The organism is Pantoea sp. DY-15, from assembly GCF_019795935.1.
Lineage (GTDB): Bacteria > Pseudomonadota > Gammaproteobacteria > Enterobacterales > Enterobacteriaceae > Pantoea > Pantoea leporis.
On sequence record NZ_JAIMIF010000001.1, the window covers coordinates 56,483 to 516,376 of the forward strand.

At 55.5% G+C, this 459,894-nt stretch carries 431 protein-coding genes, 11 tRNA genes, 1 other RNA gene, 2 pseudogenes, 1 riboswitch and 1 other annotated feature (2 of these 447 only partly in view); of the genes and pseudogenes, 243 read left to right on the forward strand and 202 right to left on the reverse strand.

The window, feature by feature from the left end; translation table 11 throughout:
- Positions 1-502, forward strand: the end of a protein-coding gene (locus tag K5Y32_RS00300; protein WP_101762507.1) for a glycosyl hydrolase family 28-related protein. It extends 1,244 nt beyond the left edge of the window; only the last 502 of its 1,746 coding nucleotides appear in the window; the start codon falls outside the window, past its left edge; it ends in the stop codon at positions 500-502.
- 391 nt (positions 503-893) lie between these two features.
- Here the strand turns inward: K5Y32_RS00300 and K5Y32_RS00305 are convergent, their stop codons facing one another.
- Both K5Y32_RS00305 and K5Y32_RS00310 read right to left on the reverse strand, forming a co-directional pair.
- Entirely contained in the window at positions 894-2,012 is a 1,119-nt protein-coding gene (locus tag K5Y32_RS00305) for an HNH endonuclease (protein ID WP_222181502.1), read from the reverse strand.
- A 114-nt stretch (positions 2,013-2,126) separates the two neighbouring features.
- On the reverse strand, positions 2,127-3,008 hold the full coding sequence (locus K5Y32_RS00310) for a toll/interleukin-1 receptor domain-containing protein (protein ID WP_222181503.1): 882 nt from the start codon (positions 3,006-3,008) through the stop codon (positions 2,127-2,129).
- A gap of 384 nt (positions 3,009-3,392) precedes the next feature.
- On the opposite strand from K5Y32_RS00310, the gene yafN reads away from it, so the two are divergent.
- Together yafN and K5Y32_RS00320 are read left to right on the forward strand one after the other, a co-directional pair.
- A complete protein-coding gene (yafN, locus tag K5Y32_RS00315; RefSeq protein WP_222181504.1) occupies positions 3,393-3,686 on the forward strand; it encodes a type I toxin-antitoxin system antitoxin YafN in 294 nt (97 codons plus the stop codon).
- Positions 3,683-4,087 carry a type II toxin-antitoxin system YafO family toxin gene (locus K5Y32_RS00320; RefSeq protein ID WP_255602285.1) on the forward strand — a complete coding sequence of 135 codons (405 nt, stop codon included), beginning with the start codon at positions 3,683-3,685 and terminating at the stop codon, positions 4,085-4,087. The genes yafN and K5Y32_RS00320 overlap by 4 nt, the downstream gene beginning before the upstream one ends.
- A gap of 100 nt (positions 4,088-4,187) precedes the next feature.
- Here K5Y32_RS00320 and K5Y32_RS00325 read toward each other — a convergent pair whose 3' ends face one another.
- From K5Y32_RS00325 to K5Y32_RS00345, 5 genes are all read right to left on the reverse strand, one after another.
- The gene (locus K5Y32_RS00325) at positions 4,188-5,258 is read right to left on the reverse strand and encodes an ABC transporter ATP-binding protein (protein ID WP_222181505.1); all 1,071 of its coding nucleotides are present in this window, start codon (positions 5,256-5,258) and stop codon (positions 4,188-4,190) included.
- Positions 5,251-7,020 (reverse strand): iron ABC transporter permease, encoded by a 1,770-nt coding sequence (locus tag K5Y32_RS00330; protein WP_110867794.1) that lies wholly within the window; start codon positions 7,018-7,020, stop codon positions 5,251-5,253. The genes K5Y32_RS00325 and K5Y32_RS00330 overlap by 8 nt, the downstream gene beginning before the upstream one ends.
- A 73-nt stretch (positions 7,021-7,093) precedes the next feature.
- A complete protein-coding gene (locus tag K5Y32_RS00335; protein ID WP_222181506.1) occupies positions 7,094-8,182 on the reverse strand; it encodes an ABC transporter substrate-binding protein in 1,089 nt (362 codons plus the stop codon).
- A gap of 170 nt (positions 8,183-8,352) precedes the next feature.
- On the reverse strand, positions 8,353-9,045 hold the full coding sequence (locus tag K5Y32_RS00340) for a response regulator (protein ID WP_110867792.1): 693 nt from the start codon (positions 9,043-9,045) through the stop codon (positions 8,353-8,355).
- Positions 9,038-10,678, reverse strand: a complete 1,641-nt coding sequence (locus K5Y32_RS00345; RefSeq protein ID WP_222181507.1) for a sensor histidine kinase — start codon at positions 10,676-10,678, stop codon at positions 9,038-9,040. The genes K5Y32_RS00340 and K5Y32_RS00345 overlap by 8 nt, the downstream gene beginning before the upstream one ends.
- 1,024 nt (positions 10,679-11,702) lie before the next feature.
- Here K5Y32_RS00345 and K5Y32_RS00350 point away from each other — a divergent pair.
- From K5Y32_RS00350 to K5Y32_RS00365, 4 genes are all read left to right on the forward strand, one after another.
- The gene (locus K5Y32_RS00350) at positions 11,703-12,680 is read left to right on the forward strand and encodes a glycosyltransferase (RefSeq protein ID WP_217547447.1); all 978 of its coding nucleotides are present in this window, start codon (positions 11,703-11,705) and stop codon (positions 12,678-12,680) included.
- Positions 12,681-12,696: 16 nt separating this feature from the next.
- Positions 12,697-14,004 (forward strand): oligosaccharide flippase family protein, encoded by a 1,308-nt coding sequence (locus K5Y32_RS00355; protein WP_222181508.1) that lies wholly within the window; start codon positions 12,697-12,699, stop codon positions 14,002-14,004.
- Positions 14,001-14,996 carry a glycosyltransferase family A protein gene (locus K5Y32_RS00360; RefSeq protein ID WP_222181509.1) on the forward strand — a complete coding sequence of 332 codons (996 nt, stop codon included), beginning with the start codon at positions 14,001-14,003 and terminating at the stop codon, positions 14,994-14,996. The genes K5Y32_RS00355 and K5Y32_RS00360 overlap by 4 nt, the downstream gene beginning before the upstream one ends.
- A gap of 379 nt (positions 14,997-15,375) precedes the next feature.
- Positions 15,376-16,665, forward strand: a complete 1,290-nt coding sequence (locus K5Y32_RS00365) for an HAAAP family serine/threonine permease (RefSeq protein WP_222181510.1) — start codon at positions 15,376-15,378, stop codon at positions 16,663-16,665.
- Between the two features lie 37 nt (positions 16,666-16,702).
- On the opposite strand, the gene K5Y32_RS00370 is transcribed toward K5Y32_RS00365, so the two are convergent.
- On the reverse strand, positions 16,703-18,259 hold the full coding sequence (locus K5Y32_RS00370; RefSeq protein WP_110867787.1) for a methyl-accepting chemotaxis protein: 1,557 nt from the start codon (positions 18,257-18,259) through the stop codon (positions 16,703-16,705).
- Positions 18,260-18,343: 84 nt separating this feature from the next.
- Between K5Y32_RS00370 and K5Y32_RS00375 the strand changes: the two genes are divergently transcribed.
- Positions 18,344-18,568, forward strand: a complete 225-nt coding sequence (locus K5Y32_RS00375) for a hypothetical protein (protein ID WP_222181511.1) — start codon at positions 18,344-18,346, stop codon at positions 18,566-18,568.
- A 554-nt stretch (positions 18,569-19,122) separates the two neighbouring features.
- Here K5Y32_RS00375 and K5Y32_RS00380 read toward each other — a convergent pair.
- A complete protein-coding gene (locus tag K5Y32_RS00380) occupies positions 19,123-20,085 on the reverse strand; it encodes a chemotaxis protein (RefSeq protein WP_008105989.1) in 963 nt (320 codons plus the stop codon).
- Between the two features lie 141 nt (positions 20,086-20,226).
- Positions 20,227-21,606 (reverse strand): ATP-dependent RNA helicase DbpA, encoded by a 1,380-nt coding sequence (dbpA, locus tag K5Y32_RS00385; RefSeq protein WP_101762496.1) that lies wholly within the window; start codon positions 21,604-21,606, stop codon positions 20,227-20,229.
- Positions 21,607-22,008: 402 nt separating this feature from the next.
- On the opposite strand from dbpA, the gene K5Y32_RS00390 reads away from it, so the two are divergent.
- Complete coding sequence (locus K5Y32_RS00390; RefSeq protein WP_039333073.1) at positions 22,009-22,206, forward strand: hypothetical protein; 198 nt, start codon at positions 22,009-22,011, stop codon at positions 22,204-22,206.
- A 156-nt stretch (positions 22,207-22,362) separates the two neighbouring features.
- Here K5Y32_RS00390 and K5Y32_RS00395 read toward each other — a convergent pair whose 3' ends face one another.
- Together K5Y32_RS00395 and K5Y32_RS00400 are read right to left on the reverse strand one after the other, a co-directional pair.
- Positions 22,363-23,724 carry an amidohydrolase family protein gene (locus tag K5Y32_RS00395; RefSeq protein ID WP_222181512.1) on the reverse strand — a complete coding sequence of 454 codons (1,362 nt, stop codon included), beginning with the start codon at positions 23,722-23,724 and terminating at the stop codon, positions 22,363-22,365.
- Positions 23,725-23,812: 88 nt separating this feature from the next.
- The gene (locus tag K5Y32_RS00400; protein ID WP_192236741.1) at positions 23,813-24,673 is read right to left on the reverse strand and encodes a LysR family transcriptional regulator; all 861 of its coding nucleotides are present in this window, start codon (positions 24,671-24,673) and stop codon (positions 23,813-23,815) included.
- Positions 24,674-24,760: 87 nt separating this feature from the next.
- Here K5Y32_RS00400 and K5Y32_RS00405 point away from each other — a divergent pair, with 87 nt between their 5' ends.
- The 5 genes from K5Y32_RS00405 to yniD all read left to right on the forward strand — a co-directional run bounded on the left by K5Y32_RS00405 (position 24,761) and on the right by yniD (position 28,742).
- Positions 24,761-25,933, forward strand: coding sequence for a cyanate transporter (locus K5Y32_RS00405; protein WP_222181513.1), 1,173 nt, complete (start codon positions 24,761-24,763; stop codon positions 25,931-25,933).
- 176 nt (positions 25,934-26,109) lie between these two features.
- Positions 26,110-26,877, forward strand: a complete 768-nt coding sequence (gene lldR, locus K5Y32_RS00410; RefSeq protein WP_222181514.1) for a transcriptional regulator LldR — start codon at positions 26,110-26,112, stop codon at positions 26,875-26,877.
- A complete protein-coding gene (lldD, locus tag K5Y32_RS00415; RefSeq protein WP_222181515.1) occupies positions 26,874-28,064 on the forward strand; it encodes an FMN-dependent L-lactate dehydrogenase LldD in 1,191 nt (396 codons plus the stop codon). Before lldR ends, lldD begins: the two co-directional genes overlap by 4 nt.
- A 62-nt stretch (positions 28,065-28,126) precedes the next feature.
- Entirely contained in the window at positions 28,127-28,555 is a 429-nt protein-coding gene (locus K5Y32_RS00420; RefSeq protein ID WP_101762490.1) for an OsmC family protein, read from the forward strand.
- A gap of 79 nt (positions 28,556-28,634) precedes the next feature.
- Positions 28,635-28,742, forward strand: coding sequence for a small membrane protein YniD (gene yniD, locus K5Y32_RS24820; RefSeq protein ID WP_021507251.1), 108 nt, complete (start codon positions 28,635-28,637; stop codon positions 28,740-28,742).
- A gap of 114 nt (positions 28,743-28,856) precedes the next feature.
- Here the strand turns inward: yniD and K5Y32_RS00425 are convergent, their stop codons facing one another.
- Together K5Y32_RS00425 and K5Y32_RS00430 are read right to left on the reverse strand one after the other, a co-directional pair.
- The gene (locus tag K5Y32_RS00425; RefSeq protein ID WP_110867781.1) at positions 28,857-29,090 is read right to left on the reverse strand and encodes a hypothetical protein; all 234 of its coding nucleotides are present in this window, start codon (positions 29,088-29,090) and stop codon (positions 28,857-28,859) included.
- Between the two features lie 111 nt (positions 29,091-29,201).
- Positions 29,202-29,372, reverse strand: a complete 171-nt coding sequence (locus tag K5Y32_RS00430) for a hypothetical protein (protein ID WP_222181516.1) — start codon at positions 29,370-29,372, stop codon at positions 29,202-29,204.
- 212 nt (positions 29,373-29,584) lie between these two features.
- Here K5Y32_RS00430 and K5Y32_RS00435 point away from each other — a divergent pair, with 212 nt between their 5' ends.
- A complete protein-coding gene (locus K5Y32_RS00435; RefSeq protein ID WP_168197444.1) occupies positions 29,585-29,752 on the forward strand; it encodes a hypothetical protein in 168 nt (55 codons plus the stop codon).
- A gap of 37 nt (positions 29,753-29,789) precedes the next feature.
- Here K5Y32_RS00435 and K5Y32_RS00440 read toward each other — a convergent pair whose 3' ends face one another.
- A complete protein-coding gene (locus tag K5Y32_RS00440) occupies positions 29,790-30,170 on the reverse strand; it encodes a helix-turn-helix domain-containing protein (protein ID WP_222181517.1) in 381 nt (126 codons plus the stop codon).
- Between the two features lie 99 nt (positions 30,171-30,269).
- On the opposite strand from K5Y32_RS00440, the gene K5Y32_RS00445 reads away from it, so the two are divergent.
- The gene (locus K5Y32_RS00445; protein WP_222181518.1) at positions 30,270-31,001 is read left to right on the forward strand and encodes an SDR family NAD(P)-dependent oxidoreductase; all 732 of its coding nucleotides are present in this window, start codon (positions 30,270-30,272) and stop codon (positions 30,999-31,001) included.
- Between the two features lie 41 nt (positions 31,002-31,042).
- On the opposite strand, the gene K5Y32_RS00450 is transcribed toward K5Y32_RS00445, so the two are convergent.
- Entirely contained in the window at positions 31,043-31,690 is a 648-nt protein-coding gene (locus K5Y32_RS00450; RefSeq protein WP_101762487.1) for a CPBP family intramembrane glutamic endopeptidase, read from the reverse strand.
- 219 nt (positions 31,691-31,909) lie between these two features.
- On the opposite strand from K5Y32_RS00450, the gene K5Y32_RS00455 reads away from it, so the two are divergent.
- The 3 genes from K5Y32_RS00455 (at position 31,910) to K5Y32_RS00465 (ending at position 35,597) form a co-directional block, all read left to right on the forward strand.
- Positions 31,910-34,495: an EAL domain-containing protein gene (locus K5Y32_RS00455; protein WP_222181519.1), complete on the forward strand. Its 2,586-nt coding sequence runs from the start codon at positions 31,910-31,912 to the stop codon at positions 34,493-34,495.
- A gap of 312 nt (positions 34,496-34,807) precedes the next feature.
- On the forward strand, positions 34,808-35,107 hold the full coding sequence (locus K5Y32_RS00460) for an I78 family peptidase inhibitor (protein WP_222181520.1): 300 nt from the start codon (positions 34,808-34,810) through the stop codon (positions 35,105-35,107).
- A gap of 172 nt (positions 35,108-35,279) precedes the next feature.
- Positions 35,280-35,597 (forward strand): hypothetical protein, encoded by a 318-nt coding sequence (locus K5Y32_RS00465; protein WP_222182852.1) that lies wholly within the window; start codon positions 35,280-35,282, stop codon positions 35,595-35,597.
- 12 nt (positions 35,598-35,609) lie between these two features.
- Here the strand turns inward: K5Y32_RS00465 and K5Y32_RS00470 are convergent, their stop codons facing one another.
- A complete protein-coding gene (locus K5Y32_RS00470; protein WP_101762483.1) occupies positions 35,610-35,861 on the reverse strand; it encodes a biofilm development regulator YmgB/AriR family protein in 252 nt (83 codons plus the stop codon).
- 392 nt (positions 35,862-36,253) lie between these two features.
- Between K5Y32_RS00470 and K5Y32_RS00475 the strand changes: the two genes are divergently transcribed.
- Positions 36,254-37,558 (forward strand): multidrug efflux MFS transporter, encoded by a 1,305-nt coding sequence (locus K5Y32_RS00475; protein ID WP_101762482.1) that lies wholly within the window; start codon positions 36,254-36,256, stop codon positions 37,556-37,558.
- Here K5Y32_RS00475 and K5Y32_RS00480 read toward each other — a convergent pair.
- Positions 37,497-40,577: a beta-galactosidase gene (locus K5Y32_RS00480; protein ID WP_222181521.1), complete on the reverse strand. Its 3,081-nt coding sequence runs from the start codon at positions 40,575-40,577 to the stop codon at positions 37,497-37,499. The two genes, K5Y32_RS00475 and K5Y32_RS00480, sit on opposite strands and share 62 nt — an antisense overlap.
- Positions 40,578-40,830: 253 nt before the next feature.
- Between K5Y32_RS00480 and K5Y32_RS00485 the strand changes: the two genes are divergently transcribed.
- The 7 genes from K5Y32_RS00485 to K5Y32_RS00515 all read left to right on the forward strand — a co-directional run bounded on the left by K5Y32_RS00485 (position 40,831) and on the right by K5Y32_RS00515 (position 47,243).
- On the forward strand, positions 40,831-40,974 hold the full coding sequence (locus K5Y32_RS00485; RefSeq protein WP_218168197.1) for a hypothetical protein: 144 nt from the start codon (positions 40,831-40,833) through the stop codon (positions 40,972-40,974).
- A 209-nt stretch (positions 40,975-41,183) separates the two neighbouring features.
- The gene (gene iraP, locus K5Y32_RS00490) at positions 41,184-41,438 is read left to right on the forward strand and encodes an anti-adapter protein IraP (protein ID WP_101762480.1); all 255 of its coding nucleotides are present in this window, start codon (positions 41,184-41,186) and stop codon (positions 41,436-41,438) included.
- A gap of 102 nt (positions 41,439-41,540) precedes the next feature.
- Entirely contained in the window at positions 41,541-41,843 is a 303-nt protein-coding gene (locus K5Y32_RS00495; RefSeq protein ID WP_222181522.1) for a PsiF family protein, read from the forward strand.
- Between the two features lie 287 nt (positions 41,844-42,130).
- Positions 42,131-43,654, forward strand: a complete 1,524-nt coding sequence (locus K5Y32_RS00500; RefSeq protein WP_101762478.1) for a sodium:solute symporter family protein — start codon at positions 42,131-42,133, stop codon at positions 43,652-43,654.
- A gap of 1 nt (position 43,655) precedes the next feature.
- Positions 43,656-44,429, forward strand: coding sequence for a glucosamine-6-phosphate deaminase (locus tag K5Y32_RS00505; RefSeq protein WP_222181523.1), 774 nt, complete (start codon positions 43,656-43,658; stop codon positions 44,427-44,429).
- Positions 44,422-45,591 (forward strand): N-acetylglucosamine-6-phosphate deacetylase, encoded by a 1,170-nt coding sequence (locus K5Y32_RS00510; RefSeq protein ID WP_222181524.1) that lies wholly within the window; start codon positions 44,422-44,424, stop codon positions 45,589-45,591. The genes K5Y32_RS00505 and K5Y32_RS00510 overlap by 8 nt, the downstream gene beginning before the upstream one ends.
- A gap of 125 nt (positions 45,592-45,716) precedes the next feature.
- A complete protein-coding gene (locus tag K5Y32_RS00515; protein ID WP_222181525.1) occupies positions 45,717-47,243 on the forward strand; it encodes an FAD-dependent oxidoreductase in 1,527 nt (508 codons plus the stop codon).
- A 46-nt stretch (positions 47,244-47,289) separates the two neighbouring features.
- Here the strand turns inward: K5Y32_RS00515 and proC are convergent, their stop codons facing one another.
- Positions 47,290-48,102, reverse strand: coding sequence for a pyrroline-5-carboxylate reductase (gene proC / locus K5Y32_RS00520; RefSeq protein ID WP_222181526.1), 813 nt, complete (start codon positions 48,100-48,102; stop codon positions 47,290-47,292).
- A gap of 147 nt (positions 48,103-48,249) precedes the next feature.
- Between proC and K5Y32_RS00525 the strand changes: the two genes are divergently transcribed.
- Positions 48,250-48,693 carry a YaiI/YqxD family protein gene (locus K5Y32_RS00525; RefSeq protein ID WP_008106050.1) on the forward strand — a complete coding sequence of 148 codons (444 nt, stop codon included), beginning with the start codon at positions 48,250-48,252 and terminating at the stop codon, positions 48,691-48,693.
- On the opposite strand, the gene K5Y32_RS00530 is transcribed toward K5Y32_RS00525, so the two are convergent.
- Positions 48,694-49,386, reverse strand: a complete 693-nt coding sequence (locus tag K5Y32_RS00530) for a DUF2076 domain-containing protein (protein ID WP_222181527.1) — start codon at positions 49,384-49,386, stop codon at positions 48,694-48,696.
- A 283-nt stretch (positions 49,387-49,669) separates the two neighbouring features.
- On the opposite strand from K5Y32_RS00530, the gene aroL reads away from it, so the two are divergent.
- The 7 genes from aroL (at position 49,670) to ppnP (ending at position 55,368) form a co-directional block, all read left to right on the forward strand.
- Positions 49,670-50,194, forward strand: a complete 525-nt coding sequence (gene aroL / locus K5Y32_RS00535) for a shikimate kinase AroL (protein WP_110867770.1) — start codon at positions 49,670-49,672, stop codon at positions 50,192-50,194.
- 108 nt (positions 50,195-50,302) lie between these two features.
- Complete coding sequence (locus K5Y32_RS00540; RefSeq protein WP_192236728.1) at positions 50,303-50,494, forward strand: YaiA family protein; 192 nt, start codon at positions 50,303-50,305, stop codon at positions 50,492-50,494.
- A gap of 356 nt (positions 50,495-50,850) precedes the next feature.
- On the forward strand, positions 50,851-51,603 hold the full coding sequence (locus tag K5Y32_RS00545; RefSeq protein WP_222181528.1) for an IclR family transcriptional regulator: 753 nt from the start codon (positions 50,851-50,853) through the stop codon (positions 51,601-51,603).
- A 188-nt stretch (positions 51,604-51,791) separates the two neighbouring features.
- Positions 51,792-53,351 (forward strand): OPT/YSL family transporter, encoded by a 1,560-nt coding sequence (locus K5Y32_RS00550; protein WP_222181529.1) that lies wholly within the window; start codon positions 51,792-51,794, stop codon positions 53,349-53,351.
- Positions 53,352-53,366: 15 nt separating this feature from the next.
- A complete protein-coding gene (locus tag K5Y32_RS00555) occupies positions 53,367-54,299 on the forward strand; it encodes a DUF1177 domain-containing protein (protein ID WP_110867768.1) in 933 nt (310 codons plus the stop codon).
- A 2-nt stretch (positions 54,300-54,301) separates the two neighbouring features.
- Entirely contained in the window at positions 54,302-54,979 is a 678-nt protein-coding gene (locus K5Y32_RS00560; protein WP_222182854.1) for an AroM family protein, read from the forward strand.
- Positions 54,980-55,083: 104 nt separating this feature from the next.
- Entirely contained in the window at positions 55,084-55,368 is a 285-nt protein-coding gene (ppnP, locus tag K5Y32_RS00565) for a pyrimidine/purine nucleoside phosphorylase (protein WP_101762466.1), read from the forward strand.
- 127 nt (positions 55,369-55,495) lie between these two features.
- Here ppnP and rdgC read toward each other — a convergent pair whose 3' ends face one another.
- Positions 55,496-56,407, reverse strand: coding sequence for a recombination-associated protein RdgC (gene rdgC / locus K5Y32_RS00570; protein ID WP_222181530.1), 912 nt, complete (start codon positions 56,405-56,407; stop codon positions 55,496-55,498).
- Between the two features lie 145 nt (positions 56,408-56,552).
- Between rdgC and mak the strand changes: the two genes are divergently transcribed.
- Positions 56,553-57,464, forward strand: coding sequence for a fructokinase (gene mak, locus K5Y32_RS00575; protein ID WP_110867766.1), 912 nt, complete (start codon positions 56,553-56,555; stop codon positions 57,462-57,464).
- A gap of 421 nt (positions 57,465-57,885) precedes the next feature.
- On the opposite strand, the gene eat is transcribed toward mak, so the two are convergent.
- Complete coding sequence (gene eat, locus K5Y32_RS00580; RefSeq protein ID WP_061717487.1) at positions 57,886-59,250, reverse strand: ethanolamine permease; 1,365 nt, start codon at positions 59,248-59,250, stop codon at positions 57,886-57,888.
- A 259-nt stretch (positions 59,251-59,509) separates the two neighbouring features.
- On the opposite strand from eat, the gene K5Y32_RS00585 reads away from it, so the two are divergent.
- Together K5Y32_RS00585 and K5Y32_RS00590 are read left to right on the forward strand one after the other, a co-directional pair.
- A complete protein-coding gene (locus K5Y32_RS00585) occupies positions 59,510-60,514 on the forward strand; it encodes a phosphotransferase enzyme family protein (protein ID WP_222181531.1) in 1,005 nt (334 codons plus the stop codon).
- Positions 60,515-60,665: 151 nt separating this feature from the next.
- Positions 60,666-61,757: an AraC family transcriptional regulator gene (locus tag K5Y32_RS00590; RefSeq protein WP_101762461.1), complete on the forward strand. Its 1,092-nt coding sequence runs from the start codon at positions 60,666-60,668 to the stop codon at positions 61,755-61,757.
- Here K5Y32_RS00590 and K5Y32_RS00595 read toward each other — a convergent pair.
- Entirely contained in the window at positions 61,687-62,106 is a 420-nt protein-coding gene (locus K5Y32_RS00595) for a cell envelope integrity TolA C-terminal domain-containing protein (RefSeq protein WP_222181532.1), read from the reverse strand. The two genes, K5Y32_RS00590 and K5Y32_RS00595, sit on opposite strands and share 71 nt — an antisense overlap.
- A gap of 204 nt (positions 62,107-62,310) precedes the next feature.
- Between K5Y32_RS00595 and K5Y32_RS00600 the strand changes: the two are divergent.
- Positions 62,311-62,541 (forward strand): annotated as a pseudogene (locus tag K5Y32_RS00600) (GNA1162 family protein); the annotation flags it as partial.
- A gap of 341 nt (positions 62,542-62,882) precedes the next feature.
- On the opposite strand, the gene K5Y32_RS00605 reads toward K5Y32_RS00600, so the two are convergent.
- Both K5Y32_RS00605 and sbcD read right to left on the reverse strand, forming a co-directional pair.
- The gene (locus K5Y32_RS00605; RefSeq protein WP_222181533.1) at positions 62,883-66,560 is read right to left on the reverse strand and encodes an AAA family ATPase; all 3,678 of its coding nucleotides are present in this window, start codon (positions 66,558-66,560) and stop codon (positions 62,883-62,885) included.
- Complete coding sequence (gene sbcD, locus K5Y32_RS00610) at positions 66,557-67,774, reverse strand: exonuclease subunit SbcD (protein WP_222181534.1); 1,218 nt, start codon at positions 67,772-67,774, stop codon at positions 66,557-66,559. Before sbcD ends, K5Y32_RS00605 begins: the two co-directional genes overlap by 4 nt.
- A 197-nt stretch (positions 67,775-67,971) precedes the next feature.
- On the opposite strand from sbcD, the gene phoB reads away from it, so the two are divergent.
- From phoB to proY, 6 genes are all read left to right on the forward strand, one after another.
- A complete protein-coding gene (gene phoB, locus K5Y32_RS00615) occupies positions 67,972-68,661 on the forward strand; it encodes a phosphate response regulator transcription factor PhoB (RefSeq protein WP_007887040.1) in 690 nt (229 codons plus the stop codon).
- 20 nt (positions 68,662-68,681) lie between these two features.
- Positions 68,682-69,992, forward strand: coding sequence for a phosphate regulon sensor histidine kinase PhoR (gene phoR / locus K5Y32_RS00620; protein ID WP_222181535.1), 1,311 nt, complete (start codon positions 68,682-68,684; stop codon positions 69,990-69,992).
- A 656-nt stretch (positions 69,993-70,648) separates the two neighbouring features.
- A complete protein-coding gene (locus K5Y32_RS00625) occupies positions 70,649-71,575 on the forward strand; it encodes a PstS family phosphate ABC transporter substrate-binding protein (protein WP_222181536.1) in 927 nt (308 codons plus the stop codon).
- 166 nt (positions 71,576-71,741) lie between these two features.
- The gene (locus K5Y32_RS00630; RefSeq protein ID WP_222181537.1) at positions 71,742-72,845 is read left to right on the forward strand and encodes a cobalamin-independent methionine synthase II family protein; all 1,104 of its coding nucleotides are present in this window, start codon (positions 71,742-71,744) and stop codon (positions 72,843-72,845) included.
- Between the two features lie 402 nt (positions 72,846-73,247).
- Positions 73,248-74,567 (forward strand): branched-chain amino acid transporter carrier protein BrnQ, encoded by a 1,320-nt coding sequence (gene brnQ, locus K5Y32_RS00635; protein ID WP_222181538.1) that lies wholly within the window; start codon positions 73,248-73,250, stop codon positions 74,565-74,567.
- Positions 74,568-74,634: 67 nt separating this feature from the next.
- On the forward strand, positions 74,635-75,990 hold the full coding sequence (gene proY, locus K5Y32_RS00640; RefSeq protein WP_222181539.1) for a proline-specific permease ProY: 1,356 nt from the start codon (positions 74,635-74,637) through the stop codon (positions 75,988-75,990).
- Positions 75,991-76,036: 46 nt separating this feature from the next.
- Here the strand turns inward: proY and K5Y32_RS00645 are convergent, their stop codons facing one another.
- From K5Y32_RS00645 to K5Y32_RS00660, 4 genes are all read right to left on the reverse strand, one after another.
- On the reverse strand, positions 76,037-77,983 hold the full coding sequence (locus K5Y32_RS00645) for an acyltransferase family protein (RefSeq protein WP_222181540.1): 1,947 nt from the start codon (positions 77,981-77,983) through the stop codon (positions 76,037-76,039).
- Positions 77,984-78,269: 286 nt separating this feature from the next.
- Complete coding sequence (locus K5Y32_RS00650) at positions 78,270-79,079, reverse strand: inositol monophosphatase (protein ID WP_222181541.1); 810 nt, start codon at positions 79,077-79,079, stop codon at positions 78,270-78,272.
- 190 nt (positions 79,080-79,269) lie between these two features.
- On the reverse strand, positions 79,270-80,520 hold the full coding sequence (locus K5Y32_RS00655; protein ID WP_192236718.1) for a mechanosensitive ion channel family protein: 1,251 nt from the start codon (positions 80,518-80,520) through the stop codon (positions 79,270-79,272).
- 92 nt (positions 80,521-80,612) lie between these two features.
- The gene (locus tag K5Y32_RS00660) at positions 80,613-81,194 is read right to left on the reverse strand and encodes an ACP phosphodiesterase (RefSeq protein ID WP_222181542.1); all 582 of its coding nucleotides are present in this window, start codon (positions 81,192-81,194) and stop codon (positions 80,613-80,615) included.
- Positions 81,195-81,377: 183 nt separating this feature from the next.
- On the opposite strand from K5Y32_RS00660, the gene queA reads away from it, so the two are divergent.
- From queA to secF, 5 genes are read left to right on the forward strand one after another with little or no spacing between them, the layout of a single operon-like run.
- Complete coding sequence (gene queA / locus K5Y32_RS00665; protein ID WP_222181543.1) at positions 81,378-82,448, forward strand: tRNA preQ1(34) S-adenosylmethionine ribosyltransferase-isomerase QueA; 1,071 nt, start codon at positions 81,378-81,380, stop codon at positions 82,446-82,448.
- Between the two features lie 34 nt (positions 82,449-82,482).
- Positions 82,483-83,607, forward strand: coding sequence for a tRNA guanosine(34) transglycosylase Tgt (gene tgt / locus K5Y32_RS00670; RefSeq protein WP_061717469.1), 1,125 nt, complete (start codon positions 82,483-82,485; stop codon positions 83,605-83,607).
- Between the two features lie 24 nt (positions 83,608-83,631).
- Positions 83,632-83,964 carry a preprotein translocase subunit YajC gene (gene yajC / locus K5Y32_RS00675; protein ID WP_008103990.1) on the forward strand — a complete coding sequence of 111 codons (333 nt, stop codon included), beginning with the start codon at positions 83,632-83,634 and terminating at the stop codon, positions 83,962-83,964.
- Between the two features lie 25 nt (positions 83,965-83,989).
- Positions 83,990-85,837 (forward strand): protein translocase subunit SecD, encoded by a 1,848-nt coding sequence (gene secD / locus K5Y32_RS00680; RefSeq protein ID WP_101762445.1) that lies wholly within the window; start codon positions 83,990-83,992, stop codon positions 85,835-85,837.
- Positions 85,838-85,847: 10 nt separating this feature from the next.
- Positions 85,848-86,816 (forward strand): protein translocase subunit SecF, encoded by a 969-nt coding sequence (gene secF / locus K5Y32_RS00685; RefSeq protein ID WP_101762444.1) that lies wholly within the window; start codon positions 85,848-85,850, stop codon positions 86,814-86,816.
- A 121-nt stretch (positions 86,817-86,937) separates the two neighbouring features.
- Here secF and K5Y32_RS00690 read toward each other — a convergent pair whose 3' ends face one another.
- Together K5Y32_RS00690 and lysM are read right to left on the reverse strand one after the other, a co-directional pair.
- Entirely contained in the window at positions 86,938-87,501 is a 564-nt protein-coding gene (locus K5Y32_RS00690; RefSeq protein ID WP_222181544.1) for a DUF3251 domain-containing protein, read from the reverse strand.
- 14 nt (positions 87,502-87,515) lie between these two features.
- Positions 87,516-87,956, reverse strand: coding sequence for a peptidoglycan-binding protein LysM (gene lysM / locus K5Y32_RS00695; protein WP_110867754.1), 441 nt, complete (start codon positions 87,954-87,956; stop codon positions 87,516-87,518).
- Positions 87,957-88,161: 205 nt separating this feature from the next.
- Here lysM and nrdR point away from each other — a divergent pair, with 205 nt between their 5' ends.
- From nrdR to thiL, 5 genes are all read left to right on the forward strand, one after another.
- Positions 88,162-88,611 (forward strand): transcriptional regulator NrdR, encoded by a 450-nt coding sequence (nrdR, locus tag K5Y32_RS00700; protein WP_008103978.1) that lies wholly within the window; start codon positions 88,162-88,164, stop codon positions 88,609-88,611.
- A gap of 3 nt (positions 88,612-88,614) precedes the next feature.
- Complete coding sequence (gene ribD / locus K5Y32_RS00705; RefSeq protein WP_222181545.1) at positions 88,615-89,718, forward strand: bifunctional diaminohydroxyphosphoribosylaminopyrimidine deaminase/5-amino-6-(5-phosphoribosylamino)uracil reductase RibD; 1,104 nt, start codon at positions 88,615-88,617, stop codon at positions 89,716-89,718.
- A 90-nt stretch (positions 89,719-89,808) separates the two neighbouring features.
- A complete protein-coding gene (ribE, locus tag K5Y32_RS00710; RefSeq protein WP_007887008.1) occupies positions 89,809-90,279 on the forward strand; it encodes a 6,7-dimethyl-8-ribityllumazine synthase in 471 nt (156 codons plus the stop codon).
- A gap of 19 nt (positions 90,280-90,298) precedes the next feature.
- Entirely contained in the window at positions 90,299-90,718 is a 420-nt protein-coding gene (nusB, locus tag K5Y32_RS00715; RefSeq protein ID WP_007887007.1) for a transcription antitermination factor NusB, read from the forward strand.
- Between the two features lie 46 nt (positions 90,719-90,764).
- Entirely contained in the window at positions 90,765-91,742 is a 978-nt protein-coding gene (gene thiL, locus K5Y32_RS00720; RefSeq protein ID WP_061717466.1) for a thiamine-phosphate kinase, read from the forward strand.
- Between the two features lie 63 nt (positions 91,743-91,805).
- On the opposite strand, the gene K5Y32_RS00725 is transcribed toward thiL, so the two are convergent.
- From K5Y32_RS00725 to xseB, 4 genes are all read right to left on the reverse strand, one after another.
- Positions 91,806-92,780 carry an aldo/keto reductase gene (locus K5Y32_RS00725; protein ID WP_222181546.1) on the reverse strand — a complete coding sequence of 325 codons (975 nt, stop codon included), beginning with the start codon at positions 92,778-92,780 and terminating at the stop codon, positions 91,806-91,808.
- A gap of 91 nt (positions 92,781-92,871) precedes the next feature.
- Positions 92,872-94,737 (reverse strand): 1-deoxy-D-xylulose-5-phosphate synthase, encoded by a 1,866-nt coding sequence (gene dxs / locus K5Y32_RS00730; protein ID WP_222181547.1) that lies wholly within the window; start codon positions 94,735-94,737, stop codon positions 92,872-92,874.
- 19 nt (positions 94,738-94,756) lie between these two features.
- The gene (gene ispA / locus K5Y32_RS00735) at positions 94,757-95,656 is read right to left on the reverse strand and encodes a (2E,6E)-farnesyl diphosphate synthase (protein WP_101762437.1); all 900 of its coding nucleotides are present in this window, start codon (positions 95,654-95,656) and stop codon (positions 94,757-94,759) included.
- Positions 95,656-95,898, reverse strand: coding sequence for an exodeoxyribonuclease VII small subunit (xseB, locus tag K5Y32_RS00740; protein WP_101762436.1), 243 nt, complete (start codon positions 95,896-95,898; stop codon positions 95,656-95,658). Before xseB ends, ispA begins: the two co-directional genes overlap by 1 nt.
- Before the next feature lie 237 nt (positions 95,899-96,135).
- Here xseB and thiI point away from each other — a divergent pair, with 237 nt between their 5' ends.
- A complete protein-coding gene (thiI, locus tag K5Y32_RS00745) occupies positions 96,136-97,584 on the forward strand; it encodes a tRNA uracil 4-sulfurtransferase ThiI (protein ID WP_110867750.1) in 1,449 nt (482 codons plus the stop codon).
- 34 nt (positions 97,585-97,618) lie between these two features.
- Here the strand turns inward: thiI and yajL are convergent, their stop codons facing one another.
- Both yajL and panE read right to left on the reverse strand, forming a co-directional pair.
- Positions 97,619-98,227, reverse strand: a complete 609-nt coding sequence (gene yajL, locus K5Y32_RS00750) for a protein deglycase YajL (protein ID WP_222181548.1) — start codon at positions 98,225-98,227, stop codon at positions 97,619-97,621.
- A complete protein-coding gene (panE, locus tag K5Y32_RS00755; protein WP_222181549.1) occupies positions 98,181-99,101 on the reverse strand; it encodes a 2-dehydropantoate 2-reductase in 921 nt (306 codons plus the stop codon). Before panE ends, yajL begins: the two co-directional genes overlap by 47 nt.
- Positions 99,102-99,226: 125 nt before the next feature.
- Here panE and K5Y32_RS00760 point away from each other — a divergent pair, with 125 nt between their 5' ends.
- Positions 99,227-99,718 (forward strand): YajQ family cyclic di-GMP-binding protein, encoded by a 492-nt coding sequence (locus K5Y32_RS00760; RefSeq protein ID WP_110867748.1) that lies wholly within the window; start codon positions 99,227-99,229, stop codon positions 99,716-99,718.
- Here the strand turns inward: K5Y32_RS00760 and K5Y32_RS00765 are convergent.
- Positions 99,715-101,487 (reverse strand): sigma-54-dependent Fis family transcriptional regulator, encoded by a 1,773-nt coding sequence (locus tag K5Y32_RS00765; protein WP_222181550.1) that lies wholly within the window; start codon positions 101,485-101,487, stop codon positions 99,715-99,717. The two genes, K5Y32_RS00760 and K5Y32_RS00765, sit on opposite strands and share 4 nt — an antisense overlap.
- 275 nt (positions 101,488-101,762) lie before the next feature.
- Here K5Y32_RS00765 and K5Y32_RS00770 point away from each other — a divergent pair, with 275 nt between their 5' ends.
- Both K5Y32_RS00770 and adhP read left to right on the forward strand, forming a co-directional pair.
- The gene (locus tag K5Y32_RS00770; RefSeq protein ID WP_110867746.1) at positions 101,763-103,283 is read left to right on the forward strand and encodes an aldehyde dehydrogenase family protein; all 1,521 of its coding nucleotides are present in this window, start codon (positions 101,763-101,765) and stop codon (positions 103,281-103,283) included.
- Positions 103,284-103,313: 30 nt separating this feature from the next.
- On the forward strand, positions 103,314-104,354 hold the full coding sequence (adhP, locus tag K5Y32_RS00775) for an alcohol dehydrogenase AdhP (RefSeq protein WP_370635081.1): 1,041 nt from the start codon (positions 103,314-103,316) through the stop codon (positions 104,352-104,354).
- A 33-nt stretch (positions 104,355-104,387) separates the two neighbouring features.
- On the opposite strand, the gene K5Y32_RS00780 is transcribed toward adhP, so the two are convergent.
- From K5Y32_RS00780 to K5Y32_RS00815, 8 genes are all read right to left on the reverse strand, one after another.
- Positions 104,388-105,752 (reverse strand): MFS transporter, encoded by a 1,365-nt coding sequence (locus K5Y32_RS00780; RefSeq protein WP_192236709.1) that lies wholly within the window; start codon positions 105,750-105,752, stop codon positions 104,388-104,390.
- Between the two features lie 130 nt (positions 105,753-105,882).
- Positions 105,883-106,770: a heme o synthase gene (gene cyoE, locus K5Y32_RS00785; RefSeq protein WP_222181551.1), complete on the reverse strand. Its 888-nt coding sequence runs from the start codon at positions 106,768-106,770 to the stop codon at positions 105,883-105,885.
- Between the two features lie 11 nt (positions 106,771-106,781).
- Positions 106,782-107,111, reverse strand: a complete 330-nt coding sequence (locus tag K5Y32_RS00790; RefSeq protein WP_007886986.1) for a cytochrome o ubiquinol oxidase subunit IV — start codon at positions 107,109-107,111, stop codon at positions 106,782-106,784.
- A complete protein-coding gene (locus tag K5Y32_RS00795; protein ID WP_007886985.1) occupies positions 107,111-107,725 on the reverse strand; it encodes a cytochrome o ubiquinol oxidase subunit III in 615 nt (204 codons plus the stop codon). Before K5Y32_RS00795 ends, K5Y32_RS00790 begins: the two co-directional genes overlap by 1 nt.
- Positions 107,725-109,707 (reverse strand): cytochrome o ubiquinol oxidase subunit I, encoded by a 1,983-nt coding sequence (cyoB, locus tag K5Y32_RS00800; RefSeq protein WP_192236708.1) that lies wholly within the window; start codon positions 109,705-109,707, stop codon positions 107,725-107,727. The genes K5Y32_RS00795 and cyoB overlap by 1 nt, the downstream gene beginning before the upstream one ends.
- A 4-nt stretch (positions 109,708-109,711) precedes the next feature.
- Positions 109,712-110,638, reverse strand: coding sequence for a cytochrome o ubiquinol oxidase subunit II (gene cyoA / locus K5Y32_RS00805; protein WP_101762426.1), 927 nt, complete (start codon positions 110,636-110,638; stop codon positions 109,712-109,714).
- A gap of 434 nt (positions 110,639-111,072) precedes the next feature.
- Positions 111,073-112,560 (reverse strand): muropeptide MFS transporter AmpG, encoded by a 1,488-nt coding sequence (gene ampG / locus K5Y32_RS00810; RefSeq protein ID WP_217547381.1) that lies wholly within the window; start codon positions 112,558-112,560, stop codon positions 111,073-111,075.
- Positions 112,561-112,614: 54 nt separating this feature from the next.
- A complete protein-coding gene (locus K5Y32_RS00815) occupies positions 112,615-113,193 on the reverse strand; it encodes a lipoprotein (RefSeq protein ID WP_007886975.1) in 579 nt (192 codons plus the stop codon).
- A 267-nt stretch (positions 113,194-113,460) separates the two neighbouring features.
- On the opposite strand from K5Y32_RS00815, the gene bolA reads away from it, so the two are divergent.
- From bolA to K5Y32_RS00860, 9 genes are all read left to right on the forward strand, one after another.
- On the forward strand, positions 113,461-113,775 hold the full coding sequence (gene bolA, locus K5Y32_RS00820; protein WP_008103937.1) for a transcriptional regulator BolA: 315 nt from the start codon (positions 113,461-113,463) through the stop codon (positions 113,773-113,775).
- 302 nt (positions 113,776-114,077) lie between these two features.
- A complete protein-coding gene (gene tig / locus K5Y32_RS00825) occupies positions 114,078-115,382 on the forward strand; it encodes a trigger factor (RefSeq protein WP_008103935.1) in 1,305 nt (434 codons plus the stop codon).
- A 335-nt stretch (positions 115,383-115,717) separates the two neighbouring features.
- Positions 115,718-116,341: an ATP-dependent Clp endopeptidase proteolytic subunit ClpP gene (gene clpP / locus K5Y32_RS00830; RefSeq protein WP_007886971.1), complete on the forward strand. Its 624-nt coding sequence runs from the start codon at positions 115,718-115,720 to the stop codon at positions 116,339-116,341.
- 129 nt (positions 116,342-116,470) lie between these two features.
- Positions 116,471-117,742, forward strand: coding sequence for an ATP-dependent protease ATP-binding subunit ClpX (gene clpX / locus K5Y32_RS00835; protein ID WP_008103932.1), 1,272 nt, complete (start codon positions 116,471-116,473; stop codon positions 117,740-117,742).
- Between the two features lie 188 nt (positions 117,743-117,930).
- Positions 117,931-120,285: an endopeptidase La gene (gene lon / locus K5Y32_RS00840; protein WP_101762422.1), complete on the forward strand. Its 2,355-nt coding sequence runs from the start codon at positions 117,931-117,933 to the stop codon at positions 120,283-120,285.
- 213 nt (positions 120,286-120,498) lie between these two features.
- Entirely contained in the window at positions 120,499-120,771 is a 273-nt protein-coding gene (gene hupB, locus K5Y32_RS00845; RefSeq protein ID WP_036648244.1) for a nucleoid-associated protein HU-beta, read from the forward strand.
- Between the two features lie 237 nt (positions 120,772-121,008).
- A complete protein-coding gene (ppiD, locus tag K5Y32_RS00850) occupies positions 121,009-122,877 on the forward strand; it encodes a peptidylprolyl isomerase (RefSeq protein WP_222181552.1) in 1,869 nt (622 codons plus the stop codon).
- A 140-nt stretch (positions 122,878-123,017) separates the two neighbouring features.
- Complete coding sequence (locus K5Y32_RS00855; RefSeq protein WP_101762421.1) at positions 123,018-123,341, forward strand: ComEA family DNA-binding protein; 324 nt, start codon at positions 123,018-123,020, stop codon at positions 123,339-123,341.
- A gap of 102 nt (positions 123,342-123,443) precedes the next feature.
- Entirely contained in the window at positions 123,444-123,851 is a 408-nt protein-coding gene (locus tag K5Y32_RS00860; protein WP_222181553.1) for a thioesterase family protein, read from the forward strand.
- Positions 123,852-123,888: 37 nt separating this feature from the next.
- Here the strand turns inward: K5Y32_RS00860 and queC are convergent, their stop codons facing one another.
- Together queC and K5Y32_RS00870 are read right to left on the reverse strand one after the other, a co-directional pair.
- Positions 123,889-124,584 carry a 7-cyano-7-deazaguanine synthase QueC gene (queC, locus tag K5Y32_RS00865; RefSeq protein WP_222181554.1) on the reverse strand — a complete coding sequence of 232 codons (696 nt, stop codon included), beginning with the start codon at positions 124,582-124,584 and terminating at the stop codon, positions 123,889-123,891.
- A 27-nt stretch (positions 124,585-124,611) separates the two neighbouring features.
- The gene (locus K5Y32_RS00870; protein ID WP_222181555.1) at positions 124,612-126,327 is read right to left on the reverse strand and encodes an SgrR family transcriptional regulator; all 1,716 of its coding nucleotides are present in this window, start codon (positions 126,325-126,327) and stop codon (positions 124,612-124,614) included.
- A gap of 94 nt (positions 126,328-126,421) precedes the next feature.
- Here K5Y32_RS00870 and cof point away from each other — a divergent pair, with 94 nt between their 5' ends.
- On the forward strand, positions 126,422-127,243 hold the full coding sequence (gene cof, locus K5Y32_RS00875; protein WP_222181556.1) for an HMP-PP phosphatase: 822 nt from the start codon (positions 126,422-126,424) through the stop codon (positions 127,241-127,243).
- A gap of 34 nt (positions 127,244-127,277) precedes the next feature.
- On the opposite strand, the gene K5Y32_RS00880 is transcribed toward cof, so the two are convergent.
- Entirely contained in the window at positions 127,278-128,312 is a 1,035-nt protein-coding gene (locus tag K5Y32_RS00880; protein ID WP_222181557.1) for a PLP-dependent cysteine synthase family protein, read from the reverse strand.
- Positions 128,313-128,427: 115 nt separating this feature from the next.
- Here K5Y32_RS00880 and K5Y32_RS00885 point away from each other — a divergent pair, with 115 nt between their 5' ends.
- The 5 genes from K5Y32_RS00885 to amtB all read left to right on the forward strand — a co-directional run bounded on the left by K5Y32_RS00885 (position 128,428) and on the right by amtB (position 134,371).
- Entirely contained in the window at positions 128,428-128,889 is a 462-nt protein-coding gene (locus tag K5Y32_RS00885) for an Lrp/AsnC family transcriptional regulator (protein ID WP_222181558.1), read from the forward strand.
- Between the two features lie 23 nt (positions 128,890-128,912).
- Complete coding sequence (locus K5Y32_RS00890) at positions 128,913-130,682, forward strand: SmdA family multidrug ABC transporter permease/ATP-binding protein (protein ID WP_222181559.1); 1,770 nt, start codon at positions 128,913-128,915, stop codon at positions 130,680-130,682.
- Positions 130,675-132,450: a SmdB family multidrug efflux ABC transporter permease/ATP-binding protein gene (locus K5Y32_RS00895; RefSeq protein WP_192414041.1), complete on the forward strand. Its 1,776-nt coding sequence runs from the start codon at positions 130,675-130,677 to the stop codon at positions 132,448-132,450. Before K5Y32_RS00890 ends, K5Y32_RS00895 begins: the two co-directional genes overlap by 8 nt.
- A gap of 259 nt (positions 132,451-132,709) precedes the next feature.
- The gene (gene glnK, locus K5Y32_RS00900) at positions 132,710-133,048 is read left to right on the forward strand and encodes a P-II family nitrogen regulator (RefSeq protein ID WP_007886947.1); all 339 of its coding nucleotides are present in this window, start codon (positions 132,710-132,712) and stop codon (positions 133,046-133,048) included.
- A 33-nt stretch (positions 133,049-133,081) separates the two neighbouring features.
- Positions 133,082-134,371 carry an ammonium transporter AmtB gene (amtB, locus tag K5Y32_RS00905; RefSeq protein WP_101762414.1) on the forward strand — a complete coding sequence of 430 codons (1,290 nt, stop codon included), beginning with the start codon at positions 133,082-133,084 and terminating at the stop codon, positions 134,369-134,371.
- Positions 134,372-134,442: 71 nt separating this feature from the next.
- On the opposite strand, the gene tesB is transcribed toward amtB, so the two are convergent.
- The gene (tesB, locus tag K5Y32_RS00910; RefSeq protein WP_101762413.1) at positions 134,443-135,306 is read right to left on the reverse strand and encodes an acyl-CoA thioesterase II; all 864 of its coding nucleotides are present in this window, start codon (positions 135,304-135,306) and stop codon (positions 134,443-134,445) included.
- 205 nt (positions 135,307-135,511) lie between these two features.
- Here tesB and K5Y32_RS00915 point away from each other — a divergent pair, with 205 nt between their 5' ends.
- Complete coding sequence (locus tag K5Y32_RS00915) at positions 135,512-136,069, forward strand: YbaY family lipoprotein (RefSeq protein ID WP_110867736.1); 558 nt, start codon at positions 135,512-135,514, stop codon at positions 136,067-136,069.
- A 181-nt stretch (positions 136,070-136,250) separates the two neighbouring features.
- On the opposite strand, the gene K5Y32_RS00920 is transcribed toward K5Y32_RS00915, so the two are convergent.
- Positions 136,251-136,562, reverse strand: coding sequence for an MGMT family protein (locus K5Y32_RS00920; RefSeq protein ID WP_008103902.1), 312 nt, complete (start codon positions 136,560-136,562; stop codon positions 136,251-136,253).
- A gap of 177 nt (positions 136,563-136,739) precedes the next feature.
- Here K5Y32_RS00920 and ffs point away from each other — a divergent pair.
- Positions 136,740-136,836, forward strand: an RNA gene (ffs, locus tag K5Y32_RS00925) — signal recognition particle sRNA small type.
- Positions 136,837-136,965: 129 nt separating this feature from the next.
- Here ffs and K5Y32_RS00930 read toward each other — a convergent pair.
- The 3 genes from K5Y32_RS00930 to K5Y32_RS00940 form a co-directional block, all read right to left on the reverse strand.
- Positions 136,966-137,184 (reverse strand): HHA domain-containing protein, encoded by a 219-nt coding sequence (locus K5Y32_RS00930; protein WP_007886938.1) that lies wholly within the window; start codon positions 137,182-137,184, stop codon positions 136,966-136,968.
- Positions 137,185-137,208: 24 nt separating this feature from the next.
- Positions 137,209-137,586, reverse strand: a complete 378-nt coding sequence (gene tomB / locus K5Y32_RS00935) for an Hha toxicity modulator TomB (protein ID WP_007886936.1) — start codon at positions 137,584-137,586, stop codon at positions 137,209-137,211.
- Positions 137,587-137,733: 147 nt separating this feature from the next.
- Positions 137,734-138,087: a hypothetical protein gene (locus tag K5Y32_RS00940; RefSeq protein ID WP_222181560.1), complete on the reverse strand. Its 354-nt coding sequence runs from the start codon at positions 138,085-138,087 to the stop codon at positions 137,734-137,736.
- Positions 138,088-138,427: 340 nt separating this feature from the next.
- Between K5Y32_RS00940 and K5Y32_RS00945 the strand changes: the two genes are divergently transcribed.
- From K5Y32_RS00945 to K5Y32_RS00955, 3 genes are read left to right on the forward strand one after another with little or no spacing between them, the layout of a single operon-like run.
- Entirely contained in the window at positions 138,428-139,084 is a 657-nt protein-coding gene (locus K5Y32_RS00945; protein ID WP_222181561.1) for a metal ABC transporter ATP-binding protein, read from the forward strand.
- The gene (locus K5Y32_RS00950) at positions 139,081-139,920 is read left to right on the forward strand and encodes a metal ABC transporter permease (RefSeq protein WP_222181562.1); all 840 of its coding nucleotides are present in this window, start codon (positions 139,081-139,083) and stop codon (positions 139,918-139,920) included. The genes K5Y32_RS00945 and K5Y32_RS00950 overlap by 4 nt, the downstream gene beginning before the upstream one ends.
- Before the next feature lie 22 nt (positions 139,921-139,942).
- A complete protein-coding gene (locus K5Y32_RS00955) occupies positions 139,943-140,821 on the forward strand; it encodes a metal ABC transporter substrate-binding protein (protein WP_222181563.1) in 879 nt (292 codons plus the stop codon).
- Between the two features lie 43 nt (positions 140,822-140,864).
- On the opposite strand, the gene ykgO is transcribed toward K5Y32_RS00955, so the two are convergent.
- The 4 genes from ykgO to K5Y32_RS00975 form a co-directional block, all read right to left on the reverse strand.
- Positions 140,865-141,005: a type B 50S ribosomal protein L36 gene (gene ykgO / locus K5Y32_RS00960; RefSeq protein WP_008103894.1), complete on the reverse strand. Its 141-nt coding sequence runs from the start codon at positions 141,003-141,005 to the stop codon at positions 140,865-140,867.
- 15 nt (positions 141,006-141,020) lie between these two features.
- Positions 141,021-141,278, reverse strand: coding sequence for a type B 50S ribosomal protein L31 (locus K5Y32_RS00965; protein ID WP_101762406.1), 258 nt, complete (start codon positions 141,276-141,278; stop codon positions 141,021-141,023).
- Positions 141,279-141,427: 149 nt separating this feature from the next.
- The gene (locus tag K5Y32_RS00970; RefSeq protein ID WP_101762405.1) at positions 141,428-144,577 is read right to left on the reverse strand and encodes a multidrug efflux RND transporter permease subunit AcrB; all 3,150 of its coding nucleotides are present in this window, start codon (positions 144,575-144,577) and stop codon (positions 141,428-141,430) included.
- A 16-nt stretch (positions 144,578-144,593) separates the two neighbouring features.
- The gene (locus tag K5Y32_RS00975; RefSeq protein ID WP_101762404.1) at positions 144,594-145,784 is read right to left on the reverse strand and encodes an efflux RND transporter periplasmic adaptor subunit; all 1,191 of its coding nucleotides are present in this window, start codon (positions 145,782-145,784) and stop codon (positions 144,594-144,596) included.
- Between the two features lie 142 nt (positions 145,785-145,926).
- Between K5Y32_RS00975 and acrR the strand changes: the two genes are divergently transcribed.
- Positions 145,927-146,565 carry a multidrug efflux transporter transcriptional repressor AcrR gene (acrR, locus tag K5Y32_RS00980; protein ID WP_110867732.1) on the forward strand — a complete coding sequence of 213 codons (639 nt, stop codon included), beginning with the start codon at positions 145,927-145,929 and terminating at the stop codon, positions 146,563-146,565.
- On the opposite strand, the gene rsmS is transcribed toward acrR, so the two are convergent.
- The 3 genes from rsmS to priC are packed head-to-tail and all read right to left on the reverse strand — an operon-like array spanning position 146,552 to position 147,529.
- Positions 146,552-146,710: a pleiotropic regulatory protein RsmS gene (rsmS, locus tag K5Y32_RS00985; protein WP_176971286.1), complete on the reverse strand. Its 159-nt coding sequence runs from the start codon at positions 146,708-146,710 to the stop codon at positions 146,552-146,554. The genes acrR and rsmS overlap by 14 nt on opposite strands.
- Positions 146,711-146,718: 8 nt before the next feature.
- The gene (locus K5Y32_RS00990; RefSeq protein WP_008103884.1) at positions 146,719-146,964 is read right to left on the reverse strand and encodes a GlsB/YeaQ/YmgE family stress response membrane protein; all 246 of its coding nucleotides are present in this window, start codon (positions 146,962-146,964) and stop codon (positions 146,719-146,721) included.
- A gap of 52 nt (positions 146,965-147,016) precedes the next feature.
- The gene (gene priC / locus K5Y32_RS00995; RefSeq protein WP_222181564.1) at positions 147,017-147,529 is read right to left on the reverse strand and encodes a primosomal replication protein PriC; all 513 of its coding nucleotides are present in this window, start codon (positions 147,527-147,529) and stop codon (positions 147,017-147,019) included.
- A 58-nt stretch (positions 147,530-147,587) separates the two neighbouring features.
- On the opposite strand from priC, the gene K5Y32_RS01000 reads away from it, so the two are divergent.
- The 6 genes from K5Y32_RS01000 to htpG all read left to right on the forward strand — a co-directional run bounded on the left by K5Y32_RS01000 (position 147,588) and on the right by htpG (position 153,762).
- On the forward strand, positions 147,588-147,971 hold the full coding sequence (locus tag K5Y32_RS01000) for a DUF454 family protein (protein ID WP_222181565.1): 384 nt from the start codon (positions 147,588-147,590) through the stop codon (positions 147,969-147,971).
- A gap of 149 nt (positions 147,972-148,120) precedes the next feature.
- On the forward strand, positions 148,121-148,672 hold the full coding sequence (gene apt / locus K5Y32_RS01005; RefSeq protein ID WP_101762398.1) for an adenine phosphoribosyltransferase: 552 nt from the start codon (positions 148,121-148,123) through the stop codon (positions 148,670-148,672).
- A 151-nt stretch (positions 148,673-148,823) separates the two neighbouring features.
- Positions 148,824-150,803 carry a DNA polymerase III subunit gamma/tau gene (gene dnaX, locus K5Y32_RS01010; protein WP_192236697.1) on the forward strand — a complete coding sequence of 660 codons (1,980 nt, stop codon included), beginning with the start codon at positions 148,824-148,826 and terminating at the stop codon, positions 150,801-150,803.
- Positions 150,145-150,206 (forward strand) — a sequence feature (DnaX frameshifting element). It overlaps the preceding gene by 62 nt.
- Before the next feature lie 50 nt (positions 150,804-150,853).
- The gene (locus K5Y32_RS01015) at positions 150,854-151,183 is read left to right on the forward strand and encodes a YbaB/EbfC family nucleoid-associated protein (RefSeq protein WP_008103874.1); all 330 of its coding nucleotides are present in this window, start codon (positions 150,854-150,856) and stop codon (positions 151,181-151,183) included.
- Positions 151,183-151,788, forward strand: coding sequence for a recombination mediator RecR (gene recR / locus K5Y32_RS01020; protein WP_008103873.1), 606 nt, complete (start codon positions 151,183-151,185; stop codon positions 151,786-151,788). The genes K5Y32_RS01015 and recR overlap by 1 nt, the downstream gene beginning before the upstream one ends.
- A 99-nt stretch (positions 151,789-151,887) precedes the next feature.
- A complete protein-coding gene (gene htpG, locus K5Y32_RS01025) occupies positions 151,888-153,762 on the forward strand; it encodes a molecular chaperone HtpG (protein WP_101762396.1) in 1,875 nt (624 codons plus the stop codon).
- 53 nt (positions 153,763-153,815) lie between these two features.
- Here htpG and K5Y32_RS01030 read toward each other — a convergent pair whose 3' ends face one another.
- The gene (locus K5Y32_RS01030) at positions 153,816-154,685 is read right to left on the reverse strand and encodes a LysR substrate-binding domain-containing protein (protein ID WP_222181566.1); all 870 of its coding nucleotides are present in this window, start codon (positions 154,683-154,685) and stop codon (positions 153,816-153,818) included.
- Between the two features lie 188 nt (positions 154,686-154,873).
- Here K5Y32_RS01030 and K5Y32_RS01035 point away from each other — a divergent pair, with 188 nt between their 5' ends.
- The 4 genes from K5Y32_RS01035 (at position 154,874) to K5Y32_RS01050 (ending at position 158,942) form a co-directional block, all read left to right on the forward strand.
- Positions 154,874-155,704, forward strand: a complete 831-nt coding sequence (locus tag K5Y32_RS01035) for a DUF6024 family protein (RefSeq protein ID WP_222181567.1) — start codon at positions 154,874-154,876, stop codon at positions 155,702-155,704.
- A 151-nt stretch (positions 155,705-155,855) separates the two neighbouring features.
- Complete coding sequence (gene adk / locus K5Y32_RS01040) at positions 155,856-156,500, forward strand: adenylate kinase (RefSeq protein ID WP_008103865.1); 645 nt, start codon at positions 155,856-155,858, stop codon at positions 156,498-156,500.
- A 122-nt stretch (positions 156,501-156,622) separates the two neighbouring features.
- The gene (gene hemH, locus K5Y32_RS01045) at positions 156,623-157,582 is read left to right on the forward strand and encodes a ferrochelatase (protein WP_222181568.1); all 960 of its coding nucleotides are present in this window, start codon (positions 156,623-156,625) and stop codon (positions 157,580-157,582) included.
- A gap of 58 nt (positions 157,583-157,640) precedes the next feature.
- A complete protein-coding gene (locus K5Y32_RS01050) occupies positions 157,641-158,942 on the forward strand; it encodes an inosine/guanosine kinase (RefSeq protein ID WP_222181569.1) in 1,302 nt (433 codons plus the stop codon).
- 47 nt (positions 158,943-158,989) lie between these two features.
- Here K5Y32_RS01050 and ybaL read toward each other — a convergent pair whose 3' ends face one another.
- Positions 158,990-160,678 carry a YbaL family putative K(+) efflux transporter gene (gene ybaL, locus K5Y32_RS01055; RefSeq protein WP_101762391.1) on the reverse strand — a complete coding sequence of 563 codons (1,689 nt, stop codon included), beginning with the start codon at positions 160,676-160,678 and terminating at the stop codon, positions 158,990-158,992.
- 459 nt (positions 160,679-161,137) lie between these two features.
- On the opposite strand from ybaL, the gene ushA reads away from it, so the two are divergent.
- On the forward strand, positions 161,138-162,889 hold the full coding sequence (ushA, locus tag K5Y32_RS01060) for a bifunctional UDP-sugar hydrolase/5'-nucleotidase UshA (RefSeq protein ID WP_222181570.1): 1,752 nt from the start codon (positions 161,138-161,140) through the stop codon (positions 162,887-162,889).
- 50 nt (positions 162,890-162,939) lie between these two features.
- Here ushA and K5Y32_RS01065 read toward each other — a convergent pair whose 3' ends face one another.
- Complete coding sequence (locus K5Y32_RS01065) at positions 162,940-163,371, reverse strand: multidrug/biocide efflux PACE transporter (RefSeq protein ID WP_192236693.1); 432 nt, start codon at positions 163,369-163,371, stop codon at positions 162,940-162,942.
- A gap of 90 nt (positions 163,372-163,461) precedes the next feature.
- On the opposite strand from K5Y32_RS01065, the gene K5Y32_RS01070 reads away from it, so the two are divergent.
- Positions 163,462-164,331 (forward strand): LysR family transcriptional regulator, encoded by an 870-nt coding sequence (locus K5Y32_RS01070; RefSeq protein WP_110865658.1) that lies wholly within the window; start codon positions 163,462-163,464, stop codon positions 164,329-164,331.
- Here K5Y32_RS01070 and ybaK read toward each other — a convergent pair.
- The 3 genes from ybaK to copA form a co-directional block, all read right to left on the reverse strand.
- Positions 164,328-164,807: a Cys-tRNA(Pro)/Cys-tRNA(Cys) deacylase YbaK gene (gene ybaK, locus K5Y32_RS01075; protein ID WP_137385298.1), complete on the reverse strand. Its 480-nt coding sequence runs from the start codon at positions 164,805-164,807 to the stop codon at positions 164,328-164,330. The two genes, K5Y32_RS01070 and ybaK, sit on opposite strands and share 4 nt — an antisense overlap.
- Positions 164,808-165,068: 261 nt before the next feature.
- Complete coding sequence (locus tag K5Y32_RS01080; RefSeq protein ID WP_222181571.1) at positions 165,069-165,869, reverse strand: TraB/GumN family protein; 801 nt, start codon at positions 165,867-165,869, stop codon at positions 165,069-165,071.
- 68 nt (positions 165,870-165,937) lie between these two features.
- A complete protein-coding gene (gene copA / locus K5Y32_RS01085; protein ID WP_222181572.1) occupies positions 165,938-168,457 on the reverse strand; it encodes a copper-exporting P-type ATPase CopA in 2,520 nt (839 codons plus the stop codon).
- Positions 168,458-168,553: 96 nt separating this feature from the next.
- On the opposite strand from copA, the gene cueR reads away from it, so the two are divergent.
- Positions 168,554-168,970, forward strand: a complete 417-nt coding sequence (gene cueR, locus K5Y32_RS01090) for a Cu(I)-responsive transcriptional regulator (RefSeq protein WP_101762384.1) — start codon at positions 168,554-168,556, stop codon at positions 168,968-168,970.
- Here the strand turns inward: cueR and K5Y32_RS01095 are convergent.
- The 5 genes from K5Y32_RS01095 to tesA form a co-directional block, all read right to left on the reverse strand.
- Entirely contained in the window at positions 168,946-169,407 is a 462-nt protein-coding gene (locus tag K5Y32_RS01095; protein ID WP_225608369.1) for an NfeD family protein, read from the reverse strand. The two genes, cueR and K5Y32_RS01095, sit on opposite strands and share 25 nt — an antisense overlap.
- On the reverse strand, positions 169,404-170,318 hold the full coding sequence (locus K5Y32_RS01100; RefSeq protein ID WP_222181573.1) for an SPFH domain-containing protein: 915 nt from the start codon (positions 170,316-170,318) through the stop codon (positions 169,404-169,406). The genes K5Y32_RS01095 and K5Y32_RS01100 overlap by 4 nt, the downstream gene beginning before the upstream one ends.
- A gap of 63 nt (positions 170,319-170,381) precedes the next feature.
- The gene (locus K5Y32_RS01105; RefSeq protein WP_101762382.1) at positions 170,382-171,236 is read right to left on the reverse strand and encodes a co-chaperone YbbN; all 855 of its coding nucleotides are present in this window, start codon (positions 171,234-171,236) and stop codon (positions 170,382-170,384) included.
- Between the two features lie 79 nt (positions 171,237-171,315).
- Positions 171,316-172,089 (reverse strand): SDR family oxidoreductase, encoded by a 774-nt coding sequence (locus tag K5Y32_RS01110; RefSeq protein WP_137385302.1) that lies wholly within the window; start codon positions 172,087-172,089, stop codon positions 171,316-171,318.
- A gap of 31 nt (positions 172,090-172,120) precedes the next feature.
- Entirely contained in the window at positions 172,121-172,747 is a 627-nt protein-coding gene (gene tesA, locus K5Y32_RS01115) for a multifunctional acyl-CoA thioesterase I/protease I/lysophospholipase L1 (protein WP_222181574.1), read from the reverse strand.
- On the opposite strand from tesA, the gene ybbA reads away from it, so the two are divergent.
- From ybbA to K5Y32_RS01130, 3 genes are read left to right on the forward strand one after another with little or no spacing between them, the layout of a single operon-like run.
- Positions 172,715-173,401 (forward strand): putative ABC transporter ATP-binding protein YbbA, encoded by a 687-nt coding sequence (gene ybbA, locus K5Y32_RS01120; protein ID WP_176971306.1) that lies wholly within the window; start codon positions 172,715-172,717, stop codon positions 173,399-173,401. The genes tesA and ybbA overlap by 33 nt on opposite strands.
- Positions 173,398-175,815 (forward strand): putative ABC transporter permease subunit YbbP, encoded by a 2,418-nt coding sequence (ybbP, locus tag K5Y32_RS01125; protein WP_222181575.1) that lies wholly within the window; start codon positions 173,398-173,400, stop codon positions 175,813-175,815. The genes ybbA and ybbP overlap by 4 nt, the downstream gene beginning before the upstream one ends.
- Positions 175,816-175,864: 49 nt before the next feature.
- Positions 175,865-176,641 carry a class I SAM-dependent methyltransferase gene (locus tag K5Y32_RS01130; protein WP_255602300.1) on the forward strand — a complete coding sequence of 259 codons (777 nt, stop codon included), beginning with the start codon at positions 175,865-175,867 and terminating at the stop codon, positions 176,639-176,641.
- Positions 176,642-176,718: 77 nt separating this feature from the next.
- Here the strand turns inward: K5Y32_RS01130 and purK are convergent, their stop codons facing one another.
- The 4 genes from purK to ppiB all read right to left on the reverse strand — a co-directional run bounded on the left by purK (position 176,719) and on the right by ppiB (position 179,631).
- Entirely contained in the window at positions 176,719-177,783 is a 1,065-nt protein-coding gene (gene purK, locus K5Y32_RS01135) for a 5-(carboxyamino)imidazole ribonucleotide synthase (RefSeq protein WP_222181576.1), read from the reverse strand.
- Positions 177,780-178,289: a 5-(carboxyamino)imidazole ribonucleotide mutase gene (gene purE, locus K5Y32_RS01140; protein WP_222181577.1), complete on the reverse strand. Its 510-nt coding sequence runs from the start codon at positions 178,287-178,289 to the stop codon at positions 177,780-177,782. Before purE ends, purK begins: the two co-directional genes overlap by 4 nt.
- A 131-nt stretch (positions 178,290-178,420) precedes the next feature.
- Positions 178,421-179,137: a UDP-2,3-diacylglucosamine diphosphatase gene (locus K5Y32_RS01145; RefSeq protein ID WP_222181578.1), complete on the reverse strand. Its 717-nt coding sequence runs from the start codon at positions 179,135-179,137 to the stop codon at positions 178,421-178,423.
- On the reverse strand, positions 179,137-179,631 hold the full coding sequence (gene ppiB / locus K5Y32_RS01150; RefSeq protein ID WP_008103818.1) for a peptidylprolyl isomerase B: 495 nt from the start codon (positions 179,629-179,631) through the stop codon (positions 179,137-179,139). Before ppiB ends, K5Y32_RS01145 begins: the two co-directional genes overlap by 1 nt.
- 217 nt (positions 179,632-179,848) lie before the next feature.
- Between ppiB and cysS the strand changes: the two genes are divergently transcribed.
- Both cysS and K5Y32_RS01160 read left to right on the forward strand, forming a co-directional pair.
- On the forward strand, positions 179,849-181,234 hold the full coding sequence (gene cysS / locus K5Y32_RS01155; protein ID WP_222181579.1) for a cysteine--tRNA ligase: 1,386 nt from the start codon (positions 179,849-179,851) through the stop codon (positions 181,232-181,234).
- 33 nt (positions 181,235-181,267) lie between these two features.
- Positions 181,268-182,359, forward strand: coding sequence for an AAA family ATPase (locus tag K5Y32_RS01160; protein WP_222181580.1), 1,092 nt, complete (start codon positions 181,268-181,270; stop codon positions 182,357-182,359).
- Between the two features lie 30 nt (positions 182,360-182,389).
- Here the strand turns inward: K5Y32_RS01160 and ybcJ are convergent, their stop codons facing one another.
- The gene (gene ybcJ, locus K5Y32_RS01165) at positions 182,390-182,602 is read right to left on the reverse strand and encodes a ribosome-associated protein YbcJ (RefSeq protein WP_007890771.1); all 213 of its coding nucleotides are present in this window, start codon (positions 182,600-182,602) and stop codon (positions 182,390-182,392) included.
- Positions 182,602-183,468: a bifunctional methylenetetrahydrofolate dehydrogenase/methenyltetrahydrofolate cyclohydrolase FolD gene (gene folD, locus K5Y32_RS01170; protein ID WP_036648219.1), complete on the reverse strand. Its 867-nt coding sequence runs from the start codon at positions 183,466-183,468 to the stop codon at positions 182,602-182,604. The genes ybcJ and folD overlap by 1 nt, the downstream gene beginning before the upstream one ends.
- 175 nt (positions 183,469-183,643) lie before the next feature.
- Between folD and K5Y32_RS01175 the strand changes: the two genes are divergently transcribed.
- Positions 183,644-184,147, forward strand: coding sequence for a DUF1198 family protein (locus K5Y32_RS01175; protein ID WP_222181581.1), 504 nt, complete (start codon positions 183,644-183,646; stop codon positions 184,145-184,147).
- 95 nt (positions 184,148-184,242) lie between these two features.
- Positions 184,243-184,319 (forward strand) — tRNA-Arg (locus K5Y32_RS01180).
- An 18-nt stretch (positions 184,320-184,337) separates the two neighbouring features.
- On the opposite strand, the pseudogene K5Y32_RS01185 reads toward K5Y32_RS01180, so the two are convergent.
- Positions 184,338-184,691, reverse strand: a pseudogene (locus K5Y32_RS01185) (tyrosine-type recombinase/integrase); the annotation flags it as partial.
- 173 nt (positions 184,692-184,864) lie between these two features.
- Here K5Y32_RS01185 and K5Y32_RS01190 point away from each other — a divergent pair.
- The gene (locus tag K5Y32_RS01190; protein WP_255602302.1) at positions 184,865-185,323 is read left to right on the forward strand and encodes a Rha family transcriptional regulator; all 459 of its coding nucleotides are present in this window, start codon (positions 184,865-184,867) and stop codon (positions 185,321-185,323) included.
- A 70-nt stretch (positions 185,324-185,393) separates the two neighbouring features.
- On the forward strand, positions 185,394-185,540 hold the full coding sequence (locus K5Y32_RS24825; RefSeq protein WP_255602303.1) for a hypothetical protein: 147 nt from the start codon (positions 185,394-185,396) through the stop codon (positions 185,538-185,540).
- A 371-nt stretch (positions 185,541-185,911) separates the two neighbouring features.
- Here K5Y32_RS24825 and tssG read toward each other — a convergent pair whose 3' ends face one another.
- From tssG to K5Y32_RS01310, 24 genes are all read right to left on the reverse strand, one after another.
- Positions 185,912-186,928, reverse strand: a complete 1,017-nt coding sequence (gene tssG / locus K5Y32_RS01195; protein WP_222181582.1) for a type VI secretion system baseplate subunit TssG — start codon at positions 186,926-186,928, stop codon at positions 185,912-185,914.
- A complete protein-coding gene (gene tssF, locus K5Y32_RS01200; protein ID WP_222181583.1) occupies positions 186,925-188,709 on the reverse strand; it encodes a type VI secretion system baseplate subunit TssF in 1,785 nt (594 codons plus the stop codon). Before tssF ends, tssG begins: the two co-directional genes overlap by 4 nt.
- Before the next feature lie 7 nt (positions 188,710-188,716).
- Positions 188,717-189,118 (reverse strand): hypothetical protein, encoded by a 402-nt coding sequence (locus tag K5Y32_RS01205; RefSeq protein WP_222181584.1) that lies wholly within the window; start codon positions 189,116-189,118, stop codon positions 188,717-188,719.
- On the reverse strand, positions 189,103-190,422 hold the full coding sequence (locus K5Y32_RS01210) for a phosphatase PAP2/dual specificity phosphatase family protein (RefSeq protein WP_222181585.1): 1,320 nt from the start codon (positions 190,420-190,422) through the stop codon (positions 189,103-189,105). The genes K5Y32_RS01205 and K5Y32_RS01210 overlap by 16 nt, the downstream gene beginning before the upstream one ends.
- Before the next feature lies 1 nt (position 190,423).
- Complete coding sequence (locus K5Y32_RS01215; RefSeq protein WP_222181586.1) at positions 190,424-192,178, reverse strand: bifunctional alpha/beta hydrolase/class I SAM-dependent methyltransferase; 1,755 nt, start codon at positions 192,176-192,178, stop codon at positions 190,424-190,426.
- A complete protein-coding gene (locus tag K5Y32_RS01220) occupies positions 192,175-192,807 on the reverse strand; it encodes a lysophospholipid acyltransferase family protein (protein WP_222181587.1) in 633 nt (210 codons plus the stop codon). The genes K5Y32_RS01215 and K5Y32_RS01220 overlap by 4 nt, the downstream gene beginning before the upstream one ends.
- 9 nt (positions 192,808-192,816) lie before the next feature.
- Positions 192,817-193,746, reverse strand: coding sequence for a phosphatidate cytidylyltransferase (locus K5Y32_RS01225; protein WP_222181588.1), 930 nt, complete (start codon positions 193,744-193,746; stop codon positions 192,817-192,819).
- Positions 193,739-194,341: a CDP-alcohol phosphatidyltransferase family protein gene (locus K5Y32_RS01230; RefSeq protein ID WP_222181589.1), complete on the reverse strand. Its 603-nt coding sequence runs from the start codon at positions 194,339-194,341 to the stop codon at positions 193,739-193,741. Before K5Y32_RS01230 ends, K5Y32_RS01225 begins: the two co-directional genes overlap by 8 nt.
- 29 nt (positions 194,342-194,370) lie before the next feature.
- On the reverse strand, positions 194,371-194,892 hold the full coding sequence (gene tssJ / locus K5Y32_RS01235) for a type VI secretion system lipoprotein TssJ (protein WP_222181590.1): 522 nt from the start codon (positions 194,890-194,892) through the stop codon (positions 194,371-194,373).
- The gene (locus K5Y32_RS01240; RefSeq protein WP_222181591.1) at positions 194,889-198,224 is read right to left on the reverse strand and encodes an ImcF-related family protein; all 3,336 of its coding nucleotides are present in this window, start codon (positions 198,222-198,224) and stop codon (positions 194,889-194,891) included. The genes tssJ and K5Y32_RS01240 overlap by 4 nt, the downstream gene beginning before the upstream one ends.
- Positions 198,205-199,341 (reverse strand): hypothetical protein, encoded by a 1,137-nt coding sequence (locus tag K5Y32_RS01245; protein WP_222181592.1) that lies wholly within the window; start codon positions 199,339-199,341, stop codon positions 198,205-198,207. Before K5Y32_RS01245 ends, K5Y32_RS01240 begins: the two co-directional genes overlap by 20 nt.
- Positions 199,338-199,601 (reverse strand): PAAR domain-containing protein, encoded by a 264-nt coding sequence (locus K5Y32_RS01250; protein ID WP_222181593.1) that lies wholly within the window; start codon positions 199,599-199,601, stop codon positions 199,338-199,340. The genes K5Y32_RS01245 and K5Y32_RS01250 overlap by 4 nt, the downstream gene beginning before the upstream one ends.
- Positions 199,598-201,907 (reverse strand): phospholipase effector Tle1 domain-containing protein, encoded by a 2,310-nt coding sequence (locus K5Y32_RS01255; protein ID WP_222181594.1) that lies wholly within the window; start codon positions 201,905-201,907, stop codon positions 199,598-199,600. The genes K5Y32_RS01250 and K5Y32_RS01255 overlap by 4 nt, the downstream gene beginning before the upstream one ends.
- The gene (locus tag K5Y32_RS01260; protein ID WP_222181595.1) at positions 201,892-202,419 is read right to left on the reverse strand and encodes a DUF3304 domain-containing protein; all 528 of its coding nucleotides are present in this window, start codon (positions 202,417-202,419) and stop codon (positions 201,892-201,894) included. Before K5Y32_RS01260 ends, K5Y32_RS01255 begins: the two co-directional genes overlap by 16 nt.
- Positions 202,416-203,201 (reverse strand): YceK/YidQ family lipoprotein, encoded by a 786-nt coding sequence (locus K5Y32_RS01265; protein ID WP_222181596.1) that lies wholly within the window; start codon positions 203,199-203,201, stop codon positions 202,416-202,418. The genes K5Y32_RS01260 and K5Y32_RS01265 overlap by 4 nt, the downstream gene beginning before the upstream one ends.
- Positions 203,202-203,206: 5 nt before the next feature.
- Positions 203,207-203,944: a DUF4123 domain-containing protein gene (locus K5Y32_RS01270; protein ID WP_222181597.1), complete on the reverse strand. Its 738-nt coding sequence runs from the start codon at positions 203,942-203,944 to the stop codon at positions 203,207-203,209.
- 2 nt (positions 203,945-203,946) lie between these two features.
- Positions 203,947-206,331, reverse strand: a complete 2,385-nt coding sequence (locus K5Y32_RS01275; protein ID WP_222181598.1) for a type VI secretion system Vgr family protein — start codon at positions 206,329-206,331, stop codon at positions 203,947-203,949.
- A gap of 36 nt (positions 206,332-206,367) precedes the next feature.
- A complete protein-coding gene (gene tssL / locus K5Y32_RS01280; RefSeq protein WP_222181599.1) occupies positions 206,368-207,024 on the reverse strand; it encodes a type VI secretion system protein TssL, short form in 657 nt (218 codons plus the stop codon).
- Between the two features lie 556 nt (positions 207,025-207,580).
- Positions 207,581-208,063, reverse strand: coding sequence for a tellurium resistance protein TerW (locus K5Y32_RS01285; protein ID WP_222181600.1), 483 nt, complete (start codon positions 208,061-208,063; stop codon positions 207,581-207,583).
- 175 nt (positions 208,064-208,238) lie between these two features.
- Positions 208,239-209,183 (reverse strand): HpcH/HpaI aldolase/citrate lyase family protein, encoded by a 945-nt coding sequence (locus K5Y32_RS01290; protein WP_222181601.1) that lies wholly within the window; start codon positions 209,181-209,183, stop codon positions 208,239-208,241.
- The gene (locus K5Y32_RS01295) at positions 209,183-210,262 is read right to left on the reverse strand and encodes a cysteine protease StiP family protein (RefSeq protein WP_222181602.1); all 1,080 of its coding nucleotides are present in this window, start codon (positions 210,260-210,262) and stop codon (positions 209,183-209,185) included. The genes K5Y32_RS01290 and K5Y32_RS01295 overlap by 1 nt, the downstream gene beginning before the upstream one ends.
- Entirely contained in the window at positions 210,252-211,037 is a 786-nt protein-coding gene (locus tag K5Y32_RS01300; protein ID WP_222181603.1) for a hypothetical protein, read from the reverse strand. The genes K5Y32_RS01295 and K5Y32_RS01300 overlap by 11 nt, the downstream gene beginning before the upstream one ends.
- Entirely contained in the window at positions 211,030-212,157 is a 1,128-nt protein-coding gene (locus tag K5Y32_RS01305; RefSeq protein ID WP_222181604.1) for a phosphoribosyltransferase domain-containing protein, read from the reverse strand. The genes K5Y32_RS01300 and K5Y32_RS01305 overlap by 8 nt, the downstream gene beginning before the upstream one ends.
- Before the next feature lie 10 nt (positions 212,158-212,167).
- The gene (locus tag K5Y32_RS01310; protein ID WP_222181605.1) at positions 212,168-213,226 is read right to left on the reverse strand and encodes an ATP-grasp domain-containing protein; all 1,059 of its coding nucleotides are present in this window, start codon (positions 213,224-213,226) and stop codon (positions 212,168-212,170) included.
- 320 nt (positions 213,227-213,546) lie between these two features.
- Here K5Y32_RS01310 and K5Y32_RS01315 point away from each other — a divergent pair, with 320 nt between their 5' ends.
- From K5Y32_RS01315 to K5Y32_RS01345, 7 genes are all read left to right on the forward strand, one after another.
- Complete coding sequence (locus K5Y32_RS01315) at positions 213,547-214,131, forward strand: TerD family protein (protein ID WP_101763278.1); 585 nt, start codon at positions 213,547-213,549, stop codon at positions 214,129-214,131.
- Entirely contained in the window at positions 214,131-215,306 is a 1,176-nt protein-coding gene (locus K5Y32_RS01320) for a TerD family protein (RefSeq protein ID WP_222181606.1), read from the forward strand. Before K5Y32_RS01315 ends, K5Y32_RS01320 begins: the two co-directional genes overlap by 1 nt.
- A gap of 20 nt (positions 215,307-215,326) precedes the next feature.
- A complete protein-coding gene (locus K5Y32_RS01325; protein WP_192236653.1) occupies positions 215,327-215,782 on the forward strand; it encodes a tellurite resistance TerB family protein in 456 nt (151 codons plus the stop codon).
- A gap of 24 nt (positions 215,783-215,806) precedes the next feature.
- Positions 215,807-216,844: a TerC/Alx family metal homeostasis membrane protein gene (locus K5Y32_RS01330; RefSeq protein WP_217547281.1), complete on the forward strand. Its 1,038-nt coding sequence runs from the start codon at positions 215,807-215,809 to the stop codon at positions 216,842-216,844.
- Positions 216,845-216,894: 50 nt separating this feature from the next.
- Positions 216,895-217,473 (forward strand): TerD family protein, encoded by a 579-nt coding sequence (locus K5Y32_RS01335; RefSeq protein WP_008103744.1) that lies wholly within the window; start codon positions 216,895-216,897, stop codon positions 217,471-217,473.
- A gap of 57 nt (positions 217,474-217,530) precedes the next feature.
- Positions 217,531-218,106: a TerD family protein gene (locus K5Y32_RS01340; RefSeq protein ID WP_222181607.1), complete on the forward strand. Its 576-nt coding sequence runs from the start codon at positions 217,531-217,533 to the stop codon at positions 218,104-218,106.
- Positions 218,107-218,188: 82 nt separating this feature from the next.
- Entirely contained in the window at positions 218,189-219,430 is a 1,242-nt protein-coding gene (locus K5Y32_RS01345; protein ID WP_222181608.1) for a VWA domain-containing protein, read from the forward strand.
- A gap of 18 nt (positions 219,431-219,448) precedes the next feature.
- Here the strand turns inward: K5Y32_RS01345 and K5Y32_RS01350 are convergent, their stop codons facing one another.
- Together K5Y32_RS01350 and K5Y32_RS01355 are read right to left on the reverse strand one after the other, a co-directional pair.
- The gene (locus K5Y32_RS01350; RefSeq protein ID WP_222181609.1) at positions 219,449-220,129 is read right to left on the reverse strand and encodes an HAD family hydrolase; all 681 of its coding nucleotides are present in this window, start codon (positions 220,127-220,129) and stop codon (positions 219,449-219,451) included.
- Between the two features lie 111 nt (positions 220,130-220,240).
- Positions 220,241-221,365: an AI-2E family transporter gene (locus tag K5Y32_RS01355; protein WP_176971344.1), complete on the reverse strand. Its 1,125-nt coding sequence runs from the start codon at positions 221,363-221,365 to the stop codon at positions 220,241-220,243.
- Between the two features lie 204 nt (positions 221,366-221,569).
- Here K5Y32_RS01355 and K5Y32_RS01360 point away from each other — a divergent pair, with 204 nt between their 5' ends.
- Entirely contained in the window at positions 221,570-221,809 is a 240-nt protein-coding gene (locus tag K5Y32_RS01360) for a DUF1272 domain-containing protein (protein WP_222181610.1), read from the forward strand.
- Here K5Y32_RS01360 and K5Y32_RS01365 read toward each other — a convergent pair.
- Positions 221,761-222,273 carry a DUF523 domain-containing protein gene (locus K5Y32_RS01365; RefSeq protein WP_222181611.1) on the reverse strand — a complete coding sequence of 171 codons (513 nt, stop codon included), beginning with the start codon at positions 222,271-222,273 and terminating at the stop codon, positions 221,761-221,763. The genes K5Y32_RS01360 and K5Y32_RS01365 overlap by 49 nt on opposite strands.
- A gap of 761 nt (positions 222,274-223,034) precedes the next feature.
- Between K5Y32_RS01365 and K5Y32_RS01370 the strand changes: the two genes are divergently transcribed.
- Positions 223,035-223,520: an RcnB family protein gene (locus tag K5Y32_RS01370; RefSeq protein WP_222181612.1), complete on the forward strand. Its 486-nt coding sequence runs from the start codon at positions 223,035-223,037 to the stop codon at positions 223,518-223,520.
- Positions 223,521-223,578: 58 nt separating this feature from the next.
- Here the strand turns inward: K5Y32_RS01370 and K5Y32_RS01375 are convergent, their stop codons facing one another.
- On the reverse strand, positions 223,579-225,564 hold the full coding sequence (locus tag K5Y32_RS01375; RefSeq protein ID WP_222181613.1) for a hypothetical protein: 1,986 nt from the start codon (positions 225,562-225,564) through the stop codon (positions 223,579-223,581).
- A 149-nt stretch (positions 225,565-225,713) separates the two neighbouring features.
- On the opposite strand from K5Y32_RS01375, the gene K5Y32_RS01380 reads away from it, so the two are divergent.
- Together K5Y32_RS01380 and K5Y32_RS01385 are read left to right on the forward strand one after the other, a co-directional pair.
- Positions 225,714-226,541: a Cof-type HAD-IIB family hydrolase gene (locus K5Y32_RS01380; RefSeq protein WP_222181614.1), complete on the forward strand. Its 828-nt coding sequence runs from the start codon at positions 225,714-225,716 to the stop codon at positions 226,539-226,541.
- 125 nt (positions 226,542-226,666) lie between these two features.
- On the forward strand, positions 226,667-228,595 hold the full coding sequence (locus K5Y32_RS01385) for a methyl-accepting chemotaxis protein (protein ID WP_192236650.1): 1,929 nt from the start codon (positions 226,667-226,669) through the stop codon (positions 228,593-228,595).
- Between the two features lie 31 nt (positions 228,596-228,626).
- Here the strand turns inward: K5Y32_RS01385 and K5Y32_RS01390 are convergent, their stop codons facing one another.
- On the reverse strand, positions 228,627-229,778 hold the full coding sequence (locus K5Y32_RS01390; protein WP_233501651.1) for an iron-containing alcohol dehydrogenase: 1,152 nt from the start codon (positions 229,776-229,778) through the stop codon (positions 228,627-228,629).
- 283 nt (positions 229,779-230,061) lie between these two features.
- Here K5Y32_RS01390 and gntT point away from each other — a divergent pair, with 283 nt between their 5' ends.
- Entirely contained in the window at positions 230,062-231,378 is a 1,317-nt protein-coding gene (gene gntT / locus K5Y32_RS01395; RefSeq protein WP_222181615.1) for a gluconate transporter, read from the forward strand.
- A 39-nt stretch (positions 231,379-231,417) separates the two neighbouring features.
- Here gntT and K5Y32_RS01400 read toward each other — a convergent pair whose 3' ends face one another.
- Entirely contained in the window at positions 231,418-232,500 is a 1,083-nt protein-coding gene (locus K5Y32_RS01400) for a malate/lactate/ureidoglycolate dehydrogenase (protein ID WP_222181616.1), read from the reverse strand.
- A 106-nt stretch (positions 232,501-232,606) separates the two neighbouring features.
- Positions 232,607-232,852: a hypothetical protein gene (locus K5Y32_RS01405; RefSeq protein ID WP_101763266.1), complete on the reverse strand. Its 246-nt coding sequence runs from the start codon at positions 232,850-232,852 to the stop codon at positions 232,607-232,609.
- A 947-nt stretch (positions 232,853-233,799) separates the two neighbouring features.
- Here K5Y32_RS01405 and pagP point away from each other — a divergent pair.
- The 3 genes from pagP (at position 233,800) to K5Y32_RS01420 (ending at position 235,353) form a co-directional block, all read left to right on the forward strand.
- On the forward strand, positions 233,800-234,372 hold the full coding sequence (gene pagP, locus K5Y32_RS01410; protein WP_370635084.1) for a lipid IV(A) palmitoyltransferase PagP: 573 nt from the start codon (positions 233,800-233,802) through the stop codon (positions 234,370-234,372).
- A gap of 150 nt (positions 234,373-234,522) precedes the next feature.
- Positions 234,523-234,732, forward strand: a complete 210-nt coding sequence (cspE, locus tag K5Y32_RS01415) for a transcription antiterminator/RNA stability regulator CspE (RefSeq protein ID WP_007890714.1) — start codon at positions 234,523-234,525, stop codon at positions 234,730-234,732.
- Positions 234,733-234,927: 195 nt separating this feature from the next.
- Positions 234,928-235,353 carry a GNAT family N-acetyltransferase gene (locus K5Y32_RS01420; protein ID WP_222181617.1) on the forward strand — a complete coding sequence of 142 codons (426 nt, stop codon included), beginning with the start codon at positions 234,928-234,930 and terminating at the stop codon, positions 235,351-235,353.
- Here K5Y32_RS01420 and K5Y32_RS01425 read toward each other — a convergent pair.
- A complete protein-coding gene (locus K5Y32_RS01425; RefSeq protein WP_222181618.1) occupies positions 235,337-236,692 on the reverse strand; it encodes a PLP-dependent aminotransferase family protein in 1,356 nt (451 codons plus the stop codon). The two genes, K5Y32_RS01420 and K5Y32_RS01425, sit on opposite strands and share 17 nt — an antisense overlap.
- Positions 236,693-236,829: 137 nt before the next feature.
- On the opposite strand from K5Y32_RS01425, the gene K5Y32_RS01430 reads away from it, so the two are divergent.
- The 6 genes from K5Y32_RS01430 (at position 236,830) to tatE (ending at position 241,518) form a co-directional block, all read left to right on the forward strand.
- Positions 236,830-237,789, forward strand: coding sequence for an ABC transporter substrate-binding protein (locus tag K5Y32_RS01430; protein ID WP_222181619.1), 960 nt, complete (start codon positions 236,830-236,832; stop codon positions 237,787-237,789).
- A gap of 2 nt (positions 237,790-237,791) precedes the next feature.
- Positions 237,792-238,586 (forward strand): deaminated glutathione amidase, encoded by a 795-nt coding sequence (locus tag K5Y32_RS01435; RefSeq protein ID WP_222182860.1) that lies wholly within the window; start codon positions 237,792-237,794, stop codon positions 238,584-238,586.
- 19 nt (positions 238,587-238,605) lie between these two features.
- On the forward strand, positions 238,606-239,493 hold the full coding sequence (locus tag K5Y32_RS01440; protein ID WP_222181620.1) for an ABC transporter substrate-binding protein: 888 nt from the start codon (positions 238,606-238,608) through the stop codon (positions 239,491-239,493).
- Positions 239,490-240,449 (forward strand): amino acid ABC transporter permease, encoded by a 960-nt coding sequence (locus K5Y32_RS01445; RefSeq protein ID WP_222181621.1) that lies wholly within the window; start codon positions 239,490-239,492, stop codon positions 240,447-240,449. The genes K5Y32_RS01440 and K5Y32_RS01445 overlap by 4 nt, the downstream gene beginning before the upstream one ends.
- On the forward strand, positions 240,446-241,216 hold the full coding sequence (locus K5Y32_RS01450; RefSeq protein ID WP_255602308.1) for an amino acid ABC transporter ATP-binding protein: 771 nt from the start codon (positions 240,446-240,448) through the stop codon (positions 241,214-241,216). The genes K5Y32_RS01445 and K5Y32_RS01450 overlap by 4 nt, the downstream gene beginning before the upstream one ends.
- A 98-nt stretch (positions 241,217-241,314) precedes the next feature.
- A complete protein-coding gene (gene tatE, locus K5Y32_RS01455; protein WP_064740541.1) occupies positions 241,315-241,518 on the forward strand; it encodes a twin-arginine translocase subunit TatE in 204 nt (67 codons plus the stop codon).
- An 89-nt stretch (positions 241,519-241,607) separates the two neighbouring features.
- Here the strand turns inward: tatE and K5Y32_RS01460 are convergent, their stop codons facing one another.
- The 14 genes from K5Y32_RS01460 to leuS form a co-directional block, all read right to left on the reverse strand.
- On the reverse strand, positions 241,608-242,654 hold the full coding sequence (locus K5Y32_RS01460; protein WP_222181622.1) for a hypothetical protein: 1,047 nt from the start codon (positions 242,652-242,654) through the stop codon (positions 241,608-241,610).
- Positions 242,655-242,802: 148 nt separating this feature from the next.
- Positions 242,803-243,768 (reverse strand): lipoyl synthase, encoded by a 966-nt coding sequence (gene lipA / locus K5Y32_RS01465; RefSeq protein ID WP_101763255.1) that lies wholly within the window; start codon positions 243,766-243,768, stop codon positions 242,803-242,805.
- A gap of 176 nt (positions 243,769-243,944) precedes the next feature.
- Entirely contained in the window at positions 243,945-244,595 is a 651-nt protein-coding gene (gene lipB / locus K5Y32_RS01470) for a lipoyl(octanoyl) transferase LipB (protein WP_222181623.1), read from the reverse strand.
- Positions 244,596-244,664: 69 nt separating this feature from the next.
- On the reverse strand, positions 244,665-244,928 hold the full coding sequence (gene ybeD / locus K5Y32_RS01475; RefSeq protein ID WP_176971362.1) for a DUF493 family protein YbeD: 264 nt from the start codon (positions 244,926-244,928) through the stop codon (positions 244,665-244,667).
- A 96-nt stretch (positions 244,929-245,024) separates the two neighbouring features.
- The gene (gene dacA, locus K5Y32_RS01480; RefSeq protein WP_008103689.1) at positions 245,025-246,236 is read right to left on the reverse strand and encodes a D-alanyl-D-alanine carboxypeptidase DacA; all 1,212 of its coding nucleotides are present in this window, start codon (positions 246,234-246,236) and stop codon (positions 245,025-245,027) included.
- A 117-nt stretch (positions 246,237-246,353) separates the two neighbouring features.
- Positions 246,354-247,430 carry an endolytic peptidoglycan transglycosylase RlpA gene (gene rlpA, locus K5Y32_RS01485; protein WP_222181624.1) on the reverse strand — a complete coding sequence of 359 codons (1,077 nt, stop codon included), beginning with the start codon at positions 247,428-247,430 and terminating at the stop codon, positions 246,354-246,356.
- 10 nt (positions 247,431-247,440) lie between these two features.
- Positions 247,441-248,553 carry a peptidoglycan glycosyltransferase MrdB gene (mrdB, locus tag K5Y32_RS01490; protein WP_222182864.1) on the reverse strand — a complete coding sequence of 371 codons (1,113 nt, stop codon included), beginning with the start codon at positions 248,551-248,553 and terminating at the stop codon, positions 247,441-247,443.
- Positions 248,554-248,561: 8 nt separating this feature from the next.
- The gene (gene mrdA, locus K5Y32_RS01495; RefSeq protein WP_222181625.1) at positions 248,562-250,466 is read right to left on the reverse strand and encodes a peptidoglycan DD-transpeptidase MrdA; all 1,905 of its coding nucleotides are present in this window, start codon (positions 250,464-250,466) and stop codon (positions 248,562-248,564) included.
- Positions 250,467-250,499: 33 nt separating this feature from the next.
- Positions 250,500-250,970 (reverse strand): 23S rRNA (pseudouridine(1915)-N(3))-methyltransferase RlmH, encoded by a 471-nt coding sequence (rlmH, locus tag K5Y32_RS01500; protein ID WP_008103678.1) that lies wholly within the window; start codon positions 250,968-250,970, stop codon positions 250,500-250,502.
- 3 nt (positions 250,971-250,973) lie between these two features.
- Positions 250,974-251,291 carry a ribosome silencing factor gene (gene rsfS, locus K5Y32_RS01505; protein ID WP_008103673.1) on the reverse strand — a complete coding sequence of 106 codons (318 nt, stop codon included), beginning with the start codon at positions 251,289-251,291 and terminating at the stop codon, positions 250,974-250,976.
- A gap of 91 nt (positions 251,292-251,382) precedes the next feature.
- Positions 251,383-252,027 carry a nicotinate-nucleotide adenylyltransferase gene (gene nadD / locus K5Y32_RS01510; protein WP_222181626.1) on the reverse strand — a complete coding sequence of 215 codons (645 nt, stop codon included), beginning with the start codon at positions 252,025-252,027 and terminating at the stop codon, positions 251,383-251,385.
- Positions 252,020-253,051, reverse strand: a complete 1,032-nt coding sequence (gene holA, locus K5Y32_RS01515) for a DNA polymerase III subunit delta (RefSeq protein WP_222181627.1) — start codon at positions 253,049-253,051, stop codon at positions 252,020-252,022. Before holA ends, nadD begins: the two co-directional genes overlap by 8 nt.
- Complete coding sequence (gene lptE, locus K5Y32_RS01520) at positions 253,048-253,647, reverse strand: LPS assembly lipoprotein LptE (protein ID WP_222181628.1); 600 nt, start codon at positions 253,645-253,647, stop codon at positions 253,048-253,050. Before lptE ends, holA begins: the two co-directional genes overlap by 4 nt.
- Before the next feature lie 14 nt (positions 253,648-253,661).
- Entirely contained in the window at positions 253,662-256,244 is a 2,583-nt protein-coding gene (gene leuS, locus K5Y32_RS01525; RefSeq protein WP_101763315.1) for a leucine--tRNA ligase, read from the reverse strand.
- Positions 256,245-256,466: 222 nt separating this feature from the next.
- On the opposite strand from leuS, the gene K5Y32_RS01530 reads away from it, so the two are divergent.
- Complete coding sequence (locus K5Y32_RS01530) at positions 256,467-256,949, forward strand: zinc ribbon-containing protein (RefSeq protein ID WP_222181629.1); 483 nt, start codon at positions 256,467-256,469, stop codon at positions 256,947-256,949.
- An 84-nt stretch (positions 256,950-257,033) separates the two neighbouring features.
- Here K5Y32_RS01530 and K5Y32_RS01535 read toward each other — a convergent pair whose 3' ends face one another.
- The 9 genes from K5Y32_RS01535 to miaB all read right to left on the reverse strand — a co-directional run bounded on the left by K5Y32_RS01535 (position 257,034) and on the right by miaB (position 266,340).
- Positions 257,034-257,759, reverse strand: coding sequence for an amino acid ABC transporter ATP-binding protein (locus tag K5Y32_RS01535; RefSeq protein WP_008103661.1), 726 nt, complete (start codon positions 257,757-257,759; stop codon positions 257,034-257,036).
- On the reverse strand, positions 257,760-258,437 hold the full coding sequence (gene gltK / locus K5Y32_RS01540; protein WP_101763247.1) for a glutamate/aspartate ABC transporter permease GltK: 678 nt from the start codon (positions 258,435-258,437) through the stop codon (positions 257,760-257,762).
- Entirely contained in the window at positions 258,437-259,177 is a 741-nt protein-coding gene (locus K5Y32_RS01545) for an amino acid ABC transporter permease (protein ID WP_061717388.1), read from the reverse strand. The genes gltK and K5Y32_RS01545 overlap by 1 nt, the downstream gene beginning before the upstream one ends.
- 161 nt (positions 259,178-259,338) lie before the next feature.
- Positions 259,339-260,232: a glutamate/aspartate ABC transporter substrate-binding protein gene (locus K5Y32_RS01550; RefSeq protein ID WP_101763246.1), complete on the reverse strand. Its 894-nt coding sequence runs from the start codon at positions 260,230-260,232 to the stop codon at positions 259,339-259,341.
- 437 nt (positions 260,233-260,669) lie between these two features.
- Positions 260,670-262,196 (reverse strand): apolipoprotein N-acyltransferase, encoded by a 1,527-nt coding sequence (gene lnt, locus K5Y32_RS01555; protein ID WP_222181630.1) that lies wholly within the window; start codon positions 262,194-262,196, stop codon positions 260,670-260,672.
- Between the two features lie 4 nt (positions 262,197-262,200).
- A complete protein-coding gene (gene corC, locus K5Y32_RS01560) occupies positions 262,201-263,082 on the reverse strand; it encodes a CNNM family magnesium/cobalt transport protein CorC (protein WP_008103653.1) in 882 nt (293 codons plus the stop codon).
- An 82-nt stretch (positions 263,083-263,164) separates the two neighbouring features.
- Positions 263,165-263,638 carry an rRNA maturation RNase YbeY gene (ybeY, locus tag K5Y32_RS01565; protein ID WP_008103651.1) on the reverse strand — a complete coding sequence of 158 codons (474 nt, stop codon included), beginning with the start codon at positions 263,636-263,638 and terminating at the stop codon, positions 263,165-263,167.
- Positions 263,635-264,708 (reverse strand): PhoH family protein, encoded by a 1,074-nt coding sequence (locus K5Y32_RS01570; RefSeq protein WP_101763243.1) that lies wholly within the window; start codon positions 264,706-264,708, stop codon positions 263,635-263,637. The genes ybeY and K5Y32_RS01570 overlap by 4 nt, the downstream gene beginning before the upstream one ends.
- Positions 264,709-264,915: 207 nt before the next feature.
- Positions 264,916-266,340 (reverse strand): tRNA (N6-isopentenyl adenosine(37)-C2)-methylthiotransferase MiaB, encoded by a 1,425-nt coding sequence (miaB, locus tag K5Y32_RS01575; protein ID WP_222181631.1) that lies wholly within the window; start codon positions 266,338-266,340, stop codon positions 264,916-264,918.
- 169 nt (positions 266,341-266,509) lie between these two features.
- Here miaB and ubiF point away from each other — a divergent pair, with 169 nt between their 5' ends.
- Positions 266,510-267,682 (forward strand): 3-demethoxyubiquinol 3-hydroxylase, encoded by a 1,173-nt coding sequence (gene ubiF / locus K5Y32_RS01580; protein ID WP_222181632.1) that lies wholly within the window; start codon positions 266,510-266,512, stop codon positions 267,680-267,682.
- Positions 267,683-267,787: 105 nt separating this feature from the next.
- Here ubiF and K5Y32_RS01585 read toward each other — a convergent pair.
- The 12 genes from K5Y32_RS01585 to nagB all read right to left on the reverse strand — a co-directional run bounded on the left by K5Y32_RS01585 (position 267,788) and on the right by nagB (position 274,681).
- Positions 267,788-267,862, reverse strand: a tRNA-Gln gene (locus K5Y32_RS01585).
- 28 nt (positions 267,863-267,890) lie between these two features.
- Positions 267,891-267,965 (reverse strand) — tRNA-Gln (locus tag K5Y32_RS01590).
- A 6-nt stretch (positions 267,966-267,971) separates the two neighbouring features.
- Positions 267,972-268,048, reverse strand: a tRNA-Met gene (locus K5Y32_RS01595).
- A gap of 26 nt (positions 268,049-268,074) precedes the next feature.
- A tRNA-Gln gene (locus K5Y32_RS01600) sits at positions 268,075-268,149 on the reverse strand.
- A 34-nt stretch (positions 268,150-268,183) separates the two neighbouring features.
- Positions 268,184-268,258 (reverse strand) — tRNA-Gln (locus tag K5Y32_RS01605).
- A 21-nt stretch (positions 268,259-268,279) separates the two neighbouring features.
- A tRNA-Leu gene (locus K5Y32_RS01610) sits at positions 268,280-268,364 on the reverse strand.
- Between the two features lie 7 nt (positions 268,365-268,371).
- Positions 268,372-268,448 (reverse strand) — tRNA-Met (locus K5Y32_RS01615).
- A gap of 215 nt (positions 268,449-268,663) precedes the next feature.
- On the reverse strand, positions 268,664-270,331 hold the full coding sequence (asnB, locus tag K5Y32_RS01620) for an asparagine synthase B (protein WP_222181633.1): 1,668 nt from the start codon (positions 270,329-270,331) through the stop codon (positions 268,664-268,666).
- A 317-nt stretch (positions 270,332-270,648) separates the two neighbouring features.
- Positions 270,649-271,401: an HAD-IIA family hydrolase gene (locus tag K5Y32_RS01625; RefSeq protein WP_222181634.1), complete on the reverse strand. Its 753-nt coding sequence runs from the start codon at positions 271,399-271,401 to the stop codon at positions 270,649-270,651.
- Between the two features lie 41 nt (positions 271,402-271,442).
- Positions 271,443-272,663, reverse strand: a complete 1,221-nt coding sequence (locus K5Y32_RS01630; protein ID WP_222181635.1) for an N-acetylglucosamine repressor — start codon at positions 272,661-272,663, stop codon at positions 271,443-271,445.
- A 7-nt stretch (positions 272,664-272,670) separates the two neighbouring features.
- A complete protein-coding gene (nagA, locus tag K5Y32_RS01635) occupies positions 272,671-273,819 on the reverse strand; it encodes an N-acetylglucosamine-6-phosphate deacetylase (RefSeq protein WP_222181636.1) in 1,149 nt (382 codons plus the stop codon).
- A gap of 61 nt (positions 273,820-273,880) precedes the next feature.
- Positions 273,881-274,681 (reverse strand): glucosamine-6-phosphate deaminase, encoded by an 801-nt coding sequence (gene nagB, locus K5Y32_RS01640; protein ID WP_222181637.1) that lies wholly within the window; start codon positions 274,679-274,681, stop codon positions 273,881-273,883.
- Positions 274,682-275,024: 343 nt separating this feature from the next.
- Here nagB and nagE point away from each other — a divergent pair, with 343 nt between their 5' ends.
- From nagE to K5Y32_RS01655, 3 genes are all read left to right on the forward strand, one after another.
- A complete protein-coding gene (gene nagE, locus K5Y32_RS01645) occupies positions 275,025-277,052 on the forward strand; it encodes an N-acetylglucosamine-specific PTS transporter subunit IIBC (protein ID WP_222182866.1) in 2,028 nt (675 codons plus the stop codon).
- 152 nt (positions 277,053-277,204) lie between these two features.
- Positions 277,205-278,872 carry a glutamine--tRNA ligase gene (glnS, locus tag K5Y32_RS01650; RefSeq protein ID WP_222181638.1) on the forward strand — a complete coding sequence of 556 codons (1,668 nt, stop codon included), beginning with the start codon at positions 277,205-277,207 and terminating at the stop codon, positions 278,870-278,872.
- A gap of 236 nt (positions 278,873-279,108) precedes the next feature.
- On the forward strand, positions 279,109-279,504 hold the full coding sequence (locus K5Y32_RS01655; protein ID WP_222181639.1) for a hypothetical protein: 396 nt from the start codon (positions 279,109-279,111) through the stop codon (positions 279,502-279,504).
- A 61-nt stretch (positions 279,505-279,565) separates the two neighbouring features.
- Here K5Y32_RS01655 and fur read toward each other — a convergent pair whose 3' ends face one another.
- From fur to ybfF, 4 genes are all read right to left on the reverse strand, one after another.
- Positions 279,566-280,015, reverse strand: coding sequence for a ferric iron uptake transcriptional regulator (fur, locus tag K5Y32_RS01660; RefSeq protein WP_007890672.1), 450 nt, complete (start codon positions 280,013-280,015; stop codon positions 279,566-279,568).
- 354 nt (positions 280,016-280,369) lie between these two features.
- Positions 280,370-280,900, reverse strand: coding sequence for a flavodoxin FldA (gene fldA, locus K5Y32_RS01665; protein WP_110865727.1), 531 nt, complete (start codon positions 280,898-280,900; stop codon positions 280,370-280,372).
- 137 nt (positions 280,901-281,037) lie between these two features.
- Complete coding sequence (gene ybfE, locus K5Y32_RS01670) at positions 281,038-281,313, reverse strand: LexA regulated protein (RefSeq protein WP_007890670.1); 276 nt, start codon at positions 281,311-281,313, stop codon at positions 281,038-281,040.
- Positions 281,314-281,480: 167 nt separating this feature from the next.
- Positions 281,481-282,245 (reverse strand): esterase, encoded by a 765-nt coding sequence (gene ybfF / locus K5Y32_RS01675; protein WP_222181640.1) that lies wholly within the window; start codon positions 282,243-282,245, stop codon positions 281,481-281,483.
- A 248-nt stretch (positions 282,246-282,493) separates the two neighbouring features.
- Here ybfF and seqA point away from each other — a divergent pair, with 248 nt between their 5' ends.
- Entirely contained in the window at positions 282,494-283,033 is a 540-nt protein-coding gene (gene seqA, locus K5Y32_RS01680; RefSeq protein ID WP_110865729.1) for a replication initiation negative regulator SeqA, read from the forward strand.
- 24 nt (positions 283,034-283,057) lie between these two features.
- Positions 283,058-284,698 carry a phosphoglucomutase (alpha-D-glucose-1,6-bisphosphate-dependent) gene (gene pgm / locus K5Y32_RS01685; protein WP_222181641.1) on the forward strand — a complete coding sequence of 547 codons (1,641 nt, stop codon included), beginning with the start codon at positions 283,058-283,060 and terminating at the stop codon, positions 284,696-284,698.
- A gap of 39 nt (positions 284,699-284,737) precedes the next feature.
- On the opposite strand, the gene kdpE is transcribed toward pgm, so the two are convergent.
- A complete protein-coding gene (gene kdpE / locus K5Y32_RS01690) occupies positions 284,738-285,412 on the reverse strand; it encodes a two-component system response regulator KdpE (protein ID WP_137385375.1) in 675 nt (224 codons plus the stop codon).
- 246 nt (positions 285,413-285,658) lie between these two features.
- Between kdpE and K5Y32_RS01695 the strand changes: the two genes are divergently transcribed.
- From K5Y32_RS01695 to nei, 11 genes are all read left to right on the forward strand, one after another.
- A complete protein-coding gene (locus K5Y32_RS01695) occupies positions 285,659-285,859 on the forward strand; it encodes a YbfA family protein (protein WP_008107019.1) in 201 nt (66 codons plus the stop codon).
- Positions 285,860-286,010: 151 nt separating this feature from the next.
- Positions 286,011-286,967, forward strand: coding sequence for a 2-thiouracil desulfurase family protein (locus tag K5Y32_RS01700; RefSeq protein ID WP_101763228.1), 957 nt, complete (start codon positions 286,011-286,013; stop codon positions 286,965-286,967).
- Positions 286,968-286,979: 12 nt separating this feature from the next.
- Positions 286,980-288,407, forward strand: coding sequence for a deoxyribodipyrimidine photo-lyase (gene phrB / locus K5Y32_RS01705; RefSeq protein ID WP_222181642.1), 1,428 nt, complete (start codon positions 286,980-286,982; stop codon positions 288,405-288,407).
- An 18-nt stretch (positions 288,408-288,425) separates the two neighbouring features.
- Positions 288,426-289,169, forward strand: coding sequence for a type 2 GTP cyclohydrolase I (locus K5Y32_RS01710; RefSeq protein WP_222181643.1), 744 nt, complete (start codon positions 288,426-288,428; stop codon positions 289,167-289,169).
- A 173-nt stretch (positions 289,170-289,342) separates the two neighbouring features.
- Entirely contained in the window at positions 289,343-289,999 is a 657-nt protein-coding gene (gene pxpB / locus K5Y32_RS01715; protein WP_222181644.1) for a 5-oxoprolinase subunit PxpB, read from the forward strand.
- Positions 289,993-290,925 carry a 5-oxoprolinase subunit PxpC gene (gene pxpC, locus K5Y32_RS01720; RefSeq protein WP_101763224.1) on the forward strand — a complete coding sequence of 311 codons (933 nt, stop codon included), beginning with the start codon at positions 289,993-289,995 and terminating at the stop codon, positions 290,923-290,925. The genes pxpB and pxpC overlap by 7 nt, the downstream gene beginning before the upstream one ends.
- Positions 290,915-291,652: a 5-oxoprolinase subunit PxpA gene (pxpA, locus tag K5Y32_RS01725; RefSeq protein WP_101763223.1), complete on the forward strand. Its 738-nt coding sequence runs from the start codon at positions 290,915-290,917 to the stop codon at positions 291,650-291,652. The genes pxpC and pxpA overlap by 11 nt, the downstream gene beginning before the upstream one ends.
- 59 nt (positions 291,653-291,711) lie before the next feature.
- Positions 291,712-292,440 carry a DUF969 domain-containing protein gene (locus K5Y32_RS01730; RefSeq protein ID WP_137385379.1) on the forward strand — a complete coding sequence of 243 codons (729 nt, stop codon included), beginning with the start codon at positions 291,712-291,714 and terminating at the stop codon, positions 292,438-292,440.
- A complete protein-coding gene (locus K5Y32_RS01735) occupies positions 292,440-293,456 on the forward strand; it encodes a DUF979 domain-containing protein (protein WP_222181645.1) in 1,017 nt (338 codons plus the stop codon). Before K5Y32_RS01730 ends, K5Y32_RS01735 begins: the two co-directional genes overlap by 1 nt.
- A gap of 7 nt (positions 293,457-293,463) precedes the next feature.
- Entirely contained in the window at positions 293,464-294,111 is a 648-nt protein-coding gene (pcp, locus tag K5Y32_RS01740; protein WP_101763220.1) for a pyroglutamyl-peptidase I, read from the forward strand.
- An 11-nt stretch (positions 294,112-294,122) separates the two neighbouring features.
- Positions 294,123-294,911: an endonuclease VIII gene (nei, locus tag K5Y32_RS01745; RefSeq protein WP_222181646.1), complete on the forward strand. Its 789-nt coding sequence runs from the start codon at positions 294,123-294,125 to the stop codon at positions 294,909-294,911.
- A 36-nt stretch (positions 294,912-294,947) separates the two neighbouring features.
- On the opposite strand, the gene K5Y32_RS01750 is transcribed toward nei, so the two are convergent.
- Positions 294,948-296,231 carry a citrate synthase gene (locus tag K5Y32_RS01750; protein WP_008107361.1) on the reverse strand — a complete coding sequence of 428 codons (1,284 nt, stop codon included), beginning with the start codon at positions 296,229-296,231 and terminating at the stop codon, positions 294,948-294,950.
- A gap of 594 nt (positions 296,232-296,825) precedes the next feature.
- On the opposite strand from K5Y32_RS01750, the gene sdhC reads away from it, so the two are divergent.
- From sdhC to K5Y32_RS01865, 23 genes are all read left to right on the forward strand, one after another.
- A complete protein-coding gene (gene sdhC / locus K5Y32_RS01755; protein ID WP_168197448.1) occupies positions 296,826-297,257 on the forward strand; it encodes a succinate dehydrogenase cytochrome b556 subunit in 432 nt (143 codons plus the stop codon).
- Entirely contained in the window at positions 297,251-297,598 is a 348-nt protein-coding gene (gene sdhD / locus K5Y32_RS01760) for a succinate dehydrogenase membrane anchor subunit (RefSeq protein ID WP_049850912.1), read from the forward strand. The genes sdhC and sdhD overlap by 7 nt, the downstream gene beginning before the upstream one ends.
- Positions 297,599-299,365: a succinate dehydrogenase flavoprotein subunit gene (gene sdhA / locus K5Y32_RS01765; RefSeq protein ID WP_101763217.1), complete on the forward strand. Its 1,767-nt coding sequence runs from the start codon at positions 297,599-297,601 to the stop codon at positions 299,363-299,365. It begins immediately after the preceding gene.
- 14 nt (positions 299,366-299,379) lie between these two features.
- Positions 299,380-300,096, forward strand: coding sequence for a succinate dehydrogenase iron-sulfur subunit (locus K5Y32_RS01770; RefSeq protein WP_007890649.1), 717 nt, complete (start codon positions 299,380-299,382; stop codon positions 300,094-300,096).
- A 207-nt stretch (positions 300,097-300,303) separates the two neighbouring features.
- Positions 300,304-303,111, forward strand: a complete 2,808-nt coding sequence (sucA, locus tag K5Y32_RS01775; RefSeq protein ID WP_110865741.1) for a 2-oxoglutarate dehydrogenase E1 component — start codon at positions 300,304-300,306, stop codon at positions 303,109-303,111.
- Between the two features lie 15 nt (positions 303,112-303,126).
- Positions 303,127-304,353: a 2-oxoglutarate dehydrogenase complex dihydrolipoyllysine-residue succinyltransferase gene (odhB, locus tag K5Y32_RS01780; RefSeq protein WP_101763215.1), complete on the forward strand. Its 1,227-nt coding sequence runs from the start codon at positions 303,127-303,129 to the stop codon at positions 304,351-304,353.
- A 60-nt stretch (positions 304,354-304,413) separates the two neighbouring features.
- Positions 304,414-305,580 (forward strand): ADP-forming succinate--CoA ligase subunit beta, encoded by a 1,167-nt coding sequence (gene sucC, locus K5Y32_RS01785; protein WP_007890646.1) that lies wholly within the window; start codon positions 304,414-304,416, stop codon positions 305,578-305,580.
- Positions 305,580-306,455: a succinate--CoA ligase subunit alpha gene (gene sucD / locus K5Y32_RS01790; RefSeq protein WP_110865742.1), complete on the forward strand. Its 876-nt coding sequence runs from the start codon at positions 305,580-305,582 to the stop codon at positions 306,453-306,455. Before sucC ends, sucD begins: the two co-directional genes overlap by 1 nt.
- A gap of 17 nt (positions 306,456-306,472) precedes the next feature.
- Positions 306,473-306,655 carry a hypothetical protein gene (locus K5Y32_RS01795; RefSeq protein WP_222181647.1) on the forward strand — a complete coding sequence of 61 codons (183 nt, stop codon included), beginning with the start codon at positions 306,473-306,475 and terminating at the stop codon, positions 306,653-306,655.
- 464 nt (positions 306,656-307,119) lie between these two features.
- Positions 307,120-308,691, forward strand: coding sequence for a cytochrome ubiquinol oxidase subunit I (cydA, locus tag K5Y32_RS01800; RefSeq protein ID WP_101763213.1), 1,572 nt, complete (start codon positions 307,120-307,122; stop codon positions 308,689-308,691).
- Positions 308,692-308,702: 11 nt separating this feature from the next.
- On the forward strand, positions 308,703-309,842 hold the full coding sequence (gene cydB, locus K5Y32_RS01805; RefSeq protein ID WP_101763212.1) for a cytochrome d ubiquinol oxidase subunit II: 1,140 nt from the start codon (positions 308,703-308,705) through the stop codon (positions 309,840-309,842).
- Between the two features lie 15 nt (positions 309,843-309,857).
- Positions 309,858-309,971, forward strand: a complete 114-nt coding sequence (cydX, locus tag K5Y32_RS01810) for a cytochrome bd-I oxidase subunit CydX (protein WP_007890642.1) — start codon at positions 309,858-309,860, stop codon at positions 309,969-309,971.
- The gene (ybgE, locus tag K5Y32_RS01815; protein ID WP_101763211.1) at positions 309,971-310,264 is read left to right on the forward strand and encodes a cyd operon protein YbgE; all 294 of its coding nucleotides are present in this window, start codon (positions 309,971-309,973) and stop codon (positions 310,262-310,264) included. The genes cydX and ybgE overlap by 1 nt, the downstream gene beginning before the upstream one ends.
- 180 nt (positions 310,265-310,444) lie before the next feature.
- Positions 310,445-310,867: a tol-pal system-associated acyl-CoA thioesterase gene (ybgC, locus tag K5Y32_RS01820; RefSeq protein ID WP_255602487.1), complete on the forward strand. Its 423-nt coding sequence runs from the start codon at positions 310,445-310,447 to the stop codon at positions 310,865-310,867.
- Positions 310,864-311,550 (forward strand): Tol-Pal system protein TolQ, encoded by a 687-nt coding sequence (tolQ, locus tag K5Y32_RS01825; RefSeq protein WP_101763210.1) that lies wholly within the window; start codon positions 310,864-310,866, stop codon positions 311,548-311,550. The genes ybgC and tolQ overlap by 4 nt, the downstream gene beginning before the upstream one ends.
- A 13-nt stretch (positions 311,551-311,563) precedes the next feature.
- On the forward strand, positions 311,564-311,992 hold the full coding sequence (gene tolR / locus K5Y32_RS01830) for a colicin uptake protein TolR (protein WP_008107389.1): 429 nt from the start codon (positions 311,564-311,566) through the stop codon (positions 311,990-311,992).
- A 26-nt stretch (positions 311,993-312,018) separates the two neighbouring features.
- Positions 312,019-313,296: a cell envelope integrity protein TolA gene (gene tolA, locus K5Y32_RS01835; RefSeq protein ID WP_222181649.1), complete on the forward strand. Its 1,278-nt coding sequence runs from the start codon at positions 312,019-312,021 to the stop codon at positions 313,294-313,296.
- Between the two features lie 116 nt (positions 313,297-313,412).
- Entirely contained in the window at positions 313,413-314,708 is a 1,296-nt protein-coding gene (gene tolB / locus K5Y32_RS01840) for a Tol-Pal system beta propeller repeat protein TolB (RefSeq protein ID WP_101763208.1), read from the forward strand.
- A gap of 64 nt (positions 314,709-314,772) precedes the next feature.
- Positions 314,773-315,291: a peptidoglycan-associated lipoprotein Pal gene (gene pal, locus K5Y32_RS01845; protein ID WP_101763207.1), complete on the forward strand. Its 519-nt coding sequence runs from the start codon at positions 314,773-314,775 to the stop codon at positions 315,289-315,291.
- Positions 315,292-315,300: 9 nt separating this feature from the next.
- Positions 315,301-316,095, forward strand: a complete 795-nt coding sequence (gene cpoB / locus K5Y32_RS01850) for a cell division protein CpoB (RefSeq protein ID WP_101763206.1) — start codon at positions 315,301-315,303, stop codon at positions 316,093-316,095.
- A 166-nt stretch (positions 316,096-316,261) separates the two neighbouring features.
- A tRNA-Lys gene (locus K5Y32_RS01855) sits at positions 316,262-316,337 on the forward strand.
- Positions 316,338-316,390: 53 nt separating this feature from the next.
- Positions 316,391-316,466: transfer RNA gene (locus K5Y32_RS01860), tRNA-Lys, on the forward strand.
- A 27-nt stretch (positions 316,467-316,493) separates the two neighbouring features.
- Positions 316,494-316,569, forward strand: a tRNA-Lys gene (locus K5Y32_RS01865).
- Positions 316,570-317,004: 435 nt separating this feature from the next.
- Here K5Y32_RS01865 and K5Y32_RS01870 read toward each other — a convergent pair.
- A complete protein-coding gene (locus tag K5Y32_RS01870; protein WP_222182868.1) occupies positions 317,005-318,471 on the reverse strand; it encodes an AlkA N-terminal domain-containing protein in 1,467 nt (488 codons plus the stop codon).
- 158 nt (positions 318,472-318,629) lie between these two features.
- Here K5Y32_RS01870 and K5Y32_RS01875 point away from each other — a divergent pair, with 158 nt between their 5' ends.
- From K5Y32_RS01875 to pnuC, 3 genes are all read left to right on the forward strand, one after another.
- Positions 318,630-319,136, forward strand: coding sequence for a methylated-DNA--[protein]-cysteine S-methyltransferase (locus tag K5Y32_RS01875; protein ID WP_222181650.1), 507 nt, complete (start codon positions 318,630-318,632; stop codon positions 319,134-319,136).
- A 135-nt stretch (positions 319,137-319,271) separates the two neighbouring features.
- A complete protein-coding gene (nadA, locus tag K5Y32_RS01880) occupies positions 319,272-320,333 on the forward strand; it encodes a quinolinate synthase NadA (RefSeq protein ID WP_222181651.1) in 1,062 nt (353 codons plus the stop codon).
- 27 nt (positions 320,334-320,360) lie between these two features.
- Complete coding sequence (gene pnuC / locus K5Y32_RS01885; RefSeq protein WP_176971410.1) at positions 320,361-321,083, forward strand: nicotinamide riboside transporter PnuC; 723 nt, start codon at positions 320,361-320,363, stop codon at positions 321,081-321,083.
- Here pnuC and zitB read toward each other — a convergent pair.
- The 4 genes from zitB to K5Y32_RS01905 form a co-directional block, all read right to left on the reverse strand.
- Entirely contained in the window at positions 321,077-322,051 is a 975-nt protein-coding gene (gene zitB / locus K5Y32_RS01890; RefSeq protein WP_222181652.1) for a CDF family zinc transporter ZitB, read from the reverse strand. The genes pnuC and zitB overlap by 7 nt on opposite strands.
- A complete protein-coding gene (locus tag K5Y32_RS01895) occupies positions 322,020-325,106 on the reverse strand; it encodes an ATP-binding protein (RefSeq protein WP_222181653.1) in 3,087 nt (1,028 codons plus the stop codon). Before K5Y32_RS01895 ends, zitB begins: the two co-directional genes overlap by 32 nt.
- Complete coding sequence (locus tag K5Y32_RS01900; protein ID WP_137385389.1) at positions 325,088-325,672, reverse strand: response regulator transcription factor; 585 nt, start codon at positions 325,670-325,672, stop codon at positions 325,088-325,090. Before K5Y32_RS01900 ends, K5Y32_RS01895 begins: the two co-directional genes overlap by 19 nt.
- A gap of 103 nt (positions 325,673-325,775) precedes the next feature.
- Positions 325,776-326,132, reverse strand: coding sequence for a YbgS-like family protein (locus K5Y32_RS01905; RefSeq protein ID WP_192236776.1), 357 nt, complete (start codon positions 326,130-326,132; stop codon positions 325,776-325,778).
- 299 nt (positions 326,133-326,431) lie between these two features.
- Between K5Y32_RS01905 and aroG the strand changes: the two genes are divergently transcribed.
- Positions 326,432-327,484 (forward strand): 3-deoxy-7-phosphoheptulonate synthase AroG, encoded by a 1,053-nt coding sequence (gene aroG, locus K5Y32_RS01910; RefSeq protein WP_222181654.1) that lies wholly within the window; start codon positions 326,432-326,434, stop codon positions 327,482-327,484.
- A 61-nt stretch (positions 327,485-327,545) separates the two neighbouring features.
- On the opposite strand, the gene gpmA is transcribed toward aroG, so the two are convergent.
- The 6 genes from gpmA to modE form a co-directional block, all read right to left on the reverse strand.
- Positions 327,546-328,298 carry a 2,3-diphosphoglycerate-dependent phosphoglycerate mutase gene (gene gpmA / locus K5Y32_RS01915; RefSeq protein ID WP_008109047.1) on the reverse strand — a complete coding sequence of 251 codons (753 nt, stop codon included), beginning with the start codon at positions 328,296-328,298 and terminating at the stop codon, positions 327,546-327,548.
- A gap of 150 nt (positions 328,299-328,448) precedes the next feature.
- The gene (galM, locus tag K5Y32_RS01920; protein ID WP_222181655.1) at positions 328,449-329,483 is read right to left on the reverse strand and encodes a galactose-1-epimerase; all 1,035 of its coding nucleotides are present in this window, start codon (positions 329,481-329,483) and stop codon (positions 328,449-328,451) included.
- A complete protein-coding gene (gene galK / locus K5Y32_RS01925) occupies positions 329,477-330,625 on the reverse strand; it encodes a galactokinase (protein WP_222181656.1) in 1,149 nt (382 codons plus the stop codon). The genes galM and galK overlap by 7 nt, the downstream gene beginning before the upstream one ends.
- Complete coding sequence (gene galT, locus K5Y32_RS01930) at positions 330,626-331,669, reverse strand: galactose-1-phosphate uridylyltransferase (RefSeq protein ID WP_222181657.1); 1,044 nt, start codon at positions 331,667-331,669, stop codon at positions 330,626-330,628.
- A gap of 215 nt (positions 331,670-331,884) precedes the next feature.
- On the reverse strand, positions 331,885-333,357 hold the full coding sequence (gene modF, locus K5Y32_RS01935; RefSeq protein ID WP_222181658.1) for a molybdate ABC transporter ATP-binding protein ModF: 1,473 nt from the start codon (positions 333,355-333,357) through the stop codon (positions 331,885-331,887).
- Between the two features lie 76 nt (positions 333,358-333,433).
- Positions 333,434-334,216: a molybdenum-dependent transcriptional regulator gene (modE, locus tag K5Y32_RS01940; RefSeq protein WP_222181659.1), complete on the reverse strand. Its 783-nt coding sequence runs from the start codon at positions 334,214-334,216 to the stop codon at positions 333,434-333,436.
- 118 nt (positions 334,217-334,334) lie between these two features.
- Between modE and K5Y32_RS01945 the strand changes: the two genes are divergently transcribed.
- The 4 genes from K5Y32_RS01945 to modC all read left to right on the forward strand — a co-directional run bounded on the left by K5Y32_RS01945 (position 334,335) and on the right by modC (position 337,142).
- Positions 334,335-334,493 carry an AcrZ family multidrug efflux pump-associated protein gene (locus K5Y32_RS01945; RefSeq protein WP_007890616.1) on the forward strand — a complete coding sequence of 53 codons (159 nt, stop codon included), beginning with the start codon at positions 334,335-334,337 and terminating at the stop codon, positions 334,491-334,493.
- A 128-nt stretch (positions 334,494-334,621) separates the two neighbouring features.
- Positions 334,622-335,395, forward strand: coding sequence for a molybdate ABC transporter substrate-binding protein (gene modA / locus K5Y32_RS01950; protein ID WP_222181660.1), 774 nt, complete (start codon positions 334,622-334,624; stop codon positions 335,393-335,395).
- Complete coding sequence (gene modB, locus K5Y32_RS01955; protein WP_192236612.1) at positions 335,392-336,084, forward strand: molybdate ABC transporter permease subunit; 693 nt, start codon at positions 335,392-335,394, stop codon at positions 336,082-336,084. Before modA ends, modB begins: the two co-directional genes overlap by 4 nt.
- On the forward strand, positions 336,084-337,142 hold the full coding sequence (gene modC, locus K5Y32_RS01960) for a molybdenum ABC transporter ATP-binding protein ModC (protein ID WP_222181661.1): 1,059 nt from the start codon (positions 336,084-336,086) through the stop codon (positions 337,140-337,142). Before modB ends, modC begins: the two co-directional genes overlap by 1 nt.
- A 50-nt stretch (positions 337,143-337,192) precedes the next feature.
- Here the strand turns inward: modC and K5Y32_RS01965 are convergent, their stop codons facing one another.
- Positions 337,193-338,011 (reverse strand): pyridoxal phosphatase, encoded by an 819-nt coding sequence (locus K5Y32_RS01965; RefSeq protein ID WP_222181662.1) that lies wholly within the window; start codon positions 338,009-338,011, stop codon positions 337,193-337,195.
- Between the two features lie 148 nt (positions 338,012-338,159).
- On the opposite strand from K5Y32_RS01965, the gene pgl reads away from it, so the two are divergent.
- Positions 338,160-339,155 carry a 6-phosphogluconolactonase gene (pgl, locus tag K5Y32_RS01970; protein ID WP_222181663.1) on the forward strand — a complete coding sequence of 332 codons (996 nt, stop codon included), beginning with the start codon at positions 338,160-338,162 and terminating at the stop codon, positions 339,153-339,155.
- 60 nt (positions 339,156-339,215) lie between these two features.
- On the opposite strand, the gene K5Y32_RS01975 is transcribed toward pgl, so the two are convergent.
- Both K5Y32_RS01975 and bioA read right to left on the reverse strand, forming a co-directional pair.
- A complete protein-coding gene (locus tag K5Y32_RS01975; RefSeq protein ID WP_101763187.1) occupies positions 339,216-339,692 on the reverse strand; it encodes a kinase inhibitor in 477 nt (158 codons plus the stop codon).
- Positions 339,693-339,722: 30 nt separating this feature from the next.
- A complete protein-coding gene (gene bioA, locus K5Y32_RS01980) occupies positions 339,723-341,018 on the reverse strand; it encodes an adenosylmethionine--8-amino-7-oxononanoate transaminase (RefSeq protein WP_222181664.1) in 1,296 nt (431 codons plus the stop codon).
- A gap of 88 nt (positions 341,019-341,106) precedes the next feature.
- Between bioA and bioB the strand changes: the two genes are divergently transcribed.
- Genes bioB through bioD form a run of 4 tightly spaced genes read left to right on the forward strand, consistent with a single transcriptional unit; the run spans position 341,107 to position 344,697 of the window.
- Positions 341,107-342,138 carry a biotin synthase BioB gene (gene bioB / locus K5Y32_RS01985; protein WP_222181665.1) on the forward strand — a complete coding sequence of 344 codons (1,032 nt, stop codon included), beginning with the start codon at positions 341,107-341,109 and terminating at the stop codon, positions 342,136-342,138.
- Positions 342,139-343,290, forward strand: a complete 1,152-nt coding sequence (bioF, locus tag K5Y32_RS01990; RefSeq protein WP_222181666.1) for an 8-amino-7-oxononanoate synthase — start codon at positions 342,139-342,141, stop codon at positions 343,288-343,290.
- The gene (bioC, locus tag K5Y32_RS01995; RefSeq protein WP_222181667.1) at positions 343,274-344,029 is read left to right on the forward strand and encodes a malonyl-ACP O-methyltransferase BioC; all 756 of its coding nucleotides are present in this window, start codon (positions 343,274-343,276) and stop codon (positions 344,027-344,029) included. The genes bioF and bioC overlap by 17 nt, the downstream gene beginning before the upstream one ends.
- Positions 344,026-344,697, forward strand: coding sequence for a dethiobiotin synthase (bioD, locus tag K5Y32_RS02000; RefSeq protein WP_222181668.1), 672 nt, complete (start codon positions 344,026-344,028; stop codon positions 344,695-344,697). Before bioC ends, bioD begins: the two co-directional genes overlap by 4 nt.
- Before the next feature lie 39 nt (positions 344,698-344,736).
- Here the strand turns inward: bioD and K5Y32_RS02005 are convergent, their stop codons facing one another.
- Positions 344,737-345,453, reverse strand: coding sequence for an ABC transporter ATP-binding protein (locus K5Y32_RS02005; RefSeq protein WP_110865765.1), 717 nt, complete (start codon positions 345,451-345,453; stop codon positions 344,737-344,739).
- 902 nt (positions 345,454-346,355) lie between these two features.
- On the opposite strand from K5Y32_RS02005, the gene uvrB reads away from it, so the two are divergent.
- Positions 346,356-348,377 carry an excinuclease ABC subunit UvrB gene (gene uvrB, locus K5Y32_RS02010; RefSeq protein ID WP_222181669.1) on the forward strand — a complete coding sequence of 674 codons (2,022 nt, stop codon included), beginning with the start codon at positions 346,356-346,358 and terminating at the stop codon, positions 348,375-348,377.
- A 115-nt stretch (positions 348,378-348,492) separates the two neighbouring features.
- Here uvrB and yvcK read toward each other — a convergent pair whose 3' ends face one another.
- The gene (gene yvcK / locus K5Y32_RS02015) at positions 348,493-349,395 is read right to left on the reverse strand and encodes a uridine diphosphate-N-acetylglucosamine-binding protein YvcK (protein ID WP_110865766.1); all 903 of its coding nucleotides are present in this window, start codon (positions 349,393-349,395) and stop codon (positions 348,493-348,495) included.
- 195 nt (positions 349,396-349,590) lie between these two features.
- Positions 349,591-349,726, forward strand: a riboswitch (molybdenum cofactor riboswitch).
- Here yvcK and moaA point away from each other — a divergent pair.
- From moaA to K5Y32_RS02050, 7 genes are all read left to right on the forward strand, one after another.
- Positions 349,716-350,702: a GTP 3',8-cyclase MoaA gene (gene moaA, locus K5Y32_RS02020; RefSeq protein ID WP_101763178.1), complete on the forward strand. Its 987-nt coding sequence runs from the start codon at positions 349,716-349,718 to the stop codon at positions 350,700-350,702. (Overlaps the previous riboswitch by 11 nt.)
- Positions 350,703-350,719: 17 nt before the next feature.
- Positions 350,720-351,235 (forward strand): molybdenum cofactor biosynthesis protein B, encoded by a 516-nt coding sequence (gene moaB, locus K5Y32_RS02025; RefSeq protein ID WP_101763177.1) that lies wholly within the window; start codon positions 350,720-350,722, stop codon positions 351,233-351,235.
- A 2-nt stretch (positions 351,236-351,237) separates the two neighbouring features.
- Positions 351,238-351,723 (forward strand): cyclic pyranopterin monophosphate synthase MoaC, encoded by a 486-nt coding sequence (gene moaC, locus K5Y32_RS02030; protein ID WP_222181670.1) that lies wholly within the window; start codon positions 351,238-351,240, stop codon positions 351,721-351,723.
- Complete coding sequence (moaD, locus tag K5Y32_RS02035) at positions 351,716-351,961, forward strand: molybdopterin synthase sulfur carrier subunit (RefSeq protein ID WP_101763175.1); 246 nt, start codon at positions 351,716-351,718, stop codon at positions 351,959-351,961. Before moaC ends, moaD begins: the two co-directional genes overlap by 8 nt.
- A gap of 2 nt (positions 351,962-351,963) precedes the next feature.
- The gene (gene moaE, locus K5Y32_RS02040) at positions 351,964-352,416 is read left to right on the forward strand and encodes a molybdopterin synthase catalytic subunit MoaE (RefSeq protein WP_222182870.1); all 453 of its coding nucleotides are present in this window, start codon (positions 351,964-351,966) and stop codon (positions 352,414-352,416) included.
- 80 nt (positions 352,417-352,496) lie between these two features.
- Positions 352,497-353,591 carry a DUF1615 domain-containing protein gene (locus K5Y32_RS02045; RefSeq protein ID WP_222181671.1) on the forward strand — a complete coding sequence of 365 codons (1,095 nt, stop codon included), beginning with the start codon at positions 352,497-352,499 and terminating at the stop codon, positions 353,589-353,591.
- A 63-nt stretch (positions 353,592-353,654) separates the two neighbouring features.
- Positions 353,655-354,362 carry a Bax inhibitor-1/YccA family protein gene (locus K5Y32_RS02050; protein WP_101763172.1) on the forward strand — a complete coding sequence of 236 codons (708 nt, stop codon included), beginning with the start codon at positions 353,655-353,657 and terminating at the stop codon, positions 354,360-354,362.
- A 57-nt stretch (positions 354,363-354,419) separates the two neighbouring features.
- Here the strand turns inward: K5Y32_RS02050 and K5Y32_RS02055 are convergent, their stop codons facing one another.
- Genes K5Y32_RS02055 through K5Y32_RS02065 form a run of 3 tightly spaced genes read right to left on the reverse strand, consistent with a single transcriptional unit; the run spans position 354,420 to position 357,396 of the window.
- Positions 354,420-355,394 (reverse strand): lysylphosphatidylglycerol synthase domain-containing protein, encoded by a 975-nt coding sequence (locus K5Y32_RS02055; RefSeq protein ID WP_101763171.1) that lies wholly within the window; start codon positions 355,392-355,394, stop codon positions 354,420-354,422.
- Entirely contained in the window at positions 355,394-356,638 is a 1,245-nt protein-coding gene (gene clsB, locus K5Y32_RS02060) for a cardiolipin synthase ClsB (RefSeq protein ID WP_222181672.1), read from the reverse strand. The genes K5Y32_RS02055 and clsB overlap by 1 nt, the downstream gene beginning before the upstream one ends.
- On the reverse strand, positions 356,635-357,396 hold the full coding sequence (locus K5Y32_RS02065) for an endonuclease/exonuclease/phosphatase family protein (protein ID WP_101763169.1): 762 nt from the start codon (positions 357,394-357,396) through the stop codon (positions 356,635-356,637). The genes clsB and K5Y32_RS02065 overlap by 4 nt, the downstream gene beginning before the upstream one ends.
- Before the next feature lie 177 nt (positions 357,397-357,573).
- Between K5Y32_RS02065 and K5Y32_RS02070 the strand changes: the two genes are divergently transcribed.
- From K5Y32_RS02070 to K5Y32_RS02085, 4 genes are all read left to right on the forward strand, one after another.
- A complete protein-coding gene (locus K5Y32_RS02070; RefSeq protein ID WP_101763168.1) occupies positions 357,574-357,966 on the forward strand; it encodes a YbhQ family protein in 393 nt (130 codons plus the stop codon).
- Positions 357,967-358,181: 215 nt separating this feature from the next.
- Positions 358,182-359,570 carry an ATP-dependent RNA helicase RhlE gene (gene rhlE / locus K5Y32_RS02075; protein WP_008102680.1) on the forward strand — a complete coding sequence of 463 codons (1,389 nt, stop codon included), beginning with the start codon at positions 358,182-358,184 and terminating at the stop codon, positions 359,568-359,570.
- Between the two features lie 4 nt (positions 359,571-359,574).
- A complete protein-coding gene (gene dusC / locus K5Y32_RS02080; RefSeq protein WP_222181673.1) occupies positions 359,575-360,531 on the forward strand; it encodes a tRNA dihydrouridine(16) synthase DusC in 957 nt (318 codons plus the stop codon).
- Between the two features lie 129 nt (positions 360,532-360,660).
- A complete protein-coding gene (locus K5Y32_RS02085; RefSeq protein ID WP_222181674.1) occupies positions 360,661-361,869 on the forward strand; it encodes an MFS transporter in 1,209 nt (402 codons plus the stop codon).
- A 44-nt stretch (positions 361,870-361,913) separates the two neighbouring features.
- Here the strand turns inward: K5Y32_RS02085 and K5Y32_RS02090 are convergent, their stop codons facing one another.
- On the reverse strand, positions 361,914-363,524 hold the full coding sequence (locus K5Y32_RS02090) for an inorganic phosphate transporter (RefSeq protein WP_222181675.1): 1,611 nt from the start codon (positions 363,522-363,524) through the stop codon (positions 361,914-361,916).
- A gap of 162 nt (positions 363,525-363,686) precedes the next feature.
- Between K5Y32_RS02090 and K5Y32_RS02095 the strand changes: the two genes are divergently transcribed.
- Positions 363,687-364,712, forward strand: coding sequence for a transporter (locus K5Y32_RS02095; RefSeq protein WP_217547195.1), 1,026 nt, complete (start codon positions 363,687-363,689; stop codon positions 364,710-364,712).
- An 83-nt stretch (positions 364,713-364,795) separates the two neighbouring features.
- Here K5Y32_RS02095 and K5Y32_RS02100 read toward each other — a convergent pair whose 3' ends face one another.
- Entirely contained in the window at positions 364,796-365,848 is a 1,053-nt protein-coding gene (locus K5Y32_RS02100; RefSeq protein WP_101763163.1) for a L,D-transpeptidase family protein, read from the reverse strand.
- A gap of 196 nt (positions 365,849-366,044) precedes the next feature.
- Positions 366,045-367,859 carry a glycoside hydrolase family 15 protein gene (locus K5Y32_RS02105; protein WP_222181676.1) on the reverse strand — a complete coding sequence of 605 codons (1,815 nt, stop codon included), beginning with the start codon at positions 367,857-367,859 and terminating at the stop codon, positions 366,045-366,047.
- Between the two features lie 117 nt (positions 367,860-367,976).
- Between K5Y32_RS02105 and K5Y32_RS02110 the strand changes: the two genes are divergently transcribed.
- Entirely contained in the window at positions 367,977-368,753 is a 777-nt protein-coding gene (locus tag K5Y32_RS02110; protein ID WP_222181677.1) for an SDR family oxidoreductase, read from the forward strand.
- Here K5Y32_RS02110 and K5Y32_RS02115 read toward each other — a convergent pair whose 3' ends face one another.
- Positions 368,754-369,329: a DedA family protein gene (locus K5Y32_RS02115; RefSeq protein ID WP_110865775.1), complete on the reverse strand. Its 576-nt coding sequence runs from the start codon at positions 369,327-369,329 to the stop codon at positions 368,754-368,756.
- A gap of 166 nt (positions 369,330-369,495) precedes the next feature.
- Here K5Y32_RS02115 and K5Y32_RS02120 point away from each other — a divergent pair, with 166 nt between their 5' ends.
- The 3 genes from K5Y32_RS02120 (at position 369,496) to K5Y32_RS02130 (ending at position 373,931) form a co-directional block, all read left to right on the forward strand.
- Entirely contained in the window at positions 369,496-370,083 is a 588-nt protein-coding gene (locus K5Y32_RS02120; RefSeq protein ID WP_101763159.1) for a Yip1 family protein, read from the forward strand.
- Positions 370,084-370,305: 222 nt separating this feature from the next.
- Positions 370,306-371,235 (forward strand): D-alanyl-D-alanine endopeptidase, encoded by a 930-nt coding sequence (pbpG, locus tag K5Y32_RS02125; RefSeq protein ID WP_137385419.1) that lies wholly within the window; start codon positions 370,306-370,308, stop codon positions 371,233-371,235.
- A gap of 254 nt (positions 371,236-371,489) precedes the next feature.
- Positions 371,490-373,931: a DUF3772 domain-containing protein gene (locus tag K5Y32_RS02130; protein WP_101763157.1), complete on the forward strand. Its 2,442-nt coding sequence runs from the start codon at positions 371,490-371,492 to the stop codon at positions 373,929-373,931.
- Positions 373,932-373,979: 48 nt separating this feature from the next.
- Here the strand turns inward: K5Y32_RS02130 and dld are convergent, their stop codons facing one another.
- Positions 373,980-375,689 carry a D-lactate dehydrogenase gene (gene dld, locus K5Y32_RS02135; protein WP_222181678.1) on the reverse strand — a complete coding sequence of 570 codons (1,710 nt, stop codon included), beginning with the start codon at positions 375,687-375,689 and terminating at the stop codon, positions 373,980-373,982.
- Between the two features lie 154 nt (positions 375,690-375,843).
- On the opposite strand from dld, the gene bglX reads away from it, so the two are divergent.
- Positions 375,844-378,141, forward strand: a complete 2,298-nt coding sequence (gene bglX / locus K5Y32_RS02140) for a beta-glucosidase BglX (protein ID WP_222181679.1) — start codon at positions 375,844-375,846, stop codon at positions 378,139-378,141.
- Positions 378,142-378,256: 115 nt separating this feature from the next.
- A complete protein-coding gene (locus K5Y32_RS02145; protein WP_222181680.1) occupies positions 378,257-379,120 on the forward strand; it encodes an oxygenase MpaB family protein in 864 nt (287 codons plus the stop codon).
- A gap of 3 nt (positions 379,121-379,123) precedes the next feature.
- On the opposite strand, the gene K5Y32_RS02150 is transcribed toward K5Y32_RS02145, so the two are convergent.
- Positions 379,124-379,417, reverse strand: coding sequence for a hypothetical protein (locus K5Y32_RS02150; protein ID WP_222181681.1), 294 nt, complete (start codon positions 379,415-379,417; stop codon positions 379,124-379,126).
- Between the two features lie 225 nt (positions 379,418-379,642).
- On the opposite strand from K5Y32_RS02150, the gene K5Y32_RS02155 reads away from it, so the two are divergent.
- From K5Y32_RS02155 to idi, 3 genes are all read left to right on the forward strand, one after another.
- Positions 379,643-380,755 (forward strand): suppressor of fused domain protein, encoded by a 1,113-nt coding sequence (locus K5Y32_RS02155; protein WP_008102641.1) that lies wholly within the window; start codon positions 379,643-379,645, stop codon positions 380,753-380,755.
- Between the two features lie 152 nt (positions 380,756-380,907).
- Positions 380,908-382,803, forward strand: a complete 1,896-nt coding sequence (locus tag K5Y32_RS02160; protein ID WP_101763152.1) for a methyl-accepting chemotaxis protein — start codon at positions 380,908-380,910, stop codon at positions 382,801-382,803.
- Between the two features lie 211 nt (positions 382,804-383,014).
- The gene (gene idi / locus K5Y32_RS02165) at positions 383,015-383,548 is read left to right on the forward strand and encodes an isopentenyl-diphosphate Delta-isomerase (RefSeq protein ID WP_101763150.1); all 534 of its coding nucleotides are present in this window, start codon (positions 383,015-383,017) and stop codon (positions 383,546-383,548) included.
- Between the two features lie 59 nt (positions 383,549-383,607).
- Here idi and K5Y32_RS02170 read toward each other — a convergent pair whose 3' ends face one another.
- Entirely contained in the window at positions 383,608-385,074 is a 1,467-nt protein-coding gene (locus tag K5Y32_RS02170) for an MFS transporter (RefSeq protein ID WP_222181682.1), read from the reverse strand.
- Positions 385,075-385,289: 215 nt separating this feature from the next.
- Here K5Y32_RS02170 and K5Y32_RS02175 point away from each other — a divergent pair, with 215 nt between their 5' ends.
- From K5Y32_RS02175 to K5Y32_RS02190, 4 genes are read left to right on the forward strand one after another with little or no spacing between them, the layout of a single operon-like run.
- Entirely contained in the window at positions 385,290-386,198 is a 909-nt protein-coding gene (locus tag K5Y32_RS02175; protein ID WP_101763148.1) for an ABC transporter substrate-binding protein, read from the forward strand.
- Between the two features lie 3 nt (positions 386,199-386,201).
- Positions 386,202-387,368 (forward strand): ABC transporter permease, encoded by a 1,167-nt coding sequence (locus K5Y32_RS02180; protein WP_101763147.1) that lies wholly within the window; start codon positions 386,202-386,204, stop codon positions 387,366-387,368.
- On the forward strand, positions 387,361-388,296 hold the full coding sequence (locus K5Y32_RS02185) for an ABC transporter ATP-binding protein (protein ID WP_192413953.1): 936 nt from the start codon (positions 387,361-387,363) through the stop codon (positions 388,294-388,296). Before K5Y32_RS02180 ends, K5Y32_RS02185 begins: the two co-directional genes overlap by 8 nt.
- A complete protein-coding gene (locus K5Y32_RS02190) occupies positions 388,296-389,027 on the forward strand; it encodes an ABC transporter permease (protein ID WP_222181683.1) in 732 nt (243 codons plus the stop codon). Before K5Y32_RS02185 ends, K5Y32_RS02190 begins: the two co-directional genes overlap by 1 nt.
- A 170-nt stretch (positions 389,028-389,197) precedes the next feature.
- Here K5Y32_RS02190 and K5Y32_RS02195 read toward each other — a convergent pair whose 3' ends face one another.
- Positions 389,198-389,932 carry a MerR family transcriptional regulator gene (locus K5Y32_RS02195; RefSeq protein ID WP_101763312.1) on the reverse strand — a complete coding sequence of 245 codons (735 nt, stop codon included), beginning with the start codon at positions 389,930-389,932 and terminating at the stop codon, positions 389,198-389,200.
- 151 nt (positions 389,933-390,083) lie between these two features.
- On the opposite strand from K5Y32_RS02195, the gene K5Y32_RS02200 reads away from it, so the two are divergent.
- Both K5Y32_RS02200 and K5Y32_RS02205 read left to right on the forward strand, forming a co-directional pair.
- Positions 390,084-390,647 (forward strand): helix-turn-helix domain-containing protein, encoded by a 564-nt coding sequence (locus K5Y32_RS02200; protein ID WP_101763144.1) that lies wholly within the window; start codon positions 390,084-390,086, stop codon positions 390,645-390,647.
- Positions 390,644-391,162, forward strand: a complete 519-nt coding sequence (locus K5Y32_RS02205) for a GNAT family N-acetyltransferase (protein WP_222181684.1) — start codon at positions 390,644-390,646, stop codon at positions 391,160-391,162. The genes K5Y32_RS02200 and K5Y32_RS02205 overlap by 4 nt, the downstream gene beginning before the upstream one ends.
- Positions 391,163-391,356: 194 nt before the next feature.
- Here the strand turns inward: K5Y32_RS02205 and K5Y32_RS02210 are convergent, their stop codons facing one another.
- Complete coding sequence (locus tag K5Y32_RS02210) at positions 391,357-392,328, reverse strand: LysR family transcriptional regulator (protein ID WP_192236582.1); 972 nt, start codon at positions 392,326-392,328, stop codon at positions 391,357-391,359.
- Between the two features lie 157 nt (positions 392,329-392,485).
- On the opposite strand from K5Y32_RS02210, the gene argH reads away from it, so the two are divergent.
- Genes argH through K5Y32_RS02245 form a run of 7 tightly spaced genes read left to right on the forward strand, consistent with a single transcriptional unit; the run spans position 392,486 to position 399,500 of the window.
- Positions 392,486-393,913 carry an argininosuccinate lyase gene (gene argH, locus K5Y32_RS02215; RefSeq protein ID WP_222181685.1) on the forward strand — a complete coding sequence of 476 codons (1,428 nt, stop codon included), beginning with the start codon at positions 392,486-392,488 and terminating at the stop codon, positions 393,911-393,913.
- A gap of 9 nt (positions 393,914-393,922) precedes the next feature.
- On the forward strand, positions 393,923-394,801 hold the full coding sequence (locus K5Y32_RS02220) for an amino acid ABC transporter permease (RefSeq protein WP_101763141.1): 879 nt from the start codon (positions 393,923-393,925) through the stop codon (positions 394,799-394,801).
- A 13-nt stretch (positions 394,802-394,814) separates the two neighbouring features.
- A complete protein-coding gene (locus tag K5Y32_RS02225) occupies positions 394,815-395,579 on the forward strand; it encodes an amino acid ABC transporter ATP-binding protein (RefSeq protein ID WP_008102604.1) in 765 nt (254 codons plus the stop codon).
- Positions 395,580-395,596: 17 nt separating this feature from the next.
- Positions 395,597-396,418 (forward strand): ABC transporter substrate-binding protein, encoded by an 822-nt coding sequence (locus K5Y32_RS02230; protein WP_222181686.1) that lies wholly within the window; start codon positions 395,597-395,599, stop codon positions 396,416-396,418.
- An 11-nt stretch (positions 396,419-396,429) separates the two neighbouring features.
- Positions 396,430-397,275 carry a polysaccharide deacetylase gene (locus tag K5Y32_RS02235; RefSeq protein WP_101763139.1) on the forward strand — a complete coding sequence of 282 codons (846 nt, stop codon included), beginning with the start codon at positions 396,430-396,432 and terminating at the stop codon, positions 397,273-397,275.
- Positions 397,268-398,155: a polysaccharide deacetylase gene (locus tag K5Y32_RS02240; RefSeq protein ID WP_222181687.1), complete on the forward strand. Its 888-nt coding sequence runs from the start codon at positions 397,268-397,270 to the stop codon at positions 398,153-398,155. The genes K5Y32_RS02235 and K5Y32_RS02240 overlap by 8 nt, the downstream gene beginning before the upstream one ends.
- Entirely contained in the window at positions 398,139-399,500 is a 1,362-nt protein-coding gene (locus tag K5Y32_RS02245) for an MmgE/PrpD family protein (protein WP_222181688.1), read from the forward strand. The genes K5Y32_RS02240 and K5Y32_RS02245 overlap by 17 nt, the downstream gene beginning before the upstream one ends.
- A gap of 202 nt (positions 399,501-399,702) precedes the next feature.
- Here the strand turns inward: K5Y32_RS02245 and K5Y32_RS02250 are convergent, their stop codons facing one another.
- Together K5Y32_RS02250 and speB are read right to left on the reverse strand one after the other, a co-directional pair.
- A complete protein-coding gene (locus K5Y32_RS02250; RefSeq protein ID WP_222181689.1) occupies positions 399,703-400,788 on the reverse strand; it encodes an iron-containing alcohol dehydrogenase family protein in 1,086 nt (361 codons plus the stop codon).
- Complete coding sequence (speB, locus tag K5Y32_RS02255) at positions 400,788-401,744, reverse strand: agmatinase (RefSeq protein ID WP_101763135.1); 957 nt, start codon at positions 401,742-401,744, stop codon at positions 400,788-400,790. Before speB ends, K5Y32_RS02250 begins: the two co-directional genes overlap by 1 nt.
- A 124-nt stretch (positions 401,745-401,868) precedes the next feature.
- On the opposite strand from speB, the gene K5Y32_RS02260 reads away from it, so the two are divergent.
- The 3 genes from K5Y32_RS02260 to ybiB are packed head-to-tail and all read left to right on the forward strand — an operon-like array spanning position 401,869 to position 405,985.
- Positions 401,869-402,765, forward strand: a complete 897-nt coding sequence (locus K5Y32_RS02260) for a LysR family transcriptional regulator (protein ID WP_101763134.1) — start codon at positions 401,869-401,871, stop codon at positions 402,763-402,765.
- 54 nt (positions 402,766-402,819) lie between these two features.
- Positions 402,820-404,964 carry an ATP-dependent DNA helicase DinG gene (dinG, locus tag K5Y32_RS02265; RefSeq protein WP_222181690.1) on the forward strand — a complete coding sequence of 715 codons (2,145 nt, stop codon included), beginning with the start codon at positions 402,820-402,822 and terminating at the stop codon, positions 404,962-404,964.
- Between the two features lie 52 nt (positions 404,965-405,016).
- A complete protein-coding gene (gene ybiB, locus K5Y32_RS02270) occupies positions 405,017-405,985 on the forward strand; it encodes a DNA-binding protein YbiB (protein ID WP_222181691.1) in 969 nt (322 codons plus the stop codon).
- A 163-nt stretch (positions 405,986-406,148) separates the two neighbouring features.
- Here ybiB and K5Y32_RS02275 read toward each other — a convergent pair whose 3' ends face one another.
- From K5Y32_RS02275 to hutH (K5Y32_RS02285), 3 genes are all read right to left on the reverse strand, one after another.
- The gene (locus K5Y32_RS02275) at positions 406,149-407,306 is read right to left on the reverse strand and encodes a M20 aminoacylase family protein (RefSeq protein ID WP_222181692.1); all 1,158 of its coding nucleotides are present in this window, start codon (positions 407,304-407,306) and stop codon (positions 406,149-406,151) included.
- A gap of 198 nt (positions 407,307-407,504) precedes the next feature.
- Positions 407,505-409,190, reverse strand: a complete 1,686-nt coding sequence (gene hutU / locus K5Y32_RS02280) for a urocanate hydratase (RefSeq protein WP_110865798.1) — start codon at positions 409,188-409,190, stop codon at positions 407,505-407,507.
- Between the two features lie 10 nt (positions 409,191-409,200).
- On the reverse strand, positions 409,201-410,754 hold the full coding sequence (gene hutH / locus K5Y32_RS02285) for a histidine ammonia-lyase (protein ID WP_222181693.1): 1,554 nt from the start codon (positions 410,752-410,754) through the stop codon (positions 409,201-409,203).
- Positions 410,755-411,073: 319 nt separating this feature from the next.
- Between hutH (K5Y32_RS02285) and hutC the strand changes: the two genes are divergently transcribed.
- On the forward strand, positions 411,074-411,829 hold the full coding sequence (gene hutC / locus K5Y32_RS02290) for a histidine utilization repressor (protein WP_008102577.1): 756 nt from the start codon (positions 411,074-411,076) through the stop codon (positions 411,827-411,829).
- On the opposite strand, the gene K5Y32_RS02295 is transcribed toward hutC, so the two are convergent.
- Together K5Y32_RS02295 and K5Y32_RS02300 are read right to left on the reverse strand one after the other, a co-directional pair.
- Positions 411,813-412,352 (reverse strand): HutD family protein, encoded by a 540-nt coding sequence (locus K5Y32_RS02295; RefSeq protein ID WP_222181694.1) that lies wholly within the window; start codon positions 412,350-412,352, stop codon positions 411,813-411,815. The genes hutC and K5Y32_RS02295 overlap by 17 nt on opposite strands.
- Positions 412,349-413,704, reverse strand: coding sequence for a formimidoylglutamate deiminase (locus K5Y32_RS02300; RefSeq protein ID WP_222181695.1), 1,356 nt, complete (start codon positions 413,702-413,704; stop codon positions 412,349-412,351). The genes K5Y32_RS02295 and K5Y32_RS02300 overlap by 4 nt, the downstream gene beginning before the upstream one ends.
- 85 nt (positions 413,705-413,789) lie before the next feature.
- Between K5Y32_RS02300 and hutI the strand changes: the two genes are divergently transcribed.
- The 7 genes from hutI (at position 413,790) to hutH (K5Y32_RS02335) (ending at position 420,785) form a co-directional block, all read left to right on the forward strand.
- The gene (gene hutI / locus K5Y32_RS02305; RefSeq protein WP_222181696.1) at positions 413,790-415,007 is read left to right on the forward strand and encodes an imidazolonepropionase; all 1,218 of its coding nucleotides are present in this window, start codon (positions 413,790-413,792) and stop codon (positions 415,005-415,007) included.
- The gene (gene hutG / locus K5Y32_RS02310) at positions 415,004-415,795 is read left to right on the forward strand and encodes an N-formylglutamate deformylase (RefSeq protein ID WP_222181697.1); all 792 of its coding nucleotides are present in this window, start codon (positions 415,004-415,006) and stop codon (positions 415,793-415,795) included. The genes hutI and hutG overlap by 4 nt, the downstream gene beginning before the upstream one ends.
- Before the next feature lie 392 nt (positions 415,796-416,187).
- Positions 416,188-417,039: a transporter substrate-binding domain-containing protein gene (locus K5Y32_RS02315; protein WP_192236565.1), complete on the forward strand. Its 852-nt coding sequence runs from the start codon at positions 416,188-416,190 to the stop codon at positions 417,037-417,039.
- A 12-nt stretch (positions 417,040-417,051) separates the two neighbouring features.
- Entirely contained in the window at positions 417,052-417,771 is a 720-nt protein-coding gene (locus K5Y32_RS02320) for an ABC transporter permease (RefSeq protein ID WP_101761023.1), read from the forward strand.
- Positions 417,772-417,782: 11 nt separating this feature from the next.
- Positions 417,783-418,511: an ABC transporter permease gene (locus K5Y32_RS02325; RefSeq protein ID WP_101761022.1), complete on the forward strand. Its 729-nt coding sequence runs from the start codon at positions 417,783-417,785 to the stop codon at positions 418,509-418,511.
- A 1-nt stretch (position 418,512) separates the two neighbouring features.
- Positions 418,513-419,307: an ABC transporter ATP-binding protein gene (locus tag K5Y32_RS02330; RefSeq protein WP_101761021.1), complete on the forward strand. Its 795-nt coding sequence runs from the start codon at positions 418,513-418,515 to the stop codon at positions 419,305-419,307.
- A complete protein-coding gene (hutH, locus tag K5Y32_RS02335) occupies positions 419,304-420,785 on the forward strand; it encodes a histidine ammonia-lyase (protein ID WP_222181698.1) in 1,482 nt (493 codons plus the stop codon). Before K5Y32_RS02330 ends, hutH (K5Y32_RS02335) begins: the two co-directional genes overlap by 4 nt.
- Positions 420,786-420,900: 115 nt before the next feature.
- Here hutH (K5Y32_RS02335) and K5Y32_RS02340 read toward each other — a convergent pair whose 3' ends face one another.
- Positions 420,901-421,530, reverse strand: coding sequence for a flavin reductase family protein (locus tag K5Y32_RS02340; protein ID WP_137385452.1), 630 nt, complete (start codon positions 421,528-421,530; stop codon positions 420,901-420,903).
- Positions 421,531-421,657: 127 nt separating this feature from the next.
- On the opposite strand from K5Y32_RS02340, the gene rlmF reads away from it, so the two are divergent.
- Positions 421,658-422,584 (forward strand): 23S rRNA (adenine(1618)-N(6))-methyltransferase RlmF, encoded by a 927-nt coding sequence (gene rlmF, locus K5Y32_RS02345; protein WP_210080601.1) that lies wholly within the window; start codon positions 421,658-421,660, stop codon positions 422,582-422,584.
- A 2-nt stretch (positions 422,585-422,586) separates the two neighbouring features.
- On the opposite strand, the gene ybiO is transcribed toward rlmF, so the two are convergent.
- The 6 genes from ybiO to rhtA form a co-directional block, all read right to left on the reverse strand.
- Positions 422,587-424,863: a mechanosensitive channel protein gene (gene ybiO / locus K5Y32_RS02350; RefSeq protein WP_222181699.1), complete on the reverse strand. Its 2,277-nt coding sequence runs from the start codon at positions 424,861-424,863 to the stop codon at positions 422,587-422,589.
- A gap of 133 nt (positions 424,864-424,996) precedes the next feature.
- The gene (gene glnQ, locus K5Y32_RS02355) at positions 424,997-425,719 is read right to left on the reverse strand and encodes a glutamine ABC transporter ATP-binding protein GlnQ (RefSeq protein ID WP_110865810.1); all 723 of its coding nucleotides are present in this window, start codon (positions 425,717-425,719) and stop codon (positions 424,997-424,999) included.
- Positions 425,716-426,375 carry a glutamine ABC transporter permease GlnP gene (glnP, locus tag K5Y32_RS02360; RefSeq protein ID WP_007887744.1) on the reverse strand — a complete coding sequence of 220 codons (660 nt, stop codon included), beginning with the start codon at positions 426,373-426,375 and terminating at the stop codon, positions 425,716-425,718. The genes glnQ and glnP overlap by 4 nt, the downstream gene beginning before the upstream one ends.
- A gap of 85 nt (positions 426,376-426,460) precedes the next feature.
- Positions 426,461-427,207: a glutamine ABC transporter substrate-binding protein GlnH gene (gene glnH / locus K5Y32_RS02365; RefSeq protein WP_036647919.1), complete on the reverse strand. Its 747-nt coding sequence runs from the start codon at positions 427,205-427,207 to the stop codon at positions 426,461-426,463.
- A gap of 322 nt (positions 427,208-427,529) precedes the next feature.
- Positions 427,530-428,033, reverse strand: coding sequence for a DNA starvation/stationary phase protection protein Dps (gene dps / locus K5Y32_RS02370; RefSeq protein WP_036620516.1), 504 nt, complete (start codon positions 428,031-428,033; stop codon positions 427,530-427,532).
- A gap of 297 nt (positions 428,034-428,330) precedes the next feature.
- The gene (gene rhtA / locus K5Y32_RS02375; protein WP_101761015.1) at positions 428,331-429,239 is read right to left on the reverse strand and encodes a threonine/homoserine exporter RhtA; all 909 of its coding nucleotides are present in this window, start codon (positions 429,237-429,239) and stop codon (positions 428,331-428,333) included.
- A 379-nt stretch (positions 429,240-429,618) separates the two neighbouring features.
- On the opposite strand from rhtA, the gene ompX reads away from it, so the two are divergent.
- Positions 429,619-430,131 (forward strand): outer membrane protein OmpX, encoded by a 513-nt coding sequence (ompX, locus tag K5Y32_RS02380; protein ID WP_222181700.1) that lies wholly within the window; start codon positions 429,619-429,621, stop codon positions 430,129-430,131.
- 140 nt (positions 430,132-430,271) lie between these two features.
- Here the strand turns inward: ompX and K5Y32_RS02385 are convergent, their stop codons facing one another.
- The gene (locus K5Y32_RS02385) at positions 430,272-430,466 is read right to left on the reverse strand and encodes a hypothetical protein (RefSeq protein ID WP_101761013.1); all 195 of its coding nucleotides are present in this window, start codon (positions 430,464-430,466) and stop codon (positions 430,272-430,274) included.
- A 201-nt stretch (positions 430,467-430,667) separates the two neighbouring features.
- Between K5Y32_RS02385 and mntR the strand changes: the two genes are divergently transcribed.
- From mntR to K5Y32_RS02420, 7 genes are all read left to right on the forward strand, one after another.
- Positions 430,668-431,126 (forward strand): manganese-binding transcriptional regulator MntR, encoded by a 459-nt coding sequence (gene mntR, locus K5Y32_RS02390; protein ID WP_101761012.1) that lies wholly within the window; start codon positions 430,668-430,670, stop codon positions 431,124-431,126.
- Positions 431,127-431,146: 20 nt separating this feature from the next.
- Positions 431,147-432,256 carry an SLC13 family permease gene (locus tag K5Y32_RS02395; protein ID WP_137385455.1) on the forward strand — a complete coding sequence of 370 codons (1,110 nt, stop codon included), beginning with the start codon at positions 431,147-431,149 and terminating at the stop codon, positions 432,254-432,256.
- A 115-nt stretch (positions 432,257-432,371) separates the two neighbouring features.
- Positions 432,372-433,499, forward strand: coding sequence for an HlyD family secretion protein (locus K5Y32_RS02400; protein ID WP_176970930.1), 1,128 nt, complete (start codon positions 432,372-432,374; stop codon positions 433,497-433,499).
- Positions 433,496-435,064, forward strand: a complete 1,569-nt coding sequence (locus K5Y32_RS02405) for a DHA2 family efflux MFS transporter permease subunit (protein WP_101761009.1) — start codon at positions 433,496-433,498, stop codon at positions 435,062-435,064. The genes K5Y32_RS02400 and K5Y32_RS02405 overlap by 4 nt, the downstream gene beginning before the upstream one ends.
- A gap of 1 nt (position 435,065) precedes the next feature.
- Positions 435,066-436,595: an efflux transporter outer membrane subunit gene (locus tag K5Y32_RS02410; protein ID WP_222181701.1), complete on the forward strand. Its 1,530-nt coding sequence runs from the start codon at positions 435,066-435,068 to the stop codon at positions 436,593-436,595.
- Positions 436,596-437,012: 417 nt separating this feature from the next.
- A complete protein-coding gene (locus K5Y32_RS02415) occupies positions 437,013-437,414 on the forward strand; it encodes an H-NS family nucleoid-associated regulatory protein (protein WP_101761007.1) in 402 nt (133 codons plus the stop codon).
- Between the two features lie 192 nt (positions 437,415-437,606).
- Positions 437,607-439,199, forward strand: coding sequence for an ABC-F family ATPase (locus K5Y32_RS02420; protein WP_064741202.1), 1,593 nt, complete (start codon positions 437,607-437,609; stop codon positions 439,197-439,199).
- Positions 439,200-439,393: 194 nt separating this feature from the next.
- Here the strand turns inward: K5Y32_RS02420 and moeB are convergent, their stop codons facing one another.
- Together moeB and moeA are read right to left on the reverse strand one after the other, a co-directional pair.
- Positions 439,394-440,143 (reverse strand): molybdopterin-synthase adenylyltransferase MoeB, encoded by a 750-nt coding sequence (moeB, locus tag K5Y32_RS02425; RefSeq protein WP_222181702.1) that lies wholly within the window; start codon positions 440,141-440,143, stop codon positions 439,394-439,396.
- Entirely contained in the window at positions 440,143-441,378 is a 1,236-nt protein-coding gene (gene moeA / locus K5Y32_RS02430; RefSeq protein WP_304623981.1) for a molybdopterin molybdotransferase MoeA, read from the reverse strand. Before moeA ends, moeB begins: the two co-directional genes overlap by 1 nt.
- A gap of 359 nt (positions 441,379-441,737) precedes the next feature.
- Between moeA and K5Y32_RS02435 the strand changes: the two genes are divergently transcribed.
- From K5Y32_RS02435 to gsiD, 5 genes are all read left to right on the forward strand, one after another.
- Positions 441,738-442,703 (forward strand): isoaspartyl peptidase/L-asparaginase family protein, encoded by a 966-nt coding sequence (locus K5Y32_RS02435; RefSeq protein WP_222181704.1) that lies wholly within the window; start codon positions 441,738-441,740, stop codon positions 442,701-442,703.
- 9 nt (positions 442,704-442,712) lie between these two features.
- The gene (gene gsiA / locus K5Y32_RS02440) at positions 442,713-444,569 is read left to right on the forward strand and encodes a glutathione ABC transporter ATP-binding protein GsiA (RefSeq protein WP_222181705.1); all 1,857 of its coding nucleotides are present in this window, start codon (positions 442,713-442,715) and stop codon (positions 444,567-444,569) included.
- A gap of 63 nt (positions 444,570-444,632) precedes the next feature.
- Positions 444,633-446,168: a glutathione ABC transporter substrate-binding protein GsiB gene (gsiB, locus tag K5Y32_RS02445; protein WP_222181706.1), complete on the forward strand. Its 1,536-nt coding sequence runs from the start codon at positions 444,633-444,635 to the stop codon at positions 446,166-446,168.
- A 49-nt stretch (positions 446,169-446,217) separates the two neighbouring features.
- Positions 446,218-447,138, forward strand: coding sequence for a glutathione ABC transporter permease GsiC (gene gsiC, locus K5Y32_RS02450; protein WP_061717203.1), 921 nt, complete (start codon positions 446,218-446,220; stop codon positions 447,136-447,138).
- 10 nt (positions 447,139-447,148) lie between these two features.
- Positions 447,149-448,054: a glutathione ABC transporter permease GsiD gene (gsiD, locus tag K5Y32_RS02455; protein ID WP_222181707.1), complete on the forward strand. Its 906-nt coding sequence runs from the start codon at positions 447,149-447,151 to the stop codon at positions 448,052-448,054.
- A gap of 105 nt (positions 448,055-448,159) precedes the next feature.
- On the opposite strand, the gene K5Y32_RS02460 is transcribed toward gsiD, so the two are convergent.
- A complete protein-coding gene (locus tag K5Y32_RS02460; protein ID WP_222181708.1) occupies positions 448,160-449,821 on the reverse strand; it encodes a methyl-accepting chemotaxis protein in 1,662 nt (553 codons plus the stop codon).
- Positions 449,822-449,935: 114 nt separating this feature from the next.
- Here K5Y32_RS02460 and K5Y32_RS02465 point away from each other — a divergent pair, with 114 nt between their 5' ends.
- Positions 449,936-450,385, forward strand: a complete 450-nt coding sequence (locus K5Y32_RS02465) for a DUF4385 domain-containing protein (protein ID WP_101760999.1) — start codon at positions 449,936-449,938, stop codon at positions 450,383-450,385.
- On the opposite strand, the gene rimO is transcribed toward K5Y32_RS02465, so the two are convergent.
- Positions 450,382-451,707, reverse strand: a complete 1,326-nt coding sequence (gene rimO, locus K5Y32_RS02470; RefSeq protein ID WP_222181709.1) for a 30S ribosomal protein S12 methylthiotransferase RimO — start codon at positions 451,705-451,707, stop codon at positions 450,382-450,384. The genes K5Y32_RS02465 and rimO overlap by 4 nt on opposite strands.
- 315 nt (positions 451,708-452,022) lie before the next feature.
- On the opposite strand from rimO, the gene K5Y32_RS02475 reads away from it, so the two are divergent.
- The 3 genes from K5Y32_RS02475 to K5Y32_RS02485 all read left to right on the forward strand — a co-directional run bounded on the left by K5Y32_RS02475 (position 452,023) and on the right by K5Y32_RS02485 (position 454,671).
- Positions 452,023-452,658, forward strand: coding sequence for a carbonic anhydrase (locus K5Y32_RS02475; RefSeq protein ID WP_101760997.1), 636 nt, complete (start codon positions 452,023-452,025; stop codon positions 452,656-452,658).
- A 118-nt stretch (positions 452,659-452,776) separates the two neighbouring features.
- Complete coding sequence (locus tag K5Y32_RS02480) at positions 452,777-453,433, forward strand: DUF3313 domain-containing protein (protein WP_222181710.1); 657 nt, start codon at positions 452,777-452,779, stop codon at positions 453,431-453,433.
- A gap of 104 nt (positions 453,434-453,537) precedes the next feature.
- Positions 453,538-454,671: a PQQ-dependent sugar dehydrogenase gene (locus K5Y32_RS02485; protein WP_222181711.1), complete on the forward strand. Its 1,134-nt coding sequence runs from the start codon at positions 453,538-453,540 to the stop codon at positions 454,669-454,671.
- 1 nt (position 454,672) lies between these two features.
- Here the strand turns inward: K5Y32_RS02485 and K5Y32_RS02490 are convergent, their stop codons facing one another.
- Positions 454,673-455,329 carry an HAD family phosphatase gene (locus K5Y32_RS02490; RefSeq protein WP_222181712.1) on the reverse strand — a complete coding sequence of 219 codons (657 nt, stop codon included), beginning with the start codon at positions 455,327-455,329 and terminating at the stop codon, positions 454,673-454,675.
- A 275-nt stretch (positions 455,330-455,604) separates the two neighbouring features.
- Here K5Y32_RS02490 and K5Y32_RS02495 point away from each other — a divergent pair, with 275 nt between their 5' ends.
- Entirely contained in the window at positions 455,605-456,810 is a 1,206-nt protein-coding gene (locus K5Y32_RS02495; protein ID WP_101760993.1) for a serine hydrolase, read from the forward strand.
- Positions 456,811-456,876: 66 nt separating this feature from the next.
- Here the strand turns inward: K5Y32_RS02495 and ybjG are convergent, their stop codons facing one another.
- Positions 456,877-457,482 (reverse strand): undecaprenyl-diphosphate phosphatase, encoded by a 606-nt coding sequence (gene ybjG, locus K5Y32_RS02500; protein ID WP_101760992.1) that lies wholly within the window; start codon positions 457,480-457,482, stop codon positions 456,877-456,879.
- A gap of 361 nt (positions 457,483-457,843) precedes the next feature.
- The gene (locus K5Y32_RS02505; protein ID WP_101760991.1) at positions 457,844-459,532 is read right to left on the reverse strand and encodes an aspartate:alanine antiporter; all 1,689 of its coding nucleotides are present in this window, start codon (positions 459,530-459,532) and stop codon (positions 457,844-457,846) included.
- A 254-nt stretch (positions 459,533-459,786) separates the two neighbouring features.
- Here K5Y32_RS02505 and ybjM point away from each other — a divergent pair, with 254 nt between their 5' ends.
- Positions 459,787-459,894, forward strand: the beginning of a protein-coding gene (ybjM, locus tag K5Y32_RS02510) for an inner membrane protein YbjM (protein WP_110865823.1). It continues 264 nt past the right edge of the window; only the first 108 of its 372 coding nucleotides appear in the window; its start codon is at positions 459,787-459,789; its stop codon lies off the right edge, out of view.

Below are 459,894 nucleotides of genomic sequence, written 5' to 3' on the forward strand. Positions count from 1 at the left end.
TATTGGTAAAGCGGATGCCACTCAGCCAACGGGCACCGCCGGTTCACCGGTCAACGTGGCGGCGACCGGCAAAACCTGGGTCAATCTGCAGCGTCTGGAAACGGTGTGGGCTGATGCCTATCACATGGGACAACCTGCGGTGCTGGATATCCGCTACAGTCGCGTCGGCACTACCTATGCGGCGGTGTGGGTAAAACTGCGCGCCAACAGCGGCGACACCATGATGAACCTGAAATGCACCGGCCCTACGCGTTTCGATACCGGTTCCTGCTCGCTGTTCCAGCAGGACTTCTCGGTCGTGACCGATACCACCAAACTGGGCGGTTTCAAACCGGCGGCGCGTTTCGGGCTGCATAACGGTTTGGCCGGCATTGGCGCGAACGAGAAAGGGGTGCTGACGGTCGCGACGGCGGCCGGTACGCCGACCAACAAAACCGCGCCTACGGGCTTTGTGCTGGTCAACATTAACGGTGTCGATCGTAAACTTCCTTATTACGATTGAGGTCCAGCATCTTTTTGGCGAGGCTTCGGCCTCGCCTTTTTTGTTTAAAGAATACATTTACCCCATTTTAAAAATTATATTGCCAACTATATATTTGTAATTGATGTTTTTTATAATAAATCTAGATTTTTTTTCGGATGTCATGAAATAATGGTTGGTTACAGGGATGTGTTTATTTAAATGAAATGTGAAGTGTGTGCCTGTTTAAAATTATTTTTTTTCGATGGGAAGAGTTGTAAGGTGGTTTTAAAAAAGGATCTTAATTTTTATTTTTTTAATTTAATTTAATTTAATTTAATTTATTGTTTGATTTCTGTGTTTAGGGTTTTTGGGCGGAATATTTTTCCATGAAATAATGAGCTCAATCAGTACGTTTTTATGGATTTGACGGTTACTTAATTATATGGTGTTGCATAAAAGGCCAGATGTCCTCAACTATTGAGTTGACTATTTGTTGCAGATGTTCTGCTGATAGATTCTCACCTTCTAAAACACCAGGTTTTTCAAATGCTTTTTGCACAGCTTCTGATATGACTCTATTTTTTTCTCTTTCATAAGATATGTCAATTGCAAGAGGCATGACTTGATCAAATGCTTCGATGACCTTTTGAGTTGAATAGCTTTCATAATTATATGCTTTCTTAATGTCATTAATTGTTATTGCTTTTAAATCAACATGTAAATTAAGTTCAATTCCTGTTACAGGATTTATCGCATAGGTTTTGCTAATTTCTATACCACAATATTGCTCAGAAAGACACGCTATGATTCTTTGAATGCCAAAGTATTCGATATATGCTAGGAGCAGACCTGTAGATTGGCTACTATAAACATGGACGCAATGTAATGGGGTTCTTGGAGGTCTGTTAGTGATTAAATCTTTTGTATAAAAATAACCAAAGCAAGGTTCAGCAGATTTGTATCTCAGATATTGCACTGCTTTATCACAAAACGATGATGCTATACCTGCATCATAAGCTAAAGATAATGCTGTTTTAATTAAAGACCTCCCTGCTTTTGGACCTCCAAAATTTACTTTAAAGCTTAATGGCTCTTTAAGGTATTCATTCTTTGTTTCCCAATTTTTCAAGATTGATTTTTCATCAATGGATTTGTACTTTCTTTTAAGGCCGCCAAGGATTTTTTTGGCTTCTTCAATGTTTCTTGCAGTAATTCTGATTTGATGATTTTTGTCTTGATTTTTTATTTCTAAAGTGGGTTTCGATGGTGACATAACCCCGGAGTGGTGAACAAGATATTCTTTACCACTTATGGTTTTAATTCTTTCTGAAGCGGGGGTTCCTCTTTCTCTTTTAATCATAAATAATAAATTAAAATAGTTAAGCTGATTATTTAATTCAACATCCCAATCTTGTCCAGTTATCCTATTGCAAGTGTTGCAAATGAAGCCTTTTACCTTTTTTCTTCCGCCAATACTGTTGGGTATTATGTGTTCTTTAGTGTCGTTATCATGGGTTATTACTACGTCGCATAATGCACAAATATTCATAACTATATCGATATTTTAATTTTTCATGTTTAACGCATTACTTTAATAAATTTTATAATTAATCTTATCACTAAAATTATTTGATAAAAGAGCGTGAAGGTTCTTTAGTGTTTATTACATGCCATAATATTTTGAACTAAACGAAACAGTCAAAGGTGCTTCATCATATAGGCAACTAACACTAACCTTTAACTTTCTGCGATGATCATAATATGTATGGCAATGCGTTTTTTTTCTGGCTAACTCTACTTCAGATAATCCAATGCTTAGTGCGCCAAGAGGCACTTCGGAGTCAAATTCTTGATTTTGATAATGCGGTGCTGTTCTTTTTAAATCGACTTCAACGTAGCTAATGAAATTTCCTTCTGATTCAAGAAGCATGCGGCAATCATCGGATTCTACAATAATATTCCCTACATCATTAACTTTACATTCAACTGCTTTTTCTGCTTGATTAATGCTCATTCCAATATACTGAAATGGGCGATGAAAAGGTGAGTTCATTATTGATAGGTTTTTGTTGAAAGCTTTATCTATTGCAGTTGATAAATTATTTTTGGTTTTTTCATTTTTCAAAACTGTTTTATTAAAAACCAATCCCATACTATTGACTAACTTTTTAAAAGATTCATCATAATTTTCACCATTCCTAAAATCACCATAAACTTTTCCAAGTAGAAATCCTGGCGGTTCGCAGTCTTTGAACATAATTGGTAGGACTTTTATGTTTCGCCCATTTATTTGTTGGTTCATTGCAACATCTAGTTCATTTACAACCCACGGAGTATTTATAGAGTTTGGTGAAAGAATAACGGCAAAATATTCAACATTATCTATACCATCCCTGATTTTTCTTATTAATGAATCACCAATTTTCATTTCAGCTTCGTCAAGCCAATATCGAACCCCATGGTTTCCTAAATCTTGCGCCAACTTTCTAACAAATTCCTTGTCACTATGATTATGGCTTAAAAAATACTTGTGTTCATTTGTCACCTCAAATCTTTAAAAAATAATTTATATATCGTGAAAAATGTTGTTGTTAATAGGATGAAGGAATCACCTCTTCAATACTGGATTAATAAATCCATTATACGAGATGATTGCCACAAAAAAACAATATGCATGCAAGGACGTCATCTGATGCAATGTTTTTTCAGCAAGAACCTTAAAGATCTGAACATGTCTCTCTTCTATACCTTCTTCATAATCCCTTCGAAAATCTGCTTCATACTGTAGTATCAAAATCGCCGAGTGAGAAGTTCGCGCCGGATAGCTTATCAGTTTGGGACTTGTTACTAATAATAATCAATATAAAATTTGATGTGCGCTTGCATGTGCATTATTATGTACATAATAAATATGTTTTTTGAGGTGGCTATGGAACGTATCCTTGCGGAAAAATCTATTAACATCACAGAGTTAAGGAAAAACCCTGCAAAATATTTTATTGATGAGCCGGTGGCTGTTCTCTCTAATAACAAACCCGCTGGCTATATGATAAGTGCCGAGGTGTTTGAGGAGTTGATTGATTTATTGGAAGAAAAGCAGGGAAGAGTTCATACCGCAGCGCGATTTAGGCCGAATGCCGATCGGTTGAGTGATATTGCGGAAAAAGGGCAGGCACTGTTACAAAATGCCACTGATAAGGATCTAACTGAGTTCACGGAATGAGCATTAGGGTTTTCAAATCAACATTGATCCGTCAACAATTGAGTCAGGCTGAACTTGATGATTTGGCGGCTGATTTTTTATCCTACAAGCAAGACGGCGTGCTGCCAGATAACTTTGGTCGTGATGCGCCTTACGATGACGACCGAACCTATCCTTTAGTAAAAGAAGAGCAGGTGGCTCACATTCATCTTGCCGATGCGGATGCACTTTTTCCAAAGTTCTTACGTCAGTTCAAACGGACCAGCGACCAGGCACATCTGGTTTACTGCCAGGGTGCGATGGATCCTGACGCCTTCTTGTTGATTATCATCCTGAAACCCGAGGCGCATAAAAAGGCGCGCAACAATAACAATATGCACAAGATCGGGATGATGGCCGAAGCGTTCAGGATGAAGCATTAAGTTGGCTATAAGCATTTTGAAAGGGATCGTCATTAATGACGATCCTACAAAACTGCAACGGACAAACGTGGGTCGCCATTTATGGCGACCTGGCTGAACCTCACCCTTTCGGGAAAATCCACACATGGTTTTCCGGCAGCGCCAGATGGCAATGCTGCGGATCGCGGACGTCGGTGCCGTAGGCGCGAATCACAAAATCATCGCCGGAGGTGCGGAACAAATATTCCCAACGATCGCCCAGATACATGCTGGTGAGCAGCGGCAGTTCCAGCTGGTTTTCGCCCGGCCCCTCGACCAGTTTCACCCGCTCGACGCGGATCACCGCCGTGGCTTCCTGGCCGTTTTGCACGCCTGCGCCCGCCAATCCCCACAACGCCCAGCCTTTGCCCTCGATGCGCGCTTTACCATCGCGCAGCTCGGTGATTTTGCCGTGCAGCCGGTTGTTGCTGCCCATAAACTCGGCGGTGAACAGGGTTTTCGGCGAGCCGTACATCTCCTGCGGCGTGCCTTGCTGTTCGATTTTGCCGTTATTGAGCAGCAAAATACGGTCGGAAATCGCCATCGCCTCATTCTGGTCGTGTGTCACCATCAGCGCCGACAAGCCCAGTTTGATGATCAGCTCACGCAGGAACACGCGCGCCTCTTCGCGCAGTTTGGCGTCGAGGTTTGATAACGGTTCATCCAGCAGGATCACCGGTGGGTTGTACACCAGCGCACGACCAATCGCCACGCGCTGCTGCTGACCGCCAGAAAGCTGGTGCGGATGGCGTTTACCAAGGTGGCCTAAACCCAACTGCACCAACACATCCTGCACGCGTTGGGTGATCTCCGCCGTCGCCACTTTGCGCAGCTTTAACGGATACGCCACGTTCTCGAACACGGTTTTGTGCGGCCACAAGGCGTAGGACTGGAACACCAACCCCAGATTACGTTCTTCCGCTGGGATCTCACTGCGCGGCGTGCCGGCGTAAACCGTGTTGTTGCCAATCACAATCGTGCCTTGCGTTGGCTTCTCCAGCCCGGCGACTGCGCGCAGCAGCGTGGTTTTGCCGCTGCCGGACGGACCAAGCAGAGAAACCACTTCGCCGCGCTGCAAATTCATCGACACGCCTTTCAGCACCGGATTGTCGCCGTAAGTTAAGTGCAGGTTCTCGACCGATAATTCAATCATGTAATTTGACTCCAAATCGCAAGGCAATACCCAAACCGACCACGACCAGCAGGATGTTAATAAACGAGAGTGCGGCGACGATATCTATCGCGCCCGCCGCCCACAGGGAAACCAGCATGGAGCCGATGGTTTCCGTGCCGGGCGAGAGCAGGTACACGCCGGTGGAATATTCGCGCTCGAAAATCAGGAACATCAGCAGCCATGAGCCAATCAGGCCGTAACGGGATAACGGAATAGTGACGTGACGCGTGATCTGTCCGCGCGTGGCGCCGGTGCTGCGCGCCGCCTCTTCCAGTTCCGGCCCGACCTGCAGCAGCGTGGAGGAGATCAGACGCAGGCCATACGCCATCCACACCACGGTATACGCCAGCCAGACGCTGAAGATGGTGCTGCGCAGTGACCGCAGCCAGACGATCAGGTTATCGCGCAGCCACTGCGACCAGACGAAATCAGACAGCCAGCCCGATTTGAGCGAGTTATCCAGCCACATCGGCAGGAACAGGAACACCCAGAGAAACGCCAGGCCGGCCAGCAAGCCCGGCACCGCACGCGGCACCAGCACGCTGTAGTCGAGAAAGCGCGTGGTGTTATCGGGTTTGCGGTGCATGGCGATACCGATAAACAGATAACACACCACCGCCAGCGCGCCGCCAATTACCCCAATCGCCATCGAGTTGACGATGGCGCGCAGCAGATTAGGCTGCGCCCAGATGGTCTGGAAGGTTTTGATCGACAGCTCATCCCAGAGCGAGACGCCAACGCCCCAGTTTGAGATAAACGCACGCAGCACCACGCCCAGCAGCGGCACGCCAATGGTCACCGTCAGCCAGAAGGCGACAACCGCGCCCGCCACCCAGCGCCATTTGCCCAGCGGCAGCGCACGCGCCTGCGAGGCTTTACCTTTCACGGTGACAAAGCGATTGGCGGTGCGCATCAGGCGGCGTTGCAGCATCACCAGCGGAATGGTGATACAGATCAGCACCACCGCTACGGCGGCCATCAGATGATAAGAAGGCGTGCCGAGTTTATTAGTCAGTTGGTAGAGATAGGTAGCCAACACCATGTTGCCTTCGGGATCGCCCAGCACCAGCATCAGGCCGAACACCTCCAGCCCGAGGAAGAACAGCAGCACGGTGGCATACAGCATCGAAGGACGCACCATCGGCAAGCTCACCGCCGTCATCACCTGCAGCGGTGTCGCACCCGCAATACGCGCCGCTTCTTCCACATCCGATCCCACGCTGCGCAGCGCAGAAGAGATATACAGATAGGCGTGCGGGACGTGCGTTAGCCCGGCGATCACTACGATGCTCGACATGTCGTAGATATTCCACGGCACAAAACCGAACAGCGATTGTGCCCACAGCGAGAAGAATCCCACCGGGCCCGCCGCCACCACGTAACCAAAGCCGAGTACCATCGGCGAGACAAAAATTGGCACGAGGATCAGCGGCTCAATGATGCGTCGGCCGGGCAGATCGGTGCGCACCATCAGAAACGCCAGAATACCGCCCAGCGGAATGGCGATGATCACCAGCCCGAAGGCGAGAATAAATCCGCTGCGCAGCGCTTTATAGAAGTCGGGATCGGTGAAAATAAATTCAAACGACTCGAGGCTCCACGCTTTCGACGGCGAAAAGAACGGGGCGGACAAGAAACTTTGTATGACGATAAACGACAGCGGAACGTAGATAACCAGCGCGGTTATCAGCACCACAACGCCGCGCGGCAGGCTTTGCCACTTTCTCTGCAATGCACGCATATTGAGACCCTGAATGGCGAATCAGATAACAGAAAGAGAAGCGCGACGCAGCGGCCGCGCTTCGGTACTGCCGTTATTTACCGGCGGCTGTGCGCCACTGTTTGATGTAATCCAGACGTTTTTTCGGTTGCAGATATTCCAGCAGGCTTTCATCAACCGGGATCGGTTTCAGCGCGTTACCTAACATTTTGGTCAAGCCATCAATGTCATTTTTGCCTTCAATATCGTTGCGCAGGGAAGGGATGTCGGCCTGATTGGCCAGAATGCTTTGCCCTTTTTCAGACAGCACGTAATCGAGCCACAGCTTAGCCGCATGGCTGTGTTGCGCTTGCTGGCTGATGAACGAGACGCGTGACAGCACCAGCGTGTAATCCTTCGGATAAGCGATGCCCAGCGACGGATCGGTTTTGGCGCGCGCTTCGGCGTAAGAACCCAGAATGTTAAAACCAATCAGGTTTTCGCCGGATGAAACCCTTTCCATCATGGTGCCGGTGGAAGACTGCACGGCTAAACCGCCTTTCGCCACGTCAGCCAGGGTTTTGAAGTAGTTGGGGTCGGCTTTGGCATCCTGTACTGAGAGCATGAAGCCGAGGCCCGATTTCTCAATATCGTAGGTGGTGACTTTGCTCTTAAATTTGTCGGTCTGGCTGGCGATCAGCTTGGCTAACGCAACGTGCGAATCGGGCACGTCACCGGCCGGGATCATGCGCTTGTTGTAGATGAAGACCACCGGTTCGTAGGTGGTGCCGTACGCCTTGTTATTCCACACCGCCCACTTCGGCAGCTGAGCCAGTTCAGGGGATTTGTACTCCTGCGCGTAGTCGGTCGCCAGCTTCAGGCCGGTATCCATTGAGGAGCTCCACACCACATCGCCGCTGGTGCCACCCGAAGCTTGTTCACTGATAAAACGGTTGTACAGCTCGGTGCTGTTCATATCGTTATATTCAACTTTGATGCCGGGATAAGTGGCCTCAAAGCCTTTGACCAGCGGCCCGGCGGCTTTGATGTCGGTGGTGGAGTAGACCACCACTTTGCCCTCTTTGGTGGCGGCATCAATCACGCTTTGGTAGTCCGAAGGGTAACCTTGCGGCGGAGCCGCTACGGCTGACATGGAAACAAACACAGTGGCGGCAATCAGAGACAGAGGGAAAGTGTTCGACATTATAATTAACCTTTTAGTTACATTTGAGGAACTAAAGGTCAACATAGCCGATCGCCTTTTCCACACAAGAGGTGACGGATTGTTATCTTCACGAAGTGTGATTGTTGGCGTCGTTTAGGCAATTAACACCATAAAAACCACAAGTGGCCGCGCGCGGAATTTGCGCGTGATCACAGGATTTTGCGGTACAGCCGTCGCGGGTGGCCGATATTGCCGTACTGCATCTCGACGCCAATAAATCCGATCTCTACGCAATATTCGAGGTAGCGGCGGCCTGTGGTTTTGCTGATGCCGATGTTTTCTACCACCTGTTCAACCGACCAGCTGCTGTGCGGTGCTGCGTTAAAAAAGCCTTTCACCCGTTCCAGCGTAATCGACTCAATGCCTTTGGTGGATGGCGCGGCAGGCGCGTCACTGGCTGGCAGGTTGAACAGCTTATCCAGCGCCTGTTGATCGACATTCTTCATCTGGCGCAGGGTCTGCACCAGCAGCATGAAGCGCTCCAGCGACGCGCGCAGGCGATGGAAAAACACCGGTTTCAGCAGGTAGTCAAAGGCGCCGCTGCGCATCGCGTGGCTACAGGTTTGCATGTCGCTGGCGGCGGTGATGAAAATCACCGAGCACTCAAAACGCTTCAGCAGCGGATCGTCAATCAAGGTTACGCCCTGACCATCCGGCAAATAGTTGTCGAGTAGCAGCAGCCGTGGCTGGTGCGCGGCAATCAGCGCACGCGCCTGCGCCAGCGTGGCGGCAATGCCGACCACGCGCAGATGAAAGTTCTGCTCAATATATTCACGATGCAGATCGGCCAGATGCGGCTCATCTTCCACAATCACCACATCAAGCGGCTTAGCATTATTCATGGGAAAGTCCTGTTAATGCGGCGGGCTGGAACGGAATAAACACCGAGAAGATGGTGCCCTGCGGTGAGTTGTCGCTGATCTCAATGCTACCGCCCGCCTGCTGTACATAACCTGCCGCCAGATAGAGGCCGATGCCGTGCTCAGCACCGAACATATCGTCGTTGCTGGACGGCTTGCTGGTGACGCCTTGCTCAAACAGATGCGGTTTAATGCTGTCATCGATGCCGCAACCCTGATCGGCCACTTCGATTAATAGCTCCTGATTACGGCCAGAAATATACAATTCTATCGGGGCGGCGGGCGTTGTGGCATTGAGCGTGGCGTCGACGGCGTTATCCAGCAGATTGCCAATCACCGACATCAACGCCGTTTCACTCAGCGCGGCAGGAATGCGGCTCAGCTGGCAGGCCGGATCAAATTTCAGCCCCACGCCTTTTTCCCGCGCACTGACATATTTCCCCAGCAGCAGCCCACAGAGCGCGGGCGAGGTGAAGCGCGCCGAGACAAAATCCAGCACCTGCTGCGCGCCAGCTGATTGCGCATGAATGTAGCGCATCGCGTCGTCGTAACGCTGCATCTGTAACAGGCCGACCAGCGTGGCGGTCCAGTTCAGCTGTTCATGGCGCATGATGCGTAAATTATCCGCATAGCGTTTCACCTGGCTTAGCTGGCTGCTCAGCGTATTGATGTCGTTTTTGTCGCGGAAGCTGCATACCCAACCGCCAGGTTCGCCGGGTTCCAGCTCGATTGCCACCCGGTTAACGATCACCTGACGCTGATTGAGCACGGTAACGTGATCGTGGGTTTTCACCTCATGCTGGCGCAAAAACGCCGGATGGATCTGCAACACCTCATCCAGCGGTTTTCCCAACAGTTCACTCTCACTCTGCTGAATATCCAGCAACTCGCGTGCGGCGCGGTTGATGAGAATCAGCTGCCGCTCCGCGTTCACCGCAAACACCCCTTCATACATCGCTTCCAACAGCGCCTTTTGTTGCAGCACCAGCAGGGCGATATCTTTCGGCTCCAGCCAGAACATCTGTTTTTTCAGGTTGCGGCTAAACATCCAGGAAAAGATAAACAGCAGCAACAGCAGCGCCACGCCATACAAACTGGCCTGCCACAGCAGGCTGACGTTGATATTGGCAATATAGGAGGTGAGATAACCCACCGAGACAATGCCAATCACCTGATGCTCGGCATTGAAGATCGGCGCCTTGCTGCGCAGCGATACGCCGATGCCGCCTTTGCGCACCGAAATAATGGTTTTGCCCTGCAGCACCTCGGCATTGTCGCCGCCAATCATCGGTAAATTGAGGCGCTCCGGTGATTCCGAGTGATAGAGATGGTGTTCTTGCGTGTCGCCAATCACGATATAGCTGGCATCACTTTGGTTGCGCAGCGGCTGGATCAGCGCGGCGATGCCGGCGATATCGCGGCGCGCCACTTTCTCCGCCAGGCCGGGCATCAGCGCAATCTCACTGGCCTGCACCCGCGCGCGCTGCCCAAGATCGTGATGCAGTTGGCGATCGATAAAATGAAAAAGAATGGTGCCCAGCAAGGCGAGCAGCAGGCAGGAAAACAGCACCAGCGACAGGAAGAGTTTTACCTGGAAAGATAATCTGCGTTTCATACAACCTGCAGTAAAGAGAAACTGGAGAGAGGCATGGCTGGAGACTAGCACGCGAAAATGCGCACGGTGACAGGCCATCATCAGAGTTGTGAGCTGGCTTCAATCCCGGCGCGGCTTAGGCGCTGGTTTCTGCTGGCACCATGTCATCGATATTCCCATCTTATTCCTGGTATTCGCCTGCTGTGGCGCTAATCAATCGGCAAAAAACCAATTAACCACGGCTAATCTATGCGCTGTTATTTAATCCAGCCTTTCTCTGAGTAAATTCCGGTTTGGCCCGGCAACCATTGACCTTATTACCGCGAGTGGTGAGAATGCCGGGAAAAGTTTTGAATTAGATCGCAAATTTTGGGCTTTAAGCCCGTTGCAGTGCGACCGTAAGCGCCGCACTGAATTAACGCCACTTGCACTCATCGGAACGTGAAAGACGCGCCGAAGTTATAAAAGTGCAGGGCACACAGCAAATATCGTTAATGTCGTGACGTTCGTTGAGAAGGCCCGTCTGTTGATGCACCTACTCAGCCCCGGTCGGCATTTCTTTTTTTTGGTAATGAGCGCGATAAAAACGCCAGCGTTTTTTTACGCTCATTACCAGACAGATAAAAATTTAATTTAAGTTCGCCGTGAATGACGTGGTGACGCTATTAAGCCAAATCACCGCAAGATAAAACGTAACTGGCTGAAAATTAACTGAACTCTTACGAGCGCAGCGCAGCCTTTTTATGCCTGAAAAATGGGTTTATGCGTAGTCAGTAAACAGGTAGCTGCAAGCCTGGGGCGGTAGCCTGCCTGTTTTACCTGACGAAATCAGAATAAATCTGCACGGTTTATTTGGCGATTATCTTATTTAGCGATCTTTTTACAGAGATTTAAAGGCCAGTTTTATTTGACCTGAGGAAACTCTGAAATAGACAGGCAATAAATGTTAAGCCGGGCGCAAGCAACGTGCACTGTTAATCACTTCAATGTTCAGCGAATACTTTTTCCGTCCGCAACTTTTACTCCGACAGAGTCCAGAGGTTATATGCAAAATCCCGTTAACGACGTTTTAATCAGCGTCATCGTGCCGGTGTATAACGCCGCGGCGTATCTGGAGCGATGCATTGACAGCCTGCTACAGCAGGAAGAAAGCCGTTTTGAAGCGATCTTTATTAATGACGGCTCCAGCGATAACTCGCTCGCGATATTACAGAATTACGCCCATTACCCACATTTTCACATTATCGACAAAACCAACGGCGGCGTTTCATCGGCGCGCAATCAGGGCATTCGCGCCTCGCGCGGCAAACTGCTGTGCTTCTTAGACGCCGATGATTTTCTGCCGGCCAGCGCATTTGCCACCTATGTGCGGCTGATGCAAAACAACATCGCCATGGTGGGTGGGGAATCGCAGCACTTCACGCCGCAAGGCGATCCGCTCGATTTCCCGGCCAACAGCAGTGACGTGCGCCAGTTGACCGCTTCGGCGGCGATTAACGATCTGCTCTATTTCAATCCGCGTCACGGCATCTGCGACAAGGTGTTTCGTGGTGATGTGATTCGTCAGCATCAGCTCACCTTTAACGAAGAGATTTATAACTTCGAAGATCTGCTGTTTGTGGTCAATTACCTGCACCTGCAACAGGATCGTCAGGTGATCTTCACCCAGCAGGTGGTTTATCACTATGTGGAATCCACCAACTCCGCCACGCGATCGGCGTTACGCGAAAAGCATTTCTCCTTTGCGCGTTCGTTTAATGGCATGCAGGCGTTTTTATCCGCGCAGCATAGCCGCTGTTATTACCATCTCTATTTAAAAGTGACTTCGTCTTATATCTATAAAGCGCTGCACAGCGACGGATTCAGCCGCGCCTTTATTGATGAATATATTTCGCTCTACCGTCGCAGCTTCAAGTCCTATTTCACATCAGGATTGATGCTCAATCCGTGGAGCCTGTACTTTGCGCTGTTTTTTGTCAGTCCACGACTGGTATCGCGTCTGCGCCGCCTGGCACAGAAATAAACGCTGAGGTTGAGTTGTGAAAGATAAATTAAAAAATTCCCTGTGGATGATCGCTGAAAAGCTGATTGCGGTGTTCGGCCTGATATTTGTCACCTCGTATGTGGCGAAATATGTGGGGCCCACCACCTTCGGCATTATCTCGATTTCGATGCTGGTTTTTCAGTTCATCCAAAGCATCGCGCTGATGGGCAGCGATGTGATTCTGCTGAAACGCTTATCGCAAAATCATCACTCCGGCATGCGCTTAATGATGGCGACCTTTCTGCTGGTGTTAGTGATTTACGGCATTCTGGCAGCCAGCGGCATGCTGATTATGGGCGAAGAGTGGAGTGCTGAAGCGCGGGTATTTATCTGCGCAGCGGCGATTGCCTGTCTGTTTTCCTCGCTCGATCTGGTCAATATCTACAACGAGGCGATGCTTAATGCGCGCCTGAATGTGATCGCCAATCTGGCGGGGCTGGCGATCAGTTTAACCGTGCGCTTCTTTATTTCGTATTACGGTTTGGATCCGCAACTGTTGTCGATTCCGATCGTACTGGCGACCTTTATTCCTTTTGCCATCAAACTGACGATATTCCTGAAATACCATCGTCAGGTACCGATTCCGGCACTGCGCCAGATGAAGAAATATTCACGCTATATGGTGGCGTCCGGTATTTCTCTGGTGTTTTCCGTGATTGCGGTGGCGATTTATACCCGCGTTAATCAAATCAGCGTGTCGTATTTCCTTGGTGTGAAAGAGGCGGGAATTTTCTCTGTCGCGCTGACGCTCGCCACCGCGTGGGTATTTTTACCCAATGCCTTGCTGGCTTCCTTTTTCCCGGCGTTCTTTGCAGAGCGTGACGATCGGCAATCGATTATCAAAGCGCAGAAATTACATCTGCTGGTGATTGGTGTCTCGTCGCTGGTGATTCTGGCGATTTGGTTATTGTCCGGATGGTTTATCCGTGACTTCTACGGTGCGGAGTATCTCGATGCGGTAGCGCCAACGCTGTTACTCAGCGTGGGTGCGATGTGCGCGGTGCTAAGCAGCGTGATGGATCGTTTCATTATTAAGTATAACGGATATCGCTATTTAGTGAAGAAAACCTTCGTGGTGTTATTAATTTGCGTGGCCTCCTCTTTATTGTTGGTTCCTTATTTCGGTTTAAATGGCGCGGCCATGAGCGTGGTATTAACCGAGTTTTTATCTTTCACCCTGCTTAATTACTTTTTCCCTGCTCAACCCGTAATGCGTATTCATCAGATTTTTATCAATCCCAGGAAACTATGGCTGTTATTTAACAATATCAAAACCTCAGACAGTAAAGAGAGTTTATCATGAATGAAAAACCCCTGTTTAGTCTTATCATTCCCGTCTATAACTCACAAAAAACCATTAAACGTACCTTACTGAGCGTGCTTAAACAGACGTTCAGCAGTTACGAAGTGATTGTGGTTAATGATGGCAGCAGCGATTCAACCGCGAATATTCTGCAGGAGTTTAGTGCTTATTCGCAGGTCACGGTAATTCACCAGATTAATGCCGGTGTCAGCGCCGCACGAAATAGCGGAATGCAGCAGGCCCGCGGTGAATATGTGTTATTCCTCGATGCGGATGATTGGGTAGATGATAACTTCCTGATGATCTTCAAACAGAATCTTGATGCCTGGCCGGCGGAATCTGTCGATTTGATGGTAGGAAACCTCAACGACAACCGCGTGGGCAAAGTGTCGCAGGCGGGCTTCTTCAGCCAGGAGGACATTCCTTATGTGCTCGGTGAGTTGGAGATGAGTGATAACATCGGTTATCTGCATAACAAATGTTATCGCCGTCAGATTATTGAGGAGTTGAACCTGCGCTTTTTGGAAGGTATCTCCATGAGCGAGGATCTGCTGTTTAACCTTAAATTCTTCAGCTGCATTAGCAATTTTCTGGTCACGCCGGGTGCGGCTTATCATTATGAAGATGTGGAGGGTTCATTATCGAAGCGTAAAGTGCAATACAGTGAGCTGAAAGTACGTAAACAGTTTCTCACCGCACTGTATGATTCGATCATCAGTAAATATCAGGCCAGCGATCTCGACTATTTCCTTAAAGGCATCTCCAAACGTGTGCTGGCGCTGGATATGCAAATCGTGACCGCGATGTATCACTCTTCGTTTTCACCTGCGGATATTGCCCAGGAAATTAATGAAATAAAGCGGGGTAAATACTCAAAAGGTATTTTCATCCTGCTGAATAAAAATGAAAAATTGAAGTACATGATTATGAATTTGAATACACTCACAGCGTACTATTTTCTTTATGCACTCTACAGAATGCGCGCATTCTAATTAAATTCTCCCGGCGTTAGCCTCTGGACGCATTTGCGCTATCAGAGGCTAGTGGCCGGGGGAGTTGCTCTTGTGTCATTTGCACTACCCGTGGTAACAGCCCAGCGTTGCCACACCTTTCCACTTTCCTCACGCCTTTCTGCTGACTCCCCGTTACTCCTTCTTGCACTCATTCCGCGTCTCATGTCAAATAGCGCCCCATGCAATCGATTGCGCGCATGTTTCGTGCATTTAATGCGGCGCAAAACATCAGGATGCGTGAATTTCATCTCATGAAGCGTCATCCTTTGCGTTCCGGCCGGGCGGAGCAGCCCACGCCATGATTGGTAGCCATCTTTGTGGCTGCATGTTGATAAAGCTTGAAATTCTGGAGAGACAGATGGACAACTCACAAACCGGTACGCTTGGCACCGTAGAAACGGCGGCTAAGGGCTGGCGTAAGAGTGATACCGTGTGGATGCTGGGTCTGTACGGTACGGCGATTGGTGCGGGCGTGCTTTTCCTGCCGATAAACGCCGGTGCAGGCGGGCTGATTCCGCTGATTATCATGGCGATTCTTGCCTTCCCGATGACCTATTACGCGCACCGCGCGTTAACGCGCTTTGTGCTCTCCGGTAAAAATCCCGGCGAAGACATTACCGAAGTGGTGGAAGAGCACTTTGGCGTGGGCGCTGGCAAGATCATCACCTTGCTCTACTTCTTTGCTATCTATCCGATCCTGCTGATGTACAGCGTGGCGATCACCAATACCGTTGATAGCTTTATCGTGCATCAGCTGGGGCTGGTTTCGCCGCCGCGTGCGCTGCTGTCGCTGATTCTGATCATCGGCATGATGACGGTGGTGCGCTTTGGCGAGCAGATGATTGTGAAAGCGATGAGCATACTGGTGTTCCCGTTTGTGGCGGTGCTGATGCTGCTGGCGGCTTATCTGGTACCGCACTGGCATGGTGCAGCGCTGGAAACGTTGTCATTAGATGCGAATGTAAGCGGCCACGGCATTCTGATGACGCTGTGGCTGGCGATTCCGGTGATGGTGTTCTCCTTCAATCATTCGCCGATTATCTCCTCTTTTGCTGTTGCCAAACGCGATGAGTACGGCGCAGGCGCGGAGAAGAAGTGTTCGCGCATCCTGGCGAACGCCCATCTGCTTATGGTCGTGACGGTGATGTTCTTTGTGTTCAGCTGCGTGCTGAGCCTGTCGCCCGCCGATCTGCAGGCGGCGAAAGATCAGAACATCACCATTCTCTCCTATTTAGCCAACCACTTTAATGTACCGATGATTGCGTGGATGGGGCCGATTGTGGCGATGGTGGCGATCACTAAGTCGTTTCTCGGGCATTATCTGGGGGCGCGTGAAGGGTTTAACGGCATGGTGGTGAAGTCGCTGCGCAGCCGCGGTAAAACCGTCACGCCGCAGCGTCTGAATCGCCTGACCACCGCATTTATGCTGCTGACCACCTGGCTGGTGGCGACGCTGAACCCCAGTATTCTGGGCATGATCGAAACGCTGGGTGGGCCGATTATTGCGATGATTCTGTTCCTGATGCCGATGTATGCCATTCAGAAAGTGCCGGCGATGCGTCAGTACAGCGGGAAGATCAGTAACCTGTTTGTGGTGATTGTCGGCGTGCTGGCGATTTCGTCGATTGCGTATTCACTGGTCAGTTAGCATTCTAGGGTCGCCGTTCTTGGCGACCCTAATATCGCTAAACCGCAGCCGTTTTAAACACACTCATCGACTGCGCCAGACGATCCGCCTGTTCCTGCAACGCCTGCGACGCCGCTGAGGCTTCTTGCACCAACGCGGCGTTTTGCTGCGTTACCGCTTCCATCTGCGTAATCGCTGAGTTGATCTCGCTAATCCCGCTGCTCTGCTCGCTGCTGGCAATGGTGATTTCGCTCATAATATCCGCCACGCTCTTCACGCTGTTGACCACTTCACCAATCGTTGAACCGGCGTGCGTCACCAGACGGCTACCTTCATCCACCTGCGCGACCGAATCCTCAATCAACACCTTGATCTCTTTAGCGGCAGATGCCGAACGCGCCGCCAGATTACGTACTTCGGTGGCCACCACGGCGAAACCACGGCCTTGCTCACCGGCGCGTGCGGCTTCGACCGCGGCGTTAAGGGAAAGTATGTTGGTCTGGAAGGCGATGGAATCGATCACGCTGATAATATCGACGATCTTCTTCGAAGAGAGCGTTATGGCTTCCATCTTCTCGATCACCTGTTCCATCACCACACCGCCTTGCTTCGCCACGTTGGAGGTGTTGGCCACCAGCTGATTGGCTTCCCGCGCGTTTTCGGCGTTGTGCTTGACGGTGGCGGTCATCTGTTCCATCGCCGATGCGGTCTCTTCCAGCGAGCTGGCCTGCTGTTCGGTGCGTGATGAGAGATCGATGTTACCGCTCGAGATTTGATTCGAGGCGACAGCAATGGTATCGGAACCGGCGCGCACATCGGAAACGATAGTGAGCAGATTGTCGTTCATCGCCTGCAGCGCCTGCATCAGCACGGCGGTTTCATCTTTACCGCTGATTTCAATGTGCGAGCTGAGATCGCCTGCCGCGACTTTTCCGGCGATTTCCACCGCTTCATTCAGCGGACGCACAATTGAACGCGTCAGCATAAAGCCTAATACGATGGAGGCCGCAATGGCAAGAGCGGAGAAGATTAGCGTCATCTCAATAGCGGATGAGCCGTTATCAATAATCTTCGCGCCTTCTTGCTGTAACTGCTGCGATTGCGAATCGGCAAACGCCACCGCGCTCGCCAGGAACGCGTTTTGCGTATCGGTAATGGATTTCAGTACATAGGTGCTGGCGGCGTCTGCATCGCCAGCGCGTACCAGCTCAATCAGCTGATGTTTCTCGGCCTCGAATTTGTCACTGGCCGCCAGCAGCCCGGCGATTTTCTTTTTACCCACTTCGGTAACCTGTATCGCTTTGATTTTATTCATCGCGTTGTTGGTATGTTCAGTGGCTTCGGCGAGTTGCTGATAACGTTTAACGTTATTTTCCGGACGCGTGGTATCAATCACGATGCCACGCAGATATTTAATTTGATCGTTAACACCGTCACGGACGTCAAAACCGAGACGCACTTTTACGTAACGGTCTTCCACAATCGACGTAATACCGGTTTTGATGTTGTTAATTTTGGTAATCGACGTGATGCCGACAATGACTAACAGTGCCACCACTAAACCAAAGGCGATGCCCAAACGGACGCCGACCTTCATATTCTTTAAGCTCAACATTGGTTCTCCCCGTAATGCCAAAAATTGATGTTTTCAAGACGGAAAAGCAGGCAAGGCGCCCGCATCAGGTTGATGTTTTCTAAGATGAAAATCGTTGCGCAGCGTGACAAAACTGGTATGGCAGCACCGGCGCTATCAGTTATCGGTTGTGGATGTTTTAACTTTAATTTTTTAGAGGTACGTCACAGTTTGGTTAATGACGTTAACATCGATTTGTGGCTGGGCGGGGACGTTGGGGACTTTGTAGGGTGCGCATTCATGCGCACCTGGTTAAAGGGGCGCATGCATGACGTAATGCTTGTCAGTTAATAAAGCATTTCGCTTTAAATCTGGTGCGGGCTCTGACACCTCTGCTGCGTCACGGGCCGTCCTCGCGCCGCTAACGCGGTGCCTTCGGCTTCCACGTCGTGCCAACTGACCGTTCGCGGATCGGCCGTCCTGGCCGGCCCGAACTGCCTCACGCATCCATGCGTGAGGCTCCAGGCCCAACGTAAAAGCCTCAGCGCTGCGAATGGCCCTTTTACCGTAGCAGACGCGCCAGCGCCTCTGGCAAATGTGCCGTTTTCAACAATACGCACTGAAGCTTAAGAGCAGGCCGAGGGCGCTTTTGGGCAGGCATTCCGCAGCGCTGAACGAAGCGAGAAAGCCAGGAGAGCCCGCAGGACGCGGGCGAAAGGCGGAGCCGGGACAAGGAAGTCCCGTCTCCGCCGGTCCGTCAGGCAGACGAGCGAAGTGAAGGCACCGCGCTAGCGGCGCGAGGACCGCCGGACCAAAAGTGCCCCCGGCCTGCGCACTCGTCGTTGGCTTATCGGACCAGCATTACGCCATAAATGGCGGCGTTAAGATGGAACGGGATAGACGAATTAACGCGGCTTTTTCAGCACGCCGTGGATCACATTCGACAGCTCGTTGATTTCGAACTTCGCCACGTAACCATCGGCACCGACTTTGCGCACATGATCTTCGTTGGCGCTGCCGGAGAGTGAAGAGTGGATCACCACCGGAATCTGGCGCAGGTTGTTATCGCGTTTGATGTTGCGCGTTAAGGTAAAGCCATCCATCTCCGGCATTTCGAGATCGGTCAGCACCAGCGCGATCTTGTCGTGGATCGACTCACCATTAGCAGCCGCTTCTTTCTGCATCTCGTTAATTTTGATCCAGGCTTCCAGACCGGTGTTGTGCATAATCGCCGGGATGCCCATGCTTTTCAGGCCTTGCTCCAGCAGCTGACGCGCCACTTTGGAATCTTCCGCCACAATCGCCACCTGGCCCGGCTTCAGATTGAAGTCTTTGGCGGTCTCTGCGCTTGGCTCAACGCCGCGCACTGAAGGAATGATGTCATACAGAATCTGCTCAACGTCCAGCACCATCGCCAGATTATTGCTTTGGCCGTCGGTATCCAGACAGGCGATGCTGGTGATGTTGCGGCTACCGATGCCTGCTTCCGCCGTGTGCACCTGGCTCCAGTCGAGACGCACAATGTTCTCCACCGATTCCACCGCAAACGCCTGAGTGCTGCGCGCATATTCGGTCACCAGCAGCAGGTTAAGGCCGGTTTCTGGTTTGCAGCCGGTGACGGCGGGCAGATCGATAACCGGAATAAACTGGCCGCGAATACTCGCCATGCCAAGCAGCGGCGATTGCATGCCAGCGGCGCGGGTGATGGTGGGCATCGGCACGATTTCACGCAGTTTAAACACGTTGATGCCGTACAGCTCAGATTTGCCTTTCAGCTGATCGGAACCCAGTCGGAACAACAGCAGTTCGAATTTATTGGAAAGCGCAAGGTTGGCGCGTTCATCGATCTCTTTCTGAAAATTATCCATCATGGCCTCGGAGCAGATCTGGGCTGAGTAAAGGGCAGGGCAATATCGCCATGATTAACTTATCGGCAGAAGAGAAAAAAAATGAAGGGGGAGATAGCGGAAATTTTAGCGTGAGAGCGATCGCCCTCACGCGGGTACCCTTTACTTCAGCAGAATGGCGCGCACGCTTTTGCCTTTGATCTTGCCCTCTTTCAGCTTGATCAGCGCTTTCTTCGCCTGAGCGGCGTCGATGGCAACATAGGCGTGGGTGGCGGTCATATCGATCTTGCCGATCTGATCGCCGCTGAATCCGGCTTCACCGGTCAGCGCGCCGAGAATATCGCCCGGACGGATTTTGGCTTTGCGGCCGCCATCAATGCACAGCGTCATTTTGGTCGCCGGCAGCGATTTGGCGCTGGTGCCTTTCAGCGAGCTGGAGGAAACCCAATTGAGCTTCTGCTGCAGATACTCTTCCAGCGCATTGGCGCGCACCATTTCGTCGGGGGCGACAAAGCTTACCGCCAACCCTTTCTCACCAGCGCGACCGGTACGGCCGATGCGATGAATGTGCACTTCCGGATCCCACGCCAGCTGGAAATTCACCACCAGCGCCAGTGATTTAATATCCAGACCGCGTGCAGCGACGTCGGTGGCGATCAACACGCGGATGCTGCCGTTGGCGAAGCGAATCAGCACGCGCTCACGATCGCGCTGCTCCAGATCGCCATGCAGCGCTAACGCACTGATATCACGCTCGTTCAGCGCGGCGGCAACGTCGTCACACTCGCGCTTGGTGTTACAGAACACCACGCAGGAAGCCGGTTGTTGCTGGCTGAGCAGCGCGCCGAGCAGGCTGTGGCGCTCTTTGGCGCTGGCTTCAATAAACTGCTGCTCGATAGTCGGTAACTCAGTTTTATCTTCGGTGGCGACCGCCAGCGCATCACGCTGAAAACGCTGGCTGAGGCTGGCGATGGTATCCGGCCAGGTGGCAGAAAACAGCAGCGTCTGGCGCGTTTCCGGCGTAAAGCCGATGATCGCTTCCATGTCGTCGCGGAAGCCCATCTCCAGCATGCGATCGGCTTCATCCAGCACCAGCGTTTGCAGCTGGCTGAGATCAAGGTTGTCGCGCTTCAGGTGATCGAGCAAACGGCCCGGCGTGCCGACCACGATATGTGGCGCATGCACTAAGGAATCACGTTGCGCGCTCATTGGCTGGCCGCCGCACAGCGTCAGAATTTTGATATTGCGGGTAAAACGCGCCAGCTGACGCAGCACGTTGCTGACCTGATCGGCCAGTTCACGCGTCGGGCACAGAATCAGCGCTTGAGTGTGGAACTGGCTGTTATCGATGCGGTTCAGCAAACCCACGCCAAAGGCGGCGGTTTTGCCACTGCCGGTTTTCGCCTGCGCACGCACGTCGCGCCCTTCCAGAATCGCGGGCAGGGAAGCGGCCTGAATCGGCGTCATGGCGTCGAAACCCATCTCGCGCAGGTTATCGAGTTGGCTGGCGGGCAGTTGCGTCAGGGTAGAAAAAGCAGTCACGGGAAAGTCTCTAATTGCGGGTAGGATGGCGGCGGTCAGTCTGGCAGAAAGGGGCGTGATCGGCAATGGCAAAAGCGCTTCTGCTGCCTGCCTGAAAACCGTTAGCGTTATAGCAGGCTTGTCTCGTTTTTATACGCATACTGTTGCAAAGTTCTAATGCTTTTGAGGTTGATTTTATTCTGCAATGAGGGCGCTAAACCTCGACATATTCAACGAAAAAGGAGAATTAGCGTTATTAAACAAGCATTATCAGGGTTTGTTAATGCTTACTTATAAGTATTGTGCTAATGAATGGCTTCGCTTAGGTAAAATTCTGATTAAAACGAATAGCCGATTTGCTTTATATTTACCCCGCCGTTTGGCTAATCAGTAAATACCCATAATATTTCAGAGGTCATTTCATTGAGTCATTATGTCCAGGGACAAAACGAAGACATTCTGAAAATCGTCGGCCGCGCCGTGTTAACGCTGCATCTGCATGGAGAAACCTTATCTTCGGATAAAGTCAGCTCTATGATTGCCTGTTACGCGGAAGAAGAGCCTGTCAGCGACGATGAAAACCAGCGGCTGTATGCGCTGGCGATTCAGATGCTTTCGTAAAATCCAGCACTCATCGGGTGTGCGCATGCCGCCTGTTTAAGTCGTACGTAAAGCCTCCTTGCGGAGGCTTTTTTGTTGGGGTGGTGCAGCAATTGAGACGGTCGCCATGAATGGCGACCCTACGGCAAGGTGCGTATTGATGCGTATCGGGGAATATCAGGCGCTGAACACCGGTAATCCGCGGTGGAAGGTGGCGCGGACCGGGGAGATGCGGGCGACGGCTTCGGCGGAGCAGCTGGCCTCGACCAGCATCATGCTGGCTTCATCGTCGACCTTCGGCCACTGACGTTCGCCCTGATTCGACAGCGGCAAAATCCCGCCAGTGGCGATATGCAGCGCGCGGCTCAAACCGAACTCATCGGAACCGCGATACAGCTGCGCGTACAAATTGGCTTTCTCCAGCATGCTGCCGGTGCCAAACGGTGACCAGTGATCGATCACGCTGTCCGTGCCGGTCATCACCGTGATGCCCGCCGCCTGCAACTGCGGCAGCGGCATGGTCAGCTTGCCAATCGGAATGGTCGACGCCACGCTCATCTGCTGCTCGGCCATGCCCGTAATCATCTGATCCAGCGCTTTGCCTTCCAGCGTGCCGAGCGCAAAACCGTGGCTCAGCGTCACTTTGCCCTTCAGCTGCGGGTTTTTCGCGATGGTGTCGATCATGTACTGAATGGCCGCCACGCCGGATGGCGAGGTTTCGTGCAGATGGATATCTACGCCGCGCTGGAAATCGAGGGCGATCTGGAACATCGCATCCAGCGACGCCTGCATCGCGCCATCCACGTTGGTGGGATCCAGCCCGCCGACAAACTGCACGCCCATCTGCATCGCTTCGCGCATCAAGCCATCAACCTTCGAGTGCAGTAAACCGTGCTGCGGGAAGGCAACGATTTCACACGGGAATTCCGGATGATTCGCCAGCGCCAGCTTGAGATGCTCAAGGCTTTTCAGGCCGCTAACCGGATCGATATTGCAGTGGCTGCGCGCTTCGGTGGTGCCCTTGCTGTGCAGCAAACCAATGATCGCTTCGGCACGCGCCTGCGACGTTGGCAGCAGTTGCGGGATCAGCACCTGTTCGCGCGCAATCATATCCATGATGGTTTTGCCCTGACGCGGACGCGGCGCTTCCCACGGACCACCGTAAAAGGTTTTGTCGAGATGGATATGCATATCGCGGGTGCGCGGCAGCAGCAGGGCGCCGTTGGCATCCCACTGAGGCAGATTGGTGTTGCGCGCTTTGCCTGCGGCATCAATCGCCGCGAAAGTGCCGTCTTTGATAGTGATGTCGTACAGCGCGGTGCGCGTGGCGATCACCTCTTTACCGTCGCGCTCAAAGCCCTCTTCGAGGCGGACATTGAGCAGCTGGTAATGCGCAACGCGCGGTGGCGGCGTGTGCGGCTGTGTGCTGTTAGCGAGCAGCGGTGAAGCGGGCGCAGCGTAGCTGATGCCGGCGGCCAGCAGGCTTCCGGCGGCGGTCAGACTAAGAAATTCACGACGGCTGGGAGAGGTCAGTTGCATCAGCGGTTCCATCAAATGAGAAACGCTTAATCTGGCAAAACTCAACGCAGCGCGCTGCGATATTTGCCACTGGTTAGCAGTGGCAAAATCACTGCCACTGCAGCTGACAAAAGGTCACCAGCGCGGCGGCCAGCGCCTGCTGCAGTTCGTCCTGCGGCGCACGGCAAAATAGCGCCAGTTCAAAATGGTTGATGGTGGGTAAACCATCGGCTTCCCCTAATACGCGATGCTCAGGCAAGCGGCAGCTGGCGGGCAGCAGCGTTAAGCCCAATCCGGCGGCGCTGGCGCTGGCGAGCGCCACCAAACTGGCGCTGCTGTAGCTGATGCGCCAGCTGCGGCCGAGGCTATCCAGCGTCTGCGCCATCTCCTCGCGATATAAACCGAGCTGCGGGAACACCACCAGCGGCACCGGCGTTTGCTCAAAGCAGGGATGTGCGGCGCTGTCCAGCCACAGCAGCGGCTCGGGGCGCGCAGCCAGCGGACGTTCACCGCCCGGCTGTTTGATCAGCATGATATCCAGCTCCTCACGCTGCCAGGCACGATGCAAATCGACATACATGCCGCTCATCACATCAAGGCGCAGTTGCGGATGTTCGCGACTGAACTCCGCCAGCAATCCGGCGGTCGGCGCGGCGAAATCTTCAGGCACGCCAAGGCGCAGCACGCCGTCGCGCCATTTATCGCTCAGCACGTCGTGCGCTTCGCCATTTAACGCGATGATGCGGCGCGCATAGCCCAGCAGCTTTTCGCCCTCTTCGGTGAGCGCCACCTGATGCGACGTGCGCTGCAACAGCGGTTTACCGATCATCTCTTCCAGCCGACGCACCTGCTGGCTCACGGTGGATTGCGACAGATGCACGCGATCGGCGGCGCGGGTGAAGCTGGCGGTTTCGCACACCGCGACAAAACTCAGCAGTTGCTGCGGGGTAAACATCGGCTGACGATTCATTTTTCCACTGGTCGTTATGGTGTTATTTCATTTCCAAATAGTAACGACTGCTGCGATGCTGACAACCTCTTTGCAGCAGGATTGTGTATGAATCGACATTTCAACGGATTAACGCTCGCCGCTTTGGTATTGGCTGGGCTGAATATGCGACCGTTACTCACTTCTCTTAGTCCGTTACTCGGCCAGCTTCGGCAGACGATGGGACTCTCTTCACTGGCGGCTTCGCTGCTGCCTGCGGTACCGATGGTGATGATGGGCGCGGTCGCGCTACTGAGCGCTTCGCTGATGCAGCGCGTGCCGCTGCAACGCTTGCTGCTAGCCGGATTGACGCTGCTGCTGCTGGCGCTGGCGGCGCGTGGCGTGATCCACGACGGCAGTTGGCTGGTGGTCAGCGCGCTGTTTGGCGGCCTTGGCGTGGGCGTGGTGCAGATGGCGATGCCGGGCCTGATTCGTCAGCGCTTTGCGCAGCGCAGCGCGCCGGTCACCGGATTGTGGGCCGGTGCGCTAATGGGCGGTGGCGGTTTGGGGGCGGCGTTATCGCCGTGGCTCAGCGATCATTTGGGCGAGCCGCTGGCGCTGAGCGGCTGGGCGCTGCCGGTGCTGCTGGCGATTGGATTGTGGTTATATGTGCGGGTGCCAACCGTCGCCAGCAGTGAAAACGTTGCGCTGCCGTCGCTGTGGCGCACGCCGCGCGCCTGGACGCTGGCAATCAGTTTTGGCCTGGTGAACGGTGGTTACGCCACCTGCGTTGCCTGGCTGCCGGATGCCTATCATCATCTTGGCTGGTCGGCGCAGGCCGGCGGATCGCTGCTCGGCGCAATGATTCTCTGTCAGGTTGCAGGTGCGCTGTTGATGCCGCTGCTAGCGCGTAAGGCGGATCGGCGTCCGCAGCTGATTATCAGCCTGGTTTGTCAGCTGATCGGCATGAGCGGCTTTCTGTTTGCCCCGCTGTTCGCGCCGTGGCTGTGGGCGGCGATTGCCGGATTTGGACTGGGCGCGGCATTCCCGCTGGCGATGGTGCTGGCGCTTGATCACCTGCCGCATCCGCAGGCCGGTGCACGGCTGGTGGCGTTTATGCAGGGCGCGGGCTTTATCATCGCCGGCTGCATGCCGTTTATCGCCGGTCAGCTACAGGCATTAACCCACAGTTTTTCCAGCGTCTGGCTGATGCAGGCGGCGGTGACGGTCGGGCTGATTTTGCTGAACCTGCGCTTTCATCCGCGCAGTTATGATCGGGCCTTTGGCCGGACTGCGGCGTAATTGGTCCTACCAAAAGATTCAAATGTGGCCGCGTCGTCACATAACATGAAAAATCCCGCCTGTTTCGTTGCATCGAAATAACAAAGCATTAACCATTCTCCTCCATCAAGCCCGCCCTGCTGCATTTTGGTCCTACCAATGCAGCATGGCGATGGAGCCTTTCTCAGGATAATGCGATGACCGAAAATACGCTGCGGGCGCGGCTCTGCGCCTGGATCACCGAGCATCAGCTGGAGCCGGGCATGCGGCTGCCGTCCGAACGCGCGCTGGCGGCGGAGTTTGGTTCATCGCGATCGTCACTGCGCGAGGCGATCCAGCAACTGATCAGCAGCGGCGTTTTAATCAGTAAACGCGGCGGCGGCACCTGGCTGCGTCAGCCGCAGCAGCCGTGGTCGGAACAGCGTATCGTTGAGCCGATTCGCCAGTTGCTGGCGGAGGATCCCGATTATCGCTACGACATCCTTGAAGCGCGTCACGCAATAGAGGCCAGCACCGCATGGCACGCGGCGTTGCGCGCCACCGAAGCCGATAAAGAGCGGCTGGCTTACGCCTTTGATGCGCTGCTGAAGATTAAGCAGAGCGACGATGCCGATCTCGCGGCGCAGGCCGATCTGCGTTTTCATCTCGCCATCGCCGAAGCCTCGCACAACGTAGTGCTGCTGCAGACCATGCGCGGCTTTTTCGATCTGCTGCAATCCTCGGTGCTGCACAGCCGTCAGCGCATGTATACCCATCCGGTGATTTTTAATCGTCTTAACGAACAGCATCAGGCGATGTTTGATGCGGTGATGGCCGGTGACGCGGAAAAGGCGCGCCAGGCGGCGATGGATCATCTCGGCTTTGTTCACACCACTATGAAAACCCTGCATGAAGATGAGGCGCGCCAGGCGCGCATTACGCGTCTGCCGGGCCACCAACCTCAGCACAAGGAAAATAACGGATGATCATTTCTGCTGCCTGTGACTATCGCGCCGCGGCGCAACGCATCTTGCCACCGTTCTTGTTTCACTATCTGGATGGCGGCGCTTACGCCGAGCACACGCTGAAGCGCAATGTCGCCGATCTCTCCGACGTGGCGCTGCGCCAGCGCGTGCTGAAAAACATGTCGGCGTTGAGCCTCGAAACGAAGCTGTTCAACGAAACCCTGTCGATGCCGGTGGCGCTGGCGCCGGTCGGCTTGTGTGGCATGTATGCGCGACGCGGTGAAGTGCAGGCGGCGCGCGCGGCGGCGCTGAAAGGCATTCCGTTTACGCTCTCAACCGTGTCGGTTTGCCCCATTGAAGAAGTGGCGCCGGCCATTAATCGTCCGGTGTGGTTCCAGCTCTATGTGCTGCGCGATCGCGGCTTTATGCGCAACGCGCTGGAGCGCGCCAAAGCCGCCGGCTGTACCACGCTGGTGTTCACCGTCGATATGCCGACGCCGGGCGCACGTTATCGTGATGCGCACTCCGGCATGAGCGGCCCCAATGCGCCGCTGCGTCGTTACTGGCAGGCGGCAACCCATCCGCAATGGGCGTGGGATGTCGGTTTACATGGCCGTCCGCACGACCTAGGCAACATCTCCACTTATCTTGGTAAACCGACCGGGCTGGAAGATTACATCGGCTGGCTGGCGAACAATTTCGATCCGTCGATTTCCTGGAAAGATCTGGAGTGGATTCGTGAATTCTGGGATGGCCCGATGGTGATTAAAGGCATTCTCGACGCGGAAGATGCGCGCGATGCGGTGCGATTTGGTGCCGATGGCATTGTGGTGTCGAATCACGGCGGGCGTCAGCTGGACGGCGTGCTGTCGTCGGCGCGCGCGTTGCCGGCGATTGCCGATGCGGTGAAAGGCGATATCACTATTCTCGCCGACAGCGGCATTCGCAGCGGATTGGATGTGGTGCGCATGATCGCCCTCGGTGCCGACAGCGTGCTGCTGGGACGCGCGTTTGTCTATGCGCTGGCAACGCACGGTCAGCGCGGCGTTGAAAATTTGCTCAACCTGATTGAGAAAGAGATGAAAGTGGCGATGACGCTGACTGGCGCGAAATCGATCAAAGAGATTACGCAGGCTTCACTGGTGCAGGCTAACGCGCTGTTGAGCGAGGCGGGCTTGAGTCCGGCGCGTCCACGCGCCGTGAGCTAATCCAGCAGAATGAGTCATGTTGTCTATACTCAATAGCTGTCGAACACAACAGGAGGAATGACATGACCATTCATAAGAAAGGATCGGCCCATTGGGAAGGCGACATTAAAGGCAAAGGTACGGTAAGTACCGAAAGCGGCGTGTTGAGCAATCAACCGTACGGTTTCAATACCCGTTTTGAAGGCCAGAAGGGCACTAACCCGGAAGAGCTGATTGGTGCAGCACATGCCGCTTGTTTCTCAATGGCGTTGTCATTGATGTTGGGCAATGAAGGGCATCCGCCAACAAGCATTGATACCACCGCGGATGTGTCGCTGGATAAAAAGGGCGACGGTTTTGCCATCACCAAAATCGCGCTGACCAGCGCCATCGTCTTACCGGGCATTGATGACGCGAAGTTTGATGAGATCATCCAGAAAGCCAAAGCGGGCTGCCCGGTTTCTCAGGTACTGAATGCTGAAATCACGCTCGACTACACGCTGAATAAATAATCGCCCAAATGGGTGACCAGCGTTAGAATCAACGGTGCGCCTTAGGGCGCACCGTTGCTTTCTGTCGTCTGGAGGATGCGTGGCAAAAAAACTGGCTGCAACCAAACACTGGAAAATGATCGTGGTGCTGTTGTGCATCTGCGGGGCGCTGATGCTGATTCGCTGGGCAGCGATGATATGGGGATGAAAGAGTGGATCAGCAGTCACAAGCTTGGCGTGTTGGTGATGGTGATTTTGGTGCTGGAGTTACTGCACTACCTGCTCACGGCGTCATGGTTCCCATGGCAGATTGGCTAATCAATCAGGCGTACTCACCGTCTGTCTGGCGTACGTTACGCGCACTGCTGCGCGCAATGCGATACGCCTTGCGTGGATCGCCCGCCACGAACTCAAACGTGGGCGAGAAATAGAATGGCAGCCAGCCGCCGAAGCCGCTTTCCCATTCCCAACGTACGGGGCAGGGCCAGAGAATGCCATCATACAAAATGTAATAAACCCAGCGTCCGTTTGGACGACGGGGGCGAGATGTTTTCATTGGATTCACAACGATGATAGTGAAAAGCAGCTTATATTTTGAACGCTACAACCCATTCTTGCAATGCCGTTTGGCTACTATTTGCGCAACTTTAATCAAGCTGGCACCGAATTAACGGTGCACTTCGCCACAAAGTAAGACCACATTTGGCCGCACTTTATGGATGCGTTCGGCCATCTGCTCACAGGCCACTTTGGTCGGATAGATACGCTCCGAAACCGGTAAGGCATCACAGGCATCATGCCCACATGCGCTCACTAATAAAACAAAACCAATCAGCATAATCAGACTCCTTTAACACCTTCTCGCTGGTACGGAATGTGTGGCTGGTCGTTCCCTTTTTTGATCCAGTATAGCTAAACGCGTTGAGAGTCAATTATCACCCTGAGCGGCTTTCTTGTCCGGCTCGCACGATTATACGCATCGCAGTGCGCAACCGTAGCTCAATCTGGGCTAAACTATGCGGCCCTGATAAAAACGATGAGTGAGTTAACATGTCGAACGAAATTGCCCAACCAGCCAGCAGCCCAAAACAAGCCGCCTTGCAACTGGTGATTGAACTGGTGCGCGCGGGAAAACTGAGCCCGCTGCACGGTGATGCTTCCAACATGATTTCAATCTACGAACAGTTCAAAACCCATTTCGAAGCGGAAAAAGAGTAATTTTTGTGCCAGCGGTCGCCATGAATGAATGGCGGCCCTATGCGATCTCATCCGTGTGGGTGCGGTCGTACTCTTCCTGCGCGCGTTCCAGTGATGGACCGTGCTCCAGCGCCCAGTCATACAACGCGATAAACGGTTGTTGCAGCGTCTGCGCCAGCGGCGTCAGGCTGTATTCCACACCGATTGGCGCGGTGTTCAGCACTTCGCGATTCACCAGCCCATTGCGCTCCAGCCGCTTTAACGCATCCGCCAACGCTTTGTGAGTGATGCCATCCAGCCGACGACGAATCTCATTAAAACGCGACGGCTTAGTACAAAGCACGGTGAGAATTAAAATCGACCATTTATTGGTGATGTGCTCCAGCACCGGCCGGGTTTTCCCTAAATCTCTCAAGCTGTTACCGTCGATTTCAGCCATGGCGATATACTCCGCGATATCTGGTATAAATAAAGTGCGTAATTGTTATTAAGTATAAAATATATACCATCTGCTTTCTACCCAAACAGGAGAGAGCAGATGAGCAGACTGAATAACAAAGTGGCGGTGGTACTGGGCGGCGCAAAGGGAATTGGTCTGGCAATCAGCCAGCGTTTTGCCAGTGAGGGCGCTACCACCTGGTTTACCTCGCGCCGTGACGAGGAGTTACAGACCGCCAGCAGCAGCATCAGCGGCAACGCGCATCCGCTGCGTGCCGATGTGAGCCAGCAGAGTGAATTGACGCGCATTATTGAAACGATCACGCGTGAATCCGGCCAGCTGGATGTGTTGGTGATCAACGCTGGGATGGCGGAGTACGCTACCATTGATGAGATTAGCGCTGAGCATTTTGATCACATCTTCGGCCTCAATGTGCGCTCGCCGGTGTTTGCCCTGCAGGCCGCGTTGCCGCTGCTGAAGCCCGGCGCCAGCGTGGTATTGATTGGTTCTATTGCCGATGTGATTGGCACCCAAGGATACGGCGTTTACAGCGCCAGTAAAGCCGCGCTGCGATCCTTTGCCCGTACCTGGACGCGCGAGCTCTCTGCGCGCGGTATCCGCATTAACGTGGTGGCGCCTGGCCCGATCGATACCGATATGATGCGGGCGGCTTCTGAAGAGGTGCGCAACGGCATCACCAGCACTATTCCGCTCAGCAGAATGGGCAAGCCCGAAGAGGTGGCCAACGTCGCGCTGTTCCTCGCCAGTGACGAGAGCAGTTACATCGCGGGCGCAGAAATCTGTGTGGATGGCGGTTTGACACAGGTGTAAGCATCATACATAGCCATCTCAGGATGGCTGTTTTGCTTTGGTCAGGCGAAATACCAGGCGGGCAGGATAGCGATTAAATTGTTTAACGTGTGCAGGAAGATCGGCAGCGCCAGGCTGTTGCTGCGCAGGCGGGCGTAGCACAGCAGCATGGAAAACAGCGTTAAGGCAACCAGCGTTTCCCAGTGCACATATTGGGTATGCATCGCGGCGAACAGCAGGGAGGTGAGCAGCATGCAGGCAAAACGGCTTCTCGGCGCCCACAACAGAAAACCTTGCAGTAAAAATCCCCGGAACAGCACTTCTTCAAACACCGGTGCCAGCAGCACGGCGGTGAGCAGCAGAATCAACATCGAGCTGCGTCCCTGCTGCGATTGCGCAATCAGCCAGCCTTCGGGTTGCAGAAATTGCGTCTGCGCCACCATCAAAGCGAACAGTAAACCGATAAATAGCAGCGCCTGCATCGGCCGCACAAAGCCCAGCGGAATGTCGCTGCGACGCTGACAGTAAAAACGGTACAGCGGATAGATCACCGCAAACTCCACCAGGCAGAGCACCGGCATCAGCAAGCCGTTGGTACGCAGCATCCCGTAATTGGGAAACAGCGTAACCAGCATGGTCACAAGGTAATAGACCACAAAGCTACCCACGTAGAACAGCGTTAACGTAACTTTGTCGGATTGGGTGTCCATAGGCGACTCAGCGAGCAGAGGAGAGCGCATAGTAGCAACGCCGATCATCCCTGTCGAGGTGGCGTGCTGCACATTTGCGCTGCTCAAATATTCCACCAACAAGACTAAATCTGCGGCGCTTGGGGCCGATAACCGATCAAACCCTTACAGGGTGGAGATGTGCGCAGTCTGCGTTGTCATCCGCCTTTTTTTGCTGCCTGTATTCTACGAGCAATGCGCATGAATTCTGAGTTTCACCGGCACACGGCACTGGCTGCCAGGACCAATATGGAAGCACACACGGTAAGGCTGACGCGGCGCAGTCTGCGCACCTTATCCTCGCTGCTGTTTGGCGTGCTACTTCTCTCTGTGGTGATGGTGCTGGTTATCGCCCATCGACAAAACATCGACTCAATCCAGCAGGATGCCAATCTGATGCGTCAGGCGTGGCAGCAACAGCAGCAACAGATGCTCGTCGATGCGCGCGATTATGCTAACTGGGGCGAAGGCTGGAAAAACCTGCATCTGACGGTCAATAAGGTTTGGGCGTGGGACGAAGAGAACTTTGGTCCGGGGCTTTACAAGGAGTATCACTACGACGGCGTGTTCGTGGTAGATGGCAATGGGAAAACCCGCTATGCGGTGATTAACGGTGAATTATCAGATGCTTCGATTGAGAGCTTGTTAGGCGCACAAAGCAACGTATTGCTAAGCGCGGCGCGCTCACTGCATGACGCCGTTGCAGGCAATGCGCTGGTGGAGAGTAACCCGGCGATCGTCGTGGCCGCACCGATTACGCCGGGCAAAGGACAGGATTTGCCGACGATGCCCGGCCCCGCTTCGGTCATGGTGTTCGTTAACATTTTCACGCCACAAAAACTGCAAACGCTGGGCACATCCCTGAATGTGATTGAACCGCGCATCGCCAGCGATCTAAACGATGCGCTGTATGAGCCACGGCTGGTGGAGCCGGTGCTGCAGGGCGAACCCCTGGTGCTGCGCTGGCAGCCGAAAAATCCCGGCTTCGGCGTGATGTGGCTGATGATGCCGCTGCTGCTGTTCACCGCGCTGGCGGTGGCGCTGGTGACGCGTCGCGTGCTGCGGCATGCACTGCACAACGCGGTGATCTCCGATCGTCGCTTTGAAATGCTGGCTATCAGTCAGCGTGAGTTGGCCAACAGCGAAGAGCGTTTTCGCGATCTGGCGGAAGCCGCGTCGGACTGGATTTGGGAAGTCGACGCACAGGGCCGCCTCTGTTATCTCTCGTCGCGCTTTGCTGCGGTGACCGGCCATGAAGTGAAAAGCTGGATTGGACGTCCGCTCGATCAACTGCTGAGCCATCCCAGCCATTCGCTGGTCTCCTGGCTGATGCGTCAAGGCGAAGAGGTGAAACATGTGCCGCTGCGCTGCCAGTTTATGTCGGCCAACGGCGAGCGCCGCATTGGGCAGTTAATGGCGAAAGCCATTCGGCGTAACGGCTTGCGCTCGGGTTTTCGCGGCACGGTGTCGGATATCACTCATGAAGTGGACGCCGAAGCGCGAATTCAGTTTCTGTCACGTCATGACATGCTGACCGGCCTCGCGAACCGTATGCAGCTGCAGGAGTATTTAACCGCGTATCTGGAGTGTGTCAGCGCGGATGATCCGCTGTTTGTCATCAGTTTCGATCTCGATCAGTTCAAACCGATCAACGACACGTGGGGCCACGCGGTCGGTGATGACGTTTTGAATGAGATCTCGACACGGCTGAAAAGCTTGCTGGCGCCGAATGAACTGGCGGCCCGGCTCGGCGGCGATGCCTTTATTTTGCTGCTGCGCGAAAGCACGCGGGCGGGTGTGGAATATCGCTGTCGTGCGCTGCAGCGCATGGTGCATCAACCGATCATCAGCGGATCGCATCAAATTAGCCTCACCGCCAGCATGGGCATCGTATCAGCACCGCAGGATGCGGCTCAGCCGGAAGCGCTGTTACGCCTGGCCGATATTGCGCTGGCTCAGGCGCGCAGTGCCGGACGCGATCAGTGGGTTTGGTACTCCACCGATATGGCGAACCATCTGCAGTCAAAACGCGACATGGTGCAGGCGATTGAGGGCGCGCTGCACAATCACGCCTTCACGCTGCATTATCAGCCGCGCTATCAGCTGCAAAGCGGGCAGCTGGCTGGCGCTGAAGCGCTGATTCGCTGGCAGATAGCCGACGATCAATGGATCACACCCGATCGCTTTATTCCGTTAGCGGAAGAGAACGGCCTGATCGCTGCGATCAGCGATTGGGTGCTGATGCGCGCATGCGTGGACGCCCGCGACTGGGGCGAACAGCGCTATGTTTCTGTGAATATTTCGCCGGTGGAGTTTCGTAATAACGATCTGGTGCAGCGCGTGGCGCATGCGCTGGAGGTGAGTGGATTACCGGCCACACGGCTGGAGCTGGAGATCACCGAAAACGTCACTTTTGAGAATCCGGATCGCGCATTGGAGATCATGCAAGGCCTGCGCGCGCTCGGCGTGCGGCTGACGGTGGATGATTTTGGTACCGGCTATGCGGCGTTGGGCTATCTGAAAACCTTTCCGTTCAACGGCTTGAAGATCGATCGTTCATGGATGAAGGAGTTCCCGGAATCGCAGCAGGCGCAATCGGTGGTGGCGGGGATTGTCGGCCTGGCTCGCGCGTTTGCGCTGACCATTACTGCAGAAGGGATTGAAACCGAAGCACAGCTCAGGGAGCTGAAAGCGCTGTCGTGTGAAGAAGGGCAGGGATATTTCCTCGGCCGCCCCATGCCGCTGGCAGCGTTTAATGCCCGGTTGAAGGAAGAATTAACATCGTAGGGTCGCCATTTATGGCGACCATCATTTGAAACCGCTTAACGCACTCTGATCGCAACAAACGTCATCAGAGCGGCGAAGCCAACAAAAATCACCAGTTCCATCATTGTCTCCTCGCTAAGAAAATTCTTAGTTAATTGTAGTGGCTGGCGGATTGATTTTTAGACAGTGCGTGCGATTAATCCTAACTTTTGAGAGGAAGATCGCCCTTTTGAGCTGATTAGTGCGACCAATCTGCTGTAAAAATTTCCGTTTCACGGTCACGCTTTGCTACTCTCAAAAACCGGTTGTCTATTTATCCAGGAGGAGAAACTTGTGACCCATTATGGAAAAGCGCTACTGGTAACGGCCTTTTTTGCCCTGACCGCTTGCCAGTCAGCCAGCAAACCTGACGCCAGCGCGGCTGCCAGCCACGATCCGGAAACCGATCAGTGCGGCGCATCGCAATACCAAAACTACGTTGGTCAGCCATTATCGACGCTCGACAACAAACGCTTCGACGTCCCGGTGCGTGCTATTCCGTGGAATTCAGCGGTAACGATGGATTTCAATCTGCGTCGGATAAATTTCGCGGCGGATCAAAGCGGTAAAATTTCCCGGGTGTACTGCGGATAACAAAAAAACGACATTGCATTGTCATCTGGCTGTCACAGCGCCGGGCGAGGATAACTGCGCACTACGGAGATTTCCTCGTCACTCTCGAATATGCAATGTTCGTCTTATTTCTTCCCGCTGCGGCGGGAATTTTTTTTATCTTTCGGCCTGCAAGGCTGATGGAGGAGTGATGATGAGAACGAGTGGAAAATTACTGCTGTTAACGCTGTTGTTGAGTCCGCTGGCGCAGGCGTCGAGCGAAGCCGCATGGCAGCAAAACGACAAAAATATGCAGCAAAGCTGTCTCAAGGCCAGCGGCCTGAAGACAGTGAAAGTGGTGGGTAAGCCGATTCAGTATTATGACAGCGTGGGCTTTGATGCGCTGCTGCTGGAAGGTCGCTATCCGCAAAAGCACATGAAAAATCAGGTCGGACGCGAACTCTGCCTGTACCAGCGTCAAAGCGGCAAAGCATTTGTCAGCGAAGCCGACCATCTGCGTGCGGTAAAATAGTGGCGTGGGCCGCTATTTCTGCGGCCCCGATTCCAGCAGTTTTGCCAGTAAGTTGCGGTAGCTCTGCAGCTGCTGTTCATCCCCTTCAAATTCCAGCTTATCAATCACGCGCGCAATAATCGCTTTGCTGGTGGCAGGCTGTCCGTCATCCATCAGTTCGCGCATGATCGCCGCTAGCATGTCGCTCTCATGCGGTGCATGCCAGGCTGGGCTATTAAAATAGTCGGTAATCGCCCGACTGGCGCTGTTTGGCTGGGTTCTCATAGCTGACCTCCGCAGAGACAACGATGCCCACCGCCGGATAACGGCAGCATGGGAAAATTGGGTTTAATCATGCGGACTGTCCAGAACAGACAGCGCGTCGCCAGTGGTAACTGGTGGTTTTTTAAACATAGATGCGGTGTGGAATATTGTCAGTAACGTGTAGACATATTTTTTCACGTTTGCCTGCCATTGCGATGCGCTTATCTTGCGGCAAGCAGGGTTTCAGCACATAAAGACACTAAAAAACGGCTTTCAGACATGATTTGCTGTGAACAAAATCACGCTCGACAGTGTAAAACTGCGTTTTTTCGCCCATGCCATGTTTTGCCGTCCGGTAATGTTATGAGATTGTTAGACTGAACTCTCGTTTCATTCTGCTGATGCCCACGCCCATGTTACGCTCCATCGAGTCCTGGAAAGTTAATCTGATATCCGTTTGGTTTGGCTGCTTTTTTACCGGACTCGCCATCAGTCAGATCATTCCCTTCCTGCCGCTGTATGTAGAAGAACTCGGGATTCGTGGCGGTAACGCGCTCAGCGTGTGGTCTGGGCTCACCTTCAGCGTCACCTTCATTGTTTCTGCCGCCGTCGCGCCGTTGTGGGGCAGCCTTGCTGACCGTAAAGGGCGCAAGCTAATGCTGCTGCGCGCCTCTTTCGGCATGGGCGCGGTGATTCTGCTGCAGGCGTTTGTCACTCAGGCGTGGCAACTGTTGCTGCTGCGTGCGCTGATGGGCCTCACGTCCGGCTACATTCCCAATGCGATGGCGCTGGTGGCGGCGCAGGTACCACGCGAACGCAGCGGCTGGGCGCTAAGCTGTGTTTCCACCGGGCAAATCAGCGGCGTCATTCTCGGGCCGATGATTGGCGGTTTGCTGGCGGACTGGCTCGGTTTACGCATGGTGTTTATCGTCACCGCCGTGCTGCTGATGGTGAGCTTCCTCGTCACTTTGTTCCTGATAAAAGAGACCGGTTATACGCCGGTCAGCAAGCAGGACAAATTGAGCGGTCGCGACGTGTTTCGCACCCTCGATAATCCGCGCTTAATGATCTGTCTGTTCTTCACCACCATGGTGATTCAGATGTGCAACGGCTCGGTGAACCCCATCCTGACGCTGTTCGTGCGTGAGCTGGCACCGAATGCGCAGAACATTGCGTTTCTCAGCGGGGTGATCGCCGCGCTGCCGGGCGTATCGGCGCTGATCTCCGCGCCACGGCTGGGTAAACTCGGCGATCGTATTGGCACGCAACGCATTCTGCTCGCCACTATGATGGTTTCATTATTGCTGCTGGTGGCGATGTCGTTTGTCACCAGCGCGACGCAGTTGGGCGTGTTGCGTTTCCTGTTGGGATTTGCCGATGGTGCCATGATGCCGGCGGTGCAAACGCTGCTGGTGCGGCATTCACGCGATAACGTCACCGGGCGCATTTTCGGCTACAACCAATCGTTTATGTATCTGGGTAACGTGGCGGGTCCGCTGCTGGGCGCGGCGGTATCGGCGGCAACCGGCTATCGCTGGGTGTTCTTCGCCACGGCGATGGTGGTGATGGTTAACGTGATCTTCCTGCGCCGCTTCTATCGTCGGCCGAAAACCACGCTGACTCCACCTTTGAGCCAGCGTGAAACCGCAGAAAAACCTACTGACGCAACGTCAGCGCGTAGTGCCAGCGCTGCTGAGAAAGCAAAAACTCCGGGCTAACGCTTGGGCTCCATGAATCATCACCGCCGACGCCCATGTGGAAGCCATCGAGGTGCAGCCAGCAGCCATCCTCTTGCTGCAATAAGTGGCGATGCGAGGTGGCACGCAGCTGTTCAAGGCTGAAGCGACTGAGCGAAAAGGCGAAGTCGCCGCTCACCTGCAAGCCATTGCTCTGTAACTGACGCGTGCCACAGCGCAAACCATTTTCACCGGGGAACACATACGCGGTGCTGAGCGCTGCCAGCGGCAGCTGCCAGCGCGAGAACTGCGCCGCCAATTGGCGATCCGGATAGTTCTCGTGCGGGCCTAAACCGAGCCAGCTCACCTGCTGCGGCGACTTCGCCAGTTGGCAGCGCAGCCCGATGCGTGCCGGCGGCGGCAAACCGGGCGCCTGTTCCACATTGACGCTGATGGACAACTCACCGTTAGCATTGATCTGATAGCGTTTGTGGCTGGTGAAAGCCAGCTGACCGTTGGCCAGCCACTGATGCCAGGTTTCAATCAGCACGCTGTGTTTCAGGCTATCGACCTGCATATCCACCAGCACCGCTTGCAACTCATCGTAGCCCGCACGTTTCCAGCGCTCGACCCACGCATTGGGATCAACATTGGCAGCTTCGCTGGTGCCGATATCGTTATCAATCGGCGCACGAATAAAGCACTCCTGCAGCGGCGTGATCAGCGTTTCTTCATCATCGACAAACCATTGCACCAGCTCGCCGCTGCGGCGCGAGAAGTGCCAGCGCTGTTGGGGCACAACTACCGCCACCAGATCGTGATTGGCAATCAGTTCCGGCGCGGTGGCACCGATCTCCACAACGCGCACCGGCAGCGCAGCGGGCAGCGGCCACTGATCCCAGGCGACGCGCGCATCCGCTTCGGACCACGGCGTGGCGTTGATTTGATGCACCGCCAGATTCAGCCACGCGTTGCCCTGCAAATTTTCACTGGCGGGCAGCGTCACCGTCTGGCTGCCTTGAGCGGCGAGATCGAGCGGCAATTCACCGCTGGCGATGGCAACGCCATCCTGCTCGATTGACCAGCGCAGCACTTCGTTATCGCTGCGGCGGAACAGATATTCGCTGCTGACGGTAAAGCGATACGGCTCGTTAGCGTCCCGCTGAAACTGGAAGAACTGCTGCGCGCGCTGGGCTTCAAACAGCGCCGGATGCGGTGAGCGGTCGGCAAAAACCAGCCCGTTCATGCAGAACTGGCGATCGTTCGGCGTATCGCCAAAATCTCCGCCGTAGGCTTGCCAGGCTTCACCGTTGTCGTCGTAGCGCGTCAGGCTTTGATCGACCCAATCCCAGACAAAGCCGCCCTGCAAGCGCGGGAACTGGCGGAAGGCTTGCCAGTATTTAGCGAAACCGCCAAAGCTGTTGCCCATCGCGTGGGCGTATTCACACAGAATCAATGGCCGCGTCTCGCCCGGCAAACCAATCCACTTTTTCAGCGACCACTTTGGCACCGCCGGAAAAGGCTGATCCTGATCGACGCGCGCGTACATCGGGCAGACGATATCGGTGGCGGCGGTGTTGGCGCCGCCACCTTCGTACTGCACCGGACGCGTCGGATCGCTGCTTTTCACCCAGTGATAGAGCGCATCGTGCGTGCTGCCGTGACCTGATTCGTTGCCCAGCGACCAGATAATAATGCAGGCATGATTGCGGTCGCGCTGCACCATGCGCGTGACGCGCTCGCTATAGGCGGCGAACCAGCGCGGATCGCTGGAGAGGCGATTCATGGGCTGCATACCGTGCGTTTCGATATTCGCCTCATCCACCACATACAAACCATATTGATCGCACAGGCGATACCACAGCGGATGATTAGGATAGTGCGCGCAGCGTACCGCGTTAAAGTTGTGGCGCTTCATCAGCTCGATGTCGCGGCGCATGCTGGCTTCATCCACCACCTGACCGTTTTCCGGGTCATGTTCATGGCGGTTCACACCACGAATCAGCAGCGGCTTGCCGTTGAGGCACAATTGGCCCTGCTCAATGCTGACGCGACGGAAACCGACGTCGTAAGCTTCGGCTTCGATCACGGCACCGTTTTCATCCAGCAGCGTCACCACCGCGCGATAGAGATGCGGCGTTTCGGCGCTCCACAGTTGCGGCTGGTTGACCGGCAAGATCAGCAGGGCGCGTTCGGGATAATGACCGCGCTCGTCGATAATCGCACTGCCGGGTGCCTGTTCCTGCTCACCAATGCAGCTGTCGCCGCGCCACAAACTGACGCGCAATCGGCACTGCGCGGGCTGACGATCGCCGGCGTGGATCTTGACGCTGACACGCAGATCGCCGCGCAGGTATTCCGGGCTCAGCGCGGTTTCAATCTGCACATCGGCCAGCTGCGTCTCCGGCTTATGCAGCAAGCTGACATCACGGAAGATGCCGCTCATGCGCCACATATCCTGATCTTCCAGATAGCTGCCATCGCACCAGCGCAGCACCATCACGGCTAAGCGGTTCTGGCCGGGCTGCAAAGTGTGAGTGAGATCAAACTCGGCGGGCAGGCGGCTGTCCTGCGAATAGCCGATCCACTGGCCGTTACACCACAGGAAGAAGGCCGAATTTACGCCGTCGAAGATAATGCGCGTCTGGCCCTGTTGCAGCCAGCTAGCATCCACTTTGAATGTGAGCGAGTAGCATCCAGTAGGATTCTGTTGCGGCACCAAAGGTGGCGTTACCGGAATTGGATACTGCACGTTGGTATAAATTGGCGCGTCAAAGCCGTGCAGCTGCCAGTTTGCGGGCACCGGCAGCGCATCGGCGCCAGGCAAATCCTGCAGCAGCCAGCTTTGCGGTACCGCTTCCGGCTGCGTGAAGTAGCTGAAGCTCCATTGGCCGTTCAATAGCTGGCGCGAAGGCGAAGGGCGGTCATCGCGCGCGCTAATTTCGTCGCGCCAGCTGGCAAACGGCGGATGCGCATCCAGTCGATTAAGGCTGGTGATCACCGGATTTTCCCAGTCACGGCGCGCCAGAATTTCACTCAGGGAGACAGCAGATAAGCTCATGATGAGATCTCATTTATTGTAATGCGCTCACATTGCGTGAAATCGCACCGGCTGTAAAGCGATCAACCACGATTTTGCGCAGCGCGTTGGCAGCAATTTATGCCAGCCTTGCAATGTTTTTGCCGCTTTAGTGCCAGTAAATTGTTAAGCGTGGTGAGCAGAGATGAATAGCGCCGGGTTGCGGAGAATTCTGTATTGTCGCGCCCGATGCGGCCTCATACACTCAGCCCGATTTCACCATTCCGAGGTAATTATGGTCCGTATGTTTAAAATCGCCGCAGTTGTGGCATTGGTTACCGCGCTGAGCGGTTGTATTTTCCCACCTCCGGGTGGCGGCGGTTGGGGCGGCGGTCATGGTGGCGGCGGTCCGGGTCGCGGCTTTATGGGGCCCCGCTAATTAGCACCAGCATTAATTAATAGAATAAGCGAAACGTTTCAATTCACCATTAAGCGTTCAGAGAAACGTTTCGCCATTACATATTGAAATCTAGCCGGTTTTTTTATTCTGCCGTTTGGCTGTTTTTTTCTGAAAACCCTTAAAAATCCTTGTTGTTTTATTCAGCGCAATGCTAACGTCTGTTTTTCTTCTCTCATTGAGCTTGTCGCATGAAAAACCTGATTGCGGAACTCCTTCTAAAGCTGGCTGAAAAAGAAGAAGAGTCTAAAGAATTAGTGGCTCAGGTTGAGGCATTAGAAATCGTGTTAACCGCGATGCTGCGCAAACTGAATCCCGATCAATTCCACGACATTGAGGCCGCTATTAAATTAGCCATGCCGCCCGTCGCTCCCGCGGCTGAAACGCCCGATACCACCATGCTGCGTAATTACGTAGAGAAGTTGCTGCATCATCCGCGCGTATAATGGCTATCGCCTGTTTTTGCAGGCAATTGTCATTATCGATTTCTCGTATTTGCTTATTCCGTGCCATGCTTAGAGAGCAATAATGCTACGGAGAATCCGGTAATGAAATCGTGTCTTTTGGCAATAATGACAGCAGGCTTGCTGATTGCAGGCGGAGCGAGTGCGGCAGAGAAAACCGCACAGCAGGAAAAAATGACCCAGTGTAACCAGAGCGCCGGTACACAAAATCTGAAAGGCGATGCGCGTAAAACCTTTATGAGTGACTGTCTGAAAAAAGACAGCAAAATGGGCAGTATGACGCCGCAACAAATGAAGATGAAAACCTGTAATGCTGATGCGGGCGATAAAAAGCTCACCGGCGATGCACGTAAAACGTTTATGAGTTCGTGCCTGAAGAAAAGCTGATTTAATTAGCGATACATCGTCGCCGTTTTAAATCTCTCATGCGTGAAAAGTAATAAGGGTTCATGTTTAGCGTGAACCCTTTTTTTATTGCTGTAAGCTGCGGCGCAGACATATTCAATTTTACTTATCACGTCAGAGGAAAAACTCATATCAGGATCCTCATCACAAAATCGCACCGATAACGCTGCCAGGATGCTTTAGTCCTAAATAATGACTAATTATTCCATCCGCTCAATCCCCGCGAAGCCAGAGCGTTCGTTGGGCAGCCTTTACCTGTGGAGTCTGCTATGAATGTGCTTGATTATGCTGTGATGGCGCTTTATGCGCTGATGATTGTGGCTATAACCTTGTGGGCGATGCGCAAGGTGGGCAGCACGCGTGATTTCTTTGCGGCTGGCGGCAAAATGCCGTGGTGGCTGTCGGGCGTGTCGCATCATATGTCAGGATACAGCGCGGCGGTGTTTGTCGCCTATGCGGCGGTGGCTTACAACATGGGCATCACCATCTATTTTTGGTGGGCGTTTCCCATCGCGATTGCGGTGTTAATAGGTTCACGCCTGTTTGCGCCGCGCTGGGCGCGCTTGCGCATCTATATGAACATCGAATCGCCGATGGAATATCTCGCCACGCGCTACAACTTGCCAACGCAAATGGTGCTGGCGTGGAGCGGGGTGCTGCTGAAAACTTTTGACGTCGGCGCGAAGTGGGCGGCAATTGCGGTGATCATCAACGTCTTTACCGGACTTGATCCGCTGATTGGCATCTGCGTTTCCGGCGCGCTGAGTTTGTTTTACACCGTGATGGGCGGATTGTGGGCGGATGCCTGCAACGACTTCGGCCAGTTCGTGGTGCAATTTGTGGCCGCGATTGTGATGGTGGTCGCGGTGGCGGTGCATCTCGGCGGATTTGCTGAACTGTTCACCATCTGGCAGCGTTTGCCGCCAACCCATACCCAGATTATTCAGGAGCCGTACAGCATCGGCTTTATTCTCGCCTATTTCGTCATCTACACGCTGAGCTACAACGGCGGCACCTGGAATCTGGCGCAGCGCTTTATAGCCGCGCCCGCCGGCCGCGATGCACGCAAAGCGGCGCGCCTCTCCGCCGCGCTCTATCTCATCTGGCCGCTGATTCTGTTCTGGCCGATGTGGGCAGCGCCGCTGCTGTTTCCCAATCTCAGCGATCCGTCGCGCTCTTATTCGATGATGGCGATGGAGCTGCTGCCGAATGGTCTAGTGGGTTTGGTGCTGGTGGCGATGTTTACTCACACGCTGTCGATGACCTCGTCGGATGCCAACGCCATTACGGCGGTGGTGACGCGCGATATCCTGCCCGGCATGCTGCCGAAACACTTTCAGCGCGGTAAAAGCTCGCTGCTGGTGGCGCGGCTCACCGCTTTTATCTTCATTATCACCACGCTGGTGATTGCCATGAACGCCAGCCACTTCGGCGGCGTGCTGTCGCTGCTGATCATCTGGTTTGGCGGCTTAGTCGGCCCGATCTCCATTCCTATGCTGCTGGGTTTGCTGCCGGCATTTCGTCGCAGCGGTAGCGCCGCCGCGCTGGTGAGTTGGGCGATCGGCGTCGGCACTTTCTTCTGCGTGAAATTTGTCTTTACCGATGTCAGCACCGCCACCGTGGTGGCTGCGCCGGTGATGTCCTCGCTGGTGCTGTTTGTGGTGATGGGCTGGTTACGCCGCGCGCCGGTGCGCCCGGAAGTAGATCAGCTGCTGAACGCACTCAATCAGGATCAGGATGCGCCTGCCGCACAGCGCTGGGCGCACAAAAGCAACGTCTCACAGGAGGGATAACATGACGCTCTTACAACAGGGAACCCGAGATCGCTTACGGATCAGACGCTTCGCCAGCCGCGCGGCATTAGGTGCGGCTGCGGCGCAGGATGTGGCTGCGTTTCTGCGTCAACGGCTGAGTGAACAGCATGTGGTGCGCATGGTGTTTGCCGCCGCGCCCTCGCAAAACGAGTTTCTCGCCGCGCTGGTTGCGGCCGCGGATATCGACTGGTCGCGCATTCACGCCTTCCATATGGACGAGTACATCGGGCTGGAGGCGGATGCGCCCCAGCGTTTCAGCCACTTTTTACGCCAGAAGCTGTTTGATAGGGTGCAGCCTGGCGAAGTTCACTTGATCCCATCTTGCGGCGATCCTGCCGCGATCTGTGCGGATTACGCGGCAAAACTTACCGCTGCACCGATTGATGCGGTGTGTCTGGGGATTGGCGAGAACGGCCATTTAGCCTTCAACGATCCGCCAGTGGCCGACTTCAACGATCCTTTCTCCGTTAAGGTGGTGCAGCTGGATAATGCCTGCCGCCAGCAGCAGGTCAACGATGGCTGTTTCGCCACTGTCGAGGCGGTACCGACGCATGCCGTAACGCTAACGATTCCCGCCTTGATGAGTGGTGCGCGGCTGTTCTGCATGGTGCCGGGTGCGAGCAAACGCGCGGCGGTGCGCGCAACGCTTGAGGATGCGATCTCCACCGCGTGTCCGGCGACGTGTCTGCGCCAGCATGCCGATTGCACGCTCTATACCGACAGCGATGCCTGCCCGGAGGTGACCTTTGACTAACCTCATTTTGCGCGGTCGCGATTACCGCACGCTGCAACCGATTGAGCTGGAGATTGAGCACGGCACCATCAGTGATGTGCGCGCGCTGAATAAACTGGAAGAGGAGATCATCCTCGCGCCGGGCTTGGTCGATCTGCAGGTCAACGGCTTTCAGGGCGTCGATTTCAACCACTTTCCTTTTAGCGAAGAGGATGTGCTAAACGCCACGTGCGCGCTGTGGCAGCAGGGCGTCACCAGCTTTTTGCCGACGGTGATCACCGCCATGCCGGAGGAGATTACGCAGGCGATGCAGCGACTCGTCAGCGCCCGCCAGCATCATCCTGACGTGGCACGCGCCGTGCCCGGTTTTCATCTGGAAGGACCTTTTCTGTCGCCTGAAGATGGGCCGCGTGGTGCGCATCCGCGCGAGGCGATTCGGGCACCGGATATCGCGCTGTTCGACAGCTGGCAGCAAGCCGCGCAGCAGCATATTCGCCTGCTAACGCTGTCGCCAGAATGGCCGCACAGCGATGCACTGATCAAACATTGTGTGGCGCAGCAGGTGCGCGTCGCCATTGGGCACACGTCTGCCACGCCAGCGCAAATTCACGCGGCGGTTGACGCGGGTGCCACGCTCTCCACCCATCTCGGCAACGGCGCGCATCTGCAACTGCCGCGCCATCCCAATTACATCTGGCAGCAGCTGGCGGAAGATGCGCTGACGGCCACCTTGATTGCCGATGGCGATCATCTGCCGGCGGACGTGCTGAAAGTGTTTCTGCGTGCCAAAGGCGAGCAGGCGCTGCTGGTCAGTGACGTCACCTCGTTCGCCGGGCAGCCGCCGGGCATCTACGACACCGCGATTGGCGGACGCGTGCAGCTTAGCGCTAGTGGACGCCTGAGCATCGCCGATGCGCCGCAGCTGCTGGCGGGATCGGCGCGTGGTTTGCTGGAGGGCGTGAACTTCCTGCTGCGCCATCAGCTGGCGACGCTGGCGCAGGCGATTGAGATGGCGTCTGTTCGTCCGGCGCGGCAGCTCAATCTGCCGCAGCAACAAGGTTTGGCCTGCGGCGCACCCGCCGATGTACTGCTGCTGGCTGCTCAGGCGGACGGCGGCGTGGCTTTACGCGGCTGTGTGAAGCAAGGCGCTGTCGTATGGCGGGATGGTGAAGATTATCTTTAGCTAATAAACAATAACTTACCTACCTCAGCGCGTTGTTGATGCGGACAAATCACCATGCTTTGCCAGGCTTACTCTTTGTAGGGATTTGCTGAATACCTCAAAAACCACAAGAAAGGAGGCCTAACGTGAGCTATCAAACTGTCGTGGAACTCAAGTCGCTGGCACAGCGCAAACCCACCAAATTTACCGTCGGCGACACCGATGTGGTACTGATTCGTGACGATGAGCGGGTGCAGGCGTTTCAGGCCAAATGCCCGCACGCCGGGGCGCCGTTAGAGCAGGGCGCGGTGTGTGGCGACAAGCTGATCTGTCCGTGGCACAAAGCGGTGTTTCAGCTGCAGGATGGGCAGATGTGCGAGCCGCTGGCGCTGGCGAATCTCAAGCGTTATCCGGTGCGCATCGAACAAGGCAAAGTGCTGGTCAGCCCGCAGGCGATGTCGCCCGCCAGTGCGCCCTCCGCACAAGGTGAGTCGCCGGTATGCGTGATTCTCGGTTCGGGCGCGGCGGGGAGTGCGGCGATCTGGACGCTGCGCGATGAAGGTTTTGAAGGGCATATTGTGTTGATCGAGCGGGAATCGGCCGCACCTTACGATCGCACCGCACTGAGCAAATTCGTGCCGTCCGGCAAAATGGCGATTGAGGATGTACCCAGGCTGCTGCAGCAGGATGTGCTGGGTACGGTGGAACGGATTCAGGGCGATGTCGAGCAGCTCAAAGCGCTTGAGCAAACGCTGATCCTTAAAGGCGGTCAGCAAGTGAAGTTTGACCAACTGCTCATTGCCAGCGGCGGCGTGCCGCAACCGCTCGATATACCGGGTAAAGATCTCGACGGCGTGCATCTGCTGCGATCGCTTAATCAGGCCGATGAGTTACTCAAAGAGGTGGATAAAACCGAGCAGCTGGTGATTATCGGCAACAGCTTTATCGGTATGGAGATGGCAGGTTCGCTGCGTAATCGTGATGTTGATGTCACGGTGATTGCGCGCCATCCGCTGCCGTTTGCTAAAAAGTTTGGCGAAGAGATTGGCCGCCACTTCTACGATCTGCATCGCAGCAACGGCGTGAAGTTTGTCGAAGGCGATCCCGTGGCGCTGGAAGGCGAGGGCAAAGTCACTGCCGTGCGCCTGAAGAGTGGCAAAAAAGTCGATGCCAGCCTGGTGCTGTTTGGCACGGGCGTGGTGCCGGCGACCTCATTCATCCACGACCTGCCGCTGGAAGAAGATGGCAGCTTGCTTACCGACAGCCAGCTGCGCGTGGCCGATAACATCTGGGTGGCCGGTGATATCGCCAGTTATCCGTCAGTGCAGGGCCCACAACGCATTGAGCACTATCGCGTGGCGCACCAGCAAGGGCGCATCGCGGCGCTGAATATGTTAGGGAAACAGATCCTGTATGACCGCGTGCCGTTTTTCTGGACCGCGCATTACGGTACCCGCTATGAGTATCTGGGGCATGCGGAAGAGTGGGACGATTACCGGCTGCTGGGATCGCTACAGAATAAGCAGTTTATCGCTTTCTATTGTCAGGAGGGGATGATTGCGGCGGTGTGTTCTGCCGGGTTATATACGCTGACAGCAGCGCTGGTGCAGGAGATGCAGCAGCCCATGACGCTGGCGCAGGGTATTGCGCTGTATGAGGCGTATCAGGGGTAGAATCGGTGTTTGAAGGTCGCCATAAATGGCGACCCTACAACTACGCTTATTGCTTACTCAACGCCTCTGACTTCGCCATACACTGCTGCATCGCGTTAATTACTGCGGCGCGGAAGCCTTTCTCTTCCAGCACTTTCACCGCTTCGATGGTGGTGCCGCCTGGCGAGCACACCATATCTTTCAGCTCGCCCGGATGCTTGCCGGTTTCCAGCACCATCTGCGCCGAGCCTTTGACCGCCTGCGCCGCAAACTGATACGCCTGCGCACGCGGCATGCCGCCGAGCACCGCGGCATCGGCCATCGCTTCGATAAACATAAACACATAGGCTGGCGCTGAGCCGCTCACGCCAACTACCGCGTGAATAAGGTATTCATTCACCACCGCCGCTTTGCCAAAGCTTTCGAAAATCCCTACCACTTCATCTACTTCATGCGCTTCCACCAGCACGTTTGGCGTCACCGAGGTCATACCCTCGTTCACCAGCGATGGCGTGTTAGGCATCACGCGGATGATTTTGCGATCGTGGCCGAGTACCGATGCCAGAGAATCCAGCGTCACGCCGGCGGCAATCGAGACCACCAGCACATCTTTCTTCAGCTGGCCGGCAAGATCTTTCAACACTTTGAGAATCACATTAGGTTTCACCGCGCCAAACAGGATATCCACTTCGCGCGCCAGACTTTCCACGCTGTCTGCGGCAGTGACGCCATATTGCTGCGCCATCGCCTGGTTAGTGGCGGGCTTACGGTCGAACACCCAGATATTGGTGGGGGCGATCTGCCCGCTGTTGACCAGTCCGCTAATAATGGCTTTCGCCATATTGCCGCAGCCGACAAACCCGATTTTCTTCTCCAGCATCGCTTTATCCTCTAAGTGGTTCATTTTCTGTGGGGGTAAGCTTACGTCAGCGAGGATTAATAACAAGGCGGGCGGCCAGCAAAAACAGTTGCCATTCTGCCGTAGCACGGCAAGATCAGCCTCATTGTCTGTGATAAAGGAGTCATCATGTCGATTTGGGTTGATGCCGATGCCTGTCCCAATGTCATCAAAGAAGTGCTGTACCGCGCGGCTGAGCGCACCAAAGTTACCGTGACCTTTGTCGCCAACCAACCGCTGCGCGTGCCGCCGTCGCCGTGGCTGAAAACGCTGCAGGTTGCTGCCGGGTTTGACGTGGCCGATAACGAGATTGTGAAACGGGTGCAACCCGGCGAGCTGGTGATCACCGGCGATATTCCGCTGGCGGCAGAAGTGTTGGAGAAGGGCGCTGCGGCGCTGAATCCGCGCGGAGAGCGCTATTCGACAGACACCATTCGTCAGCGCTTAACCATGCGTGACTTTATGGAAACGATGCGCGCCAGCGGGATTCAGAGTGGCGGCCCGTCGACCTTAAGCCAACGCGACCGCCAACTGTTCGCCAATGAACTGGATAAGTGGTTACGTCAACGCTGATCAGACGAAGCTATCATCGTCGTCAAAGTCGCCGCTGCTGCCAAAGTCACCGAAATCATTGTTGTCCGCCAGGTTGTTATCCCAGCCCGAGTTATCATTCAGGAACGCATTGTTGCTGTCGTTGCCGTTAAAGGTGTCGAGGCTGTTATCGACCTGCGGCAGCGCCGGTTCGTTGATGATGTTAACGATCTCTTCCGGCTGCGAATGGTGGAACATGCTGGTCAGCATATCCGCCATCACCACGCCGCCCGCCACGCCAACGGCCGTCTGCAATGCGCCGCCGAGGAAGCCGGTGCCGCGTGCCGCTGGCGCAGCAGATTGCTGCTGCGCCGGCGCATACTGCTGTTGTGGCTGCGGCGGTGGATTCCCCCACGCTGGCTGCTGCTGTGCCGCCGGGCGCGATCCGCCACCAAACAGGCTTGAGAGAAAACCGCCGCTGCTCTGCTGCGGTGCCTGTTGCTGCTGCGCCTGCGCCAGACGATTTTCCAGATCCGTAACCTGCGCATTAAGCTTTTTCAGCGCCGCTTCCTGAATCAGGATCGCCTGTGACATGTAGTAAGGCGCGCCGGGCTGATTCTGTAAATGCTGTTTGATTAACTGCTCTGCGCCAGCATCACGCGGGCCGCTTTGCGTCTCAGCCTGTTTCAGTCGGCTGAACAGGTTTTCAATAAGTTGTTGTTCTTCGCTTTGCATGGGGAACCCTCCGTTAAGGTATGCCTCATATATGAGGGCGCGACCAGAGAAAGTAAATCAGCGGCCTGGTAAGGAAATGTTGGCCGCTGTTACATTTGGCCCGATGCACGATTCATGCATTGTTTTTTGCAGCTTAATCAAACGACTAGCTTAGGATGTGACTGAAATACGCGTAAATCGTGCCTCGCGGGTGGCTGATAAAATAAAATCCAGGTATTATGCGACGCATTATTGACCTGATGACGTTGCCCGTGCGGCACATTACGGCGGAGGATGAGCCCGGATGTCATTACCCATCTATCTGATCGGCGCACGCGGTTGCGGTAAAACCACGGTTGGCCAGGCGCTGTCGCAAGCGCTGGGCTATGCCTTCAACGATACCGATCACTATTTGCAACTCACTACGCAACGCAGCGTGGCGGAGATTGTCGCATCTGAAGGGTGGGATAGCTTCCGCGCCCGCGAAACGGAATCGCTGCGCGCGGTCACCGCTCCGAATACGGTCATCGCCACCGGCGGCGGCATGGTGCTGGCGGAAGTGAATTGTCGCTTTATGCGCGAACACGGCCAGGTGATTTGGCTGAACGCGCCTTCAGACGTGCTGGCCGATCGTCTGGAACATCAGCCGGAAGCCGCGCAGCGTCCCACCTTAACCGGCCGCCCGATTGCCGAAGAGATGGGCGATATTTTGCGTGAGCGTGCTCATTTGTATCGCCAAACCGCGCATCATGAAGTCAACGCGATGCAATCGCCCGATCGCGTAGTAGAGCAAATTCTGCAATCGCTCTCTTTAGCGCGCGCCAGCTAAACCCTCAGATTTCTCTCTGTTTTTTTGCAGCGATCCTCAGTTGTCTATACTTAGCGTTAGGCAGAGGATCACCGCTGTCTGTGGACAACTGATAGAAGAGGGAAAACAATGCCAACGAAACCACCCTATCCGCGCGTCGCGCGTATTGTCGCCGTTGAAAAAGGGTCGGCGGATCAAACCGTCACCTGGTATGAATTACGTGCCGACCATCCCAAACCCGATACATTAATAAGCGAACACAAAAGCGAAACCGAAGCGCAAGATGCCAAAGAGCGCTACGAAGACGCTGATAAAGATTAAGTTTACCCGTCATATTTCAAGCTGCAGGTGCGTTGGCTGCATGTGTTCACCCCAGTCACTTACCTAAGTAAGCTCCTGGGTTTCACCCATTTGCCGCCTCCCTGCAACTTGAATTATTTAGGGTAAAGAATCTCAGCCGAAAAACTGCCATATTCCAAAAAAGTTACACACTTTCCTGCGGAATATTTAACTCACCTGATTACGTCATTTATTTCCCACTTCACGCCGTATTTTATTCTGCCTTAAATTCCCTCAGAAACGTCCGGCTTAAAATTTGCGCTTGACCGTCAAAGCATCGCGCTTTACTTTCTGGTTATTGAAAGAGGAACTGTGTTCCATATAGTGAAACCAACGCCATGACCACACTCGAAAATGCCTCCGCTGTACTGAAGCTGTTTCAGCGCTTTGGCGTGACGCAGGGCCATCCCGGCTTGACCTTTACCGAGGTGGTGGATGCGTTGGGCTTGCCGAAAAGTACGGTATCGCGCCTGCTGGCGACCATGGAAAGTGAAGGCTTACTTGAGCGTGACGCCGAGAGGCGCTGCTTCCAGATTGGTCGCGTGCTGCTGTCGGTAGCGGGCCACTATCTGTCGACGCCGCTGGTGGATAGCGCGTCGGCACCGATGGCGCGTCTGGCTGCCAGCAGCGGTTGCATGGGCTATATCTCGGTGCTGGATGGCGACGATGTGCTGGTGATGCGCATGTATCACGGCCGTTTCTTCACCCAACTGGTGACGCCGCCGGGCACGCGTGTTTCATTGACCGGCACTTCGACCGGACGCGTGCTGCTGGCGCAGCTCAGTGATGACGAGGTTCGCGATCGTTTTGCCAGCAACTGGCAGGCGGCTTCGATGAACTCGCCGCTGAGCGTCGATGCGTTATGCAAAGAGTTAGCGGTAATTCGCCAGCAAGGCTGGGCACTGGCGCGCAATGAGACGCTGCCGGGCATCAGTTCGCTGGCGGTCGCGGTAACCAATAAACATCGCGGTGAAAGTGCCGCGCTCTGTCTCTCGTTTTTATCGCAAGAAGCGGCGCCTGGATATCCGGAGATGCTGCTCAGCGAACTACGCGCAACGGCTGCACTGATGGCCGAAAAGTACGGCGCATAATCCTGTCCAAAACAGGAAACCCTATTTTAGTTTTGAAGGCGTTTATTCGCGCCACACCAGGGAAATAGCAGGTCTTCGGACCTGCTTATTTCAATAATCAGGGAACGATTAAATAAATATGTGGATGCCCCGCGTGTCGGGCATTGCATTTTAGGGCGTTTTCTACAGGGTGAAAATACGGGGATCTCATGCGTCAAAATAATCCAATAAAAAGTGTTGGCGTTGCCTTAATGCTGGTTCTGCTGTCCGTTGCAGGCGCTATCATTGGGGTTCAACTTATTACCACCATTGGGGTAACACCCAATACCTCTATTATCGGCGCGCTATTTGCCATGCTGCTGGCGCGTATTCCACTGCAATGGTTTCGTCGCTATCGCTCCATTGAAGTACAAAACCTCGCGCAAACTGCCATCTCCTCTGCCACCTTCGGTGCGGCCAACAGCCTGTTGATGCCGATCGCTGTGCCGTGGGCGCTGGGCGAGCCGCAGCTGGTGTTGCCGCTGTTTGTTGGCGTCAGCGCGGCGATGCTGCTTGATGCTTATTTACTCTATCGTCTGTTTGATACGCGCGTCTTCCCGGCCAGCAATGCGTGGCCGCCGGGCGTGGCGGCAGCTGAAGCGATCAAAGCCGGTGACAAAGGCGGTCGTCAGGCTTGGCTGCTGGTGGTGGGGATTGTTGGCGGCATCGTGGGTTCGATGCTGAAGATCCCGATGTCGGCATTTGGTACCGCGTTTATCGGTAATATCTGGGCGCTCAGCATGCTCGGTATGGGTTTCCTGCTGCGCGCCTACGCGCAACCGGTTGCTGGCATTGATATCAACGCACTCTATATTCCGCACGGCGTGATGGTCGGTGCCGGTTTGGTGGCGTTAATTCAGGTGGTGCAGGTGATTCGCAGCCGCCGCAATGATCAGGTCAACGTCAGCCGTAGCGACAGCGAAGTCAAACGTTCGCTGGGTTTCGGCACCGTCGGTTACATCGTCATCTCCACGCTGCTGGCGCTGGCGGGCGGTCTGTGGAGCCAGATGGGCCTGCCGATGCTGGTGCTGTTTATCCTTTACGCCGCCTTTGCTGCCTTCGTGCATGAATTGATTGTTGGTATCGCCGCCATGCACTCTGGCTGGTTCCCGGCCTTTGCGGTGGCGCTGATTACCCTGATTCTCGGTATTCTGCTCGGCTTCCCGCCGTTGGCGTTGTGCCTGCTGTGTGGCTTTACCGCCGCTACCGGTCCGGCGTTTGCCGATATGGGGTATGACCTGAAAGCCGGCTTTATCCTGCGCGGCAACGGTGCCGATGTGCAGCAAGAGCTGTGGGGCCGCCGTATCCAGCTGATCGCCGCGATGATTGCCTTTGTGATCTGTATTCCCGTGGTGTGGTACGCGCACACCATTTTCTTTGCCGAGAATCTGCTGCCGCCGGTGGCGCGCGTTTATGCCAAAACCATTCAGGCCGGTGCGGAGCCGGGGATCGCTGGCAATCTGCTGATGTGGGCGATTCCGGGCGCGGTTATACAGTTGATCGGCGGACCGAAGCGTCAGCTTGGCGTCCTGCTGGCGACCGGCTTGTTAATCAACAACGCCGCGGCAGGTTGGGCGGTGATGGTGGGCATCGCGCTGCGCATTATCATCCTGCGCGTGTGGGGAGAGCGTGGACGTTCACCGATGGAGGTGATGGCCGCCGGATTTATCGCGGGCGATGCGCTCTACAGCTTCTTCCATTCACTTTTTGCCAGCGGCAGCAAAAAATAATCCAGGAAATTCATGATGAGTTTACAGCAGACACTGCAGGTCTTTGAGTTACTCGATAGCGCTTACATTGATGGCCAACAGGTGGTCGATCTGTTCGCGGCCTATCCGGGCGTCACCGCCAGCACGAAACGCGTTAGCGGGCCAAAAGGGCGGACCGATTTCGTCCGCATCGATATCCCCGGTGCGCAGGGCAAAAGCAACGGCGGCAGTGCGCCAACACTCGGCATCATTGGCCGTCTCGGCGGTATTGGTGCGCGTCCAACGCGCATTGGTATGGTATCGGATGCCGATGGCGCCGTCGCGGCGGTGAGCAGTGCCTTGAAGCTGGCGCAGATGCAGACCAAAGGCGACGTGCTGGCCGGTGATGTGATTATCACCACCCACATCTGCCCGGATGCGCCAACCCGTCCGCACGAACCGGTCGATTTCATGGATTCGCCGTGCGACGACATCACCATGAATGACAACGAAGTGATTGCTGGCGTTGATGCGATTCTGTCGATCGATACCACCAAAGGTAACCGCATCCTCAATCACAAAGGCTACGCGCTGTCGCCGACGGTGAAAGAGGGCTACATCCTGCGCGTGTCAGAAGATCTGTTACGCATCATGGAGATGACCAGCGGCAAACCGGCGGTCACCTTCCCGATCACCACGCAGGACATCACGCCATACGGCAACGGGGTTTATCACCTCAACAGTATTTTGCAACCTTCCACCGCGACGGATGTACCGGTGGTCGGCGTGGCGATCTGTGCCGAATCGGTGGTGCCGGGCTGCGGCACCGGCGCCAGCCACGAAGTGGATATCGCTTTAGCAGTGAAGTTTGCGGTCGAAGTGGCGAAAGAGTTCGGGCGTGAAACCTGTCACTTCTACGACCCACAAGAGTACGCGCTGCTGCTCTCTTTGTATGGTAGTCTCAGCCATCTGCGCACCCGGAAAGCCTGATGATGAACATCTCCCTGGTCACACTGACGATTGGTCAATCACCGCGTAGCGACATTCTGCCGCTGCTGCTGGAATATCTGCCCGCCGATCAGGTGGCGCATGCCGGTTTACTCGACGGCCTGACGCTAGCCGAAGTTGAGCTGCAGTATGCGCCCGCGCCGGGCGACAAGGTGCTGATATCGCGTATGACCAGCGGCGAGCAGGTGCGCCTGTCCGTAGCAAAAGTGGAGCAGGGACTGCAACGTAAGATCAACGCGCTGGAGCAGCAGGGCTATGACACCATTTTGCTGCTGTGCACCGGCGAGTTTGGCGCGCTGAAAACCCAATCCGCTTTGCTGCTGGAGCCCGATCGCATCATCCCACCGCTGGTACGCGCGATTGTGCAAGATCATAAAGTCGGGATTGTGGTGCCGGTGGAAGAGCAGATTGCCGAGCAGGCCAACAAGTGGCGCAACTTGATCACTCCGCCGTGTTTTGCCGTTGCCAGCCCGTATCTGGCGGAGCAGGCCGATTTGGTTGAAGCGGGATTGTCGCTGCAGGAGCAGGGCGCGGATGTGGTGGTGCTGGATTGCATCGGCTATCACCAGCAGCACCGCGATTTCCTGCAGAAAATGCTGGGCATTCCGGTACTGCTGTCGAACGTGCTGGTGGCCAAGCTGGCGGCAGAATTGATCGTCTAACGCAGGGAGATCACAAGTTGCGATCTGTGGCGCTAATTCGCGTGACAGATCAGCGAGTTCCTTAGTAATCTGCCAGTCACGATAATGTGCTGTGAGGAAGTAATATGCTCAATACAAGTGAGTATTTCGACGGAAAAGTGAAATCCATTGGTTTCGACAGCGTGACCATTGGCCGTGCCAGCGTTGGAGTGATGGCGGAAGGTGAATACACCTTCGGCACCAATCAACCGGAAGAGATGACGGTGGTGAGCGGCGCGCTGAAAGTGCTGCTGCCGGGCGAAACCGAGTGGAAATGGTACGAAGCTGGCACCAGCTTCAACGTGCCAGGCCAAAGCGAATTCCATCTGCAGGTGGCAGAGCCTTCTTCTTATCTGTGCCGCTACCTCTAAACTCAAGCTTTAGAACATCTTAAACCTGCGACTTCTGTTGAAGCGCAGGTTTTTTTATTGCGCACCCCACATAAATCCTGCAGGTTTGTCGTAGGGTCACCCTTAATGGCGACCAGGATCGAGAGGATTAACGCTTCGCTTCGCCGCCTAACGCTTCGACCAGATTGCTGATCAGCGCGGCCAGTTCGCTGGTCATCAGAATAAAATCGGCATCGAAACGCTGGGCGAAATCATCGCGGTCGATGTCATCATTCTGCTCACGCAGCGTGTCGCTGAACTTCAAACGCTTCACTGAAGCATCATCGGCGATAACGAACTGAATGCGTTCCTGCCAGTCAAGCGCTAGCTTGGTGACCACTTTACCGGCTTCAATGTGTGTAGCGATTTCGTCGGAAATCAGATCCTGCTTCTTACAGCGGATCACGCCGCCATCTTCCAGCATGGCTTTCAGCTCGGCTTCATCCATCAGGGCAAAACCGGCTGGCAGCTCACCCGAACGCACCCATTCGGTCAGCGTCAGCTCGATCGGATTCTCCAGCGTCAGCGGTACCACCGGTAGCGAACCGAGGCTTTTGCGCAGCAGCGCCAGCGTGTCTTCGGCTTTCTTGGCGCTGGCGCAATCGACGATGATCAGGTTATTAACGGTGTCGATCCACATATAAGTCTGGCTGAAACGGCTAAACGCGCGTGGCAGCAGGCTGTGCAGCACTTCATCCTTCAGCGAGTCTTTCTCGGTCTTCTTCAGCTTGCGGCTCTGTTCCGCTTCCAGCTTGTCGATTTTGGCTTCCAGCGCCTGCTTCACCACCGGCGACGGCAGAATCTTCTGCTCGGTGCGTGCGCAAATCACCAACTGACCGTTGATTTCGTGCGTCAGCGCTTCGCTGCGGTTGCCCATCGGTGAAACCCAGCCGGTTTTCGCCATATCCTGGCTGCCGCACGGTGAAAAGGTAAAGGCGTCGAGCTGTTTTTCCAGATCGTCTGCGGACAGCGGAATGTCACGATTCAGACGATAAACCATCATATTTTTAAACCACAACATCGGGATTCCTTACCGTGGGTGCGATCGGGCGCACAAGTCTCAAAGTCAGCGCGCATGATAGCGAAACATCGGATTGGTTTCATTGCCTTTCCCGATTCAGCCTTCTACTGTATTGGTCACCAGAACGAATAATGAGGAATAAATCGTGCGCATCGGGATTGATTTAGGCGGGACCAAAATTGAAGTGATTGCACTATCTGATCAGGGTCAGGAACTGTTCCGTCATCGCGTTAACACGCCGCGTGACGACTACGCTGCCACGGTTCAGGCGATTGTCGATTTAGTGCTGCTGGCGGAGGAGAAAACCGGCCAGCAGGGCACGGTCGGCATCGGCATTCCCGGCACGATTTCGCCCTACACGCAACGGGTGAAGAATGCCAACTCCACCTGGCTGAACGGTCAGCCGCTGGATAAGGATTTAGCGCAGGCGCTGAATCGTGACGTGCGCATTGCCAACGACGCGAATTGTCTGGCGGTTTCCGAAGCGGTGGATGGCGCGGGCGCGGGTCAGCCGCTGGTGTTTGCGGTGATTATCGGCACCGGATCGGGCGCGGGCGTAGCGATTGGCGGTGAGTCGCGCATTGGCGGTAACGGCAATGCTGGTGAGTGGGGCCACAATCCGCTGCCGTGGATGGATGAGGATGAATTGCGCCATCGCGCGGAAGTGCCCTGTTACTGTGGCTTGCAGGGCTGCATTGAGACCTTTGTATCGGGTACCGGCTTCGCTATCGATTATCAGCGTCTGAGCGGTAAAGCGCTGAAAGGCGCGGAGATCATCAAGCTGATTGAGCAGCAGGATCCGGTGGCGGAACTGGCGATGAATCGCTACGAAATGCGTCTGGCGAAATCGCTGGCGCAGGTCGTGAATCTGCTGGATCCCGATGTGATTGTGTTGGGCGGCGGCATGAGTAATAACGATCGCCTGTACCAAACCGTGCCGGCGCTGATGAAGCAGTGGGTGTTTGGCCGCGAGTGTGAAACGCCAGTGCTGAAGGCGGTACATGGCGATTCGAGCGGCGTGCGCGGGGCGGCATGGTTGTGGCCGTTGAAAGGGTAGTTTCTTTTACGCACCTCTGTATGTGCTCGCTTTCCCCCTCCTCGGTTTGTGCTCGCTTTCCCCCTCCTCGGTCCTCCCCCATAAATGGGGGAGGAAGATGCTGCTATATGTGAGTTTGGATGCTGCATGTGGCAGCATCTCCTTCCCCCGTTTACGGGGGAAGGCCGGGATGGGGGACAGCGTGCACACTTGCATAAATGGGGGAGGAAGATGCTGCTATATGTGAGTTTGGAGGCTGCATGTGGCAGCGTCTCCTTCCCCCGCTTGCGGGGGAAGGCCGGGATGGGGGACAGCGTGCACACTTCCATCAATGGGGGAGGAAGATGCTGCTATATGTGAGTTTGGATGCTGCATGTGGCAGCATCTCCTTCCCCCGTTTACGGGTGAAGGCCGGGATGGGGGACAGCCAGCACTAACCCACTCACTCACCCACTAACATCGAATCCTGCGGCGCGTTATCGCGCTGGGCTTTCGTCGCCAGGAAGTAGACATATCCCACCGCCATAATCGCCACAAACAAGCCGCCAATCACCGGGTTAAACCACAGCATCGCCACCAGACACACCAGCGACAGCACCAGCGCAATGCCCGGCACAATCGGATAGCCAGGCGCACGGAAGCTGCGTTCCATCTCTGGCGCAGTGCGACGCAGTTTGAACAGGCTCAGCATACTCATCAGATACATCACAATCGCGCCGAACACCGCCATGGTGATCATCGCAGCGGTCAGCGTCATGCCTTGCAGATTAATGAAACCATCGCTGTAGATGGCGGCGATGCCAATCAAACCGCCGGCGATAATCGCGCGGTGCGGCGTCTGGAAGCGTGACAGCTTTGCCAGACTTTGCGGCAGATAACCGGCGCGGGCGAGGGCGAAGAACTGGCGCGAATAGCCGAGAATAATGCCGTGGAAGCTGGCAATCAGACCAAACAGACCGATCCACACCAGCATGTGCATCCAGTTGGAGTTTTCACCGACAATCATCTTCATCGCCTGCGGCAGCGGATCGTTGATGTCCGACAGCTTGCGCCAGTCGCCAGCGCCACCGGCCAGCAGCATCACGCCAATCGCCAGCACCACCAGCGTCAGAATGCCGGTGATATAGGCTTTGGGAATGGTGCGTTTGGGATCTTTGGCCTCTTCGGCCGCCATCGCGGCGCCTTCAATTGCCAGGAAGAACCAGATAGCGAAAGGAATCGCGGCGAAGATGCCAGACATCGCCGGCATGCCGAAGTGATCGCTGCCCGCCCAGCCGTTAGCGGCAAAGTTGGCGATGCTGAAGCCCGGCGACACCACGCCCATAAACACCAGCAGCTCCAGAACCGCCAGCACCGTGACCACCAATTCGAACATCGCCGCCAGTTTGACGCCAAGAATGTTCAGCGTCATGAAGACGATATAGGCCCCGACCGCGGCGGTTTTCGGATTGAGATCGGGATATTGCACGTTGAGGTAAGCGCCAATCGCCATGGCAATCGCCGGCGGTGCGAACACGAACTCAATCAGCGTGGCGAGGCCCGCAATCAAGCCGCCGGTTTCGCCGAACGCGCGGCGGCTATAGGCAAACGGACCGCCCGCATGCGGAATCGCGGTGGTCAGTTCGGTAAAGCTGAAAATGAAGCAGGTATACATGGTGGCGATCATCGCGGTGGTGATCAGAAATCCCAGCGTGCCCGCCACGCCCCAGCCGTAACTCCAGCCAAAATATTCCCCGGAAATCACCAGTCCAACCGCAATGCCCCACAAATGCAGGGTGCCCAGCGTGGGTTTGAGCTTATTCGTCATCATCTTCTCCCCGTCGTTATTGTTGGTGCGGCAGCTTCACCGCGCTTTTTTATCTTTGCGCTACAGTGAAGTGATAATGCCGCTGCCGGACGCGGGAAAACTTGACGCGGGCGCAGTGAGTTTTGTCCTCCACGGTCAACTCTAAGGCAAGAAAAGTGCCAGATGCACGCTGCGGTCAACTTTGGGTTGTCTGCGGTCAAGCAGTCAGGACGACGTCATCCCATGCTGATATCACTTACTTGATGCTGGAGATTGATGAATGAGTGCCGAACAGTCCGATACCTTAACCGATACTGAAATCACCTTGCTGGCGCATCAGGCGCTGGCCCGTTATCCCGCAGCACTGCGCGGCGAACTCAAGCTGCTGTGCCGGTCGGAAAATGCCACCTTCCTGTTGCAGGCGGCGGGCAAACGCTATGCGCTGCGTCTGCATCGTCCTAACTATCACAGCAAAGCGGACATTCAGAGCGAGCTGCTGTGGCTGGATGCGCTGCGTGACATTGGCATCATGGTGCCGCAGGCGATCCCGGCCAGCGAGGGTGAGACCGTGCTGACGCTGCCGATGGCAAACGGCGACGAGCGCTACGCCGTGTTGTTCCACTGGATTGAGGGTGACATGCCCACCACCGATGTCGATCCCAAAGCGTTTCAGCAGCTGGGTCACATCACCGCGCGCTTGCATCAGCACAGCCGCAGCTGGCAGAAACCGGCGGGTTTTCAGCGCATCATCTGGGATCATCACACCATGGTCAGCGATCATAGCCATTGGGGACGCTGGCAGGATGCGCCGAACCTCAATCCGGCCGATCACGGCATCGTCGCCGAAGCGGTAGCGCGCGTCGGGCAGGAGCTGCAGGGCTTTGGCAAAGGGGCGGATCGTTATGGTTTGATCCACGCCGATCTGCGTCTGACCAACCTGCTGCTGCATAAAGGCGAAACGCGGGTGATCGACTTTGATGACTGCGGACTCGGCTGGTATCTGCACGATCTGGCGGCAGCGATCAGTTTTGTTGAGCACCATCCGCGCGCCGCCGAATGGGTGGATAACTGGATCCTCGGTTACGAAAAAGTGGCGCACATCAGTGATGACGAGATGGCGCTGGTGCCGACGCTGCTGATCCAGCGCCGCATTCAGATGACGGCGTGGATGGGATCACACGCGGAAACGGAAATGGCATTGAGCCTTGGGCCGCGCTGGGCCGATCACTCGGTGCGCCTCTGCCGACGTTATCTGGAAACCAATCAGCTGCCGGTTGGCGTCTGATGCACCAGCAGTGAGCAGCTTTGCGCTGTCGCGGCGCAGCAAAGGTCGCCATTCATGGCGGCCCTGCGACAAAATCCGCAAATCATCCGCCTGGTACGAATATTGCTGGAATCTTCAACCTGTTTCACTCGCGCCACACGCAGAGGTTCCGATGCAATCACTCATAACACCCACTGAAGCCTTGAGCGCCTTGTCCGTCAGCGCCAGCAACCGCGGCGTTTTGGCGGCGGCGGCCACCGGACTGAGCGGGTTTATCACTGACAAAGGCGGCGATGTCGATCGTATTTTTGGCATCAGCGGCATCAACTCCGAACTGCTGGCGAGCCCCACGCTAAGCCTGGGTTTGGTGAACTACTGCCGCGTGATGGAAGAGGCAGCGCGTCATTCCGGTTTTGATAACTTCGGTTTGCATTACGGCAAGCAGTTCAAACCGCAGTCATTAGGCTTGATTGGGTATATCGGCCTCTGTTCGCCCACGCTGGAGCAGGCGCTGCACAACGTGGTGAACGCCTTTCCGTGGCATCAGCACGACACGCTGACGCGGCTGGTGGATAAAGGCGAGTGCTGGCGGCTCGATTATCAGGTGCGCCACGGCGCGATCCTCTCCAGACGTCAGGATGCGGAGCTGACGCTCGGCATGTTTCTCAACTTGATCCGCCACGTTGCCGGCAAAAACTGGGCACCGCGTGAAGTGCACTTCGAACATCCGCGCCCGGAGCAGTGGCACGAGCACTGCAAAGTATTTGATGCGCCGGTGTGGTTTGATCAACCGTTCAACTCATTACTGATCCCGAAACGCGATCTGCTGCGCAGCATGCCGGAACAAGATCCGATGTTGCTGATGGTGATGCAGGATGCTATCCGCCGCCTGAACAGTTGTGCCAGCCTGCAAAGCGTGGTGGAGCAGGCGCGATCGCAGGTCAATCTGTCACTGATGCAGGGCGAACCGGTGCTGGAAGAGATTGCCGAAAAAATGGGCTTGTCGAGCTGGTCGCTGCAACGGCGGCTGCGTGAAGAGGGCATCAGTTTCACGGCGCTGGTGGACAAGGTACGCTGCGAGATGGCGACGCACTATCTGCAACAGAAGCAGCTGCCAATCTCAGAGATGGCGCTGCTGCTCGGCTATTCCGAAGTCAGCGCCTTCTCCCGCGCCTTCCGCCGCTGGTTTGGCATCAGCCCGCGCCAGTGGCGCCAGGATGGCTCGGCGTTGCCGGGGCAAAACCGAACCACGCTGGCTGGCTAGCGTCCGGCGGCGGCGGTAAATCTTTGCTTTGACCAATCAACTGCCAGGCGCGCAGGCATAGCGTTTCGTCGCCTTGCGTCTGCGTCACCGCGTAGCGCCCGCTGTTTTGCCACTCAAGCCGCACCAGACATTGCTGACCGGCATAACGCCGCGCATCGCGGAAATGCTGGTTAAGTTGATGCTGCATCTCATCAGTCCATTTGCAGGATGCGCTACCTGGCGCACTCAGGGGCTGACACAGATTGGCGATGTTATCCTGTTGCTTTGGCTGAGAATGCTGACAAGCGCTGAGCGTCGCAACAATCATTAATCCGCCCAATAATCCCGCCATTCGATTCATTAAATTCATTAATATGCCTGTATTTTCACTAAAATTCCTCTCCCTCACTGCCGACAGTCTACAGACCGACTCAACCAATGCTATGGCATTACTCTGACTGTCGGCAGAACCAGAATTTGCCGCAGCCTCGCAGCTTTATCCCCTTTTGATTCATGGATTAGAAATGCAGAAAAAATATGCCCTTGCGGCACTCTTCTTGTTAAGCGCCAGACTGCTCAGCGGCTGCATGACATCTTCCACGCGGACAGCGCACTGTATATTTCAGTGACCGATTACGGCAGCAGCTATCAGGTGATCCAGAGCGTGACCAAGGTGTCTGCGACGGCGCGTCTGGTGGATTTGCGCAGCGGTAAAGAGCTGTGGCAAGGCATTGCCACCGCCAGCGACGCTGAAGATGGCAATAGCAATAACGGCGGCATCATTGGCATGTTGGTGTCAGTCGCTTAAGCGCAGTGCGACTTTCGTTCGCCCTATGCTGAGGCAGTTGCAGCACTTTCGTGCGGCGACCGAGCAGAGGGCGCCTGGCTGCACTGAAACCCGGGCCCTGCGCCAGCCCAACCCGCCGCTTCGCGGTGCCTTCACTCATTTACGATTCCTGACGGACCGGCGGCGATTCGCTCTTGCTCAGCGCCGCCTCTCGCCGCATCCATGCGGCTCGCCCTGGAGTCCCTCATTCGCTCAGCGGTTTGGGATGTCGCCTCAACACACTTGCTGCAGCATCAATGCATTATTTTGACTCACAGTCGCTACAAATCCCGTAGGTTCGCCATTTATGGCGACCTGCTTTATTCGCCTGGCAGCTCCAGCTTGCTGTAACCCAGGCCATTCATCTTGCGGACGCGGATCTGCACCGGAATACGCTCCTTCATCGCTTCCACATGGCTAATCACGCCAATGGTTTTGCCGCTGGCGTTGAGGGCGTCGAGCGCATCCAGCGCGGTATCCAACGTCTCGGCATCCAGCGTACCGAAGCCTTCGTCAAGGAACAGCGATTCTATGCGCGTTTTATGACTCACCAAATCCGACAGCGCTAACGCCAGCGCCAGGCTGACGAGGAAACTCTCGCCACCTGACAGCGTGCGCGTATCGCGCGTGGCGTCGGCCTGCCAGGTATCAACCACTTCCAGCTCCAGCTCCTCACTGATGCGGCGCTGCAGCAGATAGCGACCGTGCAGGCGATCGAGCTGACGGTTCGCCAGCCACACCAGATGATCGAGCGTCAGGCCTTGCGCAAAGCGGCGGAATTTATCGCCTTTGGCTGAACCCACCAGATCGTTCAGGCGGCCCAGCTGCGCCAGCTCCACTTCATCGGTGGCGATTTGCGTCAGTAACGATTGCTGCTGCAAACGCTGTTGCGCATCGCTGTGCAACTGCTGCTGCGCTTCACCCTGTTGACGGGCATTGTCACGCAACGTCACGCGCAGCTGTTCCAGCTGCTGCTGAATCGTGGCGGCGATCTCGTCGCTCAGATCCGCAGGCCGCTGCTGCTGATGCGCCGTCCAGCGCTGCGAGAGCTGTTCGCTGAGGGTAAGCTGCTGCTGGCGCTGCTGATCGAGCGTTTGCAACTGCTGGCGCAGCTGCTGCACCTCGCGCTCCTCCAGCAGGGCGGCACGCAGCGCGCTTTCATCCGCAAAATCACTCTGCTGCAGCGCAGCGAGGAAGGCGCTTTCTGCGGCAGCAGCGCGCTCACGCAAGGTGTGCTGCTGCGCAGCGATCTGCTCGCACTGCCCATCCAGGCTGTGCAGCAAGCTTTGCGCCTGTTGCCACTGTTGGAGCTGCTGCGCCAGCGCCTGTTCACACTGTTGCAGCGCGGCGTGCTGCTGCTGCCGGGCTTCCGCCACCAGACGATCGCCAAATAGCTGCTGACGCTGTTGCTGCTGCTGCTGGCGTTGCTGCTGTAAAGCGCTGAGCGTCTGCTGCAGCTCATCGAGCCGCTGCTGTTCACGCGCCAGATTCTGCTGCAGGCTGCTGCGCTCGCTTTCGGCTTTTGCCAGCTGCGGCTGCAACTCGCCGTGTAACCGCTCATTTTCCTGCCATGCGGTCCAGCGCTGTTGTAACGCGCGCAGCCAGCTTTCCCGCTCAGCCACATCTGGCAGGACGAGCTGATGCTGCGCCAGCTGTTGTTGCAGCTGCTGCGCCAGTTGCTGCATGGCGCTGCGCTCGCTGGCTTCGCGCTGGCTGATTTCATCCAGCGTCTGCTGCGTGCTGGCGATCTGCTGCTGCGCCAGCTGCTGCTGATTCTGATGATGCTGCCACAGCTGCTGCTGTTGCAGATGCGCGTCCTTTGCCTGCTGCAGCGCACGCGCGGCGTTTTCCCGCGTCTGCAGCTGCTGTTGCTGCAACTGCTCCCGCGCATCCTGCTGCTGTTGCCACTGCGCAAAATCGTCCTGCTGCTCCAGCGTGCAGGTAAGTGCCAGCTCACTGCTCAGCGCTTGCCATTGAGTGTTCACCGTCGCCAACTGCTGATCGTAATCGCTGATTTCCTGCTGCAACGCCTGCTGCTGTTGCAGCGACAGCTTCTGCTGCTCGCCTTTGGCGGTGCCGGACTCTTTCAGCTGCGCCACGCGCGTTTCCAACGTGGCCAGACGCTGCTGATTGGCGCCGGGCTCAAGCTGCTGATATTGCGCGATCGCCGGATGCTGGCACGAGCCGCACAGCGGGCAGGGCTGATCTGGCTGCAATTTGGCGCGCTCGTCGGCCAGTTCGGCGATGGTGCGCTCCAGCTCGCAGATTTTGCGCACATCGAGCAGCGCCTGATGTTCCCGTTTGTACTCTTCGCGCAGTGCCTGCAACGCCTGTTCAGCGTCCTGATGCTGCTGCTGGAGCAGCGTCAGTTTCTGCTGACGCTGCAACCGCTGCGGCTGCAACGCGCGCCACTGCGCGGCGAGCAGGCTGAGCTGTTGGCGTGCAGGGCGTTGGGTTTGATGCTGCGTCAGGGCTTCGCGCAGTTGCGCGCTGCCGATCTCCGCCTCAAGCGAAGTCAGTGCTTGCTCCGCTTGCAGACGCTGCTGCGCGGCCTGCGCTTCGGCTTGCTGCAACGGTTGCGCCGCCTGTTCACGCTGAGTCTGCGCCTGTTGATGCTGCTCCAGCTGGCTGCGCTGCTGTTGGTGCTGTGCGATGAGCTGCGTCAGCGTCTGCTCGCGCTCATCCAGCCGGGCAATCTCCGCCTGCCAGCGCGTCAGTTCAGCGCCCCAATGGGCGACAGCGGCTTCGCGGGTGCGGAATTCCTGCTGCTGCGCTAACTGTTGTTGTAAACGTTCACTTACCTGCTGTTGCTGGCTCAGCGCGGTTTGGCTGGTTTGCAGCGCCTGTTGCTGCTGCAGATGCAGCCGCTGCTGTTCATCCAGTTGCTGCGAGGTGGTGGTGATCTGTTGATCGAGCGGGATAACCTGCTCGGTGAGCAGCGTTTCAAGCTGCTGCTGTTGCTGTAACGCCTGCTCGCGCGCCTGCTGCGCGGCCTGATAATGGCTTTCGCCCTGTTGCAGCGCGGTTTTGGCTTGCAGCAGTTGCGCCTGCAACTGCTGCGATTGCTGTTCCAGCGTACCGAGATCGCCCTGCAACTGTTCGCGCTGCTGCAACTTCTCGCGCAGTTTTTCCGCCGGTTCGGCGCGCGCCAGCCGCTGACGATCGCCATCCGCCTGCTGCCAGGCCTGTTGCGCGGCAAGCAGCGTCTGTTCGGCCTGCTGCTGCTCCTGCGTTAGCTGTTGCTGCTGCACCAGCCATTGCTGCTGATGCTGCGCCAGCGTCAGCTGTTCGCTGAGAATTTTCTCCTGTGTGCCGAGTTCCGCCAGCTGCTGCGACAGCTCGGTGCGGCGCGCTTCATCGAGCAGCGACATGCCACCGGCGCGGGCGCGCAGCGTATCCAGCTCGCTGCGCGCGGTGCGCCAGCGCTCGTAGATCTGCACCGAGATTTGTCCGTAGATCTCGGTGCCGGTCAGCTCTTCCAGCAGCTCGGCGCGTTCGCCGGGTTTGGCATTCAGGAAGGCGGCAAACTGACCTTGCGACAGCATCATCGAACGGGTAAAGCGGGCGAAATCGAGCCCCGACAGGGTTTCAATCGCTTTCAGCTTGTCGCCGACTTTATCGGCGATGATCTGATTATCCGCGACGCGCGCCAGCTCGACGCGCGGTGCCTGCAACTTGCCGTCGGCCTGACCACGCGCACGGTTCTGGCTCCAGAAGGCGCGCCAGGCTTCGCCTTTGATCTCAAACTCCACTTCTGCCAGACACTCGGCGGTGTCGCGGGTGATCAGCTCGTTCTGGGTTTGCGACAGCGTGCCGAGGCGCGGCGTCTGGTGATAGAGCGCCAGACAAATAGCATCAAGTAAGGTGGTTTTGCCCGCGCCGGTGGCGCCGGTAATGGCAAACAAACCGTTGCTGGCAAAGGGTTCACGGCGGAAATCGATAAACCATTCCCCGCGTAACGCATTGAGATTTTTAAAGCGTAACGTCAAAATTTTCATGCGGATGGATTCTCCAGCGCGGCAAGCTGGGTGCGGAACAGCTGCGTTAACTGCTCGGCCTGCTCTGCATCCAGCTGATCTTCCTGCGCCAGTCGGCGAGCAAACACGTCTTCCACTTTTAGTTCGCTCAGGGTTTCGTTCTCCAGCCGTTCGAGACTGCGCTGCCGCTGTTCGCGGCTGCGGCGCACCAGTAGCACTTCGACCGGCAGGTTTTCGGTGAGCGCTTCAATGCGGCGTTGCAGATCGCTGAGGTATTCCTGGGTAGTGATCTCAATATCCAGCCAGGTTGGCTGTTCGCAGGCGATTTCACTGAATTGCGCCAGCTGATGTTCAATCTCCGCCATCGAGCCTTTCAGCATCTGCATCGGCTGGAAGTGCGGAATGGTCAGCGGCGTCACTTCCTTGAGCTTGTCACCAAATTCCAGCAGGAAGACGCTTTTCTCGCGGCCGAGTTCATCAAAACTGAGCGGAATTGGCGAGCCGCTGTAACGAATGTGCTCGCTGTTGGCGATGCGCTGGGCGCGATGAATGTGACCGAGCGCGATGTAATCGGCGGGCGGAAACGCCTGCGCCGGGAAGGCATCCAGCGTGCCGATATAGATGTCGCGCACCGAATCGCTTTTGGTGACGCCAACGGTGGTGAGATGGCCGGTGGCGATGATCGGCAGCGTAACTTCCTGTGCATCGCGCTGCGCCTGCGCGGCAGCAAAGCAGTGCTGATAATGCTGCTCGATCGCCTCCAGCAGCGAGATCTGCTTTTCGCGGCCGGATTGTCCGGCCTGGCTGCGCAGAATGTCGCGCGGACGCAGATAAGGAATGGCGCACAGCAGCGCGCCCGGCGCGCCATCGCGCTGTTTTAGGGTTAACACCTGCTGTTCGCCCTGCGGCGTGGCGCTGGTAATCACCTGCGTATTCAGGCAGGCCAGCAGCTCGCGCGATTCATTCAGCGTCGCCACCGAGTCGTGATTGCCCGCCAGCACCACCAATTGGCAGCCGCTTGGCTGCAGCGCCACCACAAAACGGTTAAACATTTCACGCGCGTAGCTCGGCGGCGAACCGGTATCAAACAGATCGCCGGCGATAATCAGCGCATCCACCTGATGCTGCACAATCTGATCCAGCAGCCAGTCGAGAAACGCCTGATGTTCCCGCGCGCGACTTTTGCTGTAAAAGAACTGACCGAGATGCCAGTCAGCGGTGTGAATGATGCGCATGTTTGCTCCGTGCTCTGTTTAGCGAAGGCGAATTATAACCACTTAAGATCACAAAGAAAAAAAGCAGAATTTTATTGTGACATTTCTGTTTTTTATCTATCTATCTTAGGGCGGTGTTTTCATAAAAGTGTCACAAAACTGACGCATAATGGCGCCGCAAATCCCAGTGACACGGTGTCACACTAGCAGGAGTTACAATGGCTAAGCGCATTTTGGTTGTGGAAGACGAAGCTCCCATCCGTGAAATGTTATGTTTCGTGCTGGAACAGAATGATTACCAGCCTATTGAGGCGGAAGATTATGACAGCGCGATTGGTAAGCTGATCGAACCCTGGCCTGATTTGATTCTGCTGGACTGGATGTTGCCCGGCGGCAGCGGGATTCAGTTTATTAAGCATTTGAAGCGCGAAGCCATGACGCGCGACATTCCGGTGATGATGCTGACGGCGCGCGGGGAAGAAGAAGATCGCGTGCGCGGTCTGGAAGTGGGCGCGGATGATTACATCACCAAGCCATTCTCACCGAAAGAGCTGATGGCGCGTATCAAAGCGGTGATGCGCCGTATTTCGCCGATGGCGGTGGAAGAGGTGATTGAGATGCAGGGCCTGAGCCTCGATCCTTCCTCACATCGCGTGATGTCGGAAACCACGCCGCTGGAGATGGGACCGACCGAGTACAAACTGCTGCACTTCTTTATGACCCACCCGGAACGCGTGTACAGCCGCGAACAGCTGCTGAACCATGTTTGGGGCACCAATGTGTATGTCGAAGATCGCACCGTCGATGTGCATATTCGCCGTTTACGTAAAGCACTGGAATTAACCGGCCACGATCGCATGGTTCAAACCGTGCGCGGAACAGGGTATCGTTTCTCTGCCCGCTACTAAACGTAAACGGAGTGTTTACCGTGCTGGAACGACTCTCCTGGAAGAGATTGTTGACCGAGCTGGCGCTGGTCTGTTTACCTGCGCTGGTGTTGGGTCTGTTGTTCGGATATCTGCCGTGGCTGCTGCTGATTGCGGTGACCGGCGTGATGTTCTGGCACTTCAGAAATCTGATGCGTCTGTCGCACTGGCTGTGGGTCGATCGTTCAATGACGCCGCCCACCGGACGCGGCAGCTGGGAACCGCTGTTTTATGGCCTGTACCAGATGCAATTGCGCAACCGGCGGCGGCGGCGCGAGCTGGGCAATCTGATCAAACGTTTCCGCAGCGGGGCAGAATCGCTGCCGGATGCGGTGGTGCTGACCACCGAAGAGGGCACTATTTTCTGGTGCAACGGCCTGGCGCAGCAGCACCTTGGCTTGCGCTGGCCGGAAGATAACGGTCAGAACATCCTCAATTTGCTGCGTTATCCTGAATTTTCCCGCTATATCCGTCAGCGCAAGTTCGACATGCCGCTGACGCAGATCCTTAATAATCAGCATCATATGGAATTCCGCGTGATGCCTTACAGCGAAGGTCAGTGGCTGATGGTGGCGCGTGATGTCACCCAGATGCACCAGCTGGAAGGCGCGCGACGCAACTTCTTTGCTAACGTCAGTCATGAACTGCGCACGCCGTTAACGGTATTGCAGGGTTATCTGGAAATGATGGACGACGCGGTGATGAACGAGCGCACGCGCAGCAAGGCGTTGCATACCATGCAAGAGCAGACGCGCCGCATGGACAGTCTGGTGAAGCAGTTGCTGACCTTGTCGCGTATCGAAGCGGCGCCAGCCATCGATCTCAAAGAGACGGTGGATGTGCCGGGCATGCTGATGCTGTTGCAGCGTGAAGCGGAAACGCTGAGTCAGGGACGTCACACCATCCATTTCCATACCGAACCGCATCTGAAAGTGTTCGGCAATGATGAGCAGCTACGTAGCGCCATTTCCAATCTGGTCTATAACGCGGTGAATCACACGCCGGATGGCACGCGCATCGACATCAGCTGGCTGCGCACCAAACAAGGCGCGCAGTTTAAGGTGTGTGATGACGGGCCGGGCATTAGCGAGCAGCATCTGCCGCGCCTCACCGAGCGTTTCTATCGCGTGGATAAAGCGCGTTCGCGCGCCACCGGCGGCAGCGGATTGGGGCTGGCGATCGTGAAGCATGCGTTGGGACATCACAACGCGCGGCTGGAGATCACCAGCGTGCCGCATCAGGAAACCTGTTTCAGCTTCCTGCTGCCGCCACGCTTGATTGTGGCTAACGTGATGCAAGAGCAGGTTAATTAAGGTCATGGGATCGCTATTCATGGCGCCATACTTATCAGTTAATAAAGCCTTTTTGGTGCGGGCGCTGACACATCTGCTGCGTCACGGGCCGTCCTCGCGCCGCTAGCGCGGTACCTTCGGCTTCCACGTTGTGCCGACGGACCGTTCGCGGATCGGCCTTCCCTGGCCGACCCCGAACTGCCTCGCGCATCCATGCGCGAGGCTCCTGGCCCAACGTAAAAGCCTCAGCGCTGCGAATGGCCCTTTTGCCGCAGCAGACGCGCCAGCGCCTGAAGCGAATGAGTCCTTTTCAACAACACGCACTGAAGTTTATGAGCAGGCCGGGGGCACTTTTGGGCAGGCAATCCGCAGCGCTGAACGAAGCGAGGAAGCCCGGAGAGCCCGCAGGACGCGGGCGAAAGGCGGAGCCGGGACAAGGAAGTCCCGTCTCCGCCGGTCCGTCAGGCAGACGAGCGAAGTGAAGGTATCGCGTAAGCGGCGTGAGGACCGCCGGACCAAAAGTGACCCCGGCCTGCGCACTCGTCGTTGGTTTAATGGACAAGCATTACGCCTTCATGGAGACCAATTCCCGCCTCATTAACAACCCATACGCAATGTATTGCGTGATAAATCGCGCCGCTCCAGAATAGGCGTCTTACTGAATCGCGGAATCGCCAATGAAATCGCTGTTGATCTCCCTCTTGCTGCTTTGCTCTGCTTTGGCACACGGCCAACAAACCATGCTAACCGGCAATCTGAGCAGCGTTGGATCGGATACGCTGGGTTATCTGATGACCTTGTGGGGCGAGGATTTCAGCCGCCAGTCGCCGGGCGTCAACGTTCAGGTGCAGGCGGCGGGATCTTCTACTGCGCCGACCGCGCTGGCGGCGGGTGCCGCACAGTTGGGTGCGATGAGCCGCCCGATGCAGATCGACGAACGTCAACTCTTTACCGCGCGCTACGGCTATCCGCCGCTGGCGGTGCCGGTGGCGATGGATGCGCTGGTGGTAGTGGTTAATCAGGACAATCCACTGCCGCGCATCGCGCCGCAACAACTCGACGCGCTGTTTTCCATCACGCGCCTATGCGGCGGGCAGCAAGTGCCGCAGCGCTGGGGCGATCTCGGCCTGAGTGACAGCCAGTGGGCCATGCGCAGCATCCAGCGCTATGGCCGCAACTCGGCGTCGGGCACATGGGGCTTCTTCAAGCAGCAGGCGCTGTGTAAAGGCGATTTCCGTGCTGACGTGGCTGAATTCCCCGGTTCCGCGGCGGTGGTGCAAGCCGTTGCCGCCACGCCCAACAGCATTGGTTACGCCAGTTTTGGTTTTCATCTCAGCGGCGTGAAAATGCTGCCGGTGGTTACGGCGAACGGCGATAGCGTGATGCCGGATGCCGAATCGATACGCAGCGGCCGCTATCCGTGGTCGCGCCCGCTCTATATCTACGTCAACAAAGCGCCCGGCAAACCGCTGCCGCCGCTGGTCAATGCCTTTCTGCATCAGGTGTTATCGCCACAAGGTCAGCGTCGGGTGAGCGAAGCCGGCTATCTGCCATTGTCCGATAGCCAGATGGCGCAAGCGCGGGCGGCAATTGAGGGAAATTGAAGAACGTGCATCTGAACATGAAATAGTTTCATGTAAGCTGAATTTTCTTCCGTTGCCGAAAAGGTAACAGCGTGGCATTCTTCTTGGACATATAGCCGTCCAGATGGCTGAAATAACCCAGCGAAATTATACCCTGACGCAACTATGCGCTCAGCCAGGAGAGAAGATGCCACGTCATAACCCGTTCCGCGCCGATACCGTCGGCAGTTTTCTGCGTCCCGCTGCCATCAAGCAGGCGCGTGTGCAGTTTACCAATGGCGAAATCAACGCTGATCAACTGCGTCAGGTTGAAGATCGCGAAATCCGCAACGTTGTAGAACAGCAGCGTGCCAACGGCCTGCAGATCGTTACTGATGGTGAATTCCGTCGCGCATGGTGGCACTTCGATTTCTTCGGCGATCTGCACGGCGTCGAGCTGTTCGAAGCGGAGCAGGGCATTCAGTTCAACGGCGTGCAGACCAAAGCGCACGGCGTGAAAGTCACCGGTAAAGTGGCCTTTAATCCTCAACACCCGATGCTGGATCACTTCCGCTTCCTGCAAAGCGTGGCGGGCGATGCGGTTGCCAAGATGACGATTCCCAGCCCAAGCGTGCTGCACTTCCGCGGTGGCCGTAAGGTGATCGATGCCACGGTGTATCCCGATCTGAAAGATTACTTCGCCGATCTGGCGCAGACCTATAAAGACGCCATCAAAGCGTTTTATGCGGCTGGCTGCCGTTATCTGCAGCTGGATGACACGGTGTGGGCCTATCTGTGCTCAACCGAACAGCAGCAGCAGATCCGAGAGCGTGGTGAAGATCCACAGGAACTGGCGCGCATCTATGCTGAAGTGCTGAATACTGCACTGGAAGGTAAGCCAGAGGATCTGACCGTTGGGCTGCATGTGTGTCGCGGCAACTTCCGCTCAACCTGGATCTCCGAAGGTGGCTATGAGCCGGTCGCCGAAGTGCTGTTTGGCGGCGTGAATATCGATGCTTTCTACCTGGAGTATGACAACGAACGTTCAGGTGGCTTCGAGCCGCTGCGCTTCCTCAAGCCTGGCCATCAGCAAGTGGTGCTGGGTTTGATCACCACCAAAAACGGCGAGCTGGAAGATGCGGAGCAGGTGAAAGCGCGTTTGCAGGAAGCAGCACAGTTCGTCAGCCTCGATCAAATCTGCCTCAGCCCGCAGTGTGGCTTTGCCTCAACCGAAGAGGGCAACAGCCTGAGCGAAGAGCAGCAGTGGCAGAAGATTCGTCTGGTGGTCGATATAGCAAGAACAGTCTGGTAATTCTGTAAAGTTAGCCAAACAGGCGCGTAAATCGCGCCTCTTGTGCATCCACAGGCTGATTTATGCAAAGAGATCTCCCGCACTGAGGAAACATTTAGCAAATCATCTGAGGTGTTTTGCCGCTATTCCACCGTGATTCACTGCTTTCTCCCGCTATCTTGTTATATCCTTCTGGTTTTCCGATCCCGTATTGCCTTTCTTCGCTATAAACGTTCTAATTTGCGCCGTTGTCGATTTATCCCTCTGCGAACAGAAGAAAAGTAGATTAAATCACCTGCGCTTTAACGATTAGTCCCGCATAACACGCTGGTCTTGCCTTATAAGCCCTCGTTTTAGCGCATCCAGAGGACAACACGAACTCAACTTCCACCGCAACATCAGCTACAGGCAGTACAGAAGTTTATGACACATCGTTTAACCTCCAAGGATATCCTGGCGCTGGGCTTCATGACGTTTGCCCTATTCGTTGGCGCAGGAAATATCATCTTCCCACCGATGGTGGGGATTCAGTCTGGCGAACACGTTTGGATTGCGGCATTCGGCTTCCTGATTACGGCTGTTGGCTTACCGGTGATCACCGTTATCGCGCTGGCGCGCGTGGGCGGCGGCATTGATGCGCTGAGCTCGCCGATTGGTAAAGCGGCAGGCTTGCTGCTGGCGACTGTTTGCTACCTGGCAGTTGGCCCGCTGTTTGCCACGCCGCGTACCGCCACCGTTTCCTTTGCCGTGGGTATTGCACCGCTGACCGGCGATGGCGCGCTGCCGCTGTTCATCTATAGCCTGATTTACTTCGCGCTGGTGATTGGCATCTCGCTGTATCCGGGCAAACTGCTGGATACCGTCGGCCACTTCCTCGCACCGCTGAAAATTCTGGCGCTGATTGTGCTCGGCGTTGCCGTGTTGATCTGGCCGGCCGGTGGCGTTTCGCCGGGCACCGAAGAGTATCAGCGTGCCGCCTTCTCCAGCGGTTTCGTTAATGGTTATCTGACCATGGATACGCTGGGAGCGCTGGTGTTCGGTATCGTTATCGTCAATGCGGCGCGTTCACGCGGTGTTGAAGATGCTAAACTGCTGACGCGCTACACCATGCTGGCGGGCATCATCGCCGGTATCGGTCTGACGCTGATTTACCTGACGCTGTTCAAACTCGGTAACGATAGCGGCGCATTAGTGGCGCAGAGCGCCAACGGTGCTGAAATTCTGCATGCTTACGTGCAGCAGACTTTCGGCGGCATGGGCAGTTTCTTCCTCGCGGCACTGATCTTCGTCGCCTGCATGGTGACGGCGGTTGGCCTGACCTGCGCCTGTGCAGAATTCTTTGCGCAATACGTTCCGCTGTCGTATAAAACGCTGGTATTTATTCTGGGCCTGTTCTCGATGGTGGTGTCGAATCTCGGCCTGAGCCATCTGATTCAGATCTCGATTCCGGTGCTGACGGCGATTTATCCGCCATGCATCGTGCTGGTGGTTCTGAGCTTCACGCTGAAGTTCTGGAACAAAAGTTCGCGTATCATCGCGCCGACCATGCTGGTAAGCCTGGTGTTCGGTATCGTTGATGCCATCAAAACCACCAGCTTTAAAGATGTGTTGCCGCTGTTCAGTCAGCATTTGCCGCTGGCCGATCAGGGACTCTCCTGGTTGCCGCCATCGCTGGCGATGCTGGTGATTGCCGCGGTAGTTGATCGGGCAAAAGGACGTGAGCAGGTCGCGGTTCATCAGTAAGCGACATTGCTGTTAATTCCAACCACGGGCTTGCCCGTGGTTTTTCATTTTCAAGGTACTGAGTGTTATGCAAGAAACCAATAAGCTCAAACGCGGACTGAGCACGCGCCACATTCGCTTTATGGCGCTGGGATCGGCGATTGGCACCGGGCTGTTTTACGGCTCGGCGGATGCCATCAAAATGGCGGGCCCAAGCGTGCTGCTGGCGTACATCATCGGCGGTGCGGTGGCGTACATCATCATGCGTGCGTTGGGGGAAATGTCGGTCAACAATCCGCAGGCCAGCTCATTCTCGCGCTATGCGCAGGATTATCTCGGCCCGCTGGCCGGATACATCACCGGCTGGACCTACTGTTTTGAAATCCTGATTGTGGCGATTGCCGACGTAACGGCTTTTGGTATCTACATGGGCGTGTGGTTCCCCGATGTGCCGCACTGGATTTGGGTGCTGAGCGTGGTGCTGATTATTGGCGCCATCAACCTGATGAGCGTGAAAGTATTTGGCGAAGTGGAGTTCTGGTTCTCCTTTTTCAAAGTCGCCACCATCATCATCATGATTCTCGCCGGCTTCGGCATGATTTTCTGGGGCATCGGCAACGGCGGCCAACCGACCGGCATTCACAATCTGTGGACTAATGGCGGCTTCTTCGCGCACGGCATCGTCGGCATGCTGTTGTCACTGCAGATGGTGATGTTTGCCTACGGCGGCATTGAGATTATCGGGATTACCGCCGGTGAAGCGGAAGATCCGAAGACCTCGATTCCGCGCGCCATCAACTCCGTACCGATGCGTATTCTGGTGTTCTACGTTGGTACGCTGTTCGTCATCATGTCGATTTATCCGTGGAATCAGGTGGGCACTTCTGGCAGTCCGTTCGTGCTGACCTTCCAGCATTTGGGTATTGCTGCCGCGGCATCAATTCTTAACTTCGTGGTGCTGACGGCGTCGCTTTCGGCGATTAACAGCGATGTGTTTGGCGTGGGGCGTATGCTGCACGGCATGGCGCAACAGGGCCACGCACCGAAGGTGTTCCAGAAGGTTTCGAATCGTGGGATTCCGTGGGTGACGGTTTTGGTGATGATGCTGGCGATGCTGATCGCGGTGTATCTCAACTACCTGATGCCAGAGAAAGTGTTCCTGGTGATCGCCTCGCTGGCGACCTTTGCTACCGTTTGGGTGTGGATCATGATTCTGCTGTCGCAGATCGCCTTCCGCCGCAAGATTGGCAAAGAGCAAGCCGGTAAGCTGGATTTTGCCATGCCGGGCGGTAGCGCTACCGCATGGTTCGGCGTGCTGTTCCTGGCCTTCATTATTGGGCTGATTGGTTACTTCCCGGATACGCGCGTGTCGCTGTACGTTGGTTTTGCGTGGATTGCACTGCTATTACTGGCGTGGCCGCTAGTGAAAAAGCATAAGCGCTAATCACATGTGAACGGGGCGCTTTTTACGGCGCCCCGTTTATCCTGATTTACCAATTCTTTCCTAACGCAATCTCGCCACCAAATGGACTCAGATGATTGTGGTCGTAATAGAGCGGCAATCCTTCACGGGTAATCATACAACCCTGCTCATTGCACAGCTTGTCGCGCAGCGACAGTACGCGCACCTCATGCTGCTGATAGCTTTGCAATAATCTCTCGACCGCTGCTTCAGGTAACTGGAAGAGTGTGGTGCGTTCGCTTAGTAGCGGCGGTGCTTCCCATTTGCCCAGCCAGGCGCTCAGTACACGGCGAATCGGCATGTTGCGGTTATGACTGAAGCGCAGAGGATCGATGGCTATTGTTGGCGCTCCCTCAATCACGGTGACTTTTTTTCCGGCCTGAAGCAGCTGCGTTATCACGCTATCCATGCCTAGTTTGAGCGCGGCCAGATTACTTTGCTGTGCATCGCCGATGGCGCTGAAACCTTCGCCCGGCAACAGGCTCATGCCGGCCGCCCAATAAGCGCTGATCACCACTTCATCAATCTTGTCGCTCAGCACCAGCTTCAGGACATGCTGATTGAAATTAATGCACTGCTGCGCGTGTTGTGGCATTTGTCTGACCACGCGCGTGGCATCAAGCAGGAAAGGGCACGAAGCTTTGGTAAGTTGAAACAGCGGCTTCTGCTGGCGCAACGCATAACCCGCTACCGTACTGCGCAAGGCTGCAGCGTGGCTATCACCGATCAATGCGATGCCGGGACGATCGCTGACCGGCTGGCACTCCGCGAGTTGTGATGGGAGATTGGCGCCGTAATCCAGCAGACAGGGATTGCGCTGCGCCGAAATCTTCCATGATTCGCCATTCACTACCACATCACTTACGCGCGACTTCATGCCGCCGGTTTGCCACAACACCACCATCGCAGCGGCAGCAACAATCGAAGAGGCGCAATAGCCGGGAATGACCCAACGTGTGCGATTGCCTGCCTGACGGAATGGTTGCTCAACGAAACGCCATGACAGCCAGGCAATGCCCAATGCTATGCCGCTGATGGTCAATCCTTGCCAGACGCTGAGTGGATGATCGCTGCAGATGCGCGCCAGGCTCAGCAGTGGCCAGTGCCACAGATACCAGGAATAGGAAACCTTGCCGATAAAGCGCATCGGCGCATTCTCGAGTAATCGTTTATTCAGCTCACCGCGTGCGCCAATCATCAGGCACGCCGCCAGTACCGGGATCAGCGCCAGCCAGCCGGGGAAGCGGTCTTGTTTCGTCAGTAACAGGCTGGCGGCCAAGATCAGCAACCAGCCGAGCAGATTGAGCAGGTTAGCCGCTCGACCTTCCAGCGGCTTTGGCTTCCACAATGCTAGCAGCACGCCTGCGCCCATTTCCCACGCGCGCGTCGGCAACAGGTAGAACGCATGGGTGCTGGCAAGCGGCGTCAGCCAGATACAGGCCGCCAGCGATAGCGCGCTCAGCACCAGCACCACACCCGCCATTGAGCGTTTAAGGCGTGCCGCCAGCAGGAGAATAAACGGTAGTACGATATAGAATTGTTCTTCGACGCCCAGTGACCAGGTCATCAACAGCGGATTGAGATCGGCATCGCTGCTAAAATAGTCACCACTTTTCAGCAATAACATATTGGGCACGGAGATAAATACCGCCACGCTGTATTTCGCCAGCTGGCTGAACTCCAGCGGTGAGAGCAGAATAAACCCGAGCAGCAGCAATATCGACATCATAAAGAACAGCGCGGGCGCAATGCGGCGAATACGGCGTAAATAGAATTGATAAAACGAGAAATGTCCTTCAGATATTTCTTTGCTAATGATGCCACCAATCAGAAAACCAGAAATAACAAAGAACAGGTCTACGCCAATAAAACCGCCGTTTAGCGCGGAAACACCGGAATGGAATAACACAACCAGAATAATGGCAACGGCGCGCAGGCCGTCAATGTCCGCACGATAGCGGTGAGAGGCAGTCATAATCAAAATCCATATTGATATTACTATTTCAGACAGGGACGAATAAGCTACAAGAAAAAATAAATCGGCGCGTCCTGTCGCCGAAAAAACTACAAAAAAGAGAAAATGAGTATTACTAAGGGATGTTTGACCTGTGCAGTATATCGTATTTTTATTGTTGCCGGGACTTTTGGAAAAAAAAGAGAAAAATCTCAAGGCTGTTAGGAATATTACTTACAGCGCGCTTAAGTAATTTTGAATAAAAGTTAAGTCCGCATAATTTTACGAACTTAACCTAATACGAAAATTATAACGATAAATGCGCAGGCAGCAGCGCTTTCAGCTGCGGATAAATCACTGCATTAGCCAGCAGCACCGGATTGCCGCTCTGCAAGCCGTGATTAGCCAGATAATCGTTGGTGATGCCGCCCGCTTCGCGCATCAGCACAATGCCTGGCAAGCCATCCCACGGATTCATATGCGCTTCGTAGTAACCAATTAATCGACCGGCCGCCGCCCACGCACTCATTAACGCCCCCGAACCGTTGCGGATAAACATGCCGCCCTGCGCCAGCAATGCGCTGATAAAAGTGGTCAGCGGTTCAATCGGTTGGCTGTTGGAGCTGCTCAGACCAAGCAATCCCTGATCGAGCTGCTGGGCGCTGTGCGCCTGGATGCGTTTATCATTAACCCATGCACCTTTGCCGCGACAGGCGTGAAAGGTTTCATGATGATTGGGATCGCACACCACGCCAATCACCGCTTCGTTCTCACAGACAATTGCCAGCGATACGCACCAGTTATGCAAGCCGTTAAGGAAACTGCTGGTGCCATCAATCGGATCGATCACCCAGACAAAGCGTGCGCCAGCGCTATCGCCGCCGCTCTCTTCGCCCAACACCGCATCGTCAGGAAAGCGTTCGTGGATCAGATGCTTGACCAATTCCTCAACGTTGCGATCGGCTTCGCTGACCACATCCTGCAGATCTTTCTTATGCTCAACCACTAATTGATGACGTTGCTGATACCAGGATAAAGCCCGGCTGGCGGCTGTTTTGGCAACATCACAGGCGAAATGATAACGTGCGTCGAGTTCGGTAAGCGAAGCTGATGACATCTTTCCCTCTTATGATTTTCAGGCTGGCGAAGCAACAACAGACGCCAAAAATGGCGTATTGGCTGTGTGACGAAGTTAACAAAAGTTAAGAAAGGCTTCATTAAGCCGCAGATGGCTGCGCGTGACAAGAGGGGGAAAAGCCCGCCAGTGAAATTTTTCTTCTCACTGGCGGGTAATACGGGATGAAGCCTTAATGGCGGGTTCTTACGCCAATTTGACGCATGTCGTTACCGGTTGGCGATTGATGGACGCGCAGACCAAAAGTAGGTAGCACCGCGTAAATATGGTCAAAGATATCCGCTTGAATATTCTCGTACTCTTTCCACACCGTGGTGTTGGTGAATACATACACTTCCAGCGGCAAACCGTTTTCACCTGGTGCTAACTGCCGCACCATTAACGTCATCTCTTGATGAATACGCGGATGCTGCTCCAGCCAGCTCTGCAGCCAGACGCGGAAGGTACCGATATTCGTCAGGCGGCGACCGTTGAGTGGCGAATCTAAATCACAGCCCAGTTGCGCATTCCATGCGGCCACTTCTTCGCTTTTGCTATCCAGATACGGTGCCAGCAGATGCGCACTTTTCAGCTGCTGCATCATGGCATCATCAAGGAAGCCAATACTGGTGGTATCAATATGAATGCTGCGCTTAATGCGACGCCCACCGGATTCCGACATACCGCGCCAGTTTTTAAAGGAGTCTGAAATTAAGGCGTAAGCGGGAATGGTTACAATGGTGTTATCCCAGTTGCGCACTTTTACCGTGGTCAGGGAAATATCGATGACCGCGCCGTCCGCGCCATATTTTGGCATTTCCAGCCAGTCATTCATTTTCAACATATTATTGGCGGCTAACTGAATGCCGGCTACCAGACCCAGAATTGGATCTTTAAATACCAGCATCAGCACCGCGGTCATGGCACCGAGTCCGGTGATCAATACGCCGGGCGATTTACCCAACAGCAGCGAAATAATCATGATTACCATTAAAATGGCGGCGATCAATTTCACGCTCTGGATAATACCGCGCAGCGGTAATTGCTGTGCCAGCATGCTGTTCGCGCTGAGCTGCTGCAGTAAATCCAGCAAGGAGAACAACATCAGCAGGGCGAAGATCATCATCCACAGCTGGGCGAAAATCAGCAGCGCTGCATAGATCTGAGCACTGTCGTGCAGGAAGAGTTCAGTCTGTAATTTGAATAGCACACCTTGCATCAGCCAGACGCTGCGGCTAAACAGGCGACTGTTAATCAGCGCTTTTGGCCACTGACGGCTACTTTTCTCGGTGTAGCGACGCAGCAGCGGCAAGATAGCGCGGTGCAGAATGGCGTGAGTAAGCAGTGAGATGGCAAAGATAATGGCAATCACTATCCCCAACGCCAGGATGTGCGTGTAGCTAAGACCGGCTTCTGCGAGCCGGTTGGCAATAAGATGCTGCATGAGATTTCCCTGAGTGTGACGAAGATTAAGGTCACGCAGGGTAGGTGATGAGAAATTTCCCGTCCAACAGACGGGTCTTGAATTACCTAATATTACAATTCTTGCGCGCGCGCGGCGGCCATTAAGCGCGGATAAAACTGGAAGAACAGCGGCTCAAGTTGCTCGTAGTGATCAACAAAATCCTGATAGGAGTCGCGCAGCGCGGCTAAGCGCGGACGGCGATGCGCCATGCCGTTGAGCACGCGTGCCAGCCGCGTTGGTTCGGCATAGTGCTCAAACCAGCGCTCGCGCCACATCACCGCGTTCAGCTCGATGAAACCTTCCGGCGTGCCCGCCAGCTGCGGCACGATGTCTTGTTCAGCCGCAGCGGTAAACGCCACCAGCGATTGCGTCGGATGGAATTTATCCCAGTGCAGCGCGAGGAAATGGTCCCAAATCACGTCGAGCGTGATGGGCGCCACGCGCCGCGTTTCCGGACGAAACAGCGCACGCGCAATCCGCACTTCAGGCAAGTTATCGGTCAGGACGTCGAGGCGACGATGCATGGCAATGCCATCCACCACCGGCGCAGGCCATTGTGATTGCACGTTGCCGCGCACGAAATCGGCCATGAGATTGCCCAGCAGAGAGCTGTTAGCCAGCTGCGCCAGGTGAAGGTGAGCGAGAAAGTTCATGGCGCATTATATACACGTCATACTTCAAGTTACAGGTGTGATGGCTGCTCTCGTTTGCCGCCTTCCTGTACCTCGAATTATTTTGTGTATTCGCAGAGTCACAGAAGCGCAGCCAGTTGTTCAGAATTTGCCGCTTTTCCGCTAGACTATGCCGCCTGATTTTAAGTCCTGAAGAAGTGAAGCATGCGCGTAGCCGATTTTACCTTTGAGTTGCCAGAATCCTTAATCGCCCACTATCCGCAGGCGCAGCGAAGCAGTTGCCGCTTGCTGTCGCTGGATGGCCCAAGCGGCGCGTTAAGCCACGGCGTATTTACAGACGTGATGGATAAGCTCAATCCGGGCGATCTGCTGGTGTTCAACAACACCCGCGTGATTCCGGCGCGCGTCTTTGGCCGTAAAGCCAGCGGCGGAAAAATCGAGATGCTGGTTGAGCGCATGCTGGACGATAAGCGCGTACTGGCGCACGTGCGCGCCTCCAAAGCACCGAAGCCGGGCGCAGCGCTGCTGCTGGGCGATGACGAAAGCGTCAAAGCCACGATGGTGGCGCGCCATGACACGCTGTTTGAGATCGCCTTCGAAGACGATCGCGCGGTGCTGGATATTCTCAACAGCGTCGGCCACATGCCGCTGCCGCCGTATATCGATCGTCCGGATGAGGATGCCGACCGTGAGCTGTACCAAACCGTGTACGGCGTGCGTCCCGGCGCCGTCGCCGCGCCTACCGCCGGTTTGCACTTTGACGAGCCGCTGCTGGAAGCGCTGAAAGCCAAAGGCGTGGAGATGGCGTTTGTCACGCTGCACGTCGGTGCCGGGACTTTCCAGCCGGTGCGGGTGGAAACCATCGAAGATCACATCATGCACGCCGAATACGCGGAAGTGCCGCAGGATGTGGTGGATGCGGTGCTGGCGTGTAAAGCACGCGGCAACAAAGTGGTCGCCGTGGGCACCACCTCAGTGCGTTCGCTGGAGAGCGCCGCGAAGGCCAGCCAGGACGCGCTGATTGCACCGTTCTTCGATGACACGCAGATTTTCATCTATCCCGGCTATCACTATCAGGTGATTGATGCGCTGATCACCAACTTCCACCTGCCGGAATCGACCCTGATTATGCTGGTTTCGGCTTTTGCCGGTTATCAGCACACCATGGCGGCTTATCACAGCGCGGTGGCAGAGCAGTATCGTTTCTTTAGCTACGGGGATGCGATGTACATCACCCGTAATCCACAAGCGCCTGACGAAAGCGTCGGCGCATAATTGAATCAGACTGTTTCTCTGATCAGAGGTTAATGTGAAATTTGAATTAGATACTACTGACGGGCGCGCGCGCCGTGGCCGTCTGGTCTTTGATCGTGGCGTTGTTGAAACCCCGGCATTTATGCCGGTGGGCACCTACGGCACGGTGAAAGGCATGACGCCGGAAGAAGTGAAAGAGACCGGCGCGCAGATCCTGCTCGGCAACACCTTCCACCTGTGGCTGCGTCCAGGTCAGGAGATCATGAAACTGCACGGCGACCTGCACGATTTCATGAACTGGCAAGGGCCGATCCTTACCGATTCCGGCGGCTTCCAGGTGTTCAGCCTTGGCGATATCCGTAAGATCACCGAAGCGGGCGTGCACTTCCGTAACCCGATCAACGGCGATCCGATTTTCCTCGATCCGGAAAAGTCGATGGAGATTCAGTTCGATCTCGGTTCTGACGTGGTGATGATCTTCGACGAATGTACGCCTTATCCGGCGGATTGGGATTACGCCAAACGTTCGATGGAGATGTCGTTGCGCTGGGCACAACGCAGCCGTGATCGCTTCGATTCGCTCGGCAATAAAAATGCATTGTTTGGCATTATTCAGGGCGGTGTTTACGAAGATTTACGAGATGTCTCGGTTAAAGGTCTGGTAGAGATTGGCTTTGATGGGTACGCTGTGGGCGGCCTGGCGGTGGGTGAACCTAAAGAGGACATGCACCGAATCCTGGAGCACGTCTGTCCGCAAATTCCGCAAGACAAACCGCGTTATTTGATGGGCGTCGGCAAGCCAGAAGATCTGGTGGAAGGCGTTCGCCGCGGTATCGATATGTTTGACTGCGTTATGCCAACGCGCAATGCGCGCAATGGTCATCTGTTTGTTACCGATGGCGTGGTGAAAATTCGTAATGCCCGGTATAAAGATGACACCGCAACGCTGGATGCAGAGTGTGATTGTTACACCTGTCGCAATTATAGCCGCGCCTACTTGCATCATCTTGATCGCTGTAACGAAATACTGGGCGCACGCCTGAATACGATTCACAATCTGCGCTATTACCAGCGTTTGATGGCCGGTTTACGTAAGGCTATCGAAGAGGGTAAATTAGAGCACTTTGTTAGCGAGTTCTACCAACGGACGGGGAAGGCGGTTCCTCCGCTGAACGTCTGATAATTCATCAATGAGGGAAATTTAATGAGCTTTTTCATTTCTGACGCCGTAGCCGCAGCAGGCGCACCGTCTCAGGGAAGTCCGTATTCTCTGGTGATCATGCTGGTGGTATTTGGTCTGATCTTCTACTTCATGATTCTGCGTCCACAGCAGAAGCGTACTAAAGATCACAAGAAACTGATGGATTCCATCTCTAAAGGTGATGAAGTGCTGACCAGCGGTGGTTTAGTTGGCCGTGTGACCAAAGTGGCAGAAACTGGCTATGTTTCTATTGCCCTGAACGACACCACTGAAGTAGTTGTTAAACGTGATTTCGTGGCCGCCGTTCTGCCGAAAGGTACTTTGAAGGCGCTGTAATTTTTTCTTCCCGAAGGGAACTGCCGTGTTAAACCGTTATCCTTTGTGGAAGTACATCATGCTGGTCGTCGTGATTCTCGTCGGCCTGCTCTATGCGCTTCCTAACCTTTATGGTGAGGATCCGGCCGTTCAGATCACTGGTGCGCGCGGTGGCGCCGCCAGTGAGCAAACGTTGGATCAGATCCAGACCGTATTAAAACAAGACAATATCGAGAGCAAATCCCTCGCTCTGGAAAATGGTGCCATTCTGGCCCGCTTTGCAACGCAGGATGGACAGCTGCGCGCGCGTGATGCACTCACCAGCGCGCTGGGCGAAGACTACATTGTGGCCCTCAATCTTGCGCCGGCAACGCCTCGCTGGCTGAGCATGCTGTCCGCAGAACCGATGAAACTCGGTCTTGATCTGCGCGGCGGCGTTCACTTCCTGATGGAAGTGGATATGGATACGGCTCTGGGCAAACTGCAAGAGCAGAACGCCGACAGCCTGCGCAGCGATCTGCGCGACAAAAGCATTCCCTATACCACCGTTAATAAAATCGCGAACTATGGCGTAGAAGTGCGTTTCCGTGACGGCGCCAGCCGTGACGCGGCAATCAGCTACTTGTCTACTCGCCACCGCGATCTGGTGATCTCAAGCCAGGGCAGCGATGCGCTGCGTGCGGTGATGAGCGATGCGCGCCTGAGCGAAGCGCGTGAATATGCGGTGCAGCAAAACATCACCATTCTGCGTAACCGTGTGAACCAGCTCGGCGTTGCCGAACCGCTGGTGCAGCGTCAGGGTTCTGACCGCATCGTGGTGGAACTGCCGGGTATTCAGGACACCGCGCGCGCCAAAGAGATTCTGGGCGCTACCGCCACGCTGGAATTCCGTCTGGTGAACACCAGCGTGGATCCAACCGCAGCGGCCAGCGGCCGTGTGCCAGGCGATTCGGAAGTGAAGAAAACCCGCGACGGGCAGCCAGTGGTGCTGTACAAGCGTGTGATTCTGACCGGTGATCACATCACCGATTCCACGTCGAGCATGGATGAGTACAACCAGCCGCAGGTGAACATTTCACTGGATGGCGCGGGCGGCAACATGATGTCCAACTTCACCAAGGACAACATCGGTAAGCCGATGGCGACCCTGTTTGTGGAGTACAAAGACAGCGGTAAGAAAGATGCCAACGGCCGGTCGATTCTGGTGAAACAGGAAGAAGTGATTAACGTGGCGAACATCCAGTCGCGCCTCGGTAACAGCTTCCGTATCACCGGTATCAATAATGCAAACGAAGCACGTCAGCTGTCGCTGCTGCTGCGCGCGGGTGCGTTGATTGCGCCAATCCAGATTGTAGAAGAGCGTACTATCGGCCCAACCATGGGGCAGCAGAACATCACACAAGGCCTCGAAGCCTGCCTGTGGGGTTTGATTGCGTCGATCCTGTTCATGGTGGTGTTCTACAAGAAGTTTGGTCTTATCGCTACCAGCGCGCTGCTGTGTAACCTGGTGCTGATTGTCGGCATCATGTCACTGCTGCCAGGCGCGACGCTTACTATGCCGGGTATTGCCGGTATCGTGTTGACGCTGGCGGTTGCGGTCGATGCTAACGTTTTGATTAACGAACGTATTAAAGAAGAGTTGCGTAATGGACGCTCGGTACAGCAGGCGATTCATGAAGGCTATAAAGGCGCCTTTTCCAGTATCGTCGACGCCAACGTCACTACGCTGATCAAAGTTATCATTCTTTATGCGGTCGGTACCGGTTCAATCAAAGGCTTTGCGATTACCACGGCTATCGGTATCGCAACCTCAATGTTTACCGCTATCGTCGGCACCCGTGCCATCGTTAACCTGGTGTACGGCGGCAAACGCATCAACAAGCTGTCTATCTGAGGAGTGCGTTGTGGCACAGGAATATAGTATTGAGCAGCTAAATCACGGGCGTAAAGTCGTCGACTTTATGCGCTGGGATAAGCTGGCTTTCATCATCTCCGGTCTGCTGATTGTGGCGTCTATCGTCATTGTCGGTGTGCGAGGCTTCAACTGGGGCCTCGACTTTACCGGCGGAACGGTGATTGAGATTAACCTGGAAAAACCGGCGGATCTCGACGCGCTGCGCGAAGGTTTGGTGAAAGCGGGCTTTGAAGAGCCGCTGGTGCAGAACTTTGGTAGTAGCCGTGATGTGATGGTGCGTATGCCTCCGGCGACCGGCAATGCCGGCACCGAACTGGGTAACAAAGTGCTGGCTTCCATTAGCCAGACGACACAGCAAAACGCCACCGTGAAACGTATCGAGTTCGTTGGCCCAAGCGTGGGTAGCGATCTGGCGCAGGCCGGTGCGATGGCGCTGCTGTCAGCGCTGATTGCGATTTTGATCTACATCGGCTTTCGCTTTGAGTGGCGTTTAGCGCTCGGCACCGTTCTGGCGCTGGCGCACGATGTGATCATCACCTGTGGCATTTTGTCGCTGGCGCACGTCGAAATCGACCTGACGATTGTCGCCTCATTGATGTCGGTAATTGGTTACTCGCTTAACGATAAGATCGTGGTCTCCGACCGTATTCGTGAGAACTTCCGCAAGATTCGCCGCGGTTCTTCTTACGACATCACTAACGTGTCGCTGACCCAGACGCTAAGCCGTACCTTGATCACCTCCATCACTACGCTGGCGATGATCATGATCCTGTTCGTGTTTGGTGGTGCGCTGCTGAAAGGCTTCTCACTGACCATGCTGATCGGTGTCACCATTGGTACCATTTCATCGATTTATGTCTCTTCAGCGCTGGCGCTGAAACTCGGCATGAAGCGTGAACATATGCTGGTGCAGAAAGTGGAAAAAGAGGGCGCAGATCAGCCTTCGATTCTGCCGTAACGCGGAGTCAGAAAGTAAACGGGCTGCCATTGGCAGCCCGTTTTTTATGCCTGTCGATCAGGACATCGTGCACAGCGGTCACCATAAATGGCGACCCTACAAATGCGTGTAGCGTGCATATTCAAGGTCCGGTTTTTTTGACAGCGGTTCCTTCCACATCGTGCACGCGCACGTAGCCGAGTTGCTCCGGGGTTAACCCGCTGAGTCGCAGCGGCACGCTGACGGAACTGCGTGGCATTAACTCTGCGGAAACCTCAATGGTCTGGTTCAGGCTGCCCGCGTTAAGCGGTTTGCCGCTGGCCGGATCCATTTCGCCCCATACCACGGTCGCGCGCAGTGCCGGAATCGGCTGATCATCGGTTGAGCGGATATTCAGATTGGCGCGACTGCCGCTGGCTTCACCCGCCACCTGCGAGAGTGACAAACGCAATTTACCTAGCTGCGTCTGTAACTCCACCGGCGTATTGGCTTGCGGCAACAGCCACGCGCCCTGGGTGGATTGGCTGTTCAGCTGTCCCTGAATCTCCAGCGCCGTTGCCTGATTGGTCAGCTTGCGCATCTGCTGATTAAGCTGACTCACCTCCTGATGCAACTCTTTGACCTGCGGTGAAACCGGCGTTGAACTGCAACCACTGAGAACCAGCAAAGAGAGTGCTGCCGGAGCCCAAAACGTCCTGATCGTCATGCAATGTCCTTTCTTTATTCGGGAATTCGTAAAACCTGGCCAGGGTAGATCTTATCAGGATGCGTCAGCATTGGCTTGTTCGCCTCGAAAATCTTGTTGTATTGATTAGGATTTCCGTAGACCTCTTTCGATACCGCACTCAAAGTATCACCTTTTTTCACGGTGTAGAATTTCGCAGGCGTAGCGGCATCGCTGGCGGTGACCTTGTCATCTACCTTGGTGATGCCCGCGACGTTACCGGCGGCCACCAAAATCTTCTCTTTCAACTCCTGAGAGATGCCATCGCCAGTCACAGTAACGGTATCGCCTTTGACATCCACCTTGACCTTATCGCTGTCGGGCAAACCGAGTTTGTTGATGTGATCCTGCAATTTCTTGCTGGCATCGTCGCCGCCGCCACTGACGGCATCCCACAGTTTTTCTCCAGCATCTTTCACGAAATCAAACAGACCCATACATCCTCCAGATTTTTATGATGTTGGCCGCCTTGCTGGCGGCTCTTTAAGCGTAGTGGTTTTTTGCCTGAGGTCATCTAGGTGATGTCTTGCATTTGGCTTAACGTCACAAACGGGGATTCACACATTATGTGCCACACACATACATTTTGTGGCGCGATCGCGCTACACTGTGTGGCCTATTTATCTCGCATCAGGAAGCCTCATGCATTGCCCATTCTGCTCCGCTGTGGACACCAAAGTGATTGATTCTCGTCTGGTTAGTGAAGGATCGTCGGTGCGTCGCCGTCGTCAGTGTCTGGTGTGTCATGAGCGTTTTACCACCTTTGAAGTGGCAGAGCTGGTGATGCCGCGCGTGGTAAAAAGCAACGATGTGCGTGAACCCTTCAATGAAGACAAGCTCAGCAGCGGCATGATTAAGGCGCTGGAAAAACGCCCCGTCAGCGCCGATGCGGTTGAAAGCGCGGTCAATCATATTAAAACTCAGCTGCGTGCTACCGGTGAACGCGAAGTGCCAAGCGCACTGATCGGCAATCTGGTGATGGATGAGCTGAAAAAGCTCGATAAAGTGGCCTACATTCGCTTTGCCTCGGTCTATCGCAGCTTCGAAGATATTCGCGATTTTGGTGAAGAGATCGCCCGCCTACAGGACTAATCCATGACTGACGAACGCTATATGGCGCGCGCGCTGGAACTGGCGCGGCGCGGACGCTTTACCACCACACCTAACCCCAACGTCGGCTGCGTGATTTTGCGCGAGGGCGAGATTGTCGGCGAAGGCTGGCATCAGCGCGCCGGCGAACCGCATGCCGAAGTGCATGCGCTGCGTATGGCGGGCGAACGAGCTGCTGGCGCAACCGCGTATGTCACGCTGGAACCTTGTAGCCACCATGGACGCACGCCGCCGTGCTGCGATGCGCTGATTGCCGCAGGCGTGACGCGCGTGGTTGCCGCGATGCAGGATCCCAATCCGCAGGTAGCGGGACGTGGACTTTATCGTTTACAGCAGGCGGGCATCGACGTCAGTCATGGCCTGATGATGAACGAAGCGGAAGCGCTGAACCGGGGTTTTCTGAAACGTATGCGTACTGGATTCCCGTGGATCCAGCTGAAACTCGGCGCATCCCTTGATGGCCGCACCGCCATGGCGAGTGGCGAAAGTCAGTGGATCACCTCCGCGGCCGCAAGGCGCGATGTGCAACGTTTACGCGCCCAGAGTTCAGCTATTCTTAGCACCAGCGCCACGGTGTTGGCTGACAATCCGTCGCTCACGGTACGCTGGAGTGAATTGAATGAAGAGGTGCGTGCGCAGCTCGAAGAAAGCCAGCTGCGTCAGCCGGTGCGCGTGGTGATTGACAGCCAACAGCGCGTCACGCCGCAACACCGTTTGATTGACCAGCCAGGCGAAACCTGGCTGATGCGCAGCGAGCCCGATCAACACGCGTGGCCCGCCAGTGTGACCCAGATTGCGGTGCCGCAGCGTGGTGAACAGCTTGATTTGGTCGCGATGATGATGTTGCTCGGCCAGCGCCAGATCAACAGCGTGTGGGTGGAAGCGGGTGCCGGATTAGCGGGTGCTTTGCTGCAAGCGGGCCTGGTGGATGAGCTGATTGTTTACATGGCGCCAAAGCTGTTAGGGAATGCCGCACGCGGCCTGTGCACGCTGCCCGGACTGGAACAGCTGGCCGATGCGCCGGCCCTGAATTTTAGCGATGTGCGCCTGGTTGGCGAGGACCTGCGCCTGACGCTGACGCCGCGCTGAAAGCGCGCGGAAAAGCCTGAGCGCGTCGCCAAAGAGTATGATAGAATCCGCCCCCTTCTGCGGGGCCATAAAACAACCCAAAGGATATGTATGAAAGTTATCGAAGCTCCTGTTGCCACGCCTGATGCAAACATTGCCATCGTAATTGCGCGTTTTAACAACTTCATTAATGACAGCCTGCTGGACGGCGCGATTGACGCACTTAAGCGCATCGGCCAGGTGAAAGCAGATAACATCACCGTTGTCTGGGTTCCAGGTGCATACGAACTGCCGCTGGCAGCACGCGCACTGGCGAAGGCCGGTAAGCACGACGCCATTGTTGCGTTGGGCACTGTCATTCGTGGCGGCACCGCACATTTCGAATATGTGGCCGGTGAAGCCAGCTCGGGCATTGCGCACGTCGCGATGACCAGCGAAATCCCGGTGACCTTCGGCGTGTTGACCACTGAAAATATCGAGCAGGCGATTGAACGCGCCGGCACGAAAGCAGGTAATAAAGGTGCCGAAGCGGCCCTGACTGCACTCGAAATGATCAACGTATTGAAAGCCATCAAAGCCTGATTTTTGTAAGGGGAATTTTGTGAAACCTGCTGCTCGTCGTCGCGCCCGTGAGTGCGCTGTCCAGGCGCTTTACTCCTGGCAGCTGTCTAAGAACGACATTGCCGATGTGGAATACCAGTTTCTGGCGGAACAAGACGTCAAAGACGTCGATATTAGCTATTTCCGCGAATTGCTGGCCGGTGTGGCGACTAACAGCGCGTACCTGGACGGTCTGATGAAGCCTTACCTGTCGCGTCAGCTGGAAGAGCTGGGCCAGGTAGAAAAAGCCATCCTGCGTATTTCGCTGTATGAGCTGAGCAAGCGTTCTGATGTGCCTTATAAAGTGGCCATCAACGAAGGCATCGAGTTGGCAAAAGTGTTTGGTGCTGAAGACAGCCACAAATTCGTCAACGGTGTCCTCGACAAAGCTGCCCCGCAAATTCGACCCAATAAAAAATAGTTTTAAAGGCCGGTTTTCCGGCCTTTTTCTCATTGAGACCTGACTTATGTCTTGTGGTGAATTCGAACTGATCGCACGTTACTTTAACCGCGTCACCAGCTCCCGCCGCGATGTGGAGAAAGGAATTGGTGACGACTGCGCGTTACTCAACGTGCCAGAAAAACAGACACTTGCCATCAGCACCGACACGCTGGTTGCGGGCGTCCACTTCTTACGTGATATCCATCCCGCCGATCTCGGCTACAAAGCCGTCGCCGTTAATCTCAGTGATTTAGCCGCCATGGGCGCCGATCCGGCCTGGCTGACGCTGGCATTAACGCTGCCTGAAATTGATGAAGAGTGGGTGGCGGCCTTTAGCGATAGCCTGTTTGAGCTACTGGATTATTACGATATGCAGCTGATTGGCGGCGATACCACGCGCGGACCGCTGAGCATGACGCTCGGTATTCACGGTTTAGTGCCGGTGGGAAGGGCGCTGAAACGTTCGGGTGCGAAGCCAGGCGACTGGATCTTTGTCACCGGCACCTTGGGTGACAGTGCGGCCGGTTTGTCGCTGCTGCAGCATCGCCATCGCCTGAACGATCCGGCGGTGCACGAAGCGTTGATCAAACGCCATTTGCGTCCAATGCCGCGCGTGCTGCAAGGCCAGGCGCTGCGCGGTCTGGCGACCTCGGCGATCGATATCTCTGATGGCCTGATTTCCGATCTCGGTCATGTGCTGACCGCCAGCCGCGTTGGCGCTCGCATCAATCTCGACGCGTTACCGCTTTCAGCGGCCCTGCGCGATCACTTCGAGCCTGAGCTGGTGCTGAAATGGGCGTTGAGCGGCGGCGAAGATTACGAGCTGTGCTTTACCGTGCCGGAGGTGAACCGTGGCGCACTCGACGTGGCGCTCGGCCATTTTGGTGTGCCTTATACCTGCATTGGTCAGATTGCACCGGAATCGGAAGGGCTGAGTTTGCTGGAGAACGGCAAGCCGCGCAGCGTGGATGTGAAAGGGTTTGATCACTTCGGTGTGAAGTGAACGAGGTGGCCATGAATGGCCACCCTACAAAACGTCGCCATTTATGGCGACCTGGTTCCTGAATCACTCAAATCCCACCACCGGATGCGGTTGATATACCGTTTCCAGCTCGGCAATCTCATTCTCACTCAACTCCACATCCACTGCTTTCACCAGCTCGGCGAACTGCTGCTCGCGCGAGGCGCCAATGATCGGCGCGGTGACCGCCGGTTTATGTAATAGCCACGCCAGCGCCACCTGCGCGCGCGTCACGCCTTTATCGGCGGCAACGTTAGCCAGACGTTCGGCAATCGCCGCATCGTTCTCTTCGGTGCCGGTATACAGCTTCTCCATCACATTATCCGATACTGAACGCGCGGTGGTTTCGCCCCACGGACGCGTGAGTTTACCGCGCGCCAGCGGGCTCCACGGCAGCACCGCGATCCCTTCCCGCTGACACAGCGGATGCATGTCATTCTCTTCCTCACGCTGAATCAGGTTGTACTGATCCTGCATGCTGACAAAGCGTGCCCAGTTATTTTGCTTCTGCAGATCCAGCGCCTGAGCAAACTGCGATGCGTGCATTGATGATGCGCCGATGTAACGCGCCTTGCCGGATTTCACCACTTCATGCAGCGCTTCCAGCGTCTCTTCAATCGGCGTGGCGTAATCCCAGCGGTGAATCTGCAGCAGATCGACATACTCCATACCAAGGCGCGTCAGGCTGTCATCAATCGATTGCAGGATATTCTGGCGCGACAAGCCTTGTGACAGATTGCTCAGCGGGAAATAGACCTTAGTGGCGACCACAACCTGATCGCGGCGGGCATAATCTTTCAGCGCGCTGCCCACGATCTCTTCGCTGCTGCCATCGGAATAGCTGTTGGCGGTATCGAAGAAGTTGATGCCGGCTTCCAGCGCCTGCTTGATCAACGGTCGGCTGCTCTCTTCGGGCAGCGTCCACGCGTGATTGCCGCGCGTGGGATCGCCGTAAGTCATGCAGCCTAAACAGAGACGTGAAACCTGTAAGTCGGTTTGGCCTAGGGGAATGGTTTTCATCTATTTGGGCTCCTGCTCTTATGCTTGAGGGAAATCGTTCCCTAAGCATAGCAGCAGGCTCGCTCACCGGGCGGTGAGCGAGTCGGGCAGATTACTGGGCGAGCCAGTCAGTGATTTGCTGCTGAATACCGGCGGCATCCAGCTGATAATCCTGACGTACTTCTTCCTGCGTGCCTTGTGGGATGAACTCATCCGGCAGGCCGAGGTTGAGCACCGGCACGCGCAGGCGTTTTGCCATCACGTACTCATTGACGCCGCTGCCGGCGCCGCCTTTGATGGCGCCTTCTTCCAGCGTAACCAGCGAATCGTGGCTGGCCGCCAGCTCGGCAATCAGTGCTTCATCGAGTGGCTTCACAAAACGCATATCCACCAGCGTGGCATTCAGCGCTTCCGCAGCGGCAGCGGCTTCTGGCAGCAAAGTACCGAAGTTAAGGATCGCCAGCTTTTCGCCGCGACGCTTCACAATACCTTTGCCCAGCGGCAAGCTAGCCAGCGGTTCCAGCGTTGCGCCGGTACCGGTACCGCGCGGGTAACGCACCGCACTCGGGCCAGCCTGATAGTGATAGCCGGTGTAAAGCATCAGACGACATTCGTTTTCATCGCTTGGCGTCATGATCACCATCTCTGGCACGCAGCGTAAGAACGCGATATCAAATGCGCCCTGATGAGTTTGACCGTCCGCGCCGACAATGCCACCGCGATCGATAGCAAACAGCACCGGCAATTTCTGGATGGCGACGTCGTGGATCAGTTGATCGTAGGCGCGCTGCAGGAAGGTCGAGTAGATCGCCACAACCGGTTTGTAACCACCAATCGCCATGCCCGCCGCGAACGTCACGGCGTGCTGCTCGGCAATCGCCACATCAAAATATTGCTGCGGATATTCGCGTGAGTAGCTCACCATGCCCGAACCTTCGCGCATCGCTGGCGTGACCGCCATCAGGCGCGGATCGTCAGCCGCCATTTCGCTCAGCCAGTTGCCGAAAATCTTCGAGTAGCTTGGCAAGCCCGGCACGCTTTTCGGCAGCGCTAAACTGGCGGGATCGAACTTCGGTACCGCATGCCAGGTGATCGGATCTTCTTCCGCCGGGGCATAACCTTTGCCCTTTTTGGTCATGATGTGCAGGAACTGCGGACCTTTCAGATCGCGCATGTTCTTCAGCGTGCTCACCAGCGTCAGCACGTCGTGGCCATCCACCGGGCCGATATAATTAAAGCCGAGCTCTTCAAACAGCGTGCCCGGCACCACCATGCCTTTCAGGTGCTCTTCGGTGCGCTTCACCAGCTCTTTAATCGGCGGCAAACCGCCCAATACACGCTTGCCGCCTTCGCGCAGGCGTGAATAGGTTTTCCCGGAGAGAATCTGTGCCAGACGATTGTTGAGTGCGCCCACGTTCTCGGAGATCGACATCTCGTTGTCGTTGAGGATCACCAGCATGTCCGGCTTGATGTCACCGGCGTGGTTCATGGCTTCAAACGCCATGCCGGCGGTGATCGCGCCATCGCCAATAATACAGGCGGTGCGGCGGCCTTTGCCTTCACGTTCTGCAGCAACCGCCATGCCGAGCCCGGCGCTGATCGAGGTGGAGGAGTGACCCACGCTCAGCACGTCGTACTCACTCTCACCGCGCCACGGGAACGGATGCAGACCATTTTTCTGGCGGATGGTGCCGATACGATCGCGGCGTCCGGTCAGAATTTTGTGCGGATAGGCCTGATGGCCCACGTCCCACACCAGATGATCAAAGGGGGTGTTATAAACATAATGCAGCGCCACTGTTAGCTCGACGACGCCCAGACCCGATGCAAAGTGGCCGGAAGATCGGCTCACACTATCCAGCAGATACTGACGCAGTTCGTCACACAGCTCCGGAAGTTTTTCTTTCGGTAATAAACGTAATTCCTGAACCGTGTTGGCTAACGCCAGTGTCGGGTATTTTGCAATATCAAAACTCATCAGAGACTCATTATGAAAGTTATTTATCGCGTTCAATTATGAAGCTTGCCAGCGCTTGTAAGGCGAGTGTGTTGTAAGACTGTGCCGCCAGAATATCGAGCGCGCCGAGCGCCTCTTGATAAAGATCCCAGGCTTTACTGCGGGCATTTTCCAGGCCCATCAATGAAGGATAGGTGCTTTTACCCAATGCCTGATCCGCGCCCTGTGTTTTTCCTAACACGGCGGTATCGCCGACCACATCGAGGATGTCATCCTGCACCTGAAACGCCAGTCCGATGGCATTGGCGTAGGTATCCAGTAGCGGCATCGCGGCGCGGCCACGATCGCCGGCGGCTAATGCGCCAAGACGTACCGCGGCGCGAATTAACGCGCCGGTTTTATGGCGGTGAATCTGTTCCAGCTGCGCCAGATCGATGCTTTTGCCTTCCGCAGCCAAATCCAGTGCCTGACCGCCGCACATGCCAGCCACGCCGCTGGCCTGCGCCAGTTCGGAAATCATCGCAATACGTGCGTCGGCGCTGACGCCGGGCATCGGCTGATCGGCCAGAATCGAAAAGGCCAAAGTTTGCAGAGCATCGCCAGCGAGAATCGCCGTGTCTTCACCATATTTAATATGGCAGGTTGGCTGCCCGCGGCGTAACGCATCGTCGTCCATCGCCGGCAGATCGTCATGAATCAGGGAATAAGCATGGATGCATTCCACGGCCGCAGCCGGCACATCGAGGCTGGCGGCATCGGCCTTCAGCATTTCGCCTGTTGCGTACACCAGAAAGGGACGCAGACGCTTACCGCCTAATAATGCCCCATACTCCATGGCATTCACCAGAGGAGAACTCTGAAAAGGAAGTGGATCTATTAAGCGCGTCAATGCCTGGTTAACGCGTTGATGGTAAGCGCTCAGCAGTTTAGCGAAATCCATTACTCATTTTCCGGGGTAAAAGGGGCGAGGGCGGCATCTTTCTCATCGCTAAGCAGAATTTGCACACGCTGCTCTGCCTGCTGCAGGGTTTGCTGACCGGTACGTGCCAATTGTACGCCGCGTTCAAATTCGTTCAGCGCCTGCTCTAACGGCAGCTCGCCACTTTCCAGGCGGCTAACAATCTGTTCCAGCTGCTCTAATGCGCTTTCAAAACTGGCAGGCGCTTCGGCTTTTTTCGGCATAATCAGTGTCGACTCACAGGTTAGGAGATCATCTTGCAATCGGTCATGGTAGCTGACGAGGATTAATTAGCAAAATAATGAATGTGATGAAGGTTGCTTAAAGCAGTCACCCGGCAAAGGTGATATACTTTTGCGCCTCGGATGCGGGGGCTCCTGAATTAACCCGCAATTATATGATTTTAACAGTTAAGTGCCGATGCTTTTAGCACTTATTTGTCCAAACGAACCCCTGTCGCCATGAAGTTTATCGTCAAGCTGTTTCCAGAAATCACCATCAAAAGTCAGTCGGTGCGTCTGCGCTTTATCAAAATTCTCTCCAGTAGCATTCGTAATATTCTGCGCACCGTGGATGAAGAGATCAAAGTCGTGCGCCATTGGGACCACATTGAAGTGCGTTCTAAGAATGAGTCGCTGCGCGAGACCCTTGTCACCGAACTGACGCGCATTCCGGGCATTCACCATGTGCTGGCGGTGGAAGATCGCGCCTACACCGATATGCACGACATCTTCGAGCAGACGCTGGTGCTGAACCGCGAGCGTCTGGAAGGCAAAAGCTTCTGCGTGCGCGTCAAGCGTCGCGGCAAGCACAGCTTCAGCTCGCAGGACGTGGAACGCTACGTTGGCGGCGGCCTTAATCAACACATCGCCAGCGCGCGCGTGCAGCTCAATCGCCCGGAAGAAACGGTGAATCTGGAGATCGACGACGATCGCCTGTTGCTGATCACCGCACGCTATGAAGGCTTAGGCGGATTCCCGATTGGTACGCAGGAAGATGTTCTGTCACTGATTTCCGGCGGTTTCGACTCCGGCGTGTCGAGCTACATGCTGATGCGTCGCGGCTGCCGCGTGCATTACTGCTTCTTCAATCTTGGCGGTGCGGCACACGAGATTGGCGTGCGCCAGGTTGCACATTACCTTTGGCAGCGCTTTGGTCGCTCACACCGCGTACGTTTCGTGGCGATCAACTTCGAGCCGGTAGTCGGTGAGATTCTTGAGAAAGTGGACGACGGCCAAATGGGCGTGGTACTGAAGCGTATGATGGTGCGTGCGGCGTCGATGGTGGCAGAACGTTACGGCGTGCAGGCGCTGGTGACCGGCGAAGCGCTGGGCCAGGTTTCCAGCCAGACGCTGACCAACCTGCGTTTGATCGATAACGCCTCCGATACGCTGATTCTGCGTCCGCTGATCTCCCACGACAAAGAGCACATCATTGATGTGGCGCGTAAGATCGGCACCGAAGATTTTGCCCGCACCATGCCAGAATATTGCGGCGTGATTTCGAAAAGCCCAACCGTTAAAGCGGTGAAGGGCAAGATCGAAGCGGAAGAGCAAAACTTCGATTTCGAGATCCTTCATCGCGTGGTGCAGGAAGCCAGCAACGTCGATATCCGTGAAATCGCCGAGCAGACGGAAGAAGAAGTGGTGGAAGTTGAAACCGTTGACTCCTTCATCAGCAACGACGTGGTGCTGGATATCCGTTCGGCGGATGAGCAGGAGGCGAATCCGCTGATCGTCGAAGGCGTTGAAGTGAAAACGTTGGCGTTCTACAAACTCAGCACCCAGTTTGGCGACCTGGACCAGAGTAAAACCTGGCTGCTGTATTGCGATCGCGGTGTGATGAGTCGCCTGCAGGCGCTCTATCTGCATGAGCAGGGCTTCAAAAACGTGAAGGTTTATCGCCCGTGATATGTAAGGTCGCCATTTATGGCGACCTTTATTATTAACGCTCTTCAAACTCCTGATAATTATAAATCCCCGCCGCCAGCACCAGCTGTGAAGCCACTTCACGCGCGGTCTCTTTATCCACCAGCAAATCAATCAGCTTCAACGCAAAATCCATTGCGGTGCCCGGTCCCTGGCTGGTCAGCAGATTAACGCGCGGATCCCACACCACGCGGCGTTCCATCCATTTGCTGTCGGGAATGGTGTCACGCAGGCCGGGAAAACCGGTCATATTGCCGACCGGAAACAGATCGTGCGCGACCAAAACCGTGCCCGGCGCGGCACAAATCGCCGCCACAATCTTGCTGGAGAGATGGAACTGGCGCACGGTTTCCACCAGTAACGGGCTGTCGCGTAAGGTCTCCGCGCCTTTCAAACCGCCGGGCAGCACAATCGCGTCGTAGTCGTTGTCCGCCACCTCAACCAAAGGCGCATCCGCCAGCAGCCGCACGCCGCGCGAACAGACGATCTCACGCGTGCCATCGCTCTCCACGCTGGCGGTGGTGACGCTTAAACCGCCGCGTACCAGCAAATCGATAGTGGTGACCGCTTCGGTCTCTTCACTTCCATGTGCCAGGCAAACCAGAACCGATGCGTTCGCGCTCATAGTGGGACTCCTTACGTTTAATCAGATCGTACAAACGGGTGTTTTCCGGCAGTGAAATGCCCTGCGCGCGGGCGCGACGCAACAGGTAGCCGGTGATGTAATCAATTTCGGTCAGACGCTGCGCGCGCACATCCTGCAACATTGATGAGGTATTGGCGGCGGTGCTATCGATCACGTCGTAAATGATGTCGCGCAGATTATCCACCGCCATGTGCTGGCCTTCGCGCTCCATCACCCAAGCGATCTCTTCGCACAGCAGCGCGACTTGTTCCGGCCAGGCGCGCAGAGCCCCGTTCTGGCAATCGTGCTCAACGGTCATCGGATTGATCACGCAGTTGATTGCCAGCTTGCGCCAGCTGGCGGCGGCGATGTTGTCATGCCAGGCCACATCCGGCAGCGCCTGGTGCAGAATATCAGCGATATCGCTGAGTGCGGCGCTCTCACGATTAGCAGGGCCGATATGGGTGATGCCGTACGCAATATGCTTAATCACCGTGCCGTCGCGCATTGCCGCGTGCGTGGTGATGCCGCGCAACACCGGCTGACGCAAATCTTTCAGCTCTTCCAACGTTCCCATGCCGTTATGCAGCAGCAGAATTGGCGCGTGCGTCGGCAGCACGCTTTGCAGATTTTTCACCGCAGGTGAAACCTGGGGCGCTTTGAGCGTCACCAGTAACAGCTGGCTTTCGGCGAGGAACAGCGGATCGTTGGCAATAAAGGTGTGATTGCTCACCTCGCCTTGCGGATCGACTACGTTGGCTGAGCAATAGGGCTGCGGTACACGTAACCAGCCCTGCACCTCATGTCCCTGACGGGCGAGAGCGGCGAGCCAAATTTGACCTAAGGCGCCACACCCCAACACGGTAATTTTCATTTTGCCTCCCGTGGGCGGGTTCCTGTTTTCACGTTACGGGTAAGTATAGCTTTCCGCGTATCGTGTTTTATTAGCGCCACAAGACGAGTATTATGCATGTCACTTTAGTATCAGGAGAAGAAAAGATGCCATCTTTCGATATCGTTTCCGAAGTCGAATTGTCGGAAGTGCGAAATGCCGTGGAGAATGCGAACCGCGAGATCTCAACTCGTTTCGATTTCCGTAACGTGAGTGCAACCATTGAGCTCAACGAAAAGAACGAGACCATCAAACTCAGCAGCGAATCTGATTTCCAGGTCAAACAGCTGGTGGATATTCTGCGCGAAAAGCTGCTGAAGCGTGGCATTGAAGGCGCGGCGATTGAAGTGCCAGAAGAGATCGTGCACAGCGGTAAAAACTGGTCGGTGGAAGCCAAGCTGAAGAAAGGTATCGAAAGCGATATCGCGAAAAAGCTGGTGAAGCTGATTAAAGACAGCAAGCTGAAAGTGCAGACGCAGATTCAGGGTGAAGAACTGCGCGTAACCGGTAAGTCACGCGACGACCTGCAAGGTGCGATGGCGCTGGTGCGCGGTGGCAACCTCGGTCAGCCTTTCCAGTTCAAAAACTTCCGCGACTAATCGCGTTTGTCGCGCGCCGCACGACGATAAAGCGTGCTGCGCGCGACGCCTAAGGCTTCCGCCGTTTTACTGATATTACCATTGAAGCGCTGCAGCGTTTCGCTGATCAACCGCCTATCATGACTCTGCCGATCGGACTGTGGCTGCACAGCCGTACGCCGATACTCTGCCGGTAAATGGACCTCTGTCACTTCTTCACCTTCATCCGCCAGTGCCAGCAGCACGCGTAACAAGCTGCGCAATTGCCGCACGTTGCCCGGCCACGGCAGCTGCGCCAGAGCCGTCAACAGCCCAGGTGAGAGCTGAATATCGCGATCCGCGCCGCCCAGCTCCAGCCATAATCGACGGATAAAACCTTCCACATCCGGCCAGGCGCGCAGCGGCGGAATGGTCATCGAGAATTCCTGCAGGCGATAGAGCAAATCTTCGCGGAATTCGCCTTCGGCCACGCGCTGTGCTAAATCGCGGTGCGTGGCGCTGATCACCGCGAAATTCACCGGCCAGCTGCGGCTGGATCCGAGCGGCGCCACCTCTTTCTCCTGCAACACGCGTAGCAAGCGGGTTTGTAGTGCCAGCGGCATATCGCCAATTTCATCAAGGAACAGCACGCCGCCATCCGCTTCACGGATTTTGCCGATGTAACCATTCTTGCTCGCGCCGGTGAACGCGCCGGGTTGATAGCCAAACAGCTCAGATTCAATCAGCGCTTCGGGGATGGCCGCGCAGTTAATGGCAACGAATTTGCCTTCGCGCCAGCGGCTTTGCTGATGCAGTGCGCGGCTGACATACTCTTTGCCGCTGCCGGTTTCGCCGTGAATGCACAGTGAAACGCCGGCATTGAGCAGTCGCACCATCTTCTCACCATCGCGCCCCAGTGAGAAAGGCAGCTCGCTGACGGGTTCGCTCGGCGTGGCAAAATGGCTGCGCTGCGGCGCCCGCAGGCGAAAATAGTAGCGCTGCGTGGCGTAATCGAGCGGAGCGGGAATGCTGTTGGCGTGCTGCTGCTGTTGCGGGAACAGTTGTTGAAAGGTCACGCTGCCGAGTTGCCCGACGCTCAGCGCCAGCTCGCGCATCGCCAGACGATTGGCGGCGGTCAAAACGTTATCCGAGAACACCAGCAGCAGTTCATCGCTGGTATCAATACCCTGCGGCTGCAGATGCAGGCTCATCAACCATTGCTGCGGGTGCAGGCTCTGCTTCACCCACAAATATTCGATCTGTTTTGCCGCCGCTTTCACCCAGCTAAAGGTCTGCGGATGCGGGAAGTGCGCCGGGCCGGAAATATCCAGCACGCCAGCAATCTGACCGTTGGGCATTTGCAGCGGCATCGCCGCACAGTACAAACCTTGATTGAGCGTCAGGAAGTGCTGATGACCTTGAATCTCGCAGCCATCATCAATCGCCAGCGCGGTGCCAATCGCATTGGTGCCACGCCCGCATTCACTCCATAAATTACCCGGCGCCAGCGCATAACGTTGGGCTTTTTCCAGCGAGGGCATATCGCCAAAGGTATTGAGCACCAGACCGGTGGCATCCGACAGAATCACCACCGATTGCTTCTCGGCGAGTCTCTGCGCGAGCTGTTTGATCACCGGCTGAGCGAACTGCTGCAGCCCGGCATTGCTGGCGAGTACATCGGCCAGTTCACCCTGGCGAACACGCGGAAAATCATCGGCGGTGCGATCGAGGCCATACAGCTGGCTACGGAACCAGGAGTCGCTTAATAGCGGATTGGCGTTAACGGCAGACGCGGATGGATGTCCCTGCATTGATGACCTCATGCCCAAGCGAAAGTGTTGCGATATTGTAGCGGGTCGGTTTCTGTACTGTTGCGATACGCAACACAGATGGTGAACTTTTCTGCACAACATAGCCAGGTCATGTTGTGCGGCGGCTCTTAACTTAATGATGATATTGGTTTTTTAATGAAATATCGTCTGATGAAAAAAGCTGGCACGCCCGCTGCAATAGCTCCTCTGACAGCACGTTTTCTGGAAGGCGACTGAGCCTTCAGAATATCTGACCCTACATAAAGGAGTTTGCGATGCGTTATGCACATCCCGGTACGCCCGGCGCTTTGGTTTCATTCCAGGCGATTTACGGCAACTACATTGCGGGCAAATTCGTCGAGCCGCTCAGCGGCCAATACTTCACTAACACCTCGCCAGTGAATGGCAGCGATATCGCGCAGTTCCCGCGTTCGGATGCGCGCGATATCGATTTAGCGTTGGATGCGGCGCATCAGGCGGCCGATGCCTGGGGAAAAACCAGCGTGCAGCATCGCGCCAACATCCTGTTGCAGGTGGCGGATCGCATTGAGGCCAATCTCGAAAAACTGGCGGTAGCGGAGAGCTGGGATAACGGTAAACCTATTCGCGAAACTCTGAACGCCGATCTTCCGCTGGCGGTGGATCACTTCCGTTACTTCGCCGGTTGCCTGCGCGCGCAAGAGGGCAGCACCGCGGAGATCGATGAAACCACCGTGGCATATCACTTCCATGAACCGCTCGGTGTGGTTGGGCAAATCATTCCGTGGAACTTCCCGCTGTTAATGGCGGCGTGGAAACTGGCGCCAGCGCTGGCGGCGGGCAACTGTGTCGTGCTGAAACCGGCGGAACAGACGCCGCTCGGTATTACGCTGCTGATGGAGGTGATTGGCGATCTGTTCCCGGCTGGCGTGTTGAATGTGGTGCAGGGCTTTGGTCGTGAAGCGGGTGAAGCGCTGGCGACCAGCAAACGCATCGCCAAAATCGCCTTTACCGGTTCAACGCCGGTGGGGCGCCACATTATGGCCTGCGCTGCTGAAAACATCATTCCCTGCACCGTCGAGCTGGGCGGCAAGTCGCCGAATATCTACTTCGCTGATGTGATGGATGGTGAGGACGAGTTTATTGAGAAGGCGGTGGAAGGGTTAGTACTCGGTTTCTTCAATCAGGGGGAAGTCTGTACCTGTCCATCGCGCGCCTTGATTCATGAATCGATCTATCAACCCTTTATGGATCGCGTGATGGCCAAGGTGGCGAACATCCGTCGCGGCGATCCGCTCGATAGCGACACCATGATTGGTGCACAGGCTTCACGCCAGCAATTCGATAAAATCCTGTCGTATATCAACATCGCACGCGACGAAGGCGGGCAAATTCTCACCGGTGGCGATCGCGCCAGCATGGCCACCGAGCTGAATGATGGATTCTACATTCAGCCGACCTTAATCAAAGGAACCAACCAGATGCGCTGTTTCCAGGAGGAGATTTTTGGGCCGGTGATTGGTGTTACCACCTTTAAGGATGAGGCAGAAGCGCTCGCCATCGCCAACGAAACCCAGTTCGGTCTTGGTGCGGGCGTGTGGACGCGCGATACCAATCTGGCTTATCGCATGGGACGCGGCATCAAAGCCGGGCGCGTCTGGACCAACTGTTATCACATCTATCCCGCTCACGCGGCATTCGGCGGTTACAAGCAGTCGGGTGTAGGCCGTGAGACGCACAAAATGGCGCTCAGCGCCTATCAACAAACCAAAAATCTGCTGGTTAGCTATGGCACCGCGCCTTTGGGCCTGTTCTAAGTCCGCATCCGTTCAAATGGAGAGTGAAAGATGAATATGCAAATCAAAACCACCATGAAAGCCGCGGTTGTGAAGGCTTTTGGTGAACCGTTAGTGATTGAGCAGGTGCCGGTGCCGCAGGTCGGGCCGGGGCAGATTTTAGTGAAAATTGCGGCTACTGGCGTGTGCCATACCGATCTTCACGCGGCCGAAGGCGACTGGCCGATTAAACCCAATCCGCCGTTTATTCCGGGCCACGAAGGTGTGGGCCAGGTTGTGGCGCTCGGCGAGGGCGTTAAGCACCTGAAAATGGGCGATCGCGTCGGTGTGCCATGGCTCTATTCGGCGTGCGGTCACTGCGAACACTGTCTCGATAGCTGGGAAACGCTGTGTCTGTCGCAGCAAAATGCCGGTTACTCAGTGAATGGCAGCTTCGCGGAATACTGCCTCGCCGATGCCAACTATGTCGGCATCATTCCAAATAACGTCGATTACAACGAAATCGCGCCGATCCTCTGTGCCGGCGTCACCGTGTATAAAGGGCTGAAAATGACCGACACCAAACCCGGCGATTGGGTGGTGATTTCCGGTATTGGCGGTTTAGGGCATATGGCGGTGCAGTACGCGGTTGCCATGGGTCTGAACGTGGCGGCGGTGGATATTGATGATGAGAAACTGGCGTTCGCTAAACGTCTCGGTGCCAGCGTGGTGGCGAATGCGAAAAATGTCGATCCGGCCAAGGTGTTCCAGGAGAGTTTTGGCGGTGCGCATGGCGTGCTGGTCACGGCGGTTTCACCAAAAGCGTTCGAACAGGCGATTGGTACGCTGCGTCGTGGCGGCACCATGGTGCTGAACGGTTTGCCGCCGGGCAAATTCGATCTGTCGATTTTCGATATGGTGTTGGACGGCATTACGGTGCGCGGTTCCATCGTCGGGACGCGCAAAGATCTGCAGGAAGCGCTGGATTTCGCCGGTCGTCACAAGGTGAAAGCCACCGTAGCGGTAGAACCGCTGACTAACATCAACGATATCTTCGCGCGGATGCACGCTGGCAAGATTGAAGGGCGCATCGTGGTGGATATGTCGCTGTAACAAAAAGCCCGACGCGATGGTCGGGCTGGTCATTTAGCAGCTGGCGAGCAGCGCTTCGAGTTCGACGCGGCTCGTCACTTTACTGTCGATTTTGATGTAAGCACTTTTCTCTTCTGGCACGATAAACACCGACGCCACGCCGGGCTGCGCTTTCAAACGCTTCTCCAGATTCGGCACCGCCAGCACCGCATCGCTGAGCATAATGCGCAGGCTGCTGACGTAAGGCGGTTCCTGCATCGACATCGCCACAAACAGCCAGGCAGCTGCGACAATCGCACCGACCAGGAACACGGTTTGGGCATCAACATGACCATAGATCCATCCGCCCATGCTGCCGCCAATCGCCACACCAATGAACTGGCTGGTGGAGTAGATCCCCATCGCGGTGCCTTTGTAGCCCGGCGGCGACTCTTTGCTGATCAGTGATGGCAGAATCGCTTCCATCAGGTTGAAGGCGAGGAAGAACAGCTGCACGCCAATAACCAGCGTCCAGAAGTGGCCTGCCGCGCCCCACAATACGATTTCTGCAATGATGATGATCGCCACGCAGCCGACAAACACGCGCTTCATGCGGCGCTTCACTTCGGCATAGATAATGAAAGGCACCACGGCAACAAAGGCCACCAACATCGTCACCAGATAGACTTTCCAGTGCTCGGCCGCCGGTAAACCGGCTTGTTCAAACTGTCCCGGCAGCGCCACGAAGCTCGACATCAGCAGAATGTGCAGGCAGAGAATGCCGATATTCAGTTTTAACAGTTTTGGATTGGTCAATACCGCGCGGATACTGCCTTTCACCATGCCGGATTCGCGGTTCAATACGTGGTTTGGTGCGTTCGGCACCACTAATAAGGTGATGACGATGCCCAGCGTCGCGAGGATGGCGATCATCCAGAACAGCGCGTGCAAGCCGAGTGCGTGGGTGACAATCGGGCCAACTACCATCGCAATAGCAAAAGTGACGCCAAAGCTGATGCCGATAAACGCCATCGCCTTAGTGCGGTTTTGTTCACGGGTTAAATCTGACAGCAACGCCATTACCGCGGCGGCAATCGCGCCGGAGCCTTGTAACGCGCGGCCTAAAATCACGCCCCAAATGGTGTCGGAGGTGGCGGCGATAACGCTGCCGAAAACGAACAGCAGCAGCCCGCCAACGATCAGCGGCTTTCGGCCGACGCGATCGGAGAGCAGACCAAAAGGAATCTGGAAGATGGCTTGTGCCAAACCATAGATACCGATTGCGAACCCAATCAGTGTTTCACTGGCGCCCTGTAACGCCATGCCGTACGTGGTGAGTACCGGCAAGACCATAAACATTCCCAGCATGCGCAGGGAAAAAACGGTACCTAAACCCCATGTAGCACGTAACTCTACTGGCGTCATTTTATTGTCGTTCATGTTTACCTCAAAATTATACTGCGCCCATTTTAGGCAGCAGGGCAGGGCGGGTAAAACATTTGTTCTTAAGCAGTGGTAACAAAAAGAAAGGGCGCGAAATTCGCGCCCTTTCTGGTTTTGCGGAGCTGAATTACCAGACGTAAGTCAGTAAATCTTTCGACGCTGGCGTCATGAAATCAACAGACATCATCACGCTCAAAGCGGTGATAGCGACAATCGAGAACACAAACAGTTTACGCGCCCAAACTTTATCGTTTGAGGTTTTGTAACCTGAAAGCGCCATGCCGAGCCACCACACGCTAACGGCCGCAGCCACCACCAGATATTTGTAGCCCGCGTAACCGCCAAGGGTCAGCATCAGCGTGGCAATCATGAACGCCAGGATATACAGCGTAATATGATTTTTTGCCACCGAGATGCCTTTCACTACCGGCAGAACCGGAATGTTGGCAGCCTGGTAATCTTTAAAGCGGAAGATGGCAATCGCATAGGAGTGCGGCATCTGCCACAGGCTAAAGATAGCCAGTAAAATCAACGCGCCAGCATCAAACTGGTTAGTCACTGCGCAGTAGCCAATCACTGGCGGCGCAGCGCCAGAGAGACTACCAATCAGCGTGCCGTAGACAGAGTTACGCTTCATATAGAGGCTGTAAACGCCTACGTAAACCACGAAGCCCATCACCGCCAGCCACATGGCCAGCGGGTTAGCGCCGAAATACAGCAACGCAAAGCCAGCAATACCCAATGCGGTTGCATAAACCAGGCTTACTTTCGCCGAGATCAGGCCTTTGACCAGAACACGGTTCCGCGTTCTCTCCATTTTGATGTCGATATCGCGGTCAATCACGTTGTTGAAAACACAACCTGATGCGACAACCAGCGATACGCCAACCAGCGAGGTGAGAAACAGGGTGTAATCAATGCTGCCTTTCGAAGCCAGCAGGAATCCACCGATCACAGAAATTAAATTGCCGAAAATAATTCCTGGTTTTGTTACTTGCAGGTATTGCTTAATCATTACGCGACTCTTTAGTGGGCCATCATGTTGTAGTTGAGGTTCCACATAATCCACAGTGAGCCTACGACAACAATCAAGATGATGAGTGCTGAGAAGACAATGGCCACCATGTTCCAGCCACCTTCTGATTTGCTGTCTAAGTGCAGGAAGTAGACCAGGTGAACCAGCACCTGAACTACCGCACACACCAGAACCACACCCAGAATAGTGCCGTGTGAAGCGCCGCCATCCATTACCATCCAGAACGGAATACCGGTCAGGATGATAGAGAGGACGAAGCCGATCATGTAAGACTTCACGCTACCGTGAGAAGCGCCATGTTCGTTAACAGAATGACTCATTACATGGCTCCCATCAGGTAGACAACGGTGAATACGCAGATCCAAACCACATCCAGGAAGTGCCAGAACAAGCTCAGGCACATGATACGGGTGCGGTTGGTTGCAGTCAGACCACGTTTAGAAATCTGGAACATCATCACTGCCATCCAGATCAGGCCAGAGGTCACGTGCAGACCGTGCGTGCCGACCAGCGTAAAGAACGCTGACAGGAAGCCGCTGCGATCGGGACCGAAGCCTTCTTTGATCAGGTGATGGAATTCATAGATTTCCATGCCGATAAAGCCAGCACCGAACAGGAAGGTCAACGCTAACCAGCTGATGACCGAGCCCTTGTTCTGGTTGTTCATCGCAATCACTGCCATACCATAGGTAATGGAGCTGAGCAGCAGCAGCGCGGTTTCGACCAGAACGAACGGCAGTTCGAAGATGTCTTTACCTGCCGGGCCACCGGCAGTGTTATTGACCATAACTGCATAGGTCGCAAACAGGGTTGCGAAGATAATGCAGTCACTCATCAGGTAGATCCAGAAGCCAAAGACTTTATTGGCTCCTGCATCGTGATGCCCATGCTCCGCATGGGCGTCGTGGTGGTGTTTTGCAGTTTCAGTTGACATTATTTCAGACCTGCTTTGCTGATTTCGTCAAAGTGCTTCTTCTCGATCTGCTCGACTTCAGCAACCGGTACGTAGTAATCCACGTCTTCATCGAAGCTCTTCACAATCCAGGTGACGATAGTGCCCACGAAGGTGAGGCCAGCCAGCCACCAGATATGCCAGATCATGGCGAAACCGAACACAGTCATCAGAGCCGCGATAACTACAGCTGCGCCACTGTTTTTCGGCATATGAATTTCTTCATATTTTTCTGGCTGCTTGTACGCTTCGCCTTTCTCTTTCATTTCCCAGAACGCATCGCGCTCATGGATATGCGGGATAACAGCAAAGTTATAGAACGGCGGCGGTGAAGAGGTTGCCCACTCCAGCGTACGTCCACCCCACGGGTCACCGGTCAGATCACGGTTCTGGTCGCGGTCACGCACAGAAACGTAGAACTGGGTAACCTGGCACAGGATACCGCAAGCGATCAGCGCCGCACCGCCTGCTGCAACCACCAGCAGTGAGTGGAACTGAGGATCGATGTCCTGGCTGATACGACGCGTCATGCCCATGAAGCCCAGCGCATACAGCGGCATGAATGCCACGAAGAAGCCGATGATCCAGAACCAGAACGCGCGGATACCCCATTTTTCATTCAGCGTGAAGCCGAACGCTTTCGGGAACCAGTAGGTCACGCCAGCCATACAACCGAACACCACACCACCGATAATCACGTTATGGAAGTGCGCGATCAGGAACAGGCTGTTGTGCAGAATGAAGTCCGCACCTGGAACCGCCAGCAGAACACCTGTCATACCACCAATAGAGAAGGTAACCAGGAAGCCGATGGTCCACAGCATCGCTGAGTGGAACTCAACGCGACCCTGATACATGGTGAACAGCCAGTTGAAGATTTTCACGCCGGTCGGGATAGCGATGATCATCGTCATGATACCGAAGAAGGCGTTTACGTTCGCGCCCGCACCCATGGTGAAGAAGTGGTGCAGCCAAACGATGAACGACAGAACGGTAATCGCGATGGTCGCCCACACCAGAGAGGTATAACCGAACAGACGCTTTTTAGAGAAGGTCGCCGTGACTTCAGCGAAGACACCAAACACCGGCAGAACCAGGATGTACACTTCCGGGTGACCCCAGACCCAAATCAGGTTGACGTACATCATCATGTTACCGCCCATTTCATTGGTGAAGAAATGGAAGCCAAGGTAACGGTCAAGCGTCAACAGTGCCAGCGTAACGGTCAGTACCGGGAACGCAGCGATGATCAGGACGTTAGTACACAGTGATGCCCAGGTGAATACCGGCATTTTGAACAGGTCCATGCCCGGCGCACGCATCTTCAGAATGGTAACGAAGAAGTTGATACCGGTCAGTGTCGTACCGATACCGGACAGCTGGAGACTCCAGATCCAGTAATCGACCCCGACGCCAGGACTGTACTCCGCACCCGAAAGCGGCGGATAAGCCAACCAGCCGGTCTGTGCGAACTCGCCCACACCCAGAGAGATGTTCACCAGGATCACACCGATCGCGGTAAACCAGAAGCTCAGGTTGTTCAGGAACGGGAAGGCAACGTCACGAGCACCGATTTGCAGCGGTACCGCGATGTTCATCAGACCTACCACGAACGGCATCGCCACGAAGAAGATCATGATCACGCCGTGAGCGGTGAAGATCTGGTCGTAGTGGTGCGGCGGTAGTATGCCGGCTTCCCCAGCGGAAGCCATCACTTGTTGGGTACGCATCATTACCGCATCGGCAAAGCCGCGCAGCAACATGACGAAAGCCATGATGATGTACATGATACCCAGTTTTTTGTGGTCAATGGAGGTGAACCATTCTGACCACAGGTACTGCCACTTACCAAAGTAGGTAATCGCAGCAACCAGCGCCAGACCACCTAAGATGATAGCGGCGACCGTAACCACGATAATGGGTTCGTGGTATGGCACTGCATCCAGTGTTAATTTTCCGAACATCGTATTATTCCTCGGCTCCCGCGGAAGCGGCGTGACTCATGTCCATGCCTTTATGTTCTGGCATGTCCATCTTCCCGTGGCTCATCATGAACTTATCAATCACTTGCTTGAACAGTTCTGGATTTGCCGTTGAGAAATATTCCACCGGGTGATTTTCGCTTGGCGTAGCCAGTTTCTCGAAATCATCCATGGTGTTCAGCGCGTTAGGTGCCGCTTTAACTTTGGCAACCCACTGCTGGAATTCCGCATCGTCTTTAGTTGCAATGGCTTTGAACTTCATGCCAGAGAAACCACGACCACTGAAGTTCGCAGAGATACCGTCAAATGTTCCTGGCTCGTTGGCGATCAGATGCAATTTGGTCTGCATACCGGCCATCGCATAGATCTGGCTGCCGAGAGTAGGAATAAAGAAGGAGTTCATCACGGAGTTGGAGGTGATCTTGAAGTTCACCGGAGTGTTTGCCGGGAAGGCAATCTGGTTGACGGTTGCAATACCCTGTTCCGGGTAAATGAACAGCCATTTCCAGTCCAGTGCCACTACGTCGATCTCAACCGGTTTAACGTCAGAAACCAGCGGTTTGCTCGGCTCCAGCGCGTGGGTTGATTTCCAGGTCAAAACACCGAGGAAGATAATGATCAGGATCGGAATGGTCCAGACCACGGCTTCCACTTTGTTTGAGTGTGACCAGTTAGGGCTATATGTTGCGTTAGTATTGGTTGCCCGATATTTCCAGGCAAAGAATACTGCCATGAAGACTGCCGGGATAACTACGATCATCATCAAGCCGAAAGCTGTCAGAATCAACGAACGTTGCTCCAGTGCAATCTGTCCTTTGGGATTTAACAACGCACTATCGCAGCCACTGAGTAATACAGCGCCTGCAATTAATGACAAAATCCCCAAACTTTTATTGTATTTACTGAGTCTCATTTAACGACCTCAATGACAAAGGGCTCTATTGTCGTTTAAGTGTGCGCGCATTTTACGGGAAGGTTTATGCAGTGTAAACCAGCTTAAGGATGTGTCAGAAGGCTGTTGACACCTTTTGCTAAGGGTGTCACAGATGTTACGCAGGGTGACAAATTATTAACTGCGACAAGCAGTTGGCATCAATATAACAAAAACCAATGGTAGAAACCGCAGAAAAATCAGGGAAAGTATAAACCGTACTCTTAATACTCATTTATTTAACATTTCTGCATCATTTCGGCGATGACTTTTATACAAAGTAATTGCGCACCGGATTTAAATATTCGCTCGCAGTTGTTAATTTAATGTTTCTAATTCGCTTTAAAAAAAATGCTATTGGGAAAATGAGCAACTGATATTTTTACCCCATTATTTCGTTATGAAAATTGGCTTACTCAACCCAGATTTTCCCGCGCCGCTTTTTTTAATGCCAAACTATCCAAAATAACACCGAGTGCGACCGCCAACAGCGCAAATGCCATGCCGGCTTCAAACATTGGCGTAAGTAGCGCATCAATCTGCACAACGCCGCTGGCGTTAAGGGCTAAGGCCAGTAACCACAAGGCCAGTAAGCCGCAGCCGATGCTAAACAGACGCACCGTCCAGCGGTAACCTTGCGGCCACAAGCTGCGCATCACAAACTCTCCGCTTTGCTGCATGCTATGCAAAGTGCCGCGACACAGCCATAACAGCAGTAATCCCGGTACGCCAGCAAAAACGGTGAAAGCATAGAAGGTGGGCCAGCCCCACATTTCGACCAGCCAACCGGCGGCGGGACCGACGTAAACGCGGCCCACGGCGGAGAGGGCAGAGAGCAGTGCGAACTGCGTCGCCGAGAAGGATTTGTTGCACAATGTCATCAGCAACGCGACAAAGGCCGCGGTGCCCATGCCGCCGCACAGGTTTTCAATGAAGACCGCGCTGGCCATGCTCCACAAGTGCGGTGGCGTTACCGCCAGCAACCAGTAAGCAAAATTCGACACCGCTTGCAGCACGCCAAAAATCATCAGGGCGCGGAACAAACTCAGGCGCTGCATCAGCACGCCGCCATACAGCGCACCAATAATGGTGGCCAACAAACCCAGCGTTTTGTTCACCAGACCGACATCGCCCGCGCTAAAGCCGACGCCGCGAATCAGGAAGGTGGTGGTGAGCGAGGCGGCAAATGCATCGCCAAGCTTGTAAAGGATAATCAGCGTGATCAGCAGCCAGGCATTGTTACGCTGGAAGAAGTCTTTCAGCGGGAATGTCACGGCCTGGCGTAGCGAGTGCGGTTCGCGCGCTGGCGCCACCGGTTCTTTCGCCAGCAACGTGGCGATCAGGCCCGGCACCATCAGCAACGCCATCAGCCAGTAAGTGGCTTGCCAGCCGAGGTAGCGATCCGCAATCCACAGCGCCAGTCCGCCTGAAATCAACATCGCCAGACGATAGCCCAGCACGGTGATTGCCGCGCCGCTGCCGCGCTCCTCCGGCGGCAGCACATCGGTTTTCCAGGCATCAAACACGATATCCTGTGAAGCCGAACAGAAGGCAACCAGCACCGCCAGCGCGGCCAGCAGCGTTAAGTCACGCGAAGGCTGCATAAAGCCCATCGCAATAATGCCGCCAATCAGCGCCAACTGCGTGACCAGCAGCCAGCCGCGACGGCGGCCAAGAAACGGTGGCGTATAGCGATCCATCATCGGCGACCACAGGAACTTAAACACGTAAGCCTGACCGACAAGGGAGAAGAAACCGATGGTTTTCAGGTCAACATTCTCTACCGTCATCCACGCTTGTAATGTTCCGGCGGTTAACGCCAGCGGTAAGCCTGAGGCAAAACCCAGCAGCAGCAATACCGCCGCATTACGTTGGGTAAAAATTCGCAGATAGTGAGATGTCATAGCCAACCTGAAATGAAGCCCGGCTGAGAGTAGCCGGGCAAAATACTGCGGAAATTAGCGGGCGTTCTGCTTAATGAAGTTGTGAACGCTGGTGTCCTGCGCCATATCAGCAATCACGTCACTCAGGGTTGAGTTAACCGCGTTGGTGATCTTCGCGTTGGTGGCGGTAAACGCGCCTTCTACGCTGTAAGTCTGGCGATAGTTTTTCACCTGCTTGTTACCGTTTTTCGCGGTGGCGATGATGGAGATATCCGCCTTGGTGGTAATGCTGTAGCGCACGTTGCCTTGGGTCACATCCGCATACAGACCATTCACCACGATCTGCAGATCAACGGCACCGCTTGGGCCGATCATGTAGCCGCGTGACGTCATCTGCTTCTCTAACACTTCCTGCAGCAGGAAACGCAGGTCGCGTGATGGTGTCAGCGTGATCAACTGACCATCGCGGTTTACTTTGGCCAGCGCCTGATCGGAACGTTGATCGGCACCGTTAACGCTGATGGTGACGCCCATCAGGCTTGGATCTTGCTGCGGTAATTGAATCTTCGGTTGAATATCCAATGTGGTGTTGTTGCTGGCACAGCCGGCCAAAATAAAAGCAGCCAGCAGAGGGAATAACAGTTTTTTCAACATACTCATTCTCGTTAGCATATGGGTTGGTTTGCAAAACTGCGGCCATCATAGCATTGCGCAGCGGTGAAAAAAGCCCCGGGCCAATGGAAATTGATTGTAAAGGCTTTTTTCGGACAGGATGAAACGCCAGCCAGTTGACCTGAGAGATAAGCGAGTTACTATGCGCAGCGCTGGCGGATTTATTTACGGTCAACCTGCGGAAGCGGTGAAAAACCTACTAATATTTAAACAGATGGGCACAGCGCTCGCCGGAAAGGAGTGTTAATCATGATTCGCGAACAAATAGAAGAAAAGTTGCGTAACGCTTTCGAGCCTGCACATCTTGAAGTGCATGATGAAAGCTACCGTCATAACGTGCCCGCCGGTTCTGAAAGTCACTTTAAAGTGGTGATTGTCAGCGATCGATTTACCGGTCAGCGCTTTCTGCAACGTCATCGCGCTATTTATGGCGAACTGGCGACCGAATTAGCGGGCAGCGTACACGCGCTGGCACTGCATACTTACACGCAAAAAGAGTGGGATGGATTGCAGGATACGGTTTTGGCCTCGCCGAATTGTCGCGGCGCGGGAACGCTCGCCTGAATTCCCTTTTTACTCATCCTTAAAAACGGCCTGCGGGCCGTTTTCTTTTCATTTATTACACTCAAACGCGATCTACGGCGCAAAAAAGCAGCAAGACCGCTAAAAAGTGGTGAGTTTGCAGCCTCGACTCATTCCAGCGATGCCGCTATAATGCTGCGTCTATTTTTCCGGAATGTCTTCGGGACGCTTCTGGTGACAGGGATTTGGTTCTGCCTGCAGAGGCCGTCCCGGTTGTTGGATACGGCGCATTTTATGTGTGGTGTCTGAAGTTGACCGAGCACGTGATTTTTTGAGGTAACAAGATGACAGTTTCAGTAGAAACCACTCAGGGTCTGGGCCGTCGCATTTCGATTACTGTTGCAGCTGACAGCATCGAAAGCGCAGTGAAGAAAGAACTGGTGGAAGTGGCTAAGAAAGTCCGTATCGACGGTTTCCGTAAAGGCAAAGTGCCGGCACACATCATTTCTCAGCGCTACGGTGCTTCTGTTCGCCAGGACGTACTGGGTGAGCTGATGACGCGCAACTTCGTTGACGCCATCATCAAAGAGAAAATCAATCCGGCTGGCGCACCAAACTATGTGCCGGGCGAATATAAAGAAGGCGAAGACTTCACCTACGCGGTTGAGTTCGAAGTGTATCCAGAAGTTGAGCTGAAAGGCCTGGACGCAATCGAAGTTGAGAAGCCAGTGGTAGAAGTGACTGACGCTGACGTTGATACCATGCTGGAAACCCTGCAGAAGCAGCAGGCGACCTGGAAAGAGAGCGATGCCGCAGCGACAGCTGAAGATCGCGCGACCATCGACTTCAGCGGTTCTGTTGACGGCGAAGAGTTTGAAGGTGGCAAAGCCTCTGACTTCGTGCTGGCAATGGGCCAGGGCCGTATGATCCCTGGGTTCGAAGAGGGCGTTGTTGGCCACAAAGCCGGCGAAACCTTCACTATCGACGTGAAATTCCCAGACGATTACCATGCAGAAAACCTGAAAGGGAAAGATGCGAAGTTCGAAATCGTGCTGAAGAAAGTTGAAACTCGCGAACTGCCAGAGCTGACTGAAGAGTTCATCAAGCGCTTTGGCGTGGAAGATGGTTCAGTTGCCGGTCTGCGTGCTGAAGTGCGTAAGAACATGGATCGCGAGCTGAAAGGTGCTATCCGTAACCGCGTCAAGACGCAGGCAATCGACGGTCTGGTTAACGCCAACGACATCGATGTTCCGGTTGCGCTGATCGACAGCGAAATTGACGTTCTGCGTCGTCAGGCTGCACAGCGTTTTGGTGGCAACGAGAAGCAAGCGCTGGAACTGCCACGCGAACTGTTCGAAGAGCAGGCTAAACGTCGCGTCGTTGTGGGTCTGCTGTTGGGCGAAGTGATTCGTATTAACGAACTGCAGGCTGACGAAGATCGCGTTAAAACGCTGATCGAAGAGATGGCTTCTGCGTACGAAGATCCGCAGGAAGTGATCGAGTTCTACAGCAAGAACAGCGAGCTGATGAACAACATGCGCAACGTGGCTCTGGAAGAGCAAGCGGTTGAAGCGGTACTGGCGAAAGCGAAAGTGACCGATAAAGCCACTAACTTCCAGGAACTGATGAACCAGACCTCTGCGGCCTGATTCATTCGTTAACCGTTAGTGCTAAGCCCGTGACTGAAAAGTCGCGGGCTTTTTCGTTTCTGGCGCCAAATACACCGATTTGCCCTCTATTTGCTTAATTAATCGGCAAATTATCCGCTAAGCTCTTTTTCCGTGTTAGCGAATGGGCAAAAGGTTGTTATGCTTGAAACAACTGGGCAGCATCCCCAGATACAGGGAGAATGCATGAAAACAGTGAGACTGACTGATTAACCGTCTTGTTACTGCGGAGTGAGACTGCAGCGCATAGTTTTCCCGGCGCGCCTCACGTAAAATCGGTACAGAATGTTGCCAATGAAATTTATCAGGAGACGGTAATGTCATACAGTGGCGATCGTGAATTTACTGCACCGCACATGGCGCTGGTGCCAATGGTGGTCGAACAAACCTCGCGCGGCGAGCGTTCTTACGACATCTACTCTCGCCTGCTCAAAGAGCGTGTGATCTTCCTGACTGGTCAGGTTGAAGATCATATGGCTAACCTGATCGTGGCGCAGATGCTGTTTCTGGAAGCTGAGAATCCTGAAAAAGACATTTACCTCTACATTAACTCGCCAGGCGGCGTGATTACTGCTGGGATGTCGATTTATGACACAATGAAGTTTATCAAGCCGGATGTCAGCACCATCTGTATGGGTCAGGCTTGTTCAATGGGTGCGTTCCTGCTGACAGCAGGCACCAAAGGCAAACGCTTCTGCCTGCCTAATTCACGTGTGATGATTCATCAGCCGTTGGGCGGCTATCAGGGCCAGGCGACGGATATCGAAATCCATGCGCGCGAAATCCTGAAAGTGAAGCAGCGCATGAATGAGCTGATGGCTGAGCACACTGGCAAATCGCTGGAAGAGATTGAACGCGACACTGAGCGCGATCGTTTCCTCTCTGCGGGCGAAGCGGTTGAGTACGGTTTGGTTGACTCAATCCTGACGCATCGCCAATAAGACACATCTGTCTGCCCCTTACGCTATAGTTAACGGGGAGCAGGCAGATGGGTTGAATGCATATCGGCCGTTGATGTACGGCCAGCGCCGTACAACAAATTTGGTCTGAGAAAGAAAAGAGGTTAGCTGATGACAGATAAGCGCAAAGACGGTTCAGGTAAGTTGCTGTACTGCTCTTTCTGCGGCAAAAGCCAGCATGAAGTCCGTAAGCTAATTGCCGGGCCGTCAGTGTACATTTGCGATGAGTGCGTTGATCTTTGCAACGACATCATTCGCGAAGAGATTAAGGAAGTTGCGCCGCACCGCGAGCGTAGCTCACTGCCGACGCCGCATGAAATCCGCCATCACCTTGATGACTATGTTATTGGTCAGGAAAGGGCGAAGAAAGTGCTGGCAGTAGCGGTGTATAACCACTACAAACGCCTGCGCAATGGCGATACCAGCAACGGTATTGAACTGGGCAAAAGTAACATTTTGCTTATCGGTCCAACCGGTAGCGGTAAAACACTGTTGGCCGAAACGCTGGCGCGCTTGCTGGATGTGCCCTTCACGATGGCGGATGCCACCACGCTGACCGAAGCGGGTTATGTGGGTGAAGACGTTGAAAACATCATCCAGAAGCTGCTGCAGAAGTGTGATTACGACGTGCAGAAAGCGCAGCGCGGCATTGTCTACATCGATGAAATCGACAAGATTTCTCGTAAGTCTGACAACCCGTCGATCACCCGTGACGTCTCGGGCGAAGGCGTACAGCAAGCGCTGTTGAAACTGATTGAAGGCACCGTGGCTGCCGTACCGCCGCAGGGCGGACGTAAACATCCGCAGCAGGAGTTCTTGCAGGTTGATACCTCCAAGATTCTGTTTATCTGTGGTGGCGCATTCGCCGGTCTCGACAAGGTGATCTCCCAGCGTGTTGAAACCGGGTCCGGCATCGGCTTCGGTGCAACCGTGAAGGGCAAATCCCAGAAGGCGAGTGAAGGCGAATTACTGTCTCAGGTTGAGCCAGAAGATTTGATCAAGTTTGGCCTGATTCCTGAGTTCATCGGTCGTTTGCCGGTTGTGGCAACGCTGAGCGAACTGAGTGAAGAAGCGCTGATTCAGATCCTGCGTGAGCCGAAGAATGCGCTGACCAAACAGTATCAGGCGCTGTTCAATCTGGAAGGCGTAGAACTGGAATTCCGCGACGAAGCCTTAACGGCAATCGCTAAAAAAGCGATGTCACGTAAAACCGGTGCGCGTGGTCTGCGTTCTATCGTTGAAGGTGCGTTACTTGAAACTATGTACGACCTGCCTTCGATGGATGACGTTGAAAAAGTGGTGATTGATGAATCAGTCATTGAAGGTCAATCCGAGCCGATGTTGATTTATGGAAAGCATGAAGCCCAGGCTTCTGGTGAATAAATAAACAATTGCACCACGTTGTTATCTTAAAAAAGGGGAAAAATCTTTCCCCTTTTGTTTTTCTCTCGCCAGTGACATTGAATGTCGTACAAGCATCCCCATATACTCAATATCCTGTGGGTTTAACTGCAAAACCTCTATTGCGCGGTACCCATCACCTGGCGGACATTAAACTAAGAGAGAGCTCTATGAATCCTGAGCGTTCTGAACGCATTGAAATCCCCGTGTTGCCGTTGCGCGACGTGGTGGTTTATCCGCACATGGTAATTCCGTTGTTTGTTGGCCGGGAAAAATCGATTCGGTGCCTCGAAGCCGCGATGGATCATGATAAAAAGATCATGCTGGTTGCACAGAAAGAGGCTTCAACGGATGAACCTGGCATTAACGATCTCTTCTCAGTAGGGACCGTCGCTTCTGTATTGCAGATGCTGAAACTTCCAGACGGCACGGTAAAAGTGCTGGTCGAAGGTTTACAACGCGCGCACATCACCACGTTGGCTGACAATGGCGACCATTTTGTTGCCCAGGCCGAATACCTTGTCTCGCCAGAAATTGAAGAGCGCGAGCAGGAAGTGCTGGTGCGCACGGCTATTAACCAGTTTGAAGGCTACATCAAGCTCAATAAAAAAATCCCACCTGAGGTCTTAACCTCCCTCAACAGCATCGACGATGCGGCTCGTCTGGCCGATACCGTCGCAGCGCATATGCCGCTGAAACTGGCTGATAAACAGTCCGTGCTGGAGATGTCCGACGTCAATGAACGTCTGGAATATCTGATGGCGATGATGGAATCAGAAATCGATCTGCTGCAGGTTGAGAAGCGCATTCGCAACCGCGTTAAAAAGCAGATGGAAAAAAGCCAGCGTGAGTACTATCTGAATGAGCAAATGAAAGCCATTCAGAAAGAGCTGGGCGAAATGGATGATGCGCCGGATGAGTACGAGGCGCTGAAACGTAAGATTGAAGCGGCCAAAATGCCGACCGAAGCGCGTGAAAAAGCCGAAGCTGAGCTGCAGAAGCTGAAGATGATGTCGCCGATGTCTGCAGAAGCGACCGTGGTGCGTGGCTACATCGACTGGATGGTTCAGGTTCCGTGGGTGGCGCGCAGCAAGGTGAAGAAAGACCTGCGTAAAGCGCAGGAAACGCTGGATATCGACCATTACGGTCTGGAGCGCGTCAAAGATCGCATCCTTGAGTATCTTGCGGTGCAGAGTCGCGTTAGCAAAATCAAAGGCCCAATTCTGTGCCTCGTTGGACCGCCGGGCGTGGGTAAAACCTCGCTGGGACAGTCGATTGCTAAGGCCACCGGACGTAAATACGTGCGTATGGCGCTGGGTGGCGTGCGTGATGAAGCGGAAATCCGCGGACATCGTCGTACCTACATTGGTTCTATGCCTGGCAAGTTGATCCAGAAAATGGCGAAAGTGGGCGTCAAAAACCCGCTGTTCCTGCTGGATGAGATCGACAAAATGTCTTCTGACATGCGTGGCGATCCGGCTTCAGCGCTGCTTGAGGTGCTGGATCCTGAGCAGAACATCGCGTTTAACGATCACTATCTGGAAGTGGATTACGATCTCTCTGACGTTATGTTCGTGGCGACCTCAAACTCCATGAACATCCCAGCACCGTTGCTTGACCGTATGGAAGTGATTCGTCTCTCCGGTTACACCGAAGATGAAAAGCTGAACATCGCGAAGCAACATTTGTTGCCGAAGCAGATTGAACGTAATGCGCTGAAAGAGAAAGAGATCACCGTCGACGACAGCGCAATTGTTGGCATCATCCGCTACTACACGCGTGAAGCGGGCGTGCGTAGTCTGGAGCGCGAACTTTCCAAGCTGTGCCGTAAAGCAGTGAAAGCGCTGCTGATGGATAAGTCGAAAAAGCACATCGTGATCAATGGCGACAACCTCAAGGATTTCCTTGGCGTGCAGCGCTTTGATTATGGTCGCGCAGAGAGCGAAAGCCGTGTGGGTCAGGTGACCGGTCTGGCGTGGACGGAAGTGGGCGGCGATCTGCTGACCATTGAAACCGCCTGCGTGCCAGGTAAAGGTAAGCTGACGTACACCGGTTCGCTGGGCGAAGTGATGCAGGAATCGATTCAGGCCGCGCTGACTGTGGTGCGCGCGCGTGCAGAGAAACTGGGCATCAACGGTGATTTCTACGAGAAACGCGACATCCACGTGCACGTACCAGAAGGTGCGACGCCGAAAGATGGTCCGAGCGCCGGTATCGCCATGTGCACCGCGCTGGTGTCATGCTTAACCGGCAACCCGGTGCGTTCTGATGTCGCAATGACCGGTGAAATCACCCTGCGTGGTCTGGTTCTGCCGATTGGTGGCCTGAAAGAGAAGTTGCTGGCGGCACACCGTGGCGGCATCAAAACCGTGCTGATCCCGGACGAAAACAAGCGCGATCTGGAGGATATTCCCCAGAACGTGATTGCCGATCTCGAGATTCATCCGGTGAAGCGTATTGAAGAAGTGCTGAACCTGGCACTGGAAAATGCGCCTTACGGCATGCAGGTTGCGACCGCAAAATAGTGATTAGCGGCATAAACCGCTAAAAAGCGAAGCTGGCAGGCAAAATGGTGCTTGCCAGCTTTTTTTTGTGCCGCTAACTTAGTGGGCTGCTGGATCAACGATTAAGATGAATACCGTTGTTTCAGCTCCACAGGCTTGATATAACTGGCTGCGCGTTCGCACCGGGCGGGAAGCACGGGTGCGATGTGAATAATAAAAGAGGGGATGAAGAGAGTGAATAAGTCACAGTTGATCGACAAAATTGCTGCAGATGCTGACATTTCTAAAGCGGCAGCGGGACGTGTTTTAGATGCATTCATGGACTCCGTTACCGAAGCTCTGAAGGGCGGTGATGAAGTGGCACTGGTTGGTTTCGGTACTTTCTCTGTACGTGAGCGTGCAGCTCGTACAGGCCGTAACCCACAAACGGGTAAAGAGCTCACCATTCCGGCTGGTAAAGTTCCGGGCTTCCGTGCTGGTAAAGCACTGAAAGATTCCGTCAATTAATGACCGCTGATACATCCATTGAAGCATTTTCTTCCGTGGATTGAGGACGCAAAAGCCGTTCTCATGTAACATACGGGCACATCATTTTTGATGTGCCTTTTTTATTCTTGATGCGCGGCGATAGCCTTTGGTTGTTGTCTCCGCATGGTTGCCAACTGCCAGCCTGAACAGCAGTTGCACGATGATGACATCGTGTTAGAGCTTTACATTCACACTACAGCGGAGTGTTGTCATACCATGATGGACAATTTACGCGCGGCGTCGAATCATGTCGTGCTCAAGATTATTCTGGGATTGATCATCCTGTCTTTCGTACTCACCGGGGTGGGCAACTACCTGATCGGTGGCGGCGGTGATTATGCTGCCAAAGTTAACGGCCACGATATCAGCCGTGCAGAGCTGGAGCAGGGTTATAACAATGAGCGCAATCGTCAGCAGCAGATGCTGGGCGATCAGTTCTCGCAGTTAGCCAGCAACGAAGGCTACATGCAGCAGATGCGCCAGCAGGCGCTGTCGCAGTTGATCGATCAGACGTTACTTGATCAGTACATCAAAGATCTGCACATCGGCATCAGCGATGATCAGGTGAAACAGGCGATCTTCAATCAGAAAGCTTTCCAGACCAACGGTAAATTCGACAACGCCAAATACAGCGGCCTGATCACCAGCATGGGCTTCACTGCCGATCAGTATGCCGAAGCGCTGCGCAAGCAGCTGGCGACGCAGCAGCTGATTAACGCAATTGCTAACACCGATTTCATGCTAAAAGGCGAAACCAGCAAGCTGGTGGATCTGGTATCTCAGCAGCGTGAAGTGCGTCAGGCGGTGATTGATGTCAACGCGCTGGCGGCTAAGCAGACGGTCAGCGACGACGAAGTCAGCCAATATTACCAGCAGCATCAGAATAGCTTCATGGCGCCTGAACAGTTCCGCGTGAGCTACATCAAAATGGATGCCGCTAGCATGCAGGAAACGGCCAGCGAAGCGGACATTCAGAGCTGGTACGATCAACATAAAGCGGATTATTCACAGCCACAGCGTAATCGCTACAGCGTGATCCAGACCAAGACGGAAGCTGACGCTAACGCCGTGGTTGACGCGCTGAAGAAAGGCGAAGATTTCGCCGCGCTGGCAAAAAGCAAATCCATCGACCCAATTTCAGCCCGCAAAGGCGGTGACATGGGTTGGCTGGAGCCGAGCACTACGCCAGACGAGCTGAAAAACGCCAATCTGACGCAGAAAGGCCAGCTTTCCGGCGCTATCAAATCGTCGGTTGGCTTCCTGGTGGTGCGTCTGGATGATATCCAGCCGGAGCAGGTTAAGCCGTTGGCCGATGTTCATGACATCGTTGCCGATAAAGTGAAACAAGAGAAAGCGGTTGATGCCTTCTACAAAATTCAGCAGAAAGTCAGCGAAGCAGCCAGCAACGACAACGAATCGTTGGCGGGCGCCGCGCAGGCTTCCGGCTTGAAAGTGGTAGAAACCAATTGGATCACCCGTGATAACCTGCCAGACGAGTTGAATTTCGATCAGGTTAAACAGGCGATCTTCAACGGTGGTCTGGTAGGCCAGAATGGTGCGCCGGGTAACAACTCCGACATCATCTCTGTGGATGGCGATCGTGCCTTTGTCCTGCGTATCAGCGAGCACAAACCGGAAGCGGTGAAGCCGCTGGATCAGGTAAAAGCACAGATCGTAGACTCGCTGAAGCATGATAAAGCGACGCAGCAGGCGAAAGCACAAGCAGATAAGCTGCTGGCCGATTTGAAAGCCGGTAAAGCGGATGCACTGAAGGCTGCAGGCCTGACGCTCAGCGCCAGCAAATCGTTCGATCGCAACGCGCAGGATCCTGTTGCTCAGTCGGCCTTCAATCTGCCACAACCTGCCGACAATAAACCGTCGTGGGGCGTGAGTGAAGATATGCAGGGCAATGTGGTGCTGATCGCGCTGGATAAAGTCAGCGCGGGCAACATGCCGCAGGCGCAGATCGATGAGATGGTAAAAGGCGTAACGCAGAATAACGCGCAAATCGCCTTTGAAGCGCTGCTGGAAAACCTGCGTAAAGAGGCGAAGATTAAGTACGGCGCCGCAGCACAAAACCAGTAAGCCTCACAAAAAAAGTTAAATCACTGCAATATCCGAAAGGCCGCTTATGCGGCCTTTTCCATTTCTGAAATTGCCCTTTTGAGCGTTGAATTGTGCTGTGACACCCTGCTGTTGCTGTCAAACACAAGGAGAAACACAGCATGGTGAAATCAACGTTTCAAGCCCTATGCATTACGCTGGCGCTGGGCGGCGCAGTTTATACCACCGGACTGGCGGCTGCCGAAAGTCCCAGTGAAACGCAGGCGACGCAAGTCTCCACGCCACAGGAAGGACAGGTCAGCATCAATTCAGCCACCGCCGAACAACTGGCGGCGGGTATGAACGGTATCGGGCTGAAGAAAGCGCAGGCGATTGTCAGTTATCGCGAACAATACGGCCCGTTTACCGCTATTGAACAACTCAAGGAGGTACCGGGTATCGGTAGCGCACTTATTGAGCGCAACAGCGCCCGGCTTAAACTGTGAAGCGTCTCGCGACTTTGAAGGATTGAAAAAGCCCGGATTCAGGCTGTGCTATGCTCAACAGGTCTTACCAGTTGTCATTCTCAGCCTGAACAAGGAGCAATAATGCAAACCACAATTAAAGTGCGCGGTTACCATCTGGATGTTTATCAGCACGTGAATAACGCGCGCTATCTGGAATTTCTGGAGGAGGCGCGCTGGCAGTGGCTGGAGGATGTCGATGCGTTTCATTGGCTGATGGAGCAGCAACTGGCGTTTGTGGTGGTGAATATCAACATCAACTATCGTCGTCCGGCGGTATTGGGCGACGTACTGAATATTGAAAGTGAAGTGTCACAGCTCAGCGGTAAAAGCGGCATCATTGCGCAGCGTGTCCTGCTGGCGAGTGATAATTCGGAGGTGGCTGATGCAGCGCTGACCTTTGTCTGTATTGATCTGCGTACGCAAAAAGCGGTGCCGATAGAAGGGGAGTTGCGCGAGCGTCTGGCGTCATTGATGGTCGAAAATGAATAACTGGCGCCGATGACGCCAGTTTACCCTGCGGCCTGAATCAGTTGAGGCCGCTTTTTTGTTTCATTGCTGCCATCACCGCCGACGCGTTCGCCTGATAATCTGCCAGGCCACGAGCGCGTAAATGGCAGGCCGCGCATTCGCCACAGCCATCACCTTTTACGCCGTTGTAGCAGGTAAGCGTTTCAGCGCGCACCAGCGGCAGTTGCTGCCAGTAATCGGCCAGCGCCCAGGTTTCCGCTTTATTCAGCCACATCAGCGGCGTCTCAAAGCGAATATTGCGCGCCATGCCGAGGCTGACGGCGTTATTCAGTGCTTTAACAAACTCATCGCGGCAATCCGGATAGCCGGAGAAATCGGTTTCGCACACGCCGGTGATCACCGCTTCGGCTTCGACCTGATAGGCATAAATCGATGCCAGCGTCAGAAACAGAATATTGCGGCCCGGTACAAAGGTACTCGGCAAACCGCTGGCATTGGGATCGTAAGTGGGCACCGGAATGTTATCGCGTGTCAGGCTGCTGACGGCTAACTCGTTGAGCAGCGTAACGTCCAGCACTTTGTGCGCGCGCGCGCCCAGCTTGTGCGACAGCTCAGCCGCAACCTCGATCTCTTCACGATGGCGCTGGCCGTAATCAAAAGTCACGCAATGCACTTCATCATAGTGTTGCAGCGCCTGAATTAAACAGGTGGTGGAGTCTTGTCCGCCACTGAATACCACAACGGCTCGTTTCATTTTTTCTTCCCCAAAAATCAGTGCCGCTTATGTTACTGGCTCGGACGCAGGCTGAACAGCGCTAGCTTTGGTTGGCGGCGGAATCCAGGCGCGGGTGAAATCAAACCATCCCAGGCTATTAAGCTTGATGCCCTCCACGCCGGGCGGCGCAAAAACCTGATAGCGATAGTTAAACAGCGGCAGTAAATGGCCATCGCACATCAGCTGCTGAAACAGTTGCTGAGTCAATTCACCGCGCTGCAATGCATCAGGTTGTTGGGCAATGGCACTCAGCGGCGTTTGCAGTACCTGTTCGCGCAGCGGCTGCCAGACCGGATCGTTCTCCAGCCAGTTCACCAGCGTAAACAGTGGCGCATCACCAATCAGTCGATCGCCCATCACCACATCTGCCTCACTGAGATCGATATCGTCACGCCAGCTTTTTACGTCATGGAAGATGCAGGTGAGGGCGCAGCCATATTTTGCCAGCAGTGGAATCAACGCCTGCGCCATCACATGCAGTTCGACCGGCAGGTGGTAATGCAGCGTTAGCGTCGGCGGCAGTGAAATTCTCGCTCTTTCTGCGCGCGGTACCGGCCAGCCAGGCAGCAGTTCATGGCTCGGTGTAATCAAACCCTTATCCAGCGGCAATTGTTGAATAACGCCGCTGCGCTGAATCAGGGCAATCAGCGATTGGGCCTGCTCGGCACTGAAGTGCGCCGAGATGCGTGGCGCCAGATAGCAAAATCCCAGGCTAATACTGCGATCAACCGGACGCAGCGAACCGAGTTCGTCAGGATCGCCAATGGCGATCTGCACCGGATGGCTGCAACTGGTGCCGAGATCACGGTCAAACAGCTGCGGCGTGATCCAGTACTCCATCCGCTGGATCAGCGGGTGCTGCAGATGCCAGCGCGCATGGCTCTCCAGCCGCACCATTTCAGCGGTGAAATGCGTGAGTTTCCACGGCCCGCTACCGACATCGGCGAATTCAGGATGAGGTAACAGACAGAATTGATGCGCCAGACGCTGCGGCAGCCAATAATCGCTTTCACGCAGTTGGATATGTATCGCCAGCGGATGCGGTGCTTCAATCCGTTCAATCGCCGCCAGCAGCCGCGAGCCGCGCGGCGATTGCATGATCTGCTGCAACTGCTCAACCAACTGTGCCGCCTGTACCGGTTCATCGTTGTGCCAGCTAAGCTGCGGGCGCAGCCAGAAGTACCAGTCACGGCCGCTGGCATCGTGCTGCCAATGGTGAGCGATATCGCCTTCAACATCGTTATCGCGAAAGCGCGTAAGCCCGGAGAAAACCTGGCGCGCCAGATGTTGCTCGGCGCGTCCGGTTAGCTTTAGTGGACGCAGCGGCTCCATCGCGCGGTAATAAGGAATGCGCAGCACTGGTGATTGGTTCTGCCACTGACCGCCCATCAGCGGCCGCAGCATTTTCACTAACCGCTCGGGATGCAGATCCAGCACCTGCAGCGCCTGCACCGCCTCGCCGGCATCGAGTTGCTGCGTTAATAGCTGCTGACGCAGCTGCTCCGGTGACAGCAGGAAAGTCAGCTCGCCCTGTTTGCCACGCCCGGATTCTCCGCGCCATTTCAGCCAGCCGGCATCATGCCACTGACGCAGCAACGTGCGCACATGCCGCTCGCTGCAAAAGCAGTGTTGCGCCATCGCAGCGACGCTGAGGCGTTGCGTTTCGCCGTGGCTGAGTTGCCACAGGCGCTGAAATTGATTGACCCGATGAAGTTCGCGCATGGCTAAACCCGGAACAGTTTTTTAGAAAGTATTCACTATTAGTTCCGTAATTGCCAGGCGATAGTAGCTGCCTCACTCAGACAGGAGAATTCGCATGGCTCGCCTCGCGGCATTTGATATGGACGGCACGCTGTTGCTTCCTTCGCACCGGTTAGGTAATGAAACGCTGGCAAGCCTGCATGCGTTGCATCAGCGCGGCGTCACGTTGGCGTTTGCCACCGGGCGTCATCTTATGGATATGCAGCGAGTACGCGAACAAATCACCTTGCCTGCGTGGCTGATCACCGGCAACGGCACGCGTATTCACGATCTGGAAGGCAACCAACTTTACGGCTGCGATTTATCGCCATCGGTGGCGGAAGAGGTGATTCATACCCATTGGCAAACGCCAGCCTCGATTCATATTTTCAACGATGAGGGCTGGTTTACCGATAAACCGCTGCTCGGCGCGCTGGAAGCGCATGCGATGAGTGGCTTCCATTATCAGCTGCGTGATTTGCGTCAGATGTCGGCGCATGAAGTCACCAAAATTTGTTTTATTGCACCGCATGAAATGTTGCAGGCGCTAAGAAGTGAATTGCAGGCCGCGTTGGGCGAGCGGGCTAATATTTGCTTCTCTGCGTGGGATTGCCTGGAAGTGTTGCCGGTCGATTGCCATAAAGGCGCGGCGTTGGGACGTTTGTGCCAGCACCTTTCGCTGTCGCTGGCGGATTGTATGGCGTTTGGCGATGCCATGAACGATCGCGAAATGCTGGAGCGCGTTGGCAGCGGTTTCATTATGGGCAACGCCATGAATCAACTGAAAGCGTCGTTGCCCCATTTACCGATTATCGGACATTGCGAGACACAGGCGGTGTCTCACTACCTTAATCACTGGATGACCACACCACACCTCGATTATTCCCCCGAATGCTGAGGCTTACAGTGAACCGGACAGGACGTCCGGTTTTTTATTGCAGCTCTCGCACCCAAGGCGCAATGTCGCCGATATTCTGCTCTACCCACTGCGCATTGTAATAGGTGTCCGGATAGCGCTCACCGCTGTCACACAGTAATGTCACCAGAGAACCCTGCTCGCTGTTTTCCCGCATGCGTTTTGCCACCTGCATCATGCCCCAAAAGTTGGTGCCGGTTGAGGCGCCAGGACGACGTCCCAGCACCTTTTCCAGCTGCAGCATCGCGGCGATTGTCGCGCCATCCGGCACTTTCATCATCTCGTCAATCACGTCGGGTAAAAACGACGGTTCCACGCGCGGACGACCAATGCCTTCAATCAGGCTGCCGCGTTCGCTGCGCAGCGTTTTTTCGCGGCTATGCCAGTAATCAAAGAACACTGAATGCTGCGGATCGACCACCAGCAGGCGCGTGTCATGGCCCTGATAGCGGATATAGCGGCCCAACGTTGCTGAGGTGCCGCCGGTACCGGCGCTCATGATCACCGTATGCGGCACCGGGAACGGTTCGTGTGACATCTGGCGGAAAATGCTTTCGGCGATGTTGTTGTTGCCGCGCCAGTCGGTGGCACGTTCGGCGTAGGTGAACTGGTCCATAAAGTGGCCGTTGAGTTCACGCGCTAAACGCTCGGATTCGCTATACAGCTGGCAGGGATCGGCGACGAAATGGCACTCGCCACCGTAAAAACCAATCATTTCGATTTTGCGTTTCGCGGTGCTGGCAGGCATCACGGCGATAAAGGGCAAACCGAGCAAACGCGCGAAGTAAGCTTCCGATACCGCAGTACTGCCAGATGAGGCTTCAATGATTGGCGTATTTTCGTGGATCCAGCCATTCGCCAGGCCATAGAGAAACAGGGAACGCGCCAAACGATGTTTTAAGCTGCCGCTGGGATGGGTGCTTTCATCCTTGAGATAGAAGTGAATGCCGGGAAAATCATCCAGCTTAAAGCGGATCAGATGTGTATCCGCAGAGCGCTGAAAATCGGCATTAATTTCATTGATGGCGTGGCGAACCCAGGGCGTTTGCATGTGGCATTTCCGTAATCATTATTGCGGACAGTGTAAGGCACTGGCAGGAAAAAGAGGTTGCTAAAACCGGGTTATAATGGCGAGATTAGAGAAAAATTTTCTCCCGGAGTGGCCAATGTTAGATAAAACTGACCGCACTTTGCTGGCAATGCTGCAGCAGGATTGCACGTTGTCGCTGCAGACGTTAGCCGATACGGTGAATCTCACCACCACGCCGTGCTGGAAACGCCTGAAAAAACTGGAAGATGATGGCATTATTCGTGCGCGCGTGGCGCTGGTGGACGGCGAAAAAATCGGTCTGTCGCTTACCGCCTTTATGTTTGTCAAAACCCAGCAGCACAGCAGCGAGTGGTTTAAGCAATTTGTCGCCGTGGTGCAGCAAATGCCAGAAGTGATGGCGTTTTACCGCATGGCGGGCGAGTACGATTATTTGCTGCGCATTCAGGTCGCGGACATGAAGAGTTACGACAGCTTTTATAAGCGCCTGGTGAACGGCGTGCCGGGCCTGATGGATGTGACCTCCAGTTTTGCCATGGAAGAGATTAAATACACCACCGCCTTGCCGGTAGCGCCCTAGCGGGCACAGAAAGAGACACGCTTGTGCGATTATTCAGTCAGTTAAGTTGGTATTTCTTGCGCGAGTGGCGGCGATATCTGGGCGCCGTCAGCTTGCTGATCGTTATTGCCTTACTGCAATTGCTGCCACCGCACGTGGTTGGCGTGATTGTCGACGGCGTTACCCAGCATAATTTAAGCGCCGGGCAGATCTTTATGTGGATCGGCGTGATGCTGGTGACGGCGGTGATCGTCTATCTGCTGCGCTACGTCTGGCGCGTGCTACTGTTTGGCGCATCCTACCAATTAGCCGTTGAGCTACGTGAAGATTTCTATCGTCAGCTTAGTCGCCAGCATCCGGCATTTTATCTGCGCCATCGCACTGGCGATCTGATCGCTCGCGCAACCAATGATGTGGATCGCGTGGTGTTTGCCGCCGGTGAAGGCGTGCTGACGCTGGTGGATTCGCTGGTGATGGGATTGGTGGTGCTGATTGTGATGAGTACCCAAATTAGCTGGCAACTGACGTTACTGGCGCTGATCCCGATGCCAATTATGGCTTTCGCCATCCAGAAAGACGGTGCCCGCTTGCATCAACGTTTCAAAGTGGCGCAGGCGGCGTTTTCAAGCCTGAACGATCAAACCCAGGAAAGCCTGACCAGCATTCGCATGATCAAAGCGTTTGGCCTCGAAGATCACCAGTCGCAGCAGTTTGCTGGCATCGCCGCGGATACTGGCAAGAAAAACCTGCATGTGGCGCGCGTGGATGCGCGTTTCGATCCGATCATTTATATTGCCGTCGGCTTCTCCAACCTGCTGGCAATTGCTGGTGGCGGCTGGATGGTGTGGAACGGCAGTTTGACGCTCGGGCAGCTCACCAGCTTTGTGATGTACCTCGGCCTGATGATTTGGCCCATGCTGGCGCTGGCGTGGATGATCAACATCGTTGAGCGCGGCAGTGCGGCGTGGAGCCGTATCCGTTCATTACTGGCGGAAGCGCCTGCCGTTGAAGATGGCCAGAAAGTGTTACCGCCTGAACCTGGCGTAATGCAGGTTGCCATTCGTGAGTTCCGCTATCCGGCCAGTTCTGGCCCGGTGCTGAGCCATCTTAATTTCCAGCTAAAACCGGGCCAGATGCTGGGATTATGCGGGCCAACCGGCTGTGGCAAGAGCACGCTGTTAAGCCTGATCCAGCGCCACTTCGACATCGATCAGGGCGATATTCGTTACCACAACACGCCGCTGCCGCAGTTGCGACTCGATAGCTGGCGCAGCCGACTGGCGGTGGTCAGCCAGACGCCTTTCCTGTTCTCTGACACCATTGCCGCCAATCTGGCGCTGGGTCGCCCGAATGCGACGCAGCAAGAGCTGGAGCGCGTGGCAACCATGGCCTGCGTGCACGACGATATTCTGCGCCTGCCACAAGGTTACGAAACCGAAGTGGGCGAACGCGGCGTGATGTTATCGGGCGGACAGAAGCAGCGCATTGCGATTGCACGCGCGCTGCTGCTGAATGCCGAAATCCTGATTCTGGATGATGCGCTGTCGGCGGTTGATGGTCGCACTGAACATGACATCCTGCATAACCTGCGTCAGTGGGGCAAAGGGCGTACCTTGATTATCAGCGCGCATCGTCTGTCGGCGCTTACCGAGGCCAGCGAAATTCTGGTACTGCAGCACGGCGCCGTGGCGCAGCGTGGCGATCATGACACTCTGGCGGCCAAAGAAGGCTGGTATCGCGATATGTACCGTTATCAGCAGCTGGAAGCCGCACTGGATGATGATGAAGTGGCAGAAGGAGCAAGCCGTGGCTAAATCACAACGTTTATGGCCGACGCTGAAACGACTGTTGGCGTATGGCAAACCGTGGCGTAAATCGCTGTGGCTGGCGGTCGGCATGCTGTGGATTGCGGCGGCAGCCGAAGTCACCGGACCGGTGCTGGTAAGCTACTTCATCGATAATCTGGTGGCGAAACATCAGATGCCGTGGGGCATCGTCGCGGGCCTGCTGGTGGGCTTTGTCCTGCTGCAATTGCTGGCCGCCGGTTTGCACTATTTTCAGGCGTTGCTGTTTAACCGCGCGGCGATTGGCGTGGTGCAGCAATTGCGCGTGGACGTGATGAACGCGGCGTTGCGCCAGCCGCTCAGCGCCTTCGATACGCAGCCGGTCGGCCAAATCATCTCGCGCGTCACCAATGACACCGAAGTGATCAAAGATCTCTACGTCACCGTGGTGGCCACAGTGTTGCGGGCTGCCGCGTTGATTGGCGCGATGCTGGTGGCGATGTTCTCCCTCGACTGGCGCATGGCGTTGGTAGCGATCGTGATTTTCCCGCTGGTGCTGACGGTGATGATGATTTATCAGCGCTTCAGCACGCCGATTGCGCGTCGCGTGCGCAGCTATCTGGCGGACATCAACAACGGCTTCAATGAAGTGATCAACGGCATGAGCGTGATCCAGCAGTTCCGCCAGCAGGCGCGCTTTGGTGAACGCATGGGCGAAGCCAGCCGTTCACACTATCTGGCGCGTATGGAAACGCTGCGGTTGGATGGCTTTTTATTGCGCCCGTTGTTGAGTCTGTTTTCGGCCATGATTCTGTGCGGTTTGCTGATGCTGTTCAGCTTCGCCACGCCGGGCGTGTTTGAAGTTGGTGTGCTGTACGCCTTTATTACCTATCTTGGCCGCCTCAATGAACCGCTGATTGAACTCACCACGCAGCAGTCGATGCTGCAACAGGCGGTGGTGTCCGGCGAGCGTATCTTCGAACTGATGGATGCGGAGCAGCAAGGTTACGGCAGCGATAGTCTGCCGCTGGCCTCCGGCAGCATCTCGCTGCGGGATGTGAGCTTTGCCTATCGCGATAATCGCGATGTGCTCAGCCACATCAATCTCGAAGTGCCGGCGCGTCATTTTGTTGCGCTGGTGGGGCACACCGGCAGCGGGAAAAGCACGCTGGCGAATCTGCTGATGGGCTATTACCCGGTGACGCGCGGCAGTATCGAACTGGATGGTCGCCCGCTGCCGCAGCTGTCGCACGCCGCTTTACGTCAAAGCGTTGCGATGGTGCAACAGGATCCGGTGGTGCTGGCGGATTCGCTGCTGGCCAACGTGCGTTTGGGGCGCGATATCCCGGAAGATCAGGTGTGGCAGGCGCTGGAGACGGTGCAGCTGGCACCGCTGGCGCGCAGCATGGCGGACGGCATCCATACGCGTTTAGGCGAGCAGGGCAATAATCTGTCGGTTGGGCAGAAACAGCTGCTGGCGCTGGCGCGCGTGTTGGTGTCATTACCGCAAATCCTGATCCTCGACGAAGCCACGGCCAATATCGATTCCGGCACGGAACAGGCAATTCAGCAGGCGTTACGTGCACTACGCCAGCACAGCACGCTGGTGGTGATCGCGCATCGCCTTTCCACCATTACCGAAGCCGATCAGATTTTAGTGCTGCATCGCGGTCAGGTGGTGGAGCGCGGTACGCATGCTGAGCTGCTGGCCGAGCAGGGACGTTACTGGCAGATGTATCAGCTGCAGCAGGCTGGCGATGAACTCGCGGCGGGCATCCCCGTACAAGCTGAAGGGTGATTTGCACCTTTTTTGCACAGTTTTATCGGAATGTTCTGTATTGATGCACTTCTTTGAGGCTTGAAGCACCAAAGAAGTGCAATATTGCAACACCTTTCCTCTTCCTACCCCACAATCTGCGCTGCGCTTCACATAACGAAGCGTGATGCAGCGCGCCTATGCTACTGACATTCCCCTTTTTTTATTTATGGCACAGCCTTTGCTTATATCCCTACGTGTCCGCGAAGACTCACTCAATTTCTTATCCGGAGGGGAACGTATGAAGCTGGTTACCGTGGTAATCAAACCATTTAAGCTGGAGGACGTGCGTGAAGCCTTATCCTCTATTGGTATTCAGGGACTGACAGTTACCGAGGTTAAAGGTTTCGGTCGCCAGAAAGGTCACGCAGAGCTTTATCGCGGTGCCGAGTACAGCGTTAACTTCCTGCCAAAAGTAAAAATTGATATCGCTATTGCGGACGACCAACTTGATGAAGTGGTCGATGTCATCAGCAAAGCCGCGTATACCGGCAAAATTGGCGACGGCAAGATTTTCGTCGCAGAACTGCAGCGCGTCATTCGTATTCGTACCGGCGAGACCGACGAAGCAGCACTGTAACTGGGGCTCTGAATTGTGATGGGATGGAAAGAAATGAATAAACTGATAACGAAGTTGGGCCTCACCAGCCTTGCGCTGTTACCTTCTCTGGCGATGGCGGCCGCCCCTGCAGTAGCGGATAAAGCCGATAACGCCTTTATGATGATCTGTACCGCCTTGGTACTGTTTATGTCGATTCCCGGCATTGCGCTGTTCTACGGCGGTTTGATTCGCGGCAAGAACGTGCTGTCGATGCTGACGCAGGTTGCGGTGACCTTCTCACTGGTTTGCGTGCTGTGGGTGATTTACGGCTACTCGCTGGCGTTCAGTGAAGGCAACGCCTTCTTCGGTAGCTTTCAGTGGGCGATGCTGAAAAATATTGAGTTGAAAGCGCTGATGGGCAGCTTCTATCAGTACATTCACATCGCGTTCCAGGCTTCCTTCGCCTGTATCACCGTCGGCCTGATTGTTGGTGCGCTGGCTGAACGTATTCGCTTCTCTGCGGTATTGATCTTCGTGGTGGTATGGCTGACGCTGGCTTATCTGCCAATCGCACACATGGTATGGGCTGGTGGCTTGCTGGCGCAAGATGGCGCGCTCGACTTCGCGGGCGGCACCGTGGTTCACATCAACGCCGCCGTTGCAGGCCTGGTTGGTGCTTATCTGGTGGGCAAACGTGCTGGTTTCGGCAAAGAAGCCTTCAAACCACACAACCTGCCGATGGTGTTCCTCGGTACTGCGATTCTGTATGTGGGCTGGTTCGGCTTCAACGCTGGTTCTGCTTCCTCAGCTAACGAAATTGCTGCGCTGGCGTTCCTGAATACCGTGGTGGCTACAGCGGGTGCGGTGCTGTCGTGGGTGTTTGGCGAGTGGGCGGTACGCGGTAAACCTTCTCTGCTCGGTGCTTGCTCGGGCTTCATCGCTGGTCTGGTGGCGATTACCCCAGCTTGTGGTTATGTGGGTGTCGGCGGCGCGCTGATTATCGGTCTGGCGGGTGGTTTAGCCGGTCTGTGGGGCGTAACAACCCTGAAGAAATGGCTGCGCGTTGATGACCCATGTGATGTGTTCGGTGTGCACGGCGTGTGTGGCATCCTTGGTTGTATCCTGACCGGCGTGTTCGCGTCCTCTTCACTGGGCGGCGTAGGCTACGCAGAAGGCGTGACCATGGGCCATCAGGTTTGGATTCAGCTGTTCAGCGTGGGTGTGACCATCGTCTGGACTGCGGTGGTAGCCTTCATCGGCTTCAAACTGGCAGATATGATTGTTGGCCTGCGTGTTCCGGAAGATCAGGAACGTGAAGGTCTGGATGTAAACAGCCACGGCGAGAACGCTTACAACCAGTAACCGCCGGGCTAAAGAAGAGCAGTGCGCTAAAATTATAAAAAAACAGAGGGGCGATTTTATCGCCCCTTTTTTTATGCGTCGCGTTGGCGCATCACGCCTTCCTGCACCGTGGTCGCCACCAGTCGGCCATCCTGGGTATAAAACTCACCCCGCACAAAACCGCGCGCGCCCGAGGCGGAAGTGCTCACCACGCTGTACAGCAGCCATTCAGACAAGTCGAACGGACGATGGAACCACATTGAGTGATCGATGGTTGCAACCTGCATATCGGCTTCGAGGAAGCCTTTACCGTGCGGCTGCAGCGCCACCGGCAGGAAATTGAGATCCGAGGCATAGCCCAGCAGATATTGATGGATACGACGGTCGGCCGGTAACTCGCCGTTGGCACGAATCCACACCTGACGCAGCGGCTCATCGACGTGGCCTTTCAGCGGGTTATGAATTTGCACCGGACGAATATCCAGCGGACGCTCAGCGAGAAATTTTTCTTTCAGCTTGAGTGGCAGATGCGCGGCCAGCTTTTTCGCCAAATCCTGTTCCGATGGCAGATTATCCGGGCCCGGCACCTGCGGCATTTCATTCTGATGCTCGAAGCCGCTTTCAGGTGCCTGGAACGAAGCCGTCATGTAGAAGATCGGCTGACCATTCTGTACCGCGCTAACGCGGCGTGCGCTGAAGCTTTTGCCGTCACGCAGCGTTTCGACATCATAAATGATGGCTTTTTGGCTATCGCCCGGACGCAAAAAGTAGCTGTGGAAGGAGTGAATGATGCGCTCTTCCGGCACCGTTTGTTTCGCAGCATACAGCGCCTGGCCGACTACCTGGCCACCAAACACCTGGCGCAAGCCCAGATCTTCGCTCTGACCACGAAACAGGCCTTCTTCCAGTTTTTCCAGATTTAATAAATTAAGCAGGTTGTGCAGTGCCTGGCTCATAGCGGATTCCTCAGCGTGACTCATCGCGTCAGTGTGAAAGATCCGACCAGTTTCCGTCAATGATTTTGCCGCGATTTCAGCGGGCTGGCGGAGGGTTTAGGCGCAATGCCGATATTTGTGCCAGAATTAAGGTCATTCGGCGGCTGAAAAGCTAAGCAATAAATTTACCGCCGACAATCATAGTGTTCATAAGGAGACGACATCGATGAAACTCTGGCAAGTTATTAGCGGTATGACCCTGGCTGCGGCGATTACCGGTTGTGCGGACCACAGCAAGCCGGTTGCCACACCTACACTCGGCTCAGCGGTAGCGGGGCAGCAGGCCGCGATTGCGCAGCCTAATGTCAGTGGTTCGGTGTATATCCGCCAGCGCATTGCGCTGCCGCCGGATTCTGTGCTAACCGTTACGCTATCAGATGCATCGCTGGCCGACGCGCCTTCGAAAGTGCTGTCGCAGCGCGTGGTGCGTACGGAAGGGAAACAGTCGCCGTTCCAGTTTGTCTTGCCGTTTAATCCGGCTGACATCCAGCCGAACGCGCGCATTCTGTTGAGTGCGGCGATTTCGATTGATGGCAAGCTGGCGTTTATCACCGATACGGTGAAACCGGTGATTAATCAGGGCGGCACAAAAGCCGAACTGCTGTTGGTGCCAGTGACCAACGTCGCGATGCAAACCCAGCCGGGAGCAGCAACAACAGTGCCTTCGACTTCACCTACGCAGGTGACGCCATCTGCTTCGGTGCCGGCACCGACAAGTCTGTAATTTCGATTGATGGGACGGGAGAGCGCCGGAAAGCATCGTTGTTCCGTAAAGTCGCTGTCTCGTCCCTGAACGCTCGGCACACGCCATCCATGGCGTGTGACGCTTTACTCCACGACGATGCCTTCCAGCGTGCGACGTTCAGTGCGATTGGCAGCGGGATTGTGCGTGACATATCGCACCGCTAAATTTCCCACCGATATTTCTCTAACTCGATCTCCCCAGCATCACTCACTTCAATCCCTTCCGCTTCCAGCGCATCGCGCTGACGAAATAAGTCGTCGCCCTGCAGTGAAATGCGGCCATGGCGATTGATAACGCGAAACCAGGGTAATTTACTGCCTTCCGGCAAACGGCGTAATACGCCACCCACCTGGCGTGCCGCGCGCGGCGAACCCGCTAATTGCGCAACATCCCCGTAAGTAGTGACCTTTCCTGGCGGAATGGCCGCGATGATCTGCCAGACGCGCTCAGAAAAATTGTTTTGGTCGCTCATATGCGCACCTATTTTTATCTGGAAAGGGCAAACTTTAGCATGCAGAAGGGTAGACATCAGCGCATTGCTGTGTGCTTGTGCAAGAAACCAACGGTTGTCGGGCCTGCGCTTGCAATTGCCGGGGGCATACTTGATAATGCCTGCGCTCTCGAAATGAGGGCTTGTCAATGGGGGCCCTGTTGGTTCTCCCGCAATGCTAACTTGTGAACTCGGTCAGATCCGGAAGGAAGCAGCCGCAGCAGGCGACGCGTGTGCCGGGATGTAGCTGGCAGGGCCCCCACCAATTTGTACCCGCCTCATACTCCACAAAATTTTATGCACAGAGAAATCTGGCAATCCTTTGCCGGTGATTCAATCCTTGATCAAAACGATGTTGGTGCAGATCGGCTGTTAGGGGAAAAACTTAGCGGACGAACTTCCAGACAGAAACCGGTACTTTATCGTAAAGCTTATTCATGGTCAGTTCAGCCAGACGATGATCGGCTGCCGAATAGAATACCGCGAGTTCATTATCAGGTAATTCATACTTGTTTTTTTCGATAACCCGTTCAAGGGTATCGATTGAGCGACAGCGGCGCAGTCGCATCAAATAATCTGTTTTAGTTAAGGCTTGGTTGCTCATAAATAAACCGGTCTCAGTCTGGTGCTAAAAGGAATGGCTAGGTTGTTGGAGATAAGCGCACTCTTCGGCAAACAGATTAAATAAGCGTTTTGCTGAACGCTGCCACCGTTGTAGATCCTGAGTATTGATTCCATAGCTGCTGAACAGCATAAAGGTATCGTCAAGATATTCATCGATTTGCGTAATCAGGGCTTCATCTTCAACGTGCTTAATTTTGTAATTCATCGTGAAAGAAGCGATATGCTCAATCAAATCGTTGAGCTGTAAATTGCTTTCCGAAGTAGGATCATTAACCCAACCATGATGGCTGTCAGTCAATGTCGCCATACTTTCGTCGAACAGGTTCTCACACAGGTATTTAAGCTGGGCAATATCATGCCGTTTCGGTGAGTATTCGTCCATCTTTTTCCCCTCCATAGCTAGCACAGTTACCGCAGCGCGGCGAGATTAAGAAAAGCTACCAGGAAGCGATATCGAATAAAATTGAATTCAGCGACTCCTTAAATGTAATCCACAATCATTAGCTTTGCTCACCTCAATTACCAAATATTACAATTCATCGGCAGGAGAGGGGCGCTCATTGTCAATCACGTCAAACACCAGCGCGCCGGGCTTTACCTGAAACAACACTTCTTCACGACGCGTAAACGTTTCATTTAAATCCAGGCAAGGATTAAATAAATTCCAGCTGAAATCGTAAAGCATTTTAAATCGATTATTGTCGGTTGGTTGAATAGAAATAATCTGGAAGCTATCAGGAACTAATTGCGCGTTTTGAGAATACCACTGTAAATCACCGACTAATGCCTCGGCTATTTTGAGAATATTCCCCTGGATAATTCTGACCAACTTTTCGCAATCGTCCTCATCCACAGCAATATCACAATGAATAATAGACGGCATTTTGTATCCAGTAAAAGAATGATGTTTCTATCATTGAGCTTATTGAGTGATATTGCAAGTCGCTAATAAACAGAAAGAGTAATCGTTGTGATGGGTTTCATAACACATTCATGGCGAAACGGCGAATTAGCGCGGCTATCATTATGATCGATCAACTTTTGAAACACTTTTGCCTGGGCGCAATTGAGGATGAGTCGGGTATGATAATTGTTATGTTATAACATTATTGGTTGTTGAGTATGAATCACAGCGGTTTAATTCTTTCCCTTGGCGGCCGTTTGCTGGTTGCGCTGATGCTGATTGCCTTGCTAGCGCTGGCCTTATATTGGGGCATGCAGAAATGATACATTTCAACCGCTTACAAGCCGGTTATCAAGGCCGTGCGGTGACGCCGGTCGTTAACGGTGAGCTGGCAACGGGCAGCATGACGGCGCTGATTGGCGCTAACGGCACCGGCAAATCGACATTACTAAAAACCATTGCCGGCTTACTACCGCCAATTTCCGGCAACTGCGAATTGCACATCCCACGCAAAGCCCTGGGCTGGTTACCGCAACGCAGTGAACTTGAAACCCGCTTTCCTCTTACTGCCTATGAACTGGTGGCGATGGGCTGCTGGCCACGCTGCGGCTGGTTTGGTGGTATCAATCGCGCCTTGCGCCTGGAAATTGATGCCGCGCTGGATGCGGTACAAATGCGTGAGTTTGCCGATGCGCAGCCATCGACGTTATCTGGTGGGCAACTGCAGCGCGTGCTGTTCGCGCGCTTAATGCTGCAGCGCAGCCAGCTCTGGCTGCTGGATGAACCCTTCAACGGCATTGATAGCCAAACCGTCACCTTGCTGATGTCGATTCTCGAACAGCAGCAGCAGGCGGGCACCACGTTATTAGTCGTGCTACACGATCGTCCGCTGGTGGCGCGCTATTTTCAGGATGTGCTATCGCTCGATGACGCTGATGCCGCACAAACGCCAACGTTGCGTAGGGTGGCGTCGTGACATTACTCCAACCCTTTATCGAATTTGGTTTTATGCGCCGTGCGCTGGTGGCCTGCGTTGCATTAGCGATCAGCGCCACGCCGCTGGGCGTTTTCCTTTCCCTGCGCCGCATGAGTCTGGTCGGCGATGCCTTATCACATGCTGTGTTACCCGGCGCGGCGATTGGTTATCTGGTATCGGGATTATCGCTGGTGGCGATGGGTATCGGCGGCCTGATTGCCGGATTGGCGGTGGCGTTGCTCTCGGGAGCGGTCAGCCGTTATACGCATCTCAAAGAGGATGCCAGTTTTTCCGGCTTTTACCTCGGTTCTCTTGCGCTGGGCGTCACGCTGGTGTCGCTGCGCGGCTCCAGCGTCGATCTGCTGCACGTGTTATTTGGATCGCTGCTGGCGGTGGATAACGCGGCGATTCTGCTGGTCGGCGGCATTGCGGCTACGACCTTGCTGCTGCTGGCGGTGATCTTCCGTCCGCTGGTGATCGATGCCTTCGATCCCGATTTCCTGCGCGCTCAGGGCAAATGGAGCGCTCCGCTGGTGCACGGTCTGTTTCTGATGCTGGTAGTGCTCAATCTGGTGGCGGGCTTTCAGGTGCTGGGCACGCTGATGTCGGTGGGATTGATGATGCTGCCGGCCACCAGCGCACGCTTCTGGAGCCGCCATCTGGCTTACATGCTCGGCATCGCCATGCTGCTGGCGATCATCTCAGCATTTATCGGCCTTATTCTTTCGTGGCATTTCTCGCTGCCGGCTGGACCGGCGGTGGTGCTCAGTGCTGCGGTGCTGTTTCTGCTTTCTGTTTTGACAGGACCATGTGGCGGCCTGTTGCGCCGTCGATAACCAAACCAATAAGGGGATAGGAATGAAAAAGTTACCGCTGAGTCTGGCGATTGGCGCCATGCTGGCAAGCCCGCTGTCGCTGGCGAAAAGCGTTGATGTTGTGGCGAGCTTTACCGTGCTGGCGGATATCGTTAAACAGGTTGGTGGCGATCACGTTAACGTGAAATCGCTGGTCGGGCCGAATGGCGATCCGCACACCTTCGAACCGACGCCGCAGGATAGCCAGGCGCTGTCGAAGGCGGATGTGGTATTCGTGAGCGGTTTGGGCATGGAAGGCTGGATGGATCGCCTGATCAGCGCGTCAGGCTATAAAGGCACCATCGTAGTGGCATCGAACGGTGTCAACACGCGCAAGATGGAAGAGGACGGTAAAAGCGTCACCGATCCGCACGCGTGGAACAGCATGCAAAACGGTGTGATCTACGCCACTAATGTGATGAATGCGCTGATCAAAGCCGATCCTGAAGATGTGGCGGATATTCGTAAAAGCGGTGAAAGTTACATTCAGCAGCTGCAGAAGCTGGATAGCTGGGCGAAAAATGCGTTTGCCGAAGTGCCGAAGAGCAAGCGTAAAGTGCTGACCAGCCATGATGCCTTTGGCTACTTTGGCCAACGCTATGGCGTCAGTTTCCTGGCGCCGGTGGGCTTCTCTACCGAAGCGGAAGCCAGCGCCAGCGACGTGGCCTCGATCATCCAACAACTGAAGGCCGAGCACATCAAAACCTACTTTATGGAGAATCAAACCGATCCGCGACTGGTAAAACAGATTGCCAGCGAAACCGGCGCACAGCCGGGCGGGGAACTTTATCCTGAGGCGCTGTCGGAAGCGAATGGCCCAGCAGCGACCTATGTCGCCGCGTTCAAACACAATGTTGACGCCATTCTGCATAGCATGAAGTAAAAAAAGGCCGGGGAGCATCCCGGCCAACTATCACGACACTTTCCTACCTTTTTTTCTTTCTTCCCTGAACCGCCTTAAAGCGCGGGTTAGTTTTGCAAATCACATAGATGCGACCTTTACGACGCACGACTTTGCAATCCTTATGGCGCGTCTTTGCAGAGCGCAATGAACTCAATACCTGCATCTGTTCTCTCCAGCGTTACTTGTTGCGCGACAGGAAGCTGCCGAAACGCTGGTTGAAGCGCGCGGTGCTGCCTTCTTTAGCAAAGTCTTTCTGCTTGCCGGTGTAGAACACGTGGGATTTTGACGAGACATCCAGCGTGACATACGGCAGCACTTCACCTTCATACTCAATGGTGCGCTCGGTTTTGATGGTGGAGCCGACTTTAAAGTATTCGTTGGCCGAGGTGTCGTGGAACACCACTGGGCGATAAAGAGGATGGATATTCGGTTTCATAGTAACCTCGCTATGTAATGTTATACTATAACAATAGTATGAGCCCGAACATGGCTGATTGCAACCGTGAAAAACGCAGGGATTTTGGTGGGGCAGGGAAACAGCAATAAAAAAGGCCGCATCAGCGGCCTTTTAGGGAAGAGTAAAACTTAGTGTTTGTGCTCAACCGGATGACCGTGTTCCAGGTCACCTTTGTTCTTACTGAAGCGGCGACGTACCACCACGAAGAACACCGGAACGAAGAAGATAGCCAGCGCGGTCGCTGTTACCATCCCGCCCATTACGCCGGTACCTACCGCGTTCTGTGCGCCAGAACCCGCACCGGTGCTGATCGCCAGCGGCATTACGCCGAGGATAAAGGCGAGTGAGGTCATCAGAATCGGACGCAGACGCATACGGGATGCTTCCAGCGTGGATTCCACCAACCCTTTACCTTCCTTCTCCATCAAATCCTTGGCGAATTCGACAATCAGGATGGCGTTCTTCGCCGACAATCCTATGGTAGTCAACAAGCCCACCACAAAGTAGACGTCGTTACTTAAGCCACGCAGCGTGGTGAAGATCAGTGCGCCGACAACACCCAGCGGTACCACCAACATGACCGAGAACGGAATCGACCAACTTTCATACAGCGCGGCCAGACACAGGAACACCACAATCAGTGAGATAGCATACAGCGCCGGAGCCTGGTTACCTGACAAGCGTTCCTGATAGGACATGCCGGTCCAGTCGTAACCGATACCCGCCGGCAGTTTTCCTGCCAGCTCTTCCATCAGGTTCATGGCATCACCGGAGCTCTTGCCTGGCGCAGCCTGGCCCAGAATCTCCATCGATGGCAAGCCGTTGTAACGTTCCAGACGCGGTGAACCGTACTGCCACTTCGCCGAAGAGAAGGCGGAGAACGGTACCATGGTGCCGCCGCTGTTGCGCACGTACCATTTACTGATATCGTCCGGCAACATACGTGAATCGGCCTTGCCCATAACGTACACCTTCTTCACGCGACCGCGGTCGATGAAGTCGTTGACGTAAGAACCGCCCCATGCTGAAGCCAGCGTGGTATTGATGTCAGACAGCGACACACCCAGCGCCTGCGCTTTCTCCTGATCGATGATCAGTTTGTACTGCGGCGTATCTTCCATGCCGTTTGGACGCACACCTACCAGCGTATCCGAATGCTGAGCGATCATGCCAAACAGCTGGTTACGCGCGGCGGTCAGCTTCTCGTGACCCAGGTTGCCCTGATCGGTCAGCATGAAGTCGAAGCCGGTGGCGTTACCCAGTTCGATAATCGCTGGCAGGTTGAACGGGAACACCATCGCATCTTTGATTTGACCGAGCGCCTGCATGGCACGACCGGCAATCGCAGGGACTTTCAGGTTGGCATCGCCACGCTCATCCCACGGCTTGAGGCTGACGAACGCAATACCGGTGTTCTGTCCACGACCGGCGAAGCCGAAGCCGTTAACGGTAAACACGGAGTTAACGCTGTCTTTCTCTTTGGTCAGGAAGTAATCCGTCACCTGATCCAATACTTTCTGGGTACGTTCCTGGGTAGCACCGGCTGGCAATTGCGCCTGCGCCAGTAACAGACCCTGATCCTCTTCCGGCAGGAATGAGGTAGGCAGTTTCAGGAACAGGTACGCCATGCCGACCACGATCACCAGATAAATCAGCAGGTAACGGCCGGTGCTGCGAATGATATGACCGACACTATCAACGTAGTGGTTGGTGCTCTTATCAAACAGGCGGTTAAACCAGCCGAAGAAACCGGTGGTTTTGCCGTGAGCGCCTTTCTCCACCGGCTTCAGCATGGTGGCACAAAGCGCAGGCGTCAGGATCAACGCCACCAGCACCGACAGCGCCATCGCCGAAACGATGGTGATGGAGAACTGGCGATAAATGACGCCGGTTGAACCACCGAAGAACGCCATTGGAATAAATACCGCTGACAGCACCAAGGCAATACCGACCAATGCGCCCTGAATCTGCTCCATCGAACGTTTGGTCGCTTCTTTCGGCGGTAAGCCTTCTTCCGCCATTACACGTTCGACGTTCTCTACCACCACGATGGCGTCATCCACCAGCAGGCCGATGGCGAGCACCATCCCGAACATCGTCAGGGTGTTTATCGAGTAGCCAAAGGCACTGATGATCGCAAAGGTTCCGAGCAACACAACAGGAACGGCGATGGTTGGAATCAGCGTCGCACGGAAGTTTTGCAGGAACAGATACATCACCAGGAACACCAGCACGATTGCTTCGAACAGCGTTTTCACCACTTCGAAAATCGAAATTTTCACGAACGGTGTGGTGTCGTACGGATAAACCGTTTTCATGCCTGCCGGGAAGAACGGCTCCAGTTTCGCCAGTTCTGCTTTCACCGCATCGGCGGTGTCCAGTGCATTAGCGCCGGTGGCCAGTTTGATACCGATACCGGAAGCCGGTTTGCCGTTATAACGCGCGATGATCTCGTAGTTTTCACCACCGAGTTCAATCTTCGCCACGTCACGCAGACGTACCTGCGAACCATCCTGATTCACTTTCAGCAGAATATTGCCGAACTCATCTGTCGATGTCAGACGGGTTTGCGCAATGATCGAGGCATTCAGCTGTTGGCCCGGTACAGGTGGCGTACCGCCCAACTGACCCGCGGCGATCTGGGTGTTCTGGACTTTCAGCGCGTTGATCACATCCACTGGTGTCAGTGAATAGTTGTTCAGCTTGTGTGGGTCCAGCCAGATGCGCATCGCATACTGCGCACCAAACACCTGGGTATCACCGACGCCCGGCATACGGCTGACCGGATCTTTGATGTTTGAAGCAACATAGTCAGAAATATCATTCTGCGTCATGGTGCCGTCATCACTGACAAAACCCGCTACCATCAGGAAGCTGCTAGAGGATTTCTTAACCTGAATACCCTGTTGCTGTACTTCCTGTGGCAGTAACGGCGTGGCCAGCTGCAGTTTGTTCTGCACCTGAACCTGCGCGATATCGGCATCAGTACCGGATTGGAAGGTCAGCGTCAGCGTCAATGTACCCGACGAGTCACTGCTCGAGGACATATACATCAGTCCATCGATACCGTTCATGTTTTGCTCGATGACCTGCGTCACCGAATCTTGCAGCGTTTTCGCATCAGCACCTGGATAGGTGGCCTGGATTTCAACCGCCGGCGGTGCAACATTGGGATATTGCTCAATCGGCAGGCTGATAATCGATAGCACACCAGCCAACATGATGATGATGGCGAGCACCCACGCAAAAATGGGGCGATCAATAAAGAACTTAGCCATGTATCAGTGGCTCCTGTTATGACGATGATTTAGCAGACGGTGATTCTGGTGCAGCTTTGGCATCATCGGAGACTTCTTTTGGCGTCACCTGCGCACCCGGTTTGGCACGCTGGATACCGGTGGTGATCACCCGATCGCCTTCTTTTAGACCTTCCGTCACCAGCCATTTGTCGCCAAATGCCTGATTAGCGGTGATGTTACGCGATTCCACTTTATTATCTGCGCCAACCACCATTGCGGTTGCCTGACCGGTTGGGGTGCGTGTTACGCCCTGTTGCGGCACCAGCAGTGCGGTGGGATTGGTGCCCTCATCCAGACGCGCACGAACAAACATGCCTGGCAGCAGGCGATTGTCCGGGTTCGGGAAGATGGCGCGCAGCGTGATCGAGCCGGTGGTTTCATCCACGCTCACATCAGAGAATTCCAATGTGCCTGTCTGCGGGTATGCGTTACCGTTTTGCATCAGCAGGGTGACGTTGGCCTTACCGTCGTTCTGTTTCAGCTGACCGGATTCCAGCTCTGCGCGCAGACGCAGGAAATCATCACTGGATTGGGTCACATCGACATACATAGGATCGAGCTGTTGCACGGTCGCCAGGGCAGTGGTTTGCCCGTTGGAAACCAGCGCACCTTCGGTTACCGACGATTTACCAATACGACCGCTGATGGGTGACGTCACTTTGGTATACGCCAGATTGATGCGCGCAGTTTCGACGTTGGCACGCGCAGCCTGGGCGGCTGCAGCAGTCTGAGCTGCGGTGCCTGCGGCGGTGTCATAGTCCTGCTGACTGATGTACTTAGTACCCAGCAGCGGCTTATAGCGAGTAATGGTTAACTGCGCAACACGCGCATTGGCTTCAGCCTGGGCGAGATCCGCTTTAGCGCTGTCGTAGGCCGCCTGATAGGTGGCGGGATCAATCTGATACAACGACTGACCGGCTTTTACATCACTACCTTCAACAAAATTACGCTTGAGGATAATTCCTGACACCTGAGGGCGAACTTCCGCAACGCGGAAAGCCGAGGTACGGCCCGGCAGCTCGGTGGTAATTTTCAAGGGTTCGTTTTTTAACGTTACAACACCCACTTCTGGGGGCTGCTGCTGGGCGGCTTGCTGGGATTTATTATCATCACATCCTGTTAACACAAAGCTGCCTGATAGCATCAGGACGGCCGCCAGAGGCGCTAATCCTCTGTTTTTATTCATAAATAAACCTCTAGTGTCCGATATCAAATGATCAATGGATCACAAACCGATAAACCCATTGCTGCGTTAAAACACGGGTCATGCTATGGTACATACATTCACAAATGTATGTAAACTTACAAGTTTGTAAAAAAAGCCCAGCATGGCACGAAAAACCAAAGCGCAAGCTCTTGAAACACGGCATCAAATTCTTGACGCCGCATTAGCACACTTTTCCGAACATGGTGTGGCCGCCACGTCTCTGGCGGATATCGCAACAGCGGCCGGCGTCACGCGCGGGGCTATCTACTGGCATTTCAAAAATAAAGCCGATCTCTTACAGGAAATCTGGCTGCGTTGTGACGCTGGGCTGGACGATGTGGAACTTGAGTATCAGACAAAATACCCGGGCGATCCACTTTCTGTTGTTCGTTCTATGTTGATCTATATCCTTGACGCCACAGCAAAGGATCCGCAAAGACGCGCATTAATGGAGATTATCTTTCACAAATGTGAGTTTGTTGGCGAAATGTCGACGTTACAGGATATGCAGCAGAGCTTACTGCAAGCGTGTTACGATCGAATTGAAACTGTACTACGTCTTTGTATTGATGCCAGCCAATTGCCTGCGAACCTGAATACGCGTCAGGCGGCGCTACTGATGCGCGGCTATATCAATGGCATGATGGAAAGCTGGTTGTTCAACCCGCAAAGTTTTGATTTGGCAGCCGATGCGCCTCAGCTGGTGGATGCGTTTCTTGATATGTTGCGCCTGAGTCCAACGCTGCTTAGTCGGCCTTGATTTCCGCCGCTTGTTTCTGCTCATAATCCCGCTGAACAATCGCCAACGCAGCCAGCACGGTGGCGGTGGGAACATTATTCTCTTCAAGCAGTTGAATCAGATCGACGGCAAGTTTGATTTCGTCTGGTGCGCTCTCCAGTGACATTCTTTCTCCTAAATACGTAATTTCGCCGCGACCAGCAGCATTAACAGTGCGCCCAGCAGCGCGCTGGCAAAACCGGCTGGATGCAAGGCGGCCAGATCGCCGGTGGTGAAGTAGGTGGCGATATAGCCGCCAATCAGCGCGCCAATCACCGCCAGCACCAGCGTCGGCACAAATCCTCCCGGACGACCGGGAAAAATCACCCGCTTAAGCCAGCCTGCGGCTAAACCGATCACAATCCAAAAAACCAGCGTCATGATTTTTCTCCTTTTTCTCACCGCAATGAGTATAGAGGAAAAAGCGCCGCGTTTAGCGCGGCATAGACGGCAACTCCAGTTTGTAGATAGCGGCGCGGCAGCGTGCCAGGCGCTCCTGCAGCTGATCGACTTCGCGAATCAACTGCTGCTGAACACTGAGGGTTTCGGCGCGCGCCAGATGCTGCTCGCGCTGCTGAATCATCGCCAGTAAGCGCTTTTCGTAACCCTGATACTCTTCACGCTTGGCCTGGCGTGCATCGACACGTGGCCGCTCGCGCTTGACGCGCAGCTGCTGGCTCTGGCATTCGCGCTGCAAGGCGGCAATTTGATCCAGCACTTTCTCCGCCAGCCATTGACGGCGCGCCACATCAGTGTCAGCAGCGGTTAACTGCGTCACATTGCCTTCCAGTTCGCGCAGATAATCCGCCAGACGCGTGCCGCTGGTGCGAAACAGGTGAGAATCAAAACGGGGCTGACGACAGGCACCATCCGGCTGCTGCGCAATCTGCTGGCGCAGTAACTCTAACATGGCATGGAGACGTTGCTGGGCGGGCGGTTGGGGCATCACTCTGTTTCCGACTGTGTTAACGTAACGCTGTTTTTGACTTATTCAGGCATCAGGCATGCAGCGCATTTTACTACTGAGCCTTGGCTGGCTGGCGATTGTGCTAGGTACGCTGGGCATTGTATTACCTTTATTACCTACGACGCCATTTGTGTTGCTGGCGGCCTGGTGTTTTGCCCGCTCGTCGCCGCGTTTCCATCATTGGTTGCTGTGGAAGTCGCCGTTTGGCCGCTATATTCGCCACTGGCAGCAGCATCGTGCCATGCCGCCCGGCGCCAAAGGGCGCGCCATGTTGCTGATTGTGATTACCTTTTCGGTGTCCCTTTATTTAGTAAACCTGCTGTGGGTGCGCATCCTGTTAGGCGCGATGCTGTGCCTGCTGCTGCTTTTTATGTGGCGCATTCCGGTTGTAACCGAGGATGCCAACCCGCCACAACAGTAGCGTGAGGGTTGCATTTAGCCGGGTATTTGCATAGATTTGGGCATCTTCGTGCGTGGCTTCCCTTATAAACGACTTCGCTTAACCCGGTTTCCGGGGTTTGGCGCTAGAGAAGCTGCGCGTATTAGATATTTTCTCCAGGCGTAACATTTATGACCGCAACTGCGCAGCAGCTTGAACTCATCAAAAACAGCATTAAAAGCATTCCTGACTATCCGAAGCCGGGCATTCTGTTCCGTGACGTGACCAGTCTGATGGAAGATCCGCAGGCGTATGCCGCGTCGATCGCCATTCTGGTGGAGCGTTATCGTAACAAAGGCATCACCAAGGTGGTGGGAACGGAAGCGCGTGGCTTCCTGTTTGGCGCACCGGTGGCGCTGGGTTTGGGCGTGGGTTTTGTGCCGGTGCGTAAGCCGGGCAAACTGCCGCGTGACACCTTCAGCGAAAGCTACGAGCTGGAGTACGGCACCGATGCGCTGGAACTGCACAAAGATGCCATCAAACCAGGCGATGTGGTGCTGGTGGTGGACGATCTGCTGGCGACTGGCGGCACGCTGGAAGCAACGGTGAAACTGATCCGCCGCGCCGGTGGTGAAGTGAAAGACGCCGCATTCGTGATTAATCTGTTTGACCTGACCGGCGAAGCCCGCCTGACTGCCATGGGCGTCGAGTGCTTCAGCCTGGTGAATTTCCCCGGCCACTAAGGCCTGCGCGCTCCGCTGTACGGCGGGGCGCCACCTCTGCAAAGTTAGTGGTTGCTGATCCGCTGGTGGCTGTTAAACTACTGCCAAAATAAACAGGGTTTGCGAAGCTGCATTTTCTCCCTTCTCCCTAAATTCCAGTGATTGAATCCACATGAGCTATCAGGTACTTGCGCGAAAATGGCGTCCCCAGGCCTTCGCTGACGTAGTCGGTCAGGAACATGTGCTGACTGCGCTGGCCAACGGGTTGTCACTGGGACGAATCCATCATGCTTATCTCTTTTCTGGCACACGCGGCGTCGGGAAAACCTCGATCGCCCGTCTGCTGGCGAAGGGGCTTAACTGTGAAACCGGCATCACGTCAACGCCGTGCGGGCAATGCGATAACTGCCGCGAAATCGAGCAGGGCCGTTTTGTCGATCTGATTGAGATCGATGCCGCATCACGCACCAAAGTTGAAGATACGCGCGATCTGCTCGATAACGTGCAGTACGCGCCGGCGCGCGGTCGCTTCAAGGTCTATCTGATCGATGAAGTGCACATGCTGTCGCGCCACAGCTTCAACGCGCTGCTTAAAACGCTGGAAGAGCCGCCATCGCACGTTAAATTCCTGCTGGCGACCACCGATCCGCAGAAGCTGCCTGTGACGATTCTGTCCCGCTGCCTGCAATTCCACCTCAAAGCGCTCGACGTGGAGCAAATCCAGCAGCAGCTGGCGCATGTGTTGCAGCAGGAGCAGATTGCTGCCGAACCGCGTGCGCTGCATCTGCTGGCACGCGCCGCTGACGGCAGCATGCGCGATGCGCTGAGCCTGACCGACCAGGCGATTGCCATGGGGCAGGGCAGCGTAACGCGTGACACCGTGGCACAAATGCTCGGCACGCTTGACGATGAACAGCCGCTGGCGCTGATTGAAGCGCTGGTGGATGGCCAGGGCGAACAGGTGATGGCGCTGCTGAATCAGGCCGCGTCGCGTGGGGTTGAGTGGGAAGCGCTGCTGGTCGAGATGCTGCGTTTACTGCACCGCATTGCGATGGTGCAGCTGCTGCCAAGCTCGCTCAGCGAGGACGATCTCAGCCAGGCCGATCGCCTGCGCGAGTTAGCGCGCGTGCTGCCACCGGCTGACGTGCAGCTCTATTACCAAACGTTGTTGATGGGACGTAAAGATCTGCCGCTGGCACCGGATCGGCGCTTAGGCGTAGAGATGACGCTGCTGCGTGCGCTGGCGTTCCATCCGCAGGCAACGATTGCGGAGCCGGTGGCGCGTCCCACCTTGACGCCACAAGCTGCGCCGCAGGTTGCTGCGCCACAAGCCGCAGCGAAAGCCGCGCCCGCACCGGCTGCGCAGCCGCAGATGGCACCGCCAAACCCTGACGCGCCGCCGGTGTCGGATGATTATCCAGACATGCAGCCCGCGCCCGATCCGTTACCTGACTCCACCAGCCAGTTGTTACAGGCGCGAACGCAGTTGCTGCGTCAGGGAGCCGGCAAAGCAAAAAAGAGTGAGCCGGCAGCGCGTTCCGCGCGGCCGGCGAATCCGGCGCTGGAACGTCTCGCTAGCGTCACTGAACGTGTGCAACAACGTGCGTCCGAACCCACGGTAAAAGCCCCGGCCAAACCGGAAGCTTATCGCTGGAAAACGCAGCTGCCGGTGGAGGTTAAAGCGGAGCCGGTGGCGACGCCAAAAGCCTTGCGTTCGGCACTGGAGCATGAGAAAACCCCTGAGCTGGCGCTGCGTCTGGCGGAAGAAGCCCAGCAGCGCGATGCGTGGGCTGCTGAAATCGCCGCGCTGACGCTACCGAAACTGGTGCAGCAAGTGGCGCTCAATGCGTGGAAAGAGGTGGGCGAAGCCGGCGTTACGCTGCATCTGCGCAGCAGTCAGCGCCATCTGAATTCAGCTTCTGCCAGGCAGGCGCTGGCGGAAGCGCTGAGTCAGTCTGCCGGTCAGCCGGTTGAATTGACGATTATTGAAGACGATAATCCTACGGTATTGACGCCACTGGAGTGGCGCCAGGCCATTTATGAAGAGAAGCTGTCGCAGGCGCGACAGTCGATCGAAAGCGATACCCATATTCAGACATTGCGTCGATTCTTCGATGCCGATTTGGATGAAGAGAGTATTCGACCGGTGTGAACATGCTGCCGCGCGTCAACTGCGCGCAGCCCCAGCAGAGAGAGAAAACTATGTTTGGTAAAGGCGGATTGGGCAACCTGATGAAACAGGCCCAGCAGATGCAAGACAAAATGGCCAAAGTGCAGGAAGAGATCGCCGCGATCGAAGTGACCGGTGAATCAGGCGCTGGCTTGGTTAAAGTAACCATCAACGGTGCGCACAACTGCCGTCGTGTTGAAGTCGATCCTAGCTTGCTGGAAGATGACAAAGACATGCTGGAAGATCTGATCGCCGCGGCCTTCAACGATGCGGCACGCCGTATTGACGAAACGCAGAAAGAGAAGATGGCTGCGGTCTCTTCAGGTATGCAGCTGCCGCCTGGCTTCAAGATGCCGTTCTGATGCAAACCAGTCCACTGCTTGAATCTTTGATGGAGTCGTTGCGCTGCCTGCCGGGCGTTGGCCCGAAGTCGGCGCAGCGTATGGCTTTTCAGCTGTTGCAGCGCGATCGTAGCGGTGGCATGCGTCTGGCGCAGGCATTGACCCGCGCCATGTCGGAAATCGGTCACTGCGCCGATTGCCGTACCTTCACCGAACAGGAAATCTGCACCATCTGCGCCAATCCGCGTCGTCAGCAAAACGGCCAGATTTGTGTGGTGGAGAGCCCGGCAGATATCCACGCCATTGAGCAGACCGGCCAGTTTGGCGGCCGCTACTTTGTGCTGATGGGGCACTTGTCACCGCTGGATGGCATTGGTCCACAGGATATCGGCCTGGATCGGCTGGAGCAGCGTCTCGAGCGCGAAACCTTAACCGAAGTGATCCTCGCCACCAATCCCACGGTGGAAGGGGAAGCCACGGCCAACTACATCGCCGAGTTGTGCGGACAATATGGCGTTGATGCCAGCCGCATTGCACACGGTGTGCCGGTCGGTGGTGAGCTGGAAATGGTCGATGGCACCACGCTGTCGCACTCGCTCGCCGGACGCCACAAGATTAATTTCTAATCACTTGCCGATGTCTTCACAGACATCGGCTTGAAATCCTCTCCTTCATCCCCATTTCTCTCTCAACGTATCATCAACCCCGATTCAGTTGAGGTAGCAATGACCATGAAAGGACAAGAGACGCGTGGCTTCCAGTCAGAGGTAAAACAACTTCTGCACCTGATGATCCATTCACTCTATTCAAATAAAGAGATTTTCCTGCGCGAGCTGATTTCCAACGCTTCAGATGCCGCCGACAAACTGCGCTTCCGCGCGCTGTCGACGCCCGATCTGTATGAAGGCGACGGCGACCTGCGCGTACGTATCTCGGTCAATCCGGAAAATCGCACGCTGACGCTCAGCGATAACGGCATCGGTATGCGCCGTGATGAGGTGATTGAGAACCTCGGCACCATCGCTAAATCCGGCACCAAATCCTTCCTCGAATCCATGGGCTCCGACCAGGCGAAAGACAGCCAGCTGATCGGCCAGTTTGGCGTGGGCTTCTACTCTGCGTTCATTGTGGCGGATAAAGTCACCGTGCGCACCCGCGCCGCCGGCGCTAAAGCCGATGAAGCGGTGTTCTGGGAATCTGCTGGCGAAGGCGAATATACGCTGGCAGAGATTGAGAAAGCCGATCGCGGTACCGAAATCACGCTGCACTTCCGTGAAGGCGAAGATGATTTCCTCGATGCGTGGCGCGTGCGTAACGTGATCAGTAAATACTCCGATCACATCGCGCTGCCGGTTGAGATTGAAAGCAAAGACGAAGAGAGCGACACCACCACCTGGGAAAAGATCAACAAAGCCCAGGCGCTGTGGACGCGCAACAAGTCTGAGATCAGCGACGACGAGTACAACGAGTTCTACAAACACATCGCCCACGATTTCAGCGATCCGGCGATCTGGAGCCATAACCGCGTGGAAGGTAAGCAGGAATACACCAGCCTGCTGTATATCCCGGCGCGTGCGCCGTTCGACATGTGGAACCGCGACAGCAAGCACGGCCTGAAACTCTACGTACAGCGCGTGTTCATCATGGACGATGCCGAGCAGTTCATGCCGAACTACCTGCGCTTCGTGCGTGGTTTGATAGATTCCAACGATCTGCCGCTGAACGTATCGCGTGAAATCCTGCAGGACAGCCGTGTGACCCAGAGCCTGCGTGGCGCGCTGACCAAGCGTAGCCTGCAGATGTTAGAGAAGCTGGCGAAAGACGACGCGGAAAAATATCAGCAGTTCTGGAAAGAGTTCGGTCTGGTACTGAAAGAAGGTCCAGCCGAAGACAACGCTAACCAGCAACAGATTGCCAAACTGCTGCGTTTCGCCACCAGCCAGAGCGAAAGCGCAGAGCAGACCGTTTCGCTCGACGATTACGTGACGCGCATGGTGGAAGGTCAGGACAAGATTTACTACATCACCGCCGACAGCTATGCCGCCGCGAAGAGCAGCCCGCATCTGGAACTGTTCCGCAAAAAAGGCATCGAGGTGCTGCTGCTCTCCGATCGTATCGACGAATGGATGATGAGCTACCTCACCGAATTCGACGGCAAAACCTTCCAGTCAGTCAGCAAAGCGGATGATTCGCTGAGCAAACTGGCCGATGAAGAGACCGAAGAGCAGAAAGAAGCAGAGAAGGCGCTGGAGCCATTCGTTGAGCGCGTAAAAACGCTGCTGGGCGAGCGTGTGAAAGAGGTGCGTCTGACGCATCGTCTCACCGACACGCCAGCGATCGTCACCACCGATGCTAACGAAATGACCACGCAGATGGCGAAGCTGTTTGCCGCGGCCGGTCAGGACGTGCCGGACGTGAAGTACATTTTCGAGATCAATCCGGATCATACGCTGGTGAAACGCGTGGCCGATACCCAGGACGAGACGCGCTTTGCCGAGTGGGTTGAGCTGCTGCTGGATCAGGCGCTGCTCGCCGAGCGCGGTACGCTTGACGATCCAAACCAGTTTATCCGTCGCATGAACCAGTTGCTGACGGCGTAATCGCACCAAACCCGAAAGGTCGCCATTCATGGCGACCTTTTTTATATCTGCTGTTAAATCTGCGCCTGATCCCGCAACCAATCGCGAAACAACGTAATCTCTGCATCGTGCTGACGCGAAGTCTTGGTCATCATTAACGTGGCGCGATCGACGCGCACAAAGCCCAACGGTGCGATCAGGGTGCCGTCACTCAATTCCTGACGCACCAGCAAGCGTGGTGCCATAATCACACCCAATCCGTTTCTCGCCGCCTGAATGGCTAACGTCAAATTATCGAAATGCTTGCCGATCCAGTAATTGCCGCGCACGCCGCTGGTTTTCGCCCATTCGGCCCACGCATGCAGCCGCGTATCGGCGTGCAGCAGCGGCAGCGCGGCGAGATCCTGCTCGCTCTGAAAGCGGGCAGCAAACTGCGGGGCGCACAGCGGGCCGATGTAATCATCGCTGATCAAGGTGGCATCAATATCGTCATCCGGCGACTGCTCGGCGCTGAGAATCAGCACATCGGTATGCTCGCTGCGCAGCTGATCGATCTCCACCAGCGGCTGAAACTGCACTTCAATATCGGGATAGCGCTGATAGAAGCTGGCGATGCGCGGAATTAGCCACTGCGAGAGAAAGCTGGGCGCGCAGGAGACGCTGATATGATGGCGCATGCCGGTACGGATGCTTTCGCAAGTGGTGGAGAGCTCGCTAAAGGCTTTCTGACAACTCACCAGCAAACGTTCACCGTGTGAGGTTAATTTGACGCGTCCATTGGTACGCACAAACAGCGGCTTCCCCATCCAGCTCTCCAGCTGTCGAACCTGATGGCTAATGGCGCTATGGGTGACATGCAGACGTTCGGCCGCTACGCTAAAACTGCTGAACAGTGCCGCCTGGTGGAAATAGTGCAGTGCACGTAACGAAGGAAGCACGGTCATACTCGTCCCCTGTGTAAAAACCTAACAGGGATTGTCAGTTTATATCATTTTAATGTCCAGCCGCATTGGCCTAACCTTTCCCCCAGATTCTGGCAGGTTGACGGCTACGGCTCTCTATGTTTTACGCCGACTATCACCGCAGGTTTCACCTCCCACACACAGCATACTAACCAGAGACATACCACGCGATGGCTCCACAACTTGCTTCTGCCAGGGCGGCGGCGGCGCGCGATAAGCTTCGCGGCTCGCTTTCCCGTTATTACCGGCTTGAAAATTTCGATCTCTTCTTCGCACCCTCTTTGCATATCTCGCGAGTGCTGCTTTCCCAGCTGTTTCTCCGTCAGGAGCAATCACGTAATCACACGCGCTATGCCTCGCACTATCCGGTTAGCGAACTGAGCGTGCTGCCCACTTTGCCGATGACGGCGGGCAACATTGCGCTGGTGGATCATGTTGATATGCAGCAAGGTCGCGTGCGTGCGTTGAGCGAATGTCAAAGCCACGGCGTCACCGATGCATCGGAGTCGTTTGCCACGCAGCTACACAAACGGCTGGTGAGCGATGCGCGACTGTTTGTCGCCCGCCTTGATCGCCATGCGGCGTTATGCGGCGATCTGGTGTTAATCGCATTGCGCACCGCCGATTTCAGCACATTGGTGCGCAGCGAGCTGCGGCTGTTTGAGCAAGGATTAGCGCTCGGTGGCGCGCCAGAACAGGCGCTGGCAATGATGAAGGACAATGAATGGCGTCCGTACAATATTGCGATGGTGGAAAAAATCGCGCTCGACTCGCCATTCATCCTGCACTCCATTCAGCAACCGGGTTTACCCTTTGCACTTTTTCCGCTGCCGAAAGGCCTTAATGCCAGTGAATTGCCGCAGGATATTCAGGTGCTGCCCGAACAGGCGCAATTACGCTTGCGCGCCGACGTGCGCGGCGGGGTCAACAAACAGCTGAACGTCACACCCGCACTGAAAAAACGCCTCAAAGACCTACTCATGCTTAGCCGTGATTCCTAAAAACGGGCACTCTGCTGGTATTTGCTGACAAAGCAGGTCAAAGTAGACCTTTCGTGGCGAGCGCGCCCGTTTCCTTGTGGTGCGCGGGCCATAATGGTATGTTCTTCGCCTTCTCAGATTGAACAATGCGATTCGCAAGGGGAATTACGCAATGCGTATTATTCTGCTCGGAGCTCCGGGCGCAGGTAAAGGCACTCAGGCTCAATTCATCATGGAGAAATACGGTATTCCGCAAATCTCCACCGGTGACATGTTACGTGCGGCAGTCAAAGCAGGTACGGAACTGGGCCAACAGGCAAAAGCGATCATGGATGCCGGTAAACTGGTGACTGACGAGCTGGTGATTGCGCTGGTTAAAGAGCGTATCGCGCAGGAAGACTGCAAAAACGGTTTCCTGCTCGATGGCTTCCCACGCACTATCCCGCAGGCTGACGCGATGAAAGAAGCGGGCATCAAGGTTGACTACGTGCTGGAGTTCGCTGTACCGGACGAGCTGATTGTGGATCGTATTGTTGGCCGCCGCGTACACACGCCATCGGGCCGCGTTTATCACGTCACTTACAATCCACCGAAAGTGGAAGGTAAAGATGACCTGACCGGCGAAGAGCTGACCACGCGTAAAGATGACCAGGAAGAGACCGTGCGTAAGCGTCTGGTGGAATACCATCAGCTGACCGCGCCGCTGATTGCCTACTACGGCAAAGAAGCGCAAGACGGCAACACCGAATATCACAAAATCGACGGCACGCGTCCTGTCGCCGAAGTGAGCACGCAATTGGCCACTATTCTCGGTTAATGCGTTGATGGGGCCGGTTGTCCGGCCCTTTTGCAGCAATTGCTTTCCCCTCCTTCAATTTCCGCTACAATTTCCCCCTGATTTTGCATTCGACCCATTCGTTTCGACATCAAGGAAATACCATGAGGCAAGAAAAGCCCGGGGTTTTGCTGGTTAACTTAGGCACACCAGACGCACCCACAACACCTGCGGTTAAACGCTATCTGAAACAATTCCTCGGCGATCCACGAGTGGTTGATACACCGCGCTTGCTGTGGTGGCCGATTCTCAATTTCATCATCGTGCCTTTTCGCTCGCCACGCGTATCGAAACTGTATGCTTCCGTATGGATGGATGAAGGTTCACCGCTGATGGTGTTCAGCAAGCGTCAGCGTGAAGCATTGGCGCAGCGCCTCGATATGCCGATTGAACTGGGCATGAGCTACGGCCAGCCAAGCCTCGACAGCGCTCTGAAACGCTTGCTGGATCAGGGCGTGACTAAACTCATCGTGCTGCCGCTCTATCCGCAGTTCTCCTGCTCGACGGTTGCCGCAGTATGGGATGGCTTAGCCACCAGCTTTAAACCACTGCGCTCGCTGCCGGAAGTGGCGTTTATCCGTGATTACGCGGAGCATCCGGCTTACATCGCCGCGCTGAAAGCCTCGGTTGAGCGCTCGTTTGCGCTGCATGGCGAACCGGATCTGCTGGTACTGTCCTATCACGGCATTCCGCAGCGTTTCGCCAATGAAGGCGATGATTATCCGCTGCGCTGCAAAGACACCACCGATGCGCTGGCCGCGGCGTTGGGCATTGCGCCGCACAAGATCATGATGACCTTCCAGTCACGCTTTGGTCGCGAGCCGTGGCTGACGCCGTACACCGATGAAACCATGAAGAGCTTGCCGGCGAAAGGCATCAAGCATGTGCAGGTGATGAGTCCGGGCTTTGCGGCGGATTGCCTTGAAACGCTGGAGGAGATCAGCGGTGAGAACTGCGAGATCTTCCTGCATGCCGGCGGCGAAAAGTTCGAGTACATTCCTGCGCTCAACGCCGATGCGGAGCACATTGAAATGATGGTGCAGCTGGTCAACGCGCGCCGTTAAGGGTGTGGCAGAGAGTGTGATATCATTCTCTGCCTGATTTTCCCTGACGGCACTCTCGATGAAATTTCCCGGCAAACGCAAATCCAAACACTATTTCCCCGTCAACGCGCGCGATCCGCTGCTGCAAGCCACGCAGCAAGAGCAGGAAGAGGGCAGTTGGGTGGTGGGTATCGACCAGACGCTGGTGGATATTGAAGCCAAAGTCGACGACGACTTTCTGCAGCGTTACGGTTTAAGCGCCGGTCACTCGCTGGTGATCGACGATGCTACCGCCGAGGCGCTCTACAACGAACTGATGCGCGAAGCGCTCATCAGCCATCAATTTGCCGGTGGCACCATCGGAAACACCCTGCATAACTACTCGGTGCTGGCGGATGACCGCTCGGTACTGCTCGGCGTGATGTGCAATAACATCCAGATCGGCGGCTACGCCTATCGTTACCTGTGCAACACCTCCAGCCGCATGGATCTGAACTTCCTGCAGGGCGTTGATGGCGCGATTGGCCGCTGCTTCACGCTGATTGGCGAGCAGGGCGAACGTACCTTCGCCATCAGCCCCGGCTTGATGAACCAGCTGCAGGCCAACAGCATTCCGGAAGAGGTGATTGCGGGCGCATCCGCGCTGGTGCTGACTTCCTATCTGGTGCGTTGCCAGCCGGGCGAACCGATGCCGGAAGCCACCTTGCGTGCCATCGAATACGCTAAAAAACACAACGTGCCGGTGGTATTGACGCTCGGCACCAAATATGTGATTCAGGATAACCCGCAGTTCTGGCGCGATTTCCTGCGCGATCACGTCTCGATTGTGGCGATGAACGAAGAAGAAGCCTTTGCCTTAACCGGCGAGCAGGATCCGCTGCTGGCGTCGAATATGGCGCTGGATTGGGTGGATTTGGTGCTGTGCACCGCCGGGCCAACCGGTTTGTACATGGCCGGTTTCACCGAAGAAGAGTACAAGCGCAAAACCAACCATCCGCTGCTGCCGGGCGCGCTGGCCGAGTTCAACCAATATGAATTCAGCCGCGCGATGCGCCACAAGGATTGCGATCAGCCGCTGCGCATCTTCTCGCATATCGCGCCATATATGGGCGGGCCAGAGAAGATCATGAACACCAACGGCGCGGGCGATGGTGCGCTGGCGGCGCTGCTGCATGACATCACCGCCAACAACTTCCACCGTCAAAAAGTGCCTAACTCCAGCAAACACGGCCGCGCCTACCTGACCTATTCGTCACTGGCACAGGTGTGTAAATACGCTAACCGGGTGAGTTATCAGGTGCTGAACCAGCATTCACCGCGTCTGACGCGCGGCCTGCCGGAGCGGGAAGACAGTTTAGAAGAGTCATACTGGGACAGATAAAACGTAGGGTCGCCATTTATGGCGACCTTCCCAATGACCGCACTCACTTAAATCGGGCACTCACGCACAATCGGGTTCTGCGCAATCTCTTCTTCCAGCACATGCAACATGCTGTTAGCGATCTCACGTTCGCCCATCACCACGCGATTCGCGCCGCGCTCCATTATGTAGGTCACTTCATCGTCATAATGCGCACGGGCAATTATCTCAATGTCCGGACGCTTCTCGCGCGCTGCCGTCACGACTTCACCGGCTTCGTAACCATTCGGAATGGTCAGCAGCAGCCAGCGGGCACAGTCGAGGCGCGCCAGCTCCATGGTATCCACGCGTGCCGCATTGCCCAGCACCGCTTTGATCCCTTGCTCGCGCAGCGCTTCAACGCGCGGACGGGAGTTCTCCACCACCACCAGCGGCACATCCGCTTCCATCAGCTTTTGCCCCAGCAGGCTGCCGACGCGGCCATAACCTACTAAAACCGCGTGATTGCAGATATCCACCGGAATCTGCTTCTCTTCTTCGATTGCTTCTTCCAGCGTCTGCTCTTCTATGGTCTCGGTTTTGTCGAGGTAGCGTTCCAGCACGCTAAACAGAATCGGGTTAAGCATGATGGAGAGAATCGCCGCCGCCAGCACCAGATTGCGGCCTTCCTCGCTCAGCATGCCGAGCGAGATGCCGAGGCCGGCGAGAATAAAGGCGAATTCACCAATCTGCGCCAGGCTCACCGAAATGGTCATAGCGGTGCGACGTGAATGACCCAGCAGCGTTACCAGCAGCCAAGCAGCAATGGATTTGCCCAGCACGATAATCGCCAGCGCGCCAAGCACCGCCAGCGGCTGCTCAATCAGGATCATCGGGTCAAACAGCATGCCGACGGACACAAAGAACAGGACGGCGAACGCATCCCGCAGCGGCAAGGTATCGTGCGCCGCGCGGTGGCTCAGTTCAGATTCGTTCAGCACCATGCCGGCAAAGAAGGCGCCGAGGGCGAAGGAGACATCAAAGAATTCGACGGCGCCAAAGGCGATACCGAGCGCCAGCGCTAACACCGCAAGGGTAAACAGCTCACGCGAACCGGTCGCGGCACTTTTTGCCAGAATCCACGGCACCACGCGACGGCCCACCACCATCATCAGCACCATAAAGGCGACGACTTTACCGATGGTCAGCAGCAGATCCCATAACAGCAGCGTTGGGCTGGCGTTGCCCTGTTCCAGCATGCCGGCGATGGCTGGCAGCAGCACCAGCGTCAGCACCATCACCAAATCTTCCACGATCAACCAGCCAATGGCGATTTGCCCGCGCTGGCTATCAATCAGCTGACGCTCTTCCAGCGCGCGCAGCAGCACCACGGTGCTGGCGGTGGAAAGACACAACCCAAATACCAGGCCGGTCATCCACGACCAGCCCATTGTCCATGAAAGTCCCATTCCCAGCAGCGTCGCCACGGCGATTTGCGCGATGGCGCCAGGAATGGCGATGGACTTTACCGACATCAAATCCTTCAGCGAGAAGTGCAAACCGACGCCGAACATCAGCAGAATAACGCCGAGTTCAGCCAGTTCAGGGGCAAGGTTGGTATCCGCGACAAAGCCTGGCGTGAAGGGGCCGGCCAGGACGCCAGCCAGAAGATAACCGACTAACGGTGAGATGCGCAGGCGGTTTGCCAGCATACCAAGGAGAAATGCGAGGACCAGTCCCCCGACAATGGTAGTGATCAACGGTGTGGTGTGATGCATGCCTGTCTCCTTGTGTGCAAATGTATCCGCTTGTAACAACCTAGTGTAATGCACAATCACTCACCGCGTTTAAACATTTGAGCGGTTAAAGCCCACTAAATTGAAAAAATGAGACTAAAACGCAGCTGAAGCTCCATTTTCGTCAGTTATCTCACGATATCGGCTGGAAATACGCAGAATGAAGGGTGGTGCGGAAAAAATAGTTGCAGGGGGAAATTGGCTTCGCAGCAGGGGTTGTTACGGTTAAAGCGGTCCTAAGTCGATAAAGTCACCGCCAGGTGTAGAATTGGGTTGTCAGTCCCAGCGAGAAGCGAATTTAAAAATGCTGGTCGTCACGCTGTGCCATGATGCAATGCGTGTTTCATCTTGAGTTAGCCAGCCATCTGTGCGACACAGAAGGGCGATAACGCACATTAAGTCCACCGCTAAGTGGAAAAACGCAGAATAAGGAGATCGACTTTGTTTTTATCACCGCGAAAAGGGCGCTGGCTGGCGCTGACAGTGTTACTGCTGCCGATGCTGGCGCAGGCGTGGCAAACGGATCGCAGTTATCGTTTCAGCATTCTGCACACCAACGATCATCACGGTCGTTACTGGCCGAACGCACAAGGCGAATATGGCCTTGCGGCACAGAAAACGCTGATGGATCAACAGCGCTACGATGTGCAGGCCAAAGGTGGCGGCGCGCTGATCCTGTCGGCGGGCGATGTGAATACCGGCGTGCCAGAGTCAGACATGCTGGATGCTGAACCCGACATTCGCGGCATGAACCTGGTGGGCTATGACGCCATGGCGCTGGGCAACCACGAATTCGACAAACCGCTTAGCGTGCTGCAACAGCAGCAGAAGTGGGCCAAATTTCCGTTCCTTTCGGCCAACATCTATCAAAAAGGCACCGACACGCGCTTATTTAAGCCGTGGGCAACCTTTAACCGCATGGGGCTGAAGATTGCGGTGATCGGCCTGACCACCACCGACACGCTGCGCATCGCCAATCCGGAAAACATTGCGACGATTGATATTCGCGATCCGGTGAAAGAGACCGAAAAAGCGGTAGCGGAACTACGCGCCAGCGAAAAGCCTGATGTCATCATCGCGCTGACACACATGGGCCACTACGACGACGGTCAGCACGGCAGCAATGCGCCGGGCGACGTGGAGCTGGCGCGCAGCCTGCCGCCGGGGACCATCAACGTGATCATTGGCGGCCATTCGCAGGATGCGGTGTGCATGGAGAAAGAGAACGTCAGCGTAAAAGATTATCAGCCAGGCCAGCCCTGCCAGCCGGATCGGCAAAACGGCGTGTGGATCATGCAGGCAAAAGAGTGGGGCAAATTTGTTGGGCGCGGCGACTTCACCTTCCGCAATGGTGAGCTGACGCTGGAGAATTACCAGCTGATCCCGGTCAACCTCAAGCATAAAGTAAAGAATCTTGATGGCAGCGAATCCTGGCTTACCTGGCAGGAAGAGATCCCGAAAAACAGCGCGATGATGAAGCTGTTAACGCCGTATCAACTGCGTGCTGGCAAGAAACTGGATGTCAAAGTCGGCAGCAGCGACGGCGTGTTTGTCGGTGAGCGCGACAAGGTACGCTTTGAGCAGACCAATCTTGGGCAGCTAATTTTGCGCGCCCAAATGGCGGCGACCAAAGCGGACTTTGCGGTGATGAGCGGCGGTGGCATTCGCACTTCGCTGGCGCCAGGCAATCTCAGCTGGCGCGATTTGTTGCAGGTGCAGCCGTTTGGCAATCAGGTGGTGTCGGTGACGCTGAAGGGTAATGAAGTGCTGAATTATCTGGCGACGGTTGCCAATATTAAAGTGGATTCCGGCGGCTTCGCGCAGTTCAGCAACATCAGCCTGGTGGCGGATGGTAAAGGCGTCAGCGACGTGAAGATTAATGGCGAACCGCTGCAAAAGGATAAAACCTACCGCATGGCGACTAACAGCTTTAACGCCAGCGGCGGCGATGGTTATCCGAACATTGAAACCCATGCTGGCTTCAGCAACAGCGGGCAGCGCGATGCGGATGTGCTGCGTGATTATGTCAGCCAGCATTCACCGCTGAAGGTAGCGGATTATCAACCTGGCGGGATTGTGCATCTGACGGCAGCACAAATTGAAGAGCGCAACAAAGCGCTGGAGAAGCAACGCAAACCAAGCTACCCGCAAATGATTCTGGCGTGGATCTGGCCGCGCGCCGCACAACATTGAACTCTGCGCTCGTAGGTCGCCATTTATGGCGACCACTTTTTATATGCACATCAGGCCCGACAGGATTTCTGCGTCACCCAACGGTGGCGCAACTTATCCCACATCCAGTTGTAAACCATGGTATAGGGCAGGAAGAACAGGAAGAACGCCACTTCCAGCACAAAGGCTTCCAGCAGCGAAATATTCAGCATCCAGGCGGCAATCGGCAAGCCAATCAGGATAAAACCGCCTTCAAAGCCCAGCGCATGCATGGCGCGTAAACCGAATCCGCGTTTCACCTGCGGCGGCCAGATGCGGTCAAAGCCGGTGTTATAGATCATGTTCCACAGCATGGCGACGGTTGACAGCATAATCGCCAGCGCGCCCATCTGAAACAGCGGTTTCTCCATGATCCAGGCAGCCAGCGGCGCAACAGTGATAAGTGCTAACCCTTCAAAGCCTGCGGCATGACAAAAACGTTCTTTCAGCGAACGGGTACGCATATAAACCTCCTTATTGGTGATAACCCCTATTTTCGCACTGGGTGATGCTAAGATAAAATGATCACCTATCGATAAAAGCGATGGTTCAACATGAAATATTCCCCGGAATCCCTTGAGGCGTTTGTGCAAACCGTAGCCAGCGGATCCTTTTCGGCGGCGGCTCGCGCGTTGTCTAAAAGCCAGTCCACCATCAGTAACGCGATCGCTAATCTGGAAGACGATCTGGGTTTCACGCTGTTTGATCGCAGCGGACGTAATCCGATATTGACCGAGCATGGCCAGCGCGCGTTTGCGCAGGTGCAGCAGATTCTGGCCGCCAGCCAGCGGCTGGATGAGCTGGCAGTGCGCTTATCGCAGGGCGTAGAACCGCGCCTTAGCCTGGCGATCTCCGATTTTTGGCAAGCGGATCACCATGAAAATCTGCTTAACCGGTTTGAGGTGCGTTATCCAGATATCGATTTTGAGTGCATGATCGCCGAGGATGCTGATGCATTAGATTTGATACAAGCCGGGCGCGTGCACCTTGGCGTGGTGCGGGCGCAGCCACAATTGCCACCGGATTTGGCGGTGGCACGCTTGCAAGTGGGGGCGCAGATGGCGATTTACCTTCATCAGGATCATGCGCTGTCGCAGGCTCAGCAGGTGAGTGAAGGGCAGTTAGGTGAGTTGCGGCATCTGCGACTCAATACCTGGGTACAAAATCGCGATCCCTTGCCCGCCGGACGCGTGTGGTCGGCGCCATCTTATTTATTGCTGTTAGAGATGGCGGAGCAGGGTTTTGGCTGGAGTATATTACCGCGCTGGCTGGTGGAGCAGTTTGGTCATCAGGTGCTGAAGGAGTTGCCGGTGCCGGGCTGGCCGCAGCATATCGCGGTTGATGTGGTGTGGTCGCGGCGTAATCCGCCGGGACCGGCCGGGCGCTGGATGATCGATCAACTCTGCGCCCAGCAGCCCGACTAATCGCGCCGTGCGACGTCGGCCAGCGGCGCATCCAGCAGGCGAGACAAATCTTGCGCGGCCAGCTCGATATCCAGCCCGCGTTTGCCGCCGGAGATAAAGATGGTGGCAAACTCCGCTGCCTGCCGATCGATCACCGTTGGCAGACGTTTTTTCTGTCCCAGTGGGCTAATGCCGCCTACCAGATAACCGGTCACGCGCTGTGCCAGCTGCGGATCGGCCATATCCGCTTTCTTGGCGCCTAGCGCTTTGGCGACCTTTTTTAGATCCAATTGGGTTGAGACCGGCGTTACCGCAACCGCCAGCGCTTTAGCATCGCCGTTGAGCGATACCAGCAAGGTTTTGAACACCTGGCGCGCATCCAGATTAAGCTTACGCACCGCTTCGTCGCCAAAATTGGTTTCGTGGCTATCGTGGTCGTAGGGATGCAGGGTAAAGGTGACTTTTTGTTTTTCCAGAAGTTTTACCGCGGGCGTCATGATCGGTCCTTGTTAGGAAAATTCTTATTTCAGTTTTGATGGAAAAACAGTGGCGAAATTCTGAACTTTGCGCGAGAATTGGCCCGCGCCAGCAAGAGATTGTTGGTGATAACCAAAATCATAAACAAATTCCTCTTTGACGGGCCAATAGTATTATTGGCCTTCTTTTTTTCTGCCAAACGCACAGTTAATCAACCGCACAAGCCCGTAGCGGCGCGTCTTAACGCGCAATAAATTGCGCCGCTAAGAAATGTGCATAAATCAGCTCTTCAGCAGTCCCGGCAAATTATCATCGCCATACAGATGCAGTGCGCCCACCGCCACCACATAACGCCCTTTCGGTAACGCCAGCAGCAGCTCGCGCCAGTGCTGGTTGCGGTTGCGCATCAGCGTGTCGTTCAGCTCGCTGCTAAAGGTGGTCGGCAGCGCCACCGGTTGCTGGGTGGGCGGCGCATCCAGCCACCAGCTGATCATGGTTTGCAGCAGGCGCGCGTTGGTGTGCCAGTGTTCCAGCGTATCCAGCAACAGCGGCAAACCATCCTGCGGCAGCGATTTCAGCAGCGCGATCTGCGTTTCCGGACCTTCCAGCTCGATAATGCGTTTGTTGGCCGCTTTGGCCGCCTGCAACAGCTGATAATCGATACCAAACTGCGGACGTAATCCCAGCCGCTGCGCCTGTTGCGCCTGCAACATCAGCGCGATCTGCCAGAACGGCAGCGTATCGAACAGGCTCAGTGACAGCGAAAGCTCATCGCACAAGGCCTGCAAGCGCTGTAGCACGTCGTCGTCGAGTCGCGTGGCCAGCGGCGGATGTTCATCATCATTGCTGAACGGCGATTCGCCTTGAGTGATATCGGCTTCGACAATCAGCGCGTCGGCTTTATGCAGCTGGCGCAATAGCCCGGCAGGCAGCGGCTGCATATCGCGCGTGCCCATGTGAATGCTGCCCGCCAAATGCAAACGACGATCGCCCAGTTGAATATCCATGGCCGGCCAGCTGTAACTGGCCGGAAAAAGGGTCGCGATCCGTTGTTGGATGCTGTGCCACAGACCGTGTCTCATTCCCTGTCCTTTTTAAGGCAAAAAACCATGCTAGCGATTTCATCTCATGAAAAACAGGGCTGGAATGGCTATTGCCGTTGCGCCGGCTTGAAGCGCAACAAACGGTTAGCGTTGCTCACCACGGTAATGGATGACAGCGCCATCGCCGCGCCCGCGACAATCGGGCTCAGCAGCATACCGGTAAACGGATAGAGCACGCCGGCCGCAATGGGAATCCCAAGGCTGTTGTAGACAAAGGCGCCCAACAGATTTTGCCGCATATTGCGCAGCGTAGCGCTGGAGATCGACAGCGCATCGGCGACGCAGTGCAGATCGTTACGCATCAGCGTCATGGCGGCGGTTTCTACCGCCACATCGCTGCCGCCGCCCATTGCAATGCCGACATCGGCCTGCGCCAGCGCGGGCGCATCATTAATGCCGTCGCCGACCATCACCACTTTGCGGCCTTGCTGCTGTAACTGAGTAATCGCCCGCGCTTTGCCATCCGGCAACACGCCGGCAATCACTTCATCAATACCCGCTTCGGCGGCAATGGCCTGCGCGGTTTTTTGATGATCGCCGGTCAGCATAATCAGGCGATAACCTTGCTGATGCAGACGCTGCAGCGCCGCTTTACTCTCGGGACGCAAGCTGTCACGCAGCGCGATCAATCCCAGCAGCTGCTGATTGTCGGCAAGCAGCACCGGCGTTGCGCCTTGTGCGGCGAAGCGCGCGATATCGTCCTGCGCGGCGCGGTAATCAACCTGCTGTTCATCCAGCAGCGCCTGATTCCCCAGCAGCAGCGTTCTGTCGGCAACTGTAGCGCTGATGCCTTTGCCGCGTATTGTACGAAATTGCTTAACCGCTTCGGCGTTCACCGCAGGCGCAGCCTCAAGAATCGCTTTGGCGAGCGGATGGCTGGAGCCTTGCTCCATCTGCGCCGCCGCGCTGAGCACCTGCTCGCGATTCCACTCGCCATACAGCACCACATCGCTGACCTGCGGCGTGCCGCGCGTCAGGGTGCCGGTTTTATCAAACACAATGGTATCGACTTCGCTGGCTCGCTGCAGCGCATCGGCGTCACGCACCAGCACGCCCAGCTCTGCGGCGCGTCCGACGCCAGCAATCACTGACATCGGCGTGGCTAAACCCAAAGCGCAAGGGCAGGCGATGATCAGCACCGTGGTGACAATTACCAGCGTGTAAGCCAGCTGTGGCTGCGGACCCGCCAGATACCAAATAACCCCGCTCAGCAGCGCAATCGCCACCACCACCGGTACAAATACCGCGGAGATGCGATCCGCCAGTCGGCCAATATCCAGTTTGCTGCTTTGCGCCTGACGCACCAGATTGATAATGCGCGCCAACGTGGTGTGGCTGCCGATGGCGCGCGCCACAAAGTGCAGCGTGCCGTCTTGTACCAGCGTACCGGCAAAGATTTTATCTCCCGGCTGTTTGGCCTGCGGCACTGCCTCGCCTGTCAGCATCGCTTCATCCAGCCAGGCTTCACCGCTGGCGACGTCACCGTCCACCGGTACGCGATCGCCGGTGACCAGCTTCAGCGTCATGCCGGACTTAACCTCGCTGAGCGGCAGCAGTGTTTCCCCCTGATCGCTAATGACCCGCGCCTGCGCCGGAGTTAAATCCAGTAATCGTTCCAGCGCCTGCGAGGCACGCTGGCGTGCGCGCTGCTCCAGCGCGTGGCCGAGATTGATCAGGCCAACGATCATCACGCTGGCTTCAAAATAGAGATGACGCGCCTGATGCGGGAAGAATTCGGGCCAAAGGGCGACGCTCATCGAATAGAGCCACGCCGCGCCGGTTCCCAGCGCCACCAGCGTGTCCATGGTGGCTGTGCCGTGACGCAAACTGCGCCACGCGCTGCGATAGAAGTGGCCGCCGGCCATCACCATCACCAGCAAGGTAATCACGCCGAGCGTGCGCCACAGCGTTTGGTTATCTGCGCTCAGCATCATGTTGTCGCCGAGCATGCCCCAAATCATCATCGGCACGCCGAGCAGCAACGCCAGCGCCGATTGCCAGCTAAAACGGCGCATAGCGTGCTGCGCGCTAACCTGCTGGCGTTCGCGGCGGGTTTGTTCATCCTCGATCACTTCGGCGGAATAACCTGCCTGATCGACCGCGCTCACCAGCGCTTCGGCGCTTGCATCACCCATGATCAGCGCGCTGCGCTCACCGAGATTGACGCGTGCCTGGCTGACGCCCGGCACTTTTTGCAGCGCCTGTTCCACGCGGCTTACGCAGCTGGCGCAGCTCATGCCGCCAATCAGTAAATGATGCATAGCAAGCTCAGCTTCAGTGGATTGTGCCTGTTGCGACTCCGTTGTCAGCGCCTCCGGCGGCGGCTCTGTAGCTGTCAACGGATCAGGCTTTGGGCTGGCTGCGCCTTCTTTCAGCACCGCGTGATAACCGGCTTGTTCAACCGTAGCGATCAGATCGCTGGCGCTCGCCGCACCGGTCACGCGCGCTTCTTGCTGCGTGACGTCCGCCTGTTCAACATCGCTGCGCTGCTCCAGCGCTTCTTTGACGCGTTTTACACAGTGGCCACAGGACAAGCCGTCCAGCGCCAGCAGTTGGGTATGTGACATGGTGTACTCCTCAGGCTAATGATTTTGACTGCATGCAAAATTTGCATTAGAACTACAGCCTAAACCTTCCCCTGAATGGAAGGTCAAGGGGGAAAGATGAACATCAGCGATGTGGCAAAAAAAACCGGACTCACCAGCAAAGCGATTCGCTTCTACGAAGAGAAGGGCGTGGTGACGCCGCCGTCGCGCGGTGACAATGGCTATCGCCATTACGCGGCGCATCATATTGATGAGCTGAATCTGCTGCGCCAGGCGCGTCAGGTGGGATTTACGCTGGAAGAGTGCCGTGAACTGGTGACGCTGTTCAACGATCCCGCGCGCCACAGCGCCGATGTTAAAGCGCGCACCTTGCAGAAAGCCGACGAGATTGCTGCGCACATTGAGGAGTTACATGCGATGCGCGCGCGCTTGCTGGAACTGGCGGAGGCTTGCCCCGGCGATGACAGCGCAGAGTGCCCGATCATCAATCACCTGGCCGGTTGCTGCCATCACGCCGATGGAAAGCGCGGCTGAATCATCAGCGTAATGCCGACCACGCCAGTGACAATTACCGGCGTGCCCGCCGGCAGGTCGCTGTCCGCCTGCACGCGCCAGCTGCTGTCACCAATGCGTACGTGTCCAAGGCCGTTTTTCAGCGCATTATCCAGCGTCAGCTGCATGCCCATTAACTGGTTACCGCGTTGGTTAAGCGTGTTAGCGACCTGCGACGATTCGCGATAGCGCATCCAGCGATGCCAGAAGAACGCGCTGAACAACGTCATCACCGCAAACACAATGCCCTGACTGGTCCATGAGATGGGAAACAGCCACTCAATCAGCGCCACCGCGACGGCGGCTAAGCCACTCCACAGCAGATAACCGCTGGTGCCGAGCATTTCGGCGGCCAACAGCAGGCCGCCCAGCGTCAGCCAGAACCAGTGTGGATGCGCAATCAGCTCCATCAGGATCATGGTCTGCGCTCCGTCCGGTTCTCCTTCAGCAATTCACTGATACCGGCAATTGAACCGAGCAGGCTGCTGGCGTCCAGTGGCATCATCACCACTTTGCTGTTGTTGGCTTCGCCGATTTTTTGCAGCGCGTCGGTGTATTTTTGCGCCACAAAGTAGTTCACCGCCTGAATATCACCGGCGGCTATCGCCTCGGAGACCATGCGCGTCGCCGTGGCTTCCGCCTCCGCCTGACGCTCGCGCGCTTCAGCTTGCAGGAAGGCCGAGGTGCGTTCGCCTTCTGCTTTGAGGATTTGCGACTGCTTATCCCCTTCGGCGCGCAAAATCGCCGCCTGACGTACGCCTTCGGCGGCAAGGATATCGGCGCGTTTGGTACGTTCCGCCTTCATCTGCGCGTTCATCGCGGCAATCAATTCCTGCGGCGGGCGCACGTCACGAATTTCGATACGGGTAATTTTCACGCCCCACGGATTGGTGGCTTCATCAACGATATGCAGCAGACGCGTGTTGATGTTGTCGCGCTGCGACAGCATCTCATCCAGCTCCATGCTGCCGAGCACGGTGCGGATATTGGTCATGGTCAGATTCAGGATCGAGAGTTCAAGATTGCTGACTTCGTAGGCGGCGCGCGCCGGATCGACAACCTGAATAAAGCAGACTGCATCAATGGTGACGTTGGCGTTGTCTTTAGAGATGATTTCCTGCGAAGGGATATCGAGCACCTGTTCCATCATATTGATTTTGCGACCAATACGATCCATGAACGGCACAAGCAAATTGAGGCCGGGCTCCAGGGTTTTGGTGTAGCGGCCAAAGCGCTCTACCGTCCACTGGTAACCTTGTGGAACAATTTTTACACCGGCCCACACGGTAACGAGTGCGAGCACAATGATGACGGGAATGACCGTTAACATATAACCTCCTGGCTGTCAGATTGTCGGGCCGAGTCGTTCGGCCCGTTTAACGCGCGGTACCGATCAGTACAGCAGCGAGTAAAGCTGGCGGCGATAGCGCGTGGCGAGGGTGTCGCCGGTGCCGAGTGCGGCCAAAATTTCCTGGAACATTTTACGCACCTGGCCGTCACCGACGCTGAGATCGCTTTTCAGGAAGCTGAATAACAACTCCAGCGCTTCCTCGTTGCGGCCAACCTGATGCAGCTGTAACGACAGTTTAGCAGCCAGTTCGGCATTGGTCGGATCGCTGGCTAACTGCTCCTGCAACAGCTGAATTTCTGGCGTATCGGCTGCCTGCTTTAACAGATCGATTTGCGAAATCAGGCTCTGATAGCGCGTGTCCTGATCCTGCAGCGGCACCGCATCCAGCACGGTTTCTGCTTCGTCGCTGCGGTTCAGGGTGATCAACACTTCTGCCAGCAGGAAGCCAATTTCGCTGTTTTTGTTGCTCAGCTGCCAGGCGTCTTTCAGCAGCGGCAGCGCTTCCAGCGGTTTGCCTTCGTGCATCAATTGCATCGCCTGCTGCGCTTTAACTTCTTCTTCACGCGGCAACACTTTTTGCAGCAGAGCGCGAATCGCCTCTTCCGGCTGCGGTCCCTGGAAGCCGTCAACCGGCTGACCGTTCTGGAATAGATAAACGGTTGGGATCGAGCGCAGGCCGAACTGCGATGCCACCATCTGCTCTTTATCGCAATCCAGCTTCGCCAAAATAAACTGACCCGCATACTCCTGCGCCAGGCGATCCAGCACCGGCGTCAGTTCCAGACAGTGCTGACTGCGTTCGGACCAGAAATAGAACAGCACCGGCAGCTGCATCGACTGTTCTAAGGTCTGCTGCAGGTTGGATTCGTTGATGTCGATAATCAAAGCGTGTGACATGAATACGTCTCTTGTCAGAAAGTGTGTTGAGGATATGGGGGCAAGCTGCCCCGGTTCAAGTTTGATTCTGCGTTGCAGCTTAGTTGCTGCGCAAAATGCGATCCAGTATCCAACCTGGCAGCAGGCGTTTCAGCAGGCTCATCGCCCAGGCCACCAGCGTTACCGGATAGCGCAGGCGCGGATGTTTGCTCTCTAACGCGTGGCGCAGCTTCGGCAAAATCGCTTCCGGCGGCAGCGTGAAACGCGCGGCGATGCCCGGATTTTGTACCGGTTTATCCTGCTGGCCCTGATGCACGTTATCGGTGAAACGCGTGCTTATCGGGCCCGGTTCAATCAGGCTAACGCGCACGCCAGAGTCGCGCACTTCAAGACGCAGCGCATCGCTCCAGGCTTCCAGCGCCCATTTGCTGGCGGCATAGGCGCCGCGCCCCGGCGTCGAGATCAGTCCCAGTACCGAACTGGTATTGACGATGCGTCCGTTGCCGCTGGCTTGCAGCGCGGGCAGCAGGCGCATGGTCAGTTGGTGGGTGCCAAACAGGTTGGTAGAAAACTGCTTCTCTAACTGCTGACGTGAAACGCTGCTGAGCGGCCCATATTGACCAAAACCGCCGTTGTTAAACAGCGCGTGCAGGCGATGATCGGTGAGTTCCAGCACACGATCGGCGGCGGCATCGACGCTGGCGGCATCATCGAGATCGAGCTGCACGCCAATAAATCCCAATGCTTCCATGCGCGCCACATCGTCGGCGCGGCGACAGGCGGCCAGCACGCGATAGCCGCGCGATAAAAGGTCATTTGCGGCGACCAAACCAATGCCGCTCGAGCAGCCGGTGATGAGAATTGTTTTTTGCATTTCTTTACCCGTTAAAAATCACACGCCTGCATTAATCATGCTTTACTAGCGGAGCCAGTTCGGTCGCCATCAAGTTGGCGATAAACGGCTGAGCATCCGGATTGGGGTGAATTCCATCCTGCTGCATCCACTCCGGCTTCAGGTAGACCTGCTCCATAAAGAAGGGCACCAGAGGAATGTCGTACTGCTGTGCCAGGCGCGTATAGATCGCGCTAAACGCTTCCGTATAACGACGTCCATAATTAGCCGGCAGACGAATCTGCATCAGCAGCGGCTGCGCTTTCGCGGCTTTCACTTCGTCAATCACTTTGGTCAGGTCTGCGGCGATATTCTGCGGCGGGAAACCACGCAGGCCATCGTTACCGCCCAATTCGATTAACACCCAGCGGGGTTGATGCTGTTTTAATAGGCCCGGTAAACGCGCCAGCCCTTGTCCTGCGGTATCTCCGCTGATGCTGGCGTTGACCACTTTGGGCTGCTGTTGCCACTCTTTATTCAGCAGGCTGGGCCAGGCCGCCGTGGCCGACATGCGATACCCGGCGCTCAGGCTATCGCCCAACACCAGTAAGGTATCGGCGGCGGCGAGTCGGGACACCAGCAGAAGCAATAACAACAGGAAGGGATAATGCCAGCGGAAAACATTGTTGCAGTTCATCATCTTACTAAGTCCGTCGGTCAGGGAGAGCATCAGCTGACCATCCTTACCGGAGTTGAGCTGGTTGTCAAACCAGCTGAGACCATCGCCCTGATTGGCGAGTCCGGCTCGGGCAAATCCACGCTGCTGGGCATTCTGGCCGGACTGGATGACGGCAGCAGCGGCGAAGTGCATCTGCTTGGCCAGCCGCTGCACAGCATGAATGAGGAGCAGCGAGCGGCGCTGCGCGCGCGCGAAGTGGGCTTTGTGTTTCAATCGTTTATGCTGGTGCCGACGCTGAATGCGCTGGAAAACGTGCAGCTGCCGGCGCTGTTGCGTGGTGACAGCGATCGCGAAAGCCGCAGCCAGGCGGTGGAACTGCTGACGGTACTGGGTTTGAAAGATCGTCTGCACCATCTGCCGGCGCAACTTTCGGGCGGCGAGCAGCAGCGTGTGGCGCTGGCGCGTGCCTTTAGCGGCCGTCCCGGTTTGCTGTTCGCCGATGAACCCACCGGCAACCTCGACCGTAAAACCGGCGATCGTATCGCCGATCTGCTGTTCTCCCTCAACCGCGATTTTGCCACCACGCTGATTCTGGTGACGCACGATGAACAACTGGCGGCGCGCTGCGACCGTCGCTTACGGCTGCGCGACGGCAAGTTGTGGGAGGAGTCATGATTTGGCGCTGGTTCTGGCGCGAGTGGCGTTCGCCCTCGCTGCTGATTGTCTGGCTGGCGCTCACGCTTGCGGTGGCCTGCGTGCTGGCGCTGGGTTCGATCAGCGATCGCATGGAGAAAGGCTTAAGCCAGCAGAGCCGCGACTTTATGGCGGGCGATCGCACGCTGCGCACCACCGCGCCCGCGCCGGAAGCGTGGCTTAACAAAGCGCGTGATGAAGGGCTGTCGGTCAGCAGCCAGCTGCACTTTATGACCATGACCTTCGCGCAAGAGACGCCTCAGCTGGCGGACGTAAAAGCGGTGGATAACGCCTATCCGATGTTCGGCACGCTGCAAACCGATCCGCCGGGCCTACGTCCACAAGCGGGCACGGTGTTGGTCGCACCGCGTTTGCTGGCGCTGTTGAATCTGAAAGTGGGCGATAGCGTGGATGTCGGCGACACCACGCTGCGCATTGCCGGGGAAGTGATTCAGGAGCCGGATGGCGGCTTCAATCCGTTCCAGACCGCGCCACGTCTGCTAATGAATCTGGCCGACGTGGAGAAAACCGGTGCGGTGCAGCCGGGAAGTCGCCTGAGCTGGCGCTATAAATTCTCCGGCGATCCGGCACCGCTGGCGCGTTATGACAGCTGGATCGAGCCGCAGCTGAAAGCCGATCAGCGCTGGATCAGCGTGGATAATTCGGAAGATGCGCTGGGCCGCTCGATGCAGCGTGCGCAGCAATTTTTATTGCTCTCGGCCTTGCTGACGCTGATGCTGGCGATTGCTGCGGTGGCGGTGGCGATGAGTCATTACTGCCGCAGCCGCTACGATTTGGTGGCGGTACTGAAAACGCTGGGCGCAACGCGCAAGGCGCTGCAGCGGCTGATCATCGGCCAATGGCTGGCGGTGTTGCTGCTGGCGGCGATTGTCGGTAGCGCCCTGGGGCAGGGCATTGAAGTGATCCTGCTGCTGATGCTGAAACCGGTGCTGCCGGGCGCGCTGCCTGCGGCGAGTTTCTGGCCGTGGCTGTGGGCGATTGGCGCGATGTTTGTCATTTCGCTGCTGGTGGGTTTGCGTCCGTATCGCTTGCTGATGGCGACGCAACCGCTGCGCGTACTGCGGCGGGATGCGGTGGCGAACGTCTGGCCACTGCGATTCTATCTGCCAGCAATGGCGCTGGTGGTGATTGGCTTGCTGGCGCTGCTGATGGGTGGCAGCAAAATGCTGTGGGCGCTGCTGGCGGGCGTGGTGATGCTGGCGCTGCTGCTGGCGTTACTCGGCTGGGGCACCTTGCTGCTGCTGCGTCGGCTGGTGGTGCGCAATCTGGCGCTGCGCCTGGCGATCAACCGTCTGCTGCGTCAACCGGCGATGACGCTCAGCCAGCTGGCGGCGTTTTCGCTGTCATTTATGCTGCTGGCGCTGCTGCTGGTGATGCGCGGCGATCTGCTGGATCGCTGGCAACAGCAACTTCCGCCGGACAGTCCGAACTATTTCCTGCTGAACATCACCAAAGAGCAGGTGCCGCAGGTACGCGACTTCCTGGCTGGGCATCAGCTCAAGCCGGAGACCTTCTACCCGATTGTGCGTGCACGTCTCACCGAGCTAAACGGCAAAGAGGCTGATCCGCAGCTGGATAACGCGCTGAATCGCGAACTCAATCTGACGTGGCAAGCGGAGCGTCCGGATCACAATCCGCTGATTTCCGGTAACTGGCCGCCGCAGCCCGGTGAAGTGTCGATGGAGGTGGAGCTGGCGGATCGTCTGGGCGTGAAGCTCGGCGATAGCTTAACCTTCAGCGGCGATACTCAGCAGTTCAGCGCCAAAATCACCAGCTTGCGCAAGGTGGATTGGGAGAGTCTGCGGCCGAACTTCTTCTTTATCTTCCCGCCGGGCGCGCTCGATCAACAGCCACAAACCTGGCTGACCAGCTTCCGCATGGAGAGCAATCCGGCGCTGCTGGCGCAGCTAAATCGTTCATTCCCGACGCTTAGCCTGCTGGATATCGGCAGCATGATGCGCCAGATCGGTCAGGTGCTGACGCAGGTGAGCCAGGCGCTGGAAGTGATGGTGGTGCTGGTAACGGTGTGCGGCGTGCTGCTGTTGCTGGCGCAGATCCAGGTTGGCATGCGTCAGCGTCGGCAGGAGTTGGTGGTCTATCGCACGTTGGGTGCCAGCAAGCGCCTGCTGCGCGGCACCTTATGGTGTGAGTTTGCGCTGCTTGGCGTGGTATCGGGGATTGCGGCGGCGCTGGGCGCGGAAGCGGCGCTGTGGGGCTTGCAGCGCAAGATCTTCGATTTCCCGTGGCAGCCAGACTGGACGCTATGGATTGCCTTGCCGATTGGCGGCGCGCTGCTGCTCTCGCTGTGCGGTGCCTGGTTGGGTATTCGACTATTAAAACAGAAGGCGCTGTTCAGAAGCTTCAGTGCCGGATAAGCAAAACGATTTGTCTTAAATTTAAGTTCTGGTCTGCGTGAGTCGACTCATGAAAGCAGACCAGACTTATTTAAGGCTAAACATGTCATCTCCACTTATCGTCAAATCCGTTGTTGAAATCGGCTGCTGTAAAGTCTGCCAAAGTGAAGCCACGCTGTATGGCGTGACCGATTTTAATACTGCCTGTCATTCACAGCTGCCCAATCGTTATGTATTTCCCTTAACGGGCGTTGCCATCTATTACCATCAATGCCAGAGCTGTGGTTTGGTTTACACCCATGCGTTTGATGACTGGACGCCATCTGATTTTGCACAGCACGTTTATAATGATGGATACGCTGAATTTGATCCCGAATACGCGATCGTACGTCCCCGCAGAAACCGTGACTTAGTTTTGCAGCTATTTGAACGATTTCTGGGTAAAAAGATGCTGGATTACGGCGGTGGCACTGGCACGTTTGCACGGTTAATGCGGGAAGTGGGAATGGATATGGTCGCCTGGGATCCGTTTGTATCGGGCGAGTACCCGGAACTGAATTCGTATGAATTTATGACCAGTTTTGAAGTGTTTGAGCACACACCCGATCCGCATAAAACGCTGGCAGAAGTGTCAGGGTTTTTGAAAAAGGGCGGGGTGTTTTTCTTTAGTACCGGCACCACAGATGAAGTGAGCCATTTGGGAATGAATGATTGGTATATCGCGCCGCGTAATGGGCATATCACGATTCATTCTGAAGCGTCGCTGGATGCGCTGTTTAAGGCGCATGGTTTCCAGATTACGCATCTGAATCGCTGGAGCCATGTGGCGATGAAGATGGTGGCGTAACCCGGTGCGCATGAATGCGCACCCTACGAAAATCACACCAAACCACGTAGGGTCGCCATTCATGGCGACCTGGTTAATCAGAGCTTCTCAATCGCCCACGCAATCCCGCTCGCATACGCTTCCGGCAGCAGCGGCACCAGCGCATTCAAGGCTGACGCCAGACGCGCGTGATCGCTATCGGTCAGATTAAGATGCCCAACCTTGCGGCCGGCGCGCACCTCTTTGTCGTACCAATGCAGATGCACCAGCGGCTGCTGCAGCCACGCCAGATTCACCTCAGTACCAATCAGATTCACCATCACCGACGGCGCAAACACCACCGGCTTTGGCAGTGCCAGGCCCAAAACCGCACGCAGATGCAGCTCGAACTGGCTGATTGACGCGCCATTCTGCGTCCAGTGGCCGCTGTTGTGCACGCGCGGTGCCAGCTCGTTGATCAGCAAACCTTCTGGCGTAATGAAACACTCCATCGCCATCACGCCGACGTAGTTCAGCTCATGCATGATGGCGCTGAGCATCGCTTCCGCCTGCTGTTGCTGTGCGGCATCGGCCTGCGGGAACGCCACGCTGGTGCGCAGAATGCCGTCCTGATGCAGGTTATGCGTCAGCGGATAAAACACCGTGCTGCCATCGTGCCCACGCGCGCCGACCATCGACACTTCGCCGCTGAAGTTAATGCCTTGCTCAACGATGCATTCGCCGTAGCATTCATCCGGTAGCGCGTCGGTTTCATGGGCGCGCAAACGCCACTGGCCACGGCCGTCATAGCCGCCGGTACGACGCTTTACAATCGCCAGTTCGCCAAGCGAGTTGAACACATTTGGCCACTCGGCTTTATCGGCCAGCAGCTGCCACGGCGCGGTAGCGAGGTTCAGCTGATCCAGCAGCTGTTTTTGCGTCAGGCGATCGGCCAGACGCGGGAAGATATCGCGATTCACAAAGGCCGGATGGCTCGCCAGTTCGCGGGTTAACGCGGTTTCCGGCCAGCGCTCGATCTCAGCGGTGATCACGCTTTCAGCGATCGGCAGCGCAGAAGGCTCCGCATCCAGACCCACCGGATAGACCGCGATGCCGAGCGGTTCACCCGCCTGGCGCAGCATGCGGCCTAACTGACCATTTCCTAGTACGCAAACCGGCTTCATGCGTCCTCCCGCGGATCTGGGTTGTTCAGCACTTCATCAGTTTGCGTTTGACGCCAGTTGGCGATGCGCGTTGACAGCGCGCTGTCGTGGATCGCCAGAATCTGTGCCGCCAGCAGGGCGGCGTTGGCAGCACCGGCTTTACCAATCGCCAGCGTACCCACCGGAATGCCGCGCGGCATCTGCACGATGGAGTAGAGGCTATCGACGCCGCTCAGCGCCGCGCTTTGCACGGGCACGCCCAGCACCGGCACCAGCGTTTTCGCGGCCAGCATGCCCGGCAAATGGGCAGCACCGCCGGCACCGGCGATGATCACCTGAAAACCGTTTTCAGCGGCGGTTTCCGCGAAGCTGAACAGTTTGTCGGGCGTACGGTGAGCTGAGACCACTTCAACGTGGAAGGGAACATCCAGGCTGTTAAGAATTTCCTCGGCGAACTGCATGGTAGCCCAGTCACTTTTGGAACCCATGACAATGGCGATACGGGCCGGGGCGGCGTTGGATGACATGCGGTCAACTCCTGTGAATATGCAAACGAACCTGGCCGGGCGGGCAGGCGAAGAAGGGCACAGAGAATAGCATGAGATGGCAGCAAGGAAAACGGTTGCGTAGGCGGAAAACGGGCATTGATGCCCGGATTTCAGAAGGGGAATTCGATCAGGCTTACGCCGCTGGCATCAAGCTGAATCATCGATCCGTTCTCATGCCAGGCACCCAGCACCGCGCGCTCGGCGTTTTCACCGTGCAGCAGGAAGGCGTGAATGGCGGGACGATGCGTGTGGCCGTGAATCAGAATCGGCACCTGTTGGCGCGTCATTGCGGCTTCCACCGCGGACTGATTGACGTCCATGATGCTGACCGATTTATGCTGATTCGCCTGCTTGCTGCCATTGCGCATGCGCGCGGCAATGCGCATGCGCAGACGCAGCGGCAACGCGAGGAACAGACGCTGCAACCAGCGCTGATGCACTTTGGCGCGGAATCGCTGATAGCCTTCATCGTCGGTACACAAGGTATCGCCGTGCATGATCAACACACGATGTCCGTAGCGATCGAGCACCTTCTCTTCCGGCAGCAGCGTCATGCCGCTGGCACGCGCAAAACGCTGGCCGAGCAGGAAGTCGCGATTACCGTGGATGAAGAATTTCGGCACTGGCAAGGCTTTGAGCGCCGCAGCGATCTGCTGATGCAGCGGGTTAGGATCGTCGTCGCCGATCCAGGCTTCAAACAGATCGCCGAGGATGTAAAGCGCATCGCACGTGCGCGCTTCACCCTGCAAAAAATGCAGAAAACCGGCAGTGATTGCCGGTTCTTCATGACACAGATGCAGATCTGCGATAAACAGCGTGCGCGACATTACTCGCTAACAGTCACTTTCTGGATGACAACATCTTCAACCGGAACGTCCTGATGCATGCCGCTGCGGCCGGTTTTCACCGCTTTGATTTTCTCAACCACGTCCATGCCTTCAACCACTTCAGCGAACACGCAGTAACCCCAGCCTTGCAGGCTTTCGTCACGGAAGTTCAGGAAGTCGTTGTCTGCCACGTTGATGAAGAACTGGGCCGTTGCAGAGTGTGGAGCCTGAGTACGCGCCATCGCCAGGGTGCCTTTGGTGTTTTTCAGGCCGTTGTTCGCTTCGTTGCGGATGTCTGCTTTGGTATCTTTCTGCTTCATGCCAGGCTCAAAACCGCCGCCCTGAATCATGAAACCGTTGATTACGCGATGGAAGATAGTGTTATCGTAAAAACCTTCCGCGCAGTATTCCAGGAAGTTCTTCACGGTAGCCGGCGCTTTGTCATCGAAAGTTTTAATTACGATATCGCCATGGTTCGTCTGGAAAGTGACCATTATTTTCTTCCTGTCAAGGTTGTCGTCAGTGTCGCTGCCGCGCCTGCAAGGCGGCGGGGCATTTTTGTAGACGCTTCTTATATCACAATTTCCAATAACGCGTCAGTAACCGGACGGCAGTTGGCAACCGAGCGATGCACAAGTCAGAAAAATACGGCACAATAACCGGCTACGCTGCAAGGGCGTATCCCGCAAACGTCAATAACGGAACCATTCAATGTTGAAGATCTATAACACCCTGAGTCGACAGAAAGAGGAATTTAAACCTATCCACGCCGGTGAAATCGGTATGTACGTGTGTGGTATCACGGTTTACGACCTCTGTCATATCGGCCATGGGCGTACATTTGTGGCATTCGACGTGGTGGCGCGTTATCTGCGTTACGTGGGCTATCAACTGAAGTATGTGCGTAACATCACCGATATCGATGACAAAATCATCAAACGCGCCAATCAAAACGGGGAAAGCATCGAAACGCTGACCAACCGCATGATCGCCGAGATGCACAACGATTTCGCCGCGCTCGGCATTCTGCCGCCGGATCTGGAGCCGCGCGCCACCCGCCATATCGACGAGATTATTGAGCTGGTCGGCACGCTGATTGAGCGTAAGCACGCGTACGTGGCGGACAACGGCGACGTGATGTTCGACGTGATGAGCGACAAAGATTACGGGGTGCTGTCGCGCCAGGATCTGGAGCAGCTGCAGGCCGGTGCGCGTGTCGAAGTGGCGGATGTGAAGCGTAATCCGATGGACTTCGTGCTGTGGAAGATGTCCAAAGCCGACGAACCGGCGTGGAACTCGCCGTGGGGCAACGGCCGTCCAGGCTGGCACATCGAATGTTCGGCGATGAACTGCAAACAGCTTGGCACCCATTTCGACATTCACGGCGGCGGTTCGGACCTGATGTTCCCGCACCATGAAAACGAAGTGGCGCAATCCACCTGTGCGCACGATGGCCCGTATGTAAATTACTGGATGCACTCCGGCATGGTGATGGTTGATCGCGAGAAGATGTCGAAATCGCTGGATAACTTTTTCACCGTGCGCGATGTGTTGCAGCACTACGATGCCGAAACCGTGCGTTACTTCCTGATGTCGGGACACTATCGCAGCCAGCTCAACTACGGCGAAGACAACCTCAACCAGGCGCGTGCGGCGCTCGAGCGCTTGTACACCGCGCTGCGTCATACCGATGCCAATGCTACGGCGTCGGGTGGCGAAGATTTCGAAGCGCGTTTCCGTACCGCGATGGATGACGACTTCAACACGCCGGAAGCCTATTCGGTGCTGTTCGATATGGCGCGTGAAGTGAATCGTCTGAAGACTGAAGACAAAGCCTCCGCTGATGCGCTGGCGGCGAAACTGCGCCAGATCGCTAACGTGCTCGGCATTCTGCAGCAGGATCCCGAGCAGTTCCTGCAGAGCGGTGCGCAGGTGAATGATGATGAAGTGGCGGAAATCGAGCATTGGGTAAAAGCCCGTTCCGACGCGCGTGCAGCCAAAGATTGGGCGCAGGCGGATGTGGCGCGCGATAAGCTCAATGAGTTGGGCGTGATCGTTGAGGATGGGCCGCAAGGTTCCAGCTGGCGACGCAAATAACCGGAGAGGGCGAGAAATCGCCCTTTTTTATTGATGGCGATTGAACAGATTCATATTCACGGCTTCCGATCGGTGCGCGACCTGACGCTACCGCTGCAACAGCTCAACGTGGTGAGCGGCCCGAACGGCTGCGGCAAATCTAACCTGTATAAAGCGGTGCGATTGCTGCACGAAGCGGCGAGCGGACGTTTAGCGCTGGCGCTGGCGGAAGAGGGCGGCATCCAGAAAGCGATGTGGGCGGGCGGATTACGGCGCGGCGATCGTCGCCACGATCCTAAACGTCTGGCGCTCGCGGTGGTGATGGATGATATGGATTATCAGCTTGATATCGGTTTTCCTGAGCCGTTAGCCACCAGCATGTTTAACCTCGATCCGCTGGTGAAAGAGGAGCGTATATGGATGAGCGGCCAGCGTCGGCGTCCTTCCTCCTGCATCCTGCAGCGGCAAAATCAAACCGCTTTCCTGCACAACGTTGATGGCGAACGCGTTGCATATCCTGCGGTGCTGCATCCGGAAGAGTCGCTGTTTGGGCAGCTTGGCGAGCCGCATCTTTATCCCGAGCTTTCGCAGGTACGTGAAAGGTTACGCCAGTGGCGTTTCTATCATGAGTTTGCGGTGTGGCCCGGTTCGCCAATTCGTGCGCCGCAGATTGGCGTGCGCGCGCCGGTACTGAGCCACGATGGCAGCAATTTGGCCGCAGCCTGGGCCACGATTGTTGAACGCGGTCATTCCGAATTACTGCTCGAGGTGATGGCCGAAGCCTTCCCGGACACGGAATTTCACGTTGATGTGCAGAACGGGCGTTTTCAGATGCTGATGTCACGGCGGGGGATTTTGCGTCCGCTGGAGAGCGCCGAGTTCTCGGATGGCACGCTGCGCTTTCTCTGCTTAGTGGTGGCGCTGCTCAGCCCGCGTCCGCCGGCGTTTATGGCGCTAAATGAACCGGAAAATAGTTTGCATGAAGACTTGTTGCCTGCATTAGCACTACTGATCGCCGAAGCTAGCCAGTTTAGCCAACTGTGGATCACCAGCCATTCACCGAAACTGGCGACGCTGATTGCGCAGCATACGGCGGTGAATCACATCGCGCTGGAGCAAATTGAAGGGGAAACCCGGGTTTTGTAGGGTCGCCATTAATGGCGACCTTCCGGATGACTACGCTACAACCGTAATCTTAAAGCCTGCAAACTCGACCTTTTGGCCTTCAACAATCTTGCAGCGCTTACGCGTTTCAACTGCGCCATCGACGCGCACTTCGCCTTCCGCAATCACCGCTTTCGCCTGCGCACCGCTTTGCACCCAACCTTCGAGTTTCAGCAGGTCGCACAAATCAACGTGGGCATGTTTACCGAGAGAAAAACTGGCCATTATGCCTCCTCAATGTCGTGAAATTCTTCACACGCCGTCAGCGTGTTTTGGATCAGTGTAGCAACCGTCATTGGACCGACGCCGCCTGGAACGGGCGTGATGTACGAGGCGCGCTCAGCAGCCGCTTCGAACTCCACATCACCCACCACTTTGCCGCTGTCGAGACGGTTGATACCCACATCAATCACCACCGCGCCCGGCTTGATCCAGTCGCCCGGAATAAAGCCCGGCTTGCCGACCGCCACCACCAACAGATCGGCGTGCTCAACGTGATGACGCAGATCTTTGGTGAAACGGTGCGTGACGGTGGTGGTGCAACCGGCGAGCAGCAGCTCCATGCTCATCGGACGGCCAACGATATTCGATGCGCCAACCACCACGGCGTTCAGGCCGTAAGTATCGATATTGTAGCGCTCCAGCAAGGTGACGATGCCGCGCGGCGTACACGGACGCAGCTTTGGTGCGCGCTGGCACAGACGACCGACGTTGTATGGATGGAAACCATCCACGTCTTTGTCCGGCACGATGCGCTCCAGCACTTTGACGTTATCGATGCCGGCTGGCAGCGGCAGCTGCACCAGAATGCCGTCGATATCGTTGTCGTTGTTGAGCGTATCAATCAGCTCCAGCAGCTCGGCTTCGCTGGTGGTGGCGGGCAGATCGTATGAGCGGGAGATGAAGCCCACTTCATCACAAGCACGACGTTTGCTGGCGACATAGATCTGCGAAGCCGGGTTTTCACCCACCAGCACAACTGCCAAACCGGGCGCACGTTTACCGGCCGCCAGACGCTGCTGTACTTTTTCGGCAACCTCAAGGCGCACCTGCTGCGCAATCGTTTTACCGTCAATAATTTTTGCTGCCATCAGAGAGGAAATCCATCTGTAGAGGGTTAGATCGGGGATGGCGTCTATTCTGTCAGAAGCGCGTGCGGCTGTCAGGTAGAGATTCGCCATCAACGCCGCTTTCCCGATTTTTCGCCGTGGCGCCCGCCCGCGTTAGCGCTTATGATGCCCGGCAGTGAATGAGATGGATGACGTGATGATTTGGTTAATTCTCGCCACGCTGGCGGTGGTGTTCGTGGTAGGTTTTCAGCTGCTGACGGCCAGCTCGCGCCATGCGGTGCAGGCGCTTAATAAACGGTTGCAGCTGCCGCCGGTGCATATCGAATCGATGTTGTCGCTGATGGGCAAAGAGGCGGCAAAAGAGTTTACCGATTACATCGCGGGCGATAACGACACGCATCTGCACAATGGCGCGGCGGTGCTGCTGATTTGGCAGGTGCTGATTGTCGATGGCAGCGATGAGAATATGCAGCGCTGGCATGGCATTTTGAGCCGGGCGGGATTTTCAGCGTTGATATCGAGGCAACAGCTGTTGCTGGCGTTGGGTTTCTTGCGCCAGCTGGAGCCGGATAGCCAGGAACTGCATGCGCTGCGCGACCAGTATAATGCGCACTTCACGCAGCAAGGGATTGAGCTGGAAGGCGAAAAGGAACAGGGCGGGAATCTGGTGTCGATGAGCGAATGGCGCAAGCGGCATTAAGGGGTTTTGGTTAATCTGGCAGCACTCCGCTTCTGTTCAAGGGCAAAAACGTTGACGCGCGAGCCGCTGGACGTATAATCCGACCCAATCACTTTGCGCCCTTAGCTCAGCTGGATAGAGCACCGGCCTTCTAAGCCGTAGGTCACAGGTTCGAATCCTGTAGGGCGTACCAATACAAATCAATGAGTTATCACTCTCCTACTGCTTTCAAGTTTTCCCCATGGGACAGATTTGGGACACGGCTGCCAAAAATCGCGTCAATTTGCCTCGCATGTTCCGTTTAATGGTTCGGTGCCAGGTGAGCATAACGCTGCACCATTTCTATACTCTCCCAGCCGCCCATTTCCTGTAATGCCGACAATGAAACTCCCGCCTGAATAAGCCAACTCGCCCAGATGTGTCTCAGGTCATGAAATCTTAAATCATCAATTCCCGCTCGTATTAATGCAGCTCTCCAGGCTGTATTGGAATCCATTCACTTTTTACGAAGCTTTGCCATTGTGGTTCCGTCACTTCTCTTCGCTGATTCGTTGTGAACGAATACCGTTAATAAGCCACATAGCTCTAAATCGGCCTAGCAAAATTAATGTGCAAATACTCGCAAATTATTCTGAACAGCGAAAATAAAATAAGTTGCGACCATTTGCGCTCATTTTATTGCAGCATCATTAACGCTGTCGCGGCGGCTCTAATTAAAAATAATTCGGAGCAAAAAAGATGAACCAGAAAAAAATCACTGCCTTAAATGGCAGCGGCCAAACTCAATCTGAAGTCCGCCAAGATGAAATCCTTACCCAACATAAGCAAGAGTCGCGTATTGATTCTCGGGTTATTGCTGAACGAGCTGGAATACAGCATGAAAACTTAGTTGCAACAATCAAAGTGAATAAAGAAAGACTTCGTGAGCTTGGTTCATTGCCCTGCCAATCGCTTAAAGAGTTTTCCGATTCGAAACAGGGAAACCTTAAAAGCAGGGAAGAGAGGCCAGAGGTCAGTTATTTGCTTAATGAGTTCCAATTCGATTACACGCTTCGAGTTATCCATGGGAACAATCCAGAACGCATGAATCTGTTCAAATTGGACGTGACTAAAGCATTTTCTATGCGTCGTGAAGCGCGACAGCCTCAAAGCGCTCGGAGCACTGCGTCATCATTACATCAATCTAGCACGTGCTGAAAATCGCGTTATTGGCCTGTCCGCAGGCGAGCGAGGTCGCGCGGATGAACAACAGTTGGGATTGCTGGTAGTGATACAGAAGATTGAGCTTGCAGCTTTTGGCGAAGCGGTGCGCAGTGGCATGAGTCCGGGTGATGCAGTTCGTGAAGTGGCACGTCGTATGGAAGCCTTCGCCACTCTGATCACATCTTCGCCAGTAATGGAGATACGCGAATGACTTTGCGAGTCAACAATTTCTATGTATAAAATCTAATGGATTGAGATATTTAATTTTTTCTAATTAAATATTGAAAGGGATGCACTGATAAAGCATCCCATATTCAAGTTGATTGAAATGAATATTTTACTGATCAGCATTTCAGTAGGTGAAATAACTCACTAAATTACCAATCGTGTGGCGCCATCTTGGAACTATTGTCTTACAGACGGTGTATGCATCGCCGAAGAAACCGACTTTATTCACTGTTTCATGTTTCGTTCGGATTTTTAATCATTATACGAGAACAATGCTCGTATACATCTGTGGCTTCCCCGATATACCGGTAAGGTTCACTGTATTTAGCGTGTCATTCACTCTCGATGTTTATGTTATTTAACATTACTTTCTCGCAACTTTCCCACTTTAATTCGCACCATTTCCGGCATCGCACTCTGATTATCCTCCCTCAACCCCAGCATCATGTTGTATCCATTGAACAACCCGGAATCGCCAAGCCGCGGCATTGGCAGAAATTGGGTGGGAATTGTTAGCCAAAACCGCAAATCATAGTCACAGCCCAAATAGGTACGCAGTAGCGCCATCACGTCATTCCTAAGCTGTCCGTCAGGCATCCAGCCTTTCGCTTCATCAGGATCGTCTGTTGAAAGCTCAACTCGTGAGCAGTAATCAGCCACGCGGGTTTCATCACCCAGTATCGGATTCTGTTCAAGCGTCATGCCACCTTTAAGTGAAAGTCGGGCGCGTTTTGCCACCGGCATGCTCACTGGATGGTGTGCGAAAACCTCAACCTTGGTGTTCGGTGCCTGGCTGCGTATAACCGCAGCGATGCCTTCAGCAGTGTGTGTGGTATGCAGCAACGGTTTCAGAATAGCCAGCAGGCGTGACGAAGGTTGTTCACCGCTGTTGGAGATGCCGGTTAGCGCCATCAGGCTTTGCGAAACCGTATCGGTACCGCCTGGCTCAAAGGTGGCCGGATAGCTGTACTTGCGCCAGATGCGGTAAAACTGCGTCATCAGTCGGTGATTGAAGATATCCAGAAACGCTGCCATCGCATCCGCACCATCGCGGCCTTGGTTGATGTCGTCAATGATGCTGGTGGGCAGCGGCGAATCCACGCCGTACAGGCCGAAGAAGTTGGTTCGGACCGTTGGTATCGCATCCGGGTTATCGGCGTCAATTTCCGTGCGCTTTAGCTCCCCGGCGGGAAAGCCCAGATGCGGGTTAGGGCGAAAGCGCACCGGATCACTCTCTGGCGTGCGGCCCGTGCCAAGACGGCTGCCGGCCGTCTGCTCCAGCAGCTGGCAGAAGCGGTAAAAGTTGTACTGCGCGGTCTGATCATTGCCGTTATCGTCCAGCCAGAACGGTTTTTTGTTGTTTTCGCTCACATCAGCACCCTGTCAATGCGTCGCTCCGGCCAGGCCCACTCGGTGCCCGAAGCAGTCAGCAGCACCGTCAGTTGGGTAAAGCGCACAACGCTGGCGTACTGCATCAGGAACTGTTCCAGCAGCTCGCAGAACAGGCGGGCATCGCCGGTGCCGCTGAACTGGGTTTCATCGAGTGCCACGCGAATACGCACCCCGTGCCAGTGATACGAGGAGTTATAGTCCTGACGCCAGCTGACGTGACGAATACCGCTGATGCGACGGCGGTTGTTATCGTCATTACTCCAGTCAAACAGCGCCAGCACGGCTCGAAGGTTTTTAGCATCGCTAATCATCTGGCTCAGCGCGCGCGGATGCAGCAGCGACATCACATGCCACTGATACAACTGCGTGGTTGGCGGGTAGCAAGGCATAGAAGGGGGATGACGCGTTGTGCACTGCAACGTTAGGTTGCCGGTGACCGCGCTTCCATCAAATACGGCTTTCTCCAGCGCCATACGCGGATAGTTACCATTGGTGCAGGTGATGTTCATAAACAGCGTGGCATCATCCTCGCCTCGATCGGTCTCGCTTTCATCGCCACCCAACATCAGCAGGGTTTCATAAAGACCGCTGACACCACGCCAGACACGCGTATGGAAATATCGCTCCGGCCAGGACTCTTTGCGTTGCAACATGCCCCCTTTTTGCCGGAAGTGCCGATACGGCACATAGCGCCGCTTATCCAGTGTTTCGCTGGCGGCAACTTCATCAACACTGTAAATCTCAGTGTGCTGATCGCGCAGTCGATGCGGACGCAGACGATAATCGAGCACCGCAGGTTTTACCTTCAGCGGCTCGGCGTTCAGCGTAAATAGGTTAATCACCGGCACGCAGTGAATGCGCAGCGCGTCTGCCGGCAGGGAAATATCATGTGGAAGCGGCTGACTGAGGTGAATATCGAGAATCACCTCGCGGCAGCTTTCGTCGAAAGGCAGCGTGTTGAGCCCCGAAAGAGTAAAGAAGGCGTAGCGAGCCGGAAAAATGAAATATTCCAGCAGCGGGCGCACTTCACCACAGAGTGCAGGACTGTCGCTTTCCGGCCAGACCGGACGCCAGTGCTGCTGCCAGCGGGCACGGATGTCGCCACTAAATAACTGCGGATCGGAGTTATCACTCTGCGGCAGGCGAAAAGTGATGTTGCGCAGATGACGGGTCAGCGCATGGTATAGCAGCGACTGCACCGGGCGATCTCCGTGGATGTAGAGCGGGATATCGCTGAGATCGATTTGGCTCGTATCGGCCTGAGGGCTGAGTGTAAACCGCAGGGAAATCATCTGGTGTCCATCAGGATGGAAGGGCGTGGTTATCTCGCCCAGCGCCAGTGGATGCAATTTCAACGCATCGGTCGTGCGATACGGGCAGCGTTGGCCAGTGATATCCATCGGTCGGGTCAGCAGCGTTGTACCTTCCGGCAGCACCGCATCACGTACCTGAGCGACGCTATCGGGCGTAAGTTCCACCACAGACATTGATGGCAGCGTGCGGTTCACCACGGGCACCAGATGCCCAAGCAGCGGCTCCGTCAGCTCCGGAATATCGTCATCAATCTTGCGACGCATCTGCGCCATCATCAGCGAGAAGCCCTGAAACAGTTGCTCGACCGAGTCATTCATCTTCAGAGATTTGCCGTCGACACCCAGTCGCCGTCCCGCCTCCGGATACTGCTCCGCAAACTCCTGCGCAGCAGCTTTCAGATAACGCATTTCGCTGTCGAAATATTTTAGAAAATCATGATCGTTCATGGTTCACCTACTCAACCAGCGTGAGTGCCAGATAACTCACTGAGCAGAGTGAAACCAACCACAGCACCAGCAGTGAGATCATTGCCCGGTAAAATATGACTCTTGTTCCGTGCAGGCGATCAGCCAGAGAACGCGGGCGGGCAAATTTTTTCGGCCACAGCTGCGCCATGCCCCGGTCAAACTCAGCAAGGTCGTCTTCGTTGTTGAGCAATGCGAAGAGCCGTTCATCAAGCCATAAACGCCAGCAGTAGTAGTGTGTGATGAAGAACAACACCATTAACGGCAGACTCAGCGCGGAGTAGAAAAGGCTGAGTATCAGCGCCAGTGGCGGCAGTGTCAGAGCGGCAAAGTAGCGCCAGCTTGCCAGATGAATTTGCACAATTCGGTTGGTCATCATGATGTCTGACATAGCTGTTCCTTGCTGAAGGCTTCGAGGATGGCAATGTGTGCAGGGGTGAGAACAATCTGCGGGCGTCGGGACTTAATGAGTTCAACGGCCTGAACGACAGAGGCTGCATGTCCTTCCGCCAGCAGCCACGCCGCAATCACCGTGGCACTGCGCGATAAACCCAGCGCGCAGCAAACCAACACCTTGTCACTTTCCCGGTGCAGTTGCTGAAGCTGTCTCACCGCAGTGTGCAAACGCGCAATGTCGGGCACCAGCAAATCCATGAGTGGATAGGCCTGCCATCGCTGTGCGCTCCGGTTGCCTTTGTGTAATTCTGCGGTCAGATCAAAAACGGCAAAATCCTGCTGCGCCTTGTCCGGAAACCTGCCCAGCGCTATGCCAGCGACAATCTCATTACTTTGCGCGGTATGTCGGGAAAACCAGCGGCGGGAAATCCTCGCGCCTGTCAGATAGGGTAATAGCAGCAGGCGTGCGGAGAGGGATAAGTTGCCGCAACTGTTTTTCTGGAACACCGTCACGCCCAATCCGGCATAGCCTGCAGCCACTGCCAGCAGCGCTAAAGCAGGCCACAACAGCAAATGACCACAGGGAATCGCGGCTCCCGCCAGTAAAAACAGCATTCCACCCAGGCCGTATTTGCTCGCCAGACGTCGCGCGTGCAAAGTGGGCCGCTGCCAGCGCCATTCTCCTCTAATCGGAATCAGGTAGCTGATGATGACCGCGACCCCAATCCCGCTAATGACATCGATAGAATGGTGCTGCCAGGTGGTCAGTACCGAGACAGCAATCAGCAGGAACCAACTGGCCGCAACGATTCTTGCATTGCGATTCAGATGCTGGCGAAAGCGCAGCCAGAGCAGCCAGGTCAGAATAATGTGCAACGAAGGGGCCTGGTTATAGGGTAAATCAAACTGTTCAAGCTGGCGGAACAACCAGCCGAAGGCACCCTGGGTTTCCGGGCGCGTGAAGGTAAACTTCAGCGGGAAAAGTAAAAACGCTGCACACGCCACCAGCGATGCTACTAGCAGGCGATAGCCGTGACGCATCAGCTCTTGTCTTGATGTGCAGATGAACAGTGAAATACCGTAAAGCAGGTCGATGCTCCAGTAAGGCACGATGGTCCAGGGAACAAATAGAATCGAACGTTCCCAGGCAAACACCAGGCTTTCCACATCGTCGCGGGTCGCGGTGTAGGTATTCACCTGCCCGTAGCTGAGAAAAAACAGGGGCCCCAGCAACATCAGCCAGCAAAGCCCCTGTTTCCAGGGGCGAAAAGGGCGTTCTGTCATCAACGATTCAGTCATGCTATTTTCTTACCGCCAGCGACACGGTAAAGATGCCAAACTCATCGATCAACTGGTGGCATTTCTCAAATCCAGCGTCTTCGACCAGCGTATCCATCTCTTTCTGGCTGCGTACGCGCATCAACCAGGGAATACCGTTCTGGTGGCTGGTTAAGGTCCATGCGATGGTTTTCAACTGCGGATGCCACGGTTGCCCGGTATAAACCAGCACGCCGCCCGGCGGAATGGCTGCTGCCAACCCGGCCAACGAAGTTTTGATTAATTGGTTGCTCGGGAACAGTTCATACAGGCCGGAGACAATGCCCAGCGTCGGCACAGGCGCGAGTGTGGCGAGCGAGTCATAATCAAAGGCATTGCCTTTTTTGAACTGCGCGAGATGGCCTAATTGACGCGCTTCAATCATCGCCTGGCCTTTCTCCACATTTAGATCGCTGTAATCTCGCAACAAGATGCTTTCAATTCCCGGCTGTTTCTCTAGTGCATCAAGAACGTAGCGGCCATGTCCGGCGGCTATGTCGACTACGCGAATCGGCAAATTGTGCTCTTGCAGTTTTGCTACGGCCTGCGTAATCACCTGCTGGATATTTTCTTTGCGCATGCGAATGCCGCGCCAGCCAATGCTGTTGAGGTACTGCCTGTCGATGATACGGCCAATAATGCCGGTGCCTTCAGCCGTGTTGCGGTAGACATAATCCAGCGTACTGCCAGAGTCAAAGCCGGTTTCATATCCCAGGCGCATGCCTTTTGACAGTCTGCCAAGGGTTTTCATGCCAAAACTCAATGAAGCGTAGGACACACCTTGCAGTGAGCAGCGCTTAGGTGGTGCCTGCAACTCACGGTACGCATCAGCGCCCGAACTCCACTGATCTTCATGGCTGTAATCGAAGGTGTAAGGTGCAGCGTGGTAAAGCTGTTCGATAAACGGCTTCATTTTATCGAAGGCAAGCTGGCGATCCTTTTCTCCCAGCGTATCGTGATAAAAACCTGGCAGAATATGCTGCTCTTTGATGGCGCTACGCAGCCCCTGATAGAATTTTTTCTGCGGTTTGGTGTGCACCACAAAATCATCGCCGGAAATCAGCAGCTGTGTTGGCACGGTGATGGCGGCAGAGTCAGAAACAATACGCTCCGCCGTTTTATACAGATCCAGCAGAATATTCACGGCAATCTGACGGGTGATAAATTTATCCTGCTCAAAGCTGCGAATGCGCTCCGGGTCGTGGCTGAGAAATTTCCCTTTGACGTAAGAGTTCACGTAAAACATACCGCGAATACGTTGCAGCATAGCCAATCCCTTGCGTGCGAAAGGTACATACAGCTTCACCTTAAACGCTGGAGAGGCCAGCACCATACCGCGAATTTTAGGTGCGTAATCATGCACCCAGGTAGCGACCAGCACCGCGCCGACGCTTTGCGCAATCACCACTATATCTTCAATGCTCACCCTGGCTTGTTCAGCGACAAAGCGAACAAATTCATCGACGTCCTGCACTGAGCGAGCCAGGCTTGGGCTATAACCTCGCTCTCCCGGCGAATGTCCGTGTCCACGCGCATCCCATGCGTAAAAATGGGCATCCGGCATCAGTAACTCATCGACAACATGCTGCAAACGTCCGGAGTGCTCATGCCCGCGATGAAATAGCACAATCACTTTTTTGCTCTGCGCATCCTGCGCGGGCCAGTGGCGAAAATAGAGAGATTCCCCGTCGCTGGTTGAAAAAGCTCCTTCCTGAAATAAACGTGCTTCCTGGCTCATGATGATTTCCTTATGGCTTGCTGTTGTAATTCGACAAAACGATTTAATAACGCGCTTTTAAATTCGGCCTTGTTGTCCTGATAACGCAGCGGATCGTCGATATAAATATCGATAAAGAACGGCACCGGTATTTTCTGACCTTTACCCATTGAGCGATCCAGCCCGTGCATATAGACCGGAATGATGGGCACATCCGGGCACTGCTGGCTGAGATGCCAGAGGCCAGATTTAATTTCTGACAGTTTCCCCGGCTCGCCGCGCGTGCCTTCCGGGAAAATAATCACAATTTTCTTTTCCGCCAGTGCATCGACGCAGGCCTGCAATGGATTAGCCTGATGCGCCCCGCGATACACCGGGATGATGCCAATCACCTTGAGCGCAAACCAACCCACCACTCTGTTTTTCAGGAAGTAATCAGCGGCAGCCACCGGCTGTACGTCCACTAACGTCGAGAGGGGGAACAAGGTGAACAGCGTCAGCACATCAAGATGGCTGTTGTGGTTTGCCACAATGATCGCCGGGCCTGTTTTCGGTAGCTTCTTGCGGTTGGCCACGGCGACACCCAGCCAGATCCACACCACCGGATAAGCGATGCACAGGGTAAAGAGCCAGCGCAGCATGCGGTTCATGTGCGCCTCCTACACGTAGAAGTAGTAATAGAAGTGGAAGAACAGCGGCGCAGTGTAGATGAGTGAATCGAGTCGATCCAAAATGCCACCGTGTCCGGGCAGCAATTTGCCGGAATCCTTCACACCAAAATCGCGCTTGATCGCCGACATCACAACATCGCCGCAAAAGCCGCTTGCACCAATAATCAACCCAGCACCCAGCGAGTGGAGATAACTCATCGGTGTCAGCAGTGGGCCAAGAATCGCAGCCAGCAACATGGTGGTAAAGATGCCACCCAGCAAACCGGCCAGCGTCTTATTCGGGCTGACGTTGGGCGTTACCCGAATCCTGCCCAGCGATTTTCCCCACAGATACTGGGCAATATCATTCAGCTCAGTCAGCGCCACGAGGAAGAACACCAGCAGCGCACCGGCGCTGGCGTCGGCACCGGGTAAAGTCATCAGGTAGGCAACGTGGCTCAGAGCGAACACGGTGGTCATCATGCCCCAGTGCATTACCGACGCAGAGTGCAGAAAACCTTTGGTATCACCGGCAATCACCATGCGAGCGGGCAGGAACAGGAAGACGTAAACCGGGATAAAAATGATGAACATGCCGTACCAGGCCATGCCGGTCCAGAGATATTGCACCGGGATAGCGGCATACATCCACAGCAGCGGCATACTGTCAGAACGCCGCGTGGGTGCTAACGTCAGATACTCTTTTAACGACAGGAAGCTGATGAAGCCGAAAAAGGTCAGCGCCAGCCACTTCGGCGACAGCATTGCTAACGAGAACAGGCAGATAATCACCCACCAGCTATTAACGCGCTGCTGCAATTCCAGCCAGTTGCGTTGTGGGCGGCACTTTCTCAGCACAAAAATAATCAGCGTCGCCAGCATGAGAACACCGAAGATACCGCCCAGGCAGTAATAAAGCAGGTGTCTGGAGTCAGCCATTTTTCGCCTCCATCGCATTGCGGCAGCGATTCAGGCTGGTCCAGCACAATAACAGGGCGGCAATGGCAAACACTGCGTTAGCGTAGCCGATAGACTGCGGCCACAGCGCAATCACCAGGCCGAGAGCGCCAAAGATAAATGCGCGGTCACTTTTGCCTAACGGGCCACGGTAGCTACGGATGCCGTTTAGCGTCTGGCACATCACACCGCAAAATTCGCTCAGCCAGGAAAGCAGCACCACCAGCACAACCCACCAGGCAGAAATGCCAGTAACAAACGCAAAAGCGAGGTAGAGTGCCGCGTCAGAGATAATGTCACCCACCTCGTTGAGGATTGCCCCGAGGGTGGATTGCTGATGGAATTCTCGGGCTAACATGCCATCAATGGCGTTTAACGCCATGCGGAAAAACAGGAAAACGGGCAGGGTGATAAAAAAGCGTGGATCGGGGAAACGCATCAACAATGCGCCCAGTACTGCAGAAGTGAGCATGGCAAACAAGGTTACCTGGTTGGCGGTGATACCCTGCGCATGTAACCTGACGACCAGCGGTCTTAATAAATGCTGAAACTTCGGTTTTATATCGTATAGCGTCACTTTGTGGCTCCTGCCGTTAAATTGAATAGTTACTTCAATAATTCCAAATTCAGGGTGTTATCCCTTACTTCAATCGTGCGTGGTGAATCCGCATCAAGCTCCTCACGGCTCAGCACCTGTTTCCATGTACCGCGCTCCCGGTCCGGTTGGCGGAACAAGCCCACGACTGCGACAAACTGCGCCTGCTTCTCCATTGGCATATCGAGGCTGACGCTTTGTCCCGGCATGACGCTGAGCTGCCGCTGCGCCACCAGGCTCTCTTTCAGCACCCAATCCGGCTGTGCCAACAGGCTGCTGTATTCGGCGTTATCGAAACGTTGACGCGTGCTGAGCTGCAAAATATTCAGGCGTAAAGGCATCGACTGCTGGGCGTCGTCCTGATTGATCGCCGTACGCGCAGTGAAGGTCAGGTGCAGGATATTGACCTGACGATAAAACACGGCATCGGCAATGCTTGCTGTTCCCTGTTTGGTTTTTTGCCACGCTCCACAACTGCTCAGCAACGTTGGCGACAGCAAAATCAGCAACACATGAGCGAAGCGAACTTTCATTGTTCACCTCCCTGGTACGCATCTTCATTTTGCGTAGCGGAAATAAATATCCGCGCAGGCATGCGGAAGCCGCGCAATTCGAGTAGCGCCAGCGGGCCACTGCCGAGCTCCGTACGTATCTGATAGTTGAGTGCCAGCCCGTCTGGCGTCGGCCAGGTAACACGATAGATGTTGTTCCCCAGATTGGTGATGCGGGCTTTATCCAGCAGGCGGATCAGGCCCCAGCTTCCAGGGTGATCGGCATAAATGCGGGTTCCGGTATGGGTGCTGCGCCAGGTCAGCGTGGTTTGCGGTTGCCAGCGGTTGTCAGGCCAGTTCAGCGTTTGCCAACTCTCTTCCTGGTTAAAATATTGCAGCTTCTGGCGATCCACCGTCAGCTCCGATTCCACCATGTCGCGGGAAGGTTTTGCCATCATCTGAAAGTGCAGCTCTACATCTCCCCGGACAAATGCGGTGTTCGCGATGTGCGTCAGTTTATTCAGCGCATTCAGAAAAGCAGGATCAAACGTCAGTCCCTGGCTGTTCATGGCATCCGGCACCCAGCGATCCCCTTCAAGCCGTAGCAGGCCAGCGAGGCGACTGTTAACGAACTGCGCGATACGTCCGGTGTCGGTACGCATAAACTGCGCTAAATGCGGTAAGGAGACGTCGCTTTGTCGGTTAGCAAACGGATAGCGGTCGGCAAACGATTGATCCCACGGCGTTAAAATATCGTTCTGCCATTGACTGTTAATACTTTCAGCGGTGGGGCTGAGCACTTGCTCCCACGCCTGCACCATCGGCTCGACAAATATCGCCTGACCAAACCCGCTCCACTCCTGTCCGAGGCTGGCAGCAATCAGACTGCCGTAATCGCGGGTGTCAGTCAGATCAACGGCTTTGCCCTGAAACACCGTCAATTCTAACGACTGCATCATGGCCTGTGGATCCGGCGCGTTGGTGACCTGCTGCAGCCGCAGCCGAACACGGGTGATACGCGTCAGGAAGGTTGGCAGGCTGAGGCTATCTTTAGCCGCTGCGCCGGTATCGGTTAGCGCCAGTAAAGGTCCAAAAGCGTCATCCATTGGGCCACGTGCACCTTGTGGTCTAGCGATGGCATGGGTTTTGTCACTGCTGAGCAGATTCTTTGCGGAGCTCACCAGCGAATCGGTAAGATTACCGCCAGTTTGCCCCGTCCGGCCTTGCACATTCAGCGTGTTCATCAGTGCAATCAGAGGTGACTGGCGTATGTCGGCCAGCAGGGTTAACTGTTCAATCGATTCTGACAGGCTCTCCGCCCGCTGCCATTGCAGGCTGTTGAGGAATTTCAGCCAGGCTCCGGCGTAATCGGAGAAATAGCGATCTGTCAGCCGCGCTTGCAGCGTTTCCGCAGAGACATCATTATTGCTGGCCGTTTTGTTATCACTCAGCACCCAATCGATTTCATCGCGACGCACTTTCGCCGCTTGCTCAATCGCTGGCTCTACTGCCTCTTCCCACGCTTTACGGGTAAAGACGCCGGGCACGGTTTCATCGGTATTGAACAACCTGGTGCTGTCGGTGCCGCTGACCATCTCACTGAGCGTCATATCAGCATAATCACGGGACACCTGCTCAATAAGTTGCTGATAGCGCGAGGTCTCCGCATTGCTGGCACCAATCTGACGCAGCAGCGCTGAGCGCATACTGCTGACCAGTCGCATATCCGGTTGTAACTGCCACTCTGGGTGCGCAGGCAGATTCGTCATCATAAAGGCCAGCATAGCGCCGCCATTGTTGCGCCAGCTTGCGTCCGGAATGCCATCACGCCGTTGCCAGACTTTCATTACCGTGGCGCTGAAAAACGCCGGATCGGATTGTTCGGGATGTGCCAGCATCAGGTACGCTTTCAGCAGGTCATACATGCTTTTGGCCTCATCGGCCCGCAGCGGGCTATCGGGCGGCAGGTTACGCCAGCCGCTCATCAGCGTAGTCAGGCGCTTGACGGAGGCATCACGCAGCAGCGGCATGGCCGCCTGCTGCCATTGTTGCCACAGCGAATCCAACAGTGTGTCATTCTGGCTGAGGCCAAAACGCATATACCAGGGCGCAGCATATTGCTGACGATGCTGCAGACGCTCGATCTCTCTCTGCAACTCGCGCAAGGCTGAAAGCTGCTGCTGCAGCGGCTGACGGGAATCTGTTGCGGCGGCGGCAAGCAGCTGATCTGCCTGTATAAGACGCATATTGGCAATCCAGGAAAACATCAGGCAGGCCATCCACATCACCAGCAGGCAGGAGCAGAGCGTCAGCACCGTTTTCCGCCATGAGGCACCGTTAGATACCGGCCTGCGCCAGCGTAGCGCCAGTAAATCCCGCCAGGCTTTTCCCGGCTGCCAGGCATTTCGCAATGAAGCGCTTCCGGTGATCTCCGGCTGGCTGAGCACGACTCCCGCCAGCGGCAGCGCTCTTGCACCTGTGGAGAGCTGTGACAAGGTTCGTGTCAGGCGATCCGCGCCACCGCTGCGCAGCACGTGCGCCAGTTCCAGTAAAAAACTGTGCTGGCGATTATGCTCAATTTGCTGCATGCCGCGCTCAACCAACTGGTGCTCAAGATCATCCAGTGACTGACGGTAATCGTCCGCACTATCACCTTGTGCAATGGTAAATCCGATCCCCTGCGCGGGGGCATTATGCAGAGAGGGCGCGTGAATCTCCCACAGCCACAGCGGGATATCCTGGCCTAACAGGTTGTAGCGCTTTTGCATCTGGCGAGCCGTGGTATCCAGCACATCCTGGTTCATTTCCCCCTCTGGGTTCACTACCCACACCACCGCATCGGCCAGCTGGCGGCGAATTTTGCGTAACGCCCGCAGCTGCGGGGGTAGCGGATCTTCCTGCGGACTACCGTGCCAGAGCAGCAAGGTATGATGCCCCTCAAGCCAGTGTTGAGTTGTCAGGCCGGGAATACTCCGTTCAACCAGATGCTCATCGCCTACCACCAGCAGAATGCGTACCCGGCTGCGCCAACGCCACCGATACTGGTAGCGCATCTGGGTAATGATCTCCTGCACCCACTGATTTTCGGCAGGGCGCTTTTTCTGCGAATCAGTTGCACCTGTTGCTTCACGCGCGTTGAGTCGCACCAGCCCGCGCCAGGCGAGAATAAACAGTGGACAGAACCACACCAGCGCCAGCCAGACCATCAATGACCAGAAAGCAATCTGGCGCGGCAGAGCCTCCGGCAGATCAACGCTGCTGCCTGCGAAGTAATAGAGCCCTGCGCCAGTCAGCACCAGCAGGGTTACGGCTAGCGAATAGCCACAAACCAGCCAGAACAGCGAGTGCCGGGAATTAGTGCGGGAGGTTTCCACGGGGAATACAAACTCCTGTAATGTATTGAGATTCCATTTCTGCGGCGATCCAGCCGCAGGGCTGGCCGTTGAGCGCCGAGAGTAGCGCCAGCGACCGTAACGTAAACGGTGTGATTTGCCCGGCATGGCCGAGCCATGGGGCAAGTACGTGATCCAGCGCGGACCAGCCGCCCTCCAGCAATGCTTCCATGGCGGGGGCATCTGCCGCGATCACCGTATCCGGCATATCACTTAATCCGGCATAACGGGAAAGCTGTGAAACGGCCAGAGTGGCCGTTTCACCCAACGCCGGTTGCCAGAGCTCCGAGCGATGCATCAGTGCAGTCCCCTGCGCCGAGCAGATCCAGGCAAAGGCGGCTTCCCCGGTAACCGGGGTGCAATCAGCCAATCCTTCGCCGCTTCCGGCACACAGCAGCAAAACCGGAGCAGTAGTGGCGAAGAGATCGATAACGGTATCTGCGCCATCAATCGCAATGAGTCGAAGGGTTTCCTCTGGCAACGTCATGCCCGCTGCCAGTAGCGTTTCGCGAAAGGCGAGCAGACTTTGGTCATCACCCAGCCAACAGAGATGCGTTATTTGGCGTGTATCACCTGACTGACGAAGATGTGTCACCAGGCGATTGGCGAGATAAGCCGCCAGCATCACAGGACGACTGCGGGCGCTGTTAAGCACCCGTGGGCAACGCAACGCAGCATAACCTTGCGCAGTGATGCCCGGTTGCGGAGCGTCCGCTGGTTGTGACAACAGCGCCAGATGTTCGGATGCGTCTTCTCCGGCTGGCGTCACCAGCAACACGGCTTCAACTGGCAAGGCCTGGCTGCGCTTTCGCCACCAGGCATCCAGCGCCAGCGAGATTTCTGCATAATGCGTGCGGCGGTTATCGGTAGATTGCAGCCAGACCAGCAAGCGCAACGTTACCGCCAGCAACCAGCACAGCAGCGGCAAGACCAGTGCGCAGAACCAGAAAAGCAGCGAACGGGTCGGCTTTCCCTCCGGCCACAACAGCATGGTGGTCATCGCCGATATAAATAGCAGCACGGGCAACGCCACCCACCAGCGCCGCCAGCGGGCCGGGTAAATGGTGGCGTAATCGGCATAAACCGGCGGTTGGTTCATCCGCAGACATCCATATCCGGCAGGGAACTGACCAGCGTGCAACCACAGGCACATTTATGCCCATCCAGCGCCACCGCTTTACCGTTTACGGTGCTGTTGGTTGCTCCCTGAATAATGGCGGTCATGCCGTGCTCGTTACATTTCGCTTTGTCATTGACGCAAGCCACCGGTTTGCCAAACGCGTCAAAACTCCCGCTAAGCACTTCACCACCATAAGGTTTGAGCGTATCGCCAACGCGCACCAGTTTTTTTAGTGTCATACCACTCGCGCTCCCGAGGATTTCAGCATATCGACGGCAGAGGTCATCATGGCCTGGTGCTGTTCGCTCACCACACTGGTGCGAGCCAGGGCAACTGCGGTGCCTGGTCGAGTGGTTGCCTCTGGTGGAGTGAGTGTTTGAACGGCACCGGTCGCCATATCTTTCACTTTATAAGTCACATTGTTATAAGCGGTTTTTGGCTCGATAAAATAGATGACGTTATTGGAGGTTGGCGCGGCGTTGATAACTTTGCCTTCGACGGAAATCAGGCGAAGGTTTTTATTGGTCTGGTTGCCGCAGTAAATCATGCGATAGCGGAAATAACCGCCCCAGGGTTCACGTCCCCCCAATGCACTTTGCATAAACCAGGCGCGGGAATCGTGAATTTGTTCATCAAAGAGGGCCAGCAGTTCAGCACGCGGTTGAGTACGAATGCCGGTGCCCAGCTTGTCGATAAACAGCTGCGGATAACGACGATTGCCATCGGCTTTCATCTGCGCGTATTCCGCGTCTTCATCGTCACCGTTGATCAGGAAGATGGCGTGCTTGGGGATCACATCCAGAACGATCTGCGCAGTTTTATCTATCAAGCCACCATTGATGTCTCGTCGCCACAATTTATAGTCATGCTGGAATTCACGCGCAGCTTCGCGGAGTTGATATTGGGCGTTAGTCGGATCAAGATCGGGCTTGCCCTGCAAGCTTTCGTCCAGCGGCAAGCGGCTCTTTTTGGCTTCTGCTCGCCGTAAGTTAAGCGCTTTTACCGCTGCTTTATGGTCATCCGCTTCTTTTTTAAGTCCTTCAGGAGTTAGCTGGGGTGCTTTGTTAAAGAAACTGTGGGCAAACTTATCGCCCTGAGGAAGCATACTGCCGTGAGCGTAGCGGCCAATGCGCCACGCGGTGATCCAGCCAATCTGATCGATCAGCGCGCTTTCAAGTGTCTGAGAAAGTTGATAGGCGCGATAGTCTTCTGATGTATCTCCCGGCTCTTCGCTGCCTTGCAGGGTTGTGTTGAGCAGGGTTTGACGCCAGATGTTGAAGCGCTTGGTTAATTTGGGGTCAACATCAAATTCCAATAATGTGTTGCCATCCATTACTCTGGTTGGTGACACATCTTTAATACGCTGAGTCACTGATGGCGGCTGGATGGTGAGGGGTGCTCCCGCTTCAAACGCTGCCAGGTACATATCATGTAAGGCTATTTGAGACAGAATTTCATTTGCACCATCACAGGATTTTCCCTGATCTCCCGGGGGATAACCTCCACCAACATCCGAGTGCATTCCAGGATAAATAACCTCCTGAGTGTTAGCCGGGTAACTGCCATCAGGGCGACGAACTGAGTCAAGAGGGAAACATAAGCGCTGTTCGTGTGCGGCAACAAAATGCCGACAACACTTAATCAATCCAGGAAATTTACGCTCATCAGGTAATTGCTGACTATTATCCGCCCAGCCCATATGACCTGCAGCACCCGGCATCATGTGAGCTGCCCCAACAGACGCCACCGTATCCAGTAATCCAAGAAACTCAATACTGATGGGTAAACCAGCGAGTTTCAGATGATCGTTTTTTAACTTGGGATCGGGTAACTGGGTTAACCAGTTCACAAAAGTGCGCGCTTCGGCAGCCCCGCGAGAAAAACCGTAAATAAACAACTTAATACCCAGAAGATGGGGCTGCTGGGTTTGGGCTGCCTGACTTTCCAACGTCTTTAACAAGGGATTGATCACGTTACGTCGGTTCACTTCGCCTGAAAAAGCTCCGCGAGCTTGCATGCTGGGTAGCATTCCCTTCGCTACGCCATCACCAAGGCGTTTGGCTCCTTTGGTGATGGCATAAGTCAAAGCATCCACTAATCTGAGCAACGCCCAGTTAATTCGATCCTCTCCGCCAGCGGCGAAAGCCAGACCATCATTGCTGTAATCCATTTCGCCAATTTTAGGGAAGGGGGTGCCAACACCCGGAATGTAATAGCGAAAATAGCCTTCACCATCAGCATTTTGATATGTCGCATGATACAACTTCGCGATATTAGTCGGATGCGATGGTTTAGCAATACGCGTATCATTCTCTTCGTTATTTCCCGTCCCATCAAAAAATAAGCTGATATGTAGGCTTCTGCTGCAAGGAACGACGCCTTTCTTACCTGTGTTTTCGGCCAAACTGATTCGGTAATCAATTTCTTCCCGAATCTGCCTCTTATAATTGGCATTAACCTGTGTTTCACTAAGCGGCAAGCGACCGCTATCGAGAAATTTTGGTGGTGCAAAACATGGAAGCGCTAAATTCATTTCACGGGACATGTCGCAGGCTCCTTCATATTAAGCGGTTCCTTGATTGGATAGTTCTCGGTGCCATATCCGGAACAAACCGTTGTGACTTTCACCTGATTACAAGGTAGGAAGTGCACAGTTAAACCACAGCGCTCCTCACCATACTGCGGGATATTCACGATAGCGCTATACTGTTTAAAGCTGCTTTCGATGGATTTTTTCCACGCATTAAATTTTTCTCTATCTTTATATCCAGGAAATGGCGGTGCAGTATGAGGATCAACTTCCCATTCAACCCGAGCTTTCAAATCAGGCGTCCATTTTTCAGGAAGCATGATGCAGCAATATCCACCGCCTAAACCTGGAACGTGGTATCCATTCACTGAAAACCCATTTATGCCCTGTCCCTCAACATGGTTGACTGCACGAAGATCGCCAGCGGTATAGCCGTCATCAACGCTTGCCTGCGAGCAACCTGAAAGTATCGAAGCAACGATAAAAAACAATCCTTTATTCAACCAATCGGATGTTTTCTTTTTCATTTCCAGGCTCCTTCCATCATTAACGTTATCTGTCCTGAAGCAGAACACTGAGAACGCTCGGACAATGACTGTAATTGCTGGAAAACATCCTGTATGGCTTGTTTATGAATAAAATCGTAGTTGTAATATTCATCTTCATAATTAACCAGCATGACTCGATTGCAAGGCATAAATATTGCGATGATACTTGCGGCTTTAAGCAGAGATTCATCGGGAGTATATGATTCAGTGAAGTCGCTGATATCCGTCGTCTCTGCTTGTAGAAGCCTTGTTCCAGCATCCCAGCTAATCGTCACAGATTCTGGAGCAACAGATGGATTCACCTTTGTCATCAGGGATGCTTTATTAAGTTTTCCTGATGCGCTACCAGCCTGAGGGATAATTCTAGTTCGGGATTGAGTAAGTATTTCTCCAGTGCTTTTTTTTCGAATAGTATAATCAACGTCTGGTTGACCCGTCATATTGACGGCAAAAACTGGGACATAATTTTCCGCGGGTTGTTTATAAACTTTAGGCGAATTGCTGATGGCTAGATCGACAGGCAATAAAAGTGTATCGATCACTGCATCAAAGGGCATCGAAATAACTGAAAAAATTGGCAAAATACCAGCAGTAAATAACCACATAAATGCATTCGTGGAATTGCGTATATCAGTATCAACGCCGCGATAGACCTTCTCATTACTTGCGCCGCGCATCAATGTCCCGCATCCCACTAGCTGCAGCAACAAAATTGCGCAGATCAACGACTTGCTCAACGTCCTAAATGTCCATTTCTTCATTTACTTTATTCCTTATAGTCCAGAAGATCGCCTATATATCCCGCCCGGCTTGCTTTAATAGCTATTTCCAGGCATTGCGCAAAGTGTTCCTCTCGTGAGGGAACCAAAGTTGCCTGCTCCTTCATCAGCGCCTCGGCATCACTAATACATCCCATCAGCTCAACCTGCGCATCACTCATGCGGTTCATCTCTGGCGCATCAGCAAGTTGTCGACCCGGGTTCCAGGTACCTATTTTCCACACCACCTCGTCATCACGATCTCGCCAGCCCCAGAACAGCGCAATATCGGTGAAAGCCGCCTGCTGCTCTGGCGTCAGGACGTGCTCAAGTAGCGAGGGAAATACGCGATTGTCGTAATAGCGCAGTAAACCGGTTTGCTCTTCCCAGTGAACCTGTGACAGTGCCTGCAAATGGCTACTCAGCAGGTCGAATGCCAGTGGCGATATCAGCAACGTCAATCGCGGCGTCGTGGAGAAGTGTTCCACCAGCTGTTCCAGCCAGCGCTGGTGGCTGCTGATGCTAAAATGCAATCGCATCACCAGCGGTGAATACTCTGGCGTTGCCGCTTCCGGCGTGTTCGCAAACAGCTCGAACCAGCGTAACGGCGGGTTAATTTGGTTCAGCGCCTGTTGCAGCGGCTGTGCTGTGCCAGCCTGATCAACCAGCACATCGAGATAATCCTGTCCGGCAGCAGTGCAAAGCGCGTTAGCCTGTTTCAACCATCCATTATTCATGTCCGTCATCGCTATCCCCTTGGCGCGAAAGCCAGCGCGGCTTCCTGTGCTTTTTTCAGGCACTCTTTGCACACGGATTTAGGCAGATCAGGCAGCGTTGTTTCTTCGCTGGCAGGAGAATTCCAGACATGAACGCCACGGATGCTGGTTTTACCCGGCGAATGAATTTGGATATCACCCTGCGGCGTAATCCTGATGGTTGCGCCGCCACATCCCAGCACAATGCCGTTTTTCGCGGTCAGGCGCAGTTCACCCTGAACGGTCTGGACGCTGATATCTTTCATCGCCGTCAGTCCGAGGGTATCGCCGTGCGATTCCACCGTCAGCGGACCCTGGCCCGACACCATGCGAATCCCTTCCTGCTGCGACAGCAGGGAAATCGCCTGGCTGGCGTTGACCTGAATGCGTTTGCCACTGGCAATGCTGGTTTCCATCTGGCTTTGCAGATGCAGAGTGCTGCCTGAGTTGAGCAGAATGCTTTTGGGGCTGACAACGCCAATGCCTTCTGGCGCACTCAGCAACATGGCAGGGGATTTGAGCTGGTCGACAGCGGCCAGATAAGCCCTGAGATGCGTGACATCAGGCTGGAGATTATGGTGCGACTGAGTGATCGACTGCCAGTCGCTCATCTGGCTGATCGCACCTTTGACCAGGCTTATTGCCGATGTCATTTCCAGTACCGGCCCGGTTGCCATGGCCTGCTTATCAGCCGTCAGGAAAAGGCCCTTGCCGGCTCGCAGCGTACCGGTGCTGTCTGTACGCAGCTCAAACCCTTCGCCGCGCTTGCTACGTGAACTGTCGACGATATGTCCGAGTGAGAGTTGGCTCTTACCGCCAAATTCCGTCGACAGTTTGACGTGTTCATATCCACGGCGATCCTCAAATCGGAGTTTGTTATTCGCCGGCGTCCTCAGCACATTGCGATGATAGTTATAGAGATTGACATGATCTTCATGGCGAGAATCATGCATCGCGCAGAGAATGTAAGGTCTGTCAGGATCGCCGTTGGTGAAGGCAATCATCACCTGCGTTCCAGCTATCAGTGGAAAATGCCAGCCGTAGACATTGCCTGCATAGGGCTTCGCCAGCCGCACCGGTACACTTTCAAAACCAGACTGCCAGGATTCGTTTAGATCGAACTGAAAACGCACCCGATAGCGGCCATGTTCATCAAGTTCTGCATATTGCGCATTTTCTACCGGGCTGGTAACGCGAGCCAGCAGCGTGCCTGCGATGTGCGGCCAGCTTTTCAACGGTGGGCGATAAGTGCTTTGCGGCCGAACGGGCACAGCGGTAAAGCGGATAACATAGGCGGTATCGCGCGAAATACGGGTTGATGAGGTAGACACTACCAGCAGGCCATCCGGCGCATCTGGCCACTCTTTACCTTGTGGCGAGATCACCATGCCCGGACGGATATCCATGCCGTTGCTCATACCGTCGAAAGTGACCTGCTCGGTGATCAGGCGTTCCTGGCGACGTCTGACAAACCACTGTCCCTGTTCCGGTAGAGCCTGGTACTCCTTGCCGAGCAACTGATAGTTTTCACCATAGCGATACAGCTCTCCCGTAAGCGCAGGCTTATCAGGATCGGTTTCCGCTTGCGCCTGCATGTCATTTTGCGCGTTGCGGTAATACTCATCATTGAGTCGTGTGCTGGCGGCAACGGATTGGCGATTAACGGAAATATCCCAGAGAGATTCCAGGCCGCCATCAAATAACCCTGACGGATGGCGAAAGACGATGCTTTGCTCAGCACCATAGGCCTGCGCGCTGTCACCCAGTACCAGCACATCTCGGTGGTTTTCTTCATCCCAGGTGAAGTAATAAAAGACACCAATGCGCGACAGATGACGCTCTATAAAGGCGAGATCGCTCTCCGCATATGAGATATAGAAATCGCGAATAGGATATTGAGTATTCAGGCGAAAGTGATAATCCAGCGAGGAGTATTCCCAGCGTTTAAGGATATCCTCTACCGCACCCGGTACACTTTTATGCTGGTAAACGGCATAGGTCAGGCTGTTTTTTAGCAGCGCAAGGCGCGATTCCAGCTTGACCACATAACGTGTTTGGTCAGCAGAGGATTCGCACTGCTGGAAAGCGGTAACTACACCGCGCAAAATGCGGGGTTCCACTGACTGCCAGGGTTGGCCGTCAGGGTAAAACAATAACTGGGCCGTGCTGTTAATCAGAATATCGGCGGGAATATCGCGTGTAGCACTGGTGAGTTCAATACTGTACTTCCACGGCGAATTTAATGCCTCTTCACCGCTAAAACGCAGCACTGACAAAAGAATATCGGGACGCTGATTTTTCAGCGTCTGGATGCTCAGTTGATAGTGGCTGTATATTGGCGTCTTGCCAGCCGTAATCACAAAATCCCTCTTGCCCATTTACAGATTCCTTCCTGAAATTTGTTTGCCTGAAGCCTACCCTTTGACTAACAGATATTGCAGATGACCGTTCATGATGAAAGTGGCGACAATAATGGCAACCAGCACACTGCTGCGAATAAGCCACGGAGAACGTTGCCAGAACGATGTTTTGTGTTTCGAGCGCTGGATAATTATTGCTGAGTCGGCAGATCCAATCTGCTTCGGCATTAGCGCTTTTAGCTGCTGCATCAGCAACTGGCGCTCCTCATCGTCTTCCGTTCGGTATTTTCCGGCATAACCCAAATGCAACATTCTGTAGTAGCAGCTAATAGCGGCTTGAGCTGTTGCAGGTTCACGAAGCAGATTTTTGACGCGGTCAAAGAATTGCTCACCACCAATGAGGTGCCCGAGAAAGTGCCCCTGCAAAGGTGTGCGTTTCCACCAGGCAGAGATATCAGCTTGCGGAATGGTCATGATCAGTTCGTCGAGAAAGACGCAGTGCGCAAATTTGATTTCTTCGCAGAGAGAAGCGGATGCTCCCGCTGTAGTGAGGTGATGCTGAACCTGTTGAATCGTATTGAAGCAGCGCTGGTAGAGTGCATCATCAACCGTGATGGATTGCCCATTACGGATCGCGAGCGCCAATAGCCAGGTATCCTGCATCAGCTCATCGAGAGTATTCGCTGTGATGTTGTGTTGTGAAAACGTCATGGGCACCTTCCTGGTAACGCCTGAGCATTGTTAATCCATTAATCCAATTACCGATTTCAATCGAGAAATGGCTGTTGCTCTCGCTGCTTACTTAGCCGAGCAAAGGTGGAGTCGCTGCCCTGAAAGAGCGATCTCCACCTACCAACGGCCCTGAGGATATTACAAGGAGTGATAGTTGATCAAACTAACAATTTGAGTTTGTGAAACAGGATTCCAATTTTAAGCAAGGATTTTCACTCGACATTACTAGTAATCCTAATGCGATTCAGTAACTGCGGTTTTTTATTTTACATTCTGATTTTGAAAGATTTTTGATAATTTAATAAAGGGGAAGGCTGTTCTGCGTGAGTAAACATGTGGTGCGAAGATGTGAATGTTGAGGATGAAAATAACGATCGATGAAACGTGATTACGTTAACAGTTTTGGCAGGTTAGGGGACATTGGCAAGGTCTATAAGGTCCAGCAAAAATTTAAGGGCCTGAGGTAGATTGGTATCGCTGAAGTGCGTCGGCAATACATCCCACCACTCAATGTTGTTAAACCACTGCTGAAATATTACTGCCGTTTTAACTCGTTCTTTTTAAGCACTAACTTTTCAATCAACTCATCCAGCCCGCTCTCAACCAGCATCTCCACCGCATCACTCCGTGTCGTTTCACTCAACCGCACAACCTGATCGATTTTCCTCAAAACAGACATACGCAACGACAGCGACACCGCTTTCTTTTTCTCTTTATCCAGAAATACCCGGCTGACGGTTTCGCTCTGTTGCAGTTCGGCATTAAGTTTGAGCGCTTCATTAATATGGCGCAGGCTTTTCTTATCGAGTTTGCCGGGTTCAGTGAGTTGGTAGCAATGGGTGAGGCGGCTGTATTTGATCTCCGCATACCAGGATTCACGCAGCTCTTTTAGCGCACGCGTCAGCGTGGGTTCGGAGCAGTCGAGCGAAGCGAGAATGCGGCTGGATGCGACCGGTTTGCCGCTGCTGAGCAGTGAGGCGAGCATAAATACACGTGTCTGTCGGGTACTGAGTTGCATGGTCGATTGAGGCCTGCGTTAGTGGTCAATGGTCGGTATCGCCCTCCTGGCAAACGGTTTTCGACAGTATCAGAGGGTATTTAAATATCAGGTAAATAGGGTCCGAAAATTCCTACGTCCGGTTTGTGGTTCAGTGGTAACGCGGTGGGCAGGAATGCCCACCCTGCGGGGTTTGTCAGGTTACCAACATCAACGCGCCGTCTGAGCGGGTATCGGGTGCGATGCCGTATTCCTGCGCGCGCGCCAGGATGGCGGCAGCCCAGCGGCGATGCGTCGCCGGTTCGCACATCGCGCCCTGCGATTTGAATACCGCCTGGCTTGAATTGAGGATGCGGAAGGCATCCGCCTGATCGCTGGCGGAAACCATCAACATCTCCTGAATCTTGCCGATCTGGCTCGGGTGAATGGCGGTTTTGCCCACCAAACCGTGCGCGATATCCAGCGCCAGTTCCTGATCCATAATCTGCTGATCGTCGATGTGCTCGCACACCGGCGCGGTCAGCGCAAAATCCCGCGATGCGAATACCGCCACCAGCATTTTGATGGTGTAACCCATCGGGCTGTCATACAGCGTGAAGTGACGTGAACGGCGCAGCGACAGCACATTCATCAAATCGTTACCGCCGATGCGCAGGGCGATCACGCGCTCGCGGCAGGCATGGTTTTGCAGCGTGAGGGCCAGCTCGCGCATCGCCACTACGTCGAACACCTCTTCGGTTTCCAGCGTCGGCATCATGCACAGATGGCTCGGTTCAAGAATCTGCCACCACAGCGGCAAGGAGTCGGCGGTGAATTTCGGCAGCACAAAACCGTCTATCGCGCTGAGGTTGAGGTTTTCCACCAGCCACGCGCCCATTTCGCTGTTACGCGGACGGATAAACACCAGCGGCCACTGCGCGTTGCCATTGGCGCGCTGTTCGGCGTTCAACTCATTTAAGATTTGCTGGAGATTGTGCAGCGCCTGCGGCAAATCCGCATCACTGACCGCATCTTCCAGGCAGATCACCAGCGAGCGCAACCCGCTGATTTTATTGTGCAGAATGGCATCGACGATATCGCTGCGCACCGCCGGCATATACAGCGTTGCGCCCAATCGCCATGGAGAGAGACGGCCGTTCATCACTGCACCTTTTTGATTATCGTCACGGCGCGGTATTGCCCAAGATCGGCTCCCGCTTCTGTGATGGTCAGCCCTTTTTGTTGGGCAAGATAGACCAGCAGCGCCACGTCGGGATCGTCCACCGAACGGACCAGCACCTGATCCGGCACGCGACGTAGCACGGCGCGCGTGGCTTCGGCGATGCCCGGCTTAATGCGGTTGATGCTGTTCACCTGATAACGCGCCGCCAGCATGGCGATCACCGCTTCACTTTGCGCCACCAGTTGCTGCTGATGTTGTGGATCCTGCTGGCACGCGGGCAGGGCGCTGACATCCAGCGATCGCGCATATTCCGCTACAGTGTTCACCAACTGCTGGCTGCAATCGTATTGCGCCAGATGGTCGCACTGCACGCAGCCGTGCAAGCCCGCTTCAGACCACAACGAGCGCGAAATTAACCCTGAAACCGGCGCGCCCATAATGCCAAACGGGATCAGCCAGTCATCATCGCTGGCCGAAAGCCACGCCCGACCGCACGGATCGGCCAGCACCACCAAGCGCGGTTGCGCTGGATAGCCGGGACGATGTTCGAGGCTGCGGATTAGCTCGCCGGTGATGGCGCCTTTGCCGGTCCAGCCATCAACGAAGACAATGCCTGCGGTGCCGTGGCGCGCTTCGATGATCTCCAGCGCGGCCTGATCAATACCGCGATCGCGGATGATGCTGATGCCGTAATGGTAGGATTCGTGGCCCATCGCGCGCAGCGCCTGTTGCAGCATCACGCCGAGCGGCACGCCCGCGCGCACCAGGCTGGCGAGCACAATCGGCGTGTCGCCAAACTGGTGTGCCAGCGTCCGCGCCAGCATGGTGACTTCTTGCGCCAGGCGTCCGGCACCGGCGTCAAGCGCGCGGGAAAACAGCTCAAGGTGCCAGCGCGTCGGTTCCGGTTCCTGGCTCAACATCTCGGAATAGTGGCGCGCGCCGGATTGGATCAACTGCTCTTTTTGCTCCACCGGCGTCATGTCGATTTCAACCGGCTTCAGCAGAAATTCGACGTCGCCGGCTTGGTACGATCCAGAGAAAGGCAAGTTATTCACCATTTGTTTGGTCTCCGAATATTACCTGGTTGATGCGTGCGGCAAACTGGCTCTGACGCGGAATGCCGTACCAACTGCACAGCTTCATAAAGCGGTGATCGCTAAGGCTGTCGCCAAGGCCAATCACCGGGAAAACGCCGCGCTCGTCACGCAGTTTTTCCAGCAGGTAGCTGACGGCTAAGCCTTTTTCTACCACGTTCGGCAGCCAGGCGACGTTGTTGCTGTTGCGATGGATGTAATAGCCGGCGGTGGGGAAGCGTTGCTCGATTTCATCGGCGATGGCGTAAAGCTCTTCGAGGCGCGTGCTGTCGCGGTGCTTCATCACCAGATAGATCGGCGTGACGCCATATTCATAGTTGATGCGCGCCCAGCCGTTGATGTCGCGCTCTGCCATCAGGTCGGTGATCGCCTGCTGCATTGAGAGCAGCGCCGGGCCGTACGGCGTCAGTTTTTCCAGCATCTGCGCGCGCCATTCGGCATCTTCCTCGCCTTGCGGGTTAAGGATCACCGCGCCGTGCGTGGTCACCGCCCACGATCGGAAAGGGATCTGCACGCGGGCAATCTCTTCGGTGCCGCGGGCGGTGACCGGGATCAAATCGGCCTGCTCGATCATCCAGTCAACCAGCATCGACTGCTCTTCAGTCATAAAGCTGCGCGGCTGCAGGCTGAGATCGAGCGCGCCAGTCCGGAACGGCTCAAGATCGAGCTCGTCCACCATTTTGCGGCGCGTCTGAAAAAGCGTGTCGTCAAGGTCGGAAAAAATCACCGGTTTATTCATAGCTGATCACCTCCACCTGTGGCGCAATCTTGGTCAGTGCCGTGGTTAACAGCGGATCCACGCTTTCGACCGGCGTTTCGATGCACAGCAAAATGCGGTCAAACTGCTGATGCGCCACGTTGTAAACGAAGTTGGCGATGCCGAGACCGTAGTTATCACCGAAGGCGATAGCTGATTCGATGGCAAATCCGGTAGCGATTGGCGAGCGCGTGGTGGAGCTGTATTTCACCTCTGCGCCTTGTGCCGCCAGACGTTCAGCCAGCAAGAAGGGTTCCCAGACAAATTCGCTGCTGCCGAGCACGAGGATTTTTTCTCCCGGCTGCGCCTGAATCGCGCAACCCAGATCGCCCGCTGGCGCTGCCATACCAAGTCGGCCCCAGCGCTGTTTGCCGGTGATGGGCACGGTGGCGGCGTCGTTAAGCACCATCGCTGGCATCGGTGGCAGTGCAGCGTCGGGATCCTGCTGCCAGTGCCAGTCGCCTTGCACCAGCGACACGCTGCGCACCGGCACCGGACAGCGCGCGGATAACGCATCGCCGCTCCAGTCGGTGAGCGTGACGGCGATAACCTGCTCGATCTGCGTTAAGCCGCCGTCGTTGCGCAGCGCTTCGAGCAGGTTAATAAAGGTGTTGCCGGTGGTGGCTTCGTCATCAATCATTACCAGCGTGCGCGCGTTGAGCACGCGCTGGCGCAGCTGCGCATCATCGGGCAGGTAGATCAGATGATCGGTGGCGTGGCTGTGATTCTCTTTGAACTCGCACAGCAAATCGGCCTGCTGCGGATGGCGCGTTGAGGTGAGATACACCGGCTCACTGACGTGCTGGCGCACTTCATCAAACACGCCTGCGCCGAGGCCAACGGCGGTTTCCGCCATGCCGATAAACAGCACCGGGCCGTCAGAAAGCTGCGGGAACTGCTCCGCCAGCTGGCGATACACGGCGCGCATTTTCTCCGGCGCCACCGGAATGTGGCGGCCAAGCACTTTACTGACGAACAAAAAAGCGCGCTTGGGATTGCGGCGCTCGGCGATCTCGAACAGATCGTCGATGGCGCTGATGCCGCCGGTTGGCGTAACGCTCAGCGTGCCGCATGACAGCGTCCTGCTCCAAAGTGTGGTCATGGATTGTTCCTTATTGAACCTGGTTGGACAGGACGGGGTTGTACGCCACCACGTCGCTCAGCGCGCGGACGGTGGCTGGCGTGAAGTCGCGGCGGGCGTTGTCGATCACCTGCTGCTGACTGATCAAGCCTAGCTGGCGCAGGGCAAACAAGCCGGGAAGATTGACGCCGCTGAAACGGGTGTAACCAATGCCGCCGGAAGGGCGCATATTGATCTCCAGTAATAGCGGTTTGCCGCTGGCGTCATTGCGCGTCTGCACGTTGATCAATCCATCCGCGCCCATCGCAGCGGCACAGGCTAGCGCCAGCTCAAAGGCTTCGCCGCGGTTTTCCAGATACTGCAGCGCCCCTTCTTTGCGGCGCGCCACGGCGGCCAGCACCTTGCCGTTTTCCGCCAGCATATCAACCGAATATTCCGGGCCCGGCAGATACGGCATCAGGACCAGCGGCTCCATGCTGTCGGCGGCCTCCAGCGCCTGTAAGTAATATTCGGCTTTCACCCGGCGTGCGTCGGGATGGGTAAACGGCGCCATCGGCGAGACGCTTTCATCAAACTGCCAGAATCCCATGCCATAAATACCGGTAACCGGCTTTACGCACAGCGGCAGATCGCCAAAGGGTTTACCGGCGATCAGCTCACGCAACTGTACGGGTGAATCCACGCGCAGTGAAGGCACCACCGGCAAATTCAGGCTTTTCATATGGTGGGCAAACGCGACTTTGTCATCGGCCAGATCCAGCATTACAACATCGCGTGCGCCGGTGGTTAAGCGCGCACCGCTGGCTTCGATAGCGGCGCGATGGGCTTCAAACCAATGAGCATGTCGACCGGTATGGATCGCCTGAATGGCATATTTTTCTACGGTAGAAAGAATAAATTCGAGGCGCTGATTAACATCACCAGGTTCAATTAATGCATGATCCGCCAGAGAAAGTATTTCACTACGCGATTGGCGATGTGATGCATAAATCGACACGTTGTAGTTATGTTTTTTAGCTGCAGATGTTATGCCATTAATTATATCGCGCTGGGAGGATAAACCTTCCATTAGCCAAATTTTGTGAGACATTTCTAATTATTTCCGCAAGAGGCTGGTGGCTGGATTATGGTTTGCGAGTTTATTTCTCACTTCGAAATGAGTCAATCATAATATGATTTTTTACCCTAACGTAACCTTATGAATTTTAATGTAAAGAATTGTCATGTTTAGTGCGTTGCTGGTTCGGGTTGGATTCTTTTAAGTTGTTCTTCTGCAAGGATTTATTGTATTTCATAAAATTGCTGTGAAAATTAATGCTGAACATGAATATCCTCATGTTATGATTTTGCCCTCATGGAATTTGTTGCAAATATAAAACCCTTTTCAAACCTGTTTGAAGGAATTATGACATGGTTTCATTAAGCAAGAATCAGACGGTTTCACTCAGCAAACAAACCGCTTCGCTGAATAAATTACATTTCGGCTTAGGCTGGGATCCCATTAAAAAGAAAGGCTTCATGGGCAAGCTTTTTGGTGGTGGCAGCGATTCCATCGATCTGGATGCCAGCTGCGTATTATTGGATCAATCCGGTCATGCCATTGATACCATCTGGTTCCGCGCATTAACCTCCAAATGTGGTGCGGTGAAACACAGCGGCGATAACCGTACCGGCGAAGGCGATGGCGACGATGAAGTGATCATCGTTGAGTTGTCACGTCTGCCAGCCAATGTTGAGTATCTGGCGTTCACCGTGAACAGCTTCCAGGGTCAAACCTTCAACGAAGTGGAAAATGCCTTCTGCCGCGTGGTAGATCAAAACGGCAAAGAGCTGGCGCGCTATGAGCTGACTGAGCAAGGCAGCCATACCGGCATCGTGATTGCTTCGCTGCACCGCAACGGCGGACTGTGGGACTTCACGGCGCATGGCCGCGCGAGTGCCGGCCGTACCATTGACGCGATGCAAAACGACATCGTTGCCGCAGTGGTGCGCTAATGAATATGACGCCGGGGAGCAATGCTCCCGTTCCCGCTAATCTGCTGACGGTGCGCGTACTCGCTGGCGCCGCAGTTGATGCTTCGGCCTTTCGTCTGTTCGCCAGCGGCAAAGTCAATGGCGATGCCGATATGGTGTTCTACGGTCAGCCGGATAACGATGACCGCACCATCAGCCTGAAAAGCGAAGGGCACAACTCCGCCTTCTCTGTCGATCTCACCCGCTTGCGTCCTGACGTGCAGAAAGTGGCCTTTACTGTTACCTGTGACGGCGGCCGCAACGTGTCGGGTTTGCAACGCCTGGCGATTCAGGTGGAGCAGGGCGGCGAAGTGCTGCTGAACGGCAGCGTGGAGTTGGTGGGACGTCAGGAAGCGGCGTTGATCCTCGGCGAACTTTACCGTCGCAATAATGAGTGGAAATTCCGCTTTATTGCGCAGGGTTTCAACGGCGGCTTAAAGCCGCTGGCGGAACATTTTGGTGTGGATGTGGCTGAACCCGCGCCTGCCCCAACGCCTGCACCGCAGACGGCACCGGCTCCAGCACCGACACCCGCGCCGGCAAAAATCAATCTGAGCAAAGTGTCTCTTACCAAAGAGAAGCCAGCCATCAGCCTGACCAAGCGCGATAACTTCGGTGAGATTCGTATCAATCTGAATTGGCACCGTGAAACCAGCAGCGGTGGCGGCGGGTTGCGCGGATTGTTCGGCGGCAACAAAGGCGTGGATCTCGATCTCGGCGCCTTCGTTGAGCTGCAAGACGGTTCGCGCGGTGTGATCCAGGCGCTGGGCGGCAATTTTGGCGCCATGCATGCCAAACCTTTCGTACACTTGCAGGGCGACGATCGTACCGGCGAAGTGACCGACGGCGAATGGCTGCACATCAACGGTCGCGAATGGAGTCAGATTCGCGAAGTATTAATTTTCGCCTTCATCTATCAAGGTGCGGCGAGCTGGGACAAAACGGATGGCGTAGTCACGCTGCACATTCCAGACCAGCCTCCGATTGAAACGCGTATGACTGAAGGGGAGAACCGCCGCAACATGTGTGCGATTGCTCGCCTGGTCAATGAGAACGGCAGTATCCGCGTCGAGCGTATCAATCAGTTCTTTAACGGGCATTCCGATATGGACAAAGCTTTCGGTTGGGGATTCAACTGGCGAGCCGGCTCCAAATAATAACAGACAGAGGATTCACTATGAGCTTTTTCAACAAGGTCAAAGGGGCATTTAATTCCGGCCGCGATGAATTAACCAAACAGGTTAGCCGCTTTAAGAACAAGAAATTTATGCAAGGCACCGTCGCGGTGTGCGCACGCATTGCGGTGGCAGACGGCGGCGTGAGCGCGGAAGAGAAGCAGAAGATGATCGGTTTTCTGCGCGCCTCCGAAGAGTTGAAAGTCTTTGATACCAATGAAGTGATTGAGTTCTTCAACAAGCTGGTGAGCAGCTTTGATTTCGATCTGGAAATTGGCAAGGGCGAAACCATGAAGCACATCATGGCGTTGAAAGATCAGCCGGAAGCCGCACAGTTGGCGATCCGCGTAGGTATTGCTGTCGGTAAGAGTGATGGTGATTTTGATGCTGACGAGCAGAAAGCGGTGCGCGAAATCGCCGTCGCTTTGGGCTTTGATCCAGCAATATTTGGTCTGTAATTTTTTATCTTTTAAGGGTTCATCATGGTGTCTACGCACATTGGCTTCCCAACTGAAACTGTCGCGGTTTTCATCGCGCTGTCGGTGGGCGCTATTTTTATCGACCTGTTCATGCACCGCGGCGACAAGCCGATTTCGCTGAAAAGCGCGGCGCTGTGGTCGGTGTTCTGGGTGGCGGTGGCGATGGGTTTCGCCGGCTTCCTCTATATCCATCACGGCGCTGAAGTTGCCAGCCTGTTCGTGACCGGTTACGCGCTGGAGAAAGTGCTCTCCGTCGATAACCTGTTTGTAATGATGGCGATCTTCTCGTGGTTTGCCGTTCCGGACCGCTATCGTCACCGCGTGCTCTACTGGGGCATCATCGGTGCCATCGTTTTCCGTGGCATTTTCGTGGCGATCGGTACCGGCTTGCTGAGCCTCGGTCCGTATGTCGAAATCGTGTTTGCGCTGATCGTCGCGTGGACGGCGGTGATGATGCTGAAAAGCGGCGATGACAGCGACGAGATCGAAGATTACTCGCAGCACCTTGCTTATCGCATGGTGAAGCGCTTCTTCCCAATCTGGCCAAAAATGCGCGGTAACGCCTTCCTGCTGAATCAGAAGGAAGTTGATGAAGAGCTGCAGAAGCCAGAAAACAAAGACGTAGTGATTGGTCGCGGCAAGAAAGCGGCGCTGTATGCCACGCCGTTGATGCTGTGTGTGGCGGTGGTTGAACTCTCTGACGTGATGTTCGCCTTTGACTCCGTGCCGGCGATTATCGCAGTAAGCCGTGAACCGCTGATCGTTTATAGCGCCATGATGTTCGCCATCCTCGGCTTGCGTACACTGTACTTCGTACTTGAAGCATTGAAGCAGTATCTGGTTCACCTCGAGAAAGCCGTCATCGTGCTGCTGTTCTTCATCGCGGTGAAACTGGGTCTGAATGCTACCGATCATATCTGGCATCACGGCTACAGCATCTCTGCTAGCGCCAGCCTGTTTGTGGTACTCGGCGTGTTAGCGGTCGGTATCGTGCTCAGCGTGATGTTCCCCGGTAAACCCGAGGAAAAAGAAGAGAGCTGATCTTCTGCCAGTAATGTGTCTGAAAAATCATTAACCATGAGGTAATTACAATGAGCGTTTCTCTTTCTAAAGGCGGTAACGTTTCGCTTAGCAAAGCGGCACCAACCATGAAAAACGTCCTCGTTGGCCTTGGCTGGGATGCACGTTCCACCGATGGTCAGGACTTTGACCTTGATGCGTCAGCGTTCTTGCTGTCCGCCAGCGGCAAAGTCCGCGGCGATGCTGACTTTATTTTCTACAACAATCTGGTCTCTTCAGACGGTTCCGTTTCCCACACCGGTGACAACCGTACTGGTGCAGGCGATGGCGATGATGAATCGCTGAAAATCAAACTGGATTTGATTCCGGCTGACGTCGACAAGATTGTGTTTGTGGTCACCATCCACGATGCGCAGACCCGTCGTCAGAGCTTTGGCCAGGTTTCCGGCGCGTTTATCCGCCTGGTCAACGATGACGACCGCAGTGAAGTGGCGCGTTACGATTTGACCGAAGATGCCTCCACCGAAACCGCGATGCTGTTTGGTGAGCTGTACCGTAACGGTGCCGAGTGGAAATTCCGCGCGGTAGGCCAGGGTTATGCCGGCGGCCTCGCTTCGGTATGTGCTCAGTACGGTATCAACGCGTCTTAATTATCACGGGCAGCTTCGCGCTGCCCGCATCATCCAATTAAAAGCAGGAGCTTTAAAATGGCAGTTTCTCTGGTAAAAGGCGGTAACGTTTCCCTGACTAAAGAAGCACCAACCATGAATGTTGCCATGGCGGGTCTGGGTTGGGATGCACGTGTAACAGATGGTCAGGATTTCGACCTCGACGCGTCAGTGTTTATGGTCGGTGACGACGGTAAAGTGCTGAGCGATGCCAGCTTCATCTTCTTCAACAACAAGCAGAGCGCTTGTGGTTCCGTTGAGCATCAGGGCGATAACCGCACCGGTGCCGGCGATGGCGATGACGAGCAGGTTAAAATTACCCTGTCTAAAGTACCGGCTGAGGTGAAGAAGCTGGTCTTCGCAGTGACCATTTATGATGCAGAAGCGCGTAAGCAGAACTTCGGCATGGTGAGCAACAGCTTCATGCGTATCTTCAACAATGACAACGGCGCTGAAATCGCCCGTTTCGACCTGTCTGAAGATGCTTCTACCGAAACCGCGATGGTGTTCGGTGAGCTGTATCGCAACGGTGCCGAGTGGAAATTCAAAGCCGTTGGTCAGGGCTTCGCAGGCGGCCTGTCAGCGCTGGCTTCGCAGCACGGCGTGAGCGTCTGATTTAAAGCATTGCTTACAAAGCCCCGGCTGGTCCGGGGCTTTTTAATATCTAAAGGACGCATCCTAACAGGAGGTTAAAACTATGATGTTACAACCGGGCCAGAACCTGCCGCTGAACACCACTGAACTAACGTTGCGCCTGCACTATGCTGCTTCACCCATGTTGCGCGGCGATGTGGATACCAGCGTTTTCCTGCTCAATGCCGCTGGCAAAGTAAGTGGCGATGCCGATTTCATCTTCTTCAATCAGCCCGCAACCGCTAATCGCAGCGTGGTTATGCAGAGCACGCCGCAAGGCTGCACCATCAATCTGGATCTGACTAAGATTGCCGCCAGCGTCAGTAAAATTGCCGTCACCTTAGTGATTGACGGCGATGGGGCGATTAATGCACTCAACAGCCTGACCATAACCGCCGAAAATATTGCCCAGTTCAGCCCGGAAACGTTCGGGCGTGGTGAGAAGGCGCTGATTCTGGCCGAGGTTTATCGTCACAATGGCGGCTGGAAACTGCGCGCGCTGGGACAGGGATTTAACGGCGGGCTCGAACCACTGGCGCGTCATTATGGCGTGGATATCGCCCAGCCCGATACTCAACCAGCCGCGCCAACGGTGGTGAGCCTGGAGAAAAAGCTGCAACAGAAAGCGCCACGATTAGTGAGCCTGGCGAAAAACGCCAGCGTTAGCCTGAGCAAATACCAGCTACAAACGGTGAAAGCGAAGGTGGCATTTGTACTGGATGCTTCGGGTTCGATGAAAGGGCAGTTTAGTAAGGGCAACGTGCAGGCCGTATTAGATCGCATTGCGGTGCTGGCGGCGCAGTTTGATGATGACGGTTCGATGGATGTCTGGGGCTTCGGCCAGCAGCACGCGAAATATCCCGATGTAACCCTGGATAATCTCGATGGCTACATCGCCAGCATCCAGCGTGGCGGCAAGAAATCGGCGTGGGAGATTTTACCTGGGCTAGGCGGCACTAATAATGAACCGCCGGTCATGGAAGAGCTGATTGATACCTTTAGGCACAGCGATCTGCCGGTGTACGTGGTTTTCATTACCGACGGCGGCATCAGCAAAACCCGCGCCATCAAAGAGGCGATTCGCCGCTCGGCTAACTATCCCATCTTCTGGAAGTTTGTCGGCCTCGGCGGCAGTAATTATGGCATTTTGCAGGATTTGGATAACTTCAACGATCGCCGCATCGACAATACCCATTTCTTCGCCATCGACAACTTTGCCAGCCTGGCGGAAGATCGTTTATATGATCTGCTGCTGGAGGAGTTTAAGCCGTGGCTGGATGCGGCAAAGGCTGACCGGATTTACTGATCAGCCCGAATTGTGCGGCTAGGGATCCAGACGCAGCATGCGCAGTTTTTCCATTGGCACGCGGCGTTTTTTCCACGTTGGATGGAAATGACGCCAGTGTGGATCCTGCGCGGCGGCCAGTAACTCAAAATCACCGCGTGTATCGCCCCAGGCGCGCAGGTGATAGTTATGCAGCGGGCCGTAAACGCTTTCCAGTCGTTTGACCTTTTGCCCGCAGCGGCAGTTATGACCGGTAATTTTTCCAGTAAGAATGCCATCAACGACTTCTAATTGGGTACCGATCAGATTGATGCCCAGACGCTCGGCGAACGGTTCTAACACCATCGCTGGCGAGGCGGAACAGATGGTCACTTCGGCGCTGGAGTTCACTTCGGCGGCAACCGCCAATAGCCCGGCGGGGCGCATCAGCTTATTCCAGTTTGCCGCGCAGAAAAGTTGCGCCTGCTGGCGAATCCATTGCTCCTCAACGCCGGTTAAAAAGGTGTGAATCAACACTTCTTTTAGCTCATCACGCGTTAGCTTTTTCCGCATGCAGCGCAGCGTTGGGAATGCCAGTTTGGCAATTTTGCGTGCGAACGTGCGTTTGCCAAAGCTGAAGCGCAGAAAGGGGATGAAGCTGTCGTGAATGGTCAGCGTGCCGTCAAAATCGAAGACTGACAGAACCTGATTTTCACGCGCTAAGGAGGATTCCATGGACATGTTGTTCTCTTTTGTCGCAAGCCGTAATCAATGCCACGATGATAGCAAATGGCTGGCTGATATTCTCATGCGTGAATGCGGCTACCGATAAACGGTAGCCGTTTGAAACGCTTACTCGCGGATTTTGCCCTCTTCCTCGCGGGTTTTACCTTCTTCGATAAACTCTTCGTCGATCTCTTCAGAGTTCTCACGGTTATCGCGACCGGAGAGCAGATTCCAGCAGGCAATAAACAGCGCGGCGATCAGCGGACCAATCACGAAGCCGTTGATGCCGTACACTTCCATGCCGCCCAGCGTAGAGATCAGGATCAGATAGTCCGGCATTTTGGTGTCTTTACCGACCAGCAGCGGACGTAGGATGTTATCCACCAGCCCAACCACCACCACGAAGAAGCCAATCAGGAACAGCGCTTTCCAGATGGCGCTGGTGGCGAAGAAGAAGATGGTTGCCGGTACCCAGACAATGGCAGAACCAACTGCCGGAATCAGCGACAGGAACGCCATCAAGGTGCCCCACAGCAAGCTGCCGTCAATGCCGGTGATCCAGAAGGCGATGCCGCCCAGCACACCTTGTACTACCGCAACCACCACCGTGCCTTTGACCGTGGCGCGCGATACCGCTGCGAACTTCATCATCAGGTGATGTTTCACGTAGGTTGAAAGCGGCAGCGCTTCCAGAATCAAATTCACCAGCCAGGCGCCATCTTTCAGCAGGAAGAACAGCAGATAGAGCATCACGCCAAAGCCAACGGTAAAGGTGAACGTGCCTTTACCGATCAGAAATACGCTGCCCGCCATGTACTGGCCGCCTTTCAGCGCAAAACCAGAGAGCTTCTGCTGAATCTCTTGCGCGTTGTTCAGGTTGTTATCGGCGAGATAGTTGCGTGCCCAGGAAGGCAGATGCTGCAGCAGATCGGCAAACACCGCAGGGAACTGCGCGGAGTTGTTCTGCAGCTTGGTGTACACGGTGTTAACTTCAACCACCATCGAAGAGGTGATCAGCGCCAGCGGCGTGAACACAATCAGGCAGATAATCAGCAACGTAGCGAACGAAGCCAGACCGTTACGATCGCCCATTTTACGGCGCAGCAGCGACTTCAGTGGATGGAAGATCACCGCCAGAATCGCGGCCCAGAAAATGGCAGAAAAATAGGGTGTCAGCACATCAAAAAAGGCGAAGGTGACGATCGCCAAAATAACGATAAAGAAGCCTAAATTAAGTCCTTTAATACGCATTACATAGTCTCGTCAGTAGATAGGGCGAATGAACTATAGAACGCTTAACGGGGAAAGTAATGTTTTTAGGATCGATGGTTCGCTCAAGCTCGTGAAGAGAGCAGACATAGGATGTCCCGATTTGTCCGCCTGATGTCTGTTCACTGGCTGGCGCGGCAGCAATATTACGGTGATGATGGTGGCTGAAACTCACCGGAGGAAATCATGCTGGAACTACGTCCTAACTGCGAATGCTGCGATAAAGATCTGCCGCCGGAGTCGCTTGAGGCGCGCATCTGTTCATTTGAATGCACGTTCTGTGTGGCGTGCGCGGAAGGTATCCTGGCGCAGCGCTGCCCGAATTGCAGCGGTGAACTGGTTCGTCGACCGATTCGTCCTGCTGCGGCGTTAGCGCGTCATCCTGCATCGACCACACGACATTTATCGGCGTCAGGGACCCGCTGAATCAGCTCAGGTAGCTGCGATTCGGCAAACACCTCAATGCCGTGCTGGCGCAATAATGCCGCGGCGACGCCCTGACCGGGCTGCTGCTGACCGCGAAAACTGCCGTCATAAATGCGTTGGCTGCCGCAGGTTGGACTGCCGTCGGTGAGCAGGGCAAAGCGACAGTGCGCATCTTGCGCCGCGCGCAGTGCTAACCACGCCGCCAGCACGTAATGCTGCGTCACATCGCGGCCATCCGATTCTAAAATACGCGCCGCGCCAGATAATACCTGTTCTGCGCTGCCACCGTGAATTTCTGCGGGTAATCGTGGCGTGTTTAAGCCCGCAGCTATTTCGGGACAATGGATGATTAGACGTTGCTCGCTGCGCCAGCGAGCCAGCAGGTCTGAGATCAGCGCTTTATCGCTGTCGTTATAGCGCACGGCGTATCCCATCAGACAGGCACTGACTAATATTCTTTCCATGTAAACGTTTTCCTTAAATAACGACGCTGTCGAGATCACAGTATTAACGCGTTGCGCAACAGAGGATATATTAAGCGCGATATTAATCACTGGCGTGAATTAATGGGGCTGATAGGGATTTTAGCGTAATAATGGCGAGCGATTGATGAATAACACTGAAGTCAGATTGTAAAATGCAGCTCGCAAAGCGAGAGATGAGGTAAATTCATTGATTTTATAAGTTATTTTACTTTTTTATTAAAGCGTTAATGTTGCTTTTTGACAGGTGCATTTATGTCATAGTGAATCTGGTCAGAGCACAGACCTTATTTTTCCTGAAACAACGTTTCGCAAAATATTATTTCTTCGGTCGATTAATTTTTACGTATTTTTCTGAAAAATAGCCCTTTTCAAAAGAATTTTTCAATTTTAAATGGTATTGTTTACCGGCAATGCTAGTGATGTGGCGTTGTGTGCTTCAGTTTTACCCTCACTTTTGCAGGGTTTACCCCTTTATGCAATTTATGGAAATTGAATTATCCTCCCGATCCTTGCGATCGGGTTTTTCTTTATATTTCCCGCAATCTCCGCAATAAACGCTAATGCGTCTCTTCGATCCAGTTAATGTCAGAAAATACACAATCGTTAAGAAAGTGATAAGTTGACGTAATTTCCTGTAAGTATCCGGTTTTTAAGAGTTTTGGAAATGCTTTTCTGTCTCCATTTAATAAATAGTAATGCTCAACGGCACCGCAACCGCCGTTATCATTGGAGGCAACACCATGAAAAAAACAACACTAAGTCTTATTGCGTCATTTATTGCATGCAGCACACTGTTTTCCAGCGTCTCTTGGGCAGACGGCCCAGGTGACCAGCGCTGGCAGTCGCACGGCGGCGACCAGCATCAGGACCACGGACGTGGACCGGATCGTGGCGGCGACCGCGGACCGAATCGCGGTGATAATCACGACCGTGACCACGATCGCGGCCCTGGCCCGGATCGTCACGACCGTTACGCTGACCATCGGATGCCGGAAGGACATCGTGGCGGCGATCGCTTCGCCTGGGGCGGCCATGATTTCCGTCGCGGCTATCCGGCACCGCCGGAGTTTCGTGGTCCGCACTATCGCGTAGATGACTGGCGCGACCGTGGTCTGTATGAGCCACCGCGCGGTGAACATTGGGCTTACATCGATGGTAATTACGTGCTGGTGGCCGCAGCAACCGGCATCATCACCGCGATTCTGCTCAACGGCACCTTCAACTAATTGCTGCTAAAAAAAGGTGGCGAGCGCCACCTTTTCAATGGAGAGATCATGCCTGAGTTCAATAGATGAACGTTTGCAATTCTTCTGGTTTATCCTGCGCTACAAACGCCATCACACCGCCCATCGATGAAACGTTGTGAATAAGCTCTGAATGTTCCAGAGATGCGATTGCAGGCAAGTCTTCAGCTTCGTTATTGAGTAGCGCAGGTTGTGTATCGCTCAAGAGATCGGTCGCCGATAATTCAAATGAATCAATGGTGTACATAGAAGGCTCATCCTGAATGGTTAACGGTTCACCAATCGTGATATTGAAGGTGTCGGTGTGTTTATCGCTGGAGCGCACAGTCAGGACATGTTCTCCGTCAGCGAGTGACTTTTGCGCTTTTAAATACCATCGTCCACTCTCATTGATACCCGCATGACCGAGCGAGCGGCCGCGTTCGTCAAGGACTTCAACTTGCGTATTAGGCGTACCAAATCCTAAGATGATCAAATCATTACCAATGATGTTTCCACCGTCAGTTTCATAATGGTGTAAATCAAAATACGCATCACTTACCGCAGAAATACCTACTGACTTATGATCAACAACAAAGTTAAATGACTCTGATGTACCGTCTGAGCTTTTCACAGTAAGAGCGTGCTCGCCATTACCAAATTTAAGATCATGAATGAACCATTTCCCAATATCAGTCACTACGGCAGTCGTCATTAATTTTCCATTGTCATAGATTTCAACAACGGTGAAAGGGGTTGCCTCGCCCGAAAGTCTCAAATAGGGATCATGCACTGTTGCTCCCTGGTGAATATCCAGATTGGTAATATTCCCCCAGCTTTCCTGAATATGTTCCAGCGTAGGGGCAACCGGTGAAATCGCGGGATTAGGAATCGGTTCAGGTAACGGTGTGAGATCGCGGCTTTCATCACGAATCGGTTTTGGCAATGGCACCAGGCCGTAGTCCGGAATCTGCTCGTGGATCGGTTTCGGCAGCGGTACCAGGCCGTAGTCCGGATTCTGCTCGTGGATCGGTTTCGGCAGCGGTACCAGGCCGTAGTCCGGAATCTGCTCGTGGATCGGTTTCGGCAGCGGCACCAGGCCGTAGTCCGGAATTTGCTCGTGGATCGGTTTCGGCAGTGGCACCAGGCCGAAGTCCGGAATCTGCTCGTGGATTGGTTTCGGCAGCGGCACCAGGCCGTAGTCCGGAATCTGCTCGTGGATCGGTTTCGGCAGCGGCACCAGGCCGTAGTCCGGATTCTGTTCGTGGATCGGTTTCGGCAATGGCACCAAGCCGAGATCCGGAATCTTTTCGAAGATGGGTTCAGGTAATGGCGTTACTTCATTCTCACGCACAATGTGCAGATTGAATGACGCACTGATTGTGTCTGCAGAATAACCAAAACCAAAGTTATGATCTCCCTCCTTTAAATCCGCCTTAAACCACCATTGGCCCATCTTATTAGCCTTAACACTGCCAATTAATTCGCCATTATCAAATATATAAACATTGGCAAATTTTTTCGCCAAGCCAGTGAATCTTGGTGAGCTGTTCGATATGGTATCGCCGTCCTTTAACATCACTAAATCATTATTCGTATAGTCAGTAGCATAAGAAAGGGTAACCGGCGTGTCAGCGGCAGGATTACGAACATCGATAATCACGGAAATTGAGCTTTCCTTCGATATTTCATCGATCACTTTCAGCTGGTGATGACCCGGTCCAAATGCGTGCAGGTTATAACTCCACTCACCCACACTATTAACAAAGACGCCATCAAGAAATTTATCGCCATCAAAAATAAATAACGTTGAGCCAGGTTGTCCCCTGCCTGTCAGAATGAGATTTCCGCTACTGGATGAACCGCCTTCAAGCGGAATCTCCTCCATTCTCAAGGGCTCTTCCGACAGGATTTTTTCAATGGTAGGTTGAACAGGTACGCCGATAAACGGTGGATGCCAGGCATGAGGTTGCATCTTAGCCGACTCGGCGATGTAATAACTACTGCCAGCCATAGAATTATGCATAGTTGAACGTGTATTTTTCATGTAAAAAACCCCTTATTTCAATAGGTTAAACTATAAAGCAAAGAGGATTGTTACCTGATGTGATAATACTTTCTAGCAGTACTGTCTCAATTCCATCTACTGGGCGCTGAGCTCCCAACAAATGATTTCCAATGCTAAAAGGAGCATCAATGAAAGCGGTAAAAATGGTGGCGGTGGATAAAGACGGCACCTTTCTCGACGACAATAAACAGTACAATCGCGCGCGTTTTAACGCCTGCTATCAGGAAATGAAGCAGCGCGGCATCAAGTTTGTGGTAGCCAGCGGCAACCAGTATTACCAACTCAAATCCTTCTTCCCTGAGATCGCCAGCGAAATTGCCTTCGTGGCGGAGAACGGCGCGTGGATTATCGATCGTGATGAAGAGTTATTCTGCGGCGAGTTCTCCCGCCAGGATATTGATGCGGTGCTGGAAACGCTGCACAACGGTAATTATCCCGAACTGCGCTACATCCTGTGCGGACGCGACAGCGCGTACTACTTCGAAGGCCTTGATGAAAAGTGGCTGGTGAAAATGCGTCACTATTGCCATCGCCTGAAGGCGATTCGCAGCCTCGATGAAGTGGCGGGCGATAAGCTGTTCAAGTTCGCGCTGAATCTGTCTGATGATTACGTGGAACCGCTGATGGCGGACATTGAGCGTTTGCATCAGGGGGCGGCCGCCGCCACGTCCAGCGGTCATGGATCGGTGGATTTGATCGTGCCGGGCAACCATAAAGGTCACGGCCTCGATCTGCTGGGCAAACGCTGGGGCATCGAACGCAGTGAAATTCTGGTGTTTGGCGACGGCGGTAACGATCTCGAAATGCTGCAGCAGTCTGGCTTCAGCTTTGCCATGGCGAATGCACCGCAGAAGGTCAAAGATGCGGCCCGCTTTGAAGCGCCGGGTAATAACGACGAGGGCGTTTTACAGGTGATTGAGCAGATGCTGGCCGGTAAACCGCCGTTTGTCATCTGATCGTCATTTTTAGCTGAATTTAATCCTTGCTTTGCCGATATTCGATTGTGACGGAACGCACAATTCGCCGCTGAGCGGCACTTCTTATCTCAATCGTTAATGCAGTCGGTTAGAAAGGATAAATTATGTTGCCAACCCGTTTGGCTGCCCGCATGACGCTGGGTGGCCTGCTATTACTGTGCGTCACCACCGCAGTCGTATTTTCCGTTCTGTTGTTGCGCGGTCAGCCGCGCGTCATCGAAGCCAGCCATACGCTGATTGAGCAGGCCGGTAGCAATCTGGTCAGCCAATTAAATCAGCAGCTGGTGCGCATTGAAGGCGAGGCCGTCAGCATGGCGCGCCTTGCTGAAGTGTTGCCGCACGATGCCACGCTGTGGCAGCAAAGCTTCCCACAAATCATCAACAGCAGCGGCAATAAAACCATTGCCGGCGGCGGCGTGTGGCCGGAACCCGATGCGTTTAGCGCCGGTGTGCAACGTCGTAGCTTCTTCTGGGCGCGACAGGGTGATGGCGCGCTGGCCTATTCCGATGACTACAACCTGCCTGCGGGCAACGGCTATCAACAGGAAAGCTGGTACAGCGCGGTGCGTAACGGACCGCGCGATCGTTGCGGTTGGTCGGAGGTTTATCAGGATCCGGTCTCCGGTGTGAAAATGGTGACCTGCAGCGTGCCGTATGCGGCGGGCGATCGGTTTGCCGGTGTCGCAACGCTGGATGTGCAGCTGGATAATCTTGCGGGCTTTATGCAGCAGAAAGGGCAGGTGACGGGCGGTTATGCCTTTGCGCTCGATAGCGCGGGCAATCTGCTCTATTACCCAGGCCAGGATATGAAATCGCTCACCACCTTGAGCAGCCTGGCGGAAAAATCCAGCTGGCTGGCGCCGCTGGCCGCCCGTATCACCCAGTTGAAGGGCGATGGCGATGTATTACAACTGTCGGATTTTGCAGACGGCTACTTGCACAACAGCGCGCAGGTGACGCTGTTCCGCATGCCCGGCACCGGTTGGGTGATTGGCCTGGTAACGCCGGAAAGTGCCGTCAGCGGCCTGGCGCGTACCATGATGCGCGACATTTTCACCTTCCTGATTCCGGCGATGATCGTGCTGCTGCTGTTAACCTGGGCGTTTACCCAACGCATCGGCCAGCGCCTGAAGGCTACACATGCGGCGCTGGATGAGATTGCCAATGGCGATGGCGACTTGACCCGCCGTTTGACCAAAAGTGGGCGCGATGAGCTGGCGGATATTGCCGGTGCGTTCAACAGCTTTGTCGATAAGATCGCTGGCGTGATTACCCGCGTGCAGGGCAGCGGCGAAACGGTGGCGGCCAACGCATCGGGATTAGCGCACAGCAACACCGCGCTGTCGGAGAAAATCGCTGAGCAGGCTGCGGCGCTTGAGCAGAGTGCGGCGGCGATGGAGCAGCTTAACGCCACCGTGCAGCAAAACGCTGAAAATACCCGACTGGCCGATGCTGCCGCCGAACAGACCGCGCAGATTGCCCGCAGCAGCAGCGAAGTGATGGGCGAAGTGGTGAGCACCATGGGCGCTATTCAATCCTCGTCGCGCCGCGTGGCGGAGATTCTGACGGTGATTGACAGCATCGCGTTTCAAACCAACATCCTTGCCCTGAATGCGGCGGTGGAAGCGGCACGCGCTGGTGAGCAAGGGCGTGGTTTTGCGGTGGTGGCATCTGAAGTGCGGGCCTTAGCCCAGCGCAGCGCCACGGCGGCGCAGGAGATCAAAGCGCTGATTGCCGATTCCGATAGCAACGTGCTGGCCGGCAGTAAACTGGTGGAAGGCGCGGGGCAGCAGCTTTCGCAACTGGTTTCCGACGTGCATAAAGTGAAGCAGGTAGTCAGCGAGATGCGCGTGGCCGGTGATGAGCAGAGCAAAGGTATCGCGGAAGTGACGCTGGCCGTATCGCAAATGGAGCGCGGTATTCAGCAAAACCTGATGCTGGTGACGCAAACCGCCGAAAATACCCAGGCGCTGCGTGATGAAGCGGCGCAGCTGGCGCAAGAGATGGCGATGTTTAAAGTGGCTGAGCAATAAAAATCGGGCAGCGTCGGCTGCCCGTTATCATTTAGACGATGCGCCAGGCGGCGGCGATCATCTCGGTTAACGTCGGTGCGTCGTAGCTGACCCAACCGTTTTTGCTGTTAGCTCGTGACACAATCCAGTCAACGTCGGTGGCTGACAGCGTTGGGCCCTCTAACCAGAACGGCACGATCGCCTGCTGCTGGATCCAGGCTTTCAACGCCAGCGCGGGCGGCGCGGGATCGTCCGGCAGCAGCTGTTGGCCGAACTGCGCCATCAAACGTTGCTGTTCAGCATGCTCGGTTTCTGCCAGCACCTCGAGGAACGGGAACAGTAAACGTCCGCACACTTCGCCGTGATGGAACGGCTTGATCGCCCCCAACTCACCGGCAATGCCATGGATCACGCCCAATCCGGCGCTGCTCAGACACACGCCACCCAACCATGACGCCATCATCATCGCTTCGCGCGCGGCATCTCCACGCTCGTCGTCACGGTTTAAATCTGGCCAGGCCTGGAAGAACAGTCGCAGCCCATTAAGCGCAGTTTGCTGGGTGAACAAATTGCCTTTGCGCGACAGATAGGCTTCGAAAAGATGGGTGAAGGCATCGATGGCGCAGGTTGCCAGCACGCTGTCGGGCGCGCCTTTTAGCAGATCAGGATCGAGAATTGCGACCTGCGGCACAAACACCGGATGGCGCAGCGACGCTTTGACCTGAATATGCTGCTGATCGGTCACCACTGCGTTCTGCGTGGCTTCGCTGCCGGTGCCGGCCGTGGTGGGAATGGCGATCAGCGGCAAGGTCACCGCTTGCACTGGCGTATCACCGACTTTCTCCAGATAGCGCGCGGTATTCAGCGGGTGCTGCATCATCGCGCTAAAGGCTTTAGCCGCATCCAGCACGCTGCCGCCACCAATCGCCACCACGCGATCAACATGGCCGCGCCAGCGTCGCACCCAGCCATCAATCTCATCTGGCGAGGCTTCATGGCTGACAATCTCGTAACCGATGATGTGATCGTTGAGCGCGGCACCTAAGCGCGTCCAGGCCGGACCATTCAGGAATGAGCGGCCGCAAAACAGCAGCGTCGGCTGGGTATTGGCCGCCAGCAACGGAATCAGTTGGTCAATGCTGCCGCGCCCAAACAGGGTTTGTTGATTACTGTACAACTCGATCAGATTCTCACTCACCTGCACGTCCTTCTTGTTTGGCTCAAAGACCTAAGTGTAACCATAAGCCATGACACTCCCGCTGCAAACATTCTGATAACCCGCTGGCAAAAAGTTGATCACCTTCGCAAAACAGAAATTCCGCTGCGGCGCCAGGTGCTTTGTACGCAATGTTACCCTTAACATGATACCCGTAACATTGCTCAGCAGGATGTTTACTGTGGTGCACGTTGTTGATTCTCATGTCCTCTGGGATAACCAAAATAAACCGCTGCCGGTAACTTACCGTGCGCAAAAGTGGAGAAAAATTATGCCATTACTCTATGTGGCGATTGGCGTAGCGTTACTGCTGTTGCTGATGATTCGTTTCAAACTGAACGGATTTATTGCGCTGATTCTGGTGGCGCTGGCCGTTGGCATGATGCAGGGCATGCCGGTCAACAAAGTTATCGTTTCGATTAAAACCGGCGTCGGCGGCACGTTGGGCAGCCTCGCGCTGATCATGGGCTTCGGCGCAATGCTGGGTAAACTGCTGGCGGATTGCGGCGGGGCGCAGCGAATCGCCACCACGTTAATCGCTAAATTTGGTGAGAAGCATATTCAGTGGGCGCTGGTGCTGACCGGCTTCACCGTCGGCTTTGCGCTGTTCTACGAAGTGGGCTTTGTGCTGATGCTGCCGTTGGTGTTCAGCATCGCCGCCTCCGCGCGCGTGCCGCTGCTGTACGTGGGTGTGCCGATGGCGGCCGCGCTCTCGGTCACACACGGTTTCCTGCCACCGCATCCGGGCCCAACTGCGATCGCCACGCTGTTCAACGCCGATATGGGGAAAACGCTGCTGTACGGAACGCTGCTGGGGATTCCAACCGTTATTCTTGCCGGTCCGGTTTATGCGCGCTTCCTGAAAGGCATTGATAAGCCGATCCCGGAAGGCTTGTGGAATCCGAAAACCTTTACCGAAGCGGAGATGCCTGGCTTTGGCGTCAGCGTCTGGACGGCATTGGTGCCGGTGGTGCTGATGGCGTTGCGCGCGGTGGCGGAGATGCTGCTGCCGAAAGGTCACGTGTTGTTGCCGTATGCCGAGTTCTTTGGTGACCCCATTATGGCAACCTTGATTGCCGTGCTGATCGCCATCTTCACCTTTGGTCTCAACCGTGGCCGCAGCATGGATGACGTGATGGGCACCATCACCGATTCGATCAAGATCATCGCCATGATGCTGTTAGTGATTGGTGGTGGCGGGGCGTTCAAACAGGTGCTGGTGGACAGCGGCGTCGATAAATATATCGCCAGCATGATGCATGAAACCAATCTGTCGCCGATCTTCATGGCGTGGTCGATTGCTGCGGTGCTGCGTATTGCGCTGGGTTCCGCTACCGTGGCGGCGATTACGGCAGGCGGCATTGTCGCACCGTTGATCATCACCAGCGGCGCCAGTCCGGAACTGATGGTGATTGCGGTCGGCTCCGGCAGCGTGATTTTCTCTCACGTCAACGATCCGGGCTTCTGGCTGTTTAAGGAGTATTTCAACCTGACCATCGGCGAAACTTTCCGCTCATGGTCGGCGCTGGAAACCATTATTTCGGTGTGCGGTTTGCTGGGTTGCTTAATGCTCGCCAACGTCATCTAAGTATCAAGGCTGAGGCACTGCGCCTCAGCCGCTTGCGGTTTACTGCGTTAAGGCGCGGAATGCCGCGAGTTCCTCTTGCGGCATTCCCGCTTGTAACGCCGCGTCACAGATTTGCTCCCAGCTGTTGCTGTCGAGAGGAATGCCATCGCGTTCACGTGCCACGCGGTTTTGCTCTTCCCACTCGCCGGGCACCTGAATCGGTGCTTCGCCACTTTGCGGCGACTGTTTCACCCAATCCAGGAATGATTCCGCTTCTTCCTGCATCGCAGGCGCATCAAACGCATCCGGATTCACGATGATGGTGGTCATGCAGTTGAAAATGGCATCGTGGCTGGTGACCAGCGTGTCATCATGCGTGGTGCGGCCGCCCGACAGCGCGCCGCCGAGAATTTCACACATGGTTGCCAGCGCATAGCCTTTGTGCAGACCAAACGGCATCAGTGAACCATACGGCGCCTGATGCATCACGCCCGGTTCGGTGGTCGGCTGGCCTTGATGATCAATCAGATAACCTGGCGCGACCTGCTGCTCTTTATTCCACGCCACTCGCGTTTTACCAAAGGCGATGCCGCTGGTGGCGAAATCGAGCAGCAGCGGTTTGGCATTGCGGCGCGGGAAAATGGCGCAAAAAGGATTAGTGCCAAAACGACGATCGCTACCGTTAAACGGCGCGACCATCGGATCGCCCATCACGTTAACAAAATGGAACGAGACAAAACCGGCGGCCGCACACTGTTCTGCCCAATGGCCGATGCGACCAATGTGGTGCGAATGGTGTAAACCAACCGCCGCAATACCTAACCTGGCTGCGCGCTCAATACCGAGTTGCATCGCCTCAAAGGCCGCCACCTGACCAAAACCGTTGTGCCCGTGTAGCGTCAGCACCGCGCCGGCGTCTTTTGCAATGCTGGCATGTTGGTTGAGTTGCAAAAAGCCCTGTGCCAGCGATTTCATGTAGCTCGGAATCATGCCAACGCCGTGTGAATCGTGACCCGCCAGATTCGCGGCCACCAAATGGTCGGCGACCAGGCGCGCTTCTTCGGCGCTGCTGCCAGCATGTAACCAAATGGCTTGAACAAACTGATGAAGGCGAGAAGGGGGAATAAGATGCAGAGTACTCATACGGTCAATCTCCTTATCATGAACAATCATGCATCCTGTGCCGAAACCAGTAATAACCGCAAGTCAATGATAAGAAGTAAAGGGCCACAACGTGTGGCCCAAAAACTCAGTGCGGCTGTTCAAAGCCCGCTTTGACCATCTGATCGCGCAGCGCGCGGGTAATTTCACGGTTCCCGCCGGTGATCGGATAAATGACATTGTTGACGACATCGTCAAGATAGTGCTCTTCAAATTCCTGCAGGGTGAGTTGCGTGCCACCTTCATCATTAATCGCAATACTGCCGCTGATGTGGTTGCCGTAATCCTTTGCCTTAAGGCTATAACGCCCCATGCTGGTATTAATCGTGCTCATAAGAATCTCCTTGTTACGTCGGCATTGATAACAATCGAGGCCTCTTCAGGCGCTATAAGTTTAGACTGCGGACAGGCGCTGAGTGCGGAATCAAGGAGAGGGAAAATCGCAGGCTGCGACCCGTCTCGCAGAATTAAATCGGCATTAAGCGAAACGATAGCCAAGGGTTGTGACCACTCTCGCAGCGCCCAGCGAAAGCAGAATGATCATCTATACTGGTAAGCAGACACGTTATTTTTCATACTTGAAGGAGCGAACAATGAAAATAATTCTGTGGGTTATCGCCATCATCTTCATCGTTGGGTTACTGACACTAACAGGCGTCTTTAAACTGATTTTCTGACAACAACAGGCACCTGCGGGTGCCTGAATTTTTTATTCAGCATAGGATTTTTCGCTGTCATTAAAAGACGCAATCGGCAGGATGAGATCGCCCAGCGTCAACGGTTTCTGACACTGCGCGCAGCAGGCACCATGATGATTTATTGCATCGACCTGTTTGCAGTCCGTTAAGGTGTAAAAAAATTTAGTGCAACCGCAGCGGCTACAACGAATAGTCATGTCAGTTTTTTCCCCATCTCCGTCCTGGAGTATCGAGATTTATCTTATTCGTAGGGCGAGTTCAATTGATAAATTTTGTTAATTTATTCCGTGCGTGAATAGTTGGCACTAAGTCACTGAAAGCTATCTTATTGCTTGCCGTCATCCTCACAACATGATTGCACTTTGTGTACATCCCTCAGTAATACCTTTCCGTTTATCCGGCGTTTCAATTTCACGTTCCGCATGAGGTAAAATTCGCCGTCAACCGAGAATTAGCCTGGAGATATTAAGCCTGTTTTTTAATATTCTTTTGGCGATTACTTAGGAATGCGTCGTACAAGAATCTGAAAAATTTACCTCAGGGTAGTGCATTTTTTCAGCACGAATTAACAGGAAATTACGTTGTGAATCGGCACTTTTCTGCAGCTTTGTTAGGCTGCATTTTGACCTCATCGGTCTCGTTTTCGGCATCAGCGGTAACAACTTCACAAGCCATCAAATCAGGCTGGAACACCTTTAGTGACAACGTGTCGCAAACCTGGTCGCAACCGCAGAATTATGATTTTTATCTGCCAGCGATTACCTGGCATAACCGTTGGACTTACGATGATGAACACATCGATAAGTACAATGAACGTCCGTGGGGCGCAGGTGCGGGCGTTTCGCGCTGGGATGAGAAAGGCAACTGGCACGGTTTGTACCTGATGGCGTTCAAGGACTCCTTTAACAAATGGGAGCCGATTGGCGGTTACGGTTGGGAAGCGACCTGGCGACCGCTTAGCGATCAGAACTTTCATTTGGGCGCCGGATACACGGCGGGTGTAACGGCACGTGATAACTGGCGCTACATCCCGGTTCCGCTGATATTGCCTTTAGCATCAATTGGATATGGTCCAGCCACTTTCCAAATGACTTATATTCCCGGCACTTACAATAATGGCAATGTCTATTTTGCCTGGCTGAGATTTGAGTTTTAACCGTTAGCGGCGTGCAGAAAGTGTGATCGGCATGCAAAAAATCAATATTTATTACTTTTTCATCAAATCGCACTGGACAAATGTCACCGCAATTGCTGTACTAGACGTCGACACAGTTTAGTGTCCTTTTTTCATGTAAAGGTAATATAGATGTCTAAGATCAAAGGTAACGTAAAGTGGTTTAATGAGTCGAAAGGCTTCGGTTTCATTACTCCAGAAGATGGCAGCAAAGATGTATTCGTACATTTCTCTGCAATCAACAGCAACGGTTTCAAAACTCTGGCTGAAGGTCAGCGCGTTGAGTTCGAAATCACTGACGGTGCTAAAGGCCCATCAGCTGCTAACGTTATCGCACTGTAATTTAACAGTTCGAATTCTGAAAACCCGCCTTCTGGCGGGTTTTTTTTGTTCTTCAATCAGCTAGCTGCTTTGTCTGAAGATAGATTCTGCGGCACATCTCACAGATAACTTCCGTAACATAGCCACAACAATGCTTACTTGCAGATTTTTGCCCGGCAACGCTATATAACTGCTCAGGGAAAATGAGGAGGCAGGATGAACATACGTCAGGCACAGGCAAAAGACAGTTTTGCGTTGAGCGCATTGTTAACCGAATTAGGTTATAGCGCGACGGAAGGATTTATCGATACGCGTTTGGCGCAGCTTATTCATCATCCCGATGAAGTTTTGTTGGTCGCTGAACACGGCAATCAGGTGCTGGGTTTTCTCTCGTTGCACTTTATTCCGCAGCTGGCATTGGCCGGCGATTTTGCCCGCATCAGCTACTTCTGTATTGCCGAAGGTGAGCGTAGCAAAGGCAGCGGGCAGCAGTTATTGAACCACGCCGAACAGCTGGCGCGGTCACGCGGTTGCGACCGTATGGAAGTGCACTGCCACTCATCGCGCCTCAAAGCCAACCAGTTCTATGCGCGCGAAGGCTATGTGGAATCACCGCGCTATCACATTAAAGCTCTGGGTTAAGATTAAGCTCGCGTCCGCTGGCTATCACGATGGCATCAGCGATGCTGTCGAGTTGTGAAACAGGCAGCAGCGCCGCGCTAACGCGAATAAATTGCCGGCTGCTAATGCTACAGCGTTCACCGGGCAGCACGGCGATACCTCGAGCGGCCAGCGTAATCATCGCGTACTGCTCCGATTCGACCGGAATCCACACGCTCAATCCATCGCGCTCTTCAAGCACCAGACCGCGTTTCGCCAGTGCGGCCAGTAACTGCTGGCGACGCTGCGCATAGGTGGCTTTGGCCTGCTGAATCCGCTGCTGAGTCTCTTCATCATTGAGCATCCACGCCACGGCATCCTGCAAAATACGGCTGGTCCAGCTCACGCCAAAGTTACGCCACGCTTGCAGTCGCTTTACCATTTCTGCGGTGCCTGATAACACCGCCAGCCGCAAATCCGGCCCATAAGCTTTGGAAAACGAGTGCACATGCAGCACGCGTTCGGGATAGTGGAAACCGAGGCTGAATACCGGCCAGCGCGACAGATCGCCAATGCCATCATCTTCCACAATGATGGTGCTGCTGTTCGCCAGCACACGCGCCAGCTCTGCACTGCGACGCTGGCTCACGCTATGTCCGGTAGCGGAATGGGTGCGCGGTTGATAGATAAACATCGCCGGAGATTTCTGCATCAGCGTGGTCAGCGCCGAGGGAATCGGACCTTGCTCATCGCACGGTAATGGCAGAATTTCAGCGCCAATGTTGTCTAAAATATCCAGTAATCGTGTGGCGGTAGGATCTTCGATCACCACACGATCGCCCGGTGACAGCAACGTCTGCACGATCAAGTTCATGGCATCGAAGCCGCCGTCGGTTGCCAGCCAGGCTTCAGCGGGATAGGGCCAGCGCGGCGTCACGGCATCCTGCAATTGCGGTGAAATCGCCTCGCGCTGATAGCTATTCAGTTGCGGCGACGCAATGCCAGCCAGCATCGCCTGACGCAGATCCGGCAACAGCGTTGGGTCCGGTGCGGCCATCGCCAGTGATGCCTGAACATTCTCGCCGTAATTGCCGATCTTCTCGAAGCGAATCGGACGCGGCATAACGCTGTTGCCGCTCACCCACACGCCGCTGCGACCTTTCCCCGCCAGCACTTTCTGCTTCTTCAGTTGCGCCCAGGCAGCGGATATGGTTGCCGGACTCACGCCCAATCGCTCAGCCAACTCACGCACCGCCGGCATTTGCATGCCCACTGCAATCTGCCCATCGCGAATTAGCGTGGATGCCGCATGCGTGATGCCTTTCACCGAAGCATCCGTGATCTGCTGGCTGAGCCACTCCAAATCCACACTTTGCGTCATAAGAAAATCCTTTGTTCAGTAACAAATAATAGATTGTTCAGATTAGTATTCGCGATTTAGACTCAAATTCAAGCACTATTTGCTGCATAAATAATCACAGCCGCAGGGCTGGCAGAACAGACGGGGAAGGCAAAACTATGGTAACCATCAGACTGGCGGTACGTGACTGGGATTACTTCACACCGCTGGCACTTGGCGATATCAAGCCGGAGGGTTTCACGCTGGAGATCGATCGCGTTGGCACGCTGGTGGATAACCTCGCCACCAGCGATAAATACGATGCCGGTGAAGTGTCGTTTAGCCGCTTTGCTCAGGCTCGGGCAAAAGGTGACACTTCGCTGCTGGGCCTGCCACATTTCCTGATGCGCGGTTTCCGCCAGCGCTGCATCATCACGCGCAGCGACAGCCCGATTACCACGCCAGCGCAGCTGAAAGGTAAAAAGATCGGCGTTACCGGCTGGCAGGATTCGGGCAACACCTGGACGCGCACCGTGCTGCGTGAAGCGGGCGTGGAGATTGATGATGCGTACTGGTTTGCCGGTCGTTTGACCGAGGATCACCCGATTGTCGATCGTCTGGCCGGTTTTGGTCGTCCGGGGCGTATTGAACCGGCGCCAGGAGAACGTCCACTGATCGAGCTGCTGAAAGCGGGCGAGCTGGATGCTGTCTTTACCCCTTTTATGCCGGAAGGTTTTTTCCTCGCCGATTCGGGTTTGCGCCAGCTGCAGGTGGATTTTGCCGCTGCCGAGCGTGACTACTTTAATCGCGTCGGTTATGTGCCGGGCATTCACTTACTGGCACTGAAGCCCGCCATAGCCGAGGCGCATCCGTGGCTGCCTCAGGCGCTGAGCGACATCATCGATCGTTCGTACCAGATGTGGATGAAGAAGCGCGAGAAATACGCTGACACCACGCCGTGGCTGCTGGACGATTTGCGGCGCACTGCGCAGGAATTACCGACCAACTGGAATCAAAACGGATTTTCCGTTAACAAAAAGATGATTGCCGACTTTGCGAATGAGCTGTTCCAGCAAGGCCTAACCCAAATATTGCTGACGCCGGAAGCGATTTTCCCGGCTGCGGCGCAAGGAGAATAATGATGAAAGTAGCAATGGGGCAATTTGCCGTCAGCCGCGAATGGCAGGAAAACACCGATATTTGCGTCGGACTGATGAACCAGGCATTGGCGGGCGGCGCCGATCTGCTGGTGCTGCCGGAAGGCGTGCTGGCGCGTGATATCGCCGATCCGGATCTGGTGCTGAAAGCGGCGCAGCCACTTGATGGTCCTTTCGTCACGCAGCTGCTGGCGGTCAGTAAAGGCAATAATTTGACCACCATGATGAGCGTGCACGTGCCGACAGAAGGGCAGAAGGCGCTCAACGTGCTGATCGCCATTCGCAACGGTGAAATTATCGCCAAGTACGTGAAGCTGCACCTTTACGATGCTTTCGCCATGCAGGAGTCGCAGCGCGTGAATCCGGGACGCGAGATTCCAGCGCTGGTTGACGTGGCGGGCATGAAAGTCGGGTTGATGACCTGCTACGACGTACGCTTCCCGGAGCTGGCGCGTCGCTTAGTGCTCGACGGCGCAGATGTGCTGGTGCTGCCGGCAGCGTGGGTGAAAGGCCCGCTGAAAGAGATGCACTGGGAATTGCTGACCACCGCGCGTGCGCTGGAAAACACCTGCTACATGGTGGCGGTGGGCGAATGCGGGCCACGCAATATCGGCAACAGTCTGGTGATCGATCCGTTGGGCGTGGCGATTGCCAAAGCGCCGGAATCGGCCGCGCTGGTGTTTGCCGATCTCGATCCGCAGCGCATCGCGTATGCGCGCAGCGTACTGCCGGTGCTGGAAAATCGCTGTTTTGCTCGTCCCGAACTTAAACCACTTTGATCGCTGGGGAATCTGACTGATGAAAACTATTGCTACCGCCATCGCGCTGTCATTGGGCCTGACGGCCTGTTTCGCTCAGGCGGCTGACGCTATTCCTACGCAAAAAGTGGATCAGGCACTACACGATCGTCTGCCTGCAGAAATCAAAAGCAGCGGCAAAATGATCTCGGTAAACAACGGCTCTTTTCCTCCGTATGAGATCGTTAACGGTCCGCACTCAATGGATGGCGCCTCCGCCGATCTCACCGCAGCGCTGGCACAGTTGCTGGGTGTGAAGATTGAACATGCCACCGTCAGCGGTTTATCGGGCGTGCTCACCGGCATTAATTCTGGTCGCTACCAGATGGCGATTGGCCCGATAGGGGATTATCCGGACCGGCAGCAGAAGGTCGATTTTATCGACTTCGTGCAGGAGTTCGTGGTGTTTGGCGTGCAGAAAGGCAATCCCTCGAAGATTAACGGTCTGGAAGATACCTGCGGTAAACGCATTGCGGTGATGGCGGCCGGTTCGGCGGAACAGGTGATTCGCAAGCAGTCCGATGCCTGTGTCGCGGCGGGTAAACCGGCGGTGGTGGTGCAATCCTTTACCGATCAGCCATCGTCGATTTTAGCCGTGCGCTCAAAACGTTCCGACGCCTTCTTCTCGTCACAGGCGCCGCTGACTTACTTCATCGAACAGGCCAATGGTCAGCTGGAGCTGTCGGGCAAAGGCAAGAAAAACGGTTTTGGCGACATTTTCCAGGGCACCGTGGTACCCAAGGGTTCTGAACTCGGCAACGTGGTGCTGGATGCGTACAAAGAGCTGTTCAATAACGGCACTTACGCGGCCATCATGAAGAAGTGGAAATTAGACGGCAACGTGTTGCAGCAACCGGGACGTAACCTGGCGCAAGGGGCAGCAAAATGAGTCCGGTCACCAACAATTCGCGAGCCAGGGATAAGGCCGACGTGCAGCAGCGCGATGTGGCTTTTGCCCGCAGTGCGCCCACTTATGGGCGCTGGATCTCATGGATTTTGGTGCTGGTTATTGCCGCGAACTTCCTCTGGCTGGTGGCAACCAACCCCAATTTCGAGTGGAACGTGGTGCTGCAGTGGTTCACCGAAGGTTCGGTGATGAAAGGCCTGCAGGTCACCCTCGGCTTGACGGTGGTGTCGATGATTCTCGGCACGCTGCTTGGGCTGTTGCTGGGCGTGTGGCGTCTCTCGGAAAACAAATTGCTCAGCGGCTTATCGTCGCTCTACATCTGGTTTTTCCGTGGTACGCCGCTGCTGGTACAGCTGATCTTTTGGTACAACCTGTCGACGCTGTTTCCCACGATTGCGATCACTCTTCCGTGGACGGATATCACTTTTGCCAGCTGGAATACCAACGATCTGATTACGCCACTGACCGCAGCAATTGCCGGACTGGCGCTCAATGAAGCCGCCTATATGGCCGAGATCATTCGCGCTGGCTTGCTGTCAGTGGATAACGGTCAGGTTGAAACCACCCAGGCGTTTGGCATGAGCCGCAGTCGTGCGCTGCGTCGCGTGATCATTCCACAGGCGATGCGTTCGATCATTCCGCCTACCGGCAACCAGCTGATCAGCATGATCAAAGCGACCTCGCTGGTGAGTGTGATCGCTATGGGCGATCTGTTGTACTCGGTGCAGGCCGTTTATAACCGCACCTTTGAAATTATCCCGATGCTGATGGTCGCGGTGATCTGGTATCTGCTTATCACCTCGATTCTCAACCTTGGTCAGTCCGCCATCGAGCGTTACTACGCACGCGGCACCACCCGCACGGTGGTGAACAAACGACGCGTTGCCGCTAACGAAGCCGCGCCAGCCATCGCGCACCGTCTGAAGGAGGATGTATGAGTGAAGTTCAGCCGCTGGTGCGCGCGCGTAATGTGCAGAAGAGTTATGGTGACAATGAAGTGCTGAAAGGCATCGATCTCGATGTGTTTCCCGGTGAAGTAGTGGTGATTCTCGGGCCATCAGGTTCGGGTAAATCCACCTTTTTACGCTGCATTAACCATCTGGAAGACATGAACGCCGGTTCGATTATGGTGGGTGACGATCAGATCGGTTATGAACTGAAACGCGGTATTCTGCATCGCCTGTCGGCGCGTAAAATTGCTCATCAGCGCCAGAAAATCGGCATGGTGTTTCAGCAGTTCAATCTTTATCCGCACATGACGGTGCTGCAAAACATTATTGAAGCGCCGATCGGTGTGCACAAGTTTGCACGCCAGGATGCGCTCAAGCATGCGCGTGAACTGCTGGCGACCGTGGGATTGAGTGACAAAGCCGATGCCTGGCCGCGTCATCTGTCCGGTGGTCAGCAGCAGCGTGTGGCGATTGCGCGTGCGCTGGCGATTAAACCGGCGCTGATGCTGTTCGATGAACCCACTTCGGCACTCGATCCGGAGTTAGTCGGTGAAGTGCTGACCACCATGCGCACCTTAGCCGATCAAGGGCTGACCATGATTGTCGTCACCCATGAAATTGGTTTCGCGCGTGAGGCGGCCGATCGCGTGGTGTTTATGGATGGCGGCGTGGTAGTGGAGCAGGGCAGTCCGGAGCAGTTGATTGGTAACCCGCAACATCCGCGTACGCAGGCATTTCTCAGCCGCTTTATCTGAGCAGGCGGTCTCACTCTGTTACAGATTGCAGTTGAGGCCGTCTATAAACTGCGCGTTAATAGTCAGGTCCGTTTTTCACATTGGTTGAAAGGTAAATTATGGAAGGTATCAGTATTGCCAAACTGCTGATCATCGGTGCGCTCATCGTACTGCTTTTTGGCACCAATAAGTTACGTTCACTGGGTGGCGATCTGGGTTCCGCAATCAAAGGCTTCAAAAAAGCCATGAAAGATGATGAATCCGGCGCATCCAAAAGCAGCGCTGAAGAAGTGCCTGCTGAACGTGTCAGCCACAAAGAGTAATCTCTGCGCCGAACGTCAATAAGTGTAAATATTTATTACGTTGATAAAAAACCAGACTGTCTCCAGTCTGGTTTTTGTTTTTTTGCATCTTAGTGCCAGGCAATGCTGGCAACATCCTGTTCGTGTAATTCAAACAAGTTGGTGTGACCCACTGCGGGATACACGCTGATGCCATCCTGGGTTTGCCAGTCATCGAACATCAGGTCAGTTAAGACCAGCGGCAATAGCGACACTGGCGTTTCATCCGCTGGAGCGACCCAGTCGATTAACGCCACATCAATCATATCTAATGCACTGTCTTCGATTGGCAGCAGAATGATGCTCGGTTTAGGTTCGATGATAAATACCCAATCGACTTTGTTGCCAGCAACACCCTGCGCACTGATGGGCATGGCACTGAAGGTATGCTGAGCGGCGGGCAAATCCGCCGGCAGTGCAAATTGCCATTGGCCGTTATACGCTATCGCCTGGCTGCCAAGCAGCACATCGTCAATGTAAAAACGCAACGTTGAACCGGCAGGCGCGTCACCACTGAATACGGCAGCGCCGTTTTCATCCTGGGTATCGCCATTGATGGTTATCTCGCTCTCGGCTGCCGCAATCGTCGTGATCGTGATCACCGATGACGGTTGGCTGGCAGGCTGTTCAGGCAAAGCCAACAGCTCATGTATCGCCACATCAACAGATTGCGGGTTGGATTCTCCTGCCCAGCTTGATGAAACGGGCAGCGCAAAATCCTTTTCCAGCAACTCGAAGTTCCATTGGTTTTCTGCATCATCTGCAATCAATGAATGTGCCACGTGCATGCTCGGGATCGGCTCGCTTGTTGGCGAGATTGCCACTGCCGGCTGAGCCAGCGGCGCTTCCGCATTAACCCACTCCTTTTCAGGAAGCGGCAGCTGCAGATCCATCTCGTTGTAACGATGCTCAATGCTGATGGCAGTAGCGATAAACGCATTCGCACAGGACGCGTGCGATGACGTATAGGGATTGGTGATGTCTTTCGGCGTGGTGCGCGTTTTTAGCGCCTCCAGGCTCTCTTCTGATGCGCTATAGTGCCGCGCTTCGGAGGATGGACCTGACACATCCGGTGCTCGAAATACATCGAGCGCCTCTCTATGAAAGGAAGTTTGCATAATCTGACCTTCAAAAAAATACACTGAGAAAAAGCGAAATAGGCTCTTACGGCCTCAGCGGTTAAAGCGTCAGGTTTGCTATAAAGATTAAGTTGCTACGGGGGATTTTTGCGATTGCGCCCGGATTAGCACACAATCGCGCAGAATATTACTTAACTTCCAGACCTTTGGCCTGCATATCGGCGTGATAAGAGGAGCGCACAAACGGGCCGCAGGCGGCATGGGTGAAGCCCATCGCCATTGCTTCTTCTTTCATTTCGTCAAACTCGGCCGGGCTAACGTAGCGCTGCACCGGCAAGTGGTGACGGCTCGGCTGCAAATACTGTCCCAGTGTCAGCATGGTGACACCGTGGCGACGCAGATCGCGCATCACTTCAATAATTTCAGCATTGGTTTCGCCCAGACCGACCATCAAACCCGATTTAGTCGGGATATCCGGATGCGCTTCTTTGAAACGCTCCAGCAATTTCAGTGACCAATCGTAGTTGGCGCCAGGACGTACCTGACGGTAAACGCGCGGCACGTTTTCCAGATTGTGGTTAAACACATCCGGTGGCGTCGCGGTGAGGATTTCCAGCGCGCGATCCATACGGCCACGGAAGTCCGGCACCAATGTTTCAATTTTAATGGTTGGGCTTTTTTCGCGAATCGCGCTGATGCAGTCAGCAAAGTGCTGGGCACCGCCGTCGCGCAGGTCATCACGGTCCACAGAAGTGATGACCACATAACGCAGTGCCATATCGGCGATGGTTTGTGCCAGTTTCAGCGGTTCGTTAGCATCAGGCATATTCGGGCGGCCGTGCGCCACGTCGCAGAATGGGCAGCGACGGGTACAGATCGCGCCGAGGATCATAAAGGTCGCGGTACCGTGGTTGAAACACTCTGCGAGATTAGGGCAGGAGGCTTCTTCACACACCGAGTGCAGACCGTTTTTACGCATCGCGGCCTTGATGCCCTGGATGCGGCTGGAGTCTGCAGGCAGTTTGATCTTCATCCATTCCGGCTTACGCAGAATTTCTTCACGCTCAACCATCACGGTTTTCACCGGGATCAGCGCCATTTTGTCGGCATCGCGATACTTGACGCCACGTTCCATCTGAATTGGTTTACTCATAAATCTGCAGGTTCCGGTCGGGATTGCGATTTGAAAGCTTCCTCACTCAAACTGAGAACCAGGCTTTCAACTTTTTTTGAAAATATGGCAAAAATTATATCATCTCGTCTGCTCATAAGCAGCCGATTCGCCGGTGCAAAAGTTACAATTTTGTAAATAGGCACGTACAGTCAAGGTCAGACCGCGGCATCACTTTGCCATTCCAGTTGGGTAAATCCGGTTAAACGGGCGAAATGCTGCACCAGACGCGGCTGCACATCTGCCAGCGTGACGCCCGGCTGCAGCAGGCTAAGCTGCGTCATTTGCATCCCGGCATATCCGCACGGATTGATGCGCAGGAACGGCGCTAAATCCATCGCCACATTCAGTGCCAGGCCGTGAAACGAGCAGCCTTTACGAATGCGCAGTCCCAGCGAACAAATCTTGTCATCGCCAACATACACGCCCGGCGCATCCGGTCGCGCACGCGCGCTGATGCCATAGTCGGCCAGCGTGGCGATCACCGTTTCTTCCAGCGCCGTCACCAACTCACGTACGCCCATCTTGCGGCGTTTCACGTCGATCAGCACATACATCACTTGTTGGCCGGGGCCGTGATAGGTTACCTGGCCGCCGCGATCGCTTTGTAACACCGGAATATCGCCCGGCATCAGCAGATGTTCGGCTTTTCCTGCCTGGCCTTGGGTAAACACTGGATGATGTTCCACCAGCCAGATTTCATCGGCAGTGCTGCTGTCGCGTTGATCGGTAAAGTGATGCATCGCATCGGAGATGGGTTGCCAATCGCGCTGGCCGAGTTGACGAACAAGAAGCGTATTAGCTGACAAAGCAGAGATCCGGTAAAGAGTGGAAGGCAGAGTATAACGCTGGCAAAGCGGACTTTGCCAGCGCCAGAATTACAGCACCATACGCACGATGTCGATGTTGCCCAGCTCTTCGTACAGGGTTTCAACCTGCTCAATGTGGGTGGCGATGATGGTAATGGAAACAGAGTGATAGTTGCCTTTGCTGCTTGGCTTGATGTCCGGTTTGTAATCGCCTGGCGCGTGGCGCTGCACCACTTCAACCACTTGATCAACCAGCTCCGGTTGCGCCAAACCCATCACTTTGTAAGTGAAAGGCGTAGGGAATTCGAGCAGTTCATTCAATTTGGTTTTCATACATTGACTCCGGTGCTTAAAAAACAGGCTCCCGCCGAGGCGGGAGCAAAGATAGTAACTTATTTGTGGGCAAATTGGCGTTTTTTCAAGCGCGCCTTAGCCGAACCAGTGGTGGAACATCAGTTTGATGTAATCGATGATGCGACCGAAGAAACCACCTTCTTTCACTTCGTTCAGCACCACCAACGGACGCTGTTCAACAGTTTTGCCGTCGAGCTGGAAGTTGATGCTGCCAACTACCTGATTTTTCTGCAGCGGTGCGTGCAGTTCAGTGTTGTTTAGCACATAGCTGGCTTTCAGATCTTTCATGCGGCCACGCGGGATAGTCAGATAGGCATCTTTCTCCACGCCCAGCTGAACACGATCGCTGTCACCGAACCACACTGGCTCAGAAGCGAACTCTTTGCCCGCTTTCAGCGGTGCTACGGTTTCGAAGAAACGGAAGCCCCATGTCAGCAATTTCTTACTCTCGGTTTCACGGCCTTTATAGGTACGACCGCCCATCACCGCTGAGATCAAACGCATCTGGCCTTCTGTTGCCGAGGCGACCAGGTTGTAGCCCGCTGCGTCTGTGTGGCCGGTTTTAATGCCATCCACGTTCAGGCTGGTATCCCACAGCAAACCGTTACGGTTGGTCTGCTTGATGTTATTAAAGGTGAAATCTTTTTCACGGTAAACCGCGTACTCATCGGGTACGTCACGGATCAGCGCCTGGCCGATCAACGCCATATCGCGCGGCGAGCTGTATTGGCCTTCGGCATCCAAACCGTGCACGGTCTGGAAGTGAGTGTTTTTCAGACCCAGCGCGCCAACGTAATTGTTCATCAGGTTTACGAACGCGTCCTGGCTGCCGGCAACGTAATCCGCCATCGCCACACATGCGTCGTTACCTGATTGCAGCACGATACCGCGCGTAAGCTGAGAAACCGGCACACGATCGCCAGGCTTCAGGAACATCAAGGATGAACCTTTGAATACCGGATTACCGGTTGCCCAGGCATCTTTACCCACGGTCACGATGTCATCGTTATGGATTTTGCCCGCTTTGACCGCCTGACCAATCACGTAGCTGGTCATCATTTTGGTCAGGCTTGCCGGATCGCGGCGTGCATCCGCGTTCTTTTCGGCCAGCACTTTGCCGGAGTTATAGTCGATCAGCACATAAGCTTCAGCATCAATGTCCGGTACGCCCGGAATCATAGTCTTAAGATTAACATCGTCCGCAAAAGCGGCATGGCTGAGAGAAAGGGCGACCAGTGATCCCACTGTCAGGCGTTTCAGAAAACGAGAAGGTTTCAGCGTATTCATGTTCAGGACTACAACATCCGTGGGTTTAGAGTGAAAAAAGTGCCTAACTATAGCAAACGCCCGATCGGGCGACATCTTGCTTTGCAAATCAGTTTCAGCAGGAAATGTCACTGTCCGTTACATCGATGGACGGGCAGTGGTAATAAATGAGCTCATTTGAGCTTCAGTGTTCAGACGCTGCTGCAAGGCGACGGCTTCGGCACGGCTTTTATAGCCACCTAACTGAATGCGATAGACGTTGCCATTAGCTTCAACCGCGCCTGGCACGCCAAAGCGTTTACCCAGGCTTTCGGCCAGCTGGCGCGCACGCGCCGGATCGTTAATCGCGCCAACCTGTACCACATAACCGCTGCCGGCATGGGCATTCTGGCTGGCAGCAGGTGCGGCGGCTGGCGCAGAAGACGTTGTTGGTGCTGGCTCGTTGCTTTCCAGCACGCCCGTGGCTAACGGCTGTGGCGCACCCAGAAAACCGCTGCTCTGGACGGGCGCACCCATGCTGTCATTGCTTTGCAAGGTGCTGTTATCAACAGCGCGAACGTCTTGCGGTGCAGGCGCTGGCGCCGCATTGGCGCTGCCGCCCATCATCACCATGCCGCCGCCAAGATCGGGACGCGCAGGCAGGGCGTAACTCTGTTTGGCGACGGTAGTACCGATGGTGCCTGGACCGGAAACAGAACCATCCGGTGCCACTTTGATGTAATCAACGCGCACGCGGGTGTTGTTTGAGATATTCAGGCGATCGCCCGCTGCTCGTGACAGGTCGATAATGCGGCCTGGCGTGTAAGGGCCACGATCGTTGACGCGCACCACGATTTGGCGGCCGTTGGCGAGGTTAGTAACGCGCACATAGCTCGGCAGCGGCAAGGTAGGATGTGCGGCGGTCATACCTTCCGGATCGTAAGATTCACCGATAGCAGTGCGATTCCCCTGCGCTTCGTCACCGTACCAGGTGGCTAAACCCACTTCGCTGTAGTTCGAGGGATCTTTGATCACACGGTAGTTTTTACCGTTGACGCTGTAATCCTGGCTGGTGGAAGGATTGATCGGTTCATAGCGTGGTTCCACGCCAGGAATTTCCACTACCGGGCCGTTATAGGCCGGTTGCGGTGGCGCAGTATTATTCTGCGGTTCCGGTGTGGAACAGGCAGCCAGTACCAATGATGCTAGTGCAACCCCAAGCCAGTCCTTACGCATGTGCAGCCTCTTAAACGCTTTTAGATAACATTTTTCGATGAGTATGGATCGACATCACGATGCCAAATCCAGCCATTAACACAATCAATGCCGATCCGCCGTAGCTCACCAGCGGCAGCGGTACGCCAACCACCGGTAAGATACCACTTACCATGCCAATGTTAACGAAAACATAAACGAATAAAATCAGCATCAAACCGCCCGCCATCACGCGACCAAAGGTGGTTTGCGCGCGCGCAGCGATAATCAGTCCGCGCATAATCAGCAACAAATAGAGTACCAGCAGTAACAACACGCCCACCAGGCCGAGTTCTTCCGCTAAAACGGCAAAAATAAAGTCGGTATGGCGTTCAGGCAGGAACTCCAGCTGCGATTGGGTACCGTGCAGCCAGCCTTTGCCGCGCAGGCCACCGGAACCGATAGCAATCTTCGACTGAATGATGTGATAACCGGCGCCGAGCGGATCGCTTTCCGGGTCCAGCAGCATCATCACGCGCGCGCGCTGGTAATCATGCATCAGGAAGAACCACAAAATCGGGATAAAGGCGGCGACCAGCAATAGCGCAATACCAATCAGCTTCCAGCTCATGCCGGATAAGAACAGTACAAACAGACCGGAAGCGGCGATCAGAATCGAGGTGCCGAGATCGGGCTGTGCCGCCACCAGCAGCGTCGGCATGAAAATCAGAATCAACGCGATGCCGGTGTTTTTCAGCGTCGGTGGACAGACATCGCGGTTAATAAAGCGCGCCACCATTAAAGGCACGGCAATCTTGGCGATCTCCGAGGGCTGAAAACGCACAAAACCTAGATCAAGCCAGCGCTGTGCGCCTTTACTGATGTGACCAAACGCATCTACCGCGATCAGCAATATTACGCAGACAATGTAGAGATAGGGCGCCCAGCTTTCATAGACACGCGGCGGCACCTGCGCCAGCACCAGCATAACGATGATGCCCATGGCAATTTGCCCAAACTTACGCTCGGTCATGCCTGGATCCTGTCCGCTGGCGCTCCAAATGACGATGGCGCTGTAGGTCAGCAAGCTGAGAATGATCAGCATAAACAGGGGATCGATATGGATGCGCGTCCAGATCGATCTTTTCTGCGGACTATCGTTCATGGACATTGTTATTCACCTTCGTAGCCGGGCGGCGTCGGTGCAGCTTCTGGCAGCACGGTATTGTTGTCGCCTAACATAATGTGGTCGAGAATCTGGCGCATCACAGTGCCGACAGCCGGACCAGCGCCGCCGTTTTCCAGAATCATGGTGACAGCCACGCGCGGTTTATCGTAAGGCGCGTAGGCGGTCATTAATTTATGGTCACGCAGACGCTCGGCAATCTTGTGCGCATTATATGTCTCATTCTCTTTAAGGCCGAAGACCTGCGCGGTACCGGACTTCGCCGCGATTTTGTATGGCGCATCGGCAAAGCTCTTGTGCGCAGTACCATTGGCGCGGTTGGCTACGCCATACATGCCGTCTTTGGCAATTTCCCAGAAGCCTGAATGAATATCGCCAATCGGCGCATCCGGTTGCTGACGATAGGGCACCATGGACTGGCCTTCACGGGTGGCGCGCAGCAAATGCGGCACTTTGATCACGCCGTCGTTGATCAGAATCATCATCGCTTTGTTCATCTGAATCGGCGTCGCCGTCCAGTAACCCTGGCCGATACCAACCGGAATGGTGTCACCCTGATACCATGGCTTTTTAAAGCGCTTCAGCTTCCATTCGCGCGTGGGCATGTTACCCGCGCTCTCTTGCGGCAAATCGATACCGGTGCGATGGCCGTAACCAAACTTGGTCATCCACTCTGATAGGCGATCGATGCCCATATCGTAGGCAACCTGATAGAAGAAGGTATCCGCCGATTCTTCCAGCGATTTAGTGACGTTTAGGCGACCGTGGCCCCATTTTTTCCAGTCACGATAGCGCTTTTCCGAGCCTGGCAGCTGCCACCAGCCGGGATCGAACAGGCTGGTATTGCGGTTGATCACGCCTGCGCTCAGCGCCGATACGGCAACGTAAGGTTTCACAGTGGACGCCGGTGGATAGGAGGCCTGCAGCGCACGGTTATACAGCGGACGGTTTTCGTCGCTTAACAGCGCTTTATAATCTTTGCTCGAGATACCGTCGACAAACAGGTTCGGGTCGTAGCTGGGGGTAGAAACCAGTGCAAGAATTTCGCCGGTGCGTGGATCGCTCACCACCACTGCCGCGCGGCTGCCGGTCAACAAGGTTTCAATGTACTGCTGCAGTTTGAGGTCAACCGTCAGGTAGATATCGCGTCCGGCCTGCGGAGACTGCTCGTGCAGCTGTCGAATGACGCGGCCACGGTTGTTAACTTCAACCTCTTCATAGCCGGTTTTACCGTGCAGCACATCTTCGTAATAATTTTCGATGCCGAGCTTGCCGATATCATGTGTAGCCGCATAGTTAGGCCATTTGCCTTCCTGATCGAGGCGCGTAACGTCGCGATCGTTGATTTTGGAGACGTAGCCCACCACGTGCGTCAGCGTCTGGCCGTACGGATAGTAGCGACGCTGGTAGCCTTTTACTTCCACGCCAGGAAAACGGTATTGATTGACGGCGAAACGCGCTACCTGCACTTCGTTTAAACCGATTTTGACCGGAATCGAGGTAAAGCGGCGCGAGCGTTTGCGCTCTTTGTCAAACGCATCGAGATCGTCGTCGGTCAGATCCAGTACCGGACGCAGATCTTGCAAGGTCTGCTTAAGGTTTTCGACCTTTTCCGGCATCAGTTCGGCCTGATAAATGGTGCGGTTTACCGCCAGCGGTACGCCAGTACGATCGAAAATAATGCCGCGGCTCGGTGCCACCGGCACCAGCTTGATGCGGTTTTCATTTGAACGGGTGCTGTAGTCGTCAAAGCGCAGAATTTGCAGGTGGTACATGTTGACCACCAGAATGCTGGAGAGCAGCAGAATGCCAACAAAAGCCACCAATGCTCGGCGGACAAAAAGTTTCTGTTCGGCAGTGTAATCGCGAAAGGCGTTGCTCTGTAATTTCATCCGCTACATTTATTGTCTGGGGTTGTCAGGCGTTTATTCACGATGATAAGGATGATTCGTGGTGATGCTCCACGCACGATACAGGCTTTCCGCTACCAGCACACGCACCAGCGGATGTGGCAACGTGAGCGCTGACAGTGACCAGCTTTGTTCCGCAGCGGCCTTGCACGCGGGCGCCAGTCCTTCCGGACCGCCGATTAACAGGCTGACATCGCGGCCATCCAGTTTCCAGCGTTCAAGTTGCTGCGCCAGCTGTGGGGTTTCCCACGGCTGTCCGGGGATATCCAGTGTGACAATGCGATTGCCTTTACCCACGGCGGCCAGCATCGCTTCACCTTCTTTTTCCAGAATGCGTTTGATGTCGGCGTTCTTGCCGCGTTTGCCGGCAGTTACTTCGATCAGTTCAAACGGCATATCTTTCGGGAAGCGGCGCAAATACTCCATGAAACCGGTCTGAACCCAGTCGGGCATTTTGGTGCCGACGGCCACAAGCTGCAGTTTCACGTCTTAGCTCCAGAGTTTTTCCAGCTCGTACAGCTGGCGGCTCTCTGCTTCCATCACGTGCACAATCACGTCACCCAAGTCAACGACCACCCAATCGGAGGCGGTTTTGCTGTCAACACCCAGCGGCTTCAGGCCCGCAGTGCGCGATTCCTGCACCACATGATCGGCGATAGAAGCGACGTGACGTGTTGAAGTGCCGGTGCAAATGATCATGCAATCGGTGATGCTGGATTTGCCCTGAACATCAATAGCAATGATGTCCTGGCCTTTGAGATCATCAATCTTATCAATAACGAACTCTTGGAGTGCTTTACCTTGCAAAAGGTTCCCCTTAAAAACAGGTGATTACGGACGGGCTAACGATGCGAGAAAGGTAGCCGAAAATGAAGCGGCGCAGTATAGCATGCTGCCTTTAGCTGCGATATAAGCCAACGCTATCGATGTAGCCGATCACTGCATCTGGCAGTAAATCCGCGCAGGAGATGCCTGCATGGCGGCGCTGACGGATTTCGGTGGCGGAAATGTCGAACAGCGGCGTATCCGCCAGCCAGATGTGTCCCGCCGGTGCGTGATGGAGTTGCTGCACATTATCGGCGAGATGCTCATCAAGCCACTGCTGCATCTCTGGCGTCTCCATTTGCGCGGCGTAACCTGGACGCTTACACACCAGCAAATGACACAGCGACAATAGATCCTGCCAGCGATGCCATTTGGCTAACGTTAGCAGAGAATCCTGACCAATGATAAACCCTAGGGGCTGTTCTAAGCCGCGTTCTGCACGCAGTGCTTCCAGCGTGGCGACCGTCCAGGACGGCGTTGCACGCTCCAGTTCGCGCGTATCGATATCAAACAGCGGGCGATCGGCAATAGCGCAGCGCAGCATCTCAACGCGTTGTTGCGCACTGGCTTCCGGCTGCGGGCGATGCGGCGGCACGTTATTCGGCAGCAGCGTGACCTTTTTCAAACCTACTTGCTGTGCCAGCGCTTCAACCGGGTGCAAATGACCGTAGTGAATCGGATCGAAAGTGCCGCCAAACAGGGCGTAGAGTTTAGACATCGGTAAAGCTCAGTGGGAAATCGCGGTGACACAGTAGCAGCGACAGCGTTTCCAGCTGCGGCCACAGGTTTTGTCCGTAATCCTGCTTCATGCTGAGTTCCAGCTCTGCCAGCAAATGCACCGCACGCTGTAAACGCTGCGCATCAAGGCGCTGCAAGGCTTCGGTAAACAGCGCGCGACGGTTTTGCCAGATACGTTGCTGATCCATCAGCGTGCGCAGCGCTTGTTTCGCCTGATTCCGTTGCAGGTGCAGCAGCGTGAGTAAATCGCGTTGCAGCGTGCGCAGCAAAATCACCGCTTCGCTGTCCTCTTTCTCCAGCTGATGCAGGATGTGCAGGGCGCGTTTACTTTTCCCCGCCAGCAGCGCATCCACCCAATGGAACGGGGTAAAGTGCGCGGCATCGTTGACGGCGGCTTCCACGCGCGGCAGCGTCAATTTACCGTCTGGCCACAACAGCGATAAGCGTTCCAGCGCCTGCGACAGCGCCAGCAGATTCCCTTCGTAGCAGTAGCAAAGCAGCTGGATCGCCGCATCATCCACGCTGAGTTTCATCGCTTTGGCGCGACTCGCCACCCAGCGCGGCAGCTGTGCCTGTTCAGGCGTCTGGCAAGGAACCAGCACCGCTTGCGCACTCAGCGCTTTGAACCAGGCGCTGTTCTCCTGCGCCTTAGTTAGTTTCGCCATGCGCAGCACCAGCAAAATATCGCTGTGCAGCAGCGTGGAGAGTTTCACCAACTGCTCGGCGATAGCGGCATTGGGGCCGTTTTCGGGCAGTTGCAGCGTCAGGGTTTGGCGGTGGGTAAACAGGCTGAGCGATTGGCAGCTAACGAAGATCGCATCCCAATCGGTTTGCGCATCAATGGTAACGCTGAAGTGCTCTTCAAATCCCTGTGCGCTAGCGGTAGCACGGATTGCATCCGCGCTTTCCTGAATCAGCAGAGGTTCATTACCGGTAAGAAAATAACAGGCGCGCAGCCCCTCTCGAAGCTGCGCGCTCAGTTGTTCAGGATAAATCCTGATCATTGCAGACTGGTGGCTGACGAAGAGGACACTTCCGGTGAGTTCTGTCCCGGTTCAATCGTCTCAGGCTGCGGCAAAGTATCTTTGTTGCTTTCCTGTGCGGCATGCACGGTCAGCAGTTTACGTACTAACTGCTCGGACGCGCGCTGACGCATCTCCTGCACGATCATATCCTGCTCGGCATCCTTCGCCAGTGCGGCGTTCGGGTTGTCGAAGAAAGAACGATACACGGTGGTGCTGATCGGGTAGATACCTTTACCCGGCAGCAGAACCTGTGCGGTGACCGTCATCACCAGCGAGTATTCCGCGGTGGTACCGCTGATAAACACCGATGCGGTATCACGTCCCTGGCCTTCAGCACCCAGACGCAGCGTTGGGTATTTGGCGCTGGCCGCTTTGCTGTCTTCAATGATGGTGACATTGTTGATGCGCAGCTGCTGGCGTACGGCACGCGCCAGTGGGCCATAGGGATCGCCGCTCTGGACGATAAGGGTTTTCATCTCACTCGGCACCGAGGTGGTGCCGCGCGGGTGGAAACCACAGCCTGCGGTAATCACTACCGCAAGCAGGACAAACAGCCTGATAATCAGTTGTCGCACAGTTCCTCCTGAACTTAACCTACGACCAGGTTAAGCAGTTTGCCAGGGACATAAATCACTTTACGAATGGTGACGCCATCCAGATATTTCGCCACCAAATGCTCCTGCGCAGCACGCGCCTGCACCTGCTCCTGCGTGGCATCCGGCGCAACGGTAATCTTGCCGCGCACTTTGCCATTCACCTGCACTACCACCAGCAGCGAATCTTCCACCATGGCCGCTTCATCGGCTACCGGCCAGCTGGCTTCGTCGATGCTGCCTTCGCCGCCCAGCGCTTGCCACAATACATAGCTGGCGTGCGGGGTGAATGGATAGAGCAGACGCGTCACCGCGACCAACGCTTCCTGCAACAGCGCGCGATCTTGCTCGCTCTCCTGCGGGGCACGGATCAGTTTGTTCATCAGCTCCATAATGGCAGCGATGGCGGTGTTGAACGTCTGACGACGACCCACATCATCGGCCACTTTGGCGATGGTTTTGTGCAGATCGCGACGCAACGCTTTCTGGTCGTCATTCAGGTTATTGACGTCCAGCGCCACGGTCGCGCCTTTCGCAATGTGCTCGTAAGCCAGTTTCCATACGCGCTTCAGGAAGCGGTTAGCACCTTCAACGCCCGATTCCTGCCACTCCAGCGTCATCTCTGCTGGCGAAGCAAACATCATGAACAGACGAACGGTATCTGCACCGTAACGCTCAACCATCAGCTGGGGATCGATGCCGTTGTTTTTCGACTTCGACATTTTGCTCATGCCGGCGTAAACCACTTCACGACCTTCGTTGTCGGTGGCTTTGATAATGCGGCCTTTCTCGTCGCGTTCTACGGTCACGTCAACCGGAGAAACCCAGTTACGCTCGCCGTTCACGCCGAGGTAGTAGAACGCATCAGCCAGCACCATGCCCTGACACAGCAGGCGTTTGGCCGGCTCATCAGAGTTCACCAGGCCAGCATCACGCAGCAGCTTGTGATAGAAGCGGAAATACATCAGGTGCATGATGGCGTGTTCGATACCGCCAACATACTGATCGACCGGCAACCAGTAGTTTGCCGCCGCCGGATCCAGCATGCCTTCATGGTAGTTGGCGCAGGTATAACGCGCGTAGTACCAGGATGACTCCATAAAGGTGTCAAAGGTGTCGGTTTCACGAAGCGCAGGCTGGCCATTAACGGTGGTTTTGGCCCACTCAGGATCGGCTTTGATTGGGCTGGTGATACCATCCATCACCACGTCTTCTGGCAGGATGACCGGCAGCTGATCTTCTGGCGTTGGCATCACGGTGCCATCTTCCAACGTCACCATTGGAATTGGCGCGCCCCAGTAACGTTGACGGGAAACGCCCCAGTCGCGCAGACGGTAATTGACTTTACGCACGCCCACGCCTTTGGCAGCCAGCGCATCGGCGATGGCGTTAAAGCCCGCCTGATGATCCAGACCGTTGTATTCACCCGAGTTGAACAGCGCGCCTTTTTCGGTCATCGCGGCAGCACTCAGGTCCGGTTCAGAACCGTCGAGGTTCAGGATCACCGGCTTGATGTTCAGGTTGTACTTGGTGGCGAACTCCCAGTCACGCTGATCGTGGCCTGGAACAGCCATTACCGCGCCGGTGCCGTATTCCATCAGCACGAAGTTAGCGACCCATACCGGAATCTCTTCACCGGTCAGCGGATGGATAGCGAACAGGCCGGTGGCCACGCCTTTCTTCTCCATCGTTGCCATGTCAGCTTCGGCGACTTTGGTGGTACGGCATTCGTCGATGAATTCAGCCAGCGCAGGATTAGTGGCAGCAGCTTGCTGCGCCAGTGGATGACCTGCAGCAACCGCCACATAAGTTGCACCCATAAAGGTGTCTGGACGGGTGGTGTAAACGGTCAGCTTCTCGGCGCTATTGGCAACGTCAAAGGTGATTTCCACGCCTTCAGAGCGGCCAATCCAGTTGCGCTGCATGGTTTTGACCTGCTCCGGCCAATCTTCCAGCTTATCGAGATCGTTAAGCAGCTCTTCCGCATAAGCGGTGATTTTGACGAACCACTGTGGGATCTCTTTACGCTCTACTTTGGTGTCGCAGCGCCAGCAGCAGCCGTCGATAACCTGCTCGTTGGCCAGTACGGTCTGATCGTTCGGGCACCAGTTCACCGCAGAGGTCTTTTTATAGACCATGTCTTTTTCATACAGCTTGGTGAAGAACCACTGTTCCCAGCGATAGTATTCTGGCTGGCAGGTTGCCAGTTCGCGGCTCCAGTCGTAGCCAAAACCCAGCAATTTCAGCTGGTTCTTCATGTAAGCGATGTTGTCGTACGTCCACGGCGCAGGCGCGGTGTTGTTTTTCACCGCAGCGCCTTCGGCTGGCAGACCAAAAGCATCCCAGCCAATTGGCTGCAGGACGTTTTTGCCGAGCATACGCTGATAGCGCGCAATCACATCGCCAATGGTGTAGTTACGCACGTGACCCATGTGTAGGCGGCCAGAAGGATAGGGCAGCATCGAAAGGCAGTAATATTTCTCTTTGCCTTCCTGCTCGGTCACTTTAAAGGTTTCGTTTTCGTCCCAGTGTTGTTGGACGCGGGATTCTATCTCTTCCGGGCGGTATTGCTCTTGCATGGCTGCCTGTGGTCCTTTGTGAAAATCGCTAAGCATACTTTTAGATCCGCATAGCATACCCATAAGGCTGCGCATCAACAACTTTTCACGCCCTCGCCGGCCGGATTTCTGCCGAATGCGCCGCCGCTTTCACCCTTTTGTGATTTCTCCGCTTGCTACCCATGCAATTGTGACAAAACCGCTAAACTTAACAGCAGTATCCGCAGCGGAAAGGAGAACAAAATGAATAACGTGGCGCAGGAATACCGTGCAACGATTGAAGCATTATCCCAACGATTGGATCATGGCGAGCGCGATGTTGATGCGCTGGTGGCCGAGGCGCGGCAAGGTTTGCTGGCGAAAAAAACGCTGTCGCCCGCCGAGGTCAATGAAGTGATGCGCGCCGTGCGCCGCGACTTACACGAGTTTGCGCTGAGCTATCAGGAGTCTTCTGATGTGGTCGGCGATTCAGTGTTTTTGCGCGTGATTCGTGAAAGTCTGTGGAAGGAACTGGCGGATATCACCGATAAAAGTCAGCTCGAGTGGCGTGAAGTGTTTCAGGATTTGCGTCATCACGGCGTCTACCAGAGCGGTGAAGTGGTGGGGCTGGGGAATTTAGTCTGTGAGAAGTGCGGCTTCACACGGGCGATTTATACGCCAGAGAGCTTAACGCGCTGCCCGGAGTGCGGGCACGATCAGTTCCAGCGCCAGCCGTTTGAACCCTGATTTTATGAACGAATAACCCCGCGCGATGAATCGCGCCGCTACGGGTACGAGCACTTATCGTAGCGGCGCAATTTATTGCGCTAATCAGTGCAGGATCTTCGCCAGGAAGTCTTTCGCACGATCGGATTGCGGATTGTTAAAGAAGTCATCCTTATTGGTGTCTTCGATAATTTTCCCTTCATCCATAAAGATCACGCGGTTAGCGACTTTGCGCGCAAAGCCCATTTCATGCGTTACCACCATCATGGTCATGCCTTCATTCGCCAGCTCAACCATCACGTCCAACACTTCGTTGATCATTTCAGGATCAAGCGCTGACGTCGGCTCATCAAACAGCATCGCCACCGGATCCATGCACAACGCACGCGCGATTGCTACGCGCTGCTGCTGGCCACCGGAAAGTTGGCCAGGAAACTTATCCGCGTGCGCAGAAAGCCCAACGCGTTTTAGTAAGCCCTGCGCTTTCTCACGCGAGGCCGCTTTATCACGCTTCAGCACTTTGACCTGCGCCAGCGTCAGGTTCTCGATGATGCTGAGATGGGGGAACAGCTCGAAGTGCTGGAACACCATGCCGACTTTGCTACGCAACTGAGCGAGGTTGGTTTTTTTGTTGTTCACTTCGGTGCCGGTCACCTGAATGCTGCCCTTTTGAATCGGCTCCAGGCCGTTCACGGTTTTAATCAGCGTTGATTTACCTGAGCCAGACGGACCGCAGACCACCACCACTTCACCTTTTTTTACTTCGGTGGAGCAGTCGGTCAGCACCTGAAAGTGCCCATACCACTTTGAAACATTTTTCAGGCTAATCATTTAAACCGTCCTCTTTCTTTTCAGATAGGTAACCAACAGCGAAGCGCTCAGGCTGATCACAAAGTAGACCAGACCAGCAAACAAAATCATTTCAACCTGGGTTCCGTCACGCTCACCTATGGTTGAAGCGGTGCGGAAGAAATCGGCCAGGCTCAGTACATACACCAGCGAGGTATCCTGGAACAGCACGATGCCCTGCGTCAGCAGCAGCGGCACCATGGCGCGGAACGCCTGCGGCAATACGATCAGTTTCATCGATTGCCAGTGCGTCATGCCGAGCGCCAGCGCGGCATTGGACTGCCCGCGTGAGATGCTCTGAATACCGGCGCGGATGATTTCCGAGTAGTACGCGGCCTCAAATAGCGCAAATGCCACCATGGCAGAAATCAGGCGGATATCGGATTTAGGCGATAAGCCCAGCACCTGTTGCAGGAAGGCGGGCACCACCAAATAGAACCACAGCAGCACCATCACCAAGGGTACGGAGCGGAACAGGTTAACGTACAGCTTGGCAAACCAGCGTATCGGCGCAATTGGCGACAAGCGCATCACCGCCAAAATCGTGCCCCAGATAATGCCAAACACCACGGCAATCGCGGTGATCTTGAAGGTAATGATCAACCCGTTCCACAAGTAAGGCAGGCTGGGAACAATTGAACTCCAGTCAAACTCGTACATTATTTGCCTCCCATATTGCCAGGCAGGCGAATTTTGCGTTCTACCACACTCATAATCAGCATGATGACCAGGTTAATGCCGACGTACGCCAGAGTGATGGCGGTAAAGGATTCATAGGCATGCGCGGAGTAATCCAGCAGCTTGCCGGCCTGCGCCGCCATATCCACCAGTCCGATGGTTGAGGCGATCGCCGAGTTCTTCACCAGATTAAGCATTTCCGACGTCATCGGCGGCACAATCACGCGATAGGCATTCGGCAGCAGCACATAGCGATAGGTTTGCGGCAGCGTCAGGCCCATCGCCAGGCCGGCATTTTTCTGACCGCGTGGCAGCGACTGAATCGCCGCGCGTACCTGTTCACAGACGCGCGCAGCGGTGAACAAGCCAAGGCAAATTGTTGAGGAGACAAAGAACTGGATGTTGGGATCCAGCTCCGATTTAAACCACATGCCCAGCTTTTCGCCCACCAGTTCTGGCGCTACCAGATACCAGAAGAAGAACTGCACAATCAGCGGGATATTACGGAATAGCTCCACGTAGCAGGTGCCAATCGCCGCCAGCAGGCGGTTGGGCACGGTACGCAGAATGCCAAATAAGGAACCTACCAGGAAGGCGATAATCCAGGCGCAGCAGGACACCGCAATGGTGACCTGAAAACCGGACCACAGCCAGCCGAGGTAAGTCGTATTGCCGAACGGGGCCTGTTCAAGAAAAATGCCCCAGTTCCAATCGATACCCATAACGAGCTCCGGTAAAAAAAGGGTAGCGAGGCTACCCATAAGATTGTTGAGCGGTGTCTTGCATCCTGCTTCAGGGGAACGGCCTGTTACAGTCTGTCTGTCCGCACCGCATGTTCAGCAATCGAGAGGGCAGCGGGGCTGCCCTTGTTGTCGTTGTTAATTCAGAGTGCTTTGTCGTTCGGTGCTTTGAACAGGGCCTGCATATCGCTTGAGAGTTCGAAGTTCAGGTTCAGATTCTTCGGTGGAATCGGTTTTTTGAACCAGGTTTCAAACCATTTTGAGGCTTCGCCAGAGGTTTGAGCTTTAGCAATGGTTTCATCCATCAGCTGTTTGAACTGTGGATCCTGATTACGCAGCATGCAGCCGTAAGCTTCTTTCGACTGCGGTGTACCCACGATGTCCCAGTTGTCTGGCTTCTTGGCTTTGGCACGTTCACCTGCCAGCAGCGCGTCATCCATCATGAAGGCCACAGCACGACCGGTTTCCAGCGTACGGAAAGAATCGCCATGGTCTTTCGCGCTGATGATGCGCATATCCATTTTTTGCTCGTCGTTCAGTTTGTGCAGCAGAACTTCTGAAGTGGTACCGGAGGTCACGACAACGGTTTTACCCTTCAGATCAGGGAAATCTTTGATGTCGCCGCCTTTTTTTACCAGCAGACGCGTACCGATGATGAACACGGTGTCAGAGAATGCCGCTTGCTTCTGACGCTCCAGGTTGTTGGTGGTAGAACCGCACTCAAAATCGTAAGTTCCGTTCTGCAACAGAGGAATACGGTTCTGCGAAGTAATCGGCAGCATTTTGATCTGCAAATCAGGCTTATTCAGTTTGGCTTTAATAGCCGCGATGATGGCGTTTGAGTAATCCTGTGAATAGCCAACCACTTTTTGCTGGTTGTCATAGTAAGAAAAGGGAACTGATGATTCACGATGCCCAACGACGATCACGCCGCTATCATTGATTTTTTTCAGGGTACCGGTGAGATCTTCCGCCTGGGCCGCTCCCGCTGCTGCTCCCAACAGCAAAAGAGATAATGCCACTTTGCGTATCTGCATGTTCCAACTCCTTCGTATGGATGTCGCGCAGAACATAAACTGCGCAGATTGTGATGTTGTGTGTATTTCGTGCTGCTTTTTTTGTTATCCCATAGCGCAACCGCACGCAGGATAGTGATTAACATAGCGAATTGTTAACGCAATGAAACAAAAAAGTTTCTTTTTTGCGAGCCGCTCCGCACCAATAAAAGGCAAAAATTCCCCGGTGCGCCAATAGAGTGCGCATCATTGCCATAAATTAGTGCGTAAAGGTTGCACTACGCTGACAAAAGCCGATGTTTGCGAAAATCACTGAAATAAATAGCAATGATCGTGCCAGCACGATGAAGAAGTGTAAAAAGCCAGCAGAGAATCGGGGAAAGCACCACGGAAGGAAGAGAAAACAGCGCATAAAAAAGGCGAAGTATTCGCTTCGCCTGTTTGCATAGCTGCCTGAACTAGTGGCGACGGCGCAGAATGGCCACCACAATGCTAATCAACGTCACTAGCCATACTGGCCAGATGCCCGCTTTCGCATACGGCGTTTCACCCTTGGTTGGCGTGACTTTAGCTTCCAGCACATCACGGGTGAACTGCGGCAACGCTTTCTCCACCTCACCGTTGGCATTCACCACCGCGGTAACACCGTTATTGGTGGAGCGCAGTAACGGACGTCCCAGCTCCAGCGCACGCATGCGCGCCATCTGGAAATGCTGCCACGGTCCGATGGAGTGACCAAACCAGGCATCGTTGGAGACGGTCAGCAGGAAGTTGGTATCGGGACGGAAGTTGGCGCGCACTTGCTCACCCAGCACGATCTCATAGCAGATAGCGCTGGTCAGGTTATAACCCGACACTTTCAGCTGTGGCTGAACATAGGCGCCACGGCTGAAGGAGGACATCGGCAAATCGAAGAACGGCGCCAGCGGACGCAGCAACGCTTCCAGCGGCACAAACTCACCGAATGGCACCAGATGATTCTTCTGATAGCGGTTCTGGCTTTGATAGCTGTAAGGCTGCTCGCCACCCAGCACAATTACCGAGTTGTAGTCGTGATAGCGATTATCACCTTCCACGCGAGAATCCACGATGCCGGTAATCAGTGAGCTGCCGCGCGCGCGCAGGTCAGCATCCAGCGCCCGCAGGAACGGCTGCTGGTTGCTTTCCAGATCGGTAATCGCTGATTCGGGCCAGATGATGATCGGCGCTTTGCCGATAAACGGCTGGCTGTAGGAAGTGTAAACGCGCAGCGTGTTCAGCAGTTGCTGCGGATCCCACTTCATCGACTGCGGAATATTGCCTTGCACCATCGCAACATCAACGCTGCGTTCCGGCAGCGGCTGATACCACTGCAACATGCGCAGCGGCCACGGCAATAACAGCAGTAGCGCGGCGGCAATCAAGCTTTTCACCGTACGATGATGCAGCGCGTGCACCAGCAGGCCCGCGATCAACATCAACAGAAAGGTAATGGTTTCCACACCGGCCAGCGGCGCGAGGCCTTTTAGCGGACCATCGATCTGGCTGTAGCCAAACTGCAGCCACGGAAAGCCGGTGAGCACCCAGCCGCGCAGGAATTCGCTAATCTGCCACAGCGCGGGTGCTGCTAAAGCCAAACGCCAGATTGTGGCGCGCGGCCAGAAACGGTTGAGCAGGATGGCAAACAGCAACGGATAGAGCGACAGATAAGCCGCCAGCAGAATCACCAGGAAGATGTTCACCGGGCCGGGCATGCCGCCAAAGGTGGCGATGCTGACGTAAACCCAATTGATGCCGCTGCCAAACAGCCCAAAGCCCCAAACGAAGCCGATCGCCGCTGCCTGCGCAGTGCGACGTTCCAGCAGCAGCAGTTGCAGACCAAACAGCGAAATTAACGCCGCAGGCCAGAAATCGTAGGGGGAAAAGGAAAGGGTGCCAATGGCACCCGTAATTAACGCCAGCAGCAGGCGAACCCGCTGCTGCGAGTAAAGAGAGGCTAAAGCCATAAAGTTATTCGTCTTCCAGTTGCGGTTGTGGTGAGTCTTCCGGAATTTTTACATGCACCTGGATGATACGGCGGCTGTCAGCCATGGCGACTTTGAACTGATAGCCATCAATGACAATACTTTCGCCGCGAGCGGGAAGGTGGCCGAATCCCTGCATGACCAATCCGCCAATGGTATCGACTTCGTCATCGCTGAAATCGGTGCCAAAGACCTCATTAAAATCTTCAATTTGCGTTAAGGCGCGCATGGTATAGGTGTAACGATTGAGCTGACGGATATCACGATCTTCTTCATCGTCATACTCATCTTCAATTTCGCCAACAATCAGCTCAAGAATATCTTCAATGGTCACCAGACCCGAGACGCCACCAAATTCATCAATGACAATCGCCATGTGATAACGCTGTGAGCGGAACTCCTTCAGCATGCGATCGACGCGCTTGCTTTCAGGTACCACTACAGCGGTGCGCAGCACTTTTTCGATGCTGAACGGCTCAGACGCGCTGGCCATAAACGGCAGCAGGTCTTTGGCCATCAAAATGCCTTCAACGTGATCTTTGTCTTCGCTGATCACCGGGAAGCGTGAGTGCGCGGATTCAATAATCACCGCAAGACACTCTTCCAGAGTCTGGTTGCGTTTCAGGGTGATCATTTGCGAGCGGGGGATCATGATGTCGCGCACGCGCTGTTCGGCAATGTCCAGCACCCCTTCGAGCATGTCGCGGGTGTCCTGATCAATCAGTTCTTTTTGCTCAGAATCGCGGATTAACCCCAGCAGTTCATCACGATTTTTGGGTTCACCATGAAACAGTTGGTTGATTAACAGGGAGAAAAATCCCTTTTTACTACTGGGTGCGTCGCTGTTTTGAGAATGGTCGTCGCTCATGGCGTTTTTATTTAGTTCTCTCTAATGAGGGATTGGGGCTGCTGGCATCCGCGCCAGCAGCGCAATAACCTGAACCAGCGGCTCAGGCGTCTTCTTTCTCCGAAATGTACGGATCAGGATAACCAAGAGCAAGCATTATCTCGGTCTCCAGCGCCTCCATCTCCTCGGCTTCTTCATCTTCGATATGGTCGTAACCCAGCAGATGCAGCGTACCGTGCACCACCATATGCGCCCAGTGGGCTTCAACGGTTTTGCCTTGTTCAGCAGCCTCTTGCTCAACAACCTGACGGCAAATAATCAGATCGCCAAGCAACGGCAGTTCAATTCCCGGCGGTGCTTCAAACGGGAATGACAGCACGTTGGTCGGCTTATCTTTGCCGCGATAAGTCAGATTAAGCTCATTACTCTCGGCTTCATCCACCAGACGTATTGTGACTTCACTTTCCGGTTGAAACGGCGTTACCGCCGCTTCCAGCCAGCGTTGAAAATCACTCTCCGCCGGCAGATGGTTTTCATCGGCGCAGGCCAGTTGTAAATCAAGAATCACCGCGCTCATGAACGCTCCTGCGGGCTGGTTTGGCTGGCAAGCTGAGCCGCGATAGCTTCGCGTTTGCGCTCTTCTGCCTGTTGATCACGGCGTTTCTGGTCGGCGGTTTCCCAGGCTTCATAAGCATTCACGATGCGTGCGACAACCGGATGACGCACCACGTCTTCGCTGTGGAAAAAGTTAAAGCTAATCTCATCGACTTCTGCCAGCACTTCAATGGCGTGGCGCAGGCCGGATTTGGTGCTGCGCGGCAAGTCAATCTGCGTGATATCGCCGGTAATGACCGCTTTCGAATTAAAGCCGATACGCGTCAGGAACATCTTCATCTGTTCGATAGTGGTGTTCTGGCTCTCATCGAGAATCACAAAGGCGTCGTTCAGCGTGCGTCCGCGCATGTAGGCCAGCGGAGCCACTTCAATCACGTTGCGCTCAATCAGTTTCTCTACGCGCTCAAAGCCGAGCATTTCGAACAGCGCGTCGTACAGCGGGCGCAGGTAGGGATCGACCTTCTGGCTGAGATCGCCAGGCAGGAAGCCGAGTTTCTCACCCGCTTCAACCGCCGGACGCGTCAGCAGAATACGGCGAATCTCCTGACGCTCCAGCGCATCCACTGCGGCAGCGACCGCCAGATAGGTTTTACCGGTACCGGCCGGGCCGATACCAAAGGTAATGTCGTGGGAGAAGATATTAGCGATGTACTGCGCCTGGTTAGGCGTACGCGGTTTGATTACGCCACGCTTGGTTTTGATGTTCACCGCTTTGCCGAATTCCGGCACGCTCTCAGCGCTCTGTTCCAGAACGCCGCTCTCTTTGATTGCCAGGTGAATCTGGTCCGGTTCGATATCTTTGATCTGACCGCGCATTGGGGCGGTATCAACATACAGCGTGCGCAGGATATTGACGGCAGCGTCCACACACAGCGAGCGGCCGGTAAGCGTGAATTGGTTGTCACGGCGTTTGATTTCAAGGCCCAAACGGCGCTCCAGCTGTTTCACATTGTCATCCATCGGACCGCACAAGCTCATCAGTCGTTGGTTATCTGCCGGTTCAAGGGCGATTTCACGCGTTTCGATATTCAAATGAATCCTTAAGGTCACTCAGGGCCAGTTGAAAAGGTGTGCCGGATGCCGAAGAGCAATCTCTCCACATCTTTATGAAATTATTTATGGCGCTGCGCACTGGCGCAAGCTTCAGAGTCGATATTTGGGCAGCACTTGTGGAAAGCAAGGGCTTTGGGATGAAACAGGCGACAGCGCTTTGTGCGCTGTCGCTCAACGTTCGAGGTTTCAAGGCTGGAACTGTCCGACGCCGATGTCGTTCTCTTTGCGGGTACGAGCAATCACCGACTCTGGGCTTTCGGCCACACGGAGCGTCATTTGATCTTCAGTGCGCACCAGCACGCCGCGCAGGGAACTGGCATACACATCAACAATTTCGACATCAACAAACTTACCGATCATTTCAACCGGTGCTTCGAAGTTCACCACGCGGTTATTATCGGTGCGGCCGGTCAGTTCCATCACATTCTTACGCGAAATGCCTTCCACCAGCACGCGCTGCGTGGTGCCCAGCATGCGGCGGCTCCACGCCATCACCTGCTGATTGATGCGGTCCTGCAGGATGAAAAGACGCTGCTTTTTCTCCTCTTCTGTCACATCGTCGGGCAGATCGGCCGCCGGCGTGCCTGGGCGCATGGAGTAGATAAAGCTGAAGCTGACATCGAAATTCACTTCACCGACCAGCTTCATGGTCTGCTCAAAATCCTGCTGCGTTTCGCCGGGGAAACCGATGATGAAATCAGAGCTCAGCTGGATATCCGGACGTGCGGCTTTCAGCTTGCGGATAATCGCTTTGTACTCAAGTGCGGTGTGCGCGCGCTTCATCAGCGTCAGGATGCGATCTGATCCGCTCTGAACCGGCAGATGCAGGAAGCTCGCCAGCTCGGGTGTATCGCGGTAAACCTCGATGATGTCATCGGTAAATTCAATAGGATGGCTGGTGGTGAAGCGAATACGGTCAATGCCGTCGATCGCCGCCACTAAGCGCAGCAACTCAGCAAAGGTACAGATATCGCCATCAAAGGTGGCGCCGCGATAGGCGTTGACGTTCTGGCCCAACAGGTTGACTTCACGTACGCCCTGAGCGGCAAGCTGGGCGATTTCCAGCAGAATATCGTCGCTCGGACGGCTGACTTCCTCGCCGCGCGTGTAAGGCACCACGCAGAAAGTACAATATTTGTTGCAGCCTTCCATGATCGACACAAAGGCGGTTGGGCCATCGGCGCGCGGTTCTGGCAGGCGATCAAACTTCTCAATTTCAGGGAAGCTGATGTCAACAACCGGGCTTTTACTGCCGCGCACGGTGTTAATCATCTCCGGCAGACGATGTAAGGTCTGCGGGCCAAAGACGATATCGACGTAACTGGCGCGTTGGCGCAGACGTTCACCTTCTTGTGAGGCCACGCAGCCACCCACGCCGATGATCAGATCGGGATTGCTCGCTTTCAGCTTTTTCCAACGGCCTAACAGAGCAAAAACCTTCTCCTGCGCCTTTTCACGGATGGAGCAGGTGTTGAGCAGCAGAACGTCCGCCTCTTCAGCTTCCTCGGTAAGGGTGTAGCCGTGCGTGCTGTTCAGCAGATCGGCCATCTTCGATGAATCGTATTCATTCATCTGACAGCCCCAGGTTTTGATGTGCAGTTTTTTGGTCATCGAACTAGCCATTGATTCAAGCGAAGTGCAGGGCGCGTATTGTAATGCTTCGACGCTGTTGTTACCAGGCTTCACGCATCTGCATCGCATCGCGCTGCTAATTTCCGGTACACTTTAGCTATCAACGTGATGCTGGAAGGTTTCACGGCAAAAAGAAGGATTAGAGTCGATGCAGGATTCACATTTTGATGTGGTGATCGTGGGCGGTGGCATGGTTGGTGCGGCGCTGGCGTGTGGCCTGGCGCAGCAGCAGTTTCGCGTAGCGGTCATTGAACGGGCAGAACCGGCAAGCTTTGATGCCAGCAGCGAGCCAGATGTGCGTATCTCCGCCATCGGTGCGTCGTCGGTGGCGCTGCTGCAGCAACTGGATGTCTGGCAGCGTGTGCAGGCGATGCGCTGTGCGCCCTATCGCCAGCTGGAAACCTGGGAGTGGCAAAACGCGCATGTGAAGTTTGATGCGGCGTCGCTTGGGTTGCCCGAGCTGGGCTTTATGGTGGAAAACAGCGTGCTGCAGCGTGCGCTGTGGGAAAAAATGCAGCAACAGGGCATCACACTGATCTGCCCGGCGAGCTTGCAGGGTTTGCAGCCGCACAGCGCCGGCTGGCAGGTGCAACTCGATAACGGCCAAACGCTGGATGCGCGTTTAGTGGTCGGCGCAGATGGTGCTAACTCGCGTGTGCGTCAGTTAGCGGGTATTGGCGTGCGCGGCTGGAACTATGCGCAATCCTGCATGCTAATCAGTGTAGAGTGCGAGCAGGATGCAGGCGACTCCACCTGGCAGCAGTTTACGCCGCAAGGGCCGCGCGCTTTCCTGCCGCTGTTTGCTCGTCGCGCTTCGCTGGTGTGGTACGACGCGCCTGCGCGCATCCGCCAGCTGCAAAGTTTGCCGCTCCAGCATCTGGAGAAAGAGATTTATGCTCACTTCCCGGCACGCGTTGGGCGTATTCGGGTGAAAACCGCGGCCTCTTTCCCGCTGGTGCGACGTCATGCAACACGTTATGTGATGCCGGGATTGGCGCTGGTGGGGGATGCGGCGCACACCATCAATCCGCTGGCCGGGCAGGGCGTTAATTTGGGCTATAGGGATGTGGATGCGTTGATCACGACGCTGGTCGAGGCGCGCAACCAGGCGGAGCTCTGGTCATCGGATGCTGTGCTGCAGCGTTATCATCGTCAGCGTTACAAAGATAATTTACTGATGCAGGGCGGGATGGATCTATTCTACTTCGCGTTTAGCAATAAACTGCCGCCGCTGCGTTTTGCGCGAAACCTGGCGCTGATTGCGGCGGAGAATGCCGGAGCGTTGAAACGCAAGGTGCTGCGTTACGCATTAGGTTTGTGATTGTAGGGAGCGTATTGATGCGCTCCTGATCGAAAGTTTGCTCGCCATACTTTGCCAAACGCAGAAAACAATAAAGCCCGCATAAGCGGGCTTTATTGTGCAATTTGGCTGGGGTGCAGGGATTCGAACCCCGGAATGCTGGTATCAGAAACCAGTGCCTTACCGCTTGGCGACACCCCAATAGGTGTTTTATCAAATTGTCTTTTTATGGCTGGGGTGCAGGGATTCGAACCCCGGAATGCTGGTATCAGAAACCAGAGCCTTACCGCTTGGCGACACCCCAATAATTTGGTGGCTACGACGGGATTTGAACCTGTGACCCCATCATTATGAGTGATGTGCTCTAACCAGCTGAGCTACGTAGCCTTTGTACTGCTTACTGCGTCCGACGATGGCTGGGATACCTGGATTCGAACCAGGGAATGCCGGTATCAAAAACCGGTGCCTTACCGCTTGGCGATATCCCATTCGTCGACTTTGTATCCACAACATAATCCGGATTGGCTGGGGTACCAGGATTCGAACCTGGGAATGCTGGTATCAAAAACCAGTGCCTTACCGCTTGGCGATACCCCATCCGGCTGCCGAAGACTGAAATGGTGCGGGAGGCGAGACTTGAACTCGCACACCTTGCGGCGCTAGAACCTAAATCTAGTGCGTCTACCAATTTCGCCACTCCCGCAAAAAGATGGTGGCTACGACGGGATTTGAACCTGTGACCCCATCATTATGAGTGATGTGCTCTAACCAGCTGAGCTACGTAGCCATCTTTTTCGCGTAACCTTCATCGGCGTTGCGGGGCGCATTATGCGTATTGAGTCTTGTAGCGTCAACAATTTTTTTGCCGTTTTTCGCCTTAAAACGCCTGTTTGTCTGGCTTGTAACCAGGCTGGTGATTTATTCGGCTATTTTCTCAGGTTGTACGAGGAATTGCATAAAAAAGGGGCTCGAATGAGCCCCATATCTTGTTGAGTAAAAACCTTATTTATACGCGGACTGATGCACACCAACGGCACGACCTGAAGGGTCATCCATGGATTTAAAGGCTTCATCCCACTCGATCGCTTTAGCCGAAGAACAGGCCACCGATGGACCGCCTGGCACACACTCTGCGGCGCTGGCGATCGGGAACAATTCCTCAAAGATCTCGCGATACAGATACGCTTCTTTCGAGTTCGGCGTGTTGTACGGGAAGCGGAAGTGCGCAGTCGACAGCTGTTGGTCGGTGATTTGCTTCGCCGCCACTTCTTTCAGCGTATCGATCCAGCTGTAGCCAACGCCGTCAGAGAACTGCTCTTTCTGACGCCACGCCACGCTCTCCGGCAGGTAAGAAGAGAAGCATTCGCGCAGGATATGTTTTTCCATCTTGCCGTTGCTGCCGCACAGTTTGTCTGCCGGGTTGATGCGCATCGCCACGTCGAGGAATTTCTTGTCGAGGAACGGTACACGCGCTTCCACGCCCCAGGCGGACATCGCTTTGTTGGCGCGAGCACAGTCAAACATGTGCAGAGCCAGCAGTTTACGCACGTTCTCTTCGTGGAATTCTTTGGCGTTAGGCGCCTTATGGAAATAGAGGTAGCCGCCAAAGACTTCATCCGCACCTTCACCGGACAACACCATTTTGATGCCCATCGCTTTGATCTTACGCGACATTAAATACATCGGCGTAGATGCGCGAATGGTGGTCACATCATAAGTTTCGATGTGGTAAATCACGTCACGGATCGCATCCAGGCCTTCCTGCACGGTGAAATGGATTTCGTGGTGCACGGTACCGAGGTGTTCTGCGACTGATTTCGCTGCTTTCAGGTCTGGAGAACCTTCCAGGCCAACCGCGAAGGAGTGCAGCTGCGGCCACCATGCATCGCTCTTATCCGCATCTTCAACACGTTTCGCAGCAAAGCGTTTGGTCACGGCAGAGATGATGGATGAGTCCAGGCCGCCAGACAGCAGCACGCCGTAAGGCACATCAGACATCAGGTGACTTTTTACTGACTCTTCCAGCGCATGTTTCAGCTCGGCGGCATCCGTAGTGTTGTGCTCAACGGCGGAATATTCCATCCAGTCACGCTGCCAGTAACGACGGGTTTCACCATCGGCGCTCGACATGTAGCTTCCCGGCGGGAACTCTTTGATGCTGCGGCACACCGGCACCAGCGCTTTCATCTCGGAAGCGACATACAGGTTGCCGTGCTCGTCGTTGCCCATATACAGCGGGATAATGCCGATATGGTCGCGACCAATCAGATATTGTTGCTTCACGCTGTCCCACAGGATGAAGGCGAACATGCCTTGCAGTTCGTCGAGGAAATCGACGCCTTTTTCCTGATACAGCGCGAGGATCACTTCACAGTCAGAACCGGTCTGGAAAGCGTAACGATCGCTCAACTCAGCACGCAGCGCCTGATGGTTGTAAATTTCGCCGTTAACAGCCAGTACGTGGGTGTGGTCAGCGTTATACAGCGGCTGCGCGCCGTTGTTAACGTCAACAATCGACAGACGCTCATGCACCAGAATGGCTTTATCATCCGCATAAACACCTGACCAATCCGGGCCGCGGTGACGCATCAGACGAGAAGATTCCAGCGCTTTCTTGCGCAGCTCAATAGGATCGCTTTTCAGATCCAGCACACCAAAAATTGAACACATAACTGACTCCTGATCTCACCTTGTGGCGAAGTTATTTCTACGTTTGTCCGGCAGCATTGACTGCGTGATGTATAAGAAAATGCGCTAAATGGTGGTGTTAGTGCAAGCAAAATTGCGATTCTTTGATAAAAAGAATGTTGATGAGCAACTAATAATGAATATTATTCAATTAATGCGTATTTATTTTAGATGCTATCTAATGAAACTGCATTATCGTTCGTTTTGTAAGCATGTTGCGAGCGGCAAAGAAAGGCTTAACTACAGAAAAAACAAAAGCCCTGCATAAGCAGGGCTATAAGAAGAGGTGATGGTTGGAATCAGAACAGGTCGATATCGGCGACCGATGGATAGATCCAATCCGGGCGGAAAGGCATCGCATCAATATCACTCAGCGTGGATACGCCAGACAGCACCAGAATAGTTTCCAGACCCGCCTGGAAGCCCGCCAGAATGTCTGTGCGCAGGTTATCGCCGACAATGACCGTCTCTTCCGAATGCGCATGCATTTTGTTTAACGCTGCACGCATGATGTACGGGCTCGGCTTGCCGACATAAAACGGTTTACGGCCGGAGATGGTTTCGATACCGGCGCAGAGCGCACCGCAGGCCGGAACAAAGCCGCGCGCGTGGGTATCAGGATTGGTGGCGATAAAACGGGCACCATTGGCAACAAAGAAAGCGGCTTTATGCATCATCTCCCAGTTGAAGGAGCGCGTTTCACCGACGATAACGAAATCTGGATTAACGTCGGTGATGGTGAAGCCAGCTTTATACAGCTCATGAATCAGCGCACCTTCGCCAATTACGTAGGCTTTTTTCCCTTCCTGACGGCGCAGGAAATCGGCGGTGGCCATCGCCGAGGTGTAAAACACCGTATCCGGTACGTCAATGCCGGCGTTGGCAAAGCGGTTCGCCAGATCCAGCGCGGTTTGCGAAGGATAGTTGGTCAACACCACCAACGGCATATCCTTCGCCAGAATGCGCTGCAGAAATTCTTTCGCGCCGGGAACGGCGGTATTGTCATGCATCAACACGCCGTCGATGTCACAGATTACGCTTTTAATCGTCATAGATTGCATCCGGTCGGGCCTGCTTGACAGCAGGCTGGTGATTACTCTTCCAGCAGATGTTGCAACAAAATGCCATTCAGCATTGCGCGTTTTGCTAACGCAAAGGCGCCAATCGCCGAGCGATGATCGAGCTCGGAACGCACCACCGGCAGATTTTTACGGAAGGCAGGCAGCGTCTGCGTATTGATACACCCTTCAATGGCAGGAAACAGCACTTTATCGGCTTCAGTGATTTCACCGGCCAACACCACTTTTTGCGGATTGAACAGGTTGATGGCGATAGCAATCGCCTTGCCTAAATAGCGGCCGACATATTCAATCACTTCGCACGCCAGCGCGTCGCCTTGATTAGCGGCGCGGCAAATCTGCGGCATCAGGCAATCATTCAAAGTTAATGAGCTGGGATAGCCTTGATTCAGCAGGTGACGCACGCGGTTTTCAATTGCACCATTAGCCGCAATGGTTTCCAGGCAGCCAAAATTGCCGCAGTGGCAACGTTCACCTAACGGATCAACCTGAATATGACCAATCTCGCCAACGTTGCCGTTACTGCCGAGGAAGATATGGCCGTTAGCGATTATTCCGGCACCGGTACCGCGATGTAAACGCACCAGAATGGAGTCTGCGCAATCGCGACTTGCACCGAAGTAGTGCTCGGCCAGCGCCAGGCTGCGGATGTCATGACCAACAAAGCTGGTGACGTTGAAATGTTTTTTCAGGCTGGAAACCAGCGGCCAGTGACTTACCGCAATATGCGGCATGTAACGAATGATGCCGTTAATGGGATCAACCAAACCGGGCAAAATCACCGAGATGGCAATCAGCTCATGAATCTTACGCTGATGCGCGGCGATAAAGGCGCTGATAGCATTGAACAGCGCGTTCTCCAGCGTTTCCTGCGTGCGCTCGGGCAGCGGATAATCTTCCTGCGCCAGCGATTTTCCGCTCAGATCAAACAGCGTCAACGTCGCGTCATTACGCCCTAAGCGCACGCCGATAGTATGAAAATGACGGGTTTCAGTAATGATGGAGATCGCGCGACGCCCACCGGTGGAGGCTTGTTGCTCCACCTCTTTGATAAGGCCGCGCTCAATGAGCTGGCGGGTAATTTTGGTGACACTGGCGGGCGCAAGCTGACTGTGTTCGGCAATCTGAATGCGCGAAATTGGCCCCTGCTGATCGATTAGCCGATAAACGGCTGCACTATTGAGTTGTTTAACAAGATCAACATTTCCTATTTGAGACTGGCCGCCAGTGGTCATTCAATGCTTACTCGCTGAGGACGTTGTCTCCGTTGACGAACGTCTTAGTGATTTGATAATCGCGGGTAAAGACAGTCAGGTTGGCGACTTTTCCTGCTTCGACCGTGCCTAACTGCTTCTCCACACCCATCGCCTGCGCCGGATAGAGCGTCGCCATACGCAGCGCTTCATCAAGAGCGATACCGCAATGTTCAACGCTGTTCTGCACTGCTTCAATCATGGTCAAGGCAGAACCGCTGAGCGTACCGTTCTCGTCAACGCACAGGCCATCGCGATAGTATATTGTTTTGCCTGCAAAAATGAATTGATCAATCGACGCGCCCGCCGGTGCTGTGGCATCCGTCACTAACACCAGTTTGTCGCCTTTAATGCGTTTTGCATTGCGCACATTAGCGTAATGGACATGTAAACCATCCGCAATGATGCCGCAGTATACATCAGGCGAATCAAACAGCGCACCGATCAGACCTGGCTCACGTCCAGCGAAGGTTGGCATGGCATTATAAAGATGCGTGGCAAAACTGACGCCTGCGCTGAAGCCAATTTTTGCTTCTTCATAGGTCGCGTTGGAGTGACCGGCTGACACGATAATGCCGGCATCACGCAGCTTGCGAATCACTTCACTACCTGCATTTTCAGGTGCCAGCGTGACTTTAGTAATGACGTCGGCATTGGCGCAGAGGAAGTCCACCAGCTCGGCATCCGGCAGGCGAATCAACTCAGGATTGTGCGTGCCTTTCTTGGCTTTATTCAGCCACGGACCTTCCAGATGCAGGCCGACAGCCTGATTCTGATGCTTCTCCAGATAGGCGCGCATGGTTTCGACGGCGCGTTTCATCAGCGCATCGGTGCTGGTAATCAGTGTTGGCAAATAGCTGGTGCAGCCTGATTTCTCGTTGGCGCGTTGCATGATCTCCAGCGTCTCAACGCTTAATGCATTGATGTCATCATTGAACTGCACGCCGCCGCAGCCGTTAAGCTGCAAATCAATAAAACCAGGAGCGATAAACGCACCAGCCACATCCTGCTGTGCAATTGCCGCGTCCAGGGCATCACGCGGACACACGCGCTCAATCAGGCCATCTGCAATCACAACTGCATGATTGTCCAGAATTTCATGACCAGTAAAAATCCGGCCGTTCACTAATGCGTACATCGTTTCTCTCTCCCGGCTAAGCCTGCTGCCTAAAAGCAGCAGGTTTTGTTACAACGTGTTTTCACACACCTTTCATATTTTCCGCTTCCATTTCGCGGAAATATTTCACGGTTTTTACTTTCAGTTCCATGGTGGCTGGTTCGTCACAGACCACGACAGATTTGGCATGCAGCTGCAGGCAGCTGATGGTCCACATGTGGTTGACGTTACCTTCAACTGCAGCCTGCAGCGCTTGCGCTTTAAGATGGCCGGTAACCAGAATCATCACTTCTTCTGCATCCAGCAGCGTACCGACACCAACCGTCAGGGCGTATTTCGGCACCTGATCTACATCACCGTTAAAGAAACGTGAGTTTGCAATGCGCGTATCGTGCGTCAGGGTTTTGATGCGGGTACGTGAGGAGAGGGAGGAAGCCGGTTCGTTGAATGCAATGTGACCGTCGTTGCCCACGCCGCCCATAAACAGGTTAATTTTGCCATAAACGCGGATCTTCTCTTCGTATTGGCGACATTCTGCTTCAATATCTTCGGCATTGCCATTCAGAAGATTGATATTTTGCTCTTGAATATCAACATGATCGAAAAAGTTACGGTACATGAAGCTGTGGTAACTTTCCGGATGCTCTTTTGGCAGGCCAACGTACTCATCCATGTTGAAGGTGACAACGTGCTTGAAACTAACCTGGCCCGCTTTGTGCATATCGATCAGGTGCTTGTAAGCTTCCAGTGGTGTTCCACCGGTTGGCAGACCCAGCACGAAGGGACGTTCTGCGCTAGGCTTAAACGCATTAATGCGGTTAACAATGTGGCGTGCAGCCCATTTACCCACTTGGGTCGGTGTGGCCAAAGGGATCAGTCTCATGTCTTCACCTCAATTAAGATTGGAAATGTGGAGTTGCCGTTTCTCTGACAGTTTTCTGACTTTAAGCGTAATGCGTTTAAGCGTAGCCATCCGGGAAAAGTGCGACTCGATATTTTTCATCATAAAATAAGTTTGTGGTGCTGGCTAGCATTTCGCATTATCAAACCACCATTTTGGTGATTAAAGTCACAGTTGCAGTGGTTTTAATTTGCGAGGCGAATTAATTTATCTTTACACTGCGCCTCGTGGTGAAAAGTGTCATCAAGGTAACGGGCGACGGGATAATAAAATCAACCTGCGCCACGGCAAAACGCCAGTCTCATAGGGGGAGAATAAGGTGAGTATTCTAGGATATCTGCAAAAGGTCGGCCGCGCGCTTATGGTGCCGGTAGCGACTCTGCCGGCAGCGGCAATCTTGATGGGCGTTGGATATTGGATCGATCCAGATAGCTGGGGCGCAGGCAATGCGCTGGCGGCACTGTTGATCAAATCCGGTTCAGCGATCATCGACAACATGTCCGTGCTGTTTGCCATTGGTGTGGCATACGGTATGTCAAAAGATAAAGACGGTGCAGCAGCGTTAACCGGCTTCGTCGGTTTCCTGGTGGTGACCACACTCTGTTCACCGGCTGCGGTCGCGATGATTCAGAAAATACCGGTGGAGCAGGTACCTGCCGCCTTCGGTAAAATCAATAACCAGTTTGTTGGTATCCTGGTGGGTATTCTCTCTGCTGAGGTTTATAACCGCTTCAGCCATGTTGAGTTGCCAAAAGCGCTGTCGTTCTTCAGCGGCCGTCGTCTGGTGCCGATCCTTGTCTCCTTCCTGATGATTGTCGTCGCCTTCGTACTGATGTATGTCTGGCCGATCATTTTCGGTGGACTGGTGAGCTTTGGTGAGCACATCCAGAAAATGGGCTCAATCGGTGCGGGCGTCTACGCCTTCTTTAACCGCCTGCTGATTCCTGTTGGTCTGCATCACGCGTTGAACTCAGTATTCTGGTTCGACGTTGCCGGTATCAACGATATTCCTAAATTCCTCGGCGGCGCGCAGTCTATCGCTGAAGGTACAGGTATCCCAGGCATCACTGGTCGTTATCAGGCGGGCTTCTTCCCAATCATGATGTTCGGTCTTCCTGGTGCAGCGCTGGCAATTTACCACTGCGCACGCCCGGAAAACCGGGCCAAAGTCGGCGGTATCATGCTGGCAGCGGCCTTTGCCGCCTTCTTTACAGGTATCACCGAACCGCTGGAGTTCTCCTTCATGTTCGTGGCGCCGGTGCTGTATGTGATTCACGCGGCACTGACCGGTCTTTCTGTGTTCATCGCCGCGAGCATGCAGTGGATTGCCGGTTTCGGCTTCAGTGCGGGTCTGGTGGATATGGTGCTGTCAACGCGTAACCCGCTGGCAGTGCACTGGTGGATGCTGATCCCACAAGGTCTGGTGTTCTTCGTTATCTACTACGCGGTGTTCCGCTTCACCATCCAGAAATTCAATCTGATGACACCTGGCCGCGAACTCTCTGCGGGCGATGAAACCGATGGTTATGACGTAAATGTCGATAACAGCGGCAACGGTGAAAGCCAAACTGAATCTCTGGCGCGTCGTTACATTGCGGCGGTAGGTGGCTCAGAAAACCTGACCAACATTGATGCCTGTATCACGCGTCTGCGTCTGAACGTTAAAGACTCGGCGCAGGTTAATGAAGGTGTCGCTAAACGTCTCGGTGCTTCAGGTGTGATTCGCCTGAACAAGCAGAGCGTGCAGGTTATCGTCGGTACTCAGGCAGAAAGCATTGCAACAGCAATGAAAACCGTGCTGAGCAAAGGTCCGGTTGCGGCATCTGCCGCGGCGTCAACGCCAGCGCCTGCTGCTGCAGTAAAACCGCAGGCGGTGCTGAACAGCGAAAAAGCCGTGATTGCTACGCTGCTGGCGCCAGTAACCGGTGACATTGTTGCGCTGGAAAATGTGCCTGACGAAGCGTTCGCCAGCAAGGCAGTCGGTGATGGTCTGGCCATCAAGCCAACCGGCAAAACCGTGGTTGCGCCAACCGCCGGAACCGTGGTGAAGATCTTCAATACCAACCATGCGTTCTGCCTTGAGGCGGAAAACGGCGTCGAGATCGTGGTACATATGGGGCTGGATACAGTAGCGCTGGAAGGCAAAGGCTTCACGCGTCTGGTTGAAGAGGGCGCAACGGTCACTGCAGGTCAGCCAATCCTGGAAATGGATCTGGACTTCCTCAATGCCAACGCCCGCTCGATGATCAGTCCGGTTGTGGTCAGCAATAGCGATGATTTCGCTGGTCTGAATTTACTGGCAACCGGTTCAGTGGTTGCAGGCCAAACCCCGCTCTACGAGGTTAAAGGCTAAGTCCTTGTGATTGAGCCAGAAGGCAGGAAGCGATTCCTGCCTTTTTTGTTTTAAAACGACCAACAAACGGTTGTTTCCCTCCTGCGCTTTGTGGATCATACTCCGTTACTTCGTGGTACAAATCACCCGTTATAGTTTTTGAGGATTTTGAGATGAGTGAGGCTGAAGCCCGCCCAACGAACTTTATTCGTCAGATCATCGACGAAGATTTGGCGAGCGGTAAGCACAACAGTGTGCATACCCGTTTCCCGCCTGAGCCCAATGGTTATCTGCATATTGGCCATGCGAAATCTATCTGCCTGAACTTTGGTATCGCGCAAGACTACCAAGGTCAGTGCAATCTGCGTTTCGACGACACTAATCCAGTAAAAGAAGATCTGGAGTTTGTCGAATCCATTAAGCGTGACGTGCAATGGCTGGGCTTTGAGTGGAGCGGCAACATTCGTTACTCCTCAGACTACTTCGACCAACTGTTCAACTATGCGGTTGAGCTGATCAATAAAGGTCTGGCTTACGTTGATGAGCTGTCGGCGGATGAGATCCGTGAGTATCGCGGTTCCCTGACGGCGCCGGGCAAAAACAGCCCATATCGCGATCGCAGCGTGGAAGAAAACCTGGCGCTGTTCCAGAAGATGCGCGATGGCGGTTTCGAAGAAGGCAAAGCCTGTCTGCGTGCTAAAATCGACATGGCGTCCAGCTTTATCGTGATGCGCGATCCGGTGCTGTACCGCATTAAGTTTGCCGATCACCATCAGACCGGCAGCAAGTGGTGCATCTACCCGATGTACGACTTCACACATTGCATTTCGGATGCGATCGAAGGCATTACGCACTCTCTCTGCACGTTGGAGTTCCAGGATAACCGTCGTTTGTACGATTGGGTGCTGGATAACATCACCATTCCGGTCCATCCGCGTCAGTACGAGTTCTCACGCCTGAATCTGGAATACGCGGTGATGTCGAAGCGTAAACTGACTCAGCTGGTAAGCGAGAAAGTTGTACAAGGCTGGGACGATCCGCGCATGCTGACCGTTTCGGGTCTGCGTCGTCGTGGTTATAGCGCCGCTTCTATCCGTGAGTTCTGCCGCCGTATCGGTGTGACCAAACAGGACAATATCGTGGAGATGGCTTCACTGGAATCGTGCATTCGTGACGATCTCAATGAAAACGCACCGCGTGCGATGGCGGTAATGGATCCGCTAAAAGTGGTGATCGAGAACCTGCCTGCAGGTCACGATGAGATCATCACTATGCCTAATCATCCGAACAAACCGGAGATGGGCACGCGTGAAGTGCCATTCAGCCGTGAAGTGTGGATCGATCGCGCTGACTTCCGTGAAGAAGCCAACAAGCAGTACAAGCGTTTGGTGCTGGGTAAAGAAGTGCGTCTGCGTAATGCTTACGTGATCCGTGCCGAACGTGTGGCGAAGGATGATGGAGGCAATATCACCTGCATCTATTGTACTTGTGACGTTGATACGCTGAGCAAAGATCCGGCCGATGGCCGTAAAGTGAAAGGCGTTATCCATTGGGTTTCTGCCATTCACGCGCTGCCAGCGGAATTCCGCCTGTACGATCGTCTGTTCAGTGTGCCAAATCCGGGCGCGGCTGAGGATTTCCTCACCACCATCAACCCGAACTCACTGGAAATCAAACAGGGCTTCGTTGAGCCTGGCTTACGTGCAGCCGATCCGATGGCACCGTATCAGTTCGAACGCGAAGGCTATTTCTGTGCTGATAGCGTCTATTCACAGCCCTCCAGGCTGGTGTTTAACCGCACCGTGGGTTTGCGTGACACCTGGGCAAAAATCGGCGATTAATATTTTTAGTCGCGAGCACGATAAGATCATGAAAGGGCGAGCAATCGCCCTTTTTTATTATCTCTATTTGGCCAGATACGACCTTTTATGCTGCACGCCCTCAACGAGCCATTAATTCCCTATTTGCGACTATTCTGACTTTAGAAAAATTAACCCATTTGGCAGTGTGAAAAACTTTTTTTCAGGTAGGCTATGCGCTCTCAGACGGTGCTCTGCGGCTTATCTAAGGAAAAAAAATGACAACTCTCGCCCAGGAAGCCAGGCATAGCGTGGTGGTTTTACATCAGCTTATTGAACGTATTTTCAATCAGGCGGAAGGCAGTGACGACAGCATTGATCTTTTTTTATCGCACTTTCATCCCGAGTTCAAAATGGTCACGCCGCAAGGCAAACGATTGGACCTCAATGAAATGGAAGTGCTGTTTCGCCAGTTGCAGGGGCAGCGTGAAGGCATGCGCATTGCCACCAGTGAGCACGCCATCATCTCGCAGCAAAGCGAGGAAGTGACGATTCAGTATCGTGAATTACAGATGATGAACGGCATCAATCAGAGCCGCATTTCACTGGCGGTATTGGATTGCAGCACCGTCATTCCGCGCTGGCGCTACCTGCAGGAAACGCTTGTCGCCTGATTACAGCCATAAAAAAACCGGCTCAAGCGCCGGTTTTTTTTATACTGCATAGCACACTCAATTACTTATCGTGGAGCGTATCGTCTTCGCGGCAGTCTCCCAGAGCACAATGACCGTACAGGTACAGGCTGTGGTTGCTGAGCTTAATGCCGTGGCGAGTGGCAATTTCACGCTGACGCGTTTCGATTGATTCATCGCTGAATTCTATAACTTTGCCACAATCCAGGCAGATCAAGTGATCGTGGTGATGCTGCTGAGTCAGTTCGAAGACAGATTTGCCGCCTTCAAAGTTGTGACGGGTTACGATGCCCGCGTCGTCAAACTGGTTAAGAACGCGATACACCGTTGCCAGACCAATCTCTTCGCCCATATCAATCAGGCGCTTATACAAATCTTCCGCACTGACGTGATGGGACTCTGGGCCGGGTCCCTGAAGCACTTCCAGAATTTTCAGTCTGGGTAGCGTGACTTTCAGGCCAGCCTTCTTCAATGCGGAGTTGTTGTCAGTCATGCGGATATTGTCCTGTTACTTTGCTAGTCACTTGCGGCGCAGGGGCCTTGAATGTTTAGGTCAACGCGCATTCTCATTTGCGTCTCATTATAGAACTCAAGCAGTGAAATGAAAACCAAGGCAACGTCATTAATCACCAAAGGTTGTAAGGATATCGTCACTAACGTCTTCAAGACGCTTGGGTTTTGGATTCCATTTCACTCAGCCTCATTCTACTGCCAGAGGAATAAGCGGATGACCATTGCGGGTATTCTACAGATTTGCGGGGAAAAGTTAAAAAACCGTAGCTATTATTTTTATAGGAAATTCCGTTACCCGATGTGAGGCAGTGCGCACATCGGGCAGAGCAGGGAATTAAGCTTCAATAATCTCTTTCAGCTGCAGCTCATCAAAGATCTGCTTCACCCACTTCTCAACGCGTTCGTTGGTCAATTCCGGCTGACGGTCTTCGTCAATGGCCAAACCAAGGAAGTTTTTGTCATCGGCCAGGCCTTTAGAGGCTTCGAAGTGATAGCCTTCGGTTGGCCAGTGACCGACGATCACCGCACCATTCGGCTCAATGATGTCACGGATAGTGCCCATCGCATCACAGAAGTACTCGGCGTAATCTTCCTGATCGCCACAACCAAACAGCGCTACCAGCTTGCCATTGAAATCAATCTCTTCCAGCGTCGGGAAGAAATCATCCCAGTCACACTGCGCTTCGCCGTAATACCAGGTTGGGATACCCAGCAGCAGGATGTCGAACGCTTCGAGATCTTCTTTGGTGCTCTTAGCAATGTCATGCACTTCGGCGACATCTTTACCCAGTTGTTTCTGGATCATCTTTGCAATGTTTTCAGTGTTGCCGGTATCGCTGCCGAAGAAAATGCCTACGATTGCCATGGGTTAGGTAACCTCTTAAATCCTGATTGTGAAAGTAAGTCAGTTGACTGCACAGTTATGCGAATAATAGCAGACCGGTAAAAAGTGCGGAACGTATAAAGCCGTGACTTTGTGTTCCAGCGTGCGGTCTTCGCGCGTTACGACAGTTTGAGCTGTGCCAGCAGCATTTGTTCAATCAATTCGCTGCGACTGATGTTTTGCTGATCGGCCAGCGTGCTGAGCGCGTCAACCGCCTCGCTCGACATCTTCAGCTCAACACGACGCAGCCCACGCACTTTATCGCGCTTGAGCTGATTGCGTTTGTTGATGCGTAACTGTTCATCACGCGTCAGCGGGCTGGTTTTCGGGCGACCAGGACGCCGCTCGTCTGCGAAAAGATCAAGCGTAGTGCGGTCTGTCTGTTCTTTTGCCATGGTTTGTAAAACTGAGTGGGCGCGAACGGCGGAAAGGCGCTGCGCGATTAAAACATTATCGGCCCGACCACGGCGAAAAAATATCCGTGGCAAATTTTTAGCGCGACATCATACTCCAGCGCCTTCCCTGACGCCAACCCTAAAGCGCAAGCGGCAAGCTTTTGCTTTTACAGGTTAAAAAAACGCCGGACGGCGCGTAACACCGCATCGGGTTTCTCGGCGTGCACCCAATGTCCAGCGCCGCTGATCACATGTGCATGCGCCTGCGGGAACTGACGCAGCAGCGCATCGCGATGCTGATTATCCAGATAAGGCGAGTCGCCGCCGCGGATAAACAGTGCCGGATGCGGCCACGATGGAATCTCTTCCCAGCCGGAAATGGTGCTGTAGTCATCCCACAGCACCGGCACATTAAAGCGCCATTCGCCCTCTGCGAAAGATTTGAGGATGAACTGGATCACGCCTTCTTCATCAATATGCTGACGCATTACTTCAGCGGCTTCGCTGCGGCGCGTGACGCCCGCGGCGCTCACGGCCCGAATAGCGGCAAAAATTTCGTCATGGCGGCGCGTTTGGTAATCAACGGGCGCGATATCGATCATTACCATTTTATCAATACGCTCCGGCGCGATGGCACTGAGTGCCATGGCGATTTTGCCGCCCATCGAGTGTCCGATTACACCCGCGCGATCGATATGGTGCGCATCCAGCGTTTCGACAATGTCCTGCGCCATCACGTGATAATTCATCTCATCGCTACGCGCCGACAAGCCGTGATTGCGCACGTCAACTTGCAGCGTCGGACGTGCATCACGCACCCCACGCGCCAGCACGCCAAGGTTATCAAGGCTGCCAAAAAGACCATGGATTAACAGAATCGGTGTGGCATCGGGGGCAGATTGTTCAGTTTGCAGACGGGCGTTCAAAATCATGGCTAAAGTTCTTACGGTTGTGACCTTGGCTTAGGTTATCATGGATTCACCTGTCCAGCAGTCAGGCCGATGGGCATTAGGGCATATTCCGACTTTTGCCCCTAAACGTTGCCAACGCTATCGGCTGCCACGGATTTAACTTTATAATCCTTATGTTAGAACCCGCTCACGTTTTGCACGACTGGATTTTGCTAAAGCCGTTGCATTAATGCGTGGTTCTGTCATTTGCCAGAATCGTACGGAAAAAGATGAAAACGATTGAAGTTGACGAAGAACTCTACCGTTATATTGCCAGCCACACGCAGCACATTGGTGAAAGCGCCTCAGATATTTTGCGCCGCATGTTGAAGTTCACCGCCGGACAGAGCGCACCCGCTGCGCCCGCCGCTGGTGCATCAATGAAAGAAGCGCAACCTGCCAGCCGTGAAGCGCGTCCTCAGGATCGCGTCCGTGCGGTACGTGAGCTGCTGCTTTCCGATGAATATGCCGAGCAGAATAAGGCGGTTAACCGCTTCATGTTGGTACTGTCAACGCTCTATCGTCTTGATCCGGCTGCGTTTGCTGAAGCTACTGCCTCGCTGCAGGGCCGTACCCGCGTCTACTTTGCGGGCGACGAGCACACGCTGCTGCAAAATGGCACCCATACCAAGCCGAAGCACGTTCCCGGCACACCGTACTGGGTGATCACGAACACCAATACAGGTCGCAAATGCAGCATGGTGGAACACATCATGCTGGCTATGCAGTTCCCACAGGAACTGACAGAGAAAGTTCGCGGCACCATTTAACTGAAGCGTCAGGGAGAAGCGCCAATGGCCAATCACCCCCGTGCCGGGCAGCCTGCCCAGCAGAGCGATTTGATTAACGTTGCACAATTAACCTCGCAGTATTACGTCCTGAAGCCCGATGTGGCGAATCCGGATCATGCGGTGAAATTTGGCACTTCAGGCCACCGCGGTAGCGCGGGACGCCAAAGCTTCAATGAACAGCACATTTTGGCGATCGCGCAGGCGATTGCTGAAGAACGTAAAAAGAATGGCATCACCGGTCCGTGCTACGTCGGTAAAGACACGCATGCGCTGTCAGAGCCGGCGATTCTGTCGGTGCTGGAAGTGCTGGCCGCTAACGGCGTGGACGTGATTGTGCAGCAGGACAATGGCTATACGCCAACGCCTGCCATCTCTAACGCGATTCTTGAGCACAACAAACGCGGCGGCGCGCAGGCGGACGGCATCGTTATCACGCCTTCGCACAACCCACCGGAAGATGGCGGTATCAAATACAATCCGCCTAACGGTGGCCCGGCTGATACCAACGTCACCAAAGTGGTGGAAGATCGCGCTAACCAGCTGATCAAAGGCGAGCTGAAAGACGTGAAACGTCTGCCGCTGGATCAGGCATGGGCGAGCGGTCACATCGTTGAGCAGGATCTGATCCAGCCATATGTTGCAGGTTTGGCGCAGGTGATTGACTTCGCCGCTATCCAGAAAGCCGGGCTGAAAATTGGCGTCGATCCGTTAGGCGGTTCCGGTATTGCTTACTGGCAGCGCATTGCTGAGCACTACAAACTGGATCTGACCATCGTGAACGATGCGATCGATCAGACTTTCCGCTTCATGCATCTGGATAAAGATGGCGTGGTGCGTATGGACTGCTCATCCGAGTGCGCGATGGCCGGTTTGCTGGCGTACAAAGACAAATTCGATCTGGCCTTTGGTAACGATCCTGATTACGACCGTCACGGCATCGTCACGCCTGCGGGTCTGATGAATCCGAACCACTATCTGGCGGTGGCGATCAACTACCTGTTCCAGCATCGCCCGCAGTGGGGCAAAGACGTTGCTGTAGGGAAAACCCTGGTTTCCAGCGCGATGATCGACCGCGTGGTCAACGACATTGGACGTAAGCTGGTGGAAGTGCCGGTTGGTTTCAAATGGTTCGTTGATGGTTTGTTCGATGGCAGCTTCGGTTTCGGCGGTGAAGAGAGCGCGGGCGCATCCTTCCTGCGTTTCGATGGCTCAGCCTGGTCAACCGATAAAGACGGCATCATTCTGTGCCTGCTGGCTGCTGAAATCACGGCGGTAACTGGCAAGAACCCGCAGCAGCACTATGACGAGCTGGCCGAACGCTTTGGTGCGCCAAGCTATAACCGTCTGCAGGCTCCGGCGACTTCTGCACAGAAAGCCGCGTTGTCTAAGCTGTCACCCGAAATGGTGAGCGCTGATACGCTGGCGGGTGATCCGATCACCGCACGCCTGACTGCCGCGCCGGGTAACGGTGCGTCAATCGGCGGTCTGAAAGTAATGACGGAAAACGGCTGGTTCGCCGCGCGTCCATCAGGTACAGAAGACGCGTACAAAATCTACTGCGAAAGCTTCCTGGGTGCTGAACATCGTCAGCAAATCGAGAAAGAAGCGGTTGAGATTGTTAGCGAAGTACTGAAAAACGCCTGATTGGGCAGTGAAGAAAAAAGGCCGCTTAGCGGCCTTTTTTTATGGCATAAATCGATAGCCGATACCGGTTTCGGTCAGCAAATGGCTGGGCTGCGTGGGATTCGCTTCCAGCTTCTGCCGCAAGTGCCCCATATAGATGCGCAAATAATGGCTGTGTTCCACCGCATTGGGCCCCCAAACCTGATTCAGTAATTGACGCTGGGTCAGCACTTTTCCGGCGTTGTTCACCAGCAAACTCAGCAGACGGAATTCAGTCGGTGTCAGATGCACTTCCTGTTGGTTGCGCAGTACACGGCGCGCCGCCAAATCGACGCTCACTTCACCAAATTTCACCACCGGTTCTGGCTGGTTGCTTTGATGGCGACGCAGCGCTACGCGCACACGCGCCAGCAGCTCACCTATGCCAAACGGCTTAGTGAGATAATCATCCGCACCCGCGTCCAGCGCATCAATCTTATCCTGCTCATCGCTCCGTGCCGACAGCACAATCACCGGCATGCTGCTCCACTGGCGTACTTCACGGATAAAGTCATTGCCATCACCATCCGGCAAGCCGAGATCGAGGATCACCAGATCCGGCTTACGCGTTGCCGCTTCAATCAGGCCGCGCTGCAGTTGCTCCGCTTCCACAATCTTCAGGCCTTCGCTCTCCAGCGCCAGGCGCACGAAACGGCGAATCTCTTTTTCATCTTCCACTATCAAGATGGTCGTCACGCTGCCTCCAGCGGCAAAAAAGTTAACGCATCACTTTAGCAATAAAGCGGCCCGGCGTCCGTCACGAAGTTTTTAACTTGAAAGTATCGTTTAATTCACAATCTTGTAACTAACTTTCATCACCACACAAATTGCTGAAAAAAAGCGCAAATATAGTGGTCGGATGAGTAGTAAAATTACACAACAACGGGTAATATCTGAACCAGATCACATTTCAACGCAATGTTTACCACAAGGGGGCCAAAGATGGATCGCGCATATCCACTGTATAAAATCGTACTGCGCCGCGTGCTGGTGGTAGCAATCGGTTTGCTGGCGTTGCCAGTGATGTTATTCCGCTCAGATCGCGCACGTTTGTACAGTTACCTGCATCGTATGTGGTGCAAAACCAGCACGAAACCCGTCTGGCTGGCGCAGTCTGAAGCGGCTGCCGGCATTCACTGGTAAGCGAATTTAGCGCAGTATTAACCCGGCGACTTCACGTGAAGCGCCGGGTTTTTTATCGATAATTTTCACGCCCACCGCGCGTTCCCGCTGTTATCTCCGCGCATTTCAGCTACACTTAAAACCTCTACAAGATTTATGAGGTTGTACAAGTATGAGCGAGAAAATTCCTGTTGGTATCAGCGCTTGCCTGCTCGGGGATAACGTCCGATTTGATGGTGGCCATAAACGTTTTGCTTTCGCCACGGACGAACTCGTGCCATTTGTGCGCTTTGAACCTGTATGTCCCGAAATGGCGATTGGCTTACCGACGCCACGTCCGGCTTTGCGCCTGGTAAAAGAGAGCGATGAAAACATCCATCTCTGTTTCAGCAAAGATGGCGGCGAAGAGGTGACGGAAAAGATGCAGCGCTGGTCCGCCGAACGCGTGAAGTCGTTACATCATCTGTGCGGCTACATCCTCTGTGCCAAATCCCCTAGCTGTGGGCTGGAACGTGTCCGCGTTTACGAGCCTGAAACCAACAACAATCGTAAAGCGGGCACCGGCATGTTTACCGCATTTTTACAGAAAGAGATGCCATGGCTGCCGCTGGAAGAGGATGGTCGTCTGCATGACGACGCTATCCGCGAAAACTTTATCGGCCGCGTCTATGCGCTGCACGAATTCAACGAAATGTGGCGCAGCGGATTATCGCGCCACAAGCTGATGGCCTTCCATAGTCGCTACAAATTATTGCTGCTATCTCATGCGCAGGACGAATATCGCGAGATGGGCCGCTTTGTCGCGGCGATGGACCAGTGGGATTCGCTGGAGGATTACGCTTTTGAGTACCGCAGTCGTCTGATGCACCTGATGTCACATCAGGCATCACGACGCAATCACACTAACGTGCTGATGCATGTACAAGGCTACTTCCGTCCGCAGTTGAGTTCGCCGCAGCGTCAGGAGCTGGCGCAACTGATTGATCGTTATCGTCAGGGCGTACAGCCGCTGTTAGCACCGATCACCATGCTGAAACACTACATGGCGGAATACCCGCATCCGTGGCTGGCACAGCAGCGCTATTTTGATCCTTATCCGGAAGCGCTGCGTTTGCGCTACGGCCAATAATTTCGGGGCTTTATGACCACCCATTTAGTTTGGTTGCGCAACGATCTGCGCATCAATGACAACATGGCGCTGGCCGCTGCCTGCCGCGATAGCCAGGCCAATGTGATGGCGCTGTTTATCGCTACACCGCAGCAGTGGCAGCAGCACCATATGGCGCCAAAGCAGGCGGCGTTCATCCAGCAAAATCTCAGTTTGTTGCAGGCATCGCTGGCCGAACGCGGCATTCCTTTGCACTACCATCAGTGTGATGACTTTGCCGCTTCGATTGATTATCTGGCGGAATTTTGCCAACAGCAACGGGTTGATGCGCTGTTCTACAACTATCAGTACGAAATCAACGAACGAGAACGCGATGTGCAGGCGGAGAAACGTCTGGATGCGCAGAGCGTGATTTGTCAGGGATTCGACGACAGCCTGCTGTTGCCGCCGGGCAGCGTGCAAACCGGCAGCAACACCATGTTCAAGGTATTCACGCCGTTCAGCAGAGCTTTTGTTCGTCGCCTGCACCAGGGCTTGCCTGAGTGCTATCACGCGCCGAAAGCGCGTGACGGCGCGCCCATCAGTATCAAAAAGAAGATCCCCGCCTTTGATTATCCCTGTGAAGCCTTTGATGAAACCGTGTTTCCGGCGGGTGAAGAGGCCGCATTAAAACAGCTGCGCCACTTCGCCAAACAGGCGGTGCAACATTATCCGGATCAACGTGATTTGCCGGCCATTGACGGTACCAGCCGGTTATCGGCCTATCTGGCGATTGGCGTGCTGTCGCCGCGCCAATGTCTTCATCGCGTGCTCAAAGAGCATCCCGATGCGCTTAACGAGGGCAAGGCCTTTACCTGGCTGAACGAACTGATCTGGCGCGAATTCTATCGTCATCTGATGGTGGCGTTTCCGGCGCTATGTAAGCATCAGCCGTTTGTTGACTGGACGCGCAACGTGGATTGGCAGCGAAACGACGCACATCTCACAGCCTGGCAACAGGGCAAAACCGGTTATCCGATTGTTGATGCGGCGATGCGCCAGCTCAACACTCTCGGCTGGATGCATAATCGCTTGCGCATGATTACCGCCAGTTTCCTGGTGAAGGATCTGCTGATCGACTGGCGTGAAGGTGAGCGTTATTTCATGCAGCAGCTGATCGATGGCGATCTGGCCGCCAACAATGGCGGCTGGCAGTGGGCCGCGTCAACTGGCACCGATGCCGCGCCCTATTTTCGTATCTTCAATCCCACCACGCAGGGCGAGCGCTTCGATAAACAGGGCGAGTTTATTCGTCAGTGGCTGCCGGAACTCAGCGACGTGCCCGACAGCGATATCCATCAGCCGCAAGTGTGGGCGCAGAAAAATAACAAGAAACTCGATTATCCCGCGCCAATCGTAGAACATAAGGACGCACGTAAAAAGACACTAGACGCCTTTGAGCGCGCTCGCAGCGCGGCTTAAGGCGGTCAGGGAGCCGTAATGAATAATGTCGAGTTAGAACAGATCGTTAACCAGCAGCTGAATAACAGCGCCTTCAGCGATTACGCGCCGAACGGTTTGCAGGTGGAAGGGCGCGCCGAGGTGAAAACCATCATCACTGGCGTAACCGCGTGTCAGGCGCTGCTGGACGAGGCGGTGAAGCGCAACGCCGATGCGGTGCTGGTGCATCACGGTTACTTCTGGAAAAGCGAAGCGCCGGTGATTAAAGGCATGAAGCGCCAGCGTCTGCGCACGCTGCTGGCCAATGATATCAATTTGTATGGCTGGCATCTGCCGCTGGATGCCCATCCGGAGTTGGGTAATAACGCGCAGCTGGCGCGTCTGTTTGATATTGCAGTGAAAGGCGAGATTCAGCCGCTGGTGCCGTGGGGCGAGCTGGCACAACCACTGAGTGGCGCGGCGCTGGCGGAAAAAATTGCCCAACGTTTAGGTCGCACACCGCTGCACTGTGGTGATAACGCGCCGGCATTGATCAAGCGCGTTGCCTGGTGCAGCGGCGGCGGTCAGGGCTTTATCGATAGCGCGGCAGCCTTTGGCGTCGATGCCTTTATTACCGGCGAAGTCTCCGAGCAAACCATCCACAGCGCGCGCGAACAAGGTTTGCACTTCTATGCCGCCGGACACCACGCGACCGAACGCGGCGGCATCAAGGCGCTGGGCGAATGGTTAGCTGCCCATCATGGCCTTGATGTGACCTTTATCGACATCGACAATCCGGCCTGATTTCTCCCCTCTCACGCCCTTAACCTGCGTTAAGGGCGCAAATCTGTTGACACATCTCTGTCACTTTCGCATAACTTATGGCCTTTACGCATAAACGAGAAGTTCGTTCGCTATGAATGGCGATCCTGCAACATTCGTTCTGCGACATGAAGACTTTTACCAGGAGGTTGTTTTTGCAACGAGCACGTTGTTATCTGCTAGGTGAGCGCGCGGTGGTGCTGGAACTGGAGCCACCGGTTTCGTTGACCAGCCAGCAGCGCATCTGGGGATTGTGTCAGCGACTGCAGCAAAACGAGCAGGTTGAGGAAGTGATTCCTGGCATGAACAACCTGACGTTGCTGCTGCGCGATCCGCAACGCAATGCATTGGACGCGATTGAGCGTTTACAGCGTTGGTGGGAAGAGAGCGAAGCGCAGCTGCCGGAATCGCGCCGCGTCGAGATTCCAGTTGTGTACGGCGGCGCAGGCGGGCCGGATCTGCAGGAGGTGGCGGAACGCGCCAACATGACGCCCAGGCAAGCGGTAGAACTGCACAGCAGCATCGATTACGTGGTCTATTTTATCGGCTTTCAGCCTGGTTTTCCTTATCTCGGTGGCCTGGATGAGCGTTTACACACGCCGCGCCGCGCTGAACCGCGCGTACTGGTGCCGAGCGGCTCGGTGGGCATCGGCGGCAGCCAAACCGGCATCTATCCCTTAGCCGCGCCCGGCGGCTGGCAACTGATTGGCCATACGCCGCTCAGCCTGTTCGACCCGCTTCAGCATCCGCCGACACTGTTACGCCCCGGCGATAGCGTGCGTTTTGTGCCGCAGCAGGAGGGCGTATGTTGAAAATTCTCCGCGCGGGCATGATGACCTCGCTGCAAGACCACGGCCGCACCGGCTTCCGCCAATATGGCATCAGCGTGGGCGGCGCGCTCGATCAACCGGCAATGCGCACCGCCAATATGCTGGTGGGCAACCCCGAGCAGAGCGCGGTGCTGGAAATAGTGCTGGGACAATTTAAAACGCAGTTTACCCGTGATGGCTGGTTTGCGTTGACGGGCGCGGGCTGCAATGCCGATCTGGATGGCAAACCGGTCTGGACCGGCTGGCGTCTGCCGGTGAAAAAAGGGCAGGTGCTGACGCTGGCAACGCCAACGCGCGGCATGCGCAGTTATCTGGCGGTCAACGGTGGTTTTGCCGTGCCGGACATGCTCGGTTCGGTCAGTACCGATCTCAAGGCAGCTTTTGGCGGCTGGCAGGGACGTAAACTGCAGGATGGCGACGAGCTGCCGTTGGGTAAACCGACGCGCGACTTCAAAGATAAAGCCGGCGTGCGTCAACTGCTGTGGGGCAACCGCATCCGCGCCTTAGCGGGCCCGGAATATAACGAGTTCTCGCGTGAGGCCCAGCAGGGTTTCTGGCGCAGCCCGTGGAAGCTCAGTCCGCAAAGTAATCGCATGGGTTATCGCCTGCAGGGACGTCAACTGCATCGCGATGCAACGCGCGATTTGCTGTCGCACGGTTTAGTGCCCGGCGTGGTACAGGTGCCGCCCAATGGTCAACCGATTGTGTTGATGGCGGATGCACAAACCACCGGCGGCTATCCGCGCATTGCCTGCATCATCGAAGCCGATCTTTATCATCTGGCGCAAATTCGTCTCGGCGAACCGATTCACTTTATCCACTGCACGCTGGAAGACGCGATTCACGCCAAACAGCATCAACAGCGTTCCTTCGACCAAATAGCCTGGGGATTGGCCCATGAAGATTGATCTTAACGCCGATCTCGGCGAAGGCAGCGCCAGCGATCGGGAGCTGCTGACGCTGGTGAGTTCAGCCAATATCGCCTGCGGCTTCCACGCTGGTGATGCGCAAACCATGCTGCAATCGGTGCGCTGGGCGAAAGCGTCTGGCGTGGCGATTGGCGCGCATCCGAGTTTCCCCGATCGGGAAAACTTTGGCCGTACCGCTATGCAGCTGCCGCCGGAAACGGTGTATGCGCAGATGATCTACCAGATTGGTGCGCTGAAAAGCATTGCCGAGAGCGAAGGCGAACGGCTGGTACACGTCAAGCCGCACGGCATGCTGTACAACCAGGCGGCGGGCGATCCGCAACTGGCGGATGCCATCGCGCGCGCGGTAAAAGCCGTGGATAGCGGATTGATTCTGGTCGGATTGGCGGGCAGCGCGTCGATTGCGGCGGCGGCGCATCATGGTCTGCGCACCCGCGAAGAGGTGTTTGCCGATCGCGGCTATCTGGCGAGCGGGGCGTTAGTGCCACGCAGCCAGCCGCAAGCGATGATTGAAGATGCCGAACAGGCGCTGGCGCAAACGCTGGCGATGGTGCAGCAGCGTCAGGTGCAGAGCATCAGCGGAGAATGGGTCAAGGTTAACGCCGAAACCGTCTGTTTACATGGTGATGGCGCACATGCGCTGCAGTTCGCCCGCACGCTGCGCGCGGCATTTGCGACCAGTCAGATTGCGGTCACCAGCGCATAACGTTTTTACTCATTGCCCGGCATCACGCCGGGCTTTGTCTTTTCACATAAGGGAACAACATGGATAACGTGGTAAACCTCTGGCCGCTGCTGGGCATTGCCGCCATCATTCTGGGTTTTGTGCTGCGCTTTAACCCGGTGCTGGTGGTGATTGTGGCGGGCTTCGTCACCGGGCTGGCGGCGCATCTGCCGCTGGCAGACATTCTGGAAAAACTCGGCTCTGGCTTCCTCAATACGCGTAATCTGCCGCTGATTCTGCTGCTGCCGCTGGCTGTTATCGGTTTGCTGGAGCGTCATGGCCTGAAAGAGCGGGCGCAAAGCTGGATTGCGCAGATCAAAACCGCCACCGCCGGCCGCTTGCTGATCGTCTACCTGTTTGTGCGTGAAGCCACCGCCGCGCTGGGCTTAACCAGCCTGGGCGGGCATCCGCAAATGGTGCGTCCGCTGCTGGCGCCGATGGCCGAAGGTGCCACAGAAAACCGCTACGGTGATGTCCCGCCAGAGGTGCGCCATCGTCTGCGCGCCATGTCTGCAGCGACCGATAACGTCGGTCTGTTCTTTGGCGAGGATATCTTCGTTGCCTTTGGCGCGATTATCTTCATGCATAACTTTATGCAGGAATCTGCCGGTATCAGCACCGAACCGCTGCATATCGCGCTGTGGGGCATTCCTACCGCGCTCTGTGCTTTCCTCATTCATTCAGCTCGTCTGGTGCGTCTCGATCGCCAGCTGTCGCGTGAATTGGGCGCGTTAAACCAGCAGGCGCTGAACGCCAAAGGAGCGAAGTAATGTTCCAGCAACAATATTTGATGTGGCTGGCAGGGGTAATCCTGCTGGTGGTTGCCGTGCTTTCATGGCGTGACAGCGCTAACCCGCGCCGTTTTACCACCGGTCTGTTCTGGGCACTGTATGGCCTGATTTTTCTGATTGGCGACGGTGCTTATCAGCTGATGGGACAATGGGCGGGCGATGCCGAACTCGGCCGCCGCTGGTTGCATATCGGCGTGGGCGTGGCCGTGGTATTGATGGCGTTGATTGCTGGTTTCGGCGGCGTGCGTCTGGGTCGTTATCATCAGCGCAGCGATGAGCAGAAACAGGAGAGTGCCAAACGTCTGCACAACAAACTGTTCCTGCCAGCGCTGGCGATTCCACTGGTGACGGTGATTGGTGTGCTGGCGTTTAACCATATTCCCGGTTTGCAGGACAGGGTGTTTGGTCCCGGCAATCACGCCACGCTGGTGACGCTGTTCTCCATGATGATTGGCTGCCTGCTGGGCTGGTTGATCGCGTTGAAAATCACCCATGAAAAGCCGCTGCAGTCGATGCAGGAAACCCGTCGCCTGCTGGATGCGGTGGGTTGGGCGTTTATTCTGCCGCAGATTCTGGCCACGCTTGGCCTGCTGTTCACCAGCGCCGGTGTCGGCACGGCGATTTCGCACCTCACTGAACAATATCTGGCGGTGGATAATCGCCTGATTGCCGTCGCGGTATATGCGGGTGGCATGGCATTGCTGACCATGGTGATGGGCAATGCGTTTGCTGCCTTCCCGATTGTGACCGCCGGCATTGGTATTCCGATTCTGGTACTGCAGCACGGCGGCAATCCAGCGGTAATGGCGGCGATTGGGATGTTCTCCGGCTATTGCGGCACGCTGATGACGCCGATGGCGGCCAACTTCAACATCGTACCAGCACGCCTGCTGGAGCTGCCGGACCGCAACGCGGTGATCAAGGCTCAGGTGCCAACCGGTGTGCTACTGTTGGTAGTGAATATTTTCCTGCTCTACTTCCTGATGTTCTTGTGAGGTTGCAATGAAAACGGTGTTAATGACGGCGTTTGAGCCCTTTGGTGGCGAAAACATCAACCCTTCATGGGAAGCGGTGCGCACTTTTGACGGCAAAGAGATCGCCGGTGCGCGCATTGTGGTCCGCCAGCTGCCGGTGGTGTTTGCCACCTGCGGTGAAGTGCTGACGCGCGCGCTGGAGGAGATTCAACCCGATCGCGTGTTGTGCGTCGGGCAAGCCGGCGGCCGCGCCGATATTACGGTTGAACGCGTTGCGATCAACGTGGATGACGCGCGCATACCGGATAACAACCAGCAGCAACCGATCGATCAGCCCATCGAGGCGGATGGCCCGGCGGCTTATTTCTCCACGCTGCCGATCAAAGCGATGGTTGCCGCGCTGCGTGAAGTGGGTGTGCCGGCCTCGGTATCGCAAACCGCCGGCACCTTCACCTGTAACCACGTGATGTACAGCCTGCTGCACTGGATCCACACCACCAACAGCAAGGCGCGCGGCGGTTTTGTTCATATCCCGTATATGCCGGAACAAGCGGTGCACCATCCCGGCGTGGCCAGCATGGCGACTGCAAGCGTGATTCAGGCGCTGGAAACCTCGCTGCAGGTGATCCTGAGTACCGAAAATGATATCCGCGTCGTCGGTGGCGCTACGCATTAAAAGGAGTTGTTATGCCTGAGGGACCGGAGATCCGCCGCGCGGCGGATCAACTGGCAGAGGCAATGGTCGGCAAACCCCTTACCGATGTGTGGTTTGCCTTTCCACAGCTGAAAACCTACGAACCGGCGCTGATGGATGCCACCATCAACGCCTTCGAAACGCGCGGTAAAGCGCTGCTCACCCACTTCTCCAACGGTTTGACGCTCTACAGCCACAATCAGCTGTATGGCGTGTGGCGCGTGGTGCCAACCGGTACGCAGCCGAATACCACACGTCAGCTGCGCGTGCGACTCGCGACGGCGGATAAAACCATTTTGCTGTATAGCGCCTCGGATATTGAGCTGCTCAACGCCGATACCTTAGCAGCGCATCCGTTTTTGCAGCGCGTGGGCCCGGATGTGCTGGATGCCAGCTTAACAGTGGAAGAGGTGCGCGAGCGTTTGCTGTCGCCGCGTTTTCGTCGTCGCCAGTTCAGCGGCTTGCTGCTTGATCAGGCCTTTTTAGCCGGCCTCGGCAATTATCTGCGCGTGGAAATTTTGTGGCATGCCGGATTGCTGGCGTCGCATTGGGCGCAGGACCTCAGCGAACAGCAGCTGACGGCGTTAAGTGAGGCGATGCTGGCGGTGCCGCGTTTGTCATACGAGATGCGTGGCAGCATGAAGAAGTATCATGAAGAAGCAGCGTTTCGCTTCGAGGTGTTTCATCGGCAGGGGAAAAAGTGCCGGCGGTGCGGCGCGGTGATTGAGAAGGGCGTGCTGTCATCGCGGCCGTTTTACTGGTGCCCGGGATGCCAGTTGTAGCGCTATAAATAAGGCGGCCAGATGGCCGCCTTTCTCTTATTTATCCAGCGCCGAGGTGAATGGACGCTCGGTGTAACCGGTATACAGCTGACGCGGACGGGCGATTTTCATGCCTTCGTCGTGCATCTCTTTCCAGTGTGCAATCCAGCCCACGGTACGCGCCATCGCGAAGATAACGGTAAACATGGAAGACGGAATGCCCATCGCTTTCAGGATGATGCCTGAATAGAAATCGACGTTTGGATAGAGTTTACGCTCGATGAAGTACGGGTCGTTCAGCGCGATGTGTTCCAGCTCCATCGCCACTTCCAGCAGATCATCCTTCATGCCCAGTTCGTTCAGCACTTCGTGACAGGTATCGCGCATCACGGTGGCACGTGGATCGTAGTTTTTGTAGACGCGGTGGCCAAAGCCCATCAGACGGAACGAATCGTTCTTATCTTTCGCACGTTTAACAAATTCAGGGATGTGATCGACGGTGCTGATCTCTTCCAGCATGCGCAGTGTCGCTTCGTTGGCACCGCCGTGCGCCGGTCCCCACAGTGAAGCGATACCGGCGGCGATACAGGCAAACGGGTTCGCGCCTGAAGAGCCTGCGGTACGGACGGTAGAGGTTGACGCGTTCTGCTCATGGTCGGCGTGCAGAATCAGAATACGGTCCATCGCGCGTTCCAGCACTGGATTCACTTTGTACTCTTCGCACGGCGTGGCGAACATCATATGCAGGAAGTTACCGGCATAGGAGAGGTCGTTGCGCGGATACACAAACGGCTGACCAATCGAGTACTTGTAGCACATCGCTGCCATGGTCGGCATTTTCGACAGCAGACGGAATGCAGCGATTTCACGGTGACGTTCAATGTTAACGTCCAAGGAGTCGTGATAAAACGCTGCCAGCGCACCGGTCACACCACACATTACTGCCATTGGATGCGAATCGCGGCGGAAGCCGTGGAACAGTCGGGTGATTTGCTCGTGAATCATGGTGTGGCGAGTAACGGTGGTGCGGAACTCTTCAAACTGGGCTTGGGTTGGGGCTTCGCCATTCAGCAGGATGTAACACACTTCAAGATAGTTTGAGTGGGTTGCCAGCTGATCAATCGGGAAACCGCGGTGTAACAGAATACCTTCGTCACCATCAATAAAGGTGATTTTAGATTCGCAGGACGCCGTAGAGGTGAAGCCGGGATCGAAGGTGAACAGGCCTTGTGAGCCAAGGGCGCGGACATCAACTACATCTTGTCCCAGCGTGCCTTGCATCACGTCCAGTTCAACAGAAGTATTATCTTGTAGGGTTAGCGTCACTTTTTTATCTGTCATTATTTCGTCTCCATAGCGCCTTTAAGGTAAGGATCTTAGACACCAGAATAGCCTCCATGTTGCATAAAACCACAATCTTCCCAGCATCACTCTGCGGTAACGTTGGGCGTGCAGGGTTACAGAGTGAATGCTGAGCTGGGCCATTCGGTGGCATCGGGGCATGACATGCTGCACATCGAGGATGTTAAAGTTCCTGTCACGACATAACTTCTTGGTAACCAATAACCTGATGCTTTATATAACTTGTATTGGCAATGTTACATAACTTGAGCTTAGGGGAAAGTGTATCCCCATAACTTTTGTGCATCATAGGGCTTTAATGCGATTGTTTGTAACTGAAATGTTGATTCTTTGTCAAATCAGATAATTAAAAATGTATAAATTGTGAAATTCGTGAAGGTGATCACTGTTCAGCCTAAATGTGACCAAAGAGATTGTAGGGGAATTGTAATCAGAATGTGATCCTCCTATACTGCGGCCAGGTCTCCGGAACACCCTGACACCAGGAGCCACCCAGCGTTTTACCCGCTTTATTTAACACTGGATGTTGCTATTTTGGTGGCGGTTGCAGTCTGAACACACGCTGTGTCTCTGATGCAACTCAGGACCGGAGGAAGCAAAATAAAAAAGAGCTGTGTGGGCAAAACCGTGAAAAAACAAAGACCTGTTAACTTGGATCTCTCGACGATCCGGTTTCCCGTTACTGCAATATCGTCCATTCTCCACCGCGTCTCCGGCGTGATCACCTTTGTCGCTCTCGGAATTCTGCTCTGGTTACTGGGTCTCTCTCTCTCCTCTCCAGAAGGTTTCCAGCAAGCGGCATCCATCATGGATAGCTTCTTCGCCAAATTCATCATGTGGGGCATTTTAACTGCGCTGGCGTATCACGCTGTGAGCGGTATTCGCCATATGTTGGCTGATTTTGGTGTAACAGCAGAAACCCTGCAGGTGGGAACCCGTTCCGCGCAAGCGGCTTTTGTTATCACTGTCGTGCTCTCAATTTTGGCTGGAGTCCTCGTATGGTAAGCAATGCTTCTGCATTAGGACGCAACGGTATCCATGACTGGCTGTTACTGCGTGCTGCTGCAATCTTAATTACGCTCTACATTCTCTACATCCTCGGTTTTGTCGTGATGACAGGCACGCTGACGTATGACGTCTGGCATGGCTTCTTCTCGTCCGCCTTCACGAAAGTGTTCACCATGTTGACGCTGTTCTCGATTCTGATCCACGGCTGGATTGGAATGTGGCAGGTGCTGACTGACTACGTGAAACCTGTTGCAACCCGTTTGTTGCTGCAGTTTGTGATTGTGGTTGCGCTGTTGTCATATGCGATTTATGGAACCGTTGTTGTGTGGGGTGTGTAAATGAGTTTGCCAGTCAGAGAATTTGATGCCGTGGTGATCGGCGCGGGTGGCGCAGGAATGCGCGCCGCTCTGCAAATCTCCCAATCGGGCCAGACTTGTGCCCTGTTATCCAAAGTATTCCCAACCCGTTCCCATACCGTATCGGCGCAGGGCGGTATTACCGTTGCGCTGGGTAACACCCATGACGATAACTGGGAATGGCACATGTACGACACCGTCAAAGGTTCCGACTTTATCGGCGACCAGGACGCGATCGAATATATGTGTCATGTCGGCCCGGAAGCGATTCTGGAACTGGAACACATGGGATTGCCGTTCTCCCGTCTGGATGACGGCCGGGTGTATCAGCGTCCGTTTGGTGGTCAGTCGAAGAATTTCGGCGGTGAGCAGGCGGCGCGTACCGCAGCTGCGGCCGACCGTACCGGCCACGCCTTGCTGCATACGCTGTATCAGCAGAACCTGAAAAACAAAACCACCATCTTCTCCGAATGGTATGCGCTGGATCTGGTGAAAAACGAAGACGGCGCGATTGTCGGCTGTACGGCTATCTGCATGGAAACCGGCGAAACCGTCTATTTCAAAGCCAAGGCAACTATTCTGGCGACCGGCGGCGCGGGCCGTATTTACCAGTCCACCACTAATGCCCACATCAACACCGGTGATGGCGTTGGCATGGCGCTGCGCGCCGGCGTGCCGGTGCAGGATATGGAAATGTGGCAGTTCCACCCAACCGGTATTGCCGGTGCGGGCGTGCTGGTTACTGAAGGTTGCCGTGGTGAAGGTGGTTACCTGCTGAATAAGCACGGTGAACGCTTCATGGAACGTTATGCGCCGAACGCCAAAGATCTGGCGGGTCGTGATGTGGTTGCGCGTTCGATGATGGTGGAAATCCGTGAAGGTCGCGGTTGCGATGGCCCCTGGGGTCCGCACATTAAACTGAAACTCGACCATCTCGGTGCCGAAGTGCTGGAGTCGCGTCTGCCGGGCATCCTTGAGCTGTCGCGTACCTTTGCCCACGTCGACCCAATTAAAGAACCGATTCCAGTGATCCCAACCTGCCACTACATGATGGGCGGCGTGCCGACCAAAGTGACTGGTCAGGCGCTGCGCGTGAATGAGCAGGGCCAGGATGAGGTGATTCCGGGTCTGTTCGCCGTCGGCGAAATCGCCTGCGTATCGGTTCATGGCGCTAACCGCCTCGGCGGCAACTCGCTGCTCGATCTGGTGGTGTTCGGTCGCGCAGCTGGTGTGCATCTGCTGGAGTGTATTGAAGAGCAGGGCGAACTGCGTGAAGCCACGCCGGAAAATATCGATGCAGCGATGGCGCGCTTCAACCGCTGGGAAAATAACACCACCGGTGAAGATCCTGTCGAAATCCGTAAAGCGCTGCAGCGCTGCATGCAGAACAACTTCTCGGTGTTCCGCGATGGCGATGCGATGCGTGAAGGTCTGGAAGAGCTGAAAGTGATTCGTGAGCGTCTGAAATCAGCGCGTCTTGATGACCGTTCGCCAGACTTCAACACCCAGCGTATCGAGTGTCTTGAGCTGGATAACCTGATGGAAACCGCTTACGCCACCGCTGTTGCCGCCAACTTCCGTACCGAAAGCCGTGGCGCACATAGCCGCTTCGACTTCCCGGACCGCGATGATGAAAACTGGCTGTGCCACAGTCTCTATGTTCCGCAGACGGAAAGCATGACGCGCCGTGAGGTGAACATGCAACCGAAACTGCGTGCGGCCTTCCCGCCGAAAGCGCGTACCTACTAATTGCGGAGATCATCATGAGACTCGAATTTTCAATCTATCGTTACAACCCGGAAGTCGATGCCAAGCCGCGTATGCAGGAGTACACCCTGGAGTCGGAAGATGGTCGCGACATGATGCTGTTGGATGCGCTGATCCGTCTGAAAGAGAAAGACCCTACGCTGGCTTTCCGTCGCTCTTGCCGTGAAGGCGTGTGCGGTTCAGATGGTCTGAACATGAACGGTAAAAATGGTCTGGCGTGTATCACGCCGATCTCTGCGCTGGGCAACGGTTCGAAGAAAATTGTTATCCGTCCACTGCCAGGTTTGCCGGTGATCCGCGACCTCGTGGTAGACATGGGACAATTCTATGCACAGTATGAGAAGATTAAGCCTTTCCTGTTGAATAATGGGGAAAATCCACCGGCGCGCGAGCATTTACAGAGCCCAGCCGAGCGTGAGCATCTGGACGGTTTGTATGAGTGTATTCTCTGCGCCTGTTGCTCAACGTCGTGCCCGTCGTTCTGGTGGAATCCAGACAAGTTTGTCGGTCCGGCTGGCCTGCTGGCCGCTTACCGTTTCCTGATCGACAGCCGCGACACGGAAACCAATGCGCGTCTCGACAATCTCAACGATGCTTTCAGTGTTTTCCGCTGTCACAGCATCATGAACTGTGTGAGCGTGTGCCCGAAAGGCCTAAACCCAACGCGCGCCATCGGCCATATTAAGTCGATGCTGCTGCAACGCGGGGCGTAACAGAAAAAGTCACTCTCCGGGAACCTGGGTTCCCGGATGTTTACGGAAGCCTCTATAAGCGCGGTGCTGACCACGCTTATAAAGGTTCCCTTACGAGCCAGGCGCCGGTAGCGCACAGGTTCGTATCGCTGAACTCACTACGGCAAGCCGCGTAAGCGGTAAAAAATGAAACCTCATAAAAAGCAGATTAATGCTTAAGGGATCACAATGCAGAACAGCGCGATGAAACCCTGGCTGGACTCCTCCTGGCTGGCCGGCGCGAACCAATCTTACATAGAGCAGCTCTATGAGGATTTCCTGACCGATCCTGACTCAGTTGATGACATGTGGCGCGAGCTGTTCCAACAGCTGCCGGGCACTGGCGTGAAACCTGAGCAATTTCACTCCACCACGCGTGACTACTTCCGCCGCCTGGCTAAAGACGCTACGCGTTACACATCAACCGTGACCGATCCGGCAACCAACTCCAAACAGGTAAAAGTGCTGCAGCTGATTAATGCGTTCCGCTTCCGCGGCCATCAGCATGCAAACCTCGATCCGCTTGGCCTGTGGAAACAGGACACGGTAGCCGACCTCGATCCGGCTTATCACGATCTGACCGACGCCGATTTTCAGGAAAGCTTTAACGTCGGCTCTTTTGCTATCGGCAAAGAGACCATGAAGCTGGCCGATCTGTTTGCGGCGCTGCAGCAGACTTACTGTGGCTCGATTGGTGCTGAGTACATGCACATCAACAACACCGACGAGAAGCGCTGGATTCAGCAGCGTCTGGAATCGGTGGTGGGCCACGCGTCTTTCAGCAGTGACGAGAAAAAAGGTTTCCTGAAAGAGCTGACCGCGGCAGAAGGCCTGGAAAAATATCTGGGTGCAAAATTCCCGGGTGCGAAGCGCTTCTCGCTGGAAGGCGGCGATGCACTGGTGCCCATGCTGCGCGAGATGATTCGTCACGCGGGCAAGAGCGGTACGCGCGAAGTGGTGCTGGGTATGGCGCACCGCGGTCGTCTCAACGTACTGATCAACGTATTAGGTAAGAAGCCGCAGGATCTGTTCGACGAATTCTCCGGCAAGCACAAAGAACACCTCGGCACCGGCGACGTGAAGTACCACATGGGCTTCTCGTCTGACGTGGAAACCGAAGGCGGCTTAGTGCACCTGGCGCTGGCGTTCAACCCGTCGCATCTGGAAATCGTAAGCCCGGTAGTGATGGGGTCGGTGCGTGCGCGTTTAGATCGTTTGGCTGAGCCAAGCAGCAACAAAGTTCTGCCAATCACCATTCACGGTGATGCCGCTGTTATTGGTCAGGGCGTGGTGCAGGAAACCCTGAACATGTCGCAGGCGCGTGGCTACGAAGTGGGCGGTACCGTTCGCATCGTGATCAACAACCAGGTTGGTTTCACCACCTCCAACCCGAAAGATGCGCGCTCTACGCCGTACTGTACGGATATCGGCAAGATGGTGCTGGCACCGATTTTCCACGTTAACGCGGACGATCCGGAAGCCGTAGCCTTTGTGACGCGCCTGGCGCTGGATTATCGCAACACCTTTAAACGTGATGTCTTCATCGACCTGGTGTGCTATCGCCGTCACGGCCACAACGAAGCCGACGAGCCAAGTGCAACGCAGCCGTTGATGTACCAGAAAATCAAAAAGCATCCGACGCCGCGTAAACTCTATGCCGATCAGCTGGAAAGCGAAGGCGTAGCGACCAGCGAAGATGCCACCGAGATGGTCAATCTCTATCGCGACGCGTTGGATGAAGGCGAATGCGTGGTGCCAGAGTGGCGTCCGATGAGCCTGCACTCATTCACCTGGTCGCCGTATCTGAACCACGAGTGGGACGAAAGCTACCCGGCGACCGTGGAACTGAAACGCCTGCAGGAACTGGCGCGCCGCATCAGCAGCGTACCGGAATCGGTAGAAGTGCAGTCTCGCGTTGCCAAGATCTACAACGATCGTAAAGAGATGGCCGAAGGCAACAAAGCGTTCGACTGGGGCGGTGCAGAAAACCTCGCCTATGCCACGCTGGTTGACGAGGGGATTCCGGTGCGTCTTTCCGGTGAAGATACCGGTCGCGGGACCTTCTTCCACCGTCATGCGGTAATCCACAACCAGACCAACGGCTCAACCTACACGCCGCTGCACCATGTCCATAACGGCCAGGGTCAGTTCAAAGTGTGGGATTCCGTGCTGTCTGAAGAAGCGGTACTGGCTTTCGAATACGGTTATGCCACCGCAGAACCGCGCGTGCTGACCATCTGGGAAGCGCAGTTCGGCGACTTCGCCAACGGCGCGCAGGTGGTGATCGACCAATTCATCAGCTCCGGCGAGCAGAAATGGGGCCGTATGTGTGGCCTGGTCATGTTGCTGCCGCACGGTTATGAAGGTCAGGGCCCTGAGCACTCCTCAGCGCGTCTGGAGCGTTATCTGCAACTCTGTGCAGAACAGAACATGCAGGTATGCGTGCCTTCAACACCAGCGCAGGTTTACCACATGCTGCGTCGTCAGGCGCTGCGCGGTATGCGCCGTCCGCTGATCGTCATGTCACCGAAATCACTGCTGCGTCATCCGCTGGCGATTTCCAGCCTGGAAGAGTTGGCCACAGGCAGCTTCCAGCCAGCGATTGGTGAGATCGACGATCTCGATCCACAACAGGTAAAACGCGTGGTGCTGTGTTCGGGCAAGGTTTATTACGATCTGCTGGAGCAGCGTCGTAAAAACGAGCAGACCGACGTGGCCATCGTGCGTATCGAACAGCTCTATCCGTTCCCGCACAAAGTCGTGCAGGACGTATTGAAAAACTATGCTCATGTGCAGGATTTCGTGTGGTGTCAGGAAGAGCCGCTGAATCAGGGCGCATGGTATTGCAGTCAGCATCATTTCCGCGAAGTGGTTCCATTTGGTGCGTCACTGCGTTATGCAGGCCGTCCGGCTTCTGCTTCACCGGCCGTGGGCTACATGTCCGTACATCAAAAACAGCAGCAAGACTTGGTTAATGACGCGCTGAACCTTGGTTAATAAAAAGGAAAGAAAATGAGTAGCGTAGAAATTCTCGTTCCCGATTTGCCTGAATCCGTAGCGGACGCAACGGTTGCAACCTGGCACAAAAAACCTGGCGACTCTGTGAGCCGCGATGAAGTACTGGTAGAGATTGAAACTGACAAAGTGGTTCTGGAAGTGCCTGCTTCAGCGGATGGCATCCTGGAAGCCGTGCTGGAAGAGGAAGGCGCTACCGTCACTTCTCGTCAGATTCTGGGCCGTCTGAAAGAGGGCAACAGCGGCGGGAAAGAGACTGCGGCCAAAGCGGAAAGCAACGAATCTACACCGGCACAGCGCCAGACCGCTTCGCTGGAAGAAGAGAGCAACGATGCGCTCAGCCCAGCGGTACGCCGCCTGATTGCTGAAAACAACCTCGATGCCAGCCAGATCAAAGGCACCGGCGTTGGTGGCCGTCTGACGCGTGAAGATGTGGAAAAACATCTGGCGAAGAAAGCTGACGGTGGCAAAGCTGCACCGGCTGCAGCGCCAGCCGCTGCTGCACCGCAGGCCGCTGTGGCTAACCGCAGCGAAAAACGCGTACCGATGACGCGTCTGCGTAAGCGTGTTGCCGAGCGTCTGCTGGAAGCGAAAAACAGCACCGCGATGTTGACCACGTTCAACGAAATCAACATGAAGCCAATCATGGATCTGCGCAAGCAGTACGGCGACGCGTTCGAGAAACGTCACGGCGTGCGTCTGGGCTTCATGTCCTTCTACATCAAAGCGGTAGTGGAAGCGCTGAAACGCTTCCCGGAAGTTAACGCGTCTATTGATGGCGAAGATGTGGTTTACCACAACTATTTCGATGTGAGCATTGCGGTTTCTACCCCGCGTGGTCTGGTTACGCCGGTGCTGAAAGATGTTGATGCACTGAGCATGGCCGACATTGAGAAGAAAATTAAAGAGCTGGCGGTGAAAGGCCGTGACGGCAAGTTGACGGTTGAAGAGCTGACCGGCGGTAACTTCACTATCACCAACGGTGGTGTGTTTGGTTCGCTGATGTCTACGCCAATCATCAACCCGCCGCAGAGCGCGATTCTCGGCATGCACGCCATCAAAGATCGCCCAATGGCGGTTAATGGTCAGGTTGTGATTCTGCCAATGATGTATCTGGCGCTCTCTTACGATCACCGTTTGATTGATGGTCGTGAATCCGTTGGCTATCTGGTCGCGGTGAAAGAGATGCTGGAAGATCCAGCTCGCCTGCTGCTGGACGTCTAATTTCGCCGGGCGCGCGGTGTGAAGGCGCGCCCAAACTCATACCTGAATGGATAGAACATCATGAATTTACATGAATACCAGGCGAAGCAGCTGTTTGCACGCTATGGCATGCCAGCACCGACAGGCTACGCCTGCACCACGCCACGTGAAGCTGAAGAAGCCGCGTCTAAAATTGGCGCAGGTCCGTGGGTAGTGAAATGTCAGGTTCATGCCGGTGGCCGCGGTAAAGCGGGCGGCGTGAAAGTGGTGAACAGCAAAGAAGACATTCGTGCTTTTGCTGAACACTGGCTGGGCAAACGTCTGGTGACCTATCAAACTGATGCGCACGGTCAGCCGGTAAACCAGATTCTGGTTGAAGCCGCGACGGATATCGATCAGGAGCTGTATCTGGGTGCGGTTGTTGACCGTGCTACCCGTCGTGTCATCTTTATGGCTTCGACAGAAGGCGGTGTTGAGATTGAGAAAGTGGCAGAAGAAACGCCACACTTGATCCACAAGATGGCGCTCGATCCATTAGCGGGTCCACAGCCGTATCAGGGCCGCGAGTTGGCGTTCAAACTCGGCCTGACCGGCAAGCAAGTTAGCCAGTTCACCAAAATCTTCATGGGCCTGGCGACCATGTTCCTTGAGCGCGATCTGGCGATGGTTGAGATCAACCCGCTGGTGATCACCAAGCAGGGCGATCTGATCTGCCTCGACGGCAAACTGGGCGCGGACGGTAACGCACTGTTCCGTCAGCCGGAACTGCGTGAAATGCGCGATCCGAGCCAGGAAGATCCACGTGAAGCCCACGCAACGCAGTGGGAACTGAACTACGTTGCGCTGGATGGCAACATCGGCTGTATGGTGAACGGCGCCGGTCTGGCGATGGGCACCATGGACATCGTGAAACATCACGGTGGTGAGCCAGCAAACTTCCTGGACGTTGGCGGCGGCGCAACCAAAGAGCGCGTCACCGAAGCCTTCAAAATCATTCTGTCTGACGATGCAGTGAAAGCCGTGTTCGTTAACATCTTCGGCGGTATTGTGCGTTGCGACCTGATCGCAGACGGCATCATCGGTGCCGTGGCAGAAGTGGGTGTCAACGTGCCGGTTGTGGTACGTCTGGAAGGTAACAACGCCGAGCTGGGCGCTAAGAAATTGGCGGACAGCGGTCTGAACATCATTGCAGCAACCAGCCTGACAGACGCTGCACAGCGTGTTGTAGCTGCAGCGGAGGGTAAATAATGTCCATTTTGATCGACAAAAACACCAAAGTCATTTGCCAGGGTTTCACCGGTGGTCAAGGGACGTTCCACTCTGAGCAGGCGCTGGCTTACGGTACGCAGCTGGTTGGCGGTGTAACGCCAGGCAAAGGCGGCACAACGCATCTCGGCCTGCCGGTGTTCAACACCGTGCGTGAAGCAGTAGAAGCGACCGGCGCAACCGCCACCGTGATCTACGTTCCAGCGCCGTTCTGCAAAGACGGTATCCTGGAAGCGATCGATGCGGGCATTAAACTGATCATCACCATCACCGAAGGTATCCCAACGCTGGATATGCTGACCGTGAAAGTGAAGCTGGATGAAGCTGGCGTGCGCATGATCGGCCCGAACTGCCCAGGCGTGATCACGCCAGGCGAATGTAAGATCGGTATCATGCCAGGCCACATTCACCAGCCAGGCCGCGTCGGTATCGTATCGCGTTCAGGTACGCTGACTTATGAAGCCGTTAAGCAGACCACTGACATCGGCTACGGCCAGTCAACCTGCGTAGGTATCGGTGGTGACCCGATCCCTGGCTCTAACTTCATCGATATCCTGAAATTGTTCCAGGAAGATCCACAGACCGAAGCGATCGTGATGATCGGTGAGATCGGTGGTAGCGCGGAAGAAGAAGCAGCAGCTTACATCAAAGCCCACGTGACCAAGCCGGTTGTCGGCTACATCGCCGGTGTGACTGCACCGAAAGGCAAACGTATGGGCCACGCAGGCGCCATCATTGCCGGTGGTAAAGGTACCGCTGATGAGAAATTTGCTGCGCTGGAAGCTGCCGGTGTGAAAACCGTACGCAGCCTGGCAGACATTGGTGACGCGGTTAAAGCGGTTTTACCACTCAAATAAGCCAATACAGACTGACAATGAAAAGCCACCTTCGGGTGGCTTTTTTTTTGGTAATAACCCGCCTGAAAGAGAGGGAAAAAAGCGCAACGGCTTCAAAAAATTGCGGCTATGCTTACTCTGTCATCAAGGTAAAGAAGGGAAAAGGCGCTGGATTTTTATCAAGCAATTGGCGTGCGGCTTTCCAAAATGAGGTTAAATAATTGCGGAAAAGGTAATTATATTCTTAATAATATGATGATGTTGTGACATCTAATTAACAACCACTGTAATACTACATATCTGGAAATTTATTGTCTTAATCCAGATCAATAAATAGCGACTTATAGGAAACTTTACCGCTAGCAAAACGCCGACTAACCGGTATAAATTGCGCTGCATCAATTCAGTCTTCGTCATAATTTATCAGGAGTTTGTGCCAGGCGTTGTTATATCAATTCTGCCGCCTCCTCGTGTTACTCCTGCTTTAAATTGACTGAAAAGATCGGTTTTTAAGGGAATTTTATCACTGTTACTCGCTCTCTTCGGGCAACAGCTTTCTCTGTTCTATCAGTAACAAAACTGGAATCAATAATCAGTCGTTCCTGAATCTTGTTCTGCGCGTCAATGTCTGTTGTTTGCCGTTGTCATCCGCAGGGGAAGTTCATGCGAGGAGCAAGGAGTCATCATGTTAGATATTGTCGAGCTGTCGCGTTTACAGTTTGCCCTGACGGCGATGTACCATTTCCTTTTCGTGCCATTAACGCTGGGTATGGCGTTTTTATTGGCGATCATGGAAACGGTATATGTCCTGACGGGGAAACAAATTTATAAAGATATGACCAAGTTCTGGGGCAAGTTGTTTGGTATTAACTTTGCACTCGGCGTGGCTACCGGCCTGACCATGGAATTCCAGTTCGGTACCAACTGGTCATATTATTCACACTATGTCGGCGATATCTTCGGTGCGCCGCTCGCCATCGAAGGTTTAATGGCGTTCTTCCTCGAATCCACCTTTGTTGGCCTGTTCTTCTTCGGCTGGGATCGCCTCGGTAAGGTGCAACACCTTGCGGTGACCTGGCTGGTGGCGCTCGGTTCGAACATGTCCGCGCTGTGGATTCTGGTGGCGAACGGCTGGATGCAAAACCCCATTGCATCGGAATTCAATTTCGAAACCATGCGTATGGAGATGTTGAGTTTCTCCGAGCTGGTGCTGAACCCGGTTGCGCAGGTGAAGTTTGTCCATACCGTGGCCGCCGGTTACACCACGGGCGCGATGTTCATCCTTGGTATCAGCGCATGGTATCTGCTGAAAGGGCGCGACATTGCTTTCGCTAAACGCTCTTTCGCCATCGCAGCCAGTTTCGGTATGGCGGCGATTCTGTCAGTGATCGTACTGGGTGACGAATCCGGTTATGAAATCGGTGACGTGCAGAAAACCAAACTGGCGGCAATTGAAGCGGAATGGGAAACCCAACCGGCTCCGGCTGCGTTTACGCTGTTTGGTATTCCGGATCAGGAGACGCAGGAGAACAAATATGCGATTCAGATTCCGTATCTGCTCGGCCTGATCGCCACGCGTTCAGTGGATACGCCGGTCACCGGTTTGAAAGAGCTGCTGGCACAACATGAAGTGCGTATTCGTAATGGCATGAAAGCCTACGCGCTGCTGAACGAACTGCGTGGTGGCAGCAAAGATCCTGAGGTGCGCAGCCAGTTTGAAGCCAGCAAACAGGATCTCGGTTATGGCCTGCTGCTGAAGCGCTATACGCCGGATGTGGCTAACGCCAGCGAAGAGCAGATTCAGAAAGCGACACAGGATTCGATCCCACGCGTTGCGCCACTGTACTTCGCCTTCCGCATCATGGTGCTGGGCGGTGTGCTGATGCTGGGCATTATTGCGCTCTCCTTCTGGAGCGTGATTCGTAACCGCATCGGTAAGTCTCGCTGGTTACTGAAAGCCGCGTTGTACGGCATTCCGTTACCGTGGATTGCGATTGAAGCGGGTTGGTTCGTTGCTGAGTATGGTCGCCAGCCGTGGGCAATTGGTGAGGTGCTGCCAACCGCGGTCGCTAACTCCTCATTGACCGTTGGCGATCTACTGTTCTCAATGACATTGATTTGCGGTCTCTACACCTTGTTCCTCGTGGCGGAAATGTACCTGATGTTCAAGTTCGCGCGCCTCGGTCCGAGCAGCCTGAAAACCGGCCGCTATCATCATGAAACGCTGAAGACATCATCTCAGCCGGCGCGTGGATAAGGAGAGCGACCATGTTTGATTACGAAGTATTGCGCTTTGTCTGGTGGCTGCTGATTGGCGTGTTGCTGATCGGTTTCGCGGTCACCGATGGCTTTGATATGGGCGTTGGTATGCTGACGCGCATTCTGGGTCGTACTGATACCGAACGTCGCATCATGATTAATACCATTGCGCCGCACTGGGACGGAAACCAGGTTTGGCTGATCACCGCCGGTGGCGCGCTGTTTGCTGCCTGGCCAATGGTTTATGCCGCTGCGTTCTCCGGCTTCTACGTGGCGATGATTCTGGTGCTGGCTTCACTGTTCTTCCGTCCGGTTGGATTTGATTACCGTTCGAAGATTGAAGATATGCGCTGGCGCGGCATGTGGGATTGGGGCATTTTCATCGGCAGCTTTGTTCCGCCGCTGGTGATTGGTGTGGCGTTCGGCAACCTGCTGCAAGGGGTGCCGTTCCATGCTGACGAATATCTGCGCCTCTTCTATACCGGCAATTTCTTCCAGTTGCTGAACCCGTTTGGCTTGCTGGCGGGTGTGGTGAGTGTGGCGATGATCCTGACGCAAGGCGCAACCTATCTGCAGATGCGTACTGCCGGTGAGTTACACGTCCGCAGCCGCAGCACCGCGCAAATCTCGGCGCTGGTAATGATGGTGTGCTTCATTCTCGCGGGTGTGTGGGTGAAATACGGCATCGACGGTTATGTGCTGAAAAGCGTTATCGATCATCACGCGGCATCCAACCCGTTGGGTAAAGATGTGGTGCGTGAAGCCGGTGCGTGGATGGTGAACTTCGATCAGATGCCAGTACTGTGGCTGTTCCCGCTGTTGGGCGTGGTGTTGCCGCTGCTGACCATTCTCTGCTCGCGTATCGAGAAGGGCGCTCTGGCGTTTATCTCGTCTTCATTAACTTTGGCTTGCGTGATTATGACGGCCGGGATTGCGATGTTCCCCTTCATCATGCCATCCAGCACCGTGCCGGGCATCAGCCTGACCATGTGGGATGCCACGTCTAGCCTGCTGACGCTGAAAGTGATGACCATTGCCGCCATCATCTTTGTACCGATTATCCTGGCGTACACCGCCTGGTGTTATTACAAGATGTTTGGCCGTATCACCAAAGAACACATTGAGAGCAATACGCACTCCCTGTACTGATTAAGGAGATTGAGCATGTGGTATTTTGCCTGGATTCTTGGCACCTTGCTGGCCTGTGCGTTCGGTGTGATTACGGCGCTGGCGCTGGAGCACGTTGAAGAGAGCAGCGCGAAGGACGAGCAAGTCTGATGCGCACACTGATTCAGACGCTTTATCGTCTGATGGACAAGGGCCCGCTTCGGGCCCTTTCGCTAATCCTCGCGTTGTGGCTGGCGGGCTGTGTCATTTGGCAGCCTTCACGCTTTGCCGCGCGCACCAGTGATTTAGCGATATGGCACGGAATGCTGCTGATATGGGCCGTTTGTACCGGCGTGATACACGGCACCGGATTTCGCCCTCAGCGCCTACGCTGGCAAGCGCTCTTCTCGCCGTTGCCCGCGATGATAGTTTTAGTGGCAGGAATTTTCTGGTTCTACTATTAAGTCCAGGCTCAGGACTTAAAAACGCCGCAATTTCAGACGCTGACGTGAGGTTTTGTCAGCGTCCGGTCAAGAAACATCCTATAAATCCTTCCAGTTGTTAACCTGTGATAATTATTTTCTCGCGGCGTCAGCGGACCATTCCCAAGCCGATCTCTCTTGCGTATAGTAGCAACGTTTAAAATGAGACCGGGATGTAGAGTGAGTACAAAGCTGTTTCGCTGGCCGGTTCGTGTCTATTACGAAGACACCGATGCCGGTGGTGTGGTTTACCACGCCAGTTATCTTGCTTTCTATGAACGAGCACGTACCGAAATGTTGCGCCAGCACCATTTCAATCAGCAGGTCCTGTTGGAAGAGCAGGTGGCTTTTGTGGTACGACGCATGACGATCGATTTTGTTGCGGCTGCACGTCTGGACGATCTTCTGGAAATTCAAACAGAAGTGACCTCAATGACGCGTGCAACGATGACGTTCTCGCAGCGTATCGTGAATGCAGAAGGCAAAGTGCTAAATGAAGCAGAAGTCCTGATTGCCTGCATCAACCCACATCTAATGAAGCCAATTGCGCTTCCCAAGTCTATTGTCGCGGAGTTCAAGCAGTGACTGACATGAATGTTCTTGATTTGTTCCTGAAGGCGAGCCTTCTGGTCAAACTTATCATGTTGATTTTGATCGGCTTTTCTATTGCCTCATGGGCGATCATTATTCAGCGTACGCGCATTTTGAATGCGGCGGGGCGCGAAGCCGAAGCGTTTGAAGATAAGTTCTGGTCGGGTATCGAGCTGTCACGCCTGTATCAGGAAAGCCAGGGACGCCGCGATGAACTGAGCGGATCTGAGCAAATTTTCTATTCGGGTTTCAAAGAGTTTGCGCGTTTGCATCGTGCTAATAACCATGCGCCAGAAGCGGTCGTTGAGGGCGCGAGCCGTGCGATGCGTATCTCCTTCAATCGTGAACTGGAAACGCTGGAAACTCACATTCCTTTCCTTGGCACCGTTGGCTCCATCAGTCCGTATATCGGTCTGTTTGGTACGGTGTGGGGGATCATGCACGCCTTTATCGCCCTCGGTGCGGTAAAACAGGCCACGCTGCAGATGGTTGCACCGGGTATTGCCGAAGCGTTGATCGCGACCGCAATCGGTCTGTTTGCGGCCATTCCTGCCGTTATGGCGTACAACCGTCTGAACCAGCGCGTTAACAAGCTGGAACAGGGCTACGACAACTTCATGGAAGAGTTCACGGCTATCCTGCATCGTCAGGCTTTCTCCACCGACAACACGAAGTAAGTCGAGGTTTACGATGGCCAGAACCCGTGGTCGCGGTAAACGCGACCTTAAGTCGGAAATCAACATTGTTCCACTGCTGGACGTGCTGTTGGTGTTGCTGCTCATCTTTATGGCAACCGCGCCGATTATTACCCAGAGCGTGGAAGTGGATCTGCCGGATGCGACAGATTCAAAAACCGTCTCAACTGATGATAATCCACCGGTGATTGTTGAAGTGTCTGGTGTTGGCCAGTACAGCCTGGTGGTGGATCACGATCGTATGACGCAATTACCGCCGGAGCAGGTGGTGAGCGAAGCGCAGCGCCGGATTGAAGCCAATCCGAAAACGGTCTTCCTGATCGGCGGTGCGAAAGACGTCCCTTACGACGAAATCATCAAGGCGCTGAACCTGTTACATCAGGCAGGCGTGAAATCTGTCGGTTTGATGACGCAGCCGATTTAAAGCGAACCGTTTTTTGGGAACCGAGTGTGTCGAAGGCAACCGAGCAGAACGACAAGTTAAAGCGCGCGATAATCGTTTCGGTGATTCTGCACATCGTGCTGATCGCCTTACTGATTTGGAGCTCGTTTAACGAAAAAATCGAATCCAGCGGCGGTGGCGGTGGCAGTGATATTGACGCAGTGATGGTCGATTCCGGCGCCGTGGTTGAGCAGTATAACCGCCAGCAGAATCAGCAACGAGACAGTCAGCGCGCCGAGCAGCAGCGTCAGAAGCAGTCGCAGCAGCAGGCCGAAGAGTTACAGCAGAAACAAGCTGCTGAGCAGCAGCGCCTGAAAGAGATGGAAAAAGAGCGCTTGCAGACCCAGCAGGAAGCCAAAGAGCAGGCGAAGCAGCAGGCCGAGCAGCAGAAAGCCGCTGAAGCCGCCGCTAAGCAGGCCCAGGAACAGCAGAAAACTGCCGAAGCCGCCGCAGCGAAAGCCAAGGCTGATGCCAAAGCGGAAGCTGATGCGCAGGCAAAAGCAGCGGCTGACGCCAAAGCCAAAGCGGTAGAAGAAGCCAAGCAAGCCGCAGCTGACGCGAAGAAGAAAGCAGAAGAGCAGGCGAAAGCCGCTGCCGCTGAAGCAGCGAAAGAGAAAGCGGCGCAGCAGGCAAAAGCGGCCGCAGAATCGAAAGCCAAAGCGGACGCTGAAGCCAAAGCGCAGGCTGCTGCCGATGCCAAGGCGAAAGCGGCTCAGGAAGCCAAAGAGGCTAAAGAGCAAGCGGCTGCTGAGGCGAAGGAAAAAGCCGCAGCAGAAGCCAAAGAGAAGGCTGCCGCCGAGGCGAAAGCCAAGGCCGATGCGGCTGCTAAGGCAAAAGCGGATGCAAAAGCGAAAGCGGCTGCGGATGCCAAAAAAGCCGCCGCTGAAGCTGCGAAGAACGAAAATGCGGTTGATGACCTGTTAGGTGGTTTGTCTTCTGGTAAGAATGCACCGAAAAGCGGCACCGCATCGGGTGGCGCTGCAGGGCAGGGCAATCAGAAGAAAGCGGGCGCGTCAGGCGCAGATATCAATAATTATCTGGGGCAAGTGGTCGGGGCGATTCAGAGCCGTTTCTACGATGCAGATTTGTACAAAGGTAAAGAGTGTAACCTGCGTATTAAACTGGCACCGGATGGTTTGCTGATTGACGTTAAATCGGAAGGTGGCGACCCCGCCTTGTGTCAGGCGGCAATTGCTGCCGCGAAGCAGGCGCGGATTCCGAAGCCGCCTTCGCAGGCGGTGTATGAAGTGTTTAAAAACGCACCGATGCGTTTCAAACCAGAATAATGCAGTAACGTACGGCAGGTTGAACTAAGGTTAGCTTGCCATACTCTATGAGTACTCGTGTTTTTCAGGAACTGTGCGAATTATCATGAACCTCTGGTTCAGGTAAGGGAGAAAAAATGAAGCAGGCACTTCGTGTAACCTTAGGTTTTTTTGTACTGCTGTGGGCAGCAATGCTTCATGCAGAAGTCCGTATTGAAATTACGCAGGGCGTTAACACCGCACGTCCTATTGGTGTGGTTCCGTTCCAATGGGCTGGCCCAGGCGCGGCACCAGAAGACATCGGCGGGATCGTTTCTGCTGACTTACGTAACAGCGGTAAATTTAATCCGCTCGATCGTTCTCGTCTGCCACAACAGCCAGCCAGCGCACAGGAAGTTCAACCTGCCGCATGGAGCGCATTGGGTATTGATGCGGTCGTAGTTGGTCAGGTAACGCCTAACGCTGACGGCAGCTATCAAGTTGCCTATCAGTTGGTGGACACCGGCGGCGCGCCAGGCACCGTGCTGGCGCAGAACTCTTATAAAGTGACTAAGCAGTGGCTGCGTTACGCAGCGCACACCGCCAGTGACGAAGTGTTCGAAAAGCTGACCGGCATCAAAGGCGCATTCCGTACTCGCATTGCCTATGTGGTACAGACCAATGGCGGTCAGTTCCCGTATGAGTTGCGCGTGTCGGATTACGATGGCTACAACCAGTTTGTGGTTCACCGTTCACCGCAGCCATTGATGTCTCCGGCCTGGTCGCCAGATGGCAGCAAAGTGGCTTACGTGACCTTCGAAAGCGGCAAATCTGCGCTGGTGGTTCAGACGCTGTCTAACGGTGCAATCCGTCAGGTGGCTTCTTATCCGCGTCACAACGGTGCGCCAGCCTTCTCACCAGATGGTTCTAAACTGGCCTTCGCGCTGTCGAAAACCGGTAGCCTGAACCTGTATGTGATGGATCTGGCTTCTGGTCAGACGCGTCAGGTGACTGATGGTCGCTACAACAGCACTGAACCAACGTGGTTCCCGGACAGCCAGACACTGGCTTACACCTCGGATCAGGCCGGTGCGCCCCAGATTTATAAAGTTGGTATCAACGGCGGTGCGCCACAACGTATTACCTGGGAAGGTGCGCAAAACCAGGATGCGGATGTGTCAACTGACGGCAAAACTATGGTGATGATCAGCAGCGCCGGTGGCGCTCAGCACGTCGCCAAACAGGATCTGGTAACGGGAGCCGTTCAAACAATAACGGACACGTTCCTGGATGAAACGCCGAGTCTGGCGCCAAACGGCACAATGGTAATCTATAGCTCTACTCAGGGGATGGGTTCCGTGTTGCAGTTGGTTTCAACCGACGGGCGTTTCAAAGCGCGTCTTCCGGCAACTGATGGACAGGTCAAATTCCCTGCCTGGTCGCCGTATCTGTGATGCATAGGTCCCCTGCACGGCGGGGGATTAAAATGTATGGCAAACAAAATAATAGGATAAAGAAATGCAACTGAACAAAGTGCTGAAGGGTTTGATGCTGGCTCTGCCGGTTATCGCAGTAGCTGCATGTAGCTCACACAAAAACAACAACAACGATCAGACTGGTATGGGCGCTAACGACGGTGCTTACGGTGCTGGTCAGAACGGCGGTAACATGTCTTCTGATGAGCAAGCGCGCCTGCAGATGCAGCAGCTGCAGCAGAACAACATCGTTTACTTCGGTCTGGACAAGTATGACGTGGCTTCTGACTACGCTCAGATGCTGGATCAGCACGCTGCATTCCTGCGTGGCAACCCGTCATACAAAGTGACCATCGAAGGTCACGCGGATGAGCGCGGTACGCCAGAATACAACATCGCTCTGGGCGAACGTCGTGCAAGCGCCGTTAAGATGTATCTGCAAGGCAAAGGCGTTTCTGCTGATCAGATGTCTATCGTTTCTTACGGTAAAGAAAAACCAGCTGTACTGGGTCATGACGAAGCGGCTTACGCTAAAAACCGTCGTGCCGTACTGGTTTACTAAGAAAATATCATGATGAGTAACTTCAGACTTCATCTGTTGAGTCTGTCGTTACTGGTTGGTTTAGCGGCTCCTTTGGGGGCCGCTAATGCCCAGGCGTCAATCAGTAGCGTTGGCTCAGGCTCGGTCGAAGACCGCGTCACCACTCTTGAACGTATCTCTAATGCCCAGGCTCAGCTTTTGCAGCAATTGCAGCAGCAGATGAGCGACAACCAAAGCGATATCGATTCGCTGCGCGGGCAAATCCAGCAAAATAGCTATCAGCTTAATCAGGTGATTGAGCGCCAGAAGCAGCTCTATCAGCAAATCGACAGCCTTAGCTCCGGCAGTAACGGTGCGCAGGCGAGCGGTGGTGCTGATGCCGCTGCAGCGGGCGCTGCGGCTTCTGCGGATAGCGGTAGCAGCGCCAGTTCGGCCGCGCCAGCGCAAACCGGCGATGCCAACACGGACTACAATGCTGCGGTTGCGCTGATTCTGGAGAAGAAGCAGTACGATCAGGCGATTACTGCCCTGCAGGCTTGGGTGAAGAAATATCCTGATTCTACCTATCAGCCGAATGCCAATTACTGGTTGGGTCAGCTGTATTACAACAAGGGTAAAAAAGACGATTCGGCTTATTATTTTGCCACTGTGGTAAAAAACTACGCGAAATCGCCAAAAGCCCCGGAAGCGCTGTTTAAGGTTGGCGTGATCATGCAAGAGAAGAACGACACGGCGAAAGCCAAGGCTGTCTTCCAGCAAGTGATCAAACAATTCCCAAATAGTGATTCTGCTAAGCAGGCGCAAAAACGTCTTGCCGGGTTGTAATTTGTGCTTAAAAGACCGGATTTCGTGTGATTTCTGGTCTTACAGCATGAAAGGTAAGCAATTGAGACATTTAGTGGAAAATAAGGGTTGCGCCCTCCCGCTAAATCAGTAATATATGCCGCCGTTGCCGGGACATATCTTAACAAGTATCGGCAGCACTGAAGATGGGTCGTTAGCTCAGTTGGTAGAGCAGTTGACTTTTAATCAATTGGTCGCAGGTTCGAATCCTGCACGACCCACCATCTCAACCCGTTGTAAGAGAGATGATTTCTTCAGTAAGCTTCACAACCTTGATGGGTCGTTAGCTCAGTTGGTAGAGCAGTTGACTTTTAATCAATTGGTCGCAGGTTCGAATCCTGCACGACCCACCATCTAGTAAAGGTTGTAAGCCCCACAGCGGGTCGTTAGCTCAGTTGGTAGAGCAGTTGACTTTTAATCAATTGGTCGCAGGTTCGAATCCTGCACGACCCACCAGTTATGTAGAAAGGCGCCCTAAAGGCGCCTTTTTGCTTTTCTACGTTTTAATAAAATTTTAGCAGTGTTGCTTTGGGATGGGTGCCGGGCTCTAAAAGGCGGGACGGATCGCGAAGACATATCACATCCCTGTGGATCGGCCTCGCAAGTACTCGCCTCATCCATGAGGCTCGCCCGCAAGCGGGCAACGCTTCGCGTTGTGCAAAAACGCTCCCGGCGTTTTTGTCCATGGCTCGGACGCTTCGCTCCTCCGCTCCCGCCTTTTAGAGCTATCAGGCTCAAGAGTCGCTTCTAAATAAGTGCACATATTTGCATGAAGGCGGGGATAAGGGGCGGTGGAGTATAGCTTCCGGCGCATGGATGCGCCGGCAGAGCCTACAGGGATGTATCCACGGCGACTTTACGCAACCGCCCCTTATTTCCGCCTGAAACGCACTATTCAGATTTCTTAACCGGCGTCAGACTTTTCCAGATATGCAGCACCGCATAGCTGCGCCACGGTCGCCAAACCTGCGATAACTGCTCCGCCACTTTGGCACTCACGCCGCCGAGATTATTACGAATCGCAATATCCTCTTTGGGAAACGCATCAGGCCAACGCAGCGCACGCATCGCGATATAACTTGCCGTCCACGGCCCAATGCCTTTTAGCGCAAGTAGCTGCTGCTGAACCACGTCTGGATTCACCGCACCGTTAAAGCGTAATGCGCCAGAAGCACAGGCCTGCGCCAGTGCCTGAATGGCATGTGAACGCGCACTGACAATCCCCAGACTGGCGATATCATCGATACTCGCCGCCGCCAGCGACTCCGCATTCGGCGGCAAACGTGAAAGTTCTGACCACGGCGTTACCAGCGGCTCACCAAAGCGCTGTGCCATTCGGCTGCTAAGCGTGGTCGCCGCTTTCACGGTAACCTGCTGGCCGAGTATCGCACGCACACCCAACTCAAAGCCGTCAAACGCACCAGGAACGCGTAAACCGGGAAAGCGCGACAAGCTCTCGGCTAATAGCGGATCGTGGCTTAGGTGCTCTGCTATGCGCTGTGGCTGCGCATCCAGGTCAAACAGATCGCGCAGACGACGCAGCAAAGCGGGCAGCACTGGCGTCAGAGACGTCGTAAATTGCACCTTCAGCGACTGTTTTTCCGCAAGATGGCTCACGCGCACCCAGCCGCGACAGTTGCCCAGCGCCACCGTACGGTGATAAATGCCCTCGTTCACCCATTCCACCTCCTTCATCACGCGCTGTTGCAGGAAATCGAGCATCGCATCCCAATCGTAAGGCGGCCGATAACTCAGGCGTAGTTCGGCGCTCTCTTGCGTGGTCTTCACGGCGTCGGGTTGATTCTGCTTGCGCAGGCGGGAAGGCGTCATGCGATAGCGCGCCTGGAACACATCGTTATAGCGCCTCAAACTGCGGAAGCCGCTGGCGTAAGCAATTTCTGTTACCGGTAGTGAGGTTTCTGTCAGAAGTTGCTTAGCCAGCAGCATACGACGCGTCTGACGCAGCTCTAAAGGCGATACGCCGAGCTCCTGCTGCACCACGCGACGCAATTGACGTTCACTGAGGTCAAACTCGCCAGCGATGTCTGCCAGCGTCTCCTGCTCTTCCAGCAAGCCCTCTTCGATGCGGCGAATCAAACGATCGGCAATGCGGTGATGGCTATCCACCGGCGCAGAGCCGGGCGCCAGTTCCGGACGGCAGCGTAAACACGGACGGAAGTGCGCTTTCTCGGCGGCCTCTGCGCTGCTAAAAAACAGGCAGTTCTTCTGCATCGGCGCTTTCACTGGACAAATGGGGCGGCAATAAATGCCGGTGGATGTCACGCCAACAAAAAACAGCCCGTCGAAGCGGCTATCGCGCGACGTCAGCGCCTGGTACGCAATTTCAGCATCAAACATCATCGTCTCCGGCAAATAAACGGCATGGTCGCGCAAGCTGAACAGGAAAACTCGCTGCTTTCGGACAGCTAACCAGTTTATGCTGATGACCGAAAACAGCCAGTTTCCTGCGGCGGAAATGCGATAATCGCCAGCAGAGAATATGCCGGAGGTGCACCATGTATCATGCCAAAATCATCGCGACGCCCGTTGGTGAGCTCACGCTTGTTGCCACCGATAAAGGATTGTCGGCGATTCTGTGGGAAAACGAAGGGGCGCAGCGCGTGCCGTTGAAGCCGATCAACCGTAACGATCAGCATCCGATTCTGTGTGAGGCCGAACGCCAGCTGCGCGAATATTTCGCCGGTGAGCGTCAGCAGTTTGATATGCCGTACGACACCGTCGGCACCGAGTTTCAGAAAAAAGTGTGGCAGGCGCTGCTCACCATCCCGTTTGGAGAAACGCGCAGCTACCTGCAAATCGCCGAGCAGATCGGCAATCCGAAAGCGGTGCGCGCCGTGGGCGCAGCGAACGGTAAAAATCCGCTGTCGATTATGGCGCCGTGCCATCGCGTGATTGGCAGCAACGGCAAACTCACCGGTTTTGCAGGCGGACTCACCGTTAAAGCCTTCCTGCTGGAGCTGGAAAGTCCGCAGAAAACGTTGAGCAGCGCATTGTTGCTGTAGAGCGCGCAAAAAAGAGACGACACTCTCGCGCAATTCCGCTATCGTGTTTAGCATATAAAACACGATAGCGGTTTTGATGCCGCATCATTGCCGTAACCGGCAATTTTGTTAAATTGAGAAAACGAGAGCCGTGTCATGAGCCTGATGTTCGATCCTGAAAGCGCGATCTATCCTTTCCCGCCTAAACCGGCACGTCTCAGCGACGATGAAAAAGCCCACTACAAAAACAAAATCAAACGCTTGCTGAAAGAACGCGATGCGGTGATGGTGGCGCATTACTACACCGATCCCGAAATTCAGGCGCTGGCGGAAGAGACCGGCGGCTGCGTATCGGACTCACTGGAAATGGCGCGTTTCGGCAGCACCCATCCCGCTAAAACCTTGCTGGTGGCGGGCGTGCGTTTTATGGGTGAAACCGCAAAAATCCTTAGCCCGGAAAAAACCGTGCTGATGCCCACCTTGCAGGCGGAATGCTCGCTCGATCTCGGTTGCCCAATTGAAGAATTTAACCGCTTCTGCGATCAGCATCCCGATCGCACTGTGGTGGTGTATGCCAACACCTCGGCGGCGGTTAAAGCGCGTGCGGATTGGGTCGTCACCTCGAGCATCGCGGTTGAGCTGATTGAGCATCTTGACAGCCTCGGCGAGAAAATCATCTGGGCACCGGATCGCCATCTCGGCCGCTACGTCACGCAAAAATCCGGCGCGGATGTGCTGTGCTGGCAGGGCGCCTGTATTGTGCATGACGAATTCAAAACACAGGCTTTGCAACGCATGAAGGCGCTCTATCCGGATGCGGCGGTGCTGGTGCATCCTGAATCACCGCAGGCGATTGTCGATCTGGCTGATGCGGTGGGATCCACCAGTCAGCTGATTCAGGCGGCGCAAAGTTTGCCGCATCCGCAGATGATCGTCGCCACCGATCGCGGCATCTTCTACAAAATGCAGCAGGCGGTGCCGAACAAAGAGCTGCTGGAAGCGCCCACGGCGGGTGAGGGCGCAACCTGCCGCAGCTGTGCGCACTGTCCGTGGATGGCGATGAACGGCCTGAAAGCGATTGCCGAAGGACTGGAGCGTGGCGGCAGCGCGCATGAGATCCATGTGGATAGCGCATTGCGTGAGGCCGCGTTGCTACCGCTCAACCGCATGCTATCCTTTGCTGCAGATCTCAAACTTAAAATCAAAGGGAATGCATGACGGGCTCCCGTTACACAGGCACCTTATATGGACTTCTTTAGCACGCAAAATATTCTGGTTCACATTCCGCTCGGCGTTGGCGGCTACGATCTCTCATGGATCGAAGCCGTTGGCACCATTGCTGGCCTGCTGTGCATCTGGCTCGCCAGCCTTGAGAAAATCATCAACTACTTTTTTGGACTGATAAACGTCACGCTGTTTGCGGTGATCTTCTTCCAGATTCAGCTCTATGCCAGCTTGTTGCTGCAACTGTTCTTCTTTGTCGCCAACGTTTACGGCTGGTACGCGTGGAGTCGGCAAACCTCTAACAACGAAACGGAGCTGAGAATTCGCTGGCTGCCGCTGCCGAAAGCATTGGGTTGGGGCGCGGCGTGCGTGGTGGCGATTGCGCTGATGACGGTGTACATCGATCCGGTCTTTGCTTTCCTGACCAAAACAGCGGTCGGCATTATGCAGAGTCTGGGGCTTAACGTGGCGATGCCGCAACTGCAGCCTGACGCGTTCCCATTCTGGGATTCGTGCATGATGGTGCTGTCGATTGTGGCGATGATTTTGATGACGCGAAAATATGTTGAGAACTGGCTGCTTTGGGTGGTGATCAACGTTATCAGCGTGATGATCTTTGCGCGTCAGGGCGTATATGCCATGTCACTGGAGTACGCGATTCTGACGCTGATTGCGCTTAACGGTTCGCGCCTGTGGATGCAAAGCGCACGCGAACATGGCTCGCGCGCGCTGTCCCATCAGTGATGATGAGCGTGACCTTCCAGCGCAGCATGATCGTGGTGATCGTGGTGATCGTGCTGCGCGGCGCTATTATCTAAACACAACTCGCAGTCCGGCCCGCTGCACGGCTGATACTCCATCTGCACCGTGGCGTGGGCAATCTGATAGTGCTCATGCAAATAGTGGTGAATGCGCTTAAGCAGGCCGTCATGATCGTATGGCGGAATCACCTGCACATGCAGCGTCAGCACCGGTTTTTCACCCACTTGCCACAAATGAACGTGATGCACGTTACGTACTTCATCGATATTGCGCGTCAGCTCGCGTGACAGTTTATCCGCGTTGATATGGCCCGGCGCACCTTCCAGCAACTCATGCAGGCTCTCGCGCAGCAGCGACCAGGCGCTACGTACCACCAGCAATGACACCAGCAGCGACAAAATCGGGTCGATTGGCGTCCAGCCGGTCAGCATGATGATCACCGCCGTGACAATCGCACCGACCGAACCCAGTAAATCGCCCAGCACATGCAATGCCGCCGCACGCACGTTGAGATTCTTCTCTTCGCTGCCGCGATGCAGCAGCCAGAACGACAGCAGATTGGCCAGCAAACCGGCAATGGCGATGCCGAGCATCAATCCGCCGGCAATCGGCTGGGGTTCATAGAAGCGACGCAGCGCTTCCCAGACAATCAGCACCGTAATCACTAATAGCGCAATGGCGTTGACGAACGCCGCTAAGGTGGTGAGACGCAGCAAGCCGAAGGTATGGCGCGCGTTAGGCTTGCGCTGAGCAAACTGCACCGCGAGTAACGCCATCAGCAGCGCGGCGGCATCGGTCAACATATGTCCGGCATCGGCCAGCAGCGCCAGCGAGCCAGAAACCAGCCCGCCGATCACTTCGGCCACCATAAACAGCGCCGTTACGGCAAACGCCGCGGCCAGTCGTTTGCGGTTGCCGTTAGCGGTCCCGTGAGAATGCGTGTGTGCCATAATTATCCAGTTGTTTAAGTAACCTGTTTGTTAATGATATCAGTAAATTGAGATCATCAAGCGGCAACTGCTGCTGTTTAACCTGCTCAATCAACTGCTGACAGCGCTCGGCAACCTCATCAACCCCCAGCATCAACCAGCTGCCCTTCATGCGGTGTGCGGCCTGTTCCAGCACCGTCCAATTTTGTGTATCGCGCGCGTTCAACAGCAAATCCCGATCCTGTTGCAGCGTGCGCTGCAAGGTTTGACAGATGCGCGGAATAAATGCCTGATTATCCTGCGCCAGAATCAGTAAGCTGTTTGGCAAGACATCCAATGGATCTTTTACTGCGCGCGCCAGCAGCGGTGCCAGATGATCGAGCTCAATGGGTTTGAGCAGCAGAGCTTCGTCATCCAGCAAGGCGATTTTCAGCAACTGAACATCTGCAGAGCAGAGCACGCGCAGCGAGGTGCTGCCGCGCTGGCGCTGACGACGGCGCAGAATACGCAGCAGCGTTAAACCATCCGGGCGCGGCATCATCTGGTCGATAAACAGAATATCGAAGGCGCGCTGAGCATCGGCGCGCAGCAGCGCTCGGCCCTCTTCAAATACCTGCGCCTCAACGCCAAACATCGCCAGCTGCTGCTGCATCACCAAAAGATTGGTCGGGTGATCGTCCACAATCGCCACGCGCAGCTGCGGGTAAACAGGCCAGTTGGCTGTGCGCTCGGTTAACGGCTCTTGGCTCACGACTAATGGCAACTGCACGCTGACCGTGGTGCCGCTGCCCGGTGCTGAAGTGAGCGTTAGCGTACCGCCCATTCGTTGCACAATCTCGCGACAGATAAACAAACCTAAGCCGCTGCCTTGCACCGCATAGCTTTTGCCGGACGGCGCCTGATACCACGGCTCAAACAGTTTTGCCTGCTCGTTAAGCGGGATGCCGCTGCCGGTGTCGGTGACCGTAAGCTGGATGTGCTCACTGACCGCCAGCGACAGGCGCACTTCGCCTTCGCGGGTAAACTTAAGGGCGTTGGCCACCAGATTATTCACTACCTGCTGCAGGCGATCGCCATCCATCAACACGCTGGCAGGCAGCGGCGTCAGGGCTTCGGCAATCAGGTTCGGCCCGGCATCGCGCATTAAGGGATGATAAAACTGCTGCTGTTGCTGCAGCCAGAGCGTCAGATTGAGCGGGCGCGGTGCCAGACGGAAGCTCTGGCTCTCAATACGCGCGTGATCCTGCAAGTCGTTCAATAGCGCCATCAGCGACCGCGCGCTGCTGTGCATCAGCGCCAGCCGTTCACTCGGATGCTGCTGCTGTTCCAGCTCCAGCAAACCGAGTATCGCCTGCATCGGCGTGCGCAGTTCGTGGCTGGCAGTGGCAAGAAACTGGCTTTTGGCGGCATTGGCGCGTTCGGCCTGCTCACGCTGCAATCGGTCACGACGCTGCTGCCAGTAACGACGCGCCAGCAAGCCCAACAGCAACAGAATAATTACGCCTGCCGCAAGCAAAATCATCAGCGGAATATTGCGCATCGCCATCGTCGTGCCGGGCTGCGGCGGCTGTGACCAGCTGACGCGCATCTGGTTGAGCGTATCAGGCGGGATTTGCTGCAATGCATGGTCGAGCAGGGCGCGCAGCTCAGGCTGTTCATCACTGACCTGCGGCGCCAGCGGCCAGGCGATATCGCTGGCAGCAAACGCCAGATGCACACGATTATCTTCGTGACTCGCCATACGCCAGCGGGCAGAGAGCACGTTATCTACCAGCGCATCGATCTGACCGTTATTTAGCGCTTGCCACAGCTGCGTCCGATCGTCGAACGGCTGCGGCGTAATACCTGACGGCAGCAAACGTATGGCGAGATCGTCGCGTAATACGCCCACGCGCTGGCCTTGTAACGATTGCCAGTTCATTGGCTGATGCGTGGCAAGCGTGTAAATGCCCCAAATGGCGCGCCATACCGGCAAAGTATTGCTGCCGGGATCGTCGCCATACAGCGGCTGCAACAGGTTGAGCATCACCTGCTGTTGCTGCAGTAGCGTGGCGGCCTGCTGCGGATTGTTGACCCAGCGCGGGGTAAAACGCAGGCCGGTACTTTGGCTCAGCGCGTTCAGCATGTCGATGCCGAAGCCGCGCGCGTTGCCGCTGCTGTCGCGATAACTCCATGGCGCGTTATCCGCCTCAACCGCATACGGAATCTCAGTATGTTGCGCCAGCCACTGCTTTTCGCTGGCCGACAGCATCAGAGTTTGTGTGTCCTGATAACGCAGCAGCGGCGGGCTCCAGCGCTGCTGGACCCGACTGCTGAACTCGGCGGGCAGCAGGCGCAGCTGGCTGTTAAGCCAGTGGATCAGCGCGGCATTGCGCGTCATTGCGCGTAGCGTTAATTCGCCCGCGCCAGGATCGGCAGTGATTTGGTAAATTTGTCCTTGCTGCAGCTGGCCCAGCAAGAAACCGGCGCTAGCTTCATCGGCGACCAGATAATCGCTTTGCTGATTGAGCAGCGCATACAGCGCCTGCAGATCGCCCGGCAAGGTGTGCCAGCGATGCTGCTGCACAAATTCAGTGGGCAACTGCGCCAGCGTCGCTTCGGCAATGGTGAGCTGCGCGGTTTCGCTATTGAACATCACCGCGCGCTGATTATCCCGGTTGCGATAGATGCGAATCGGGCTGCTGTACCAGCTGTCGCTGAGCAGCACATCGGATGGGAGCTGGGCATGTTGATTACTTAACACCAAATCCACCTCGCCGCGCTGCAAGGCTGCCAGTTGCTGCGCGCGATCGGCATAGCTTTGCAGCGTGAAATGCGTACCGGTCAACTGGCTTAGGGCGCTGAGATAGTCGGCGTCGATGCCCCAGATGTGATCGCCAATACGCATCGCCCAGGGTGCGCTGTTTTGTGCCGGCACCGCGACGCGCAACGTTGCGCCAGGCCACGGCTCGGCGTGCGGCGCTGGCATCATCGCGGGTAGCATCACGCTGCTGGCGGGTTGCAGATCGGCTTTCGCCATCACACTCAGCAGCAGCGTACACAGCAGCAAACAGATCCTCACTGCTGCGCTTTCCACAGCTCAGCCAGCTCAACCACCGACTGTACGCCGGTTTTCTCCAGGATGTTCTTCTTGTGGGTGCTAACGGTTTTATTGCTGATATGCAATTGTTCGCCAATCTGCAGATTCGAGAGGCCGCGCACCAGCAGCGCTACAATCTGCTGCTCTTTCTCGGTTAACGGCAGTTCGATACGTTCCGGCAGCGGCGGAAAAGCCTGCTGGCCGCCTAGCACCGCCAGAATCGCGCTCAGCAGTTGCGCCATGCTTTGGCTTTTCACCACGTAACCGGCAGCGCCAAGCGACACGGCGCTGAGCAGCGTGTGGCGGCTCTGCTGCGCGGAATAGATCAACACCGGGCAGTGCTGATTACGCACGCGCAACCGGCGCAGCAGTTCGAGTCCGTCGCAATCGGGTAAACCGATATCCAGCACAATTAAATCGATGGGATGTTGTTGAAGCAGTTGGCGCGCCTGCGCTTCGTCGCCAGCGGCGTGAATGTTCAACGTGATAGGAGCGTTAACGCAAGCCGCTTCCAGTGCGACGGCAACTAACGGGTGATCATCAATAAGCAGCAATGAAGCCATGAAACAGTTCCTGTGAATTTCATTGCTTCAGCATAGCGGAAAAGGGCGGGGGGCAAAATAAAAGGGAGAGCCGAAGCTCTCCCTTAATCAAACAGAAGGAAACTTATTGCGAAGTACCGTCTGTTTTATGTTTCACGTGGCCGCCACCCTCTTTAGTGTCGACTTTTTTATTCATGTCCGGGCATTTGCCGTCTTTGCACATGCTGTTTTTGTGCACCTGGTTGGCTGACATATTGCTTGAGTCAGTGCCTGACGTTGCTGCGCTGTTGGTATTGGTGCTACCGCTGTTAATTTTGCTGTTATCAACATTATTAGGTGGCAGATTTTGTTTTGCACCGCCAGCTGCCGCACCGGCTTCAGCTGAAGCGTTGGCCGCACCATTGTTGTTATCCGCAGCCATTACAGCACCGCTACCCATGGTCATCGCTGCTGTCAGAAAGATCATTGCAAACTTATTCATCATTATGCTCCAGTAATTAATGGATAGTTGCCGTCTAACACCCGCTGGTGTTGAGTGACGAAAATAGCGTGCCGCGATGGAATAAAATCCACCTTATACGCTTCACTTAAAAATTTAATTTTGCAAACACATCATTCCTTAGTGCTTACAATTAAAAAGTTTAGTGCATGGATATATAAATGCAAATTTGAGATGTACATTTTAAGCGCGGTGCGTAATTTACACCCACCGCGCGAAGGGCTAAAGTGGGCGGGTTGCGCCCGACGGACGTTGGGCCAGAAATTTGAATGGAATTGTGTATGGATTACCAGAACGATGATTTACGCATCAGAGAGATCAAAGAGTTACTGCCTCCTGTTGCTTTGCTTGAAAAATTCCCCGCCACCGATAAAGCGGCTGCAACCGTAGCGCAGTCACGTCAGGCGATTCACCGCATTCTTCATGGCGAAGACGATCGTCTGCTGGTGGTGATCGGTCCGTGCTCAATTCACGATACCCAGGCTGCGCAAGAGTATGCGACGCGCCTGCTGGCACTGCGTGATGAGCTGAAAGACGATCTTGAACTGGTGATGCGCGTTTACTTTGAAAAACCGCGCACCACGGTGGGCTGGAAAGGGCTGATCAACGACCCATTTATGGATGGCAGCTTCCAGATCAATGACGGCCTGCGCCTGGCGCGCAAGCTGCTGGTGGATATCAACGATATCGGTTTGCCAGCCGCCGGTGAGTTCCTCGATATGATTACGCCACAATATATGGCCGATTTGATGAGCTGGGGCGCGATTGGCGCACGTACCACCGAATCGCAGGTGCATCGCGAACTCTCTTCCGGCCTCTCTTGCCCGGTTGGCTTTAAAAATGGTACCGACGGCACCATCAAAGTGGCGATTGACGCCATTGGTGCGGCCAGCGCGCCACACTGCTTCCTGTCAGTCACCAAATATGGTCACTCGGCGATTGTCGAAACCAGTGGTAACGAAGATTGCCACATCATTCTGCGCGGCGGCAAAGAGCCGAACTACAGCGCCGAACACGTGGCGGCCGTGAAAACCGGTCTGGAGAAAGCAGGCTTGCGTCCGCAAGTGATGATCGACTTCAGCCATGCTAATAGCAGCAAGCAGTTCCAACGTCAGATGGTGGTTGCCGACGACGTGGCACAGCAAATTGCCGGTGGTGAGCAGGCGATTACTGGCGTGATGATCGAGAGTCATCTGGTGGAAGGTAATCAGAGCCTCGAAAGCGGCAAACCGCTGGTGTACGGCCAGAGCGTGACCGATGCCTGTATCGGCTGGGAAGACACTGAGAAGGCGTTGCGTCAGCTGGCTCAGGCGGTCAAACAGCGCCGCAGCTAAGCCAATGCGGCAATAAAAAAGGCCAGACTTGCGTCTGGCCTTTTTGCGTTTCAGCGTTCGCTTACTTCGCTTTACCCTGGTTTGCTACGGCTGCGGCTTTCGCAGCAATCTCATCAGCATCACCCAGATAGTAACGTTTGAGTGGCTTGAAGTTCTCATCGAACTCATACACCAACGGCACGCCAGTTGGGATGTTCAGTTCGAGGATCTCGTCTTCGCTCAGGTTGTCGAGGTATTTAACCAGCGCACGCAGTGAGTTGCCGTGTGCAGCAACGATCACTTTCTCACCGCTCTTAATGCGCGGCAGAATGCTTTCGTTCCAGTAAGGAATCACGCGTTCGATGGTCAGCGCCAGGCTTTCGGTGGTTGGCAGCTGCGCGTCAGTCAGTGAAGCGTAACGCGGATCGTGGCCTGGGAAACGCTCATCAGCGCGATCCAGTTCTGGTGGCGTGATAGCAAAGCCACGACGCCACTGTTTCACTTGCTCGTCACCGTATTTAGCGGCGGTTTCTGCTTTATCCAGACCTTGCAGCGCACCGTAGTGACGCTCGTTCAGACGCCAGGTTTTTTCAACCGGCAGCCAAGCCTGATCCAACTCATCCAGCACATTCCACAGGGTGTGAATAGCGCGCTTCAGCACTGAGGTGTAAGCGAAATCAAACACGAAACCTTCTTTCTTCAGCAGCTGACCGGCTGCTTTGGCTTCAGTGCGACCTTTGTCAGACAGGTCAACGTCGTACCATCCGGTGAAGCGGTTTTCCTGGTTCCACTGGCTTTCGCCGTGTCGCACCAGTACCAGCTTAGTTACGGCCATAGCTTTACTCCTTAATGCTCGATTTACGATTAGTATTGAAACCGGCTGCGGCCACTGAGAAGCGGCTCACTAATAGCGCCATACCATAGCGGAAAACAACGCACGGCGTAAGCCTGTCGGCAGCGCAGTGCGCGTTTTTCATCCGGTGGCTCAGTGCGGCGTGAAGCGATAACGCGTCACGGACTGCCAGCTGTCGCCGGGTTGCAGCCAGCAATCGGGCTGCGGCCACTCTGCATGGTTAGGCGAATCCGGTAAAAATTCGCTCTCCAGAGCGATGCCCTGGAAAGCAGTATAGCTGTCCTGCTCACGGGCGCGTGTTCCCGCCAGATAGTTGCCGGTGTAGAACTGCAGCGCTGGAGCGGCAGTAAACACGCTCAGCTCCAGCTTGCCATCGGCAGACCATAAATGGGCGGCGGGCTGGCTGCTGTCGCCAGCGGTGTTAAGCAAAAAGGCGTGGTCATAGCCTTTCACCGCTTTTTGATCGTCATCGGCAAGGAACTCATCGGCGACGCGCTTCGGCTGGCGGAAATCAAAACTGTTTCCCGCCACCTCTTTCAGCGGCGCGTTAGGAATGCCTTCGCTGTCCACCGGCAGGTAACGATCGGCGTGCAGTTGTAAGCGATGCTGGCGCGCATCACCATGATGCGCATCAAGATTAAAGTAAGCATGGTTGGTGAGATTGACCGGGCAAGGCTTATCAGTTCGCGCTTCATAGCGAATCGACAGGCAATTATCGTCATCAAGTTGATAGATGACATCGGCGATCACATTGCCGGGATAACCCTGATCGCCATCCGGCGAATCGAGGCGATAGTGCACCTCGCTTTCGCTCTGACTGAGAATCTGCCAGCGACGTTTATCGAAACCTTGCGGCCCGCCGTGCAGCTGATGTGCGCCCTGATTGGCCGCCAGCAGCAGATTAAGCGGCTTCAGTTCGGCCGAGGCGATGCGGTTCGCGTAGCGGCCAATCGTCGCGCCAAGATAAGCATCCTGATGCAGATAATCGGACGGCGTGGCACAGCCGAGCAGCGCTTCACGCACGCTGTGATCCAACATTGGCACGCGCGCTGACAGCCAGGTCGCGCCCCAATCCATAAAAGTAGCCACCATGCCGTTGCGATTGCGCAGCACGGTGATGCGCCACGGTTGCCCGTCTGGCGCGTGTGAATTCACATCACTTACCATTGGCCTGCTCCTGCGGACGCTTTGCACACGTAGAAGGTCTCTTTGATGCCGGTTTGCGCTTCATACTTCTCAGCGACCATCGCTTTCACCGCATCGACCAGATCGATTGGCATCAGCGCCACGATGCAGCCACCGAAACCGCCGCCGGTCATACGCACGCCGCCGCGCGGGCCGATTTCTGCTTTCACAATCTCAACCAGCTGATCGATTTGCGGCACGGTGATTTCAAAATCGTCACGCATCGAGGCGTGCGATTCGGCCATCAGTTCGCCCATGCGTTTCAGATCGCCCGCGCTTAACGCATCGGCTGCTTCCAGCGTGCGCGCATTTTCGCTAATCACGTGACGCACGCGTTTTGCCACCAACGCATCCAGCTCACCAGCAGAGGCTTCAAACTCTTCCAGCGTCACATCGCGCAGCGCCGGTTTATTGAAGAAGCGTGCGCCAGTTTCACACTGTTCACGACGCGTATTGTATTCGCTGCCCACCAGGCTACGACGGAAGTTGGAGTTGATGATCACCACCGCAACATCTTCCGGCATTGATACTGCGCGCGTGCCGAGCGTACGACAATCCAGCAGCATGGCGTGATCCGGCTGACCGAGCGCGGAGATCAGCTGATCCATGATGCCGCAGTTGCAGCCGACAAACTGGTTTTCTGCTTCCTGACCGTTCACCGCAATCGCTGCGCCATCGAGGTTTAATGCATACAGCTGCTGGAATACGGTACCTACCGCCACTTCCAGCGACGCCGAAGAACTCAGGCCCGCGCCTTGTGGCACGTTGCCGCTGATCACCATATCCACGCCGCCAAAGCTGGCATCGCGTTTTTGCAGATGTTTCACCACGCCGCGCACGTAGTTGGCCCACATTGGCTCTTTCAGCGGCTCAATCGGCGCATCCAGCGAGAAGCTGTCCTGCTGATTGTCGTAATCGACGGCAATCACACGCACCTGGCGATCGTCGCGTTTGGCGCAGGCAATCACGGTTTGATAATCGATGGCGCACGGCAGCACAAAGCCATCGTTGTAGTCGGTGTGTTCGCCAATCAGATTGACGCGGCCCGGTGCCTGAATGCTGTGTGTCGCCTGATAGCCGAAAGTGTCAGCGAAAACCTGTTGAGTAATGGATTTTAATGACATTTATTGCGCCTCGCGGAAATGGACATCGCTGACAGAACGCAGACGTTCAGCTGCCTGTTCCGCCGTTAAATCACGTTGGGTTTCGGCCAGCATTTCATAGCCAACCATAAATTTGCGTACCGTGGCTGAACGCAGCAGCGGCGGATAGAAGTGCGCGTGCAGCTGCCAGTGATCGTTGGCTTCACCGTTGAACGGCGCGCCGTGCCAGCCCATTGAATAGGGGAATGAACACTGGAACAGGTTGTCGTAGCGGCTGGTGAGCTGTTTGAGTGCCAGCGCCAGATCGGTGCGCTGCGGCTCGGTGAGATCGGTGATGCGTTTCACATGGGCTTTCGGCAGTAGCAAGGTTTCAAACGGCCACGCCGCCCACCACGGCACCACGGCCAGCCAGTGTTCGGTTTCCACCACCGTGCGGCTGCCATCGTTCAACTCGCGCGCAGCGTAATCGACCAGCAGCGGCGTGCCTTTCTCGGCAAAATAGTGACGCTGGTTGTCATCTTCTTTCTGCGCTTCGTTCGGCAGGAAGCTGTTGGCCCAAATCTGACCGTGCGGATGCGGGTTGGAGCAGCCCATCGCCGCACCTTTGTTTTCAAACACCTGCACCCACGGATAGTGCTGGCCGAGATCGGCAGTCTGTTCCTGCCAGGTCCGCACGATATCTTCCAGCCCGCTCAGCGGCAGTTCCGGCAGCGTTTTGCTGTGATCCGGCGAGAAGCAGATCACCCGGCTGGTACCGCGCGCGCTTTCGCAGCGCATCAACAGATCGTCGCTTTGCGGTGCGTCTGGCGTGTTGGTCATCAGCGCGGCAAAGTCATTGGTGAACACGTAAGTGCTTTTATAGTTTGGGTTTTTGTCACCGGTAATGCGGGTGTTTCCGGCACAGAGGAAGCAGTCAGGATCGTGCGCTGGCAGTTGCTCCAGTGCCGGGGTTTCCTGCGCACCTTGCCACGGGCGCTTAGCGCGATGGGGTGAGACCAGCACCCATTGATCGATCAATGGGTTATAACGGCGATGCGGGTGATCGACCGGGTTAAATTTTTCCATGATGAGTCCTGGTAAACGGCAAACAGATAAAAATGATTTTGATCAAAGTAGCACAAAGACCAGCGTGAAAGCGTGATCCAGTCTGGATAAATGGTATCGTTTACACAAGGTGACGATTCTCATTTTGTGGGGTTATCAGTGCTATTTGCTCACTTACCAGGCGATGAAATGGTAACGCTTACATTCGTATGGTCGCCATTTATGGCGACCGCTAATTAACGCAGCGACTCTTGCAGGAAACCGTAACCCTGTTCCTGCGCGACAAAACTCAGGCGATGGGTGATGCACTGCGGCGCATCTTCGGCGTGGTGGGAGACAAACAGCAGTTGCGTACGGCCTTCGCCAATCAGCACATCAACAAAGCGGCGCACCAACTGGCGGTTAATCGGATCGAGCCCCTGCAACGGTTCATCGAGAATGAGTAGCGTGGGATGTTTCACCAGCGCGCGCGCAATTAGCACCAGCCGTTGCTGGCCCCACGACAAACTGTGGAACGGCGCATCGGCCAGTTGATTATCCATACCGAGCAGCGCCAGCCATTGACGCGCCAGCGCTTTTTGCCGATCGGACACCGCCTGATACAAGCCAATTGAGTCAAAGAAGCCGGAGAGCACCACGGTGCGCACATTACAGCTGACGCGATAATCGAGGTGCAGGCTGCTGCTGACGTAGCCGATATGCTGCTTGATATCCCAGATGGTTTCACCGCTGCCGCGTCGGATGCCGAACAGCGTCAAATCGTTGCTGTATCCCTGCGGATGATCGCCGGTCACTAAACTGAGCAGGGTAGATTTACCCGCGCCGTTCGGCCCCACGATTTGCCAGTGTTCGCCGGGATTAACTTGCCAATTCAGGCCATCAATTACCGCTTTGTCGTTGTACGACACCACGCCGTTGCGCAGTATCACGCGCGGCGCATCTTCGGCCAGCTGCGGTAGTTGATCCGGTTGATCCGCTTCCGGCAGCGCTATGCCGTCCAGCTTCTCGCTATGCGCCAGCTGCGCCACCAGCGCTTCGGCCAGAATCGCGCGCCGTTCGCCCACGTGGGTTAACGTGCATTCGGCCAACACGCCGACCTTCCCGACAAAATCGGGAATATCATCAAAGCGATTGAGCACCAGCACCACGCTATAGCCGCTTTGATGCAGATCGTTGAGGGTTTGCGCCAGGCTGGCGCGTGACGCCACATCCAGCCCATCGAAAGGTTCATCAAGGATCAGCAGATCCGGCTGCGCCATCAGCGCCTGGCACAACAGCGTTTTACGCGTCTCGCCGGTGGAGAGATATTTGAAGCGACGATCGAGCAGATAAGTGATGCCAAACTGCTGCGCCAACGCCTGACAACGCGCCGCATCTTGCACTTCATCCTGAATGATCTGTGCGGCGGTGCGACCGGTATCGTCTTCGCCTTCACTTAGCAAATCGGTGTTGTTGCGTTCCCACTCATCGCTGACCAGTTTCTGTAGCTGCTCCAGCGACAGGCGCGTACGACGCTGAAAATCCTGCTGCACGCTGCCTTTACCGGGCTGCAACTCGCCGGAAAGGGCGCGCGCCAGCGATGACTTGCCGCTGCCGTTGGCGCCGACAAACGCCCAGCTTTCGCCGCTGTTGAGGGTTAAATCGTTAAGGGACAGTGCTCGGGTGTCGCTAAGGTGAAACGTACCTTGCGAAATTTGCAATGAAGCCATGATCTATTCCGTTTTATGCATCGTGTCGTCCAGTTTTAGCCAGTGATGCAGACGAAGTCAAATCATGGCGTGGATTTCAGAGCAGTGTGGCGATGATGGCGTGTTCGGCATTAAAACTGGCGGTGACGCTGGCACCAACCTGCAGATTCTGCTGTTTCACCGCCTCATTGGTGACGGTCGCGCACAGCGTTTCGCCACTCGGCAACGCCATCAATACTTCGCTAACCTGATCGCCGGGCTCAATCGCGCTGATCTGCGCAGCCAGTTGATTGTCGCTGCTGTCGGCGGCGTGACTGACGTGAATCCACGGTGCTTTAATCAGCACCAGCACCTCTTTGCCGCTGTCGAGTTGTAGTCGTTCGGCGCTGCGGGCAGTGATCGCCACCTGCAAGCGCGTTACGCCATCGGCGAGCAGCACTTCGATATGCTGTTGCACCTGCTGATGATCGCTGGCCAGCACCGTACCAAACAGCTGATTGCGCGCGCTGGTTTGCAGCGAGAAACGCGCAATCGCCGCCAGCAAACTGTCGAGCGGCAAGCTGTCGTTTTGCAGCACATCGAAGGCCTTTTGTTGGATCTGCTCCATCAACTGGAACAGCTGAATCAGCCGCTCGCCATAACGCGTCAGCTGCGCGCCGCCGCCGCCTTTGCCGCCGGTGGCGCGATCCACCAGCGTTTGGTCGGCCAGCTGATTCATCTCATTGATCGCATCCCAGGCACTTTTATAACTGATGCCCGCCAGTTTCGCGCCCTGGCTAATCGAGCCGGTTTGCTGCACGCGTTTCAGTAATTCGATGCGGCGCGGATCGGCAAACAGCTTTTGCTGAAGACGAATATGGAGAGAAAGTTCTGCCTGCATGTCAGCTCCTTAGGTTAATCCGCTCAGTTTACTGCTTAAAAGTAAAAGCACGAAAAGGGCAGTGCGTTTTTTTCGCTAACCGTTACAATCACTTTTTTATTTTCTGCGTGAGGTTTCCATGCTGGAACTGTTAAAAAGCCTGGCTGTGGCTATCATCATGGTGCCGATTGTGATGGCTATTATGCTCGGTCTGATTTACGGCCTGGGTGAAGTTTTCAACGTCATCTCAAAATTTGGCCGCCGCGACGATCGTCCTGCCAACAGCTCACAACACTAATTTCTCAACGCCCGCTTCCTGCGGGCGTTTTGTTTCTGAACTTCCGTAAAATCCTGCCGATATAAAGCTCATGACGCATTTGCGTGTACGTTGTATTATCAAATATATAACGTAACAAGGAACAACAAATGCGAACCATCAAGTACCGTTGGGCTGCTGCAACCGTTTTAAGCGTTTCATTGGCCGGTCATGCCGCGGCCGCAGAGAAAATCACCGTGTTTGCAGCGGCATCGCTGACCAATGCGCTGCAGGACATTGCGACGCAGTACCAGAAGAAAAGCGGTGTAGAAGTGGTATCCTCTTTTGCCTCTTCTTCGGTGCTGGCGCGCCAGATCGATCAGGGCGCACCGGCCGATCTGTTCATCTCTGCAGATCAGCAGTGGATGGACGATGTGGTGGTGAAAAACAGCGTGGTGAGCAGCACGCGCTATACGCTGCTCGGCAATGACTTAGTGCTGATTGCACCGAAAAGCGACGCGGCTAAAGCGGTCACCCTTGACAGCAAAACCGACTGGAAAAGCCTGCTGAAAGGTGAGCGTCTGGCGGTCGGCGATCCGGATCACGTGCCAGCCGGAATTTATGCCAAAGAAGCATTACAAAAACTCGGTGCGTGGGACGCTTTATCCCCGCAGCTGGCGCCCGCTAATAACGTGCGTGCCGCGCTGGCATTGGTGGAGCGTAACGAAACGCCGTATGGCATCGTGTATGGTTCGGACGCGGTGGCTAGCCAAAAAGTGCAGGTCGTAGGACGATTCCCGGAAGATAGCCACAAGCCAGTGGAATATCCGATGGCGATTGTCAAAGAACATCAGAACGCAACGGTGGAAGCCTTCTACAACTATTTGCAGGGGCCGGATGCCGCTGCCGTGTTTAAACAGTATGGATTCACGCCGAAGAAATGATATTGAGCGATCCCGAATGGCAGGCCGTTTTTCTCAGCCTGAAAGTGTCCTGTGTAGCTGTGATATGCAGCTTGCCGTTTGGCATCCTGATGGCCTGGATTCTGGCGCGCTGCCGCTTTCCGGGCAAAACCCTGTTGGACAGCATCGTCCACCTGCCGCTGGTGCTGCCGCCGGTGGTGGTCGGCTATCTGCTGCTGATCGCCTTAGGCCGGCGCGGTTTTATCGGCGAATGGCTGTATGACTGGTTCGGTTTCACCTTTGCCTTTAGCTGGCGCGGCGCGGTGATCGCTTCGGCGGTGATGGCGTTTCCGCTGATGGTGCGTGCAATTCGTCTTGCGCTGGAAGCGGTGGATACCAAACTGGAGCTGGCCGCTCGCACGCTGGGTGCCGGGCGCTGGCGCGTATTTTTCACTATTACGCTTCCGCTGACCTTGCCGGGCATTATTGTCGGCACGGTACTGGCCTTTGCCCGTTCGCTGGGCGAATTTGGTGCCACCATCACGTTTGTCTCCAACATTCCCGGCGAGACGCGCACCATTCCGTCGGCGATGTTTACCCTGATTGAAACGCCGGGCGCGGAAGGCACCGCCGCGCGCTTGTGTGCGGTGGCGATTGCGCTGGCGCTGATGTCGTTAGTGGCATCGGAAATGCTGGCGCGCTGGGGCCGTAAACGGCTGGGAGCGGCATAATGCTCAATCTGCAACTTTCTCAGCAGTTGGGCGATCACCTGCTCGACGTTAACGTCAATATTCCCGCCAGCGGCATTACCGCCATTTTTGGCGTGTCGGGCGCGGGCAAAACCTCGTTAATTAACGCGATTGGCGGATTAACCCAGCCACAAAGCGGGCGCATCGAGTTAAACGATCGCCTGCTGTTCGATTCGGCCACGCGCGTGAATTTGCCGCCGGAAAAGCGCCGCATCGGCTTTGTGTTTCAGGACGCGCGGCTGTTTCCGCACTATCGCGTGCGCGGCAATCTGCAATACGGCATGGCGGCCTCAATGAAGCCGCAGTTCAACGCACTGGTGGCGCTGCTGGGTTTAGAATCGCTGCTGACGCGTTTTCCTGCGTCGCTTTCAGGCGGTGAAAAACAGCGCGTGGCGATAGGCCGCGCATTGTTGACCGCGCCCGATATTCTGCTGATGGATGAGCCGCTGGCGTCGCTCGATCTGCCACGCAAACGTGAGCTGATGCCCTATCTGCAAAAGCTGGCGAAGCAGGTCGATATTCCACTCCTTTACGTGTCGCACAGCCTCGATGAAATCCTGCAGCTGGCGGATAACGTACTGGTGCTGGATGCCGGTCAGGTGAAAGCCTTTGGCCCGCTGGAAAAAGTGTGGAGCAGTTCGGCGATGCGTCCGTGGCTGCCGATCGCCGAGCGCACCAGCGTGCTGCGTGTGCAGGTGCTGGAGCAGCATCCTGATTACCCGATGACCGCGCTGTCGCTTGGCGATCAGCATATTTGGGTGAGCCGGGTGAATCAGCCGCTGAAAACGCCGCTGCGTATTCGTATCGCCTCGGCCGATGTGTCGCTGGCCTTGCAGCCGCCGCACAACACCTCAATCCGCAATATTCTGCCGGCGCAGGTGGTTGAGCTGCTGGAGATTGACGATCAGGTGGAAGTGAAGCTGCGAATTGGGATAAGCGAACTGTGGGCGCGCATTTCACCGTGGGCGCGCGATGAGCTGGGCATTCGACCGGATCAGTGGCTGTATGCGCAGATTAAGAGCGTGTCGATAGCGGCATAGCAAGCGGTCGCCATGAATGGCGACCAAAAAGCGTTTATGCGGCGTGTTAACTAGAGAACTTCCTGATAAATCACTTCAGCGATGCCCGGCTCAAGATTGGTGCCAATCACCTTTTTGGCGCGCGCTTTGATGGCATCATCGGCATTGCCCATCGCCACGCCTAATCCCACCTGTTCCAGCATGCTGAGATCGTTGTAGTTGTCGCCAAACGCCAGCACGTCTTGCATGCTAAAGCCCTGACTCTCAACCCACTGCGCCAGACGCTTGCCTTTGCTGTTGCCGCCTTTGGCGATATCCACCTGATCGTGCCACGACCATTCACACGCCAGACCGAGTTCGGCTTCGGTGCGTTCGGCAAACTGCTGCAGCGCGCGCGTGTCGGGATGCGACAGCGCGAATTTCCAGATCGAATCAGCCTCAATCGCCGCCTGCGCCAGGCTTGGCACCTGCAGGAACAGCGGACGCTGCGCTTCCGGCAACGATTGCGCCCAGTTAAGCGTACGCGTCACATGGCCGGTTGGCGTTTGGTACAGCATCGCATCATCGACATACAGCAGACCGTGGATGTTCTCTTCATCCAGCATCTCAATCACACGCGCGGCTCTGCTTTTATCCAGCGGATCGGCGGCCAGCACCTGTTTCGCGGGATAATCATACAAATAGGTGCCATTACAGCAAATTGCGGGTGTATCCAGCTTAAGTGCCTGATAAAAAGGGTGGATAGCGCAGTGGTGGCGACCGGTAACGATCAACACTTTCACGCCCGCCTGTTGCGCGCGGGCCAGCGCTTCGATGGATTCAGGCAAGATGGTTTTGTTCGGGGTCAGCAGGGTGCCGTCGAGGTCAAGGGCGATTACGCGGTAGCTCATTACACTTTCCGTCCGGGAGTTGGCAAAGCATTGAGTCTACACCCGGCAACGGCCCTGAGACAAAAAACAGGGCACAAATGAATCCAGCGCGACAAAATGAAACGCGCTACAGTTATCCCTTTCATCAGGCAGCGAATAAGGAAAACGCATGAAACAAGTCGTGTATACCGCCAGTCCCGAGAGCCAGCAGATTCATGCCTGGCAGTTGCAGGAAGATGGCGCACTGACGTTATTGCAGGTAACGGATGTTGCCGGCCAGGTGCAGCCGATGGTGGTGAGCCCGAAGAAAGATTTTCTCTATGTCGGTGTGCGTCCGAATTTTCGCGTGCTGGCGTTTCGCATTGCGGCCGACGGCACGCTGAGCCTCGCCGGTGAAGCACCGCTGCCGGGCAGCCCAACCCACATCTCCACCGATCGTCAGGGCAATTATCTGTTCTGCGGCTCGTATAACGATGCCTGCGTCAGCATCAGCCCAATCGGCAGCGATGGTTTGCCGCAAGCGCCAGGTCAGGTGATCAGCGGGTTAGACGGTTGCCATTCAGCCAATATCGATCTGAATAACCAAACGCTGTTTGTACCGGCACTGAAGCAGGACCGCATCTGCCTGTATCAACTGAACGCAGACGGCACTCTGGCTCCGCGCGAACAAGCGCAGGTCACCACCGTTGAAGGTGCCGGTCCGCGTCACATGGCCTTCCATCCGAACGGCGCATATGGCTACGTAGTGAACGAGCTGGATAGCACCGTGGATGTCTGGGCGCTGAACAATGTGCACGGCCAGGTTGAGCGCGTGCAGAGCCTTGATATGATGCCGAAAGATTTCAGCGACACGCGCTGGGCGGCGGACATCCACATCACGCCGAATGGCCGTTTCCTCTATGCCTGCGACCGTACCAGCAGCACCATTACGGTATTCAGCATCAGTGAAGATGGCTCGGTGCTGGCGATTGAAGGCTACCAGCCAACTGAAACCCAGCCGCGCGGCTTCAATATTGATCACAGCGGTCAATATCTGGTAGCGGCGGGACAGAAATCGCACCACATCGAAGTGTATAAGATTCAGGAACGGGGTCTGCTTAATCCGCTGGCGCGTTACGCGGTAGGACAAGGCCCAATGTGGGTGGTTATCCACCCGTTGGGATAAATAAAATGCCTGCCTGATCAAACAGGCAGGCATATTTCCTAACAGCGCGATTCTGAGCTGTTACGCGTACTTCACCGTAATCGACGCACTGGCCAGCGCATGGAAATGCACATTAAAGCCAACCATCGCGCCGCTCGCGCCTTCATCCACGTCAATTTTATCCGTATCCAGCGCATGCACCGTAAAGATGTAGCGATGGGATTCGCCCTGCGGTGGCGCTGCGCCGCCGTAGCCGGTTTGGCCAAAATCGGTACGCGTCTGAATGGCGCTCTCCGGCAAGTCCGCCACGCCGGAACCGGCACCCTGCGGCAACACGGTAACGTCAGCCGGAATGTTCGCTACCACCCAATGCCACCAGCCGGAACCGGTAGGCGCGTCAGGATCGTAGCAGGTGACAACAAAGCTTTTTGTGCCTGCCGGTACATCATCCCACGCCAGATGCGGTGACAGATTGTCGCCCTGGTAACCCATGCCATTGAAAACGTGTCGCTCTGGCATCTTATCGCCGTCGTTAAAATCCTGGCTAACTACGCGCATGATCGCTCCTTTTATGGTTGTGCAGAACCCTCAATCATGGTGGAAATGCGCCGCAACATCCAGTGCCGCACCGACCGCTTGCGTTAGTTTCGTCAGTTCGGCGGCAGAAATCAGATAAGGTGGCATCAGGTAGATCAAGCGCCCAAACGGACGAATCCACACGCCGCGCTCAACGAAGAAGTGCTGCAGCGCTGCCATGTTTACGGCCTGATGGGTTTCGATCACGCCAATCGCACCCAGCACGCGCGCATCGGCCACCGCGTGATGACGGCGCAGCGGCAGCAGCTCGTTGCGCAGCTGCTGTTCGATGTGCGCCACCTGGGTTGTCCAGCCGCCTTCATTGATCATCTTCAGACTTTCCACCGCCACCGCGCAGGCCAGCGGATTGCCCATAAAAGTAGGGCCGTGCATAAAGCAGCCCGCTGCGCTGCGGCTAATGGTGTCGGCGACTTCACGCGTGGTCAGCGTGGCGGAGAGCGTCATGGTACCGCCGGTCAGCGCTTTGCCGAGGCAGAGAATGTCCGGCGTGATACCCGCATGGTCGCAGGCAAACAGCTTGCCGCTGCGACCAAATCCGGTGGCGATCTCATCGGCAATCAGCAGCAAACCGTAGCGATCGCACAGCTCGCGCACCTGCTGCAGATAGCGCGGATGGTAGAAACGCATCCCGCCAGCGCCTTGCACAATCGGCTCCAGAATCACCGCCGCAATCTCCCGATGGTGGATTTCCACCAGCTGCGCAAAATCGGCGAAATCGGCCTCGTTCCACGCGTCATCGAAAGCGCACTGCGGCGCGTTGGCGAACAGATGTTCCGGCAGATAGCCGCGCCACAGGCTGTGCATCGAATTTTCCGGATCGCACACCGACATCGCGGCAAAGGTATCACCGTGATAGCCGCGCTTCAGGGTGAGGAATTTCTGTCGCGTTTGGTTGCGTCCCAGCCAGTATTGCAGCGCCATTTTCATCGACACTTCGACGGCGATCGAACCCGAATCGGCGAGGAACACGCACTCCAGCGCATCAGGCGTCATGGCAACCAGCTGGCGGCTCAGTTCCACCGCCGCCGGATGGGTGATGCCGCCAAACATCACATGCGACATCTGCGTCATTTGCTGCTGCAGCGCCTGATTGAGACGCGGATGGTTGTAGCCGTGGATCGCCGCCCACCACGACGACATGCCGTCCACCAGTTCACGTCCATCGGCCAACTGCAGCTGGCAGCCGTGCGCCGCCACAACCGGATAACAGGGCAGGGGATCGCGCATCGACGTGTAGGGATGCCAGATATGCTGACGGTCAAAGTTGAGGTCATCCTGAGTGAACATGTGAGTTGTAAACCATTTTAAAAAGATTTAATTTACAAGTATAACCACGTTGATCGTCGGGATGAACCCCCTTTTTCTGGAGTAAGCAATGGCAAACCGCTGGACACTGACACAAGCTCAGGCACTTTTCGATAAACCTTTCCTTGAGTTGATGTTTGAAGCGCAGCAAGTGCATCGTCAACATTTCGATCCACGCCAGGTGCAGGTCAGCACGCTGCTATCAATCAAAACCGGCGCCTGTCCGGAAGACTGTAAATACTGTCCGCAGAGCGCGCGCTATAAAACCGGTCTGGAATCGGAACGTCTGATGGAAGTGGACGCGGTGCTGGAGTCGGCGCGCAAAGCCAAAGCGGCGGGATCGAGCCGTTTCTGTATGGGCGCCGCGTGGAAAAACCCGCACGAGCGCGACATGCCTTACCTTCAGCAGATGGTGCAAGGCGTGAAAGCGATGGGCATGGAAACCTGCATGACGCTTGGCACGCTGGATGGCGACCAGGCGCAGCGCCTCGCCGAAGCCGGGCTCGATTTCTACAACCACAACCTCGACACCTCGCCAGAGTTCTACGGCAACATTATCACCACGCGCAGCTATCAGGAACGTCTGGATACGCTGGATAAAGTGCGCGGCGCGGGCATCAAAGTGTGTTCCGGCGGCATCGTGGGTCTGGGTGAAACGGTGAAAGATCGCGCGGGCCTGCTGGTGCAGCTGGCGAATCTGCCGACACCGCCCGAGAGCGTACCGATCAACATGCTGGTGAAGGTCAAAGGCACGCCGCTGGCCGATAACGATGACGTTGAACCCTTCGACTTCATCCGCACCATCGCGGTGGCGCGCATCATGATGCCATCCTCGCACGTGCGTCTTTCTGCCGGACGCGAGCAGATGAGCGAGCAAACGCAGGCGATGTGCTTTATGGCTGGCGCTAACTCGATCTTCTACGGCTGCAAACTGCTTACCACGCCAAATCCGGAAGAGGATAAGGATCTGATTCTGTTCCGCAAATTGGGCCTGAATCCGGAGCACACCGCGACAATGGCGGGTGACAATGAGCAGCAGCATCAGCTCAGCGAGCAGCTGCTGCACGCGGATACCGCGCAGTTCTACAACGCGGCGGTGTAAATGGGCTGGTCACAACGTATCGACGAGGCGCTGGCGGCGCGGCGCGCCGCGGATGGCTGGCGTTTACGGCGTCACGTTGAGCACAACAGCGTGCGGGAAATTACGCTGGAGGGTCAGCGTTATCGTCACTTTTCCAGCAACGACTATCTTGGCTTGAGCCAGCATCCGGCGGTGATTGCCGCGTGGCAGCAGGGCGCGGCCGAGACGGGCGCTGGCGCGGGCGCATCCGGGCATGTGACCGGCTACAGCCGCCACCATGCGCAGCTCGAAGCGGAGCTGGCGGACTGGCTGGGCTATTCGCGCGCGCTGCTGTTCATTTCGGGGTTTGCCGCCAACCAGGCGGTGATCCATCTGCTGGCGGAAAAGCAGGATCGCATCTTCGCCGATAAGCTGGCGCATGCTTCACTGCTGGATGCCGCCAGCCACAGCCCGGCGAGCCTGCGCCGTTTTGCCCACAATCAGCCGGAAAGCCTGGCGAAGCTGCTGGCAACGCCGTCGGAAGGCGGCACGCTGGTGGTGACCGAAGGCGTGTTCAGCATGGACGGCGACAGCGCTCCGCTAACACAGATCGCTGCGGAGACGCGGCGCGGCAACGGCTGGCTGCTGGTGGATGATGCGCACGGTATCGGCGTGAGCGGCGCGCAAGGGCGCGGCAGCTGCTGGCAGCAGCAGGTCAAACCGGAACTGCTGATCGTCACCTTCGGCAAAGGGTTTGGCGTCAGCGGCGCGGCGCTGCTGTGCGATGACGCCATCGCTGATTACGTCGAGCAGTTTTCCCGCCATCTGATCTACTCCACCGCGATGCCACCGGCGCAGTGCTACGCGCTGCTGGCGGCGTTGCGGCAGATTCAGCAAGGTGATGCGCTGCGCGAAAAACTGCACAGCCACATTGCGCGTTTCCGCGCCGCTGCGGCGGATTTGCCGTGGCAGCTGGTCGATTCTGCGAGCGCCATCCAGCCGCTGATCGTTGGCGAAAACAGCGCGGCAATGGCGTTGTCGCAGCGGCTGGCGCAGGCCGGCTGTTGGGTCAGTGCGATACGGCCACCAACCGTGCCGCCGGGCACAGCTCGGCTACGCATCACGCTTACCGCTGCACATCACACCGATGACATTGATCGTCTGCTGGAGGCGCTGTATGACGCTGCAGGTTAACAAACAGGCCGTGGCGCAGGCTTTTGGTCGTGCGGCTGCGCATTACGAGCAGCACGCGCAGTTACAGCGGCTGAGCGGCGATGCGCTGCTGGCGCTGGCGCCCGCTGGTTTTGGTCCGCATCTGCTGGATGCCGGGTGCGGTACCGGCTGGTATAGCCGCTACTGGCGCGATCGCGGGCGCACGCTGACGGCGCTCGATCTGTCGCCCAACATGCTGCAAACCGCGCGGGAGCAGCAATCGGCGCAGTACTATCTGTTTGGCGATATCGATGCGGTGCCGCTGCCGGACGCCAGCGTTGACGGCGTGTGGAGCAATCTGGCGGTGCAGTGGAGCAGCGACTTGCATACTGCGCTGCAGCAGTTTTTGCGCGTCACGCGGCCGGGCGGCACGGTGCTGTTTTCCACGCTGCTCGACGGTTCGCTGCACGAAGTGCATCACGCGTGGGCGCAGCTGGATGGTCGCCGGCACGCCAACAGTTTCCTCAGCGCTGCCCAGTTTCATGCGGCCACCGCGACGCTGCCGATCGCTGCGCAGCAGCAGGTTATCACCCTGCATTTTCCCAGTGCGCTCAGCGCTATGCGATCGCTGAAAGGCATTGGGGCCACGCACCTGCACGATGGTCGCGGCGCCAGCGTGCTAACGCGTTCCCAACTGGCACAGCTTGAGCAACGCTGGCCGCAGGACGAGTCCGGTTATCGCCTGAGTTATCACCTGATGTATGGAGTTTTAAGCAAATGACACGCTGGTTTATTACCGGAACCGATACCGAAGTGGGCAAAACCGTGGCCAGCGGCGCGCTGCTGCAGGCGGCAAGCGCCGCCGGTTTACGCACCGCAGGCTATAAGCCGGTGGCATCCGGCTGCGAAATCACGCCGCAAGGCATTCGCAACAGCGACGCGCTGGCGTTGCAGCGCTACAGCACCTTGTCGTTAAGCTACGAGCAGGTGAACCCGCTGGCGTTTGTCGAGCCGACCTCGCCGCATATCATCAGCGCGGAAGAGGGCAGGCCGATTAGCTTTGCCACGCTGTCAGCGGGCTTGCGCGCGCTGGAGCAGCAGGCAGAATGGGTGTTAGTCGAAGGCGCAGGCGGGTGGTTTACGCCGCTGTCGGAGACGCAAACTTACGCCGATTGGGTGGAAGCCGAGCAGCTGCCGGTGATTCTGGTGGTGGGTGTGAAGTTAGGCTGCATCAATCATGCCATGCTCACCGCCGAAGCGATTAAAGCGCGCGGATTACGCCTTGCGGGCTGGATTGCCAATGATATTCAGCCGCCCGGCAAACGCCATCAGGAGTATATGGATACGCTGCGTCAGCGCATTGATGCGCCGTTCCTCGGTGAGATTCCGCACCTGCGCGATGAGGCGCAGCAGGCCGAGTGCGGGCGTTATTTGACGTTGCCGCAATAAATAACCCGGGTCGCCATTCACGGCGACCTGGCTACATCTTCACCTTGCGGTCAGCCACTTATTCACCGTCAAATCATCCAGCTGCGCCACTTTACCGTGCGCCACATTGCGTCCGCGATGCAGCAGCAGGAAATAATCGGCGACGCGGCGGACAAACGAGACGTGCTGCTCCAGCAGCAGAATGGTTAAACCATACTCACGGTTTAAACGACGAATCAGATTGCCCATCTCCTCTTCCAGCCACGGCGACATCCCCTCTGTCGGCTCATCCAGAATCACCAGCTTGGGTTGCAGCACCAGCGCACGCGCCAGGGCCAAATGTTGTTGCTGTTCCATTGGCAACTCGCCGCTGCGCTGATGGCGCAATGAATAGAGTGCCGGGAACAGGTCGAACACCATTTCCGGAATGGCACGGCTACGATCGTCCTGTGCCGCCATCAGGGCGATCAGCAGGTTATCCTCCACGCTCATTTGCGAGAAAATATGCCGTCCTTGCGGCACATAACCAATGCCGGTGCGCGCGCGCAGTTCGGCCGGTTGCAACAGTAAATCTTCCGGCGGCGCGCCATCTTCCTGCCAGGTCATTGAGCCACTGTTAATTGGCAGGCGGCCCATAATGCAGTTCACCAACGTGGTTTTGCCCATGCCGGGACTGCCCAGCACGCCGGTACAGGTGCCCGGCGGCAGATCGAGATCGACATCCCACAGAATGTGATTTTGACCGTAAAACTGATTCACCGAACGTAAACTCAGCATCTGACATACTCCTTCCAGATTATTAGCCTGAATGCTCCCGCTCTGTGTCGTCTGGCATACAGTCGTGCACGATTGATGGACACCGCTGTCGTCGGCAAGCGCCGATATGGACTCGTCACTCCATAGCGTTAACACTGCAATTCCCAGGCCAGGTTAGGAATTCAGGCACATCTGCGGCTGAAACCTGACAAATCAGCGGCTAAAAGTTGAGAAATTCTTAACAATTGCCGGCGGTGATAAATCGATTGCACTTTGACGGTGCTGACTGCTTAACGTTTCTGGTGCATTTGATCGTTCGTAAGGCAATAACCGGGGAAATAAATGGCCTTAACGCCTGGCTTTTCTCCAGGTATAGGAAGGTAAACCGGGAAAAAGAAGGGTTAATGCGACACGCAAGGCGGGAAAAATAAATGCGAAAAAATTTTTTTTCACGCTTAAGAATGGGCGGGAGAAAATTATACACAGCCGATGGGCTCGGGGCTGGATTCACTTATCCACCATTACTGTGGATAACCTTGTGCATTAGCGACTGAAAACCGTGTGCAAGCGAGTAAATTCGCGGCCTTCCTACATTATGATGAGAAACTGGGCTTTTGAGTCAAAGTGAATTAAAACAGCAGGTTAGTTAAAATCAAGCATGGGAATTATCTGCCTTGTCATCGGACTGCAATTTAATGACACTCTATTGACAAATGTTAAAAGCATCCTCCGCCTGGGGATAACATTGCGCAACAACAACTTGCCGCCAGCCGCTTAAATTGCACTGAAGAGAATCGCCGTCAGGTGCCATTATCGTGCAAGGTTACTGTAATTATGTCCAGTATTTTTTTCTGGCAAATTCGCCATAGCAGAGTAGAATTAGCAGCCTGCCCGCCGACTTCATCTGCTGGAACCGCAAAAACATGAGCAAAGTCTTTAAACTCAACTCCGCTTTCAAGCCTTCAGGGGATCAACCTGAGGCGATTCGCCGTCTCGAAGAGGGACTGGAAGATGGACTCGCGCATCAAACGCTGTTGGGCGTGACCGGCTCAGGTAAAACCTTTACCGTGGCGAATGTGATTGCCGACCTCAACCGCCCGACGATGGTGCTGGCGCCGAATAAAACCCTGGCGGCGCAGCTCTACGGTGAGATGAAGGAGTTCTTCCCGGATAACGCGGTGGAGTTTTTCGTCTCATATTACGATTACTATCAGCCTGAAGCCTATGTGCCGAGTTCTGACACCTTTATCGAAAAAGATGCCTCGGTGAATGAGCACATTGAGCAGATGCGTCTGTCGGCGACCAAAGCGCTGCTGGAGCGCCGTGATGTCATCGTCGTGGCCTCGGTTTCGGCGATCTACGGTTTGGGCGATCCCGATCTCTACCTGAAAATGATGCTGCATCTGACGCGCGGCATGATTATTGATCAGCGCAGCATTTTGCGTCGTCTGGCGGAGCTGCAGTACAGCCGCAACGATCAGGCCTTCCAGCGCGGCACCTTCCGCGTGCGCGGCGAAGTGATTGATGTGTTCCCGGCGGAATCGGACGACATTGCGCTGCGTATTGAGCTGTTTGATGAAGAAGTTGAGCGGCTGTCGCTGTTTGATCCGCTCACCGGGCAGATTGATTCGGTGATCCCGCGCTTTACCGTCTATCCGAAAACGCACTATGTGACGCCGCGTGAGCGCATTCTTAAGGCGATGGAAGAGATCAAAGATGAGCTGGTGGTGCGCCGCAAAGTGCTGCTGGAGAACAATAAGCTGCTGGAAGAGCAGCGTATTTCCCAGCGTACGCAGTTCGATCTCGAGATGATGAACGAGTTGGGTTACTGCTCCGGCATCGAAAACTACTCGCGCTATCTCTCCGGGCGCGGACCGGGCGAGCCGCCGCCGACCTTGTTCGACTATTTACCGGCGGATGGCTTGCTGGTGGTCGACGAATCGCACGTCACCATTCCGCAGATTGGCGGCATGTATCGTGGTGACCGCGCGCGTAAAGAGACGCTGGTGGAGTACGGTTTCCGCCTGCCGTCGGCGCTGGATAACCGTCCGATGAAGTTTGAAGAGTTTGAAGCAGCCGCTCCGCAAACCATTTACGTGTCGGCCACGCCGGGCAATTACGAGCTGGAAAAATCGGGTGGCGAAGTGATCGATCAGCTGGTGCGTCCAACCGGCCTGCTGGATCCGATTCTGGAAGTACGGCCGGTGTCGACGCAGGTTGACGATTTGCTGTCGGAAATCCGCAAGCGTGTTGAGATTAACGAGCGCGTACTGGTGACTGTGCTGACCAAGCGTATGGCGGAAGATCTCACCGAATACCTGGTGGAGCACGGCGAGAAGGTGCGCTATCTGCACTCGGATATCGATACTGTGGAACGTATGGAGATCATCCGCGATTTACGTCTTGGCGAATTTGATGTGCTGGTTGGCATCAACTTGCTGCGAGAAGGTCTGGATATGCCGGAAGTGTCGCTGGTGGCGATTCTCGATGCCGATAAAGAGGGCTTCCTGCGTTCGGAGCGTTCGCTGATACAGACCATTGGTCGCGCCGCGCGTAACATCAATGGCCGGGCGATTCTCTACGCCGATAAAATCACGCCGTCGATGGAGCGCGCGATGGGCGAAACCGAGCGTCGTCGTGAGAAGCAGCAGAAATACAACGAAGAGAATGGCATTACGCCGCAAGGGCTCAACAAGAAGATCACTGATATTCTTGAGCTCGGCAAAAACGTAGTGAAAACGCGTGGTAAAGGCAAAACCGCCTCACGCAACGCAGCAGAAGCGGAAGCCAACTATATGGCGCTTACGCCGCAGGCGATGCAGAAGAAGATTCACGAGCTGGAAGGGCAGATGCAGCAGCACGCGCAGAATCTGGAGTTTGAAGAGGCTGCCAGCGTGCGCGATCAGTTGCATCAATTGCGCGAGCTGTTTATTGCGGCTTCGTGATCGTGGTATCCAGGTCGCCATAATCGTGATGGTTGTAACCAGGTCGCCATAAATGGCGACCCTACGGGAATTCAGCGTGGTTTTCGTAGGGTGCGAATTCATGCGCACCTGGAAATTAAACGGCCTGAATCGCGTGTTCCAGCGCGATGCGCAGCAGCTGGCGGTCATGGCGATATTTGATGTCGGCGGCCTCCAGCGGCTCGCGAATGATTAAACGCTCTTCCACGCCGCGAATATCGGCGGCTGGACTCACCACCACCGCATCAATCACCCGCTTGCCAATCGCTTTCTCCATAATTGCCAACTTATCGGCCACATTCAGGCTAGCCGCCGCTGGGCTCAGTTCGCGGCCCAGATTGCCGATAAACACCATGGTGGCAGGCGTACGGCGCAGCGCGCGCGCCATCTCTTCCATCAGCAGAATCGGCATCAGGCTGGTGTAGAAGCTGCCGGGGCCAATCAGAATCAAATCCGCTTCACCAATTGCCTCGATGGCTTCACGGGTTGGCAATACATTCGGATGTAACATCAACTCTTGGGGCGGCTGCTTCATCTCATCAATTGCCGTTTCGCCGTACACCATATTGCCTTCGCCATCCTGCGCCACCAGATCGACCGGCTGTTCCGACATCGGGATCAGAAACGCATCGACCTTGAGCAGATTGCGGATGATGTTGATGGCTTCCAGCGGGCGCACGCTGAGATGATCAAGCGCCTTCAGCATCAGGTTGCCCAGATTATGCCCGGCCAGCTCGCCATTGCCGGTGAAGCGATACTCAAACATCGCGGTGGCGACGCTCGGTTCGGTGATCAACTGATTGATGCAGTTACGCATATCGCCCCACGCAATGCCGCCTTCCGAGCGGCGAATGCGGCCGGTGGATCCGCCGTTATCGGTGGTGGTGACGATGCCGGTCAGGCGCGAACCTAACGGTGCCAGCGCCGACATCACGCGGCCCAAACCGTGTCCGCCACCTAATGCCACTACGCGATCCAAATCTGCCAGGGTTCGATTCATGTTTCTCCTTTGTCACTGACGTCCTCGCGTTGAGGCGTAGTTGAACTGATGTGCATCAATATCCGTGGTGCATTTTACCGTATCCTGTCGCGAAAATGCGGTGAAAAAACGTTATGCATCAAGATATATAGCGAAAATCACTCATGGATGCTAACCGTTAATCGCGCTACCATTCGTTTTAACCGTGTTGTCCATAATGACAACAAACTCCCAAGCCTGGTTTCCTAAGTCGTTATCGATATGGAAGCCAGGCCGCAGCCTTGAGCTGCCAGGGTGCAGAAAGAAATGACTGCATCTCCCGACTTTGGAAAGGTGTTCAGGTGCCACAATTTACAGATGCCTATGCGCGCAGCTTTTACTATCTGCGCCTGTCGGTCACGGATGTGTGTAACTTCCGTTGTACCTACTGTTTGCCGAACGGCTATAAGCCGAACGGTACGCACAATAAAAGTTTTCTCTCGCTGGATGAGATTCGTCGCGTGACGCGTGCCTTTGCGGCGGCGGGCACGGAAAAAGTGCGCCTGACGGGCGGCGAACCCTCCATGCGGCGTGATTTCACCGACATCATCGCTGCAGTGCGTGAAAACGCCGCCATTCGCCAGATCGCGATGACCACCAACGGTTATCGCATGGCGCGTGACGTAGGTGCCTGGCGCGCTGCCGGTCTCACCCATATCAACGTCAGCGTCGATAGCCTCGACGCACGCCAGTTTCACGCCATTACCGGCCAGGACAAATTTGCCGAGGTGATGGCGGGAATCGACGCCGCCTTTGATGCCGGTTTCGAGAAAGTGAAAGTCAACAGCGTGCTGATGCGCGATGTGAACAGCCACAGCCTCAGCACCTTCCTTGAGTGGCTGCGCCTGCGACCGATTCAACTGCGCTTTATCGAACTGATGGAAACCGGTGAAGGCAGCGATCTGTTCCGCCGTCATCACATCTCCGGTGAAGTAATCCGCGATCAGCTGATCCTGCAAGGCTGGCAACGCCAGTCGCGCGGCCGCAGCGACGGTCCAGCGCAGGTGTTCCGTCATCCCGATTATCAGGGCGAAGTCGGCCTAATCATGCCGTACGAGAAAGATTTCTGTGCCAGCTGCAACCGCCTGCGCGTCTCGGCGCTGGGCAATCTGCATCTGTGCCTGTTTGGTGACGGCGGCGTGTCGCTGCGCGATCTGCTGGCCTCTGACGATCAGCAAGACGAGTTGCAGGCGCGCATTGCGCACAGCCTTGGACAGAAAAAGCAGACGCATTTCCTGCATCAGGGCAACACCGGCATCACGCAAAATCTCTCCTTTATTGGTGGCTAAACACAGGAGTTACGGCCATGGGTAAACCTTCCGGCGAATTTGTCGCCTTAAATGTGGCGGTGATGACCGTCTCGGATAGCCGCGATGCCAGCAATGACACATCGGGCGATTATCTGCGTGAAGCGCTGGCGGAAGCCGGGCATCAGGTGGTTGATCGCGCGATTGTGCCAGATAACCGCTATCGCATTCGCGCCACGGTATCGCGCTGGATTGCCAGCGACGATGTGCAAGTGGTGATCGTTAACGGCGGCACCGGTTTCAATAGCAAAAACAGCACGCCAGAAGCGTTGCTGCCGCTGCTGGACCGCGAAATCGAAGGCTTTGGCGAGCTGTTCCGCATGATCTCCTATGAAGAGATCGGCAGCTCGACGCTGCAGTCGCGCGCGGTGGCTGGATTAGCCAATCAGACGCTGATTTTTGCCGTGCCGGGATCAACCAACGCCTGCCGCAGCGCCTGGGAACGCATTATCGAAGATCAGCTGGATGCGCGTACGCGTCCGTGTAATTTCGTCTCACATTTGAAGAAGTTGTAAGCATGTCATCGTTAACTCATATCAATGCCGCTGGCGAAGCCCACATGGTGGATGTCTCTGGCAAAACCGAAACGGTGCGCGAAGCGCAGGCCGAAGCGCTAGTGCTGATGAGCGCCGAAACGCTGCAGATGATTATTGACGGCAGCCATCATAAAGGCGACGTGTTCGCCACCGCGCGCATCGCCGGTATTCAGGCGGCGAAACGCACCTGGGAACTGATTCCGCTCTGTCATCCGCTGATGCTGAGCAAAGTGGAAGTTAACTTGCTGGCGGAACCGCAGCACAATCGCGTGCGCGTCACCTCACTCTGTCGTCTCACCGGCAAAACCGGCGTCGAGATGGAAGCGTTAACGGCGGCGTCCGTCGCAGCGCTGACCATCTATGACATGTGCAAAGCGGTGCAAAAAGACATTGTCATCGACCAGCTGCGTTTACTGACCAAAAGCGGTGGCAAATCCGGCGCCTTCAAGGCGGTGAGCCATGATTAAGGTGCTGTTTTTTGCTCAGGTGCGGGAATTAACCGGCACCGCTTCACTGGATTTGCAGCCTGACTACGCCGATGTCGCCACGCTGCGCGCGGCGTTAGCAGAGAAGGGCGATCGCTGGGCGCTGGCGCTGGAATCCGGCAAGCTGCTGGCGGCGGTAAACCAAACGCTGGTGCCGATGAGTCATCCGCTGCGTGCGGGTGATGAAGTGGCCTTTTTCCCGCCGGTCACGGGAGGCTGATGATGGAAACGCGGATTCGTGTGGGTTCAGAGCCGTTCAACGTCGGCGAAGAGTACGAAAAACTCGCCGCCCATGACAGCGATGGTGCGGTCGTCACCTTCACCGGCAAAGTGCGCAATCACAATCTCGGTGCCAGCGTGGCGGCCCTGACGCTGGAGCACTATCCCGGCATGACGGAAAAAGCGCTGGCGGAGATCGTCGAAGACGCGCGTCAGCGCTGGGCGCTGCAGCAGGTCACGGTAATTCATCGCGTTGGCGAACTGTTTCCTGGCGATGAGATCGTGTTTGTTGGCGTCAGCAGCGCGCATCGCGGCAGCGCATTCGCCGCCACCGAATTCATCATGGATTACCTGAAAACCCGCGCGCCGTTCTGGAAGCGTGAAGCCACCGCCACAGGCGACCGCTGGGTTGATGCCCGTGATAGCGATCATCAGGCCGCTGAACGCTGGAGCTAGCGCGCAAAATCCTCCCGCTCCGATAGCGGCAGGCCACTGAAAACGTTAAGGTACGGTTTTTGTTGGCGTCAGGGAGCAGGATGAACACGAGCAAGATGATGAAAGGCGCAGCTTTGCTGGCTGCGCTGGTGCTGGCCGGTTGTAGCACGAAAAAAGAGCCGCAGGCGCCCGCGCGTCAGCCCGCCGATGTAAAAAGCCAAATCCAGCAGTTGTTGCCCAGCGACGTGAAACAGAAATCCGCCTGGGCCGACGACATCTATACCGCGTTCCGCGTGCAGCAAATCGATGCCAGCGTCAGCAACCTCTGCGCGGTGATTGCCGTTACCGATCAGGAATCCAACTTCAGCGCCGATGCGGTGGTGCCGGGCTTACCGAAAATCGCCTGGGGCGAGATTGATCGCCGCGCTGCCAAAGTGCATGTGCCGGCATTTCTGGTGCGCACCGCACTGCTGATCAAATCACCGAATGGCGAAAGCTATGCCGCGCGTCTGGATAAGGTGCGCAGCGAGAAAGAGCTGAGCGCCATTTTTGATGATTTCATCGATATGGTGCCGATGGGGCAGAAGCTGTTCGGCAACCTCAACCCAATTCATACCGGCGGGCCGATGCAGGTCAGCATTGAGTTTGCGGAAGCGCACGCCAAAGGCTATCCGTATGCGGTTGACGGCTCGATTCGTCGTGAAGTCTTCACTCGTCGCGGTGGTATCTACTTCGGCACGCTGCATCTGCTTGGCTACCCGGCCGATTACAGCCAGCCGCTGTATCGCTTCGCCGACTTCAACGCCGGTTGGTACGCCAGCCGCAACGCCGCATTTCAGGCGGCCATCGCGCGCGCCAGCGGCATCAAGCTGGCACTGGATGGCGACCTGATCGTCTATGGCAGCGATCAGGCCGGTTCCACCGAACTGGCGGTGCGCAGCCTGAGCAAGCAGCTGGATATGAGCAATCGCGAAATCCGCCGCGATCTGGAGAAGGGCGACAGCGAAGATTTTGCTAACAGCACGCTGTGGAAGCAGACCTTTATCCTCGCCGATAAGATGGCCGGAAAACGTCTGCCGCGCGAAATGCTGCCGGGCATCAAGCTGGAGAGCCCGAAAATCACCCGCAATCTCACTACCGCGTGGTTTGCTCAGCGCGTAAATGGCCGCTATCAACAGTGCTTGACGCGCCGTTGACGCAAACGGGTGTACACTCCACACTTACAGAGTTTGTTAACGTAACCGCTAATGAGGCGCTTCATGGATCGATATCCACGTAATGATTCAATCGTGCAGCAGGCATCCACCTCGCTGCAGACCTACATGGCGCAGGTGTATGGCTGGATGACCTGCGGCTTGCTGCTCACCGCGTTTGTTTCGTGGTTTGCTGCCCGCACACCTGCAGTAATGGAACTGGTGTTTGCTAACCGCATCACTTTCTTTGGCTTGATCATCGCGCAGTTAGCGCTGGTGTTTGTGTTGTCTGGCATGGTGCATCGCCTGAGCGGCGCGGTCGCCACCGCACTGTTTATGCTCTATTCGGCGCTAACCGGATTAACCATGGCGAGTATTTTCCTCGTTTACACCTACTCATCCATCGCCAGCACCTTCTTCGTGACGGCCGGGATGTTCGGTGCCATGAGCTTCTACGGTTACACCACTAAGCGCGACCTGAGCCGTTTTGGCAGCCTGCTGTTTATGGCACTGATCGGTATTTTGCTGGCGTCACTGGTGAACTTCTGGCTGAAAAGTCCGGCGCTGATGTGGGCGATTACCTATATTGGCGTGGTGGTGTTTGTTGGCTTAACCGCCTATGACACGCAGAGGCTGAAGGCGATTGGCGAGAACATCAACGTCAATGACAAAGAGAACCTGCGTCGCGCCTCAATCATGGGTGCATTAACGCTGTATCTCGACTTCATCAACCTGTTCCTGATGCTGCTGCGCATCTTCGGCAACCGCCGCTAAACCACTCACCAAACTGTCCCCTTTCCCGCCTGCGGGAGAGGGGAATACCGCACAAACTCACCGCGATACCGATTTCTCCATCTTCTGCTCATTCTTCTGCCGTAAATGCTTCGCGCGGCTCTCCAGCCACAAATAGAGCACCAGCGCCACCAACAGCGGCAGAATAAAATAGAGCACGCGATAAGCCAGCAGCGCTGCAATAATGGTGCCGTGCGAGGCGTGTTGCCCACTGAGCAGCGCCAAAAATACCGCTTCCAGCACGCCAATCCCGGCCGGGATGTGAATGATCACACCGGCGATACTGCTGATCAGCAACACGCCTAACACAATCGGATAATCCACCTGACGCGCCAGCAGCAGCCAGATAATCATGCCCATCACCATCCAGTTGGCGCAGGAGACCGCAAACTGGAACAGCGCCATGCGCAGCGAAGGCAGTTGCAGATGCTGGCCTTTAACCGTCCAGCGGCGCTTCTTCGCGAAGGCGCAAGCCCACAAATAGACCGCCACCATCACCAGCAGCACCGCGCCAATGATGCGCAGCGTGGTTTCACCAATGAACCAACCGGAGGGAATCGGCACCATGCCCGCCGCAAACACCACGCCAGCCAGCAGAATATAGCCGAGCCAGTTGGTGGCGATGCTCAGTGAGAAAATGCGCGTAATGGTGTTGCCCGGTAAACCGAGTCGTGAGTAGAGCCGATAGCGCATCGCCACGCCGCCAACCCAGGTGCTGAGCGTCAGGTTGAAGGCATAACAGATAAACGACACCAGCATCACCTGACGCTTCGCCAGCTTATGACCACAGTAGGCACGTCCAATCAGGTCGTACAAGCCATAGGTCAGATAACTCACCACCACCAGTGCAGCAGCGCTTAGCACCACATAGCGGTTATAGCCGACGATCACCGTATAGACGTCTTCCCAGTTCACCTTGCGCGCATACACCACCAGCAGCACAATCACCGCAATAAAAAACAGCCAGGTGAGGATTTTCTTCGCCAGTTGCCAGCGCGGATTCTTTTTCGACATTAGGATTTTGCTCCTGAATTATCGGCTTCAACCCGATCCTGAGTTTCCATTTCGGGTTGTACGGGGGGAGCAACTTGCGACAAGTGTGGCGTGTGCGCAGGCAACCATCCGGCAATAGCCGGGAAGTGACGTAAAAAGTGGAACACAATCACGCCTTTGGTGAGCTGCCACCAGTTGCGCGGCGGCAGCTTGTCATCCTCCACGCGCACGCAGTCCTGCTGAATCAGCAGTTCCAGATTGTCGCGCAGCGTCTGGTTGAAAGCGCGATCGTGCACCATCAAATTGGCTTCCAGATTGAGAGATAAACTCAGCGGATCGAGGTTGCTGGAGCCGACGGTGGACCATTGCTGATCCTGCACCGCAATTTTGCCGTGCAGCGGGCGGCGGCAATATTCATACACTTCCACACCGCCATCGACCAGATAGTTGTACAGCAGCTCGGCACCGACTTTGACGATCGGCATATCGGGCTCGCCCTGCACAATCAGCCTGATGCGCACGCCGCGCTGTGCCGCGCTGCGCATCTCACGCAGCAGACGATAGCCGGGAAAGAAGTAGGCGTTGGCAATAATCACATCCTTCTGGGCCTTGCGCAGCATGGCGAGATAGTGCTGTTCGATGTCGTCGCGGTGTTCGTCGTTATCGCGGTAGACAAACAACACCTGCGCTTCACCGGGCATGGCGTTGACCGCCGGGCGATGGGAACGCGCACCCCACCAGCGCCGCGTGTGCTGTTCGCTGCCCATTTGTTGCTGCACGTATTGGGCAATATCCAGCACCACCGGGCCTTTCACCTCCACGGCATAATCCTGTTTGGCCTCTGCACCGAAATCGATGTTATGTTCAGCGGAGAAGTTGATGCCGCCGACAAAGGCGATCTGTTCATCGATCACCACGATCTTGCGGTGCAGGCGACGAAACACATTGGTGCGCATGCCGAGCACCAGCGGACGCGGATCGTAATAGATAAAGCGCACGCCCGCGGCCGTCAGGCTATCCACAAATCGGTCGGAGAGATCTGGCGAGCCGTAGCCATCGACCATCACCTCGACTTTGACCCCGCGCTGCGCCGCCTTGAGCAGCTGTTCGTGCAGATCGTTGCCGACTTCGTCCTCAAACAGGATGAAGGTTTCCAGCAGCAGCGTGCGCTCGGCGCGTTGGATCGCGCCTGATACGCGCGGGAAAAACTGGTCACCATTTTCTAACAGACGGAGCTGATTACCGTCGCGCCAATTGAAACTCATAGGAAAATCTCCACCGCTAACGGCGCATGATCGGACAGGTGAGACCAGGGTTTAACCGGCAGCGCCCACGGCTTACTCACCGTAGCGTTGCGGATGTAGATACGATCTAGCCGTAACAGCGGAAAACGCGCCGGGAAGGTGCGGGCAGGGCGGCCGGTTTTGATGCTGAACACTTCCTCTAAGCCCACCGCGCGTTTGAGAAAGCGATTGGCGCTGACCTGCCAGTCATTAAAATCACCGGCCACCACCAAAGGCGCATCGGGCGGCAGCGTATCGATAAAGTCGCACATCATCTTCATCTGCGCCTGGCGATGTTTCTCCTTCAGACCGAGATGTACGCAGAACACATGCAGCGGTTCCGCCCGATCCGGCAGGCGGATTTGGCAGTGCAACATGCCGCGTTTTTCACTTCCGGCGACGGAAATATCGCGGTTTTCATATTCAACGATGGGAAAGCGTGACAATATCGCGTTCCCGTGATGTCCCTCGGGATAAACCGCGTTGCGGCCATAGGCAAAATCGTTCCACATGGTATCGGCCAGAAATTCGTAATGGGAGGTTTCCGGCCAGTTTTCAATGTGCAGCGAATGGATGGCGTGGGTACCCATTACCTCTTGCAGGAAGACGATATCCGCCGACGTGGCGCGAACAGCGTCACGCAATTCCGGCAGGATAAAGCGGCGATTAAAGCTGGTGAAACCCTTGTGGGTATTGATCGTCAGGACTTTAAATGAAAATCCTTGCGTATTTTGTGGCATACTTCGACGCGCTCCTTTTCATCATCAACAGCACAAAGTGTAGTCTTTGTCACAAATGGATGGTGTTAAGGGCAGAAAATTAGGGCGTAATCCGAAATTTGCTTTACATTGAGGACGTTCGTCTGGCCTCCAGCCAGATACACTTGGGCGACCTGTTGGGTCTGCCAGGAGAAGAGAATGAAATGGTCTAATCGTGTTCAGATTGTTACCGGACAAACTTGTTTGCACATTGCAATGCACCTGCTGGTGATTGCCGCACTGGTTTGGGGCTGGAAACATAGGGCGCTGGTTGAAGTGAGCAGTACCCTGGTGGCAGCTTATGCGGTGGTATTCATTACCATGCTGGTCATGCAGCGTAGTGCCCGTTTACGTAGAATGGGTGACTCCCTAGAAGAGGTGACCACCACTTACTACTTTGGCGCAGCGATGTTAACGCTGTTCCTGATCTCCCGCTTTATCCATAACAACCTGCTGATTGGTCTCCTCGGCGTGGTGATGTTGGTGGGACCGGCGCTGGTTTCACTGCTGGCGAAAGAGCCGGTTCAGCGCATCGAGAAGAAGCGCAGTTGATCGATTAGGGACCGCAACCCTGCGGACCTGACAAAAAGGAGCCCAATGCGGCTCCTTTTTTTATGGATGCTGTCTGTGCGGAAAGCTGCTAAACTCGCGCCCTTACGCATGGTAGTTTGTGCCCTTTTCACACGTGAGCCCCGCGCTTGCGTCATATCCCTCCTGAAAACTACATCGCCTACGGCGGTCAGGACGGTTCGGAGTAATACACCTGCATGTCATTTGACTCTCTCGGCTTAAGTGCCGATATTTTGCGTGCGGTAGCAGAACAAGGCTACCAAGAGCCGACGCCGATTCAGCGTCAGGCCATTCCTGTGGTGCTGGCTGGTCGTGACCTGCTGGCGAGCGCCCAAACCGGCACCGGTAAAACCGCCGGCTTTACGCTGCCGTTGCTGCAGCGTCTGACTGCAAAACCGTCCACGGCGCGTGGCCGCCGCCCGGTGCGTGCGTTGATCCTGACCCCGACCCGCGAACTGGCGGCTCAGGTTGGCGAGAACGTGCGTGAGTACAGCCAATATCTCGATATCCGTTCGCTGGTGGTATTCGGCGGCGTGAGCATCAACCCGCAGATGATGAAACTGCGCGGCGGCGTTGACGTGCTGGTGGCGACACCGGGCCGTCTGCTCGATCTGGCGCACCAGAACGCGGTTGATCTGTCACAGGTTGAAATCCTCGTGCTGGATGAAGCGGATCGTATGCTTGATATGGGCTTCATCCACGACATCCGTCGCGTGCTGGCGCGTCTGCCTGCTAAGCGTCAGAACCTGCTGTTCTCTGCCACTTTCTCTGACGAGATCAAAACGCTGGCGGAAAAACTGCTGACCAACCCAGAACAGGTTGAAGTTGCGCGTCGTAACACCGCCTCTGAGCAGGTTTCACAGCAAGTGCATTTCGTGGATAAGAAGCGCAAGCGGGAACTGCTGTCGCTGATGATTGGTCGTGATAACTGGCAGCAAGTGCTGGTGTTCACCCGTACCAAACACGGCGCAAACCATCTGGCTGAGCAGCTGAACAAAGACGGCATCACCGCCGCCGCGATCCACGGCAACAAGAGCCAGGGCGCGCGTACCCGTGCATTGGCTGACTTCAAATCCGGCGGCATTCGCGTGTTGGTCGCTACCGACATTGCGGCGCGTGGTCTGGATATCGAAGAGCTGCCACACGTGGTGAACTACGAGCTGCCAAACGTGGCGGAAGATTACGTGCACCGTATTGGTCGTACCGGCCGTGCGGCTGCTACCGGCGCGGCACTGTCGCTGGTGTGTGTTGATGAACACAAACTGCTGCGTGATATTGAGCGTCTGCTGAAGCGTGAAATCCCGCGCATCGAGCTGCCTGGTTTCGAAGTCGATCCAAGCATCAAAGCCGAGCCAATCCAGAACGGTCGTCAGCAGCAGGGCGGCGGTCGCGGTCAAGGTGGACGTGGTCAAGGCCAGGGTCGCGGTCAGGGCGGCAACGTCTCTCGCCCGCACAGTGGCAACGCACCACGTCCGCAGGGTGAAGCGCGTTCTGCGCGTCGTCCAGCGCAGGGCGCAAGCCAGGCCGCGCCAGCCGCCAACAGCGGTCGTCGTCGTCCGGCACCGAAGAAAACCGGGAACGCCTAACGTCATGAGGGTGTTGCTGGCGCCGATGGAGGGCGTGCTCGATTCGCTGGTGCGTGAGCTGCTCTCCGGGGTGAATGATTATGACTTATGCGTGACCGAGTTTTTGCGCGTGGTCGATCAGCTGCTGCCGGTAAAATCCTTCTATCGTTTGTGTCCTGAGCTGCATAATCACAGCCGCACGCCGTCAGGCACGCGCGTTCGCATGCAGCTGCTCGGGCAATATCCCGAGTGGCTGGCCGAGAACGCCGCGCGCGCGGTGGAACTCGGTTCCTGGGGCGTTGATCTCAACTGCGGCTGTCCGTCGAAGCTGGTCAACGGCAGCGGCGGCGGTGCCACCTTGCTGAAAGATCCTGAACTGATCTATCGCGGCGCGAAAGCGATGCGTGAAGCGGTGCCGTATCATCTGCCGGTAACGGTGAAAGTGCGATTGGGCTGGGATTCCGGCGATCATCGCTTTGAGATCGCCGATGCGGTGCAGCAAGCCGGTGCCAGCGAGTTGGTGGTGCACGGTCGTACCAAAGAAGATGGCTATCGCGCCGAAAGCATCAACTGGCAGGCGATTGGCGAAATCCGCCAGCGTCTGCGTATTCCGGTGATCGCCAACGGTGAAATCTGGAACTGGCAGGACGCGCAGGATTGCATGCGCATTACCGGCTGCGATGCGGTGATGATAGGGCGCGGTGCGCTCAACGTGCCGAATCTGGCGCGCGTGGTGAAGTACAACGAAGCACCGATGGCGTGGCCCGACGTGGTTGCCTTGTTGCTTAAGTACACTCAGCTGGAAAAGCAGGGCGATACCGGCGTGTACCATGTCGCGCGCATCAAGCAGTGGCTTGGCTACCTGCGCAAGGCGTATCACCAAGCCGACGGCTTGTTCAGCGAAATTCGCACCCTCAAAGTCTCCGCCGACATCGCCACCGCAATCGAGCGCCATGCCGCAGCAATAATCAAATCCTCGTAGGGTCGCCATTCATGGCGACCTTCTCATTCAAGTGCATATAAACTTTATAACTAAAAAACCCGCGATCTCTTAGCACGCTAAGGTTATAGTGACCGACTACTTTAATCCTGATCCCCGACGCCACTTTCCATGTCTGACGCCGCTGTACTGAGTAACGCTCAGTTAAATAAACGTATTCTCTCAGTCATTGTTTTCACCTTCTTTTGCTACCTTTCGGTGGGTTTGCCGCTCGCGGTGCTGCCGGGATTCGTGCATAACCAGCTTGGATTCAGCTCGTTCATCGCCGGATTAATCATCAGCCTGCAATATTTCGCTACGCTATTAAGCCGCCCGCACTCCGGTCGTCTGGCGGATCGCTTTGGTCCGAAGCGCGTGGTGATGATGGGATTGGTGTTCTGCGGCATGAGCGGCGTGTTATCGATTATCGCCGCGCTGTGCAGCGACATGCCGCTGCTGAGCCTGGCGCTGCTGGCGGCGGGGCGCTTGTTCCTCGGCGTAGGTGAAAGCTTCAGTAGCACCGGATCGACGCTGTGGGGCATGAACATTGTCGGTCCGCTGCAAACCGCGCGGGTAATCTCGTGGAACGGCGTAGCCACCTATTTCGCCATGGCGATTGGTGCGCCGCTCGGTGTGCTGCTGAATCAGTGGTTTGGCATCAGCGGCTTTGCTGGTTTGGTGGCGATCATGGGCGTTGCCGGATTCTGGATGGCGAGTCGCAAAGCGGGTGTCAGCGTCTCCGCCGGCGTGCGCATTCCGTTTCATCGCGTGGTCAGCCGCGTGTGGATGTTTGGTCTGGCGCTTGGCTTTGGCACCATTGGTTTCGGCGTAATTTCCACCTTTATCACGCTCTATTTCGCCAGCCGCGACTGGAGCGGTGCGGCGTTCGCGCTGACGCTGTTCAGCCTCGGCTTTGTGATTGTGCGCCTCGGTTTTGGTCGCTGCATCACGCGTTTCGGTGGCCTGAAAGTATCGCTGGTGTCATTCGTGCTGGAGTGTGCCGGACTGCTGCTGATTTGGCAGGCCGACAGCATCTGGCTGGTGGATTTGGGCGCGTTCCTCACCGGCGGCGGTTTCTCGCTGGTGTTCCCCGCGCTAGGTGTGGAAGCGGTGAAGCGCGTACAGCAGCAGGATCAGGGTTCGGCACTCGGTACCTATTCGGCGTTTCTCGATTTAGGACTGGGATTAACCGGTCCGGTGGCGGGCTTGCTGATTGGGCATTGGGGCATGCAATCGGTCTATCTGGCGGCGGCGCTGATGGTGCTGGGCGCGTTTGCCATCACGCTGCGTCTGCACCAGCAACACGGCCGGCAGACGGCCGCGCAAGCGCTGAGCGAATAACGCTTCATCGGCAAACCCCCGTGCGCCGCCGTTGTTTACCGCAGTTAAAAGTGGATAAACAGGGCGTAAAGCAACCCCGAAAGTAACACGGACACCGGCAGCGTCAGCACCCACGCCATCGCCAGATTGCGGATGGTGGCGAGTTGCAGACCTGAACGGTTGGCGGCCATCGTACCGGCGACGCCGGAAGAGAGCACATGCGTGGTAGAAACCGGCAGGCCAAACGCGTCGGCCGCGCCGATGGTCGCCATCGCTACCAGCTCAGCGCTGGCACCTTGCGCGTAGGTCAGATGGGTTTTGCCGATGCGTTCGCCCACCGTCACCACAATGCGACGCCAGCCAACCAGGGTGCCGAGACCCAGCGCTATCGCCACCACCACTTTCACCCACATCGGGATAAAGCGCGTGGCGGCATCCAGCTCTTTCTTCACCGCCGCCAGGTTGCGCGCGGTCTCTTCCGGCAGCGCTACTTTGGCGCTTTGCAGATGCTTAATGGTTTCGGAGGCCAGATACATGTCGTTTCGCGTGTTGGTCACCGCCTGCGCCGGAATATTCTCCACCGCGCCATAGCGACGAATCTGGTCGCCGATATCGCCCAGCATCATGCCGAGCGCCGGCAACACCTGTGGGCGATTCTGGCTGGTGCGCACGAATTCGGTCAGCACCTCGCGCGGGGCGGGCATGGCGGCGGGCGCCGGTTGCAGCGTCAGCAGCTGCTGTTCCGTCACCTGGGTTAAGGCGGCGACGCGTGGAATCTGTTCCGGCGGCAGCGAGCGGTTCAACGCGTAGGCAATCGGCATGGTGCCGACCAGAATCAGCATGATTAGGCCCATGCCTTTCTGCCCGTCATTCGAGCCGTGCGCGAAAGATACGCCGGTACAGGTGAGGATCAGCAAGCCGCGAATCCATACCGGCGGCGGCTGATTACCTTTTGGCGCTTCATACAGCTGGCGATTGCGGATAAAGGCTTTCATCGCCAGCAGCAGCAGCGCGGCGCAGACGAAGCCAACAATCGGCGATAACAGCAATGCGTAACCGACTTTAATCGCCTGATCCCAATCCACGCCGCTGGTACCGCTGCGGCCATGCAGCAAGGCGTTCGCCACACCAACGCCGATAATCGAACCGATCAGCGTATGCGAAGAGGAGGCCGGTAAACCAAAATACCAGGTGCCGAGGTTCCAGATAATCGCCGAGAACAGCAGCGCATAGACCATGGCAAAGCCGTGGCCGCTGCCCGCTTGCAGAATTAACTCCACCGGCAGCAGCGAGATGATGCCGAACGCCACCACGCCGCTGGAGAGCAGCACGCCCAAAAAGTTACAGAAACCGGACCACATCACCGCCACGCCCGGCGACAGCGAATGGGTGTAGATCACCGTGGCGACGGCGTTGGCGGTATCGTGGAAGCCGTTCACAAATTCAAAGCCGAGCGCAATGATCAGCGCCACGCCGAGCAGCAGGAACGGTGTGTAGCTGGTGACCGGCGCGCCGGTCTCTTCAACGTCATTAAACAGGTTGATGCCGGCATACAGCAGGCCAGCAATCAGCAACAGTACAAAGATCAGGCGTGAGGCAGGGCCGTTGCCGCGGTTAAGGTTCGGGCGTCCGCTGTGGGACGAAGAGGTCGATGCAGGTAAACTGTTTTCAGCCATAAAACACCTCAGTGTTAAATCACGATGCTCGAACGGCACCCGTTAATGGCAGTGTGATACGTGGTTTGTATGACAGAATGATGATGGCGCACGCCCGGTGTCATCTTGCTGCAACATCCCTGTCGCACGCTGTGGATCTGACCGCTCGGGAATGACCTGCTAATGCTCCAGCCCGTACTACCGCTCGCCTCGCTGCCGGACTTCAATAACGACGTCGCCGGACTGATTCATGGTTATCTGTTTACGCCCGCGTCGCTGCCACAGCGGCTCAATGCACGCGAAGCGGCACAGCTGGCGCAGCAGCAGCTGCCGGAGTCGACCTTTATCTGGCTGCACATCAACCTTAATCACGCGCGTGCTGAACGCTGGGTTCAGGACCACTTTGGCGTAGACCACGATTTTTTCGACGAGATACATTCGGCTTCGCCGCGCACCCGTTTAGCCCAGCAAAACGATGCGCTGCTGGCGGTACTCAATGACGTCACCTTCAGTAAAGAGGAGCGCAGCACGCAGAACGCCACGTTGTGGATGTGGTGCTGCCCGCGTGTGGTGGTCACCGCGCGTTTTCGCCCGGTTGGCATGATCGAACGCATGCATCAGCAGATGAATGAACTGAAGTTCGCCGAGCCGGATGCGATGCTGCTGTGGCTGCTTGGCGAGCAGGAAGCGCAGCTGGAGCAAGTGGTGCGGCGTTCCAGTCAGGCGGTGGATGCGATTGAAGAGCGCTTGCTGAGTGCGGCGATCAAAACCAATCGCCGCGAGCTGGGACAACTGCGTCGTATGCTGCTGCGCGTGCAGCGTTTGCTGGCACCGGAACCGGCGGCGCTGTTCCGCTTGCTGAATCGTCCGCCCAAATGGCTAAAGCGTGAACCCTTGGGCGAGCTGCGAATTTTCACCGAAGAGTTCAGCGTGGCGCTGAATGATTTGGCGAGTTTAATGGAGCGGATTCGTTTGCTACAGGAAGAGATTGCCGCACGATTGATGGAGCAGAGCAACCGCACGCTGTTTTTGCTGACGGTGATTACCGTGCTGGCGTTGCCGATCAATATCGTGGCGGGATTTTTTGGTATGAACGTGGGCGGGATTCCGCTGGCGAATAATCCGCATGGATTTTTGCTGCTGGTGTTGGTAGTGCTGGCGTTTACCCTGGTGGCGGGTTGGCTGGCGTTTCGACGACCGCGTGATTGATTAACGTTGCGCGATGAATCGCGCCGCTACGGTAGGTGCATGTATCTGTAGCGGCGCAATTCATCGCGCTTATTAACTCGCGATTACAGGCTGGTGGCCGGCTGCGCTGCTGGCGCTGCGCCGTTGATACCTTGCGGCGTCATTGGCTCTTCTTTCGGTAATGCGTCAGAAGACTCCTGAACCGGCACCGGTGCTGGCTGCACTTCGCCAGCTGGACCGTTGATTTTGATCGGCATACCGTTACGTGCCTGGATAGCGTTGTTGACCGCATCCTGGTTGGTGCTGGCATCGGCAATCACTTTGGTCACAGCGGAAGTCAGGTTGATCGGCACCACTTCGCGTGAATTGAACTGCTCTTCGGTGGTCGACAGCGGATTGTGTACTTCCACGTAGCGCGAACCATCTGGCTCAACGGTGGCTTTCACCGGCTGATCGATGAACTGTACGCGGGTGCCAACCGGCACGTTGTCGAACAGCCATTTGATGTCGTCAGCACGCAGACGCACACAGCCGTGGCTTACGCGCAGGCCGATACCGAAGTTGGCGTTAGTGCCGTGAATCGCATACAGGCGGCCGATATAGAGCGCGTGCAGGCCCATCGGGTTATCCGGACCCGCTGGGAACACCGCAGGAATGCTCTCGCCGCGTGCCGCATATTCTGCGTGCATCGCTTTGGTTGGTGTCCAGGTTGGGCCATCTTTCTTACGCTCAACCTTGGTCGTCCAGTTGACCGGCGTATCTTTACCCAGCTCGCCGATACCGATTGGCAGCACGACCACGGTCTTGGTGCCTTTCGGGTAGTAGTAAAGACGCATCTCAGCGCTGTTGATCACGATGCCTTCACGCGGCGCGTCAGGCAGAATCAGCTGCTGTGGGATGATCATTTTAGTGCCAGCTTTTGGCAGATAAACGTCAACGCCCGGATTGGCTTCCAGCATATTGCTGAGGCCCATCTGATACTGTGCAGCAAAGGCTTCCAGCGGAAGTTTGCTGTCATCAGGGACAGTGATTTCAATGTTTTCGCCGATCAGACGGCTGTTAGCCGGCGGCAGCGGATAGACTACTGCAAATGCCGACTGGCTGAACGCCGCCAGTGCGAGGGCGAGTGAAGCGAACGCGCGAATGCTCATTTTCATGTTTTTCAAGTCGTTATGGCCATGTTTCAGGCTTGTCAGTGTGTCGAATCCATCGTGGTCAGTATGACCCGCTGCGCATTATATGTGCATTGGCGCATTGATGGAAATCAGGATTTTTACTGGCTGCATATACTTTACGCAATTCCTTGTCTTTACCCGACAATTCCCTTCGATCCGCAGCCCAAAATGTGAATTTTCACGGCTGCCACAGCGTCACTTCATTACTCAGTTTGCGATTGAGGAAAAAAGCGGCACTGATTAACGCCAGATGCGTCAACGCCTGCGGCATGTTACCCAACGCTTCGCCGTGTGAGGTGAACTCTTCGGCGTACAAACCAAGCGGATTAGCGTAACTCAGCAGCTTTTCAAACTCAAAATGCGCCTCATGTACGCGACCCGCTCGCGCCAGACACTCCACATACCAGAATGAGCAGGCACCGAAAGATCCTTCTCCGCCGGTTAAAGCATCGGCAGGCGTCTCGTGAATGTTATAGCGTCGGACTAAACCGTCGCTCACCAGATGCGTTTTAATCGCGTCCAGCGTCGAAATCCAGTCGGGATCGGTGGAGCTGACAAAGCGCACCAGCGGCATCAGCAGCATCGAAGCATCCAGGAAATTACCGCCGCGCGTCGCGGTGAAATGGCCCAGCTCCGGGTTCCAGAAGTTCTGCCAGATATCGTCGCGGATCTCGCTGCGCACCTTATCCCAGCGGTCGTACGGCATCGGCAGCGAACGTTTCAGGCCAAGGCGCAGTGCGCGATCGAGCGCGACCCAACACATCAGACGTGAATGCAGGAAATGTTCCGGCTCGCCGCGCATCTCCCAGATTCCGGCATCGGGCTGATTCCAGTTCACGCAGACGTAATCGATCATATCGGAGACATACTTCCAGCCGCGATGCGAAATTGCCTCGCCATATTTATTGGCGAGGTAGATGGCATCCATCAACTCGCCGTAAATATCGAGCTGCGTCTGGCGCCAGGCATCATTGCCGATGCGCACCGGACGTGAATTGGCGTAGCCGGAAAGATTGAGCAACTCGGTTTCGTGCAGCTCGGTGCCGCTGTCGAGGCGATACATCACCTGCAGATGCGGCGTGTCATCGTGGCTGTGTTCAACGCAGCGGCCGACCCATTTGGTAAAGTCGCGTGCTTCTTCGGTGTAGCCGAGGCGCATCAGCGCGTACATGCTGAATGAGGCATCGCGGATCCACGAGGCGCGATAATCCCAGTTGCGCTCGCCGCCCAACTCTTCGGGTAAGCCGAAGGTGGCGGCGGCGGCGATGGAACCGTGCTGATGCGAAGTGAGTAACTTCAGCGCCAGCGCCGAACGCGTCACCATCTCCTGCCAGCGGCCGCGATAGGAACTGTGGCTGCTCCAGCGTCGCCAGTACTCCAGCGTGTCGTGGAAACAGTGCTCGGTGGTGATGGTGGCCACGTTAGGATCGTCATCGTTACCAAAGACAAACTCAGCGGTTTCCCCGGCTTTCAGAGTGAATTCCGCCACCGCGCTGTGATTCTCGCGCGTCATCACCACCGAAGCGCTGAGGCGCAACGCCGGTTGTCCCGACGCAAGGAAGGCGATACCGCCGGGCCGCAGTTCGGTGGTGGTTTCGGCGCGTGCGTAGTCGTGGCGTGGCGCGCACAGCAGATGAAAGGTGGCGGTGCCGCGTACCATCTTTACGCGGCGCACGATACGCGGCACTTTGCTCTGCTCATCGCAGATCGGCATGTAATCGGTAATCTCTGCCACGCCCGCGTCATCCAGCCAGCGGGTTTGCAGAATATTGGTATCCGGCAAATAGAGCTGCTGCTGGCGGGCATTTTTCCAGTCTGGCGCGAGGGAGAAAAGTCCGGCCTCATCGCTGTCCAGCAGCGCGGCGAAAATCGACGGGCTATCGAGCTCCGGCCAGCAGAGATAATCGATGGTGCCATCGTTAGCAATCAGTGCGCAGGTGCGTAAATCACCAATCACTCCGTGGTCGTCTATTCTGCGTTTAATCTCGCTCATCGTGCCCCCTTTGCCGTAGGTAATTGTTAACTATAGACGAAACGGCAGATTCGGCGGCCCCGAGGCACAGAAGGATAACTTCTATACTGTAAAGACACCCTCAATCAGGAGAATGTTATGAGCTCAGGAAAACAGAAAGTCGCTGTGGTTACCGGATCCAGTTCTGGCATTGGTCGCAGCTGTGCGGTGATGCTGGCCGAAGCGGGTTATACGCTGGGCATCACCTGGAGTTCGGATGAAGAGGGCGCCCAGGAAACCGCGCGCATGGTGGAAAGTCGTGGACAGCAGGCGCAGGTGCGGCAGGTTGACCTCTCCGATCCGCAAGCCGGCGCTCAGCAACTGACGCAGCTGATCAACTCGCTGGGGCGCATTGACGTATTGGTGTGTAATGCCGGCGTGATGACCAAAGCCGACTTTCTCGATGTCACCTTTGAGGATTGGCGCAAAGTGTTCAACGTGGATGTCGATGGCGCGTTTCTTTGCGGGCAGATTGCCGCGCGTCATATGGTTGATCAGGGCGACGGCGGACGCATCATCAACATTACGTCGGTGCATGAACATACGCCGCTGCCGGATGCCACCGCCTATACCGCTGCCAAACATGCGCTCGGCGGCTTGACCAAATCGATGGCGCTGAGTCTCTTACCGCACCATATTCTGGTGAACGCGGTCGCACCGGGCGCAATTGCCACGGCGATGAACGATATGAAAGATGACCAGCAAGGACGACGTATGCCGGAAATCCCGATTGGGCGTCCCGGCGATACGCGTGAAGTGGCGAGTTTAGTGGCATGGCTCTGTTCGGAGTGGGCAACTTATACCACCGGACAATCGTTTATTGTCGACGGTGGTTTTATGTTGGCCAATCCGCAGTTTAAGGGGTACCACGCGTAATCAACCGGCGCGGCGGTGATTCCAGTGGCGAATGATGTAACGCAAGACGATGCCAAAAATCACCGCCGCCGCCAGCCACAACAGCGGCTTGAGGTGCTGATCGATCTTGTGCAGCCACGGCGCGACAATCTGTCCGGCAAAGTAGCCGAGCGAGACAAAGATCAGCGCCCACAGCGCCGCACCAATCACGTTCAGAATGAAGAAACGCAGCGGCTTGAGGCGGCTGGTGCCAATAATGATCGGCCCGACAATGCGGAAGCCGTACATAAAGCGCACGCCAATCACGAACAGGCTCGGGTGTTTTTGAATTAGCCGCTTAGCCTTGCCAATTGTTTCCTGATGTTTACTGAAACGGCGCAAAATGCGCGTGCCATAACGGCGTCCCAGCCAGAACAGCAGCTGATCGCCAATAATGCCGCCGATCATCGCCGCCAGCACCACGCCGCTGAAGTGCAATAAGCCTTCATGCGCCGCCACACCGCCCAACAACGTGAACGTTTCCCCTTCGGCAATACAACCAATCAGCAGCGCCAGATAACCGTATTGGGTGATTAATCCATTGATATCGAGATGCAAATTATCCTCCCTGCAAAGTGTGAAATCGCTATTAGTGTATACCAGCGGCTTAATTTGTGTGGCGCCCCGCAAAAACGGCGACGACGATTATACTTGAGCTAACGCTGCCTCCGTTGATCAGGCCGTTGGCTGTAAGGGCAGCCCATCGCAGCAAAGGAGTAAATGTATGAATCATGTCTGGGGTTTACTGGCGCATCCAGGTCAGGAAATGCGCGATATTAAACAGGAAAATGAGAGCGTTTCGCACCATTACACCCATCATGTTCTGCTAATGGCGGCGATCCCGGTGATCTGCGCCTTTATCGGTACCACGCAGCTGGGCTGGAATCTGGGCGAAGGGCAGTTCGTACAACTCAATCTACTGACCGGTATCGGTCTCGGCATTCTGTTCTATCTGATTATCCTCGGCGGCGTGGCGGTAATGGGCCGCGTGATCCACTGGATGGCGCGTAACTATCCGCAGCGTCCCAGCTTGCAGCGCTGTACGGTGTTTGCCGGCTATGTGGCCACGCCGCTATTCCTCAGTGGGCTGGTGGCGCTCTATCCGCTGGTGTGGCTGTGCGTGCTGGTGGGCGCGATGGCGCTGGTTTACACCGGTTATCTGCTTTACGTCGGCATCCCGGTGTTCCTGAGCATCGACCGTGATGAGAGCTTGCGCTTCTCCGGATCAACATTGGCGATTGGTGTGCTGGTGTTTGAAGTGCTGCTGGCGCTGACAGTGGTTCTGTGGGGTTACGGGCCACGGTTGTTCTGAGGAAAGCCTGGTCGGCATTAATGGCGACCTTCCCGCAACACGCACTTACCTCGTAAGGTCGTCATTCATGGCGACCTTTTTAACGCCCGGAAACAATCTCAATAAGAAATTTCTCAGGTAAGTGCGTATGATACTGCTGCCAGCCCGCATCCCGTCTGGATTGTTGCGGGCGGCCTGTGTCTCAACACAGCGCAAAACTCCTGACCGGATTTTTTTGACACGATGTCTGCAAAAATGCGTATTTCCTTGCTGTCGCTGGCGCTGTTTGTCGCCGCGCCAGCCGCTATAACGCCCGCGCTCGCTGCGCCGGCGGCACTCGCAAACCTGGCGCCGATTGCCCAACCGCAAATCGCCTCCGGCAGTGCCATGATTGTCGATCTGGAAAACAACAAAGTGCTGTTTTCCAGCCATCCTAACCGCGTACGTCCGATCGCCTCACTCACCAAAGTGATGACGGCGATGGTGGTGTTGGATGCCAAACTGCCGATGGATGAAATGCTGTCGGTGGATATCAGCCATACCGCTGAGATGCGCGGCGTGTTCTCCCGCGTCAAACTGAACAGCGAAATTAGCCGCCGCAACATGCTGCTACTGGCGCTGATGTCCTCGGAAAACCGCGCTGCCGCCAGCCTGGCGCATCACTATCCGGGCGGTTACGATGCGTTTATTCGCGCCATGAACGCCAAAGCACGCTCACTTGGCATGACGCACACGCGCTATGTCGAGCCGACGGGCCTGTCGATTCAGAACGTTTCAAGTGCAGAAGATCTGGTTAAACTGTTGAAGGCCACACGACAGTACCCGCTGATTGGCGAACTGAGCACCACCAAAGAAGACACCGCCGTATTCAAACATCCGAGCTACGCGCTGCCGTTCCGTAACACCAATCATCTGGTGTACAAAAACGACTGGCGCATCCAGTTGACCAAAACCGGTTATACCGATGAAGCCGGGCACTGTCTGGTGATGCGCACGGTGATCAACAACCGTCCGGTGGCGCTGGTGGTGCTGGATGCCTTTGGTAAATATACCCATTTCGCCGATGCCAACCGCCTGCGCGACTGGCTGGAAACCGGCAAAGCCGCACCGGTTCCGGCCGCTGCGCTGGCGTATAAGAAGCAGAAGTCAGGTTTGACCGCGAATAATGAATAACCCTATTTGAAGCACGCACATACCGTAGCGGCGCAATCTATTGCTCATTGCAGATTCTGCAGGATGCGCAATAGATTGCGCCGCTACAGATTGAGCGTTGTGTTGTTACGCTCATCTGCAAAAACGCTTATCGTTAGCGCCAAAGTTTTACACCTTCATTCCTATAGTTTCAGTGTCGGCAACGTCTTAAACTAGCCGCCATTCACGATCGCACTTGCGTTTATCGGCTGTTATTACGCTGGAATCTCATTCATATGTTCAAGTTTCGTCATCTGTTTACCCCGTTTTTACTGCTGCTTGTGCTGTTAGCTCCCACGCTGAGCGTGGCTGCGGATACGCCGCCCAACGATCAGGCAGAGGACGCCGCACCCAAGGTGAATGCCTCGGTCGAACTGCCTAAGATGCAGAAAATTCTCGACAAAATTAAAGGCCAGGTCTCGGGCGATACCAATGAAAGCCAGCTCAACCAGCTTAATGAGATGGCGCTGGAGCTTTCTGGTAATGCCGAAACCCTCGGCCAGGCGTTGATCCCGCAGGGGCAGCAATTGGATGCACAATTGGCGGTTCTCGGCCCGGCACCGAAAGCCGACAGCGGCGTGAAAGAGACGCCTGAAGTGACGCGCAAACGTGCGGCGCTGGAGAGCCAGAAAGCCAAGCTGGACGATCAGATCAAACAAGCCGATGGCATCAAAAACGGTGCGCTGGTGCTGTCATCGCAGATCGTCAACCTGCGTCGTGACCAGCTGAAAAGCCAGCTGGCGCTGAACTCTGGCAGTATCCTTGGCCCGCGCTTCTGGGCGCCGCTGGTTAGCAGTCAGGATCTTGATGGCGAGAAGATCAGCGAGTTCATTACTGAATTGCAGGACACCGCCGCGCTGTCGTGGGAATCTGGCTGGCGTTTCGGCACCGTGGCCTGGCTGTTTGCCGCGATGCTGGTGATGACGCTGGGCCGTCGCTACAGCGAAGAGTTCTTTGCCTGGGTCAGCATTCATAAGATGCCGGAAGGGCGCTTACGTCGCAGCTTCCTCGCCGCCACCACCGCGCTCACCACGCTGGCCGCGGTGGTGATCACCTTTAACTTCATCGCGCTGGCCTTTACGCGCCGTGATGAAGTCTCGGGTGATGTGCAGGATTTTGTTGATCGGCTGGTGCAGCTCAGCGTCTATTGCGGCTTGATTGCCGGTTTAGGCCGCGCGTTCCTCTCCACACGTCGCCCAAGCTGGCGTTTGCCGGCCATCTCCAACGAAGTCGCGCAAGCCCTGAAGCCGTTCCCGCCGTTCACTGCGGCGCTGGTGTTTATTTTCCAGACGGTGGAAGCCTTCAACTACAGCGTCGGCACCAGCCTGAATACCACCATTTTTGCTAACGGCTTGACCGCGCTGCTGATCGGCAGTACCGGACTGGCGATCGGCATGCGCATCAACCGCGTACGCCGCCGCATGGTGCAGGAAGGTCAGCAGCCTGAAGCGCGTTCAACGTTGGTGGGATTGGTGCAGCTGGCGCTGATGCTGACGGCGCTCGGCATCCTGATTTCACTGATCATCGGTTACGTCACGCTGGCGCGCTTCCTTAGCTATGAAGTGATTTGGTGCGGCATTTTGTTTGGTTCGTTCTACTTCCTCAGCCATCTGGTGAATGACGGCTGCGAAAGCCTGTTCTCCACCAGCAATGCCACCGGCAAGCGCCTGCAAACCACGCTGAATATTGATGAGCGTTACCTGCAACAGGCGGCGACGCTGCTCAGCGCGCTGGGTAAAACCGTGCTGATTGCCATTCTGGCGCTGGCACTGCTGAACGGCACCTTTGCCTCATCAACGCCGATTGAGCTGATCCAGAAGGTGATTGAGTTCTGGGGCGGCAAAGGGCTGGAGTCGCTGAACATTGTGCCGGCGCACATGGTCAATGCAATTCTCTGTCTGGTGGTGGGCATTTACGTGCTGCGTTCGGTGCGTCGCTGGCTGGATAAAGATTTCCTGCCCAAAACCACCATGGACGTCGGCATGCGCGTGTCGCTGGTGACGCTGTTTAGCAATATCGGTTACGTGCTGATTATCCTGCTGACGCTGTCGATTATGGGCCTGCAGTGGAACAAACTGGCGTGGATTGTGAGCGCCTTGTCGGTCGGTATCGGTTTCGGCTTACAGGAGATTGTGAAGAACTTTATTTCCGGCCTGATTCTGTTGACCGAGCGTCCGGTGAAAGTGGGCGATCTGGTGAGCATCAGCGGCATTGAAGGGGATATCCGTCGTATTAACGTGCGCGCCACCGAAATTCAGCTCGGCGACAAATCGACGGTGATTGTGCCGAACTCGCAATTTATTTCGCAGAACGTGCGTAACGCCACCATGGGTAACGCGCAGGGCGTGGTCACCATCTTGCTGACGTTCCCGCTGGATATCGATCCGGTGCGGGTGCGTGAAATTCTGCTGGAAGTGTATCAGGAGAACGAACGTATTCTGGAGACGCCGGAGCCGTCCGTGTCGTTCAAAGATTTGACGCCAGCGGGCATCGTGTTGAGCGTTACCGGCAACGTGGCCGGTCAGCGCCAGATTTCCGGTGCCAAGAGCGATCTGCTGTTCGATATTCTGACGCGTCTGCGTAAAGAGGGCATTATGCTGTCGACGCCGCAGACCATGATCATCGAGCGCCGCGCGGTGGCCGCAGCACAAGATCAGCAAAGCGATCCGTTGCCATAAATCCGTAGGGTGGCCATTTATGGCCACCTTTTCCACTCTCGCACCGACTCAAACCTTCACCGCCCAACCCTTCTGCTTACTGGTTTTCCCAATCCCCGGATTAAAACAGTTGGTGGGATCGAGCTGCTGATAAAACGCCTGCAGCTGTGGTTTCGCCTGATACAGATGGCCCACGTTATGCTCGGCCGGATACTCGGCGCCGCGCGCGGCTAATATCGCCAGCATCTTCTCTTTCAGCGCATGCGCATCCACGCCTTTTTTCACGATGTAATCCTGATGGAACACGTGGCAGAAGAAGTGGCCGTAGTAGAGACGATGGCTCAGATCCTTGTCGAACTCAGCCGGCAGTCGTTCAAACCACGCTTCATCATTACGACGCAGCGCGATATCCAGCGCCAGAATGTCTTCCACTTCATCGGCATGCACCGCGTGATAGCGCACCGCAGCTCCGGCGGCAGCAAAGCGATGCAGGAACGCGTGCGCACCCTCTTTGGCGTCACAGGCGAAGAACGCGCCGCCGCCTTCGCGGAAATATTCGGTCAGATAGGCCTGCGCTTCGGCGACGCCGTCGCCGGACATCTTCAGCATCAGGTGATGCTCATATTTGTCGCGATACTGCTTCAGGCGTTTAGGCAGATGCGCCGGTAGCCAGCTGCTGACGCGCTGCAATAAACGATCGGTGAGATGCGGTTTCACCCAGCTCAGCTTGCTCAGCCAGGCATCCACGCGGCCTTTCAGGGTGAAAAACAGCGGCATTTTGTCGGTGCCGAGTTTATCAATCATCACGAAAGTATCTTTGCCGTACACCTCGGCGATGTCGAAAATGTCGCGGTGCATATATTCGCCCGCCACCGGCAGATGGGTAAATTCCGCCAGTATATGGCGGCGAATATCGCCCAATTCCGCCGGATTATTGGTGCCGATGTAGAACACCTGCTGCTGCGGTTCGGTGGGGAAGGTATCCAGACGCACGGCAAACACCGCCAGCTTACCGGCGCAGCCAGAGGCTTCAAACAGGCGGCGCTCATCGGCGTTGAAGCGCGCTGGCGTCTCTGCATTGATGTCGCGCACGCGGTCGGCGTATTCATGATCCGAGGCGTGACGTTCATCCCAGCGCACATCGCTCTGCTGCCAGCGATCGTCATCCAGCCGACCCAACATCTCTTCCGGCGAATGGCCGAGATCGATGCCGAGATGGTTCACCAGCTTGAGTTTGCCGCTGGCATCAATCTGCGCAAACAGCGCCATTTCGCTGTAGGCCGGACCGCGTTTGATCAGCGATCCACCCGAGTTATTGCAAATCCCGCCCATCACCGAGGCGCCAATGCAGGAAGAACCGATCACCGAATGCGGCTCGCGGCCAAGCGGTTTCAGCGCTTTTTCCAGCTGATACAGCGTGCTGCCGGGGAAGGCGAGGATCTGTTTGCCGTTGTCGATCAGCTGCAACTTATCCAGACGCAAGGTGCTGATGATCACCACTGGACGATCGTAATCGTTGCCGTTTGGCGTGGAACCTTCGGTCAGGCCGGTGTTGGCGGCCTGCATCAAAATGATCGCATCGGCGCTGACCAGCGCCTGCAACGCACGCCACAGCTCGAGCAGCGAACCAGGGAAAATCACCGCCAGCGCTTCGCCTTCGCCCGAGCGAAAACCTTTGCGGTAGCGCGCGGTCTGTTCCGCGTCGGTTAACAGGTTCGACGATCCGAGCAGACGACGCAGTTCGGCGAGCAGAGTAGGGTGCGAAGTGTTGTTTTTCATTGGCCTATCCTTGTCTTTAACATGGCGCTTTTACTGTAGCATGCGTCAGCGACAGGATCGCGGTGTGACATGGCGGCTACCTGCTATCCTCATCTTGTGGCAAACTGCCCCTGTTATTTCGATATTGCGCAGTCACTTAAGAGAACCCGACCTGATGAAATGGATTTACTCTGTTAGCCTCGCTGTCTCCTTAGCCATGCAACCCGCTTTCGCGGACGATCTGTTTGGCCCACATCCGATGACTGAACAGGCGCGCGACGCCTTTGTGAATCAGCTGCTCAGCAAAATGACCCTTGATGAAAAAATCGGGCAGATGCGTTTAATCAGCGTAGGACCGGATACGCCAAAATCGGCGGTTCGCGACATGATTCAGCACGGTCAGGTCGGGGCAATTTTTAACACCGTGACGCGTCAGGATATTCGCGCCATGCAGGATCAGGTGATGCAGCTCAGCCGCCTGAAAATTCCGCTTTTCTTCGCCTATGACGTGGTGCACGGTCAGCGCACCATTTTCCCGATTCCACTTGGCCTGGCGGCAAGCTGGGATCTGGATGCCATCGCTGAGGTGGGACGCGTCTCTGCTTATGAAGCCGCGGATGACGGCCTCAACATGACGTGGGCGCCGATGGTTGATGTGTCCCGCGAACCTCGTTGGGGACGCGGCTCGGAAGGCTTTGGTGAAGACACCTTCCTCAGCGCGCAAATGGGCAGCAGCATGGTGAAAGCCATGCAGGGCAAAAGCGCGGCGGATCGCTACTCGATCATGACCAGCGTGAAGCACTTCGCGGCCTACGGCGCAGTGGAAGGTGGACGAGATTACAACACCGTCGACATGAGCCCGCAGCGCCTGTTCCAGGATTATCTGCCGCCGTATAAAGCCTCATTGGATGCGGGCAGCGGTGGCGTAATGGTGGCGCTTAACTCATTGAATGGCACACCGGCCACGGCAGACAGTTGGCTGCTGAAAGACATCCTGCGCGGCGACTGGAAATTCAAAGGCATCACCATTAGCGATCACGGTGCGATTAAAGAACTGATTAAACACGGCGTAGCCAGCGATCCACAGGATGCGGTGCGCATTGCGATGAAATCAGGCATCGACATGAGCATGAGCGACGAGTACTACAGCAAATATCTGCCGGGCCTGGTGAAGAGCGGCGCGGTGAGCATGGCGGAAGTGGACGATGCCGCGCGCCATGTGCTGAACGTCAAATATGACATGGGCTTGTTTAACGATCCTTACAGTCATTTAGGGCCGAAAGAGAGTGATCCGCAGGACACCAATGCGGAAAGCCGTTTGCATCGCGCCGAAGCGCGTGACGTGGCGCGTAAAAGCATTGTGCTGCTGAAAAACTGGCGCGAAACGCTGCCGCTGAAGAAAGACGCCACCATTGCATTGGTGGGGCCGTTAGCGGACAGCCAGCGCGACATCATGGGCAGCTGGTCGGCCGCTGGCGTGGCAAAGCAGTCGATTCCTCTGCTGCAAGGCGTACGCAATGCGATGGCCGGCAAAGGCACCGTGCTGTATGCCAAAGGCGCTAACATCACCGACAACAAAGGCATTCAGGACTTCCTCAATCTGTATGAGCAGGCAGTCAGCGTGGACAAGCGTTCGCCGCAGGAGCTGATTGACGAAGCGGTGGCGCAGGCGAAAAAAGCCGATGTGGTGGTGGCTGCCGTGGGTGAAGCGCAGGGCATGGCGCACGAAGCCTCCAGCCGCAGCGATTTGGTGATCCCGGAAAGTCAGCAGAAGCTGCTGGCCGCACTGAAAGCCACCGGCAAACCGCTGGTGATCGTGCTGATGAACGGCCGTCCGCTGACGGTGGTGAAGGAAGATCAGCAAGCCGATGCGATGTTGGAAACCTGGTTTAGCGGTACCGAAGGCGGCAACGCGATCGCCGATGTGCTGTTCGGCGATTACAACCCGTCGGGCAAACTGCCGGTCTCCTTCCCGCGTTCAGTGGGGCAGATTCCGATTTACTACAACCACTTGCCAACCGGTCGTCCGTACAACTTCGCCAAGCCGAACAAGTACACCTCGCATTACTACGATGCCGTGAACGGCCCGCTTTATCCGTTTGGTTACGGCCTGAGCTACACCACCTTCACGGTGTCGCCGGTGAAGATGTCGTCACGCACCATGCCGCGTAACGGCTCGGTGGAGGCTTCAGTGACCGTAACCAATAGCGGTAAACGCGATGGCGCGACCGTGGTGCAGCTCTATCTCAACGATCCGGTCGCCAGCATTAGCCGTCCGGTGCAGGAGCTGCGCGGCTTCCAGCGCATCATGCTGAAAGCCGGTGAATCGCAAACCGTGAAGTTTAAGATCGATGTTGATGCGCTGAAATTCTGGAACCAGAAGATGCAGCAGGTTGCCGAGCCAGGCAAATTCAACGTGATGATTGGACTGGATTCGGTGCGCACGCAGGATGCGCAATTTGATTATCTGTAAGTAAGATTGTTGCGCTCTTTCGCTCGGTCAGCATGAATGCTGGCCCTACATGTTATGCTTCGGTGATTTGTAGGGTCGGCATTCATGCCGACCAGGCCAATGAGCGCACAAACCCATGAACATCCGCGAACGCATCCAACAGCAAGTCTTCCGCCTCAACGGCCTGTCACTCAACGAATTCGACATCTCGCAACCGCCTGGCGATCCCGGTTTATTTGGCCCGGACCACGTTATCTGGCGCGTCCATGGCGACTTCCCCTCCATGTTGTGCGGCGGCATCAGCGCCTTAATGTTGCAGATGCTGCATCCGGCGGCGCTGGCGGGCGTGTGGGATCACTCCAATTTCCGGCAGGACATGATGGGCCGCCTGCGGCGCACCAGCCAGTTTATCGCCGTCACCACCTTCGGTAACACCGCCGATGCCAACATCCTCATCGACCGCGTCAAACGGATTCACCTGCGCGTGACCGGCGTCGATAACGCAGGCAAGCCCTATGCCGCCAGCGATCCGCATCTGCTTACCTGGGTGCACGTCGCGGAAACCAGCCGTTTTCTGGCAGCGCATCTGCGCTACAAAAATCCGCAGCTCAGCCTGGCCGATCAGGATCGCTACTATCAGGAAGCGGCGTTAGTTGCCGAAGCGCTCGGCGCGCAGCGGGTGCCGAAAAGCGTGCAGGCGGTTGAGGCGTATCTACAGATGATGCGGCCCGAGTTAGTCTGCGATGCGCGCACGCTGGAGGTGATGCAACTGCTTATCAACGCGCCCGCACCCAGCTGGCAGGCAAAACCGGCAATGCGCGTGATGCTGAAAGCGGGAATGGGATTGTTGCCTGACTGGGCGCAACAGCAGATTCAGCAGCCGGTTGGGCCGCTGACGCAGTGGCGCGTGGATCGGGAAATGGCGGTGATTGCGGGTCTGCTGCGCTGGTCGATTCAGCGCGGTGCTTATACCCGCGCTATGCAGCGCATGGGCCGCTAAGCGTTACAGGTGCAGCTCATCCTCTTTCTGCGTGTAGGTGCGCGGCGTGCGCGCTTCACGTTTTAGCGCCAGCTGACGTTGCTGATAATGGTGCAGCAACATGCCAAGCCCCAGGCCAATCAGCGCCAGCGGCAGCAGGCTGTAATAGATATCAAGCGGTAATAACACCAGCAACGCCACGCCGCTCAGCAACAGCGTCAGCGACGCCATCACCCATGTATAGCGGATAAACAGCCACACCAACATCGCGAAAATAACCACATCACGCAGGTTCAGATCGAGGTTTTGCAGCACCATGATGGCAGCTCCAAAGAGGTGAATGCGCAAACCATATCACGCGAAATGGTAAAAGAATCGCAAATTAATCTGAAGCTTGTCAGCGTGTTAAGCGGCAATTGATAAGCCGCTCTCATCTATTCATCCCCGCACTTTGAGAGTTTTACCCTTGTGTCACATGGCACGAGTGCCGATCCTGCTCTATTCTCGGGGAAAATGGATTCCTCCAGGTAATATCGAGGCGTTATGACCCACCAACCTCTGATTGCTGAGGTGCCGAATCAGCAACACACACTAACCGCGATCGTCGAGCAGGATGCGCGTACGGCCTATTTTTATATCTGGCCGAATGACCTGTTTCGCAGCCAGTATGCGGTGCGCGGCTGCTGGCTGCGTAACCTGCTGCCTGCGCCCGCGCAGGAAGATCGTGAAGCGATGGAGCAGGGCATCGCGCCGCTGCTGAGTGCCGAGTATTGCCGCACGCTGGAAGCCGAGCCGATGCTTGATCCCGCCGGATTACAGGTGCTGTGGGAGCCCAGCGACGACGGCGCCGCGCTGTGGTATTACGGCCAGCTGCTGGCGGTGATCCCCGGCTGGAGCCTGTATCAGGATAAGCAGGTGAGTTTTTCTGCTGCCTGCATCAAAGAGAATCGCCTGACCGCGCCGCTGGGATCGGCCTCCACCAACGATTACTATGCGCGCGCAGAACAGCAGCGCCATTTCTGGCGCGACTGGCATGACGGACACTTGTGGGATGTGGTGCAGCGCGAGCTGATGCAGTGTTATCAGGCGCAGTTTGGCGAATCGGTAAAATATTACTCCATCGATCAAGGCAACTGGCCGCCAATGGCGATTTCGCAGCACTTGCACAATGGTGTTTGGTATTTCCTGACGCTTGGCATGGGGATCCGTCCGATGCCGCAGGTGGATCACCTGTTTGACGAGCTGGCGCCGCAGTATCGCCGCGTCGAGCTGGCGATGGCGGTGGACGGTGAAGTGATGACCGAAGCCAATGCGGTGCAGATGGCGAGCGCGCTGGCTGAGTTTGCCCATCTGCCGTGGGCGCGCCTGACCTGGATTGGCGAAGGGCATACGCTGGCGTCGGAAGTGGCGCCGGTTGGCTTTGAAAGCTTCCTGCTGGCCAACGATCTCGCTCCCGAAGCGGCGCAATTCCGCCTGCCGAAACGCGATGGCGACCGCGTGAATCTGCTCTGGTCCACGCCAATTACCGAAGCCGAACGCCAGTTTGCGCAGGCTGACGATCGCGGTGGGCAGCAGCTGCTGCAACGTTTGCTGGCGGACGGCAATAATCATGTGTTCCGGCCGCGCCAGGAAGTGGTTGAAACTCCCGCTCCGTAAATCAGGTCGGCATCGATGCCGACCCTACGATTTTAAATTATCACCCAAATCAACTATTTCACTGCTTTGTGATCGTGCTCACCTCAAGTTCCCCATTAACACGCCGTTAACCTCGATCAGGCAACTCGCCAACCAGGGTAAGGGCACACATAATGTTCAAAACAACACAATCCCGTTTCACCGCGACGCTGGTCGCCTTTTTTGCCGGTCTGATGCTGGTTACCGTGCTGGTAATTAATCAGTTTATCGCTCCGCAACTCTCCGAAAATGAAAGTCGTCTGGTACGTTACGAAGTGGACGGCCTGGCCGGACGCATCGTCGAGCAGATGAACCGCGTCCAGGCGCAGCAGCGCGCCATTACCGAAGCCGCAGGCGTGATGGACAGCGCAGCCATCGATACCTTGCTGCCCGCCTTAGTTAACCAATATCAGGACAGTAACGTGTTCGGCGGTGGCATCTGGCCGTTACCGAACCGTCGCGATCCGGCCAAAGAGAAAAACAGTTCGTTCTTTGCGCGCAACGCCAGTAACCAGCTGCAGGTCAACACCTACTGGAACTCGGACGCCGCCGACAAATACTGGGAGCAATCCTGGTACAAAGATGGTTTGGCTGCGCCGAAGGGCCAGTGCGCGTGGGCGAAAGCGTATCAGGATGCCGCCAGCCCGCAGCCGCGTACCAACTGTGCAATGGCGATCTATCGCGATGGCACCGTATGGGGCGTAGCGACCATTGACGTAACGCTCGGCTTCTTCAACCAACTGGCAAAACAGATGGGTGAGGCGATTCAGGGCCGCGTACTGATCGTTGAAGCCGACGGTAAAGTGGTCGGTAACGCCGCGCTGGTGGATGGTGCGCCGAAGCTGGAAAACCTCGCCGATACCCAGCTGCCGATGGCGTCCGCGTTAAAAGGTCTGTTAGCGCAGGCGGGCAGCCAGCCCGCGCAAACCACCTTCGCAGGTGAAGATGGCGAACACACGCTGTTCGTGCAGGCGATTGCCGGCAGCCCGTGGTATCTCGCCAGCGATGTGCCGTCGAGCTTGCTGGATGCACAAACCCACAGCATGTTGACGCGTCTGGGTCTGGTGCAGATTCCGCTGGCGGTGATCCTGCTGCTGGTGCTGCTGGGCTTTGTGCGCGCCATGATGAAACGTCTCGCGGTGCTGAACAGCAACATTGAAGCCTTGTCGACCGGCGGTGCCGATTTGACGCAGCGTCTGCCCGCCAGTAATAGCCCGGAATTCAACGCCGTGGCGCAGAGCTTCAACCAGTTCATCGCCTATCTGCAAGGCCTGATGCGTCAGGTGGGCGATAGCGCGCTGGCGATTACGGCGGCTTCGCGTGAAATTGCCAGCGGCAACGCCGATCTCTCGGCGCGTACCGAATCGCAGGCCAGTTCGATTGTTGAAACGGCAGCATCAATGGAAGAGCTGACCGGCACGGTACGTCAGAACGCCGATAACGCCACGCATGCTAATCAGCTGGCGGATGGCGCGTCGCAGGTTGCGGCACGCGGTACCGAAGTGGTGCGTCAGGTGGTCACCACCATGGGCGCGATTAATCACTCTTCGCGCAAAGTGGTTGATATCATCAGCGTTATCGACAGCATCGCCTTCCAGACCAACATTCTGGCGCTGAACGCCGCAGTAGAGGCGGCGCGCGCCGGTGAACAGGGGCGCGGTTTTGCCGTGGTGGCCTCGGAAGTGCGCAACCTGGCACAGCGCTCGGCTAACTCGGCGCGTGAAATTAAGAAGCTGATTGAGGAGTCGGTGGCGAATATCGATACCGGCAGCCAATTGGTGGAGCAGGCCGGGCAAACCATGGATGAGTTGATGCAGGGCGTCAGCAGTGTGACCACGCTAATGAGCGAAATCATGTCAGCGAGCCGCGAGCAGAGCATGGGCATCGATCAGGTTAACGTGGCGATTACCCAGCTGGACGGCAGCACTCAGCAGAACGCCGCGCTGGTCGAGCAGGTTTCAGCCGCCGCGCAGTCGATGCAGCAGCAAAGCGTGCAGCTGGAGCAGGTGGTACAAAGCTTTAAGCTGTAAGTTTTGTGGAGAAGGTCGCCATACATGGCGGCCTTCTCACACACCGCACACATCTTCTCTATTAACGCCATTCCCCGCTTTTTTATGCTGAATTCTCCGCAGGCTGCTACGCTTTAATGTGCCCACGTTAACGCACGGAATGTGCGCTATTTCCTCCATCAACCCTTTGGAGGTTGTGTACAATAGCTGCGAATTTTCCGAAGGAGTTGTCATGCCCGCCATTGAAGTTATTCTCGTTGACCACCTCGATCGCCCTATCGGCAAAATGGAAAAGCTGGAAGTGCATGAAAAAGGATTGCTGCATCGCGCGGTGACGGTTTACGTGTTCAATTCGCGCCATGAAGTGCTGTTGCAACGCCGTGCCAGCACCAAATATCACTGTGGTGGATTGTGGAGTAACACCTGCTGCAGTCATCCCTATCCGCAGGAATCCACGCGCGATGCCGCCGAGCGCCGTTTGCGTGAAGAGATGGGCATGAATGTTGCGTTAACGCCGGTGTTTGAGCTGAGCTACAACCTGCCGCTGAGTAACGGCTTGACCGAGCATGAATATGGCCACGTGTTCTTCGCCATCAGCGATGAGCAGCCGGTCCTCAACCCGGAGGAGGCGGATGCATGGTGCTATCGCTCGATTGCGCAGATTCAGCAGGAGATGCAGGAGAATCCGGCGCAGTTCACGCCGTGGTTTTTGCATACCTTCCCGCGCATTCCCAATACGCTGGGCGAGTTTCGCCTGACGGCATGATTGCATATTCCGCAGCGGCGCAATAGATTGCGCCGCGATGAGACAGGCGTTCGGTGAAATTACTGAAAATCTTCCGCATCCACGTCGTAACCCGACGGCTCCCAGCGAATCGCCAGTAGCGCCAGTAAGCCAATCAGCGGCGCAAGGAAAATCACCCAGAACACGCCGGTACCAAACGCCGCCACCAGCAGCGGGAAGGTGAACAGCGACACGGTGGAACTGCCGCGCATCAGCGTCTGGTTGAAGCCAACGCCCACGCCGCGCAGCGAAGCGGGATAGCTCAGCGAAGCAAACGTCATAGTATGCGAGCCGGGACCAAAGCCCTGACCAAACAGGAACAGCGCCAGCATGGCAATCGCCACCGCCGCCTGTTCGCCGCCTTCCGGACGACCAATCAACGCCAGTCCCAGCAGCGCCACGCACTGACAAGCGTAACCGGCCACCGACATCTTCCACGCGCCGAGACGCGGCACCAGCCGCACCGCCAGCAAGCCGCCGACAAAGGCAAACAGCAGATTCAGCGCCAGCGACACCAGAATGGTGGTCAGCATCGATTGCGCAAAGAAGCTGGAGATAATCACCGGCAGGCCAAACGCCACCGCGTTATAGGCAAACGACGAGGCGATGGAGGTGACGGTTGCCAGAATGGTTCGACGACGATAGACGCCCTGCAGCAGCGCGCCGTAGTTGCGCCAGCTGGCTTTACGTACCGCTTTCTGCGGCGTCAGATCGGCGTCATCCGCCACCTGCGCGTTGATGTTGTAAGAGTTGCGCAGAATCTCCGCCGCGCCTGTGAGGTTGCCCTGATTGGCTGCCCAAATCGGCGACTCACTCATGTAACGGCTGCGAATAGCGATGATCAGCAGCGCAGGCACCGCACCAAAACCCAGAATCAAACGCCACAGCCAATCGGTGTGGGTTTCGGGCAACACCGCATACAGCAGCAGGACCAGCAGGTAGGAAATACTGATCGCCGCGTACCATGTCGGACACCACATCGCCACGCTGGCGGCCTTATTGCCTTGCCCGCGCAGCTTCGAAAACTCGGCGAGAAACGCCATCGCCACCGGTAAGTCGATCCCGACGCCGAGGCCCATCACAAAGCGCGCACCGGCCAGCACATATTCGTTTGGCGCGAACGCACAGGCTAACGCTGCCACCACGAAGAAAAACATGTCGGCCATAAACACGCGATAGCGACCTATTTTGTCGGTGAGGTAGCCGCCAATCAGCGCCCCGACAATCGCACCAAAGGTAATCGCCGATGCCACCATGCCGGTGCCTGCGGGCGTCAGCTGGAACTCGCGCGTCACGTCTTTGATGCCAAACGCTAATGCGCCGAGATCATAGGCGTCGAGGAACACGCCGCCCAGCGCAATGGCGATTACGATGCGCGCGTTGCTGCGCGATTCGTTGCTGTTGTTCACCAGCCCGGAGACATCGGCCGCGCTGCGGATCCATTTGGTCTCACCGGTGGGGACATTCCCTGCCTGCGCGACGTGCGCCGTAGAAGCTAAGTCGGTCATGATGTTTTGTAATTTATTGTAATGAGTGGGACTGTGAGCATAAGCCGCCGTCTTAACATCGAAAATTCCAATTGGTTATATGTGCTGCGTTTTGGTTATAACCGATAGGCAATTGATAGCAAAAAAAGCACGAAGTAAGCCGCTTGACCGCGCCTATCCCCTTTCGCCAGGCTACGCTTGATAGTCACACAATGAAAACAAATGAGGGAAGCGGGATGATAAAGCAGGGTTTATTGGGAATGATGGCATTGGCAATGAGCATGGGTGCAGCGCAGGCGGCGGATCCGGTGAAAGTCGGTTCCAAAATTGATACCGAAGGCTCGCTACTCGGCAACATTATTCTGCAGGTGCTGGACAAACATGGGGTAAAAACCGTCAATAAAATCCAGCTCGGTACCACGCAAGTGGTGCGCGGCGCGATCACCGCTGGTGAGCTGGATATCTACCCGGAATACACCGGCAATGGCGCATTCTTCTTCAACGATGAAAAAGACACGGCGTGGAAGAACGCTCAGCAGGGCTACGAGAAGGTGAAAAAACTCGACGCCGAGAAAAATCATCTGGTGTGGCTGACGCCCGCGCCAGCTAACAATACCTGGACGATTGCGGTGCGCGGCGACGTGGCGCAGAAGAACAACCTCAACACGCTGGACGATCTCAGCGCTTACCTGAAAAAAGGCGGCACTTTCAAACTGGCTGCCTCGGCGGAATTTATTGAACGCAGCGATGCGTTACCGGCGTTTGAAAAAGCCTACAACTTCAAACTGGAGCAGGCGCAGCTGCTGTCGCTGGCCGGTGGCGACACCGCCGTGACCATCAAAGCGGCGGCGCAGCAAACCTCTGGCGTGAACGCGGCGATGGCGTACGGCACCGACGGTCCGGTAGCGGCGCTGGGCCTGCAAACGCTGAGCGATCCGAAAGGCGTGCAGCCGATTTATGCCCCTGCGCCGGTGATCCGCGAAAGCGTGCTCAAACAATATCCGGACATCGGCAACTGGCTGCAGCCGGTCTTCAGCAAGCTGGATGAGAAAACCCTGCAGCAGCTGAATGCGCAGATCGCGGTGGATGGTCAGGATGCCAGCCAGGTCGCGAAACAGTGGCTACAGACCAATAAGTTGCTGTAAGCAGTGTCGTCGTTGTTATTCCGACCGCGCCAGCAGCCGGTGCTGCTGGTGTTAATCGCGCTTATCACGCTGGCGCTGTTTGCCTTGCCGCTATTGAGCTTTGCCGCCAATCGGCTGGTCTCTGGCCAGCCGCTGACGTTATGGCAGGTGACCAACAGCATACTGCTGTTCATCCCGTTGCTGTGGCTGTGGCAGAGCTTGTGGTGGCCGCCGCGCCGCATTCACGCGATATCGGTGCTGCTGGCGGCGGAAGTGCTGCTGGCCTTACTCATCTGGCTGGCCGGACAACAGGCCACGCAACTGGCGAACAGCGGGAGCCCGCTGGCGCGCACCGCGTTTGGCAGCGGCTTGTGGTGTGCGGCGGCGCTGGCGCTGCTGCTGGCGGCGGAAGCGGTCCGGCAAATCACCCGCAGTACCCCGTGGCGCATTGTGCTCAACCTGCAAATCTGGCTGCTGCCGCTGGCGCTGTTACTCAGCGGTCATCTTGATCGTCTCTCGCTTTTGAAAGAGTACGCCAACCGCACGGCGGTGTTTGATGCGGCCTTCACGCAGCATTTGTGGCTGCTGGGCGGCACGCTGCTGCCGACGGTAATCATCGGATTGCCGCTCGGGCTGGCGATTGCGCGGCGTCCGCGCTGGCAGAATGCCGCATTTAGCGTGCTTAACCTGATTCAAACGGTGCCGTCGGTGGCGCTGTTCGGTTTACTGATTGCGCCGCTGGCGGGATTGGTGGCGCATTTTCCGCTGCTGGCCCGTTGGGGCATCAGCGGCATCGGTATTGCACCGGCCTTGATTGCGCTGGTGCTCTACGCGCTGCTGCCGCTGGTGCGCAGCGTGGTGGCCGGTTTGCAGCAGGTGCCGCAGGAAGTGCGTGAAACCGCGCGCGGCATGGGCATGAGCGCGTGGCAACAGTTCTGGCACGCCGAACTGCCGCTGGCGCTGCCGGTGTGGCTCTCCGGGCTGCGCGTGGTAGTGGTGCAAACCGTGGGCCTGGCGGTGGTCGCGGCGCTGATTGGGGCGGGCGGATTCGGCGCCATTGTTTTTCAGGGATTGCTGAGCAGCGCGCTGGATCTGGTGCTGCTGGGCGTGATTCCGGTGGTGGCGCTGGCGGTGATTTTTGATGCGCTGCTGCGTTTACTGTCGGCACTGCTGGAGAGACGTCATGATTGAATTTCACCAGGTGAGCAAAGTGTTCGCTGGCAAAGAGGCGATACGTAACCTGTCGCTGAAGATTGAGAAGGGCAGTTTTACCGTGCTGATTGGCACCTCAGGTTCGGGCAAATCGACCACGCTGAAGATGATCAACCGGCTGGTGGAGCACGACAGCGGCGAAATACGTTTTGCCGGAGAAGCCATCGAAACCATGGATGCGCGCGCGTTGCGCCGCCGCATCGGTTATGCCATTCAGTCGATTGGCCTGTTTCCGCACTGGAACGTGGCGAAGAACATCGGCACCGTGCCCTCGCTGCTCGGCTGGCCGCAGGCCAAGATTACTCAACGCGTCGAGGAGCTGCTGGCGCTGCTCAATCTCGACAGCCATCTGGCGACGCGCATGCCGCATCAGCTGTCGGGCGGACAGCAGCAGCGCGTCGGCGTGGCGCGTGCGCTGGCGGCCGATCCCGAGTTGCTGCTGATGGATGAACCTTTCGGCGCGCTCGATCCGGTTAACCGTCTGGCGCTGCAACACGAGATGCTGCGCATTCAGAAAATGTCCGGTCGCACCGTGGTGCTGGTGACGCACGACATCGACGAAGCGCTGACGCTGGCCGACCAGCTGGTGCTGATGGACGGCGGCGAAATCGTGCAGCAGGGCAGGCCAATCGATCTGCTGACGCAGCCGGTGAATGACTTTGCCCGCGAGTTCTTTGGTCGTAGCGAGCTGGGCGTGCGTTTGCTGGCGCTGGGACGCGCCGGCAGCGCGGCGCGACGCGGTGAATGGCTGGACGCCGAACCGATTGCCGAATCGCTGACGCTGCGTGAAGCGCTGTCGCAATTTATTGCGCGCCGCACCGACAAATTGCCGGTGATCGATCAGCAGCAACAGCCGCTGGGTGTGCTGCACTTCAGCGATTTGCTGCGCCAGCGGGAGGCGAGCTGATGCAGCTGTTACGCGATCCGCTCTACTGGCTGCTGGCGGCCTTTCTGCTGCTGCTGTGGGGCTTGCCGCACAGCGGTCCGCTGTTTGCCCACTGGTTTCCACAGCTGGAGCGTCCGCTCTATCAGCAGGAGAGTTTCTGGCGGCTGGCGCTGGCGCATCTGGCGTTAGTGGTCAGCGGCAGCCTGCTGGCGTTGCTGGTCGGCGTTGGCTGCGCGGTATTTGCTACGCGCCACGCCGGGCGCGCCTTTCGTCCGCTGCTGGAAACCGTGGCGGCCGCTGGGCAAACCTTTCCGCCAGTCGCAGTGCTAGCGATTGCGGTGCCGGTGATGGGATTTGGCGCGACGCCCGCGGTAATGGCGCTGTTTCTCTACGGCTTGCTACCGATTTTGCAGGGCACGCTGGCGGGTTTAGATAGCGTACCGGCCAGCAATCGCGAAATCGCGATCGGCCTCGGCATGGGGCCGTGGCGACGTTTGTGGCAGATTGAGCTGGCGCTGGCGGCACCGGTGATCATGGCGGGCGTGCGAACCTCGGTGATGATCAACATCGGCACGGCAACCATCGCCTCCACGGTGGGCGCGGAGAGTCTGGGATCGCCGGTGATCATCGGTTTGAGCGGCTTTAACACCGCCTATGTGATTCAGGGCGCGCTGCTGGTGGCGCTGCTGGCGTTGATTTGCGATCGCCTGCTAGAGCGCGTGCAGCGCAAACTTAGTGGGTATGCACAATGAGGCTGTAGCCGACCAGCATCATGCCGCCCATGCCGCCAAGCGCCATGATGGCAAACAGGGAACCGATAAGAAGTTTATTCCAGTTCATGAGGAGACCTGAGAAAAGAAATTTAGGGCGGCATGATAACGCGCACACCACGCCAGGCAAAGGCCGTGTGTGCGATTTTTACTTAAGCGGGATCGTGCAGGTGAATGGCAAAACCCTGCGCCTGCCAGTGTTCAAACTGCTCGACCTGACGACGCGTCGGCTTTTTACCGGTCCAGATAAACAGGTTTTGTCCGGGGAATAACTCAGGGCGCGGCATGTCCAGCGGCTCCGCCAACACATCCATGCGCCAGCCTTGCTGCGACAAACGCCAGGCTTCCAGCCAGATGCGGGTACGATCTTCCACCGCCCAACCCAGCATCAAGGCATCTTTACCGGCTTTTTTACGTCCACAGGCCAGACAAAACGCCACATAATCAATCAGCGCGCCATCAAGCAGACTGCACATGGTGCGCGCGGTGTTCTGATCTAAACCAAGACGCTGGCGAACCGGCACGAACACGTGATCGATCAACGCATCCACCGGATGTTCCCGGCCAATATTGGCAATTTTAACGCGCAATTTCGCCGGGCGAACGTGGCGCAGTACGCTCATCAACTCTTCCTGCAACGCCGACCAACCGTCATCCACATTGACCGTGGCGCCTTCCAGCAACGCTTTCACTTTGCCAACGGGCACGCCACTCTCTATCCAGCGTTTTATCTCTTCGATACGCTGAACATCTTCATCATCAAACTGCCGATGACCACCTTCGGTACGCTGGGGTTTTAACAGACCGTAACGTCGCTGCCAGGCGCGAAGCGTTACCGGGTTGATTCCACAGCGTTCGGCCACATCCCCGATACTGTATAAGGCCATAAAGTCCTCAAAAATTCTGACCTGCATAACAACACCTTAACCCCCACGACTGGGTTGTACAATGATTTTTTAATTGTACAACTTGACCGCTTTATTTATTTAAGGTCATATCTCATATGTGAGATTTATTTCCCGTATATGAGAGGTGAAGATGTCTGCTTCGGATACCGACGATCGACTGGCGGCGCGACTGGCTGAATTACGCGTACAACGCGGTTGGTCATTAGATGAATTGGCGATGGCGACCGGCATCAGTCGGGCGTCGTTGTCGCGCATTGAACGCGCCGAAACGAGCCCCACAGCCGCTTTGCTTAACCGCCTTTGCGTGGCCTACGGCTTGACCATGTCGCGCCTGCTGAGCGAGGTGGAAGAGGAGGCCGCGCTGCTGCTGAAAGCGGCGCAACAGCCGGTATGGCGCGATGACGCCAGCGGCTTCCAGCGCCGCAACGTATCACCGCCCGCCAGCCACTTTAAAGCGGAAGTGGTGGAAGGTGTGCTGCGTCCTGGCGCGCGCATTGATTACGATGCGCCGCCGATTCAGGGACTGGAGCAGCACATCTGGCTGCAATCAGGCGAGCTGACCATCAGCATGGACGATCAGCACTGGACGCTGCAGGCAGGCGACTGTCTGCGCTTTCATCTCACTGGCAAATCCGCGTTTGCCGCCCATGCAGAAGGCGGCGCGCGCTACATTTTGGTGGTATGCAAACCATGATTGACATCGAACCTCTCAGCGCCACCCAAGCGCAGCCGCTGCTGGCGGCATTGTGTGATGTGCTGCAGGGCTGCGTCGCCGATGGCGCCAGCGTGGGCTTTATTGATGCAGACGATCGCGTGGCCATTGAGCGCTTCTGGCAGGACAAAATTTACAGCCTGGCGAGCGGCGACAATCAGCTGCTGGTGGCGTATCAGCAGGGCGTGATTGTGGCGACGGTGATGGTGGGATTCAGCGCAATGCCGAACGGTCGCCATCGGGCGGAGATCAGTAAGCTGCTGGTGCATCCCCGCGCCAGACGTCAGGGCATTGCACGCCGCCTGATGCAGCAAGCCGAACAGCTGGCGGCACAGCAGGGCAAAACCTTGCTGGTGCTGGACACGCGCAGCGGCGACGTGGCGACGGATCTCTATTTGTCGATGGATTGGCAAATTGCCGGGTCGATTCCGTTCTATGCGGAGTCAACCGAAGGTATGCTGGATGCGACTACGGTGATGTTTAAGGTGTTGGGGTGATTGTGATTGTGATTGTGCCTGCTGTCCCCCTCCTCGGTCCTCCCCCATAAATGGGGGAGGAAGATGCTGCCACATGTCAGTGTTGAAGCTGCATTTGGCAGCATCTCCTTCCCCCGCTTGCGGGGGAAGGTCGGGATGGGGGACAGCGAGCACAAAACCCAGGCACAGCGAGCACAATCTCCAAACGCACCAACTCAGTGCGGTCCTTCCGCCTCGCCAATCCCCAGCGCCTGCATAAACAGCCGGATAATCGGGTTTATTTTGCGGCCCTTCTTCATCATCAAACAAAACGGGTTTTCACGGCGAGTCGAATCATCACCCAACTCACACAGCTGCCCACGCGCAATAAACGCGGCGGCATAATGTTCCGGTAAATAACCAATAAAATGGCCGGTTAAAATCAGCATGGCGACAGATTCAACCTGAACCGCCTGCACGCCGCTGTCCTGTAAGGGAATGATGCGACGATCGTCGCGCGGCGTCACATATAAATGATTAATAATTTTCTGCTCACGTAATATGTCCAGCGATATATTTTTATCGCACGATCCAGAATATAAAGGATGTGACATGGAGCAATATAATTTTGAATATTCCTTATAAAGCGGGAAGTAATCAAAATCACTTTTCATTTCATAAACCGGTGCAATACCACAATGAAAACGGCCTTCACTGATGCCGCGCTCAATATCATCTAATTGCGCAGTTTGCAGTCGAATTTGTACCTTTGGCGCTTTCTGGTGCAGCTGTTGCACCGCCGCGGTGACCGGTGATTGCGGGTCGGAGATGGTGTTATCCACCACGCAAATGGCAATGTCACCCAGCAGTTCATTGCGACTGTTGTGCAGCCGCTCGCGAAACAGATTCAGCGAGACGAACAGTTCCAGCGTGGCCTGGTAGACGTTGATGCCGTACTGCGTTAGCTCAAAACCTTCGCGTCCGCGGCTGCATAACGTCATGCCGAGACGAATTTCCAGATCGGAAACCTGTTTACTGATCGCCGCCAGACCAATATTCAATTCGTGGCTGGCAGCGGTTAATCCGCCCGCTTCTACCACGCATTTAAATACCCGCAGTAATTTTAAATCGATATTACTCAGTGCCAGAACCGCATTATCGCTGCGATTATTTGCATTGTTTCCGGACTGGGAAACTTTACTTTCCATTTTTGCTATTCAACTCCGGAATAATTGCGGTGAAAGTACAGTGAACCTGAAATAGGCCCTATTTACCAGTGTGGTCATAAAATAAGTTTTTATTATTTCAACTGGCTCATCCATATCTTTTTCATATCGCTGATGATTATCTGTAAGGGGAAATAGCATGTCTGATAATGCCGAACTGTTATGGGGCGCGCGTTTTAAAGCGGCACCGGCGGCGAGTTTAACCGCGCTGTCTCGTAGCCCGGATTATTACTTTGCATTGGCACCTTACGATCTGGCGGGCTGCCGGGCGCATGCCCGTGAACTGGCGCGCGGCGAGTTGCTGAGCGCCGAAGAGCTCAGCACCATGCTGGCGGCCATTGACGCGTTAGACGCCGATTATCGCGCCGGTCAGCTGCATCCGATTGCCGCCGACGAAGATGTGCACACCTTTATCGAACGCGCGCTGACCGAGCGTTTAGGTCCGCTGGGCGGCAAGCTGCGCGCCGGGCGTTCGCGTAACGATCAAACCGTTAACGATCTGCGTCTTTACCTGCGCGACAACGGCCGCAAGGTGGTGAGCGCGTTGCTGGCCTTGCAGCAGGCGCTGGTCGAGCAGGCGGCACAGCACACCGAAAGCGTCGCGCCCGGTTTCACGCATCTGCAGCAGGCGCAGCCGATTGTTTTTGGCCATCAACTGCTGGCTCACGCGCAATCCTTTGCCCGCGATATTGAACGCATGCAGGATTGGGATCGCCGCAGCGCACGCTGTCCGCTCGGTGCCGCTGCGATGGCCGGTTCCGCCATTGCGCGCCAGCCGGAGCAGGCCGCCGCCGATCTCGCCTATCTCGCGCCGTGCGAGAACTCCATCGATGCCGTTGCCAGCCGCGACTATGCCGCTGAATTCCTGTTTGTCACCAGCATGATCGGCATCAACCTGTCACGCCTGTGCGAAGAAGTGTGCATGTGGGCATCGCGCCAGTTCCGCTGGGTCGAGCTGCATGACAGCTACGCCACCGGCAGCTCCATCATGCCGCAGAAGAAAAACCCGGACATCGCCGAACTGACGCGCGGCCGCGCTGGCCGCCTGGTCGGCAATCTGATGGCGCTGCTCACCACCATGAAAGCGATGCCGCTCTCCTACAACCGCGATCTCAGCGACGACAAACGCAACGTGATTGATGCGGTGGATACGCTGCTGCTGGTGCTACCGGCGATGGCAGGCATGATGGCGACGCTGAAATTCAACACCGACGTGATGCGCGAGCAGGCACCGGACGGCTTCACGCTGGCGACCGAAGTGGCCGACTGGCTGGCGATGCGCGGCGTGCCGTTCCGCGAAGCGCATGAGATCACCGGCCAGCTGGTGCAATTGTGCGAGCGCGAAAACTGCGGTCTGTCGGATCTCAGCGATGCGCAACTGCAGGCGGTGGATGTCCGCTTAACGCCGGAGGTGCGCAGTGCGCTGACGCTGGAAGCCGCGCTGGCGGCCCGTAGCGGCTACGGCGGTACCGCACCGGCACGCGTACGTGAGCAGCTGGCACGTCTGCAAACCCTGATGCAGGACCAGCAGCGCTGGACCGACGATTACGCTGGCCCACGCGCCTGAGGAGAACTTATGTCGCAATCAACGCCGATTGAGCCGGGTTTGAACAACAGCCGCGAGCAGACGCATTACGATCTCGATCGTTACCAAGTGGTGCCGCGCCGTTACTACGGCCGTATCACCGCGTCGGCGGTGATTCTGCTGCTGCTGGCGCTGCTGGTAAACGCCTTTGCGCACGGCAATATCGAATGGTCGTTTGTCGGCCAGTTCTTTACCGCCCAGGCGATTCTCAACGGCGTGGTCAACACGCTGATCATGTCGGTGCTGGCGATGGGGCTCGGCGTACTGTTTGGCGTCATCACCGCCATCATGTACATGTCGCCGAATCCGGTGCTGCACTACATCGCCGTGGGCTACGCGTGGATTTTTCGCGGCACGCCGCTGATTCTGCAGCTGCTGCTGTGGTTTAACCTCGCGCTGGTGTTTCCCACCATCAGCATTCCCGGCGTGTTCAGCGTGCAAACCGTCACCATCATGACGCCGTTCCTCGCCGCGCTGCTCGGTTTGAGCATCAATCAGGGCGCGTACACCTCGGAAGTGGTGCGCGCGGGCCTGCTGTCGGTGGATACCGGGCAATACGAAGCGGCGAAAGCCATCGGCATGCCGCGTCTGCAGGCGCTGCAGCGCATCATTCTGCCGCAGGCGATGCGCGTGATTCTGCCGCCGGTCGGCAACGAATTTATCAGCATGATCAAAACCACCAGCCTCGCCAGCATGATTCAGTACTCGGAGCTGCTCTACAACACGCAAACCATCTACTTCGCCAACGCGCGCGTCATGGAACTGCTGTTCGTGGCAGGCATTTGGTACCTGATTGTGGTCACGGTGTTGTCGTTTGGACAGAGCCGACTGGAACGTTATTTCTCACGCGGCCATCGTCAGCGTCAGTAATCAGGAGCCCAACATGAGAAACATCGTGCGCGCCGTTAAGGTGAACAAATATTTCGACCAGTTCCACGCCCTGAAGGATGTCAGCCTCGAAGTGAACTACGGCGAGGTGATGTGCATCCTCGGCCCATCCGGTTCCGGCAAAAGCACCTTTTTGCGCTGCATTAACCAGCTGGAGAAGGTCGATAAAGGCGGAATTTGGGTCGACAACGAGCTGGCGGGCTATCGCATCGCCGGTAACAAACTGCATGCGCTAAGCGACAAGCAGATTGCGCGCCAGCGCCTGCAAACCGGCATGGTGTTCCAGCGCTTTAACCTGTTCCCACACAAAACCGCGCTGGAGAACATCATCGAAGGGCCGTGTCGCGTGCTGCTGCGCCCAAGGCGCGAAGCCAGCGAAGAGGCGATGGCGCTGCTCGATCGCGTGGGTCTGGCGCACAAAGCGCACGACTATCCGCAGTCGCTCTCCGGCGGTCAGCAGCAGCGCGTGGCGATTGCTCGTGCGCTGGCGATGAAACCCAAACTGATGCTGTTTGACGAACCCACCTCGGCGCTGGATCCGGAGATGGTGGGCGAAGTGCTGGCGGTGATGCGTCAGCTGGCAAAAGAGGGCACCACCATGCTGGTGGTCACGCACGAAATGGGCTTTGCCCGTGAGGTGGCCAATCAGGTGGTGTTTATGGACGAGGGACGGATTATCGAGCAGGGCGCACCGGAAGACATTCTGCTGAACCCGCAAAATCCACGGATGAAAAACTTTATTAACGCGATTCTTCTTTAAACATTACCGGGGTGAATATGAAAAAGCTGTTATTGAGTGCCATCAGTGCCGCGCTGCTGCTGCAATCCTCTGCCTGGGCAGACATCGCCGTACCCGCGGCGATCAAAGAGAAAGGGCTGACGGTAGCGATCATGCCGAACTATCCGCCAATGGATTTTAAAGATCCGGCGACCAACCAGCTGACCGGCGTGGACTACGACCTCGGCCAGGCGATTGGTGAAAAACTCGGCGTGAAGATCAACTGGCAGGAGATCGCCTTCGAACAGATGGTGAATGCGGTGGTGACTAAGCGCGTCGATCTGGTGATGTCCGGCATGACGGACACCAAAGAGCGTCAGCAGGTGGTGAACTTTATCGATTACTTCAAAACCGGCCCGCAGTTCTACACCCAATCCGCGCGCAGCGACATCAACAGCGCGATGGATCTGTGCGGTAAGAAAGTCGGTACCAGCCGTCGCACCACCTTCCCGCAGGAGATTGCCAACTGGTCAAAAGCGCACTGTGAAGCGGCCGGTAAGCCGGCGATCATTGTGGTAGGTGCTGAAGGCACCGCCGATGCGCGCACCCAGCTGCGTCAGAACCGTCTGGATGGCGTGGTGCAGGGCAGTGAAACGCTGCCGTACATCATGGATCTGGAAAAGGGCAAATATAAGGCGCTCGATAAAGCCTTCTCCTTCCAGTACACCGGCATGGCGATTGGTAAAGATGCGGGCGAGCTGACCACCGCGATTCAGGCGGCGATCGACGCGATGATTGCTGATGGCTCTTACCAGAAAATCCTCGGCAAATGGGGTCTGGCAGACAACGGCGTGGCGAAGGCGACCGTCAACCAGGGCTAAGGAGCGCGCAGATGCAACAACCGGGCGCAGTGCGCTGGCCGCAGGGTAAACGCGGCTGTATGGCGCTGGCGTTTGACCTCGACGGTCCCACCGGCGATGCCATGCTGAATGGCAGCCTGTGGTCAACGCCAGAGTATTTTACCTTTGGGGCTTACGGGCCGTACCGCGCGCTCGGGCGTCTGCTTGACCTGCTGCGCGCCTTCCACCTTCCCGCCACCTTCTTTGTGCCGGCGTGGGTGGTGGAGCAGTGGCCGCAGCAGTGTCAGGCGATTATCGAACAGGGCCACGAAGTGGCCTATCACGGCTATCGCCACGAATCCTTTTGGGCGATTTCACCGGATGAACAGCGCGCAGTCATGGCGAAATCCGCTGAAGTCTTTCACCAGCATCTGGGCATCACCGCCTGCGGTTTTCGTACGCCGTCGGGCGACTGGCATGCCGAAACGCCACAAATCCTGCGTGACGCGGGCGTGATCTACTCCAGCAGCATGCGCGGCGACGATCGCCCCTACAGCATTCCGGTGGCGGGCCATACGCCGCTGGTGGAGATCCCCGGTAAGTGGGAGATGGATGATTACGCCTCGCTGGCCTACACGCGCCAGCCCGACTTCCCCAAAGGCGGCGATCGCATCGCCAGCTATGCGCACACGCGTGATAACTGGCAGCGCGAGTTCGATGGCGCGATGGATGAAGGCTTGTGCCTCACCACGCTGTTTCACCCGAAAATCTCCGGCCAGCCGGGACGCTTGCTGCTGCTGGAACAGCTGTTTGCACATATGACGGCGCGCGATGACGTTTGGTTTGCGCGCTGCGACGCGGTGGCGCAGTGGTATTTGCAGGAGCAACAGCATGACTGAACCTTCACGCTGGCCGCTGGGTTTCCAGTCGGCGGCGATCCTCACCATCGATTTCAACGATATTCACGGCATTCTCACTCAGGCTCCGGCAGTGGCGGGGCGTGATAAAACGCTGTCGGTATGGCGCTACGGCACGCTGCGCGGCGTCGATCGCTTGCTGGCGCTGCTGGCAGAAAAGCAGCTCAAAGCCAGCTGGTGTATGCCCGCGATTGTCGCCGAACAGCAGCCGGAACTAGTGCAGCGCATCGTGACCGGCGGCCATGAAATCGCCTGCAGCGGCGATACCCACGAAGATTTCTCGCTGCTGACGCTGGAACAGCAGATCGCCAGCGTGACGCGCGGCTGCGACAAACTGGAGCAGATAACCGGACGCAAAATCACGGGGTTCCGTACGCCCGCCGGGCAGTGGAAACCGGGACTGGCGCAGGCGTTGATCGGACTCGGCATTCAATGGTCATCGAGCTGGCGCGGCGACGATTTGCCGTATTTCCATCCCGGTACGCGCTTGGTGGAATTGCCGATGCACTACACGCTGGAAGATGAGCCTTACTTCGCCTTTAACCTCAGCCCGGCTATTCCGCCGGGACAATCGCGCATCGCGCCGTATGGCGAAACCCTGGCGAATATGACGCAGGATTTCCACGGCTTCCACCGCTTTGGCCTGTGCTACTTGCTGCGCCTGCATCCGGAAATCATCGGCACCGCCGGACGTATTGGCCTGCTGCGGGCGCTGCTCGACATGCTGCAACAGCACAATGTGTGGATCGCCACCGCTGAGCAGGCGGCGGCGCACTGGCAGACGCAGCCGGATAACAATGTCTGCCATCCGGCGGAGGTGTTTACCCGCATCACTGGAGGTGCGCATGGCGAACTCGCTTGATCAACTGGCGGCCTTTATCGCCGGGACGCGTTTTGCACAACTGCCTGAACCGCTGGTGGAGCAGGCGAAACGCCATCTACTCGATACGCTCGGTGCTTCGCTGGCGGGTTGCGACAGCCCGATCTGGCGCGAGTGTCTGGCGCTGGTGCAGGCCGAAGGTGGCCGCGAACAGGCGCAGATTTGGGGCAGCGCGCAGCAGGCCAGTCCGCGTCAGGCGGCGTGGCTGAACGGCGTGGCGGCGCACATGTATGAACTCGACGATACCGGCGGCTGCGATCACTCCGGCGCGGTGGTGATCCCGGCGCTGCTGGCGGCTTTGCCGCTGGCGACACAGCCGGTAGGCGGGCAAGCGCTGCTGGTGGCGATGGTGATCGGCTATGACGTTGGCCGCCGCGTGTTAGAAGCCTGCGGCGGTTACTCGGCGCACAACGGCGCAGGCTGGCACTCTACCGCCAGCTGCGGCGTGTTTGGTGCGGCGGCGGCAGTGTGTTCGCTGCTGCAGCTGGATGGCGCGCAGTGTGCGTCTGCGCTGGGCATTGCCGCCAGCTTTAGCGGCGGTTTGTGGGGCTTTATTCACGACGGATCGCACACCAAAAAACTGCATGCCGCGCGCGCAGCAGAAGGCGGCGTACAGGCCGCGCTGCTGGCACAACGCGGTATCAGCGGCCCGTCGGCGGTGTTTGAACCGCGCTGGGGCGGCTTCCTGCAAACCTTAGCGGCGGAAACCCAGCAGCCGCAGGCTTTGACGGCGGATCTCGGCGAGGTGTGGAAACTGGCGCGCTGCTCAATCAAACCCTACGCTTCGTGCCGTGGCACCCACGCGGCGATTGATGCGCTGGGAATCCTGCTGCAACAGCATAACGTGCGGGTAGAGCAGATCGCGCGCATCGTGGTGGGCGTTAATCCGTTCCTGCTGGAGATGTGCGGCGGACGCGAGTTACACAGCCTGGCGGCGGCGCAGATGAGCCTGCCGTATGCGCTGGCGGCGCGCGCACTGTACGGCTCGGCGGATCTGGCCAGTTATGACGACGCCAAACGCCTGCATCCCGATGTGGAAGCGTTGCTGGCACGTATTGAGCTGGTGATCGATGAGCAGCAGAGCCGCGACGACGAGCCGTGGGTGCGGCTGGAAACCGGGCAGGGCGCGCAGTGGCAGCAGCATGTGCCGGTGCCGTCAGGCGCACCGACCAATCCGCTCACGCTGGATGCGCTGCTGGCGAAGTACCGCAGTTTGGCGGCGCGCGTGTTGCCGCTGGATCAGGTCGAACGGCTCGAGGCGGTGTGTCTGGAGATGGATGAAGTGGCGGATATGCGGGAAGTGGTGGGGTTGTTGGGGATTGGGTGATTTTTTCCTTTTTGGTCGGTGCTCGCAGTCCCGTTGGTCGGTGCTCGCTGTCCCCCATCCCGGCCTTCCCCCATAAATGGGGGAAGGAGACGCTGCCACATGCGGCTTCAGAACGAACATATGGCAGCATCTTCCTCCCCCATTTATGGGGGAGGACCGAGGAGGGGGACAGCGAGCACATTCAAACCACAGCGAGCACAAACTAAACCCTGCCCGCCAACCCTTCAACCCGCACCATCGCCGCCAGCAAGCGCGCTTCGGTCACTGCTTCGGCCATGTTCTCCATATCCGGCGCATGCACCGATTCGCGCACAATCAGCGCCAGCTCACTCTCATCCAGCGAGGCAATCTCGCTTAGCGTCAGCGGCACGCCGCAATCGCGCGCCAGGCGCATCTCATCCAGCACTTCCTCATCGGTGCGGTTCTCCAGCGCCAGCAAGCAGAGGTTGCCAAAGCCGACCAGCAAGCCGTGCCCAAACTCGCGGGTTTTATCGCAGAAGGTAAAGCCTTCATAAATCGCATGCGAAGCCGCCGCGTGTGCGCCGTTGCTCATTAGCGAGGTTAATCCTGCCCAGGTGAAGATCGCATCCAGCACCTGATCGAGCGACGCGCTGCTCTCACCACGCAGCACGGCGGCATAGGCTGCCGGTCCATGTTCACCAATCACGTCATAACAGATCTGGCTGTGCGCCAGTGACGAGAGCGCATTGCCCTCGCGTGCCGGATGACGTGCACTGACCGCGCGGAACTCGTACCACTTCGCCAGCGTATCGCCCAGCCCGGCGGCCAGCCAGCGGGCGGGCGCTTTAGCCAGCAACTCGCTGTCGATAATCACTGCCGCCGGTGCCTGCGGCAGCGGGAAGATGTCGAAGAAATTGCCGTTATCGTCATAGCGAATACTCAGCGGCGTCACCGCGGAACAGGTGGCGGCGATGGTTGGCAGCGTTACTACCGGCAAGCCGAGCTGTGCGCCAACCGCTTTCACCGTATCCAGCGATTTACCGCCGCCCACGCCAATCAGCACCTCGGCGCGCAGCTCGCTGGCCACCGCCGCCAGACGATTGATCTGATTAATCGAGGTTTCGCCGCCAAACCACTCCTGCGCCAGAAGCGTGACGTTGGCCGCCAACAGCTGCGCGCGAACCTGCGCTTCTACCGCCTGCAACGCCTGATGGCCGCCAATCAGCAGCGCACGCTGGCCCAGTCCGGCGCAGATCGCGCCTAATTGGTTGATCACGCCCGCACCGCGCAGCACGCGCGCCGGGAAAACCAGATTCTGTTGTGTCATCACTTGTTCTCTGTGTAACGGACGCCGGGCAACACGCACAGCATCTCATAAAGGATATTGGCCGCCAGCTGCGAGGTCATACCGCTGATGTCGTACGGCGGCGAGACTTCCACCAGATCGCCGCCCACCAGATTGAGTCCACGACAGCCGCGCACGATCTCCAGCCCTTGCATCGAGGTTAAACCGCCCACTTCCGGCGTGCCGGTGCCGGGTGCCCACGCGGGATCGAAACTGTCGATGTCGTAAGAGAGATACACCGGGCCGTCGCCGATACGCGCGCGCACCTCGGCCATCAGCGGCGTCATGGAGCGATACCAGCACTGTTCGGCGGGCACCAGATGGAAGCCCTGATCGACGCCCCACTGAAAATCATCGGCGGCGTAACCTTGCGCACGTTGCCCGATTTGCACCACGCGCTGGCAGTCGAGCAGGCCCTCTTCCACCGCGCGGCGGAACGTGGTGCCATGCGCGATCTTCTCGCCAAACATCTCGTCGTTGGTGTCGGTGTGGGCATCAATGTGAATCAGCCCCATCGGCCCATGCTTCTTCGCCAGCGCGCGCAAAATCGGCAGCGTCAGCGTGTGATCGCCGCCCAGCGTTAACGGGATAATCGGCCAGTTATTCAGCTCGGTATAATAGTTTTCAATGATATCGACTGATTTCAGCAGGCTGTAAGTGTTGATCGGCACATCACCGAGATCGCCGACGCGCAGCGAATCAAAGGGCGCGGCGCCGGTGGCCATGTTGTAGGGTCGGATCATGACTGAATCGGCGCGGATGGCGCGTGGGCCATAGCGCGTACCGCTGCGCTGCGAGGTGCCGATATCCAGCGGAATGCCGACGAACGCCACATCCAAATCGGCTGGTGATTCAGCGGCGGGTAAACGCATCATGGTGCCGCGTCCGGCGAAACGGGGCATTTCGTTGCCGCCTTGCGGCTGGGGGAAATCGGTCATCACGCACTCCTTCAGTCAGGTGAAACCCATCATCACCCAGCCCGCGCGCCGGAAAAATCCTTGACAGCCGATAATCACTTCAGAGATTACTTAACTTTAGTCAGCAATCTCTGAAGGAAAATCGGTGCAGACGCTTCCCAATCTTAAACTGCTGCAGGTGTTCGCCAGCGTGGTGGAAAATCAGGGCTATTCGCGCGCACAGCAGGCGCTGAACATGACCACGCCGGCCATCAGCGCCTACATGAGCGAGCTGGAGAGCCAGCTCGGTTTTATCCTCTGTCAGCGCGGGCGCGGCGGCTTTACCCTGACCAGCAAAGGCGAGCAGTTTTATCGCTACAGTCAGGAGATGCTGGCGACGCTGGCGGGTTGGCAGGAGCAGGTAGAGACGCTGAAAAGCGCGCAGGGCGGCACTTTCTCGCTTGGCGTGGTGGACGCCACCGTCACCGATAGCACGCTGGATCTGCCTGCCGCTATCGCCCGCTTTAACCAGCGCTTTCCGGCGGTGTTCTTTAATCTGAGCGTGCGAGATCCCAATGAGTTGCAGCAGCAGTTGCTGGAGGATCGGCTCGATTTGGCGATTGGGCACTTTCCGCTGCGCGCCAGCAATCTGGTGACCATTCCGCTTTACGAAGAGCAGCATTGGCTCTATTGCAGCCCGCAACATCCGCTGGCTGAGGGCCATCCGGATGTGCGCACCGTGCAGCAAACCGGCATGGTGACGCGGCGTTACTGGAATCAGCAGGAGCTGAACAAGCGCGGCTTCCGCCAGAGCAACGCTTCAGTGGAGAGCATCGAAGCGCAGCTGACGCTGATTCTCTCTGGCCGCTTCATTGGCTATTTGCCCGAACACTACGCGCGCAGCGGGGAACTGCAGGGCACGTTGCGTCGCCTGCTGCCGCACCATTTCCACTTCCGCGCGCCTTTCTCTTTTGCGTTCCGCCGTGGGCGCGCGCGTGAAACCTTAATCCGCGCGATGCGTGAAATTCTGAATCCAGCGCGAAAAAATAGCAGCGAAAGCTGACGCTGCGCCAATACTGTGTAAAAATACAGGCCAATTCAGCAAACAGTAACGAAAATGGCCCTGACAGCAGCGATAAAAAGCCAGATTGCGCAATGGTATAAGGCGCTGCAGCAGCAGGTTCCTGACTTTATCCCGCGCGCGCCGCAGCGCCAGATGATTGCCGAAGTGGCGAAAAGTCTGGCCGGTGACGAAGGTCGTCATCTGGCGATTGAAGCGCCCACCGGCGTCGGCAAAACTCTCTCTTATTTGATTCCCGGAATTGCGGTGAGCCGCGCCGAGGAGAAGCGGCTGGTGATCAGCACCGCCAACGTGGCGTTGCAGGACCAGATCTTCAGCAAGGATCTGCCGCTGCTGAAGAAAATCATCCCCGATCTCACCTTTACCGCCGCCTTTGGCCGTGGACGCTATGTTTGTCCGCGCAACCTTGCGGCGCTGGCGGCGACCGAAGATCAGCAGGGCGATTTGCTGCTCTATCTGGATGAAGAGGCGGTCACCGGCTCGAAAGAGGAGCAGAAATTCTGCGCCAAGCTGGAGAAGCAGCTCAGTAGCTACCGCTGGGATGGCTTGCGCGATCACACCGATGTCAACATTGAGGACAGCTTGTGGCAACGCCTCTCCACCGACAAAGCCAACTGCCTCGGCCATCACTGCCGCTGGTATCGCGAATGCCCGTTCTTTGTCGCGCGTCGCGAAATTGAGCAGGCGGATGTGGTGGTCGCCAACCATGCGTTGGTGATGGCGGCGATGGAGAATGAATCGGTGCTGCCACCGGCGAAAAACCTGATGCTGGTGCTGGACGAAGGCCATCATCTGCCGGAAGTGGCGCGCGATGCGCTGGAGATGAGCGCGGAGATCACGCCCGGCTGGAGCAGTTTGCAGCTCGATCTGTTTGTGCGGCTGGTGGAAACCATCATGGCGCAGTTCCGCCCAAAATCGCCGCCGCCGCTCTCCAATCCGGAGCGCCTGAAAGGTCACTGCGACGAAATGCGTGAGCTGCTGCAGATTCTTTGTGATGCCCTCAACCCGCTGCTGCCGGGCCATAATCAGCCGGGCGAGTTCCGCTTTGTACTGGGTGAATTGCCGGAAGAGCTGCTGAGCCTGTGCGCGCGGCTGTTCAAGCTGAGTGACGCGCTGCGCGGCTTAAGCGAAGGCCTGCTCAACGAGTTGGGCGAGCAAACCGGGAAAGCCGATATCATGCGGCTGCATAAAGCTATCATTCAGCTCAATCGCCACTTCGGCTGGTTCGAGTCGATTAGCAAATTGTGGCGGCTGGCGGCGATGGAGAAAGCTTCCAATGCGCCGGTGTCGAAGTGGATTACGCGTGAGATCCGTGAAGGCCAGGCGCATCTGCTGTTCCACTGCGCGGGCATACGCGTGAGCGATCAGCTGGAAAAAATCCTGTGGCGCAAAATCCCGCATGTGGTGGTGACCTCGGCCACTTTGCGCTCGCTCAACAGCTTCAACCGTTTGCAGGAAATGTCCGGCCTGAGTGAGAAAGCCGGCGACCGCTTTGTGGCACTGGATTCACCGTTTAACCATATCGACCAGGGCAAGCTGGTGATTCCGCAGATGCAGTTTGAGCCGCAGATGGCGCAGGAAGCGGAGCACATCGCCGAGATGGCGCGCTTCTTCCGCCAGCAGATCGCCGAAGAGAAGCACAAAGGGGTGCTGGTGCTGTTCGCCAGCGGCCGCGCGATGCAGCAGTTTGTCGCACATATTCCGGATCTGCGCCTGTCGATGCTGGTGCAGGGCGATCAGCCGCGTTCGCGCCTGGTGGCGCTGCATCGGGAACGCGTCGAAGCCGGTAAAGTCAGTATTCTGGTCGGGCTGCAATCGTTCGCCGAAGGGCTGGATTTGAAAGGCGATCTGCTGTCGCAGGTGCATATCCATAAAATCGCTTTTCCACCGGTGGACAGTCCGGTAATTTTGACCGAGGGCGAATGGCTGAAGAGCCTGAAACGCTATCCGTTCGAAGTGCAGAGCTTGCCGAGCGCCTCCTTTACCTTGATTCAGCAGGTAGGACGTTTGATTCGCAGCCACAGCTGCTTTGGCGAAATCGTGATTTACGATCGCCGCCTGCTCAACAAAGCCTATGGCAGCCGACTGCTGGCCGCGCTACCGGTGTTCCCGATTGAGCAACCGCCGATGCCGGAAGCCAGCAGTGACAAGACGAAAAAACGTCGCAGTAAGAAAATCTAACGATCAATTTTGGCAGCCGCACGGCGGCGCGCCCTGGAAGCGGGAATGCCTGATGGAACTGAATAAAATTATTAAAGAGATTGGGCGCGGTAAAAATCACGCGCGCGATATCGATTTCGCCACCGCGCAGGCGCTCTACAGCGCGATGCTGGCCGGTGACGTGCCGGAGCTGGAGCTCGGTGGCGTGCTGATTGCGCTGCGCATCAAGGGCGAAGGCGAAGAGGAGATGCGCGGTTTTTATCACGCGATGCAGCAGCAGATGATGCAGTTGCAGGCACCCGCTAACCGTCCGATGCCGATTGTCATTCCCAGCTACAACGGCGCGCGTCGTCAGGGCAATCTGACGCCGCTGCTGGCGCTGCTGCTGGTGAAGCTGGGCTTCCCGGTGCTGCTGCACGGCGTCAGTGACGATCCCACGCGCATCACCACCGAAGCGGTGCTGGCGGCGCTGGACATCGCGCCTGTCACCTCCGCCGCACAGGCGCAGGCGAAACTGGATAACGGCGAACTGGCGTTTATCACCATCGACCATCTGTGTGCGCCAATGGCGCAACAGCTGTCGCTGCGCTGGCGCATGGGCGTGCGTAACAGCGCGCATACGCTGGCGAAACTGGCGACGCCGTTTACCGAACGTGCTGCGCTGCGCCTGGCCAGCGTCTCGCATCCGGAATATGTGCCGCGCGTGGGGAAATTCTTCCAGGATATCGATGCACCGGCGATTCTGCTCAACGGGACCGAAGGCGAGGTGTATGCCAATCCGCAGCGCTGCCCGGCGATTAACTACATTCGTGGCGCGGGTGCAGAAGCGGAAGTATGGGTTGAGCGCCAGCCGGAAGTCAGTGTGGAACTGTCGGAAAGCAAAAGCGCACAGGACACCGCCGCGTGGATCAATCAGGTATTAGCCGGGGAACGCGCGGTGCCACAGGCGCTGCGTTTGCAGCTGGCGTGTTGTTTGATGGCGACCGGTGAATCGGCTAGCCTGGCGGATGCAGAAGTGAAGTTACAGTTGGCGGGGATGTGAAGAATAAAGCCATTGAATTAAGCGCCTCATTTACAGCGCACACAATCTGTAGCGGCGCGATTAATCGCGCTGTTCAATGGCGGCAATGTCGCCATCCAGCGATTACGCAATAAATTGCGCCGCGACGGCACGAGCAAGCATCCGCCATTCCTGGCGACCGCCCTCACGCTTTCGCCAGCACGCGCTCTACCAACTGCTGCCAGAAGGTAATACCAATCGGCAGCAGCTCATCATTAAAGTCGTAATTGGCGTTATGCAGCGGTGCGGACGGCGTTGCGCCATCGGCACCCAGCCAGAAATAGGCACCGGGGCAGGCTTGCAGCATGCAGGCAAAATCTTCCGAAGCCATTGAAGGGTTCACCTGCCAATGCACCTGCGCCTCGCCAAGCAGATCAACCGCCACCGCACGCACCTGTTCGGCTTGATTTGCATGGTTGGCGGTGACCGGATAACCGGGATACCAGTGAATCTCGCCGCTGACGCCAAACGGGCGCGGCAACGTCGTGACAAAATCCTCAATCAGACCGCGCACGCGATTGCGCACGTCGGTCTGCAAACATCGCACCGTGCCGCGCAACACAATCTGCTCAGGAATGACGTTAATCGCTTCGCCGCCGTGAATCTGCGTCACGCTCACCACCGCCGAAGCCAGTGGCGACAGACGACGCGACGGAATGGTTTGCAGCGCCAGAATCAGCTCGGCAGCAACCACCATGGGATCGGCCCCGCTTTCCGGCATCGCCGCATGGCAGCTTTTACCGTGCAGCGTAATTTCGAACGAGTCGAGTGACGCCATCATCGCATCCGGATTCACCGCCAGCGTGCCCACCGGCATGCCCGGCCAGTTGTGCATGGCGTAAACCGCATCCATCGGGAAGCGCTGGAACAGGCCTTCTTCCACCATTTTGCGCGCGCCACCGAGATTCTCTTCGGCGGGCTGGAAGATGAAATGAATAGTACCGCTGAAGTTGCGCGTAATCGCCAGCTGACAAGCCGCCGCCAGCAGAATCGAAGTGTGACCATCGTGACCGCAGGCATGCATAACGCCGGATGTTTGCGACTTCCACTGCGGCGCGCCTTTTTCGGTGATCGGCAGCGCATCCATATCGGCGCGCAGACCAATAACCGGTCCGGGACCGTTCTCTAAGGTGCCGATTACGCCGGTGCCCGCTAAGCCACGAAACACCTGTAATCCGGCCTCGGTGAGGACCTGTGCGACGAGCTCGCTGGTCTGCTGCTCCTGGTAACCCAGCTCAGGATGTTGGTGTAACTGACGACGCCAGTTGAGGGCGTTTTCCAGCAGTGCAGCAGGCAGGCTCATAAGGTAAGGCTCTCCATTAGCAGCGTGAGCTGCAAAATAATGTATTTACTGTAGTGGCAAGCGTATGGCGGCGTCTATCGCGGAACGGAATAATTTGGCTATAGGGTATAGCGGAATGGAATATGCAGATTTAAATAAAAACAGGTCGCCATGAATGGCGACCCTACAACGATAGTGCGCGGTTTTCGCGCACCTGGTTTATTTCTGCATCGGCAGGTTGAGACCGTGCTCCTGCGCGCAGCTTTGCGCTAATTCGTAACCCGCATCCGCGTGACGCATTACGCCGGTGGCCGGATCGTTCCACAGCACGCGACCCAGACGCGCATCGGCTTCTTTGCTGCCGTCACAGACAATCACCACGCCGGAGTGCTGCGAGAAGCCCATGCCGACGCCGCCGCCATGATGCAGACTCACCCAGGTTGCGCCACCTGCGGTGTTCAGCAGGGCATTCAGCAGCGGCCAATCGGAAACCGCATCCGAGCCGTCTTTCATCGCTTCGGTTTCACGGTTCGGTGACGCCACGGAACCGCAATCCAGATGGTCGCGACCGATGACGATCGGCGCTTTCAGCTCGCCGTTACGCACCATTTCGTTGAACGCCAGCGCCGCTTTGTGGCGCTCGCCGAGACCCAGCCAGCAGATACGCGCCGGTAAGCCCTGGAAGGCGATACGCTCCTGCGCCATGTCGAGCCAGCGATGCAGATTCTGGTGATCCGGGAACAGCTCTTTCAGCTTGGCATCGGTTTTGTAGATATCTTCCGCATCACCTGACAGCGCCACCCAGCGGAACGGGCCTTTACCTTCGCAGAACAGCGGACGAATATAGGCCGGCACAAAACCCGGGAAATCGAAGGCATTTTTCACGCCCTCATCCAGCGCCACCTGACGGATGTTATTGCCGTAATCCACGGTCGGCACGCCCATGTGATGGAAATCCAGCATCGCCTGCACATGTACCGCCATTGAGGCGCGCGCGGCTTTCTCCACCGCTTTCGGGTTGCTGACACGCTCGGCTTCCCAGCGCGCCAGATCCCAGCCGACCGGCAGATAACCGTTAATCGGATCGTGTGCTGAGGTCTGATCGGTGACGATGTCCGGCTTCATGCCGCCCGCTTTGGCACGTTTCACCAGCTCCGGCACGATTTCAGCGGCGTTGCCCAGCAGACCAACAGAAATGGCACGCTTCTCTTTGTTGGCCTGATCAATCAGCGCCAGTGCTTCGTCCAGCGTATAGGCTTTGTGGTCGACGTAGCGGGTGCGGATACGGAAATCGATACGTGATTCCTGGCACTCAATCGCCAGCACGCTGGCACCGGCTAACACACCCGCCAGCGGTTGTGCGCCGCCCATGCCTCCCAAACCGGCGGTGAGGATCCAGCGGCCGCTGAGATCGCTGTCGTAATGCTGACGACCCGCTTCAGCGAAGGTTTCGAAGGTACCTTGCACGATGCCCTGCGCACCGATGTAGATCCACGAACCGGCGGTCATCTGGCCGTACATCATCAGGCCTTTTTGATCCAGCTCGTGGAAGTGATCCCAGTTGGCCCAATGCGGCACCAGATTCGAGTTAGCCAGCAGCACGCGCGGCGCATCGGCATGCGTACGGAACACGCCCACCGGTTTACCGGACTGGATGAGCAGCGTCTCTTCCGGCTGCAGGGCGCGCAGCGAACGCAGGATCTGCTCAAAGCACTCCCAGTTACGCGCGGCTTTGCCGATACCGCCGTACACCACCAGATCTTCCGGGCGCTCTGCCACGTCAGGATCGAGGTTGTTCTGGATCATGCGGTAAGCCGCTTCAATCAACCAGTTGGCGCAGTGCAATTCATTACCGCGCGGCGCACGGATTTCACGGGCTACAGCCTGAGTCAAAGTTTCGCTCATCATCGATTCCTTAATTAACAGTCTTACGCTGGCTTGGCAGCAGCGCGGTAAGGGATTCAGGCCATGCAGGTGCGCTGGCCCACAGACGCATGGATTCGATATCCGGCGCCAGTAAACGGTCGTGATCGAGGAAGGCCACGTTCTCGCGGATGCGGCTCATCTCCTGTTCCAGCGTCGGCGAGCTCTGCAGCGGACGATGGAAATCAATGCCTTGTGCGGCGGCCATCGCTTCGATGCCAACCACGGCGGCGGTGTTGAAGCACATGCTGCCGAGGCGGCGGGCCGCGTAGGTTGCCATCGAGACGTGATCTTCCTGGTTAGCGGAGGTTGGCAGGCTGTCAACGCTGCCCGGATGCGCCAGCGATTTGTTCTCAGACGCCAGCGCTGCAGCAGTGACCTGCGCAATCATAAAGCCGGAGTTAACGCCGCCATCATTGACGAGAAACGGCGGTAAACCGGAAAGGCCGGTATCGAGCAGCAGCGCCAGGCGACGCTCGGAGATCGCGCCGATTTCGGCAATCGCCAGCGCCAGAATATCGGCGGCGAAGGCCACCGGCTCGGCGTGGAAGTTACCGCCGGAAATCACATCGCCGCTGTCACTGAACACCAGCGGATTATCGGAGGCGGCGTTGGCTTCAATCTGCAACACGCGCGCGGCGTGCGTCAGGTTATCAAGGCAGGCGCCCATCACCTGTGGCACGCAGCGAATCGAGTATGGATCCTGCACGCGACCGCAGTTGGTGTGCGAGCCGAGGATTTCACTGCCGGATAATAAAGAGGAGACGGCGGCAGCAACGTTGATCTGTCCCACCTGGCCGCGTGCTTCGTGAATACGCGCATCGTAAGGTTTCACCGAGCCTTTGATGGCTTCCAGCGACAGCGCACCGGCCATCAGGCCCGCTGCGAACAGGTTTTCCGCTTCGAACAGCCCGCGCAGCGCCAGCGCATTCGAAACCTGCGTGCCGTTGAGCAGCGCCAGACCTTCTTTAGGACCCAACACAATCGGCTGCAGGCCAACGCGCGCTAAGCCTGCGGTCGCGGGGATTAATTCGCCATCAACGCGTACCTGACCTTCGCCCAGCAGCATCAGGGAAAGATGCGCCAGCGGTGCCAGATCGCCTGACGCGCCCACCGAACCTTTCTCCGGGATGCACGGCATTACATCGGCGTTGAACAGCGCCAGCAGCGCTTCAATCAGTTCGATACGCACGCCAGAGTGACCGCGCGCCAGGCTGATAATTTTGGTAGCGACCACCAGACGCGCCACGTTGTCCGGCAGCAAATCGCCCAGGCCTACGCTGTGCGACAGTACCAGATTACGCTGCAGCTCGGCCAGCCGCGCCGAAGGGATCTGCGTCTGCGCCAGCTTGCCGAAACCGGTGTTGATGCCGTACACCACTTTGCCGGATGCGACGATGGCATCGACGGTTTCATGGGCACGCGCAATCGCTGCGCGCGCTTCATCGGCCAACGTGAGCGTTACCTTGCTTTGATAGATGGTGCGCAAGGTAGCGAGGTCCACTTCACCGGGAACGAGGCGAATTTCCTGAACCGAACCTGACATAGTCTACTCCTGTCTATACAAGTGTTCTGGCATTAATGGGACGCCGATATTTTGCGATGTGGCTGTCCGATTTGCCGTGGATTGCGATGAGTGAAGCATAAGTGTCTAATCTTGTCTATACAAGTAGCAAGCGCTATGCCAGATTGTTCTTGTTCTGTGAAATACGACGCAATGCGCGTTATGCGGTGTAAACGCAGCGTGATTGCACCGGAGTAGGGCGAAAGCTGCACCAATGCTGGGCGGATTGCACAATTAGATGTATATACATTTACAAGCTGAGACAGTAAACTTTGGGCATTACTCTTTAAAGGAACAGGAAATGGCGGAGCAAACAGCAGTAGCACAGCTGGCTGCGGCGATGGGCGATGAGCCTGCGCCGATTTACCAGCGGGTGAAGCAGGCGATCGTCAGCCAAATCCGCGAAGGTCACTGGAAAGCCAACCAGCGCGTGCCGTCTGAGAGTGAACTGGTGAACGAGCTGGGCGTCAGTCGTATGACCATTAACCGCGCGCTGCGTGAACTCACCAGCGAAGGTTTTCTGGTGCGCATGCAGGGCGTGGGCACCTTTGTCGCGGAGATGAAGGGCTACACCGCGATGCTGGAAGTGCACAACATCGCCGATGAGATCGCGCAACGCGGCCATCGTCACAGCTGCAAGATTTTGTCGATTGGGCAGATGAAGGCCGATCCGGAACAGGCGGCGGTGCTGGGATTATCCACCGGGCAAACGCTGTTCCATTCGCTGATTGTGCATTACGAAAACGATCTGCCGGTACAGCTGGAAGATCGCTTGGTCAATCCGCTGGTGGCGCCGGATTATCTCAGCCAGGATTATCATCAGTTGACGCCGTACACCTATTTGATGCGCGTTGCGCCGCTGACCGCTGGTGAGCATATTGTGGAAGCGGTGCTGCCGGATCTGCGCCAGCGTAAGCATCTGGCGCTGGATGAACATGAGCCGTGCTTGCTGATTCGTCGTCAGACGTGGAGCGACAACAAGATTGTGACCTACGCGCGCCTGCTTTATCCGGGATCGCGCTATAAGTTGCTGGGGCGCTTTAGAGGACACGGCTAAGCGTGACAAATAACAGTCTGGCATCCGGCGTTTGCGGTGCCAGCTCAAGCTTTTCATCCAGCCACCAGATCCCCTGATCCACTTCTAGCGTCTCTCCGGCCGTAGTTTGCCATATTCCCGCCACCACCCACGCCACGCCGTTTTCACTGCTGACCGTTTCTTGCGCGATGCTCACCGCCGATCGCCAGCTGTCGCGCCGCGTCATGATATTGAAATCCTGACAGCTACCCGAAATGGTGGCTTCAATCGCCCATTCACCGGGAAACGCCCACGGCTGCAGCGGGGTTAAGCGCTGCTGAGCCTGTTCACTCTGCAGTAAAACGCTGTCGCCGTGCAGCAGGGTAATCACGCGATCGATGCCGGGAAAAGGTGAAAACGGCCCGTCGGCGGAGATGGTAGCGATGCTGGCGCGCCAGGCAAACTGCGCGTCGCCCGGTGGATAGCTGACGATTTCCCGCGTTTCACCGCCGCCGTTGCGCCAGCGGCTTACCGGAAGCTGGTCGTAGGCAAAACGGGTGCTCATTGTAACGCCCTCATCGCCTCGGCAAAGTGCGCTGCGGCGTGCTCTTCTGCCGCATGATGGCCTTCGCTGATCACCTGCTTGCCCGCCACGAACACGTCGCGGATCTGTTCACGCTGGCCGCCAAACAGCCAGCGGTTCAACAGCGAAGCGCTGCTAACGCTGCTGAGGAACGCGTCTTCTGCCAGCACCAGCCAGTCACCACGTTTGCCAATTGCCAGTTCACCTGCCGGCAAACCACACGCCTGCGCGCCGCCTTGCGCCGCTTGTTGCCACAGCAGATCGCCCACCGAAGGCTGATTGGGCAAGGTGATGCGGTTGCGACGACGATCGCGCAGTCGCTGGCCGTACTCCAGCCAGCGCAGCTCTTCCAATGCGCTAAGCGACACGTGGCTGTCGGAGCCAATGCCCCAGCGGCCACCGCGCGCGATGTACTCGACTGCCGGGAAAATGCCGTCGCCGAGGTTGGCTTCCGTGGTCGGACACAATCCCGCCACCGCGCCGCTTGCCGCCATGCGCTGAATTTCGTCGTCATCAAGATGAGTGGCGTGAATCAAGCACCAGCGCTGATCGACCGCGAAGCGATTGAGCAGCCACGCCACCGGACGCTCACCGCTCCACGCCAGGCTGTCGTTAACCTCTTTCTCCTGCTCGGCGACGTGAATGTGCACCGGCACATCCTGCGGGCAGGCGGCTAATACTTCGTGCATCTGCGCTTCATTTACCGCGCGCAGCGAATGGAAGCAGATGCCATGATTAAGCAGCGGCTTATCCGCGCTCCAGCTCGCCACGCGCTGCTGCTGTTGCAGATAGGCGTCGGTTTGCTGAATGAAACGGCGCTGGCCATCGCTGGCCGGCTGCGAACCAAAACCGCTGTAGCTGTAGAGCACCGGCAGCAAGGTTTGACCGATGCCGGCGGTCTCCGCCGCCGCCATCAGTGCCAGCTGCATGGCATCATCGGCGTAGGGTTTGCCGTGCGCGTCGTGGTGCAAATAGTGGAATTCCGCCACCTGGCTGTAGCCGCCTTTCAGCATGTCGATGTAGAGATGCGTGGCGATAGCGCCAACCTGCTCGGGCGACAGGCGCTGCACCATGCGATACATCAAATCGCGCCATGTCCAGAAGCTGTCCTGCGGATCGCCCGCCACTTCAGCCAATCCCGCCATCGCGCGCTGGAAGGCGTGTGAATGCAGATTCGCTATCGCCGGAATCACCGGTCCGGCAAGACGCGTGGCATCGCCGGGCTCGCTGTTGGGCGCGAGTTGGGTGATCTGTCCGACTGCGTTGGTAGTAATCAGCACGCGCTCATGCCAGCCGTCGGCCAGCAGTGCGCGTGGGGCAAAATAGGTTGTCATGGTTGATCCTGCATGGCGGAAAGTTGTATATACATATACATACTTTGAAGCGCAGTGTAAATCGCCGAACGCGAAGGGGAGTGGGATGGCAGAAACAGAGCAGATCGACAGCCTGTGGCTGGGGGCCGACATCGTTACGATGCGTGACGGGCACTACAATCTGATTGCCGACGGCGTGCTGGCGGTCAATCAGGGAAAACTGATTTGGGTGGGGCCACGCAGTGAATGCCCGGCTTTTGCCGCGCGCGAACAGCACCAATTTTCCGGCGGCATCATCACGCCCGGTCTGGTGGATTGCCATACGCATCTGGTGTTTGGCGGCGATCGCAGCCAGGAGTTTGAGCAGCGTCTTAATGGTGTGAGCTATGCAGAAATCGCTGCGCAGGGCGGCGGCATTCTTTCCACGGTGCGCGCCACCCGCGCGGCCTCGCAGCAAGAGCTGGTGGCAAGTGCGCGCTGGCGGCTGGATCGCCTGCTGGCGGAAGGCGTCACCACGGTAGAGATCAAATCCGGTTACGGCCTCGATGAGGCCAGCGAACTGACCATGCTGCGCGCCATTCGTGAGTTGGCGGAAACGGTGCCTGCCGATGTGCAGGCCACTTGCTTAGCCGCGCACGGTTTCCCGCCGGAGTTTAAAGACAATCCGCAAGGCTGGATCGATATCATCTGCCAGCGCCTGTTACCGCAGGTGAAAGCAGAAGGGTTGGCGGATGCGGTGGATGCGTTTTGCGAGCATTTGGCCTTTTCTCCTGAGCAAGTTCGCACGGTCTTTGATGCCGCCAAAGCATTGGGCATGCCGGTGAAACTGCACGCCGAGCAGCTTTCGGCGCTGGGCGGCGCGGCGCTGGCGGCCAGTTACGGTGCGCTCTCCGCCGATCATCTGGAGTACGCCACCGCAGCGGATGCGCAAGCGATGGCGCAGCACGGCACCGTGGCGGTGTTGCTGCCGGGCGCGTTTTATCTGTTGCGTGAAACCCAGCGTCCGCCGGTAGCACTGTTCCGTGAACACGGCGTAGCGATGGCGCTGGCCAGCGATGCCAATCCGGGCACCTCACCGGCGCTTTCGCTGCGACTGATGTTGAACATGGGCTGCACGCTGTTTGGTTTGACGCCGGAAGAGGCGTTAGCGGGCGTGACCTTGTGGGGCGCCAAAGCGCTGGGATTACAGCACTCGCACGGTTCGCTGGAAGCGGGCAAGGTCGCGAATTTTGTTCACTGGCCGCTGGCGCGTCCGGCTGAGCTGGTTTACTGGCTGGGCGGCGAGTTGCCGTGCCAGGTTATTTATCGTGGAGAAGCGCAATGACACCTTTTCATTTCACCGCCGGTAAGATTCCGCTGCTGGTCAGCATTCCTCACGCCGGCACGCAGTTAACGCCGGAAGTGGACGCCGGCCTGAGCGACGCAGCGCGCGGCCTGCCGGATACTGATTGGCACTTGCCGCTGCTGTACGATTTTGTGCGCGATCTCGGCGCCAGCGTGTTAATTGGTCACTATTCACGTTTTGTTATTGACCTTAATCGCCCGGCGGATAATCAGCCGCTCTACACCACGGCGACCACCGGCTTGTATCCGGAAACCTTGTTCGACGGCAGGCCCACCTTTGCACCGGGTAAAACGCCGAGCGCCGAGGTGCGCCAGGGTTATCTGGACACGATTTGGCAGCCTTATCATCAGCAGCTGCAGCAGGAGCTGGCACGCCTGAAAGCTGAACATGGTTACGCGCTGCTGTTTGATGCGCACTCGATCGCCTCGGTGATCCCGCGGCTGTTTGAGGGGCGTTTACCGGATCTCAACATCGGTACCAATGATGGCGCCAGCTGTTCAACGGCGGTGATCAACGCGATCAAACAAGTGTGTCATGCGCAAAACGATTACAGTTGGATCGCGAACGGACGCTTTAAAGGCGGCTATATTACCCGCGCCTACGGCCAGCCGGAGCAAGGCGTGCAGGCGGTGCAGCTGGAGCTGGCGCAGCTCAATTATATGGATGAAACCCCGCCGTTTGCCTGGCAGCAGGATCGCGCAGCGCAGCTGCAGAAGGTACTGAAACCGCTGATGCAGGCGTTTCTAGACGCCGGTAAATCGAACTAAATCCCCGCACCTATTCGTAGCGGCGCAATTTATTGCACGTTATTCAGATTGGCAATGTGGTCGCCATTCATACGCGCGATTAATCGCGCCGCTACGATTCGTGATCCTGCACCACCACAATGCACACCTTGCCTCCTCGCGGTGCAATATTACGTCCATCGCGTGACCATCTCCCTGAATTTGCGGCTTTGCCGATTTGGCATAGTGCTTGCTAGGTTGTATGTACAAGTAAAGACCGCGCAGCGATTATGAATTTTTATACTGGCTGGCTCACAAAAAGCTTATGCCGACAATGATCTGCCGCACGCTAACTTGTATATACATGAAAGGTCATCTGCAAATATTGCATAAGCAGAGACTGCCAAATTCGATTAATAGCCAGGAGAAGCCGCATGACGCACCGCGCCCCGATTCGCCGTTTTTGCCTCACGACCCTGTTTGCCAGCCTGATGATCAGCGGCATTGCCGTCCAGGCGAAAGAGTGGAAATCGATCACCATCGCTACCGAAGGCAGCTACGAACCCTGGAACCTGACGCTGCCGGGCGGCAAGTTGGGCGGCTTTGAACCGGAACTGATGGAAGACCTGTGCAAGCGCATGGGCATTCAGTGCAAGCTGGTGGTGCAGAACTGGGACGGCATGATCGCCGGCCTCAACGCCGGAAAATATGACGTGATCATGGATGCGATTGTCATCACGCCAGAGCGCAAAAAAGTGGTTAACTTCACCACGCCATACGCTTCAACGCCCGCCACCTTTATTACCACTAAAGACAATCCGCTGCTGCCGGCCGATCACAACATCATCAAGCTGCATGATGACGAGAAAGCGATCAACGCGGCAATTGCCCCACTGAAAGCGGCGCTGAAGGGCAAAACCATTGGTATCGCTTCCGGCACGGTTTACACGCCCTTTATCGACAAGTACTTCAAAGGCGATACCGAGGTACGCGAATACACTTCTTCGGCGGACGCGATGCTCGATCTGCAATCCGGTCGTATCGATGCGGTGTTCGATGACGTGACCTTTGCGCAATCGATGCTGGCGCGCAAAGAAAACAACAATCTGGTCTTCAGCGGCCCACAGCTCGGCGGTCCAATTTGGGGCGAGGGCGAAGCAATGGGCGTACGCATGGCGGATAACGATCTGAAAGCCAGGCTGGATGAGGCGATCCATGCCGCGCTGGCTGACGGCACGGTGAAAAAGCTCAGTGAGAAGTGGTTTAAAACTGACGTAACTCCGTAAGTGAGGTGAAAGATGATGAGCCTGCTGAGTTTTGGTGCTGATGGTTGGGGCCGCCTGATCCTGAGCGCCGCCTGCACCACGCTGCTGCTGTCGCTGGTGGCGCTGATGATTGGTGCGGTGGTCGGTTCCGGTGTGGCGGCCGCCAAATTATCGCCTCAGCGCTGGCTGCGCTGGTTGGGTGAAGGCTATTCGGTGGTGTTTCGCGGCATCCCGGAACTGCTGGTGATCTACCTGTTCTATTTTGGTGGATCCGGCCTGATTACGCTGGTTGGGCAGATGTTCGGCGCAGATGGCTTTATCGAAGCGCCGCCGTTCCTGATTGGGGCGCTGGCCATTGGGCTCATCTCGGGTTCGTATCAGGGTGAAGTGTATCGCGCGGCACGTCTGGCGCTGGCCAAAGGCGAAGTGGAAGCGGCGGTGGCGATTGGCATGCCGCGCTGGCGCATTGCGCAACGCATTCTGCTGCCGCAGGTGGTGCGTTACGCGCTGCCGGGCATGTCGAACGTGTGGCAGATGAGCCTGAAAGACTCGGCGCTGGTGTCGGTCACCGGCATCGTCGAGCTGATGCGCGCCAGCCAGGTTGCGGCGGGATCCACGCGCGATTACTTCACGTTTTATCTGGTTGGCGCTGCCTGTTATCTGGTGCTGACGCTGGTGTCTAATCATGCGTTTCGTCGGGCAGAGTCGCGCCTTGGTCGCGCGTGGCAAAGTCGCACTGCGGCGCAGCATTAAGGAGCAGCAGCATGATCGACTTCGCTTTTCTCTCGGATACCTTCCTCAAGCTGAGCGCCGCGCTGCCGGTGACGCTTGGCCTGTTTATCAGCGCCTTTCTCTGCGGCGGCATATTGGCGATTGGCATTTTGTCACTGCGCATGAGCCGCTGGCGGGTGCTGAGCGGCTTCGCACGCGGCTACATTCTGGTGTTTCGCGGCTCGCCGCTAATGATTCAGCTGTTTCTCATCTATTACGGTCTTGGCCAGTTTGGCGTTATCCGCCACAGCTTCGTCTGGCCGTTCCTGCGCGAGCCCTTTATTTGCGCGGTACTGGCGCTGTCACTCTGTACGGCAGCTTACACCGCTGAGATTTTGCGTGGAGCGCTGCTCGCCGTGCCGGCTGGACAAGTGGAAGCCGGTCTCGCCTGCGGCATGTCACGCTGGCTGCTGCTGCGCCGCATTATCGCGCCGATCATGCTGCGCTATGCGTTGCCGGCGTACTCCACCGAAGCGATTTTGCTGGTGAAATCCACCGCGCTCGCCAGCCTCGTCACCGTGTGGGACGTGACTGGCGTGGCGCAGCAGATCATTCAGCGTACCTATCGCACCATGGAAGTGTTTGTCTGTGCGGCGGCGATCTACCTGATTCTCAACTTTATTATCGTCCAGCTGTACGCGCTGTTAGAGCGCCGTCTGACCCCGGCGCATCGTGTCGCAAAAAAGCCGATGCCCGCCGTTAAACCGCTTGCCGGAGAGTAATATGCATTCCACATCACCCGTTACCTTATCCGCCACTGATATCCATAAATCCTTTGGCGCGATGGAAGTTCTGAAAGGCATTTCGCTACAGGCGCATCAAGGCGATGTCATCTCGATTCTTGGCGCCAGCGGCTCGGGCAAAAGTACCTTGCTGCGCTGCATCAACCTGCTGGAAACGCCGGATGCTGGCGTGGTGAGTGTCGGCGGCGAAACCATTGAGATGAAACGCCATGCGCGCGGCCATCAGCTGGCGGCCAATCCGAAACAGATTGAGCGTTTGCGTTCACGCCTTGGCATGGTGTTCCAGAGCTTTAATCTTTGGTCGCACATGACGGTGCTGCAAAACGTCATTGAAGGGCCGCACTATGTGCTGAAGCGCGACAAGAAAAGCTGCATCGCCCAGGCGGAGCAACTGCTGGATCGCGTTGGCTTACTCAATCGCAAGGATTTCTACCCGGCGCAGCTCTCGGGCGGCCAGCAGCAGCGCGTGGCGATTGCCCGTGCGCTGGCGATGGATCCGGAAGTGATGCTGTTTGATGAACCGACTTCGGCGCTCGATCCGGAACTGGTGGGCGAAGTGCTGAAAGTGATGCGCAGCCTGGCGGAAGAGGGGCGCACCATGCTGGTGGTGACGCACGAAATGGGCTTTGCGCGCAACGTCTCCAACCGCGTGGTGTTTATGCATCAGGGCACCATTGATTGTCAGGGCGCGCCGGAAGAGATGTTTGGCGCCCAGGGATCGCAGCGCTTTAAGCAGTTTATCTCCAGCCATCACGGCGCGGAGCAGCCAGCATGACCATCGTATGGGGCGACAGCTCATTAACCTGGCAAGAGCTGGTGCAGGTGGCGCGGCACAACGCGGAACTCAGTTTGAGCGTCAGCGCCTGGCAGCGCATTGCGCAGGGGCGCGCGATTGTCGATGAGATTGTCGCCAGCGGCCAGATCGCTTACGGCATCAATACCGGCCTCGGCGCGCTGTGCAACATCACGCTGCCGGAAGATCAGCTCAGCCAGCTGTCGCGCAATACGCTGCTGAGTCACGCCTGTGGCGTGGGGCCGCTACTGACGCGTGAGCAGGCGCGCGCCATTCTGTGCGCGGCGATTGCCAATTACAGCCACGGCAAATCGGGCGTGTCGGTGGCGCTGGTGCAGCATCTGCTGGCGCTGCTCAATCAGCAGATTACGCCGCAGGTGCCGTCGCAGGGTTCGGTCGGCTACCTCAGCCATATGGCGCATATCGGTCTGGCGCTGATTGGTGTCGGCGACGTGGAGTATCAAAACCAGATCATGCCCGCGGCGCAGGCGTTAACGCTGGCGGGATTACAGCCTTATCGTCCGGGGGCCAAAGAGGGTTTGAGCCTGGTCAACGGCACGCCGTGCATGACCGGCTTGTCCTGCCTGGCGCTGGATGATGCGGCGCGTTTGCTGGATTGGGCCGATGTCACCGGTGCGATGAGTTTTGAGGCGCTGCGTGGACAGCGGGTGGCCTTTGATGCCGAAGTGATCGCGCTGAAAGCCAGTCCGGGCATGCAGGTAAGCGGTCAGCGCTTACGCGCACTGCTGAGTGATAGCCCGCTGCTGGCGGCCAGCGTCGGCATTCGCACTCAGGATGCGCTCAGCCTGCGATCCATGCCGCAGGTACATGGCGCCAGCCGCGATCAGTTCGATCACGCGGCGCGCCAGATTGAAACCGAACTCAATGCCTGCACCGATAATCCGCTGGTGCTCGGCACGGCGGATAACTGGCGCGTGGTGTCGCAGGCTAACCCGCACGGCGAATCGGTGGCGATGGCGGCGGATCTGCTGGCGATTGCCATGGCGGAAGTTGGCAGCATCGCCGAGCGGCGGCTCGATCGGTTAGTCAATCCGCTGGTGAGCGGCTTGCCGGCGTTTCTGGTGGCGCAGCCGGGCGTTAACTCCGGCATGATGATTGCGCAGTATGTGGCGGCGTCACTCTGTGCGGAAAATCGCCAGCTGGCGCAGCCGGCGGTGCTGGATAACTATGTGACGTCGGGTTTGCAGGAGGATCATCTCAGCCTCGGCACCGGCGCGGCGCTGAAGCTGCTGAAGCTGGTGGGCAACGTGTGGCAGATTCTGGCGATCGAGTATCTGCTGGCGGCGCAGGCGCTGGATTTCCACGGCGAAGATCAGCTGGCGCAGGGAACGGCGCAGGCATTGCGTCGCCTGCGCGCGGTGGTTGCCAACTGGCAGGAAGACCGCTGGCTGGCACCGGAGATTGCGCGGGCGGTAGAGGTGTTGAAGAGCGGTTTGTAAGGCGTGGTGTTTCAGACGGTCGCCATAAATGGCGCCCCTACAAAATCCGATGCCATTTATGGCGACCGTATAAATCCGGTCGTAGGGTCGCCATTTATGGCGACCTGGCCGACAATCAGCGGCGGGCATCCGGCCGCACCAAATCGAAACGCAGTTCTTCGCTGATGCCGTAATAGGCCGACGGGCCTCCGGCACGCAGGATCGGCTGCGCTTTGGCCGTTTGATAAATACCCTCTTCCAGCAGGGCTTCATCAATATGAATGGCGACCGCTTCGCCCAGCACCAGCCAGCTATCAATCGGCTGGCCCTGGGCATCCTGCAACTGAATCAACTGCGTCAACTTGCACTCAAAATTCACCGGGCTTTCCGCCACCATGCTGACATTGACGTGTGACGCTGCAAGCGGCGTTAATCCCGCCAGCGCAAACTCATCCTGTTCGGACGGCACCGATGCGGAGCTCTCATTCATCGCCTCGGCTAGCGGACGCGTGGCCAGATTCCAGACAAACTCTTTGGTCTCTGAGATATTTTGTACGCTGTCTTTCCAGCCGCTGCTGGCAAAACCAATAATCGGCGGATGATAGTTAAAGCAGTTAAAGAAGCTGTAGGGCGCTAAATTGCGAACCCCGCTGGCGCTTTGCGAGCTGACCCAGCCGATTGGTCTAGGGCCGACGATGGCGTTCAACGGATCGTGCGGCAAACCGTGTCCCGCGCGGGGCTGATAAGAGTAACGCTGACGAGTCATAACCATCCTTATAAGAGAACCTGAGTGTGGTGCACTAATCTCATCTAATACGGTGAATTCGATTAAGCGCATTGTGCGATGCCGCTAGCCAGAGTATCTTACGCCCGCGCTATTTTCCGGAGAAACTATGAACAAGCCAGCCGCCACGTCACCTTTCCATCCGCGTAACCGCCACCAGGGCCGTTATGATTTTGCTGCTCTGACCGCAGCCCATCCGCCGCTGGCGGTGAAAGTGCGTCCCAACGGCTACGGCGAGTTGTCGGTGGATTTCGCCGATCCTGAAGCGGTGATGCTGCTGAATCAGGCGCTGCTGAAGCTGTTCTACAACCTCAATTGGCAGCTACCTACAGGTTATCTGACGCCGCCGGTGCCGGGCCGTGCCGATTACGTGCATGCGCTGGCCGATCTGCTGGCGAGCGACAACGGCGGCGTGGTTCCACGCGATCTGGATGTAATGGACATCGGCTGCGGCGCGAACTGCATCTATCCGCTGATTGGCAACGCCGAATATGGCTGGCGCTTCACCGGCACCGATATCACCGCCGAAGCGATTACCGTGGCCGGGCAGATTGTGGCGAGTAATCCGGGCTTGCAGCGCGGCGTGCGTCTGCGTCGGCAAAAAGAGGCCTCGGCGATTTTCGCCGGCGTGGTGCATAAGAATGAACGCTATCATGCGGTGCTGTGCAATCCGCCTTTCCATTCATCTGCGGAAGAGGCGGCCAGCGTGGGTCAGCGCAAAACGCGCAACCTTGGCTTAGGCAAAAATGCGCCGCTTAATTTTGGTGGCCATCACAACGAATTGTGGTGTGACGGCGGAGAGCGCAAGTTCGTTGGTCAAATGATCGCTGAAAGCGTGACGCACTCAGACGCCATTATTTGGTTCACCTCGCTGGTCTCGCGCAAAGAGAATTTACCGGCGCTGCGCGACCAGCTGCGCGATCTTGATGCTTATGAAGTGCGCATCATCGAAATGGCGCAAGGTCAGAAGCAGAGCCGCTTTATCGCCTGGACGTTCCAGCCGCCGGCGACGCGCGCCAAACGGCTGAAACGCTAACCTCATTGCGTCGGCGGCAACGCCGGTAAGCTGGCAGCGGTGGTAATATCGCTGCCGGTTTGCATCACTGCTACCGTTTGATGCGGCGCTTTAATGCCGGCCGCATCAAAATGCTTCTTCACCTTATCATCCAGCGCAAAACGTACCGTCCACTGCTTCAGCGGCTGGGTGGTGAATGACACGCGCACGGTAAAGGATTGGTTGGTTAATCCCACTAATCCGGCAAAGCTCGGCTCGCCAATTACCATGCCGCGAATTTCCGGGTTCTCCAGCAGCTCTTTCACCGCGCCCTGCAGCGTTTGGTTAACGCGTTCGGTATCTTCACTGCGATCCACATCGTAGTTCGCCACGAACGAGCCGATGCCGCGCACAAAGTTGGCGAAGGTGGTGATCGATGACCACGGAATAATGTGATACGCGCCGGTATCCTGACGCACGCCCACCGAGCGAATCGACATGCGCTCCACCGTGCCAGTGATTGGGCCAATGGTGACTAAATCACCGGTGTTCATGCCGTTCTCAAACTGGATAAAGATGCCGGTGATGATGTCCTTCACCAGCGTTTGCGAACCGAATGATACCGCCAGACCGAGCGCACCGGCACCGGCTAGCAGCGGCGCAATATTCACGCCTACTTCCGACAGTAAAATCATAATGGTGATGGTGCTTATTACGACCGCCAGCGCGTTACGAAACAGCGTCAGCAGCGTGCGGGTGCGTGCGCTCGGCATGGGGCGGCCGTGCGAATCCGAGGCGAGGCGACTTTCGATCAGGCTTGCCAGCAGCGTCCAGCCGACTGCCGACAGCAGCACAATGATCACGATACGAATCAGCACATCCACCATTTTTTGGCCGGCGCCAAGTGTGAGCCAGTGCCAGAGATCAAACAGATTCCATGCGTTGAGTAGCAGCAACAGCGTGGCAAACACCGTGACCACGCGCGCCAGTTTCAGCAGCGCTTTCACCCAATCGTTCACGCGCTTTTGCAGCTCGGGATAGTTGCGGCGCATGTCGGGCGACAACGTGACGGTTTTGCCAATCCAGCGCGTCAGCATGCCGGAAATCAGCGCGGCGATAACCACGATCGCCAGGCTGCGCACCGTGGCGGACATCATAAACTTCAGGCTGTCGCCGGGATTGAAGATCGAGAACAGGAACAGCGCGATAAAGTAGGCGCTGGCCAGCCAGTGCCACACCATGCCAAAGGCGCGGATGAACAGCGCAAAGAAGCTCAAGCTGCGATCGGCAAGACGCGACAGTTCATGATGGATGTTGCTTTTGTTGCGGAAAATCAGCCACAGCGCCCAGCCGGTCATGATCCCCATAATCAGCATGTTGACCAGCGCCGCCACCTGAATATTCACCTGATTGGAGACAATCGGCACCACCACCAGTAAACCGTAACCGATGATGCCGCTTAGCCAGCTCAAACGTGTGTTCCAGTAGCTGGCGCGCGCATCGGTTAAGTGGAAGAAGCGCAGCGTAGGGAAACGCGGGCAGAATATCAGCCGCAGCACCGCTTTAAAGAACTCAATCAGCGCGAAGGCGTTAAGGAAAAGGCCTTGCTGATAGGCGATGGTGCGGTTGTTGTTGTGATAGTTGTCGCTGATGATCTGACCGACAAACAGCGTCAGCGCTAGCAGCACAATATCGAGCACAAAGGCCATCAAGATAGTGGCGGGCAAGTGCAGCCACTTGGTGCGCTCAAGGTTTTGATCGCGTCCCCAGCGGCCCATGCGGCGCCACACCGGCCACATCAGGCGGCGTGTCAGCCAGTAAAATGCAAACACCGCGGCGGAGAGCGCAGCAAAGTATTTCAGCGCGTTGAAAAAGGTTTGCTGGTTAAAGGATTTGTGTGGCGCATTGGTGATGTTGTCATGCAGTTGCACAAACTGTGCGGCCACCGCGCCGCCGTATTCACGCGTTACGCTGGTGACGCTCTCCAGTACCGTGAGATCGTCCTGATTGGCCTGCGGCGGCGCCAGCACCGGTTGGTCGCTGGTGGATTGGCTGTTGGCAGCCTGACGTAACTGATCGATCAGTTCCTGACGCGAGGCGTTGTTATCCAGAATATTCGCCAGCGCGGCATAGGCGGCTTTTTTCTCGTCCAGGCTGGGTTCGCCTTCGGCTTTGTTATCTGCTGATGGAGTTTGCGACTGCTGTGCTGCGACGGCCGCCTGCGGCAGATTAACGGCCTGCGCCGGGGGAATGAGAAACAGAGTGAACAAACTGAAGAGTAACCACACGGCTAAACGCCATGGTGGGCTGGCAGACGACATCGCTTTTCTCCTTTAGCTTCGCGCAGCGGCACAAGAGAGAAGTATAGTCAGTGATGGAAGGTTAAGATTCTGAAAGGAAAATTGTGTTGGATGCGGATAAGAAGAAGGTCGCCATGAATGGCGACCCTACGGATTAGGAAACGTGCTGCAGGAACTCGCGCAGACGATCGCTTGGCGGGTTGGTGATCAGATCGTCCGGGTTGCCATCTTCTGCAATGGTGCCTTTGTCGATAAAGATCAGGCGCGAAGCCACTTTCTGGGCGAAACCGACTTCATGCGTGACGATGACCATCGTCATGCCTTCTTCCGCCAAATCCTGCATCACTTTCAGTACTTCGTGACGCAGCTCGGGATCCAGCGCTGAGGTTGGCTCATCAAACAGCATCATCTTCGGCTTCACCGCCAGCGCACGGGCAATCGCCACACGCTGTTGCTGACCACCGGAAAGCTCAGACGGGAAGTGGTGCGCGCGCTCGGCGAGGCCAACTTTACCCAGCAGCTCACGCGCCAGCTTATGCGCTTCCTCTTTCTTCGTGCCACGGACGCGAATCGGGCCAAAGGCGACGTTATCCAGCGCGCTCATCTGTGGGAACAGATGGAACTGCTGGAACACCATGCCCGCTTCCTGACGAATCAGACGCTCGTCCACTTTCGGATCATTCACCTTCATGCCATCGACAACCAGCTCGCCGGTGGTGATCTCTTCCAGCTTGTTGATGCAGCGCAGCAGCGTGGATTTACCGGAACCGGAAGGCCCGATAATCACCACGACTTCACCTTGATTAATCTTCAGGTTGATGTTGTGCAGAACCTGAGTCTGGCCGAAATTCTTCGAGACGTTTTTAAATTCAATCACAGAATTTTCATCCTTTTCTCAATACGGCGCAGCACAAAGCTCAACACCAACGTAATAACCAAATAGATAATGGCAACGGCGCTCCAGATCTCCAGCGCGCGGAAGTTACCGGCAATGATCTCCTGACCCTGACGCGTCAGTTCGGCCACGCCAATCACGATAAACAGCGACGTATCTTTGATGCTGACAATCCACTGATTACCCAGCGGTGGCAGCATACGGCGCAGGGCCAGCGGCATGATCACATAACGCAGGGTCTCGCGGCGCGACAGACCCAGCGCCAGACCCGCTTCACGGAAGCCTTTATTAATCGACAGTACCGCACCGCGCGTGATTTCCGCGATATAAGCGCCGGAGTTGATCATGATGGTGACCACCGCCGCGCTGAACGGATCGATACGCAGATCCGGGAAAGCCATCGGCAGGGCGAAGTAGATAAACATCACCTGAACCACGATTGGCGTACCGCGAATCAGTTCGATGAAGACTAAGGCGATGTTGTTGGTGATCCAGCCGCCGTAGGCGCGGGCAAAACCGGCAACTAAACCGATAATTAAACCGCCGACCAGGCCGAGGACCGAGATCAGCAGGGTCATTTTGGCGCCTTCGATTAAAATCGGCAGGGCAGGCCAAATGACGCTCCAGTCAAACTCCATGGTGTGACTCCAAAATCTGTTGCGTGGAAATGTAAAAAGCAGGGAGTGTCAGGCTCCCTGCTGGAAAAATCGGCTCAGGCCGCAATTATTTTGGTTCAGTACCGAACCATTTTTTATAGATGGTGTTGTAAGTGCCGTTATCGCGCAGAGTTTTCAGGGCGCCGTTCACTTTTTCACGCAGGTCGTCGCTGCCTTTCGGGAACGCGATGCCATACTGCTGCGCTTCAATTGACTCGCCTACCGCTTTGAAGCGGCCTTTACCGGCGGTGTTGATAAAGTACAGGATGTTCGGCGTATCGTGCAGTACGGCGTCAGCACGGTTAGTGCCTAACTCCATGTACGCGTTGTCGATGTTAGGGAACTGGCGCAGGTCTTTCGATTTGATGTGCGCTTTGGCGTAATCCACCGAACCGGTGCCGCTCTTCACCGCCACCACTTTGCCGTTCAGATCGTCAATGCTCTTAACGTCTTTTTCATTCTCGCGCACCATCACCAGCAGGCCGCTTTTGTAGTAGCCGTCAGAGAACTCGATGGCTTTTTTACGTTCTTCGGTGATGGTGATACCCGCCAGCGCCAGGTCAATGTTTTTGGTTTGCAGCGCAGGAATAATGCCGCTGAAATCCATTGGCTTGAAGGCGTAATCGAGTTTCAGTTCTTTCGCGATGGCATCCCACAGATCGATGTCAAAACCGACGTATTTATCGCCTTGTTTGAACTCAAAGGGAACGAATGCGGTGTCGGTTGCGACGATCAGTTTTTTGTCTGCTGCGGTGGAGGAAAGCGAGAAGGCCAGCGCCAGCGCGGCCACGGAGACTTTAATCAATGACTTCATCATTTTTTTCCTTATTACCCCTCAGGCCTGGTGGCCCGATGTACGGCCTATCATATGAAAAAATTATGCCAACTTTTCATTTTGCTCGAAATCAGTAGTTTTAAGCACTTGCTGACACGATTTTGCGCAGAGGAAAAGTTTTGCACCGTATTGGTGCTTCATTTAGGTGCGTGGTGCTGTTGTGGTGCAGGCACAGTTTGCACCAAGGGCGGGGAGAGCGAAAGAAGGGATTAAGGAAATGTTAACAACGTCAAAAAAAGCACCACAATGTTACAGACGTAAAAAAAGGCGGGATAACCCGCCTTCGTTATAACACTGAAATTTATTCAATATTCGATTCGATAAACCATAGGAATTTATCCAGATCGCGCGATGCCGCAGTGAAGATGTCAGCGGTATCTTCATCGCTGACTTCAGTGATAGCTTTACGCGTGTCATTCGCCACAATCGCATAGCGATCGGCCAGCGCTTTCAGGTGATCCTGCACGCTATGAATGTTCAACGGATAGCTTTTCAGTGGTGTTTTATCGTTGACGATCTGAGTGGTACCCAGCGCCACGCCGCCTAACTGAACTACACGTTCAGCGATAGTGTCCTGATGATCGGTAATGGCGGTACGGAAACCATCCAGCATCTCATGTACGCCAATAAAGTTGGCGCCACGCATGTTCCAGTGCGCCTGCTTGGTGATCAGCGACAGGTCAATAAACTCCACTACCAGACGGTTGAGCACCTCGATGGTCGCTTTTTTATCGCTGTCAGCGACGTCATTACGGGTGTAAATCAGATCAGACGATTTAGTTTTAACCAGTTTTGCGGTACTCATCATTAATGTCCTCTTATTGATGGTTGTCCTAATCAAGCACGGAAATAAGTATAGCAGCAGTTTTTTAACTTGCAGGGTTGATTAAATCAATGACAGGAATAGATAAACCTTAATATTGCTCAGGGATTGTGCATCTTGATGATTATTTCATTTAAAACATATGCTTGTGAGGCATGTTAATTATTTATTAAACGTGTTGCAAAATAATAACGGAAAAATCTTAATACCGCGTTAAAAATGATAATGAGAATGCTTCTATATTTAGCCTGCCGCGCAGCAGGCTGAATTATTGAATATTTATTGCGGATGCGTAATGTCGACTTCGCTTATTTTTGCGCTTTTTTGTTTCATGGTGAGCGTTGAACCGGCCGAGGCGATGATGATCGCCAGCAGCGCAATCCACTGCTTCAGCGTCAATAGCTCGCCCAGGAATAACATGCCTGATAACGCCGCCATCGCCGGTTCCAGACTCATTAAGGTACCAAAAATGCGTGCCGGCAGTCGTGTCAGCGCCATCATCTCTAAAGAATAGGGAATGGCGCTGGAGAGCAGGGCGATCAGCAGCGCCAGCGGCAACACTTCCCAATGCCAGATGCCCGGCGCGGCAAAGGTCAGGCCGAGCGGCACAAAAATCACCGAGGCAATTAGCGAACCCATCGCCACCGTCGCCGGACCATGCTCCGCGCCGGCACGCTGTCCTGCAAGGATGTACACCGCCCAGCAGGCACCCGCGCCTACCGCCAGCAACGCACCGAGCGGATCGATATGACTCATCCCTTCACCGATGGGCAACAGGAACCACAAACCCGCCACCGCCAGCAACACCCAAAGAAAATCAAGCGGACGACGCGCGCCGATCAACGCCAAAGTCAGCGGACCCAAAAACTCCAATCCGACGGCAACGCCCAGCGGCACGGTGCGAATCGCTAAATAGAAGAGATAGTTCATGCAGCCCAGCGCTAAACCGTACATCAGCAGCGGTTTGCGCTGCTCGCGCGTGAAGCGCAAACGCCAGGGTTTAAAGATAATGCAGAGAATCAGGGTGCCAAGACCAAGACGCAGCGCGGTAATGCCGGTGGCGCCAACGGTGGAAAACATCGATTTTGCCAGTGAAGCGCCGCCCTGTAGTGAGAGCATGGCAATCAGCAGCACAGCAATAGGGAACAACACCGGGGCCATATTTTTGGTCGTCAGAGGGGCAGACATCCTGTAATCCATTCCTTTTATTTATTAACAGTAGAGCAACAAGCGCCCAGTGTAATGGAATCTCAGGCAAATAAGGAGACGCGAATCGGGGAAATAAAACGCGCTGACAGGTCAGAATTTGGCCATTTTTAGTGCCATTTCCGTAAAGAAACGTCAGGTTAGTTTAGGAATTTACTTAAAGGCATTTTTTGTGATCGAAATTTATGCTGCAGGAATATGATGCTTTTTATAAGTAAAATGAATGACATAGGAAACTTCATTAACTTTCTGTTACACCAAACAATCTGTTAGACAACAAAATGCGGGCAGAGTTTCTTGCTGTTTTTTGTTATATTTATAGCGTTGTCAGGAGAGAAGTATATTCACATTTGAGGTGGTTATGAAAAAAATTGCATGTCTTTCAGCATTGGCTTGTGTACTTGCAGTTTCTGCAGGTTCTGCCATGGCACAAAGCACCGTTACCGGTGGTTACGCTCAGAGCGATTATCAAGGCGTTGCTAACAAAGCAAACGGCTTCAACCTGAAATATCGTTACGAAGACGGTTCTAACCCACTGGGTTGGATCGGTTCTTTCACCTATACCGAGAAAGATCGTACTGATGCTGGCGTTTATAACAAAGGCCAGTACTACGGCATCACCGGTGGTCCAGCTTACCGTCTGAACGACTGGGCAAGCATCTACGGTGTTGTTGGTGTGGGCTACGGCAAATATCAGCAGAACGAAACCGCAGTACGTTCTAAATCTGATTCAAGCGACTACGGTTTCTCTTACGGTGCGGGTATGCAGTTCAACCCAATCGAGAACATCGCAGTTGACGTAGGCTACGAGCAGAGCCGTATCCGCAACGTCGACGTTGGCACCTGGATTGCTGGCGTAGGTTACAGCTTCTAAGTTCTTGCTTAGACCAGTTGCACAACAAACGGTCCTTCGGGGCCGTTTTTTATGGGCGCGATTAACGATTTACCTGCCGCCAGAAACACAAAGCCCGCTTCGTGAGCGGGCTTTATTGGAATTTGTATGCTTCGAAAATGTTAGCCGCGCCAGATAAGTTTTGGGCACGGACGTTCAACCAGTTGTTTGCCGGTGAGCTTTTCAATCAGCATCAAGCGCAGCGCAAAAGGCGAGCGGGTCAACAGGCACAGCAGCGATTTCAGCTCAAAAGCCGGTTTGCTCTGTTCAGCCTGGAAACATTTGCCACAGTCGAGGCAGTTTTTCATGGTAGTCATGTTCACCTCCCGAGTGAATGACGACATTTCTTTGTAGCCTTTATAAGCTATTCGCTTACATTATCAACAAAGATAGCACTGGCTATACTCTTTAGCCAACACTATTTAGGAAAAATTTGTGCTTATTTGTGCCTGGTTTACAATGGGCGCAGCCAGCCCGCACCGCAGGTAAAGTGCGGCAGATAATAAAGAGGAAGTTAGATGAGTCGTCGTGCAAAAATCGCCACCAACATGCCCCAGGGCCCGCTAAAAGAGATAGAGGAGCATGTCGAAGGATTTCGTCAGGTGCGCGAGGCGCATCGTCGTGAGCTGATCGATGACTACGTTGAATTAATCTCTGATTTGATTCGTGAATTTGGCGAAGCGCGTCAGGTGGATATGGCTGCACGTTTGGGGGTTTCCCAGCCGACAGTGGCGAAAATGTTAAAGCGTCTTGGCACCACCGGTTTGGTTGAGCAAGTGCCGTATCGCGGTGTATTCCTCACCGCCGAAGGCGAGAAGCTGGCTGAAGCGAGCCGCGTCCGCCATCATATTGTTGAAACTTTCCTGTTGGCGCTGGGCGTTAGCCCGGAAACCGCGCGCCGTGATTCAGAAGGCCTGGAGCATCACGTTAGTGATGAAACGCTGGCCGTGTTCCAGAAATTCTACGAGAATCGCTAACTACAAGGCCTTCCGCCATCATGCCCAATCTGCTTCGTTCCTTTATGCGCGATCGTATTTTGCATTTGTTGTTGCTGTTGGGTGTGATCATGTTGCCGCTGGCGAATTTCCGCTGGTCGCAACTGCCTTCCGCTGTGGACTGGCACACCATCATGACGCTCACCGGCTTACTGATGCTGACCAAAGGGCTGGAAAACAGCGGCTATTTTGATGTGCTCGGCGCACGTCTGATTCAGCGTTTCCAGCATGAACGCGCATTGGCGTTATTCATGGTGTGCGCCGCCGCGTTGCTCTCAACTTTTCTCACCAACGATGTTGCGCTGTTTATTCTGGTGCCGCTCACGCTGACGCTGCGTAAATTCTCGCGGCTGCCCATTTCGCGCCTGATCATTTTCGAAGCGTTGGCAGTGAACGCGGGTTCCTTACTGACGCCGGTTGGTAACCCGCAAAACATTCTGCTGTGGAGTCACGGCACGCTTAGCGTGCCCGGTTTCATTGCGCAGATGGCGCCGCTGGCGGCATTTTTACTGCTTTCGCTGATGGCGTTAACCTGGTGGAGTTTCCCGGCGCGCGCGATCCAAAAGCATGAGCAGAGTGAAACTCAGGCGTGGCGCAAACCGTTGTTCACGATTAGCGTGCTGCTGTATATCGTATTTATCGTCGCGCTCGAGCTAAAAATGACCGGCTGGGCGCTGCTGCTGGTGGCGGCCTGTTTCCTGATCATGGCGCGCAGCGTGTTGATCAGCATCGACTGGAGTTTGCTGCTGGTGTTCGTGGCGATGTTTATCGATGTCTTCCTGTTGATGCATTTGTCCTGGCTGCAGCCTCACTTTGCCGCTATCGGTCAGCTAGGCGAGGGCGGAATCTATTTGCTGGCGATTGGCTTGTCGCAATTCATTAGTAACGTTCCCGCCACCATTCTGCTTTTGCAGAAAGTGCCACCGTCGGAGGTGCTGGCGTGGGCGGTGAATATCGGCGGATTTGGCTTATTGCCGGGTTCGCTCGCCAACCTGATTGCCTTGCGGATGGCGCAGGACGCGCGCGTTTGGTGGCGTTTCCACTTGTTTTCCATCCCGATGCTGGCCTGGTCGATGTTAGGCGGATGGCTGCTGTTACACCTCATGCGTTAGCACCGTGCCAATGTCGGCTTGTGTAAAGTTGCATTGGCATTTGTCAATTTCCCATCTAAGGTTATGTTGACCGTTTTTGCCCGGGAATCGGGACAACTGCCTACGATGAAAAATTATGGAAAACCAGAATCAACCGTCTGAACGCGATCAGCAGGATCCGCAAAAAACCGCCAATACCCATCAAGATAACAACGAACCAGAACGTAAACGTCCCGGAAAGAAACCTCTGATTTTTCTCGCCATTGTGGTGGTGATTATGATCGTGGTGGGATTATGGTTTTGGCTCACCACGCGCAATATCGAAAGCACGGATGATGCCTTTACCGAAGGCAATGCGGTGACCATCGCGCCGAAAGCGGCCGGATATGTGGTCAAGCTGCTGGTACGCGATAACCAGCGCGTGAAGCAGGGCGATTTGCTGGTGGAGATCGATGCGCGCGACAGTGAAGCGCAGCGCGATCAGGCCAAAGCCCAGCTTGGTCTGGCCCAGGCGCAGCTGCATCAGGCGCAGGCGCAGTTAGCCTTGTCCCGCGTGCAGTATCCGGCACAGCGCGATCAAGCTCTCGCCGATCAGGCCAAAGCGCAGGCCAATTTGCTTAACGCCCAGGCCGATTATCGTCGCCAGCGCGGCGTTGATCCGCGTGCCACCTCACAGCGCAATATTGATACCGCCGCCGCGCAGCTGCGTTCGGCTGAAGCGCAACTGCAAAGCGCTAAGGCGCAGGTTGAAGTGGCTTCTCAGGTGAAGCTGCAAATCCGCCAGCAGGAAACCAATGTGGAAGCGCGTGAGCAGCAGGTCGAGCAGGCGCAGGCGCAGCTCAACACCGCCGAATTGAATCTCTCTTATACCCAGGTTCGTGCGCCTTACGATGGCTTCGTCACCAAGCGTAACGTGCAACTCGGCACGCTGGTGCAGGCTGGCAGCGCGCTGTTTTCGCTGGTTTCACCTGAAATCTGGATTAACGCCAACTTCAAAGAATCGCAGCTGGCGCGCATGAAGCCGGGTAATAAAGTGGAAATCAGCGTCGATGCCTGGCCGGATATGAAGCTGGAAGGGCATGTTGATAGCGTGCAGATGGGATCCGGTTCCCGCTTCTCCACCTTCCCGGCGGAAAACGCCACCGGCAACTACGTGAAAATCGTGCAGCGCGTGCCGGTGAAAATCGTCATCGATAAAGGATTGGATCCCAATCATCCGCTGCCGCTGGGCTTGTCGGTTGAGCCGAAGGTCACAGTGGAATGAGTGCGAGCGAAAGCTGGCGTCCGGCCAGCAATCCGTGGCTGGTCGCCATTACGGTGACGCTGGCGGTGTTTATGGAGATCCTCGACACCACCATCGTCAACGTCGCGCTGCCGCACATTGCCGGTTCGCTCTCCTCCAGCTACGACGAATCGACCTGGGTTTTAACCTCTTATCTGGTGGCGAATGGCATCGTGTTGCCCATTTCGGCGTTCTTCAGCCGCCTTTTTGGCCGCAAGCAGTTCTTCCTGATTTGCATCGTGATGTTCACCATCTGCTCCTTCCTGTGCGGCATCGCAACGGAGCTGTGGCAGATCATTCTGTTCCGCATCCTGCAGGGCTTTTTTGGCGGCGGATTGCAGCCGGTACAGCAATCGGTGCTGCTCGATTACTTCAAAGCGGAAGATCGCGGCAAAGCCTTTGGTCTATCGTCGATTGCGATTATCGTCGCGCCGGTGATTGGTCCGACGCTCGGCGGCTGGATCACCGACAACTACAGCTGGCGCTGGGTGTTCTTCATTAATATTCCAGTCGGTATTTTGACGGTAATGGCAATTTACCAGCTGCTGGAAGATCCGCCGTGGGAGCGCAAGTGGGATAAAGGCCGCCTGAAGATCGACTACATTGGCATCAGCCTGATCACGCTGGGACTTGGCTGTTTGCAGGTGTTCCTCGATCGTGGCGAAGATGAAGATTGGTTTGCCTCCCACTTCATTCGCCTGTTCGCCATGTTGGCGGTGATCGGCATTATCGGCGCCATTTATTGGCTGCTGTATGCACGCAAACCGGTGGTCGATCTTAGCGTTATGAAGGATCGTAACTTCTGGGTGGCGGGCTTACTGATGGCGGGCATGGCGATGATTTTGTACGGCAGTTCGGTGGTACTTCCCCAACTGGCACAACAGGATCTCGGTTACACCGCAACCTGGTCGGGGCTGGTGCTGTCGCCCGGCGCGATATTGATTGTGCTGACGATACCCATCGTGCTGAAGCTGATGCCGATTGTGCAAACGCGCTATATCATCGCGTTCGGCTTCACCTGCCTTGCCAGCGCCTTCTTCTATTCCACTCGGCTTACGCCCAACGTTGATTTCACCACGCTGGTGTTAATGCGCAGCGCGCAGTCGATCGGCCTTGGCTTCCTGTTTGTGCCGCTGACCACCATTGCGTTCATCACCGTGCCGCAGCGATTAAACGCCGATGCGTCGGCGCTGTTCACCATGTTCCGTAACGTCGCGGGTTCGATCGGAATTTCGCTGTCGACGGCGGGCATTACCGAACGCATGCAGACGCGATCGGCCAACATGGTGCACAACATGTCGCCGCTCAATGAGCCTTACAATCTCACGCTGCAGCATTGGGCTGATTCGATCCGTAATTTCACCACCGCAGTGGGCGATCCGCTGGTGCTGGCGAGCGGGCAGCTCTACCAGGAGATGATCGCGCAGGCCCGTATTCTGGCGTACATCGACGTATTTACGGGCCTGAGTATCGTGGCGTTGCTATTGATTCCATTTTGTTGGTTGCTTTCGCCGATCAAGAGCGAAGGCAGTGCAGGAGCACATTAAAATGAGTAAGTTTTCGCGCTCTACGCCGTCACTGACGTTGCTGGCGCTGTCACTGTTGCTGGCCGGATGCGCCGTAGGACCTGATTATCAGCCGCCGCAGGCGCACACGCCGGGCGGTTACCATGATTTGCCTTCACAGCAAGCGTCTAAGCCGCTGGCGGCAGCGACCAATCCGCTGTGGTGGAAAAGCTTTAACGATCCGCAGCTTGATAGCCTGATTGAGCGCGCTATTGCCGGCAACTTAACGCTGCAACAATCGGTGCTGCGTATTGCCGGGGCGCGTGAGCAGCTGGCGCAGGCGCGCGGTGGGTTATTCCCTTCGCTTAACGGCTCGGCAAAAGTGACCCGTCAGCAGCTCGGTTTAAAAGGCTTGCTGAAATCCAACGGCGTTTATGACCAGGTTGATAGCGATGTCGCCAGCCAGCTCAACGGTTTAGACCATTCCGTCACCCTGTATCAGGGCAGCTTTGACGCCAGCTGGGAGCTGGATCTATGGGGCAAAGTACGCCGCCAGATGGAAGCCGCGGATGCTCAGCAGCAGGCGGCCATTGAGCAACGCAACGATGCGCTGGTCTCGCTGGAAGCCGAAGTGGCGCGCGCCTATCTGCAACTGCGCGGTTCGCAGGCGGTGTTGGCCACCTTGCAGCAGCAAATTGAGGTCGCGCAGCAAACCTGGGAACTGACAAAGAGCCAGCAGCAAAACGGCTTAGCGCCGACCACGGATGTGGAAAATGCCCGCGCGCAATTAGCCTCGCTGAATGCGCAGCTGCCGCAATATCAGGCGCAGCAGTTGCAGGCAATGAACGGTTTGGCGGTGCTACTGGGTAAAACACCGGGCGCGCTGGATAACGAACTGATGAACAAAAAACCGCTGCCTGATTTGCCGAAATTGGTGCCGGTGGGCATTCCGTCGACGCTGGCGCGGCGACGTCCAGATATTCGTCAGGCTGAAGCCACGCTGCATGCGCAGACCGCGAATATTGGCGTATCCGTTGCCGAGCTGTTCCCCAGCTTGTCGCTCACCGGGCAACTGGGTGTGCGAAATACCGATGCCAGCTATCTGGATGACTGGAGCAGCCACTTCTTTAGCGTTGGTCCGTCGCTGTCGATTCCAATTTTTCAGGGCGGCCGTTTAGTCTCCAGCGTAAAATTGGCGCGCGCGCAGCAAGCCAGCGCGGCGCTTGATTATCGGCAAACGGTATTAACTGCGCTGCAGGATGTGGAGAACGCGTTGGTAAGCTATCGCGCCGATCAGCAGCAGGTTATAGCGCTGGATGAAACCACCGGCGCACTGCAACGCGCATTTGATTTGGCCAGCGACAGTTATCGTCAGGGTATTTCCACCTTCCTCGATGTATTAGATGCGCAGCGACAACTGGCGCAAGCTAAAGCGCAATCGACGCAGGCGCGCATGCAAAGTGCACTTGATTTAGTGGCGTTATATAAAGCGCTGGGCGGTGGCTGGGAACCTTATCAAAACGTCACTTTGCCAGACTATTCTGTGTTTGGTCCCGCAACGGAAGTGCATTAATTTCCCTTAGCAGCCGGTTAAACACCGGCTTTTTTTATCGGCATGATATGAAAAAATGAGATTCTTCTCTCATCCCGGGCAATATAATAATCCGTGATGAAAACAGGTTTTACGTTACACCATTAATCCTTGCTTACCATTATGCTCACTAATGCTGCAGCGCGTAATAGCCGCTAAATGATTGTTTATTACCTGGGAATATTGCTTTGAAATCGATTCCAGTTGCTACATATGGAACACATTACGGTTGTTAATTCAGGGTTAATTAAAGCGGTTATCCGCGTTTTAAACCCTAACGTAAGAAATATGTAAGCAACTTCAGATTAATCCGGGCAATAAAATTAATTTATTTTTTTATTTGAATTAGGTAATCTTGCCACTACAGTTTATTTAACCCCCTTAAGCAAGGACATTGTGATGAGTGACGCATTTAAAGTTCTGAACAACATTCGCACATTACGTGCACAGGCTCGTGAACTGCCATTGAGCGATCTGGAAGAAATTCTGGAAAAATTAACGGTTGTCGTGACTGAACGTCGTGACGAAGTAAACGCTGAAGAAGCGCAGAACCGCGAAAAAGAAGAGAAGCTGTCTAAATATCGCGAAATGCTGCTGGCTGATGGTATTGACCCGAACGAATTACTGGGCGCTCTGGAAGTTGGTAAAAAACGCGCTAAGCGTGCACCACGCCCGGCAAAATATTCCTACACCGACGAAAACGGTGAAGTAAAATCATGGACCGGTCAGGGCCGTACACCAGCAGCGATTAAAAAAGCGCTGGATTCAGGTAAAAGCCTCGACACTTTCCTGATCAAATAATCCGCACAATCCTTGTAAGTGGGAGCCGGGGGCAAATGCCCCCGGCTTTTTTGTTGTTTTTATTTCTTTATGAGCAACAACACCTTTAGCCCAACGTAACGTCTGCCTCTGGCGCAGAGGTGGCGTCCGGGTGCCCGCTTCTGGCATAATGCCCGCTGTTTTTTCCTCCACTGCGTAACAAAGGTCAATGCCGTGTTAGTTTCCAGCAATATCACCATGCAGTTCGGCAGTAAGCCGCTGTTCGAAAATATCTCCGTTAAATTTGGCGGCGGTAATCGTTACGGTTTAATCGGTGCGAACGGCAGCGGTAAATCTACCTTTATGAAAATACTGGGCGGCGATTTGGCGCCAACGGGTGGAAATGTTTCCCTCGACCCAAATGAGCGTATCGGTAAGTTACGTCAGGACCAATTTGCCTTCGAGCAATATAGTGTGCTGGACACCGTGATCATGGGCCACAATGAATTGTGGGCAGTGAAGCAAGAGCGTGACCGTATATATGCATTGCCAGAAATGAGCGAAGAGGAAGGCTATAAAGTGGCCGACCTTGAAGTCGAATACGGCGAGATGGACGGTTACAGTTCAGAATCACGTGCCGGTGAATTATTACTGGGCGTTGGCATTCCTGTGGAGCAGCATTACGGCCCGATGAGCGAAATTGCGCCGGGTTGGAAATTGCGTGTCCTTTTAGCGCAGGCATTATTTGCCAATCCTGATATTTTGTTGCTCGATGAACCGACCAACAACCTGGATATCGATACCATTCGTTGGTTGGAGCAAGTGCTCAACGAACGTAACAGCACCATGATCATCATTTCGCATGACCGTCACTTCCTGAATATGGTGTGCACGCACATGGCGGATCTGGATTACGGTGAACTGCGCGTTTATCCGGGTAATTATGACGAATATATGACCGCGGCTACCCAGTCACGCGAACGTTTATTATCGGATAACGCCAAGAAGAAAGCGCAAATTGCCGATCTGCAATCGTTTGTTAGCCGTTTTAGCGCCAACGCCTCTAAATCGCGTCAGGCGACTTCGCGTGCCAAACAGATTGATAAAATTAAGCTGGAAGAAGTTAAAGCCTCCAGCCGTCAAAACCCGTTTATCCGTTTTGATCAGGATAAGAAGCTGTTCCGTAATGCGCTGGAAGTTGAAGCGCTGACCAAAGGTTTTGATAACGGTCCGCTGTTTAATAAACTCAACCTGATGTTAGAAGTCGGCGAGAAATTGGCGATTCTCGGTGCCAACGGTATCGGTAAAACTACGTTGCTGAAAACGCTGGTCGGTGAACATACGCCGGATAGCGGCACAGTGAAATGGTCTGAGAATGCGCGCATTGGTTATTACGGCCAGGATCACGCGGAAGACTTCGCTGACGATCTGACGGTATTCGACTGGATGAGCCAGTGGAAGCAGGAAGGCGATGACGAACAGGCGGTGCGCAGTATTCTTGGTCGTCTGCTGTTTGGTCACGACGAGATCAACAAGCCCGCTAAGGTGCTGTCCGGTGGTGAGAAGGGTCGCATGCTGTTTGGCAAGCTGATGATGCAAAAGCCAAACATCCTGATCATGGATGAACCGACTAACCACCTGGATATGGAATCGATCGAGTCGCTCAACATGGCGCTGGAGATGTACGAAGGCACCCTGATTTTCGTCTCGCACGACCGTGAGTTTGTGAGCTCGCTGGCTACCCGCGTGATGGAGATGAAAGCCGATCGTATTATCGACTTCACGGGTAATTATGAAGATTACCTGCGCAGTCAGGGCATTGTTTAAGGTTTGTGAGGTTTCGGCGCCGATCAGGCGAAAATGCCGGGTCGCTGCGTAACGACGGTGTAAATACTTCCCCGTAACCTCGTCCGCCGCATCCCTGCGGCGGAGGCTTTACTCCGGACCCGGCATTCACGTCTTTATTCACGTCAGCTGCCAGCGTTATACCTCGCGTAAGGTCGTCATTCATGGCGACCTTATTAACCACACACTTCACAATGCGCATCCTGCGCCACCTTCATGCTGCGGAACTCCGCGCTCATCGCGTCGTACATCAATAAGCGTGCGCTAGCGGGTTGACCGAACGCCGTCAGCACTTTTAAGGTTTCCATCGCCTGAATTGCACCGACCACACCCACCAACGGCGCCATCACGCCGGCTTCCACGCAACTTAATACCTGATCGCCAAACAAGCGGCTGATGCAGCGATAACACGGCTCGCCGGGCTGCCAGGTAAACACGCTGAGCTGGCCTTCCATGCGAATCGCTGCGCCGGAAATCAGCGGCACCTTGTGCTGAAAACAGAGGCGGTTGATCTGCTCGCGGGTATCGACGTTATCGGTGCAATCCACCACCGCATCATGGCGCGCAATTAACGTGCTGAGCTGCGCGTCATCCAGCTGCGCATCAATCGGCTCCAGCTGGCAATGCGGATTAATTGCCGCCAACTGCTGCTGCGCCGAGGCGACTTTCGCTACGCCAATTTTCGCATCACTGTGCAGGATCTGACGCTGGAGATTACTGAGGCTAACGCTGTCGAAATCGAGCAACGTGAGATGTCCCACACCCGCCGATGCCAGATAGGGCGCCGCCGCACAGCCGAGTCCGCCGAGGCCGATCACCAACACCTGTGCCGCCTTTAACTTCTCCTGGCCATCAAAATCAAAACCGCGCAGGACAATCTGACGGTTATAGCGCAGCATCTCTTCATCGCTCAACTCAACGCTCATTAGCCCTCCAGCAGGCTATTAAAGGCTTCGATCTCCACCCATTCGCCCGGTTCCACATCGCCGCGCTCGCGCTCCAGTACCACAAAGCAGTTGGCCAGCGCGAACGAGCTGAACACATGCGAACCTTGCGCACCGGTGCTGCGCACTTCCAGCACGCCATCGTCACCGCGGCTAAGAATCGCACGTTGGAAGTCGAGACGACCCGGCGATTTCTTCAAACGCTGGGTGGCGCGCGCACGTTGGCGTAACGGCATGATGCGCGTGGTTTGGCCGGTTAAGGTGGCCAGCAGCGGCTGAACTAATTGATAGAAGGTTACCGCCGCAGAAACCGGATTGCCCGGTAAACCGCAGAACCAGCTGTTGGCCAGGCGACCAAAAGCAAAGGGTTTGCCCGGTTTGATCGCCAGTTTCCAGAAGGTGATAGCGCCGAGCTCTTCCAGTATCGCACGGGTGAAATCGGCTTCGCCAACCGACACGCCGCCGGTGCTGATCACCACATCGGCCTGGCGATCGGCTTCGGTAAAGGCGGTACGCAGCGCCGCCTGATCGTCGGCAATCACGCCGAGATCGATCACTTCGCAGCCCAGCTTGTTAAGCATTAACGCCACGGTAAAGCGGTTGGTATCGTAAATCTGACCTTCCGCCAGCGGCTGGCCGACTGCCTGCAGTTCATCGCCGGTGGAGAAGATTGCCACGCGCAGTTTGCGCAGCACGCTGACTTCAGCAATCCCCAGCGACGCCAGCAGCGGCAGTTCGGCCGCACCAAGGCGCACTCCGGCGTCCAGCACCAATTTGCCCACCTGAATGTCTTCACCGATGCGACGAATATTTTGTGCAGCCTGCACCGGCGCGGTAATCACAATGCCGCCGTCGCGTTGCTCCGTTTGCTCCTGCATCACCACGGCATCACAACCGGCGGGAATTGGCGCGCCGGTCATGATGCGGATCACGCTGCCCGCAGGCCACGCACCGTTAAACGGCGCACCGGCGAAGGCTTTACCGGCCACCGGGAACACGCGATCGGGTGCGATGTCGGCCAGACGCAGCGCGTAACCATCCATCGCCGAGTTATCAAACGAGGGCACATCGAGCGGCGAACTAATCGGCCTGGCGGTGATGCGTCCGGCGGCCTCAAACAGCGAGACGTTGATCGAATCGCTAATCGGCGTCAGTTGTTGCAGCATCTTTTGCTGCGCGTCTTCGAGGGAGATTAATCCTGCGGTAAAAGGTTCCATGTCCATCTCTGCCTGGTTAATTTCAGATGCGGTCTATTATGGGTAATGCGTGGCCGTTAAGCGAGAGTGCACTTTACTCAATCACTGCACATTTCGTGGCGGCGCAATTTATCGCGCGATAAATCGCGCCGCCACGAAAAGTACGAACGGTAAAAATGGTTTTCCTGTTTTACAGGTGCGCATCCGCTAAGCACATCACAACCAAAAAAGCATAATCCACAATAAAAGGTTATGACCGCGCAGGCAGTTTCTGCTTTACAAGATGAGGGTGCCTTTCTATAGTCGAAAATTGCCAAAAAAAGATGAAAACCATTCTAAATCAGTGTTTTTGGTTCTGATTCCTTAACAGGGTACCGGTTATGGCTAAAGCAGTTATCGCAATTCACGGCGGTGCAGGCGCGATTATGCGTGCGGCAATGAGCGCCGAAAAAGAGCAGCACTATCGTCAGCAACTCACCGCAATCGTTACCGCAGGCCAGCAAATTCTTGCGGCGGGCGGCAGCGCGTTAGATGCCGTTACCGAAGCCGTACGCCTGCTGGAAGAGTGTCCGCTGTTTAACGCGGGCAAGGGCGCGGTGTTCACCCATCAAGGCACGCATGAACTCGATGCCAGCATTATGGATGGTCGCACGCTGGACGTCGGCGCGGTCGCGGGCGTCAGCCACATCCGCAATCCGATTCTGGCGGCGCGTAAGGTGCTGGAGAACAGCCCGCACGTACTGTTTATCGGTGCGGGCGCAGAAGCTTTCGCCGCTGAGCAAGGTTTAGCGCCGGTCGACGCCGATTTCTTCTCCACGCCGGAGCGCTGGGAGCAGTTGCAGCGCGCGCTGCACAGCCAGCAGATGGTGCTGGATCACGATGGCGAAGCAAACAGTCACAGCGACGATCCGCTGGACCCGGATCGCAAATTCGGCACCGTCGGTGCGGTCGCGCTCGATCTTCAGGGTAATCTGGCGGCCGCCACCTCAACCGGCGGCATGACCAACAAACAGGCCGGTCGTGTGGGCGATTCGCCTTTAGTCGGCGCAGGCTGCTACGCCAGCAACGACACCGTAGCGGTCTCCTGTACCGGTACCGGCGAAGTGTTTATCCGTACGCTCGCCGCTTACGACGTGGCGGCGCAGATGCATTACGCCGGACGCTCGCTGCAACAGGCCACCGCCAACGTCATTCATGACAAAGTGCAAGAGCTGGAAGGCAGCGGCGGGCTGATTGCCATTGATGCCGCAGGCAATGTGGCGCTGCCGTTTAACAGCGAAGGCATGTATCGCGGATTCGCCTATGTGAATGGCGATGTTGAGGTAGCGATTTACCGCGACAGCTAAGGAGCAGGCATGACGGACCAACAGCTGCAGTTTGCGCCGGAGCAGGTTCTGGCGGTGCGCGATCTTAACGTGCGCTTTGAGCATGAAGGTCGCATTACCGAAGCGGTACGCAACCTGTCGCTCGACCTGCATCGCGGTGAAACCCTGGCGCTGGTGGGCGAATCGGGCTCGGGCAAATCCGTCACCTCGCTGGCGCTGATGCGCTTGATTCAGCAGGCCGGCGGCGACGTGAGCGGAGATATCCAGCTGCGGCGTCGCAATGGCGAGGTGCTGGATGTGATGCGCGCGTCGAACGGTCAGATGCGCAAAGTGCGCGGCGCCGATATGGCGATGATCTTTCAGGAGCCGATGACCTCGCTCAACCCGGTGTTCACCGTCGGCGAGCAGATTGCGGAATCCATCCGTCTGCATCAGGGCAAAAGTCACCAACAGGCGCTGGCGGAAGCGCGGCGCATGCTCGATCTGGTGCGCATTCCCGAAGCGCAAAATGTGTTATCACGCTATCCGCATCAACTTTCAGGCGGCATGCGCCAGCGCGTAATGATTGCCATGGCGCTGTCGTGCAAACCGGCGCTGCTGATTGCCGACGAACCCACCACCGCACTCGACGTCACTATTCAGGCGCAAATTCTGCAGTTGATCCGCGTGCTGCAAAAAGAGATGCAGATGGGGGTGATTTTCATCACCCATGATATGGGCGTGGTGGCGGAGATGGCCGATCGCGTGCAGGTGATGTATCGCGGCGATGTGGTAGAGCGCGCGTCGGTGCAGCAGCTGTTTGCCGACCCGCAGCAGCCCTATACCCGCGCGTTGCTGGCGGCGGTGCCCAAACTGGGGGCGATGCACGGCCAGCCGCTACCGGCTAAATTTCCCTTATTGCATAGCAACGGACGTGAAGAACTGGCCGCACCGCAGGACACGGTGCGTCACGATCGACCGCCGATTTTGCAGGTGCGCGATTTAGTCACGCGCTTTGATATTCGCGGCGGTTTGCTCAATCGCGTTAAACGCCGCGTGCACGCGGTCGAGAAAGTCAGTTTCGATCTCCATGCCGGTGAAACGCTGGCGCTGGTGGGGGAATCCGGCTGCGGAAAATCCACTACCGGGCGTTCGCTGCTGCGGCTGGTAGCCAGCCAGGGCGGTACCATTACTTTTGACGGCCAACGCATCGATGCGCTGCAGGGCAATGCGCTGGCGTCGCTGCGTCGCGATATCCAGTTTATCTTCCAGGATCCTTACGCCTCGCTCGATCCGCGTTTGACCGTGGGTTTTTCGATCATGGAACCGCTGCTGGTGCACAAAACGCTGGATCGCCGTCAGGCGGAGAAGCGCGTTGCCTGGCTGCTGGAGCGCGTCGGCCTGCTGCCGGAACATGCGCAGCGTTATCCGCACGAATTTTCTGGCGGCCAGCGCCAGCGCATCTGCATTGCGCGCGCGCTGGCGCTCAATCCCAAAGTGGTGATCGCCGATGAATCGGTGTCGGCGCTGGATGTGTCGATTCAGGCGCAAATCATCAACCTGATGCTCGATTTGCAGCGTGAATTTGGTATCGCTTTCTTATTTATCTCGCACGATATGGCGGTGGTGGAACGCATCAGCCATCGCGTGGCGGTGATGTATCTCGGACAAATTGTGGAGATGGGGCCGCGTCAGGCGGTATTTGAGCAGCCGCGCCATCCCTACACCAAAAAACTGATGGCCGCGGTGCCGGTGGCCGATCCGGCCCATCGGCATCGTGAGCGGGCGCTGATGGTGGATGAGATCCCCAGCCCGATTCGCCCGCTGGGCGATGAGCCAGAAGTGGCGCCTTTACTGGAAGTGGCACCGGGCCATTTTGTCGCCCGGCACGCAATTAGCGGCGCCTGAGCAGCAAACAACCGCACATCTTTGGATGTCGCGCATGACAGGGATTACAGGAGAACGATAACGATGCACCATATTATGCGAAAAGGGGTTATCACTGCCGGTTTGTTGAGTTCGGCGCTGGCGCTGCCCGCGTGGGCGGCGAAAGATGCGGTGATTGCGGTGGCCTCGACCTTTACCACGCTCGATCCGTATGACGCTAACGATACGCTGTCGCAGGCGGTGGCGAAGTCCTTCTATCAGGGCTTGTTCGGCTTCGATAAAGACATGAAGCTGACCAACGTGCTGGCGGAAAGTTATCAGGCGAGCAGCGACGGCCTGACCTACACCATCAAGCTGCGCGCCGGCGTGAAATTCCAGGATGGCACTGACTTTAATGCCGAAGCGGTGAAGGTGAACCTCGATCGCGCCAGCAATCCGGATAACCATCTCAAACGCTATAACCTGTTCAAATATATCGCCACCACCGAAGTGGTCGATCCGAGCACAGTGAAAATCACCCTGAAGCAGCCGTTCTCGGCCTTCATTAATAATCTCGCGCATCCGGCGGCGGTGATGATTTCCCCGACCGCGCTGAAGAAATATGGCAAAGATATCGGCTTCCATCCGGTAGGAACCGGCCCGTTTGCCTTTGATACCTGGAACCAGACCGACTTCGTGAAAGTGAAGAAGTGGGACGGCTACTGGAAAAAAGGCTATCCGAAGCTGGATAGCATTACCTGGCGTCCGGTGGTGGATAACAACACCCGCGCGGCGATGCTGCAAACTGGCGAAGCGAGCTTTGCTTTCCCGGTGCCGTTCGAGCAGGCCAAACTGCTGGAAGGCAACAGCAAGCTCGATGTGGTCACCACGCCGTCGATCATGCAGCGCTACATCAGCCTCAACGTGACGCAAAAGCCGTTTGATAATCCGAAAGTGCGTGAAGCGCTGGAGTACGCCATCAACCGTCAGGCACTGGCAAAAGTCGCCTTTGCCGGTTACGCCACGCCAGCCACCGGCATCGTGCCGCCGAGCATCGACTTTGCGCAGAGCTATCCGGCAATCAAATATGATCCGGTCAAAGCGCGCGAACTGCTGAAAGAAGCGGGCTTCCCGAACGGTTTCGAAACCACGTTGTGGTCTTCGCACAACCACAGCACCGCGCAGAAAGTGCTGCAGTTCACCCAGCAGCAGCTGGCACAGGTGGGCGTGAAGGTGAAAGTGACGGCGATGGATGCCGGTCAGCGTGCCGCTGAAGTAGAGAGCAAAGGGCAGAAAGAGAGCGGTGTACGCATGTTCTACACCGGCTGGTCCGCCTCGACCGGTGAAGCCGACTGGGCGCTGACGCCGCTGTTCGCCACCACTTCATGGCCGCCAGCAATCTTCAACACCGCCTTCTACAGCAATCCGCAGGTGGATAAAGATCTCGCCGATGCGCTGAAAACCACCGATCGCGATCAGAAAGCTAAGCTGTACAAAGACGCGCAGGATCGCATCTGGAACGACCATCCGTGGATCCCGCTGGTGGTGGAACAACTGCTGTCAGCCAACAATAAAAACCTCAGTGGTTTTTATGTCATGCCCGATACCTCATTCAATTTTGATGAGGCCGATCTGAAGTAACAGACGCGGCCAGCCTTAGCGGGCTGGCCGATGCTGCGCAGGACTTCGCATGCTCAACTATTTTCTCAAACGATTACTGGGACTGATTCCCACGCTGCTGATTGTGGCGGTGCTGGTGTTCCTCTTCGTCCATTTGCTGCCAGGCGATCCGGCGCGCCTGATTGCCGGCCCGGAAGCGGATGCCTCGGTGGTGGCGCTGGTGCGTCAGGATCTCGGCCTGGATCAGCCGCTGATCAAGCAGTTCTGGCACTTTATGATTAATGCGGTGCAGGGCGATTTCGGCCATTCGCTGGTCTCGAAACGTCCGGTGATTGATGAAATTGCCGCGCGCTTTTTCCCGACGCTGTGGCTGACACTCAGCAGCATGGTGTGGGCGGTGATTTTCGGTATGGCGATTGGCATCACCTCAGCGGTGTGGCGCAATCGCTGGCCGGATCGCATCGGCATGACGCTGGCGGTGTCGGGCATCTCGTTCCCGGCGTTTGCGCTTGGCATGTTGCTGATGCAGGTGTTTTCTGTCGAGCTCGGCTGGTTGCCGACCGTTGGCGCGGATAGCTGGAAACACTACATTTTGCCATCGATCACCTTGGGTGCGGCGGTGGCGGCGGTGATGGCGCGCTTCACCCGCGCGTCGTTCGTGGAGGTGATGCAGGAAGATTACATGCGCACCGCGCGCGCCAAAGGGGTGCGCGAATCGCTGGTGGTGGTGAAACACGGTCTGCGTAACGCGATGATCCCGGTGGTCACCATGATGGGATTGCAGTTTGGTTTCCTGCTCGGCGGCTCGATTGTGGTGGAAGTGGTGTTCAACTGGCCAGGCTTAGGCCGCTTGCTGGTGGATTCGGTGGAGATGCGCGATTACCCGGTGATTCAGGCCGAAGTGCTGCTGTTCTCGCTGGAATTCATCCTGATTAACCTGATTGTTGATGTGCTGTACGCGGCAATCAACCCGGCAATTCGCTACAAGTAAGGAGTTGCAATTGAAGAACTGGCGACGAGCCACGGCATTGAAAACCCTGCCGACTATCACGGAAAACCGGGTACGCACGCCGTGGCGCGAATTCTGGCGGCGCTTTCGCCGTCAGCATGTGGCGCTGCTGGCCGGACTGTTTGTGCTGCTGCTGATTGTGGTGGCGTTTATCGCGCCGCTGATTGCGCCATTTGATGCGGAAAACTATTTCGATTACGACCGGCTAAACGAAGGGCCGTCGCTGATGCACTGGTTTGGCGTTGACTCGCTGGGGCGCGATATCTTCAGCCGTGTGCTGGTGGGCACGCGCATCTCGCTGATTGCGGGTTTCTTCTCGGTGGCGATTGGCGCACTGATCGGCACGGTTTTAGGTCTGCTCGCGGGCTATTACGAAGGCTGGTGGGATCGCATCACCATGCGTATCTGCGATGTGCTGTTCGCGTTCCCCGGCATTCTGCTGGCGATTGCGGTGGTGGCGATCATGGGCAGCGGTATGAGCAACGTGATTGTCGCGGTGGCGATCTTTAGCATTCCAGCGTTTGCCCGTTTGGTGCGTGGCAATACGCTGGTGCTGAAACATCAAACCTATATTGAGTCGGCACGCAGTATTGGCGCGTCGGACTGGACCATAATTATGCGTCACATCCTGCCCGGCACGGTGTCGTCGATTGTGGTCTATTTCACCATGCGTATCGGTACCTCGATTATCACGGCGGCGAGTTTGTCCTTTCTTGGCCTGGGCGCGCAGCCGCCCACGCCGGAGTGGGGCGCGATGCTCAATGAAGCGCGCGCCGATATGGTAATTGCGCCGCATGTCGCCATCTTCCCTAGCCTGGCGATTTTCCTCACCGTGCTGGCGTTTAACCTGCTGGGTGATGGTTTGCGTGATGCGCTTGATCCGAAATTGAAGACCTGATGCTGGTCCGGTCGCCATAAATGGCGACCCTACAAAAACGCGCTCTCGATCATTCGTAGGGTCGCCATTCATGGCGACCTTTCCAATAACCGCACCATCCCGCCCTTAAAACGTTTCCCAATTGTCATTACTGTGCGCGGCGGCAGGCTGCGCGCGGGTTGGCCTCATCACCGGTTTCACCACTTTCGCCACCGGCGCAGCGGCCTGGCGCGTGCCGGTTTTGAAGCGGGCTACCGCAGAAGAGAGGCTGCTGGCCTGCTGCTCCAGCGACGCTGAGGCGTTAGCCGATTCCTGCACCAGCGTGGCGTTCTGCTGCGTGACGCGATCCATCTCGTTCACCGCCTGACCAATCTGGTCGATGCCGCGGCTCTGCTCATCGGACGCTGAAGCAATCTCGCCCATGATATCGGTGACGCGGGTAACAGCGCTGACGATTTCCTGCATGGTTTCACCGGCGCTGCTCACCTGCTGCGAACCGGTGTTGACACGCTGCACGGAATTCTCAATCAGCAGTTTGATCTCTTTCGCCGCCTGAGCGCTGCGCTGTGCCAGATTGCGCACTTCACCCGCTACCACGGCAAAACCGCGTCCTTGTTCACCGGCGCGCGCCGCTTCAACTGCCGCGTTGAGCGCGAGGATGTTGGTCTGGAAGGCGATGCCATCAATCACGCTGGTGATATCGGCGATTTTCTTCGAGCTGTCGGCGATATCGCGCATGGTTTTCACCACACCATCCACCACATTGCCGCCTTTATCAGCGGTTTCCGAAGCGGTTTTCGCCAGCTGCGTGGCCTGACGCGCGTTATCGGCGTTCTGTTTCACCGTGGCGGTCAGCTGTTCCATGCTGGCGGCGGTCTCTTCCAGCGATGCCGCTTGCTGCTCGGTGCGTGAAGAGAGATCGTTATTGCCGGTGGCAATCTCGCTGGCGCTGCCAAAAATCGCATCCGCGCTATCACGCACATTGTTAATGGTGCTGAGCAGTGACTGCTGCATATGGTTGAGGCTGGCGGCAATCGATGCCATTTCACTGCGGCCTTCCACATGCAGGCTAATTGAGAGATCGCCATCAGCAAGGCGTTCCATTTGATGTTGTACTTGCTTCATCGGCTCCAGCAGAATGCGACGCACCAGAATCCACACCGCAACCAGCAACAGCACCACAACTATCGCCATCACGGCGACCAACACCAGCATGTGCTGATAGTTATTATCATATTCCGCATTGCGCTCGGCCAGCAGCTGCACGTTGTGCTCGCGCCATTGCTTGTACGCGACTTCCAGATCGTCCTGAGCCTGCTGGGCGTCAAGGTTGCCATAGGCGGCGTAATCATTGGCTTTCAGGAACGCTGCCGACTGTTTCAGTAATTCTGCGAAGGCAGCAAATTTAGCGTCGACTACACTGGCTGAATCAGCGCTTTGTCCGGCAATGCGCGGCATGCTCTGGTAGAGGTCATAATGTTGCTTTGCTTCATCCAGTGACGCACCCGCGCTGATCAGCAGTTTGTTGATGGCGGCGACGGACGCTTCATCCGTTTGTTTTTTCAGGATACGAATGGCGACGCGGTTAATGATTACGCGCGTTTTCACCAGCGTTTGCCAACCGTCGGCCAGCTCACGCTGCTGATGTGAAAGCTGATTACTGGTGGTGAAATTATGCTGTCCGGTAATCAGTGATGATAAAAACAGCGAGCCGGAAATCGCCTGCATCGCGGTGAAAACCACCAATATCATCATGATGGCTGTCACAATTTTCATTCGTTTAAACATAGGTGCGTCTCTGAGGAAGTAGGCTGATATCCAGGTTATCGGTATAAAAGCAAATCGCTTAAGTGCCAGCAGGAAATAATTACGTCACGGGACGATGAGAGGCGGGAAAAACAGATGAAAGCGTTTAACTACGAGCAGGATTTCAAGCACATCAATTTTCGCCAGCAGCCTGAGCTGTATCAGGTGGGGCGCGGCGAGCAGGGCGTGCTGATGGTCGAGCCCTATAAAAGTGAGATTCTGCCGCACTGGCGTTTTCGCACCGTCGAGCTGGCAAAAGAATCTTCACAGCAGATTATGCAGCTGTTTGAGGCATATCGCGCGCAGGACGATTTTGTCGGTATGGATATGGCGCGCAAATATATTCAGATGGGTTATACGCGTGCACGCCGCTACAGTAATCATCAGGGCGGGCGTAAATATGACGAGGCGGGCAACGAACTGCCGCGTACCACAGAAAAAGAAAAGGCCGCTGCGGCGGCCGTTTTCAAAGCGTGCTGGGATAAACTGCGCGCGGATACTGACTATCTGGCGCGCAAGCGTGCGCACCAGCAGAAGTATGGTTAAACGCGCGTGCCCCACAGATCATATTCATCGGCGTGTTCCACTTTAACGCGGACCACGTCGCCGACTTTCACCTGACGATCGCCGTTCAGATAAACCGCGCCATCGATTTCCGGGGCGTCAGCCATGCTGCGTCCCACCGCGCCTTCTTCGTCCACTTCATCAATCAGCACCAGCACTTCGCGGCCGATTTTCTCCTGCAGCCGTTCGCTGGAGATCTTCTGCTGCAGCTGCATGAAGCGATCAAAACGATCCTGCTTCACGTCGTCCGGTACCTGATCCGGCAGTTGGTTAGCAGTTGCGCCATCTACCGGGCTGTACTGGAAGCAGCCAACGCGATCGAGGCGCGCTTCCTGCAGGAAGTCGAGCAGCATCTGGAAATCTTCTTCGGTTTCACCCGGGAAGCCGACGATAAAGGTTGAACGCAGCGTCAGCTCCGGACAGATTTCACGCCAGCGTTTAATGCGCTCCAGCGTACGCTCTACCGCGCCGGGACGCATCATCAACTTGAGGATGCGCGGGCTGGCGTGCTGCAGCGGAATATCGAGGTACGGCAGAATCTTGCCTTCGGCCATCAGCGGGATCACATCATCCACATGCGGATAAGGATAAACATAGTGCAGACGCACCCACACGCCGAGTTTGGCTAACTGCTCGCACAGGCTCACCATGCTGGTTTTCACCGGCGATCCGTTCCAGAAACCGGTGCGATGTTTAACATCCACGCCGTAAGCGGAGGTGTCTTGTGAGATTACCAGCAGCTCTTTCACGCCCGCTTCGACCAGACGTTTAGCTTCGTCGAGCACCGAACCGATTGGGCGGCTATCAAGATCGCCACGCATCGATGGAATGATGCAGAAGGTGCAGCGATGGTTGCAGCCTTCGGAAATTTTCAGGTAAGCGTAATGGCGCGGCGTCAGTTTGACGCCTTGCTCTGGCACTAAACTCAGGAACGGATTGTGTTCTGGCTTAGGCACATAAGTGTGCACGTGCGACAGCACCTGCTCGTAGCTGTGCGGGCCAGTGATCTCCAGCACTTTCGGATGCACTTCGCGGATCTGATCCACTTTGGCACCGAGGCAACCGGTGACGATCACTTTGCCGTTTTCATTCAGCGCTTCACCAATCGCTTCCAGAGATTCCTGTACGGCGCTGTCAATAAATCCACAGGTGTTAACGATGACGATCTCCGCATCATCGTAGCGTGGCACCACGTCATAGCCTTCAGTACGCAGCTCCGTCAGGATGCGTTCAGAGTCGACGAGGTTTTTCGGACAGCCGAGGGAGACGAACCCCACGCGCGGTGGATTTTTGACATGGCTCATAAGGATAAAAATTCATCATAATTAGTGTGGATAGGGGGGCGATTGTACAGAGGTTGCCGGGGAAAATGTATAGGCTGTGTAAGAATCTCCTTATGGGGTAACTAATGCATGATGATTGTGCTTAACTCTGTTGGCGGTGCGGCTCACTCGCTGGCGCAATGGCCCTCTGTGGCGATCCGAGTTGTGTAAGCTGGCGCCTTTTGCTTAAATGTTGGGTCGGTGAAGGTAAGTTGTTATCTTCGCTGAAAATTTCAAATCGCACTGATAGTGAATCCTCACTGCCAGGGCAGAAGTGGATAATGTGAGAGCAGACATATGCAAGAGATCGTCAAAGGTTTTCTGAATTTTCAACAGAATGTGTTCCCTGAAAGGAAGGATCTTTTCAAAAGTTTGGCATCCAACCAAAATCCCAAAGCCCTGTTTATCTCCTGCTCAGACAGCCGTCTGGTGCCAGAGCTGGTGACGCAGTCGGAGCCGGGTCAGCTGTTCGTGATCCGAAACGCCGGTAATATCGTGCCACCGTTTGGTCCAGAGCCGGGCGGCGTGTCCGCAACCATTGAGTACGCGGTTGTCGCTTTGGGCGTGACCGAAATTATTATTTGTGGTCACTCTAACTGCGGTGCCATGAACGCCATTGCTTCCAATGCCGATCTCGAAACCATGCCCGCGGTCGATCACTGGTTGCACTACGCCAACGCGGCGAAAGCGGTGGTGGAAGAGCGTAACTACGATTCCGTTGAGAAGCGTCTCAACGAAATGGTGAAAGAGAACGTGATTGCGCAGCTGAACAATATCAAAACACACCCTTCCGTAGCGGTAGCGCTGCGTAAAGGCAAAATTCGCCTGCATGGATGGGTTTATGATATTGAGAGTGGCGGAATCATTGCCCTGACCAAAGGCGGTGAATCCTTTATTTCGCTGTCGGAAAACCCGGAAACCTGCTTTGAGTAATTCCGCCTAACCACCTGCATTGCAGGTGGTTTTTCCTCGCATTTCACGAATATTTCTCTCCGCGCTGATAACCAACTTCTACACTTGAGAAGCAATTACCTCTGATAAGGGCTCTCTCATGCGATTTCCCCTTTGTGTTCCCGTGTTAACGCTGGCGCTGCTGGCCGCGGGTTGTACCTCTCATGTGGCCGACAAAAAACAATATTCCGGTTTTCTCGGTGATTACAGCCAGCTGCAATCGGCCCAATCACCCAGCGGCAAACCAACGCTGCGCTGGATTTCTCCTGACTATCATGATGCCGATTATCGAAGCGTGGTTTACACGCCGCTGGTCTACTATCCGGCAGCGCATCCAACCGCGCGTATTACGCAACAAACGCTGGATGAGGTGCGCAGCTACACCGATAGCCAGCTGAAGCGGGCAATATCTGAACGCAAACCGCTGGTGACCACCAAAGGCCCGCATACGCTGCTGGTGAAGGCGGCGATTACCGCGGTCTCCGCAGAAAACGAAGGCGTGCAGTTCTACGAAGTGGTGCCAATTGCCGCCGTCGTCGCCAGCACCATGGCGGCGACCGGACATCGTACGCAAGAGAGCGCGCTGTTCCTCGAAGTGGAAGCGGTGGATGCGCAAACCGGCAAGCCGCTGATCAAAGTGGTGCGCAAAGCCTTTGGTAAAACCTTACCGAACAACAGCACGCCAATTACCCTCACCGATCTGCGCCCAGGGATTGATGAGATGGTGCGCGATGCGGTGGCGTTCTCCGCGCCGTGAACCTGTGCCCGGCCGCGTGTCGGGCTTAATGTTTTGTAAATCCTGCACATCCTTTGTCACGCGCTGACTACGCTTTACGGCAGACCGCGATAAAGGAGAATGCCATGCGTTTACTGCCCGCCGCGCTGCTGTTTGGCGCTTTAAGCACGTCCTTACCGTTATTCGCTGCCGATGTGCAGGTTCAGGTGCTTCAGGACAAGCTCGACCATCCGTGGTCCGTGGCTTTTCTACCCGATAAGCAAACGCTGTTAATCACTGAACGATCCGGCCAGCTGCGCAGTTGGCAGCCGGGTAAAGGCTTGTCGCCACCGATCGGCGGGGTGCCGAAGGTGTGGGCGAATCGTCAGGGTGGCTTGCTGGATGTGGTGCTGGCACCGGACTTCGCCGAAAGCCGCCGCGTGTGGCTCAGCTACACCACCGCCGATGCCAGCGGTCGGGCGGGTGGCGTGGTGGGTTATGGTCGCCTGAGCAATGACAACCGTCAGCTGAGTGACTTTAAAGTGGTGCTGGAGCAAACGCCGAAGCTGTCGGGCGGCGCCAATATCGGCACGCGACTGGCATTTGATCGTCAGGGCTTTCTCTATATCGCCTTCGGTGACAACTTCGCCAGCAGCAGCGCGCAACAGCTGGATAAACTCTCCGGAAAAATCGTGCGTCTGACCAAAGACGGTGAAATTCCACCGGACAATCCGTTTGTCGATCGTCAAGGCGCGCGCGCGGAAATCTGGTCCTACGGCATGCGCAATCCACAAGGGCTGGCGCTCAATCCGTGGACGCAGCAAATGTGGGAAAGCGAACACGGCCCGCGCGGCGGTGATGAGGTCAACATCCCCGAGAAGGGCAAAAATTACGGCTGGCCGCTGGCGACGCACGGCATTGATTACAGCGGGCAGAAAGTGCCGGAAGCGAAGGGCAGTGAAGTCGAAGGCACCGAGCAACCGCTGCATTTCTGGAAAGTCTCGCCGGCCATCAGCGGCATGGCGTTCTATAACAGCGCGCGTTTCCCGCAGTGGAAAAATTCACTGTTTATTGGTGCGCTGAAAGAGAAGAGTTTGATTCGCTTGCAGGTTAACGGCGAGAAAGTGGTGGAGGAGCAGAGATTGCTGGAAAATCGTGGTGAGCGTATTCGAGATGTGCGGCAAGGCCCGGATGGTTATCTGTACGTGCTAACCGATGAATCCAACGGCAAGCTGCTGAAAGTGGGGCTGCCAGACACAGCCAGCGCCCCACGCGGTTAAATTAGCGTGCCCAGTTACACACTTCCCATCCGCGCTGTTGTGCTTCCTGCAGCAGCAGCGGATTGGGATTGACCACCCACGCATGATCGGCATGTGCCAGCAGCGGTAAATCATTCATCGAATCGCTGTAAGCCCAGGTGCGTTCAAAGCGTTGATCTTGCTGTAACGCTTTCCAGTCACTGAGGCGTGTCACTTTACCTTCGCGATAAGTCATGGTGCCGTAGGTTTGTCCGCTGTAGCGTTCATCCACCACTTCCACGCCTATCGCCAGCGCGCCGTGTACACCAAGGCGTTCGGCGATGGGCACCGCAAGATGATCGCCGCTGGCGGTGATGATCATTACCGTGTCGCCGCGCTGCTGGTGCCACTCAATACGCTCGCGGGCGGCAGGGAACACGCGCGGCATGATGTCGCGATGGATAAAGCGGCGTACCCAGCCTTCAACGGTCATCGTAGCCATGCCGGCGAGTGGCGCCAGCGTGGTGTTCATATACTCTTCAATGGATAACGTACCGGTGTGATATTGCTCCATCAGGATTTTCTCCTGCTGGATGATCTCTTCGGGGGCAAAGCCCTGTGAAACCAACCAGTGCAGCCACAGGCTGGTGCTGTCTTCACAAATCAGGGTTTCGTCCAAATCGAAAATGGCTAAGTCCATCGCGGCTCTCCTCAGGCTGACTGAGTTCAGGTTAGCGGAAATTTGTGACTGGCTTAACCGTTCTGCGAAAAATCGGAATTACACGCAAATTTTTTCGGGAGTCAGATGGGCAAAAGTGGCGGCGCTGCACGCTTGGTGCCAGGGTTACTCTAATAAACTCTATAAAACTTTACGATTGGACGGTTTTTTTCGCTGGCCTGAACCGTTAGCGTGAGGCAAGACATGTCTTGCCTGCAAGAAAACCGAGATTTAACAAGGACAATCTGGTCACGCTCATGAGAAAAAACACCTTCGCTTCTGTCTGGCGGCCGTTGGCTGCGTCTTCACTTCTTTTACTCTTTATCCCCGCAGCTACCCTGGCTGAACAGGCACCTGCGGCACCGCAAATTGACGCCAAAGCCTGGATTTTAATGGACTACAACAGCGGCAAAGTGTTGGCGGAATCCAATGCCGATCAACGCCTCGATCCCGCCAGTTTGACCAAAATGATGACCAGCTATGTGGTCGGCCAGGCGCTGAAATCGGGCAAGATTCACAACGATGACATGGTTACCATTGGCCAGGATGCGTGGGCAACCGGCAATCCCAAGCTGCGCGGCTCATCGCTGATGTTCCTTAAACCCGGCGATCGCATTCCGGTCTCTGAGCTGAATAAAGGTGTGGTGATTCAATCCGGCAACGATGCCTGTATCGCGCTGGCTGATTATGTCGCGGGCAGCCAGGATTCGTTTATCGGGTTGATGAACAACTACGTCAAAGCCTTTGGCCTGCAAAACACCCACTTTATGACGGTACACGGCCTGGACGCCGAAGGGCAGTACAGCACCGCGCGTGATATGGCGATTATCGGCCAGCGCCTGATTAGCGATGTGCCGGAAGAGTATGCGATCAACAGTGAAAAAGAGTTCACCTTCAATAAGATTAAGCAGATGAACCGCAACCGTCTGCTGTGGAGCACCAATCTCAAGGTGGATGGCATTAAAACCGGTCATACCTCCGGCGCGGGTAACAATCTGGTGGCGTCGGCAACCGAAGGCGATATGCGGCTGATTTCCGTGGTGCTCGGTGCGGCGACCGATGCCACGCGTTTCCGCGAAAGTGAGAAGTTGCTGACGTGGGGCTTCCGCTTCTATGAAACCGTGACGCCGATTAAGGCCGATAAACCGTTTGCGCAGCAGCGCGTTTGGTTTGGCGATCGCAGCCAGGTCAATCTTGGCGTCGCAAAAGACGCTGCGATCACCGTGCCAAAAGGGCAGATGAAAAACCTCAAGGCCAGCTTTACCCTGAATTCACCGCAGCTGGAAGCGCCGCTGGAGAAGAATCAGGTGGTGGGCACTATCGATTTCCAGCTGGATGGCAAAACCATTGAGCAACGTCCGCTGGTGACGATGGAAGCGGTGCCGGAAGGTGGCTTTGTTGGCCGCATTTGGGATTTCATCATGATGAAATTCCACGGCTGGTTCGGGAAGTGGTTTAGTTGAGACAAAAACGGTGCGCTTGATGCGCACCGTTTTTTACAGGCTCGTCATTAATGGCGACCCCATCGCTTACTCACGAATCCACCCTTTCTTAATCGGCATGGCGAACAGCGCGCGATACACCTGATGCGTAAACGCCAGCATGCGTTCGCCATACAGCTGCCACGCCATGTGCGACGCCAGACAACCCAGCAAGCCGACCAGGAATCCGCCCAGCATATCCAGCGGCCAGTGCACGCCAAGATAGACGCGTGACCAGGCGATGGCGCTGCCTATCACCAGCAACACCACACCTGACCAAAGGCGATGCCAGAAGATAAATGCCAGCGCAAAGGTGAAAATGGTGGTGCCGTGATCGCTCGGATAGGAATCATCAGGTCGGTGTGACAGTAACTGATGGCCAAAACCAATAGCGAACGGACGCGGATGCGGCAGCAGCTGCCCGACGCACCACGAAATGCTCAGCGCATACAACAGCGCCATGCCGGTTTTTAGCACCAGCTCGCGTTGAGACTGCACCTGATCGCGCGGTCCCCACAGCCACAGCGCCACAATCAGCAACGGTACGATGGCTATCACATCTTTGGCGATAAAGGTCGCCAGAGTGATCAGCCACTGCGGTGAATCCTCTGTGGCGTTGATCCATAAAAAGAGCGTGTGGTTCAATGCTTCCATCACGATTCCTTGTCCTCGTCTTGTTTACCCGAAAAACAGCAGAGCAAAATTGCCTGCAAAATAAAGCTGATAGCCTAGAAGCGTCCGAACCAGGAATAAATAGTCGCGCTCTTAATCTTATCGCGGGTTGTTGGAGTGTTTAACTTTGATGAAAGTTGCATGAAGATTTAAAAAATCGACGTCAGAGTGGCAGGATGGAATTTTTGTCTGAGAAGAACCTTAAGCGGCAGAATGGCAGCCATAAAAAAACCCGCAAGTCAGTGACCGGCGGGCTCCACAATTTGGGGATTTCAAAGAAAAGCAGTGGCACTTATTCAGACTGCGACCCCAGAAGAAAGTTCTGGACAGCGCAAAAATATTTTTATAAAGGCAAAAGCGGCCAGATTATCACGATCAGGGTACCGGCCAGCGTCAGCAAAACATTCGCGATCGCATACGTTCCTGCATAGCCCAAGGCTGGGATGCTGCTGCGCGCGGTATCGCTGATGATCTCCATCGCTGGCGCACAGGTGCGCGCGCCCATGATGGCACCAAACAGCAGCGCGCGGTTCATACGCAGCACGTAAGCGCCGAACAGATAGCAAATCACCACCGGCAGCAAACTGACCAGCAAGCCACTCAGCAGCATCAACGCGCCTGCGCTGCCGAAACCGTGCTGCAAGCCGCTGCCCGCGCTCAGACCTACGCCCGCCATAAACACCATCAGGCCAAACTCTTTCACCATCGTTAGCGCACCCTGCGGGATATAGCCAAACGTAGGATGGTTAGCGCGCATAAAGCCCAGCATGATGCCTGCGAACAACAGACCAGCGGCGTTACCGATGCCGAAGCTGAAATTGCTGAACTGGAAGGTGATCATCCCGACCATCAAGCCGACGATAAAGAAGGCGCAGAAGGCCAGCAGATCGGTGATTTGGCTGTGAATGGCGATAAAGCCAATGCGATCGGCCAGGCTTTTCACGCGACGCGCTTCGCCGCTTACCTGCAGGACATCGCCTTTGTTTAGCATAATGCTGTCATCGATCGGCATTTCGATTTGGCTGCGAATCACCCGATTGAGGAAGCAGCCGTGATCGGTCAGTTTGAGATGACTTAGGCGCTTGTTCACCGCGTTGTGATTTTTCACCACGATCTCTTCGGTGACGATGCGCATATCCAGCAAATCACGGTCGAACACCTCTTTGCCGTTACGGAAACTGGGATCAAGACGCGCGTGCGCATCGGGATAGCCCACCAGCGAGATATCGTCGCCCAGCTGCAGCATCGCGTCACCGTCCGGGCTGGCGAGAATACCGTTGCGGCGCAAACGCTCGATGTAGCAGCCGGTCTGGCGATGAATGCCCAGCTCACGCAGGTTTTTACCGCCGCTCCACTCCACCAGTTCCGGACCCACGCGATATGCGCGGATCACCGGCAGAAACACTTTGCGCTGGCTATCGGCGTCGAGGCCGCGCTCGCGCGCGATTTGCTGCGCGCAAGTCGGCAGATCCTGGTGCTGCAGGCGCGGCAGATAGCGGGCGCCAAAAATCAGGCTGACTAAACCCACCAGATAAGTGAGGGCATAACCGAGGCTGAGGTTATCCTGCATCAAAGTGAGCTGATGGCTGTCGCTGATGCTTTGCCGCAACGTATCGCCAGCACCCACCAGCACCGGCGTTGAGGTCATTGAACCGGCCAACATGCCCGCGGTTAAACCAATATCCCAGCCGAATACTTTGCCGAGCGTCAGGGCGATTAACAGCGCGCTGACAACCATGACAATCGCCAGAAAGAAGTAGTTTTTACCGTCGCGGAAAAATATCGAGAAAAAGTTAGGCCCGGCTTCCACGCCAACACAAAAAATAAACAACATAAAGCCAAGACTTAATGCGTCAGTATTAATGGCGAAATGCTGTTGACCTAAAATCAACGAAACAACCAGGACTCCAATGGAATTACCGAGTTGGACCGAGCCGAGGCGTAATTTACCTAAGCAGAGTCCGAGGGCTAAAACGACAAATAATAACAGAACGTCATTTCCGCTTAACAATTCTGCGACGTTAATGTTCACGGTTTAACTTCTTCTTAACCTGTAACCAGTTGATGAGAGGGGCTTTTTTCGCTATCTTGTGCCGAACGTTAAGGTTCTTGCAACAAAAGCGTTCAAGCCGAAATCTAAAGCGGCGTCATTCTAATCATAATTAACACCCTCAGCTATCGGCAGTTTTCATTCCTTTCGCCTCCAGCTGTTTCTTTTTATTTCCAGTCGTGCGCATCAGGGCAGTAAAAGTTTCATAATTGTTAACGTCAAAGTTGAGGATAATTATGTTGCAGCGCAATAATCGCTGGCCAGCATCCATTCTGGGCGTGATGCTTTATACGCTGGTGTTTATTTATGCACATCATTTCTGGTCCGCCGCCAGTGAACAAGCC

Bases quoted from the DNA above. Each gene is read 5' to 3' on its own strand.
- mntR (WP_101761012.1), top strand. From the start codon at position 430,668: ATGAGTCGTCGTGCAAAAATCGCCACCAACATGCCCCAGGGCCCGCTA.
- K5Y32_RS01285 (WP_222181600.1), bottom strand. From the start codon at position 208,063: ATGCAACTCAGTACCCGACAGACACGTGTATTTATGCTCGCCTCACTG.
- tig (WP_008103935.1), top strand. From the start codon at position 114,078: ATGACAGTTTCAGTAGAAACCACTCAGGGTCTGGGCCGTCGCATTTCG.
- K5Y32_RS00770 (WP_110867746.1), top strand. From the start codon at position 101,763: ATGCGTTATGCACATCCCGGTACGCCCGGCGCTTTGGTTTCATTCCAG.
- ykgO (WP_008103894.1), bottom strand. From the start codon at position 141,005: ATGCAGGTATTGAGTTCATTGCGCTCTGCAAAGACGCGCCATAAGGAT.
- K5Y32_RS00320 (WP_255602285.1), top strand. From the start codon at position 3,683: ATGAGCATTAGGGTTTTCAAATCAACATTGATCCGTCAACAATTGAGT.
- K5Y32_RS02300 (WP_222181695.1), bottom strand. From the start codon at position 413,704: ATGACAACCTATTTTGCCCCACGCGCACTGCTGGCCGACGGCTGGCAT.
- K5Y32_RS01795 (WP_222181647.1), top strand. From the start codon at position 306,473: ATGAAAAGCCACCTTCGGGTGGCTTTTTTTTTGGTAATAACCCGCCTG.
- K5Y32_RS01265 (WP_222181596.1), bottom strand. From the start codon at position 203,201: ATGAAGAAATGGACATTTAGGACGTTGAGCAAGTCGTTGATCTGCGCA.
- K5Y32_RS00660 (WP_222181542.1), bottom strand. From the start codon at position 81,194: ATGAACTTTCTCGCTCACCTTCACCTGGCGCAGCTGGCTAACAGCTCT.
- K5Y32_RS01335 (WP_008103744.1), top strand. From the start codon at position 216,895: ATGAGCGTTTCTCTTTCTAAAGGCGGTAACGTTTCGCTTAGCAAAGCG.
- galM (WP_222181655.1), bottom strand. From the start codon at position 329,483: ATGGTAAGTGATGTGAATTCACACGCGCCAGACGGGCAACCGTGGCGC.
- K5Y32_RS02250 (WP_222181689.1), bottom strand. From the start codon at position 400,788: ATGACACAACAGAATCTGGTTTTCCCGGCGCGCGTGCTGCGCGGTGCG.
- hutH (WP_222181693.1), bottom strand. From the start codon at position 410,754: ATGTCAGGTTCGGTTCAGGAAATTCGCCTCGTTCCCGGTGAAGTGGAC.
- K5Y32_RS01325 (WP_192236653.1), top strand. From the start codon at position 215,327: ATGAGCTTTTTCAACAAGGTCAAAGGGGCATTTAATTCCGGCCGCGAT.
- K5Y32_RS00915 (WP_110867736.1), top strand. From the start codon at position 135,512: ATGAAACTCTGGCAAGTTATTAGCGGTATGACCCTGGCTGCGGCGATT.
- K5Y32_RS02245 (WP_222181688.1), top strand. From the start codon at position 398,139: ATGGCGAACTCGCTTGATCAACTGGCGGCCTTTATCGCCGGGACGCGT.
- K5Y32_RS01105 (WP_101762382.1), bottom strand. From the start codon at position 171,236: ATGTCACACGCTTTGATTATCGACATCAACGAATCCAACCTGCAGCAG.
- K5Y32_RS01310 (WP_222181605.1), bottom strand. From the start codon at position 213,226: ATGTCTCACAAAATTTGGCTAATGGAAGGTTTATCCTCCCAGCGCGAT.
- K5Y32_RS01245 (WP_222181592.1), bottom strand. From the start codon at position 199,341: ATGAACCAACCGCCGGTTTATGCCGATTACGCCACCATTTACCCGGCC.
- pcp (WP_101763220.1), top strand. From the start codon at position 293,464: ATGAAAACGGTGTTAATGACGGCGTTTGAGCCCTTTGGTGGCGAAAAC.
- nadA (WP_222181651.1), top strand. From the start codon at position 319,272: ATGAGCCTGATGTTCGATCCTGAAAGCGCGATCTATCCTTTCCCGCCT.
- K5Y32_RS00495 (WP_222181522.1), top strand. From the start codon at position 41,541: ATGAAATCGTGTCTTTTGGCAATAATGACAGCAGGCTTGCTGATTGCA.
- cyoA (WP_101762426.1), bottom strand. From the start codon at position 110,638: ATGAGACTCAGTAAATACAATAAAAGTTTGGGGATTTTGTCATTAATT.
- K5Y32_RS01035 (WP_222181567.1), top strand. From the start codon at position 154,874: ATGGCTCCACAACTTGCTTCTGCCAGGGCGGCGGCGGCGCGCGATAAG.
- K5Y32_RS00330 (WP_110867794.1), bottom strand. From the start codon at position 7,020: ATGCGTGCATTGCAGAGAAAGTGGCAAAGCCTGCCGCGCGGCGTTGTG.
- eat (WP_061717487.1), bottom strand. From the start codon at position 59,250: ATGACGAATAAGCTCAAACCCACGCTGGGCACCCTGCATTTGTGGGGC.
- mrdA (WP_222181625.1), bottom strand. From the start codon at position 250,466: ATGAAATTACAGAGCAACGCCTTTCGCGATTACACTGCCGAACAGAAA.
- moaD (WP_101763175.1), top strand. From the start codon at position 351,716: ATGATTAAGGTGCTGTTTTTTGCTCAGGTGCGGGAATTAACCGGCACC.
- ybjG (WP_101760992.1), bottom strand. From the start codon at position 457,482: ATGGAAGCATTGAACCACACGCTCTTTTTATGGATCAACGCCACAGAG.
- K5Y32_RS00860 (WP_222181553.1), top strand. From the start codon at position 123,444: ATGCAAACCACAATTAAAGTGCGCGGTTACCATCTGGATGTTTATCAG.
- K5Y32_RS01030 (WP_222181566.1), bottom strand. From the start codon at position 154,685: ATGACCGTGCTTCCTTCGTTACGTGCACTGCACTATTTCCACCAGGCG.
- K5Y32_RS01530 (WP_222181629.1), top strand. From the start codon at position 256,467: ATGAATAACGTGGCGCAGGAATACCGTGCAACGATTGAAGCATTATCC.
- hemH (WP_222181568.1), top strand. From the start codon at position 156,623: ATGAGGCAAGAAAAGCCCGGGGTTTTGCTGGTTAACTTAGGCACACCA.
- moeA (WP_304623981.1), bottom strand. From the start codon at position 441,378: ATGGAACCTTTTACCGCAGGATTAATCTCCCTCGAAGACGCGCAGCAA.
- cydA (WP_101763213.1), top strand. From the start codon at position 307,120: ATGTTAGATATTGTCGAGCTGTCGCGTTTACAGTTTGCCCTGACGGCG.
- K5Y32_RS02330 (WP_101761021.1), top strand. From the start codon at position 418,513: ATGCATTCCACATCACCCGTTACCTTATCCGCCACTGATATCCATAAA.
- K5Y32_RS00990 (WP_008103884.1), bottom strand. From the start codon at position 146,964: ATGACGCTGGTTTTTTGGATTGTGATCGGTTTAGCCGCAGGCTGGCTT.
- K5Y32_RS01380 (WP_222181614.1), top strand. From the start codon at position 225,714: ATGAAAGCGGTAAAAATGGTGGCGGTGGATAAAGACGGCACCTTTCTC.
- moaB (WP_101763177.1), top strand. From the start codon at position 350,720: ATGGGTAAACCTTCCGGCGAATTTGTCGCCTTAAATGTGGCGGTGATG.
- purK (WP_222181576.1), bottom strand. From the start codon at position 177,783: ATGAAGCCGGTTTGCGTACTAGGAAATGGTCAGTTAGGCCGCATGCTG.
- K5Y32_RS01205 (WP_222181584.1), bottom strand. From the start codon at position 189,118: ATGTCAGACATCATGATGACCAACCGAATTGTGCAAATTCATCTGGCA.
- K5Y32_RS01260 (WP_222181595.1), bottom strand. From the start codon at position 202,419: ATGAAAAAGAAAACATCCGATTGGTTGAATAAAGGATTGTTTTTTATC.
- K5Y32_RS00430 (WP_222181516.1), bottom strand. From the start codon at position 29,372: ATGCTGATTGGTTTTGTTTTATTAGTGAGCGCATGTGGGCATGATGCC.
- K5Y32_RS00765 (WP_222181550.1), bottom strand. From the start codon at position 101,487: ATGCAGGGACATCCATCCGCGTCTGCCGTTAACGCCAATCCGCTATTA.
- K5Y32_RS00395 (WP_222181512.1), bottom strand. From the start codon at position 23,724: ATGCAACTGACCTCTCCCAGCCGTCGTGAATTTCTTAGTCTGACCGCC.
- K5Y32_RS02110 (WP_222181677.1), top strand. From the start codon at position 367,977: ATGAGCTCAGGAAAACAGAAAGTCGCTGTGGTTACCGGATCCAGTTCT.
- gntT (WP_222181615.1), top strand. From the start codon at position 230,062: ATGCCATTACTCTATGTGGCGATTGGCGTAGCGTTACTGCTGTTGCTG.
- sucA (WP_110865741.1), top strand. From the start codon at position 300,304: ATGCAGAACAGCGCGATGAAACCCTGGCTGGACTCCTCCTGGCTGGCC.
- rlpA (WP_222181624.1), bottom strand. From the start codon at position 247,430: ATGCGTAAGGACTGGCTTGGGGTTGCACTAGCATCATTGGTACTGGCT.
- K5Y32_RS00945 (WP_222181561.1), top strand. From the start codon at position 138,428: ATGATACATTTCAACCGCTTACAAGCCGGTTATCAAGGCCGTGCGGTG.
- K5Y32_RS01215 (WP_222181586.1), bottom strand. From the start codon at position 192,178: ATGAGCCAGGAAGCACGTTTATTTCAGGAAGGAGCTTTTTCAACCAGC.
- K5Y32_RS02400 (WP_176970930.1), top strand. From the start codon at position 432,372: ATGGAAAACCAGAATCAACCGTCTGAACGCGATCAGCAGGATCCGCAA.
- yajC (WP_008103990.1), top strand. From the start codon at position 83,632: ATGAGCTTTTTCATTTCTGACGCCGTAGCCGCAGCAGGCGCACCGTCT.
- K5Y32_RS01355 (WP_176971344.1), bottom strand. From the start codon at position 221,365: ATGCGTATTAAAGGACTTAATTTAGGCTTCTTTATCGTTATTTTGGCG.
- K5Y32_RS02275 (WP_222181692.1), bottom strand. From the start codon at position 407,306: ATGAGCCTGCCTGCTGCACTGCTGGAAAACGCCCTCAACTGGCGTCGT.
- K5Y32_RS00505 (WP_222181523.1), top strand. From the start codon at position 43,656: ATGACGCTCTTACAACAGGGAACCCGAGATCGCTTACGGATCAGACGC.
- ybgC (WP_255602487.1), top strand. From the start codon at position 310,445: ATGAGACCGGGATGTAGAGTGAGTACAAAGCTGTTTCGCTGGCCGGTT.
- acrR (WP_110867732.1), top strand. From the start codon at position 145,927: ATGGCACGAAAAACCAAAGCGCAAGCTCTTGAAACACGGCATCAAATT.
- gsiC (WP_061717203.1), top strand. From the start codon at position 446,218: ATGCTCAACTATTTTCTCAAACGATTACTGGGACTGATTCCCACGCTG.
- lon (WP_101762422.1), top strand. From the start codon at position 117,931: ATGAATCCTGAGCGTTCTGAACGCATTGAAATCCCCGTGTTGCCGTTG.
- hutG (WP_222181697.1), top strand. From the start codon at position 415,004: ATGACACCTTTTCATTTCACCGCCGGTAAGATTCCGCTGCTGGTCAGC.
- ybgE (WP_101763211.1), top strand. From the start codon at position 309,971: ATGCGCACACTGATTCAGACGCTTTATCGTCTGATGGACAAGGGCCCG.
- copA (WP_222181572.1), bottom strand. From the start codon at position 168,457: ATGTCACATACCCAACTGCTGGCGCTGGACGGCTTGTCCTGTGGCCAC.
- ybaK (WP_137385298.1), bottom strand. From the start codon at position 164,807: ATGACGCCCGCGGTAAAACTTCTGGAAAAACAAAAAGTCACCTTTACC.
- dps (WP_036620516.1), bottom strand. From the start codon at position 428,033: ATGAGTACCGCAAAACTGGTTAAAACTAAATCGTCTGATCTGATTTAC.
- K5Y32_RS02410 (WP_222181701.1), top strand. From the start codon at position 435,066: ATGAGTAAGTTTTCGCGCTCTACGCCGTCACTGACGTTGCTGGCGCTG.
- modC (WP_222181661.1), top strand. From the start codon at position 336,084: ATGCTCAATCTGCAACTTTCTCAGCAGTTGGGCGATCACCTGCTCGAC.
- K5Y32_RS01535 (WP_008103661.1), bottom strand. From the start codon at position 257,759: ATGATTAGCCTGAAAAATGTTTCAAAGTGGTATGGGCACTTTCAGGTG.
- K5Y32_RS02385 (WP_101761013.1), bottom strand. From the start codon at position 430,466: ATGACTACCATGAAAAACTGCCTCGACTGTGGCAAATGTTTCCAGGCT.
- K5Y32_RS02145 (WP_222181680.1), top strand. From the start codon at position 378,257: ATGAACATCCGCGAACGCATCCAACAGCAAGTCTTCCGCCTCAACGGC.
- K5Y32_RS01400 (WP_222181616.1), bottom strand. From the start codon at position 232,500: ATGAGTACTCTGCATCTTATTCCCCCTTCTCGCCTTCATCAGTTTGTT.
- modA (WP_222181660.1), top strand. From the start codon at position 334,622: ATGCGAACCATCAAGTACCGTTGGGCTGCTGCAACCGTTTTAAGCGTT.
- ispA (WP_101762437.1), bottom strand. From the start codon at position 95,656: ATGGATTTCGCTAAACTGCTGAGCGCTTACCATCAACGCGTTAACCAG.
- K5Y32_RS00970 (WP_101762405.1), bottom strand. From the start codon at position 144,577: ATGGCTAAGTTCTTTATTGATCGCCCCATTTTTGCGTGGGTGCTCGCC.
- K5Y32_RS00425 (WP_110867781.1), bottom strand. From the start codon at position 29,090: ATGAAAACATCTCGCCCCCGTCGTCCAAACGGACGCTGGGTTTATTAC.
- purE (WP_222181577.1), bottom strand. From the start codon at position 178,289: ATGTCATCCAACGCCGCCCCGGCCCGTATCGCCATTGTCATGGGTTCC.
- K5Y32_RS00340 (WP_110867792.1), bottom strand. From the start codon at position 9,045: ATGAATAATGCTAAGCCGCTTGATGTGGTGATTGTGGAAGATGAGCCG.
- K5Y32_RS02185 (WP_192413953.1), top strand. From the start codon at position 387,361: ATGATTGAATTTCACCAGGTGAGCAAAGTGTTCGCTGGCAAAGAGGCG.
- rhtA (WP_101761015.1), bottom strand. From the start codon at position 429,239: ATGTCTGCCCCTCTGACGACCAAAAATATGGCCCCGGTGTTGTTCCCT.
- dacA (WP_008103689.1), bottom strand. From the start codon at position 246,236: ATGAATACGCTGAAACCTTCTCGTTTTCTGAAACGCCTGACAGTGGGA.
- proY (WP_222181539.1), top strand. From the start codon at position 74,635: ATGCAAGAAACCAATAAGCTCAAACGCGGACTGAGCACGCGCCACATT.
- K5Y32_RS00305 (WP_222181502.1), bottom strand. From the start codon at position 2,012: ATGAATATTTGTGCATTATGCGACGTAGTAATAACCCATGATAACGAC.
- K5Y32_RS02230 (WP_222181686.1), top strand. From the start codon at position 395,597: ATGAAAAAGCTGTTATTGAGTGCCATCAGTGCCGCGCTGCTGCTGCAA.
- K5Y32_RS02325 (WP_101761022.1), top strand. From the start codon at position 417,783: ATGATCGACTTCGCTTTTCTCTCGGATACCTTCCTCAAGCTGAGCGCC.
- K5Y32_RS00455 (WP_222181519.1), top strand. From the start codon at position 31,910: ATGAATTCTGAGTTTCACCGGCACACGGCACTGGCTGCCAGGACCAAT.
- clpX (WP_008103932.1), top strand. From the start codon at position 116,471: ATGACAGATAAGCGCAAAGACGGTTCAGGTAAGTTGCTGTACTGCTCT.
- sucD (WP_110865742.1), top strand. From the start codon at position 305,580: ATGTCCATTTTGATCGACAAAAACACCAAAGTCATTTGCCAGGGTTTC.
- ybaL (WP_101762391.1), bottom strand. From the start codon at position 160,678: ATGCATCACACCACACCGTTGATCACTACCATTGTCGGGGGACTGGTC.
- K5Y32_RS01550 (WP_101763246.1), bottom strand. From the start codon at position 260,232: ATGCAGATACGCAAAGTGGCATTATCTCTTTTGCTGTTGGGAGCAGCA.
- K5Y32_RS01435 (WP_222182860.1), top strand. From the start codon at position 237,792: ATGAAAGTAGCAATGGGGCAATTTGCCGTCAGCCGCGAATGGCAGGAA.
- phoB (WP_007887040.1), top strand. From the start codon at position 67,972: ATGGCTAAGCGCATTTTGGTTGTGGAAGACGAAGCTCCCATCCGTGAA.
- K5Y32_RS01975 (WP_101763187.1), bottom strand. From the start codon at position 339,692: ATGCGCGTAGTTAGCCAGGATTTTAACGACGGCGATAAGATGCCAGAG.
- K5Y32_RS02090 (WP_222181675.1), bottom strand. From the start codon at position 363,524: ATGGCTGAAAACAGTTTACCTGCATCGACCTCTTCGTCCCACAGCGGA.
- argH (WP_222181685.1), top strand. From the start codon at position 392,486: ATGTCTGATAATGCCGAACTGTTATGGGGCGCGCGTTTTAAAGCGGCA.
- nrdR (WP_008103978.1), top strand. From the start codon at position 88,162: ATGCATTGCCCATTCTGCTCCGCTGTGGACACCAAAGTGATTGATTCT.
- bolA (WP_008103937.1), top strand. From the start codon at position 113,461: ATGATTCGCGAACAAATAGAAGAAAAGTTGCGTAACGCTTTCGAGCCT.
- tssJ (WP_222181590.1), bottom strand. From the start codon at position 194,892: ATGAAAGTTCGCTTCGCTCATGTGTTGCTGATTTTGCTGTCGCCAACG.
- lipA (WP_101763255.1), bottom strand. From the start codon at position 243,768: ATGAGTAAACCAATTCAGATGGAACGTGGCGTCAAGTATCGCGATGCC.
- leuS (WP_101763315.1), bottom strand. From the start codon at position 256,244: ATGCAAGAGCAATACCGCCCGGAAGAGATAGAATCCCGCGTCCAACAA.
- K5Y32_RS02460 (WP_222181708.1), bottom strand. From the start codon at position 449,821: ATGTTTAAACGAATGAAAATTGTGACAGCCATCATGATGATATTGGTG.
- corC (WP_008103653.1), bottom strand. From the start codon at position 263,082: ATGAGCGACGACCATTCTCAAAACAGCGACGCACCCAGTAGTAAAAAG.
- K5Y32_RS00625 (WP_222181536.1), top strand. From the start codon at position 70,649: ATGAAATCGCTGTTGATCTCCCTCTTGCTGCTTTGCTCTGCTTTGGCA.
- hutC (WP_008102577.1), top strand. From the start codon at position 411,074: ATGGCGGAGCAAACAGCAGTAGCACAGCTGGCTGCGGCGATGGGCGAT.
- pxpA (WP_101763223.1), top strand. From the start codon at position 290,915: ATGAAGATTGATCTTAACGCCGATCTCGGCGAAGGCAGCGCCAGCGAT.
- ybbA (WP_176971306.1), top strand. From the start codon at position 172,715: ATGCCAGCGGAAAACATTGTTGCAGTTCATCATCTTACTAAGTCCGTC.
- K5Y32_RS02435 (WP_222181704.1), top strand. From the start codon at position 441,738: ATGGCTAAAGCAGTTATCGCAATTCACGGCGGTGCAGGCGCGATTATG.
- K5Y32_RS01370 (WP_222181612.1), top strand. From the start codon at position 223,035: ATGAAAAAAACAACACTAAGTCTTATTGCGTCATTTATTGCATGCAGC.
- K5Y32_RS00645 (WP_222181540.1), bottom strand. From the start codon at position 77,983: ATGACTGCCTCTCACCGCTATCGTGCGGACATTGACGGCCTGCGCGCC.
- K5Y32_RS02100 (WP_101763163.1), bottom strand. From the start codon at position 365,848: ATGAAAATGAGCATTCGCGCGTTCGCTTCACTCGCCCTCGCACTGGCG.
- galT (WP_222181657.1), bottom strand. From the start codon at position 331,669: ATGGAAAAATTTAACCCGGTCGATCACCCGCATCGCCGTTATAACCCA.
- K5Y32_RS02475 (WP_101760997.1), top strand. From the start codon at position 452,023: ATGCAAGAGATCGTCAAAGGTTTTCTGAATTTTCAACAGAATGTGTTC.
- K5Y32_RS00560 (WP_222182854.1), top strand. From the start codon at position 54,302: ATGAACATCTCCCTGGTCACACTGACGATTGGTCAATCACCGCGTAGC.
- tssF (WP_222181583.1), bottom strand. From the start codon at position 188,709: ATGAACGATCATGATTTTCTAAAATATTTCGACAGCGAAATGCGTTAT.
- K5Y32_RS01965 (WP_222181662.1), bottom strand. From the start codon at position 338,011: ATGAGCTACCGCGTAATCGCCCTTGACCTCGACGGCACCCTGCTGACC.
- K5Y32_RS01695 (WP_008107019.1), top strand. From the start codon at position 285,659: ATGGATCGCGCATATCCACTGTATAAAATCGTACTGCGCCGCGTGCTG.
- K5Y32_RS02490 (WP_222181712.1), bottom strand. From the start codon at position 455,329: ATGGACTTAGCCATTTTCGATTTGGACGAAACCCTGATTTGTGAAGAC.
- dinG (WP_222181690.1), top strand. From the start codon at position 402,820: ATGGCCCTGACAGCAGCGATAAAAAGCCAGATTGCGCAATGGTATAAG.
- K5Y32_RS01900 (WP_137385389.1), bottom strand. From the start codon at position 325,672: ATGGCTTCATTGCTGCTTATTGATGATCACCCGTTAGTTGCCGTCGCA.
- K5Y32_RS01345 (WP_222181608.1), top strand. From the start codon at position 218,189: ATGATGTTACAACCGGGCCAGAACCTGCCGCTGAACACCACTGAACTA.
- K5Y32_RS02160 (WP_101763152.1), top strand. From the start codon at position 380,908: ATGTTCAAAACAACACAATCCCGTTTCACCGCGACGCTGGTCGCCTTT.
- K5Y32_RS02240 (WP_222181687.1), top strand. From the start codon at position 397,268: ATGACTGAACCTTCACGCTGGCCGCTGGGTTTCCAGTCGGCGGCGATC.
- K5Y32_RS00605 (WP_222181533.1), bottom strand. From the start codon at position 66,560: ATGAAAATTTTGACGTTACGCTTTAAAAATCTCAATGCGTTACGCGGG.
- speB (WP_101763135.1), bottom strand. From the start codon at position 401,744: ATGACCGATTTCCCCCAGCCGCAAGGCGGCAACGAAATGCCCCGTTTC.
- folD (WP_036648219.1), bottom strand. From the start codon at position 183,468: ATGGCAGCAAAAATTATTGACGGTAAAACGATTGCGCAGCAGGTGCGC.
- K5Y32_RS00405 (WP_222181513.1), top strand. From the start codon at position 24,761: ATGAATCGACATTTCAACGGATTAACGCTCGCCGCTTTGGTATTGGCT.
- ybfF (WP_222181640.1), bottom strand. From the start codon at position 282,245: ATGATTTTGAACGCCCGTCTGCAAACTGAACAATCTGCCCCCGATGCC.
- K5Y32_RS00540 (WP_192236728.1), top strand. From the start codon at position 50,303: ATGCCAACGAAACCACCCTATCCGCGCGTCGCGCGTATTGTCGCCGTT.
- sdhC (WP_168197448.1), top strand. From the start codon at position 296,826: ATGCAACTCAGGACCGGAGGAAGCAAAATAAAAAAGAGCTGTGTGGGC.
- sdhD (WP_049850912.1), top strand. From the start codon at position 297,251: ATGGTAAGCAATGCTTCTGCATTAGGACGCAACGGTATCCATGACTGG.
- K5Y32_RS01700 (WP_101763228.1), top strand. From the start codon at position 286,011: ATGAGCGAGAAAATTCCTGTTGGTATCAGCGCTTGCCTGCTCGGGGAT.
- K5Y32_RS00885 (WP_222181558.1), top strand. From the start codon at position 128,428: ATGTTAGATAAAACTGACCGCACTTTGCTGGCAATGCTGCAGCAGGAT.
- K5Y32_RS02210 (WP_192236582.1), bottom strand. From the start codon at position 392,328: ATGGAAAGTAAAGTTTCCCAGTCCGGAAACAATGCAAATAATCGCAGC.
- odhB (WP_101763215.1), top strand. From the start codon at position 303,127: ATGAGTAGCGTAGAAATTCTCGTTCCCGATTTGCCTGAATCCGTAGCG.
- K5Y32_RS01420 (WP_222181617.1), top strand. From the start codon at position 234,928: ATGAACATACGTCAGGCACAGGCAAAAGACAGTTTTGCGTTGAGCGCA.
- moaE (WP_222182870.1), top strand. From the start codon at position 351,964: ATGGAAACGCGGATTCGTGTGGGTTCAGAGCCGTTCAACGTCGGCGAA.
- tomB (WP_007886936.1), bottom strand. From the start codon at position 137,586: ATGGACGAATACTCACCGAAACGGCATGATATTGCCCAGCTTAAATAC.
- modF (WP_222181658.1), bottom strand. From the start codon at position 333,357: ATGGCTTCATTGCAAATTTCGCAAGGTACGTTTCACCTTAGCGACACC.
- miaB (WP_222181631.1), bottom strand. From the start codon at position 266,340: ATGACCAAAAAACTGCACATCAAAACCTGGGGCTGTCAGATGAATGAA.
- K5Y32_RS02225 (WP_008102604.1), top strand. From the start codon at position 394,815: ATGAGAAACATCGTGCGCGCCGTTAAGGTGAACAAATATTTCGACCAG.
- mrdB (WP_222182864.1), bottom strand. From the start codon at position 248,553: ATGAACGATAGTCCGCAGAAAAGATCGATCTGGACGCGCATCCATATC.
- K5Y32_RS02065 (WP_101763169.1), bottom strand. From the start codon at position 357,396: ATGCCACAAAATACGCAAGGATTTTCATTTAAAGTCCTGACGATCAAT.
- K5Y32_RS01655 (WP_222181639.1), top strand. From the start codon at position 279,109: ATGACAACTCTCGCCCAGGAAGCCAGGCATAGCGTGGTGGTTTTACAT.
- K5Y32_RS00760 (WP_110867748.1), top strand. From the start codon at position 99,227: ATGCCATCTTTCGATATCGTTTCCGAAGTCGAATTGTCGGAAGTGCGA.
- K5Y32_RS00440 (WP_222181517.1), bottom strand. From the start codon at position 30,170: ATGGCTGAAATCGACGGTAACAGCTTGAGAGATTTAGGGAAAACCCGG.
- K5Y32_RS01305 (WP_222181604.1), bottom strand. From the start codon at position 212,157: ATGACCACACTTTGGAGCAGGACGCTGTCATGCGGCACGCTGAGCGTT.
- K5Y32_RS00780 (WP_192236709.1), bottom strand. From the start codon at position 105,752: ATGAACGACAATAAAATGACGCCAGTAGAGTTACGTGCTACATGGGGT.
- K5Y32_RS00595 (WP_222181532.1), bottom strand. From the start codon at position 62,106: ATGAATTTAATGAATCGAATGGCGGGATTATTGGGCGGATTAATGATT.
- K5Y32_RS01625 (WP_222181634.1), bottom strand. From the start codon at position 271,401: ATGACGATTAAAAGCGTAATCTGTGACATCGACGGCGTGTTGATGCAT.
- K5Y32_RS02480 (WP_222181710.1), top strand. From the start codon at position 452,777: ATGCGATTTCCCCTTTGTGTTCCCGTGTTAACGCTGGCGCTGCTGGCC.
- K5Y32_RS00365 (WP_222181510.1), top strand. From the start codon at position 15,376: ATGGACAACTCACAAACCGGTACGCTTGGCACCGTAGAAACGGCGGCT.
- K5Y32_RS01460 (WP_222181622.1), bottom strand. From the start codon at position 242,654: ATGCAAACTTCCTTTCATAGAGAGGCGCTCGATGTATTTCGAGCACCG.
- K5Y32_RS01315 (WP_101763278.1), top strand. From the start codon at position 213,547: ATGGTTTCATTAAGCAAGAATCAGACGGTTTCACTCAGCAAACAAACC.
- ribE (WP_007887008.1), top strand. From the start codon at position 89,809: ATGAAAGTTATCGAAGCTCCTGTTGCCACGCCTGATGCAAACATTGCC.
- K5Y32_RS01375 (WP_222181613.1), bottom strand. From the start codon at position 225,564: ATGAAAAATACACGTTCAACTATGCATAATTCTATGGCTGGCAGTAGT.
- pbpG (WP_137385419.1), top strand. From the start codon at position 370,306: ATGTCTGCAAAAATGCGTATTTCCTTGCTGTCGCTGGCGCTGTTTGTC.
- panE (WP_222181549.1), bottom strand. From the start codon at position 99,101: ATGAAAATTACCGTGTTGGGGTGTGGCGCCTTAGGTCAAATTTGGCTC.
- K5Y32_RS01080 (WP_222181571.1), bottom strand. From the start codon at position 165,869: ATGAGACACGGTCTGTGGCACAGCATCCAACAACGGATCGCGACCCTT.
- brnQ (WP_222181538.1), top strand. From the start codon at position 73,248: ATGACACATCGTTTAACCTCCAAGGATATCCTGGCGCTGGGCTTCATG.
- dld (WP_222181678.1), bottom strand. From the start codon at position 375,689: ATGAAAAACAACACTTCGCACCCTACTCTGCTCGCCGAACTGCGTCGT.
- bioF (WP_222181666.1), top strand. From the start codon at position 342,139: ATGGGCTGGTCACAACGTATCGACGAGGCGCTGGCGGCGCGGCGCGCC.
- yvcK (WP_110865766.1), bottom strand. From the start codon at position 349,395: ATGAATCGAACCCTGGCAGATTTGGATCGCGTAGTGGCATTAGGTGGC.
- K5Y32_RS00790 (WP_007886986.1), bottom strand. From the start codon at position 107,111: ATGAGTCATTCTGTTAACGAACATGGCGCTTCTCACGGTAGCGTGAAG.
- K5Y32_RS00325 (WP_222181505.1), bottom strand. From the start codon at position 5,258: ATGATTGAATTATCGGTCGAGAACCTGCACTTAACTTACGGCGACAAT.
- K5Y32_RS00380 (WP_008105989.1), bottom strand. From the start codon at position 20,085: ATGGATAATTTTCAGAAAGAGATCGATGAACGCGCCAACCTTGCGCTT.
- K5Y32_RS01320 (WP_222181606.1), top strand. From the start codon at position 214,131: ATGAATATGACGCCGGGGAGCAATGCTCCCGTTCCCGCTAATCTGCTG.
- K5Y32_RS02175 (WP_101763148.1), top strand. From the start codon at position 385,290: ATGATAAAGCAGGGTTTATTGGGAATGATGGCATTGGCAATGAGCATG.
- K5Y32_RS02195 (WP_101763312.1), bottom strand. From the start codon at position 389,932: ATGGCCTTATACAGTATCGGGGATGTGGCCGAACGCTGTGGAATCAAC.
- hutH (WP_222181698.1), top strand. From the start codon at position 419,304: ATGACCATCGTATGGGGCGACAGCTCATTAACCTGGCAAGAGCTGGTG.
- K5Y32_RS01350 (WP_222181609.1), bottom strand. From the start codon at position 220,129: ATGTCCATGGAATCCTCCTTAGCGCGTGAAAATCAGGTTCTGTCAGTC.
- yajL (WP_222181548.1), bottom strand. From the start codon at position 98,227: ATGAGCGCGAACGCATCGGTTCTGGTTTGCCTGGCACATGGAAGTGAA.
- K5Y32_RS01770 (WP_007890649.1), top strand. From the start codon at position 299,380: ATGAGACTCGAATTTTCAATCTATCGTTACAACCCGGAAGTCGATGCC.
- K5Y32_RS00590 (WP_101762461.1), top strand. From the start codon at position 60,666: ATGCAATCACTCATAACACCCACTGAAGCCTTGAGCGCCTTGTCCGTC.
- K5Y32_RS00475 (WP_101762482.1), top strand. From the start codon at position 36,254: ATGTTACGCTCCATCGAGTCCTGGAAAGTTAATCTGATATCCGTTTGG.
- K5Y32_RS01145 (WP_222181578.1), bottom strand. From the start codon at position 179,137: ATGTCGCGCACGCTGTTTATCGCAGATCTGCATCTGTGTCATGAAGAA.
- K5Y32_RS01225 (WP_222181588.1), bottom strand. From the start codon at position 193,746: ATGGCTGACTCCAGACACCTGCTTTATTACTGCCTGGGCGGTATCTTC.
- gltK (WP_101763247.1), bottom strand. From the start codon at position 258,437: ATGTACGAGTTTGACTGGAGTTCAATTGTTCCCAGCCTGCCTTACTTG.
- glnP (WP_007887744.1), bottom strand. From the start codon at position 426,375: ATGGAGTTTGACTGGAGCGTCATTTGGCCTGCCCTGCCGATTTTAATC.
- ybeY (WP_008103651.1), bottom strand. From the start codon at position 263,638: ATGAGCGCGGTGATTCTTGATTTACAACTGGCCTGCGCCGATGAAAAC.
- ybfE (WP_007890670.1), bottom strand. From the start codon at position 281,313: ATGGCAAAAGAACAGACAGACCGCACTACGCTTGATCTTTTCGCAGAC.
- galK (WP_222181656.1), bottom strand. From the start codon at position 330,625: ATGTCATTAAAATCCATTACTCAACAGGTTTTCGCTGACACTTTCGGC.
- K5Y32_RS01750 (WP_008107361.1), bottom strand. From the start codon at position 296,231: ATGACAGATAAAAAAGTGACGCTAACCCTACAAGATAATACTTCTGTT.
- K5Y32_RS01270 (WP_222181597.1), bottom strand. From the start codon at position 203,944: ATGACGGACATGAATAATGGATGGTTGAAACAGGCTAACGCGCTTTGC.
- yafN (WP_222181504.1), top strand. From the start codon at position 3,393: ATGGAACGTATCCTTGCGGAAAAATCTATTAACATCACAGAGTTAAGG.
- tesB (WP_101762413.1), bottom strand. From the start codon at position 135,306: ATGAGCCAGGCACTGCACAACCTGCTTAATTTATTAAATCTGGAAAAA.
- K5Y32_RS02315 (WP_192236565.1), top strand. From the start codon at position 416,188: ATGACGCACCGCGCCCCGATTCGCCGTTTTTGCCTCACGACCCTGTTT.
- K5Y32_RS01360 (WP_222181610.1), top strand. From the start codon at position 221,570: ATGCTGGAACTACGTCCTAACTGCGAATGCTGCGATAAAGATCTGCCG.
- K5Y32_RS01905 (WP_192236776.1), bottom strand. From the start codon at position 326,132: ATGAATAAGTTTGCAATGATCTTTCTGACAGCAGCGATGACCATGGGT.
- K5Y32_RS00545 (WP_222181528.1), top strand. From the start codon at position 50,851: ATGACCACACTCGAAAATGCCTCCGCTGTACTGAAGCTGTTTCAGCGC.
- K5Y32_RS02205 (WP_222181684.1), top strand. From the start codon at position 390,644: ATGATTGACATCGAACCTCTCAGCGCCACCCAAGCGCAGCCGCTGCTG.
- K5Y32_RS00465 (WP_222182852.1), top strand. From the start codon at position 35,280: ATGAGAACGAGTGGAAAATTACTGCTGTTAACGCTGTTGTTGAGTCCG.
- ybiO (WP_222181699.1), bottom strand. From the start codon at position 424,863: ATGTCGTCTGCCAGCCCACCATGGCGTTTAGCCGTGTGGTTACTCTTC.
- ompX (WP_222181700.1), top strand. From the start codon at position 429,619: ATGAAAAAAATTGCATGTCTTTCAGCATTGGCTTGTGTACTTGCAGTT.
- K5Y32_RS01275 (WP_222181598.1), bottom strand. From the start codon at position 206,331: ATGGGCAAGAGGGATTTTGTGATTACGGCTGGCAAGACGCCAATATAC.
- ppiD (WP_222181552.1), top strand. From the start codon at position 121,009: ATGATGGACAATTTACGCGCGGCGTCGAATCATGTCGTGCTCAAGATT.
- K5Y32_RS00485 (WP_218168197.1), top strand. From the start codon at position 40,831: ATGGTCCGTATGTTTAAAATCGCCGCAGTTGTGGCATTGGTTACCGCG.
- glnS (WP_222181638.1), top strand. From the start codon at position 277,205: ATGAGTGAGGCTGAAGCCCGCCCAACGAACTTTATTCGTCAGATCATC.
- xseB (WP_101762436.1), bottom strand. From the start codon at position 95,898: ATGCCGAAAAAAGCCGAAGCGCCTGCCAGTTTTGAAAGCGCATTAGAG.
- cpoB (WP_101763206.1), top strand. From the start codon at position 315,301: ATGATGAGTAACTTCAGACTTCATCTGTTGAGTCTGTCGTTACTGGTT.
- K5Y32_RS01300 (WP_222181603.1), bottom strand. From the start codon at position 211,037: ATGAATAAACCGGTGATTTTTTCCGACCTTGACGACACGCTTTTTCAG.
- K5Y32_RS02190 (WP_222181683.1), top strand. From the start codon at position 388,296: ATGCAGCTGTTACGCGATCCGCTCTACTGGCTGCTGGCGGCCTTTCTG.
- K5Y32_RS00480 (WP_222181521.1), bottom strand. From the start codon at position 40,577: ATGAGCTTATCTGCTGTCTCCCTGAGTGAAATTCTGGCGCGCCGTGAC.
- lldD (WP_222181515.1), top strand. From the start codon at position 26,874: ATGATCATTTCTGCTGCCTGTGACTATCGCGCCGCGGCGCAACGCATC.
- K5Y32_RS00955 (WP_222181563.1), top strand. From the start codon at position 139,943: ATGAAAAAGTTACCGCTGAGTCTGGCGATTGGCGCCATGCTGGCAAGC.
- K5Y32_RS01290 (WP_222181601.1), bottom strand. From the start codon at position 209,183: ATGAACGGCCGTCTCTCTCCATGGCGATTGGGCGCAACGCTGTATATG.
- ybeD (WP_176971362.1), bottom strand. From the start codon at position 244,928: ATGAAAACCAAATTGAATGAACTGCTCGAATTCCCTACGCCTTTCACT.
- K5Y32_RS02170 (WP_222181682.1), bottom strand. From the start codon at position 385,074: ATGACCGACTTAGCTTCTACGGCGCACGTCGCGCAGGCAGGGAATGTC.
- rimO (WP_222181709.1), bottom strand. From the start codon at position 451,707: ATGAGCCATGTCAAAAATCCACCGCGCGTGGGGTTCGTCTCCCTCGGC.
- K5Y32_RS00435 (WP_168197444.1), top strand. From the start codon at position 29,585: ATGTCGAACGAAATTGCCCAACCAGCCAGCAGCCCAAAACAAGCCGCC.
- K5Y32_RS00690 (WP_222181544.1), bottom strand. From the start codon at position 87,501: ATGACGATCAGGACGTTTTGGGCTCCGGCAGCACTCTCTTTGCTGGTT.
- cueR (WP_101762384.1), top strand. From the start codon at position 168,554: ATGAACATCAGCGATGTGGCAAAAAAAACCGGACTCACCAGCAAAGCG.
- amtB (WP_101762414.1), top strand. From the start codon at position 133,082: ATGAATAAACTGATAACGAAGTTGGGCCTCACCAGCCTTGCGCTGTTA.
- sbcD (WP_222181534.1), bottom strand. From the start codon at position 67,774: ATGCGCATCATTCACACCGCTGACTGGCATCTCGGTCAGTTCTTTTAC.
- K5Y32_RS00725 (WP_222181546.1), bottom strand. From the start codon at position 92,780: ATGAAAACCATTCCCCTAGGCCAAACCGACTTACAGGTTTCACGTCTC.
- gpmA (WP_008109047.1), bottom strand. From the start codon at position 328,298: ATGGCCGTAACTAAGCTGGTACTGGTGCGACACGGCGAAAGCCAGTGG.
- phrB (WP_222181642.1), top strand. From the start codon at position 286,980: ATGACCACCCATTTAGTTTGGTTGCGCAACGATCTGCGCATCAATGAC.
- K5Y32_RS02395 (WP_137385455.1), top strand. From the start codon at position 431,147: ATGCCCAATCTGCTTCGTTCCTTTATGCGCGATCGTATTTTGCATTTG.
- nadD (WP_222181626.1), bottom strand. From the start codon at position 252,027: ATGTCTAAACTCTACGCCCTGTTTGGCGGCACTTTCGATCCGATTCAC.
- lnt (WP_222181630.1), bottom strand. From the start codon at position 262,196: ATGGCTTTAGCCTCTCTTTACTCGCAGCAGCGGGTTCGCCTGCTGCTG.
- iraP (WP_101762480.1), top strand. From the start codon at position 41,184: ATGAAAAACCTGATTGCGGAACTCCTTCTAAAGCTGGCTGAAAAAGAA.
- K5Y32_RS02120 (WP_101763159.1), top strand. From the start codon at position 369,496: ATGAATCATGTCTGGGGTTTACTGGCGCATCCAGGTCAGGAAATGCGC.
- ybbP (WP_222181575.1), top strand. From the start codon at position 173,398: ATGATTTGGCGCTGGTTCTGGCGCGAGTGGCGTTCGCCCTCGCTGCTG.
- asnB (WP_222181633.1), bottom strand. From the start codon at position 270,331: ATGTGTTCAATTTTTGGTGTGCTGGATCTGAAAAGCGATCCTATTGAG.
- uvrB (WP_222181669.1), top strand. From the start codon at position 346,356: ATGAGCAAAGTCTTTAAACTCAACTCCGCTTTCAAGCCTTCAGGGGAT.
- K5Y32_RS00555 (WP_110867768.1), top strand. From the start codon at position 53,367: ATGAGTTTACAGCAGACACTGCAGGTCTTTGAGTTACTCGATAGCGCT.
- tolR (WP_008107389.1), top strand. From the start codon at position 311,564: ATGGCCAGAACCCGTGGTCGCGGTAAACGCGACCTTAAGTCGGAAATC.
- K5Y32_RS00375 (WP_222181511.1), top strand. From the start codon at position 18,344: ATGAAAATCGTTGCGCAGCGTGACAAAACTGGTATGGCAGCACCGGCG.
- aroL (WP_110867770.1), top strand. From the start codon at position 49,670: ATGTCATTACCCATCTATCTGATCGGCGCACGCGGTTGCGGTAAAACC.
- K5Y32_RS00655 (WP_192236718.1), bottom strand. From the start codon at position 80,520: ATGCAGCATCTTATTGCCAACCGGCTCGCAGAAGCCGGTCTTAGCTAC.
- K5Y32_RS01015 (WP_008103874.1), top strand. From the start codon at position 150,854: ATGTTTGGTAAAGGCGGATTGGGCAACCTGATGAAACAGGCCCAGCAG.
- K5Y32_RS00585 (WP_222181531.1), top strand. From the start codon at position 59,510: ATGAGTGCCGAACAGTCCGATACCTTAACCGATACTGAAATCACCTTG.
- clsB (WP_222181672.1), bottom strand. From the start codon at position 356,638: ATGAGTTTCAATTGGCGCGACGGTAATCAGCTCCGTCTGTTAGAAAAT.
- thiL (WP_061717466.1), top strand. From the start codon at position 90,765: ATGTCTTGTGGTGAATTCGAACTGATCGCACGTTACTTTAACCGCGTC.
- K5Y32_RS02045 (WP_222181671.1), top strand. From the start codon at position 352,497: ATGAACACGAGCAAGATGATGAAAGGCGCAGCTTTGCTGGCTGCGCTG.
- modE (WP_222181659.1), bottom strand. From the start codon at position 334,216: ATGCAGGCAGAACTTTCTCTCCATATTCGTCTTCAGCAAAAGCTGTTT.
- tesA (WP_222181574.1), bottom strand. From the start codon at position 172,747: ATGATGAACTGCAACAATGTTTTCCGCTGGCATTATCCCTTCCTGTTG.
- apt (WP_101762398.1), top strand. From the start codon at position 148,121: ATGACCGCAACTGCGCAGCAGCTTGAACTCATCAAAAACAGCATTAAA.
- cydX (WP_007890642.1), top strand. From the start codon at position 309,858: ATGTGGTATTTTGCCTGGATTCTTGGCACCTTGCTGGCCTGTGCGTTC.
- K5Y32_RS00500 (WP_101762478.1), top strand. From the start codon at position 42,131: ATGAATGTGCTTGATTATGCTGTGATGGCGCTTTATGCGCTGATGATT.
- K5Y32_RS01130 (WP_255602300.1), top strand. From the start codon at position 175,865: ATGAAAGCAGACCAGACTTATTTAAGGCTAAACATGTCATCTCCACTT.
- K5Y32_RS00795 (WP_007886985.1), bottom strand. From the start codon at position 107,725: ATGTCAACTGAAACTGCAAAACACCACCACGACGCCCATGCGGAGCAT.
- K5Y32_RS00335 (WP_222181506.1), bottom strand. From the start codon at position 8,182: ATGTCGAACACTTTCCCTCTGTCTCTGATTGCCGCCACTGTGTTTGTT.
- K5Y32_RS01110 (WP_137385302.1), bottom strand. From the start codon at position 172,089: ATGCAAAAAACAATTCTCATCACCGGCTGCTCGAGCGGCATTGGTTTG.
- K5Y32_RS01730 (WP_137385379.1), top strand. From the start codon at position 291,712: ATGGATAACGTGGTAAACCTCTGGCCGCTGCTGGGCATTGCCGCCATC.
- K5Y32_RS01405 (WP_101763266.1), bottom strand. From the start codon at position 232,852: ATGAGCACGATTAATACCAGCATGGGGCGTTATAGCCTTAAGGCAAAG.
- K5Y32_RS02415 (WP_101761007.1), top strand. From the start codon at position 437,013: ATGAGTGACGCATTTAAAGTTCTGAACAACATTCGCACATTACGTGCA.
- cyoE (WP_222181551.1), bottom strand. From the start codon at position 106,770: ATGATTAAGCAATACCTGCAAGTAACAAAACCAGGAATTATTTTCGGC.
- K5Y32_RS00965 (WP_101762406.1), bottom strand. From the start codon at position 141,278: ATGAAACCGAATATCCATCCTCTTTATCGCCCAGTGGTGTTCCACGAC.
- clpP (WP_007886971.1), top strand. From the start codon at position 115,718: ATGTCATACAGTGGCGATCGTGAATTTACTGCACCGCACATGGCGCTG.
- K5Y32_RS01945 (WP_007890616.1), top strand. From the start codon at position 334,335: ATGCTGGAACTGTTAAAAAGCCTGGCTGTGGCTATCATCATGGTGCCG.
- K5Y32_RS00930 (WP_007886938.1), bottom strand. From the start codon at position 137,184: ATGAGCAACCAAGCCTTAACTAAAACAGATTATTTGATGCGACTGCGC.
- K5Y32_RS01100 (WP_222181573.1), bottom strand. From the start codon at position 170,318: ATGTTAACGGTCATTCCCGTCATCATTGTGCTCGCACTCGTTACCGTG.
- K5Y32_RS02295 (WP_222181694.1), bottom strand. From the start codon at position 412,352: ATGAGCACCCGTTTTGCCTACGACCAGCTTCCGGTAAGCCGCTGGCGC.
- dnaX (WP_192236697.1), top strand. From the start codon at position 148,824: ATGAGCTATCAGGTACTTGCGCGAAAATGGCGTCCCCAGGCCTTCGCT.
- ribD (WP_222181545.1), top strand. From the start codon at position 88,615: ATGACTGACGAACGCTATATGGCGCGCGCGCTGGAACTGGCGCGGCGC.
- K5Y32_RS01295 (WP_222181602.1), bottom strand. From the start codon at position 210,262: ATGGTGAATAACTTGCCTTTCTCTGGATCGTACCAAGCCGGCGACGTC.
- dxs (WP_222181547.1), bottom strand. From the start codon at position 94,737: ATGAGTTTTGATATTGCAAAATACCCGACACTGGCGTTAGCCAACACG.
- K5Y32_RS02465 (WP_101760999.1), top strand. From the start codon at position 449,936: ATGAAAGCGTTTAACTACGAGCAGGATTTCAAGCACATCAATTTTCGC.
- K5Y32_RS01065 (WP_192236693.1), bottom strand. From the start codon at position 163,371: ATGCGTACCCGTTCGCTGAAAGAACGTTTTTGTCATGCCGCAGGCTTT.
- cyoB (WP_192236708.1), bottom strand. From the start codon at position 109,707: ATGTTCGGAAAATTAACACTGGATGCAGTGCCATACCACGAACCCATT.
- modB (WP_192236612.1), top strand. From the start codon at position 335,392: ATGATATTGAGCGATCCCGAATGGCAGGCCGTTTTTCTCAGCCTGAAA.
- K5Y32_RS00400 (WP_192236741.1), bottom strand. From the start codon at position 24,673: ATGAATCGTCAGCCGATGTTTACCCCGCAGCAACTGCTGAGTTTTGTC.
- ppiB (WP_008103818.1), bottom strand. From the start codon at position 179,631: ATGGTCACTTTCCAGACGAACCATGGCGATATCGTAATTAAAACTTTC.
- bioD (WP_222181668.1), top strand. From the start codon at position 344,026: ATGACACGCTGGTTTATTACCGGAACCGATACCGAAGTGGGCAAAACC.
- K5Y32_RS00920 (WP_008103902.1), bottom strand. From the start codon at position 136,562: ATGAGCGACCAAAACAATTTTTCTGAGCGCGTCTGGCAGATCATCGCG.
- pxpC (WP_101763224.1), top strand. From the start codon at position 289,993: ATGTTGAAAATTCTCCGCGCGGGCATGATGACCTCGCTGCAAGACCAC.
- fldA (WP_110865727.1), bottom strand. From the start codon at position 280,900: ATGGCAATCGTAGGCATTTTCTTCGGCAGCGATACCGGCAACACTGAA.
- K5Y32_RS00815 (WP_007886975.1), bottom strand. From the start codon at position 113,193: ATGTTGAAAAAACTGTTATTCCCTCTGCTGGCTGCTTTTATTTTGGCC.
- K5Y32_RS01210 (WP_222181585.1), bottom strand. From the start codon at position 190,422: ATGACTGAATCGTTGATGACAGAACGCCCTTTTCGCCCCTGGAAACAG.
- K5Y32_RS02155 (WP_008102641.1), top strand. From the start codon at position 379,643: ATGACCCACCAACCTCTGATTGCTGAGGTGCCGAATCAGCAACACACA.
- K5Y32_RS01545 (WP_061717388.1), bottom strand. From the start codon at position 259,177: ATGGGTATCGATTGGAACTGGGGCATTTTTCTTGAACAGGCCCCGTTC.
- proC (WP_222181526.1), bottom strand. From the start codon at position 48,102: ATGCTGGAGAAGAAAATCGGGTTTGTCGGCTGCGGCAATATGGCGAAA.
- K5Y32_RS01000 (WP_222181565.1), top strand. From the start codon at position 147,588: ATGCAGCGCATTTTACTACTGAGCCTTGGCTGGCTGGCGATTGTGCTA.
- K5Y32_RS00445 (WP_222181518.1), top strand. From the start codon at position 30,270: ATGAGCAGACTGAATAACAAAGTGGCGGTGGTACTGGGCGGCGCAAAG.
- ybiB (WP_222181691.1), top strand. From the start codon at position 405,017: ATGGAACTGAATAAAATTATTAAAGAGATTGGGCGCGGTAAAAATCAC.
- sucC (WP_007890646.1), top strand. From the start codon at position 304,414: ATGAATTTACATGAATACCAGGCGAAGCAGCTGTTTGCACGCTATGGC.
- tssL (WP_222181599.1), bottom strand. From the start codon at position 207,024: ATGACGTTTTCACAACACAACATCACAGCGAATACTCTCGATGAGCTG.
- K5Y32_RS01365 (WP_222181611.1), bottom strand. From the start codon at position 222,273: ATGGAAAGAATATTAGTCAGTGCCTGTCTGATGGGATACGCCGTGCGC.
- pnuC (WP_176971410.1), top strand. From the start codon at position 320,361: ATGGACTTCTTTAGCACGCAAAATATTCTGGTTCACATTCCGCTCGGC.
- bioA (WP_222181664.1), bottom strand. From the start codon at position 341,018: ATGTTCACTCAGGATGACCTCAACTTTGACCGTCAGCATATCTGGCAT.
- K5Y32_RS01385 (WP_192236650.1), top strand. From the start codon at position 226,667: ATGTTGCCAACCCGTTTGGCTGCCCGCATGACGCTGGGTGGCCTGCTA.
- K5Y32_RS00345 (WP_222181507.1), bottom strand. From the start codon at position 10,678: ATGAAACGCAGATTATCTTTCCAGGTAAAACTCTTCCTGTCGCTGGTG.
- cydB (WP_101763212.1), top strand. From the start codon at position 308,703: ATGTTTGATTACGAAGTATTGCGCTTTGTCTGGTGGCTGCTGATTGGC.
- K5Y32_RS00470 (WP_101762483.1), bottom strand. From the start codon at position 35,861: ATGAGAACCCAGCCAAACAGCGCCAGTCGGGCGATTACCGACTATTTT.
- bioC (WP_222181667.1), top strand. From the start codon at position 343,274: ATGACGCTGCAGGTTAACAAACAGGCCGTGGCGCAGGCTTTTGGTCGT.
- K5Y32_RS02220 (WP_101763141.1), top strand. From the start codon at position 393,923: ATGTCGCAATCAACGCCGATTGAGCCGGGTTTGAACAACAGCCGCGAG.
- bioB (WP_222181665.1), top strand. From the start codon at position 341,107: ATGGCAAACCGCTGGACACTGACACAAGCTCAGGCACTTTTCGATAAA.
- K5Y32_RS01050 (WP_222181569.1), top strand. From the start codon at position 157,641: ATGAAATTTCCCGGCAAACGCAAATCCAAACACTATTTCCCCGTCAAC.
- moaC (WP_222181670.1), top strand. From the start codon at position 351,238: ATGTCATCGTTAACTCATATCAATGCCGCTGGCGAAGCCCACATGGTG.
- lldR (WP_222181514.1), top strand. From the start codon at position 26,110: ATGACCGAAAATACGCTGCGGGCGCGGCTCTGCGCCTGGATCACCGAG.
- K5Y32_RS02200 (WP_101763144.1), top strand. From the start codon at position 390,084: ATGTCTGCTTCGGATACCGACGATCGACTGGCGGCGCGACTGGCTGAA.
- K5Y32_RS02340 (WP_137385452.1), bottom strand. From the start codon at position 421,530: ATGACTCGTCAGCGTTACTCTTATCAGCCCCGCGCGGGACACGGTTTG.
- ubiF (WP_222181632.1), top strand. From the start codon at position 266,510: ATGCAGGATTCACATTTTGATGTGGTGATCGTGGGCGGTGGCATGGTT.
- moeB (WP_222181702.1), bottom strand. From the start codon at position 440,143: ATGAGCGTTGAGTTGAGCGATGAAGAGATGCTGCGCTATAACCGTCAG.
- K5Y32_RS01255 (WP_222181594.1), bottom strand. From the start codon at position 201,907: ATGTCCCGTGAAATGAATTTAGCGCTTCCATGTTTTGCACCACCAAAA.
- queA (WP_222181543.1), top strand. From the start codon at position 81,378: ATGCGCGTAGCCGATTTTACCTTTGAGTTGCCAGAATCCTTAATCGCC.
- lysM (WP_110867754.1), bottom strand. From the start codon at position 87,956: ATGGGTCTGTTTGATTTCGTGAAAGATGCTGGAGAAAAACTGTGGGAT.
- K5Y32_RS02095 (WP_217547195.1), top strand. From the start codon at position 363,687: ATGCTCCAGCCCGTACTACCGCTCGCCTCGCTGCCGGACTTCAATAAC.
- cysS (WP_222181579.1), top strand. From the start codon at position 179,849: ATGTTGAAGATCTATAACACCCTGAGTCGACAGAAAGAGGAATTTAAA.
- K5Y32_RS00420 (WP_101762490.1), top strand. From the start codon at position 28,127: ATGACCATTCATAAGAAAGGATCGGCCCATTGGGAAGGCGACATTAAA.
- pgm (WP_222181641.1), top strand. From the start codon at position 283,058: ATGGCCAATCACCCCCGTGCCGGGCAGCCTGCCCAGCAGAGCGATTTG.
- K5Y32_RS00650 (WP_222181541.1), bottom strand. From the start codon at position 79,079: ATGTCATCAGCTTCGCTTACCGAACTCGACGCACGTTATCATTTCGCC.
- pgl (WP_222181663.1), top strand. From the start codon at position 338,160: ATGAAACAAGTCGTGTATACCGCCAGTCCCGAGAGCCAGCAGATTCAT.
- K5Y32_RS00360 (WP_222181509.1), top strand. From the start codon at position 14,001: ATGAATGAAAAACCCCTGTTTAGTCTTATCATTCCCGTCTATAACTCA.
- K5Y32_RS01710 (WP_222181643.1), top strand. From the start codon at position 288,426: ATGAATAATGTCGAGTTAGAACAGATCGTTAACCAGCAGCTGAATAAC.
- K5Y32_RS02130 (WP_101763157.1), top strand. From the start codon at position 371,490: ATGTTCAAGTTTCGTCATCTGTTTACCCCGTTTTTACTGCTGCTTGTG.
- K5Y32_RS01450 (WP_255602308.1), top strand. From the start codon at position 240,446: ATGAGTGAAGTTCAGCCGCTGGTGCGCGCGCGTAATGTGCAGAAGAGT.
- K5Y32_RS00880 (WP_222181557.1), bottom strand. From the start codon at position 128,312: ATGCAAACGCCCTGGGTTCGCCACGCCATCAATGAAATTAATGCCGAT.
- K5Y32_RS01330 (WP_217547281.1), top strand. From the start codon at position 215,807: ATGGTGTCTACGCACATTGGCTTCCCAACTGAAACTGTCGCGGTTTTC.
- cspE (WP_007890714.1), top strand. From the start codon at position 234,523: ATGTCTAAGATCAAAGGTAACGTAAAGTGGTTTAATGAGTCGAAAGGC.
- queC (WP_222181554.1), bottom strand. From the start codon at position 124,584: ATGAAACGAGCCGTTGTGGTATTCAGTGGCGGACAAGACTCCACCACC.
- adk (WP_008103865.1), top strand. From the start codon at position 155,856: ATGCGTATTATTCTGCTCGGAGCTCCGGGCGCAGGTAAAGGCACTCAG.
- nagA (WP_222181636.1), bottom strand. From the start codon at position 273,819: ATGTACGCATTAGTGAACGGCCGGATTTTTACTGGTCATGAAATTCTG.
- holA (WP_222181627.1), bottom strand. From the start codon at position 253,051: ATGATCAGGATTTATCCTGAACAACTGAGCGCGCAGCTTCGAGAGGGG.
- K5Y32_RS00525 (WP_008106050.1), top strand. From the start codon at position 48,250: ATGTCGATTTGGGTTGATGCCGATGCCTGTCCCAATGTCATCAAAGAA.
- K5Y32_RS02485 (WP_222181711.1), top strand. From the start codon at position 453,538: ATGCGTTTACTGCCCGCCGCGCTGCTGTTTGGCGCTTTAAGCACGTCC.
- rdgC (WP_222181530.1), bottom strand. From the start codon at position 56,407: ATGTTGTGGTTTAAAAATATGATGGTTTATCGTCTGAATCGTGACATT.
- hutU (WP_110865798.1), bottom strand. From the start codon at position 409,190: ATGAGCGAAACTTTGACTCAGGCTGTAGCCCGTGAAATCCGTGCGCCG.
- priC (WP_222181564.1), bottom strand. From the start codon at position 147,529: ATGCCCCAACCGCCCGCCCAGCAACGTCTCCATGCCATGTTAGAGTTA.
- nei (WP_222181646.1), top strand. From the start codon at position 294,123: ATGCCTGAGGGACCGGAGATCCGCCGCGCGGCGGATCAACTGGCAGAG.
- ppnP (WP_101762466.1), top strand. From the start codon at position 55,084: ATGCTCAATACAAGTGAGTATTTCGACGGAAAAGTGAAATCCATTGGT.
- hutI (WP_222181696.1), top strand. From the start codon at position 413,790: ATGGCAGAAACAGAGCAGATCGACAGCCTGTGGCTGGGGGCCGACATC.
- rsmS (WP_176971286.1), bottom strand. From the start codon at position 146,710: ATGTCACTGGAGAGCGCACCAGACGAAATCAAACTTGCCGTCGATCTG.
- sdhA (WP_101763217.1), top strand. From the start codon at position 297,599: ATGAGTTTGCCAGTCAGAGAATTTGATGCCGTGGTGATCGGCGCGGGT.
- thiI (WP_110867750.1), top strand. From the start codon at position 96,136: ATGAAGTTTATCGTCAAGCTGTTTCCAGAAATCACCATCAAAAGTCAG.
- K5Y32_RS01095 (WP_225608369.1), bottom strand. From the start codon at position 169,407: ATGATCCTGATGGAGCTGATTGCGCATCCACACTGGTTCTGGCTGACG.
- K5Y32_RS02150 (WP_222181681.1), bottom strand. From the start codon at position 379,417: ATGGTGCTGCAAAACCTCGATCTGAACCTGCGTGATGTGGTTATTTTC.
- K5Y32_RS00870 (WP_222181555.1), bottom strand. From the start codon at position 126,327: ATGCGCGAACTTCATCGGGTCAATCAATTTCAGCGCCTGTGGCAACTC.
- K5Y32_RS00530 (WP_222181527.1), bottom strand. From the start codon at position 49,386: ATGCAAAGCGAAGAACAACAACTTATTGAAAACCTGTTCAGCCGACTG.
- tatE (WP_064740541.1), top strand. From the start codon at position 241,315: ATGGAAGGTATCAGTATTGCCAAACTGCTGATCATCGGTGCGCTCATC.
- K5Y32_RS02495 (WP_101760993.1), top strand. From the start codon at position 455,605: ATGAGAAAAAACACCTTCGCTTCTGTCTGGCGGCCGTTGGCTGCGTCT.
- K5Y32_RS01630 (WP_222181635.1), bottom strand. From the start codon at position 272,663: ATGACCACTGGCGGCCAGTCTCAAATAGGAAATGTTGATCTTGTTAAA.
- K5Y32_RS01430 (WP_222181619.1), top strand. From the start codon at position 236,830: ATGGTAACCATCAGACTGGCGGTACGTGACTGGGATTACTTCACACCG.
- ampG (WP_217547381.1), bottom strand. From the start codon at position 112,560: ATGACATCTCACTATCTGCGAATTTTTACCCAACGTAATGCGGCGGTA.
- fur (WP_007890672.1), bottom strand. From the start codon at position 280,015: ATGACTGACAACAACTCCGCATTGAAGAAGGCTGGCCTGAAAGTCACG.
- K5Y32_RS01735 (WP_222181645.1), top strand. From the start codon at position 292,440: ATGTTCCAGCAACAATATTTGATGTGGCTGGCAGGGGTAATCCTGCTG.
- K5Y32_RS02005 (WP_110865765.1), bottom strand. From the start codon at position 345,453: ATGCTGAGTTTACGTTCGGTGAATCAGTTTTACGGTCAAAATCACATT.
- glnK (WP_007886947.1), top strand. From the start codon at position 132,710: ATGAAGCTGGTTACCGTGGTAATCAAACCATTTAAGCTGGAGGACGTG.
- K5Y32_RS02050 (WP_101763172.1), top strand. From the start codon at position 353,655: ATGGATCGATATCCACGTAATGATTCAATCGTGCAGCAGGCATCCACC.
- K5Y32_RS02085 (WP_222181674.1), top strand. From the start codon at position 360,661: ATGTCTGACGCCGCTGTACTGAGTAACGCTCAGTTAAATAAACGTATT.
- K5Y32_RS00630 (WP_222181537.1), top strand. From the start codon at position 71,742: ATGCCACGTCATAACCCGTTCCGCGCCGATACCGTCGGCAGTTTTCTG.
- ybcJ (WP_007890771.1), bottom strand. From the start codon at position 182,602: ATGGCCAGTTTTTCTCTCGGTAAACATGCCCACGTTGATTTGTGCGAC.
- K5Y32_RS00975 (WP_101762404.1), bottom strand. From the start codon at position 145,784: ATGAATAAAAACAGAGGATTAGCGCCTCTGGCGGCCGTCCTGATGCTA.
- K5Y32_RS01175 (WP_222181581.1), top strand. From the start codon at position 183,644: ATGATTTGGTTAATTCTCGCCACGCTGGCGGTGGTGTTCGTGGTAGGT.
- K5Y32_RS00855 (WP_101762421.1), top strand. From the start codon at position 123,018: ATGGTGAAATCAACGTTTCAAGCCCTATGCATTACGCTGGCGCTGGGC.
- htpG (WP_101762396.1), top strand. From the start codon at position 151,888: ATGACCATGAAAGGACAAGAGACGCGTGGCTTCCAGTCAGAGGTAAAA.
- K5Y32_RS00370 (WP_110867787.1), bottom strand. From the start codon at position 18,259: ATGTTGAGCTTAAAGAATATGAAGGTCGGCGTCCGTTTGGGCATCGCC.
- bglX (WP_222181679.1), top strand. From the start codon at position 375,844: ATGAAATGGATTTACTCTGTTAGCCTCGCTGTCTCCTTAGCCATGCAA.
- K5Y32_RS01070 (WP_110865658.1), top strand. From the start codon at position 163,462: ATGAAATATTCCCCGGAATCCCTTGAGGCGTTTGTGCAAACCGTAGCC.
- dusC (WP_222181673.1), top strand. From the start codon at position 359,575: ATGAGGGTGTTGCTGGCGCCGATGGAGGGCGTGCTCGATTCGCTGGTG.
- K5Y32_RS01445 (WP_222181621.1), top strand. From the start codon at position 239,490: ATGAGTCCGGTCACCAACAATTCGCGAGCCAGGGATAAGGCCGACGTG.
- K5Y32_RS02105 (WP_222181676.1), bottom strand. From the start codon at position 367,859: ATGAGCGAGATTAAACGCAGAATAGACGACCACGGAGTGATTGGTGAT.
- K5Y32_RS01190 (WP_255602302.1), top strand. From the start codon at position 184,865: ATGAACCAGAAAAAAATCACTGCCTTAAATGGCAGCGGCCAAACTCAA.
- K5Y32_RS01870 (WP_222182868.1), bottom strand. From the start codon at position 318,471: ATGTTTGATGCTGAAATTGCGTACCAGGCGCTGACGTCGCGCGATAGC.
- rhlE (WP_008102680.1), top strand. From the start codon at position 358,182: ATGTCATTTGACTCTCTCGGCTTAAGTGCCGATATTTTGCGTGCGGTA.
- nagB (WP_222181637.1), bottom strand. From the start codon at position 274,681: ATGAGACTGATCCCTTTGGCCACACCGACCCAAGTGGGTAAATGGGCT.
- K5Y32_RS01160 (WP_222181580.1), top strand. From the start codon at position 181,268: ATGGCGATTGAACAGATTCATATTCACGGCTTCCGATCGGTGCGCGAC.
- seqA (WP_110865729.1), top strand. From the start codon at position 282,494: ATGAAAACGATTGAAGTTGACGAAGAACTCTACCGTTATATTGCCAGC.
- K5Y32_RS01340 (WP_222181607.1), top strand. From the start codon at position 217,531: ATGGCAGTTTCTCTGGTAAAAGGCGGTAACGTTTCCCTGACTAAAGAA.
- zitB (WP_222181652.1), bottom strand. From the start codon at position 322,051: ATGGCACACACGCATTCTCACGGGACCGCTAACGGCAACCGCAAACGA.
- cof (WP_222181556.1), top strand. From the start codon at position 126,422: ATGGCTCGCCTCGCGGCATTTGATATGGACGGCACGCTGTTGCTTCCT.
- adhP (WP_370635081.1), top strand. From the start codon at position 103,314: ATGAATATGCAAATCAAAACCACCATGAAAGCCGCGGTTGTGAAGGCT.
- tolB (WP_101763208.1), top strand. From the start codon at position 313,413: ATGAAGCAGGCACTTCGTGTAACCTTAGGTTTTTTTGTACTGCTGTGG.
- K5Y32_RS02055 (WP_101763171.1), bottom strand. From the start codon at position 355,394: ATGTCGAAAAAGAATCCGCGCTGGCAACTGGCGAAGAAAATCCTCACC.
- K5Y32_RS02320 (WP_101761023.1), top strand. From the start codon at position 417,052: ATGATGAGCCTGCTGAGTTTTGGTGCTGATGGTTGGGGCCGCCTGATC.
- K5Y32_RS02405 (WP_101761009.1), top strand. From the start codon at position 433,496: ATGAGTGCGAGCGAAAGCTGGCGTCCGGCCAGCAATCCGTGGCTGGTC.
- glnH (WP_036647919.1), bottom strand. From the start codon at position 427,207: ATGAAGTCATTGATTAAAGTCTCCGTGGCCGCGCTGGCGCTGGCCTTC.
- K5Y32_RS01220 (WP_222181587.1), bottom strand. From the start codon at position 192,807: ATGAACCGCATGCTGCGCTGGCTCTTTACCCTGTGCATCGCTTATCCG.
- K5Y32_RS02235 (WP_101763139.1), top strand. From the start codon at position 396,430: ATGCAACAACCGGGCGCAGTGCGCTGGCCGCAGGGTAAACGCGGCTGT.
- recR (WP_008103873.1), top strand. From the start codon at position 151,183: ATGCAAACCAGTCCACTGCTTGAATCTTTGATGGAGTCGTTGCGCTGC.
- K5Y32_RS00550 (WP_222181529.1), top strand. From the start codon at position 51,792: ATGCGTCAAAATAATCCAATAAAAAGTGTTGGCGTTGCCTTAATGCTG.
- aroG (WP_222181654.1), top strand. From the start codon at position 326,432: ATGGATTACCAGAACGATGATTTACGCATCAGAGAGATCAAAGAGTTA.
- K5Y32_RS01250 (WP_222181593.1), bottom strand. From the start codon at position 199,601: ATGACACTAAAAAAACTGGTGCGCGTTGGCGATACGCTCAAACCTTAT.
- rlmF (WP_210080601.1), top strand. From the start codon at position 421,658: ATGAACAAGCCAGCCGCCACGTCACCTTTCCATCCGCGTAACCGCCAC.
- pal (WP_101763207.1), top strand. From the start codon at position 314,773: ATGCAACTGAACAAAGTGCTGAAGGGTTTGATGCTGGCTCTGCCGGTT.
- K5Y32_RS01425 (WP_222181618.1), bottom strand. From the start codon at position 236,692: ATGACGCAAAGTGTGGATTTGGAGTGGCTCAGCCAGCAGATCACGGAT.
- K5Y32_RS00940 (WP_222181560.1), bottom strand. From the start codon at position 138,087: ATGCCGTCTATTATTCATTGTGATATTGCTGTGGATGAGGACGATTGC.
- gsiB (WP_222181706.1), top strand. From the start codon at position 444,633: ATGCACCATATTATGCGAAAAGGGGTTATCACTGCCGGTTTGTTGAGT.
- K5Y32_RS01440 (WP_222181620.1), top strand. From the start codon at position 238,606: ATGAAAACTATTGCTACCGCCATCGCGCTGTCATTGGGCCTGACGGCC.
- K5Y32_RS00450 (WP_101762487.1), bottom strand. From the start codon at position 31,690: ATGGACACCCAATCCGACAAAGTTACGTTAACGCTGTTCTACGTGGGT.
- K5Y32_RS02070 (WP_101763168.1), top strand. From the start codon at position 357,574: ATGAAATGGTCTAATCGTGTTCAGATTGTTACCGGACAAACTTGTTTG.
- gsiA (WP_222181705.1), top strand. From the start codon at position 442,713: ATGACGGACCAACAGCTGCAGTTTGCGCCGGAGCAGGTTCTGGCGGTG.
- K5Y32_RS01875 (WP_222181650.1), top strand. From the start codon at position 318,630: ATGTATCATGCCAAAATCATCGCGACGCCCGTTGGTGAGCTCACGCTT.
- idi (WP_101763150.1), top strand. From the start codon at position 383,015: ATGCCCGCCATTGAAGTTATTCTCGTTGACCACCTCGATCGCCCTATC.
- K5Y32_RS00350 (WP_217547447.1), top strand. From the start codon at position 11,703: ATGCAAAATCCCGTTAACGACGTTTTAATCAGCGTCATCGTGCCGGTG.